This window comes from Paenibacillus sp. FSL L8-0435 (assembly GCF_037965655.1).
Classification (GTDB): Bacteria; Bacillota; Bacilli; order Paenibacillales; family Paenibacillaceae; genus Paenibacillus.
The window spans coordinates 1499458-1960830 of record NZ_CP150185.1; the positions used below are offsets into that span (position 1 = coordinate 1499458).

460 protein-coding genes, 7 tRNA genes, 3 pseudogenes and 3 riboswitches (2 of these 473 cut by a window edge) are annotated in these 461373 nt (G+C 45.7%); of the genes and pseudogenes, 358 read left to right on the top strand and 112 right to left on the bottom strand.

All coding sequences use genetic code 11. From position 1 onward, the window contains the following. On the top strand, window positions 1-505 hold the 3' portion of the coding sequence (locus tag NST33_RS06670) for a GbsR/MarR family transcriptional regulator (protein ID WP_221819156.1). The gene continues 71 nt to the left of window position 1, outside the view; 505 of the gene's 576 nt are visible here — the last part of the coding sequence; its start codon lies off the left edge, out of view; its stop codon occupies window positions 503-505. 127 nt (window positions 506-632) lie between these two features. Here NST33_RS06670 and NST33_RS06675 read toward each other — a convergent pair whose 3' ends face one another. Beyond that, window positions 633-2264, bottom strand: a complete 1632-nt coding sequence (locus NST33_RS06675; RefSeq protein ID WP_221819157.1) for a helix-turn-helix domain-containing protein — start codon at window positions 2262-2264, stop codon at window positions 633-635. A 185-nt stretch (window positions 2265-2449) separates the two neighbouring features. Further along, window positions 2450-3736, bottom strand: coding sequence for a DUF5050 domain-containing protein (locus NST33_RS06680; RefSeq protein ID WP_221819158.1), 1287 nt, complete (start codon window positions 3734-3736; stop codon window positions 2450-2452). A gap of 269 nt (window positions 3737-4005) precedes the next feature. Between NST33_RS06680 and NST33_RS06685 the strand changes: the two genes are divergently transcribed. Continuing rightward, window positions 4006-4992 carry a Gfo/Idh/MocA family oxidoreductase gene (locus NST33_RS06685; RefSeq protein WP_339308626.1) on the top strand — a complete coding sequence of 329 codons (987 nt, stop codon included), beginning with the start codon at window positions 4006-4008 and terminating at the stop codon, window positions 4990-4992. 3 nt (window positions 4993-4995) lie between these two features. Here NST33_RS06685 and NST33_RS06690 read toward each other — a convergent pair whose 3' ends face one another. The 3 genes from NST33_RS06690 to NST33_RS06700 form a co-directional block, all read right to left on the bottom strand. Next, window positions 4996-5790, bottom strand: a complete 795-nt coding sequence (locus NST33_RS06690) for a MurR/RpiR family transcriptional regulator (RefSeq protein ID WP_260632583.1) — start codon at window positions 5788-5790, stop codon at window positions 4996-4998. Window positions 5791-5927: 137 nt separating this feature from the next. Further along, window positions 5928-6761: an ABC transporter permease subunit gene (locus tag NST33_RS06695; RefSeq protein ID WP_339307285.1), complete on the bottom strand. Its 834-nt coding sequence runs from the start codon at window positions 6759-6761 to the stop codon at window positions 5928-5930. Beyond that, window positions 6754-7659: an ABC transporter ATP-binding protein gene (locus NST33_RS06700; RefSeq protein WP_339307287.1), complete on the bottom strand. Its 906-nt coding sequence runs from the start codon at window positions 7657-7659 to the stop codon at window positions 6754-6756. The genes NST33_RS06695 and NST33_RS06700 overlap by 8 nt, the downstream gene beginning before the upstream one ends. A gap of 445 nt (window positions 7660-8104) precedes the next feature. Here NST33_RS06700 and NST33_RS06705 point away from each other — a divergent pair, with 445 nt between their 5' ends. Beyond that, the gene (locus NST33_RS06705; RefSeq protein ID WP_339307289.1) at window positions 8105-9940 is read left to right on the top strand and encodes an HSP90 family protein; all 1836 of its coding nucleotides are present in this window, start codon (window positions 8105-8107) and stop codon (window positions 9938-9940) included. After that, window positions 9940-10989: a hypothetical protein gene (locus tag NST33_RS06710; protein WP_339307291.1), complete on the top strand. Its 1050-nt coding sequence runs from the start codon at window positions 9940-9942 to the stop codon at window positions 10987-10989. Before NST33_RS06705 ends, NST33_RS06710 begins: the two co-directional genes overlap by 1 nt. A gap of 152 nt (window positions 10990-11141) precedes the next feature. Here NST33_RS06710 and NST33_RS06715 read toward each other — a convergent pair whose 3' ends face one another. The 4 genes from NST33_RS06715 to NST33_RS06730 form a co-directional block, all read right to left on the bottom strand. Continuing rightward, the gene (locus NST33_RS06715; RefSeq protein ID WP_339307293.1) at window positions 11142-13349 is read right to left on the bottom strand and encodes a serine hydrolase; all 2208 of its coding nucleotides are present in this window, start codon (window positions 13347-13349) and stop codon (window positions 11142-11144) included. Window positions 13350-13399: 50 nt separating this feature from the next. Beyond that, entirely contained in the window at window positions 13400-14170 is a 771-nt protein-coding gene (locus NST33_RS06720; protein ID WP_339307295.1) for a DUF3169 family protein, read from the bottom strand. Between the two features lies 1 nt (window position 14171). Next, the gene (locus tag NST33_RS06725; RefSeq protein ID WP_339307297.1) at window positions 14172-14381 is read right to left on the bottom strand and encodes a helix-turn-helix transcriptional regulator; all 210 of its coding nucleotides are present in this window, start codon (window positions 14379-14381) and stop codon (window positions 14172-14174) included. A gap of 174 nt (window positions 14382-14555) precedes the next feature. Next, window positions 14556-15836, bottom strand: coding sequence for an MFS transporter (locus tag NST33_RS06730; RefSeq protein WP_339307298.1), 1281 nt, complete (start codon window positions 15834-15836; stop codon window positions 14556-14558). Between the two features lie 93 nt (window positions 15837-15929). On the opposite strand from NST33_RS06730, the gene NST33_RS06735 reads away from it, so the two are divergent. From NST33_RS06735 to NST33_RS06765, 7 genes are all read left to right on the top strand, one after another. Further along, on the top strand, window positions 15930-17813 hold the full coding sequence (locus tag NST33_RS06735) for an ABC transporter substrate-binding protein (RefSeq protein WP_339307299.1): 1884 nt from the start codon (window positions 15930-15932) through the stop codon (window positions 17811-17813). 163 nt (window positions 17814-17976) lie between these two features. Continuing rightward, entirely contained in the window at window positions 17977-19176 is a 1200-nt protein-coding gene (locus NST33_RS06740) for a DUF4367 domain-containing protein (RefSeq protein WP_339307301.1), read from the top strand. A gap of 395 nt (window positions 19177-19571) precedes the next feature. Then, window positions 19572-20759 (top strand): alanine racemase, encoded by a 1188-nt coding sequence (alr, locus tag NST33_RS06745; RefSeq protein WP_339307303.1) that lies wholly within the window; start codon window positions 19572-19574, stop codon window positions 20757-20759. A 260-nt stretch (window positions 20760-21019) separates the two neighbouring features. Beyond that, window positions 21020-21301, top strand: coding sequence for a ribbon-helix-helix protein, CopG family (locus NST33_RS06750; RefSeq protein WP_017690037.1), 282 nt, complete (start codon window positions 21020-21022; stop codon window positions 21299-21301). A 3-nt stretch (window positions 21302-21304) separates the two neighbouring features. Continuing rightward, entirely contained in the window at window positions 21305-21655 is a 351-nt protein-coding gene (locus NST33_RS06755) for a type II toxin-antitoxin system PemK/MazF family toxin (RefSeq protein WP_024630714.1), read from the top strand. 235 nt (window positions 21656-21890) lie between these two features. Next, window positions 21891-24080: an alpha-galactosidase gene (locus NST33_RS06760; protein WP_339307305.1), complete on the top strand. Its 2190-nt coding sequence runs from the start codon at window positions 21891-21893 to the stop codon at window positions 24078-24080. A gap of 464 nt (window positions 24081-24544) precedes the next feature. Further along, window positions 24545-26767: a Tex family protein gene (locus NST33_RS06765; protein WP_339307307.1), complete on the top strand. Its 2223-nt coding sequence runs from the start codon at window positions 24545-24547 to the stop codon at window positions 26765-26767. Window positions 26768-26949: 182 nt separating this feature from the next. On the opposite strand, the gene cmpA is transcribed toward NST33_RS06765, so the two are convergent. Both cmpA and NST33_RS06775 read right to left on the bottom strand, forming a co-directional pair. Next, complete coding sequence (gene cmpA / locus NST33_RS06770) at window positions 26950-27093, bottom strand: cortex morphogenetic protein CmpA (RefSeq protein ID WP_017690033.1); 144 nt, start codon at window positions 27091-27093, stop codon at window positions 26950-26952. Between the two features lie 182 nt (window positions 27094-27275). Continuing rightward, on the bottom strand, window positions 27276-27632 hold the full coding sequence (locus tag NST33_RS06775) for a hypothetical protein (protein WP_017690032.1): 357 nt from the start codon (window positions 27630-27632) through the stop codon (window positions 27276-27278). 119 nt (window positions 27633-27751) lie between these two features. Here NST33_RS06775 and NST33_RS06780 point away from each other — a divergent pair, with 119 nt between their 5' ends. The 3 genes from NST33_RS06780 (at window position 27752) to NST33_RS06790 (ending at window position 28478) form a co-directional block, all read left to right on the top strand. Then, window positions 27752-28213, top strand: coding sequence for a SprT family protein (locus NST33_RS06780; protein WP_036669054.1), 462 nt, complete (start codon window positions 27752-27754; stop codon window positions 28211-28213). A gap of 94 nt (window positions 28214-28307) precedes the next feature. Next, a tRNA-Asn gene (locus NST33_RS06785) sits at window positions 28308-28383 on the top strand. Window positions 28384-28389: 6 nt separating this feature from the next. Beyond that, a tRNA-Ser gene (locus NST33_RS06790) sits at window positions 28390-28478 on the top strand. Between the two features lie 221 nt (window positions 28479-28699). Here the strand turns inward: NST33_RS06790 and NST33_RS06795 are convergent. Next, a complete protein-coding gene (locus tag NST33_RS06795) occupies window positions 28700-29398 on the bottom strand; it encodes a winged helix-turn-helix domain-containing protein (RefSeq protein WP_339182784.1) in 699 nt (232 codons plus the stop codon). A gap of 104 nt (window positions 29399-29502) precedes the next feature. On the opposite strand from NST33_RS06795, the gene NST33_RS06800 reads away from it, so the two are divergent. After that, complete coding sequence (locus tag NST33_RS06800; protein ID WP_339182786.1) at window positions 29503-30162, top strand: flavin reductase family protein; 660 nt, start codon at window positions 29503-29505, stop codon at window positions 30160-30162. Between the two features lie 283 nt (window positions 30163-30445). Then, on the top strand, window positions 30446-31117 hold the full coding sequence (locus NST33_RS06805) for an MgtC/SapB family protein (protein ID WP_091033649.1): 672 nt from the start codon (window positions 30446-30448) through the stop codon (window positions 31115-31117). Window positions 31118-31181: 64 nt separating this feature from the next. Here NST33_RS06805 and NST33_RS06810 read toward each other — a convergent pair whose 3' ends face one another. Both NST33_RS06810 and NST33_RS06815 read right to left on the bottom strand, forming a co-directional pair. Then, window positions 31182-32078, bottom strand: a complete 897-nt coding sequence (locus tag NST33_RS06810; protein WP_339307310.1) for a Cof-type HAD-IIB family hydrolase — start codon at window positions 32076-32078, stop codon at window positions 31182-31184. A 4-nt stretch (window positions 32079-32082) separates the two neighbouring features. Further along, window positions 32083-32859 (bottom strand): DeoR/GlpR family DNA-binding transcription regulator, encoded by a 777-nt coding sequence (locus tag NST33_RS06815; protein ID WP_047842021.1) that lies wholly within the window; start codon window positions 32857-32859, stop codon window positions 32083-32085. A gap of 308 nt (window positions 32860-33167) precedes the next feature. Here NST33_RS06815 and NST33_RS06820 point away from each other — a divergent pair. The 4 genes from NST33_RS06820 to NST33_RS06835 all read left to right on the top strand — a co-directional run bounded on the left by NST33_RS06820 (window position 33168) and on the right by NST33_RS06835 (window position 34116). Next, window positions 33168-33239 (top strand) — tRNA-Glu (locus NST33_RS06820). Window positions 33240-33345: 106 nt separating this feature from the next. Next, window positions 33346-33421: transfer RNA gene (locus tag NST33_RS06825), tRNA-Lys, on the top strand. A 17-nt stretch (window positions 33422-33438) separates the two neighbouring features. Further along, window positions 33439-33521 (top strand) — tRNA-Leu (locus NST33_RS06830). A gap of 169 nt (window positions 33522-33690) precedes the next feature. Then, window positions 33691-34116: a helix-turn-helix transcriptional regulator gene (locus tag NST33_RS06835; RefSeq protein ID WP_036610863.1), complete on the top strand. Its 426-nt coding sequence runs from the start codon at window positions 33691-33693 to the stop codon at window positions 34114-34116. A gap of 110 nt (window positions 34117-34226) precedes the next feature. Here NST33_RS06835 and NST33_RS06840 read toward each other — a convergent pair whose 3' ends face one another. Genes NST33_RS06840 through NST33_RS06865 form a run of 6 tightly spaced genes read right to left on the bottom strand, consistent with a single transcriptional unit; the run spans window position 34227 to window position 39010 of the window. After that, on the bottom strand, window positions 34227-35129 hold the full coding sequence (locus NST33_RS06840) for an urease accessory protein UreD (protein ID WP_339307312.1): 903 nt from the start codon (window positions 35127-35129) through the stop codon (window positions 34227-34229). Continuing rightward, window positions 35104-35823 (bottom strand): urease accessory protein UreG, encoded by a 720-nt coding sequence (gene ureG, locus NST33_RS06845; RefSeq protein ID WP_017690021.1) that lies wholly within the window; start codon window positions 35821-35823, stop codon window positions 35104-35106. Before ureG ends, NST33_RS06840 begins: the two co-directional genes overlap by 26 nt. Before the next feature lie 33 nt (window positions 35824-35856). Next, window positions 35857-36552: an urease accessory protein UreF gene (locus NST33_RS06850; protein ID WP_249911497.1), complete on the bottom strand. Its 696-nt coding sequence runs from the start codon at window positions 36550-36552 to the stop codon at window positions 35857-35859. A gap of 33 nt (window positions 36553-36585) precedes the next feature. Continuing rightward, window positions 36586-38304 carry an urease subunit alpha gene (ureC, locus tag NST33_RS06855; protein ID WP_339307315.1) on the bottom strand — a complete coding sequence of 573 codons (1719 nt, stop codon included), beginning with the start codon at window positions 38302-38304 and terminating at the stop codon, window positions 36586-36588. Further along, window positions 38301-38690 carry an urease subunit beta gene (locus NST33_RS06860; RefSeq protein WP_221819176.1) on the bottom strand — a complete coding sequence of 130 codons (390 nt, stop codon included), beginning with the start codon at window positions 38688-38690 and terminating at the stop codon, window positions 38301-38303. The genes ureC and NST33_RS06860 overlap by 4 nt, the downstream gene beginning before the upstream one ends. Before the next feature lie 17 nt (window positions 38691-38707). After that, complete coding sequence (locus tag NST33_RS06865) at window positions 38708-39010, bottom strand: urease subunit gamma (protein ID WP_076209470.1); 303 nt, start codon at window positions 39008-39010, stop codon at window positions 38708-38710. Window positions 39011-39271: 261 nt separating this feature from the next. On the opposite strand from NST33_RS06865, the gene urtA reads away from it, so the two are divergent. The 5 genes from urtA to urtE all read left to right on the top strand — a co-directional run bounded on the left by urtA (window position 39272) and on the right by urtE (window position 44167). Next, window positions 39272-40522 carry an urea ABC transporter substrate-binding protein gene (urtA, locus tag NST33_RS06870; protein ID WP_221819177.1) on the top strand — a complete coding sequence of 417 codons (1251 nt, stop codon included), beginning with the start codon at window positions 39272-39274 and terminating at the stop codon, window positions 40520-40522. Window positions 40523-40703: 181 nt separating this feature from the next. Next, window positions 40704-41609, top strand: coding sequence for an urea ABC transporter permease subunit UrtB (gene urtB, locus NST33_RS06875; RefSeq protein ID WP_339307319.1), 906 nt, complete (start codon window positions 40704-40706; stop codon window positions 41607-41609). 21 nt (window positions 41610-41630) lie between these two features. Beyond that, the gene (urtC, locus tag NST33_RS06880) at window positions 41631-42722 is read left to right on the top strand and encodes an urea ABC transporter permease subunit UrtC (RefSeq protein ID WP_339307320.1); all 1092 of its coding nucleotides are present in this window, start codon (window positions 41631-41633) and stop codon (window positions 42720-42722) included. After that, window positions 42685-43494, top strand: a complete 810-nt coding sequence (urtD, locus tag NST33_RS06885; protein WP_101314094.1) for an urea ABC transporter ATP-binding protein UrtD — start codon at window positions 42685-42687, stop codon at window positions 43492-43494. Before urtC ends, urtD begins: the two co-directional genes overlap by 38 nt. Continuing rightward, a complete protein-coding gene (urtE, locus tag NST33_RS06890) occupies window positions 43472-44167 on the top strand; it encodes an urea ABC transporter ATP-binding subunit UrtE (RefSeq protein WP_076209466.1) in 696 nt (231 codons plus the stop codon). Before urtD ends, urtE begins: the two co-directional genes overlap by 23 nt. 31 nt (window positions 44168-44198) lie before the next feature. Here urtE and NST33_RS06895 read toward each other — a convergent pair whose 3' ends face one another. The 3 genes from NST33_RS06895 to NST33_RS06905 form a co-directional block, all read right to left on the bottom strand. Then, window positions 44199-44834, bottom strand: a complete 636-nt coding sequence (locus tag NST33_RS06895) for a hypothetical protein (RefSeq protein ID WP_253506406.1) — start codon at window positions 44832-44834, stop codon at window positions 44199-44201. Between the two features lie 27 nt (window positions 44835-44861). After that, window positions 44862-45065, bottom strand: coding sequence for a hypothetical protein (locus NST33_RS06900; RefSeq protein WP_017690011.1), 204 nt, complete (start codon window positions 45063-45065; stop codon window positions 44862-44864). 265 nt (window positions 45066-45330) lie between these two features. Further along, the gene (locus NST33_RS06905) at window positions 45331-46032 is read right to left on the bottom strand and encodes an urease accessory UreF family protein (RefSeq protein ID WP_162158974.1); all 702 of its coding nucleotides are present in this window, start codon (window positions 46030-46032) and stop codon (window positions 45331-45333) included. A gap of 443 nt (window positions 46033-46475) precedes the next feature. Here NST33_RS06905 and NST33_RS06910 point away from each other — a divergent pair. Then, a tRNA-Leu gene (locus NST33_RS06910) sits at window positions 46476-46558 on the top strand. A gap of 150 nt (window positions 46559-46708) precedes the next feature. Here the strand turns inward: NST33_RS06910 and NST33_RS06915 are convergent. Next, window positions 46709-47188, bottom strand: coding sequence for a glutathione peroxidase (locus NST33_RS06915; protein WP_036610823.1), 480 nt, complete (start codon window positions 47186-47188; stop codon window positions 46709-46711). 371 nt (window positions 47189-47559) lie between these two features. After that, a riboswitch (cyclic di-AMP (ydaO/yuaA leader) is annotated at window positions 47560-47734 on the top strand. Window positions 47735-47849: 115 nt separating this feature from the next. On the opposite strand from NST33_RS06915, the gene NST33_RS06920 reads away from it, so the two are divergent. Both NST33_RS06920 and NST33_RS06925 read left to right on the top strand, forming a co-directional pair. Then, on the top strand, window positions 47850-48248 hold the full coding sequence (locus NST33_RS06920) for a hypothetical protein (protein ID WP_235193755.1): 399 nt from the start codon (window positions 47850-47852) through the stop codon (window positions 48246-48248). A 127-nt stretch (window positions 48249-48375) separates the two neighbouring features. Then, window positions 48376-49059, top strand: a complete 684-nt coding sequence (locus NST33_RS06925; protein ID WP_339307323.1) for an HAD family hydrolase — start codon at window positions 48376-48378, stop codon at window positions 49057-49059. Window positions 49060-49195: 136 nt separating this feature from the next. Here NST33_RS06925 and NST33_RS06930 read toward each other — a convergent pair whose 3' ends face one another. Beyond that, a complete protein-coding gene (locus NST33_RS06930) occupies window positions 49196-50491 on the bottom strand; it encodes an Nramp family divalent metal transporter (RefSeq protein ID WP_339308628.1) in 1296 nt (431 codons plus the stop codon). A 397-nt stretch (window positions 50492-50888) separates the two neighbouring features. Here NST33_RS06930 and NST33_RS06935 point away from each other — a divergent pair, with 397 nt between their 5' ends. From NST33_RS06935 to NST33_RS07010, 16 genes are all read left to right on the top strand, one after another. Beyond that, window positions 50889-51308: an organic hydroperoxide resistance protein gene (locus NST33_RS06935; RefSeq protein WP_036610819.1), complete on the top strand. Its 420-nt coding sequence runs from the start codon at window positions 50889-50891 to the stop codon at window positions 51306-51308. Window positions 51309-51518: 210 nt separating this feature from the next. Beyond that, a complete protein-coding gene (locus NST33_RS06940; protein WP_036610816.1) occupies window positions 51519-51764 on the top strand; it encodes a zinc ribbon domain-containing protein in 246 nt (81 codons plus the stop codon). Window positions 51765-51863: 99 nt separating this feature from the next. Next, on the top strand, window positions 51864-52142 hold the full coding sequence (locus NST33_RS06945; RefSeq protein WP_036610814.1) for a hypothetical protein: 279 nt from the start codon (window positions 51864-51866) through the stop codon (window positions 52140-52142). Between the two features lie 188 nt (window positions 52143-52330). After that, window positions 52331-52753 carry a thiol-disulfide oxidoreductase DCC family protein gene (locus NST33_RS06950; protein ID WP_221819182.1) on the top strand — a complete coding sequence of 141 codons (423 nt, stop codon included), beginning with the start codon at window positions 52331-52333 and terminating at the stop codon, window positions 52751-52753. A gap of 67 nt (window positions 52754-52820) precedes the next feature. Next, the gene (locus NST33_RS06955) at window positions 52821-53684 is read left to right on the top strand and encodes a DUF6612 family protein (protein WP_221819183.1); all 864 of its coding nucleotides are present in this window, start codon (window positions 52821-52823) and stop codon (window positions 53682-53684) included. 208 nt (window positions 53685-53892) lie between these two features. Beyond that, window positions 53893-54276: a VOC family protein gene (locus tag NST33_RS06960; RefSeq protein WP_047842030.1), complete on the top strand. Its 384-nt coding sequence runs from the start codon at window positions 53893-53895 to the stop codon at window positions 54274-54276. Between the two features lie 161 nt (window positions 54277-54437). Further along, the gene (locus NST33_RS06965) at window positions 54438-55655 is read left to right on the top strand and encodes a ParA family protein (protein ID WP_339307326.1); all 1218 of its coding nucleotides are present in this window, start codon (window positions 54438-54440) and stop codon (window positions 55653-55655) included. Beyond that, entirely contained in the window at window positions 55652-56956 is a 1305-nt protein-coding gene (locus NST33_RS06970; protein ID WP_339308630.1) for an ATPase, T2SS/T4P/T4SS family, read from the top strand. Before NST33_RS06965 ends, NST33_RS06970 begins: the two co-directional genes overlap by 4 nt. Before the next feature lie 40 nt (window positions 56957-56996). After that, window positions 56997-57740, top strand: coding sequence for a type II secretion system F family protein (locus NST33_RS06975; RefSeq protein ID WP_237176898.1), 744 nt, complete (start codon window positions 56997-56999; stop codon window positions 57738-57740). Window positions 57741-57752: 12 nt separating this feature from the next. Continuing rightward, window positions 57753-58622: a type II secretion system F family protein gene (locus NST33_RS06980; RefSeq protein WP_339307328.1), complete on the top strand. Its 870-nt coding sequence runs from the start codon at window positions 57753-57755 to the stop codon at window positions 58620-58622. An 11-nt stretch (window positions 58623-58633) separates the two neighbouring features. Continuing rightward, complete coding sequence (locus tag NST33_RS06985) at window positions 58634-58825, top strand: Flp1 family type IVb pilin (protein WP_237176508.1); 192 nt, start codon at window positions 58634-58636, stop codon at window positions 58823-58825. Next, on the top strand, window positions 58806-59483 hold the full coding sequence (locus NST33_RS06990) for a TadE/TadG family type IV pilus assembly protein (protein ID WP_339307330.1): 678 nt from the start codon (window positions 58806-58808) through the stop codon (window positions 59481-59483). Before NST33_RS06985 ends, NST33_RS06990 begins: the two co-directional genes overlap by 20 nt. Window positions 59484-59574: 91 nt before the next feature. Continuing rightward, on the top strand, window positions 59575-61692 hold the full coding sequence (locus NST33_RS06995; RefSeq protein ID WP_339307331.1) for a hypothetical protein: 2118 nt from the start codon (window positions 59575-59577) through the stop codon (window positions 61690-61692). Beyond that, complete coding sequence (locus NST33_RS07000; protein WP_339307333.1) at window positions 61689-62753, top strand: pilus assembly protein; 1065 nt, start codon at window positions 61689-61691, stop codon at window positions 62751-62753. Before NST33_RS06995 ends, NST33_RS07000 begins: the two co-directional genes overlap by 4 nt. Before the next feature lie 8 nt (window positions 62754-62761). Continuing rightward, window positions 62762-63283, top strand: coding sequence for a prepilin peptidase (locus NST33_RS07005; protein WP_339307335.1), 522 nt, complete (start codon window positions 62762-62764; stop codon window positions 63281-63283). Between the two features lie 113 nt (window positions 63284-63396). Beyond that, window positions 63397-65169 carry a DUF6382 domain-containing protein gene (locus NST33_RS07010; RefSeq protein ID WP_339307337.1) on the top strand — a complete coding sequence of 591 codons (1773 nt, stop codon included), beginning with the start codon at window positions 63397-63399 and terminating at the stop codon, window positions 65167-65169. A gap of 12 nt (window positions 65170-65181) precedes the next feature. Here NST33_RS07010 and NST33_RS07015 read toward each other — a convergent pair whose 3' ends face one another. Both NST33_RS07015 and NST33_RS07020 read right to left on the bottom strand, forming a co-directional pair. Beyond that, the gene (locus NST33_RS07015; RefSeq protein WP_237176502.1) at window positions 65182-66093 is read right to left on the bottom strand and encodes a TIGR01777 family oxidoreductase; all 912 of its coding nucleotides are present in this window, start codon (window positions 66091-66093) and stop codon (window positions 65182-65184) included. A gap of 160 nt (window positions 66094-66253) precedes the next feature. After that, window positions 66254-66721 (bottom strand): DUF2621 domain-containing protein, encoded by a 468-nt coding sequence (locus NST33_RS07020; protein WP_221819344.1) that lies wholly within the window; start codon window positions 66719-66721, stop codon window positions 66254-66256. 170 nt (window positions 66722-66891) lie between these two features. Between NST33_RS07020 and NST33_RS07025 the strand changes: the two genes are divergently transcribed. Then, window positions 66892-67998, top strand: coding sequence for a deoxyribonuclease IV (locus NST33_RS07025; RefSeq protein ID WP_221819193.1), 1107 nt, complete (start codon window positions 66892-66894; stop codon window positions 67996-67998). Window positions 67999-68040: 42 nt separating this feature from the next. After that, window positions 68041-68934: a formyltetrahydrofolate deformylase gene (gene purU / locus NST33_RS07030; protein WP_017689986.1), complete on the top strand. Its 894-nt coding sequence runs from the start codon at window positions 68041-68043 to the stop codon at window positions 68932-68934. Window positions 68935-69007: 73 nt separating this feature from the next. Here purU and NST33_RS07035 read toward each other — a convergent pair whose 3' ends face one another. Beyond that, window positions 69008-69487, bottom strand: coding sequence for a hypothetical protein (locus tag NST33_RS07035; protein ID WP_339307340.1), 480 nt, complete (start codon window positions 69485-69487; stop codon window positions 69008-69010). 434 nt (window positions 69488-69921) lie between these two features. Here NST33_RS07035 and tkt point away from each other — a divergent pair, with 434 nt between their 5' ends. The 5 genes from tkt (at window position 69922) to NST33_RS07060 (ending at window position 75579) form a co-directional block, all read left to right on the top strand. Beyond that, window positions 69922-71964, top strand: coding sequence for a transketolase (gene tkt / locus NST33_RS07040; protein ID WP_036610788.1), 2043 nt, complete (start codon window positions 69922-69924; stop codon window positions 71962-71964). 335 nt (window positions 71965-72299) lie between these two features. After that, window positions 72300-72617 carry a pyrimidine/purine nucleoside phosphorylase gene (locus tag NST33_RS07045; RefSeq protein ID WP_017689983.1) on the top strand — a complete coding sequence of 106 codons (318 nt, stop codon included), beginning with the start codon at window positions 72300-72302 and terminating at the stop codon, window positions 72615-72617. 189 nt (window positions 72618-72806) lie between these two features. Continuing rightward, window positions 72807-74162: a glucose-6-phosphate isomerase gene (locus NST33_RS07050; RefSeq protein WP_017689982.1), complete on the top strand. Its 1356-nt coding sequence runs from the start codon at window positions 72807-72809 to the stop codon at window positions 74160-74162. Window positions 74163-74338: 176 nt separating this feature from the next. Beyond that, the gene (locus NST33_RS07055) at window positions 74339-74971 is read left to right on the top strand and encodes a YigZ family protein (RefSeq protein WP_339308633.1); all 633 of its coding nucleotides are present in this window, start codon (window positions 74339-74341) and stop codon (window positions 74969-74971) included. 5 nt (window positions 74972-74976) lie between these two features. Next, entirely contained in the window at window positions 74977-75579 is a 603-nt protein-coding gene (locus tag NST33_RS07060; RefSeq protein WP_221819202.1) for a TetR/AcrR family transcriptional regulator, read from the top strand. 190 nt (window positions 75580-75769) lie between these two features. On the opposite strand, the gene NST33_RS07065 is transcribed toward NST33_RS07060, so the two are convergent. Then, window positions 75770-76171 carry a secondary thiamine-phosphate synthase enzyme YjbQ gene (locus tag NST33_RS07065; protein ID WP_076327247.1) on the bottom strand — a complete coding sequence of 134 codons (402 nt, stop codon included), beginning with the start codon at window positions 76169-76171 and terminating at the stop codon, window positions 75770-75772. A gap of 345 nt (window positions 76172-76516) precedes the next feature. On the opposite strand from NST33_RS07065, the gene cysT reads away from it, so the two are divergent. From cysT to NST33_RS07085, 4 genes are read left to right on the top strand one after another with little or no spacing between them, the layout of a single operon-like run. Further along, window positions 76517-77332, top strand: coding sequence for a sulfate ABC transporter permease subunit CysT (gene cysT / locus NST33_RS07070; protein WP_339307342.1), 816 nt, complete (start codon window positions 76517-76519; stop codon window positions 77330-77332). Next, on the top strand, window positions 77329-78126 hold the full coding sequence (locus NST33_RS07075; protein WP_221819205.1) for a sulfate ABC transporter permease subunit: 798 nt from the start codon (window positions 77329-77331) through the stop codon (window positions 78124-78126). The genes cysT and NST33_RS07075 overlap by 4 nt, the downstream gene beginning before the upstream one ends. Window position 78127: 1 nt before the next feature. Beyond that, window positions 78128-79192 carry a sulfate ABC transporter ATP-binding protein gene (gene cysA, locus NST33_RS07080; protein WP_221819206.1) on the top strand — a complete coding sequence of 355 codons (1065 nt, stop codon included), beginning with the start codon at window positions 78128-78130 and terminating at the stop codon, window positions 79190-79192. A gap of 25 nt (window positions 79193-79217) precedes the next feature. Beyond that, window positions 79218-80282 (top strand): sulfate ABC transporter substrate-binding protein, encoded by a 1065-nt coding sequence (locus NST33_RS07085; protein ID WP_221819207.1) that lies wholly within the window; start codon window positions 79218-79220, stop codon window positions 80280-80282. 193 nt (window positions 80283-80475) lie between these two features. On the opposite strand, the gene NST33_RS07090 is transcribed toward NST33_RS07085, so the two are convergent. Together NST33_RS07090 and NST33_RS07095 are read right to left on the bottom strand one after the other, a co-directional pair. Then, window positions 80476-81726 carry a hypothetical protein gene (locus NST33_RS07090; RefSeq protein WP_339307346.1) on the bottom strand — a complete coding sequence of 417 codons (1251 nt, stop codon included), beginning with the start codon at window positions 81724-81726 and terminating at the stop codon, window positions 80476-80478. 60 nt (window positions 81727-81786) lie between these two features. After that, complete coding sequence (locus NST33_RS07095) at window positions 81787-82311, bottom strand: C39 family peptidase (protein WP_221819209.1); 525 nt, start codon at window positions 82309-82311, stop codon at window positions 81787-81789. 246 nt (window positions 82312-82557) lie between these two features. Between NST33_RS07095 and NST33_RS07100 the strand changes: the two genes are divergently transcribed. From NST33_RS07100 to NST33_RS07130, 7 genes are all read left to right on the top strand, one after another. Next, window positions 82558-83004 (top strand): hypothetical protein, encoded by a 447-nt coding sequence (locus tag NST33_RS07100; RefSeq protein ID WP_076327244.1) that lies wholly within the window; start codon window positions 82558-82560, stop codon window positions 83002-83004. A gap of 279 nt (window positions 83005-83283) precedes the next feature. After that, window positions 83284-84090 carry an MBL fold metallo-hydrolase gene (locus NST33_RS07105; protein WP_339307349.1) on the top strand — a complete coding sequence of 269 codons (807 nt, stop codon included), beginning with the start codon at window positions 83284-83286 and terminating at the stop codon, window positions 84088-84090. A gap of 117 nt (window positions 84091-84207) precedes the next feature. Then, window positions 84208-85083 (top strand): RNA polymerase sigma factor, encoded by an 876-nt coding sequence (locus NST33_RS07110; protein ID WP_339182962.1) that lies wholly within the window; start codon window positions 84208-84210, stop codon window positions 85081-85083. A gap of 18 nt (window positions 85084-85101) precedes the next feature. Continuing rightward, window positions 85102-85683, top strand: a complete 582-nt coding sequence (gene clpP / locus NST33_RS07115; protein ID WP_221819214.1) for an ATP-dependent Clp endopeptidase proteolytic subunit ClpP — start codon at window positions 85102-85104, stop codon at window positions 85681-85683. A 230-nt stretch (window positions 85684-85913) separates the two neighbouring features. Further along, the gene (locus NST33_RS07120; RefSeq protein ID WP_221819345.1) at window positions 85914-86288 is read left to right on the top strand and encodes a GntR family transcriptional regulator; all 375 of its coding nucleotides are present in this window, start codon (window positions 85914-85916) and stop codon (window positions 86286-86288) included. 5 nt (window positions 86289-86293) lie between these two features. Next, the gene (locus NST33_RS07125) at window positions 86294-87160 is read left to right on the top strand and encodes an ABC transporter ATP-binding protein (protein ID WP_221819216.1); all 867 of its coding nucleotides are present in this window, start codon (window positions 86294-86296) and stop codon (window positions 87158-87160) included. After that, a complete protein-coding gene (locus NST33_RS07130; RefSeq protein ID WP_221819217.1) occupies window positions 87153-87779 on the top strand; it encodes an ABC-2 transporter permease in 627 nt (208 codons plus the stop codon). Before NST33_RS07125 ends, NST33_RS07130 begins: the two co-directional genes overlap by 8 nt. A 147-nt stretch (window positions 87780-87926) precedes the next feature. Here NST33_RS07130 and NST33_RS07135 read toward each other — a convergent pair whose 3' ends face one another. Beyond that, window positions 87927-89348 (bottom strand): PLP-dependent aminotransferase family protein, encoded by a 1422-nt coding sequence (locus NST33_RS07135; RefSeq protein ID WP_313771413.1) that lies wholly within the window; start codon window positions 89346-89348, stop codon window positions 87927-87929. Window positions 89349-89468: 120 nt separating this feature from the next. Here NST33_RS07135 and NST33_RS07140 point away from each other — a divergent pair, with 120 nt between their 5' ends. Together NST33_RS07140 and NST33_RS07145 are read left to right on the top strand one after the other, a co-directional pair. Beyond that, the gene (locus NST33_RS07140) at window positions 89469-90407 is read left to right on the top strand and encodes an EamA family transporter (protein ID WP_221819218.1); all 939 of its coding nucleotides are present in this window, start codon (window positions 89469-89471) and stop codon (window positions 90405-90407) included. 251 nt (window positions 90408-90658) lie between these two features. After that, window positions 90659-92185 (top strand): FAD-dependent monooxygenase, encoded by a 1527-nt coding sequence (locus NST33_RS07145; RefSeq protein ID WP_339307351.1) that lies wholly within the window; start codon window positions 90659-90661, stop codon window positions 92183-92185. Window positions 92186-92511: 326 nt separating this feature from the next. Here the strand turns inward: NST33_RS07145 and NST33_RS07150 are convergent, their stop codons facing one another. Continuing rightward, the gene (locus tag NST33_RS07150; protein ID WP_062833159.1) at window positions 92512-93315 is read right to left on the bottom strand and encodes a Cof-type HAD-IIB family hydrolase; all 804 of its coding nucleotides are present in this window, start codon (window positions 93313-93315) and stop codon (window positions 92512-92514) included. 287 nt (window positions 93316-93602) lie between these two features. Next, window positions 93603-94607: a lipoate--protein ligase gene (locus NST33_RS07155; RefSeq protein ID WP_221819221.1), complete on the bottom strand. Its 1005-nt coding sequence runs from the start codon at window positions 94605-94607 to the stop codon at window positions 93603-93605. A gap of 189 nt (window positions 94608-94796) precedes the next feature. On the opposite strand from NST33_RS07155, the gene cobD reads away from it, so the two are divergent. From cobD to NST33_RS07210, 11 genes are all read left to right on the top strand, one after another. Next, complete coding sequence (gene cobD, locus NST33_RS07160; RefSeq protein ID WP_221819222.1) at window positions 94797-95948, top strand: threonine-phosphate decarboxylase CobD; 1152 nt, start codon at window positions 94797-94799, stop codon at window positions 95946-95948. Beyond that, window positions 95945-96775, top strand: a complete 831-nt coding sequence (locus NST33_RS07165) for an adenosylcobinamide amidohydrolase (protein WP_221819223.1) — start codon at window positions 95945-95947, stop codon at window positions 96773-96775. The genes cobD and NST33_RS07165 overlap by 4 nt, the downstream gene beginning before the upstream one ends. A gap of 44 nt (window positions 96776-96819) precedes the next feature. After that, a complete protein-coding gene (cbiB, locus tag NST33_RS07170; RefSeq protein ID WP_221819347.1) occupies window positions 96820-97800 on the top strand; it encodes an adenosylcobinamide-phosphate synthase CbiB in 981 nt (326 codons plus the stop codon). Further along, the gene (locus tag NST33_RS07175) at window positions 97791-98477 is read left to right on the top strand and encodes a histidine phosphatase family protein (RefSeq protein WP_221819224.1); all 687 of its coding nucleotides are present in this window, start codon (window positions 97791-97793) and stop codon (window positions 98475-98477) included. The genes cbiB and NST33_RS07175 overlap by 10 nt, the downstream gene beginning before the upstream one ends. Before the next feature lie 161 nt (window positions 98478-98638). Next, a riboswitch (cobalamin riboswitch) is annotated at window positions 98639-98774 on the top strand. Between the two features lie 405 nt (window positions 98775-99179). Further along, the gene (locus tag NST33_RS07180) at window positions 99180-100178 is read left to right on the top strand and encodes an ABC transporter substrate-binding protein (RefSeq protein ID WP_221819226.1); all 999 of its coding nucleotides are present in this window, start codon (window positions 99180-99182) and stop codon (window positions 100176-100178) included. Continuing rightward, window positions 100175-101221, top strand: a complete 1047-nt coding sequence (locus tag NST33_RS07185) for an iron chelate uptake ABC transporter family permease subunit (protein ID WP_221819228.1) — start codon at window positions 100175-100177, stop codon at window positions 101219-101221. The genes NST33_RS07180 and NST33_RS07185 overlap by 4 nt, the downstream gene beginning before the upstream one ends. After that, window positions 101218-102030, top strand: coding sequence for an ABC transporter ATP-binding protein (locus NST33_RS07190; protein ID WP_221819231.1), 813 nt, complete (start codon window positions 101218-101220; stop codon window positions 102028-102030). The genes NST33_RS07185 and NST33_RS07190 overlap by 4 nt, the downstream gene beginning before the upstream one ends. Before the next feature lie 45 nt (window positions 102031-102075). Next, window positions 102076-103197: a nicotinate-nucleotide--dimethylbenzimidazole phosphoribosyltransferase gene (gene cobT, locus NST33_RS07195; RefSeq protein WP_221819233.1), complete on the top strand. Its 1122-nt coding sequence runs from the start codon at window positions 102076-102078 to the stop codon at window positions 103195-103197. Beyond that, window positions 103194-103754, top strand: coding sequence for a bifunctional adenosylcobinamide kinase/adenosylcobinamide-phosphate guanylyltransferase (cobU, locus tag NST33_RS07200; RefSeq protein ID WP_076251579.1), 561 nt, complete (start codon window positions 103194-103196; stop codon window positions 103752-103754). Before cobT ends, cobU begins: the two co-directional genes overlap by 4 nt. After that, window positions 103751-104641, top strand: a complete 891-nt coding sequence (gene cobS / locus NST33_RS07205) for an adenosylcobinamide-GDP ribazoletransferase (protein WP_221819234.1) — start codon at window positions 103751-103753, stop codon at window positions 104639-104641. Before cobU ends, cobS begins: the two co-directional genes overlap by 4 nt. Before the next feature lie 126 nt (window positions 104642-104767). Beyond that, window positions 104768-106312: a cobyric acid synthase gene (locus tag NST33_RS07210; protein WP_339308636.1), complete on the top strand. Its 1545-nt coding sequence runs from the start codon at window positions 104768-104770 to the stop codon at window positions 106310-106312. A gap of 126 nt (window positions 106313-106438) precedes the next feature. Here the strand turns inward: NST33_RS07210 and NST33_RS07215 are convergent, their stop codons facing one another. Then, entirely contained in the window at window positions 106439-108139 is a 1701-nt protein-coding gene (locus tag NST33_RS07215; RefSeq protein WP_221819235.1) for a methyl-accepting chemotaxis protein, read from the bottom strand. Window positions 108140-108492: 353 nt separating this feature from the next. Between NST33_RS07215 and NST33_RS07220 the strand changes: the two genes are divergently transcribed. The 3 genes from NST33_RS07220 (at window position 108493) to NST33_RS07230 (ending at window position 111365) form a co-directional block, all read left to right on the top strand. After that, complete coding sequence (locus NST33_RS07220) at window positions 108493-109890, top strand: L-cystine transporter (protein ID WP_221819236.1); 1398 nt, start codon at window positions 108493-108495, stop codon at window positions 109888-109890. 375 nt (window positions 109891-110265) lie between these two features. Beyond that, complete coding sequence (locus tag NST33_RS07225; RefSeq protein WP_339307356.1) at window positions 110266-110949, top strand: queuosine precursor transporter; 684 nt, start codon at window positions 110266-110268, stop codon at window positions 110947-110949. 62 nt (window positions 110950-111011) lie between these two features. Beyond that, window positions 111012-111365: a hypothetical protein gene (locus NST33_RS07230; protein WP_221819240.1), complete on the top strand. Its 354-nt coding sequence runs from the start codon at window positions 111012-111014 to the stop codon at window positions 111363-111365. Between the two features lie 284 nt (window positions 111366-111649). Here NST33_RS07230 and NST33_RS07235 read toward each other — a convergent pair whose 3' ends face one another. Continuing rightward, the gene (locus tag NST33_RS07235) at window positions 111650-112738 is read right to left on the bottom strand and encodes a Xaa-Pro peptidase family protein (RefSeq protein ID WP_221819242.1); all 1089 of its coding nucleotides are present in this window, start codon (window positions 112736-112738) and stop codon (window positions 111650-111652) included. 261 nt (window positions 112739-112999) lie between these two features. Here NST33_RS07235 and NST33_RS07240 point away from each other — a divergent pair, with 261 nt between their 5' ends. Further along, window positions 113000-114211, top strand: coding sequence for a PQQ-dependent sugar dehydrogenase (locus NST33_RS07240; protein WP_221819244.1), 1212 nt, complete (start codon window positions 113000-113002; stop codon window positions 114209-114211). 437 nt (window positions 114212-114648) lie between these two features. Here NST33_RS07240 and NST33_RS07245 read toward each other — a convergent pair whose 3' ends face one another. Together NST33_RS07245 and NST33_RS07250 are read right to left on the bottom strand one after the other, a co-directional pair. Then, entirely contained in the window at window positions 114649-115380 is a 732-nt protein-coding gene (locus NST33_RS07245) for an MBL fold metallo-hydrolase (RefSeq protein ID WP_221819245.1), read from the bottom strand. 56 nt (window positions 115381-115436) lie between these two features. Next, the gene (locus NST33_RS07250) at window positions 115437-115979 is read right to left on the bottom strand and encodes a hypothetical protein (protein ID WP_339307359.1); all 543 of its coding nucleotides are present in this window, start codon (window positions 115977-115979) and stop codon (window positions 115437-115439) included. A gap of 104 nt (window positions 115980-116083) precedes the next feature. Between NST33_RS07250 and NST33_RS07255 the strand changes: the two genes are divergently transcribed. Continuing rightward, the gene (locus NST33_RS07255) at window positions 116084-116947 is read left to right on the top strand and encodes an SDR family oxidoreductase (RefSeq protein WP_339307361.1); all 864 of its coding nucleotides are present in this window, start codon (window positions 116084-116086) and stop codon (window positions 116945-116947) included. A 47-nt stretch (window positions 116948-116994) separates the two neighbouring features. Here the strand turns inward: NST33_RS07255 and thrS (NST33_RS07260) are convergent, their stop codons facing one another. The 3 genes from thrS (NST33_RS07260) to NST33_RS07270 form a co-directional block, all read right to left on the bottom strand. After that, window positions 116995-118995 (bottom strand): threonine--tRNA ligase, encoded by a 2001-nt coding sequence (gene thrS / locus NST33_RS07260; protein ID WP_339307363.1) that lies wholly within the window; start codon window positions 118993-118995, stop codon window positions 116995-116997. A gap of 472 nt (window positions 118996-119467) precedes the next feature. Beyond that, on the bottom strand, window positions 119468-121228 hold the full coding sequence (locus tag NST33_RS07265) for a HAMP domain-containing sensor histidine kinase (RefSeq protein WP_339183005.1): 1761 nt from the start codon (window positions 121226-121228) through the stop codon (window positions 119468-119470). Next, window positions 121225-121986, bottom strand: a complete 762-nt coding sequence (locus NST33_RS07270; protein WP_339183007.1) for a response regulator transcription factor — start codon at window positions 121984-121986, stop codon at window positions 121225-121227. The genes NST33_RS07265 and NST33_RS07270 overlap by 4 nt, the downstream gene beginning before the upstream one ends. A 221-nt stretch (window positions 121987-122207) precedes the next feature. Here NST33_RS07270 and NST33_RS07275 point away from each other — a divergent pair, with 221 nt between their 5' ends. Both NST33_RS07275 and NST33_RS07280 read left to right on the top strand, forming a co-directional pair. Then, a complete protein-coding gene (locus tag NST33_RS07275) occupies window positions 122208-123311 on the top strand; it encodes a M23 family metallopeptidase (RefSeq protein ID WP_339183009.1) in 1104 nt (367 codons plus the stop codon). Between the two features lie 107 nt (window positions 123312-123418). Further along, a complete protein-coding gene (locus NST33_RS07280; protein ID WP_339183011.1) occupies window positions 123419-123922 on the top strand; it encodes an N-acetyltransferase family protein in 504 nt (167 codons plus the stop codon). Between the two features lie 114 nt (window positions 123923-124036). Here NST33_RS07280 and NST33_RS07285 read toward each other — a convergent pair whose 3' ends face one another. Further along, the gene (locus tag NST33_RS07285; RefSeq protein WP_339183014.1) at window positions 124037-124528 is read right to left on the bottom strand and encodes a DinB family protein; all 492 of its coding nucleotides are present in this window, start codon (window positions 124526-124528) and stop codon (window positions 124037-124039) included. 286 nt (window positions 124529-124814) lie between these two features. On the opposite strand from NST33_RS07285, the gene NST33_RS07290 reads away from it, so the two are divergent. The 6 genes from NST33_RS07290 (at window position 124815) to NST33_RS07315 (ending at window position 130139) form a co-directional block, all read left to right on the top strand. After that, a complete protein-coding gene (locus NST33_RS07290; protein WP_221819256.1) occupies window positions 124815-125228 on the top strand; it encodes a hypothetical protein in 414 nt (137 codons plus the stop codon). A gap of 2 nt (window positions 125229-125230) precedes the next feature. Then, window positions 125231-126520: an ammonium transporter gene (locus NST33_RS07295; RefSeq protein WP_036610695.1), complete on the top strand. Its 1290-nt coding sequence runs from the start codon at window positions 125231-125233 to the stop codon at window positions 126518-126520. A 149-nt stretch (window positions 126521-126669) separates the two neighbouring features. Further along, window positions 126670-127611, top strand: a complete 942-nt coding sequence (locus tag NST33_RS07300; protein ID WP_339307366.1) for a YwqG family protein — start codon at window positions 126670-126672, stop codon at window positions 127609-127611. A gap of 355 nt (window positions 127612-127966) precedes the next feature. After that, window positions 127967-128434 (top strand): DinB family protein, encoded by a 468-nt coding sequence (locus NST33_RS07305; RefSeq protein WP_339183019.1) that lies wholly within the window; start codon window positions 127967-127969, stop codon window positions 128432-128434. Window positions 128435-128541: 107 nt separating this feature from the next. Continuing rightward, window positions 128542-129495 carry an aminoglycoside phosphotransferase family protein gene (locus NST33_RS07310; protein ID WP_339183021.1) on the top strand — a complete coding sequence of 318 codons (954 nt, stop codon included), beginning with the start codon at window positions 128542-128544 and terminating at the stop codon, window positions 129493-129495. A gap of 137 nt (window positions 129496-129632) precedes the next feature. Continuing rightward, entirely contained in the window at window positions 129633-130139 is a 507-nt protein-coding gene (locus NST33_RS07315) for a DUF2569 family protein (protein WP_339307368.1), read from the top strand. A 129-nt stretch (window positions 130140-130268) separates the two neighbouring features. Here NST33_RS07315 and NST33_RS07320 read toward each other — a convergent pair whose 3' ends face one another. The 14 genes and pseudogenes from NST33_RS07320 to NST33_RS07385 all read right to left on the bottom strand — a co-directional run bounded on the left by NST33_RS07320 (window position 130269) and on the right by NST33_RS07385 (window position 141413). Next, window positions 130269-130727, bottom strand: coding sequence for a threonine/serine exporter family protein (locus NST33_RS07320; protein WP_339307370.1), 459 nt, complete (start codon window positions 130725-130727; stop codon window positions 130269-130271). Window positions 130728-130745: 18 nt separating this feature from the next. Continuing rightward, window positions 130746-131507, bottom strand: coding sequence for a threonine/serine exporter family protein (locus NST33_RS07325; protein ID WP_036611092.1), 762 nt, complete (start codon window positions 131505-131507; stop codon window positions 130746-130748). 235 nt (window positions 131508-131742) lie between these two features. After that, window positions 131743-132048: a hypothetical protein gene (locus NST33_RS07330; RefSeq protein WP_339183028.1), complete on the bottom strand. Its 306-nt coding sequence runs from the start codon at window positions 132046-132048 to the stop codon at window positions 131743-131745. Window positions 132049-132112: 64 nt separating this feature from the next. Then, complete coding sequence (locus NST33_RS07335; protein WP_339183030.1) at window positions 132113-133156, bottom strand: S66 peptidase family protein; 1044 nt, start codon at window positions 133154-133156, stop codon at window positions 132113-132115. Window positions 133157-133267: 111 nt separating this feature from the next. Beyond that, a complete protein-coding gene (locus tag NST33_RS07340) occupies window positions 133268-134584 on the bottom strand; it encodes a DUF4179 domain-containing protein (RefSeq protein WP_339183032.1) in 1317 nt (438 codons plus the stop codon). Then, on the bottom strand, window positions 134584-135096 hold the full coding sequence (locus NST33_RS07345; RefSeq protein WP_339183034.1) for a sigma-70 family RNA polymerase sigma factor: 513 nt from the start codon (window positions 135094-135096) through the stop codon (window positions 134584-134586). The genes NST33_RS07340 and NST33_RS07345 overlap by 1 nt, the downstream gene beginning before the upstream one ends. Window positions 135097-135316: 220 nt before the next feature. Continuing rightward, window positions 135317-135844 carry an ankyrin repeat domain-containing protein gene (locus tag NST33_RS07350; RefSeq protein ID WP_339183037.1) on the bottom strand — a complete coding sequence of 176 codons (528 nt, stop codon included), beginning with the start codon at window positions 135842-135844 and terminating at the stop codon, window positions 135317-135319. A 68-nt stretch (window positions 135845-135912) separates the two neighbouring features. After that, the gene (locus tag NST33_RS07355) at window positions 135913-136776 is read right to left on the bottom strand and encodes an AraC family transcriptional regulator (RefSeq protein ID WP_339183039.1); all 864 of its coding nucleotides are present in this window, start codon (window positions 136774-136776) and stop codon (window positions 135913-135915) included. An 18-nt stretch (window positions 136777-136794) separates the two neighbouring features. Further along, window positions 136795-137247 (bottom strand): NUDIX domain-containing protein, encoded by a 453-nt coding sequence (locus NST33_RS07360; protein ID WP_221819352.1) that lies wholly within the window; start codon window positions 137245-137247, stop codon window positions 136795-136797. 159 nt (window positions 137248-137406) lie between these two features. Continuing rightward, window positions 137407-137895: pseudogene (locus tag NST33_RS07365) on the bottom strand (GNAT family protein); the annotation flags it as partial. A gap of 151 nt (window positions 137896-138046) precedes the next feature. After that, the gene (gene flgB / locus NST33_RS07370) at window positions 138047-138457 is read right to left on the bottom strand and encodes a flagellar basal body rod protein FlgB (RefSeq protein ID WP_221819275.1); all 411 of its coding nucleotides are present in this window, start codon (window positions 138455-138457) and stop codon (window positions 138047-138049) included. 183 nt (window positions 138458-138640) lie between these two features. Next, window positions 138641-139456: an adenosylmethionine decarboxylase gene (gene speD, locus NST33_RS07375; RefSeq protein ID WP_036610662.1), complete on the bottom strand. Its 816-nt coding sequence runs from the start codon at window positions 139454-139456 to the stop codon at window positions 138641-138643. A 157-nt stretch (window positions 139457-139613) separates the two neighbouring features. Continuing rightward, entirely contained in the window at window positions 139614-140192 is a 579-nt protein-coding gene (locus tag NST33_RS07380; RefSeq protein ID WP_221819353.1) for a DUF1273 domain-containing protein, read from the bottom strand. A gap of 72 nt (window positions 140193-140264) precedes the next feature. Beyond that, a complete protein-coding gene (locus NST33_RS07385; RefSeq protein WP_221819276.1) occupies window positions 140265-141413 on the bottom strand; it encodes an RluA family pseudouridine synthase in 1149 nt (382 codons plus the stop codon). Between the two features lie 190 nt (window positions 141414-141603). Here NST33_RS07385 and NST33_RS07390 point away from each other — a divergent pair, with 190 nt between their 5' ends. Next, window positions 141604-142011, top strand: coding sequence for a hypothetical protein (locus NST33_RS07390; RefSeq protein ID WP_091015180.1), 408 nt, complete (start codon window positions 141604-141606; stop codon window positions 142009-142011). A 216-nt stretch (window positions 142012-142227) separates the two neighbouring features. On the opposite strand, the gene NST33_RS07395 is transcribed toward NST33_RS07390, so the two are convergent. Then, a complete protein-coding gene (locus NST33_RS07395; RefSeq protein WP_339183044.1) occupies window positions 142228-142938 on the bottom strand; it encodes a GT-D fold domain-containing glycosyltransferase in 711 nt (236 codons plus the stop codon). A gap of 311 nt (window positions 142939-143249) precedes the next feature. Here NST33_RS07395 and NST33_RS07400 point away from each other — a divergent pair, with 311 nt between their 5' ends. From NST33_RS07400 to NST33_RS07425, 6 genes are all read left to right on the top strand, one after another. Next, complete coding sequence (locus tag NST33_RS07400; RefSeq protein ID WP_339183046.1) at window positions 143250-143939, top strand: glycosyltransferase; 690 nt, start codon at window positions 143250-143252, stop codon at window positions 143937-143939. 18 nt (window positions 143940-143957) lie between these two features. Then, window positions 143958-144947, top strand: a complete 990-nt coding sequence (locus NST33_RS07405) for a polysaccharide biosynthesis protein (protein WP_339183048.1) — start codon at window positions 143958-143960, stop codon at window positions 144945-144947. A 75-nt stretch (window positions 144948-145022) separates the two neighbouring features. Then, a complete protein-coding gene (locus NST33_RS07410; protein WP_339183050.1) occupies window positions 145023-146426 on the top strand; it encodes a nucleotide sugar dehydrogenase in 1404 nt (467 codons plus the stop codon). Then, on the top strand, window positions 146413-147159 hold the full coding sequence (locus NST33_RS07415) for a methyltransferase domain-containing protein (RefSeq protein ID WP_339183052.1): 747 nt from the start codon (window positions 146413-146415) through the stop codon (window positions 147157-147159). Before NST33_RS07410 ends, NST33_RS07415 begins: the two co-directional genes overlap by 14 nt. A 164-nt stretch (window positions 147160-147323) precedes the next feature. Continuing rightward, entirely contained in the window at window positions 147324-148454 is a 1131-nt protein-coding gene (locus tag NST33_RS07420) for a glycosyltransferase family 2 protein (protein ID WP_339307374.1), read from the top strand. 172 nt (window positions 148455-148626) lie between these two features. Further along, window positions 148627-149004: a hypothetical protein gene (locus NST33_RS07425; RefSeq protein WP_339307376.1), complete on the top strand. Its 378-nt coding sequence runs from the start codon at window positions 148627-148629 to the stop codon at window positions 149002-149004. Window positions 149005-149338: 334 nt separating this feature from the next. On the opposite strand, the gene NST33_RS07430 is transcribed toward NST33_RS07425, so the two are convergent. Further along, the gene (locus tag NST33_RS07430) at window positions 149339-149791 is read right to left on the bottom strand and encodes a DUF5412 family protein (protein ID WP_339307378.1); all 453 of its coding nucleotides are present in this window, start codon (window positions 149789-149791) and stop codon (window positions 149339-149341) included. A gap of 23 nt (window positions 149792-149814) precedes the next feature. After that, complete coding sequence (locus tag NST33_RS07435) at window positions 149815-150708, bottom strand: helix-turn-helix domain-containing protein (RefSeq protein ID WP_339183062.1); 894 nt, start codon at window positions 150706-150708, stop codon at window positions 149815-149817. Between the two features lie 90 nt (window positions 150709-150798). Between NST33_RS07435 and NST33_RS07440 the strand changes: the two genes are divergently transcribed. The 9 genes from NST33_RS07440 (at window position 150799) to NST33_RS07480 (ending at window position 163572) form a co-directional block, all read left to right on the top strand. Beyond that, window positions 150799-152643: an ABC transporter ATP-binding protein gene (locus NST33_RS07440; protein ID WP_339307380.1), complete on the top strand. Its 1845-nt coding sequence runs from the start codon at window positions 150799-150801 to the stop codon at window positions 152641-152643. 202 nt (window positions 152644-152845) lie between these two features. After that, window positions 152846-154597 carry an ABC transporter ATP-binding protein gene (locus NST33_RS07445; RefSeq protein WP_237176445.1) on the top strand — a complete coding sequence of 584 codons (1752 nt, stop codon included), beginning with the start codon at window positions 152846-152848 and terminating at the stop codon, window positions 154595-154597. Then, entirely contained in the window at window positions 154594-154728 is a 135-nt protein-coding gene (locus NST33_RS07450) for a hypothetical protein (protein WP_272907618.1), read from the top strand. The genes NST33_RS07445 and NST33_RS07450 overlap by 4 nt, the downstream gene beginning before the upstream one ends. A 340-nt stretch (window positions 154729-155068) precedes the next feature. Further along, entirely contained in the window at window positions 155069-156949 is a 1881-nt protein-coding gene (recQ, locus tag NST33_RS07455; RefSeq protein WP_036610632.1) for a DNA helicase RecQ, read from the top strand. 633 nt (window positions 156950-157582) lie between these two features. Next, a complete protein-coding gene (locus NST33_RS07460; protein WP_339307382.1) occupies window positions 157583-159625 on the top strand; it encodes a B12-binding domain-containing radical SAM protein in 2043 nt (680 codons plus the stop codon). Between the two features lie 775 nt (window positions 159626-160400). Further along, on the top strand, window positions 160401-161318 hold the full coding sequence (locus tag NST33_RS07465; RefSeq protein WP_221822520.1) for an NAD(P)-dependent alcohol dehydrogenase: 918 nt from the start codon (window positions 160401-160403) through the stop codon (window positions 161316-161318). 543 nt (window positions 161319-161861) lie between these two features. Further along, window positions 161862-162191: a DUF3024 domain-containing protein gene (locus NST33_RS07470; RefSeq protein WP_260632869.1), complete on the top strand. Its 330-nt coding sequence runs from the start codon at window positions 161862-161864 to the stop codon at window positions 162189-162191. Between the two features lie 138 nt (window positions 162192-162329). Beyond that, a complete protein-coding gene (locus NST33_RS07475; protein ID WP_221822521.1) occupies window positions 162330-162977 on the top strand; it encodes a DUF3885 domain-containing protein in 648 nt (215 codons plus the stop codon). A gap of 115 nt (window positions 162978-163092) precedes the next feature. After that, window positions 163093-163572 carry a hypothetical protein gene (locus NST33_RS07480; protein WP_221822523.1) on the top strand — a complete coding sequence of 160 codons (480 nt, stop codon included), beginning with the start codon at window positions 163093-163095 and terminating at the stop codon, window positions 163570-163572. A 69-nt stretch (window positions 163573-163641) separates the two neighbouring features. Here the strand turns inward: NST33_RS07480 and NST33_RS07485 are convergent, their stop codons facing one another. Continuing rightward, window positions 163642-164244, bottom strand: coding sequence for a hypothetical protein (locus NST33_RS07485; RefSeq protein WP_221822525.1), 603 nt, complete (start codon window positions 164242-164244; stop codon window positions 163642-163644). Window positions 164245-164385: 141 nt separating this feature from the next. Between NST33_RS07485 and NST33_RS07490 the strand changes: the two genes are divergently transcribed. From NST33_RS07490 to NST33_RS07500, 3 genes are read left to right on the top strand one after another with little or no spacing between them, the layout of a single operon-like run. Further along, window positions 164386-165111 (top strand): hypothetical protein, encoded by a 726-nt coding sequence (locus tag NST33_RS07490; RefSeq protein WP_221822527.1) that lies wholly within the window; start codon window positions 164386-164388, stop codon window positions 165109-165111. Window positions 165112-165166: 55 nt separating this feature from the next. Further along, complete coding sequence (locus NST33_RS07495) at window positions 165167-165889, top strand: HEAT repeat domain-containing protein (RefSeq protein ID WP_210107471.1); 723 nt, start codon at window positions 165167-165169, stop codon at window positions 165887-165889. A 23-nt stretch (window positions 165890-165912) separates the two neighbouring features. Continuing rightward, a complete protein-coding gene (locus NST33_RS07500; RefSeq protein ID WP_221822530.1) occupies window positions 165913-166497 on the top strand; it encodes a chloramphenicol phosphotransferase CPT family protein in 585 nt (194 codons plus the stop codon). A gap of 42 nt (window positions 166498-166539) precedes the next feature. Here the strand turns inward: NST33_RS07500 and NST33_RS07505 are convergent, their stop codons facing one another. Beyond that, window positions 166540-166911, bottom strand: coding sequence for a hypothetical protein (locus tag NST33_RS07505; RefSeq protein WP_221822532.1), 372 nt, complete (start codon window positions 166909-166911; stop codon window positions 166540-166542). Between the two features lie 160 nt (window positions 166912-167071). Here NST33_RS07505 and NST33_RS07510 point away from each other — a divergent pair, with 160 nt between their 5' ends. From NST33_RS07510 to NST33_RS07525, 4 genes are all read left to right on the top strand, one after another. Beyond that, on the top strand, window positions 167072-167365 hold the full coding sequence (locus NST33_RS07510; protein ID WP_339307385.1) for a hypothetical protein: 294 nt from the start codon (window positions 167072-167074) through the stop codon (window positions 167363-167365). A gap of 136 nt (window positions 167366-167501) precedes the next feature. Then, window positions 167502-168542 carry an iron-siderophore ABC transporter substrate-binding protein gene (locus NST33_RS07515; protein WP_339307387.1) on the top strand — a complete coding sequence of 347 codons (1041 nt, stop codon included), beginning with the start codon at window positions 167502-167504 and terminating at the stop codon, window positions 168540-168542. A 1-nt stretch (window position 168543) separates the two neighbouring features. Then, complete coding sequence (locus NST33_RS07520; RefSeq protein ID WP_339307389.1) at window positions 168544-169320, top strand: IucA/IucC family C-terminal-domain containing protein; 777 nt, start codon at window positions 168544-168546, stop codon at window positions 169318-169320. 45 nt (window positions 169321-169365) lie between these two features. Next, a complete protein-coding gene (locus NST33_RS07525) occupies window positions 169366-171087 on the top strand; it encodes a helix-turn-helix domain-containing protein (protein WP_339307391.1) in 1722 nt (573 codons plus the stop codon). 252 nt (window positions 171088-171339) lie between these two features. Here the strand turns inward: NST33_RS07525 and NST33_RS07530 are convergent, their stop codons facing one another. Further along, the gene (locus tag NST33_RS07530; protein ID WP_339307393.1) at window positions 171340-171681 is read right to left on the bottom strand and encodes a hypothetical protein; all 342 of its coding nucleotides are present in this window, start codon (window positions 171679-171681) and stop codon (window positions 171340-171342) included. Window positions 171682-171763: 82 nt separating this feature from the next. On the opposite strand from NST33_RS07530, the gene NST33_RS07535 reads away from it, so the two are divergent. The 13 genes from NST33_RS07535 (at window position 171764) to NST33_RS07595 (ending at window position 182066) form a co-directional block, all read left to right on the top strand. Continuing rightward, window positions 171764-173152 carry a hypothetical protein gene (locus NST33_RS07535; protein WP_339307395.1) on the top strand — a complete coding sequence of 463 codons (1389 nt, stop codon included), beginning with the start codon at window positions 171764-171766 and terminating at the stop codon, window positions 173150-173152. 1 nt (window position 173153) lies between these two features. Continuing rightward, window positions 173154-173459, top strand: a complete 306-nt coding sequence (locus NST33_RS07540) for a WXG100 family type VII secretion target (RefSeq protein WP_339307397.1) — start codon at window positions 173154-173156, stop codon at window positions 173457-173459. A 401-nt stretch (window positions 173460-173860) separates the two neighbouring features. Further along, window positions 173861-174226 carry a hypothetical protein gene (locus tag NST33_RS07545; protein ID WP_339307399.1) on the top strand — a complete coding sequence of 122 codons (366 nt, stop codon included), beginning with the start codon at window positions 173861-173863 and terminating at the stop codon, window positions 174224-174226. Window positions 174227-174433: 207 nt separating this feature from the next. After that, a complete protein-coding gene (locus tag NST33_RS07550; protein WP_339183111.1) occupies window positions 174434-174850 on the top strand; it encodes a hypothetical protein in 417 nt (138 codons plus the stop codon). 127 nt (window positions 174851-174977) lie between these two features. Continuing rightward, window positions 174978-175664: a hypothetical protein gene (locus tag NST33_RS07555; RefSeq protein ID WP_339307401.1), complete on the top strand. Its 687-nt coding sequence runs from the start codon at window positions 174978-174980 to the stop codon at window positions 175662-175664. Window positions 175665-175795: 131 nt separating this feature from the next. Then, a complete protein-coding gene (locus tag NST33_RS07560) occupies window positions 175796-176104 on the top strand; it encodes a hypothetical protein (protein ID WP_339307403.1) in 309 nt (102 codons plus the stop codon). An 18-nt stretch (window positions 176105-176122) separates the two neighbouring features. Next, a complete protein-coding gene (locus NST33_RS07565) occupies window positions 176123-176605 on the top strand; it encodes an SRPBCC family protein (protein ID WP_339307405.1) in 483 nt (160 codons plus the stop codon). A gap of 575 nt (window positions 176606-177180) precedes the next feature. After that, entirely contained in the window at window positions 177181-177729 is a 549-nt protein-coding gene (locus tag NST33_RS07570; protein WP_339307407.1) for an SMI1/KNR4 family protein, read from the top strand. A gap of 519 nt (window positions 177730-178248) precedes the next feature. After that, window positions 178249-178683 carry a DUF4279 domain-containing protein gene (locus tag NST33_RS07575; protein WP_339307409.1) on the top strand — a complete coding sequence of 145 codons (435 nt, stop codon included), beginning with the start codon at window positions 178249-178251 and terminating at the stop codon, window positions 178681-178683. Window positions 178684-178722: 39 nt separating this feature from the next. Beyond that, window positions 178723-178953 (top strand): hypothetical protein, encoded by a 231-nt coding sequence (locus NST33_RS07580; protein WP_339183123.1) that lies wholly within the window; start codon window positions 178723-178725, stop codon window positions 178951-178953. Window positions 178954-179035: 82 nt separating this feature from the next. Continuing rightward, a complete protein-coding gene (locus NST33_RS07585) occupies window positions 179036-179671 on the top strand; it encodes an AAA family ATPase (protein WP_339307411.1) in 636 nt (211 codons plus the stop codon). A 103-nt stretch (window positions 179672-179774) separates the two neighbouring features. Next, window positions 179775-180149, top strand: coding sequence for a hypothetical protein (locus tag NST33_RS07590; protein WP_339307413.1), 375 nt, complete (start codon window positions 179775-179777; stop codon window positions 180147-180149). 111 nt (window positions 180150-180260) lie between these two features. Continuing rightward, complete coding sequence (locus tag NST33_RS07595; protein WP_339307415.1) at window positions 180261-182066, top strand: serine hydrolase domain-containing protein; 1806 nt, start codon at window positions 180261-180263, stop codon at window positions 182064-182066. A gap of 191 nt (window positions 182067-182257) precedes the next feature. Here the strand turns inward: NST33_RS07595 and NST33_RS07600 are convergent, their stop codons facing one another. From NST33_RS07600 to NST33_RS07610, 3 genes are all read right to left on the bottom strand, one after another. Then, window positions 182258-182638, bottom strand: coding sequence for a hypothetical protein (locus NST33_RS07600; RefSeq protein ID WP_339307417.1), 381 nt, complete (start codon window positions 182636-182638; stop codon window positions 182258-182260). An 88-nt stretch (window positions 182639-182726) separates the two neighbouring features. Further along, window positions 182727-183263 carry a hypothetical protein gene (locus tag NST33_RS07605; RefSeq protein ID WP_339307419.1) on the bottom strand — a complete coding sequence of 179 codons (537 nt, stop codon included), beginning with the start codon at window positions 183261-183263 and terminating at the stop codon, window positions 182727-182729. Window positions 183264-183274: 11 nt separating this feature from the next. Then, window positions 183275-183919 (bottom strand): hypothetical protein, encoded by a 645-nt coding sequence (locus NST33_RS07610; protein WP_339307421.1) that lies wholly within the window; start codon window positions 183917-183919, stop codon window positions 183275-183277. Window positions 183920-184607: 688 nt separating this feature from the next. Here NST33_RS07610 and NST33_RS07615 point away from each other — a divergent pair. From NST33_RS07615 to NST33_RS07635, 5 genes and pseudogenes are all read left to right on the top strand, one after another. Continuing rightward, on the top strand, window positions 184608-185021 hold the full coding sequence (locus NST33_RS07615) for a hypothetical protein (protein WP_339307423.1): 414 nt from the start codon (window positions 184608-184610) through the stop codon (window positions 185019-185021). A gap of 278 nt (window positions 185022-185299) precedes the next feature. Continuing rightward, window positions 185300-185611 carry a hypothetical protein gene (locus tag NST33_RS07620; RefSeq protein WP_339307425.1) on the top strand — a complete coding sequence of 104 codons (312 nt, stop codon included), beginning with the start codon at window positions 185300-185302 and terminating at the stop codon, window positions 185609-185611. A gap of 410 nt (window positions 185612-186021) precedes the next feature. Beyond that, window positions 186022-186381 (top strand): phage integrase N-terminal SAM-like domain-containing protein, encoded by a 360-nt coding sequence (locus tag NST33_RS07625; protein ID WP_339308639.1) that lies wholly within the window; start codon window positions 186022-186024, stop codon window positions 186379-186381. A gap of 62 nt (window positions 186382-186443) precedes the next feature. Then, window positions 186444-186929: pseudogene (locus NST33_RS07630) on the top strand (tyrosine-type recombinase/integrase). A 121-nt stretch (window positions 186930-187050) separates the two neighbouring features. Continuing rightward, window positions 187051-188631 (top strand): hypothetical protein, encoded by a 1581-nt coding sequence (locus NST33_RS07635; RefSeq protein ID WP_339307427.1) that lies wholly within the window; start codon window positions 187051-187053, stop codon window positions 188629-188631. A 611-nt stretch (window positions 188632-189242) separates the two neighbouring features. On the opposite strand, the gene NST33_RS07640 is transcribed toward NST33_RS07635, so the two are convergent. Beyond that, window positions 189243-189530, bottom strand: coding sequence for a hypothetical protein (locus NST33_RS07640; RefSeq protein ID WP_339307429.1), 288 nt, complete (start codon window positions 189528-189530; stop codon window positions 189243-189245). Between the two features lie 171 nt (window positions 189531-189701). Here NST33_RS07640 and NST33_RS07645 point away from each other — a divergent pair, with 171 nt between their 5' ends. The 3 genes from NST33_RS07645 to NST33_RS07655 all read left to right on the top strand — a co-directional run bounded on the left by NST33_RS07645 (window position 189702) and on the right by NST33_RS07655 (window position 195331). Beyond that, a complete protein-coding gene (locus NST33_RS07645; protein WP_339308641.1) occupies window positions 189702-189902 on the top strand; it encodes a helix-turn-helix transcriptional regulator in 201 nt (66 codons plus the stop codon). A 226-nt stretch (window positions 189903-190128) separates the two neighbouring features. After that, window positions 190129-191514, top strand: a complete 1386-nt coding sequence (locus NST33_RS07650) for a DUF2971 domain-containing protein (RefSeq protein ID WP_339307431.1) — start codon at window positions 190129-190131, stop codon at window positions 191512-191514. Window positions 191515-191596: 82 nt separating this feature from the next. After that, window positions 191597-195331, top strand: a complete 3735-nt coding sequence (locus NST33_RS07655) for an SEC-C domain-containing protein (protein WP_339307433.1) — start codon at window positions 191597-191599, stop codon at window positions 195329-195331. A 219-nt stretch (window positions 195332-195550) separates the two neighbouring features. Here the strand turns inward: NST33_RS07655 and NST33_RS07660 are convergent, their stop codons facing one another. The 3 genes from NST33_RS07660 to NST33_RS07670 all read right to left on the bottom strand — a co-directional run bounded on the left by NST33_RS07660 (window position 195551) and on the right by NST33_RS07670 (window position 201056). Beyond that, window positions 195551-197230 (bottom strand): ABC transporter substrate-binding protein, encoded by a 1680-nt coding sequence (locus NST33_RS07660; RefSeq protein ID WP_339307435.1) that lies wholly within the window; start codon window positions 197228-197230, stop codon window positions 195551-195553. A 134-nt stretch (window positions 197231-197364) separates the two neighbouring features. Then, window positions 197365-198975 (bottom strand): response regulator, encoded by a 1611-nt coding sequence (locus NST33_RS07665; protein WP_339307437.1) that lies wholly within the window; start codon window positions 198973-198975, stop codon window positions 197365-197367. Between the two features lie 269 nt (window positions 198976-199244). Continuing rightward, a complete protein-coding gene (locus NST33_RS07670) occupies window positions 199245-201056 on the bottom strand; it encodes a histidine kinase (RefSeq protein ID WP_339307439.1) in 1812 nt (603 codons plus the stop codon). Between the two features lie 276 nt (window positions 201057-201332). Here NST33_RS07670 and NST33_RS07675 point away from each other — a divergent pair, with 276 nt between their 5' ends. The 4 genes from NST33_RS07675 (at window position 201333) to NST33_RS07690 (ending at window position 205799) form a co-directional block, all read left to right on the top strand. Then, window positions 201333-202190 carry an ABC transporter permease subunit gene (locus NST33_RS07675; RefSeq protein ID WP_179086446.1) on the top strand — a complete coding sequence of 286 codons (858 nt, stop codon included), beginning with the start codon at window positions 201333-201335 and terminating at the stop codon, window positions 202188-202190. 16 nt (window positions 202191-202206) lie between these two features. Next, complete coding sequence (locus tag NST33_RS07680) at window positions 202207-203079, top strand: carbohydrate ABC transporter permease (protein WP_017689839.1); 873 nt, start codon at window positions 202207-202209, stop codon at window positions 203077-203079. Window positions 203080-203731: 652 nt separating this feature from the next. Further along, window positions 203732-204856, top strand: coding sequence for a hypothetical protein (locus NST33_RS07685; RefSeq protein WP_339307441.1), 1125 nt, complete (start codon window positions 203732-203734; stop codon window positions 204854-204856). Window positions 204857-205157: 301 nt separating this feature from the next. Continuing rightward, window positions 205158-205799 (top strand): FusB/FusC family EF-G-binding protein, encoded by a 642-nt coding sequence (locus NST33_RS07690; protein WP_339307443.1) that lies wholly within the window; start codon window positions 205158-205160, stop codon window positions 205797-205799. A 134-nt stretch (window positions 205800-205933) separates the two neighbouring features. Here NST33_RS07690 and NST33_RS07695 read toward each other — a convergent pair whose 3' ends face one another. Continuing rightward, window positions 205934-206521, bottom strand: coding sequence for an NAD(P)H oxidoreductase (locus NST33_RS07695; RefSeq protein WP_221823485.1), 588 nt, complete (start codon window positions 206519-206521; stop codon window positions 205934-205936). Window positions 206522-206765: 244 nt separating this feature from the next. Here NST33_RS07695 and NST33_RS07700 point away from each other — a divergent pair, with 244 nt between their 5' ends. The 12 genes from NST33_RS07700 (at window position 206766) to NST33_RS07755 (ending at window position 213990) form a co-directional block, all read left to right on the top strand. Beyond that, window positions 206766-207152, top strand: coding sequence for a helix-turn-helix domain-containing protein (locus NST33_RS07700; protein WP_076209362.1), 387 nt, complete (start codon window positions 206766-206768; stop codon window positions 207150-207152). Between the two features lie 18 nt (window positions 207153-207170). Then, window positions 207171-207656: an NUDIX domain-containing protein gene (locus NST33_RS07705; protein WP_221822626.1), complete on the top strand. Its 486-nt coding sequence runs from the start codon at window positions 207171-207173 to the stop codon at window positions 207654-207656. Between the two features lie 69 nt (window positions 207657-207725). Further along, window positions 207726-208115, top strand: a complete 390-nt coding sequence (locus NST33_RS07710) for a hypothetical protein (RefSeq protein ID WP_221822628.1) — start codon at window positions 207726-207728, stop codon at window positions 208113-208115. 121 nt (window positions 208116-208236) lie between these two features. After that, window positions 208237-209103 (top strand): DUF4085 domain-containing protein, encoded by an 867-nt coding sequence (locus NST33_RS07715; protein WP_260632872.1) that lies wholly within the window; start codon window positions 208237-208239, stop codon window positions 209101-209103. A gap of 35 nt (window positions 209104-209138) precedes the next feature. After that, window positions 209139-209411: a hypothetical protein gene (locus NST33_RS07720; protein WP_339307446.1), complete on the top strand. Its 273-nt coding sequence runs from the start codon at window positions 209139-209141 to the stop codon at window positions 209409-209411. 22 nt (window positions 209412-209433) lie between these two features. Continuing rightward, window positions 209434-209649, top strand: a complete 216-nt coding sequence (locus NST33_RS07725) for a hypothetical protein (RefSeq protein WP_339307448.1) — start codon at window positions 209434-209436, stop codon at window positions 209647-209649. Window positions 209650-209692: 43 nt separating this feature from the next. Further along, complete coding sequence (locus NST33_RS07730; protein ID WP_339307450.1) at window positions 209693-210241, top strand: HAD-IIIA family hydrolase; 549 nt, start codon at window positions 209693-209695, stop codon at window positions 210239-210241. A 20-nt stretch (window positions 210242-210261) separates the two neighbouring features. Further along, complete coding sequence (locus NST33_RS07735; RefSeq protein WP_339307452.1) at window positions 210262-210735, top strand: NUDIX domain-containing protein; 474 nt, start codon at window positions 210262-210264, stop codon at window positions 210733-210735. An 88-nt stretch (window positions 210736-210823) separates the two neighbouring features. Continuing rightward, window positions 210824-211687, top strand: a complete 864-nt coding sequence (locus tag NST33_RS07740) for an aminoglycoside phosphotransferase family protein (protein WP_339307454.1) — start codon at window positions 210824-210826, stop codon at window positions 211685-211687. Window positions 211688-211758: 71 nt separating this feature from the next. Next, the gene (locus NST33_RS07745; protein WP_339307456.1) at window positions 211759-212313 is read left to right on the top strand and encodes a MepB family protein; all 555 of its coding nucleotides are present in this window, start codon (window positions 211759-211761) and stop codon (window positions 212311-212313) included. Window positions 212314-212576: 263 nt separating this feature from the next. Then, window positions 212577-212993 carry a MerR family transcriptional regulator gene (locus NST33_RS07750; RefSeq protein ID WP_339307458.1) on the top strand — a complete coding sequence of 139 codons (417 nt, stop codon included), beginning with the start codon at window positions 212577-212579 and terminating at the stop codon, window positions 212991-212993. 25 nt (window positions 212994-213018) lie between these two features. Next, window positions 213019-213990: an aldo/keto reductase gene (locus NST33_RS07755; RefSeq protein ID WP_339307460.1), complete on the top strand. Its 972-nt coding sequence runs from the start codon at window positions 213019-213021 to the stop codon at window positions 213988-213990. Between the two features lie 259 nt (window positions 213991-214249). On the opposite strand, the gene NST33_RS07760 is transcribed toward NST33_RS07755, so the two are convergent. Continuing rightward, complete coding sequence (locus tag NST33_RS07760) at window positions 214250-214567, bottom strand: hypothetical protein (RefSeq protein WP_339307462.1); 318 nt, start codon at window positions 214565-214567, stop codon at window positions 214250-214252. 106 nt (window positions 214568-214673) lie between these two features. On the opposite strand from NST33_RS07760, the gene NST33_RS07765 reads away from it, so the two are divergent. The 5 genes from NST33_RS07765 (at window position 214674) to NST33_RS07785 (ending at window position 221840) form a co-directional block, all read left to right on the top strand. Beyond that, complete coding sequence (locus tag NST33_RS07765; RefSeq protein ID WP_339307464.1) at window positions 214674-217175, top strand: X2-like carbohydrate binding domain-containing protein; 2502 nt, start codon at window positions 214674-214676, stop codon at window positions 217173-217175. Between the two features lies 1 nt (window position 217176). Next, window positions 217177-219912 (top strand): InlB B-repeat-containing protein, encoded by a 2736-nt coding sequence (locus tag NST33_RS07770; RefSeq protein ID WP_339307466.1) that lies wholly within the window; start codon window positions 217177-217179, stop codon window positions 219910-219912. Window positions 219913-220098: 186 nt separating this feature from the next. Further along, window positions 220099-221136: a hypothetical protein gene (locus NST33_RS07775; protein ID WP_339307468.1), complete on the top strand. Its 1038-nt coding sequence runs from the start codon at window positions 220099-220101 to the stop codon at window positions 221134-221136. Continuing rightward, window positions 221117-221392 carry a hypothetical protein gene (locus NST33_RS07780; RefSeq protein ID WP_339307470.1) on the top strand — a complete coding sequence of 92 codons (276 nt, stop codon included), beginning with the start codon at window positions 221117-221119 and terminating at the stop codon, window positions 221390-221392. Before NST33_RS07775 ends, NST33_RS07780 begins: the two co-directional genes overlap by 20 nt. A gap of 163 nt (window positions 221393-221555) precedes the next feature. Next, window positions 221556-221840: an SHOCT domain-containing protein gene (locus tag NST33_RS07785; protein ID WP_336760346.1), complete on the top strand. Its 285-nt coding sequence runs from the start codon at window positions 221556-221558 to the stop codon at window positions 221838-221840. A gap of 141 nt (window positions 221841-221981) precedes the next feature. Here NST33_RS07785 and NST33_RS07790 read toward each other — a convergent pair whose 3' ends face one another. Continuing rightward, the gene (locus NST33_RS07790; RefSeq protein WP_339307473.1) at window positions 221982-222965 is read right to left on the bottom strand and encodes a cation diffusion facilitator family transporter; all 984 of its coding nucleotides are present in this window, start codon (window positions 222963-222965) and stop codon (window positions 221982-221984) included. A gap of 290 nt (window positions 222966-223255) precedes the next feature. Here NST33_RS07790 and NST33_RS07795 point away from each other — a divergent pair, with 290 nt between their 5' ends. From NST33_RS07795 to NST33_RS07835, 9 genes are all read left to right on the top strand, one after another. Further along, on the top strand, window positions 223256-223933 hold the full coding sequence (locus NST33_RS07795) for a response regulator transcription factor (protein ID WP_336761239.1): 678 nt from the start codon (window positions 223256-223258) through the stop codon (window positions 223931-223933). Then, on the top strand, window positions 223930-225306 hold the full coding sequence (locus NST33_RS07800; protein WP_339307475.1) for a HAMP domain-containing sensor histidine kinase: 1377 nt from the start codon (window positions 223930-223932) through the stop codon (window positions 225304-225306). The genes NST33_RS07795 and NST33_RS07800 overlap by 4 nt, the downstream gene beginning before the upstream one ends. A gap of 67 nt (window positions 225307-225373) precedes the next feature. Then, window positions 225374-226504: an ABC transporter permease gene (locus NST33_RS07805; RefSeq protein WP_339307477.1), complete on the top strand. Its 1131-nt coding sequence runs from the start codon at window positions 225374-225376 to the stop codon at window positions 226502-226504. Further along, window positions 226501-227178 carry an ABC transporter ATP-binding protein gene (locus NST33_RS07810; RefSeq protein WP_339307479.1) on the top strand — a complete coding sequence of 226 codons (678 nt, stop codon included), beginning with the start codon at window positions 226501-226503 and terminating at the stop codon, window positions 227176-227178. Before NST33_RS07805 ends, NST33_RS07810 begins: the two co-directional genes overlap by 4 nt. Before the next feature lie 162 nt (window positions 227179-227340). After that, complete coding sequence (locus NST33_RS07815; protein ID WP_221822662.1) at window positions 227341-227877, top strand: NUDIX domain-containing protein; 537 nt, start codon at window positions 227341-227343, stop codon at window positions 227875-227877. A gap of 45 nt (window positions 227878-227922) precedes the next feature. Further along, entirely contained in the window at window positions 227923-228435 is a 513-nt protein-coding gene (locus NST33_RS07820) for a DUF4275 family protein (protein WP_260632874.1), read from the top strand. Window positions 228436-228495: 60 nt separating this feature from the next. Next, window positions 228496-229089 carry a DUF4304 domain-containing protein gene (locus NST33_RS07825; protein ID WP_221822664.1) on the top strand — a complete coding sequence of 198 codons (594 nt, stop codon included), beginning with the start codon at window positions 228496-228498 and terminating at the stop codon, window positions 229087-229089. Between the two features lie 42 nt (window positions 229090-229131). Further along, the gene (locus tag NST33_RS07830; protein WP_339183217.1) at window positions 229132-230139 is read left to right on the top strand and encodes a phosphotransferase; all 1008 of its coding nucleotides are present in this window, start codon (window positions 229132-229134) and stop codon (window positions 230137-230139) included. Window positions 230140-230157: 18 nt separating this feature from the next. Further along, complete coding sequence (locus NST33_RS07835) at window positions 230158-230451, top strand: RNA polymerase alpha subunit C-terminal domain-containing protein (protein WP_221822667.1); 294 nt, start codon at window positions 230158-230160, stop codon at window positions 230449-230451. Between the two features lie 19 nt (window positions 230452-230470). Here the strand turns inward: NST33_RS07835 and NST33_RS07840 are convergent, their stop codons facing one another. Further along, entirely contained in the window at window positions 230471-231415 is a 945-nt protein-coding gene (locus NST33_RS07840; RefSeq protein WP_260632875.1) for a hypothetical protein, read from the bottom strand. A gap of 354 nt (window positions 231416-231769) precedes the next feature. On the opposite strand from NST33_RS07840, the gene NST33_RS07845 reads away from it, so the two are divergent. From NST33_RS07845 to NST33_RS07875, 7 genes are all read left to right on the top strand, one after another. Next, window positions 231770-232276: a DUF2569 domain-containing protein gene (locus NST33_RS07845; protein WP_221822669.1), complete on the top strand. Its 507-nt coding sequence runs from the start codon at window positions 231770-231772 to the stop codon at window positions 232274-232276. Between the two features lie 126 nt (window positions 232277-232402). After that, window positions 232403-233017 carry a histidine phosphatase family protein gene (locus NST33_RS07850; RefSeq protein ID WP_221822670.1) on the top strand — a complete coding sequence of 205 codons (615 nt, stop codon included), beginning with the start codon at window positions 232403-232405 and terminating at the stop codon, window positions 233015-233017. A gap of 38 nt (window positions 233018-233055) precedes the next feature. Beyond that, window positions 233056-233715 carry a pyridoxal 5'-phosphate synthase gene (locus NST33_RS07855; RefSeq protein WP_221822671.1) on the top strand — a complete coding sequence of 220 codons (660 nt, stop codon included), beginning with the start codon at window positions 233056-233058 and terminating at the stop codon, window positions 233713-233715. Window positions 233716-233796: 81 nt separating this feature from the next. Continuing rightward, entirely contained in the window at window positions 233797-234372 is a 576-nt protein-coding gene (locus NST33_RS07860; RefSeq protein ID WP_221822672.1) for a GNAT family protein, read from the top strand. A 340-nt stretch (window positions 234373-234712) separates the two neighbouring features. Continuing rightward, window positions 234713-235669, top strand: a complete 957-nt coding sequence (locus NST33_RS07865) for a radical SAM protein (protein WP_221822673.1) — start codon at window positions 234713-234715, stop codon at window positions 235667-235669. A 426-nt stretch (window positions 235670-236095) separates the two neighbouring features. Continuing rightward, window positions 236096-237109, top strand: coding sequence for a phosphodiester glycosidase family protein (locus NST33_RS07870; RefSeq protein ID WP_221822674.1), 1014 nt, complete (start codon window positions 236096-236098; stop codon window positions 237107-237109). Further along, window positions 237106-238119: a bifunctional glycosyltransferase family 2/GtrA family protein gene (locus NST33_RS07875; RefSeq protein ID WP_221822675.1), complete on the top strand. Its 1014-nt coding sequence runs from the start codon at window positions 237106-237108 to the stop codon at window positions 238117-238119. The genes NST33_RS07870 and NST33_RS07875 overlap by 4 nt, the downstream gene beginning before the upstream one ends. A gap of 151 nt (window positions 238120-238270) precedes the next feature. Here the strand turns inward: NST33_RS07875 and NST33_RS07880 are convergent, their stop codons facing one another. Genes NST33_RS07880 through NST33_RS07890 form a run of 3 tightly spaced genes read right to left on the bottom strand, consistent with a single transcriptional unit; the run spans window position 238271 to window position 241143 of the window. Further along, window positions 238271-239725: a PTS transporter subunit EIIC gene (locus NST33_RS07880; protein ID WP_221822676.1), complete on the bottom strand. Its 1455-nt coding sequence runs from the start codon at window positions 239723-239725 to the stop codon at window positions 238271-238273. Window positions 239726-239755: 30 nt separating this feature from the next. Beyond that, complete coding sequence (locus tag NST33_RS07885) at window positions 239756-240262, bottom strand: PTS glucose transporter subunit IIA (RefSeq protein ID WP_221822677.1); 507 nt, start codon at window positions 240260-240262, stop codon at window positions 239756-239758. Beyond that, on the bottom strand, window positions 240259-241143 hold the full coding sequence (locus NST33_RS07890; protein WP_339307485.1) for a PRD domain-containing protein: 885 nt from the start codon (window positions 241141-241143) through the stop codon (window positions 240259-240261). Before NST33_RS07890 ends, NST33_RS07885 begins: the two co-directional genes overlap by 4 nt. A gap of 297 nt (window positions 241144-241440) precedes the next feature. On the opposite strand from NST33_RS07890, the gene NST33_RS07895 reads away from it, so the two are divergent. From NST33_RS07895 to NST33_RS08115, 45 genes and pseudogenes are all read left to right on the top strand, one after another. After that, window positions 241441-242151: an AAA family ATPase gene (locus NST33_RS07895; protein WP_221822678.1), complete on the top strand. Its 711-nt coding sequence runs from the start codon at window positions 241441-241443 to the stop codon at window positions 242149-242151. A gap of 52 nt (window positions 242152-242203) precedes the next feature. Beyond that, window positions 242204-242698, top strand: a complete 495-nt coding sequence (locus tag NST33_RS07900) for an isochorismatase family protein (protein ID WP_221822679.1) — start codon at window positions 242204-242206, stop codon at window positions 242696-242698. Between the two features lie 481 nt (window positions 242699-243179). Beyond that, complete coding sequence (locus NST33_RS07905; RefSeq protein ID WP_260632876.1) at window positions 243180-243710, top strand: GNAT family N-acetyltransferase; 531 nt, start codon at window positions 243180-243182, stop codon at window positions 243708-243710. Window positions 243711-243727: 17 nt separating this feature from the next. After that, window positions 243728-244138, top strand: coding sequence for a hypothetical protein (locus tag NST33_RS07910; RefSeq protein ID WP_221822680.1), 411 nt, complete (start codon window positions 243728-243730; stop codon window positions 244136-244138). 147 nt (window positions 244139-244285) lie between these two features. Beyond that, window positions 244286-244768 carry a hypothetical protein gene (locus NST33_RS07915; RefSeq protein WP_221822681.1) on the top strand — a complete coding sequence of 161 codons (483 nt, stop codon included), beginning with the start codon at window positions 244286-244288 and terminating at the stop codon, window positions 244766-244768. A 59-nt stretch (window positions 244769-244827) separates the two neighbouring features. Continuing rightward, a complete protein-coding gene (locus NST33_RS07920) occupies window positions 244828-245451 on the top strand; it encodes a hypothetical protein (protein WP_339307488.1) in 624 nt (207 codons plus the stop codon). A gap of 80 nt (window positions 245452-245531) precedes the next feature. Beyond that, window positions 245532-245783, top strand: a complete 252-nt coding sequence (locus NST33_RS07925) for a hypothetical protein (protein WP_339307490.1) — start codon at window positions 245532-245534, stop codon at window positions 245781-245783. A 123-nt stretch (window positions 245784-245906) separates the two neighbouring features. Beyond that, on the top strand, window positions 245907-246359 hold the full coding sequence (locus tag NST33_RS07930) for a hypothetical protein (protein ID WP_221822692.1): 453 nt from the start codon (window positions 245907-245909) through the stop codon (window positions 246357-246359). Window positions 246360-246392: 33 nt separating this feature from the next. Beyond that, window positions 246393-246896 carry a DUF4188 domain-containing protein gene (locus NST33_RS07935; protein WP_221822694.1) on the top strand — a complete coding sequence of 168 codons (504 nt, stop codon included), beginning with the start codon at window positions 246393-246395 and terminating at the stop codon, window positions 246894-246896. A 24-nt stretch (window positions 246897-246920) separates the two neighbouring features. Then, window positions 246921-247421 (top strand): hypothetical protein, encoded by a 501-nt coding sequence (locus NST33_RS07940; RefSeq protein ID WP_221822696.1) that lies wholly within the window; start codon window positions 246921-246923, stop codon window positions 247419-247421. A 206-nt stretch (window positions 247422-247627) separates the two neighbouring features. Further along, window positions 247628-248074: a LytTR family DNA-binding domain-containing protein gene (locus tag NST33_RS07945; protein WP_221822698.1), complete on the top strand. Its 447-nt coding sequence runs from the start codon at window positions 247628-247630 to the stop codon at window positions 248072-248074. Further along, window positions 248071-248481: a hypothetical protein gene (locus NST33_RS07950; RefSeq protein ID WP_221822700.1), complete on the top strand. Its 411-nt coding sequence runs from the start codon at window positions 248071-248073 to the stop codon at window positions 248479-248481. The genes NST33_RS07945 and NST33_RS07950 overlap by 4 nt, the downstream gene beginning before the upstream one ends. Window positions 248482-248566: 85 nt before the next feature. Then, complete coding sequence (locus tag NST33_RS07955) at window positions 248567-248974, top strand: hypothetical protein (protein ID WP_221822702.1); 408 nt, start codon at window positions 248567-248569, stop codon at window positions 248972-248974. After that, the gene (locus NST33_RS07960) at window positions 248967-249125 is read left to right on the top strand and encodes a hypothetical protein (RefSeq protein WP_339183261.1); all 159 of its coding nucleotides are present in this window, start codon (window positions 248967-248969) and stop codon (window positions 249123-249125) included. The genes NST33_RS07955 and NST33_RS07960 overlap by 8 nt, the downstream gene beginning before the upstream one ends. A 443-nt stretch (window positions 249126-249568) precedes the next feature. After that, a complete protein-coding gene (locus NST33_RS07965; RefSeq protein ID WP_221822707.1) occupies window positions 249569-250048 on the top strand; it encodes a hypothetical protein in 480 nt (159 codons plus the stop codon). Between the two features lie 59 nt (window positions 250049-250107). Continuing rightward, entirely contained in the window at window positions 250108-250947 is an 840-nt protein-coding gene (locus NST33_RS07970) for an adenylyl-sulfate kinase (RefSeq protein ID WP_260632878.1), read from the top strand. A gap of 223 nt (window positions 250948-251170) precedes the next feature. After that, a complete protein-coding gene (locus tag NST33_RS07975; protein WP_221822709.1) occupies window positions 251171-251662 on the top strand; it encodes an NUDIX hydrolase in 492 nt (163 codons plus the stop codon). A gap of 14 nt (window positions 251663-251676) precedes the next feature. Then, window positions 251677-252246: a histidine phosphatase family protein gene (locus tag NST33_RS07980; protein WP_221822711.1), complete on the top strand. Its 570-nt coding sequence runs from the start codon at window positions 251677-251679 to the stop codon at window positions 252244-252246. Window positions 252247-252340: 94 nt separating this feature from the next. Next, window positions 252341-252856, top strand: coding sequence for a nucleoside deaminase (locus tag NST33_RS07985; RefSeq protein ID WP_221822713.1), 516 nt, complete (start codon window positions 252341-252343; stop codon window positions 252854-252856). Between the two features lie 24 nt (window positions 252857-252880). Then, complete coding sequence (locus NST33_RS07990) at window positions 252881-253291, top strand: hypothetical protein (protein WP_221822715.1); 411 nt, start codon at window positions 252881-252883, stop codon at window positions 253289-253291. Between the two features lie 6 nt (window positions 253292-253297). After that, entirely contained in the window at window positions 253298-253840 is a 543-nt protein-coding gene (locus NST33_RS07995; protein WP_221822717.1) for a GNAT family protein, read from the top strand. 20 nt (window positions 253841-253860) lie between these two features. Continuing rightward, the gene (locus NST33_RS08000; RefSeq protein WP_221822719.1) at window positions 253861-254526 is read left to right on the top strand and encodes a Type 1 glutamine amidotransferase-like domain-containing protein; all 666 of its coding nucleotides are present in this window, start codon (window positions 253861-253863) and stop codon (window positions 254524-254526) included. Further along, complete coding sequence (locus NST33_RS08005; protein WP_339307494.1) at window positions 254519-255412, top strand: PhzF family phenazine biosynthesis protein; 894 nt, start codon at window positions 254519-254521, stop codon at window positions 255410-255412. Before NST33_RS08000 ends, NST33_RS08005 begins: the two co-directional genes overlap by 8 nt. A gap of 26 nt (window positions 255413-255438) precedes the next feature. Then, on the top strand, window positions 255439-256200 hold the full coding sequence (locus NST33_RS08010; protein WP_221822722.1) for an aminoglycoside adenylyltransferase domain-containing protein: 762 nt from the start codon (window positions 255439-255441) through the stop codon (window positions 256198-256200). A gap of 4 nt (window positions 256201-256204) precedes the next feature. Continuing rightward, window positions 256205-256657 (top strand): GNAT family N-acetyltransferase, encoded by a 453-nt coding sequence (locus tag NST33_RS08015; RefSeq protein ID WP_260632879.1) that lies wholly within the window; start codon window positions 256205-256207, stop codon window positions 256655-256657. Window positions 256658-256710: 53 nt separating this feature from the next. Continuing rightward, window positions 256711-257550 (top strand): GNAT family N-acetyltransferase, encoded by an 840-nt coding sequence (locus NST33_RS08020; RefSeq protein ID WP_339307497.1) that lies wholly within the window; start codon window positions 256711-256713, stop codon window positions 257548-257550. Window positions 257551-257583: 33 nt separating this feature from the next. Continuing rightward, window positions 257584-258174 carry an HD domain-containing protein gene (locus NST33_RS08025; protein ID WP_339307499.1) on the top strand — a complete coding sequence of 197 codons (591 nt, stop codon included), beginning with the start codon at window positions 257584-257586 and terminating at the stop codon, window positions 258172-258174. Window positions 258175-258213: 39 nt separating this feature from the next. Further along, window positions 258214-258546: an HIT domain-containing protein gene (locus NST33_RS08030; protein ID WP_221822730.1), complete on the top strand. Its 333-nt coding sequence runs from the start codon at window positions 258214-258216 to the stop codon at window positions 258544-258546. Window positions 258547-258717: 171 nt separating this feature from the next. Further along, window positions 258718-258879 (top strand): hypothetical protein, encoded by a 162-nt coding sequence (locus NST33_RS08035; RefSeq protein ID WP_221823555.1) that lies wholly within the window; start codon window positions 258718-258720, stop codon window positions 258877-258879. A gap of 107 nt (window positions 258880-258986) precedes the next feature. Next, window positions 258987-259766, top strand: a complete 780-nt coding sequence (locus NST33_RS08040) for a hypothetical protein (RefSeq protein ID WP_221822732.1) — start codon at window positions 258987-258989, stop codon at window positions 259764-259766. Window positions 259767-259904: 138 nt separating this feature from the next. Further along, the gene (locus tag NST33_RS08045; RefSeq protein WP_339307502.1) at window positions 259905-260585 is read left to right on the top strand and encodes a zinc dependent phospholipase C family protein; all 681 of its coding nucleotides are present in this window, start codon (window positions 259905-259907) and stop codon (window positions 260583-260585) included. A gap of 98 nt (window positions 260586-260683) precedes the next feature. After that, entirely contained in the window at window positions 260684-261106 is a 423-nt protein-coding gene (locus tag NST33_RS08050; RefSeq protein WP_221822737.1) for a hypothetical protein, read from the top strand. Between the two features lie 27 nt (window positions 261107-261133). Beyond that, window positions 261134-261694, top strand: a complete 561-nt coding sequence (locus NST33_RS08055; RefSeq protein ID WP_221822739.1) for a GNAT family N-acetyltransferase — start codon at window positions 261134-261136, stop codon at window positions 261692-261694. 129 nt (window positions 261695-261823) lie between these two features. Further along, window positions 261824-262321 (top strand): PH domain-containing protein, encoded by a 498-nt coding sequence (locus tag NST33_RS08060; protein ID WP_221822741.1) that lies wholly within the window; start codon window positions 261824-261826, stop codon window positions 262319-262321. After that, on the top strand, window positions 262318-263880 hold the full coding sequence (locus NST33_RS08065) for a PH domain-containing protein (RefSeq protein WP_339307506.1): 1563 nt from the start codon (window positions 262318-262320) through the stop codon (window positions 263878-263880). The genes NST33_RS08060 and NST33_RS08065 overlap by 4 nt, the downstream gene beginning before the upstream one ends. A gap of 81 nt (window positions 263881-263961) precedes the next feature. Next, the gene (locus NST33_RS08070) at window positions 263962-264738 is read left to right on the top strand and encodes a Cof-type HAD-IIB family hydrolase (protein ID WP_339307508.1); all 777 of its coding nucleotides are present in this window, start codon (window positions 263962-263964) and stop codon (window positions 264736-264738) included. A 109-nt stretch (window positions 264739-264847) separates the two neighbouring features. After that, window positions 264848-265018 carry a YHYH domain-containing protein gene (locus NST33_RS08075; RefSeq protein WP_094030640.1) on the top strand — a complete coding sequence of 57 codons (171 nt, stop codon included), beginning with the start codon at window positions 264848-264850 and terminating at the stop codon, window positions 265016-265018. 94 nt (window positions 265019-265112) lie between these two features. Then, window positions 265113-265574 carry a GNAT family N-acetyltransferase gene (locus NST33_RS08080; RefSeq protein WP_339307510.1) on the top strand — a complete coding sequence of 154 codons (462 nt, stop codon included), beginning with the start codon at window positions 265113-265115 and terminating at the stop codon, window positions 265572-265574. Next, window positions 265561-266223: an HAD family hydrolase gene (locus NST33_RS08085; RefSeq protein WP_339307512.1), complete on the top strand. Its 663-nt coding sequence runs from the start codon at window positions 265561-265563 to the stop codon at window positions 266221-266223. The genes NST33_RS08080 and NST33_RS08085 overlap by 14 nt, the downstream gene beginning before the upstream one ends. 297 nt (window positions 266224-266520) lie before the next feature. After that, window positions 266521-267045: an NUDIX hydrolase gene (locus NST33_RS08090; protein WP_339183314.1), complete on the top strand. Its 525-nt coding sequence runs from the start codon at window positions 266521-266523 to the stop codon at window positions 267043-267045. Window positions 267046-267082: 37 nt separating this feature from the next. Further along, complete coding sequence (locus NST33_RS08095) at window positions 267083-267481, top strand: DUF4163 domain-containing protein (protein WP_339307514.1); 399 nt, start codon at window positions 267083-267085, stop codon at window positions 267479-267481. Then, entirely contained in the window at window positions 267482-267703 is a 222-nt protein-coding gene (locus NST33_RS08100) for an RsiV family protein (protein WP_339307516.1), read from the top strand. Window positions 267704-267872: 169 nt separating this feature from the next. After that, window positions 267873-268829: an IS30 family transposase gene (locus tag NST33_RS08105; RefSeq protein ID WP_339307518.1), complete on the top strand. Its 957-nt coding sequence runs from the start codon at window positions 267873-267875 to the stop codon at window positions 268827-268829. Window positions 268830-268954: 125 nt separating this feature from the next. Beyond that, window positions 268955-269977, top strand: a complete 1023-nt coding sequence (locus NST33_RS08110) for a phosphotransferase (RefSeq protein ID WP_339307520.1) — start codon at window positions 268955-268957, stop codon at window positions 269975-269977. Window positions 269978-270061: 84 nt separating this feature from the next. After that, window positions 270062-270316, top strand: a pseudogene (locus tag NST33_RS08115) (IS30 family transposase); the annotation flags it as partial. Window positions 270317-270570: 254 nt separating this feature from the next. On the opposite strand, the gene NST33_RS08120 reads toward NST33_RS08115, so the two are convergent. Beyond that, window positions 270571-271731 (bottom strand): glycosyltransferase family 1 protein, encoded by a 1161-nt coding sequence (locus NST33_RS08120; protein WP_339307522.1) that lies wholly within the window; start codon window positions 271729-271731, stop codon window positions 270571-270573. 386 nt (window positions 271732-272117) lie between these two features. On the opposite strand from NST33_RS08120, the gene NST33_RS08125 reads away from it, so the two are divergent. Together NST33_RS08125 and NST33_RS08130 are read left to right on the top strand one after the other, a co-directional pair. Next, window positions 272118-272687, top strand: coding sequence for a hypothetical protein (locus NST33_RS08125; RefSeq protein WP_339307524.1), 570 nt, complete (start codon window positions 272118-272120; stop codon window positions 272685-272687). 64 nt (window positions 272688-272751) lie between these two features. After that, window positions 272752-273036 carry a hypothetical protein gene (locus NST33_RS08130; RefSeq protein ID WP_339307526.1) on the top strand — a complete coding sequence of 95 codons (285 nt, stop codon included), beginning with the start codon at window positions 272752-272754 and terminating at the stop codon, window positions 273034-273036. A gap of 91 nt (window positions 273037-273127) precedes the next feature. Here the strand turns inward: NST33_RS08130 and NST33_RS08135 are convergent, their stop codons facing one another. Then, complete coding sequence (locus tag NST33_RS08135; RefSeq protein WP_339307528.1) at window positions 273128-274492, bottom strand: FAD-dependent oxidoreductase; 1365 nt, start codon at window positions 274490-274492, stop codon at window positions 273128-273130. 142 nt (window positions 274493-274634) lie between these two features. Then, window positions 274635-275408, bottom strand: coding sequence for a sporulation protein (locus NST33_RS08140; RefSeq protein ID WP_339307531.1), 774 nt, complete (start codon window positions 275406-275408; stop codon window positions 274635-274637). Window positions 275409-275590: 182 nt separating this feature from the next. On the opposite strand from NST33_RS08140, the gene NST33_RS08145 reads away from it, so the two are divergent. From NST33_RS08145 to NST33_RS08230, 18 genes are all read left to right on the top strand, one after another. Beyond that, entirely contained in the window at window positions 275591-276268 is a 678-nt protein-coding gene (locus NST33_RS08145) for a class I SAM-dependent methyltransferase (protein WP_339307533.1), read from the top strand. A 6-nt stretch (window positions 276269-276274) separates the two neighbouring features. Then, entirely contained in the window at window positions 276275-276715 is a 441-nt protein-coding gene (locus NST33_RS08150; protein ID WP_339307535.1) for a hypothetical protein, read from the top strand. Window positions 276716-276736: 21 nt separating this feature from the next. Further along, a complete protein-coding gene (locus NST33_RS08155; protein WP_221822754.1) occupies window positions 276737-277276 on the top strand; it encodes a hypothetical protein in 540 nt (179 codons plus the stop codon). Window positions 277277-277284: 8 nt separating this feature from the next. Continuing rightward, complete coding sequence (locus NST33_RS08160) at window positions 277285-277824, top strand: GNAT family N-acetyltransferase (RefSeq protein ID WP_339308645.1); 540 nt, start codon at window positions 277285-277287, stop codon at window positions 277822-277824. Between the two features lie 48 nt (window positions 277825-277872). After that, the gene (locus NST33_RS08165; RefSeq protein WP_339307538.1) at window positions 277873-278397 is read left to right on the top strand and encodes a YfiT family bacillithiol transferase; all 525 of its coding nucleotides are present in this window, start codon (window positions 277873-277875) and stop codon (window positions 278395-278397) included. Window positions 278398-278431: 34 nt separating this feature from the next. Beyond that, on the top strand, window positions 278432-278947 hold the full coding sequence (locus NST33_RS08170; protein WP_339307540.1) for a GNAT family N-acetyltransferase: 516 nt from the start codon (window positions 278432-278434) through the stop codon (window positions 278945-278947). 130 nt (window positions 278948-279077) lie between these two features. Beyond that, on the top strand, window positions 279078-279461 hold the full coding sequence (locus NST33_RS08175; protein WP_339183342.1) for a VOC family protein: 384 nt from the start codon (window positions 279078-279080) through the stop codon (window positions 279459-279461). Between the two features lie 192 nt (window positions 279462-279653). Next, on the top strand, window positions 279654-280400 hold the full coding sequence (locus NST33_RS08180) for a class I SAM-dependent methyltransferase (RefSeq protein ID WP_339308647.1): 747 nt from the start codon (window positions 279654-279656) through the stop codon (window positions 280398-280400). A gap of 50 nt (window positions 280401-280450) precedes the next feature. Continuing rightward, a complete protein-coding gene (locus NST33_RS08185; protein ID WP_221822758.1) occupies window positions 280451-281215 on the top strand; it encodes an SDR family NAD(P)-dependent oxidoreductase in 765 nt (254 codons plus the stop codon). Window positions 281216-281406: 191 nt separating this feature from the next. Then, complete coding sequence (locus NST33_RS08190; protein ID WP_221822759.1) at window positions 281407-282096, top strand: response regulator transcription factor; 690 nt, start codon at window positions 281407-281409, stop codon at window positions 282094-282096. Further along, window positions 282093-283097: a sensor histidine kinase gene (locus NST33_RS08195; protein WP_221822760.1), complete on the top strand. Its 1005-nt coding sequence runs from the start codon at window positions 282093-282095 to the stop codon at window positions 283095-283097. The genes NST33_RS08190 and NST33_RS08195 overlap by 4 nt, the downstream gene beginning before the upstream one ends. 117 nt (window positions 283098-283214) lie before the next feature. Further along, on the top strand, window positions 283215-283970 hold the full coding sequence (locus tag NST33_RS08200; RefSeq protein ID WP_339183347.1) for an ABC transporter ATP-binding protein: 756 nt from the start codon (window positions 283215-283217) through the stop codon (window positions 283968-283970). Continuing rightward, window positions 283967-285892 (top strand): ABC transporter permease, encoded by a 1926-nt coding sequence (locus NST33_RS08205; protein ID WP_221822762.1) that lies wholly within the window; start codon window positions 283967-283969, stop codon window positions 285890-285892. Before NST33_RS08200 ends, NST33_RS08205 begins: the two co-directional genes overlap by 4 nt. A gap of 196 nt (window positions 285893-286088) precedes the next feature. Then, window positions 286089-286634, top strand: a complete 546-nt coding sequence (locus NST33_RS08210) for a ClbS/DfsB family four-helix bundle protein (protein ID WP_221822763.1) — start codon at window positions 286089-286091, stop codon at window positions 286632-286634. Next, the gene (gene pgsA / locus NST33_RS08215) at window positions 286634-287173 is read left to right on the top strand and encodes a CDP-diacylglycerol--glycerol-3-phosphate 3-phosphatidyltransferase (protein WP_221822764.1); all 540 of its coding nucleotides are present in this window, start codon (window positions 286634-286636) and stop codon (window positions 287171-287173) included. Before NST33_RS08210 ends, pgsA begins: the two co-directional genes overlap by 1 nt. 64 nt (window positions 287174-287237) lie before the next feature. Then, entirely contained in the window at window positions 287238-287819 is a 582-nt protein-coding gene (locus NST33_RS08220) for a leucine-rich repeat domain-containing protein (protein WP_339307544.1), read from the top strand. 157 nt (window positions 287820-287976) lie between these two features. Beyond that, the gene (locus NST33_RS08225) at window positions 287977-288402 is read left to right on the top strand and encodes a GNAT family N-acetyltransferase (protein WP_221822766.1); all 426 of its coding nucleotides are present in this window, start codon (window positions 287977-287979) and stop codon (window positions 288400-288402) included. A 36-nt stretch (window positions 288403-288438) separates the two neighbouring features. Next, window positions 288439-288879: a GNAT family N-acetyltransferase gene (locus NST33_RS08230; protein WP_339307546.1), complete on the top strand. Its 441-nt coding sequence runs from the start codon at window positions 288439-288441 to the stop codon at window positions 288877-288879. 145 nt (window positions 288880-289024) lie between these two features. Here the strand turns inward: NST33_RS08230 and NST33_RS08235 are convergent, their stop codons facing one another. The 3 genes from NST33_RS08235 to NST33_RS08245 are packed head-to-tail and all read right to left on the bottom strand — an operon-like array spanning window position 289025 to window position 291276. Further along, on the bottom strand, window positions 289025-290482 hold the full coding sequence (locus NST33_RS08235) for an erythromycin esterase family protein (RefSeq protein WP_260632881.1): 1458 nt from the start codon (window positions 290480-290482) through the stop codon (window positions 289025-289027). A 60-nt stretch (window positions 290483-290542) separates the two neighbouring features. After that, window positions 290543-290746 (bottom strand): helix-turn-helix transcriptional regulator, encoded by a 204-nt coding sequence (locus NST33_RS08240; RefSeq protein ID WP_175399435.1) that lies wholly within the window; start codon window positions 290744-290746, stop codon window positions 290543-290545. Window positions 290747-290769: 23 nt separating this feature from the next. After that, window positions 290770-291276: a DUF6773 family protein gene (locus NST33_RS08245; protein ID WP_221822770.1), complete on the bottom strand. Its 507-nt coding sequence runs from the start codon at window positions 291274-291276 to the stop codon at window positions 290770-290772. A 298-nt stretch (window positions 291277-291574) separates the two neighbouring features. On the opposite strand from NST33_RS08245, the gene NST33_RS08250 reads away from it, so the two are divergent. Together NST33_RS08250 and NST33_RS08255 are read left to right on the top strand one after the other, a co-directional pair. Further along, window positions 291575-292795 (top strand): RtcB family protein, encoded by a 1221-nt coding sequence (locus NST33_RS08250; protein ID WP_221822774.1) that lies wholly within the window; start codon window positions 291575-291577, stop codon window positions 292793-292795. A gap of 249 nt (window positions 292796-293044) precedes the next feature. Then, window positions 293045-294223: a DUF4272 domain-containing protein gene (locus NST33_RS08255; protein WP_221822775.1), complete on the top strand. Its 1179-nt coding sequence runs from the start codon at window positions 293045-293047 to the stop codon at window positions 294221-294223. Window positions 294224-294383: 160 nt separating this feature from the next. On the opposite strand, the gene NST33_RS08260 is transcribed toward NST33_RS08255, so the two are convergent. Next, on the bottom strand, window positions 294384-295424 hold the full coding sequence (locus NST33_RS08260) for a LacI family DNA-binding transcriptional regulator (protein ID WP_260632882.1): 1041 nt from the start codon (window positions 295422-295424) through the stop codon (window positions 294384-294386). 526 nt (window positions 295425-295950) lie between these two features. On the opposite strand from NST33_RS08260, the gene NST33_RS08265 reads away from it, so the two are divergent. The 10 genes from NST33_RS08265 to NST33_RS08310 all read left to right on the top strand — a co-directional run bounded on the left by NST33_RS08265 (window position 295951) and on the right by NST33_RS08310 (window position 309841). Continuing rightward, complete coding sequence (locus NST33_RS08265; RefSeq protein ID WP_221823516.1) at window positions 295951-297330, top strand: extracellular solute-binding protein; 1380 nt, start codon at window positions 295951-295953, stop codon at window positions 297328-297330. A 125-nt stretch (window positions 297331-297455) separates the two neighbouring features. Beyond that, window positions 297456-300383, top strand: coding sequence for an extracellular solute-binding protein (locus NST33_RS08270; RefSeq protein ID WP_221822778.1), 2928 nt, complete (start codon window positions 297456-297458; stop codon window positions 300381-300383). A gap of 75 nt (window positions 300384-300458) precedes the next feature. Next, window positions 300459-301370, top strand: a complete 912-nt coding sequence (locus NST33_RS08275) for a sugar ABC transporter permease (protein ID WP_047842211.1) — start codon at window positions 300459-300461, stop codon at window positions 301368-301370. Window positions 301371-301372: 2 nt separating this feature from the next. Continuing rightward, on the top strand, window positions 301373-302236 hold the full coding sequence (locus NST33_RS08280; RefSeq protein ID WP_017689719.1) for a carbohydrate ABC transporter permease: 864 nt from the start codon (window positions 301373-301375) through the stop codon (window positions 302234-302236). Between the two features lie 11 nt (window positions 302237-302247). Then, entirely contained in the window at window positions 302248-303714 is a 1467-nt protein-coding gene (locus tag NST33_RS08285) for an NHL repeat-containing protein (RefSeq protein ID WP_221822780.1), read from the top strand. Beyond that, window positions 303695-304315, top strand: coding sequence for a YIP1 family protein (locus NST33_RS08290; RefSeq protein WP_221822782.1), 621 nt, complete (start codon window positions 303695-303697; stop codon window positions 304313-304315). Before NST33_RS08285 ends, NST33_RS08290 begins: the two co-directional genes overlap by 20 nt. 14 nt (window positions 304316-304329) lie before the next feature. Next, window positions 304330-306915 (top strand): DUF5696 domain-containing protein, encoded by a 2586-nt coding sequence (locus tag NST33_RS08295; protein ID WP_339307553.1) that lies wholly within the window; start codon window positions 304330-304332, stop codon window positions 306913-306915. Then, entirely contained in the window at window positions 306912-307811 is a 900-nt protein-coding gene (locus NST33_RS08300; protein WP_339307556.1) for a sugar ABC transporter permease, read from the top strand. Before NST33_RS08295 ends, NST33_RS08300 begins: the two co-directional genes overlap by 4 nt. A 28-nt stretch (window positions 307812-307839) precedes the next feature. Continuing rightward, window positions 307840-308850 carry a carbohydrate ABC transporter permease gene (locus NST33_RS08305; RefSeq protein ID WP_339307558.1) on the top strand — a complete coding sequence of 337 codons (1011 nt, stop codon included), beginning with the start codon at window positions 307840-307842 and terminating at the stop codon, window positions 308848-308850. A 28-nt stretch (window positions 308851-308878) separates the two neighbouring features. Then, entirely contained in the window at window positions 308879-309841 is a 963-nt protein-coding gene (locus tag NST33_RS08310) for a glycosyl hydrolase (protein ID WP_313771482.1), read from the top strand. 148 nt (window positions 309842-309989) lie between these two features. Here NST33_RS08310 and NST33_RS08315 read toward each other — a convergent pair whose 3' ends face one another. Beyond that, window positions 309990-310256: a PH domain-containing protein gene (locus NST33_RS08315; protein WP_221822791.1), complete on the bottom strand. Its 267-nt coding sequence runs from the start codon at window positions 310254-310256 to the stop codon at window positions 309990-309992. 157 nt (window positions 310257-310413) lie between these two features. On the opposite strand from NST33_RS08315, the gene NST33_RS08320 reads away from it, so the two are divergent. Both NST33_RS08320 and NST33_RS08325 read left to right on the top strand, forming a co-directional pair. After that, window positions 310414-311001 (top strand): hypothetical protein, encoded by a 588-nt coding sequence (locus tag NST33_RS08320; RefSeq protein ID WP_339307561.1) that lies wholly within the window; start codon window positions 310414-310416, stop codon window positions 310999-311001. A gap of 133 nt (window positions 311002-311134) precedes the next feature. Beyond that, window positions 311135-311743 (top strand): DUF1349 domain-containing protein, encoded by a 609-nt coding sequence (locus NST33_RS08325; RefSeq protein ID WP_221822793.1) that lies wholly within the window; start codon window positions 311135-311137, stop codon window positions 311741-311743. A gap of 25 nt (window positions 311744-311768) precedes the next feature. Here NST33_RS08325 and NST33_RS08330 read toward each other — a convergent pair whose 3' ends face one another. After that, the gene (locus NST33_RS08330) at window positions 311769-312875 is read right to left on the bottom strand and encodes an MFS transporter (protein ID WP_339307564.1); all 1107 of its coding nucleotides are present in this window, start codon (window positions 312873-312875) and stop codon (window positions 311769-311771) included. An 88-nt stretch (window positions 312876-312963) separates the two neighbouring features. Then, a complete protein-coding gene (locus tag NST33_RS08335) occupies window positions 312964-313494 on the bottom strand; it encodes a TetR/AcrR family transcriptional regulator (RefSeq protein WP_221822797.1) in 531 nt (176 codons plus the stop codon). Between the two features lie 202 nt (window positions 313495-313696). Between NST33_RS08335 and NST33_RS08340 the strand changes: the two genes are divergently transcribed. From NST33_RS08340 to NST33_RS08350, 3 genes are all read left to right on the top strand, one after another. Beyond that, window positions 313697-314542, top strand: coding sequence for an AraC family transcriptional regulator (locus tag NST33_RS08340; RefSeq protein WP_221822799.1), 846 nt, complete (start codon window positions 313697-313699; stop codon window positions 314540-314542). Between the two features lie 214 nt (window positions 314543-314756). Beyond that, window positions 314757-315308, top strand: coding sequence for a nucleotidyltransferase family protein (locus NST33_RS08345; RefSeq protein ID WP_221822802.1), 552 nt, complete (start codon window positions 314757-314759; stop codon window positions 315306-315308). Between the two features lie 50 nt (window positions 315309-315358). Beyond that, a complete protein-coding gene (locus tag NST33_RS08350) occupies window positions 315359-316093 on the top strand; it encodes a YdcF family protein (RefSeq protein ID WP_221822812.1) in 735 nt (244 codons plus the stop codon). A 93-nt stretch (window positions 316094-316186) separates the two neighbouring features. Here the strand turns inward: NST33_RS08350 and NST33_RS08355 are convergent, their stop codons facing one another. Both NST33_RS08355 and NST33_RS08360 read right to left on the bottom strand, forming a co-directional pair. Continuing rightward, window positions 316187-317539 (bottom strand): M56 family metallopeptidase, encoded by a 1353-nt coding sequence (locus NST33_RS08355; protein ID WP_339307566.1) that lies wholly within the window; start codon window positions 317537-317539, stop codon window positions 316187-316189. 6 nt (window positions 317540-317545) lie between these two features. Further along, window positions 317546-317920, bottom strand: coding sequence for a BlaI/MecI/CopY family transcriptional regulator (locus NST33_RS08360; RefSeq protein WP_221822817.1), 375 nt, complete (start codon window positions 317918-317920; stop codon window positions 317546-317548). Window positions 317921-318087: 167 nt separating this feature from the next. Between NST33_RS08360 and NST33_RS08365 the strand changes: the two genes are divergently transcribed. From NST33_RS08365 to NST33_RS08445, 17 genes are all read left to right on the top strand, one after another. Continuing rightward, a complete protein-coding gene (locus NST33_RS08365; protein ID WP_221822819.1) occupies window positions 318088-318609 on the top strand; it encodes a hypothetical protein in 522 nt (173 codons plus the stop codon). Window positions 318610-318725: 116 nt separating this feature from the next. Next, window positions 318726-319616, top strand: coding sequence for a TIGR01777 family oxidoreductase (locus NST33_RS08370; protein ID WP_221822821.1), 891 nt, complete (start codon window positions 318726-318728; stop codon window positions 319614-319616). Between the two features lie 317 nt (window positions 319617-319933). After that, window positions 319934-320935 (top strand): beta-ketoacyl-ACP synthase III, encoded by a 1002-nt coding sequence (locus NST33_RS08375; protein ID WP_339307569.1) that lies wholly within the window; start codon window positions 319934-319936, stop codon window positions 320933-320935. Beyond that, a complete protein-coding gene (locus NST33_RS08380) occupies window positions 320925-322217 on the top strand; it encodes an ATP-grasp domain-containing protein (protein WP_339307571.1) in 1293 nt (430 codons plus the stop codon). Before NST33_RS08375 ends, NST33_RS08380 begins: the two co-directional genes overlap by 11 nt. Next, window positions 322214-323209: an NAD(P)-dependent oxidoreductase gene (locus NST33_RS08385; RefSeq protein ID WP_339307573.1), complete on the top strand. Its 996-nt coding sequence runs from the start codon at window positions 322214-322216 to the stop codon at window positions 323207-323209. Before NST33_RS08380 ends, NST33_RS08385 begins: the two co-directional genes overlap by 4 nt. Beyond that, complete coding sequence (locus tag NST33_RS08390; RefSeq protein ID WP_339307575.1) at window positions 323203-324063, top strand: MBL fold metallo-hydrolase; 861 nt, start codon at window positions 323203-323205, stop codon at window positions 324061-324063. Before NST33_RS08385 ends, NST33_RS08390 begins: the two co-directional genes overlap by 7 nt. Continuing rightward, entirely contained in the window at window positions 324060-325388 is a 1329-nt protein-coding gene (locus NST33_RS08395; RefSeq protein ID WP_339307577.1) for a F390 synthetase-related protein, read from the top strand. Before NST33_RS08390 ends, NST33_RS08395 begins: the two co-directional genes overlap by 4 nt. A 69-nt stretch (window positions 325389-325457) precedes the next feature. Next, window positions 325458-326378, top strand: coding sequence for an SDR family oxidoreductase (locus NST33_RS08400; protein ID WP_339307579.1), 921 nt, complete (start codon window positions 325458-325460; stop codon window positions 326376-326378). A gap of 214 nt (window positions 326379-326592) precedes the next feature. Beyond that, on the top strand, window positions 326593-327174 hold the full coding sequence (locus tag NST33_RS08405; RefSeq protein WP_036669691.1) for a DJ-1/PfpI family protein: 582 nt from the start codon (window positions 326593-326595) through the stop codon (window positions 327172-327174). After that, window positions 327171-327749: a GNAT family N-acetyltransferase gene (locus NST33_RS08410; RefSeq protein WP_221822835.1), complete on the top strand. Its 579-nt coding sequence runs from the start codon at window positions 327171-327173 to the stop codon at window positions 327747-327749. The genes NST33_RS08405 and NST33_RS08410 overlap by 4 nt, the downstream gene beginning before the upstream one ends. After that, window positions 327746-328630 carry a serine/threonine-protein kinase gene (locus tag NST33_RS08415; RefSeq protein ID WP_339307582.1) on the top strand — a complete coding sequence of 295 codons (885 nt, stop codon included), beginning with the start codon at window positions 327746-327748 and terminating at the stop codon, window positions 328628-328630. The genes NST33_RS08410 and NST33_RS08415 overlap by 4 nt, the downstream gene beginning before the upstream one ends. A gap of 88 nt (window positions 328631-328718) precedes the next feature. Beyond that, window positions 328719-329090 (top strand): hypothetical protein, encoded by a 372-nt coding sequence (locus NST33_RS08420; RefSeq protein WP_339307584.1) that lies wholly within the window; start codon window positions 328719-328721, stop codon window positions 329088-329090. A gap of 29 nt (window positions 329091-329119) precedes the next feature. Further along, on the top strand, window positions 329120-329809 hold the full coding sequence (locus tag NST33_RS08425) for a GNAT family N-acetyltransferase (RefSeq protein ID WP_339307586.1): 690 nt from the start codon (window positions 329120-329122) through the stop codon (window positions 329807-329809). Window positions 329810-329899: 90 nt separating this feature from the next. Beyond that, window positions 329900-330028, top strand: coding sequence for a hypothetical protein (locus NST33_RS08430; protein ID WP_339307588.1), 129 nt, complete (start codon window positions 329900-329902; stop codon window positions 330026-330028). 28 nt (window positions 330029-330056) lie between these two features. Further along, window positions 330057-330443, top strand: coding sequence for a hypothetical protein (locus NST33_RS08435; protein WP_339307590.1), 387 nt, complete (start codon window positions 330057-330059; stop codon window positions 330441-330443). 115 nt (window positions 330444-330558) lie between these two features. Beyond that, window positions 330559-331341: a glutamate racemase gene (gene murI, locus NST33_RS08440; protein ID WP_339307592.1), complete on the top strand. Its 783-nt coding sequence runs from the start codon at window positions 330559-330561 to the stop codon at window positions 331339-331341. 24 nt (window positions 331342-331365) lie between these two features. After that, entirely contained in the window at window positions 331366-331917 is a 552-nt protein-coding gene (locus NST33_RS08445) for a histidine phosphatase family protein (protein WP_221822849.1), read from the top strand. A 72-nt stretch (window positions 331918-331989) separates the two neighbouring features. On the opposite strand, the gene NST33_RS08450 is transcribed toward NST33_RS08445, so the two are convergent. Together NST33_RS08450 and coaA are read right to left on the bottom strand one after the other, a co-directional pair. Further along, the gene (locus tag NST33_RS08450) at window positions 331990-332352 is read right to left on the bottom strand and encodes a DUF423 domain-containing protein (RefSeq protein ID WP_221822851.1); all 363 of its coding nucleotides are present in this window, start codon (window positions 332350-332352) and stop codon (window positions 331990-331992) included. A gap of 64 nt (window positions 332353-332416) precedes the next feature. Continuing rightward, entirely contained in the window at window positions 332417-333346 is a 930-nt protein-coding gene (gene coaA / locus NST33_RS08455; protein ID WP_339307595.1) for a type I pantothenate kinase, read from the bottom strand. A 192-nt stretch (window positions 333347-333538) separates the two neighbouring features. Here coaA and NST33_RS08460 point away from each other — a divergent pair, with 192 nt between their 5' ends. From NST33_RS08460 to odhB, 6 genes are all read left to right on the top strand, one after another. Continuing rightward, on the top strand, window positions 333539-334327 hold the full coding sequence (locus NST33_RS08460) for a DUF3891 family protein (RefSeq protein WP_339307597.1): 789 nt from the start codon (window positions 333539-333541) through the stop codon (window positions 334325-334327). Between the two features lie 238 nt (window positions 334328-334565). Then, window positions 334566-335075 (top strand): 8-oxo-dGTP diphosphatase, encoded by a 510-nt coding sequence (locus NST33_RS08465; protein WP_221822856.1) that lies wholly within the window; start codon window positions 334566-334568, stop codon window positions 335073-335075. Window positions 335076-335434: 359 nt separating this feature from the next. Continuing rightward, window positions 335435-335932 carry a GNAT family N-acetyltransferase gene (locus NST33_RS08470; RefSeq protein WP_339307599.1) on the top strand — a complete coding sequence of 166 codons (498 nt, stop codon included), beginning with the start codon at window positions 335435-335437 and terminating at the stop codon, window positions 335930-335932. Next, window positions 335933-336367 (top strand): NUDIX domain-containing protein, encoded by a 435-nt coding sequence (locus NST33_RS08475; protein WP_221822860.1) that lies wholly within the window; start codon window positions 335933-335935, stop codon window positions 336365-336367. It abuts the gene before it with no gap. Window positions 336368-337001: 634 nt separating this feature from the next. Continuing rightward, window positions 337002-339875, top strand: a complete 2874-nt coding sequence (locus NST33_RS08480) for a 2-oxoglutarate dehydrogenase E1 component (protein ID WP_339307601.1) — start codon at window positions 337002-337004, stop codon at window positions 339873-339875. Window positions 339876-339880: 5 nt separating this feature from the next. Next, complete coding sequence (gene odhB / locus NST33_RS08485) at window positions 339881-341152, top strand: 2-oxoglutarate dehydrogenase complex dihydrolipoyllysine-residue succinyltransferase (protein WP_339307603.1); 1272 nt, start codon at window positions 339881-339883, stop codon at window positions 341150-341152. Window positions 341153-341282: 130 nt separating this feature from the next. On the opposite strand, the gene NST33_RS08490 is transcribed toward odhB, so the two are convergent. The 4 genes from NST33_RS08490 to NST33_RS08505 all read right to left on the bottom strand — a co-directional run bounded on the left by NST33_RS08490 (window position 341283) and on the right by NST33_RS08505 (window position 345010). Then, window positions 341283-342263, bottom strand: a complete 981-nt coding sequence (locus tag NST33_RS08490; protein WP_339183447.1) for an alpha/beta hydrolase — start codon at window positions 342261-342263, stop codon at window positions 341283-341285. A 41-nt stretch (window positions 342264-342304) separates the two neighbouring features. Next, window positions 342305-343282 carry a type I phosphomannose isomerase catalytic subunit gene (locus NST33_RS08495; RefSeq protein ID WP_339307605.1) on the bottom strand — a complete coding sequence of 326 codons (978 nt, stop codon included), beginning with the start codon at window positions 343280-343282 and terminating at the stop codon, window positions 342305-342307. Window positions 343283-343471: 189 nt separating this feature from the next. Next, window positions 343472-344056: a class I SAM-dependent methyltransferase gene (locus tag NST33_RS08500; RefSeq protein ID WP_339307607.1), complete on the bottom strand. Its 585-nt coding sequence runs from the start codon at window positions 344054-344056 to the stop codon at window positions 343472-343474. Then, window positions 344057-345010, bottom strand: coding sequence for a TIGR01212 family radical SAM protein (locus tag NST33_RS08505; protein WP_036610193.1), 954 nt, complete (start codon window positions 345008-345010; stop codon window positions 344057-344059). A gap of 318 nt (window positions 345011-345328) precedes the next feature. Here NST33_RS08505 and NST33_RS08510 point away from each other — a divergent pair, with 318 nt between their 5' ends. Both NST33_RS08510 and trmB read left to right on the top strand, forming a co-directional pair. After that, the gene (locus NST33_RS08510) at window positions 345329-345529 is read left to right on the top strand and encodes a hypothetical protein (protein WP_017689675.1); all 201 of its coding nucleotides are present in this window, start codon (window positions 345329-345331) and stop codon (window positions 345527-345529) included. Between the two features lie 152 nt (window positions 345530-345681). Next, on the top strand, window positions 345682-346443 hold the full coding sequence (gene trmB / locus NST33_RS08515) for a tRNA (guanosine(46)-N7)-methyltransferase TrmB (protein ID WP_339307609.1): 762 nt from the start codon (window positions 345682-345684) through the stop codon (window positions 346441-346443). Window positions 346444-346575: 132 nt separating this feature from the next. On the opposite strand, the gene NST33_RS08520 is transcribed toward trmB, so the two are convergent. Next, on the bottom strand, window positions 346576-348828 hold the full coding sequence (locus tag NST33_RS08520; protein ID WP_339307611.1) for an AraC family transcriptional regulator: 2253 nt from the start codon (window positions 348826-348828) through the stop codon (window positions 346576-346578). Between the two features lie 408 nt (window positions 348829-349236). On the opposite strand from NST33_RS08520, the gene NST33_RS08525 reads away from it, so the two are divergent. The 3 genes from NST33_RS08525 to NST33_RS08535 all read left to right on the top strand — a co-directional run bounded on the left by NST33_RS08525 (window position 349237) and on the right by NST33_RS08535 (window position 352761). Further along, complete coding sequence (locus NST33_RS08525; protein WP_017689672.1) at window positions 349237-350142, top strand: ABC transporter permease subunit; 906 nt, start codon at window positions 349237-349239, stop codon at window positions 350140-350142. Window positions 350143-350172: 30 nt separating this feature from the next. Continuing rightward, window positions 350173-351102 carry a carbohydrate ABC transporter permease gene (locus NST33_RS08530; RefSeq protein ID WP_237176235.1) on the top strand — a complete coding sequence of 310 codons (930 nt, stop codon included), beginning with the start codon at window positions 350173-350175 and terminating at the stop codon, window positions 351100-351102. A 111-nt stretch (window positions 351103-351213) separates the two neighbouring features. Continuing rightward, entirely contained in the window at window positions 351214-352761 is a 1548-nt protein-coding gene (locus NST33_RS08535) for an extracellular solute-binding protein (protein ID WP_339307613.1), read from the top strand. Between the two features lie 140 nt (window positions 352762-352901). On the opposite strand, the gene NST33_RS08540 is transcribed toward NST33_RS08535, so the two are convergent. Both NST33_RS08540 and NST33_RS08545 read right to left on the bottom strand, forming a co-directional pair. Beyond that, window positions 352902-354053: a glycosyltransferase gene (locus NST33_RS08540; protein ID WP_221822887.1), complete on the bottom strand. Its 1152-nt coding sequence runs from the start codon at window positions 354051-354053 to the stop codon at window positions 352902-352904. Window positions 354054-354103: 50 nt separating this feature from the next. Beyond that, entirely contained in the window at window positions 354104-354631 is a 528-nt protein-coding gene (locus NST33_RS08545; protein ID WP_017689668.1) for a phosphatase PAP2 family protein, read from the bottom strand. Window positions 354632-355341: 710 nt separating this feature from the next. Here NST33_RS08545 and NST33_RS08550 point away from each other — a divergent pair. The 9 genes from NST33_RS08550 (at window position 355342) to NST33_RS08590 (ending at window position 364184) form a co-directional block, all read left to right on the top strand. Then, window positions 355342-356580, top strand: coding sequence for a glycosyltransferase family 2 protein (locus tag NST33_RS08550; RefSeq protein WP_339307616.1), 1239 nt, complete (start codon window positions 355342-355344; stop codon window positions 356578-356580). 336 nt (window positions 356581-356916) lie between these two features. Next, window positions 356917-357411, top strand: coding sequence for a translation initiation factor IF-3 (gene infC, locus NST33_RS08555; protein ID WP_017689666.1), 495 nt, complete (start codon window positions 356917-356919; stop codon window positions 357409-357411). A gap of 24 nt (window positions 357412-357435) precedes the next feature. After that, window positions 357436-357639 (top strand): 50S ribosomal protein L35, encoded by a 204-nt coding sequence (gene rpmI, locus NST33_RS08560; protein WP_017689665.1) that lies wholly within the window; start codon window positions 357436-357438, stop codon window positions 357637-357639. 88 nt (window positions 357640-357727) lie between these two features. After that, window positions 357728-358087: a 50S ribosomal protein L20 gene (gene rplT, locus NST33_RS08565; RefSeq protein WP_017689664.1), complete on the top strand. Its 360-nt coding sequence runs from the start codon at window positions 357728-357730 to the stop codon at window positions 358085-358087. A gap of 579 nt (window positions 358088-358666) precedes the next feature. After that, window positions 358667-359707 (top strand): BMP family ABC transporter substrate-binding protein, encoded by a 1041-nt coding sequence (locus tag NST33_RS08570; RefSeq protein ID WP_221822889.1) that lies wholly within the window; start codon window positions 358667-358669, stop codon window positions 359705-359707. A gap of 298 nt (window positions 359708-360005) precedes the next feature. Next, complete coding sequence (locus tag NST33_RS08575; protein WP_036610171.1) at window positions 360006-361544, top strand: ABC transporter ATP-binding protein; 1539 nt, start codon at window positions 360006-360008, stop codon at window positions 361542-361544. Beyond that, window positions 361537-362616, top strand: a complete 1080-nt coding sequence (locus NST33_RS08580; RefSeq protein WP_036610168.1) for an ABC transporter permease — start codon at window positions 361537-361539, stop codon at window positions 362614-362616. The genes NST33_RS08575 and NST33_RS08580 overlap by 8 nt, the downstream gene beginning before the upstream one ends. Beyond that, window positions 362617-363579, top strand: a complete 963-nt coding sequence (locus tag NST33_RS08585) for an ABC transporter permease (protein WP_091014847.1) — start codon at window positions 362617-362619, stop codon at window positions 363577-363579. It abuts the gene before it with no gap. 215 nt (window positions 363580-363794) lie between these two features. Beyond that, entirely contained in the window at window positions 363795-364184 is a 390-nt protein-coding gene (locus NST33_RS08590; RefSeq protein ID WP_047842246.1) for a hypothetical protein, read from the top strand. 6 nt (window positions 364185-364190) lie between these two features. On the opposite strand, the gene NST33_RS08595 is transcribed toward NST33_RS08590, so the two are convergent. Further along, window positions 364191-364637, bottom strand: coding sequence for a GNAT family N-acetyltransferase (locus tag NST33_RS08595; RefSeq protein WP_091014845.1), 447 nt, complete (start codon window positions 364635-364637; stop codon window positions 364191-364193). 601 nt (window positions 364638-365238) lie between these two features. Between NST33_RS08595 and ilvB the strand changes: the two genes are divergently transcribed. From ilvB to NST33_RS08615, 4 genes are all read left to right on the top strand, one after another. Beyond that, window positions 365239-366990, top strand: coding sequence for a biosynthetic-type acetolactate synthase large subunit (ilvB, locus tag NST33_RS08600; RefSeq protein ID WP_036610160.1), 1752 nt, complete (start codon window positions 365239-365241; stop codon window positions 366988-366990). Beyond that, a complete protein-coding gene (gene ilvN / locus NST33_RS08605; protein ID WP_024628317.1) occupies window positions 366987-367469 on the top strand; it encodes an acetolactate synthase small subunit in 483 nt (160 codons plus the stop codon). Before ilvB ends, ilvN begins: the two co-directional genes overlap by 4 nt. 261 nt (window positions 367470-367730) lie before the next feature. Next, a complete protein-coding gene (ilvC, locus tag NST33_RS08610) occupies window positions 367731-368723 on the top strand; it encodes a ketol-acid reductoisomerase (protein WP_036669754.1) in 993 nt (330 codons plus the stop codon). 139 nt (window positions 368724-368862) lie between these two features. Beyond that, window positions 368863-370404 carry a 2-isopropylmalate synthase gene (locus NST33_RS08615; protein ID WP_076209215.1) on the top strand — a complete coding sequence of 514 codons (1542 nt, stop codon included), beginning with the start codon at window positions 368863-368865 and terminating at the stop codon, window positions 370402-370404. A gap of 260 nt (window positions 370405-370664) precedes the next feature. On the opposite strand, the gene NST33_RS08620 is transcribed toward NST33_RS08615, so the two are convergent. Further along, window positions 370665-371645: an aldo/keto reductase gene (locus NST33_RS08620; RefSeq protein WP_221822893.1), complete on the bottom strand. Its 981-nt coding sequence runs from the start codon at window positions 371643-371645 to the stop codon at window positions 370665-370667. Window positions 371646-371878: 233 nt separating this feature from the next. On the opposite strand from NST33_RS08620, the gene leuB reads away from it, so the two are divergent. The 14 genes from leuB (at window position 371879) to NST33_RS08690 (ending at window position 392787) form a co-directional block, all read left to right on the top strand. Continuing rightward, window positions 371879-372964, top strand: a complete 1086-nt coding sequence (gene leuB / locus NST33_RS08625; protein ID WP_036610148.1) for a 3-isopropylmalate dehydrogenase — start codon at window positions 371879-371881, stop codon at window positions 372962-372964. Between the two features lie 278 nt (window positions 372965-373242). Next, on the top strand, window positions 373243-373782 hold the full coding sequence (locus NST33_RS08630; protein ID WP_036610146.1) for a peroxiredoxin: 540 nt from the start codon (window positions 373243-373245) through the stop codon (window positions 373780-373782). 355 nt (window positions 373783-374137) lie between these two features. Continuing rightward, the gene (locus NST33_RS08635; protein WP_221822895.1) at window positions 374138-374554 is read left to right on the top strand and encodes a hypothetical protein; all 417 of its coding nucleotides are present in this window, start codon (window positions 374138-374140) and stop codon (window positions 374552-374554) included. A 448-nt stretch (window positions 374555-375002) separates the two neighbouring features. Continuing rightward, window positions 375003-376109: a PAS domain-containing sensor histidine kinase gene (locus NST33_RS08640; protein WP_221822901.1), complete on the top strand. Its 1107-nt coding sequence runs from the start codon at window positions 375003-375005 to the stop codon at window positions 376107-376109. Between the two features lie 121 nt (window positions 376110-376230). Beyond that, window positions 376231-377196 carry a MoxR family ATPase gene (locus NST33_RS08645; protein WP_017689647.1) on the top strand — a complete coding sequence of 322 codons (966 nt, stop codon included), beginning with the start codon at window positions 376231-376233 and terminating at the stop codon, window positions 377194-377196. Between the two features lie 4 nt (window positions 377197-377200). Beyond that, a complete protein-coding gene (locus NST33_RS08650) occupies window positions 377201-378316 on the top strand; it encodes a DUF58 domain-containing protein (protein ID WP_221822903.1) in 1116 nt (371 codons plus the stop codon). Beyond that, window positions 378313-379626, top strand: coding sequence for a hypothetical protein (locus tag NST33_RS08655; protein WP_221822905.1), 1314 nt, complete (start codon window positions 378313-378315; stop codon window positions 379624-379626). Before NST33_RS08650 ends, NST33_RS08655 begins: the two co-directional genes overlap by 4 nt. A gap of 83 nt (window positions 379627-379709) precedes the next feature. After that, window positions 379710-380666: an aldolase catalytic domain-containing protein gene (locus tag NST33_RS08660; RefSeq protein WP_221822907.1), complete on the top strand. Its 957-nt coding sequence runs from the start codon at window positions 379710-379712 to the stop codon at window positions 380664-380666. Window positions 380667-380953: 287 nt separating this feature from the next. Next, window positions 380954-383080 carry an EAL domain-containing protein gene (locus NST33_RS08665; protein WP_221822909.1) on the top strand — a complete coding sequence of 709 codons (2127 nt, stop codon included), beginning with the start codon at window positions 380954-380956 and terminating at the stop codon, window positions 383078-383080. Between the two features lie 160 nt (window positions 383081-383240). Next, window positions 383241-383311 (top strand) — tRNA-Gly (locus NST33_RS08670). Window positions 383312-383845: 534 nt separating this feature from the next. Next, complete coding sequence (abc-f, locus tag NST33_RS08675; RefSeq protein WP_221822917.1) at window positions 383846-385738, top strand: ABC-F type ribosomal protection protein; 1893 nt, start codon at window positions 383846-383848, stop codon at window positions 385736-385738. Between the two features lie 631 nt (window positions 385739-386369). Next, window positions 386370-387404 carry a phenylalanine--tRNA ligase subunit alpha gene (pheS, locus tag NST33_RS08680; RefSeq protein WP_017689641.1) on the top strand — a complete coding sequence of 345 codons (1035 nt, stop codon included), beginning with the start codon at window positions 386370-386372 and terminating at the stop codon, window positions 387402-387404. An 82-nt stretch (window positions 387405-387486) separates the two neighbouring features. After that, the gene (gene pheT, locus NST33_RS08685) at window positions 387487-389940 is read left to right on the top strand and encodes a phenylalanine--tRNA ligase subunit beta (protein WP_221822919.1); all 2454 of its coding nucleotides are present in this window, start codon (window positions 387487-387489) and stop codon (window positions 389938-389940) included. A 138-nt stretch (window positions 389941-390078) separates the two neighbouring features. Next, a complete protein-coding gene (locus NST33_RS08690; protein ID WP_221822921.1) occupies window positions 390079-392787 on the top strand; it encodes a hypothetical protein in 2709 nt (902 codons plus the stop codon). Between the two features lie 104 nt (window positions 392788-392891). Here NST33_RS08690 and NST33_RS08695 read toward each other — a convergent pair whose 3' ends face one another. Continuing rightward, window positions 392892-393278, bottom strand: a complete 387-nt coding sequence (locus NST33_RS08695; RefSeq protein WP_221822923.1) for a cytochrome C oxidase subunit II — start codon at window positions 393276-393278, stop codon at window positions 392892-392894. 220 nt (window positions 393279-393498) lie between these two features. Then, on the bottom strand, window positions 393499-393858 hold the full coding sequence (locus NST33_RS08700; RefSeq protein WP_017689637.1) for a phage holin family protein: 360 nt from the start codon (window positions 393856-393858) through the stop codon (window positions 393499-393501). Between the two features lie 187 nt (window positions 393859-394045). Here NST33_RS08700 and NST33_RS08705 point away from each other — a divergent pair, with 187 nt between their 5' ends. The 4 genes from NST33_RS08705 to NST33_RS08720 all read left to right on the top strand — a co-directional run bounded on the left by NST33_RS08705 (window position 394046) and on the right by NST33_RS08720 (window position 398933). Further along, on the top strand, window positions 394046-396412 hold the full coding sequence (locus NST33_RS08705) for an endonuclease MutS2 (RefSeq protein ID WP_124113694.1): 2367 nt from the start codon (window positions 394046-394048) through the stop codon (window positions 396410-396412). Between the two features lie 50 nt (window positions 396413-396462). Then, window positions 396463-396903 (top strand): DUF350 domain-containing protein, encoded by a 441-nt coding sequence (locus NST33_RS08710; RefSeq protein ID WP_100529513.1) that lies wholly within the window; start codon window positions 396463-396465, stop codon window positions 396901-396903. A 119-nt stretch (window positions 396904-397022) separates the two neighbouring features. Then, the gene (locus NST33_RS08715) at window positions 397023-397589 is read left to right on the top strand and encodes a hypothetical protein (protein ID WP_221822938.1); all 567 of its coding nucleotides are present in this window, start codon (window positions 397023-397025) and stop codon (window positions 397587-397589) included. A 129-nt stretch (window positions 397590-397718) separates the two neighbouring features. Next, the gene (locus NST33_RS08720) at window positions 397719-398933 is read left to right on the top strand and encodes an MFS transporter (protein ID WP_339307624.1); all 1215 of its coding nucleotides are present in this window, start codon (window positions 397719-397721) and stop codon (window positions 398931-398933) included. Window positions 398934-399028: 95 nt separating this feature from the next. On the opposite strand, the gene NST33_RS08725 is transcribed toward NST33_RS08720, so the two are convergent. Beyond that, window positions 399029-400249, bottom strand: coding sequence for an FAD-dependent oxidoreductase (locus tag NST33_RS08725; protein ID WP_339183488.1), 1221 nt, complete (start codon window positions 400247-400249; stop codon window positions 399029-399031). Between the two features lie 97 nt (window positions 400250-400346). Here NST33_RS08725 and NST33_RS08730 point away from each other — a divergent pair, with 97 nt between their 5' ends. The 7 genes from NST33_RS08730 (at window position 400347) to NST33_RS08760 (ending at window position 404614) form a co-directional block, all read left to right on the top strand. After that, the gene (locus tag NST33_RS08730; protein WP_047842262.1) at window positions 400347-400580 is read left to right on the top strand and encodes a hypothetical protein; all 234 of its coding nucleotides are present in this window, start codon (window positions 400347-400349) and stop codon (window positions 400578-400580) included. Between the two features lie 45 nt (window positions 400581-400625). Then, on the top strand, window positions 400626-401021 hold the full coding sequence (locus NST33_RS08735; protein WP_339183490.1) for a spore coat protein: 396 nt from the start codon (window positions 400626-400628) through the stop codon (window positions 401019-401021). A gap of 159 nt (window positions 401022-401180) precedes the next feature. Beyond that, the gene (locus tag NST33_RS08740; protein ID WP_024628343.1) at window positions 401181-401681 is read left to right on the top strand and encodes an Lrp/AsnC family transcriptional regulator; all 501 of its coding nucleotides are present in this window, start codon (window positions 401181-401183) and stop codon (window positions 401679-401681) included. 13 nt (window positions 401682-401694) lie between these two features. Next, window positions 401695-402903, top strand: a complete 1209-nt coding sequence (locus tag NST33_RS08745) for an aminotransferase class I/II-fold pyridoxal phosphate-dependent enzyme (RefSeq protein ID WP_036610094.1) — start codon at window positions 401695-401697, stop codon at window positions 402901-402903. A 143-nt stretch (window positions 402904-403046) separates the two neighbouring features. Continuing rightward, window positions 403047-403313, top strand: a complete 267-nt coding sequence (locus tag NST33_RS08750; protein ID WP_062833452.1) for an aspartyl-phosphate phosphatase Spo0E family protein — start codon at window positions 403047-403049, stop codon at window positions 403311-403313. A gap of 169 nt (window positions 403314-403482) precedes the next feature. Beyond that, entirely contained in the window at window positions 403483-404034 is a 552-nt protein-coding gene (locus NST33_RS08755; protein ID WP_221822945.1) for a hypothetical protein, read from the top strand. Window positions 404035-404071: 37 nt separating this feature from the next. Continuing rightward, window positions 404072-404614, top strand: coding sequence for a bifunctional adenosylcobinamide kinase/adenosylcobinamide-phosphate guanylyltransferase (locus NST33_RS08760; protein WP_076209196.1), 543 nt, complete (start codon window positions 404072-404074; stop codon window positions 404612-404614). An 85-nt stretch (window positions 404615-404699) separates the two neighbouring features. On the opposite strand, the gene NST33_RS08765 is transcribed toward NST33_RS08760, so the two are convergent. Continuing rightward, window positions 404700-405311 carry a DedA family protein gene (locus tag NST33_RS08765; RefSeq protein ID WP_074094303.1) on the bottom strand — a complete coding sequence of 204 codons (612 nt, stop codon included), beginning with the start codon at window positions 405309-405311 and terminating at the stop codon, window positions 404700-404702. 148 nt (window positions 405312-405459) lie between these two features. Here NST33_RS08765 and NST33_RS08770 point away from each other — a divergent pair, with 148 nt between their 5' ends. The 8 genes from NST33_RS08770 (at window position 405460) to NST33_RS08805 (ending at window position 412785) form a co-directional block, all read left to right on the top strand. Then, entirely contained in the window at window positions 405460-406035 is a 576-nt protein-coding gene (locus NST33_RS08770) for a cob(I)yrinic acid a,c-diamide adenosyltransferase (RefSeq protein WP_221822947.1), read from the top strand. Further along, window positions 406032-407015, top strand: a complete 984-nt coding sequence (locus NST33_RS08775) for an RluA family pseudouridine synthase (protein ID WP_221822949.1) — start codon at window positions 406032-406034, stop codon at window positions 407013-407015. The genes NST33_RS08770 and NST33_RS08775 overlap by 4 nt, the downstream gene beginning before the upstream one ends. A gap of 412 nt (window positions 407016-407427) precedes the next feature. Further along, window positions 407428-407793, top strand: coding sequence for an arsenate reductase family protein (locus NST33_RS08780; protein WP_221822951.1), 366 nt, complete (start codon window positions 407428-407430; stop codon window positions 407791-407793). A gap of 138 nt (window positions 407794-407931) precedes the next feature. Beyond that, a complete protein-coding gene (locus NST33_RS08785; protein WP_221822959.1) occupies window positions 407932-408825 on the top strand; it encodes a 5'-3' exonuclease H3TH domain-containing protein in 894 nt (297 codons plus the stop codon). A 5-nt stretch (window positions 408826-408830) separates the two neighbouring features. Then, window positions 408831-409937 (top strand): phosphodiester glycosidase family protein, encoded by a 1107-nt coding sequence (locus NST33_RS08790; RefSeq protein WP_260632887.1) that lies wholly within the window; start codon window positions 408831-408833, stop codon window positions 409935-409937. Window positions 409938-409968: 31 nt separating this feature from the next. Beyond that, entirely contained in the window at window positions 409969-410655 is a 687-nt protein-coding gene (locus NST33_RS08795) for an MOSC domain-containing protein (RefSeq protein WP_221822963.1), read from the top strand. Between the two features lie 72 nt (window positions 410656-410727). Beyond that, on the top strand, window positions 410728-411606 hold the full coding sequence (locus NST33_RS08800; protein WP_221822965.1) for an ROK family protein: 879 nt from the start codon (window positions 410728-410730) through the stop codon (window positions 411604-411606). A gap of 177 nt (window positions 411607-411783) precedes the next feature. Continuing rightward, on the top strand, window positions 411784-412785 hold the full coding sequence (locus tag NST33_RS08805) for an HRDC domain-containing protein (RefSeq protein ID WP_221822967.1): 1002 nt from the start codon (window positions 411784-411786) through the stop codon (window positions 412783-412785). Window positions 412786-412855: 70 nt separating this feature from the next. On the opposite strand, the gene corA is transcribed toward NST33_RS08805, so the two are convergent. Further along, window positions 412856-413791, bottom strand: a complete 936-nt coding sequence (gene corA, locus NST33_RS08810) for a magnesium/cobalt transporter CorA (RefSeq protein WP_062833460.1) — start codon at window positions 413789-413791, stop codon at window positions 412856-412858. 451 nt (window positions 413792-414242) lie between these two features. After that, a riboswitch (SAM riboswitch) is annotated at window positions 414243-414366 on the top strand. 235 nt (window positions 414367-414601) lie between these two features. Here corA and metA point away from each other — a divergent pair. The 6 genes from metA (at window position 414602) to NST33_RS08840 (ending at window position 421497) form a co-directional block, all read left to right on the top strand. Then, window positions 414602-415519, top strand: coding sequence for a homoserine O-succinyltransferase (gene metA, locus NST33_RS08815; protein ID WP_036610071.1), 918 nt, complete (start codon window positions 414602-414604; stop codon window positions 415517-415519). A gap of 24 nt (window positions 415520-415543) precedes the next feature. Then, window positions 415544-416731, top strand: coding sequence for a PLP-dependent transferase (locus tag NST33_RS08820; protein WP_221822969.1), 1188 nt, complete (start codon window positions 415544-415546; stop codon window positions 416729-416731). Continuing rightward, entirely contained in the window at window positions 416728-417900 is a 1173-nt protein-coding gene (locus tag NST33_RS08825; RefSeq protein ID WP_036669808.1) for an aminotransferase class I/II-fold pyridoxal phosphate-dependent enzyme, read from the top strand. The genes NST33_RS08820 and NST33_RS08825 overlap by 4 nt, the downstream gene beginning before the upstream one ends. A 241-nt stretch (window positions 417901-418141) precedes the next feature. Next, window positions 418142-419278 (top strand): cyclic dehypoxanthinyl futalosine synthase, encoded by a 1137-nt coding sequence (gene mqnC, locus NST33_RS08830; protein WP_221822980.1) that lies wholly within the window; start codon window positions 418142-418144, stop codon window positions 419276-419278. Between the two features lie 231 nt (window positions 419279-419509). Beyond that, a complete protein-coding gene (locus NST33_RS08835) occupies window positions 419510-420487 on the top strand; it encodes an aldo/keto reductase (protein WP_221822982.1) in 978 nt (325 codons plus the stop codon). Then, window positions 420484-421497 (top strand): zinc-binding alcohol dehydrogenase family protein, encoded by a 1014-nt coding sequence (locus tag NST33_RS08840; RefSeq protein ID WP_339307629.1) that lies wholly within the window; start codon window positions 420484-420486, stop codon window positions 421495-421497. The genes NST33_RS08835 and NST33_RS08840 overlap by 4 nt, the downstream gene beginning before the upstream one ends. Before the next feature lie 316 nt (window positions 421498-421813). Here the strand turns inward: NST33_RS08840 and NST33_RS08845 are convergent, their stop codons facing one another. From NST33_RS08845 to NST33_RS08860, 4 genes are all read right to left on the bottom strand, one after another. Further along, window positions 421814-422719, bottom strand: coding sequence for a YitT family protein (locus tag NST33_RS08845; RefSeq protein ID WP_221822986.1), 906 nt, complete (start codon window positions 422717-422719; stop codon window positions 421814-421816). A 113-nt stretch (window positions 422720-422832) separates the two neighbouring features. Further along, complete coding sequence (locus NST33_RS08850; RefSeq protein WP_091014701.1) at window positions 422833-424071, bottom strand: cation:proton antiporter; 1239 nt, start codon at window positions 424069-424071, stop codon at window positions 422833-422835. Window positions 424072-424075: 4 nt separating this feature from the next. Beyond that, on the bottom strand, window positions 424076-424570 hold the full coding sequence (locus tag NST33_RS08855; RefSeq protein ID WP_036610059.1) for a cation:proton antiporter regulatory subunit: 495 nt from the start codon (window positions 424568-424570) through the stop codon (window positions 424076-424078). Between the two features lie 293 nt (window positions 424571-424863). After that, a complete protein-coding gene (locus NST33_RS08860) occupies window positions 424864-425268 on the bottom strand; it encodes a hypothetical protein (protein WP_221822988.1) in 405 nt (134 codons plus the stop codon). A 171-nt stretch (window positions 425269-425439) separates the two neighbouring features. On the opposite strand from NST33_RS08860, the gene NST33_RS08865 reads away from it, so the two are divergent. From NST33_RS08865 to NST33_RS08940, 16 genes are all read left to right on the top strand, one after another. Then, complete coding sequence (locus tag NST33_RS08865) at window positions 425440-426393, top strand: putative sporulation protein YtxC (protein WP_237176208.1); 954 nt, start codon at window positions 425440-425442, stop codon at window positions 426391-426393. Window positions 426394-426808: 415 nt separating this feature from the next. Next, window positions 426809-428746: a threonine--tRNA ligase gene (gene thrS / locus NST33_RS08870; RefSeq protein ID WP_221822992.1), complete on the top strand. Its 1938-nt coding sequence runs from the start codon at window positions 426809-426811 to the stop codon at window positions 428744-428746. Window positions 428747-428922: 176 nt separating this feature from the next. Continuing rightward, on the top strand, window positions 428923-429714 hold the full coding sequence (locus NST33_RS08875; RefSeq protein WP_339307633.1) for a 3D domain-containing protein: 792 nt from the start codon (window positions 428923-428925) through the stop codon (window positions 429712-429714). A 111-nt stretch (window positions 429715-429825) separates the two neighbouring features. Next, entirely contained in the window at window positions 429826-430041 is a 216-nt protein-coding gene (locus tag NST33_RS08880) for a hypothetical protein (RefSeq protein ID WP_221822994.1), read from the top strand. Window positions 430042-430225: 184 nt separating this feature from the next. Then, window positions 430226-431254: a cell wall-active antibiotics response protein LiaF gene (liaF, locus tag NST33_RS08885; RefSeq protein WP_339307635.1), complete on the top strand. Its 1029-nt coding sequence runs from the start codon at window positions 430226-430228 to the stop codon at window positions 431252-431254. Window positions 431255-431257: 3 nt separating this feature from the next. After that, entirely contained in the window at window positions 431258-432283 is a 1026-nt protein-coding gene (locus tag NST33_RS08890) for a sensor histidine kinase (protein ID WP_091032721.1), read from the top strand. An 18-nt stretch (window positions 432284-432301) separates the two neighbouring features. Continuing rightward, window positions 432302-432964 (top strand): response regulator transcription factor, encoded by a 663-nt coding sequence (locus NST33_RS08895; protein WP_017689597.1) that lies wholly within the window; start codon window positions 432302-432304, stop codon window positions 432962-432964. A 147-nt stretch (window positions 432965-433111) separates the two neighbouring features. After that, entirely contained in the window at window positions 433112-434773 is a 1662-nt protein-coding gene (locus NST33_RS08900; RefSeq protein WP_339307637.1) for a trypsin-like peptidase domain-containing protein, read from the top strand. Between the two features lie 174 nt (window positions 434774-434947). Next, window positions 434948-435637, top strand: a complete 690-nt coding sequence (locus NST33_RS08905; RefSeq protein WP_036610048.1) for a response regulator transcription factor — start codon at window positions 434948-434950, stop codon at window positions 435635-435637. A gap of 1 nt (window position 435638) precedes the next feature. Further along, window positions 435639-437099, top strand: coding sequence for a HAMP domain-containing sensor histidine kinase (locus NST33_RS08910; RefSeq protein ID WP_237176203.1), 1461 nt, complete (start codon window positions 435639-435641; stop codon window positions 437097-437099). 67 nt (window positions 437100-437166) lie between these two features. Next, window positions 437167-438120, top strand: coding sequence for a 4-hydroxy-3-methylbut-2-enyl diphosphate reductase (locus NST33_RS08915; RefSeq protein ID WP_076209170.1), 954 nt, complete (start codon window positions 437167-437169; stop codon window positions 438118-438120). Between the two features lie 289 nt (window positions 438121-438409). Further along, the gene (aroF, locus tag NST33_RS08920) at window positions 438410-439474 is read left to right on the top strand and encodes a 3-deoxy-7-phosphoheptulonate synthase (protein WP_221823004.1); all 1065 of its coding nucleotides are present in this window, start codon (window positions 438410-438412) and stop codon (window positions 439472-439474) included. A 413-nt stretch (window positions 439475-439887) separates the two neighbouring features. Continuing rightward, window positions 439888-441312: a type I glutamate--ammonia ligase gene (glnA, locus tag NST33_RS08925; RefSeq protein ID WP_074094318.1), complete on the top strand. Its 1425-nt coding sequence runs from the start codon at window positions 439888-439890 to the stop codon at window positions 441310-441312. 239 nt (window positions 441313-441551) lie between these two features. Continuing rightward, complete coding sequence (gene serC, locus NST33_RS08930) at window positions 441552-442640, top strand: 3-phosphoserine/phosphohydroxythreonine transaminase (protein WP_313771485.1); 1089 nt, start codon at window positions 441552-441554, stop codon at window positions 442638-442640. Window positions 442641-442780: 140 nt separating this feature from the next. Then, window positions 442781-443248 (top strand): tRNA (uridine(34)/cytosine(34)/5-carboxymethylaminomethyluridine(34)-2'-O)-methyltransferase TrmL, encoded by a 468-nt coding sequence (gene trmL / locus NST33_RS08935; protein ID WP_076209167.1) that lies wholly within the window; start codon window positions 442781-442783, stop codon window positions 443246-443248. Window positions 443249-443414: 166 nt separating this feature from the next. Next, window positions 443415-443669 carry an AbrB/MazE/SpoVT family DNA-binding domain-containing protein gene (locus tag NST33_RS08940; protein WP_036610032.1) on the top strand — a complete coding sequence of 85 codons (255 nt, stop codon included), beginning with the start codon at window positions 443415-443417 and terminating at the stop codon, window positions 443667-443669. Between the two features lie 99 nt (window positions 443670-443768). On the opposite strand, the gene NST33_RS08945 is transcribed toward NST33_RS08940, so the two are convergent. Continuing rightward, the gene (locus NST33_RS08945; RefSeq protein WP_221823011.1) at window positions 443769-444686 is read right to left on the bottom strand and encodes a serine hydrolase; all 918 of its coding nucleotides are present in this window, start codon (window positions 444684-444686) and stop codon (window positions 443769-443771) included. Window positions 444687-445159: 473 nt separating this feature from the next. Between NST33_RS08945 and NST33_RS08950 the strand changes: the two genes are divergently transcribed. From NST33_RS08950 to NST33_RS08975, 6 genes are all read left to right on the top strand, one after another. Continuing rightward, on the top strand, window positions 445160-445924 hold the full coding sequence (locus NST33_RS08950; protein WP_221823013.1) for an alpha/beta hydrolase family protein: 765 nt from the start codon (window positions 445160-445162) through the stop codon (window positions 445922-445924). A gap of 11 nt (window positions 445925-445935) precedes the next feature. Beyond that, a complete protein-coding gene (locus NST33_RS08955; protein ID WP_017689585.1) occupies window positions 445936-446895 on the top strand; it encodes an ABC transporter permease subunit in 960 nt (319 codons plus the stop codon). 18 nt (window positions 446896-446913) lie between these two features. Beyond that, window positions 446914-447816, top strand: coding sequence for a carbohydrate ABC transporter permease (locus NST33_RS08960; RefSeq protein WP_076209164.1), 903 nt, complete (start codon window positions 446914-446916; stop codon window positions 447814-447816). A gap of 53 nt (window positions 447817-447869) precedes the next feature. Further along, window positions 447870-449465 carry an ABC transporter substrate-binding protein gene (locus tag NST33_RS08965; protein ID WP_221823015.1) on the top strand — a complete coding sequence of 532 codons (1596 nt, stop codon included), beginning with the start codon at window positions 447870-447872 and terminating at the stop codon, window positions 449463-449465. 98 nt (window positions 449466-449563) lie between these two features. Beyond that, window positions 449564-451729 carry a beta-glucosidase BglX gene (gene bglX / locus NST33_RS08970; RefSeq protein WP_221823017.1) on the top strand — a complete coding sequence of 722 codons (2166 nt, stop codon included), beginning with the start codon at window positions 449564-449566 and terminating at the stop codon, window positions 451727-451729. Between the two features lie 77 nt (window positions 451730-451806). Further along, window positions 451807-452823 carry a LacI family DNA-binding transcriptional regulator gene (locus NST33_RS08975; protein ID WP_221823019.1) on the top strand — a complete coding sequence of 339 codons (1017 nt, stop codon included), beginning with the start codon at window positions 451807-451809 and terminating at the stop codon, window positions 452821-452823. Between the two features lie 299 nt (window positions 452824-453122). On the opposite strand, the gene NST33_RS08980 is transcribed toward NST33_RS08975, so the two are convergent. Both NST33_RS08980 and NST33_RS08985 read right to left on the bottom strand, forming a co-directional pair. After that, window positions 453123-454187, bottom strand: a complete 1065-nt coding sequence (locus NST33_RS08980; RefSeq protein ID WP_221823021.1) for a phosphodiester glycosidase family protein — start codon at window positions 454185-454187, stop codon at window positions 453123-453125. Continuing rightward, window positions 454184-454594 (bottom strand): uroporphyrinogen-III C-methyltransferase, encoded by a 411-nt coding sequence (locus NST33_RS08985; protein WP_017689578.1) that lies wholly within the window; start codon window positions 454592-454594, stop codon window positions 454184-454186. Before NST33_RS08985 ends, NST33_RS08980 begins: the two co-directional genes overlap by 4 nt. A 439-nt stretch (window positions 454595-455033) precedes the next feature. Between NST33_RS08985 and NST33_RS08990 the strand changes: the two genes are divergently transcribed. From NST33_RS08990 to NST33_RS09000, 3 genes are all read left to right on the top strand, one after another. After that, window positions 455034-455690, top strand: coding sequence for a response regulator transcription factor (locus NST33_RS08990; RefSeq protein WP_017689577.1), 657 nt, complete (start codon window positions 455034-455036; stop codon window positions 455688-455690). A 136-nt stretch (window positions 455691-455826) separates the two neighbouring features. Then, window positions 455827-457050 (top strand): PLP-dependent aminotransferase family protein, encoded by a 1224-nt coding sequence (locus NST33_RS08995; RefSeq protein ID WP_036610015.1) that lies wholly within the window; start codon window positions 455827-455829, stop codon window positions 457048-457050. A 191-nt stretch (window positions 457051-457241) separates the two neighbouring features. Further along, window positions 457242-457868: an FMN-dependent NADH-azoreductase gene (locus NST33_RS09000; protein WP_221823024.1), complete on the top strand. Its 627-nt coding sequence runs from the start codon at window positions 457242-457244 to the stop codon at window positions 457866-457868. 106 nt (window positions 457869-457974) lie between these two features. On the opposite strand, the gene NST33_RS09005 is transcribed toward NST33_RS09000, so the two are convergent. After that, window positions 457975-458826, bottom strand: a complete 852-nt coding sequence (locus NST33_RS09005) for a DUF2161 family putative PD-(D/E)XK-type phosphodiesterase (protein WP_221823026.1) — start codon at window positions 458824-458826, stop codon at window positions 457975-457977. Between the two features lie 361 nt (window positions 458827-459187). On the opposite strand from NST33_RS09005, the gene NST33_RS09010 reads away from it, so the two are divergent. Both NST33_RS09010 and NST33_RS09015 read left to right on the top strand, forming a co-directional pair. Continuing rightward, window positions 459188-461083 carry a PrkA family serine protein kinase gene (locus tag NST33_RS09010; protein WP_036610009.1) on the top strand — a complete coding sequence of 632 codons (1896 nt, stop codon included), beginning with the start codon at window positions 459188-459190 and terminating at the stop codon, window positions 461081-461083. A 243-nt stretch (window positions 461084-461326) separates the two neighbouring features. Continuing rightward, window positions 461327-461373, top strand: the beginning of a protein-coding gene (locus NST33_RS09015; RefSeq protein ID WP_221823028.1) for a globin-coupled sensor protein. It continues 961 nt past the right edge of the window; 47 of the gene's 1008 nt are visible here — the first part of the coding sequence; it begins with the start codon at window positions 461327-461329; its stop codon lies off the right edge, out of view.

Here is a 461373-nt window from a genome sequence, read left to right on the forward strand (position 1 = left end):
TATTGGACGTAATATGGATCTTTACGGCGTTACGCTGTCAACGGGACACTTATATGGATTGCTATTTTTTGCAGACAAACCAATGACCCTTGACGATATGGGACGGGAAATGGAAATGAGCAAAACGAGTATGAGTACAGGTGTACGAACACTGCTGGATTTGAAAATGGTAAATAAAGTGTGGAGCAAGGGCTCCAGAAAAGACCTATATGAAGTCGAATATGACTGGCATCAGACGTTTACGGATTATTTTGCAATTAAGTGGAGAAAAGCCGTGGAGAGTAACCTTCAGGTTCTACGCAAATCAATTGATGAACTGAATCGATTAGTCGAAGATCTGGATGAAGAGGCGGATGCTGAACTTATCCACATCCTGATGGAAGACAAACACAAAGTTTTGCAAGCGGAAGCATATTACAAATGGTTGGATCGGTTAATTGATACCATGGAAGATGAAGAGATATACAAGTTGGTTCCGAAGGAAGAGATTAAGGAACATTCATAATTACATGCAAAGGGCCCTTTCCGTTATAGGAGAGGGCCCTTTGGTCTGTGCAATATCTTACTGATTTATAATGAAGGAACACGATGTAAAAGATAATCTTGCCCATCGTATCAACCTATGTTCACATCTAATGTCCGATCAGACCTGCCTGAGGAAAGACTACAGATTGCTGAGCAATCTGTTTCAGTTCGTTCAGAATCTGCAACCGGCCAGCCGGGGTCCAGCATAACCGTTGCCAGTTCGAAATATCGTGAACGTTACCATACAATACAGCAGGGGATCGATTCCATGAAGCCGTTTGTTTCATGCGTCGGAACAGCTTTTCATTGGCAGGCTGAAGCGAAGCACGATGGATCAACAGGTAATCTGTGTCCAGCACCGGGATACTATCCGCAACATACTCATTTCTGGAGCTTTCGGGAGATACAAGCTCAGCGGGCTGAAGTCCCAATTCAGCATACAACAAGTGATTTAATGGATGCTCGCCAGTCCCTTGTAAGCGAATGAACTGATTCGTAACCTCCATCAGAGCCAACCTGTTTTGTCCGAAATAGGGTTGCAGGTTCAGGCTTGCTTCAAGCTTGCGAAACGCAAGTTCTTTGAAATTCAGTAACGCTTGTTTCTCACGTCCGACCAGTTCGGCGATGCGAATATGGTTCTCTTTCCAGTCATCAGTGGACTCCAAGATGATGGTAGGTGCAATACTTTTCAGGCGATCGTAATAAGGCTTGTGGTAAAAGTCACCGATGATCAAGTCTGGCTTCGCCTGCCGAAGTTGGTCTAATTGTCTGGTTAATCGGCGTTCTTGTTCATATTCATCCGATTCTCGGTCAAACACACTTTGATCTTCCAGCACAGCTACCGGGCGCAGTCCAAGCGAGGCCAAGTTCTCATGGAATCCCATAATGGATGCCGTAGCTACGCGAAGTTGATCTCTTTTCATATATACGCTGGGAGCAATCCCCAAGGTTTGTTTGAATTTGCGGCTAAAATAATATTCATTGCCATACCCGACAGATACCGCGACGTCTTTGAGGACACAGGATTCCTCTGTCAGCTGTTTTTTTGCTTCGTTTATACGTAAACGATTCAGGTAATCGGTCGGTGACATGCCTTTGGCCTTCTTGAAACTGCGTGAATAAGAGCTGGGGGTGAGTCCAGCAATCTTGGCAAGCTGATCCATGCTGATTCCTTCACTCATGTAACGTCGCATATACATAATACTGCGTTCCAAGGCAGGGTCCACTTTCTCATGATTGGCTTCCAGCCGGTTCTCTGAGAGAAATTGCAACAGTTCATGCAGCTGGCTATGTATGCTGATAAAGTGATCCGGTTGCAGACCGCGATAGGTTTCATACAGTTGTTCCAAACGTAATACAGCCTGCTGCTCATGACGAACCAGCAACCTGCCTGTCTGCCAATCCAGCGGGAAGGCGGGTGAAGAGGTCATTTTCCATTCACCGCGCACTTGCTGCAAACAAACCGTATCCATGCTTAGTAATATACATTCGGTCATATTCGAGCGTGCAGCGGCCTCAATGGCTGTTCCTGGCTTCAGTACGAATAAGCTACCGGCTTGCGCCGTATAGACTGTATCATTCAGGACCAGAACACCGTCTCCTTGCAAAATAAGACAGAGCATGGGCCGTGACACCGTCTTGCCTTGCACACGGAAATTCTCCCCACGACGGACACGGCACATGGAGGAGAGGAGCGGTAGAGATGAGGTTTCAGCAATGAAGGGAAACTGTTCAGTCATACGGACCATCCTTTTGTCTTATTTTCTTAATGATAACAATTATCATTCTCATATGGAAGATGTTTTTGAAAAATAGTTTTCGACAACCAAAAAAGGACTACCAGGAGCCATGATGGCTGCAAGGTAATCCTTTTTGTTACGGACATGTCCGTTGTATGGGCTATACGCCTGAATCAACATATATGTTAGTACGGTGTCACCAATAGAATATTGTCGAGGAAAACGTCACTCATTACTTTTTTCCCTGTTCCACCCGTTTGCACGTGATACAAGCGATATTGATCTTTGGCATTGATGTAGAAGAGGCCCGCAACATCATCTCTGATATGGAATGCATCCCATTCGTCCCCGGTAAGTTTCGTTACCTTGAGAGCTGTATTAACCGAATAGAGTCCGTTGTTGCCAGAGATGTATGCAGCCGTAGATGTACCATTGGTCAACTGATTCGCCACATAAGTTACATTTGTCAGGTTCAGGTTGGCAGACTTGGTCACTTTGTTGCCCGAGACCGTTTTGGCATAAGCCTTTTTGTCTGCATCGATAAGGACAACTTTGTCTGTACCTAAGGCACTTACTTCACGAACGCTTTTGTTATGAAGCTGAAGTGTTTTGGCTGAAGTTGTTAACGCAAACGCTTTGCCTTTGGCATAATTGTAATCCTTATTGCTGTCGAGAACGATTCCTTTGTTATACACGTAAAGATTGTTTCCCCAACCACCGGAATATACAGCATTCACATCCAGTTTGGCTTTGGGATTAACCGAAGTTGCTTTGCCAGTGTTGTAGTTCACCTTATACATGACAACAGCATTGGTAGAATAGAAATCCTCGTAGGGGTCTGTATTTACCATCAGTTGCAGTTCGTTTTTGGATTGATTTGTAAAATAACGTCCTTCTACTGCACCTGCGGCAATCCGCTGCACAGCGCCAGAACCGTTGGACGTTTTGGACACAATCCACGTATTTCCATTAACCAACGCATTATAGTAGGCACGCCCTTTGGTTACCAGGAGGAATGGGAAGTCGGTATCAGCCTTGTCAGCAATCTTGGTGACAGCTGAAGCGTCACTATTGCCATTCGCGCGATAAATGGTACCTGTAGCATCCAGATAATAGATGAATCCGTTATCCGTATAATAGCTGAGTACATCCGTAGCAAATGTCTCTGCCGCATCGCTGGACCCGTCATTCGGAACCCGAAGCAGTGTTGTGGAAGAAGCAGTCTGCGTGTAGTAGAGATAAGAGCCTGCCGCGTGCAAGTCCACACCTTGAAAATCAATTAATACTTCTGTTGTATTGCTGCCATCCGCGGATACTTTGTACAAAACGCCGTCGGATTCATAATACACTGTGGATTGGCTAAGTGAAGCTGCCTGGGCTGAGGTTCCACCTCCCAATGTCACTGCTGCAATGAGTGTAAATAACAGCAATGTACAGATGGTGCGTTGTAAGTATGTATGCCTTGTTTTCATTCGTTCATCGTCCCCTTCGTTCTTCTATATGTATGTCGTTAATTCCTTATGTTATATCGGTAAACTATGGAAGATATGTTAGATCTCAAACATGAAAAAAAGAAGAGGATGAAATTGAATTTCACACCTGTCCAAACCTGAAATCGAATTGCGCATGATGCTGCCATTCCCCTCCCAAAGCGTTCTCCGCCTGACATGATCGTGATAACATTACACTCAACCAGAGCAGAGGCCAACTGACAATCCAACGACAGGAGCGAAAAGATATGATGAATATAGCAACGATTGGTACAGGGTCCATTGTGGATGCCATTTTATCTGCGATTAATGAACTGGATGATGTTACGTGTACAGCGATGTACTCCCGGAAGAGAGAGACAGCACAGGAGCTTGCGGTTAAGTATGGGGTCAGTACCATCTATACGGACCTGGAATCCCTATTTTCAGATACAAATGTAGATCTCGTATATATTGCTTCACCAAACAGCATGCATTACGAACAGGCCTATCAGGCACTTCAACATGGCAAACATGTTGTCTGCGAAAAACCGTTCACGTCCACGCTTCAGGAAGCAGAAACGCTGATTGCACTTGCAAAAGAAAAGAATCTGTTGCTGTTTGAAGCCATCTCCAACATTCATCTGCCCAATATTAAAGTCATACAGGGGCAACTACCAAAGCTTGGTCCGATCAGACTCATCCAGTGTAACTACAGTCAATACTCGCGCAAATACAATGATCTGCTTGCAGGGGAGACGCCGAACGTATTCAATCCACAATTCTCTGGTGGAGCGCTGATGGATATCAATATTTATAATCTGCATCTGGTCATGAATCTGTTTGGCAGTCCGAATGCCGTATCGTATACCGCGAACCAGCATGCAAACGGCATTGATACGTCAGGTGTTGTGGTTCTCCAATATGCGGAGTTTATTGCGGAATGTGTAGGTGCCAAAGACACAAACAGTATGAACTTTGTGCTCATTCAGGGTGAGAAAGGTTATCTTCAGGTTGTGGGAGGAGCAAACGGTTGCCGGGAGATCAAGCTTCAGATCGGGAACGAGCCTGCTGCGGCGTATAATGCCCAGAGCCAATCCAATTGGCTGTACTATGAGTGGGAAGCGTTCAGGGACATCCATGCAAATGGGGATTACAAAAGGTGTTACGAATTGCTCGAACACAGCCAGTCTGTGATGAGTGTACTTATGAGTGCGCGTAAGGATGCCGGGATCGTATTTGCAGCGGACCAACGTTAATCGTTAATACGTATCGCTAATGCTGCCCATGTATAACATGTCGAAAAGATAGAGTACCGAGACCATCGAAGACATTTTGGATAGCCTTAATTGTTCATTGTATCCGTAAGCCAGTAACGTTTCATCACAATGTCTGGACAGGGTTGAATGGTTGTTGCCCGTGACTGCGATGACTTTCATCTGTTTGTTGCTCAGCACTTTGGCAGCTTCAATCATGGATTGGTTCTCACCTGTGTGTGATATAACAAAAGACAGCGTCAGGTTATTGGGGTTCATCGTGTTCAAATAATGCATGTTGGGACTATTGTGAGCAATCGCAGATATGCCGAGTTCATTCCATTTGGCACAAGCCTGTTGAGCCAGATAATAATTCATATCACTGCCATAGACATCAATGCGTACGGATTCTTTGACCCAGTTCGCGATTCGTAACAAAACAGGAGCGTTTAACATCCGGCGTGTATCTTCCAGCGCCTGCTGGTACAGGTAAGGAACCGAGTCGATGGCAGCCAGCACGTTCCCTTGTTCTGCAATTGCATGATCCTGCGTCTGCAACCGGGAAGGTATCTGTTGATATTCAAGAGCAAGCTTGAGCTGAAAGTCTGGGTACCCCTTGGTACCCAGCTTTTTGCATAAGCGAACAATGGTGGATGAGCTTGTATAGGTCTGCTGAGCCAGTTCATGGGCTGTAGAATCAAATACAACTTCGGGATTGTTCAGGATATGGTTCACAATATGTTTCTCCTGTGCCGTCAATTGTGAAGCATATTTTAATTTTTGAAGTAGTTTGGATTCCATACAGTTGTTCCATTCCTCTCTAGAATCATCCCATAACATATATCTCCACATCATAACCCGCGTATATTTATTTCTCAATCTGTATAGCGGAGCGACAGTGTAAATCTGTTGAATTTCCTCGCTACACTCCACATCATTTAGATCTGACTTTCCGCCAGTTGTTGACGACTATTCCATAGCGTGACGAAACGAAGGAGAACCACACTAATCAGCATAAGCACTGCTCCAATCATGAGTAACATCCAAGGACCAATCAGCAGCATGCCACTGGCTTGACCAGCGACTAAGGCAATGAGGGGAAGGACAATTAATCCGCCGAGTTGATACGCTTCCTGGAACCCACGGACCTTGGCCGAGATCAAGACGTTCAATAAAATGACCATAAGACTACAAGCGGGAACAACCCACACCACAAGTATGATCCAGTTCAGATTGGGAAACATCAACGTTCCAAACATGGGGTACATCAGAATATTGGCAATGATTCCGTAGATCAGGAAAGTAACCCAGGATAATAGAATGGAAGGGATCAGGGTAGCTAGCACTTTGCCTTTAAAAAGAGTGCTCATACTGATCGGTGTGAATAACAACCCTTCCAGCGTCTTGCGTTCCTTCTCACCAGCGAAACTATTGGCCGTCAGAATGCTGGAGGCCATCACCGGAATGATGAGAAACAAGGGAGCGAACATATACATGGCCAAGTAATAGACAATACGATGATTATCTGTAGGCATGGAAGCAAGCTGAGGAATCTGTCCACTTTGGGTTAACGCATCCAATGATTCAAGCAGAAAGCTGATGTTGCCCAGTGAACGAAGTTCCATTCTGGAGGCCGCCCACAGGAGGGCAGAGGGCATAATGATTCCGATAATCAGTGGGACAATCAACATGGGCAACCAGAGCTGAACACTGGCGGTGACGGACCGGATATCTTTACGTACCAGTGCACGTATGGCTTGGCGGTTATTCATGGTGGTGTGCCTCCCTTATGGCAAAATAGATACTTTCCAGATCACTGCCCGTGATGCGGGCCTGATAGACTTGACCATGCTCCGTTAATTGCTTTAACAACAGTGGAATGTCCTCACGGGATCGAAGCTGAAACGTCGCTTTATGTGCGGAGATTATCTCAGGCGTAAAGTCGGTTGTCGTGTGCCATCCATCGGGCATGTCGGCTTCTACTTCGAGCTTCGGAGTGGACAGGTACCGGCTAACAATCTCCTGTTCCGTGCCTTCCTCAACGATACGCCCCTTTTCCATGAAAATATAATGATCACAGACGGCTGACAGCTGGGACAGCACATGGGATGAGACCAGAATAGTCATCTTTTCTTCCTTATTTAACTGACGGATAATGCGCAGCACCATCTGAATTCCATCCGGATCAAGGCCATTGGTGGGCTCATCCAGAAACAGGATGGAAGGACGGTGCAAGAGTACTCGTGCAAGGCCCAAGCGTTTCTTCATGCCTGTGCTATAGGTGCCGACTTTTCGATGCTGATAATCCTGCAACTCAAACAGAGTTACAAGCTCGTCGATTCGTTTCTTGGCATGCTTCAGGCCAAAAACATCTGCGAAGAAAGTCAGATTGTCACGCCCGCTCATATTTTCATATAATCCACTTTGTTCGGTAAGAGTGCCACACATGGCCAGTACTTTCTCCGCCTCACAAGCGGCGTCCAATCCGTTAATGGTTACCTGTCCACCGGAAGCGCCTAAGACCCCATTCATGATACGGATCAGTGTGGTTTTGCCCGAACCGTTGGGTCCAATCAACCCGGTGACACTGCCTTGTTTAACTGTGAAACTGACATCATGCAGTGCTTGATGCACCTTGAATTGCTTGGATATGTTACGTACTTCGATCATGCATATTCACCGTCCGATCTGAGTTTGGAGATTATACGTGCGGTAGGCTGATATCGTTCAAATGGACGACAAAAAAGATATTTTCCTCCTTCAATAGTCCCGAATGTAGGATGCACATTTACCCTGAAGTCTGCCTGAAATCGGGTCTCAGGTTTGTTTTCACTCTGCCTTGTAACATGTATCCTTATTTTAGGGTAGAACATCCGTTTCATTGCTATTCATAACGTGGTAATGAAAGATGAGGCCATACGTCTCATGAATGCCTGAAATATGCCTATAACGCCGGTCTTGGTTATCCAGGGCCGGCTTGACGTGATGTTTTGGCGTGCCTGTCACGGGGAACGTCTGTTTCTAACGATTACATAATGAATTCGTCTAACACATCCATATGAATACATCGTATGGGTACATATTGTGTTTGGACGTAGAGGAAGGTGAGTGAGTCATGACAGCATCCAATGAATATCGTTTTCAAGTGAATCTGAGTGGGATGATCCAGATTTTATCCAACCATCTATATAGCAGTCCTAAAGTGTTCTTGCGAGAACTGATGCAGAATGCGACGGATGCGATTACCGCACGAACGGAGGCGGAGTCAGGGTATCAGGGTGAAGTGCGTGTTGAACTGACGGGAACAGGTGAGCAATTGACCATGATGGTGGAGGACAACGGCATCGGCTTGACTGAAGCTGACATCCATGAATTCCTGGCCATGATTGGACAATCCTCGAAGAGGGGGCAGCAAGCTCTGCTGGATGGAGAGACGTCCTTTATCGGACGTTTTGGGATCGGGTTGTTATCCTGTTTCATGGTGAGTCATGAAATCGTCATGCTGACGCAATCCGCGAAGGGCGGCCCTTCGATGGAGTGGCGGGGCAAGCCGGATGGCACCTATACGATTCGACAGTTGGATACACAGCTGTCCCCGGGCACGAAAGTATATCTGCGCTGCACACCAGACGCGGCTCACTACTTTGAAGCAGATTATGTGAAAGAGGCCCTGTTCTATTATGGAGCGTTATTACCGTATCCGGTCACGCTGTATCATGACGGCGCGCAACATGTGGTGAATAGCGAGACACCGATCTGGCTGATGGACCCTGCACTCGCACGTTCACGCAGATCAGAGGTATTGGCATTTGGTGAACGTCTGCTTGGTGAGCAGTTCCAAGACTTCATTCCGTTGACGACAGCTTCAGGCCGTACCGGAGGTATTGCTTTTGTACTGCCACACGCGGTTAATCTGAATGCCAAGCGTTCTCACCGGGTTTACCTGAAGCGAATGCTGATTTCGGAGAAGGCTGAGAACATTTTGCCAGAGTGGGCTTTCTTCGTGAAATGTCTGATCTGGACAGATGAGCTTCAACCGACGGCATCACGGGAACATTTTTATGAAAATGAGAAGTTGGAGGAAGTTCGCTCCGAACTCGGAGACGCACTTCGCAAGGGACTGGCCGATATGGCTGAGAGCCAGACGGAACGGCTGCAGAAGCTGATTCGCCTGCATGCTCTGTCCATGAAGGCACTGGCTGTACAGGATCAAGCATTCTACGCGATGATTCATCGCTGGCTGCCTTTTGAGAGTACGAGGGGGCACCGTGAACTTGGTGAGCTGATCGATGAAGGAGAGACATTGTATTTCACGTCCTCTGTTGATGAGTACCGTCAGATTCATCATGTAGCTTCCGCACAATCGATGCTGGTAATTAACGGTGGTTATATCTATGACAGCGATTTGATGGCGACACTGCCGATGACCGTGCAAAACGTGCACACGGAGCGGTTACAGTCGGATCAGGTTTCGATGAGTTTCACCGATGTGCCACCCGCTGAGCGTAATCAGTATTATGATGCGTTGCGACTGGCCGATTCTGCCTTACAGCGCTTCCGTTGTCGAGCTGAGGTGAAAGGGTTTAAGCCATCGGATCTGCCGGTGTTGTTCACGTTGTCTCAGGAATCCTCAACACTTCGTGCGCTTGAAAAAGCAAGCGAGGAGAGCACGGAATTGTTCTCGTCTGTTCTGGGTTCATTGTCTTCTGGCATGAGTTCAGCAGGGTACTCAACCTTGTATTTGAACGTGAGTAATCCAATCATTCAGCGGGTACTGACATCACCGGATGATCAGATGACACCGATTGCCATCGAAATGTTATACGTCAATGCGCTGATGATGGGGCATTATGCCATGAGCAAGCAGGAGCTTGAAGTGTTAAATCAGGGCATTGTTCGTTTTATTGATTGGGGTTTGCGTGCAAATACGGACCGTAAGGGGGATGCTTGATGAAGACAGAGATGGATTTTGAAGAACTGATGGACGAGGCCTATGGCTTGCCCAATGGTCCGGCGAAGCTCGGTATGCTGGAGGAAGCAGCAAGAGTTGCTGATGTGAACGGCATGGAGGAAGAGGCATACGAAGCAAGATCGGAGATTGTGGAGACAGCAACATTTTGCGGTTATCCGATGAAAGCACTGATCGCTTTTTCCTGGCAGCTGGGCAAGTTCGACCAACAGCCCGAAGAATATGATGAAGAAACGTTAATGTGGTCGTACAAATGGATATTGGGCAAGATGCCCGACTTCCCGGAAATATCACGCGAGAAGATCCTGGAGCTGTTGGAGGATTTCGGACGGCGTTTCAAGTCCTACGGTTACAGCGAACGCTCTTACTGGTATTATCGGTTCCGGATCTTTATGGATTTTGGGGAGCTGGAGGAAGCGGGACGCAGTTATGATCGATTCAGAACGATGGATCGTGACTTCATGAGTGACTGCGAAGCCTGTGAGCAGGATGAGATTATGCGTTATTTCTTGTTAAAAGGAGACGATGAGAAGGTGTTGGAGGTGGCACAGCCTATCCTGAAAGGGCGTATGAGCTGTGCAGAGATTCCGCATCTGACTTTGTCTGAAATTTTGATGCCGTTATATCGGTTGGGACGGACTGCGGAAGCAGATAAACATCAGACCAAGGGATATCGCATGATTAAAGGCCAGAACGATTTTGTGCAGAGTTTTGCGGAGCAGATGGATTATCTCACACGTATGAATCCGGAAAAAGGCATTGATGTGCTGGAGGAAACACTGGTGTTCGCTGCCGATCATGAAGATCCTTACGCCAAAATGTTTTTCTATGCCAGAGCAGCATCGTTGCTTCGCCGCTGGGTGGAAGAATCTCCAGAATACCGATTGCGTCTGCCAGCGTCCTTCCTGTATGAAGGTGACCCAGGCGACCTGCTCAAGCTGGCCGATTACTTTGCGGAGTATGCTCAGACCGCTGCAGCCAAGTTTGATCAGCGCAACGGGAACCACCATGTATCTTCGTTGATCGAATAGAGACGGATATAACTGAGTAACAGATCGCTATAATAAGTTATGAAAAGTAACGAAACAGGCTTGTTCGAGAAGGATCGTACCCTTCTGAACAAGCCTGTTTTTTCTTGCATCATAAGCATAATCAATCTAATCGGTATGAAGATGTTTTATTTTTATTGTGCTGAAGTCGCAGAAGGGACCGGCGCTGGTACTGGAACCGGTGCAGTTTCAGATGTCTCCTCTGCAGCTTCGGCTTCTTCAGCAGGTTCCGCTTGCGGCTGCTGAGCAGCCATCAGTTCAGCGACGATTTGATCTGTTGGTTGGGTAAGCAGCGCATACATGATCGCAGCCTCTTCCTGACGAATCAGAGGTTTGCGGGAAAGGAAATCAACGGATCCATCTTCCAGCACTTTTACCTCAGGTCCATGGATACCAAGCTTCGCCATCATCTGAACGGCTGGTACAGCCCATGGGTCCGTGTGTCCCGCAAGTTTGACATCCGTGAACAGTTCACTAGGATATTGCAGTTGCAGAATTCTCCACATCATGACCATGGCTTCCTGTCGGATAATCACTTGATCCGGCTTAAACTGCTGTTCGTCCTTGCCAGTAATCATACCCATTTCATATCCAAGTTGAATATATCCGGCTGCTGCATGGTCGGCCCAATCAGTGCCTGCAGGAGGTGTTGTTTTGCTGGGCTTCAATCCACTCAGTTTAAGCGTGTTCTCAATAAATTCAGCTCGTGTCACAGCTGATTTCGGTTGGAAAGACTTGTTAGCATCATTCTCATAATATCCAAGAGATTGTATGGCATAGATTGCTTCAGCATAAGGACTGTTCTCACGAACATCCCGGAAGCCCATAGGCTTTTGTCCTTTTTTCTCATAACCCATTGGGTTGAGGTAAGGTTCTTTCATATAGATGGTTCCATCAGCATTTTTCTTGAATGCTGTGAATTGACCGGTCAATTCATCTTTGAAGAGATTATCTTCCACTTGAATCAGGTTGCGTTGACCCAGAAAAACGTCCGAAATGCTCAATTGTCCTGGCTCTGTGCCAGCATTTTTCAGGGAACTGACGATCGTGCTAATTCGCAGATCCGCGTACAATCCGGTGAAGCGTTGCAGCTCAGCTGCGGATTGCGGCGTGTATTCCTTGAACTGTACAGGCTCTGCATATTGCGGGAAGAAACTTTGAATGAATGCCGGGTAGAACAGATTACGAAGTGCTCCATTTTGATTATACGTCAGGAAAACGCCTGTATTTTGCTCGGGAATAAAGAAGAGATAAGAGCTGAATCCGTTCAGGTCGCCTGCTTTTGTAATAACTTTTGGACTACTTCCTGCACCGGGAAGCTGAAATGCAGCTTCGAATCCATACGTGGTGTTTGGCAACAATGGGTGAATGGAAGAACGGTACTGTTCCATGCTTTTCACCGTGGATTCCTTGAGAATCCGCTCGTTGTCCTTCACGCCATCATTCAGGAAAGCGATCATGAACTTCCCAATGTCTTCTGCGGTAGACAACATGCCGCCTTGAGGCATAGGTGTTGGAGCGATGGTGTACAGATCAAGCGGGTTGTGTGCCGCATCATAGCCAGTAGCCAGCTGCTTTTGGAACTTTTTGTCCAGCATGAAACTGCTGTTATCCATTCCCAACGGTTTGAAGATATGTTGTTGCATGTAGGATTCAAAGGGCTCACCGCTTACATTTTCAACAATCATGCCAAGCAACAAGAACGAGAAATTATCGTACATGTAGGCGCTACCAGGCTCTCGAACGACAGGAGGCATATGTTGCTTTGCGTAATCCTCCATCGCTATGTACTTGTCGAAATCAGTATGGATGTCTTCCTGCTGCGGATCACGAATCTCGAATCCGGTCGTGTGGGTGAGCAGGTTCTCCACAGTTACAGACTTGTCAAAAGGATTATCGAATTCGAGCCCTTTCACATAGGTCTGAAAATCAGCTTGCAGATCAACCTTGCCTTGCTCCACCAGCTGCATTACAGCTGCTGATGTAAACGTTTTGGAGACAGAGGCTACACGGAAAGCAGTTTTTTTCGGATCGATCGCTGTTTTGCTCTCCACATCAGAGAAGCCATATCCCTTTTCTGCCAGAACTTTGCCATTCTTCACAACAACAACGGAGGCTCCAACATAATGGGGCTTTGCCTCAGGTGAATCGAAGAATGAATCCAGAAATGCTGTAGCCGATTCGGTTGTCAGCGCTTTCGTCTTTCCTTGTTCAGCAGCGACTGGAGTCGCGGTCTCCGCCTGGACTGCGGGTACCGACAGACTGAGAGACAGGACCACAGCCATAAAAGCTCCTGTTAGGGAGGTGAACCTGAAACGGGTCTTTCGTTTGGATAAATGCATGCAAACACTCCTTTATGAAAATATTTACAAAATAGTTACCTACCCATGTATTACTGATTACTCGCCCGATAGGTTTCACGATAATAGATTCCAATGTTGGCAATCCAGATCATAGAGATCACTACAATCGGGAATGGAGCAAAGGTAAAGAGCATCGAATATAGAACCATAGAGACCATTCCGACACCAAGAAGTACATTCATCATCTGAAAAGAACGATAGGCCGCGCGATACACAACCCATTTCTCGCCTTCATCGAGCTTCTCAAAATGATCCTTCTTCATATTGCGCGAGTTCAGATCCAGAGTGCGTTCAGGATAATAACGGTTGTATCGCTTCACAGTCAGAGTTTGCACGACCACAACGATGATAATAGAGATACACGAAGCAACGAGATTCAAGAGGTTGAACAGTTCTGGAGAATTCGGCATGGTTCGGTTGGATGCATACAAGGATAAGGTAAGTGCTGCCCAGGTAAACGTAAGAATAACGCTGAATCCGCTGAGAATCATCGCTTTTCCGAGGGAACGCTCTGCTGGAGAGATGAGTGAATCGGAATCTCCATAAGCATCATCTTCCATGGGAGGGACAGATGGCGTGCGGGAGAGACTGAAAATGTTCCACACCGTCATAACTACTACAAGAGCCGCCAGTATTGCGAATAAAAGATCATAGTCATAGTACACGGACAGCGTCCAGTTCAAGTCAGAAGGGAGTTTACTGACTCCGCTAGCTCCAAGAAAACCAACTACAGCGCCACCTGCAGCATACAAGGGAAGACGCAACCGCTTTTTGATGGACGATGATGATGAATTTTTCATTTTAATCTCCACCTTTCAGTTCAAAGATTTTTTCGACAGGTTCACGAAATACATGTGCTATTTTTAGTGCCAGAACGACCGACGGAGAGTAATCTCCACGCTCAATCAGGGCAATGGTTTGACGGGATGCACTAATGAGTTTGGCCAGTTCTGCTTGGGATAGCCGGTCTCTGGCTCGTAACTCCCGAACGTGATTGTGTAATTCTTCCACTTGCTCACCTCCATGAACCTAATGTACATGATAATTGCTTAAATGTAAACTATAATATACAAAATGTTAAAGATCATTTACTTCTGAACGTTGATAATGGACATGAAAAAGAGAGCCTTCTGGGCTCCCTTGGATGATTATTTTGTTGTCGGAAAAGTTGCCAGAAAAGTGAAATCAAGATGCATCTGCACACGGCAGAGGTTGATTCTGTTTCTCAGCCTTGCGAAGTATCATTCGGAAAAAGACGAGCGCTCCAAGCCCCATCAGGATATACAGACCAGCCATCGCATAGGAGGGCAGAAAGGCTCCAATGGTTAACCCGAGACTGCCGAGGAGGGCAGCGGCGTTGTAACTCATCCCGTCAGCAGCCATATAGGCAGCACGGTCCGAATCTGGAACCATACCCGCGAGCATGACCTGACGAACAGGGGCGTACATCAACTCTCCAATGGTTAGCAATATAGCGGATGAGATGAGTAACCAGGCCCAGTTGCTGAAAGCCAGTACGGTGAAACCTGCGGTATAGAGGAGCATACCGACAGTCATAATAGATCGGGACTGGAAGCGACCTATCCATCTGGAGAATGGAATGGCAACCAAGGCGACCAGTACGGTGTTAATGACCATGATCAGGCTGAACATATGCAGACCTGAGATATCTGAGCCGAACAGTTGGGCGGTGAATTCATTTTTTAGACGAACAGCAATGTATTTATCCAACTGAAATTCCAGGGAGACTGCAAGTACAGTAGCCGTGAAAAATATCATGAAACGTTTGTCCTGAAAGACCGCCCAATACGTTTTCAGTATGTTCCTCTGGATGGGAGCATCGCCATAACCAAGTACACGTTTATCCATTGTTTCACGAATCATAAAGATCAAAATAAACAGGGTAACCAGGCTTTCAAGGCATACCAGACTGAACAATAGGAAACGAAATGATTCGAAAAATAGCCCGCCCATCAGTGCACCAAAAGTTACAGCAACGTTTGTTGTCCAATATTGCAATCCATATACATAATGGCGTTCATGTTCACTGCTTACATCAACAATCATGGCATTAGCAATCGGCACGGTGATCCCTGAACTGAGACTGCTGAGCAGAAACATGAGACAAGTAACAAGGATTGAATCCATCCACGGCGAATTGGCGATGGCCAAGCCGAGTAGAGCCATGACCTGGAGACTTTGTGCGATCACCATTAACTTCTTCCGTCCAATCCGGTCAGACCAATATCCTGCCCACAATCCCACAATCATGGAAGCTACAATATTGACCGTCAGCAATAACCCCGCCAAACCTGCGCCAATCTGAATACTCAGATAGATCGCCATGAATGGAATGATGGACTTCTGGGTCAGATCGGTGAAAAAATCAGTAATGATACGTATCCTGATGTTAGGGTGCAGATCGGCGTATTTCATAAGTCGTTTTTCTTCCTTCCCACTGGTCATGTTGATGTTACTGAGTATAATGGAGGAAAACCTGAAGAAAAACTGTAGAAGCATCCGGATGGATTTCGTATTTTAGCAGAAGGTAGGGCATATATGGACATATCAGAACATTACATTCAACTGCGATTAAACTTTCCACATGTGCATGATGAACAAGAAGAACATACAACAGTAGGTGAACTGGCCGATCTATTATGTTGTACCATGCGCAATATGAACCTCATTATGAACAAATTCAAGGAGAATGGATGGGTCAGGTGGAACCCGCAGCGCGGAAGAGGCAAAAAATCGATGCTGGTATTTTGTGTCCCGTTGCTTGAAGTGGCGCGTGAACGATTTGACCATCTTCTGGATGGGAACAGGATGGAGGACGCCTATGAACTGGCTGCCGCCTTGCCAATTACGATGAGAGAACATCTGATGCAGCAAATGGAGCATCAATTCGGTCTGCGTTCGAATAAAGGGGACAGAGGACGAGTGGATACATTGCGGATTCCGCAGAATACACCTTTTAAGACTCTCGATCCAACGCAGACAGGGATGTGGGGAGAAGTTTTCATCATTGCAGAAGTCTTTGATCGTTTGGTCTGTTATCATGCTGAACGCCAAGTATGCGAGCCAAGTCTGGCTATAGCATGGGAGAGTCAGGTAGATGGAAGGGAATGGACCTTTTATCTGCACAAAGGCATACCTTTTCATCATGGAAGGATACTGGATGCAGAGGACGTCAAGTTTACCTTTGATCGCATCATCTCTGACAAGAGTAACCCATGCAGGCCTCTGTTTGGTTCCATTGAGAGCATAGAAGTGTATGACCAGTTGACTGTACGTTTTGTGTTGAATAAGCCCAACTTCATGTTCCCGGATCTAATGAGCAGTATGGCTGCATCTATCCTGCCTAGAGATGTGGAGATGAACCCGCTTCATCCAATTGGAACAGGACCTTATCGATTGACTCGTCATGATTCGAAGCTGCTCGTGCTAGAGGTTTTTCTTGCCTATTTCAGAGGACGGGCTTATGTGGATCGCGTTGAAGTGTGGCAGCTCCCCCACTCGGGACGAGCGGAGTCCATCATCAAACATGATTTATTTCCGGATGTACAACCTCGTGCTGTACAGCATGAGATACAGGGCGGTGTATATATGACGTTTAATATGCAAAAGGAAGGGCCCCAGCATGATGTGAATTTTCGCCGGGCTGTTCAACAGCTATTGAATGCGTATGAGCTGTCGCAAGCGCTCGGAAGCACGAATACGCAGCCTGCTTATAGTCTGATTCGAGGACGAGTACAGCCACCTTTAAAGGTGGCTCCAGATCAAGGGGAGCCATGGAAACAGCAATCGGAACAACCGGATGGTTCTTTCATATCTGTACCAGTCCTTTCCGTGGAGACCTCACTGGGGCGGGCCTCAGCATTATTGCGTTGCAGCTCTTACCAAGGGGAGAGTTTAAGCCTGTGGGTGGAAGAAGGAGAGAAGATGGAGGCGGATATGGTCTGGTTTGCAGAGAGAAGTAAACAGATTGGCCTACATATCAACATTATGCCGGGAGATCCGGTCCATGCAGTCTATCAAGATGGGTTCGGGGATTGTGATCTGATCTATACAGGAGAAGTCTTCAATGATCATGTCGTGCTGAGTCTCGTGACGATGTACACCTTCCAGAATACGTTATTCCTGATTGCGATGAATGATCACTGGAGACATGAACTGGAACAGGAATGTGGACGAGTGGTCATGATCCAGGAACCTGCGGAGCGGTTGAGTAGATTGATTGGGCTAGAAGATCGACTGATTCAGGAGGCGTTGCTTCTGCCCACATACAGCTTCAAGGAAGAACACGCCCATCATGATTCGCTGCGAGATTACCGTCTTGCGGGGTATGGTCTGCCTGATCTGCGCAGATTGTGGGTGAAGAGAAGCCCTGGTGCTGAGGAAGAGGACACGAGTTATCCGGTGTATATTCCGTTGTGGTAGGACTATGCGAGCGTAGCAATGCCGTATTAACGGACTTCACCGATTGCTTGTCAAACTAGTCCGCATATATCGAACAAGTCCCTCATAACATGTACTAATCAAGTAGGGGTTCTGCTGCAAGCACAATCCTGAAGTGAAAACATGTGCTAAAGGGGATGATGTCATGCGCCGAATATCATGGATGCTTGCCATGGTATTGGTCTTATCGGTCTTGCTTGCCGCCTGCGGGAAGAAGGATGCGGCAGCTGTGGTCAAAGATCTGAACGAAGTCGTAGGAGAGATGGAAAGTTACCAGGGGGCAGGCGTGATGACGCTGCATACCGGAGATACGCCGCAGCAGTACAAGGTCGAGGTATGGCATCAGAAGCCTTCCTATTATCGTATTGCGTTAACGAATGCCAAAAAGGATGTAACACAGATTGTACTGCGTAACGATGAAGGTGTGTTTGTTCTGACGCCGAGCCAGAACAAAAGCTTCCGTTTTCAGAGCAATTGGCCAGATAATCAGGGACAGGTATATCTCTATGAAACATTGATTCGGAGCATTACGGGGGATACAACCCGTCAGTTTGCGGATGAGAAGGAGAGCTATGTTTTTGATGTAGCTGCCAATTATAATACACACGCACTTGTCAGACAGAAAATCTGGCTGAACAAAAGTGATTATGCACCTAAACAGGTGGAGGTATCCGACTCCAATGCCAATGTTGTGGTTGATGTGAAATTCGACTCCTTCAAATTCGGGACTGAATTTGAAAAAGATGCCTTTGATATGCAACGTAACATGACTGCTGCTACAGAAAAAGGCGGCCAAACAGGAACAGATTCTGGTGTGGCTCCTGCGGAGCAAACAGGTGAGGACAGCACCAAAGAACCTGCCAATCCTCAGACTGCGCCTGAACCTGACGGAGCTGTCACTGATGGACAGACCGGTGTAGGTGGTGACACAGAGCAGCAAGGTACAGAAGGTGCTGCAACTGGTCAGGAAGGCGAAGAACCAACGCTTGCAGAGCCGGAAGGTGCAGACAGCTTTGGAGTAATTCAGCCGACGTATGCGCCGGAAGGAGTCCAGCTTAAGGATGATCAGATTTTGGAGGAAGCAGGAGACTATTCCGTCATGCTTCGTTATGAAGGAACATACAATTACACAATTTTCGAAGCCAGACCACAGGATCGAGCTGTGTCGCTTGCCCCATCCCGTGTACTGGATCTGGGATTCACACTGGGCATGGTCAGCGGAGATGCACTGCAGACACTGACATGGACGACAGATGGCATAGAATATCGGATCACCAGTGCCGATCTGCCTGATAACGAAATGGTACGCATTGCAACATCCATGCAGGAAGAGTCAGGCAAATGATTTTTGAACAAATGAACGAATAGCAGCATAAACATAAGGAATGCTAAGAAGCATCGGAGACCCGTTCTCCGGTGCTTTGCTTTGATGTAAGACAGGTATTCATCTGGCGCCGTTTTTCTTACCAGATACAACTCAATAATGCAAAACGCGCTTCTACGCAGAGGGAACCGGGTAAATAATCGATATAAGCAGATTTTGCCGGGGTGGAAAATGGAATTTTGCCCTGCCAATCTCGCTTATCGGTCTTCTTCTGTGTTCGCATTTGTTCCTCAAACGGCGCACCTTACATCTGTTTTTGAATGCGAAACTTCGGTTCATTTGACAGTCACATGCTGGAGCATTACGATGGAGTCTGACGTGAGCCGGATTAAGATGATTAGAGAAGGTGACTTAACGTGCAAGGACAATATCGGCCGACCCAAGCGGAGATCAATTTGGATCATTTGTGTACTAACGTAGAAGCTTTCCGCGAGGCATTGCCTCAGGGCATGAAATTCCTCGCCTGTGTGAAGGCCAATGCCTATGGACATGGAGCGGTGGAGACGGCTAGAGAACTGGAACGAGTGGGTGTGGATTACTTAAGTGTGGCTTTTCTTGACGAAGCTCTAGAACTGCGACAACATGGGATTACGATTCCAATCCTGGTACTGGGATATACGCCGCCTGAAGGGATCGCTGTTGCATGGCAACATGATGTGACCGTCACACTGTTCAGCAAGGAAGTGCTTGACGCCATTCGACATCTGGATGCGAGCACATTCGCTAACAAACTGAAGGTTCATATTAAAATCGACAGCGGCATGGGCCGATTAGGTCTGTTGCCTGGCGATGAGGCATTGGCTTTCATTGAGGAAGTAGCTTCGCTCAATCAGGTGATGCTGGAAGGTATGTTTACCCATTTTGCCAGAGCAGATGAAGAAGACAAAACCTATACACTGGAGCAGTATAGACGGTTCCAAAGCGTGGTTCATGCGCTCAGGGATCAGGGATGTTCCATCCCGATTATACATACGGCGAACAGCGCCGCTGCCATTGATACACCGGAATTGTCCTATGATATGGTACGTGTGGGAATAAGCCTGTACGGACTGTATCCTTCGGCTGAGGTGAATCATCAGGTGGTGAAGTTGTCCCCGGTATTGACGCTGAAGACAAAAGCGGTTCTGGTCAAAACACTGCCACCCCATTGGGGGATCAGTTACGGAACCCGTTATTTTACGCAAGGGTATGAACGAATAGCGACCCTGCCGATCGGATATGCAGACGGATTCTCCAGAATGCTGACAGGTAAAGCACAAGTGCTTGTACGCGGCCGCCGCGTCCCTGTCGTCGGTACGATCTGCATGGATCAGTGTATGGTGTCGTTACAATCTTTCGCGGAAGAGGCGGAAGAAATTCAAGTCGGCGAAGAGGTTGTCCTTATCGGTCATCAGTCTGGTGGCGTAATAACCGCAGACGAGGTGGCATCCCAACTCGGTACGATTGCATATGAAGTGATCTGCATGATGGCGCACCGCATTCCACGGGTATATACCCGCGGGGAAGCAGTAGTCGCCAGAATCAATCCACTTTTGACATCCTGATAGGTAAACTGGACGTCATTACCAATAAACTTTTTTTCAGAACAGAAGGAAAACTGTCGGAGCATCTCGAATTATGTATGACAGTAAGGATTTAATTCCTGAATTGAGATGTTTGGTCTGTACGAATATTGTTCCCCGTGTTTATAATGGAGTACAGCATACTTGATATACTCGGGGCATATATATTCCTTTGTATAAAAGTTCTGGAAAAACGTAATACTGGTTCACAATGGCGAAAGGTTTGTGGGGGTGGAAGAAAGGTGGCCAACTTGCAGAACACCAAGCGGATCATGATCAGTTTACCTGATTATCTTTTGCAGGAAGTGGATGGCATCGTAGCGCTGGAGAATTCCAACCGCAGCGAATTGATTAGGCAGGCTATGAAGCTGTATTTAACGGAGCGTAAGAAACGTTACATCCGTGAAACGATGCAGCGAGGGTACATGGAGATGGCAAAAATTAATCTGACCATGGCATCCGAAGCCTTTCATGCGGAGGAAGATGCGGACAGCACTCTGGACCGCTTAGTTAGCGGGGTGTAGACATTGATCGTAAAACGTGGTGACGTTTTTTTTGCGGATCTTTCTCCCGTTGTCGGTTCCGAGCAAGGTGGAGTCAGGCCGGTTCTGGTGATCCAGAATGATATCGGCAACCGGTTCAGTCCAACTTGTATTGTGGCGGCTATCACCGCCCAAATCCAGAAGGCAAAGCTGCCAACGCATGTTGAAATTGATGCGGCGGCACACGGCTTTGACCGGGACTCGGTTATTTTGCTCGAACAAATACGGACGATTGATAAACAGAGGCTGACTGACAAGATTACCCATCTGGACGAGGAGACCATGAAACTGGTCAACGAAGCCTTACAGATCAGCCTTGGTTTAATCGATTTTTAAGGCAGCAACCAGCGTCTTGTACGCTGCCCTGCCGTCCGTTGGCAATGGATGTTCCTGTAAGGGAACACACTGAATTCAGACTGTAACCAAAAGAGCGTATGACATCCTTCGGGCTGTTATGCGCTCTTTTGATTAAAGCTTGATGAAAGCGTAGAACATTGGCGATCTTTTCGCTATAATGAAACCTGAGAAACCGTTTACCCGAAAGACCTATATATAGAGGTGGAGGAGACATATGAGCATTTACATCAATCAAGAGAAACTTCAGTTTCATTTACAGACCCGCGAGGCCAGCTACGTATTCCAGGTACTGCCCTCAGGATATTTGGTGCATTTGTATTATGGCAAAAAATTACGCGACACCGATCTGAGCTGGTTGCATGTGCGGACAGAACGAGCGTCCTTTAGCCCCAACCCGGTGCCAGAGGACCGTACAATTTCATTTGATACATTGGCAGTGGAACTACCCGTGTATGGCACAAGTGATTTCCGTAATCCGGCTATCCAACTGGAACTTGAGAATGGCTCGACGGTTTCGGAGTTTACGTATACAGGCCATCGATTGGTCAAAGGAAAGGCAGCGCTTACCGGACTGCCAGCAACGTATGTTGAATCCGATGACGAAGCAGAGACGCTGGTTATTGAGTTGGAAGACCGCGTTGCAGGCATCAAAATCGAGCTTTCCTATACAGCCTTTACGGCATTTAATGCAATTACACGCTCCATGCGTATCGTTAATGAGAGCGCTACCTCAGTGAATGTGGCGCGTGCGCTCAGTTCATCTGTTGATTTTCCGCATGCTGATTATGAATTGTTGCAATTGTCAGGGGCTTGGACACGGGAACGTGATATCGTTCGCAGACCGCTTGCTTCAGGCCTGCAAGGGATTGAGAGCCGTCGTGGTTCAAGCAGTCACCAGCAGAATCCATTTATTGCGTTGATGACACCAGGCACGGATGAAGACCAAGGTGAAGTTTACGGATTCAGTCTCGTTTATAGCGGCAGCTTCACCGCACAGGCTGAAGTGGATCAGTTCCACACCACCCGTGTATCGCTCGGGATCAACCCGTTCGAGTTCAGCTGGAAGTTGGAGCCGCAAGAATCGTTCCAGACACCTGAGACAGTTATGGTGTACTCGGCTGCAGGTCTGGACGGCATGTCACAGTCCTACCACGAATTGTATCGGGAGCGTCTTGCGCGTGGTCAGTTCCGCAATGCGGAACGTCCGGTTCTGGTCAATAACTGGGAAGCAACCTACTTTGGATTCAATGCAGACAAGATTGAACAGATCGCTCGTGCTGGACAGAAGCTGGGTATTGAGCTGTTTGTCTTGGATGATGGCTGGTTTGGACACCGGGACAGTGACAACTCCTCGCTGGGGGACTGGATTGTAGATAAGAACAAATTGCCACAGGGACTGGATGATCTGGCTAACCGCGTAACAGGTCTGGATATGCAGTTTGGATTGTGGTTTGAGCCTGAGATGATCTCACCAGACAGTGAGCTGTACCGTGCGCATCCGGACTGGTGTCTGCATGTGCCTGATCGTCGCCGGACAGAAGGGCGTCAACAACTGGTACTCGATTTCTCTCGTCAGGATGTACGTGATGAGATTGTGCGCATGTTAACAGACGTACTTGGTTCTGCACCAATCACTTATGTGAAATGGGACATGAACCGGAATATGACGGAAGTGGGTTCTGCGTTGCTTCCGGCAGACAGACAGCGTGAGACCGCGCATCGTTACATGCTGGGGTTGTATGACGTTATGGAACGAATCACTTCGGCGTTCCCGAACATTCTGTTCGAGAGCTGTTCAGGTGGTGGTGGCCGCTTCGATCCAGGTATGCTGTATTACATGCCACAGACGTGGACAAGTGATAACACGGATGCCATATCCCGCCTGCGGATTCAATACGGTACGAGTCTTGTGTACCCGGTAAGTTCGATGGGGTCGCATATCTCAGCGGTACCGAATCATCAGGTCAACCGGATAACTTCACTTGAAATTCGGGGACATGTTGCAATGTCGGGCAACTTCGGTTACGAGCTGGATCTGACGAAATTCACGGAGGAAGAGAATGACATCGTGAAAGCCCAGGTTGAGCTGTACAAAGAGATTCGTGGAACGGTTCAATATGGAACATTCCGCCGTTTGCTCAGTCCATTTGAAGGTAATGAGACAGCATGGATGTTTATTGCACCAGACGGAAGCGAAGCCGTTGTATTCTACTTCCGCGTGCTCTCTGAGCCTAATGCGCCACTGCAACGTCTGAAGCTGAAAGGATTGGACCCTAATGCAGATTACCGTCTGAAAGGCGGCTCGGAGACCTTTACCGGCGATGCCCTCATGTATGGCGGTATTTCGGTAGGCAGCACATCAGGAGACTATCTGAGCGAACTGTTCCGGTTCGAGCGTGTCTAGATAAGTGAACTACATTTTATTTACATTGATGCTACGATGACAGAACAACCTTCCAATCGCTGTTATCCCCAGATTTTTCGATTCCCTTTTCTCGAAGGGGAAATCCGGGGATAAAGGCGAACGCTTCGCTTTTTCAGGTTTTTTCTGTCCTCTCCGTTATCGTGTAAATGAGAAGTTTCACTTATTAGATTGCTATTGCATATAAAGTTTTAAACAAAGGAGGACCGAGGAGCGTCGTGTTGACGTTTTTTCGGTCTTTTTTTGACGTATTGGGGAAGGCTGGAGGATGACATCATTCTGTCAGAACTTGTATGCTTGCGGATTGATGGAAATCTGGACGTGATTCTGTGATAATATAGGGTAGAGTGGAAGAAACAAATGGTTTAACTATACTGTAATTACAGCAGCAAAGCTGCCCTGAAATGATTGTAACGAACGATTCAGGAAGGAAAGAGGGATTTATTTTGTCTGAACAGGAAACGGTTCTGGAACCCAATGAAGAAACAATAAAGGCAGAACGCCATGAACGAATCATCAAACAGGTAGCCAAGGAACTGTCACTGTCCTTGAAGCAGGTCCGTACCACGTCGGAGCTTCTGGACGAAGGCAATACGATTCCATTTATCGCCCGCTACCGTAAAGAAATGACTGGAGAGCTGGATGAGAACCAGCTGCGATCGATTGAAGAACGCATTGTTTATCTGCGCAATCTTGAGGATCGCAAATTGGAAGTCATCCGTATTATAGAGGAACAGGGCAAGCTGACCGGAGAACTGAAGCAATCCATTACGCAGGCTGTGAAGCTGCAGGAAGTGGAAGATCTGTATCGACCTTACCGTCAGAAGCGTAAAACACGTGCCAGTGTGGCCAAGGAAAAAGGTCTTGAGCCCCTTGCTGTATGGATCTGGGGTCAACCGAAACAAGGAGATGCACTCCAGGAAGCTGCGAAATATATCAATGCTGAACTGGGTGTAGAAGATGCAGAATCGGCGCTTCAGGGAGCCAAAGACATTCTGGCGGAGAATATTGCAGACGATGCTGCCATTCGTGCCTGGATTCGTCGGTACACCTTGGATCACGGGATGCTGACTTCAGAAGCGAAGGATGCTCAAGAGGAGTCCGTGTACGAGAATTATTATGATTACCGCGAACTAGCCAAAAAGATGCCCCCACACCGTATTCTCGCAATTAATCGCGGTGAACGTGAGAGTATTCTGAAAGTCGGCCTGGACGTACAGGCAGAACCGGCCCATCGCCATATGGAAGGACAGATCATTCGTGGTGCTTCTGCCGTGCAGGATATCCTGCGTGATGTGATTGAAGATGCATACAAACGGCTTATTGCGCCTTCCATTGAGCGAGAAGTTCGTGGAGAACTTACGGAAAAAGGTGAAAATCAGGCCATATCGGTATTCTCGGCCAATCTGCGTAACCTGTTGCTTCAACCGCCTATTCATGGCAAACGTGTGCTGGGTGTCGATCCGGCCTATCGTACCGGTTGTAAACTGGCTGTAGTAGATGATACGGGCAAACTGCTGGAAGTGGCTGTGACCTACCCAACGCCACCACACAACAAGAAACGTGAAGCTGCGGAAGTATTCCATCGGATGATCAAGCAATATGATATCGGACTGATCGTCATTGGTAATGGTACCGGATCACGTGAAACGGAGCAGTTTGTTGCTGAGATCATTCAGGAGAACGGTGATGAAAGTCTTGTGTATCTGATTGTTAACGAAGCAGGCGCGAGTGTATATTCTGCATCCAAGCTGGCCCAGGAAGAGTTCCCGGATCTGGATGTTGCCGAGCGCAGTGCAGCTTCCATCGCACGTCGTGTACAAGACCCGCTTGCGGAGTTGGTTAAGATTGATCCAAAAGCCATTGGCGTGGGTCAATATCAGCATGATGTATCCCAGAAGATTCTCGAAGAAAGCCTGAAGGCTGTTGTCGAATCCGCAGTTAACCATGTGGGTGTGGATGTGAATACGGCATCACCTTCGTTGCTGTCATATGTTGCCGGAGTTAACGCTACGATTGCCAAAAACATTGTGAAGTACCGTGAAGAGAATGGCCGGTTCACGAACCGCCGTCAGCTTCAGAAGGTTCCACGTCTGGGTGCCAAAACCTATGAGCAGTGCGTAGGATTTATGCGTATTGGTGAGGGCGAGAATCCATTGGATCGTACACCGATTCACCCTGAGTCCTACAAGGTGGTGGATCAGCTGTTCAAGGAGCTTCAGGTTGCACTGGACAAGCTAGGAAGCAAGGAACTGTCGGTGTTACTGTCTGAGCAACAGCCAGAGCAGCTGGCTGTGAAACTGGACGTAGGTGTACCTACATTGCGTGACATTCTGGACAGCTTGCAGCGTCCAGGTCGTGACCCGCGTGAAGAAATGCCCTTGCCAATCTTCCGTACAGATGTATTGAAAATTGAGGATCTGGTGGAAGGCATGGAGTTGCAAGGTACGGTTCGGAACGTTATTGATTTCGGTGCTTTTGTTGATATTGGGATCAAGAGTGATGGGCTTGTCCATATCTCACAGCTCAGCAACGGGTATGTTAAACATCCGATGGATGTTGTATCTGTCGGAGACAATGTAACGGTCTGGGTTATGAATGTGGATACCAAAAAAAGCCGTGTCGGCCTTACGATGAAGAAGCCAGCTTCTGCGCAACAGTCTTCTTAAATAGTAGGATTGGAGAACAGCCTTCCCTAACCAGGAAGGCTGTTTGTTGTCGACAGTAATGTTCCCGTTGTCCGTTCTAATTCCTTTAGTAAGTACGGTGGGAATAATGATGGCTTTTTCTTAAAGAGCGTGTTCAAAAGGCCATCCTTCGTAATCCAAAGCAGACTTTTATGAACAACCTCTTAAAGTTCGTTCTCCGCGCTGCGTGGTGTGCCATTTGCTGGTTTATTGCGATAAAAGAACCAGCATTCGTTCAGCAACTTGATTTGCCGGCTGTCCTTTTTGTGAAATGCACGCATCAGTTGATTGCAAAGCCATTGAGGCAAGGGTATCTCCTCCTCTTGCATAATTCATCTGTACGTTAGCATATGTGGCAATAGCCTGGACTGTGCGGGATAAGTGGAGGCCTCCGGCAAATCAATCTTGTTCACTCAAAAAAAAGCACAAATCCCAATTCAGGGAGATGTGCTTTTCGTTCTCATCATTATAAAATGATAACTGCAGTGAATTAGAGAGCTTCCATCTCTTCTTCATACCATTGTTCCAATTGGGCCTGAAGAGCCCGGATTTCGGTAAGCAGAGAAATCAAAGGATAATGGCTTTCACGTAGTGCTGCAAAAGATTCTTCAAGCGCATTGATATAATCAAGGCCGCCGATGATAGTAAGATTTTCGTTTAGGAGATCGAGGCTGTCACATTCGGCGATCGCCCAAGGCAGGACAGGGACATCTGCTGCAGTGAGTTTATCAATTTCCTTGTGCAGGCGCAGGTTGAGCGCACTGAGTTGATAGGCGTAATCTGCCGGCATTTCCACGAACTGCAATTGTTGTTCCTGCTGCAGGATGACATAGCGCATTGTAGGCATAACGAGTAATAATCTCCCCTCATACATTCTACTTGACAGTGTAGCCTACGAAACGGTTAAAATTCAAGTATTATACCGGAAAAACAAATGCTCCGAGGGGGTGCAAGGAGAGGATACCGATGGAAAATGAGGAATTGCAACAATGGATTGAACAGGTATCACTGGATCATTTCGGAGTGCCGTTCACCCATGAAGCGTTGTTTAACAGTCGCCTGACCACAACAGGTGGGCGTTATATGCTCAAAAGTCACCGGATTGAGATCAATCCGCATCAACTCGAAGCCTATGGGCGAGATGAGGTTGAGAAAATCATCAAACATGAGCTGTGTCACTATCATCTGCATATTCGTGGGCGCGGCTATCAGCATCGTGACCCGGAATTCAAGGCTTTATTGCAGAAGGTAGGCGGCTCGCGTTACTGCCAATCACTTCCTGACGGTAAAGGCAGAAAGCCGCTGCCATATCGTTATAAGCTGGTGTGCAAGAGCTGTGGTACGGAATATTTGCGCAAGCGGAAAATAGATCCGAAGCGTTACCGTTGTGGTCGTTGCGCGGGAAAGCTGGGCCTTCAGAATATCTGATGTGTGCATTGTTCACTACGCGTAAGTAAAGTGATGAAAGGCATGTTGACTTGGATTATTAATCATGATAAATTAATCTTATTCAAGTTAATTTTCCCTGATAGCTCAGTTGGTAGAGCACTCGACTGTTAATCGAGTTGTCACAGGTTCGAGCCCTGTTCGGGGAGCCATTTCTTGGAGAGATACCCAAGTGGCTATAAGGGGACCCTCTGCTAAGGGGTTAGACTGCGTAAGCGGTGCGAGGGTTCGAATCCCTCTCTCTCCGTTCTGAATTAAACTTCTCTGCAAAGGGATGAGAACCCTAAAGGTTCGTCGGAGCATAAGCTTCGTTAGCAATACTTCGCAGTCTCGAACGAAGTGAGAGTATCCCTCTCTCTCCGTTCTGAATGACAAAAAATCCTCTTCACATTAGACCGGTTAACGGTCAGTGTGAAGGGGATTTTTTGCGTGTACTGATCTTTGGTTATCCCTTGTATACGCTTCTGCTTAAAGTGTGATGCTCAACACCTCGTATAAACCTTTCTTGCCTGCTTCCGTTACTTCGACAGAGCGACTTCCTGTTTTTTGACGAATCCAGTCCAGTTCCGATAATCGATGTCTGAGTTGTTCCCCAAGTATACCTGAGAGATGATGACGGCGTTCGCTCCAATCCAGACATTTGCGAGCGATGGCCCGGCGTGATCCTGGCTTCATCTGAAGTTTAATTCCAAACGTAGTGAACCACTGTATTCCTTTCTCTGTAACTTGATAATCCTTGCTGTGTGCCTCTTCTGGCTCTGAAAGATACCCCTTCTGTATTAAGGCTTCACAGAGCGAGATTCCCAATTTCCCGGCCAGATGACCATAACAGGTCCGTGCATGACTCAGTTGTTGAAGCTGATCGGATTGTTTGAGAGAGCGGATCTGTACAGGCGGAGCAATACTGGCCATCGTTTCAATCAGATTAGCAATTTCTTTGTTTGCAAGACGGTAGTATCGATGGCGTCCTTGTTGTTCAACTTCGAGTAATCCTCCCTCTACGAGTTTAGCTAGATGGCTGCTTGCCGTCTGGGGAGTGACACTTGCCATATGAGCAAGCTCTCCTGCGGGCAACGCACGGCCATCCAGTAAGGATGACAGAAAAATAGCGCGGCTTGGATCAGCGATTAACGACGCAATAACAGTAATATTCGGATATACATTCATACTTCGATCATATCTGAACTATTACTGTATTACAATCCAGTTGTATCGTCCTACGGTCAGATTGAGCTTATATATCATTGGAATGGGAACAGGAGAGGTTCAGGATGAAAAAGATAACGAAACAGGACTTTGCTACAGAGCAGTTGTCCGCGAGTCCAGCAGTGATTCAACATGAGACGATTAATCCCAGTATTTTATATTATGGTACGCCCGTATTGCTGCTAAGCACATTAAATGAGGATGGGTCAACCAACCTGTCACCATTATCTTCGTCTTGGGCGCTTGGGGATTGTCTGGTTCTCGGTCTAGGTACACAGGGCAAAGCCTATGAAAATCTGAGTCGACATCCGGAGTGTGTGATTAATTTACCAGATGCGACCATGTGGAGACAGGTTGAGGCATTAGGACGTTATACGGGAGTCACACCGGTTCCTGAGGAGAAAAGGAAGATGGGCTATGAATATTGTCATGATAAATTCACTGTAGCTGGACTAACATCTGAATGCTCGGTTCAGGTGGCACCAGATAAAATAGTTGAATGTCCGCTCCAGATTGAGGCGGCTGTACAACACATACGTATTCCCGAACATACACCGTTCATGGCGATTGTGGAAGTGAAAGCGTTGAAGGTGCACGTGCACACAAGACTAATATCTGGACCGAACAAGATTAATCCAGAGGAATGGCATCCGCTGATATATAATTTCAGACAATATTTCGGATTGGGCAAGAGACAAGGGGAAAATTTCCGGGCAGAGAAGTGACCTGAGTAGAGGCTTTTTATTATATAAGATGAATTAATCATTTACACGATAACGGAGAGGACAGAAACAAACTGAAAAAGCGAAGCGCTCGCCTTTATCACCGGATTTTCCCTTGAGAAAAGGGAATCGAAAAAATCTGGGGATAACAGCGATTGGAAGGTTGTTCTGTCATCGTAGTGCCAGTGTAAATAATCTTTAGTTCAACTTATATAGTCAGGGAAAGATTGGGTAATAGTAAAGATAGACTCATGTAAGCATATACATAATGAAAGAGGTGATGTGCATGGAAGTGGAATATTTGATGCGTGTACTCATAGCTGGAATATGTGGTGTGCTAATCGGTTATGAGCGCAAGAATCGAATGAAAGAGGCGGGGATTCGTACTCATTTTGTGGTGGCCGTTGGTGCTGCCCTGATGATGATTGTATCCAAATACGGATTCCAGGATCAGGCTGGCTGGGCCAATCTGTCTCTTGATCCGTCAAGGATTGCTGCACAAGTCGTTAGCGGTGTGGGGTTCATTGGAGCCGGGATGATCTTCACACAGCGTCACACGGTCAGGGGATTGACCACAGCGGCTGGCATATGGGCTACGGCAGGCATGGGACTTGCTGTGGGTTCAGGTCTGTATTGGACGGGTGCAGGCGTGACACTGCTTATTGTCGTGGCACAGATGTTACTGCATAGACCCACACGCTGGTTGGTATCCGCCCGAACAGAGACGTTAACCATCCATCTGCAAAATGAGGGAGAGGCCCTGAAGACTGTTTTGGCACTGCTGGGGCAGGAGAAGATATCAGTCATCGGATTTAAGACAGAACAGCAAACAAGCACAGACTCCGTGGAAGAGACTGTGCTTGAGTTCACATTGCAACTACCGGGTTCGTACCGGGGTGAGCAACTGATTATTTTGTTACAGGACGTGCCTCACGTTCGATCTGCGGAGTTAAAATGAAGAGAACCTGCATGGATCAACAGGCGACCATGCAGGTTCAGTACTTAATTCAGTATGGGTTCAATTACTGACCTTCTCCGACAATCGTTTCTGGACGGGACACCGGTTTACCTTCAAGCAGGCACTCGATAGCATGGGCTACACCGTGCTCCACATTGGTCAACGTTATGGCTTTGGCTAATGCCTGGATCTCGGGTTCGCCATTACCCATGGCGATGCCGAGTCCTGCCATTTTTAACATGGAGACATCGTTGAAGTTATCGCCAATCGCTACGGTATCCTCCATGGAGATGTTCAGGTGAGCCGCCAGTTTGGTGAGGGCATTACCTTTGGATACGTCCGGGTGCTGCATTTCGAAGTTATGCTCAAAGGATACAACCATGGCGACATCGGATCGGGAAGCGAAGTATTCTCGACCAGTCTTTACTTTGTCCGGATTCATGGAGAAGGCCATAATATTATAGATGTAGGCTTCTGCCGGAATTTCGAGGTGGCTGTCTACGCGGTGGTAGTCTTTTTTGTCATAGTGTTTCTTGATGGAGCGAATCATGCGTGCGATGTCCTCACCAGGGTTCGAACCAAGAACACGTTCCATCTCGGCAAGCAAGGTCTCATGACTGCTACGCGGGGCATAGATGCCTTGTTGCGTTGAAGCCTCATAATAGACATCATGATCTTCCAGCCACTGCATGACGGAAGCTGCTGTGTCACGCTCGAGCGGAAGATGGAATAAACGTTCACCGTCTGCATCATGAATTGTCGCTCCATTGGAGCCGATAATCGGGGTTTTGATTCCGCCTTCGCGGCTGATGGTCACAACATCGGAATAGACACGTCCTGTTGCAATGGTAACTTTCATACCGGATTGCTGGGCCTTTTGGATGGCTGCGGCATTCTCCGGGCTAATCTGGCTATCTATGTTCAACAAAGTTCCATCTAAATCTGTGGCAAATAATTTCATATATTTACAACTCCTTATCATCTGTAGGTTCAGGAATGAGAATCTCAACCTGTTGTTCGGCTAGAAAAACAAGCCATTCTTTGGTTGGCCATTGATCCGTAATCAATACATCCACCAATGACCAGTCGGCAAAACGATAACCATAACGTCTATCAAACTTGGATTGATCTGCAAGAACAACAACTTTCTTGGCAGCTTTCATCATTTGGTGTTTAATTTTCCCTTCCTCTTCGGAAGCACTGAAGCCATCCATGGTGATACCACCAATTCCGATAAAGGCTTTATCTACATAATAGTGGGAGAGGGTCTCGATAACAGAGGTACCGTAGACATAACGTTGTTCTTTATCTACTTTGCCTCCGAGCAAACGAATCTGGACAGCAGTGTGATTGGAGAGAAGATCAGCGGAATGAATCGAATTGGTAATGACGGTACAGGATTTGCCGTTTAAGTTCTCGGCACAGGCCTGCACAGTCGTGGAAGAGTCCAGAATAATGATCTCGCCTTCCCTTACAATGGCCGCAGCGAGTTTGCCGATGGCCCTCTTTTCCTCAGATACATCGAGTAAACGGTCTTTGTAGGATCTGAATTCTTGCGGAGGAGGGGGGAGAATCGCACCGCCACGTGTTCGGATAATGGCATCCTGTTCCTCAAGCTTAATCAGATCCCTGCGTGCAGTATCCCGTGATACATCAAACAAGGCGACAATATCATCGGCTGAGATGCGATTGTGTTTGCGTAGATGTTCAACAATGAGCTGCATTCGTTCTTCTTGAAACAAACATGTCACCTCCGAGTGTATGGATGACCGTACTTATACTGATACTTTAATTATAAGTATTTTTAATGTGATTTGCAATATTATAAGTGAACGTAAGTTTTTGTAAGTGTTTTAATGAATGATTTACATTTTTCCTGCACAGTGATGACACTGGCATGAATAGGAGAGGTGGCGATTAACGGGCCTCTGAAGAACAGTATGCAATGGACAAAAAGGCTTGAAAAATAAATTTCAAAAAAAGTATTGCAAGTTCAAATTGTCCTGTGGTATACTCATTCTTGTCGCCAAGAAAGACAACTTGTTATTAAGGCCCGTTGGTCAAGGGGTTAAGACACCTCCCTTTCACGGAGGTAACAGGGGTTCGAATCCCCTACGGGTCATATCTTCACCACCTCATGAGATCTACATTTTCGATGAGTAATCCTCAAAGTCATTGCTCTTATAGACAAGAATGAAGCATGGCACATCCGGTGAAGTTTACAGCAAGAGCCATTAGCTCAGTTGGTAGAGCACCTGACTTTTAATCAGGGTGTCGAAGGTTCGAGCCCTTCATGGCTCACCATTTTTACAATTGAATATGCGGTCGTGGTGGAATGGCAGACACGCTATCTTGAGGGGGTAGTGGGTGTATACCCGTGGAGGTTCGAGTCCTCTCGACCGCATCACAGCAACAATATAAGATAGACTTCTATGATCATTCATGGGAGTCTATCTTTGTGTTATACGATATACCTTATCCTGTTCCAGGCATATAAAGGCTGAGCATTCAGGAATAATGTGGTATAATTCAAGCAGATGAGTTGATTATTACGGTTGGAAGGCGGTTCTTGTATGCAGTCGATCTATGAGCGAATTGAACACCTGATTGCCGAACGAGGAATGACCAAGAAGGCTTTCTGCCAACAGCTGAAGATTAGCACAGGCAATCTGGGTGATTGGAAACGTGGCAAGTCTATTCCGAGTACGAATAAATTAATTGAGATTGCTTCGTTTTTTGATGTGAGCCTCGACTGGCTCATGATTGGACGTCCATCGAAGGAAGCGATGGTTCGGGAAAAACGGGAGGATTATTTTTTTGACGTTTTGCGGCAATTGAATTGCCAAGAAAGTGAATTATCGACTGTGGAACAGTCTTTTATCAGCGAATATATTGAGTTCACCCGTTACCGCAAATCCAAGGAAAGCAAGGATGCAGGCGACTATCGCTATAAACCTGAGAACAAGTCAGAGAACGATTCTGAGGAAAACGAAGCGTAAGTGATATGAGCAGCATCCATAGACTGAATGTACAAAAACCTCTGGACTAATCCGAACACACTCGGAGACAGTTCAGAGGTTTTTGTGTTAACCATCCTTACTTCACGCCCTTATTTACGAAAGACGAGGGTTTCTTTGCTCAGCAGATGGGGGCGGAGTGTATTCCAGATTTGAAGACACTGCTCCTGAAGTTCCCAAGCTGCCATGCCAAGGAGTCGAACGCCGATTCCACCGGTTGCCAGCAAACTTGCACCTGCGAGCATTCGTCCATCTGGTGGCAGAGCAGATCTGACTTGCTCCAACTCCGCAGTACCAAGCCCCGGGGCAATCATCCATAACGCAGCGGTATGTGTGTAGTGAAGGAGGGACGCTGAGTGTCTGGGATCATCGGTATCCGGTTCGAGTCCGAATCGATCCCAGACAGCCAGTTGCTCACCTTGCCATATCTCCGTCAAGCTGCGGTAACGCTCGAATTGGAACGCTTCTCCCCGATGAATCCGTCCGGCAGACCAGATATCTGCATAGGCCAGGATTGCCTGTTCTTCCAGCTCAAAGGTTACAGCGAGCGAAGAAGAACTTCCCTTGAAGGGAATGACGCATTCAGGGAAGTATTCCAGCGTGGCCCCTTTTCCCAACCGAAAGTGATGATTAACGGATGAAGGAATGGAAGGTGTGGGATGGAGTCTGGTAGCAGATGTGCTGCTCAGCATGACATGGGTGCCTTCACCTAATTCCCACTCGGAATGATAATGATCCCCGTTAAGGACTCCAGGCGAGACGTCTGACGTGTACACACATAATTCGGTTCCGCCTCCGGGAGGTCGAAAGGATCGGCTAAACCGGAGTGGTGCGCTGTAATAACGATCAGTCATGACAGTCCGGTCGCCTTGAAAGGCAAAGGTGGCCCGAAGCTCGCTGCGGCGTGTGACGGGCGAACCTGCACTTTCATTCCCATTTAGCTCTGTTTCCGTGGGGACAGAAGATGAATTAATGCGAGTGAGTGCCATGTTCATGGCTGTGTGAATGCAGATGTGCAGCGGAAGCATCGTCATCCATATATTGATGTTCAAGCCAGTGGACAATCTCGGATACACCTTCACCGCTCATTAGATTAGACATGACATAAGGGCGGCCTTCGCGTACCCGTTCGGTATCATTTTTCATAACTTCCAGGCTTGCACCAACGTAAGGGGCGAGGTCGGTTTTGTTGATTAACAGCAGATCTGAACGTGTGATTCCGGGACCGCCTTTGCGAGGGAGTTTCTCCCCTTGGGCAACGTCGATAATGTAGATGAACACATCGGCCAGTTCCGGACTGAATGCAGCGGAGAGATTGTCGCCGCCACTCTCGATGAAGATCAGTTGCAGATCCGGGAAACGTTCAATCAACTCGTCAACCGCTTCGAAATTCATGGAGGCATCCTCACGAATAGCCGTGTGCGGGCATCCGCCTGTCTCTACACCGATAATGCGCTCTGGTGCCAGTGCATTCTGACGCAGCAAGATTTCGGCATCTTCCTTGGTGTATATGTCATTGGTGATGACAGCAAGGCTATAACGTGTACGCAGTGCCTTGGACAGCTTCTCCACCAGGGCTGTTTTACCTGAACCTACCGGTCCGCCAATTCCAATTCGCATCGGACGACTCCGATCAAATGCTTTACGTTCCCACTCCGGATGATGCGTATGATTAGCTCCTCCACACATAACAATTCCTCCTAAGTTAGATAAAAGTTGTAGTTAAGACATAAACAACCGCGCGGGTAAGGTCTCGTGCCGCATGGCGTAGATTTCCTGGGCGATTCCGAAGCTGTGCATATCTTCCGGGTCATTTTCCCGAATGAGCGCCCATTCCGCTTCGATATCATCAAGCAGTTTCTGAATCAACATCTGCGCTTCGGTTTGTCCGATGGGCAGCAGGCGAAGTGCGCTGTTCACATAAGCGTTCACTGAGGTATACAGATGCCCGGTAACGGCTTCATCCAATTCAATCTCCAATTGATAGTTGATATAACCGTGAATGGTCGTGATGCCACAATACGCGCCGTGTTCCCGTATAGCCTCATCGATCAGGGAAAAGTCCATCCATGGATAGAGTGAACGGGCCAGCTTGAGCAGTCGTTTTCCCATTTTGTGGCCGCTTTCCCTGAGTTCCCGAGGGGAGCGCTGGGCGTGGACACGTTTGTCATACAGGGCAAGTAGAGCGGCATCTTGCTGTTTTATCGCCTGATAGACGCCTTTGATGGCAAGACCATCTAGTCGTACAAGACTGGAGTGAAGCTGGCTACGAATAAACTGTTCAAGCTGCGCGGTATTTTGCACGGTGCCATCATGCGTGTAAGCTTCCAGACCGAAGGAATGGGAGAAACCACCGATGGGCAGGGCTGAATCCAGCAGCTGAACATAACGGAGTAGCTTCGTGCCACTATTCATCATGAGTGCCCCCTTATCAGCTAATCCGTATTCCTATCAAAACATAAAGTACCGCTGTGCCATAGGCAACTCGTCTGCGGGTTCACAGGTGAGTAGCTCGCCGTCGGCGCGTACCTCGTAGGTTTCGGGATCGACTTCAATAACGGGGGTGACGTCGTTATGAATCATGTCTTTTTTACTGACCGAGCGACAGCCCTTGACGGGTTCAACCCGTTTCTTCAGGCCCAATAACTCTTTGATCCCCGCATCTGCTGCGGCTTGGGAGACAAATGTGATCGATCCGCTGGCAATGGCGCTACCATAGGCTCCAAACATCGGTCTACCAAATACGGGCTGAGGTGTCGGGATGGACGCATTGGGATCACCCATCTGGGCAAACGTGATCATGCCACCTTTAATGACGATCTCGGGTTTTACACCGAAATAGGCCGGTTTCCATATGATTAGATCTGCCAGCTTTCCAACTTCCACCGAACCGACGAGATGACCGATTCCGTGTGCGATAGCTGGATTGATGGTGTACTTGGCGACATATCGCTTGATCCGATCGTTATCGGAGGGGGAATTCGGGTTGAGCTCAAGTTTGCCGCGCTGTTTTTTCATTTTGTCGGCTGTCTGCCAGGTGCGGATAATGACTTCGCCCACTCGGCCCATGGCCTGTGAATCGGAACTGATGATGCTGAACACACCAAGATCATGCAAAATGTCTTCGGCTGCGATGGTTTCGGGACGAATCCGCGAATCGGCAAAAGCTACATCTTCCGGGATGGAAGGGTCCAGGTGATGACACACCATCAACATATCGAGATGCTCTTCTACAGTGTTGCGTGTGTACGGTCGTGTTGGGTTGGTTGATGAGGGGATAACGTAGGACTCCCCAGCGGCCCGGATAATATCCGGTGCGTGTCCGCCACCAGCGCCTTCCGTATGGTACGTGTGGATCGTCCGGCCGTTGATCGCAGCCAGGGTGTTTTCGAGAAATCCGGTTTCGTTCAGTGTATCGGTGTGGATAGCGACTTGAACATCATGTTCCCCGGCGGCAGTCAGACAAGCGTCGATAGCGCTCGGGGTAGTGCCCCAATCTTCATGCAGCTTCAGGCCGATTACCCCAGCTTCAATCTGTTCAATTAAAGGTGCGGTACTGGAACTGTTGCCTTTGCCAAGGTAACCGATGTTCATGGGAAAAGCTTCTGCGGACTCCAGCATCCGGTGGATGTGCCAAGCTCCTGGTGTGCAGGTGGTGGCTTTGGTTCCGGTTGCAGGTCCTGTTCCGCCGCCGATCATGGTCGTGACCCCGGAGGATAACGCAGTCTGAATCTGCTGTGGGCAGATGAAATGAATATGGGTATCAATGCCGCCAGCGGTTACAATCATGCCTTCACCAGCGATGATTTCGGTGGAAGCACCGATGACCAGTGCGGGATGAACACCGTCCATTGTATCCGGGTTACCGGATTTGCCAATGGCGCAGATGTGACCATCCCGAATGCCGATATCCGCTTTTACAATGCCCCAATGATCGATAATGATAGCGTTGGTGATAACCGTATCAGGAGTGCCGTCGCTTCGCAGAGCAGTGGTTGACTGGCCCATTCCGTCGCGGATAACCTTACCACCTCCGAACTTGCTCTCATCTCCGTATACGGCATAATCATGTTCAATCTCTGCCCATAGTTCGGTATCTGCAAGTCTTACGGCATCACCGGTTGTTGGTCCGAACATGGACGCGTATTGTTCACGGCTCATTCGTTTCATGAAGGTTCACCTCCATCTGGTATGGGAGGGGAGAACGTCTTCAGGAATGCCTCCAGTTTCACTGGATCAGGAACTTGATCCGCAGAGCCTTCGGTTAGTCCGTTGAACCCGTGAATTTGGCGTTTGCCGCCAAAGGTCGTGAGTTCGACAGGTTTCTCTTCACCAGGTTCGAAGCGAACTGCGGTGCCTGCCGGAATGTGCAGGCGATGTCCAAAAGCTGACATGCGATCAAAGTCCAGTGCTGCATTCACTTCATAGAAGTGAACGTGAGAGCCGACCTGGACGGGGCGGTCGCCGCGGTTAAGGACAAGGAGTCGTAGGGTTGAACGATCCGGATGACAGATGATGTCGTCATCTGGCTTCAAACGGTATTCACCAGGAATCATGGTTTCTCCTGCCTTTCTCAGCGTATAGGTTCATGTACGGTAACCAGTTTTGTACCGTCAGGAAATGTGGCTTCTACCTGTACTTCAGGAATCATATCGGGAACACCATCCATACAGTCTTCACGTGTCAGGATGGTGCCTCCGTATCTCATTAATTCGGCAACACTCATTCCATCCCGTGCTCGTTCCATCAGTTCGGAGGTCAACAAGGCGATGGCTTCGGGAACATTTAACTTGAGTCCGCGTGCTCTTCGTTCACGGGCGAGGTTAGCGGCCACGGTAATCAGGAGTTTTTCCTTTTCCTGCTCAGTCCAGTGCAAGGCAATCCGACCTTTCGCTTATAGTGTCTGATATGTTCATGAATCAAGTTATATGTTAAATATACTCACACAGGGTGATTTCTTTGTCAATAAGCTTCAAGGCTTATTAGCAGTATGCATGAAACAGGTAGGCATGAAATAAAATTATGTAAGCTATATTGACATGAAGAGAGTAACCCTCCATAATTTGGATCAACGAACATTTCGGACGCAAATGACCTTAATGTTCGTCAATAGACTAAAAAAAGGGAGTGTAGGCTATTGAAGAAGAGGTCGGTCAAGTTATGGAGTATTTTGCTGGGTGCGGTCATCGTGATGACAGGATGTGTGGAGGGCGCTACGCCTCCTGAAGCTTCGGGTTCAGGTGGTACAGGAGAGCCGGCTGCATCCGGTGATACGATTAAAGTTGGCATTCTTCACTCTCTCAGCGGAACGATGGCGATCAGTGAAGTATCTGTTAAAGATGCGGAGATGCTTGCCATTGAAGAGATCAACGCCGCGGGCGGAGTTTTGGGTAAACAGATCGAGCCTGTAATTGAGGATGGCGCTTCGGATTGGCCTACTTTTGCGGAGAAGGCTGGGAAGTTACTGCAACAGGATAAGGTCGCTGCTGTATTTGGTGGATGGACTTCTGCAAGTCGGAAGGCTATGCTCCCGGTGTTTGAACAGAACAAAGGTCTATTGTTTTACCCGGTGCAATATGAGGGATTGGAATCGTCGCCAAATATTTTTTATACAGGAGCAACAACCAATCAACAGATCGTTCCATCTGTAACCTGGTTACTGGAGAACAGGGGCAAGACGTTTTATCTGCTCGGTTCAGATTATGTATTCCCAAAAACGGCCAATCAGGTCATTAAGGCACAACTCACAGCAGAAGGCGGCGAAGTGGTGGGCGAGGAATATACACCGCTAGGCCATACCGATTACAGTACCATCATTAGCAAAATCAAAGCTGCGAAGCCGGATATTGTATACAATACACTGAACGGAGATAGCAATGTGGCCTTCTTCAAACAATTGAAGGATGCCGGAATCTCCTCGGATCAGATGACGACCCTCTCGGTAAGTGTGGCGGAGGAAGAAATCCGTGGTATTGGCGCAGACGTATTGAAGGGACATCTGGCTTCGTGGAATTATTATCAGACAACGGATACACCTGAAAATGCAACATTTGTTGCCAAGTATAAAGAAAAATACGGTGCTGATCGAGTGACAGCTGATCCGATTGAAGCGGGATATGTGGCGGTTTATCTCTGGAAGGCGGCGGTGGAAAAAGCAGGATCAACCGACGTGGAGAAGGTGAAGGCAGCTGCCAAGGGTCTGGAGTTTGATGCTCCGGAAGGTAAGGTAACCGTGGATGGAGAGAATCAGCATATCTACAAAACCGTACGGATCGGTGAGGTGCAGGAAGATGGGCAGTTCAAGGAATTGTGGAATTCTGGTGAGCCTGTCAAGCCGGACCCTTATCTGAAAACGTATGAATGGGGAGCTTCCCTCAGCGCTAAATAACATAGAAACCTCGCAATAAAACAGGCAACTCGCTTCAAAGCAGTCGAAACATAAACGAGGGTGTGACAACACATCCTCTCACCGTATCGCGGTAAAGCGTTACTGTAATATGGGAATGTTCCTGCCGCTAATTGAAGTCATGTGAAATATCGAGAGTCACGGTATGGAGGAGGGGATAGCGATGGATATGTTTATCCTGCAGATGTTCAATGGTCTGAGTATCAGTTCGATTTTGTTGTTGATTGCACTCGGTCTGGCGGTAACATTTGGGCTGATGAATGTTATCAATATGGCTCACGGTGAACTGATCATGATTGGTGCATATGCAACGTATGTAACACAAAATCTGTTCATGTCCTATGCTCCGGCTGCGTGGTTTGGTGCCTACTTTGTTGTGGCTCTGCCAATTGCGTTCATTGTAGCTGCTCTGATTGGCTGGTTGCTTGAAGTGGTTCTGATCAGGCATCTGTATGGCAGGCCGCTGGACAGTCTGCTTGCGACATGGGGTGTAGGCATGATGCTGCAACAACTGGCCCGTACCATATTCGGAGCACCAAATGTGGGAGTGTCCAGTCCAGCTTGGCTCAATGGGGGATTGGCGATCTCGGATGGCATTGTATTTCCGTATAAACGAATTTTCATTATCGCACTGGTTGCGGTTGTGCTGCTGTGTATGTATCTCTATATCTATCGAACATCTTCCGGAAGACGAATGAGGGCTGTAATGCAAAATCGGAGCATGGCGGGGTGTCTTGGGATTTCTACCCGGCGGGTGGATGGTATGACCTTTGCTATTGGTTCGGGCATTGCCGGAATTGCAGGTTGTGCATTAACGCTCATTGGTCCGATAGGTCCTTCACTTGGTACGTATTATATTGTGGATGCGTTCATGGTCGTTGTCTTGGGTGGCGTAGGGAAATTGATCGGAACCGTGTGTGGTGCATTGGGGATTGGTATGTTCAACACGCTGTTCGAAACCTATACCTCGGCCTCCATTGGCAAGGTGCTTGTGTTTGTATGTATCGTTGCTTTCCTGCAATGGAAACCACGCGGATTGGTCGCGATGCGCACACGGAGTCTCGATTAACGTGAAAAAGGGGGTTAGTTCATGTCCGCTTTACTCAAGACTGGCAGTCTGAAAATGAGGATTATCTGGGCAGCTGTGCTGATTATGATGTGTCTTGCTCCACTGATCTCCACGGAGTTTCGTTTGAGTCTGTTAGCCAAGTTTTTGGCGCTGGCAATCCTGGCCATTGGTCTTGATCTGATCTGGGGATATGGAGGTGTGCTGAGTCTTGGGCATGGGGTGTTCTTTGGACTGGGTGGATACGCGATGGCGATGTATCTGAAGCTTCAGGCCAGTGGAGCAACACTTCCTGACTTCATGGGATGGAGTGGTCTCAGTGGTCTGCCATGGTTCTGGGAGCCGTTTCGCTCCTTCCCGGTGGCGCTGTTATTGGGGATAGCCCTTCCGGCATTGCTCGCCTTTGCCCTGGGGTGGTTTACGTTCCGTAACCGGATCACCGGTGTTTATTTTACCATCCTGACTCAAGCCTTGGTTCTCATTACGGTAACACTCTTTGTTGGTAAACAGGAATGGACGGGCGGAACAAATGGCATCACCGGATATAATTCGATCTTTGGTTTTACACTTCATTCCGCTGGAACGACGATTGCTCTCTACTATATAACGCTTGCTGTTCTGGTGATCGCTTATATGCTCTGTCGTCGAATGGTGAACAGTCGATTCGGTCAAGTGCTCGAAGCTGCGCGGGATGGGGAGAATCGGGTGCGATTCCTCGGATATGATCCGGCAGGATATAAAACGCTGGCTTTTGCTTTTTCCGGTGCGCTTGCAGGCATCGCGGGCATGTTGTTTGTTCTTCAGGTGGGTATTATCTCGCCATCGATGATGGGGATTGTGCCTTCCATTGAGATGGTCCTGTGGGTTGCGTTGGGTGGTCGCGGTACGCTTATTGGGGCGGTCATCGGAGCGGTGGTGCTGAATGCGGCCAAAACAGGCATAAGTGAGGCTTACCCCGAAGGGTGGCTGTTTGTCATTGGTGGGCTCTTTGTAACAGTCGTTTTGTTCATGCCAAACGGTATTGTAGGTGTATATCGTCATATCGTTCGCTTGTTGAAGCGGAGAGGAGAGAGTGCGCATGTCCAAGTCACTCGGGAAAAACCTAAAGTCTACTGAGGAATCAGCGGTGTTGGTAGCCGAGGATATTACGGTAGCGTTTGGTGGGTTCGTTGCTGTCAAAGGCATGAATCTGAAGCTGCATGAACATGACCTGCATTTTCTGATCGGACCCAATGGTGCTGGAAAAACAACGATGCTGGATGTGATATGCGGCAAAACAAAACCCATGTCCGGCTCGGTGAAGATGGCGGATGGCACGGAATTAACACGACTGAAGGAGCACCAGATTGTTCGCAAAGGTGTGGGACGCAAATTCCAGGCCCCATCGATCTTTGCGGGTCTGACGGTGCAGGAGAATCTGACACTGGCGGCGGAGACTCGCCGTTCCCCTTTGCAAGCCATCGGTATTCGTCGATATGGGAAAATGAGTGCTGCCATGGAGCATGTTACCCTCCAGATTGGTCTGCAAGACCGCGTTGATGCTCGTGCAGGAGCGTTATCACATGGGGAGAAGCAGTGGCTGGAGATCGGCATGCTGCTTCTACAGGAGCCGCGGGTGTTGTTGCTGGACGAACCAGCCGCAGGCATGACGGACGAAGAAACACACAAGACTGGGCGACTTCTGCAAGAAATTGCGCGTGAGCGCTCGGTTGTGGTGGTGGAGCATGATATGGAGTTTGTGCGAGAGTTCGCAGCCAAGGTAACGGTGATGCATGAAGGGAAACTGCTGAAGGAAGGTACGATGGCGGAGGTACAGGCAGACCCGAAAGTGGCCGAAGTGTATCTGGGCAAAAGGAGGGATGACCATGCTGTCGCTGCAACGAATTGAATCCGGCTATGGGGAAAGCAATGTGCTTCGTGGTGTGAACCTGGATGTACAGCCTGGACAGGTGGTGTGTCTGATGGGCCGTAACGGTGTAGGGAAAACAACGTTGATGAAAACATTAATGGGGCTGCTCAAAACACGCAAGGGCAGTATTCAGTGGCAAAATCAGGAGTTATCCACCTTGGATACAGCCAAGCGGGCAAGGGCAGGGATCGGTTATGTACCGCAGGGGCGGGAGATTTTCCCGCAGCTTACGGTGAAAGAAAACTTATTGCTAGGTCTGGAGACAAGTGCACCGGGAGTAAAAACGTTCCCCGAGGATGTACTGGCGATGTTTCCAGTGCTTGCGACGATGTATGGACGGCAGGGCGGGGATCTGAGTGGTGGACAGCAGCAGCAGTTGGCATTCGCCCGGGCATTGGCTTCGCGTCCGGGGTTGTTGCTACTTGATGAGCCGACAGAAGGCATCCAGCCTTCTATCGTGGAGGACATTCGGCAGGTTATTTTGCAGCTCAAGGCAAAGGGGAACCTCTCGGTTCTGCTGGTAGAGCAGAGTATTGATTTTGTACGAAGTGCCGCAGATTACATCTATATCATGGATAAAGGAACCATAACCCTGCATGGGACACCGCAAGAACTGGATATGTCGCAGTTTGAACATCATCTCTCCGTATAGTTGTAGTTAGTGTGGCGAGTGGAGAGAGGTTTCAGGAGCGCTTGTCCAGGATATTCGAGTATTTCGGATATAACCGCCGAATGCATTCCGGACAGATGTCATGGGTGAATTCGGCGTGGGTATGCTTCTCCAGATAACTCTCAACGGAGTTCCAGTGTTCCTCTTCGTCCTTGATTTGTTTGCAGACGGCGCAAATAGGCAGCAGTCCGCGCAATGTGCGCACTTCAGACAATGCCTTCTTCAATTGGTGTTCTGTCTTTCTCTGTTCGGTAATATCCATGTGTGCAATTAAAGCGAGATCGGTATCCAGAATTGAATTTGCATAAGATAGAGGGGTGAGTTCTACACGAAACCACCTCTTTTCGTTGTATACAGTATACACGCAGATGTCATATGTATGATTTCGATTAAAGGGTATTCCGCGTTCTTTCAAATTCTGTGCGACAAGTGCCATGTTAGCGTTCTTGCCTCGTTTTGCCCAGGCTTCCGTCAGATGCAGGTAATGTCTATGACTACTGTGTATATCCGGGTTTGGTGAGCATTGACCGAGTCCCTGTTGCCAGGCACGGTTACAACTTTGGATAATCCAATTGTCATCAACGATGATGAGCTGGTGACGTATGGACTGGAACGACAGCCTCTCCAGATCGGATGTAACATGTCTCATGGATGAGACCCTCCTTTGGCAGAAATCTTATCTCAGTTCATCTGGAATATCCAAAATATCAGCGACCAGGTGCCTGAATCGGGTTGCTTTGCGTGTGCCGTGAATAAGATTGGATAAACGATAGGGTGGGATGCCATGCTGTTCGCAAAAAGTCTTCTGGTCCACTTGAAGTTCGGTTAGCCGTCGTTTGATGGCCCATCCGAACGGAGTAACTGGTTTTTTCTTGTTCAAAAGGGTTCACCCCTGGTTAGAATGTAGTATTCAGCCGCCCTTTCTTCATGTAGAATGTATAGAAATGCGAGCTGTATGTTTCATTATATACGTAAATTCGTCATCTAACAATTAAAAAAGACGGAAAAAAGTGTATTTTGTGATGATAAATGGCGTAAATACGTAAATAAAACAAATAAAATGACAAAAAACACGTCGGCAAGGAGGTTGCCGCGTGTTTTTAGTTTGTCTGAATGAAGGGGAGCGGGTATGAGGAGGAAGAGGATTAGGCTCTGTAGGCATGAAGTCCAGCTCCAAGCATATGGAAACTGGGGAAAAACGATTTCATGGACATCGAGGTTGGCTGTGCCAGTCCATCCGCAGCCGAGGCGCTGACGGTCTTCCATTCATTCTCCAGATCTGTGGCCAGGCGGACCATCAGATCCTTGGTTGTATCATTGTTCAGGGGAATGACTTTGGAGGCTTCGGTTATACAAGCATTCATGGCTGAATGCAGGTAACCAAGGACCGCCTCCTCGACCGGGATATCGAGGTGGTGGTTAATCCAGGCGTGAACAGTGGAGAGGCAGCCAACCGAATCGTATTTGGCAAAGATCTGTTCGAGCTGGCTGAATTCAATCCAGGGGTGCAGAGCGCGTGCGAGTCTGATCAATCGTTTACCCATCGCGGCAGCTTGTTCTCTGAGATCTCCAGGGGTTCGCTGAACATGGACGAGCTTGTCGATCAGAGCTATCCGCCATGTATCCTTGTGATCTGCTGCGGTATAGATGCCTTTAATGGCCATACCTTCAAGACGAACAATGCTGGGATGCAACTGACAACGCATGAATGATTCGAGATCTTCAGCATTACGAATGGTACCCTCCCTGATATGGATATCCATGCCGAAGGAATGGGTGAACCCTCCAACCTGAATAGAGGAATCAAGCAGTTTGACATAATCGAGCAGCTTATTCCCACGGTTCACAATCATTCGCCTCCTGTGTTCGTTAAATGTCACTTAAAGTGACATTTATATTCCTTTTTGTTTGCTTTGTGTTTAAAAATCCGAATTATATGATAGTTATCATCCCATAAATGTCCGCTTTTTGTCAATAGTATCCGTGAAAATTAATGAATTAAATCTGGGATTTAATATTGTGTTATTTTATATAACTTGTTGTGTTATTTATATGGTGAAGTGCAGGGTGGACTATATATAAGGAAGGACTATATATAAATGAATCAATAAGATCAGCTCAAGCCGGAAAAGAGGGGATCAAATCTAATGATATGCAGTTCATGGGTAAAGATGACGAGATTATGCGATTTTTGATGAAATTGCCTAGCTGAAAAAGTAGTATTAAAAAATACTTTACTTTTGGTTCTGGACCCGGTATAATCAATTCTGTTGCCGATTATTTACGACATGCGGTCGTGGTGGAATGGCAGACACGCTATCTTGAGGGGGTAGTGGGCGTATGCCCGTGGAGGTTCGAGTCCTCTCGACCGCATCATATGAACGATTAAAAAGAAGCTTTCCATTAATGGAAGGCTTCTTTTTTTTGTCTTTTTGAACAGTTTGACATCAGAGTTGAGAAAAAAAAGGCCATCCATTACCGGGGCAATGGTGCTCTACCTTCCGGCTACGGGTGGCCAATGTATTATTTTTGCAGCAAGTTCTTGATATCTTCTTCAATCTTGTCCGGTGTTGTTTTGGGAGCATAACGTTTGATTACCTGTCCGTTCTGATCCACAAGGAATTTGGTGAAATTCCATTTGATTGCTTTGGAGCCAAGCAGGCCAGGAGCTTCTGTGCTAAGGTGTTGGAAAAGAGGGTGAGCGCTTGAGCCGTTCACATCAATTTTCTCAAACATGGGGAAACTCACGCCATAATTCATCTGACAGAACTCGGCAATATCGTCGGAAGATCCTTTTTCCTGTGCAAACTGGTTGCTTGGGAAACCAAGAACTTCAAATGGAGCATCTTGAAACTTGTCTTGCAGTTCTTGCAGACCTTTGAATTGAGGGGTAAGGCCGCATGAGCTTGCCGTATTCACAATCAGTAACACTTTGTCACGGTAGTCGGACATTTCAACTTCTTGACCGCGAAGTGTATTCACTTTGTAATCGTAGACTGTCATCTAAATCGCCTCCATTTATTTACTCTTATATCTTCTATTATATTGGTTGCAATTAAATATTGCAAAACTAATGTGGTGTTAAAAGAATCAAAACAGGCAAGTTGTGCAGAATACGTGAATGAATTGGGAAGTGATTTACGCCAGAGTGAGAATTAGATAGCCTTGAAGAGATAGATGGAGTATAACTTTGTTGTAAGCGTTATTATGGATGGGAATTGGCAAAAATCTGCCGATTTGGTGATCTGGGCGGACTTTACACCGACATGGCGCGGGTGTATGATTCATAACGTAATTTCAATTTAAACTAAATTGTACCTGAAAAACGAAACAAACGATAATATCGCTCGATCTTACCTTAAGATATACGAACGATGTTTTAATCGCTGAGTTTCCATTCATTGATGAATGGGAAACGGGGGAACCAACAGAATGCGCTGTCCAGGACAGTGGCATTCATGGGGTGAATTTTCCGGTGACAGCCGGAAATAGGGCGACTCTCGCGCCCGAATCCGTCAGCTAACCTCGTAAGCGTTAAAGGGAGAGGCAACAAGCCGTACGCTGGTTCATGGTGTTTTCGCCATGGATTATTTAAGAAGCGTTCGGGAGGCCTTGGTCCCCCACGCTTCTTTTTTGTTGTCTTTTCACGCCAAGGGAGGAACGAATGATGGATACTGAGATGATCTTAGTGACTGCTCCAAATGAAGCAGGACGCAAATTTATTAAATTGCTGATGTACAAAAAAATGCCGTTTGCCGTTCTAACCAACAGTGCAGGGGAAGAGCGCAGACTCCGTAGAATCGGAGTAGAACATGTCATTCGCATGAACACGGCTGCAGCTCAAAAATGGTTTTTGCCGCAGGGCAGCGTAGGCAACGTGTTTATTTTCGAGAACAGCCTGAATCTGACCTGTCGTTATTTACAGATCTGCCGTTCATGGACATCGAAATCCCTGTGCGTTATTACGGAGCAGAGTCATCCTAAGGGCATCTATCGGGGCATGGGCGCAGACCGGATCGTATATTCGCTCAATGGGGAAGTTGGCTTTCTCCTCAATGGTTAATGCCATCGCTTGTGATTGCTCAGGTGTAAGGTGCCTGTTATAATTGAATGTATCGATAAACGGAAGTTTGAGGAGACTCATGCAGGATGGTGAGTCTTCTTTTTTATGCTTACAAGGAGGAATTGGCGTGCCGGATGTAGGTGGATTGAAATGGTTGTTTTTTGATGTTGGAGATACACTGGTGGATGAATGGGAGCCGGTTGATGATATTATCGGACAGTTCGTCCGCGAAGCCTGTGCATTGGGGTATCCGGTGAAGATTGAGGCGGTACGCGAACTGTTCGCGAACTGTTACCAGAGATATGAGCAATGGCCGATGAGAGTGGCGATTCGCACATTCGTTGAAGACGACGGACACCAGAAGCAGATTCAGGACAAGCTGAAATTTCAAAAAGATCTTGAACGTCCTTTTCCATCAGCGGATTACGTCCTTCAGCAGTTGTCACGGCATTATCGCATTGGCATTATTGCCAATCAGAGTCCTGGAACGGAAGAGAGACTGGAGAGCTACGGCTTGCGGAAGTATGTTGATGTTCTGGCATGTTCGGCTGAAGAAGGAGTGTCCAAGCCAGACCCTGAGTTATACGCTGTGGCCTTGAAACAGGCCGGTTGTGAACCGGAGGAAGCCGTCATGATCGGCGATCGGATCGATAACGACATTATACCTGCTCTGAAGCTGGGCATGCGTACGATTCGAATTATGCAGGGTTACGGAAGATTCCAGCCAGAACTATCTGATGACCAACGTGCGGATTGGACTGTTGATTCATTGGATCAACTCCTGCCGTTACTGATACCAAATCAGGATTAGATGATTGTTTACTGGAGTTTGAGTTTTACTATAAAAGAAAACACCTTGCTGTATTGCAACAATAAAGGCTGATCAACTTGGGTATAGCATACCGGAGTTGATCAGCCTTTTTAGTATTTTGTCGATGAGAACGAGATTAGAATAACCGAATCGTCTGAATGATCAGATATACATTCAGCACAACGATAATCGCGGCAATGACCCATGAGATGATTTTGAGCCACAATTTGTTGGCGAATGCACCCATGCTTTTTTTATCACTTGTGAACATCACCAGGGGAATTACAGCAAAGGGCAATTGAAGCGACAGCACGACCTGGCTCAAAATGAGCAGTTCTTCTGTGCCATGTTCTCCTGCAATGGCTGTCACAATTACCGCCGGGATGATGGCGATCAGACGTGTGACCAGTCTGCGCAGCCAAGCCGGAATTCGAATGTTCAGGAAACCTTCCATAACGATCTGCCCAGCAAGTGTACCTGTAAGGGTAGAGTTCTGACCTGATGCTAACAGCGCCACACCGAACAGAATACTTGCAACCGTAGTACCCAATAGAGGTGTCAGCAGATGATAAGCATCTGCGATCTCGGCAACCTGCGTCATACCAGCGCTGTGGAATACAGCAGCAGATACAATCAGGATGGCTGCATTGATGAACAGGGCCAGTGTCAACGCGATTGTAGAATCCATGGTCGAGTACCGAATGGCTTCTTTTTTGCCCTGTGGGGTCTGTTCGATCTGACGGGTCTGGACAATGGAAGAATGCAGGTACAGATTATGCGGCATCACGGTTGCTCCGATAATACCAATGGCAATATAGAGCATAGCCGGGTTTTGCAGAATCTCAACATTGGGTACAAAACCATGGAGAACACCGCCCATATCCGGTTTCGCCAGAAACAGATCAATCCCGAAGCAGAGGGCGATGGTTGCCATCAGCACAATGACGAGAGTTTCCAGAGCGCGGAAGCCTTTGTTTTGCAGTACAAGAATCAGGAGTACATCAACTGCGGTGATGATAACGCCGTATAACATGGGGACGTTAAATAACAGCTTTAACGCGATGGCAGAACCAATGACTTCAGCCAGATCGGTGGCTGCAATGGCAAGCTCACACAGTATCCATAACATCATGACAACAGGCATGCTGAATCGTTCACGACAGGCTTGAGCCAGATCCCGTCCAGTGACGATGCCGAGCTTGCCAGCCAGCGACTGAAGGACAACGGCCATCAGGTTCGATAACAGGATAACGGATAACAAGGTATACCCGAACTGTGAGCCGCCTGCGATATCTGTTGCCCAGTTCCCGGGGTCCATGTAACCTACGGCAACAAGGTATCCTGGGCCTACAAAGGCGAGGAATTTCTTCCACCATGCAACATTCTGCGGAACTTTCATGGAACTATGTGCTTCTCCAAGGGAAGGGGCCATGCCCGCAGTAGACAATGATTCTCTTGAAGGAGCGTTGAACGGATTTTTTTTACTCATACGATAATCACCTGACTTTGAATTATTGATTTGGAAATATATGCGGGACAACCCGCTCATAATATATCTAAATTTTTATGTTTATTGTTACATTGTACTCCTTCAATTGTTTTTGTCTAGTGCAACTTTTATGTATCAGCACAAAATTTCGGTTCCAGCTTGTAGATGTCCCTTCGTATATTACCCAACCGTGGGGAAAATACAGCCATGGCATTGAAATGCATGAAAATAATAAAGTTGTAAAAGCTGATAAAGATACAAAATTGCGTTTCAAAATGAGCCAGAAGTTTAAATTGAAAGGAAGGCAATAAAAACTATATGGATAAGGGAGAGATTCTTAATGGAAGCTTTATATACAGCAGTAGCGACAGTTAAAGGTGGACGTACAGGTTCCGTGACTTCTTCGGATGGCGTTCTCAAGCATGATCTGAAAATGCCAAAAGAGCTTGGTGGCTCCGGTGGTGAAGGTACTAACCCTGAGCAGCTTTTTGCCGCTGGATATGGAGCATGTTATGAAAGTGCCCTCGCCAATGTAGCACGCAAAGCAGGTGTGAAATTGGAGGATGTGGTCGTTACAAGTAACGTATCCATTGGTAAAGACCCTGCGGATGATGGTTTCCAGCTGTCTGTTCGTCTGGACGTTAGCATGCCTGGTGTAGATCACAGCCAAGCAGAGGAACTGGCCCGCAAGGCGCATGATTTCTGTCCATATTCCAAAGCAACACGCGGCAACATTGATGTTGTTTTAAACGTTGTCTAAGATTTGACTCCCGGCAAGTAAAGGGAACATATAGAGCAGGGTATCCCAGATACCTGATGTTCGACTACAAGGCCCTGCTGGCAATCGGCAGGGTTTTGTGTTGATTATCATATTAGGACATGATGCAGGAGATTAGATGCCAGATCGCGTACTATTTTACATAATTGCACTCCCACTTCATGCTACACATTCCATAAAGGGGGAACAAAGATGAGTATTGAAGAGATGATTGAGCGGCGATTTGTGTGTACGAAATGCAGAGGCACGGATTGTAACATTAAGGAAGTTTCCATGTCAGGAGCAGGCCTGAGCAAGATGTTCGATATACAGCATAATCACTACTTGTTCGTGGCTTGTGCTTCCTGCGGGTATGTTGAAGTATTTGATCCGGATGTCTTGAAAGGGAAAAAACAGGGGCAGGTAGGGACTATTCTGGATATTCTGTTTGGCGGGTAGACATGCGCGAGTTGACATTGATCTGAATTTTCTTTAATATAACTTAGTACTGAGTAGTGTCATTGCATGAACCAAATTTGAATTAAACAGGTGATATCCATGTCTTATAGACCGCGTATTGCAGATTTAGAATTAGCTTATGGTAACAAGGAAGACGGATTGTATGAATTCAAAATGAATTTGGTAGACGGTACCAAATGCCGTGTATTCTACACCCGTTCCCCGGAATGGAAGATGACCAATATCAGCCGTCTGCAGAAAACGCCTTGTCCAGTATGTCGCAAAGATTTTATTTGCAAATGTATGGACCAGTGGGCAAGTGACCTGCATCAACAGATGATCGATGACCAATGGATGGAAAAGGCAGTTACGGAGTAATTGTCGGACAGATACGAGCGTGGGCACAATGCCTGCGCTCTTTTTCTTTATATTTCTCATTAATGTGTGTTCAAAAAGAACGGTTTTCAGTCTTTTTGAACAACATCCAGAAATAAATTTAGAATTAGTGAACAAGAAGGTCCAGATTGGGTAAGTTACTCTAACCGCAACAATAGGAGGCAGCCAATATGACAGCAAATCAAACAGATGTGCATCAGGGACATCCGATCGTACTGGTGGATGGCGTCTGTCACTTCTGCCAGGGCTTAACCAAATGGATTATCAAGCGTGACCCGGAAGGGAAATATCATTTTGCATCGCTCCAATCGGATGTAGCCAAGGGACTGCTGGCGAAGGGCAATCTGTCGACAGACAGCATGGACACCTTTGTTCTGATTGAAAATGGAAAATACTATACACGTTCAACCGCCGCACTGCGATTGGCCAAAGGTCTGAAGTTTCCTTATCCGTTGTTATATGTGTTCATTATTGTGCCGAGATTTATTCGTAATGCAGTCTATAACTGGGTTGCTCGCAACCGTTATCGCTGGTTTGGCAAGGATGAAGCGTGTATGTTGCCTACACCGGAGATCAAAGATCGATTTTTGTGAGTGTGATTAATAACGGAAATAATTGGGTAATGACTACAGATCATATCTATTTTGGGAGGAAAACAACTTGAAGAAGTGGACTACATTATTTATCGGGGCATTATTAGCAGTGAGCTTGGCAGCATGCGGTAACGATACAGATAATACGGCAACGCCGCCAGCGACTAACAACGAAACATCTAACGAGGGCAATACACCTGCGGAGCAGGAAACAAAGGTTCCTACTCTGGACGAATTGATTACCAAAACCAATGCAGCAACGAAAGAAATGAAAAGCTTCACAACTGAAGCAAACATTGATCAGAATCTGAAACTGGATGCTGGGGAACAGTCCCAGGATCAACAGGTTAAAACATCGCTCAAGATGGATATTATCAAAGATCCAATGATGATCTATCAAGAGATGAAAATGGAAATGTCGGGACAGGAAGCTCAGAACGTGAAGCAGTATATCACTTCGGATAAAATCTACTCTCAAGTTGGGGATCAATGGGTTGCGATTCCTGAAGCTCAAACCAAGGAACTGATTGAGCAGATGAAGGCAAGCATGAATCCGGAAGGTGAATTGGAGCAATTCAAAAAGATTGAAGAAGATACTGAAGTGACCGAAGAAGGCGACAATTATGTGATTAATGCGGACGTATCCGGTGATAATGTGAAGGAACTGGCGAAAGCCGTGATGGAGCAGAACGGATCGGATGCCCAGATGCAAGCCATGCTTGATCAGATGAATATCACCAGCATGATGATGAAATACATGATCAACAAAGAAACCTATCTGCCTGCAAGTACGGACGTAACCATGGTCATGGAGATGGAACAGAATGGACAGAAAATGACGATGGACATGAAGATGAACAGTACATTTTCTAACCAGGATCAAGTGGAAGAGATTAAGATTCCACAAGAAGCATTGGATAGCGCTAAATAATTTGGTTATGCCAAATGTGCTGAAGATGATTTAATGCGGTAAGCGAGCATCCGTGCATGCCGTTTACAGGCACCTCTGAGATAGATCTGTGTGAGCCGAGAGGTTTACCGGATTAAAATCAGGGGTGTTTTTCTGTTTAGCGGAGATTATGGTCAGGGTTCAAGGTGTTATAGTATAGTCATATTGAAGTAGAGAGGGGAGATAAAAGATGATTGAATATGCACACATCCACCATGTTAGTCTGGCTGTACGTGATCTGGAAATCGCGAAGAAATTCTATTCTGGGTTACTAGGCATGCAGGAGATTGAACGTCCAGCCTTCCGCTCCACGGGTACATGGTACGCTATCGGCAGCCAGCAGCTTCATCTGCTTCAGCACCCGGAGGGCCACACGTTACGTGAGGCTGGTATTGATACTACAGACGGCCACTTTGCGATCTGGGTCACCAGTTATTCAGGGACTATAGCCTGGCTGGAACAGCAGGGAATTGAGTATGAAGCGAGACCTGACAGTGTGGCTGGATTCGCACAGATTTTTGTACTTGATCCGGACCGTAACATTATTGAGTTCGATTCACCGTACAACTCTTAAGGGAAAAAGGGTTAGAATAAATCCCTTGCTCCCCCAGAAATTGTATGCTATATTATCCATACATTCATAGCACGTGACGGAAGCACCGTCCAAATATCGCATATTCATGCGGTTATTGGACGGTGCTTCTTTGTGCTTTTTGACAGGGAGGGAAGGGAAAATTGATTGTACTGAAGGTTGTTCTGGTTTCAAAGGATAGGGATTACATTAGCGCTTGGCTTGATTATGTACAGGGAAATTCATCTGGTCTTCATGTGCGTTTCACAGCATTCTCCCAAGGGGATTCGTTCAAGGATCACATGAAAGAGCAAGAAGGTAGAGAATTACCGGATCTGGTTATTGCGGAACCGGAGTTTCTGAATGACTGGCTGAATAACGGGGGAGAAGTATCAGGTGTACCTTGGCTAATGCTTAGTGAAGGGATGGAAGAGGTGGATGAGGCCAAGCGGCTGATGAAATACCAACCCTTGCCTACTTTGCTGGATGCTGTGATGCATGCTTGCCGGCAGCCACGCCGTAAGAAGGTTCACCATCCGGGGCAAGAGACTCTCTCTATCGGTGTAGTATCCGCTTCGGGTGGAAGTGGCAAAACGGCAGTAGCCCTGCATATGGCCAAGCAATTGGGACTTGCAGGATATGCTGTTCTCTATCTGAATCTGGAGACGCTGGACAGTACGCTCCCGTTTCTGGAAAAGGGACTCACTAGAAGTGGGCAGCGTCACCCGGATGCGGAGACGGGATTGTCCCGTCTGTTATACGATCTGAAGGTGGGCAGAAAGGAATCCGGTAAGCAGTTACAGGTGCAATCGAAGGGCGTAGATGGATATGTGGTCCGGCATGAAGCCCTGAAATCCGATGTGTTCTGGCCATTATCGAATCGGAAAGAACTGTTGCAAATGACTCGTGAGGATACGTCGAATCTGCTTCGTTATTTAACGGAATGTGGACAATATGACGTGTTAATTCTGGATGGGGATTCCGGTTGGGATGGGCGCAGTGAAGGGGTGCTGGATGCAGCAGATGCATTTGTCTGGCTCGTTGAGGATGATATATCTGCCATGCATCGATGGGGACAATGGTTACAGCATGCTGAGCGTACGAAGCCAGATTTGTACGAAAGTATGCTTGAGCGTTCACGCTTTGTGGTTAACAAATATCGGGACAATGTCGTCAATGGACTCCCACGCCCTGATCTGCATCTGGATGCAGTATTGCCCTATATCCCTTCCTGGAAGCAACTTAGTCAGGAGGAAGTCATGCTTAGTTCTCCGATCTTCCAACGTGAAGTGAAGAGATTATGTGCCATGCTGGTACAGGATGGCGAAGAAGAATTGAAGCAGGCGGGACGAATTCAGAAGCAGGATCGGTGGGCACTATGATGGATTCATCCAATCGAATACTGGATCGTGAAGAACAGTTTCAGATGATGCGCAGGGAAGTCAGGGCTGGCCTCGATTTAACCTCTTCCGCAGGAGATGATGAACTGTGGCAGGGGATAGAACGCAAAGTTCTCACTGACCCGAAGCTGGATGATCTGACCTCAGGAGAGCGTCACACGCTGGTACAGCGATTGTTTGATTCCTTTCGTGGATTGGATATTTTGCAGCCACTTGTGGATCATCCCGATATTACGGAAATTATGATCAATAGTCACAAGGAGATTTTTGTGGAGCAGGAAGGTGAAGTCAGCCAGATCACCCTTGAATTTGAGTCGAGGGAACGACTCGAGGATATCATCCAGATGATTGTGTCTGGGGTAAACCGGATTGTGAATGAGTCTTCTCCAATCGTAGATGCCCGTTTAAAGGATGGTTCACGGGTTAATATCGTGTTGCCTCCTATTGCCTTGAAAGGCCCCACAATGACGATTCGTAAATTCCCCAGTGAACCGATGAAGATGTCTGATCTGATTGAAAAGGGAGCCCTGCATGAAGAAGCAGCAGAATTATTGCAGCAGTTGGTACGTAGCAAATACAACATCTTCATTGGAGGCGGGACCGGATCGGGAAAAACGACCTTTTTGAACGCATTATCCCAGTTTATCCCTGCCGATGAACGGATTATTACTATTGAGGATTCGGCGGAGCTACAGATAGTTACGGTACCGAATCTGGTATCACTGGAAACGCGGAATGCAAACACCGAAGGCAAGGGACAGATATCTATTCGGGATCTGATCAAATCTTCCTTACGGATGCGTCCGAACCGGATTGTCATTGGCGAAGTAAGGGGCGCGGAAGCGTTGGATATGTTACAGGCCATGAACACAGGGCACGATGGGAGCTTGTCTACAGGGCATGCGAATACCATCTCGGATATGATTAGCAGACTCGAAACGATGGTGCTCAGTGGTGCGGATCTTCCCATTGCGGTTGTAAGGCAGCAGATTAGTTCGGCGATCGATATATTTGTACATTTATCCCGGCTAAGGGACCGCTCCCGGCGGGTGACAGAGATTAGTGAAGTGATTGGCATGCAGGACGGTGAGGTTATGCTGAATCCACTGTTTCGTTTCCAGGAACAAGAAGAGCGCGAAGGCAAAATTATTGGCGGGTTAGTGCAGGTTGGAAAGTTGAATCAGGTGGATAAAATTCAGATGGCTGGGCTCGGGGAATGGCTGGATGGATACATAGAACAATACAGTGTTGAAATAGATTCATCAGATAACAACGTGAATTAAAGTCATTGGAAGGTGATTACTGTTGGGTGAAGCCAGACAGATGTTGACGGATTACACCGTATATACGCTTTCCCGGAGACAACGAATGGCCTGTATGCTGATTAGTGGTCTGCTGTTTTTTGGCATCGGAATTCTGTTCTACCATCACTGGTTGGCTGGAGCGATCCTGGCTGCGGGTTGTATATGGGTGCCAAAACATTGGACTAAAGTGCTGTTGGAACGAAAAAGAATGACACTCAGTTTACATTTTAAGCAAGCGTTATATGCACTATCTTCGGCACTTGCCGCAGGAAAATCGGTGGAAAATGGATTCAAGGAATCCGTAGAGGATCTGCGGATGTTGAACCCGGAAGCGGATACCGATCTGATTCGTGAGTTCACGATCTTGCGGACACGGATGGAGTATGGACAACCAATCGAAGAGGCACTTCAGGATTTTTCGGATCGGGCTCAGATTGAGGATATTACGAACTTTGCAGATGTGTTCATTACGTGCAAACGAACTGGCGGGGACCTGGTTGAGGTTGTGCGTCGTACCTCTGCGGTGATTGGTGAAAAGCTGGACATTCAGCAGGATATTATGGTCGCGGTATCGCAGAAAAAGTTCGAATCAAAGGTGATGTTTGCAGCTCCGTTTATTTTTTTGATATTTCTGAATCTGACCGCCAAGGACTTTATGGAGCCGTTATATAGCGGGATGGGATACCTCATCTCTAGTGGTGCCTTGGCAGTACTCGCCTGCTGTTATCTGTGGATTAATCGCATTATGGATATCAAAGTATAAGGAGCTGAAACGATGCTGCTTCCCGTTATAGTCGCAGGGATGCTCGGAGCGGGATGGCTGATTCTGGATCGAACCCGGGGGCAGACCTACCGGCATCTGCGCAAGCTGGATATGGAAGGATTACGATTGAAGAAATTGCATGGCCCCTTCCTGTTTATATTGGACAAGTTCGAGATTGGACGCAGATTGCCAGTGCTCATGTTTCGAATGCAACATGCCATTCAGAAAATGTATGGCATACAGCACAGTGGAGAGAAAACGATGCTGTATTGCGCTGAAATGTTGACCTACACATGGCTCATGCTGCTGGTGGGCTGCCTGTTATCACTCGTTGGAGATATGGGCATCGGAGGTATGGTAGGTGGGCTCGCGCTCGGTGCAGCGTTGCCTTTTGCGCTCTACAAAGATCTCAATACGAAGGTGCAGCGAAGAGACCAGGATATTCTTATGGAACTGCCTGAGTTGCTGAATCGAATTGTACTGCTGGTTGGCGCAGGGGAGACTGTGCAACGTGCCATCGTTCACTGTGTGACAAGCCAGGGTGAACGGAATCATCCGTTGTACAACGAACTTAGAAAGACAGTGGGAGATTGGAATAATGGTTATTCGTTTCAACAATCATTTGAACAGTTCAGCCGCCGCTGCGGTGTACAGGAAGTGACGATTTTTACAACAACGGTGCTACTGAATTTCCGGCGTGGGGGAGGTGACTTTGTATTGGCGCTGCGGGATCTGTCACATGTGTTGTGGGAGAAACGCAAGGCTGTCAGTCGGGCGAAGGGAGAACAGGCTTCTTCCAAACTGGTGTTTCCGATGGTACTGATCTTTTTTACGATTGTGGTCATGATCGGGGCACCTGCTTTTATGATGATGAATATGTAGGAGGAATTGGGATGATGGAAGTGTTGAAAAACAAGGTAAACGTATTTTGGAAGGAAGAGGACGGACTCGGCACGTTGGAGCTGATTCTGATTATCGGGGTTATTATCATTATTGCTTTGATTTTTAAAGACCAAATAACGGCACTAATCAAGTCTCTTCTTAGCAAAGTGGATACAAAAAGTAATGAATTTTTCCCGGGTTAACAGGCTGAAGAAGGAAGAAGGGAGCTTCACCGTTGAAGCCTCCCTGATCTTCCCTGTCGTGCTGTTTATTCTTGTGTTATTGCTCTTTTTCACCATGTACATGTATCAAAAGACATTCCTGAATCAACATGCCTATGCAGCTTCCGAACGTGCAGCCTATAGCTGGGACAACAGCCACAAACAGGCGATGACAGGTGAATATGTTGCTGGAGAACATGACAATCTGTATTGGAGACTGACGGACGATCGTATGCTTGGAGCGCTGTTTGGCTGGGCGGGAGCGGATAATCAGGTTAGCGTTTCTATACCTGCTGGTGAAGGCGGCAATCTCTCGGAACAGAAATTAGCACAAGCGGTGCAACATATGCCCTCAGCCATGAAAGGAACGATTGAGTATCAGAATTCTCTGATTCAGCGGAAAGTAACAACCAAGCTGGAACAAGTAATTTCTTTGCCTCTTCCTTCTTTTTTGTTCGATTCAGGTAACCGTGTACTGACGCGGGGATCATCCGCAGTTGTTGAACCGGTTGAATTCATTCGAACGGTCGATCTGGTTCGTTATTACGCAGCCAAGTTTAAAGGCAAAGGCGGTGCGGCGACCAGTACAGCGGCAGAAGCCGGACAGGTTGTGCAGCATTTTGGCAAAAGTAAAAAGTGAGAAAAGGAGGAGGGCGGAGCTGTTTAGAAAAAAAGACGGTGAGTTGGGAGCCGTAACCCTTTTTTTAATATTAATATTGGCCGGAGTTTATATGTTTGTTGCTATATTTATTGATTACGCTCGTATAGCTGCATTCAAGGTGCAGACTGAACGCATGACACATGCTGCGATGAGATCCGTCATGTCAGCCTATGACACATCACTACGAGAGTATGGTTTATTCGGGTATGGCGACAGCAGTGGGGATGCAATCATGGCTAAAGTACTGAATGATAGCGTGAAGCCTTCAGCTGTAAAAGATGGATTTCCCATTCTGGATATCCAGTGGGATACAACTACGCTGAGCATGGAGCGTGAACTGGGCAGATACGATATATTTAATCGCCAGATTCAGGAGGATATGAAGTATCGGGCTCCGGTTGATTTTACCCTTGAAGTGATCAATCGGTTCAAACCAATGTCAGACGAGATGAAGGAAGCCGCGCACACGGTAGATTTGCTGAAAAAATTACAGAAGTTATATGACAAACGTGAAGAACTACTGGACGAAGCCATTGCCAATCAGACGGAATCCGCGGAGAAGCTGAAGAATCTTCCAAAGTTGATCATGGACCCGCCTTCACAAGCGATCTATGAAGAAATGTTGGAAGAAACACCGGAGACAGCTGCCGAGGCAGCAGCACGTTATGCAGATTATCTGAACAAGAAACAGGCAGATGAGGGACTGCCGTTGAGAGAGCAACAATACATATTGGAACTGGCTCGTTATCGGACTGGTGTTGGTAATGTGGTGACAGGCATCAGCATGATCATACAGCCCGCGTTACAGGCCCATCAAACAAAACTGGAGGAAGCACAGTCCAAGATCGAAGAAGCACGCAAGATTAATGAGGAAATGAAACGTGTGATCGCGGAGGGGGAGAACCGTTCACAGAATGCCAGCTACGACAACGTGGGCAACTCGAATCTGCCTGGGACGAGTCCTGCAACTACTGGATCAGGCAGTGAAGCTAAGAGCACACGCTCACTCGCCTCGGAGCTTTTGAGGGCGGATAGCCTGTTTGATCAGTTGAAGGCACGGGTTGTTTCCCAGAATGCGGACTTCTCTAACGTCAGAAGAGACAACATGGAATTGAATAGTCAGCTTCGCAGCGTTACGGGAATGAGTGGGGTTCCGATTAAACCTGCGGTCAGACAGGCAAGTCAGATTACGGAACGATATATGGATACCTATGTGAATAGTGGTCCTGCCAACCTCATCCAACAGAGTAAGCAGCAGCTGGAGAGTGGTCGTGGGTCGGATGCCCAACGCAAAGCGAATGACAAAGAATCCAAAGGGAAATTGAAGGAAGTCAAACGAATCTTGTCGCAGATCCAGAATGGAAGTTCGGGTTCCATGGACACTTTCAAACAGTTGGAGGAATATTATAACGCTAATATTTCTTTTAACGAGGCTAGTCGTGAGGAAGCCAAAAAGGCAGAGATTGCTGGAGACCCCTATGACTCTGGTGGCGATGCCATGAAGGGAATGGACAGTTTGTTTGGCGGGATGTCCGGTCTGTTGGACAGTCTTGGCGACGAATTATTTCAGAATGAATATGCTTTAGCCTATTTTAACTCCATGGATTTTGGTCAGTTATTTACCTGGGCTGAAGGTGGTGGAGATGCTGGTGATGTTTTCAAACTGGAGAATCAGGAACTGGAGTATATCGTTTATGGGTTTCATAATCCTTCGGGTAACATCGCTGCGGCATATGCGGAGATATTTGGGATGCGGCTGGCTATTCGAACCGCAGAAGGGTTAATTGAGCACAGCAAGCTGGGGAACCCACTTCTGGTATTATCGGCAGCAATCTTATACGGGATTACAAACGCCATCGCGGATATGGTGAAACTAGCAAAAGAGGGCAGTGTGGAATTGTCCAAGTATATCAAAGTCAAACTGACGTACAGGGACCATCTCCGATTGTTCCTATTGATGCATAGTAACAATGAACGCAAAATGTCCAGAATGCTGGCGCTAATTCGATTGAATACGGGTGTGAATCCAGATGAGAAACAGACGTATGCTTCGGGTAACATGCGCAGCAGTATCAAGCTGTGGTTTTTACCAGGGGTGGTTAGAAGCATAGGTGCAGTTATGGGTAGTGCGGACCAAGTTGAAGATGGACGATTTTTCATTGAACGGAAGGCGGATTATTCCTATTGAATAATCAGGATCGTTTCGGTGGAGGGATTATGGATAAGCAGCAACATTATGAAAAAGAAAGCGCACAAATGCAGATTCGTTTAACAAGAATAATCAGATTGCAGCGTTTGAAGTCTCTCAAAAAGCAGATATATTCTTCGGAAAAGGAACAAGGTAGCATGGTTCTGGAAGCCTCACTAGTGTTACCTGTCTTCTTGTTTTTTATCATGTTTCTCATCTTCATAGTGCAAATGACTCTAATCTCCACAGCGTTACAAAGCACAGCGGGTGAAGCGGTGAAGCAGTTATCAACGAAAATATATCCCGTTTCCCTTGCATTCACACCTTCTGATTCTGCCGGCGGAGAAGGTTCTGGAGGGGGTTGGAAGATACCAGAGTTATCTCTGACGGAATGGGCAGAAGGTTATGCTTCTTCTCTACCCGAGCCATTAAGTGATTGGGTACGTTCAGCGGCGGCCAGTGGTGAACAACCACTACAGGAGATCAAAACATCCGTCTTGGAAACCGTACTTGATCCCACGGTAAAACCGTTGCTTCAACCATTTATCGAGCCAACGCTGCTGAATATGGAACGTGTTCATGTGAATGGTATTTCGGTACCTGATCTTAAAAACAAAACAAATCCGTATTTCCGACTTGAACTGAGTTATGAATTGCCGCTAAAAGTCCCCTTTCTCAGTAAACCGCTACGGATTCAGGCCGCTGCGGCAGAACGGGTATGGATTGGGGATACCGGAGAAGGATCGGATGGCAGTGCAGGAGACGGGGATACTGCGGATTCAGCAACGGTTCTGTCGAAGCCTGACCCGGCTTACATAGGCAACAATGCAATGATCAAGGTGAAGGTAGAACCAGGAGAGACAGCCAACTTAACGATATTTTACAAGTCAGGTGAAAGTTCTGCGAAGCACATCGGCTGGGCTACCGCAGATGAGAATGGAATTATTGAATGGAACTGGTTTGTTGGTACTCGGACAACAGAAGGAACTTGGAGTTTTGTTGTCGAGACAGGGGACGGTGCCAAGACGGAGACTACGTTTACCGTGGCCTCCAGAAAATAAGGAAGGGGATGATAGAGGTGGAGTGGTTTTACATTGCCTGTGGCATATACGTCATTGCAGCTTTTATTACAGATATTCGTTCCATGAAAATTCCAAATCGATTGACTTTACCCGTGACTGTTACAGGCGTATTGGCCCATATCATATGGGGAGGTTGGGATGGTTTCTTGTTCTCAGCCGCTGGATTAGCAGCAGGTTTTGGCATTTTGTTTCTGATGTATGCGATTGGCGCCGTAGGAGCAGGAGATGTGAAATTGTTTGGTGGGATTGGCGCATGGACGGGACTTGTTTTTGGCATTCATGTCATTATTTACTCCGTTTTGTACGCGGGCGCAATAGGTCTAGTGATACTGCTATTCCGAAAGGACTCAGCGAAACGAATTCGAGGCATGGCAGGTAGTCTTGCGGGGTTCTTCATGCTTGGTTCGCTCAAGCTGGTGAACAAGGAGAAGACATTGAAGTTTCCGTTTATGCTGGCGGTGTTACCTGGATTTATCACGGTGCTTGTCTCGGGACTTTTCCCTTTATAAAAGGGAATCAAGAAATCTGGGGATAACAGTGATCGGAAGGTTGTTCCGTCATCGAAGTGCCCAGTGTAACTTTCTTTAGTTGACCTAAATAACAATGGAAAGAGAGGATTGGCATGTATGGATTAACGAGAGATTTTATTCGTAACGGCGGAGCATTCATGGTTTTGGAGAAAGAGGACGGGTTACGAATGGAGGAATTAAGCCGGGTACAGATGGGGATGTTGTCCTCCAATCAGATTCCGCGACTTCTTCCTGTTCATATTCGGGAAGTCGATCGAAATGTAACTTTGCAGTACGACATATCAGGGTACAAGATGTTATCTCAGATGTTAAAGTCAAGCAAAATCAAATTGCGTGTTCTGTATGGTTTGTTGTTCCAACTAGCTGATGCCTTCACGGAATGCCGGCAATACATGCTGGAGCCTCGTAAATTATTGATCCATGAAGAGTACTTGTTCATCAACGGTTCATTCGAACAGGGTGAGCTAGGGATGGTATATGTACCAATCATGGATACGGTTGAAGTTGATCCAACGCCGCAGCAATTCCGTGAGCTGGTGATCAGGCTTATGGCGCATGTACAGGAACTGCAGGGAGAAGGCATTCAGCGTGTTCTGCAGTTATGTGACAATGAACGCTGGGATATCAGACAGTTGCGAGAACTCCTTTTGGAATTATACGCTGACGAGCAAGAGAATGGAGGAGGCGCAGCATTTCTCTCATCCAGAACTTCGGAAACACCCAATGATTCAAGAGGTGATCTTCATTCGTCGATTTCTGAGCGAGATAGCAGGCTAGCCACTGGTACTTCTCGGCCATATCAACCCGGTACTCCCGTTCAAAATGCTGCTGTGGGACCGCAACTAAATTTCCGTCAGCCGCAGAAAACGAGTGAATCTGAGGTGGAAGACATTCCGGTGAGATCTCGAACCTTTCCAGGCAGGCGCTCACCTGAGCAATCTTCATTAGAGAGTTCAAATAGTATGGATAAGAGAGGAAGTAACCCGTATGATTCGCTAGAGCGTGTTGATATGGAAGTGGAGGAGAAGCCCGGATCTTCCAAAGTAACCTATATCATATTGGGCTGTATGGTTGCCATGGCATTGGTATGGAGATTTATTTACATGGAGCAACCGGGACAGACGCAGATGATACTGTGCATGGTACTAAGCCTTGGCTTGTTTGGTATAGCAGGATGGACGTGGAAACGTAAGGGAAGCCCTCAGAATGATTCAGAGAATAAGCGGTCTTTTTCATTCAATTTAGGTAAGAACAAAGGCAAGCAAATGGAAGATGAAGAGGAACCATTTCAGGAAAGTTGGCGCTGGAATACAGCTGAAAGGCCAGCGGAACGCATAAAACAAACGGTTGCATCCACCTCAGAAGGTAGTAGCGAGCATTCCCGTTATCAAAGTCTGCATGTGACACCTGAACACTCCGAACCATCGCTCGTTCAGCGCCATGTGGAAACGGTAGCTTCAACTTCAGAGCTAATTCGAAATGATGCAGTTGCGGAAGCAACCGTAAATTTGCAGAATCTGGCTAATGGTAAATTTACAGGGGAAGGCCCGGTGATGGCGTCTTATTATCTTGAACGAAGATCTGGCACCAGTGACCAACATGAACGGATGGATGTGCAAGGCGCATCTTTTGTCATCGGAAGATCAGCAGACATGGTTCAGTGGGTGGACACAGCGACCGGCGTGTCCCGTGCTCATGTGGAATTGAGCCGGAACAAATCGGGCTATGTGATTAAGGATCTGGGTTCCGTCAATGGCACCATTCTTCAGGGCAATATTCTTGCTCCGTATAAGGAGTATCCATTGGCGGATGGAGACACCTTTACACTTGCGGAATCAGTCTATACTTATCGGTCGGTTGGATAAGGCCTTGTTCAATCAGTCAGATAAGCCGCGATGCTTCAGATCTTCCAATGCCTGGGTTAAGGTAGGGAAAGTGAACTGGAATCCGTGGTCGAGTGCTTTTTGCGGAATGACTCTCTGCCCCTGAAGCAGAACAACGGATAGTTCACCAACTAAGGTTTTAATTAAAAAGCTGGGTACGGGGAACCAGTGAGGGCGATGATAGACCTTGCCGACCGTACGACCAAATTCATCATTGGTGACCGGATTCGGTGAGGAAGCATTAACCGGACCTGACACTTGTTTATTTTGAATGCTAAAGTCAATCAGCCTTACGATATCCATAATGTGAATCCAGCTGGTCCATTGCTTGCCACTGCCGATCTTGCCGCCAACACCGAGCATGTAAGGGAGTTTCATCAATGGAAAGGCTCCTTTTTTATGGCCAAGCACCAGGCTAACCCTGATTTTGACGAGTCTGACATGCTTGATGGCATCTGCAGCTATTTCCCATTGTTCTGAGACCCGGGACGGGAAGTTCATTGATTTTTGTGGACTGCTCTCGTCAAAGGTTTCGTTAGGGGAGGTTCCATAGATGGCCATGGCAGAAGCCTGAACGACCACTTCCGGCTTTTGTTCCAGAGACTCCACCAATCGGGCTACCCGCGCTACGGTCGTGACTCTGGATTCAACAATCTCCAGCTTCGCTTTGGTTGTCCAACGTTGATTCAGCGTTTCTCCGGCAAGGTTAACGAGAGCGTCCATACCTTCCAGCAAGTGAGGTTGTTCTTCGACTTGTTCCCACGATATATATGTAAGATTTTTACTTGGATTATGCAAGTCAGGCAGTTTTCGTGTAATAACTTTCACATGGTGCCCGGCTTGCAGCCAGTAATCTACAAGTGCTCCTCCTACAAATCCGGTACCTCCACAAATGGCAATTTTCATATCAAACATCCTCTCTGTATTTTCACTGCGCTGATATATTACCGTTGGATCGACAAACAGCCCCGTACGGTAAGCAATGCCTGTTGGGAATAACTTACCTGACGGAGCATATCTGTATCTAATTAACCAAATTTATATGTCATTTAACTCATCTTTTATTTTATTTAATCAAATGTTGATAAGGGGAATAATCGATTTTGTTTTTCTCCAAAAATTTGACCAAAAACTTATTATCCCTTTTCGGTGTGGCTATAATGTAACCTTTGATGCAGTGATCTCTCGATACTTCCGTGGCGTCGTCTTCAACTGCAATTTTACCGATCTCTGCAGCAATGGAATGTTTGGCAATGTCACGAAATGGCCCTGGCACAGGCTCCACAAGTTGATCCAAAAAAGCTTTGGCTTCATCTGTCCATAAGTGACGGCTGGCTTCAACCCAATAATTCTGCCAATCCAGTTTGGACTTTCCGTCCGCTTTTGGTAGCACTTTCAAAAACTTGCGCATCATAAAAAATCCACCGATACACATGCTGCCAAGCAATAAAAAAGTCCAGAATGCGATCGTATTCATAAACCAATTGCTGGGGGAACTGCTGGTCAGTATCATCGCGTAGGAGTCGAAAATCATTGCGGAGTCACCTCGGTTCATTGATTTTCACGGAAAGACGGATTCCGCCTACCCATGTTCCACATATTAGCTGTAAAAAATAGCCTCTATCCCGAATTATAGCGCATTTCTAGATTTATTTCGATAATCGCGTTAGAATAAGGGATAATTCAGATTAAGGGGGATCAATAATGCTGAAAATCGGCTCCCACGTGTCCTTTTCGGACAAGGGATTATTGAGTGCAACGAAGGAAGCGTCCTCGTACGGTTCCAGTTCGTTTATGATATATACGGGTGCACCACAGAATACACGTCGCAAGCCAATCGAATCCATGTATATTGAAGAAGGCAAACTTGCCATGCAAGAGGGTGGAATGGAAGATATCGTTGTCCATGCACCGTACATTATTAATCTTGGCTCATACAAAGACAACACGTATAGACTCGCTGTAGATTTCCTTCAGGAAGAGATCCGTCGTACACATGCCATTGGTGTGAAAAACATCGTATTACATCCCGGCGCTTTTACAGACAAAGATGCCCACTATGGGATCGGACGGATCGCAGAAGGGTTGAATGAAGTGCTGGAGGGTGTGAAAGAGACAGATGTGAACATTGCTCTGGAGACCATGGCTGGCAAAGGTACGGAGATGGGTCGCAGTTTCGAAGAAATCGCCCAGATTATTGAGAAAGTAACGTATAACGAACGTCTGACTGTGTGTATGGATACATGCCACATTCATGATGCCGGATACGATATCGTTAACGATTTTGACGGTGTACTGGAACAGTTCGATCGCACTGTAGGACTTGACCGCATTGCCGTAATGCATATTAATGATAGTAAGAATGCTGTGGGTGCGCACAAGGACCGTCATACACCAATTGGCTCTGGCTGGATCGGGTTTGAAGCGATTAACCGCATCGTTAACCATGAGAAGCTTCAAGGACGTCCATTTATTCTGGAGACACCTTGGATTGGTAAAGAGGCCAAGACACAGCGTCCAATGTATGAGGTGGAGATTGCCCTGCTTCGTGGGGATGTTGCCGGTCGATTCGGCCAGGAATTCCTGACAGAAGTAGAACAGTTGCAACACTTTTTCAAAGGTAAAGAGATTGAGTCTCGTTCGTATATTCTGGATGTGTGGACGCTGCTCAAAAATGATGCCAAAGCCAAAAAGGCAGATCCGCGCGAACCGCTGGAACGCCTCTATGACATGGTGGCTGAAGCTGCACTATTCCCGCATTTGAATGAAGAACAACTGAATCATCGCTTGATTGCATGGCTTGCGGGTTAATCCCGCAGGTCATGGCTTAATTGAAGGAGGAAGAATAACCCGATGGAGATCCACGCTAAACAAGTACGCCCTGATTCTAAAAACCGCGCCGATCGTGCGCGCATGCTTATTTCCTGTCCAGATGGTCCAGGAATTGTAGCTGCCGTATCTCATTTCCTGCACCAGCATGGTGCAAACATTGTTCAGTCGGACCAGTATACCATGGACCCTGCTGGCGGCATGTTCTTTATGCGGATTGAGTTTGATCTTCCACAATTGTTGGTCAATTTGCCGAAACTCGAAGCTGATTTTGCAGAAGTGGCAAGCCGTTTCCAGATGGAGTGGACGTTATCTGCGGTCAGCCGCAAGAAAAAACTGGCTATCTTTGTATCCAAAGAAGATCATTGTCTGGTTGAATTGTTGTGGCAATGGCAGGCAGGCGACCTGGATGCCGATATTGCGCTTGTGGTCAGCAACCATCTGGACATGAAGGACTATGTAGAATCATTCGGTATTCCATATCATCATATTCCGGTTACAGCAGATACGAAGAAAGAAGCGGAACAGCGCCAACTGGACGTCATCGGCAACGATGTGGATGTGATCATTCTGGCTCGTTACATGCAGATCATCTCTCCCATGTTCATTGAGCACTACCGTAATCGAATCATTAATATCCACCATTCGTTCCTGCCAGCCTTTGTGGGTGGTAAACCGTATGCGCAGGCGTACAACCGTGGTGTCAAAATTATCGGTGCGACAGCCCACTATGTTACGGAAGAACTGGATGGCGGCCCGATTATTGAACAGGACGTGCAGCGTGTAAGCCACGGGGACGATGTAACCGAGCTGAAACGTATCGGACGTACCATTGAGCGTGTTGTGCTCGCACGTGCCGTGAAATGGCATGTTGAAGACCGTGTTCTCGTTCACGAAAATAAAACCGTCGTATTTTAAGCTCATGCTTTAATACTGTGCAAGGTTGATTCGGAACCACATAATAGATTAACAACAAAGCGACCCCAATCGTTTACGAAACGGGAGTCGCTTTTTTTGTTGTGTTGATATACTTTCCGCACAAGCCAAGCACAGTACCAAACAGCAGATGTCCTACAATCCAGTAGAGGATGGCGGACACATCGTACAGCTCTGGAACACGTGATGACAATTGAGAGAGTGGGATATAGAGCAAGGACGAGACTGCACCAAGTAAAATTCCTTTGATCATAGGGCGGCCTGAATGCCTTACCCACCACAGATAGAAGATGCCGATGACAACGGACACGATGAGATGCAAAGCAAATTCAATGAATTCGGGTAAGGTTGGCGGAAGACCAGGCACAAAATCAATATTCAGCAGCAGGGTATATACTTGTTCGCCTGTGCTGGCCTGAATCATTTTGAGGAAAAACCCAAGTACAACTCCCGAGAGGATTCCCGTTAAAATACCGGATAACCAGGGTAATGAGTTTTTTACCGATGTTGATGGGTGAGCAGCAGGATCTGGCATGATCGTGACCTCCTATGATTGACGCGTGTACATCTGAAAAGTAAACCAATGCCCGAATCTCGAATCCATAATTAAGGAACATTATATGTGAATTGAGGATGAATATCTAAAAAATGCATGGTTTTCAGGTTAAAGGTTATACTTCATGCGATGGATTTGTGAGGCTCCTTAAGTCTGCTTTTGGAATTTAGTACCTTGTAAAGTACGATTTTTGCTTGATAAGCTAAGGATTATTCATCACAAACCACCGATTTTCACGAACTTCTAAAAGAAGGTTATGGAAAAGCTTCACGCCAAGTGATACAATACAAAAGTGAATAAGTCAAAATGAAACACTCAAGCGGATTCACTTATTGTGAAATTCGGTTTGCTTGTATGATGAGAGGGATTCGCTTGCGCACCCGACTTATCTAAAGACATGAGGAGGACAAACCATGACTGACAAGAACGAAGCGATTCAAAAGGACGAGAACACCACAATCGACAACCTGTCGATTACTACCGTACGTACTTTGGCGATTGATGCAATTGAGAAGGCAAATTCCGGACATCCGGGTATGCCTATGGGCTCCGCTCCAATGGGGTACCAACTTTTTGCAAAAACGATGACTCATAACCCGGACCACCCAACTTGGGTTAACCGGGACCGTTTTGTCCTGTCTGCAGGACATGGCTCCATGTTGCTGTACAGCTTGCTGCACCTGAGCGGATATGATCTTCCAATGGAAGAACTGAAACAGTTCCGTCAATGGGGAAGCAAAACTCCGGGTCACCCGGAATTTGGACATACTGCAGGTGTTGATGCAACAACCGGCCCACTGGGTCAAGGTATTGCAATGGCTGTAGGTATGGCGATGGCTGAAGCTCAACTGGGCGCAACATACAATAAAGACAAATTCAACGTAGTTGACCACTACACTTACGCAATCTGTGGTGATGGTGACTTGATGGAAGGCGTATCTCATGAATCAGCTTCCCTGGCTGGACGTTTGCACCTGGGCAAATTGATCATGTTGTTCGACTCCAATGACATCACGTTGGATGGTAAATTGGATCTGTCTTCTTCCGAAAGCATCGCGAAGCGTTTTGAAGCTTATGGCTGGCAAGTGCTGCGCGTTGAAGATGGTAACGATCTGCCTGCAATCGAAAAAGCAATTCAGGAAGGTCAAGCAGATACACTGCGTCCTACACTGATCGAAGTTAAAACGGTTATCGGTTATGGTAGCCCTAACAAACAAGGTAAAGGCGGCCACGGCGGTACTCACGGATCTCCACTGGGTGCAGACGAAGCCAAATTGACTAAAGAGTATTACAAATGGGTTTACGAAGAAAACTTCCACGTACCAGCTGAAGTTCGCGATCACTTTGCACAAGTGAAAGATCGTGGTATCTCTGCTAACAAAGCTTGGGATGAGAAATTTGCCGAGTACAAAAAAGCTTTCCCTGAGCTGGCAGCTCAATTCGAAACAGCGATTAACGGCGACCTTCCAGAAGGTTGGGACCGTGATCTTCCTAAATATGCAGCAACAGACAAAGCTCTTTCAACTCGTGTAGCATCCGGTAACGCTCTGAACGGTCTGGCACACAACGTGCCACAACTGACAGGCGGATCTGCTGACTTGGAAAGCTCTACAATGACTCACCTGAACAACCTGGAGAACTTCACACCAGAAGATTACTCCGGCCGTAACATCTACTTCGGTATCCGTGAATTCGGTATGGCTGGAGCAATGAACGGTATGGCACTGCACAGCGGTGTGAAAGTATTCGGAGGTACGTTCTTCGTATTTACCGATTACCTGCGTCCGGCTGTTCGTCTGGCTGCCCTGATGGGATTGCCTGTAACGTATGTTCTGACTCACGACAGTATCGCTGTTGGTGAAGATGGTCCTACGCACGAACCAATCGAGCAACTGGCATCCCTGCGTATCATTCCTAACCTGACGGTTATTCGTCCGGCTGATGGTAATGAAACTTCGGCTGCTTGGGCTTATGCGCTTGAGAACAAGAGCAACCCGGTTGCACTCGTACTCACTCGTCAAAACCTGCCGATCCTGGAAGGTACGGTTGAAGGTTCACGTGAGAACGTGAAACGTGGTGCTTATGTTGTCTCTGATGCAAAAGATGGCAAAGCGGTAGCACAAATCATCGCTACAGGTTCTGAAGTGCAATTGGCTGTTAAAGCTCAAGCAGCACTTGCTGAACAAGGTATCCAAGTTCGCGTAATCAGCATGCCAAGCTGGGATCTGTTCGAGAAACAAGACAAAGCTTACAAAGAGTCCGTTCTTCTTCCGGATGTTAAAGCTCGTCTTGCGATTGAAATGGCTTATCCAATGGGCTGGGAAAAATATGTTGGAGATCAAGGTGACATTCTCGGAATCAGCACATTTGGTGCATCCGCGCCTGGCGACCGTGTTATCCAAGAATATGGCTTTACAGTGGACAACGTGGTTAGCCGCGTAAAAGCATTGCTGTAATAGAGGTTGTTGAAAAAGTCTGCTTTTGATTACGAAGGATGCCTCACGGCATCATCAGCGTCGAAGATGGGATTCAGCCGAAATGTCCGTTGCTCACGTAGTTTTCTCCTACGCTCCGCTACTCCATTTCTAGCTTCATCCCATCTTCGCGGTACTGAAAACCTGACTTTTTGAACACGCACTTATAGCTTCATAAGCGCTGCTATGGTCGGGAGAGCTTCATGCTGTCCTGATCCATGGCAGTAAGTTATTTCCGCAGAGCATGGGCGGTAACTCGTTATCGCCCTGATCTGTTTTGCCTTTTGTTTTCATTAACTTCAGGGGAGCGGGTACGCATGTCACAATTCGATCAAGTCAGTGTAGTGAAAGAGGCCAACATTTATTATGATGGTCAGGTAACCAGCAGAACGGTTATTTTGGGGGATGGCAGCAAAGTGACTCTAGGCATCATGCTTCCAGGCAGTTATGAGTTCGGTACGGATTCCCGTGAAATTATGGAGATTCTGTCCGGAGATCTGAAAGTATTGCTTCCCGGAGAAGAAGAGTGGCAAGAGATTCAAGGCCAAGCTACGTTCCACGTGCCTGCCGAGTCCAAATTTAAACTGGAGATACGCAGCGTTACTGACTACGTCTGCTCGTACCCGGCGGAATAACATAAGAAGGGTAAGCAGAACCGCAACCCGCGGATTCGGTTTACCCTTTTTGCTTCTTGAATTCTAACGACAAAGTTCGAGCTGCAAGCTTGTCAGCCCCGTGGATTTGAAGTATCCTTAAGGCAAGTTGTTTAGAATGGAATACGGATACGGAAAAAATATAACCGAAATCAGGAGGTTTTTGAGATCATGGCAAAAAAAGTGACATTTGACTATAGCACGGCATTGCAATTTGTAAATCAGCATGAAGTGGATTATTTTGCAGAACCGATTCGTCTGGCTCACGAGCAGCTTCACAACGGAACAGGAACAGGCTCCGATTATCTGGGCTGGATTGACCTGCCGACGGCTTATGACAAAGAAGAGTTCGCCCGCATTCAAAAAGCGGCTGCCAAAATCCAAAGCGACTCCGAAGTACTGATCGTTATCGGTATCGGTGGATCATACCTGGGTGCACGTGCAGCGATTGAAATGCTGACTCACTCTTTCTATAACAATCTGCCAAAAGACAAACGCAAAACACCTGAAATCTATTTTGCAGGAAACAATATCAGTTCCACATATGTAACTCATTTGCTGGATCTGGTTGAAGGCAAAGATTTCTCCGTTAACGTCATCTCCAAATCCGGTACAACAACAGAGCCAGCAATTGCATTCCGTATCTTCCGTGCAGCACTGGAAGAGAAATACGGTAAAGAAGAAGCTCGCAAACGCATCTATGCTACAACAGACAAAGCACGCGGTGCATTGAAAGAACTGGCAAATGCAGAAGGATACGAATCTTTCATTATCCCGGATGATGTAGGCGGACGTTACTCCGTTCTGACAGCTGTAGGTTTGCTGCCAATCGCAGCAGCTGGTATCAGCATCGAAGAAATGATGCAAGGTGCGGCTGACGCATCCAAGGAATACAGCAACCCGAACGTAGCTGAGAATGAAGCATATCAATATGCTGCAGTTCGTAACGCATTGTATCGCAAAGGCAAAGGAACTGAGATTCTTGTAAACTATGAGCCTTCCCTGCACTTCGTATCCGAGTGGTGGAAACAACTGTTTGGAGAGAGTGAAGGTAAAGACTACAAAGGGATCTATCCTGCATCCGTTGATTTCTCTACAGACTTGCACTCCATGGGTCAATTCATTCAGGAAGGTAGCCGGAATATTTTCGAAACTGTTATCCAGGTTACTGAAGTTGCAGAGCATATCTCAATCAAATCCGATCCGGACGATCTGGATGGTTTGAACTTCCTTGAAGGTAAAACTATGGACTTTGTTAACAAAAAAGCATTCCAAGGAACACTGCTTGCACATACAGATGGTCAAGTGCCAAACCTGATTGTGAACATTCCAGATATGACTCCATATTCTTTCGGATATCTGGTATACTTCTTTGAAAAAGCATGCGGTATCAGTGGCTACCTGCTGGGCGTCAATCCATTTGACCAACCAGGCGTGGAAGCTTACAAGAAGAATATGTTTGCATTGCTGGGCAAACCAGGCTTTGAAGAAGAGAAAGCAGCGCTCGAAGCGAGACTTTCCGAATAATTCATCGGTCTGCTCATATAGTTGAATAAGGTAATGTAAATCTAACTGGGAATCACTGTTTGTGTAAGATGCAGGGTTCCCGGATGTAGATAACCAGGGCAGTTCGTCCGCGTTCGCGCGGTGAACTGCTTTCTTGTAAAATGGACTCAGGAAAAGATCAGAAAGTTGGATTTGGAATGATTGAACGTTATCGCACGGTTCGAGGACCGGGCAATCTGGAAATTGTAATCAAGAAGTCGCGATTTATCGGTCATATTATGCCGGTCACGACAGAGGCAGAAGCTGTTGCTTTCATCGATGAGATCAAGAAAAAACATTGGAATGCAACTCATAACTGCTCTGCATACATGATTGGGGAGCGGGACGAGATCCAGAAGCAATCCGATGACGGGGAACCCAGCGGAACAGCAGGGAAACCCATTCTTGAAGTGATCAAAAATCAGAAATTAAAAAATGTGGCAATTGTGGTTACGCGATACTTCGGGGGAATTATGCTTGGAGCTGGCGGGTTAATTCGTGCTTATACGGATGGAGCTGTAGCAGCCATTGAAGCCGGAGAAGCCATTACCAACGTGCTGCATCGTGAAGTGTTTGTTGAACTGGATTATACGTGGCTGGGTAAAGTGGAAAATGAGTTAAGAAGCCGGGAAGTCCGTACAGGTGAAACTGGATTCACCGATAAGGTTACGTTGACTTGTCTTCCGCCGGATAGTGAAACCGAGGCTTTTGTAGCCTGGATCACGGATTTGACGCAAGGGCAATCCCGGATCACGGAGGGACAGCGGCTTTATTTTATTGAAGGGGAATAAAATATATGGCTAGAAGAGCAGTCGAACAGGAGTTGTCGAGGGAGCGGATACTGGAGGCGGCGAGGCACCTTTTTATTACCAAAGGATACCGCGCCATTTCGATGCGAAGCATCGGCCAGCATCTGGGCTATAGTCATGGGTCGCTGTATTATCACTTTAAGGAAAAGGCAGAGCTGTTCTATGCCATCGTGGTTGAAGATTTTAATCATCTGGGGCATTTGCTGCTGCAAGCCATGGTCAGGCCGGTTCGTGATGATGTGAGCAAGGTAGAGCATATCATGATGGAGTTTATTCGCTTTGGTCTGGAGAATCCATACCAATACGAAATTATGTTTATGATCAGGGACGAAGAACTGTTGTCTTATTGTCGTGCCGAACAGGGACGTTGCTTCGAATTGTTTGCATCGATTATAAGGCAGTATATGAATGAAGAGAACTGTACGGAAGAGGATATTCAAAGGGTACCGCGTACGCTATTTTTGGCTATGCACGGATTCATTTCTTATTACATTCAGGACCGTTTAACGTTTGTGGAGATTGAATCGTCTGCGCTGTCTCATGTCAAAGTGCTGTGCCGCAATCTGGGTCAGCAGTCTGGCGACCAATAATGGCGCTGTTGTTGCACCCCTACACTTCAGGGCGGTGATTTGTCATAACTTTAATCCTTTATAACGTTGTCTCGCGAAAGTTAGTATGCGCAGCAAACCAAGTCAGGCGGCTCCGACCCGGAATGAGGGTGGACCGCCTGTTTGTGTTTATCAAAAATGAACGAGTGGGTGGCAGGCCTATTGGACCCAACTAACCTTCCATGATTTTGAGGAAGTACTCCCGCTCACGTGGTCCATCGAATTCGCAAAAGTAAATGCCTTGCCAGCGGCCAAGCAGCAGCCTGCCTTCGTGAATAATCACCGTCTGTGATGGCCCTGTAGTGATCGATTTGAGGTGAGAGGCTGTATTGCCTTCGGCATGTCGATACTCGGGATGCTCCCAAGGGTATACTTCGTCCAGACGCAACAAGACATCGTGTTTCACATCCGGGTCTGCATTTTCGTTGATGGCAATACCGGCCGTCGTATGTGGACAGTAGATGAGCACCGTCCCATTCTGCACTCCGCTACTCTGGACAACCTGCTTCACGTCCCATGTGATATCCTTCATTTCGTCTCGTGTGGAAGTGGATATATTCTTCGTATATAACATGTTAGATCACTCCTTATCATCTCTGTTCTTACCCTCGATTGTACCTTAACCACTACATACCAAACAAACCACAATGACGCTGATTATGGGAATTGCACCATAACGAAGAGGACAGAAATAACCTGAAGTGATTTTTATTAATCGTTCTCATATGAGGCCCAATTATATTCAATAAAAGCATTGACGATTAGCACTGCAAACTGGTAAAGTATCAGAAAAGCAAAACCAAGTAGACTAATGGGAATAATATTAAAGTAATATCATCCAACTTAGGAAAAATGTCGTATTAAAACCAGGAAGACTGCCGACCGGAGCTAAAGCCGGAGGCTGGGAGGGAACGCAGCAATGAATACCGTTCTTCGTCATAAGGGATGGACTTGGGGATTCCGCAGTACCGTATTGTTATATTTTATCGTACTTATTGTACTTCCAATCATCGGTGTGTACGTCAATTCCTTCTCCGAAGGATGGAGCAACTTTGTTCAGAGCATTATGGACCCCATCGCGTGGAAAGCCGTACTGCTGACCATTCGGCTGGCCGTGATTGCCACGCTGATTAATGTGGTTTTGGGCACGATGATCGCTTGGGTGTTGACAAGGTATCGCTTTGTAGGTCGATCGTTTCTCAACAGTCTGGTTGATCTCCCGTTTGCACTGCCAACAGCGGTGGGCGGCTTGATGATTATGCTGCTTTTGGGTCCGGTCAGTGCCATCGGGAGACTGGCAGAATCCATGGGATTTGAGATTGTATTTCACCAGCCCGCCATTGTTATCGCGATGACCTTTGTCACGTTTCCGTTTGTTATCCGTGCGGTGCAGCCTTTGCTGGAAGAAATCGATCCTTCCGAGGAAGAGGCCTCGTACACGATGGGGGCATCCAAGGCTCGCACGTTCATGCAGGTTATTTTGCCTTCCATGGCACCTGGCATGATCAGTGGGGGGATGCTGGCTTTCTCCAGAGGACTGGCTGAATTTGGTGCTGTCGTGCTGGTGGCTGGTAACATTCCGGGCAGAACACTGACCGCTTCCGTATTTATCTACGGGGAGATTGAAAGTGATAATCCAACGGGAGCTGCTGCGGTATCCGTGTTGCTCCTGACGCTCTCCTTCCTGATCCTCTGGCTGATCAATCTGGTGCAGATGCGGGGGAGAAGACGATGAGACGACTCTTAATCGGACTGACGTTTGCGGTATTTATTGTACTGCTGATCATCCCGCTCGGACGCATTTTTATTGGTGCATTTGAAGACGGGGCAGGTGGATTCCTGAAAGGGTTAATGCGTCCTGAGGCGCTACATGCCTTGATGATGACCGGACTGGTTGTCCTGGTGGTCACCCTGTTAAATACATTGTTTGGCATCATGATGGCTCTGTATCTGGTTCGTGCCGGATGGCTGAGTGAAAAGATAAAAGGGCTGCTGAACAGCATTGTAGACCTGCCTTATGCCGTATCTCCTGTCATTGGCGGTTTGATGATTGTGTTGATGTTGGGACCTAACAGCATTATGGGCGCTTTTTTTGAAGGGATTGGATTCAATGTGGTCTATGCCTTCCCGGGTATGGTGATCGCAACGTTATTTGTTACCTTTCCACTGATGGTCAGAGAGGTTATGCCTGTCCTGCAGGAACTCGGTTCCCAGCAAGAGGAGGCCGCATCTACACTTGGCGCATACGGCTGGAGAACGTTCTGGAGTGTGACATGGCCTTCGATCCGCTGGGCGGTAGTGTATGGTCTAGTCTTGACGGTTGCGCGCTCGCTTGGGGAATTCGGTGCAGTGCTGGTGGTATCCGGTAATATTATGAACAAAACGCAGACCGCAACAACCCTGGTGTATCAGGATGTTGAGAATTTTAATGTGGCTGCCGCAAATGGTGTGGCGTTGGTGCTGGTAACCTTCTCCGTCGGGCTGCTGCTCATGATGGAATGGGCCAAGAAGCGAAAGGAAGTGCATTGATATGCATGTAGAAGTCCGTGATCTGAACAAACATTTCGGTGATTTTCATGCGGTAAAAGATGTCTCATTCGATATTGCCAAAGGCCATCTGATCGGTCTGCTTGGACCCAGCGGAGGCGGGAAAACGTCCATTCTGCGGATGCTTGCGGGTCTGGAGAATCCGGGTTCCGGGGAGATTCGCTTTCACGGAAAAGTAGTGAACCATCTGCCTCCACAGGAGCGGGGCATCGGATTTGTATTCCAGAACTATGCCTTGTTCAAACATATGACGGTATTTGAGAATATCGCCTTTGGACTCAAGGTTAAGAAGACACCAAAAGCCCAGATCCGTGATCGGGTAATGGAACTGGTTGAACTGACCGGGTTAAAAGGTTTCGAACAGCGCTATCCGCATCAGCTGTCTGGTGGGCAGCGTCAGCGTGTTGCTTTTGCCAGAGCACTCGCCCCGGAGCCACAGCTGTTATTGCTGGACGAACCGTTCGCGGCCATTGATGCCAAGATCCGTCAGGAACTGCGTTCATGGTTACGTGAGCTAATCGAGCGGGTAGGAATCACTTCGATTTTTGTAACACATGACCAGGATGAAGCGATTGAAGTGGCGGACGAGATTATGATTATCAGCCAAGGTCGTCTGGAGCAAAAGGGCACACCTTGGGATATATACAAAAACCCGCAGACCCCTTTTGTCGCTACATTTATCGGGGAGTCTACGGTTGTGGAGGATGCCTCCCAGTTGAAAGGATTCGAACATGCGGTTGAGGGTGAAGGTACCAAAGCGCTGATCCGACCGGAGTATATTGAGATCGGCTTGAAAAACGAATTCACCATGCTGTCTGCAACGGAAAAAGGTACAGTCAAACATCTTCATTTCCGCGGCAGTGAATGGATGGTAGAGGTGGACGTACAGGGTCATAAGTTAATCACATATCGTTCCCTGGAGAAAACGACATTGGAGATCGGTCAACCAATTCGAGTCCTTGTACACCGTGCATACCTGTTCAATGACTCCAACAGTTGGGTGGTAGAGAACCGACTGAAGGAAGATCCGATGCCGGTGATGATTTAGATCAAGTGGAAGAAAGGGGCTGCCCATGCAGACGAGGAAGAAGAAAGCCATACTCTTATATGTTGCCCTCATGCTTCTGCTCGTCTGCATGACCGCTGGATGCAGCAAGCAGGAGGGGGCAAGCGAACAGAGCGAGCCCGCTGGTAACGATTCATCCAATACGCTGGTGATTGGTGCTTATAGTGTAGCGAAAGATGCTGTAGGCGAATTACTGCCCAAGTTCCAGGAGGAGTGGAAGGCAAAAACCGGACTGACAATTAACTTCCAGGAATCCTACGAAGCTTCGGGTACACAGGCAAGAGCCATCGTTGGTGGATTTGAGGCTGATGTGGCCTTGCTCGCGATGGAGAGTGATATCGAGAAGCTGGTCAAGGCTGATCTGGTTAGCTCCAATTGGAAACAGACTCCGAATGAGGGCATGATCACCCGTTCGATTGTTGTTCTGGGCACAAGAGCAGGCAACCCGCTCGGAATTCAGGATTTTCAGGATTTAACGAAACCGGGAGTGAAGGTGCTTTACCCCAATCCAAAGACATCCGGGGGCGCACAATGGGATATTAATGCCATTTACGGTGCTGGATTGAAACTGTCGGAGGAGCAAGAGGGGAAGAAAGATCCTGCCGCAGCCAAGGCTTTTCTCGAACAGGTACATCGTAACGTTGAATCATTGGACAAGAGTGGGCGCTCTTCGATGGCGGCATTCGAGTATGGCGTGGGTGATGTAATTGTTACATATGAAAATGAATTGCTTGCCCGGATCGCCAAAGGTGTAGATTATGACATCGTCATTCCGAAAAATACGATCCTGATTGAGAACCCGGCAGTTGTGGTGAATAAATATGCCGACAAACATGGGAATCGTGAACTGGCGGAAGCTTTTGTCGCCTATCTGCGTACACCAGAAGCACAGCGCATTTTTGCCAAGCATGGTTTTCGTTCAGTAGATCCGGATGTATTTGCACAGACCGAGTCGACTTTCCCAACGCCAGAAGGACTATTTGATATCAACTATCTGGGTGGATGGGACGAGGTACGCAGCACGTTGTACTCCAAACGCGGCGTGTGGTATCAGGTGCTCGCTGGATTATAGGTTGAATTATGAATTTGGACGTTTGTTTACTTAGTACAGAGGCTTAAAGTTTTGTGTGATAATCGTTTAGAATATTATTGAAATGGCCTCCCCATGGTTAGATAATGTCTAACCATGGGGAGGCCATTTACAGTGAGAGTAAGTTATAACAGGATTTTTTCTAGAAATATTATTAATTAGTATTGTTGGTATTCTAAGGATTCAAGTTGACAAAAAATAATTCTGCTTGAGTCCTGTCCTTTCCAAAATCCATACGAGTAAAGGTAAGAATATCCCCGAAATTAGTAATAGGGGTATAACTTCCTTCTTTTGTGGTTAACCGTTGTTTATTACCTGTGGTTAAATCTACAGCCATGATATAGGGGGATTGTTTGTAGATAAGCTGATTTTCAAATAAAAAAGGCGAGTATCCACCGAGTAGCGAGCTGTCGTGAATAATGGAATATATCAGTTTTTTTGTTTTTCTATCTAAGATTTCAGTAGTACTCTCCGTTGTCAATACAATCCATTGCTCATTTACTGTGAAATCATAAATGTCTTCACGATCTTTAACAATAAGCTCAGGTTTGGAATGGTCTTTAGGATACATAACAATATCAAACCGTTTTTCATTATTCTGATCTTTATTTTCAAAAACCGTTTGTTGTATCAATAATCCTTCTTTTACAGGCCTTTGTAAATCAAGGAAGATACCTTCTCTGTTCTTTGATTGTTCATTTAGAAATTGTGTGGCTACCGTGGTCTTGATACGAGTCTTCACATTATAAATGTAAGCTTCGTTCTTCACGATGTGATTGGTAATCTTCTTCTCTATCCAGCTAATTTCATCTTGATTGGATCTTAATACTGGAACGGCTATCTGATCTTCGCTAATCCCTTCGGCAAAAACGGTAGCGGTTGCATCAAGATCATCTCGTTTCATTCGTTTAATTTTCCATGGAGTAGTATTATCTGTTGACTTGGATGGATTTTCTACCCAAAATAAGTCATCGCCAACGGACACTAGGGTATTAATAATCATGCCTTTCGCAGCACGGTATTGGGAGATATAGGTATTATTTTTCGTATCAAACTGAATGATTTCCATCTCCATCTCTTCAGTTGTAGAAAAATCTCTACTAAAAGTGACGATGCCGTTGTCATTTTTATAGCTGGAAACGATGGTGTTACGCTCTAGAATATCATTTTTAATTGTAATTGAATCAATAGTGTAAGGAAGCTTAAATTTAACATCGGGTTTAGCTTGTGGCAGTTCGGATAACGTTGGCTTTTGAGATAAATCTGTTAAATTAGTTTCAGGTGCAGTTTCCAATGTACTAGAAGGTTTTTCAAGTGAATGTGGATCTGTAGTTTGATTTGCTGGAGTTGATCGGTTGCAGGCTGTAAGTAATAACATAAGCACAATGATGAGATAGAAATAAATGTATTTATACTTCTCCTTCATGTTGAAGCCTCCTGTAGAGTAGTAAAGAAGGGAAGCATGCTCCCCTCCTTTAACCTAATTTTACCATATTATTGCTTGTCTAAAGTGGTTTTGATTAGCCTGCCATACTTTTTCAAGTGTGTACCACTTATTACCATGCGTTTTCCCTCTATTTCCTTGATCGTAAGGATCAGTGAGTCTTACTTTTGCATCATTTGTTCTAAAATCATAACCTGAGACATTTATTATATGTCCGCTTACAGTTCCCGTATAATTTTCTAATTCATTTCCTGTAATTTTTAAATCTAACACAGCTGGATGGTAGTTATCGGATGAATACATGATGGCATACTTCCATGATTCAATTGGAAGTGACGTAGAGTATGAATAAGTATAGTTTGATTGAAGATTATTTAGTACGTCATCAACAACTGTAAAGTCAGTTCCATCTTTTGTGGTTCCTATTTTTTGTGCATAATATGATTGTGATTCTGAACTGCCATTTAGGTAATTTAATACTTGCTTAGACGTAGCTGGTCCACACCAATATGTTGTTTCCTGTTTGAAAGGGGTAACACCTACCGTTTTTAAGTCACCAATTGCCATTATTTGGAATTTACTTTCAGCTTTATCCTTGTGAATTTGTAAATCTTTTAATTTTTTTGGAAGAACTTGTTGTTGTTTTAAGCTATGATAGTTACTATTTCAAAACAATGAAAGTAAACTTGAGACCGGAAGCTAACTCTTCATTTCAATGGAAGTAGAGATGGAGGTTTTTTACTGCCAAAAGGTTATAATAGGGGTATACTGAATCATGATTGTTACATAGTATTGCAGGAAGGTGTGAGTTGGATGAGTGCAGAGATCAAATTATCCCAAAGTACAGCGATTAGACTGGAGCAGGCCCGCGGTAAGGGGATGCCTGAGGAAGAAATATTAAAAGCCATTCAAGCGAAAGATGTTTCCGCTTTTGACGCCGTGTCTGAAGAGGAATACCGATATAACGAATTTTTCTCGTATGCGGATGAGCATGGTGAAAATCTGGAGGCAGCAGTAAAAGATGGGTACCGGATTACCTTTAACACACGTGGTGGACTCGGAATCTGGTTGGAAAAGGCCTTTAAAGTGCAGCCAGAGAAAGATTTCACGGTGGGTGAAGGAATCGTTACCGGATTACAGTTGAAACCAGAGCAGGCAGAGGTGCTGGCGAAGCGGCTTGCGTCGAACTGGGTCATTACGGATTCGAAGGATGTACCTGCGGGTCAGGAGCTGACTTTGAAGCTGCGAGCACTGGTATAGTTCCAGCGTTGGGTTAATGTGACTCGATCAGTCGGTTGTGGCCTGTTTAAAAGGTAAGGCCTGTCTTCATGCGGGCGCCCCAGGTATAAGGGGGCGCCCAGATGTGGATGAGCGCAAGCTCCCTTTGGAGCGAAGCATGGAGATGAAGTCTGACGTTGAATGGTCAGACGACGGACTGTCCCGAATTGCAGTGTAGAACTGCAGAGGGATGGTCTTTTTTTGCAAAAATAGAGGTGGACGATTACAATCTACATATCATTAATTCAGGGGGAATGCGGATTGGATCAGCTAACATTTCTGGGCACTGGCGATGCGATGGGCGTTCCACGTGTGTATTGTGATTGCGAAGTATGTACAGAGGCGAGGCTTACGGGAGAAAATAAACGCAAACGCTCTTCTGTTCTGATTGACAGTAGTGGGGATGGTACGACTGAACAGTTCATGATTGACTGCGGACCAGACTGGAGATCACAGATGGAGGATCAGGGGGTGCGTATGGTGCATACGCTGCTCATCACTCATGCCCATTTTGACCATATTGGAGGATTGCCGGAATGGGCGGATGCGTGTCGCTGGTTGGGCGTGAAGGGGCGTTTATATGCGCCACGTGAAGTGATTGTTACGATTCAGGGACAGTTTCCCTGGTTGGGGCGTCATATGGACTTTTTGGAAACGGATGACGGTATTGAACTGGGCGGCTGGAAGGTACATTCATGGAAGGTCTGCCACGGTAAAAACGGTTATTCCTATGCGTATCGACTCGTACGGGAAGGGTATAGCTGGGCGTATTGTTCGGATGCCATTGACCTGAAAGCAACCGAGAAAGAGCCGTTGCACGGACTGGATCTGCTGGTGCTCGGAACGAGCTTTGTGCATGAGCTTGCGGAATTCTCGACACGTTCCGTGTACGATATGGGTGAGGCGCAGGAGCTGCTGCGGGAACTGAAGCCAGGTCATACCTATTTTACACATATGTCTCATGACGTCGATCTACGGCAGAATTATAATCTGGATCAAGGCATTACGATTGCCCTTACCGGGATGAAGGTGCCGCTTGGAACATTAAAGCTGGAAACGAATGCGTAACCCAACTTAACTAGCGTAATAAAATAAATTCAGAAGAGCGTATCCTTTACAAGGGGTTCTTCGTTTACATAGTGTAAGTCAAAATCAATCAGGAACCAGCAAAGGGGGGCCCCCAAGATGGCCTTTGTGAAGTCCGTGGATTGCAGAATCAACAGACCACATGATGATGGTAAACAAGATAAATTCGATGTTGATTTTAATGGCAACGACAGAAAAAATCAATTGAACCAAAGCATCCGTACTCTACTACCCGATCTGATGGGTTCGTTGTATGCGTATTGTTTATCTCTGACGAAATCAGTTCCAGACACGGAGGATTTGGTTCAGGAGACCTGTCTCAAAGTGTTGTCGTCGAGTGTAGTTGGAACTTATGGGATGAATAAAGATATAAACTGGGAAGCTTATCTGATTCGTATTGCACGCAACAGCTGGTTTGATATCCTACGTCAGCGGGAGAGATTAGCATGTAAATTGGATAGCTTGAAGCCGCTCCTGCACGAGATGGAGGAGGAAAGGCAATTCGAGGAATTGGAGTCTGCCGTACAACTTCTTGTAAATACGCTACCTCCGTGGCAGCGAGTGATATATGTATTACGTGAATTAATGGGTTATAAGGCGGCAGAGACTGCGGAAATGTTGGATACGACAGAAGGTGCTGTGAAAGCAGCGTTAAGTCGAGCCCGCTCTGCCATAGCTGAAGTGAGGCACAGGTTGGAACAATCGGACGACACAGAATTGCAGTATGAGGAAGGCGCAGTGGAGGACAATCGGGAGGAACTGCGCAGCTATCTGCTGGCATTTCGTAATGGAGATACAGCCCGAATTATTGATCTGTGCCTGAACCGGACCGATGATCCGATGGCTGTGGCGGGGACGATTTTGCAGCAGACTTTGCCGTCTCCATCCATGCAGCCAATGATGTACGGGTACTCTACTTCTGGCATGAACTCGATGTCATATGGAGGTGGGTACACGGTCAACATGGTTGCCTAAATCGAGGAGGCGACACATATGAATGTAGTGCCGTATGTAGTGGAACAAACAGCTCGTGGAGAGCGGAGTTATGATATTTATTCACGTTTGCTCAAAGACCGGATCATTATGGTGTCCGGGGAGATTGAGGATCAGATGGCAAATGCCATTGTGGCTCAGTTGTTGTTTTTGACTGCAGAGGACCCGGAGAAGGACATCCAGATGTACATCAACAGTCCTGGTGGCTCGGTGACTGCGGGATTTTCAATCTATGACACGATGCAATTTGTGAAGCCAGATATCTCCACGATCTGTACAGGTATGGCGGCAAGTTTTGGCACGATCTTGTTGGTGGGTGGAACAAAAGGCAAACGTATGGCATTGCCAAACAGTGAGATCATGATCCATCAGCCACATGGCGGCACGCGAGGGCAGGCGTCGGATATGCTGATTCATGCTAACCGCATCATTCAACATCGTCAACGTCTTAACATGCTGTTAGCCGACCATACAGGACAGTCAATTGAACGGATTGAGAAGGACTCGGATCGAGACTATTTCCTGACCGCTGCGGAAGCGGTCGAATATGGATTGGTGGATAAGGTCATATCCAGCTCATAACAGTAGCCCGGAAGGTCATGTGACCTTCCGGGCTTGATTATAATCAAGAGGGCGAACAGGAAACTGACGTCCTCTTTTTTTTCGTCCAAATTAGCGAGTCCACTTCTATGGAATGATTCAGAATGAGAATAATGTGAAATAAAGATTGACCATCGGTAGGTATAGTGTATATATTATATATATACACTATACCTACCGAAAACTATTTAACATCAATGAGGTGAGGAAAGATTAACATTTTAATATCGAACGCTTCGAGCGATCCGATCTATATGCAGATTTTAACTCAGATCAGACAGAGCATCTTGAGCGGAGAATTGGTTGCTGGAGATAGTCTCCCCTCCATTCGGCAGCTCGCCAAGGATCTGCAAGTCAGTGTCATTACAACTAAACGTGTCTATGAAGAGCTGGAGAAGGAGAAGCTGATCGATTCAGTTGTAGGTAAAGGGAGCTTTGTATCCGGGGCCAATCAGGACTTTATTCGAGAGCGGCGGATGAAACAATTGGAAGAGAAAATGCTCGAAGTGATTCGTGAGAGCAGAGAACTGGGCATGAGTTCACAGGATATAATCCATCATCTTACATTGTTGGTTGAGGAGGAATAAGCATAATGAACGCGATCGAATTACGTAATGTAACCAAAACGTATCCTTTATTTAAAGTAGATAATGTATCTCTGGATGTGAAAAAGGGATATATCACGGGACTTATTGGTCCGAATGGGGCGGGCAAGAGTACTTTGATCAAAATGATCACAGGTCTGATCCAGCCCGATAAGGGGAGCCTCAAGACATTGGGCAGTGAGATGCCCAATCAGGAAGTTGATATCAAGCAACGCCTTGGCATTGTGTCCGATGAATGTTTTTACTATGAGCATCTAACGATCCGTGAGATGACACATATGATCGCTCCTTTTTACACCAAATGGGACAATAGAGCGTTCAATGACTACTTGGATCAGTTCGAACTGTCTCCCAAAAAGAAAATCCAGGATCTGTCCAAAGGCATGAAGATCAAGTATTCTCTCGCAGTAGCTTTGTCGCATGAAGCGGATCTGCTGATCATGGATGAACCGACATCTGGACTTGATCCTGTATTTAGGCGGGAACTGCTCGATCTGCTTGCAGATATGATACAGGACGAAACAAGGTCCATTATTTTCTCGACGCATATTACGACGGATCTGGAACGTATTGCAGACTATATTACGTTTATTCATCAAGGGAAATTGGTGTTCAACGAGGCAAAAGATGATGTGCTGGAAAGGTATACGATTGTAAAAGGGGATATGGGTCTGCTTGATTCCGACATTCGGAAACATTTCATCGGAATACGCGAGACAGCCGTTGGTTTTGAAGCATTGTCGGATCAAAAGGCTGAGGCCGAACAGTTATTTGGCAGGCTTGCTCTCTTACAAAGACCTACGTTGGAAGACCTCATTTATTTTACGGCGAAGGGAGGACGCAAATATGCTTAACCTACTTCGTAAAGACTTCATTGTACTGAAAAGTTCACTGTGGATCATTGCATTATACCTGGTGGTATTCAGTCTCGCATTCATACCGCAGAGTGAAATGTCGATGTATTTTGTGGGCATCTATACTGCATTTGGTTCCATTATTATGGCAACCATGATTGATATCAAGAACCATAATCATAATTTTCTGGTCACGCTCCCCGTTAGCCGCAAACAGATTGTAAAAGCAAAGTACTTGTCTGCCATAGTCTATGCGCTATTCGGGGTGCTTGCGTCGTACGGAATTCACGAGCTTGTGAACCTGAATTATCCTGAACTGAACAAGCCGAATTATTCACTTAGGGATATTGTCATTTCCATAGGCATGGTGCTTGCGTTGGTTTCCATATACATGCCTCTTTTCTACGGACTTAGCAAAAAAGGTGCTGGTATCATCAATGCGATATTCATGGTCTGTATGATTATACTGGCGCAACCCGTTGCGTACCTCATGAGTATGGCCAACGAGAACGGTATGATTACCACAACGACAATGGCATTGGTTTCGTTAGGCATAATAGGTTTGTTTTTGGTATCCTATCTTATTACGATACGCCTGTTTGCAAGAAAAGATCTTTGAGCACAGAGTGGGTTGCAGGTAAAGAGTAAAGAGTATAGAACACCAAAAAGTAAAGTCGCCATAAGGCGACTTTTTTGATGTAGCAGGTGAGAGGGCAATTGCACTTGATATTCTTCGGAGTGACGTCAGTTCCAGGGAATCGAAACCTTACATTTCTTTCGAAAGCGTAATGAGCCTGCTCATCCCTTCCCGAATCTGCTGTTCATGTGCATAAGAGAAGGACAGGCGCAGCTTGCGACTGGCTGAATTATCCGAAGAATCAAATACGGTTCCGGGTACGAATGCAACGGATTGTTCCATGCATCGGTGAAGCAGTCTTCCGGTATCCACACCCTCAGGAAGCTCCACCCAAAAGTTGAGTCCGCCCTCCGGCCGGGTCCACGTCCAGTCCGTTTCCAGCAGACACTGTTCCATCACTTCCATCCGTAGCTGGATGGCGGTCCGCAGCTTGGACAGATGCTGATGCATACGTTCTGACTGAAAATAACGGAGAAAAAGCTTCTGGTTCAGAAGGGGCGATCCGTTATCTGTCAGTGATTTTACAGCCTGTAGTCCTGGCATGAAACGCTGACGGCATATGATGGCTGCAATCCTTAGCCCGGGTGCAACATACTTGCTGTAACTGCGGATGTACAGGGTGTGCCCAGTGGTGTCATAGGTGAAAATGGGTGCAGGAGGTTTCTCCTTAAAATAGATATCATAGGTGCTGTCGTCTTCGAGCAGAAAACATCCATACTGTTCTGCAAGTTCGGGTAACTGCTTGCGCTGTTCTACTGGAACGTTAACGCCGGTTGGATTATGAAAAGTTGGCGTCGTGTAGAATAAGCGTGGTTTCTCCGATTTCATCAGATGCTCAATCTGCTCCAGATCATAACCGTCCGAGTGAATATCCGTAAAGATCAGACGAGCACCCTGCTTGCGGAAAATCTCCATTGCCGGTCCATACGTAGGCCGTTCCATCAACACCCGATCTCCGGGTTTGACCAGCGTCCGCGAGATGACATCGATCGCTTGCTGGGCACCCGAAGTAATGAGCACTTCGTCTGCGGAGAGATAGAAGCGTTCTTTTTTTGTTAGATGGCTTGCCAGCGCACTTCGCAATTCCAGATCTCCCTGAATTGTGGAATACGTTCCGAGCAAACGGGGATATTGATCCAGCAGATCACGCATCAGTTCTCCCCAATACCGGTTGGGCAGCAGAGAGGGATCGATTAACGATTTGGAAAACTGGTATTCTGCTTCAAGGGACTGTACCCGTGCAAGTGAATCCCAATGCAGCCAGGCAGACACAGCGGGATCATCCGCCTGATCCGTTACGGAGAATGGAGTTGCTGGACTGACATAATAGCCGGACTTATCCTTCACATACACATTCCCACGTTCTTTTAACTCCTGATAGGCTTTGAATACGGTCAGACGATGTACGCCGAGTAGCTCGGACAGGCTTCGTACAGATGGCAGTTTTTCATGTTCGGCCCACTCTCCCGCTTCTATACGTACAATGAGATAATGGATTACTTGCTCATATAATTTCAGGCTGTTATCTGTCATCATCATGGTTCTGCCCACCCGGCTCACACTCCTTTTGAACTCTATTGTAACAGCTAATGGGAGAAAACTGTTCTGTTTTGTTCATTCTGTTCTGTAGACCATGAGATATGATGGAGAACAGATAAAGGAGTGGTTATCATGGTGGGGATTGCATTTACGGTTATGTGTCTTATTTTCGGTACAACATTTCTGGCTATTAAAATTGGAGTAGAGGCAGGCATGCCGCCTTTTCTGTCAGCCGGATTGCGATTTGTAATCGCGGGAGCGCTGATGTTTGCATGGATGAGGATGAAGGGCAAAGTGAGCTGGTCGCTCCTGTTCCGCAAGGAGATGTTGCTGACGGGAGCGGGACTGACCTTCGGCACCTTTGCCACATTATATTGGGCTGAACAGCATGTGAGCTCGGGTGTGGGTGCCATTCTGTCAGCGACAGGGCCTTTGATGATTATGTTGATGCAGACGGCGCTGTTACGGCAAAAAACATCTGCCCGTATGATTACAGGCTGCCTGATCGGGTTCTCCGGTGTGGTTCTGGTTGTGTTGCCAGGTGTATCGTTTGGTGCAGGTTCCCTGTTCATGTGGGGTTGTATCGCGGTACTGGTGGGGGAGGTCTGTTATTCAGCAGGTGCCTTGTACTCCAAAAAGGTTATTCATCAGTTCAAGGAGGCTAGTCCTATAGCGATCAATGCGGTGCAGATGATGTATGGGGGACTGCTGTTATCCCTGCTCTCAGTCGGAACAGAATCGTGGAATATGTCTACTCTGGACTGGGTGCCTGCCGTCTCGTCGGTGATCTATCTGACTGTCATTGGCTCCATGGTGGGGCATAGTCTGTTCTATTGGATTATGTCGCGTACCAACCCGTTGTTTCCAGCAACATGGTTATACATTTCACCACCCATTGCCGTAGGGCTTGGTGCTGTTGTCTACGGTGAGCATGTCAGCTGGGTTACATGGATCGGTGTAGTGCTGGTCGTTTCAGGTCTGCTGGCGATGAATGAGAAGGTGAGCAGCTGGTTGAAGAAAAGAAGTCGTGCGAGGATGACAGTGCAGGCTTCCGAATCTGTTTTAAAATAGCTGGCCTTTCTCACATAACAGATCGAGTAGCTCCATCGTTAACAATTTATGAGTTCGGGTAACTCTCAAATCCACCTTTTTATCAATCATTTTCATCTACATCAGTTCCTTATTGTAGTTTAGCTATATATTATCAACACAATGATTCTTACATGATACGAGATTCCAAGTGTATATTGGTATTATAAGTAATTTTTTGATAGGGCTACAAGTGTAGATAAAATATGATGGATTAGAGAGGATGAAGTGGGATGTCCGAAATGAAAAAAGCTGTGGTGATCGGGGTAGGTATTGCAGGGTTAATCACTGCAAGGATGTTATCTGATTATTATGATGAGGTATGTATCATTGAGCGAGATGAATTGCCTTCTGAGCCGGCAAATCGGCAGGGTGTGCCTCAATCCTTTCATCCACATCGTGTATTACCGCGCGGCGGACTCATTCTGGAACATTACTTTCCCGGATACAATGACGAATTGGTCGCGCTTGGTGCCATTCCTTCACATGAAGAGAAGTTTATGATTGCCAATCGCTACGGTAGATTAGTTAATAAGGCGAATGCTGCTTCCTCATTCAAAATTGCATCGAGCAGCAGAGCTCTGCTGGAATGGGTACTGCGTCAGCGAGTCCAGAACATAGATCATATAAGCTTCTTAACGAGTACGGAAGTTACGGGGTTAATGGCATCAGAAGATCAGCGTTCGATTACAGGCGTGTATACCAAAATAAGAGGTCGGGATAACCGGGAAGAAATGCTTGCAGCAGATATGGTTATTGATGCCGCGGGACGTTCTTCCAAATTGATCAGATGGCTTGAACAGATAGGGTTTTCCGTGCCTGAGCCGGAAGTGCTGAAGGTGTCGCTTGGTTACAGCACCCGCTATTATAAGATACCATCCTCTATTCAAAATGAATGGGGCACGGTGATAACAGAGTCCGATCCTGTGCAAGGAATTCGTGCAGGCATGTTGTGGCGCATTGAAAATGATATCGCCGGACTGTTACTGTTCAACGCAGGGGGAGATGAATATCCTTCAACTCATCCGGATGAGTTCCAAGAGCAAATCAAACATCTGTTTGCTTCGGATGAAATCGTAGCATTGGCAGACCAGCTGGAGCCTTTTCAAGGGCCGCGGGGATACCGTATTTCCGAGTCTGTCCGTCAACATTTTGAACTCATGGAGAATTGGCCCTCCGGATTACTTGTCCTTGGCGATGCATTTTGCAGTTTCGATCCGATCCATGGCCAAGGCATGACGGTCGCTGCAATTGAAGTCGAGACCATAGCGAAATGTTTGGATGAGCAGCGAATGCATCCTGAGCCGCAGTTTGAGCGCCAAGTGTTGCTTCGTATGCAGCAGGCCATTGAACCGGCCTGGTGGCTTAGTTCTGTGGCTGATCTGCGTTGGAAAGGGGTCGAACATGTTGGGCCTTCCCGAATGAAAGGGGTTGCTTTTGCTCAGAAGTATATAAACTTGTTTACTAAGCAGGCGATGAAAAAGGCGAGTCAGGAAAATAATAAACATCTCTTTTTTACCCAGTTCCTGATGAATGCTCTAATCCTTCCTCCAAGTGAATACTTTAAAGGTGAAATCCTGAACATGATCCTGAACGACAATGGTTCCAAAGAAGAAATGGAGTTAAGAGCAGAGCTTGGTGTCCAAGATCCGGAGCTGTTTCAGCAAAGAATAGATGAGATCATTCCGTCATTTCAACTGGAATTTGATGGGCAAATCAAAAAACTGCTGGAGTCTTTCCAGCATGCCATGAGCAAGTAAGATAATAATTCGTGGTGCGAAAGTAGGCAAAATATGAAACGAATAATTTTAAATTTCATAGCTAGCATTGTAATCTCATTCATTGTATTTTTTATTGTTTTGTTTTTTGCCGATGTCCAAGATACAAATCGTGTCATCTTATCTATGGCGATTACGATTTCGCTACAATTATCCTTGATTACCGCATTGTTGCTCTCAAAACATAAAAAATAACAGAAAAATATACCTAATATAATCGTTTAAATAGGATAATGAACATATTTTTAAAATCAAAAAAACAGCCCTGTACGGCGAAATTCGCCGACTGGGCTGTTCGTTGATCTTATTTACTCTGCGTTCAGCACAAACTTCTCGATAACTTCTTTCACGCCGTCTTCGTTATTACTTGCCGTAATGTAATCCGCCAGCTCTTTCAGGGCAGGGATGGCATTCCCCATCGCTACACCAAGACCAGCAACTTCGAGCATCTCATGGTCGTTCCAGGAGTCGCCGATGGCAATACACTCGCTGAGCTGGTGACCGAAATGGTCAGCCAGGAAGGTCAAGGCGTGACCTTTAGTTCCTTCATTATGCATGATCTCCAGGAAGTAAGGTTTGGATTTTGTGATATGCACTTGTGGTCCGAGCAATTCACGCAGGTCAACGGCAACCTTATCCAAGTAGTCTGGCTCATCGATAATGAGCAGCTTCGGTGTCTTTTGTTCGATGACTTTGATGAAATCAGATTCGATGTAATATTGGGTGCCGTTTAATTTGGCATAATCACGCAGCTTGTCGTTTTCCTCACGGGCATATAACTTGTCGTCAATGTATGTTTGAAGGTGGAGATTGTTCTCCAGGCAGTAATCATACAATTTACGGGAAGCTTCCTGTGGAACGTAGCGCTCATAGAGGACTTTTTCGTCCAGCAGGTTTTTCACCAATGCGCCTTGATACGTAATGATTGGCACGTTAAGTCCGGTTTGACGAGCAAGCGCTTGTGCGGAAGCATAAGCACGTCCAGTCGCCAGTGTTACAGTTACACCATGGGCAACCGCTTGTTCCAGTGCAGTCTGTGTAGCAGGGGTTACTTCCTTGTTATCGTTGATCAAGGTGTCATCAATGTCGATTGCGATTAATTTGTAGGTCATCTGTATTTCTCTCCTTTTTTATCTGTATCTATTTGTATCTATACCCGACTTAACTATATCAGTTCAACTAGACGTTTTACACGAGAACGGAGAGGACAGAAAAAACCGGAAGAAGCGGAGCGTTCGCCTGAAAGCTTTCTGAAAGAAAGCTACATCGGAAGCATAAGCTATCACCGGATTTTCCCTATGAAGAAGGGAATCAAAAAAATCTGGGGATAACAGCGATCGGAAGGTTATTCTGTCATCGGAGTGGCAGGTGTAAACATTCTTGGGTTGAACTTATATACCTACTCTTCCAGGAAAACAAGGCCAATAAAGTCTTCCAGTTCAAGGTTGCCGAAGTAATGTTTTACATTCAGGCCCTCAAGCGCAGTACGCACCTCGGATTCCTCATACCGCTTTCCACGCAGCATATTTTCGATATCCGCCACATCGCCTACACCGAAGAAGTCGCCAAAGATTTTGATATCTTCGATGCGTCCATCCTTGATGTTCATGCGCAGATCGATGATGCCAACAGGGAATTTGCGAGTGTGCTTCACATTGCTTTCTGGAGACAAGCCATAGTTCCAGTCCCAGTTGTTATAACGCTCAGCGGAGATTTCCTTAATTTTGTCCCAGTCCTTGTCAGTCAGCTTGTATTGCGGGACGTCCTGTGGCTCCATTCTGAAAATGTGACGTAACAGCTCATCGCGGAACTGCTCAATCGTCAGGTTGGTGTCAATCAGATCCCGTATGTTGGCGACCCGGCTGCGCACGGACTTGGTGCTCTTGGATTTGAATTTCTCGGGATTGACGTTCAGGGAAGCCTGAACATGCTCCAGATTCAGATCAAACATCAATGTGCCATGACTGAACATGCGCCCACGTGTGGAAAACTGGGCGTTGCCCGAAATTTTCTTTTCGCCGACTTGCAGATCATTACGCCCGGTCAACTCGGCATTTACACCAAGCTCGTGCAGTGCTTCGACCACAGGCTGGGTGAACTTGCGGAAATTGTGGAAGGATTGACCGTCATCCGCTGTAATAAAGCTGAAATTCAGGTTGCCCAGATCGTGATATACCGCTCCGCCTCCCGAAAGACGACGAACGACCTGCACACCGTTATCCTGAACGTACTCGATATTAATTTCTTCAATCGTATTTTGATGTTTTCCGATGATGATCGACGGACGGTTGATGTAGAACAGCAGATAGCTGTCATCCTCCATCGGCAGATGCTTCAGAATGTACTCCTCAATGGCAAGGTTTACAGAAGGATCTGTAATGCCCTGGTTGTCTACAAACAGCATGGTCATTCCTCCATTAATGTATGTGAGGGATTGCTAGTCCCTTATGTAGTGAACCTTGTATATCAAAAGGAACCGAAATTCCTCTTCTATTGTAAACGAATTATGGTTGGGACACAAAGAAAACAGGATTGACCCACACCTCCCGTGCCATCCATAATAAAAAGGACATACAGAAAGGATGACGGAAGAATGACCGGTTATATCGAAGTGTTCGGACATGGCGGGGACGTGGAGACGGCTGCGTCACGATTTGGGAGGGAAGCTACTGATTTTCTGGATTTCAGTGCCAACATTAATCCGCTCGGTCCGCCGGGAGGGGTGCTGGAGGCTATACAGCAAGGATTGCAGTCGGTGATTCGGTATCCCGATCCGGCGCATCGGGGATTCAAAGCACTGCTGAGCGAGCGTCTTGGTGTGATGCAGGAGCAGATTTCCGTGGGCAACGGTGCAGCCGAAAGCATGGCGCTCATTCTGCTGGGGCTTGCCCCGCGCAAGGTGGGTACGGTGGAACCGGGATTCTCCGAGTACCGCGCGTTGGCAAGACAATTCGGTGCCGAGGTTGTGCATACGGAGGGAAGAGAAGAACTGGCGTGGCGAGCGGAACCCGAGGACATCGAGCAGCTCATGGAAAAGGTAGACCTGCTCTTCCTTGGCCAGCCCAACAATCCAAACGGTGTACAATATCCACTTGAGGTATTACAAAGGCTTGCCCGCAAAGCGGAAGAAACGGGAACCGTACTTGTCATTGACGAGGCCTTTATGGATTTTATTCCGGTAGACCGGCGTCAGTCCCTGGCAGCACAACTGAATGACTATCCTAATGTGATCATCATTCGCTCGATGACAAAGTTTTATGCCATTCCGGGCTTGCGTCTCGGATATGCTCTGGGCCGTGCCGAATACATTCAGGCGATGACAAAGAAACAGGTGACCTGGAGTGTCAACGGTCTGGCGCTCATGGCAGGTGAAGCCTGTCTGCGCAGCGGAGAACGGTACGAACAGGAGACCATATCACAGATCACGGGGGAACGGGGTCATCTCATCGCAGGACTGAAGGCGTACGGATGTGCGGTGACACCGGGAGAGGCGAATTTTATTTTGGCACGTGTGCCGGCCCCTTGGACAGCGGCATCAATGCAGGAGGCGCTGGGTAGAAGAGGTATACTGATTCGCAGCTGTGCCATGTATCAGGGGCTTGACAAAGGGCATGTACGTTTCGCGGTCAAGGATGCAGATGCCAATGCTACATTACTGGAAGTGCTGGGCAGCGTGCTGGAAATCAAGGGATATCCGAATGTTGATCAGACGAAAGATGAGGAACAGGGAGGGGAGCGGCAGTGACACTCCCGTTTTATAACTACTTTGCGAATGGAGAAACAGGTGAGAATAAATATGCGGCCACTTCCTGGCCTGGACTGAACATATCTGCACATGAACGACATATCAAAGCACAGAGCCCAAGGGCTGCCCAAGCGCTGTCAAGTGCAGTATATGGCGGCGGGATGCTTGAACTGGATCGCATATTTAACATCTATGTGGACAGGCATTACCGCTGTGATGATCCGCCACGTGATATCGAACAAGCGCTGAACCAATGGCAAGAGCCGCGGGATCAATGTGCCGGATTATTGACGGCCGTAAGACTGGAGCATACCTCCATTCAGGAATATACAAGTGATGAATTTGGTCTTCTGTGCTGCACCACTGCGGGTGTATCAAATGCCGCACGCGCGGGGTCGGAGAGAACGGTATTTGATACGGCGGGAAATAAGACGATGTCTTCCGGCCGGGAGCGCTCTGATCCTTCAGCACAGAATCTAACGTTGCCACCCTATGTCCCGGGTACAATTAACATCATGCTCTGGTTGAATGGACGCATGACCACCGGGGCGATGGTGAATGCGGTACAGACGGCGGTGGAAGCCAAAGCGGCAGCGCTGGCGGATGCGGGTGTTCCGGATTCGGAGAACGGGTTGCCCGCCACCGGCACCACAACCGATGCCATTGTGTTTGCGGTACGTCAGGCAGTGGAGGAACCTCAGCCGATGATCACTTATGCCGGAACAGCGACTACGGCAGGGGCAACGATTGGCAGATTGGTATACGACACGGTGACGGAAAGCCTTCGGGCCGGACTGTTATGGAAAGAGAGGATCAGGCACAAATGACTTTTGATGTGGAGCATCTATGGACCTGGCCGTTCTGGACAGGCATGGCGGGAGCCTGGATTATTATACTTGCGTACCTGTTGGACCGATGTATCGGAGATCCACGCTGGATTCCCCACCCGGTCATTGGCATGGGAAAAGGCATCTCGGCGTTGGAGCGTGTCATTCGCTCGCGTGTGCGCACAGATTCGGGGCTCAAGAGAGCCGGGCTGTTATTCCCGATGGTGATCGCGGGGAGTTCTTTTGCCATCACGTGGGGACTCGTATATATGCTTGGGCTGATTCATCCTGTCATTGCAGCGGCAGCTGAAGTGGTGCTCATTGCAACAACCATTGCTTCAAAAGGGCTGAAGGATGCAGGCATGGAAGTGTATCGTCATCTGAAGCAGCAGAATTGGCCGGCGGCCAGAACTTCACTGAGCATGATTGTTGGGCGTGATACGGCTCATCTGGATGAACCGGAGGTTGTGCGGGGAACGGTAGAGACGGTGGCCGAAAATATCGTGGATGCCATTGTATCCCCGTTATTCTATGCGCTCATTGGAGGCGCTCCGCTTGCCATGGCTTATCGTGCCGTCAACACGCTGGATTCCATGGTCGGATATAAAAATGACAAGTATCTGCATCTTGGCTGGGCCTCGGCCCGTCTGGATGATGTGGCGAACTGGATACCTGCCCGGCTGACCGCGATTCTGTTAATCGTGGGTGCCTGGGTCATGAAGCTGGACGCCAAAGGAGCAGCACGCATGGTTGCACGGGATGCAAGATTACATCCAAGTCCGAATAGCGGTTTTCCCGAATCAGCGGTGGCTGGAGCACTGGGCATCCGGCTTGGCGGACATAACGTGTATCACGGAGTTGCTTCATTTCGTGCCTACATGGGTGAAGCCACACGGCCGATGAAGGCCGAGGATATTGTGCAAACATCACGTCTGATGTTCTGGTCGGCAGGGGCTTTTGTGGTACTATGCGTGCTCATAACGCTGGGCGTGTGGCTGGCAGGAGGGACGCTGTTATGGTCATAAAGGAAGGAAATACAGGCAATGAAGTACATATGAATCAGCCTGAGCCGCTGAAAAGAAACATTCTGTGGGTCCGTCATGGGACAACGCTGTGGAATTTGGAAAAAAGATATCTGGGGCATACCGACATCGGTCTGCTGCCAAATGCCAAAGAAGAGCTGGCTCCGCTTCATGAACAATTGAGCGGTGTTTCGTGGAATGAGGTATATTGCAGTGATCTGCTTCGCTGCCGACAGACGCTGGAACAGATTCTTCCTGATGCCAGCGGAAAGGCGAAGTTCGACTCGCGCCTGCGCGAGAATGATTTTGGACAGTGGGAAGGGCTGACGTATGATCAGCTTAAGGATAACCCTGTGTACCGAAACTGGATTGATACGCCGCAGGAGTTCACTCCGCCCGGCGGGGAATCGTGGCAGGAGTTTACCGGACGGTTGGATTCCTTTCTCCAAGAGATGTTGTTGGAGGATCGTCCTTCGATGCACGTTGATGAGGGGCAAGTGCCAACCATAGTTGTGGTCACACATGGTGGTGTCATCCGGTATGCCTTGTCCCGTCTGATTGCCGGGCTTGGGTTCTGGGATACACATGTCGTACCGGGACAGGCGATTCAGGTTCAGCTTGATCAACAGGGGAATCAGTGGTCTGGCAGCAGAGTGACTTTTCCGCCGATCGGGTTGTAAGGATGTACAATATACCCTATAATCACAACAGAAGTGTGACTTCAGTATGGATACAGATACGCTGCAGGATGTGAAGCCTGAAGGAGTATGCAGCATGCAGAAGTTACACGGCAATGGTTTACCATATCAGCGACCAAGGGTCCCGCGTGTGAAGGCTGTTTTCATGGCAAATTAGTATGAGTCATGAACACACAAGGGTGAAATGGGGAAGCCGGTGCAAATCCGGCACGGTCCCGCCACTGTAAAACAGGATGATTCCTGTAAGTCAGGTTACCTGCCCTGGACGTACAAACCGGTGTTCCTTCGAGGAAAGGACAGCGTTTCGGGCTATTCTATGCGCATGGACAACCCTTGGTTGAACATGTACAGATCGCCATATGCGAGACGTCATCCCTGATCCTGGACGTATGGATTGGGGATTTTTTATTGTTCATGTAAAAAAAACGAACTTTTACACGCTAACGAAGAGTGCAGAACCGATCTGAAGAAACGGAGTGTTCGCCTTTATCCCCGGATTTTCCCTTTCGAAAAGGGAATCAAAAAAATCTGGGGATAACAGCGATCGGAAGATGGTACTGCAATCGGAGTGGACTTGTGTAAAATGGATGGGTTTTACTTGTACAGGAACACCAAGACATGGGGAATAAGGGTTCGAGCACGATGCAAGAAAATAGTACAAATAGAGAAGGGGAGAATAACAGAATGAATTTCAAAAATTGGAAAAACGTAGCGTCCCTGCTAAGTGCAGCGGCACTTGCACTGGCTTTGGCCGGATGTGGCAATGCAACAACAAACGAGGGTACAGGTACTTCACAGCAACCGGCACAGGAGCAGTCCCAAGGCCAGGCGCAGACGGACCTCAAAACCCAATATCCACTGACGATTACGGATGCGACGGGGGAGTCTTTCACTTTTGAAAAGGCGCCAACCAAAATTGTCTCTGTATCTCCAGCTGAAACGGAGTCTTTGTTTGCCCTCGGACTGGACAATGAGATTATTGGTGTATCCGATTATGACGATTACCCGGAAGCAGCAAAAACCAAAGCGAAAATGGGTGGCATTAACAAGCCAAATGAAGAAACGGTTATTGCAGCAGATGCGGACATCGTGTTCACAGGTATTTCAATGAGCGAGGATGCGGTGAAAAAGCTACGTGATTTGGGTATTACCATATTCAAAACGGATCCCAAATCCATCGACGATGTCATGAGTAATATCGAAACGTTCGGTAAAATTACCGATCATCAGGAGCAGGCACAGAAGTTAATCACACAGATGAAGCAGGATGTAACGGATGTGACAGAAGCGGTGAAAGCCGTTAAACCGGAGGAAAAGAAGAAAGTATATATTGAGTTCTCCCCAGGTTGGTCGGTAGGTAAAGGTGAGTTCATGGACGAACTGATCACCGTAGCCGGAGGAACCAATATTGCTTCTGATAACGAAGGCTGGTACCAGATCAACGAAGAAAATGTGATCGCCTCCAACCCGGATGTGATCCTGTACGCCAACGATGTGATTGATGAAAACTCCAAAACACTGGATCAGATCATCAAGGCGCGCAGTGGCTGGGATCAAATTACGGCTGTGAAAAATGACGCAGTTATTGGCCTGGATGCCAACCTGCTGAGCCGTCCGGGTCCACGTGTAACTCAAGGGTTGAAAGAAGTAGCCAAAGCGATCTACCCTGACTTGTTCCAATGAGTAAAAAGCTGATCCTGTTCGGAACGACGGGCATGGTGCTGCTGGTGCTCACCGTGCTCATCTGCACGGGCATTGGTTCAGTAGCGTTGCCGATCCGGGATATTGCAGGCATCCTGATTCACAAAATTCCCTGGGTGGGCGATTGGATTACACCGGATTGGAATAAGGCAGCCGAACAGATTATCTGGAAAGTCAGATTCCCACGTGTACTGCTTGCCGTGCTCGTGGGCGCATCGTTGGCGATTGCCGGTGCGGGATTCCAGGGGGTTCTTCGGAACCCGCTGGCAGACCCGTTCACCCTGGGCGTATCATCCGGTGCTTCCGTGGGTGCAGCCTTTCTGATTTTCTTCGGATTGCAGTATGCACTGATTGGGATCTGGACGTTGCCTTTGATTGCGTTTTTGACGGGTGTAATCACGTTATGGTTTGTTATGGCACTGGCTCGTGAAGGGCGTAAAATACCTACACACAGCCTCATTCTGGCTGGTGTGGTCATGCAAAGTTTCTTGGGCGCAGTTGTTTCCTTCCTGTCGACCATGTCGAAACAGACGATTAATGAAATTATATACTGGACGATGGGAAGTCTGGCTCTGCGTGGGTGGTCGTATACGGCCATCCTTTTCCCGTATTTTCTATTAGGGCTGGTCTTTCTCTGGAGCCGCGCACGCTCGTTGAATGTGCTTGCACTGGGAGAACGTCAAGCCGCACATATCGGGATCGGAGTGGACAAGCTCAAGCTGTCAGTGCTGGCAGTTGGCACACTGCTGACCGCAGGTGCTGTCTCGGTATCGGGTGTCATCGGATTCGTTGGGTTGGTGATCCCGCATATGTTGCGGCTGCTGGTGGGGCCGGATTACCGACTGCTGGTACCTTTGTCTGCCATTGGTGGAGCGATCTTCATGGTGTGGGCCGATACCATCGCAAGATCGTTGTTGGCGCCAACTGAAATTCCGCTTGGTGTCGTCACCGCCTTTGTTGGTGCGCCGTTCTTTGCTTACCTGCTGCACCGGAACAAAAAGTTGCAGAAGGGGATGATGCCATGAATTCCAGTAACAGTTCCAACTCGACTTCACTTATCTCCATTAAGGGAGCAGGGAAGTCATATGGCAATCATCAGGCACTGCGCAATGTAGACTGGCATGTTGGCGAAGGTGACTGGTGGGGAGTTGTCGGACCAAACGGCAGCGGCAAGTCCACCTTGATTCAGCTTATTGCCGGAACGGAACAGTTAAGCGAAGGTCAGATCCATATTGATGGTCGAGACATCGGCTCTTACAGCCGTAAGGACCTGTCGCGCATGATCGCTGTATTGCAGCAGGATGGCTTGCCAGCTATCTCCTATCCCGTGCGAGACGTGGTAGAGATGGGGCGATATCCGTACCAGAACTGGCTGGGGCGGGAAAAGGGTGATGGAGCACTTGTGGTGGACAGGGTGCTCGAAGACCTGGGATTGACAGAGCTGGCGGACAGACCGCTGGATGCACTCAGTGGCGGACAACGGCAGCGGGTCGCACTAGCCAAAGTTATGGCTCAGGAGCCGAGGTTACTGCTGCTGGACGAGCCGACCACGTTTCTGGATATTAAATATCAATTGCAATTCATGGAATTGTTATCGGCATGGCGACAGAGGACTAACATTACAATTGTGGCTGTGCTGCATGATCTGAATCTGGCCGCGTTATTTTGCGATCACATTCTGGCGCTGCGTGAGGGATTGACGGTTGGAAAGGGCACGCCTCATACGTTAATCAACGATGAGAACATCCAGGACATATTTCGCGTCAAACCCGCGATTGTCTCCCATCCCGACCATGCCATACCTCAACTGCTGCTGCGGCGGGACATCGATTAAATGAAGCGGGGCAACCCATATTTTGATGAAGGAAGTGCTGGTTGTATGAATAATGAACAGGTGTTGGAGCATTTAACAAGTAAGATTACTGCTCTTGATCAGGAAGTCGCGGCAGAAACCTCTGCGCATGTGGATTCGTTGACGAAACCGCCCGGGAGCCTGGGCAAATTGGAAGAGCTGGTGATCCGCCTGGCAGGCATGACGGGCAATGCACGTCCGCGTTTTGATCACAGAGCGGTCATTGTCATGGCCGCAGATCACGGCGTAGTGGAAGAGGGCATCAGTGCTTTTCCTGCTGAAGTGACCCCCCAGATGGTCCTGAATTTCCTCGCTGGAGGTGCTGCGGTGAATGTGCTTGCCCGTCACGCCGGAGCTGATGTGATCTGTGTGGATATCGGTGTGAATGCCGATCTGGAACATCCGGACCTGCTTTCCCGTAAAATTCGCAAAGGCACGGCCAACATGGCCCGAGGTGCAGCGATGACCCGGGATGAGGCAGTCAGCGCTATCCTTGCAGGAGCCGAAGTTGTATCGGCAGAGGTGGCGAAGGGAACACAGCTGTTTGTCACCGGGGAGATGGGAATTGGTAATACCACCGCAAGTGCTGCGGTAATGAGCGCGTTAACCGGAGTTGCACCAGCTGCCGCCGTGGGGCGAGGCACCGGCATTGATGATGCAGGCTTGCAGCGCAAGGCTGCTGTAGTCAGCAGGGCGCTTAGCGTAAACGCACCGAACCCGGAAGATGCACTGGATGTTCTGTGCAAGGTGGGTGGACTGGAGATTGCCGGACTCACGGGGGTTATCCTCGCAGCCGCTGCTCATCGTTGCCCGGTCGTTGTAGACGGGTTCATCTCTACCGCGGCAGCGCTGGTGGCGAGACAACTTGCACCTCTGAGCACAGCCTATATGATCGCTTCTCATACGTCACACGAAAATGGACATGGAGCGCTGCTGCGTGAACTGGACCTGAAAGCGATGCTGGATCTGGACATGCGTCTGGGTGAAGGCACAGGCGGCGTGCTCAGTCTTCATCTGATTGACGCAGCATGTCTCATTCTGAACGAGATGGCGACTTTTGCAAGCGCGGGTGTCTCGGACGGGGCAAGCCATGCTTCGGACTCCGCTGCGTCGGTTGATTCATCCCTGCAAGGAGAGAGTTCTCGATGAGCGTACTGGTGACAGGCGGCGCACGCAGTGGCAAAAGCTCCTTTGCCGAGCGTCTCTGCATGCAGCGTTCTTCTGAGGCCTGGTATGTGGCGACAGCTCAGGCGTACGATGATGAAATGCGTGAGCGCATCGCCATGCATCAGCATCAGCGGGAGGCATCAGGGTATCTGTGGCACACGATGGAAGAGCCGATACATCTGCCTGCTTTGATAAGCCGCATGGGTGAAGGGCATACAGGGACTTCTGCACCCACCATTCTGGTGGATTGCCTGACGCTGTGGCTGACAAATGTTTTGTTAGCGCATGAGCATGACGAGAAGCAGGTGTTACAGGGACATTTGGATGCGCTGGTTGAAGCGATTCGAACCTATCCCGGTTTGCTTGTTTTGGTTACAAATGAAGTGGGAGATGGGATCGTACCGGAATATGCCCTTGGCAGGAAATATCGGGATTTGGCCGGTGTACTGAATCAGCGTATTGCGGCGATATGCGGTGAAGTGTTTCTGGTGACCGTAGGTATTGCGATTGAACTAAAAAGCAAGGAGTACCGCTTATGAAAGATGGCACGCCTGCTCCTCAGCGCAAACATGCGGCGGCAGCCGCTTTTCAATTTTTGTCCCGTTTCCCTGTCAAAATGCAAATCGATTTTGTCCCGCCGCTGCTGCGGGAAAGTGTAGTCTTTTACCCGCTGGTCGGTGCAGCAATTGGTCTGTGTGTCTGGCTCTTGGGAGCCTTAAGCGGTGCAGTGCTTCCGGCCTTTCCGGCTGCCGTCCTGACCCTGACGTTATGGGTATGGCTCACCGGAGGGCTCCATCTTGATGGATGGATGGATACGGCGGATGGCTTGCTCAGTTATCGTACCCGTGAACGGATGCTGGAGATTATGAAGGACAGCCGTGTCGGGGCAATGGGCGTGATCGCCTGCGTGTTGCTTCTGATGATGAAGGCTGCGCTGATCGCCGATTTTATTGCCCGGGGCCACTGGGTGTATGGTGCGCTGCTGATCCTGCCCATGATCTGGAGCCGCTGGTTCATGGTGTATGCAATGTCCGCCTGGCCGAATGCGCGCGAAGATGATGGACTTGCCGTATTGTTCAAAGGTCTGGGTGAGCGGAAGGAGGTCCAGCGTGCACGAAGTTCAGCTGTGGGCCTGACCTTAATCGCAGGGGCAATTACGTTTGCCGCGGTGTGGCTTTTCAAGCCGGATATGGGGATTGCGGATGCGATGGTGAGTGGTCTGGGAACACTGCCATGGTGGCTATACCCGGTGGTGGCAGTTATTATTCTGCCTGTGGCGTGTTATTATATCGGCCGATTCGTGGCTGCCCGGATCAGTGAACGGCTCGGCGGTTTAACCGGGGATACGTATGGTGCCATGAATGAGCTGCTGGAGGCGGCTTTGTTGACCGTGCTGAGCGTGCTTCAAGGACTGTTCTGGCTGTAACTTTTGAAGTAAGAAGCAGTATGGAAAGTGTTACGCATGAGGTTGGGAGAAAGGTGATCTGGATATAACACGGAGACAGGGGGAGAGAGCGTGGAAGATAGGCCATCACAACCAGCGGCGGTACTGATGCTGCAAGGAACGGCTTCCGATGTGGGCAAAAGTGTCATCACAACGGCATTGTGCCGGATTTTTAAGCAGGATGGCTTCAAGCCTGCTCCGTTCAAGTCACAGAATATGGCACTGAATTCCTATGTGACAGAAGATGGCAAGGAGATTGGTCGGGCTCAGGGGGCACAAGCTGAAGCCTGCGGTATTGAGGCGACAACCGATATGAACCCAATCCTGATCAAGCCGGTGCAGGACATGCATTCGCAGATCGTGGTTCACGGTGTACCTTTTGCCCAGATGAGTGCATCGGACTACCGTCAGCATTTCCTGCCTCAAGCAAAGCAGACGGTGATGGATGCGTTGAACCGGCTGCGGGATACCTATGATATTGTGCTGATGGAAGGAGCGGGCAGTCCGGCCGAGATCAATCTGAAGGATCGGGATATCGTCAACATGAATCTTGCAGGTTGGGCCGATGCACCGGTGATTCTGATCTCCGATATTGATCGGGGCGGGGTGTTTGCTTCCATTGTAGGTACGCTGGAGCTGCTGGAACCCCATGAGGTGGCGCGTGTCAAAGGGTTCATTATCAATAAGTTCCGCGGTGATCTGTCCCTGTTGCAACCAGGACTCGACTGGCTCGAAGAACGGACAGGCATTCCAGTATTAGGGGTTTTGCCTTACATAAGAGATATTCAGATTGAAGCAGAGGATTCGGTGGTGCTGGACTCCATGCGTCATGGTAAATCCGGCAAAACCGAGCTGGATCTGGCGGTGATCCGATATCCGCGAATTTCCAACTTTACAGACTTTGACGCACTTTCCCGTGAACCGGATGTGAATGTACGGTACGTGACCTCGCCAGAGGAATTGGGCAGTCCGGATGCCATTCTTCTACCGGGTACAAAGGATACCATAGGTGACCTGGCATATCTGCGTGAGTCTGGGCTGGAGCAGGCGATTGCCAGTCAGACCGAGCGTGAGCATGTTCAGCTGGTAGGAATATGTGGCGGATACCAGATGCTGGGACGTCATCTGAAGGACCCGTTTGCTGTGGAGGCGAATCAGATCCAGGAAGCAAAAGGACTTGGCTGGCTCCCGCTATCGACAACATTTCTTCAGGAAAAGCAGACCGTCAGAGCTTCCGGACGGGTGCAGCCTGGTCACCCGATTCGTCTGTATGGTGATCGAGATGTAACAGATGCTTCATTATCTATTAATGGATATGAGATTCATATGGGGGTTACGGAGTGCCACGAGCCTGAGCGTGTAACCGCGTTGTTTGAAATCTCACATCCAGGTGGTCAACCTTTCCAAGAAGGCTGGGGCTCAGTAGATGGCAGCGTGTGGGGAACCTACCTGCATGGTTTGTTTGAAAGTGATCAATTCCGACGTTCGTGGCTGAATGCCTTGCGTGAAGGAAAGGGACTGGCTCCACTTCAGGAGACGTATAGTGCGCATGAACGTAAGGAGATGGAGTTCGATCGGGTAGCCGAATCGTTGCGTTCGGCATTGGATATGAAGCGCGTGTACGAGATTATGGGTGTTCAGGCACCCGAGTGAAACAACAATACCCCCATGTCCGACTAACCGTTCTCTAGAAACGGAATGTTAGCGACATGGGGGTATTGTATATCCTATGATTAGATGAGGTTTAAAACAGGTGATGATAGGTTAATGGTTAACCTGTTAGTTTATTTTGAAATTTTTCATGGCGGATTGAAGCTCTACAGCTTGTTCATGCAGATGACGAACTGTATTCGAATGGGAATCCATCTCGCTAAGCTGAAGATCTGCTGTTGAAGCAATCTGTAACATGCTCTCACGGGATTTGGTCGTAATCTGTGCCGTTTCTTCAACGGATGCACTCACTTCTTCAGCACCAGCAGATACTTGTTGTGTAGAAGCCGAGACGGTCTGAATGGTTAGATTCACGTTCTGAATCAATTCATTCAGTTGCTGGAAGGCTGAGCCTGCTTGTTGAACGACAGTTGTGCCTGAACCAATCTCCTGGGTTACACGGTTCATGGCATCAACCGAGCGTTCAGCATCTTCACGAATGGTACCCAGATAATCCGATATTTCTTCGGTGGCTGTCTTGGATTGCTCGGCAAGTTTACGAACTTCTCCAGCAACAACAGCGAATCCGCGGCCATGCTCTCCGGCACGTGCTGCTTCGATGGAGGCGTTGAGTGACAGCATGTTAATCTGTTTGGTGATTTCAAAAATGGAAGCAACAATGGTGCCGATAGCTACCGAACGTTCATTCATAGTTTCCACATAACGCAACGATTCGCTTGCTGTCTGGCCTACACGCTCCATCTGCTCAATGGCATTCTGAGCCAGTCGGTTACCGTTAACTGCCTCGTTGGCTGCTTCACCAATCTGGTCAGACACTTCAGCGGAAGAAGAAGCAATATGCATGATACCCTGCGTAATTTCTTCCATAGCTCTGGCGTTCTCGGATGCGCTTGACGCAATGCTGATGCTGCCTTTTTCGGCATCTTCTGCGGAGCGGCTGGAGTTTCGAACCATACCGGACATCGATTCAACCCGCTGAAGCAGGTCATTGGAGCCTGACACAACTTCATTGGAAGTGGACAAGGCACGGCTAATCATTTCTTTCAGGTTATGCGTCATCGTCTGGAAGCTTGCGGCAAGCTGGGCAATTTCATCCTTACCTTTGATCTCTAGTTTAGCGGTCAGATCACCTTGGGATATTTGTTTGCTATGTTGGACGAGCTTGATGATTGGTTTGGTAACTCTTTTGATCATACTAGTGGAGATAAGCCAGCCGAGCACAAACACTAATGCTGTAATCCCCAGACACAACCAGAAAATCTGGGTAATCTTGTCTTGAATGAACTGGGCATCCATGCTCACAGCCATAATCATGTTACTTCCTGCAATGGGGATAAAGGCTGCTTTATGTACACCAAAGGAATCGGAGTAGACCTCACTGATTACCATTTCTTTGTTCTCAATAGCTGCATTCATTGCGGGTTCTACACTAATCTCATCCTGGGCTTTCATGTTTGAAGAAGGGTTGGCCACAACGACTTTGGCTGAGCCATCTTGAATAGCAACAACGTAAGCCGCATCCAGATTATGTTCTTTTGCTTTATCTGCCAGGTACGATTCCACGGTCATGGCAGCACCTTCAGAACCGGCTCCGCCACTCTGTACCTGTAGGATTTTGGAAGCTGAAGTATTTTTGTATATATCCTGAATGGACGTGTTTAGGACTTTGTCAAACTGCGGGAGCACGTAGCTTTGAATAATATTCATCGAAACGGCGTAGAAACTGATACTGAACAACAGGGAAGCAACCAGCAGAACGAGGAACAAGGTGCCTCTGATTTTACCGGCAACGGTGCGATTACGAAACATATGATCATCCTTTCACGTCAAGTTCATTAACATTGTCGCTTTTCCGTATTCATAAGACCTATCTACCAATGAAGAAAGACCTAAATTATACATTGAGAAAACTTGGGAATAAGCGGATATACCTATATTACAAAATTAACCGGAGGTTGAATAGAACAATTTTCACGATTTGGTGTATTTTTTTTCAGAAATACATGAATCTATTACATGCATATTACATAATATCAATTAATACCTACCAGAATAGTTTGTTATATGTTATATTGTAAAATGTCTTTGTCGGAAGTACAAAAGATAGAAGAGAAAACCGGATATGTTCCGGTTACACACATGCCTGAGGAGGATTTAAAGAAATGGATACTTTTCTAGTCATATTGAATGTAGTGGTTATGCTTGTTTTACTTGGCATCCTCTACTGGATGCAGAAAAAGCATATCTCCTTTACGAAACGCGTATTTGCGGGTCTGGGACTGGGGATTGTTTACGGGGTTATTCTTCAATTGGTGTACACATCAGGCTCTGATGTAGTTACAAAATCAGTCGATTGGTTCAATCTGGTCGGTTCAGGATATGTTCGTTTGTTACAAATGGTCGTGATCCCATTAATCATGGTGTCGATCATCTCAGCCATTATGAATCTGAAGGGCAAGCAAAATCTCGGCAAGATGAGTGTTTCCATTATTGCCATTCTGTTGATCACCACAGCGATTGCCGCAGGTGTCAGCATTGTAACGAGCCTTGGCTTTAACCTGACTTCCATTGAGATTCAAGGAGGAGACCGGGAGAATGCGCAGATTCAGAAGGTGGAGGAACGGCTTGTTGATGTGAAGGATCAGACAATCCCGCAGCAAGTGCTGGAATTCATTCCTTCGAATCCATTTGCAGATATGACAGGAGAACGTCGTACATCCACACTGGCGGTGGTTATCTTCTCCGCGTTCATCGGTTTAGCCGTACTTGGACTGGATCGCAAAAAACCTCAGCAGGCGGAGACGTTCCGCGGTATGGTTAATGCGGTATATGCGGTGGTTATGCGAATTGTTACGCTGGTGCTGAGGCTTACGCCTTACGGGATTCTAGCACTGATTACAAAGGTAACGGCGACAACCAATGCGGAAGAGATATTAAAGCTCATCAAATTCGTCATTGCGTCCTACGTGGCCCTCATCGTGATGTTTATTATTCACCTGATCATTATCTCGCTGTCCGGGTTCAACCCGATTACGTATTTGAAGAAGGTGCTGCCAACACTGGTATTTGCCTTCACATCCCGTTCAAGTGCAGCAGCGATCCCGCTGAATGTGGAGACACAGACGAAGAAACTCGGCGTATCGGACGGCATTGCGAACCTGTCTGCAAGCTTTGGTGCTACGATTGGGCAAAACGGCTGCGCCGGGATCTATCCGGCCATGCTGGCGGTGATGATTGCTCCGACGGTCGGCATCGACCCGCTGAGCTGGGACTTCATTGTGACTTTGATCCTCGTAGTCATGATCAGTTCGTTTGGTGTGGCTGGCGTTGGCGGCGGGGCAACCTTCGCTTCCCTGATCGTATTGTCCACCATGAATCTGCCTGTGGCTCTGGTTGGACTGCTCATTTCCGTGGAGCCGCTGATCGACATGGGCCGTACAGCGCTTAACGTGAACGGGTCCATGACTTCTGGACTTGTAACCAGCAAAATTTTGAAAGAAAACGATCGGGACACGTTTAACGATCAGAGCCGTGAGCTGGATTCTGCGGCTCAGGCTTAATTACAGAATGGATTAGATAGAAACTCACATTAAGATAGCTAGAGCCGTCTACAAATCAAGTGAGAAAAGCCGTCCTTCGGAGGAATCCGGAGGGCGGTTTTTTTACGGCAATCAAACTATGCTGTGCACAGTGGTGAAGCAGTCTTCTTTTTCTATACACGGTGCAAGGGGAATAGAGGTAGGAAAAACTAGTATGGTCGAGAGGGACACGGGAGGAGTATAGGCGGGTTCGTAGTCACTCAGGCACACTTGGAGTTATTTAGTTCTGTTCATGGGGCGAGAAATGTGATAGAGTATTCATGTTTTGGCCCTGAGCCAAACCGCGGTTCGTAACCATCCCGCGTAATCAAAACTAGGAAGGCAGTGTATGTATTTATGTTTAACTTAGGGTGGGGAGCAGTTTTTGTTCTCGTAACTTATGGATTTTTCCTGTTGTGTTACCGCTTGTTCGGTAAAAAAGGTCTCTATGCCTGGATTGGTGTGGCTACGGTTATAGCCAACATTCAGGTGACCAAAACGATAGATATTATGGGAATCGTACTGACGTTAGGCAACACGATGTATGTCAGCATGTACCTGACCAGTGATCTGCTCAATGAGAAATATGGACCAGGTGAGGCACGCAAAGCCGTATGGTTCGGTTTTTTCACGTTGATTATGACTACGGTTCTGATGCAGATGGTGTTGTTTTTTGAACCGGCACCAACGGACCTTGCACAGGATTCGATGAAAACATTGTTTGGTCTGCTGCCACGTCTGGCCCTCGGAAGTCTTACGGCATACTTCATCAGTCAGTTCTTGGATGTACGATTGTACTCCTGGTTACGCAAGGTAGCCCCAGGACGCAATCAGTTGTGGATACGCACCAACGGTAGTTCGATCATCAGTTCATTCGTGGATACACTGGTGTTCTGCGCGATCGCGTTTGCGTTCATCTACCCTTGGGATGTTTGGCTGGAAATCTTCCTGACGACGTATATTATTAAATTTGTATTAACTGCGGTTGGAACGCCGTTTCTGTATGCTGCACGCAGCTTTAAGTTTAAGGATGAGGCTTAGACAATATCGTTATGAGCGTGTATCATTAGCCAACGATGATTTCAACCAAAGGGGAATCGAACATGTACTCTACACTGCGTTATACACTGGAAAGCAATGGCACAACCTACGAGAATGATAGCATTAATGCCTCGTTATTGGTGGAGTTGATCTCCAATCTGGAATTGCATGAATACGTAGTACTTAAACCTTCGGAGCTGTTGGAGGGAAGTATGTATATGCAGGCTGCTGCGCTTGAGGAACCAGGGCAAATGGTGGCAGAGATTCGTTTGCAGGAAGGCGAGGACGGTTTCCGGCATTACAGCTACAGCACAACAGATCCAACCGGGATTATTCAATGGTTTCTGGATTACTGGGGGAAGCAACAGCTGCCACAGCTGGAGTCTTGGCAGGATATCACGCAAGAGTTTGGTTAATGGTAAATGAGTGAGCAGGAATAAGATTACGTAGAATGCAGACGGAGTAATCTAGGATATGCTTTGTATTAATTACAATCCCGCAACCCATGATATTCATGGATTTGCGGGATTTTTGTGTTCGCGTGTGTACTTTTCTGTATACAGGCCTGAGGCGTACGCAAAAGGAGTATATTATTTAGAAGATACAGTTCAGCACAGTTTGGTGCAGTTTAGTTCATGATGCATAAATATCGGCTGAGCATTGATGTATATGGGCTATTTTTGACATAGATCCAATTACATTAGTCGGTAAGGATTTGCAGTTCTTTTGGATATGTTGTCAGAACTTCCACACCCGTCTCGGTCACAATTACATCATCCTCAATGCGGACGCCGCCTGCTGCGGTATATATGCCCGGTTCAATCGTGAATACGGTACCTTCATTCAGGATGTCCATATTCTCTCCATGGAGAGAAGGATACTCATGTACGTCAATACCGAGTCCATGGCCTACTCTATGCATAAAACGTTCGCCGTATCCCGCTTCTTCCGTGACCTGGCGTGCTGCACGATCCACTTCAGCGCAGGTGATGCCTGGTTTCACGATTTGGATGGCAGCTTCGTTCGCTGCGAGCACGGTGTTATAGATGGTTTTGAGTTCAGGTGAGATGTCACCAAAAGCGAATGTACGCGTGATATCCGAAGCATATCCACCGGCATAGACACCCATGTCAAACATCAACAGGTCACCATGTTGCAGTTTCCGTTCACCTGGTGTACCGTGTGGCAGACCTGTTTTGGGTCCCGTGAGCACCATGGTATCAAAGGAAGGACCATCGGCACCCAGCTTTTTCATCTGATACTCCATCTCGGCGACAAGCTCGATCTCAGTTACGCCTGTACGAACATGAGAGAGTCCTTGACGCAATGTTTCTTCAATCAGATGAATGGCATGGCGAATGCGGGCTACCTCATCAGGTGTTTTTTTCACACGTAATGTGCGAAGCAGGGGGCCAACATCTTCAAAGCTGGCAGCACCCAGTGCGGCGGTCAGTTGCTCATAACGTGCGACCGTCACGTACTCTTTTTCGAGACCTACTCGACCCAAGCGCCCTTGATAACGTTCGAACAAAGCGTATGGATTATCCGTATCCGTGTGAGTGGCAATGTTGGATACCGAGGAAGCGGCAGCGGCAGCTTCAGCATCGAGCGCAGGTACAATCAACAGGGGCTCTTCGCCACGTGCGAGAACCAGACCTAGGAAGCGTTCATGCGGATTGCTCGCAAATCCGGTTAAATAGTAGATATGTTTTGGATCTGTGATCAGCATGGCGTCCAATCCTTGCCCGGACAGATCGGCTTCAAGACGAGATAAAGGGTTTTGATTCATAAGTGTAGTTGTCCACCTTTCCATTCATACTATCCTTCTATTATAAAAGATTATGATGGAATTCCAAACTGCGGTGATTTCATGTCCTCGGAATACCTTGAATTCTCGGTTTAAGCGGCTGGTGTGAAGGGTAATACAGGGCGAAACCGCTTTACAGATGAATAATAACACCTCAACTATAGAGAAAAAAACATTAACAATACGTTAAGCATGACTTATTTATTTTATACAAAAGAACGATATACGAAGGGAGATGTTATCATGAATAATCGAGTAACCGTTCCGCTGTATGCTTCATTATTAAGTGTAGCACTGTTAACCGCGTCATGTTCTTCAGGCGAACCCTCAACGGGAGGAGCAGAGCAGACGCCTCAGGGACAGGGAGCAGGTCAGGGACAGACAGCGAATGGAGGCAATACCGGTGCAAGTGGGAATGAGAGTGGAGCGCAGGGGGAGACGGTTATTCCGTATCAGACTTCCGTTCTGGTTGAAGGATTGAATGCACCGTGGGAGATTGTGAGTGTGCCTGATGGTCGGATGTTTGTAACGGAACGGCCTGGTGCGATTCGGGTCATCGAGGATGGAAAACTAGCCCCTGAACCACTGATTGAATTCTCAGCCCCGTTTAATGAAGAAGGTGAAGGAGGTCTGTTGGGTCTGGCAGCTGATCCGGACTTCGAGGAGAACGGTTATCTGTATGCGTACCACTCCTATCTGGAAGACGATGACATTGCGAATCGAGTGTTACGCCTCAAGGTGAATGATGGCAAAGCGGTCATAGATCAAGAGCTGCTTGGCAACATCCCAGGCGGAACAAATCATAACGGTGGGCGGATCAAAATTGGCCCGGACAAGTTGCTCTATATCACGACAGGTGAACGTTATGAACCGGAACTGTCACAGAACAAAGATAGCCTTGGCGGTAAAATATTGCGGATTGGTCTCGACGGATCGATCCCGGCAGACAACCCATGGCCGAATTCACCTGTATACAGTATGGGACACCGCAACGCACAGGGACTGGCATGGAACCCGGACAACGGTTATCTGTATTCTACCGAGCATGGGCAGCGGAATCACGATGAGATTAACCGGATTGTAGCTGGAGAGAATTATGGCTGGCCTGAGGTGGAGGGAGACGACGATGGCAACGACGCATATCAGGCTCCGCTTGCACATAGTGGGAATGATACATGGGCGCCGTCTGGTGTAGCTTTTGTAGAAGAAGGTCCTTGGGCTGGATCTCTGATTGCTGCGAATCTGCGTGGAGAGCAGTTGCTGAAGGTTACTCTTTCGGAAGATGGCACACAGGTGAAGAAGGTGGAACCCCTCTTCGAAGATGAATGGGGTCGAATTCGCAATGTGAGTGCTGGCGAGGACGGGAAGTTATATGTGCTTACGAACAATCGGGATGGACGAGGATCGCCACGAGATGGAGATGACAAGCTGATAGTGCTTACTCCAGAGAGTTAAGTCTGGAGTCAGGGGAGATAAAATCAGTGTTGCAGGACAGTGTCGAACCGGATTGGTATCCCCGTAAGGGTGAGGATGAAGTAAGTTTAAAACGAACGGTTACCACTCAACTTGAGTCAAAGCCCTGAAGTGCCCTGAATCTGAATCGCATTCAATAAAATTTTTCTAACGAACCTGACGCACCTTGAATAGAGGTTTGGTGGCGTTCGTAGTCTGAGATTCGTTACAAACAACACCAGTGCAGTAGTAGATGCACATGGTTAATTAATCAAAGGAGCTGTCCCCGTCAAATTCATGACTTATGGGACAGCTCCTTGATTGTAATGTATGTGTCATCCTAATCTTGAATGAGCTACAACGCACAATGCCCACGAAGAGAACCAGCGTTAATAGGAAGCGTTATCGTTCCAAAAACACTCACCAGTCCGCGTTCTTTACTACTCTGCGCTCTCTGCAAGAGTGGCAATTCGCTGAGCCGGGTCATTCATGTACTCTCCACCGTGATAACAGAGGACTTTATTGAGCTTAAGGTTGGTCAGTTTCTTCAGGCTTCGCAGCGCTTCAGGCATGTCCGGTGTCGCTTGTGGTGCAGGGCCAACCAGTTCATCATCGACCACACGAAGTTCATCGGCAGCGAGCAGGAACTGTTGCTCCCCGAAATACAGGCAGATATGACCTGGTGTATGTCCCGGTGTATGAATGACCTGTGTACCACCTTGAAGGGGTAACAAGTCTCCGTCCGCCAGAGTTCTGCTGATGTTCACTTCAGGCAGCTGTAAGAGCAGTTGGTCTGCCAGTGCCAAAACGGGCGCGGGCAGCAGAGCACGACGTTCAGGCGTGAATTTGATCAAAGGTTTCTCACCTGTTAGATATGGAATCTCATCGGCATGTGCCCAGATTTCCAGATCAGGGATGGCATCCAGAAGAGCACCCAAGTTACCGATATGATCGATGTCCTGATGAGTAATAATCACACGTTTGACGTCCGAGAGCTGTACGCCCTCTTGTTCCAATGCGGATTGAAGTTCAGCGAATTGTCCAATCATGCCTGTATCCACCAGGGTAACGCCATCTTTATCACGAAGCATGACGGGGAAGATGGGGCTGTTCCCGGAAGGTGTGGGAATCTGGAGATTTAGCACAGTAATCGAAGTTGATGGATGGCTCATGGTTATCCGGACCGTAGTCCGGTACACCTCCTTTTCTTTTTAAGCGATGATTGTTGTTATTCAGGGCGATTATATTTCAAGTGTTTTCTATATTTTTTTACGGTATGGAGCAGCGCTTCGAACGTTTCTTCTTCATTACTGCCATCTTTAACGATGGAGACAAACGAGAAGTTATCATGAACAAGTTTGTTCCTCGTCTGATACACCAGACTAAGGGCTTCAGCGAAGTGTTCTTTTTCGGATTCCAGAGCAATGAACTCTTTACTCAGTTCGGCCTGAATAATCTCCATATTGGAGCGTGCACGGTAGGCAGGAGTTTTCATCAGCTGGGTCGAATTAAACTTTTTCTGATATACGTCTCTGTACAGTTGATGTAACATTTGTTCAGTAATGGCGCATAGTTCGATGACGAGTGAAGCATATCTTCGGTTTTTGAGTTTTCGGGTGAGATCACGCGTTTCTTCTTTGTCCAAAATACCGTATTTTTCATACAGCGTAGACTCAACGTTCTGCAAGATTTCCTGATATTCCTGTTCGAGTAGTGCGATTTCAAGTTTGGCTTGTTTTTTAACTTTTTTAAAATCTTCTTTGGTCAGCATACTTGTCCTCCCATGGAAACCGAGATGTGATCCTATCATTATCTCATATTGTCCGTCGTCGCGCCTCTAATTTCGGAACCTCAGGTTCAGAAGGGAAGTACCTCATGTCCAATCAGACAGCAATTGTAACAGGAGCTAACTCAGGTATGGGGTTGGCAACCACCATTGAACTTGCAAGACAAGGATATCGCGTAATCATGGCATGCCGCAGTGAGAAGCGCGGACAAGAGGCTCTTCAGGAAGCTGTGCGTCAGTCCGGCTCTTCTGCGATTGAATTGATGTTGTGTGACCTGGGTTCACTCGAAAGTATACGCCAGTTTGCCCGCACATTCCGCGAGCGTCATGATCGCCTTGACGTTCTGGTTAATAATGCAGGGGTAGTGATGGTTAAGCGGAAGGAAACCTCAGATGGGTTCGAACAAAGTATCGGTATCAACCATCTGGGGCACTTCCTGCTGACCTTACTATTGATAGAACCTCTGAAAGCCGCAAAGCAGGGGCGAATTGTGAACGTTTCGTCAGGTGCGTACAAGGCCGGCAAAATCCACTTCGAAGATCCACATCTGCACAAAGCTTATAATCCGATCAAAAGCTATGCTCAATCCAAGTTGGCTAACGTGCTGTTCACTCGTGCACTTGCTCGCAAAATGTCAGGTACATCTGTCACAGTGAACTGTCTACACCCTGGTGCGGTGGGAACGAGTATTGGCGTAGATCGTAATACCGGATTTGGCACACGCATTATGGCTTTTGCAGGTAAACTTCCATTCTTTCTGTCCCCTGAAGAAGGGGCGCGAACGGCTGTTTATCTGGCCACAAGCCCTGAAGTCGTCGGCATCACCGGGCGTTACTTCTATCAACAGAAAGAGCAGCAGCTGAAGAAACATGCCGTTGATGATGCTTCAGCTGAGCGTTTCTGGACATGGAGCGAAGAACAGGTTGGGCTAAAGCCTGACGAGAAGTTGTAATTCAGCACAAGCTGATGAGTGACCCATGAATAGAGTCGTTACATCTTTTATACTTTTGCCTTCACAGCTTGTTGGATCATTTCAATAACAGCTTCAATACGTTGGATGCCTTGATCTCCCTGACCGTATGCACGGACAGAGGCGGATGAGGCATTTTTCTCATTCTCACCAAGTACGAGCGAATAAGGCACTTTTTCCATCTGGGCTTCACGGATTTTGTACCCGAGCTTCTCGCTCCGCAGATCTGTTTCTACCCGAATGCCCGCAGCCCGGAGTTGGTTCTGTACTTGGAGCGCATAGTCTACATAATGATCCGATACAGGTAGGAGTTTCACTTGTACAGGTGCAAGCCAGAGTGGGAACGCTCCTGCGTAATGTTCAGTCAGGATGCCGATGAAACGATCGATGGAACCGTAGATGGCACGATGGATCACGACAGGACGGTGTTTCAGACTATCTTCTCCAATGTAAGTGAGGTCGAACTTCTCCGGCATTTGAAAATCAAGCTGGATTGTTCCGCACTGCCAGCTGCGTTTCAGCGCATCGAGGATATGAAAGTCAATTTTTGGTCCATAAAAGGCACCGTCTCCTTCGTTAATGCGATACTCCACGCCTCGACGATCTAGTACATTCTGCAAAGCTCTTTCAGCTTGATCCCACAGTTCTTCCGATCCCATGGAATCTTCCGGGCGAGTGGACAATTCAATCTTATATTCGAACCCAAAGATGTTGTACATACGTCCGATCAGTGAGATCGCCTGATTAATCTCGTCCTCGATCTGCTCTGGCATGACGTATAGATGGGCATCATCCTGGCAGAATGTCCGCACACGCATCATACCGTTCAGGGCACCTGAGAATTCATGGCGGTGAACCTGACCAAATTCCATCATGCGAATGGGTAATTCGCGATAGGAATGAAGTGTGTTTTTGAAGATCAGCATGTGCCCAGGACAGTTCATCGGTTTCAGTGCAAAAGTCGCATCGTCCACTTCCGAGAAATACATGTTGTCCTTGTAATGCTCCCAATGGCCGGATTGCTCCCACAGCCGGTTGTTCATCATGAGAGGAGTCCGAACCTCCTGATAACCTTCCTGTAATTGCAGCTCACGCGAGAATTGCTCCAGTTCAGTGCGAACAGTCATACCTTTGGACAGATAAAAGGGCATGCCAGGTGCTTCTTCGGAGAACATGAACAGTTCGAGCTCTTTGCCAAGTTTACGGTGATCTCGTTTCTTCGCTTCTTCAAGCATGTGCAAGTGTTCATCCAGTTGGGCTTTGTTCGGGAAAGCAGTGCCGTAGATGCGTTGTAGCATCTTATTATCCGAGTTACCCCGCCAGTACGCACCAGCCACATTCAGCAGCTTGAACGCTTTGATCCGACCAGTGGATGGAAGATGGGGACCGCGACACAGATCGAAGAACTCTCCTTGATCATAGATTGAAAGTTCGGCGTCCTCTGGCAAATCCTGAATGAGTTCAAGCTTATAGGGGTCTTGGATCTCTCCGAAGATCCGGAGGGCTTCCTCCCGGTTAACGACCCGGCGACTGATCTTATGATTCTCCTGAATGATTTTGTTCATTTCCCGCTCGATGGCAGCCAAATCACTGATGGACAAGGCATGCTCCAGATCAACATCGTAATAGAATCCATCTTCAATGACTGGGCCGATACCCAGTTTCACTTGTTCTGCACCGTAGATGCGTTTGAGTGCCTGTGCGAGCACATGTGCTGCGCTATGACGATAACGATATAGACCTTCCGCACTGTCCAAAGTAACGATAACAAGTTCGCAATCTTGCTTGAGCACCCAATCGAGATCGACATTTTGACCATCTACAATACCGCCAATAGCCTGTTTTCCCAGGCTTGTGCTGATGGATGAGGCGACCGCACCGACAGTGATGCCTGCTTCGTAAGAACGTACCGCGCCACCTTGCAGACGGACCTCAATGGAATGGCTGGATTGTTGAAGATCATTTGCTTGGTTGTTAATTTCGTTACCTGATTTGTTGCTTGCTGAGTTACTGTTTTCCTGTTTGCTCATGTGAACCACTCTCCATTTCTTAAAATGAAAGCGCAAAAAACACCCGTCCCGGAAAAGGGACGAGTGCGCTTGGCTCGTGGTTCCACCCTAATTTGGTTATGGTGCACCCTGATCTCGACCAGCCGTCGTGAACAGGAAACATCATAACCCTCATTGGAATCCGTTATCGGGGATCAGACGGTGGACTCTACTGGCAGCATGCCGAACATCCGAAGGAGGTCCGAAATGCTGAGGTTGGAGGTCACGGCTGCAGAGGGGTAATTCCGGTCCGTTCGCTGAAGAAGGTTTCACCAATCCCCTCTCTCTCTGGGCAGCACGCAAACGAAATCATGTCTCTGGTCATCGCCAAATATGTTAGATCAACTCATTCAAATTATTCTGAAATATGTTGCATTCAATATCAATATATTGGAACAGGTGTTGTTGAGTGTCGATTATATAGACTGAAAATGGAAAGGTCAAGTGGAACATTTTAATTGGTTTCGGACGGCCCATCCCATATTAAGCGAATGATCGTTCCTTCACCAGGGGTGGACTGTACCTCAATACGACCATTCATGGCTTCGATCAAACCTTTGGTTACCGCCATGCCCAGCCCTGATCCAACGTCCGATGTACCTGTATCTGTACCGCGATAGTATCGTTCAAATAACTTCCATACCATCTCGGAGTCCATGCCTCGTCCATTATCGGCAAACTGAATGCTGAATTCATCTACCTGCTTACCAGAATGCACACTGACAACCAGGATGGACTCGGGCGGATTATGAAGAAGGGCATTGGCAGTCAGATTATCCACAATTCGTTCAAACGACGGAATATGGACAAGTCCATACACAGGCACTTCGGAAGGTTGGAATAGGATGCGACCTTCCCCATATGCAGGATTCCGTTCGGCGCGCTGGATCAGATCACGAAGCAACGCATTTACGTCAGTCTCTTCAACCACAGGTTGATATCCTCCGCTGCGTAATCGATAGGTCATGGCAAGGTCGTTGACAAGCCTGTCCATATACATGGACTTATCGAGCATTATGCCTGCGAATTCCCTGACTTCCTCCGCGGTCCAGCTATACTTATCCGCCTCAAGCATATGAGCATATCCCTGAATGGAGGAGAGGGGTGTCTTCAGGTCATGTGTTATGCCAGCAATCCACTCCTCGCGTAGTGAATCGGTCTGTTTCCGAAGTTCTTCATCTTGTTTCAATGTGTGAGACAAGGCCTGCATGGAGCGGAGCACCTCAGCATAAACGTGATATTTCCGTTTCCATTTTCCGTTACGACGCTGGCTGCGAGGCACTCCTAAAGCTCCGGTGGGTTCCTCGTAATGCCCTCGCTCCAGACGCTGTAACCATTGGAGCATATGCAGCATGGGTGAGCCGAATCGATTGGCATACCAGAAGGCAAGCAAGATGAGCAGAATGATGATGGATACAATCAATACAACCAATGCCGGTTCCAGAATAAAATTGTAGGGGTTCTGATCAGTGTTCACCGCTGGATCACCAGGGATGCTAATCAGCCAGGTAGTTTCATTTTGTTCGTCGTACCACGTTGCAACAGACATACCTGATCGACTCGGATAGCGAACTTGCAGAACAAGTTCCTGAATGGTGTATTCGCTAGGTACGCCCATGTCCGGTTTGTTATAGGAGGAGAGCTCGCGTCCTGACGCGTCCAATACTTGAAGATAAGCATTGGCGGCACGGAGGGCCTCCTGTTGGTCGGTCTTAAGATCAAGCTTCCCGTTGGTGAAAGCAAGGTCTGAACGAATCTTATTCATTAAGGACTTGGCCGGGTTACTCTCACCATATAACAAGGTGAATTCCTTCCCGTTTTTCTCCCGGATTAGCATGACGATCTGATAAGGGAAGGGCTTTTGGCTTTCCCAGTATGCAATCAATTCTCCCGGTTTATAGTGAGTAGGAACATCGGCCGGGGTGTGGTATGCATCTATGGCGTAACCTTGTTCATCCAGAACTTGCAGCCAGCCTTGATATTTATCTACTTGCTTCAGCAATTCGGGGTCATATCGGATGGTATCATCCGGCATGATCTCTGCTGTATTAATTAATTGGTCCAGACCGTTGGCAGCAAAATCATCTACCAGATTCACTTCATTTACCTTTTGTACGACCCAGTAAGTGGCTACAGACCCAAGCAGGATGATAAGAACAACTGCACCGGCAAGCATCCCGATAAACCGGGTCATTAACCTGCGACGAATACTCATGGGCGTGACACATGTTCCGGCTGAATCAGTTTGTAACCCAGACCCCGGACGTTGACGAGAAACACCGGATTGGAAGGATCGGCTTCAATGCGCTCCCGAATGCGGTGAATATGAACCATCACGGTATTATCATCACTAATGGCTTCAGAGCCCCAGACTCGCTCATAGAGGTCTGATTTGGTGAAGATTCGATTGGGATGTTTGCAGAAAAAGAGTAGCAGTTGAAACACAAGTGCCGGACAGGGTACGGGCTCACCTTCAACCCGAAGTTCACCAGCCCACTCCAGTACCTGGAATCGTCCAAAATCGTACACGCCTTCCGATGTGCAGCGAGATGACGTATTTACGTTAGATGGGTTGTGATCCGAGATCGCTGCGGTTTTAGAAGGTAAATAACGCTTCAGTAATGATTTAATTCGAGCAACCACTTCCAGAGGATTAAAGGGTTTGGCAACATAATCGTCGCCCCCAACGGCGAACCCGGTTAATTTGTCATAATCCGTTGTTTTGGCCGTCAGAAACAGGATGGGAGCATCGGTGACCTGCCGTAGAAAAGGACAGATTTCCAGTCCGCTTTTGCCAGGAAGCATGATGTCGAGCACGATGCAATGATACGTCTTGTTGTTGCATGCCTCAATGGCAGCTTCGCCTGTTGTAACGGTATCAATATCGAGAAACTGCTCTTTGAGCAGAACGGTTTTGAGCATATGCAGAATAGCCTGTTCATCATCCACAAGCAGTAATGAGACGTTATCCATAGTTTAAAAATGACCTCCTGATCCTTCCGTTGTGTGTATTGCTAATCATACCATCCAAGAAGGCTGTATAGTGTATGAGCTATCTTAACGGAATCTTAATTATGCAGCCTCAAAAGGCGTTGCAAGTTTAACTACATGTAAGATGGGGTTAGACGAAGGATAAGACTCATTCTGTACACTTAACTGGAAAGTATAACGATTAACGGAAAGGGATGTTGAGAATGAACAGAGAAGGTCATCTGAAATCAAAACAAAATACACAATTGAAATTGCAGAATAAAAGGGGGTGGAAGGTGCTTGCGATTACCCTTGGAGCTTGCGTGATATTGTCTGCTTGCGGCAACAGCAACTCCATTACTTCCGACCAGGCGGAGCAGCAGTCAGCCGAACAGGCATCCAATACAAATAAAGAGGGTGAGAACACTCATCAGGAACAGGATTCTGCTTCAGCAGGAACTGCAATGGTTACACCCGACAATTTTGTTGATACCCTCATGAAGGGTTCCAGTGAAGATATTTACCGTCAGTTGAGTCCTCAAATGAAGGAAGCGATCACACTTGAAAATCTTAAAACGTCTGCTGACGAGTTCCTGGAAGGAGTAACTTCCCTGGATCAAGTGTTCGCAGCTGAGATGAACAATCTGACCGAGTTCGCCTGGAAGGATCAAACAGGGACAAAAGGGATTCGAGCCTATTTTACCGAGGCCAATCAGATTGATGGTCTGTTGATCCAGCCGCTGGAAACCCATAAGAATACAGATCAAAAGTTCACCAAAACTGAATTCCATTTCCCTTTAAAGGGTGAATGGTATGTGTTCTGGGGAGGTAACGATGTGATGTCGAACTATCATTATGAGCATGAAACACAGCGCTATGCGCTGGATATCATTCGTTCAAAAGAAGGTTTTAGCTATAACGGGGATGCCAAGGTGAACGCAAACTACCATGCTTTTGGTCAACCACTCTATGCTGCTGCGGACGGAACAGTTGTCGATACCAAAAATGACATACCAGACAATATACCCGGCGTCATGAATCCCGAAGAGCCAGCGGGGAATTATGTGGTGATCGACCATGGCAACAATGAATACAGCATCACAGGACACATCAAGGAAGGTACTGTTTCGGTCAAAAAAGGAGATAAGCTCAAGCAGGGAGACCCTATCGGTGAGCTTGGTAATTCGGGGAACTCCAGTGAAGCTCATCTGCATTTCCAGGTGTCGGATGGCCCGGATCTGTTCACATCTCGCTCAATTAACATTCGTTGGGCAGACCAGACTCAGCAGTTAACTCGTGGGAACACAATTCAGGGACTTCCAGAGTAATGATGGAGTAATTCTCTGTCAGAATGTTAGAGGTGACGAAGGCTTCTATTTTCCATTATAATATCCTCTATGATAATAGAACGATCTGGAATGATGGAGGAATAGTGATGAAACTGGAAGATGTGCAGATTGAATATGCGCGCCTGGAGGACTTGCCGAGGATTGTGGAAATTTATAATTCTACCATTGAGGGCCGTATGGCAACAGCGGATTTGGAGCCGGTGACGGTGGAGCAACGTTTGCCTTGGTTCGAGGAACATACACCCGATCATCGTCCGCTTTGGGTGATGAAGCAAGCAGGACAGGTGGTAGCTTGGGCAAGTCTCAGCTCGTTCTATGGACGCCCTGCGTATAACGGAACGGTGGAAGTCAGTGTATACGTCGATCAGCAATGCCGCGGAATTGGGGCTGGCGGACGTTTGCTTGAAACGGTATTTGAGGCGTGTCCTGCACTTGGGATTACGACCATTCTCGGATTTGTCTTTGGGCATAACGAACCGAGTCTGGGGTTATTGCGCAAGCATGGTTTTGAACAGTGGGGATATTATCCCGAAGTTGCCGTACTGGATGGTGTGAATAGAGATCTGGCGATTTTGGGCAAAAAAATATAAGTGTCGTTCTTATTCGTAGGATAAGAACATTGAAAACCTTCAACCTAAATTAATAGGATTGGAGGTTTTTTGTCGTTCAACTATATTCTTTGCTATGTGAAAGTAAGGTTGTGTTTATACGCCAAGCTGCTGTTTGATCTCTTGGATCTGTCCCAGATGACGTTCCTCATGATAACTTGTAAAGTCAATCCATTGGGTTAGATCCATCTCACCAAATACGGGATGAGGAAAGGACTTGCTGCGCAGCAGGTCAGGATCATGATCCAATGCAAAGTTATTTAACGATTGGTGAGATTCGTCCAGATCATTGCGTACGTCTGCAAGTGCTTCGGGCGCTGCTGGAGGCTGAAGATGGGGTGGTGCCTCTACGGAGCGGCTGCGGTCCAACGATAATTCATATGGTTTTTTGTCCACAGACACCGTCTGTTCCTTCTCGAGGGCCAGGCGGGCTTGTTTTCCAATGACATTTTCCATCAGATTCAGATGACGTAGTACTTGCATAATACTCCACTGTTCGGGTGAAGATTTTCGGTTCAATTGTTCTTCTTCGAGTCCTGAGATGGCTTCCCAAATTTGGTTGCGTATATTGTCATTACGAGTAAACATCGTGCAATCCTCTCCTTATATACGGGTTCTATGATGCGGGTAGTCTGTGTATGTTCATTACCCAAAATGTGGATGCTTATTCTTGAAGCATTGAGAATGGAAAGAGTGAATGCGAACCTAGGCAAGATTAGCCTTTGTTAGATGTGATTTGTGCCAAATAAAAAAAGCCGTTCTCCATGAACGGTTCATTTAAATCCATCCCAAGTCCAAAAAAAGATTGACGGGCAGACCCCGGCAAACTATAATCGGTACAAGTAACTTGATATGTAAGGAGTCCTGACATGATATGTTAGTAATCGACGAGGTGTATCACCATACAGCATTGCAAATATCATCGTCCGATTTATTGTACCTTATCGAACGGCTGAAGGTCAAAAAAGAAAATGAGATCCAAACGCTCAAGCAGAAGATCGAACAGTTCGAACAGAAGCGTCGAGCGGAAGAGGTTGCTTATCAATCGTTGTCGCCCGTACGCAAATGGTTTGCGGGCCGCCCAGCATCCCATCATCAGGCGGTAGAGTATATGGTGCAGGTGAAGGAACGTTTTCGCAAGATGGAACAGATTCGCAGACGCATACGTGAATTGGATCAGATCGCAGAACGAATTAAGCATCCGGACAGCATTGAGCGGGACGAGATTGAGCTTGCGCCCGATACAATCCGTGAACTCAGACAGCTTAGTGAAACGGAGGATGTATAAACATGACTTTGGAGACGTTAAGCACCGGGATTGATACGGTCTGGGTCGTACTGAGTGCAGCGATGATTTTATTGATGGAGGGTGGATTCGCCCTGCTCGAGGCTGGCTTTGTGCGTTATAAAAATAGTGTGAACATTATTATGAAGGTTTTTGCTGACATTACGATTGGAACGTTGCTGTTCTATGCTATCGGTTTTGGACTGATGTATGGTTCGGACGTTGGCGGTTTTGCGGGAGTAACGGGATTTTTCCTGAATGGGGATTTGTCTCACCTGGACGTACCGGTATCTCTGGAGACATTCTGGTTGTTCCAGGCTGCCTTTACCATTGCTGTTATTTCCATCGTTTCAGGAGCGGTAGCCGAGCGGATCAACTTCCGTGCCTACCTGTTGTATATCATATTGATGACGGCGATTATCTATCCAATTGGTGGACACTGGGCATGGGGCGGCGGCTGGCTTAGTCAGCTGGGGATGCAGGACTTTGCCGGTTCGGCTGTTATCCATGCACTCGGCGGATTCTCGGCACTGGCGGCTGCGATTATTATTGGCCCGCGTAAAGGCAAATACACGCCACTTGGCGTAAGTGCCATTGCACTCCCGAGCAATCTGCCACTGGCATCTGTAGGTGCATTTCTGTTATGGTTCGGCTGGTTTGGCTTCAATGCTGGTAGTACACTCAGTGCGACGGATGTAAGAATTGGTCACATTGCGATTGTTACGATGTTATCTGCGGCTTCGGGTGGTGCGGTTACGTTGTTGTATACGTTATTCCGCTTCAATCGTTCAGATGCGCCATCGGTCATTAACGGTTCACTCGCGGGACTCGTCGGCATTACGGCAGGCTGTGCTTTTGTTGGTGATGTAGCAGCGATATTCATTGGGGCAGTATCCGGTCTATTGATGATGGCAGCCACTAACTGGCTGGACCGTCGGCAGATTGATGATCCAGTTGGTGCTTTCCCGGTGCATGCTGCATCCGGAATGTGGGGCACGATTGCTGTAGGTCTGTTTGCTACGGATGGTGGATTATTTATGGGCGGCGGCTGGAGGTTGCTGGGTGTTCAAGCACTTGGCCTTACAGCCTTAGTCATCTGGGGATTCGCCATGACCTGGATCGGGTTAAAGTTGATTGGCAAAATTGTGCCTGTACGTTCGACAGAAGAAGAGGAAGATTTGGGTCTGGATATCAGTTATCATGGTGTGATGGCAGCCCATCAGGCCCATGAATTCCTGGATGGTGAGGAGCATATGCGTGCTTACCAGGAGAAGTCTTCTGATCCAAATCGTTAAATGGCATATAGGATAAGGAAGTAGACTGACAGGGGATGTCAGTCTCTTTTTTTGCTAGAAGCAGGGAAAGACGTCCGGGCGGAAGAATATACAGGTGTGAACCTGAATATGTCTCAGCATAGGTGTATTGTCAAAAGGGGAGGATCTATATGATTAAGCCAGAACAATGTGAACGTCTGACCAGAAAAGCCCGTAAAACACTTGAGGAATATGGTTTGGGAGTTGCTGCCGATCTGCTGCTGTCTTCAAGCCGCTGGGGAATTCGCCTCGATGTATCCACACTGGACGAATATCGCAGAACAGGAAACTCACGTGTGGGTGGACATCCGGATTTGCCAAGTCGCATGGAATGGCCCGTAACACAAGAAGGAGTTCTAATGACTTTCCTGGCCCAACTGAACCTGGTGGATTTGTCGCCGTATACGCCGAATGATGGGCGCGGGACTTTGCCTGAACGTGGAATGTTATACTTTTTCATTGGCACGGATGAATCTGCTTGTCCCATTGAACATCGTGTGATTTTTGAGCCGAGTTCTCATAACCTGATAAGGCGAGAGCCTGAGGATGATACCGCGCTGGATGGAGCACCGTTTGTTGCACATTCGGTGACTGTGCTGCCTAATCTTGAGTTTCCTACATATGCATATATTGACTCCAACGGGCTGAATGAGCTCTCGCCGCCGAGGCTTGAGAACGATGAGGCCGAAGCGGAAGTGAGTCTGTATGACCGTTACCTTGAATTCGAGTCGAGTTGGAATCATCCAAGTACGCTGAATTGGGGTGGGATGTTTGGATATCCTGACGGGCAGCATCCGGATGCCGAGCATCGTGCCTTGTTACAGATCGCACTGGGAGAAGAGTACGATTATAATGAGCAGGAGTGTGAGAAGAAGCTGACCAAGCATTACGGCGGTGATGAGGATCGGACATGGCAGGAACTATCCGATACGCTGCTGCTGTTGAAGATAGATACGCATGATGCTATTGGTTTCCAATGGTGGGATTGCGGGGAACTGCAATTTTTCATTCGCAAGTCTGACTTGGAGGCTGGACGATTCGAGCAAACGTATTGTTCGTTATACTCAAGTTGAGCAAAGATTTGAAAACAAATAGGCAACAAAATGTCCTGAATCCCGTCTATAAGAAGGAGGAAGGACTTTTTTTGTTCGTAGATTGTTATATAAATTGAACTAAAGAATATTTACACTGCACACTCCGATGACAGAACAACCTTCCGATCGCTGTTATCCCCAGATTTTTTTTGATTCCTTTTATAAAGGGGAAATCCGGGGATAAAGGCGAACGCTCCGCTTCTTCAGGTCCTTTCTGTCTTCTCCGTTTTGTGTAAATGTTTTGTTCAATTTATATAGATTTGGGGTATATATTAGGGAGGGATATCTTGGTTGATAACCGATCATATGTTCTGTATAATGGGATAAAAAGGAAGTGTGTCTGTTGATTCAATCTGCGTTCAAACATATTGACGTGGCCGTAACATCGTTGATTGATATATGTGATCAGTTGTCGGAAGAAGATTTGGCTTTGACTCCAATTGAAGGTAAACGGCCTGTTGGAGAATTACTAGCCCATCTGTCTGTGATCTGCCGAGCGGATGTTTATATTTCCGAAGGTGCATCGGAGGAAGAGATGGCTCAATTCTATGCAGAGAATCAGGCGCATTCGCTCGGTGAGATCAAGCAGGCTTTGATTGATAACCAGATGTATCTATACCAACGGTACAGGCAGTTTAACACGGAAGAGTTATTACATGTGACGGATTCGTACTGGGGAGCTTCCTATAGTCGGCTGGAGTGGTTACTTGAGATTATGGGGCATGTATATCATCACAGAGGACAATTGTATACGATGCTGACCCTGACGGGCAAAGAACCCGAATCAGTACTTTTTAAATAGAAACGGATAGAATACATATAAGCATGTTATAGGAAATATCATGGGTTAAAGTGGGAATAGACCGACGATACTACACGCCATACGTGAAATAACGGAGGATTCGGGACGTGGAACAACACGATACATGGAATGCATCGATGGACAATACGTTAATTGACAGGTTAAAACAGATTCCTGAACTTGGTCAGGCCACGCGGATTGAACCTGTTATGAAGGGTTATTCAGCAGATACTAAATTCAAAATGTTTATCCCTGGTCAAGGCCATGTGCTGGTGAGGGTGTATGATATTGCTGAGGAATGGATGAAGCAAAGGGAATATCAATATTTGCAGAGCATGCAACAATTAGGTGTACTGTGTCCAGCAACGTTGGGCACAGGTAGATTGGATGAGAAGAACGGATATATGATTCTTAGCTACATTGAAGGCGAAGATGCTTCCGAGAGACTGCCTCAGCTGAATGAACAGCAGCAGTGGGCGGTTGGTTTGGAAGCAGGAGTGCAGCTACAGCTGATTCACCAGTTGCCGATGGAGGGACAGATCGAATCATGGTACATACGCAAGAGCACCAAGCATCAACGTTACGTGGAGCGCTATAAACAGTGCCCTATCGTGATGAAAGAGGATCATGTTATTCTAACGTTTATTGCAGACCATCTTGGTTGGATGAAAAATCGTCCAGATGGATTTCAGCATGATGACTTTCACCCGAGCAATCTCGTCGTTAAGCAGGATAAACTCGCAGGAGTGGTTGATTTTAATCGTTATGATCAAGGTGATCCCATTCATGAATTTTTGAAGCTGGGTTTGTTTGCTTCGGAGATCAGTATTCCATATTCCATAGGTCAAATTCAGGGTTATTTCGATGGCAATGAACCGGATGAGTTATTCTGGAGATTGTATTCACTGTATACGGCCATGGCGCTGGTGTCTTCTGTGGTGTGGATTCAGCAGGTGAAGCCGGAAGAGACACATGAGATGATGACCAAGATCGAACGTGTCCGTGAAGATCATGATGATTTTCGCAGTTTCATCCCTCGGTGGTATACTTTGAACAGGTAAGGGAAAAGCATAGCCAACAGATTATGCTAAGGTATACCCGGATCAGAAGATTATATTTAAGGCCAGGCAACGAAGTGGAACTTAGGCACAAGCGGTTATTACTGAAGACGTTTAATATTCGGTATGAGGAGGATGAAATGAACAATAGACACATGAACTCGGATGGAGAGCTGCCTGGTATCTCCGGATTGGGCGGATGGCTTATTTTAATCCAGATCAGTCTTTGGTTTGCGTTGGTGTTTCTCATTTCGGATGTATCGCAGGTGAATGTCATCATGGACCCTGCCAGATGGGAAGTAGACCGTGGTGTCGATCCTCAGATTTACACGGAGATGATCCGTCCACTCCTGTGGTTTGGTTTCATAAGCAGTACCATTCTATTGATGATCGTTATCGTGAATCTCATTCTTTTATATAAACGGAAGAGACAGTTTCCGCGTATGATGATGGTGATGTACCTGATGAATGTGATCATAAGCATCGTGACGTGGATTCTGATTGCGCGCAATGAAATCCCAAGAGAACAGCATGTGCTTGATGCAACTCCGGCTTTTCAGTTGATCGTACGATCGCTTCTGACATGTTGTATCTTTACCCCGTATTTCCTAAAGTCGGTACGTGTGAAAAATACGTTTGTGAAGTAAATAGACTTCTTTGATTGTCTCACTGCACTATAGTGCTCTATAAAAGCGATACGTAAGGCCCGTTGTTATACAAGATTTTATCCTGTATGCTAACGGGCCTTACGTATGCTGAATATGTGAAAAGAACAATTATTTCAATGATGATTTTGTCCGTAGTGAGGCGGGAATTCGGCGTATCATCTGGTTCAATACCTCGGACAACACGAGGCCTACGGCAATAGCGCCTGATAACATGAGTGCCTTGGCGGCCATCTCCATGGCTGCACCGTAATCATTTTGCACAAAACTTCGCATCGCATTATACGCCAGTCCACCAGGAACGAGAGGGATGATGCCTGCGACGCTAAAGATGATGACAGGTGCACGAAACATGCGAGAGAATACCTGGCTGATGACACCTACGGCTATGGTCGCTGCAAGTGTAGCAGGAACTGCATCCGCTGCATATTCAAGCACGATATAGATGATCCAGCCGATCATGCCGACAAATCCACCGTGGAGCAGCATGCGCCGTGGTGCGTTGAAGATGATCCCAAACGCGGCTGAAGCGACAAAACTGGTCAAGGCTTGTTCAATAAAATGGAGCATATCCTGCATTCCTCCGTCTTACATAAAAAGTGAAAATACAACTGCAATGCCGGTACCTATGGCAAAGGCGGTCAGAAATGCCTCGGCTCCCTTGGATAATCCGGAGACAAGATGTCCGGCCATTAGATCGCGTACAGCATTGGTAATCAGCAGCCCCGGAACCAGTGGCATAACCGAACCAATAATGATTTTGTCCCGTTCATGACCTACTCCCATGTAGATCAGGAGAAAAGCGAGTAAGCCAATAACAAAGGATGCCGTAAGCTCGGCAAAGAATTTGACCCGCACCAACCTGTGAAAGGCAATAACGGCTGCATAACCTATGCCCCCGCAGATTAACGCCGGAAGAAAGTCGCTCCAGCCCCCGCCAAACATAATGGTAAAACAACCACTGGATAACGCTGCGGCCGTAAGCTGCACCGCCGTTGAATAGGAGGAGGGCTTGCCTTCGATCTGTACCAACAGATCATGAGCTTCCTGAGCGGATAGCTCACCTTGCCCAATGCGGCGGGAGACTGCATTCACCTCAGACACCTTGTCCAGATCCGTCGTACGCTCGGAGATACGAATCAGCTTGGCGGGTTCGGTTGCATCAACAGAGAAGAAAATGCCTGTCGGAACAACGTAACTGTGCGAATGGGGTAAACCCAGCGCAGCCGCCATACGTTTCATCGTATCTTCCACACGGTAGGTTTCACCACCGCTTTGCAGCATGATTTTGCCTGCGAGCAGACAGATTGCAATCACGCGGGATTGTTCAGTAGGGTTGCTGCCAATCATACCCGTCTCGGCTTGTGATACGGGTGATGAATCATGACGTATGTATTCCAACCGGATCAAGCTCCGTTTCATATGAGATATGGGGTGGTGCGACACCATTGTATCATATTTCACACGCTCGCAAGGAATCATACCGCACCATGGCCGGGACCATAAAAAAGCCTCGTTCCCAAGACTTGAAGATCTCAGGAGCGAAGCTTCTTGGAACAGGTTCGGATATGGAAGTACAATACCCCTACATCAAGAGTGTGATAACCAACAATTCATACAGCACAAGCGGCAAAATCGTTGGTCCAAACAAGGCGCGCGGTTCAGGATATCCGTGCATCGGGGTAACCTGGAGATACAAAATTCCCCGGTCTGCACTGATGATGACACCTTCCCACACTTGCCCATCGATATTCTGGACGTGTACCTTCTTGCCTATATGCTGCCGGGCTGTATGATGAAGCATATTCCGCACACTTTGCACGGATTGAAGCATCGGTTGATTGGCTTGATACACGACACGCGCGGATGGCGTGGATGTGGATTCAGACATGATGCACAACCCTTCCTCAAAATAAGTTCTTACTTCAAGGTATGCATCTGCCTATAAAAGGTGATTACACAAACGCCATCTCAAGGCTCCCGCGTCCATTTTCATAAGCGACTTTGCCCAATGCTCCATTCACAAAGGTGAGCTGGGGCGGAACATGGCCGAGATCCACATCGTACAGTACAGGTACATCCAGATCCCCAAGTGCAGAGGATAGGGCATCGGTAAAATTGAAATCGGCTGTATCGGAGTAACCCGCAGGTCGGCCGAACATGAAACCTTTTACACCTGCAAACCAGCCAGCCTGTCTCATCTGCCACAGATGACGGTAGATATCCCCCGCATTCATCTCACAGCTTTCCAGATACCAGATGGTACCTTCGTCTGCACAGTACTGATCCAAATACGATTGGACGGGTGCATACGGCGTACCAATCAGACTGGAGATCGTATCCATACAGCCACCGATCAGCCGACCGGAGAACGACACAGCGGTATCTGCATCTTCCGAGTGGCCGAGCTGTTTCCATTGCGAAGGTGTATCCAGGTTAAATCCAGGAGATTCCGGTTTCCATGCCGATTGATAATGTGTGGAAGACGATTGTGTGATCTGTCCGCCGTATTTGGTCTGTAACACATCAATCCAGCGCGCAGTCACGGGATCGAGGGCGTTTGATCTTAGATCAACATAATTGGTGCCATGTGCGGATGCTGTTCCGGTGATCAGGGTATAGGCGAACAAGAACGTACTGATATCCGAATATCCCATGACCCATTTGGGCGGTAATGTTTTCAAAGCTTCCCAATCCAGCAGGGGCAGGATATCCATCAGAAATTCCCCGCCCCATGGAGGGATAATCGCTTGAATATTTGGATTGCGGAAAAATTCATTCATTTCTTCGGCGCGTTCCTCTTTGGAGGCACTCACACATTTGGTGTTGTGGCGGAGCGACGGGCTTTCCAGCACGCCAAAACCAAGGCGCTCCATATTACGTTTGCTCTCCTCAAGATAGTGGTATAGGGATTCGCCTACACCGCTGGAGGGGGCTGCCACACCGATCATGTCCCCTTGCGCGAGTGGTTGCGGATAACGGATTGAACGATTATTCATTGTGGAAACACCCTTTCTTGTGAACATATCGATTTAATGTAGCTGTTTAATATTTTCATTATAGTGCATGACAACGTCGAGTGGCTTGCAATTATGGCGGTTACATTTTCTTTAGGGAGTCACAGGAATTTCAATAGAGAACGGTGCGCGAATTTGATCAGGGTAAGAGAATATTTCCATTGTCAGATTTCCTTTGGCTGCGGCTCCATTTTTAATGACAACTCTTGCTTCAAAGACGGAAGGGCTCCAGCCTACTTCATTAATGTCGAAAGGGTTTCCTTTACTGTCCTCAATGTTGGTAAATGATAGCCCCGAAGTAGCATTTTGAGCATCTGCAATTGAAAACTCGAGGATCAGATTTTTGCCCTGGACCGTGCTTTGCAGCAATTTCAAACTGGATGGGCCGCCTTGTATTTCACCTGAAGATGGATCAATGCTGATAACCAGTTCTTCCTTATCCACCGCTGAAAGGCCAGACCCTTGCAAAGTCAGTTTTTTCGGAGTGGAGAAGTACATGCTTTCGAAAAAGACGGAACTTCCAGAGCCTGAGATAGAAGATGAATCTGTTCGCCATGCTCGGCCTTGCTCATCTACCAAGTGCAGATCACGAATGTTAAAGATTGTTTTGGTATTGTTCCGATCATATTCGATATCAAGTACAAGGCGAGTGGGATACAGAATGGCCTGTTTCACATGGATACGCTGCCCGTCCACGGTCATTGTTTGGTTTACGGGAATGATTTTTTTCATGCCTTTTGTTAAGCTGTGATCCACGGGGAAGGTGACTTTCCACTTATTATTCGGTTCCTTACCTCGTTCCTTAAATATAACGGTCAGCTCATGTGGCGGTAAAGATTCTATGAATGAGATATCGATTTTATCCTCATAAATTCCACTTTCTGAAGCTGGATTAAGAGAGGAATAGCTAAACGCAACAGGAAGGTCTTTACCGTTCTCATCCAGCAAATCAATGTCATAGTTGAATTTCTCGGAATCTTTCATGCCTTTCATCGTGTAGAAAATAACCATACGTGACTCGTCTGTGATAATGCCATCAACGGTCAAGGAAGTACCATCATGCTCGTCGGTGACACCGACCTGCTGTAAGAGGGACTTATCGATGGCCATCATTAATCCTTTGTCCTGGCGAATCATACTCACAATGCCCTCCATTCCGGGCAATTGCTCCACGAAGGATGCAAAAGCGGGAGAGACACGGATACATCCGGTAAACAGCAGGATGAGAGCCGCTGCCGAGATGGAACTCATATACCAGCGCAGCCGGGACTTGCGTTTGCGGGCAGCCTGGCGGATTCCGGACTGAACAGCCTGATAGGCGGCATCCGGTACAGGCATGGTTTCGTATTCCGTCTTTCGAGCATTCAGACGTTCTTCCAATGTGTCGAATGAGTTTTGTTCATCCGTCATCAGGATACATCTCCTTTCGTTTCAAGTTGATCACGGAGCTGTCCGAGTGCCCGATGTAATCGGGATTTTACAGTTCCGGTCGGGATGTCGAGAATATCGGCAACTTCAGTTAAGGAGAAACCTTCGAAATAACTCAGGATAATAATCTGTTTGCAATCCCGGTCAAGGGTGGATACGGCGGCAGCAAGATCGGGGTCCGCAGGACGATCCCAACTGCTGGATTCAATAATCTCGGTGACGGGACTGAACCGACTTTTACGTTTGCGTTCGTCCGCACAGTAGTTGAGCAGTATGCGGATGAGCCAAGTGCCAAAGTAGGAGGGCTCTTTTAATTTTTTGAGTTTATGGAACGCCCTGAACGTTGATTCCTGAATCGCTTCGAGCGCATCACCTTCGTTATGCAGGTAGGCATATGCGATACGGTACAGTTGGCTCTGATGTAATTCCATTAAGGCTGCAAAAGCCTCGGCATCCCCTTTTTGTGCGGCGATGGTGAGCTGAGAAGGGGTCACATGGCTCCTCCTTTCATCGATATGTTGAGTATTAGACCGTGTAAAGCTTCAAACGGTTCTTGTTTTCTTAGAAAAATATGTATGTACCTGATTTCTATAATAGTTGAACTACGTATTTGCATGAGAACATACAGGACAACAAATAACCGTCAGACCTTCTCTTTGTACTCCAAAAAGAGTCCTGACGGTTATTCGCGGTACTGCTCACGTTATCTAATCATTATTGCTGATGCGCTGTAACGGCTGCTAGCAGACATGAAGCTGTAGACGTGTTACCACGCTCAAGTGAAATATCCAGTGCGGTTTGGCCCGCTAAGTTTAGCGCGTTTGGATCAGCTCCATGCTGGAGTAACATCTCAATAAGTTCGATCTGATCCGTATGAAATGCTGCGGAGTGCAATGCATATTGTCCATCGCTGTCCAGAATACTTGTGGATGCCCTATGTTCGAGTAAAAGGCGGATAACTTCTGGCGAACGTTCTCCCGCAAGCGCGGCATGTAGTGCAGTATTGGACGGAATAAAGGAAATCTTGGAATGAGAAAGGGTGTTAACATCTGCTCCATGCTCCAGAAGGAGACGAACTACTTCTGCTTGTCCATAATGAGAGGCATATCCCAGCGGAGTTAACCCATCCTGATTTTCAGTATTGGTGAGTTCCGGGTGAGAAGCGAGCAATAATTGCAGGTTGGCCACATCTCCAGACTGTGCAGCCTGAAATAGTTGATTAATCTGTTCTGCATGATTCATAAGGAATACCTCCATCTGATGAGATAATTTAATTATAGATGTTCCTCTTCAGAGGTTCTTCTTCATAATCACCTTTTTGCCCGCAGCTGGGAAGGAGAGCTATGGAAGCGTCTAGTGAATAATGAACTGAACGAACCGAGGCTTTCGAAGCCCACATCATAACAGATTTTAGTTACAGACCTGTCCGAATCAAGCAAAAGCCGCTTCGCAGCCAATAGTCTGCATTCGGTCAGATAACGATGGGGTGAAGTACCAAACAACTTTTTATAACTGCGTAGAAAATGATTCACGGATAGTTGTGCAGCCGCTGCAGTCTGTTCTAGCGTTAACGGCTGATCATAGTAGGCGGAGATATACTCATGCCCGATATACACTCTTCGGTACAACTCTTCTCTGGTTGAACGTCTGATCATATCCAGTTCGTTGATCTCTTGCTGAACATTACGGTGTAGATCCAGCATGTGAAAAGCGAGCTGATGAAGCTGCTCCGCTATTGCCCAGGAATCCAGTGTGTCTTGACTGTACAAATTCCGCAAATCATTCAGAGCTGCGCCAAGCCGATTATCCATGGCATATGTACGTTCTACCCACTCAATCTTGTTAGAGGATGAATAACTATACGGCTCATCAAGTAGACGAAGATCACTGGTCATTAGATTCCGTCCGATCTCTTCCACATAACCGGAAGGGAAGAAGATACAGAAGGATTCAACTGGAGTAGATGAATCAATGTGGAGACTATATTCCTGACCCTCATTCAGAAGCAGATAGTTCTCATTATTAACTGCGAAGTGACCGCGGCCCGCTTCATAGAGCGTTTTTCCGTTACGGAATGTTTTCAGTGATAACGAGCCGCTGCCTTTCCAATCGAATTGGGAACTCGATTCATGCAGAATGAAGGGTACAGGTCGAGGAAGAGGAATCTCCAACATTTGCAAGCACCTCCAAGCTTAATTCTGGTTATATAACTTCTTCGCAGCTTCCAGCCCAGGTACGGCAAAGCAGGCGAGTGGAGAGGGCAGATCATTCAATGGGAACCAACCGATCTCACCAATGGCTCCGCCTTCTTCCAGATTACGAGCATGACCGCCAATCACCTTGGTGGAATAGAGCACGGATATCCAATGTTCCTTATGTTGTGGCTGGATCGTCTCCGCCGTACAGAGCAGACTGTCGATGGCGATATCCAGATTCACTTCCTCCTTGATTTCACGGATGACGGCAGTTTCCAGTGATTCGTAGGGATCTACTTTCCCGCCGGGAATACTCCAGGTGTATTGCTCGGGTTGACGATTCCGCCAGGCGAGAAGCACTTCGCCCCGTTCATTCAGGATGACCGCACCTACGCCGATGCGAGGTGAAATCTCAGATTCGCCTTTTGGATCTGAACTTAATTCCGACATTGACAGCGCAGCTTGTTCGTTCCCATTAGGTTGTGCAAAACCACCCGCGTCCATTTCCCCAGATTCAGGAGTACGATTAGACCGGAATGATAAGGGAAGCCCAGACTGTGCCGACCATTCTTCCGCAAGGATACTCATCGAGATCAGGTCATAATGCATGCCATCCCGCAAAACTGCAGAACGCTGGCGACCCTCTTCCCGGAATCCGGCTTTTAGGTATGCACGTCTAGCAGCTTCATTGTATTCGATGACTTCCAGCGCAATTCGGTTCAGGTTCAATTCGTGAAAGCCATACCGAAGAATCAGAGCAAGGGCATCACTGCCGTACCCTTTACCTCGATCATTTTCTTCGCCGATACCAATGGCCAGACGAGCAGAGCGATTGTTCCATTCAATCCGGTACAGGGCTGTGAAGCCAATGAATCGGTTGCCCTCCAGTGTACGTAATGCAAATTCAAATCCGTTGTCTCGGCGGACAGAGGAAGACCCTGTCTCATCCGGCGTTAACGGGATCGCGATATCGGTATCCATGTTGCGCAAGTATTCATAATCGTCTGTGAAGCGGGAGAGACGCATGCAATCTTCCGGGCATGGGGCCGCTAATCTGACTTTGGAACCTTGAAATCCATTTAAATGACGTGGAGACATGTTGCACCTCTTTTATTCGATATGAAATCAATCGTTTCTCCCCATTATACTATGAACAGAAGCGGATACCGAAAAATGGCACCAAACGAGCTATACTCAGTGGAAAAGAACCATAAAAAAAAGCAGCCGTTTCAGGCTGCTTGTACATTCATTATTTCAGATCATTCAATAAATTCTTCATTTTTTTGTAATGTCCACTGACCCGATCAACCATGTAGTTATACATGAGCTGGTTCTCTGAAAGGTCCGCCATTTCCTTGTCAATGTCAACGTTATTGTTGTTATTGTTCATCGTAGTTTCGTTGTTCTCGACAATTCGGTACTGCACGATGGAAGAATTGGGATCACTGACAGGGAAGTGTTTGTTATGAGTCCGCTTCATGGCGAGCTGATCTGTTTTGCCATTTTCAACGATACGTCTCAGCTCTTCCTGAAATTCTACCGTTTTCTTTTTGTAGTTGGGTGTGTCTGCATTGGCAATGTTGTTGGTAATGGCATTGTGTTGTGCAGTAAGCGCTTGTAACAGTGATTCGTTACGTCTTGTCGTATTCGTTTCGATCACGGGCTCAGTCTCCTTCACTGTAGATTGTACAGTTACTTCTATAATAAGAAATAAAGTTGCACACTGTCAACATAACAAAGAAAAAGACAAGCACATGGCGGAGGCCCCCCGAAAAGAAGAACCCTGCCTTCATGAAATCTTGTCTTAGACTTTGCCCTTATGGATCAGCGTTGAACAACCTCTTTAAGAGGGACGATTAATATTTTTACCGTAATAGATCTCGTCCATCTCCAGCTTCAGCCACTCCGTAATCTCCTGTTGTTCCTTCTTGCTGAGCTTATCCTTGGTGTACCCAAACAGATAATTGTCGAGATCAAACTCCCTCAGTTTACACTTGGTGTGAAAAATGTTCTCCTGATAGACGTTCACGTCAATCATGTCAAAGCTGCTCTTGATCTCGTCCGGAATATAATTCTGAATCGAGCCGATCTCATGGTCAATGAACAGCTTGCGTCCGCTCGTATCCCGCGTAAAACCACGCACCCGGTAATCCATCGTCATAATGTCCGTATCAAATGAGTGGATCAGATAATTCAGCGCCTTAAGCGGTGAGATCTCACCGCAGGTGGAGACATCAATGTCCGCACGGAAGGTACTGATACCTTCACTAGGATGAAATTCAGGGTAGGTGTGCACAGTGATATGGCTTTTATCCAGCTGCATGACAACGTTATCGGGCAGAGGGCCGGGAGATTCATCGAGTGATTCTTCAGGGATTTCCACAATCGGACCTTCCGAGACAAGCATCGTAACACTCGCACCTTGAGGCACGTAATCCTGCTGGGCAACATTAAGAACGTGGGCTCCGATGATGTCAGAGACATTGTTCAGAATTTTACTCAGCCGGGCGGCGTTATATTGTTCATCAATATATTCAATGTAAGCTTCGCGTTCGTCTTTGGTTTTGGTATAACAAATATCGTACATATTAAAACTGAGCGACTTGGTCAGGTTGTTAAATCCATGCAGTTGAATGCGCTGCTCTGGCGTAATTGTCATGGTTGCAGTTCCCCTTATCCCATACGACATATCATCGCAGTTATAATACTACTTATACCCAACCTGCCTCGAAAAAAAACATATGTACGTCATTCAAAATACGATTCTCCTCTGATGAAAGCTATGCATGAATGGACTTCAGATGATCTACATTTTTTCAGAATGAAGAATCGTCAAAGTCTATAACATCGTTCATGCGCTCATCCTCAGCTACAGATTGAATATCCTCTGAAGTGACACTGATGATTGTATAGTCCTCGTTCTGCTGTTTCTTCACGGCTTTTTCCTTCACAAAACGGGGACTGCCTTCCCCGGCATCTTCATCATAGACGAGGAGAAGACCGTCGCTTTTACGGAGCAACAGATCATCCCGTGCAGTGAACTGCCACGGCCCGATATAAGGTTGATTGCTAATCGCACCGTAATAGTCCACACCCGAGAGGATGGAACGGTAATACTCCTGCTTGTCTTCTTTCCATTGCTCCTCAGGGTTCTGAAAGGCAGTGATGATCGACAGCTTCAGATGTGGATACGTCTTCTTTAGATCAATCACTACTTCGCAGGCCCACAGGTCCACACCGTATTGTCCCGGCGTCAGCACCCATTCCAGACCATCCTCGACAAGGGGAGTGAGGCGGGAGGCAATGGCCTTCTTGATAAATGGAATACCTTCATGTTTCTGTCCAAAAATCTGCAATTCATGTGCCCGGTAACCGGTGATTAACAGGTTTTTCAGTGTCCGTTCCTCCTTTCAGGCATGATCAATCGATTAGTGAATTTTCTATATATGCACACATTAGAGGTGCAGTTATTTCGCAGGTGGAATTTCTGCACGGAACGGATACAGGAATGGCTTCGGAATATCCGTTTCAAATGACATTAACTCATCCGTTGTGGGATGGATAAACGAGAGTATACGTGCATGAAGTCCGAGACGGCCGAGGTCTCTTGTACGTGCGCCGTATTTTCTGTCACCGGCAATCGGATGTCCGAGATCTTCCATATGCACACGAATCTGATTTTTACGGCCTGTCTCCAGACGCACTTCCAGCAGGGAGAACTCACGGTTCGATTTCAGACGTTTGTAATGTGTAATGGCGTGTTGTCCATCATTCGGACGAGAACTGGAGTACATTTTCAGCGTTTTGGTTTCCTTCAACCAAGAAGAGATGGTGCCTTCTTCTTTGGCTACTGAACCTTCAACAAGGGCAACGTAGACGCGGTCCTGCACATTTTCTTTCCAGTTGTTTTGCAGCTTCTGCTGCACCTCTTCACTTTTGGCAAACATCATCACACCCGATGTATCCCGATCCAGACGATGGACAACAAAGATCCGGTTGAGCGGATTGGTGCGGCGTACATGCTCTGTCAGTTGGCGATAAGCCGTGAGGTCATCTGTCTTGTCTGCGGCAATGGACAACAGTCCGGCTTCCTTGCGGATCACAATGATATCATCGTCTTCATGCAAAATGTTAATACCCGTTAAGGACGGAGCAGCGACTGCACCTTCTTTTCGAATGTAGACAATCTGACCTGGCGTCAGCGCTTCATTAAACTTGGTTACGACCTTCTGATCCACGGATACCTGTCCACGACCCAGAATGGACTTCACTGCGTTCCGTCCTGATTTCAAATGCTGCAACAGGAAGTTCAACAGTTCATCGGGTTTGGTCACTTTGTACTGGCGTGGTGGTTCCTGCTTGCGATAGTAGGAATTACCTGGTCGTTTGGATGCGCTGGCATTTTTGGGTTTGTTGCCTCCAGCTTTCTTGGGTGCACCCGATGATTTCGCGGTTATTGGCTTCTTATTCTCCTCCGTATTACGTGATGCGGAAGCACCTGATGTTTTGGCAGATGAGAAGTTGGACTTGCCGGACCGTGCTGAAGATGAACCTGTATAAGATTTCCCCTTGGCCGAGGCCGATGTCTTGCCTGTTGGACGTTTGCGTTTATTCATGAATAGTAATCTCCTTCTGAACAGCCTGTACCGCTTGTGTGCATACGATCCGTTCATTTTCGTTATGCAGTTCAATATACCATTAACAGTCGACAAATAAAAATAGGTTCATACAATCTGCTATACATCCAATCATAAGAGTAGTGAGATTCATAGGATAGGGTATCCCATAGCATTGGAGGTGTTACTCATGGGCGTGTTTCTCGATATGAGAACTTCGATGAACTCGGCAACCGTAGGACAGCCCGGTTTGTCACTGTCAGAATCCCCGACAGCTTTCGGCACCATTGGTCTGCAGACGCAGGGTGTGGTGAATCCCATTATTACGTTGAACGGGACAGTAGGTGTTACGGGAGAACTGGGAGATACCTTTGTTGTGGAGCTTGTGCGGGGTTTTTTATATGATCCTTTCTATATCATCTACCGTGCTGAAGGTACGATTGGACAGAACGGAGGTGCCGAATTTCATTCGTTCACAGCTCAGGATCTAGCTGCACCACCAGCATTGGAAAGTGTGTATACTTCGTTCATCTCGGGGGTGTCCACAGCAGTAAGAACCGGGCCGGAGATGTTATATGGTATTGCAGCCACCGGTTAGTAGTGAAAGGCGAAATATAACAGGCAGAGTGCTTCGTCATCACTTCCGTTGACGGCAGAGTTCGCTTCATACCCCAGAAACGCAAGACAATGCAGCGATAGGTTTCGACTAGCGCTCAGCAAGAAACCCCCGGCTTAAGAAGTCGGGGGTTTTTGCCGTACAGCATCTGCACGTTTCAATACAAATCACGAATCTAAAGTTTGGAACTGTCCATGATCAGTTGGCACGGCCTTTCAGAATGATGTTGTTGGCTTTGCCAAAATCGATAGCAACTTTGCCTGCGAGTGCGGCTGTTCGCTCCGCAAGGATAACCGCGTTGACGCCACAGGAGAAGAGAGCGACATCGAAGGTCTGTTGATTATTCTGAATCCAGTGCAGCGTTTCATCCATTTGATCATAGCTGTCGAAGGGCAGGGCAGTCACAATGTTTAGATTATAGGGCTCACGTTCGAGCATCACACGCAGTTCCTCAATCTCACGGGTAACGAGTAACACACGCTTGCCTGCAAGCATCTGCCAGAAACGCGGGTTCTGCGCCAGTTCCCGATTGACACAGGCGTGACAAGTCAGTGGAGGAGAGATGCCAAAGTGTGCAAATACCATGTCGGTCAGGGGTCTTTTGAGATAATCGGGAGCATTGATGGTGCTGTCACCACGAGGAAGAATGCCCACGATATCGGCACGTTGCAAGGAAGCGGCGACTTCATCCCGTAGTTTCGGGTTGGGAAGACGAAGTCCCTTTTGCCCTAGGTTGGCTTTCTTGGCCCAACGCTCCTGAAGGACCTGTTCCGTAGGCCATACGGTTTCTTGAGACATGACGATATTCTCGCCATCACCGACTCTTACAAGAGACAGCGGTCGGTGTTCCAGAAGTGCCGCTTCGAGCTGATCAAGCACACCTTCCATTTCAAGATAGATCGAATTCATTGATGGGTTGCCTCCTTTGAAAATTGAACTGTTCTATTCTATGTTGCGAATACCGTAACGATATGTACGTTTGACCCAAAGGGCGTCATCTTCAGTTGTATATCAATCTATTTATATGAAAGTTAGTACATCTGTCGGTACCGCTTCTATCAACGTTTCATACGATATAGAGTGCTGGATTCACAAGCGAGATGTGGCTTGTAAGCAATCAGATAGATAGAAGATGGTCTTCGTAGGAAGACAGCATCAAAACTATGAAAACAGTCTGTATCCGGTAAACGGAATTTGCAGCGTTCATGAGGAGGAATGTTATGTCCAGGAAAGTTGTGATTGAGATTAACTTCAACAATTACGGGATGGACCCGCAGCGATTGACGCGGGAATGGCTGGAACGTCGGATGAGCATCTTCCGCACGTTCACATTGCATTGCCTGAAGGCACAGACGAATCAGGATTTCCTCACAGTGGTGAAGTTGTCCAAGGAATCCGGGGAATTAATGCAGGAGATTCTGGCGGGTCAGGAGCCGCTTCCCTCCAATATTCGTTTTGGAACCAATATCGAGAGTGTGCGTGCCATTTTGGCGTTTGCCAAAGGTACGGAGCAACTCTATATTGCCCGTCTGGATTCGGATGATTTATACCATAAAACTTTTGTTCAACAACTCTACGATATTCAACCGCAGCAGCAGACGATGGCATTGATTAACCAGAACGGATATCTGTGGGACAGTGTGAATAACGAGATGGCACCAGCGTTTCACCGTTCTCCGCAATTCTATGTCTACTTATATAAGACAGCCGAATACGCAGCAGGATACCGGGTCAAGCTTCCGGGCAGAGGTACACATGGCAATGTCATTGAACTGCCGCACGAGCTGCTTGCTCCGCGCAATTATGTCAACATCGTGCATTCGAGCAATACTTCAACCAAAAAGGTACCGCCCAAAGACCGGTTAAGCCGGGATGAGATGGCACAGGTACTACGCGAATTCATGATCTGATCAGGGAGGGATTCATCCATGATTCAAGGACAAACGATTCTGATCACTGGAGGAACGGGCTCCTGGGGTCAAAAGCTGACTGAGGTACTGCTGGAGCAGGACCCGGCTGAGATTCGCCTTCTGTCACGTAATGAATACGCCCAGATTGCGATGCAGCGAGAGTTCAACCATGATCCGCGTCTGCGATTCATCATTGGGGATATCCGCGATTATCGGGCAGTGGAAGATGCATGCAGAGGTGTGAATGTGCTCTTCCATCTGGCTGCGCTGAAGCACGTTCCGGTCTGCGAGGACCAACCTGATGAAGCGTTCAAGACCAATGTAATCGGGACGCAGAATATTATTCGGGCTGCGATACGCATGCAGGTTGCCAAAGTCATCGATGTGTCCACCGATAAGGCGGTAGATCCGATTAACGTATATGGCATGACCAAGGCTTTGGGTGAAAAAATGATGATCCGTGCCAACTGGCTAAGTGAAGGTACCCGGTTTGTCTGCATCCGCGGGGGCAATGTGCTTGGAACCAGTGGCAGTGTTGTGCCGTTGTTCCGGCGTCAGATCGATGAAGGCAAAAGCCCGACCATTACGGACAAAGGCATGACCCGTTTTTTCCTGACGCGTACCGAAGCTATACATTTACTGCTTAAGGCGGCTGAGGCGGCCGTGGGCGGAGAGACTTTTGTGATGAAAATGAAAGCTTGCAAGATGACGGAACTTGCATCCGTCATGTTGGAACAGGCAGGTCGTCCATCCTTCGATTATAAGGTGACGGGAATACGTCCAGGCGAGAAATTGCATGAAGTGTTGATCTCGCCCTTTGAAGCGCCGCGTACGTACCAATACGATGCGCAGTATTATGTCATCCTGCCGGAGCACAAGGACAAGAGCCTGACGGATCAGTACAGCAGTCTGCCACGTGTGAACTTCTCCGAGTATCGCTCGGACAGTGCCATGATGAACAAACCAGCGATTGCCCGGTTTTTGCGTGCAGGTGGCTATATCGATTAGGGTGTGTCTCAAAACTCGCTCGGAGTTTTCAGACACGCCCACCGAGGGGAGGCGGAGCGTTTGGAGGTGGTAGGTATGGAAGAAAATCATCAGCACAACCAGCACGAAGGTAATGAAGAGTTACAGCAACGTAACCTTATACAACATATTAATGACCGCTCCCTAAAAGCTGTTGTCATTGGTCTAGGCTATGTGGGTTTACCCATGGCTGTAGAGATAGCACAGGCCGGTTATCAAGTCCACGGGATTGACATCGATACTTCCAAGGTAGCTAAGCTGAACGCCGGGAATTCGTATGTCATAGGTATAGAAGATGATGTTGTGCAGTCGCTTATGCAGGCTGGATTATTCACGGCAAGCACCGATTATGCAGCGGTGAGACAGGCGAATGTCATCGTGATCTGTGTGCCCACTCCGCTGACTGCCGATCATCAACCGGATATCTCGTATATCTCGGCCGCGGTGGATGGCATGACTCCGTATTTGCAGGAAGGCAGCCTGGTTATATTGGAAAGCACGACCTATCCGGGCACAACGGAAGAACGCGTGAAACAACCGATTGAAGTGGCAAACGGCTGGCGAGCTGGAGAACAGTTCTACGTCTGTTATTCTCCGGAGCGGGTAGATCCGGGCAGTGTTCATTATGGTGTGAAAAATACCCCGAAGATTATTGGTGGTTCGACACCCGCTTGTCTGAATTATGGTAAACAGTTCTACGGCTCATTCCTCAACGAAGTTGTTCCGGTTAGTTCAACAACGGTAGCGGAGACGGCAAAATTGTTCGAAAATACATTTCGTAGTGTCAATATTGCACTCGTGAATGAGTTGACCCCGGCCTGTGAACAGATGGGTGTAAACATCTGGGAAGTACTGAATGCGGCGGCAACCAAGCCGTTTGGTTATATGCCCTTCTATCCCGGTCCCGGTATCGGCGGACATTGTATCCCAATCGATCCGATCTATCTGTCCTGGGCAGCAAACCGTCAGGGATCGGAGCTGCAATTCATCCAGCTGGCGGATGCAACCAATCGGCAAATGCCAGAGAGAGTAGTGAAGCGTGCCTCGGAGCTGCTGAAGCAGAATGGTGTATCTGTGCGGGGAGCACGTGTTGTACTGGCGGGTATGGCTTATAAAAAAGATATTGACGACTTGCGCGAATCGCCAGCATTGGACGTTTTTCGGCTGCTGAGCGTAGCGGGCGCAGATGTGGTTTTCACCGATCCAATGGTGCCTGTCTTCCGGAAGGATGACGGTACGATGCTCCAGTCTCGGCCTGCTGTACCGGAATTGTGGACAGGAGCTGATCTGGTGATCATCACCACGGATCATTCGGCATTCGATTATCAGGAGATGGCGGATCATGCAAAGCTGATTTTTGATACACGCAATGCAACGGCCGGATGCCACGGGGGAAATATTGTGGTGCTGGGTCAGCCTGTACGGCGAGGAAACACGGGAGAAACCTATGGCGAATCATGACCGGGTGAGTGAACGCTATTACGGCGAGATCAATTCGGAGGATTCTCATGAAGCGACGAGAACACGTATCCACTGGATGTGTCGTGCGGCGACAGGCAAACGCATCCTGGATGTCGGGTGCAGTCAGGGCATTACGTCCATTCTACTGGCACGTGAAGGATTTCGTGTCACTGGCATTGATTTGGAAGAAGAAAGTGTCCGATATGCGCAAGCTGAGCTTGCCAAAGAGTCTAGGCCAGTTAGGAACAATGTGGATTTTCGAATGCTGGATATTACGCAATGGAAAGTACGGACGACCTTTGATACTGTGCTGCTTGGAGAAGTACTGGAACATTTTGCTCATCCGGAGACGTTGTTGGTCCAGATTCATCGGCTGCTGCAAGAGGATGGGACGCTGGTTGTGACCGTACCGTATGGATATCATCCGTTCTATGACCACAAGCAGACCTTCTATGCAGGAAGCCTGGCGATGACCCTGATGCCGTATTTTGAAGTCTTGAAACTTGAAGTTCATCATAAATATCTATGTTGCGTGGCCCGCAAACGGCGGAGTACACAACTGCATATGTCGCCGACTTTGGATCAATTGATGGAGTGGATGGAACTGGATCATGTCCATTTTGCCGAGGTGGAACATCAGCACCTCCGCGTAATGAAGCAGCGCAAGAAGGCACTGGACAGTGCGGTGGAGCAGGTGAAACGGCTTCGCCGTCAGGAGAGTGGAGAAGTGTAACATGGGATACGATTGTAACAGGATAGGATATAAGAAGGCATGTGCCTGAGAGATTAAAATTACTGCAGGTACACCGGAACTATGTACTTGAGTTAATTAGAAAATAGGGGAACTTGCATGATCGACATATTGCAATACGCGTACGACAGGAAGGGGCTCAAAACGTGATCACCATCAGTCTGTGTATGATTGTGAAGAACGAGGAACGCATGCTGGCGCGCTGTCTGGACTCGGTTGCCGGCATCGCGGACGAGATCATCATTGTGGATACCGGTTCATCGGATCGCACGATGGACATCGCTGCGCAGTATACCAACCAGGTCTACACGTATGAATGGAAGGAAGACTTTGCCGCAGCGCGGAATGAGTCATTCACCAAGGCCACGCAGGAGTATATCCTGTGGATGGATGCGGATGATGTGCTGCTGCCCGCGGAACGGGCGAAGCTGGAGGTGTTGAAGCAGCAGCTTCCGTCCGGGGGGAAGACGGAAGCTGTGATCTTGAACTACACGCTGGCCGAGGGTGCGGAGGGGAGTCCACTTGTGACGGACCGACGCCTTCGCCTGGTCAAGCGGGATGCCGGGTGCCGCTGGCATAGCCGGCTGCACGAGCAACTCAGCTTCCCGCGGGGCGAGGTCATTACGGCAGACATTGCCGTCACGCATCGCCGCGAAGCGGGACATCATTCGGCGCGAAATGTGCGCATTCTGCGCAAATGGATCGCCGAAGAGGGCATAGCCCAAGGTCGCCTGCTGTTTTATTATGCAGGCGAATGTTATGACCGTCAGCGTTATGCGGCGGCGGCACGCGGGTATGCGAAGCTGCTGGAGCAGCCAAGCGGTTACCGCGAGGATCGCCTGATTGCCTGCGCGCGGTTAGCGGAATGTTATGAACGACTGGGTGAGCCGGGCCGTAAGCTCGGAGCATTGCTGCAGTCGTTCCAGTATGATCTGCCACATGCTGATTTCTGCTGCGCCATTGCGGCCTGTTTCCATGAGCGGCAGGAACCCGTTTCGGCGATCTACTGGTATATGCAGGCGGTGGACGTGAGCAGCCGCGATCCCGGCCTGCGCCCGGTGCCTATGGCTTGCCGTACCTGGCTTCCACATGCGCGTTTATCCCTTTGTTATGCTCATCTGGGCAACTGGGAGCAGGCATTGATGCATAACACCAAAGCCCGTGAGTACTTGCCCAACGATCCCGGATTGCTTGCCAATCGGCAGAAGCTCGAAGTTGTGGTACGCAAGGAGATGAAGGAGCGGGAAGAACGTGGTGAAGTGTCACCGCGTAAGTAGGGAGACGAACTGGGACAGATGAGGACAGAAGAGTTCGAAGCGGGGGTAGAGATAGAGAAAATAGATTGAAGTAGAAGTGAAATAACAACAAAAACTAATCCGTTGCTGGTAGGATGCGATAGGGCGTATCAGTGAAAATAAGGGTTGAGTGGAAATAGAGTGTAAGCCACAATTGCGAGCAGAAGCAGAAGCAGAAGCAGAAGCAGAAGCAGAAGCAGAAGCAGAAGCAGAAGCAGAAGCAGAAGCAGAAGCAGAAGCAGAAGCAGAAGCAGAAGCAGAAGCAGAAGCAGAAGCAGAAGCAGAAGCAGAAGCAGAAGCAGAAGCAGAAGCAGAAGCAGAAGCAGAAGCAGAAGCAGAAGCAGAAGCAGAAGCAGAAGCAGAAGCAGAAGCAGAAGCAGAAGCAGAAGCAGAAGCAGAAGCAGAAGCAGAAGCAGAAGCAGAAGCAGACAGAAGAGGATTAAGAGGTAGAATAGATATAATAGATAATTATGATGCTGCCATATGTTTAAAGTCCGATAGCTACGAAGTTGGCAGTAAACAAGCATATTAGATCACAATAAAGTATAAGTAAATAAACTATAAAATGCAGAACATTTGAGCAGCCCCGCTCAACCGAAAGAGTCGGTGAGAGGGGCTTTTAACGCTTCTCGTGCCGCGTGTATCTCCTGCCATGGTGTAATGAAAGTAGCATTTGGTGAAATTTTCACGGGCATACAGAGCGTTGGAAATTCTGACATGTGGTGCAGTGAGGATTACGCATCAAGATGAGCCGTCGAGTGTTCAGAGCCGTCATATTAGCTGTTAAGTTTCTTTACTTTTCGGGTGCTAGGCATCGCACAGACTGATCTTTCATCCGTAAGCTCTTGCATGCCCAGCCCCATCCATCATATATTTCGTTCATCGATGTTGAGGGTGATGGTCTCATCCGTATATTCATTCCAGTTTTCAATCCGGAGTGTGTTTTCACTTTCCCATTCGAGATGGTTATTTCCGTGGTGCTTGGCACGAAAGATTGTTTTTACCGTGGCACCCTCAGGTGCATTTGTCTTCTTTACATCGACCCAGATTGTAACGCCGCCTGCCGCACCACCGTAAGGTACACCGTAAATTTCGGCAGTATAGTCACCATTACGTGAAGGCATGGAATAGCTTAATTCTCCTTTCTCAGAACGGTCAAACGTGGAGAAGTAAGAACGGAGCCAGAAATACAGGAATACAGTGGCAAACAGTACAAGAATCAACAATGTAAATGTAGTGAGAATAGGGTGTCTACGTATCCAAGGTTTGCGAGAATCTGTATGGGATGAACTTGAATTAGCTTGAGTATTTAAGTCCATAAGGTTGATCCTCCAATTGCACCTTACAGTGAAATTTGCTTTGCAGGAATATAAATGTCCAACTCTCCGTAGTGGTCCTGAGCCAGACTGCCATCAATTTTTTCAAAATAGTAGGGATCACTCTTCTCGTACCCCGAATGGCTCTGCCAATATTCATCGATAAATGTCCAGACACTGTCCAGATGATCAATATTGATGAGACTTGGATGGAAATCACAGACAAATTTGAATACGGCATACTGGTTGGCCGGGACCTCAATTCCGTCCAGTTCTTCAGGGATATGATCCAGACTGGTGACCTCTACAGACGGCTGATATGTACTGTAATCCTCGTTAATTTCATTGGTAAATCCGATATATACGTTGGGTTGCAGCACGTTAGGAATCGAATGAAAGTGTTTTTCAAAAAAGTCGTTGCCTGCTGAATTGGCTTCATAGTGCTCTTCGTTATCTGCATACCGAATGTGGGACCGTTGCCCAATGAGTTTCATAGCCGGTTTTCGTACATACGTTGGTTTGAAAATATATCCATATGGAAGCGTTGTGATCATGGACGAAGTCATGCGGGCTGTGAATTCAAGGTTTCCAGCTCCCTGTTTGCGATACTGCAGGGGTGTAATGCCGAAGGCTTGTTTGAAAGCACGGATGTAGGATTGTTCATGTTCAAAAGCGTAATGTCCGCTGATATCGATAATCTTCCAGTTCAGATTCACCAATTGCTCCAGGCTGCGTGCCAATTTGCGTGAACGAATGTATTCTCCAGGCAATTGTCCGCTGACATGTTTGAACATGCGATGCAGGTGGAATTTGGATATATGAGTCACAGATGCCAGATGATCCAGCGTTAATTTGTCTTGAATATGGTCTTCTATGTAGTCAAATAGCTTATCCAGTGTGTCTAACAGATCGTGTTGCATATCAATCTCCCTACTTCTAATAGTACTTACAGCAATAAATGTTCATTTTTTCCTTATCACCGATGATATCATAACCAAGTACATAATTTAATGACAAGATTGGAGAAAGCATCCATGTTTGCTGACAAAAGAACTTATACAACGTTAGGCATGTTAACTCGATTATGGACACTAACGGGCAAGTACCGTATGTTCATCATTCTGTTACTTTTCGCCGCATGTCTGGTCTCCCTGATTGAGGTCGGTTATTTGGAATCGATCCGAAGACTGGTCAAAGGCGCGACTGAAGCACAGTTTTCGTTACTCTACTCTGGGTTGATCATAGGCGTTAGCATTGTAGTATTACGATTGATTGTAACCGCATTCATGACGAGGGTCGAGACGTTATTCCAGCAAAAGACATTATTGTCTGTGCAGTCTCTACTGCTCTCATCCTTTAGCAACACAGAGACACGTGACCTGGCACATTATCATACAGGTGACCTAACCTCTAGGGTCTGGACTTCAGCCAAGGAAGCACAGAAGGGGATCAACCAACATGGCATTGAACTCGCGAAAAATATCATTCAGCTGATTCTTGCCTTTGCTTACTTCAGCTGGGTGAACTTGCCGCTGTCGTTGGCTATCACTGCATTCACATTGATCTATCCTCTTGTAACGGTAGGACTTGGTAAACGTCTACAAAGACAGCATGATCAGTTGAATGCCAGCGCAGCGTCAAGAGATGAGATACTGACTGAAATCATCCAAGCCCCAGTTGAGATCCGAAGTTACGGACTGGCGGGTTATGTACACCATCATTTTAAAGATCGAATGGATCAGGTGTTCAGACATACGATGTCCGTATCTGTGTTACAACGACTTTCGGAAGTAGCCGGACGGGTCTCAACGTATGGTGGCATGATTCTGATTCTCTATCTAGGCGGCATGCAGGTCCTGAATGGACATATGGATGTAGGCGGACTGGCAGCTTTTCTGGTAGCAAGCAGTCAGTTAACACGTCCGATTGAATCGTTATCTGGGCTGTGGAATGATTTTATTGGTTCGGCTTCTCATGCATCCAGAATCTTTGAGGTGCTGGATTTGGAGAGAAAGAACACGGTTGCTAATACCGGTACAAATACATATGTACGATCCGAACCGGGTTCAGGTGAAATTGAAAAACAATCTAAACTGGCTGGCATTAACGTGCAGCATGTGTCTTATAGGTATGCGGAGCAAGAAGAAGTGTTAACAGATATTTCTTTTGAGGCCAAGAAAGGAAGGCTTACTGTAATCACAGGGCCAAGTGGATGCGGGAAAACCACGTTATTGAAATTAATAGCCGGATTAGATACACCTGTTACTGGTTCGATCCAGGTCATGAATCAGAAGAATTCACTGAAGGATATGCACAAAGTTCAGACAGCGCATGTCAATCAGGTATATGTTCCGCAACAAGCCTTTATTTTCACAGGTACAGTGGAAGAGAATATTGTTTTTGGACAAGAGGGGATATCTGCCGATCAAGTAAAGGTTGCGGCCCATATGACGCATGCACATGACGCGATTATGCGTCAATCGCTCGGCTATGGGACAGAGCTTCAGCCGCAAGGCGGGACGATGTCGGGTGGTGAGCTTCAGCGTATTAGTCTAGCCAGAGCGCTGCTGAGGAACCCGGATATTCTATTGTTGGATGAACCGACGTCATCCCAAGACCCGTGGCATGAGCAGCGATTGAATGATCTCTTTGCCCGAATCACTGCTGACAAAGGCACAACGGTTATTGCAGTTACTCATCGATTATCGCTGATCGAACGGGCGGATCAGGTCATCTATATTCAGCAGGGACGCGTCGAAGATACGGGGACTCATCGTGAATTGCTGGATCGTCCAAACGGATATCGAAGTTATATTGCGGAGCAGGATACGGAAGTGGAGGGACAGCATGAGTAACAAGATCGAAGATGCAGCATATACCGATGAAGTTGAAATGAAGAGCAGTCATGAGAAAAGTGGAGCATATGAGATAAATGAAAATAATGAAAATGAAAAGTCTGAAATAGAAGCTCATCATCAGATGAACGAAAGTGATGTTCCAGATGACCCAAAGCAAGTTGTATCATTGGCAACGGTATGGCCCGTTATTTTTCGCTGGATGAAGCCTTATGGATTAGCTGTAGCGATCTTGCTCATTTTTATCGCAGCAGATGCTGTCTTTGATTGGGGACTTGCCTTTGTACAGGGATTCTTCGTGGATGCTATTCATGATGGGGGAGAGGAGCAGTTAAACGCTACAGCGTTGATCTTTATCGCCATTCTGGCAGGGTTTATTGTATTGCTCGCGATGCATCGTTATGTGCTGGTATGGCTCAAGGAATCGATCCAACGGGATATGTCCATGGATCTGTTGAAACTGTTAAACCGGATGCCCTATTCCTGGGTGCGCAGACAGAAGTCCGGGGATGTGATGCTTCGTATCAAGGAAGACACCAAGCATGGTGCAGAAGTTGTGGAGGCTATTGCAGAGGGTGTTACGGTTGTACTCATCATTGCTCTATCGCTGGGATACTTGTACAGAGCAGATGCATGGGTTGCGGTTATTGCCTTGGTGAGTGCAGGGGCAATCTGGTTTACGGCGAGGTTGTATGATCAGCGAATTATACATCTGTCCGATGAGGTCGAATCCAGGGAAGGCGAGTCCCAAGAACAGATCCAACAGTATGTTGAAGGGATACCGGTGATTCAAGCCTATAATGCATCACCGTGGTTTCTCGCTCGTTTTCGGACACAACAGCAATCACTGAATCGTGTTCAGGCTAAGTTGCAGATGACCCTGAGCATGTCGGATAACGTGGCGATGGCGGTGTTTGGTCTGGCTCAATTGGCAGCGTTGTTCCTTATTGCTTTGTCAGCGGCTAGGGGAACTTTGTCTCCGGGCATGGTTGTTGCAAGTAGTCTGCTGTTTGAACTGGTGGTGTGGCCAGTACTCGGCTTGTCCAGCCAGTGGAGTCAGATGCAAGCCAGCGTGGGTGCATTTGGACGTATCTCTGCATGGTTGAAATTGGCGGAGAACAAGAAGACAGACGCATCCAATACTAAGCACGAGGAGCTTACACAGGGAATTTGTAACCAAGATCAAGGGAGTACACAAAAAGGGGCAAATAAAGAGAACGAAATTGTTATGCTACGTCTTCAACAGGTTACGGTAACCGATGAAAACAGTGGTCGGAAGATTTTGAATCAGATTACGTTTAATCTGGTTCCTGGTGAACTGGTTGCGGTAGTTGGCGCTAGTGGTGCTGGCAAATCTACACTGTGCCAAGTGTGTGCAGGGCTGATCCCGCCAACAAACGGAAGCATATTGCTGGGTGATAAACATGTTGCAGAGTATATAGAAATGGATAACCAATCCAGACTGACGTCTATGCCGCAGACACCAACTTTTTTCACAGGAACGATTGAAGATAATATTCGTCTGAGTTCAGACGTTACATTGGACAGAGTGAAGTTTGCGGCAGAGCAGGCAGGTTTGCATGAATATATTGAGGCACAGGAAGGACAATACGCAGCAATGTTGCATGAGAAAGGGGCCAATCTATCTGGAGGCCAACAACAGCGACTGTCGCTTGCCAGACTCTTTATGAGGTCATCTGACCTGTATATTCTGGACGAACCAACGTCATCACTGGATATTCAGACAGAACAGAAGGTGATGAATCACTTGTTGAGCTTTATGAAAGGCAGAATAGGATTGCTTGTCACACATCGCATGGAGGTTGCTAGTCAGTGCTCTCGCATCCTTGTGATGGAACATGGCCGAATTGCCGAGGATGGAACGCATGAACAACTGATGCAGAGGAAAGGATTGTATTATCGTATGAATGCAAGAGGTGGTGATACAACATGAATGAATCTGGGGTTAAGAAAGTAATGGATACGCTGGAGTTCTTGAGTCAGGATCGGGAAGCACGTCGTTTGTATGAAGAGCGGCAGAAATATTTGCATGACGAAGCTTCTATGATTGAATGGGCTAACTGAGTCTGAGATACAGTCATTGAAAGGCTAGGAGCGTATACAGTACAAACTAGTTGTTAATTAAGCTCTTATTGTATGTTGAAATGAATGCAATCGTTTTGTCCAACTAGGGCAGGACGGTTGTTTTATTTTGATGAAGGGGCTTCAAACGTTTTACAGTAAAACGCGGTTGCTCATTCGGGGCTGGGCCGTTAAACTAAAGGGAGCGGCGTTTGCTTGACGGACAAGTCATGAGAACGCCATTTTGTTGTCAAGGAATCGGGATATGTGCCGCTTTCGGATGTCAGAATCGGATCGGACCAAGCTGGTGGAAAAACACCGGTGATAAGTAAGGAGTCTTTACATGAGTGTGCAAACACCTACATTAGAAGAAGCGCAGGGTCTCCTGCAAAAATATTATGGCTACCCCGACTTCCGTGAGGGACAGAAAAAGATCGTAGCCAGCCTGCTCGAACGTGAAGATACGTTGGGTATTATGCCAACCGGGGGCGGTAAGTCGATCTGTTATCAGATTCCCGCTCTGTTATATTCGGGTCTGACACTTGTTGTCTCCCCGTTGATCTCATTGATGAAGGACCAGGTCGATGCGTTGACGACCGCCGGAATTGCTGCCGCGTATATTAATAGTACACTTAGCGGCAAAGAAGTGAATGATCGCATCCGCGCGGCGCAGCGCGGTGAGCTGAAGTTGCTCTATGTCGCGCCTGAGCGACTGGAGCTGGATTGGTTCCGCGAGGAGATGGGCTATTTACCGATCTCTTGCGTTGCCGTGGATGAGGCCCACTGTGTATCGCAGTGGGGGCATGATTTTCGGACAAGCTACCTGGCGGTAGCGCCGTTTGTGGACAGTTTGCCGGAGCGGCCGGTGGTTGCGGCCTTTACGGCTACAGCGACGCCCGAGGTTATGGGCGATATTCTGCGGCTGCTGCGTTTGCAGGACCCGCAGACATATGTGACCGGACTTGGGCGGGATAATCTGGCGTTTAGCGTGCTGCGCGGCGAGAGCAAGAAGGACTTTGTCCTGAATTATGCGCGCGAGCATGCCAGCGAGCCGGGCATTGTGTACGCCGCGACTCGTAAGGACGTGGACGATCTGCATCAGCGTTTGTTGCAGGCGGGATTGCCCGCAGGACGCTACCATGCCGGGATGACGGACGATGAACGGTCCCAGAGCCAGGAAGCTTTTTTGTACGATGATATCCGAGTGATGGTGGCGACCAATGCGTTTGGGATGGGGATTGATAAATCGAACGTGCGTTACGTTATTCATAACAGCATGCCGAAGAACATGGAGGCATACGTGCAGGAAGCCGGACGTGCAGGCCGGGATGGAGAGCCAAGCCAGTGTATTCTGTTATTCGGGGCACAGGACATTATCACCCAGAAGTTCCTGATTGAGCAGAATCCGATGGACGGCGACCGCAAACAGAACGATTACCGGAAGCTGCAACAAATGGTGGATTACTGTTACACGACGCGTTGTCTGCGCAGTGCGCAGCTGGATTATTTCGGTGAGGTGCATGACGATACACCTTGCGGTACTTGCAGTTCCTGTACGGACGACCGCGAGTTGGTAGACATGACGATTGATGCACAGAAAATATTCAGCTGCATTCACCGCATGCGTGAACGGTATGGTGTATCGCTGGTCGCTTCGGTACTCAAAGGCTCCCGTGCCAAAAAAGTGCTTGATTATGGCTTCAACTCTCTGCCAACCTACGGCGTGATGGGTAATCGGACAGAACGTGAGATATCGGAGATCATCAACGTGATGGTATCCGAAGGGTATCTGATGCTGTCTGAGGGACAGTATCCAGTTGTACGTCTGCAACCACTAGCGGTGGAAGTGCTCAAAGGCCAGCGTGAAGTGATGCAGCGTGTTGTCCGCAAGACAGCAGCAACGGCTTCGGGTACGAACTATGGTGGACGTCGCGGACGCGATGCGATGCCATCTGCGGTTAATGAGACGGTATTTGAACAGCTTCGCCTAATCCGGCGTGATCTGGCGGCGAAAGAGCATGTACCATCGTACATTATCTTCAATGATGCGACCCTGCGTGAGATGAGTGTGGTATGTCCACAGACAGAACGTGACATGCTGGATATCAAAGGGGTCGGTGAGGTCAAGTATCGCAAGTACGGACTGCCGTTCCTAGAGTTTTTCCAGAAGCAATCGGGCGAAGAAGTGGATACGGATGACGATGCTTTTTACGAGTATGAGTAGGTATGAGTGAGTTATGATCAATTATGAGCGAGTTTGGCTGGTTGGGATGAAGTGAGGATTGTTTTTACGTTCGCGCTTTCAGGTCTTTGAAGTTCATGACGCGTAAAGCTTAATTGATTAAAAGTTGATATATATGCTTCGTGCAAGTCGATGATTTATCCATGATACGGGAAAAGTGTTTGGCACAGGTTCGACGCTAGAGTCTCAAGCTTCAAAGCTCAAGACAGTAATATGTGGATATCGAATTTTGGATGGAATGCGAATGAGGTATTTTACAGATTGAAGTGAGTTTGAAGTTGGTTGTCGTGTCTCTGTAGAGTGGACAAATGGTGGCGAATTGTCTTTCAAAGGGTGGACATTGGCGTTAGGAATGGCTGACCGCATCTTATACAATATGTAGGTTCGATGTGCTTTTTTTATACTGTATGTTGTGGTTTGGGTTTAGCGAGGTGTATATGTCTTTTTGAAAAGAGTGTCCACTCTTTGAAAGACAAAAGTTGGATATGTCCATGAGACATGGAATGGCGAGTTCAAAAGAGGTTTAGATGAACAGCATCCGGGGCAGGATGGCTGTGCAGCTTTCTTTTTACCAAAAAAAATATGGTCTGGGTGTCCAGGCAAAGGTTGTGAACCATGAAGGTTATTCTTTCTACATTAAATGCAAAGTACATCCATACCTCCTTGGCCTTGCGGTGTCTGAAGGCATACAGTGAGAAGGATTTTGATATTGACCTGGCGGAGTATACGATTAAGGACCCGGTGATGAACATTGTATCTGATCTGTACCAGCGCGGTGCGGACGTGATTGGGTTCTCGTGTTACATCTGGAACATTGAAGAGACGATCAAGGTCATTGATAATCTGAAAAAGGTTATGCCTGACGTGAAAATTCTGCTGGGTGGACCGGAAGTGTCCTATGACACGGAATATTGGATGAACCGAATTCCAAATGTGGATTTCATCGTGATGGGTGAAGGGGAAGAGACGCTGCATCAGCTTTTGATGGAGCTGGAAGGGAGTAAGAAGTTCCACTTTGTCTATGGACTGGCGTATCGCAAAGGGGAAGAGGTCATTCTCATGCCAGGACGGCCAAAGGCGGATCTGAACGATCTGCCTTCACCGCATCGATTTGAAGAGGATATTCCGGAGCTTGGGAAACGGGTTGTTTATTTTGAGACCAGCCGTGGCTGTCCGTTCAGTTGTCAGTTCTGTCTGTCTAGTATTGAAGTGGGTGTGCGGTATTACGATATTGAGCGGACGAAGTCGGACATTCTGTACCTGATCGAGAAGGGTGCGAAGCTGATCAAATTTGTGGACCGGACGTTCAACATCAAGCGGGATTATGCGCTCGAAATGTTCAAATTCCTGATCGAGAATCATCAGGGGACGGTGTTCCAGTTTGAAATTACAGCGGATATTATGCGTCCCGAGGTGCTCGACTATCTGGCAGAGAATGCGCCGCCGGGCACATTCCGCTTCGAGATTGGGGTTCAGTCCACGAACGATCCGACAAATGAACTGGTGAAACGCCGCCAGAACTTTACCAAGCTGAGCCGTACGGTCAACAAGGTCAAAGCTAGCGGCAAAATCGACCAGCATCTGGATCTTATCGCCGGACTGCCGGAAGAAGATTACAATACGTTCCGCAAAACGTTTAACGATGTGTTTGCACTGGGCCCAGAAGAGCTTCAGCTCGGATTCCTCAAAATGCTGCGTGGTACGGGGCTGCGTCTGGATGCGGAAAAGTACAACTACACGTATATGGATCACGCGCCATATGAAATTCTGGGTAGTGACGTGTTGCCGTTCAGCGACATCGTACGCCTGAAGCGGCTGGAGGATGTGCTGGAGAAATACTGGAATGCACACCGGATGGACCATACGCTGAAGTATCTGATGGAGCAGGAGTTCAATTCACCGTTTGATTTCTTCCAAGCATTTGGGGATTATTGGGAAGGTCAGGGTTGGCAGAAGATTGGTCATCAACTGGAGGATTTGTTCACTCGTCTGCACAGCTTCCTCGAGTCGCGGAACACGCCGCATATGGATATCGTGCTCGGTCTGATGAAACTGGACTATTTCCTCGGTCACAAATACAAACCACGCAAAATCTGGTGGGAAGATCCACTCCAGAAAGACCAGTGGGCGGGTTATATGAAAACGTTGGCTGAACGTCCGGAAGACGTTCGACTGCCACGTGTTGCCGGCGCCGCAGGCACGGCGTGGCTGGAAAGCAGCGGCACGGGTCCGAGTGCCGCTGGGGCAAGTTCGGCTGCTGCCGAGGAAGACTCTGCCGCAGATGCGGCGGGTGTAATCGGCAGCGAAGCCGGGGTTGCAGCGTCGCTCACTTCGGGCGACGCAACAGGGTCCGCCGCGGATGGAGCGGCGGACATGGTGGACGGCAACGCTTCGCGTGCGTTGCCGATGACCTCGGCCATGACCGCACAGACGGTCATGGGTGCCCGTGCTTTCGCCGACCTTGGTCTCGGCGAAAAGGAACTGCAGAAGCACACCGTATTGGATGTGCTTCCGTTCCGGCTTGAGCGTGTGCTAGCTGGCGCCAGCCCGCTTGCCGCGAAAGGCCGGACGCTGCTGGTCGTTGTGTACCAGCAGCATGAAGGGCAGCAGGCGCAGTATTACACGCTGCCGCTGGGAGAAGAAGCCGCTGCCATGTAGATGCAGCGACCTAGGGGTTAGCTGCATGGCCGATTGGCGGCATGCAGCGGGAGAAGCGCCACGGCTTAGCGGTCGTGGCGCTTTTTGTACGCATCACGGCTATGCGCTCGTGATGCTGCAACGGCGAGCACCGCGGTTATGGACGCCGTGCCATCCCGTGAGGTGCTGCCCCATTGGGCGCAGCACCTCACCCTTACGCGGCTTGCCACTGCATAAGCCGCGCTCCGCTCCACCTTTTAAAAAATCATATGTTTCGAAAGCATCGGAAGGTCGTCTAATTCTCTATGGGATGAAGAAGGGCCTTCCTTTTGTTTTCAAGGTCACGCCAGAGGAACTGGAAGAAGTCAAACGAGAAATCAAGGCTCATATGACCTATTACAACCACTACAGATACCAATGGAACTTAAAAAAGGATGACCCTTATAGGGTACAGTTTAAACGAAGGCCTACTTTAAGTTGATTTACATATTACTGCATCAATAATACGGTTATCGGTTCGAGATCATGGTACAGTTGAAAAAACGATCCGTTTTATCAAAGCTTGCGGCTGTTACTTGGGGATGTGATCGCAATGGATAGGATGATGGGAACAACATTTGGAAGATGAACGGGTTATTAGAATAGCACTAAAAGCAGGCCCAGAAGCATATTTATTGAAGTCACATCAATCCCAAACATGGCCCAACCAATCAAACGTTAAAAAAGGCTCAACAGTATGGCTGCTGATGTATAAACAATGATCGAACTAGGCAGAGAAACACTAAGGAGGGTTCATATGAAAGCTGTGATTTGCACCAATTACGGACCGCCAGAAGTGCTACAGATGAAAGAGATGGAAAAGCCTAAACCGAAAGACCATGAGGTTTTAATTAAAGTTTTTGCAGCCACAGCACATATTGGCGATACCCGTATTCGAAGAGCTGATCCATTCTTGGTGAGACTTGTATTCGGCATGCTCAAGCCCAGGAAAAATTTAATACTTGGCCTGGAAATATCCGGTGTGATTGAGTCGGTAGGGAAAGACGTACAATCCTTTAAGGAAGGAGACAAGGTCTTTGGGCTTACAGGGTTTTGTGGAGGTTATGCCGAATACATTTGTTTACCTGAAAAAGTGAAAAACGGAACCGGTGAAAAAAAAGGAATGGTTGCAATAAAGCCCAACCATTTATCCTACGAAGAAGCTGCGGTCGTTCCATCGGGAGCACTTACAGCTTTGAAAAATTTGCAAAAAGCAAAAATCAAGCCAGGTCAGAAAATATTGATCAATGGAGCATCCGGCAGCCTAGGGACGTATGCGATTCAACTTGCGAAATACTATGGGGCAGAAGTCACAGCGGTGTGCAGTAAAAGTAATTTTGGATTGGTAGAATCTATAGGAGCGGATAAAGTAATCGATTATACCGAAGAAGACTTTACGCAATCAGAAACTAAATACGATATCGTTTATGATGCCGTAATAAAAGCCAAACCCTCACAATGCCAAAAAATCCTAACACCCAATGGTGTTTTTCTAAACAACAGTCGACTTCCGAAAATGGAAGCAGCCGATTTACTCTTTCTCAAAGAGTTGATCGAGGAAAACAAACTAAAACCGATCATCGATCGAACCTATGCTTTGGATGAAATTGTGGAGGCCCACCGATATGTGGATACCGGGCGTAAGAAAGGCAATGTGGCAATAACGGTCAGATAGAATGAAGGATGTATATAGGAATCAGCTTTACGCTGAGGCCATGTTTTAGGGAAAAAGGTGCTGAAGATCGGCTGAGGAAAAGGTCAATCCCTGCGATACCACAGGGAGCGTAAAGCCACTGATCTATGGGGATGGATCTTATGCAGCATGAAGGGCATCAGGCGCAGTATTACATGCTGCTGCTGGGAGCGTAAAGCCGCTTCCATGTAAATGCAGCGGCTCTGGGGTTAGCTTGCATGGCCAATTGGCGACATGCAGCAGAGAGAAGCGCTACGACTATGCGGTCGTGGCGCTTTTATTGCATGCATCACAGCGTAGTCCTCCGTAATGCTGCTGGTATGATGAGCACCGCGGTTATTAAAACGCGGTGCAACCCTATGAGGTGCTGCACCCATTGTACGCGGCACCTCACCCTGACACGGCTTGCCATTGTATAAGCCGCGCTCCGTTTTACCTTTTACATCACTAAAAGCATCATTTAGGTCTGAGAAAACATCGTGATATAATTAACCAAAACCGATTAGGGCAGGAGAGCTATAGAAAATGGATGATTTTACTAAGAAGCGGATTCAAAAGATTATGGATAATTACACCCAAAATGCAGTACCCGAGCACGTGAAAAGCCAGATGAAGATAAGTTATAAAATCAGAGGAAATCATGTGACGTTAATTGAAGAAAGGCAAGCCTTTCGAAGCGAGCAATGGGTACAGATGCCGGTAGCACAGTTCAGATTGGATGAGAAGGCATGGAAAGTGTATTGGCAGGACAGTAAAGGCAGATGGCATTTCATCGATGATATCGAACCGAACGAAGATTTTGAAACACAACTCAAGATCGTTGACGAAGGTCATAACGGAATGTTCTGGAATTAATTTTTCGAAAAAAAGAGTTGGAGAGTTGAGTAAGATAATTAACATTAAAAGATATGAATGTCAAACTTGAAACCATTGAAGAGACGGATTCATTCTTTAGCTGGCATTCATCTTTAAAGAGAATTTGGAGGCCACAGAATGGACCTGAAGACATACCTGGCAGAGCATTTTCCAAACCTAACATTAGAAAAACCGCCTCTTTTCTATGATTGGGATGTTGCAATACGATTCGAACTTGGCAATCCTCTGATGTTTGGAATGAATACGGAGCATTACATGGAACGAGTTTACCATCGATCGCTTGATTTATTTAAGGCTCTCCATGGTCAAGAAGATGAAGTCCTATTAATAACTCAAGCTTATTTTACTGATAAGTCTAAACACAAAGTGAAGAAGTTGAACCTGTACAGGAAATATATCAAGAAGAAAGAGCCGATTAGAGCCTTGAGACTTGAGATACTTTCAGGTTTGGATTGTGAACCGGATGAAACCCCAGACCCAAGGAACAACATGTATAGGTACTGGACTAAATGTAGAGTTGAGGACTTGAAATATAATCAGTTAATCAGAGCTATATGTAATCATGATGTTGGAATTAAGCCAATGATTTATCATAGGGTGTATTTCATTAATATTAGTAAGAAAACGATATTTCATATCTATGATGATAGAGGTTGCGATGTTATTTCAGCATCAAGAGAAGAGCTAATGGATATTTATAAAGAATTTAATGGTTGGATTTTAGATTATGATCGAGCCAGAATTAACAATGTATTTCTAGGATAATGGGGTGGATGATCCAAGATAATTTTCTGATGTTGATCGCGCAGGGATAATGTATTATTTGAAACACAGGTTTGGAAAGAACTTCAAGGGTGTTCAGATGTAAGGAGTTAGGATTATGGATAACAAAGAAAAGAAGTTACTCATTGTTATGATTGTACTTGCTGTAGTTGTATTAGGAGTTATATGGTACCTGAAAGTAGGCTATCTATTAAGGAAACCGGAGATGCCCGAAGCAAATATTGCAATTCAGACTCAAATGGTGGATGGTGGTGCGATCAGTTTACGAAATGCTGATTACACGGAAAATCAAATCAAGGTTGGATATGAAGTGAAAGGGTACAGTTTGGAGGAATATAACATTGCTTGTGAGCTTTATCGTGACGGACATTTGATTTCAACTTCTGGCTCAACAGGTGGAGGTTTGATAGAACTGGACGAAAAGCATTATTACTTCATCGGTTATGAGAATATAACTGAGATGACTTTGCCTGAATCTATACATCTAAACGTGGAGATTAAAGTGATACCCAATGATTTTAGACAAAAATCGATAACTTCATCCTATGACGTAAGCCTAGATAAAGAAGTGCAATAGATAGAAGAGGACTGCTATTACCGGTGATTAAGACAACTGTTAAAGGGATGAGTGTTGTATGATAAAACCTTAATTCAAATGGTACTTCTCCATAACGGAGTCACGGAAAGTTTCGTATTCGGATAACTCTTCTACAGTGGAGGATTGATGTACACTATATTGAGTTATCCCTTCAAGGCTGAATTTGCCTAAATTATCATTGATCAATCCGTAATCACCAAAGGTATTTTTCATCAAGAAAAGCACACTTTTATCACCCTTCTGCAATTCTACATAGTCATTAGCTGTATATTTGACGTCTCCTTCCAGGCTAACGGGTTCGATGATTGTCAATTCGTTCTGATCTGAAGGGAAATCTTCGGGTTTCTTCAATATCTTTTCAATCTTGATGTTTGTGTTGGTGTGAAAGGATTGCATGGTCCCATCATCAAATGCAGTAATAACATGCTCTCGATCTCTGAAATCTTCTATTGCATAACCAATAACGATCAGTTCAGCGAATGCATCCAGCTTATCTATTTCATGAAATGTTAAAGAGTTGGCTGAAAGGTTGACGACGTTATGAATGGGCACGTCCGGTTTCGATTGACCATTTACGTAAGCGATTGCACCAGCAGAGATAGCCAATACGAATAAAGAGACTAGAACAACCTTCTTTTTGAAAAAAGACATGATCTCATCCTCTCTGTTAGATTTAGTATATTGAAAGTATTTTGCTTCATTTCTACTATACACATATTTGAAAATTATTGTAAATTGGTTGTGCCAAACTAAAAGTGGTAAAGCGGTGGAACAAACGAGGAGATGGTACGAATGGATCAACAAGAATATGGCCGCTATTTATTATCGATGGGCGGAGAAGATATTGAGCGAGAAGATGATGAACAGGTTGAGGCAGACCATCTCTACGGATTTTTTCAATGGTTTATGCCATCGGGAGCAGGGATTGAACGTGTGTTTGAGCCGATTCCAGAGAGCCAGTGTTTTCTGGACAGAATACGTCTGATCTATGAGATGTTGAATCCAGAGGAATTCGCTGGCGAATATGTGCCGGGTTATTTCAATGGTGGACATGAGGATGCTTCCGAGGAAACGCTCCGTGGTCTAGGGGAAGAACTAATTCAAAGATTGAAGAGTCTGTTCTCCATGGTGCCGGAGGATGATGAACTAGCAGACGTAGCTAAGAAAGCATACGGGGCTTTGGCGTGTGTAAAGGAAGTGGTTGCACTACCACCAGGGGAAATTAGCAAGTTAGAACAAGGACTGATTCAAGGCACGGATGAAGAGGATAGCGAGGTCGTTTACGAAGCACTTGGTGACCTACTTCGCTCACGCAAAGATTACAATGAAGCTATCGAAATATTGAGCGAAGCCTACTATTCCATCGCTTGCGATTATTGGGTAGCCTATTACTTGCAATGGCCCCGTTATCAAGGTTTGCAAGAGGCGGAAAACTGCTTATATCCATACTTTGAGCTATACTGCTATGGCTATAATCTTCATTGGACACAAACGAAGCTATACATTGGTAAACGTTAAAACGTTACGATTGTTTGTATAATTGATATGGTATGAATTGTGGAGGGGACAAAATATGTTTGCTGATCTATATAACAGACGCGGTATTACTTTACCTGCTACAATCGTTGAGGAGTTAGAAGTTCATCTTCAGAAACAGAAGGATTACAAGTTTTTTCTCCGATTAATGCAGCGCGACGAGATCGTTGAATCATTGGATGATATGGCTGGAATAGAGGTGTACCACAATATGATTCCTTTATGGACAGATGATCATTCGAACTACATAGGCTTACATGTGGAAGGTGCATGCCAGTACAGGATAAGTTATATCAGCCATGAGGAGACGGATATAGCTCCAGCATATAGAAGTGCAGGCTCATTCATACGTGAACTGGAACGAAATCCTCATCAGGATTGGGATGAATTGAAGAAAGACTATCCCAGCGATATTGAACTTAGTAGAGATCAAATGAATGAAGACTTAAGTTGTATTCATGAATTGAACGATGTAATTGAGTCTGATCCACGATTAAATGAGGATGTTCGTTGTCAGTACATTTATTGCATTATGGCATTAACCCCGCAAAGCCATCTGGATTCTCTGATGAAATATATAGATGATGAAGATATGTATGTTCAAGAGAGAGCATGCCAGATTATGGGGTTCCATCGTTACACGCCGGCTAGAGAAAAATTAGTAGAAGTCTCCAAAAAAGGAATGCATAATGGGAAACTAGCGGCCAAACGAGCATTAGCCAAAATGAGAGAACAACGAAAAGAAAATAAGATAAAATAAATCTAATGATAAGGGTGATCGATATGGAACGAGGACTCATTATATTTTTGAACGGAACGTCAAGTTCGGGGAAGACAAGCATTGCGATGGAAATGAAAAATCAGGGAGACATTCCGTTTCATCATCTATCTGTAGATCAATTTCTGCATAATTATGATCAATTTATCGACAATACATATCCAGATATGAAACCAACAAGAGAAGTGGAACACCATGTGATGACCGATATCCTGTTCGACCCCATCAATTCGTTGTACTGTGCAACCATTAAACTGTTTTCGGAGATGGGTCTGAATGTCATCGTGGATACGGTCATCAGCAATGACAAGTGGTTTAACGATTTTTATGAGTTACTATTGGATTATCCGATATTGTTTGTAGGTGTACACTGCTCGAAAGAAGAACTCACCAGAAGAGAGCAGAGCAGGGGAGATCGCGAGATTGGACTTGCCCATTCCCAGTTCGACTACATCTACTCTTATGATGAATATGATCTGGAAGTGAATACGGAAGAGCTTAGCTCAGCTGCATGTGCGGATAAGATATTAAGTTATATGAAGTCTGATCAGGAATACTCGGCATTTAAGAAATTAAGCAGAAGAGACTGAGGCTGTTTGCGTCAGATCATATGAGATCCATTCCAATGAAAGTTAGGGGTGCGGCCAAATCTTTTTCTTAGCGTTGCCAGGACCTAATAAGTAGATTTCATCAACATTCCCATAAGTATTAGAAAATGAAATTGTGAAGTCTTTACTACCACCGATAGGAAGTTTACTGCCTTTAATCTGAATGTAAAGTGAATTGTTATGATGTGAGAGGTAGTAGCCGTGATATCTGCTAATACTGTCTGCAAATCCACCTTGTATAGTAATAAGCTCAGGAGAAACTTCAGTTCTCGTAACCATTGTCTCGTCAGGATCGACAACTTTGTTCAACATATAAAATCCAATGATAATAGGAACAACGATAATAAAAACTGCACCAACAATAATGCCATACTTCATGCTTGGTCGCATACTCATTATTCACCTCCATAATTAGATGATAGGAATCGATGTCTCAACACTCATTGGGCATCGATTTATAATATTTAATCAGAACAGAATTCAACGTTTAGAAATATTAGGCTCATTTAAATAATATACTAATTCATTTTTTTGTAGAGATAGGTGGAGGTCACCGATGGAAATTAACGCTAAGAATCCAGAAGATCATATCCAACACATGTTACACGCGATCATCGAACAAACACAATCCATCATTAACGATCAAGGAAAGCAGTCCTTCGGCTCACTGGAATATTTCCTGGGACATATTTTAGAGTATAGGGATGAACAGCAATACCTGACAGATGATTGGCATATCCGAACACCGCGCTGGCTAGGGGAGTATGGAAATACGCCGGAGGAAGAAGAGCTTCTTTCAGACATCTACCGACTGCAAGGGTATATCGCTGAGAAATTAAAGGGCGGATAAAAGGCTTGCCATGTCGCATTAGTCCGGCTCAAATGTCGCAAAAGTACATGGTAACACGATACGGAGATCGTATATACTCTCTTTATGTGTCGATAATGAAAATCATTATCAGTATTAACCATAAGGGGGATTCATCATGAATCAAGGAACAAAGAGGCAGGCTGCCGGAAGCAAAGCATATACTGCTCACAAATCACGATTATTCCTGGGCTTGATGTTGGCCCTTATTCTTGTCCTGACGGCTTGCGGTGCCGGCACAGGTACAGATAGTGGCAATCCGTCTGCGGCAACGCCAGCGGAGACACCTGCGAATGCAGAAACACAGACCGACGGAGCTTTTCCCGTAACGATCAAGGGTATGAAGGGTGACATCACTCTAAACGAAAAACCACAGAAAATTGCAGTACTTGATGTTAAATTTCTGGATCAAATGTTAGCCGTTGGCGAGAAGCCGGCAGGTAGTGTTATCGCTGGAGGTAATACGGAATTTCCAGAATACTTAGGCGATCAACCGAGTGACGTACAGGTTCTGGGTACACGGGACGAGCCTAATCTGGAAGCGATTGTAGCATTGGACCCGGATCTGATTATCATGACGGACTTCCAGGAGAAACAGTATGAGAGTGTAAGCAAAATTGCACCTACCCTGGTACTTGATTTTTACGAAGATTGGCGTGATACGTTAGCTACAGTGGCTAAGATTACAGACAAGCAGGACGAGGCAGAGAAAGTGCGCACAACGTATGAAGACAAAATTGCCGGGCTAAAGACAAAATTGTCAGAGAAGCTGGGCGATGAAACGGTGGCGATCATTCGTCCACGAAAAGAAGGAATTCGTGTTCACGGTATTGAGCACCGCATTGGCGGTATTATGTACAATGACTTGGGGCTGAAAATGCCTGCTCTGGTACAGGAGATTAATGAAGATGGTTCCGTAGAAATCTCGATGGAAAAAGTGCCTGAGATTGGGGCAGATCGTTATTTTGTGCTGTCGGATGAGCTGTTTGCTGCAGAAGCGGAGGCGATGGTGAACAATCCGGTATGGCAGTCTCTTGATGCTGTGAAAAATAACCGCACGTATGACGTAAACTCCACACTGTGGATTGCATACTACGGACCGCTTGCGATTAATCTGATTGTAGATCAGGCAGCGGAAGCCCTGCTCGGATCGAACTAATATGAACCCATATCTCTCGACAGACTTATGGAAAGAGACGGTAGAGGATCATTCGATTTTGCTTGGTGAGCCGCCTGAACATAGTGTCCGTACCATTGCTTTGAGTGAGTTGCATGACGAAGAGGCGTGTCGAGAGTATATCCGCTGGTTTCAGAATTATATCGATGCGCCTGACATGAAAGTCGCAGCCTCCATGTTAGCCAAGCGGCTTGGCTTTCTATGGACGACTCCGCTCGTGACCGCGATGACGTTTCATCATCAGCATGTAACCTTTCAGCTGGAGAACAGCTTTCTCTATCATCCGGCGCTCTCAGATCATGAGGGCGGCACACGATTTCCTTTTTTAGCGGTGAATGGGCTTCAGGCTGAAGGACTAACGGGAGACAGGGGAGCATGGCGCGAAAAGGTGCTCGAGGAGATGTTTGCGGTACAGCTTACACCTCTGTTAAAGACACTTGCTGCGATTGCACCTCTTTCGATGAGTATTCTCTGGGAGAATATTATGGTACGGATTGGCCGACTATTCGCTCCTGATGAAGCCGAGACTGAGCAGGAAAGTAAGATCATTCGAGAGGACTTTTCATATCTGACGCAGGTAGCATCTGGGGAAGTGTTTGGTGAGAGGAAGAATCCGTTAACCCGCTTCACCGATTGTAAGGACAATGTGCATGTTGCCAAAAGCGAGCGAATTACCTGCTGTTTCTATTACCAGATGTCAGGCGAATATTGTCTCAAATGTCCGAAAATTGACAATGAGAAAGAATCTCAACTAAAATGACAACAGCAAGAATTTTACCTTTGCGATTGTCAGGAGATGAGAGAAATGCCGCTGCAAGAACAGACAAGTCTATGGAGTGATACGGCGATCAAGATGCTTGACGGGGATAGCGGTACTTTGCAGACAGGCAGCGTTTTACACGAAACGGATATAACTTCAAATGTGCTGCTGCTGGCATATGGAGGGGAAGGGGAGCTTGCAATGGATGGCGAGGGTTGCCACATTGGAGCTTCTTTTGCCTGTCATGTGGTGAAGGGATCATCCTTTACGCTGACGGCCAGATCAGAGGACATTCATTATATTGTCATTATGTACAAGGCTTCTTCCATAGGGGGAGCCTCTCTTGTTGTACCTTCATATCGCAAGCACCCGCTGCGCAGGTCATTTGTTCAAAACTCGGCAACCCATGCGGAATGGATCGAAAACGCCGAAAAAATCGTTGTCAAATGGCGCCGCGGTGAAGGACTGGAACGTTTCTATGCCAACGCTTTGCTTCAAGGAATGATCTACGAGCTGATCATGGAGTATGAACGGGGGCAAGGGGGAGCGGAGTCCGACATGGTGGATGTAGTCGCTTCTTATATCACATCGCACTATCGTCAAAACTTGGAGCTAAAAGAGCTGGCAGCCCTGGCGGGCTGTAGTGTAAGACAGCTGCAGCGACGATTCAAACAAGAGAAGCAGCTTGGACCGATGGAATACGTCATTCAGCTGCGTATGGAAAGTGCCTCACGCATGCTGCGTCATACGGATGCGTCCATTGGGGAAATTGCTGAAAAAATGGGCTACCGCGACATGTATTATTTCAGTAGGGCATTTAAAAAATATAATGGCGTCCCACCGCTACATTACCGGCATGCCGCCGCTTCGAGAAGAGATGCAGACTATGCGAATGCTTTGCTGCAACATCGCACAGCTTCTTCCTATGAATCAGCCGAAGGCCCGGTCATCTGCCATATGCGCGGGGAGTACACCGTCACCGAAATACCACAGCGTATAGCTGTCCTCGATGTGCAATATGCTGATCATTTGCTTGCACTGGGCTTGTCTCCGGTAGGAAGTGTCGGACTTGGAAGTACCGTGTTAACGTTCCCTCAATCACTCCGGTCAGGACTCCAGCATACAGCATTACTTGGTACGTATGAATACCCCGATCTCCAGGCGGTAGAGCGACTTGCGCCGGATCTGATTATTTGCACCGAGGTGCATGATCAGCACCATGAACTGTTAAGTGGAATCGCTCCAGTACTCATGTTCAAGCGTAACGAAAACTGGCAGACCATTCTAAGTCTGTTCGGTGAACTGACAGGCAAGCGAGCAGAGGCCAAGCAGATTATCGCGGATTATCATCGCCGAACAGCTTTGCTATCCGAGGAATTGTCCTCCGTACTGGCAGGAAAAAGTGTGGCATTGATTCGTCCACTCGATTCCCTCGTGCGCGTCCATTCTGCTGCTCATCGCACAGGCGCTGTGCTGTACCGTGATCTGGGTCTGCCCGTTCCGTTGTTTGTAGCAGATACCGCCGACACGGCCTATCATATCTCGGTTGAGAGATTACCTGCAGTACAAGCTAGCCACTACTTTTTGCTGAGTAATGAGCTTATGCAGGATGGGATATCTGCGACAGAGACGAGGGTTTTGGAAATGCTGGATGGGGGTGAGCAACAGTGTGTACACTCTGTTGATGCTGCAACATGGATCGGCTGTTATGGGCCGATAGGTGTTAATGGGATTGTGGGTCAGATCGAGCAGGCGTTGTTGGGGTGAGGGGGAGTTATACAATTACTCCCCTTATTTCAGTATATTCAGAGTTCATCGAATTAGTGGAGAACTTCTTCAAACAGAGATGTATCATAGTTAAGAATGCAGTCATTCTATTATGTAGATCGCATTTGTTTCTTCATTTTATTGTTACTGAGAACGTTGACAGAAGTAATTGACGAAAGATACAATCCATATATTCCCTATAGTTTCAAATTGTTTATATAGATTGATCGTTTTAAAAATAACTTCAACTCTCTATTTGGAATTTGATTTTTTGGATATACCTTCAGGAAGTGATAGTGTCTTAATACTTAAAGGATCGTAGTTCACGAAAACAAATACCTTCTTTTTCTTATCGCCTTCAATGTAGCCGTGGAGGCCTAACGACTTGCTTAAATCGGGAGGAGAGAATCTATACTCCGTAAAACGAACGGTTTCACCGTACTTTTCGAGAATATAATTTGCAGCGAACTTCTCGGCGGAGGATACAATCATCTTTTCCTCTTTGGAGGCACATGCTCCAAGCAAGAAAGATGAGATAATTAAGATTACAAACAGGAAGAAAGGTTTTCTCAAAAGGGACACCTCTACTTTCATATACTGGTATTAATATACTATAAAGATTGAATTATCACTAGTTTACATAATCATATTGAAATGTTCAATTCAGGAGGTACTTATGCGGAACGATTACATTAGCGATGAGTTGTATAAGGAAATATCTGACTTAGCCTACCAGAAAAACGTTACTGCTGGAACATCCCTTACGGAGGAGGGTGATTATGCACAATGGAAGGTCATTGAACCTGAAGGTGCTAAGCTCCACAATAAAGTGTCGGGTTTTGATTCCGTCATCCTCCACAACAATCAGACGAATCAGATTGTCATCGGTTACCGCGGAACGGAGCCAGATGGGAGCTGGCTTGGTAGAGCGGCCGATTACGAAACAGATGTGTTCGATGTTTTAGGTGGACGTACCAGAGAACTGGAGGATGCCGTAACTGATCCTAATCATCATAACATTTTCAAGAAAAGTTTTATTCAATCCATTAAGGACGATATCGATTGGGAGAACAACCAATTTCATCAGGCGGAAGTACTTTATGAACAAGTCAAAGCAAAATATCCTGACGAAAGTATCTCTCTTACGGGACATTCGCTTGGAGGTGGTTTAGCGCAATATGTGGCAGCGCGACAGGATTTGTCGGCCATGACATACAGTGCTCCGAGTGTAACCAATCTGCTGGACGATGCAAGCTTGGCGAAAGTGAACGAAGGTTACTATGATAAAAAAGTGGTAAACATCGTTCAGCCAAACGATTCAGTAGGTGCAGGAGGACTTTTTGAATATGACAGACATGTTGGCAGCACGTACTACAAAGGCCAGGATTTTGACTCGGCCAATGCGATGTACCAAAACTGGAGACTGCAATTCCAGCTCATGGTGCCGATTAGTCCGATGGGGCCCAGCGGCCCGTTAGTAACATACAATTTCCCAATTGATATCGACCTAGACAAGTTTCAGGTCGGTAATATTGTTCGATTGATGGACTCGTTTTCCAAGGAAGAAGGCAAAGGATATCACTCGATGAACCAGTATCAGTTTGATGAACAGGGAAACTTGGACGGTCCACTTATCGATCGCGCCACGGGGAAACAAATTGACATCTCACCACGCTGGAATGCTTATCAGGAATCACGGATGGCTTTGTCAAACATCGTTGGAGGGTTTGTGGCTCCCTTGATTGCGGCTGTATCCAATGGAAAGTCAGGTCAAGGTGGTGGGACAATCCGACTAACGCCGGAGGAATTGGCACAGGCAGCCAAGGAAATGCGCCTTAGTCTGAGCGGGTTTTCCAATGATGCACAAGCTTCCATCCGAATGTTCGAGGCTTATACTTCCACAAGTGAAAGCCATTCCTTCACGTCAATCGCTTACGAAGCTACGGCGACACTGGAACGAATTAACCGTTGGTATCAGGAATCCATCAGCGAGATTGCCGAGTACATTGAACGCAAGCACGAAGATTTCGTTCAAGCAGACCAGTTCTTAACGGGAGGTAATTGACATGGGAAGAATATCGGTATCTTTATCCGATCTGAGAAGAGCCGTTCAGCAATGTGAGCAGTTGCAGGAGCGCTTAGTGCAGCAGGAGCAGAAGATGCGTTCAATACATAGTAGACTGGAGCAAGATTGGGCAGGAAATGCTGCCACAACGCTAGGATTCAAAATGCAATCTTTCCTGAACGGGACATTCAGCCGAATGGATGAATTGGAGGCGCATAAAGAAGCATTGCGACGATACATTCACAGAATGGAGGAAGCTGACCGTGAGGACTTCAGAGACCGGAGGGAGCACAGCTTGCTGAGCTGAGATATTCGAACAGTGGTATGCAGATTCTGCAGCAACAAAGATCGGCACAGGGTTGTAATGTAGAAAGCCTGAATATCAATCCACGAAGTTATGACATTCAGATGATGTGGCGAAGCGATACGCTCTACCTTTTTTAAAGTTGATAGGTTCCAAATGCATCGGAAGGTCTTCGGATTCCCTATGGGATGAAAAAGGACCTTTTTGTTTTATTACTATAATGAAAGGTTCCACTGCGTACTCGCATTCTGTAAAACCCTGCATATATTCATCGTATTTAAAGCTCATTGGATCGATTGGATAAGGGGTTGAGTAAACTAATAAATCTCCTTTATTCGCCAATTTCCTTTCGTAAATGTAACAATATGGGTTATCATATATGTAGTTCAGGCACTAGTAGGAGGTTGAAAGTTGGTGAAGAATCATTTGTATTTCTGAATTCCGACTTCAAGGAAGTTCAATTATCATCAACCGATTTAATCTATAATGTGTTTAAAGATATGTATACGTATATAAGTGTTGAAATCACAGACGACATTTTATCGAATAAGGTATCGCTAGAAAAAGAATCGAGAAATCAACTGATTAAGGATATTGGAGTGCTTAAACAAGATTTGGAGTATATCGATAGTCAATTTAACGAGGATATTCTGAAAGAACAAAGTCCTAAGTGGATTGAAAACAAATGGAAAGAGTTAATTGGAGAGATTGTAAATAGAAATGCGGATTATAAGTTATATGAAAGAATGAAAACGAAATATAATCTATGAGTATTTCTTGTAAGGAAATTAATATCTTAATAACAACATATCTACGCCGTGTTGCTTTCACTTCTTGGTCTATAGAGGATATTCGAAGAAATGGAGTCAGCAGGTAACCATGCACTACCTTACTGAATTGCGGCAAGTCGCTGGACTCTTAAGGGTAGTGAGGGTTTGTAGATACAAGTTATCAATAAAACTTTTTGGGGAGAACTGATGGAACCATTACAGATTATCAAAACGCCTCCATACTTTAAGATTCTAAATTGTAATATCACGAAAGTTTTAGATGAATTACTAATAGAAGATAATTCTATTTTATTTTTAGACATTTACCATGAAGAAGATCTCGATACCTACTTATCTAAAAATAAAATATTAAAGTTAGATAATGTGATACAAATTATCGATAATTCAAATAAGATGAGTTTTATACCATATATCAAATCGAAGAAAGATTTATTAGATCATTATAGGTACCAAGACTGGGACTTTTCTTGTATTGTCTTTGATAAAAATTTTAAGTGTCTTTTCTACATAAGAGGGATAGATGATGCAGGAGAGAATGGAATTAGAATAAAAGAAATGGAGCCCAACCTATATAATAAATACTTTTTAAATTATCAAGATTAGAAGGTAACTCTTACGAAGGCGAGAGCTAATGTGAAGTGATTTGAAGAGATGTTGAAAGAATGTATGGTATAACGATGCATTACCGCTGATTCACGAAGTTAAGTGAAAGACTATAAGGAGGGATATAATGAAGCTTTTTCGTGGAAAAGAAGCCTTAATTCAAGGGACTGATCTTATAAAACCTTCAATAGATACGCCTCTTGGAACAATTGAACTTTCTCTTGCTGTCTCCAGCGAATTTTATCTTCCTAGTCACTGTGCTCAGCTCAAACATGGCGGATCACTCTACCAATATTACTACGACTCGTTTGATTGCGAGTTAGTGCTCTGTAATCTGAACCATAATCCTTCTTCACCTCAGGAAGTAGACGAATGCTGGGGAGCCGTATTTAGAATCAAACCCAATGCATATCATCAGACAAGCACGTGTAGCTTTTCTGCTTCGTGGATAGAGGTATACGGCTGGGAAGATTACGGATCTGACACGGGAGAAAATCTTGAAGCTGTCGAATATGAGAATGAACAGTACCGCTTACACATAGGAACCCAAGAAGAACCACTGATAATGGGAAAAAGAAACCAAGGTGATATGATTCCTAAATCTCTTGCTTTGAACTCTGCTTTTGAGAAGTATAGTTTTGTCTTACATTCTGATCAAGGCATTGAAGTATCTATGACAGAGATTGATTCCCACCAGATATGCCAAGTACATTTTTTAATAGCGTGGAAGAGAAAAATAGAAGAGGATATTTCTACTTGGTTAGCTGTAGATCAGCCTACGAAAGAAATCTTAAAGGGAGAAGATATTTGGTAAACTATAAACGAAAATAGTATATAAAGAACAAGAGATACATCCTTGATCAAGTAGTGGGAGAAGTGTGGTACTTTACCTATATATATAGGATAAATTTTGATATACGTCTAAGGTAGAAGGAGAGAATGTAAATGAACAACATAAACTCTCATAATTGCAACCTAAATATAAGGTATGACATGCCTGATGAGGTGTGGGCTAAAGTTTCTAAAGTATATGAGCGGATGCCAGGGTGGATTGGTTATAAAAGTGGAATTCCACATTGGTTTGGAACCGAAGAGGATGATGTCTTTATTGAAGCATCTGTTGAGCCTAGTGGATTATCATTTTATGCACAGATGAATAACGATGATTGGACTTCATGGATAGAAACGTTCAAGTTGGAAGCGTCAAAAATATTAGGTTTTGATGTTGGTGAACCTGAACATGGATATATGTGATGAATGAAGGAGGATGTAATGATGAATGGATATGGTACATTACATGAGTCAAACGGTCGTTATGCTTTGAGGTTTGAACGATTTCTTCATCATAATCCAGAAGATGTTTTCCTTGTGATCACGAAGCCTAATTCCTTCGCCCAATGGTACCCTTTCGCAACAGGAGAGATGGATCTGAGAATTGGTGGCAGGATTGCCTTCGATGATGGTGAAGGAACGACATATGAGGGGACCATTACAGAGTTAGAAAAGCCATATGTATTTGGTTTCCGTGAAGTTGATGATCTGATTAACATTTCATTGCAGAAAGAAGATAAAGGATGTCGAATGATCTTTACCCATACGTTTAACGATGATTCATGGGCAGTGAATACCGCTGCGGGATGGCATAGGTGTCTGGATGTATTGGTTCAAATTATCAATGGTAAGCCCATTCAGTGGCACGATAACTCAATTGAGTTGCGTAAAATCTATAGTGAAGCATTCAAGATAAAAGATTAACAGAATTAAAAAAAGTTATTTCAATATAACATCCTACCTCAACGTTGATCACCATATTGGGGGGTTATCGTGACTAAGGATTCGTGTATACAGATTAGTTATCTGAGACCGACATGATGGGGATGAAATAAAGATGATACTAGGACTATACAGAATCAAGGGATTGATTCGCTATAGACTGTAATCGATTAGATGTGATAATATTTCCTGCTTATATTTGGGGGAAATATGCGTGAAAGCAGATTATCCCTCTATTGCCATTCCAGTGTTTAATTCGTATAGCTATTCTTTCCAACAACGAACGAAGCATCGCAAAAACCAGTATTCAGCTACCGTGATACGATAATTAACGATAACTACAGGTGAGGGTATACAAAGAATACGATGACATCCGATAACACAGCATTCCTACTGTGGGCATACGCCCTTGATCGCTAAAAAGGATTTTCAAGCGCGTTATTAAGCGATACATTCAAACAGCTAAGTCTAACGACCCGTTCCCTACGGTCACTTAAGCTGCTTGAACGTCAGAAATGCCAAACGTTATACAAAATTGCCGAAAGGATTGATGGACGTTGATTCAAGGAGAATTAATTTATAAAACAATAGACTCTTTAAAGAAAAGATTAGAAAATAATAAATTACTAGAACTACAACTTCATGAAGGTTATTTAACTCAAGCTACCTGTCAGTTTAATGAAGCAGCAGATGAAAGTGATTTATTGGAATTCCAAAGGAAGTTAGGGTATAAACTTCCCAATGATTATCTTAACTTTTTGAAGATAACCAATGGTTGTTCATTATGTGACCATCCGCAATACAGTGGAGAATCATATTTATATAAGTGGCAGGGTATTGAAGAATCAACGTACGAGGAACCAACTGATGGGTACTTAAAGATAGCCTATATATATCAAGATAATATAATAATTGATCTGAAAGCATATAACCAAGGCTCAAATAATTACTTAAAGGTTAAGGGGCACATAGATCATTTTCATGAGTCGAGACCCTTGAATATGAACTTCGAGTTGTGGTTCGAACGATTTATTATCAGTCAAGGAGATAAGTTTTGGGAATGGTCAATATATACGGCAGAAAATTATTATAGATTAAGAGGATAAAATATTGAAGGAAATTTCTGAGGAGTACTTTCAAACTAGAGGATTCGTGAATACAGGAATGTTATGTGGAATTGTATTGAAAGAGTTGGAGTAGGTGAGTTCAGTGGTGGAGAGGAAATTTAAAAGTCATTTTTTTTATATTGTTCTACTGTCAGTTCCATTTGTAGTAGGAGAGATTTTACTTTTATTAAAATATCCTAACACCGGATTAGGCAGGATTATAAGCTTGCCCATGACCTTTATGATGAATGGTGTGATTATTCTGATCTCATCTAGTTTAGTTTATTATTTGCTTAAATACACCAGACTTAGAGTTGTTGGGCGAGTTATTCTAGGATTAACGATATGTTTAACACTTATCGTAACAGTGTGGTTGTATCCACAGGATTCATCCAAACATATTTCAAAAACCATAGTAGAAGATATTAAGAATTTATGGATTAAATGAGGAATTCGCTTGGTATATATTTTCTGATTAATTATTATTTCTAAAGAATCCATACATCAATTCTTAAAGAGGTGAATCTCCTGAAAGACAAAACCAAAGTGATGGCCTATTTTTGTTTATTTGGAGATGAATTCGATCCGAATCATGTAACTTCAATACTTAAAATTGAACCTACAAATACGGCTTATAAAGGCGATATAATCAACAAAAAGCAGCGAATAAAAGAAACATCTTGGACATTAGGTACGGATTATGAAGAATCATTAGATGTAAATCACCAATTAACAAAAGTAGTCGATGTATTAAGAAACAAAGTAAAAGAGATCAATTCGATTCGGATTGAACATCGATTAAGTACGAAATTTTTCATTGTAATAAGAATAGTAGAAGGGAAAACTCCTGCTCTTTATTTCGATTCTGATTTTATTGAATTTGTTAATATGATTCATGCTGAAATTGATGTTGATTTGTATGCAAATCCATATAATGATGAAAAATTGGAATAAGAAAATAAAGTTGTTTTCCTTAAAGGAGGATCTTAAATAATGAGAAAACGACATTCTATTGAAAAAGCGGAGTGGTCAGAAACAAGAGAGAACCAGTATCACAAAGACTGCAAGGATATGGTATTTGCATTTGGCGATAGACTCATTGAAGTGGATGGCACGGTTTATTTGAAACGAAAAGAAGTCCCAATTAAGGTAATAAAACCTCTTAAACGAAAAACATTTTGGTATGAAACATGGCTAAGGATCAAAGAAATCTACAATACATAGTCTAATATAAATTCAACATGATCGCTTAAGAGCCAGTGAAGGTTGATTAATCATTTGGTGAGTAATATCTGGAGGTAATTGAATGACGATAATTTGTCTCGAAGGTGCCAGTTCTGTAGGTAAAAGTACTACTTGTCAGCAGTTCGCTACACAATATGATGCATTTATTGTTCCAGAAACAGGGTTCCTTTTTGAATCTCCTCAACTTGAAGGTAAGGAACTTATGATGTGGTTACTGGAGAGACAAATCGATAGATGGCATATAGCATATGAGAAGAATCAACAACATGAGTATGTGATTTTGGATGGCGATGTATTTAAGATTTGGTACAGCTGGATATATGGTTCTGAGCACCTATCTTTAGATGAGACAGCGAACTTTTTTAGAAAGAAGTTATTGGAGAATGAAATATCATTACCGGATGCTTATGTACTATTCTGGGCAGAAGAAGATGAACTGCGCAAGCGAAAGGAGATGGATCAGACAAGATCTAGAAGAAATTTTGATAAACATCTACGCATGATTGAACCTCAAATGAGATACTTCCATTATCTTAATGAACTGGTACCAGGATATGTGGGGATTCATAAAGCAGAGACTGTAGCAGATAATATACATCATATTGTAAAGCATAGCGAGACATTACCGGACATAAAAAAATGCGAGAGCGAGATCTTTGATAGAGTAATTGATTTTTACAAGAGTACAACTCCTTAATCTTAGTGTGGCTTTTGATATCAGATCTCACAGCTACTCTAGCTGTGTCTTGGAACTGAACAAATACTGCGAACCAAGGAAAAAGAAATATGCGAGGTGAGTTATGGGCGTAAGAAAAAAATATAAACGTAAAATCGTTCGCTCCAATCGATTATTTTATTGGTATGTTGAACCGGATATTGACGATGAAGGGATAATCAAATTACATATCGTTTCTGAGGATAAGAAGTTAATCGTCACTTATGAAGTGGGACAACACAGTATTAGGAACAAGCCCCCATTTATAGTCATCATCGGAGAAGAATTCGAAGGCTGGACCAAAGAATATATAGGATACAGAAGAGTACTAACACCGAAATGGAGCGATGAGATCATCACGCCAAAATGGATAGGTAAAATTATTGATTGGTGCCTCTTGAAAGATAAAAAAATAAACATCGTTAATTGGAAAGGTGAAATTCTCCAACCTCTCTCCTAAATGGAGTGTAATTGCATTTGAGAAATAACTTAGATTCGTGTGGACTCTTTTGAAAACGCATACGTGAAAAAAGAGATGTAATTAACATTTAATATAAAAGGAGAGAAGCTAATGCAGATGAATCGTGGATATAAGACTGTTAACAAAGTAATCGCTTGTGTTCTGTCATTCATATTTATCATTATGGCAATAGCGGTACCTGCCCACGCTGAAGAGAAACAGGTGGAGACTACACCATCCAGGATTCCTTTATCCAAGTTAGAGGAAACGATTGATGCTTATGTTGCCTCGTATGAGAAGTATACCGCTGCCGTTTCGGTTGTGGCTATCAAAGACGGTGAAGCCATTGTGAATAAGGCATATGGTTACGCAGATATTGAGAATCAGCGAAAGGCGGATACCTCTACTGTGTTTGAATGGGCTTCCATCTCGAAACTGTTGGTCTATACGAGTGTGATGCAGCTTGTCGAACAAGGAAAGCTTGATTTGGATACGGATATCCAAGAATATCTGCCAGAGGGATTTTTCAAAAAGCTGAAATACGATGATCCAATTACCCTAATGAATCTGATGCATCACAATGCGGGTTGGGAAGATCAAACAGCGGCCGGGGTGTTATATTACTCCGAGAAAGAAACGTTAGAATTAGGAGAAACGTTGCGTAAAAATGAGCCGAAACAAATCTATAAACCGAATAGTATAGTGGGTTATTCGAACTACGGCGTTGGTCTAGCCGGTTACATCGTGGAAGAGATAAGTGGCCAACCTTTTTATGAGTATGTAAATCAACATATTTTCGAACCGCTACATATGAACGACACCTCGATTCATCCAACGGGGCAAGATCATCCAGACCTAGTACAAAGAAGGAATGAGATTGAAGGGTATACAAAAGATTTGAAACTGATCCCTCAGAACAGAGGATACGTAACCTTTTATCCTGCTGGGGCAGCGATTGGGACAGCAGAAGATTTAGGGAAATTTCTTGCAGCGCTGATGCCTGTGGATGATAGCAATGTATTATTTAAGAACAGGGATACGTTGAACGAAATGTTGTCAACAAGTCTATATTATGAAGGTACTTCTACTCCGCGATTTGCGCATGGGTTTGTTGAGATGGAATACTGGGTGCCTACACTGATGCACGAGGGGAATTTGAAAGCATTCTCCAGCAAAGTTGTCTTTGATCCGGAATCTAAATTTGGGATGGTCGTCATGACAAACCAGTCTTTTGAAGAAATTTATGGTTATGGACTTATTAAAGAAATTTTCGGTGATAACGCCAATTCTAATAGAGTTACTTCGGAGGGGGGAGGATATTTTCAATCCGCACGACGGGCAGCATCTAGATTTACTAATTTATTTACGGCCCTTGATATAAAGAAATTCACAAAAGCTGAGTTAAGTAGTTCTTATAACGTTGTCGAGCATAATGGTGTTGTTGAGAAAATTTCCTTTACTCCTTACATTGATTATTTGCCAATATCGAATGTAAAGGTAAACTTGATTAAGATATCTTTTATTCCTGCTGTGCTTGCCGCCATTTTCAGTTTATGTGCTTTGATCGGTTATTTAATCCGGATGCTTCTTAAGAAACTAAATAAACGAGGAAATCCTACCACCAATTTTAATAAATATCATCTTGCAATTAACTTTGCAGGTGTGGCACTCCTTCTTAATCTTTTCATCCTACAAACGAAGTTGAGGTTTCCAAATTATCCCGCTTATTCTTCGTTACGCATCAATTTAATGTTTAATCTACTTTATGTGGTTCTAGCAGTGGCGTATCTTGGCTTGCTTATCTACAAACTGCGGAAGAGCAGTTACAGCGAAAAGCAAAAGCTGATGTACATCATGTCTGGCATCTCGGCTGCTATCTTGGCTGCTTTTATTGTGGGATGGAATTTGTATGTTTAGAGTGGCAAACGCTGAATGTAGATATTTCAAGTATTACAAAGGCTCGCGGATGACTCATATATAATTGGTATTAAGTGGGATCAATTAGAAGGAGTAAAGGCAGCAGTTCCTTATCGAGGACTGCTGTCTTTGTGTAAGTACGCCTTTTGGCAACGTGTGCCTCGGTATATTTAAGGGGAATCAAGATCATCCTATTTTTTGTCTCTCAAAAAAAACATTCTAAAGAAACTGTAAATGACCACTAGAATATTCAATAATAATAGACCTATATATCCATCCGTTAACTTTGTTCTTTCAATCCACTTATTCACTAACTCTCCGGTGAGAGCTTGTTTTTCTAAATATTTATTTATATCATTCTGATGGATTTCATCCATATATATTAGTGGAAACTCCATACTGTTGGGAGAAGCAGCTAGCGGAGGATAGAACTCTACCCATTTTTGACCAGCCCATCGATCATACTTATAATTAATGTTTCCGCTGGAATCAAGGTTGTCCCATCTGAGGAAACCCAATAGTAATAAAATAAAAATCGTGACGATGCTAAGTACTAATTTCTTGTTTTTCAAATAATCCACATCCTTATATTGCACTAAGTATAACTATTTTTCAGATATACCTAGTGCTTGTGGGGTATAAATTTCTAAATCCGTCCTATTATTTTAACTCTTCTTTGATCTCTTCAACAAACTCTATCGCATTTGTATCTTTAAAATCTTTAAGCGTTTTAGAATTTGTACTAGAACTAACAATACCGTTATTATCCACTTGCCATACTCCATCATTAAAGTTATAGGACCAATAGAAGCCATCGGATGTACCGTTTAACATTAAAACAACTTCATCATCCGTTTTTATTTTATCGGTACTTTCTGTTCTCTGTAAGTAGGTTATTTCATTCCCAATTAAATCTCCAGAAATCACCTCTTCAATCTTAACTTTCACAGGAGAAACTAAATATGAAGTATCAACTTTGGGATTAGAAATACCGGACTCTCGGCGTATCTCAGGCATCTCTTCTATAACAACACCTTTAACAATCAACTCAGGAATTGATAATTCTTCAGCAATAGAGTCGCTCTGAATAGTTGCAAAATGATTATCAACATCGTGGTCATGTATTGATGAAGAGTAAACATAACCTAAGCCAACACTAAACGAAATACAAACAATTGAAATCAGAATTTTTCTCATTTTTTCCACTCCTATTTATATACACTGTTAATATCATTAATATCTGTTGACGTAGGTGTTAAGGAAAAATTATTGTCATTCCACATACTTGTTTTCATAATTGAACTTACTCCTATTAAACTGTTATGGCGAATAGTAAAGGCATGACCAAGTTCATGAGCTATAACTCCTCTTCTTCGATCTTGTTTTGTAGATGATAAAAATCCTCCAGTATCTTTGGCTATATTAATATAAATGGCAGCGTAATCAATACTGTTAGATGAAGTGCAATTATTTGTTATTAAGTTAGTAGCACAAGCAAATGTACCATCATATGGTTGTGTCCACGCATATGTGTTTGATCCCCAGCCATTATTATTCCATGTTTGTGCATTAACGGCCCTAATATCAATATTAGATGAAGCAAACGAAGCTGTTGATAAGTTTAAATTTGCACTTGTGTTCTTCCATCTGTTAATACCTTCCGTTAGGTCTGTAGAAGTATAATCTCCACCGGTAGCATATTCAGTACTAATTTTAACAGTTAATTTTCCTGATTTGATAAATGAACTTTTCCACTTGTATGGTTCCATTTGAGCGAAAACATTTGAGCTAATGAAAAATGTAGTAAAACAAACTAGCAATAGACTTAGTGCGAATTTCAAGTTAATTTTCACAATAATCCTCCATTATTTTCTAATTACTGGCCAGTTTTAACATATTATCATATTATATTTATTTTTTATATACTAAAATGTAAAATTTTATTTTTTATTCAAGGATTCTTACATTTATTATAGTAGGTGATAGGTGTTCTATGACGAGAATTATGGTTACGCCAGAGCAACTTTTAGCAATTAGTAAACAGTTCTTTACAGCTTATAGTACTCTTCAACAGATGAATGAAGTCTTCTGCAAAACATGACTGATATTGAAGCGAACTGGGATGGGAGTACTAGAGAAAGGTTCTATTACGATTTCAAGAAGTCACAGCTTGTTATGACTGAAGTTGTTACACTCATCAGTTCAATATCAACTGTGTTACATAACCATGGAGGACGATTTCTCCAAGCTGATCACGGGTCGGAAGGGCAAGTAGACGTGAACTGTTAACCACCACCGCCGAATGCTTGTGGTCTACAGGAAGGTATAGACGATCGGAATGCAGTTGAGAAGTCTGTAGATAGTTTAAAAGAGCTAGGACAAGCAGTTGTACAATCGGCAGATGACCGATATCAGAAGAGATATGATAGTGTAGGTGGATTTCTGGATTACTGGACATTTGGTATTCCGAGTGGACTTGTAAATGGGTATGTTAATCGAGCTGACAAAGCTTTTGAGTCGCCTCGAGACACACTGAACTGGTTGACATTTGGGGTCCATGGAACGATTAGAGAAGCCGTTTTGCCTACAAATGCGTGGTCAAGTGAACATTGGGCAAGTATGCTTGGTACTGGTGGTATGGTATTAGGGGTAAGCTCTGTTTTCAAACCTAAGCTGCATATCGAGACCTCTATCAAATATGAGGGTGCAGTCGATTTTAGACAGATTTTAAGTGACGGACAACGTAATGAGATACCGTTGGCGGATAGCCAAAAGATTGAGATTAAACAGTACTTAAACAAACTTGATTTCCCTGAGGAGAACATTTTAATCCCTCAACCTGGTTATTATGATACCTGGAATACAGGCATGATGTATAATCGCTTGGTCATCAATACGGATGTCTTACCAGCAGCAGCCCCAGGAGTAGGGATGCGAATACTCGTATTTCAATGAATGCTACATTAGCTCACGAGATCGTTGGGTATTATGAGGCTTCTATTGCAGGTAGAGAGTTCCCACTTTATGATCTTCCTCCCGAAGTTATCAAAAGAAACTATGCTCTTGATGAGGCTCAGGCAAGTATCCGGGCAGCAAGGTTTGCTCCTGAACTCCATTCTACTGAACGATATGCTTTATTAAGAGATGCAATGGTTAGACTACGTAATGCCGATCTCAAGGTGCGAGGTGTCAAAGGCGAGCTATTCATAGATCAGAGATAAGGAGGCCACAGAATGGAAACTAAAATGCTGTTTGGCGTTGGCTTAGTCTTCGATACACCCGAATTCGGAACCATCGTTATGGGGGCCAATGAAGAGTTGGATGAACTACTTCCTTCAACAATCAAAGAGATGATCGGTGACCAGATTATCATCAAAAAAACGGATGGGGAAGAGCAAGTATTTGAAGTTGTTTCTACTCAAATTAACCATACTATAGCTGGCAAGAAGAATATCGGTATATGTTTGGGAAAAGAGATATCCCCAGACGAAATACCTGCGGGTTCAATCGTCTACTGTTATCAATCCAAACAAATTGATCAGTAGTTCAGGCTTGGGTAAAGATGCTACGAAGTGGCGGTTTGCTATTGAACTTGCTTTGCGCATCTCTACTTCTAAACATCATATATGATTCCGAAAGCATCGGAAGGTCGTCTGATTCCCTATGTGATGAAGAAGGGCCTTTCTTTTTTGTTTTTCAGAATTTCGGAGAAAACATAACTATTCAAATAAGGGAGAGTTTCTGATGATTGAACATGCTAAATATGAAGAAGGATATTACTATAATGAAAGGTTCCACTGATCCACTTCACATTCTGAATCGCATACAACCCAGCATATATTCCGTGTATTCGCCAAATTACGGGCAGACAGTGGGAATCCAAACTGAAAGTATGGATCATCCCCTACACCATTGCTGCTGTTCAGGAGTTCATCAACCCAGTTCGATCCAAATGATGTTCAGATTACTCCGGAGCAAAGAACCGTTGCAGAAGGCGCTAAAGTTACGAGGATACAGTCGGAAAACGATTAAAGCGTATTGTAATCAGGTCGAACGTTTTCTGAGTAGCTTTCCGCTAAAAGGTACAGATGTGACTACATCCAACGTTGAGACGTATTGTTTAGGTTTGCTTGAGCGAGGGATCTCCCATTCGAGCGTGAATCAGACGATTAGCGCTCTCCGCTTTTATTGCAAACATGTGCTCCTTCACCCTACGGATATCCAGTATATTTCGTCCCAAGAAGCAGACCAAGCTTCCACAAGTGTTGTCCGAAAAGGAAGTTGCTTCATTACTCAAATCCGTAACCAACCCTAAACATAAGGCCATATTGTCTCTGTACCTATTCTTCCGGGATTCGTGTAGGTGAAGTTGTTCGTCTGCGTTGCAGCGATCTTGATATTGAAAGGCAAACACTCATCTTGAGACAGGGGAAGGGGGAAAAGGATCGGAGGAAGATTCTTTCAAGTCTTGCTTGGGATATGGTGCAGAATTAAATACATAGCTGAATACAGACCCAATCGAAGGCTGTTCCGGGACAATCTTCTGATCGACATCTTACCGAGCGGAGTGTGCAGAAGGTTTTCGAAGAAGCTAGACAGCGTGCAGGAATTGTAAAAAAGGTAAGTATTCATGCTCCGAGACACTCCTTCACCACTCATTTGCTGGAAAACGGGACAGATCTACGATACATTCAGGAGCTACTGGTCATACGAGTGCACGAACAACTCAGCGATATACGCATGTTAGTACGAAAAATATTCAGCGTATTCAAAGCCCACTGGATCGTATGGACATGGGAGATTGAGTATCCTGATATATCTCCCTTTTTCACCAAATTTTTCTTCGCAAATATCGCCGCATAGGTTATCATATACGTAGTTCAGATATCTGGCAGGATGTGTGGTATTTACGAAGTACATAGATTAATGTTAACTGAAACATCTTTATAAGCATGGTAACTCAGGATAAAAAGTTAATAAATTGATGAAAACGAACAATTTAATTAGAAAGGAACGTTGGAAAATGAAATTGAATAATTTGTATAATTTTAAAAATCCAATAAAACATTTCTTTGATATAGACTCCATGATTCTGCCTGATGACATCTCATCTTTTGAGTTACAAAAACTTTGTTGGTCAAAACCTTTTAACGTTAGAGTGAAAAAGCAAAACGATAAATATCGTACTCTAAAATTACCGAATATATTGAACTTTGTTGCTGCATATGAACATTTTAAAGATTTGCCGAATTTTAATACTATACAACAGATGGACGTGTTACATAAACGATTATCTGCAAATACTGATACTGGTGATTTTGCATCAGGTGAGTATGACAGACACTTAGCAGAAGACTTTAATAGATTATGTATCTATGATTACCTGCTTAAAATGGATATAAAAGAATACTATGGTCGAATCTACACTCATGAAATAGATTTCGAAGGTCATCAAGAAAGATTTTTAAGTAATATGAATCAAGGGGCAACGAATGGATTAATTATGGGGAATTATCTGTCGTTGTTTTTTGCAGAACTAAATTTAAAAGATATTAGCAATGATATAGAAAAAGAAATTATTGAGTTAGGTATAGATTGCGAATTCTCTTATTTTTCTGATGATTTTTATTTTTTCTGCAATAAGAGTGAAGTTGAAAAGATAGTTGGAATTTTTGATAATGTTTTAGAAAATTATCAACTTGAAAGAAATGACGATAAGAAAGAATTATGGACGTATGAAAGTTTTAATAATTACAATATTGTTGAGAGATATTGGAAAAAGGTTATTGCCTATTGTAATTTAAGAATAAGTATGGACCGAGAGAACAATAAACTTTATTTCATAAATCAAATAATATACAGAATTTCGAAGTTGTTTGATGAAAAGCAGAAAAAAGTATTTATCAATAATTTTTTTAAAACTAAATATTTTAGGGAACTAGACTTAGAGTTATTTCAAGTTAAGGATTATGATTACCATCAATTATGTTTCATATGGAAACTGTCACCAGAATCATTGCTATATTCAATTGATAAATTTTCTACAATGAGTGAATTTGATAAAGAAAGGGTAAGAAAGTTTTTCAGTATTAGGTATAAAGAAGCCTTAAAACAACCTTTTCATGAAGAACAGTTATATTATTATTATGCGATAAAAAATATGAATTTCTCGCAAATTTTAATAGAAAATAAAGATGCAGTACTTTTATCAGAAAACCAATTATTAATTTCATTTTATTTAAAAGATGGTTCATTTAGTGAGTGCGATATTGAAAAACTAAAAAAGTACATCGGTGAAAGATATTGGTTTCAAAACTATCATTTAATATTATACACAAGTGATTTACGGGATAACTTAGAAGATTGTATTAATAAATATCTAATTCCGGAATATGCAAAGAGGGATCTTCAAAAACAAACTTATGTGGATTTTTATAAAAAAAACCTTGAATTAAATAACTCTATACTTAGAGATATATCAAACGTTAGAACTGAAATTGAAAATTATATGGAATTGAGAATAGAAGAAATTGAAGGAAGGTTCGAAGAAGATAATGATGCATAAAGTAACATATGATCAGTGACTTATTACTATGAAGAAATACAAAATGAACTATTGAAAATCTTTTAGGGTAGTTCAGGGTGCCAGATGCATCAGTTAACATTATATTCACGCTGCGGTGCTTACGCCCCTTGATCGTCCGATGTATAATCATGGAAGATAACTCGAACGATACACGAGCCGGCCTAAGATAAGAGCTATCTAAGGCCGGCTCGCGTCGTGAATACTGGAACGTTATCCGAAACCGCCAAGCCCTATGAAGAATCATTAAGGGCAGAATGCATGAAAAAGATATGGGACAATCTATAATGATCATTGAAGTTGATGGTTACTACTTACAGTGTGTATTGGCTATCGACCGGAATCTTAGTCACGAACAACTTCGGAAAGCTATGTAAAGGAAAAAGAAACGTGTTCTACAATAAAAGATATACCAATCAAATTAAAAGAATATTTAAACCTTAAAGAAGTACAACATCCTGAAAGTCTTAGAATAGATTATGTGATAGACACAGATACAGGTCGGATTTATAAACCCGTTAAATAAAAGAACAATTAACAAAGAAAAGTATGATTTGTATACTACTCAAAGAAGTCAGAAAGCCGTTTGGCTCTCAATTAGATGATATATTTAATTCATTATGTAAAAGAAGAGCATCCTTAAACCCGTGTAAGTAGATTTCACGTTCTAATATTGTATGAACAGAAAGGTCTGCGTCATCGTAAAGAAATAGAGTTCTATGCATATCCTGAGGTAAAAGCTCATGTAACTGTTTGAAGTAATGATTCCGATCGGATGAGAATTGATTATAGATGGAGTTGTTTTTGAGAAGATCGCTATATACCGCTTCAATGCGATTACGAATCAACGAATCAAGTAAGACTTCTAAAGAATTGTGCATGAATGATCACCGTCCGTCATGTTTTATTTTACGAATAAAAATTTAACTTGTTGAACATTATTTTATCATAATGAAATTTGTAGTCAAGACATGTCAAAGATATTTTTGATTAAGGAAATATACTTTCATATAATTAAAGAAAAATTCAATTCGGATATGAAGGGACGCCAGATGATAAGTTATAAACCATTTCAAAAATTATTGATTGACAGGGAGATTAAGAAACAAGATCTATTAAAACTAACGGGGATTTCATCAGCAACGATGGCAAAGCTCAATACGAATGAGTATGTATCGTTAGAAGTAATTGATAAATTATGTACGGCTCTAAATTGTCAACCAGGAGAGTTGTTAGAACACATAGCAGAGTGATAATTAATAAAAACTATACTATTTAGTCAAAATTAATTGGTTTTAAAGGTGTTGTTAAGCTCTAGAACTGAGAGGCGTTTTGTGAGATAACCCGTTCACTGTTAGAATGTTTAAGAATAATTAAGTTTCACTTCCGGAAAACAGATAGTTATTAATTACTAAGGACTAATCATATAAGGAATCGTTAACTAATCAAAGTTATCTAATAATTATTGTAGGTGGTAGAATGTATCGTTTTCGAAGCGTAGAAAGTTTAATAGGTAAGTATCAAGAACTTGAAAAACAACAAATTTATTTTGCTTCAGTAGATGAATTAAATGATCCTCTTGAGGGCACGCGACAGTACTTCTGGAAGGGAGATAGAATAATTTGGATGAACTTTTTCAAACATTATCTCTTATGTTTAGAGCATGGAGTTTTCCTAACTAGACTTCTTAAAGAAGATCAAGTTATATCCCAAAAGGATATACCGATTTATAAAAGTATAGCTAGTTTACCTACTGAAATTTACAAAGAACGTATTGGGAAAATTTACGAATTATTCTTTTCAGATAAATTCGTTCAATCTTATCTGGAGTTGATTATAAATAATCCTTACAAAATATATAAAGATGAATTGCATGTGCATTTAAGAATATTGTCCAATCGAGCAATAAAATGTATTTCTGAAATTGATGTGAAAAGTGGATTAATACCTCCAAATGAGGAAGTGGAAATTAACAAAGTAGAAGAAAATATAAATATAAATATAAATTTTGAAAACATGTGGTTATATTCGGATGAAACCCAGTATAGCGAACTAATTCATGCTATTAATGATACTCTTAAACAATTAGATACCCAACTCCTCTTTAAGTACAGAGATTCACCAAAGTTACAAAGTGTTTATATTGAATTTCCCCAACTTTATTTAAATGCTGTCACTGAATTAACTTATCCTAAAGCTTATGTAGCGTGTTTTATGGATAATTGTAGTAACTCATCCATATGGGGAACTTACGGAAATAATCATACAGGGGTTTGTTTGAAATTCAAAACTTCAACTAACAATCCGATGCTGTCATTGAAGCCTTGTTCAACAAATTTAGCTCTTCTTAATAATAATTACTTAGATAATCCTTTTTATAAAATTGAATATACATCTAATTTTAGTGAAATGGATTTTTTCTGTAATTTAGGTAGGTTAACGCTATCACAAATAATTGAACAATGGTACACAGATGAAAAAGGAAATTACAGTATTTGTTCTGAAGAGTTGCTTAATCATGAAGATGACTGGAGGGAACAGTATTGGAATGCATTCCAACAGGCTTATCTAAAAAAGACTCCAGATTGGTCGCATGAAAGAGAATTTAGACTTATTGTTAGTAGTGTACTTGATTCATTTAATGACCGAGAACATAGGATATTTGAATATAAATTTGAGGATCTTGATTCAATAATTTTTGGTATAAAAACCTCTAAGACAGCAAGGGCTGAAATTATTGATGTAATCTATAGAAAGTGTAAAAAATACGGAAGGAAAAATTTTGAATTTTATGAGATGACATATTCTTTGAATGATAATCGGTTAATACAACGAAAAATGTATACTATAAACATTAATGAATGACACAGAAGAATAGCTATGAAGGTTTTTAACTATTTTGGAGATTTTTTTAGAGAAAAAAGCGATATTTTAGGGGGTCTTCAATATGAAAATGGGCCGAAATGAGCCATGTTTTTGTGGGAGTGGCAAGAAATACAAGAAATGCTGTATTGATAGCCCTATGCGTAGAGTCTCGAATGTAAACACAATTCCAATAGAAGATAGTATCTCAAATTTTGAATATATAGAGGGAAATGCTGAAAAACTAGAGTCAATCATATCCCGATACTCTATCAATGATATTTCAGTGGCTGTATTTTGCATCAACTCTTGGGCCAAAAATCGTTCAGCATTAGCTCAAGCATTAACCCTTAATCAAGCTTTAAGTAATACAAAGAGCTTTGGTAATAAGAGTATAAAAGAGTATTCTGAATTTGAAAAATTATTTAATGAAATCTCTCCTTATTTACAAATCACTTATATGGAAGATTATACATTAAGTGATTTTGGACAAATTAAAATTAAAGTTTTCGGCGAGTATTATTCAGTAATTTTAGGGACTGGACATGAACAGGTATACGCTACAATGAGTTTTATTTCCGAGTTAGCAGATATCTTAGATAAGAGAGAAGACGTTAAGGCCGTATTTGAATATAACAGCATGGTAATAGATACACTTGCTAAGAATAATGTTATTCCTTCTTCTGATGATTACAATATTGTCTACGAATTGCCTTCAGAAGAATACTGGAAAGCTGTTACATATTTATTTAAATCTAAAGAGTATTCAATTCAGAAGGATAAAGTATTCAAAATAATGGGTTATCAAAAATGTCCAATTGAGATGAGACACTTTTTCGTAAATAAGGATAAGTGTTATCCACTTTTTAATACCTCGATAGTTGTCGATCTCTATAAAAAACTTCTTTCTATAGCGACAGTAGAAGAATACCAAAGGCATATAAAGCAAACGCTTGAAAAGCTGTTAGAAAGTAACTTCAATTCTTTCGAAAATGCTCGATCCCGGGTTCTTATTGCCCCTAAAATATATGACAAGAGAACAGGTAGGCCATCTACGAATAATACTCTAGCATTTATGACTATCAATAAAGATAGAGTTCTAGTAGCAATAAATAAAGGTAGCTTTGACAATGATGAAATTATTGATTCTGAGATTAGGGCTTTTAAATTGTTGCATCAAAGCAACCAGCTACAATTACGTGAAACGTATTATAGAAAAGAATTAAATGGTGGTTATGCTTTTGACACATTAGCTCAGATGCCAGTTCATTTTTTACTAATTGAAGCATTCACCGACATCTCTACATTTGGAATGTTATTCAATGAGCAAGGAGATCACTTTTCGTGTTCTGCTTTAGATATGATATATATGTTAGGGTTTATGGATAACTTTAATGAGTTTATAGATTTCTTTGATTATGATATGAAAGAAAAAGCGCAAATAATGGCATTTGGCGGTAAAAGTAGTTTATTTTTCTCATGGAAAAGTGCTCATCAACAAATTGCAACAGGTGCAATTGAGTATGATCTAATTTCTCTTTCCTATGGACATGCAGATAGTTATGTTTATGAATACTATACAAAGAATCTAGCGAATTTTCCCTTTAATCTAAATTCCAGTTTGTTTGATAATCCACTTAGTTGGAAAGTTAAGCCTGACGATTTTGAATATTCGAGTTTTGAACATAAAGGTCATCAAGGTCTAATAGGAAAAGGAAAAAAAATTGGTGACTCGACATTTCTTTTTCTAGCACATAACGTGGAGTATTTTAATGAAGAGAATTTTGCAACTGATAATTATACAGGATTAAAAACGATAAATGAGTTAAATCAGCGACTTTTTAATAGATACGGAGATATACTTGCTACTTTCCCCGTTCTAAATAAAAGAGTACTACAAGTCATGTTTGTACCTATGCTATGTGCAACAGATGTTGAGTATTCTGGGCTTCCTTCAGAGAAAATTAGAAAGTTTGTTTATAGTGAGATTGACATTGATGGCGATACGATAAATATTCGATATGCTGTAAATTTAGATGAATTATTGGAAGCTATGATGAATGCTAGTGACAAACGAATAGAATCTGAATATTTTTTGGAACTCATATTCCCGCTAAAAGAACATGTGAACTATTTATTTGAGAAATTAGAAATAGTAGTGAATCAGGACTCTTCCCTTAGAAAAGAAGTTGGTATATTTTCAATTGAACAAGATTACTTTTATTCTGAGATTGCACCTACTTTTAAAATGGAAGAAAGAAATTACGTAAAAGCAAGAAAAGACATTGCAAAAGTTTGCCTAGAAACAGGGGCAAAGCCTGGAGAATATCGAGGGAAATCAGCAACAAATGTTATTAGAAAAATGCAAACAACAATTGTTAAAGTTTTTGAAAATCAAATTTCAAGTTACAATAAAGCAAATTTACACAAGATGGCCTTGCATTATTACTCTACCCAGTTGCATGAGATGATAGTTAATCTAAAACGATACTCAAGTTTCAAAGATTTGAGTCCTATTGTCCAACAAGAGTTTGAGGAGAAAACAAGGAGTATTCGTGAAGAGAATAGACGTAATTTGAGAACAGCCCAATATCTTTTAGAAAGTAACTTAGCGATCCATCATAAGGTTAATGCTCCAGATTGTAGAGAACATGAATTTGAAAATTTATTAGCTTTTGCTGACTGGCTTGTGGCTTTACAAGACAATGCAGACACTTGCTACTTTACAGAACTAGATCTAAAGATTGAAATTGATAATGAATATAAGGTTGATACTATCCTCTCTGAATTTAGCGATCAACAATATGCGGATATTCTTTTGCGCAAGTATGAGCAAGTAAACTACACAATTAAACATGATGAAGAAGATAAGAAATTTCTTGTTCAATGTGAAAAAGCTTTTTTGGTTGATACAGGAGTAGAACTGAGTATATTAATATCCTTGCTTGAATACTTACAATTAGAAGTCGTAGAAAAGTCTTTTGCTATAGAGAGTTATCCGAATGTATTTGAGGTAGAAACTGAAGATTTAATCAATGATTTCCTTGATTCTTTCATAGAACTAAAAGAAGAAGATAGAGAGAAAACTGTAAAAGCGCTACAATTTATAACGCTAGATTGTAGCAAGTTAAAAGTTTTAAACAATACAATTAATGAAATTTTACCAGTATGGGATCGTGAGAAACGCGATAACAGATTTGATATTAAGCCCCTTATTGTTGAAGATGAAAAATGTATATTTTCTCCTGTTTTAATTAAAAATTTATCTACATCTTGGAAAAACGGTATTATAGATTGGTATCTTCCATATGAAATTGGTTTAGAAAGTTTGAAAAAAGTTCTTGTTAAATGGAAGAAAAGGTATGAAGATGAGATGGTACAAGATATTTCTCGTTTATTCATAAAAGAGGGATTTTCTCCTGTTTATACAGATTTCGAGTTGTCGTCAAGATACCCCCACTATGATTTCCCAGAAAACTTAGGCGACTATGATGTTATTGCTGTTAATCAAGATAAGAAAGAAATATGGTTAATAGAGAGCAAAGTTCTTCAAAAAGTAGGGTCTATCTATGAGGACCAAATGCAACAGAAGAGCTTTTTCTATCAACATAAAGATGATGAAAAGTTTCAGAGGAGAATTGATTTTATTAGAGGGAACCTTACTAAAGTTGTATCTATTTTAAATTTAGACATTGCAGAATATAAGGTTATCCCATACATGGTAACTAACAAACTATTCACCTCAAGATATAAAATGCTAAATTTTCATATAATATCATATCATGAGTTAATGGTTAAACTGGGAAATGAGCAGCTATAATTTCTAAATAATCTTTACGGAAAAAAGATACAGAAATAGAGAAATTCACGAGTGGCATACAATAAGTGGCGTATCTTATCCTTGCTGACTCAAACGACTTAACAAAATAGTAAGAGGGTCGAGATCAAAGTACACATTCAGATCCAAAAACCCGAGCCGAAGCGTGAATAACTCGCTTCGGCTCGGGTTTTAATGTTTTACTTTTCCAAAAACAAAATCTTACTTACCACTTACCGACTTAAACCATTCATTCACTTCTTGCGTGATCTGATCTCCGCCATTGGATTTCCAGTTGGCTACGAATTGGTCAAAGGCATCAATAGGCAGTTTGCCGTAGATGATTTTGTTGAAGGTTTCCATCTCGGACTGGCGGAGCAGGTTCCATTTGGACACCATGGTTGGTGTGGCTGCGCCAGTAAAGTAGTTTTGTTTACGGATGTCGATCTGGGACATAACGACTTTACCTGCATACCAGTTTTCCGGTTTACGGAATTCAGCCATTTGTTTCTCGTAAGGTGTTTCAGGCTTCTCGCCGTCAGCCAGCTTCACGAGGGTTTTCATGTACAGATCCGGGATACGTGCTGGGCCGGTCAGGAACGGGAATTCGTTGGAGAAGTCTTTAATCTTCTCTTTGTCACTGGTCGGTTGTCCGTCAATGATATCCCAGTCGTAACCTTTGGCGAAGCCGTATTCATACTCACTGCCCGCTTTCGGGTTCGCAAGGTTATCCAGCAGGTAGTTGTAGTAAAGGAAGATGGCTTCTGGATGCTTCGCATCCTTGTTGATCATGATACTTGCGTTGACACCAGAGTTCTGCCACTTCGTACCGATCTTGCCGTCTGGGCCAGCAGGAACAGGGTAAGCTTTATACTTTGAGCCAGGTACGTTCTTCAGCAGGTCAGGTGCAGGCCAGTCCGGTACCCAGTTTGCGCCAGGCAGAATGCCCGCTTTGCCAGCTGTCCAGCTTTCAGCGGATTTGCCTTCGTCCCACAGAGCGGAGTCAGCGTGGATATAACCTTTATCCATCCATTCCGCCAGCTTGGCAAGGGCTTGTTTGGCACCCGGGTTAACGGAGCCGTACTCGAGGTTGCCGTTTGCGTCTTTGTTCCATTGCTCCTCAATTGTACCGTATGCACCGAACAACCAGTCGAGCTGACCCATCCAGGTGTTGGTGTTATTTTTCAGCGAGATTGCCAGCGGGAATACTTTGTCTGGAGACAAACCGTCCGGGTTCTCGTTTTTGAATTTGTCCATGATGTTCTCAAGGTCTGCAATGGTTTTCGGAGCTTCCAGGTTCAGCTTCTCCATCCAGTCCTCGCGGAGCCAGAGCAATGTATCGTCGTTATCGGTGTACTCCATGATCGGCATGTTGTATTTCTTGCCGTCCTTGGTGAACGGATACCACAGTTCAGGATGTGCTGCTGCGTGATCTTTCAGGGTTTGACTCGCGTACTTGTCGAACAACTCATCGATGGCGATGAATTGACCGGAGTCGATCAGCTGATTAGTCAGTACCGCATTGGTGGGTACGGATACAAAATCAGGCAGCTTTTCGCCAGAGGCGATAGCCAGTTGCAGTTTTTGTCTGTATTGATCGTCATTGGCCGGATACCAAGTATCTTTATGCTTCATACCCAGCGTTTCGAGCATCCAGCGATCGTGCACGTTATTTTCTTTGGTATCTCCTTGCACGTATTTCTTCGGCATTAATACCGAACTGAACTCGATGGGTGGGTCGTATTTTCCTTTAGCAAAAGCAGCTTCTGCTTCAGCTGAGCCGACAGTTCCCGGCGTATTATTACCATTGTCACTGGCTGTCTCGCCACTGCCGCACGCAGTGATCGTGATGAGCGTGATAACCATGAGCAGTGACCACCATGTTTTTTTGAATTTGATCATTGTTCAATCCCCCTACGGTGTATGATCTTTACAGTGTAACTGTACCAATTTGTGCGGGAGTGCATCTATATGAGTTTTTTAGTTTCGATAGGACTCTATTAGTGAATGTTCAAAAAGATCGGTTTTCAGTCATGTTATTTATGCTGGTCTCTGTACTCCTGCGGTGTAACGCCAAACTGGCGCTTGAACACTTTGATAAAATAAGCCGGGTCCATATAACCAATCTCCATGCTGATTTCATACACTTTTTTGGTGGTCGTGACCAGCTTGTGACAGGCCCGATCCATGCGCAGGCGCGAGATATAATCACTAATGCCTTCGCCCGTTTCGATCTTATAGATTTTGGACAAATGGGTCGGGTGCAGATTGACATGGTCAGCAAGCACACGCAAAGACACATCCAGATGCAGGTTCTTATCTGTAAAATCCTGAATCTTCTTCACATACTCGGAACGGATGTCCTTGATCTCGTTGGACGTGCCTTCCTTGAGTTTGCCCAGCACACTGAGCGACCATTTCCGCAATTTGCTGATGGTAGCGAAAACTTCCCCACTTTGTAAACCCTCGACATCATTCCCCATTAAAGTGGTCAGAGTCAGCTTGTTCCGGTGGGCAATATTGGTGAATGAAGCCGTAATGAGAAAACCAGCCTCCATGCAATGCTCCCATGATTCCGACCATTTCTCATCCAGCTCTGCGCAGACCGCGCGTATTTTCTCTTCCGCTGCATCCCACTGTCCGCTCTCTAGCAAACTAATAAAGGTGGGCGGGGTATACAGTACATCCAAGGGACCTTGTGCCGCAGGTGTCTCGACATCGCTGACACGCATGACAAATTCGCGTTCATCGCCAACGATCTGCCGGAAATAGGCGGAAGCCTGACGGAAGCGATCGTAAAGCTGATCCGGAAAGGTGAACCACTCGGTGATAACGATGGAGAGGGAGCCTTTCAGAAATTGTTTTACTTTGGATTGAAGCTGAATCGATAGCTTCTCCAGAATGGTTTCTTTGCCAATATCGCCTTTCCGATCTTTCAACTGAAGCAAAAACACCAGATATCCGTGCTCCTCCTTGACGCCCCACACTTCCATAAACTCACCCATAATCTCTTCAGCCATGTTGATGATTGCGTATTCGATCAGGGTCTGATCATTGCTGTCATAGTGTCCGAATTCTTCTTCCAAACGAACCAGCATTAATGCGGCATCCCCGGTGTGAAAGGGGAGATTGTAATTGGCTAGCTTACGCTCCCATTCGGCAGCGGCGATTCGTTGTCCTTGCAAAGCGCCTAGGAGCAGTCGTCCCTGCAAATGGGGGAGATTCTCTCGCAACGTAAACTGGGTTCGTGTCAGTGAACTGACAATTTCCCATTCGTTGTTCAATTGATCGATGGCTTTCTGCACAGCGCCCATTAATTCCTCGTCTGTCGGGGGCTTGAGCAGATAGTCTACGGCTTCAAACTGGATGGCTTTTTTGGCGTAATCAAATTCGGAATACCCGGATAACAGAATACATTTTATTTTTTTGTCCCGGATGCGGATGCGTTCAATCAGTTCAATGCCTGTCATTTCAGGCATCTGGATGTCCGAGATCACGATATCGATGGGGTGGGTGTCAATCATTTGTAGTGCTTCGTGTGCCGAGTATGCTTTATGCACATGTTCAATTCCCAGCGTATGCCAAGGCTTGGTCATGGACAGGTTATCCACCCAGTGTGCTTCATCGTCTACGATCATCATTTGCATGGTGTATTGTCTCCCTTGGTGGTTGAACCCAGACAGCTGTACACTTGCCACTCCGATGACAGAATAACCTTCCGATCGCTGTTACCCCCAGATTTTCTGAATCAATTTTATAAGGTGAAAATCTGGCGATAGCTTATGGTTCCGATGTAGCTTTCTTTCAGAAAGCTTTCAGGCGAACACTTCGTTTCTTCAGGTTTTTTCTGTCCTCTGCGTTATTGTGTACATGATCTTGTTCAAAATTAAATCGTCAATTTATTGTTTGTATCGTATCAATTCGCATCGGTATTATCTTTATCGGAATCTGTATCCTCTTTTGGTATCTCCCAGATGATTTCGGTTCGGAATCCGCCAAGTGGGGATGGGCCGAATAGGAGGTAGGAATGACTGCCGAACAGGTGCGTGATTCGTTGGTGCGTATTCCAAAGGCCACAGCCCATTTCTTCTTGTAAAGGTTCCTGCATCTTCAAGTTTAGCGCTTCGTATTGTTCCGGGCTTAAGCCTGGGCCGTCGTCATCGATGTATATTCTGCCAAAACCATTCAAGCGCTCCCCGGTAATTCGGATTTCCCCGGATGAATAGGACTTCGCCACGCCGTGTATCACGGAATTCTCGACCATCGGTTGAAGCATTAATCGTGGCACCGACTGGGCAAGCATATCTTCAGGGATATCGATGTGATACTCAATGCGACCATTCCGCAGCTTCTGAATATCCAGATAGTTGATCAGCAGCTTGATCTCTTCTTGTAGCGACGACGTCTCCCGTTCCATACGGGTGGTGTAGCGATAATACGCACTTAGGTTATGCGCCATGGAGACCACGGCTTGCTCGTCCTTCATCTGGGCCATGTTGATGATATACCCAAGACAATTATATAGGAAATGCGGATTGATCTGCGCTTGTAATTGCTTCAGCGTAGCTTCCCGGGCTCTAATTTTCTCATGGAACACATTCTCGATCAGATCTTGAATCTGATGGGACATATCGTTGAATCGGCGGAACAGGAATGAGAACTCATTCTGATTTTTGCTATACAGTCGGACAGAATAATCCCCTTGCTCTACACGGCGTAAGCCTTTAATTAGCTTTTTGATCGGATATTGAACATTCCGGTATAGCAGGATTGAAGCAGAGATGCCCACAACCAGCAGCAAAATCATACAGGTGTAGAACAGATTCTGACTGAGCGAGATGGGTTTCAAAATCTGATACAGCGGGATGACGTCAACCAGATGCCAATCCAGATAGGTGGACTTCACGGAGCTAACCAGATATTTCTTTCCGTTCAGTTCGACCACGTCCTGTGTGGTATCCTCTGGCGAGTGCGTATCCAGATACTGAGTGAGTGCTGCGGATAACTGTTTGTCCGCGCTGCGATTCAGAATGGGTGCATTTCCTTTGTGATAAAAGAAAGGATCACCTTGTCCGCCTGCTTTATACGTATCCAGCATATTCTGAATGTTCTCATAACTGAAGCTGGCTTCAATCACCAGATTGCTTCCAGTGAGCATTCCTGGTTGGGCAAGGGAGTCCGTAAAGAACCAGTAGAAGGATTTCATCTCATCTTGTGATTCGGCACTTTGGTCCCCATAGGTCCATTGTCCGCTCATATTTTTTTTCAAATACGCCTCATCATATCCGGTAGTTCGATTGTAGTTGGCGATGACATCCTCATTCTGCTGTGAATACACCGCATATCGGGTAGGCCATATATCGGTAACGCTCGTCTGAAGCGTCATTTTCTCCTGAATCACATAACGGGTCTGCATCCGGTCATATCGATCATCCCACATGTTAAGGCCGTTGAATGCTCTGACATTGGGGTCTCGGGAGAGAATTAGGCTGAAATCCATCATCTGATTGATTCGGGAGTCGATCTGACTGGACAGAAACGTGAGCTGTTTTGTGTTGGAGATCTGCAGTTCTTTGCTGACGACATCATAGGTGACGTTATTCGAGTAGGTGTACATGATTAGAATGGGGATGAACAAGACTACAATTAATAAGTTTATTTTGGCAAAAAGACTGAATCGGGATCTGGTATTACCTTGAAAAGGCATTAAGCGCTTCCATATATACATGAAAAGTCTCCTTTAAATTCGTGTGTAAATTAACCTCTTCCTAGGATGGCCCTAACAAAACACTATCAAGCCTAACAATGTTATATAGCAGACCTCAGTATGGCTTGATACTATTTATATCAGAGAACCCCATCACACACAAAAACTTTTTTTGGGAACAGGAGCAGTGCAATGGAGGCTAAATTGGAGGGTAAGCGGGTCCCGCAGGCAAACGTTGGGAACAAGCTGGAAAAAAAGAGAAAAAAACGCTATAAACAGCCATGGATTCTGCACTTCATGGTGTTGCCGGCGGCCATTATGGTCTTTATATTTTCATACATTCCGATGTCCGGGATTTTGATGGCATTTCAGGATTATAAACCTGCACTGGGATTCTTTAATTCCGAATGGGTAGGACTAAAGCACTTCAGGTACATGTGGGAAAATGATTACTTCCTGCAAATTACGTGGAACACGCTATTTTTTGCCTGCACGAAGATTGTCATGAATCTGATTATTCCGTTTGTCTTCGCCTTATTGCTAAACGAGGTACGGAAGATGGCGCTGAAAAGAACGATTCAAACGCTTGTGTATCTTCCTCACTTTCTGTCCTGGGTCACGCTATCAGGCATTCTGATCGACATTCTGGCCCAGACGGGTATTGTCAATCAGTTCTTGGTATCCGTATTCGGCATCAAACCGATCTTCTTCCTGGGGGATGGCAGCTGGTTCCGCTTCACAATTATTGCGAGTGATGTCTGGAAAGAGTTTGGATTCAACACAATCATCTTCCTCGCGGCACTGTCTGGCATTAACCCTGCACTTTATGAAGCAGCTGAAGTAGATGGGGCAGGACGCTGGAAACAAACGATGTATATTACCATCCCGGCACTGATCCCCATTGGGATCGTAATCGCAACCTTGGCACTGGGTAATGTGCTTAACGCCAACTTTGACCAGATCTTTAACTTATATAGTCCGTTGATTTATCAACAAGGAGATATTATCGATACGTTTGTGTACAGAGAAGGTCTGCTTAGTGGGCAGTTCAGTTTCGCTACCGCTGTGAATCTGTTCAAATCGGTCATCAGCCTGATCCTGATTGTGATCTCGTACCGACTGGCTTACCGATTCGCCGGATATCGAATTTTCTAGAAAGGATGACAAACGAATGTACCATAAAACGATGCCTTACCGCATATTCAGCATATTCAACAATGTGTTACTGACCATCCTTTCACTGCTCTGCTTGCTGCCTTTGTATCACTTGCTCATGGTATCACTTAGCGCATCTGCACCTGCAAATGCTGGTCTCGTAACGTTCTGGCCGATTGGATTTACACTGGAGGCGTATGCCAAGACGTTCGCCAATACCAACTTCCTCTCCTCCTTATGGGTATCCGTGGAGCGGACGGTACTGGGTACAGGACTTGCGTTAATCGTTAATACGATTGCAGCCTATGCGCTATCCAAAGAGACGCGGGTGTTCCGCGCACGTAACATCTATCTGTGGTATTTTGTCATCACGATGCTGTTCAGCGGTGGCCTCATTCCAGGGTACATCCTGATTCTGAAGCTGGGACTGATGAACACATTGCTGGCCTTGATCCTGCCGGGATTGGTTGCGGTATTTAACATCATTCTGTTGCTGAATTTCTTCCGTACCGTTCCGAAGGATCTGGAAGAAGCGGCATTTATCGATGGCGCAGGGCACTTTAAAACGTTTATCAAAATCTATCTGCCTGTCTCGGTACCCGTTATTGCAACGGTTTCACTCTTCATGATGGTTGGGCATTGGAACGCGTACTTTGACGGGATTATCTACATCCGTGATGCGGAAAAACTTCCACTCGCGACATTCATGCAGACGATCATCGTGCAGGCCGATATGTCGAAGCTTGATCCAGAAGCGGTGAAGAACCTGTCCCAACGGACCATTCGGGCTTCGCAGATCTTTATCAGCGCGCTGCCGATCCTGCTTGTGTACCCGTTCCTGCAACGTTATTTTGTAACCGGGATCGTGGTTGGTGCTGTTAAGGAGTAGTTGAATGTAGGGAATGAATAGGATTGCAAAATGGAGTCACTGAACTGGGGAAGGCCAGGGAGGTGGCTTCTTTTTGGTGTAAATATTTTCAATCCTATTAATTTGTTGTAAGATAGTACCAATTCATAAAGAAAGTGAGGTTAATCGTTTTGATACCTCCATATGTTGTAGACCTCTAGGTACGTTACTACTCATACCTGATTCTAGGTAAATCTAAAGTGCGTGCCGGGGATCTTATTGTTCAATGATAACGATGAAATGCAAGCATGGGAATTGCAACAGCTAGACAAGCACTTGGATACATGGAAGAGAATTAAAAGAGATTTCGACCCCAGAATCAAGAAATTAAATGAGTATCGAAATCACAGAAAAACCAAGCATTACTATAATAATGAGGTTAAGGACATTCGAGGACTCACCCAAAGAAGCTTTCGAAAACAATTCAAACAGAACATGCTTCTTGAAGAATTTTATCGTCCAGTACCTCATGATTATCGAACGTATGGTTGGTTGTCTTACTAAGTTGTCTTAAGTTACTAAAATGGAAAGAGAGAAGAAATTCTCTCTTTTTCTTTTGAAAGAATGATGGACAAGAAAAAGAGTACAGGCTACTTATAAGGGACATGAATTTTAACACGGAGGAGCAAAAATCATGATCGACAAAGAATATTATGTAAAGCTTAGTCAAGAGGCAAATGAGAATTATACGTTTTATAAGGAAGAGGCTGAAGCATCGATACATAGAAGAGAATATACCACTAGCAAGCGTTATGACATCTCTCTGTATTGGTATGCCCGCCAAGGTGAAATCTCTGGTGATATCTCAGATGAAGAGACGGATACATATTATGAGTTTGATAAGGATGACAGAATTAGAGTCTCGGCTTGTGATGATTTAATTGATGGGTATGCTTACATTACTTATGAAGAAAATAAAATGACCACTAGAACATATGTGGATGGGATTTTGGATTCCATCAAAGAGTACTTGTTGCAAGGTGAATTGATCCATCAGTCAGTGGAGTATTTTCCGAGATTTGATAAATTAGAGGTTGAAGACTACATCTACGAGGGGAATAATCTGGTTCAAATATACCAACCTCAATACGAAAATAATGCTTATTTTGATCACCTTCTTCGAACCTATTTCGAATATGATGAGCAAGGCAATCTCCTGCGAGTGTTAGATGGGACCAGAGGTGTAATCTACGTAAGGATGCCATCTGAGGAAGTTTTAGTACTCAGAGAAAAGGTAAAAGAGGAACTCATTCAAGCTTTAAAAGAAATCGTTAGCGATCTCTGTGAGAATCAGTCAGGCAAAGAATATTGTTTTATGTCAATCTACTTGCATGATGAAGTGCATACGGTATATTCACCTATTTTCCATCCTGGCTTGCAAGAAGTAAGAGAAGAGCAAATAGAAGAAAATGATAATGATGAGGAAGAATATTATTACACGCTCTGGAATTCAGGAGATCATCCGATGAACGATCAACAAGAACTTACGGATCAACATTTAATTCAGAAACTTAGAACTCTTATTATATATTGGCGTAGCAACGGAGATTGGTGGGAGGAAGGCGTGAGCTTGTGGAAGGAAGTCGCGTATGCCCTTAATGAAAAGACGAATTGGTCCGATTATCCAATACTCACAGAGAACTTTGTTGTATTCGTCGAATGGGAAGCGATGGATGTTATGAGTGGAGATTTGCAAGAAAGCATCCCTCCAGCGAAGTTACTGAGCTTGCAGTCTGATCGCTTGGCTCCAACGGTTTAAAATAACTCGTAAAGATGGATTTCAAAGCTTTGCTATCTCTTCCAGAGCCGTTGCCTACACTATCCTACCCTGCTATAATTTCGATATATCTATCGTATTGGGGGTTATGACGTGGCAATATGGATAATGCCGGATTGCTCGTTCGCTAGAAAGCCTTATGCAAAGCCTGAATAGGGGCGGACTTTGTGTAGGGCGCGACAAAAATGAGATTGTTGCCCTGAAATCAATATCAACATAATGTTACATCCCGCAGGCTTTGCACCTTATTTGTTCTTCCAATAAAAATAAGGGGCTGAACGCCATGCAAACACCATTTATTCAGAATCATCAATTTAATTATATTCAAAAACAAGCTGATTTCCTGCTCAAAACGCTACGCTCGGTTGTGGATCGAAAAGTATTGGAAACCGTCCGTTATACGGTCGGCACCAATGCGGTGAGCATCTTCGATGAACTCACTCCAGAGCAGAAGCAACTGTTGGAGCAGTTATCCACGTATGAGACGACACATGAATTGCAGACGTATCTGAACGGGCTGGAATCATATCTGATTCCATATCCGCATGTATCAGCGAAGCAGATTCAGAAGTTGTTTCCAAAGGCCAAGAAGCTTAAAGTGCCGGATCTCGAATCCATCGATTACGCACATACAACCTATCTGAGATGGACTGACATTGCCACGAGTCGCTTGTTCATCGTGTACCCGCACAAAGGCAGGTTCCTCGGTATTGAGGGACGGATTACACCCACGAACAAAAAAGGGTATTGCATGTTCTGTCATCGTCATCAGGAGCTTGGATTCTTCAACGTGAAGACCAAGGCTCATTCGCCGGACAACTTTTCTTCCATTGCCCAGTACGTATGCATGGATAACACAGCTTGCAACCATAGTATTACCGATATCTCTATGCTGGAGAAGTTTCTTCTCTCGACAGTAAAATAATGCAAGACACACAGGCAGGGTCGCTCTTCGGAGCGACCTTTTTGCCGTGTTCAAGCGTAATGATTCGCCATTGAACGTACCACTAAACTTCAGAATTCATATTCGGGTCAGGGTCATACCTTTTTTTTATACGATCATGAAGTCGGAATATCGTTGGCATAGTTCAGTCCCAAGTGATGTGCTTGGTTCAGCAGTGCCTCATAATGCTCAGGCTTGGATTCCAACGTTTCATATAAATACTCAACCCTCGATTGGGACACCCCACAGTAATCGGCAATACCCACATTGAGCAGGTTGGCGATTGATTGACCATAGTTGCGCTTCTGCATCTGTTCTTCCGTCACACCCGAAAGAGCGATCCACAATATCTGCTGATGAGGGAGCTTGTTCGCGCCGTAGGCAAATCCGTTGTTCATGACACGATCCACATAACCTTTCAACATGGCTGGCAGATGCCACCACCAGAGAGGAAACACAAAAGCCACAGCATCGTGTTTCTTCAATCGCTTCATCTCGGTTTCAACCTCATGCGAGAACACCTGATGTTCTTGGGTATAGTCTGGTTCATCCATTTCTCGGAGAATTGGGTCGAAGCCAATCCCATGCAAATCCAATATCTCATAACCGTGACCGGCATCGGTAAGACCCTGTGCAAAACGTTGAGCTACCTGAAAGGTCAAGGAGTCTTTTCTTGGGTGGGATACTACAATGAGTACGTTCATCTTATCTTTCACTACCTTTCTGGAATGCAGTCTTGTAGCCATAAATCAGTGGCTGATGCTATTATAAACAGGTATGAAAACATCTGGAAGTACGCACTTTGATGTTCTATAGGAAGAATGAAGTGCCATAGGAACATCAAAGTACCCTAAATGGATGCCTCGAAATAGGCTCAAATAATTGAAAGAAGAGCAGTGAAATTTTATTTTCACTTGGGATACAGCCTGATTATGGAGGGGTTCAAAAATGACGGAACATGGAGAAACGAGCGCGCCAAAGAAATATAAAGTAGGCGTGGAAGCAGCCTTGGAAGTGATGGGCGGGAAGTGGAAGCCATTGATTATTTATCATTTAATGACCGGACGTAAACGCACGTCAGAGCTTCGACGATTAATCCCCGACATTACGCAGAAGATGCTGACAACACAGCTTAGAGGACTTGAAAAGGATGAAATCGTACAGCGAAAGGTATATTCGGAGGTACCTCCCAAAGTGGAATATGAGTTAACGGACTACGGCTGGGGACTTAAGCCCGCCCTGGATCATCTATGTTATTGGGGAGAAGAGCATCTGGATAAAATCCACGGGGATAGGTTTAAAGTATTGGAGGATTTCGATTCTCAGGAAAGTTGAAGAGAGGGGCACGAGAAGGTGGATGGTGCAGAGCACGTGAAACAGGCAGTTCCCATTCGTTGTGAAGGCGTGGCTGTAGTTCTATTGAAGAAAAGCCTCGATCAATACCGTGTACTGATGCTGAAGCGGGCTGGTCGTATGTTGCATAACGAGTGGTGTTATGTTGGCGGCGGGATAGAAAAGGGCGAGAAGGCATGGGAAGCTGCACTCAGAGAAGTTCATGAGGAAACAGGTATTACGGAAGTCAGGTTGTATTCTGCCAATCAATTCGAACAATATTATTCACCCATGGAGGAGTATATCTATACCGCTCCCGTATTCGTAGGATATGTGGATGAAAGCCAGGTTGTCCGGTTAAATCATGAACATATCGAGTACCAATGGATGACGTTTGACGAAGCTAAAGAAAATGCGGCTTTGCCCGGAATTGATGATATTTTGGATTTTGTTGAGAAGCATTTTGTCAGAAAAGTCCCTTCCGAGTGGCTTCGGATTAATGGTTAGAATAATTAGGAGTTGGAACTCATCACATACAAGACGATTTATCCAAGAGCATGGTTGAGCCTACTATGTATGTTGGTCATTGAAGCTATGTTTTTCAGAAATATTATTTATGATGAAAATGGTATTATGAAGTACTTCCTGATCGTTATATTGACCTTTATTCTCGGTTATATCGTTTTTCTGCTCTGGCGTTTGTTTTTCACTAGACCCAGTATTACGCTGGAAAGCGATCATGTGATTTCTATGAAACATCAGAGATATGATGCATCTCAGATTGAGTGTATTTATATGAATTACAGACGGATTGGCATCAAACTCTATGGTAAACGGTTAGTGCCGATGGATCTATGTTTTTATTTTCAACGAGGTCAGGAGTCTGCAGGCGTAGAAGCTGTGCATGAATGGGCGGCGCGAAACGACAAAGAGATCAAACACAAATTTTTTCAAACATTGGGGTAGAGCAGTGCGTTTGTGAATATAAGGAATCGTTGAGGAAGTGCAGCTTAATTCTCGTCACAAATTAAAGAGGTCTATGCTTTAATAGCAAAGTAGATTCTATAAATCAGCAGGAGAGATGCCCATGAGATATCTAACGAAAGAATGGTATGAGCTTTGTCAGCAGACACATTTTCATTTTGGTTTAAGAGTACATAACGGAGCTTACGAGTTCGATGAAAATCTATTTTTAAGGCTGTATAAAAGAAAGGAAAAAGCGCATGTGAAACAGGAGCGAGAGTTATATAACTTGGACCCACGTTACATGCTGGAGCATGATGGTCAAGTACTTACTCGCGTAGACAAAGCTTTCGGTGAGGAAGAAGTGACAGAAGAGGATCAGATCGTATTTCACATGCAGCCAGAACAAAGAGCGCATATCGAGAAACTCATTGCAGAATATGATGTGCGTCCTCCGTTTGATGAGAAGAAATGCAAGGAAGAGTACAAAGAATCGATGGAGTCGAGTTTTCAATACAAGGCGGAACATCTGCCACAGGAAATCGTTGAACAAATTGCGGATATTCGTGTGTTTACTTTGGGATATTGCACGAGAGAGATACTACAGCAATTGAAGAAACAGAGTGCACACAATTGGAGACGTGTGGAACACACATCGAAAGAATTTAGAGAAGTGATGATGGCACAGAATATCCCCGATGAAATACATAGCCGGGTTCAATATCATGATTGTACGGTAACGGAACTGTTGACGATGGATGAAGTGGTTATTCGTTTTGACACCCGTGGGGGCTTCACCAATATAAATAAACTCACGCTGGTTGCACCCGAAATCATCAAGCAAGAGGGTGAGATTGTAGGCAGTTACTGGCTGTATCAAGAGCTGTATCGGATCGATAACGGATATGAACTTCATGTTCTATTTGATGGAGAGAATATGCCTGAGCTGATTGTTCGCTGTGCTGATATTCTTGCCGAAGAGGAAGAATGAGAGAGACCAAGAGGATGAATATGGAGGAAATAGAGATGGAATGGACCACCAGTACGTTTGGTTATCTATCTACTCACGTATTTGTCGTGGGCATTGCATGTTACTTCTTTCCTGATTTTCTATACAAAATATTTGTCCTGATGAGATATCGAAAAATTAAACCGAATTACGAGTTTGAGGATAACCCACCTAATAGTGATATCCCTAAACATATCGAAATAATATTAAAAGTACTAGGTACCATTATGGTGATCCTGGGGATTGTATGGTTTTGGTTTTCAGAAGAGTTTTACGACTTATTATTTTGACAGCAAGGAGTTGGACACCATTTTGGAATTTATCTGGGCTTTAGTGATCTCAATTATAAGTTTAATTGTCGTTCTTATCTTTGCTGCAATTGTACGTTATGCGATAGATTCATCCAAAACATCGCAAAAGCTGGATGTCCTAGTTAAAGAAGTGCACTATTTGAAAACTGAAATTAAAAAATTGCAACACCATAATCAGCAAGATGGTAGCAAGCATATTATTGATGAGAAAGTTTAGATGAACGACACGACTTGAAATTTTTCTAATAAGGGAACAGACCATGATGAAACCACAGGGAAAAGTACAAGCTGTTTTTATAGACAGAGATGGAACAATTGGTGGTACAGGTCATTTTATTCATCCGAGAGATTTCAGATTATACCCAAATGCTCAAGAAGCAATTATGCATTTGAAACGAGAAGGAATTATGGTACTGGCTTTTACGAATCAATATCGAATCTCACGTGGAGAAGCAAGTGTTGAGGATTTTGAAGAACAATTTCGCGAGTACGGATTCGATCACTCCTATATATGTCCACATGAGCAAGAATGCAGTTGCAGAAAGCCTAAACCCGGAATGTTATTACAAGCATCAGAGGAACTCGGTCTGGATTTATCCAAATGCATCGTTATTGGAGATGTAGGAGATACAGACATGCTTGCTGCCCATGCCGTAGGAGCGACCAAGATCATGGTGAGAACAGGCTGGGGGGAATCTTCATTAACCAAATTCAGAGACAAATGGATGGAGACCGAACCTGATTATATCGCAGAGGATATTTGGGATGCCGTACAATGGATCCTTCATGGAAGGGAATTCAGTAAATAAAAGACAGGAGGTAACGGTGTATGGGCATGTCAGACTATTACAAAAACCTCAGGGAAAAGATCGGCAACGAGCTTATTTTTATGCCGGGTGTAGCTGGGATTATCCGAAATGAACAAGGGGAGATTCTGTTCGGTCGTAAACATAACGAATCAACCTGGGGGTTGATTGCCGGAGCAATTGAGCTTGGTGAGACACCGGCTCAAGCGATGGCTAGAGAGGCACTGGAAGAGACAGGTCTAGTTGTTGAACCCGAGAAGATTATCGGAGTATACGGGGGTGAAGCAAGAAGGTTTACATACAGCAATGGTCATCAGGTTGAATATTTGACTATCGTATTTGAATGCAGGATCAAATCCGGGCAACTCACGCCCGATAATGAAGAGATGAAGGATCTGCAGTTTTTCTCCGAGGATCAGCTCCCAGCCATGGCAAACCAGTACCCAGATTATATTTTTAGCTCCAACCAAGAAGAACGTGCCCATTTTGAAAAATAATCCAACCCACTGTGCAACTGGAATTTAAACTCACCTTATCTTCAACAAATGAATCAAGATCCTAGTTATATGAGGGGAACCATATGTTATGTTAATTAATCCAACGATTAATGAGATCAATGACTTATTCAAGAGGCATTATATCAACGAAGAGATATCTGAAATTCAAAGTTTGTCAGGTACCACAGCTGGACGTGTTTATCGGTTGAGTACGGATCTGAACAGGAACTATATTCTGAAATCAGATGAACCCGAACAGATTCATATTGCCCAGCAGTTTTTGGATACGTATAAGAATTCTTCGTTACTGCCTGAAGTTTTGTTCACTGATCTGGATAACACTTATTTTATCTATACGTATATGGAAGGCACGACCCATTTCAATCGGGGACAGAAAAGAGACTGGTTAACTCGTCTCGTGAAAGAGCTGTTCAATACATATGTGCGTTCTTCAGATACGAAATCATGGGGCAGAATAGAGTTCCCACTGAGGACATGGAAAGAATTCAATCAGATTAGTATTCATGAGGCAAAAATGAATATCGGAAGTATTTTAACAACAGATGATTATAATCTGGTTCAATCCAAAGTGGATCGTCTCTTTCATGAGGAAGAAGAGAAGTTTCTTTTACATGGCGATACGGGGGTTCATAATTTTGTATATGATCAAAATGAACTCATCGGCGTCATTGATCCATCTCCAATGGTTGGACCTATCCTCTATGATTTCTTGTATGCTTTTAGCTCCTCGCCAGATGATATCAACACCGAAACATTATTTGCTACATTCGAACTTCTGGAAAAAGTAGATATGGATAAATCCAGATTAATAGAGGAAGCTCTGATCCATCTATATTGCCGAATTGGGCTGAGTAACAAACATCATCCGGATGATCTGCCTGAATACTTGAAGGCGTGGAATGAATGGAAACGACTATGTCAGGAATTTTGAGCTAGCAAAGTATTTACAGCTATCGCAAATGCCTTAGTTCAGACTATACAAGAAAGGAGAGATATCACAAGTTGGATAACAAAAATAGTTTGCATAGTCCGAATGCATGGACCTTCGATATACTTCATGGCGACTTACTTGCCAGTAAAGAACTTATCTATGACAAGTGTGGCTTTGGTTGCTCACAACCACATGAAGAAGCACAAAATGCTGAATATGGTGCATATGTGTTCACCATAAATTCTCTCTCCATTCGATTTCGCGTCGCCAAAACCACGCCAACCAAGATCGGACAATTTGTTACCCTATGGCAGCGGAGTGAGGATGGAACGACACAGCCATATGATGGATCAGATCCAGCAGATGTGTATGTCATTAGTACGCGAACAGGTAGTCACTTTGGTCAATTTGTATTTCCGAAACATGTATTGTTGCAGCGAGATATCCTATCGGATCAAGGAAAAGGTGGCAAGCGGGCCATACGTGTATATCCGCCTTGGGACAAGCCAGCAAGTAAGCAGGCTTTAAAAACGCAGCAATGGCAGCTGGAATACTTCTTGGAAGTACCTTTTACCAAACCGTTGAACTGTGATCAAGCTCGGGTACTTTATGGCCCTAGCGATTAAAGTAAGCGAAACAGTAGCCCAGCATCTCCAAACTCTTTTCCTCTGAATATCAACTTTCACCGATCTTTCGACATAATCTCCTCTATTCGTTATTTCTCAGTACTGAAGCGTAAGCTATGTCCTCCATTTGTTAAAAATAGTGAACGTCAGTTCATTTAATTTTTTTGAAATTTGTGCTTGCCTTAATGTGAACATTAAGCCTTAGGATGTAAAAGAACCGGCCAATGGCATCTAAAAATGAACATAAAGGAGGAGTCAGCATTATGACTTTCTCGATAAAAGAAGCTTCGGAGCGGCTGGGTTGTCCTGCACATAAAATTCGTTACTACGAGAAGGAGGGACTGCTCCCTTACATTCAACGGGATCAATATGGAAATCGGATGTTCGAGGAAGAACATCTGGATTGGATGAGACTGATGTCTTGTTTCCGGGCAACGGGTATGAAGGTAGCTACACTGAAACATATGGTTAGTCTGGCGCTGGATGGTGATTCAACGATTCCACAACGGAAAGCAATCCTTCACGAATATAAAGAGGAATTACATCGCCGCCAACTTGAAATTGCCGAAGCACTTGCAGCGGTGAATAACAAATTGACCATCTATGAAGACATAGAAACAGGAAAGCTTCCTTCAGAAAGCAAGCTGCTAGACCAAATGGAAAGCATCGGCAAAGACTAATATTAACGGATGGAGAGATGGAGAAATGAAGCAAAGAGTGCTGGGAAATAGCGATATCGTCGTATCTTCGATTGGATTGGGAATTATGGGCATGTCTCCGGGGATGTATGGGGAAACCAATGATGAGGATTCAATGAAGACCATCCATCACGCGCTGGAGATTGGCGTTACACTGCTAGATACAGCTGATGTGTATGGGAATGGTCATAATGAAGAACTACTGGGGAAAGCGCTGAAGGGACGTCGCGATCAGGCCATTATTGCTACCAAATTCGCGTATACCCCAAACTATGAGACGTTGAATGGTCATCCGGATTACGTGAAAATGGCTGTAGAAGCAAGTCTTCGCAGGCTGGACACCGACTATATTGATCTGTATTACCAACACAGGGTAGATCCTCAGATTCCGATTGAGGAAACGGTTGGCGCGATGGCTGACTTGGTTAAAGAGGGGAAAGTCCGCTGCCTTGGCTTGTCGGAAGCATCGGCTTCCACTTTACGCCGTGCACACGCCGTTCATCCAATCTCTGCGTTGCAGAGCGAATATTCCCTGTGGAGCCGGGATATTGAGGACGAGATTCTACCGACTGCGAGAGAATTGAATATTACTCATATTGCATACAGTCCATTAAGCAGAGGGTTTATCTCAGGGGAGATACGGAAATTCGAAGATCTGGATGTTAATGATCTGCGCAGATATATGCCGAGGTTCCAAGGAGACAATTTCGCCAAAAATATAGAAGTTGTGGATAAAATCAAAGAGATTGCAATGGAGAAGAGTTGCACGCCTGCACAATTGGCTTTAGCTTGGACAATGGCTAATAACGCATTGCCGATTCCGGGAACGAAACGAATCAAATATTTGGAGGAAAACGCGAACGCTGCAACGATTGAACTGACACCTGTTGACTTAGCTCGCATTGAAAAGGTAAGCCCCAAAAATGAAATCCATGGAACACGTTATATGAAAGAAATGATGACTCAGCTTAACGGGTAAATAATGTCCTTATGACTTGTTATTAGTAGTGAAGTAGTTGTTTGTTAAAAGCAAAGATGTAATACAAAAGAGACTTTCATCCTCGGAAGTCTCTTTTACGCAACACTTATAATACACAGCTTATTTCGCAAAGAACGGCAAAGTTTCCTTCAGAATCTCCGCTCCAGACAACGGGCCTTAACCCAAAGCCCATATTTCATCAATTACAACCAGGATGTGGTTGTTTTTAACCGCGTTGATGGGTTTGTAGGATTTTTCATCAAAATATAGAAGTTTTACTCAGAACTTTAACGACCATGACTTTAGGCTTGCCATTAATTTGAGAATGAGTTTGCTCAATATTCTGGTTTAGATTATTGATGACCTGATCATGTTCTTTTTCTTTCTCAAGCATCGTTCCCGGCACAGCGAATTTTGTTCCATGTCTCCATACCCGTTGGTGGAAAATAAATGGTGATCCCAAGAAAAAAAGGGATAAATAGATAATATTTGAATCGATATGATTTAATTGAGCGCCATAATTATGAATTGTATGGCGTTTTTTGGCGTTTGCGGCTGGGAAAACAAAAAAACGCATGTTCAGAATCGGTTCAGAATCGTTTGTTATAATTCACGTGAAGTTTCAAATTTTAAATGTAAATGAGGAGGAACATGATTTGAAGGGGAGCATAGGGGGCAAAAAGATGGCATCTTTCAAACGAGGGCTAGTGATTATACTGGCATTTTTGATAATGGTGGCATTCATGACGCAAAATTCTGCGCAAGCCGTTTCTGGCGAATGGGAACAGGTGAGTCCATTCCCTACGGCTAATTCGATTAGTGCTGTAGCCTATGGCAACAATAAATTTGTCGCTGTGGGACGAAATCAAGTAATTATCACTTCCACTGATAGTAAGAATTGGATAGTCTCGGACCATCCACAAGCAGTGAATTCCAATCTGGCAAGTATCATCTACGGTAATGGTAGATTTGTCGCAGTTGGATCAAGTGGTTTGATAGTAACCCTAGTAGACGGTGAAACTCAATGGAAAATTCAGAGACAGAATATCACCTCTTACGCTATAACTAGCGTTGTATTTGCCAACGGGAAGTTCGTAGCAGTAGGGGCCAATGGAATTGTTATGACATCCACAGACGGGATAACTTGGACGGGGCAGCCAGTAACCAGTACATATCATATGGGTGTTACTTACGGCAAGAATAAGTTTGTTGGTGTCGGGCAAAGAGGATCAGTGATCCAATCTGCCGATGGAACTACTTGGAGCACGGCAACAGTCAACAATACCTATATGTTTAATGGAGTAACTTATGGCAATAACAAATTTGTAGCTGTTGGTCAAGGTGGTTTGATTGCCACATCCAGTGATGGTAACAGTTGGACAACCGCAATCAGCAATTCCACGGTCACGTTTAACACAGTGACTTATGACAACCTTAATAACTTATATGTAGCAGTCGGTGGAGGAGGCACCATTGTGACCTCAGCTAACGGAACGAACTGGACAGTTCAAACTACAGGTACTATAAAGGATCTTAATGGTGTTTTTGCTAGGGATGGTCTCATTTTTGCTGTTGGTTACAGTGGTGTGATCTTAACCTCTAATAATGGAATGACTTGGACAGATCAGTTGAGGGGAACAGCTGCAGGTCTTGAAAGCCTGACTTATGGCAATGGCATGTTTGTTGCAGCTGGTTATGAAATGATAGGATCGACGAGTCTGATAGGTGCAATTTACACATCTGAAGATGGACAAAATTGGGTGAACCGAAAAAAGGCAGTTTTTCCGTATAAACGAGATTATATTAGTAGTGTTAGCTATGGTAACGGCAAATTCATAGCTGTAGGGTATAAAGAACTTTCCGGACTCTCAAATACTGGGCTTATTATGACCTCATCTAACGGAGTATCTTGGACAGAGCAATTATTAGATGAAGGGACACTCTTGGATAGCGTATATGGTGATCATCAATATGTGACTGTAGGGGCTTTTGGAAAAATAATGACTTCACCGGATGGTGAAACTTGGACGAGCCGAACAAGTGGAGTGTCAGTTCCGCTTACTGACATTAGTTATGGAAATGGTTTATATGTTGCCGTAGGCGGGAGTACAGTTGTGACATCGCCTGATGGGGTTACATGGAAGGAACAACCCAGTGACTCTTCAAGGTATATGTATGATATCGCATACGGTAACGGTTTGTTTATTGCCGTTGGACCAAGCGGAAAAATTATCACTTCTTCCAACGGGGAAAACTGGAGTACTGTAACGAGTACGGTAAATAATGTGCTTCAAGGCATACATTATGACATGAATGGATTTAAGGCTACTGGTAACTCTGGAGTCCTGCTTACTTCACCCGATGGTATCACTTGGACCAAGCAAATAAGCGGGACAAAGGTTGATTTGCGCGGCAGCATCTCAAGCGGAAGCGAGGATGTAGTGATAGGTTTGGATGGACTTATTTTGCGGAAATCGGTTATGAACAGCACGATCAATCCAACAACCGCTTCTTTTGACAAAAACAGTTCATCTGCAGATTACAAAGATATTGAAACAGAAGTTGTCTTAAATGGGAATGAATTCACTGGAATTGAAAATGGAGCCGAGAAGCTCGTATTGGACAGCGATTACAAGATGGTTGCGGGTACTGTGACGATCCGTAAGGAGTATTTGGTCAAACAAGCAGAAGGAACAATAGACCTGAACTTTACCTTTAGTACAGGGGCTACACAGAAGCTGGTAGTTACAATTAATAACACTACACCAAAGGTCGGGACGGTTAGCTACTTACAAGGCGAGCATGGGACAATCGACGGCACGAGCGAGCAGGTAGAGATTGGCGGACATCCAGTAAACGTGCCGACAGTAACGCCTGCTAAGGGGTACCATTTTGCAGGATGGAGCAGCGATGGTGGCATCACTAAGCTTAGTAGTCATGAAGTAGGTACATCCACAGTAACAGCTGATGTAACGTATACTGCACAATACACGGTGTTTGTCATGGGAGATGCAGATGGCGACGGTAAAGTGACTGCTGCTGATGCACTTTTGTTAACCAAATATATGAAAGGCAAGATTACACTTACGCCGGAGCAATTGCACGCGCTTGATATGAATGGTGATGGGAAATGGGACGATGAGGATGTCAAAGCGATTCTTGCCATCGCCGTAGGAAAGGGTTGATATGATGGCTTGGAAAAAATGGATTTCAATAATGATGGCGGTCGTTGTATTTTTAACTTTTGGAACAATGGGTTATGCCGAATCTAGTTCAGATGTAGCTTCAAACTCGATTAAGATAAGCAGCGAACAAGGATATCCTGGAGATTTCGTTGACATTTCGGTACATTTGACACCGGAGGATCTGATCAATCATTATGATATTTCGATTGGATTTGATGAATCCACGTTGGCGTTGGTACCTGGAAATGAAGTGACAGATGAGTTGGGGGTCATTTCTAATGAAGGAGGTTTTGAATCGGATTTTTCTAGTAATGGGACGATCAATATCAAGGCTAATCCAGTATTCATTACAGAAGCAGATACAAAGGCATTCACTCTTCATTTCAAAATCACGGACTCTGCAGAGCCTGGAGATTGGGATTTTAATGTGATAAAACATGACCTCTACGAGGGTAATGAACTCGCTTCCACCTCAGTTGAGTCTGGGAAGGTAACGGTAAAGACAAAAATTACGATTAAGCATACTGTGACATTCGACTCACAGGGAGGCAGTGTTGTAGAGAGTGTGACCAACGTGGACAGCGGCAAGACGATCAGTGCTCCTCCAGCGCCGACGAAGGCGGGCTACTCGTTTGCAGGCTGGTACAAGGATGCGTCCGTTGCGGATGCATGGAACTTTGAAGAAGACGCGGTAACGTCTGATATGATGTTGTATGCGAAATGGACGCGGCACGCGGTGCAGATTCAGGTTGGCTCGGTGAGCGGAACGCCTGGCTCCACGGTGGACGTACCAGTCACAGTGACCGACTTAACTTATGGAATAGCAGCCTATAGCGTACAGCTTGATTTTGACACAGAAGGTTTGGAAGTAACGGGAGTTACGGGAAACGTTGGAGATTACTTCGACTCCAATTACGATAACGATGCAGGCTGGCTCAAAACAGTATGGGTAGATAATGATGGGGGAGATACACCGATCCTGGCCGGAGAGAGAATGTTCACTGTTAGCTTCAAAGTGAAGAGCGAGGCAGTGTTAGGCGAGAAGGCGCTGACAGTGCAGACAGAAGATTCCGCTCTATTCTCCATCATGGATGAATCAGGGATAGAGATGAACAAAATACTTACCCCTGGCAAGGTAACCGTAATCGAGGGACCAGTGCAACATATGGTTACATTTAACTCGCAGGGAGGTAGCGAGGTTTCCAGTATCTCCAATGTGAATAGTGGCACGACAATCAGTGCTCCGACAGCACCGACGAGAGCCGGTTACACATTTGCAGGTTGGTACCAAGAAGCAGCGGGTACAAATGCTTGGAACTTTGCAACGGATATAGTCACCTCGGATATGACATTGTATGCGAAGTGGACAAGCAATGGTTCGAACAACTCAAACAACTCAAACAACTCAAACAATTCTAATAATACAAATAACTCTGGCTTGCCATCTGTTCCAAGTACGTCGTCCGACGATAAACCAGTCGGTTTTCAAGTCATTGTTGACGGTGTTGTGAAAGACCAAATTGCTACAGGATCGACGGCTATAGAGAACGGAAAATCGGTGCTGAAGGCTACAATTGATTCATTCAAACTAGCTGATCAACTTAAGAAGGCGGCTGACAAATCCACCGTGGTCATTCCTGTGACCGCCAAAATAGACAAAGTATTAGTGGTTTTGACCGGTGAAGCAGTGAAAAGTATGGAAATTAAACAATCGATCTTGGAGGTACAAACGACAAACGGTACCTATAAGCTGCCTGCTGGGCAAATTACCATCGATGATATTTCCTCTAAACTGGGCGAACAAGTTAAACTTTCTGACATTGTCGTTCGGGTGGAGATTGCTAAGAGCGATGAGGATACAGCTGTTCTCGCCGAGACTGCTTCTGCGCAAGGAGGCTTTGAGGTTGCAGCCCCGCCGGTCACTTTTAATGTAACAGCTTCTTACAATGGTAAAATAGTAGCTGTTGAGCAGTTTAGCAGCTACGTGGAACGTGAAATTCCGCTTCCCGCTGGTATCGATGTGAGCAAGGTGACGACGGCAGCCGTGCTGAATTCAGATGGCCGTGTACGCCACGTACCAACCTATCTCACGACTCGTGAAGGGAAGAATTATGCGACCGTGAACAGTCTCACCAACAGCGATTACTTCCTGATCTGGAATCCAAAGACCTTTGCGGATGTGGAAAGTCACTGGTCAAAGCAGGCCGTTAATGATATGGCTTCCCGATTGATTATCAAAGGTAAAGATGAGAATCATTATGAACCGAATGCTGTCATTACCAGAGCAGAACTTACAGCCATTGTGGTTCGGTCGTTGGGCTTGTCTGACACCGGCACCGAGAGTGCGTTCAATGATGTAATGTCCAGTGATTGGTACGCAGGCGCTATCGCCAAGGCTGTGGAATATGGATTGATTGAAGGCTATGAAAACCGGACTTTTGCTCCTAACCAAACCATTACTCGGCAGGAAGCATTGGTGATCATGAACCGGGCGATGAGACTGGCGGGTCTAGCAGCTGACGGAGCCTATCCAGACTCTCTGCTGTCTCCGTTCGCAGACCAAGCAAAGATTTCATCCTGGGCGAAGCAGGCCATGGCTGCAGCTGTGAAGAACAGACTTGTAGAAGGATCGAATGAAGGCTTGATGCCTACAAAGAACCTTACCCGAGGTGAAACAGCAGCGATAGTACAAAGGTTTTTGGTAGAGACCAATCTAATTGATACCCCGAATGACTGATGGGATAATTTACGGATGTAAAAAACTAGGCTCTATGTTTTTAATAGAGCCTAGTTTTTTTGTTGTTAATTGATGATGAGCAGGGAACATATATGCTAGGGCTCTTTAAAATATGGGTATTGTTATATATACTAATGATAGCTTAACCCTACATAGAGAAGATCAACGGAGAGGAGCGGTTTATTTATGCCGATCTACTACTACCTTGCAGCAGTTTTATTAGTTGTAACAGCCTATTTGGTTCGACGTAAGCTCAAGATTTTCCGTCCAGCAGGAAGACGCAGAAAACAGACGAAAGTGACGTACAGACGAAAAAAAGCACCATTGAATCTTGGACTTCGAGAAGAAGTCTCCTATCAGCAAACCATTCTTCAATTGGAGAAGAGTTACAATAAGCATTTTGCCAATAAACTCAAGATACGAATTCAACAGGAATATCCTCACATGAAAACGCTGGAGTATCGGTGGAAATTGATAGAGCTCAAGCGATATTTCATTATGGCTTCATTACTTAAGCAGGTGCCCATGTTCAGTGATGAAGTTGATGATTTGTGGCATGAGATGCTGATGTTTACGAAATCTTACGCTGATTTTTGTGCAGAATTCATGGGTTCCACCGTGCACCATGAGCCGGCAATCACCCGCCGCGAAACGCCAGGAGCGCGTGCATGGTTTGACTGGGTGTACTGTCAATTATTCGAGTTTACCCCCTACAGTGCTGCAATCTGGGGTGATTTTTTCACTTACCCATTATCCAGTGATGTACAGAAGCTGATCGCACAGGGAGATCAGTCTGAACTGGTGAATGAGCTGTTTCATGCCAGACGCATGCAGGAAGATCCTGAAGCTGCTCAGGTGATTGCCTATTTGATTGATCAACTACGTAGATCCGCAACGCTAAGTGAGGAAGAGCTATCTCCATCATCTTCCGGAAGTAGCGATGTAGCTCTCGTCATGGCTAGCGCCATGGTGTATTACTCCATGCATAACGAGGCGACATATGGGTTACACATGGGGCGGATGGAACAGGAAATTCTTCCACAGGAAAAGGCAGCCTATGGTTCCTCGTCAAGCAGTGGCTGCACGAGCAGTTCCAGCTGTTATGCGGATCAATGTACAGACAATAGTAGTTTCTCGGGAGGATCTGGATCATCCTCGGGGTCATCTTCCGACTCTTCTTGCAGCTCATCCAGCTGTTCATCTTGTGGTGGTGGCGGAGATTAATGAAGTTGAGTATTTGGGCTACAGTGAATCTGCAATCTTGAATGAAACAGCCACTAGACCAATGGAGATTGCCGGAAAGGAAGAGCACATGCGAAGCAACAAATTTACACCGTATTTAAGTTTTATAGGTTTTGGTTTAGTCATTCTGACCTTGAGTGTGCATATAAGTTTCAAATTAGGAATTGAGAAAGGCTTGGATGAAGTCCAAGCTGGAACGCGGAAAAATGAACAAAGAAGATTTCTTGGATCAGATTAAGAAAGTTAAGACCAGTTTGGGAATCAACATCAGTTATATTGTTATCCTGTTGTTTCAGCTTGGATACGTCATTATAAACTGGGAAGAGGTTAATATTTAGTGCTCTGACCGACCTTTTCTGATTTTGAATAGAAACGTACATAATCTTTAGGAGGAACATTCATTGAAAGCATTATCGATCATCAGTCTTATTTGGTACGTACTTAATTTTTTCTTTTTAGTAGCTTTCTTGGAAAGTTCGGAAGCCGCAGCAGGAATGGGAATTTTGGCTGTCCTGTATGGTCTGCTTTTCTCAATTCTAGCTCTAATCATATCTAGCAAGAAAAAAAAGCCCCCTGTGAATGTGCATGAACAACTGCTACAGTTAGGTGAATTAAAAGAGAAAAATATCATATCAGAATATGAATTCGATCAGAAGAAAGAGAAGTTACTCTCCAGATACAGGTAGTCCAAAGCCTGCTGCGATAAGGTAAAGGTCATTCCATTTTCTATTCATGCAAAAAATGAAATTCTCTAAACAAAAAAACAGGGCGTTCCCTTCATCGGGGAATCTGCCCTGTTTTTGTTATAACTATATTTTGTACTCATCTCAATGGTGATGATGTGCGTGAGCATCTGGTGCGTCGCCTTTGACCGTACATAATACCGAGGTGTCATGCAGATGTTTCTCGGACTCCACTTGGAGCGTTACATGTTTGATTTCTTTATGCTCCAGCATATGTTCAATTTTCTGAACCAGGATCTCGGATGCATAAACATCCATCGTTCCATCCACCACAATATGAGCGGTCAGCGCATTCAGGTTACTGGTGATGGACCAGACATGCACATCGTGAACACCTTTGACGCCATCAACTTGTTTAATAGTCTGCACCAGTTCATTCACATCCACATTGGCTGGAGTGCCTTCCATCAAGATATGCAGGGAGGATTTGGTGACATAGAAACCACTTCGCAATACCAACGCCGCGACAATTACACTTGCAAGTGGATCGGCCCAACCCCAGCCAAAAAACATCATAAGCAGGGCTGCCGCAATAGCCCCAACGGATCCCAGCATGTCGCTGATGACATGGAGAAAAGCACCGCGCATATTCAGATTATTTTCCGTATCGCTACCACGCATCATGATCCAGGCCACCAGAATATTGATGAGTAATCCAATGATGCTGATGATTAACATACCTACGGTTGCAACTTCCGGCGGATTGATAAAACGCCCAATCGCTTCGTAGAAAATGTATAGTGCAATGGCGATTAACGTAATTCCGTTTAACGTAGCGGCTAAAATTTCAAATCTTCTGTACCCGTACGTTTTGCCGGTATTTACGGCTTTTTCACCAAAGGTAAACGCCAGTAAAGCGATCCCGAGTGCAATGGAGTCAGACAGCATATGGCCTGCATCCGAGATAAGTGCGAGACTGTTGGTGATGAATCCACCAATGGCTTCAACGATCATATAAATGGTAATAATAATGAAGGAAAACAACAGGACTTTCTTGTTATTGGTGGTGTGAGCGTGGTTGTGTCCATGATCGTGCCCATGGTTGTGACTGTGATGATGTCCAGACATATAAATCCTCTCCTTTGGAGCGCGGCTCCGTTATGTAATATGATTTCTAGTGTGGTTATAGGTGATCCTTAGCGATGGTTACTCACTAACAAATGAATATATGAGCGTCCGTTCATATGTTATGAATTTATTATAGTTGTGCCTCATAGTAGTGTCAACCAGATTTAAGAAAATATAAACATGTCCAAGGTGTCTCCACGCATGTGCTGGCGAATGAGATTGCTTTTATGCTACCATCTGTGCAGGATCAAAGTGAGATGTACTCGCTACATAGAAGGGCGGACAACGATATGAAACATCTGCTGCTGGCAGACGATGATGCCAATATTCGAGCACTTCTGCGGCATGTCATGACCAAGGAAGGGTATCGGGTTCATGAAGCGCAGGATGGATTGGAAGCGGTCAGACTGATGCAAGAAACGCCGATTGATCTGGCGATCCTCGATGTGATGATGCCCGGCATGGACGGACTGGAGTTATGCGATTTCATTCGGCAGCATTACGACATTCCTATCATGCTACTGACGGCACGAGATCAGCTATCCGATAAGAGAGATGGTTATTTGAAAGGAACAGATGAATATGTGACCAAGCCATTTGAACCGGAAGAGTTAGTCTATCGGGTAAAGGCGTTATTTCGTCGGTACCATCGCACATCCAGCGATATTATCCGTATGAACCGGATCGTCATTGACCGTAACAATGTGGAGGTTACCGATGGGCAATCGATTCTCTTTTTGCCAATGAAGGAGTTTGAATTACTCTCACAGCTTGCCCAGTATCCGGGCCGTTTGTTCTCGCGGGATGAGCTCATTCGACTCGTCTGGGGAGCAGATTATGAAGGAGATGACCGTACCGTTGATGTACATATCAAGCGGCTACGTGATCGGTTTGCCGATTATACGGACGATTTCGTCATTCAGACTGTGCGGGGCATTGGTTACAAGATGGAGGTGAAAACGCCTTGAGGACCTTGTATGTCCGGGTATTCCTTATTACGATTGGAGTGATTATGGTCAGCGGTATGCTCGGTTTTCTTTTGTCCAACATCTACTATCATACAAAGCTCAAGGATTTCAATGATGAGAAGCTGGTGGGCATCGCGACGCATATGAAGCAATTTGTGGAGCAGCAACCCGGCACGATGGAGCAGTATTTGAACAATGCCGCCGCACTCGGGTATGAAATCTATGTGACGGATGGAAAAGGCAACGACCGATTCTATGGCCGCGAATTCCGTGAGAAAGATCTGGATAAGCAAGCTGTAGAACTGGTACTAAATGGTGAGGTGTACCATGGCGTCGCCCAGTTTCCAAGCAAACCGTTCATTACCGGTTTCTTCGATAATCAATTAAGCAATACCGTGGGTGTTCATCTACAGTGGGGCAATGCGAATTACGCTCTCTTTATGCGCCCGGATGTAATTCTGCAATTCGGTGAGCTGCGGATCTTTTTTGCGCTGATTGGAGCATTAACGGTGGGTATTAGTATCCTGATCTTTCTCATTAGTACCCGTTATCTGGTTAACCCGATTGAACGTCTGTCCGAGGCGACCAAGCGTATTGCGCAAGGAAAATATAATCTGAAATTGCCCACGGCAAGGCGGGATGAGATTGGACAATTAGCCCATCATTTCATGACCATGAGTCGTGAATTGGAGAGGGTAGATCAGGCACGGCAGCAGTTTGTATCCAACGTATCCCACGAGATTCAATCGCCGCTGACCTCAATTCAGGGGTTTGCCCAATTGGTGGCGGATCGGGATCTGCCTGAACAGGAACGGGAGCACTATGCATCGATCATTGAGGAGGAGAGCCGCCATCTCTCCTTGCTCAGCAAACAACTGCTTCTCCTGTCCTCTCTTGAACAAGGTAACGAAGATCTGTCCAAAGTAAAGTTCTCTTTGCAAGATCAATTCAGGCAAGCGGTTCAGGTGCTGCAATGGCAACTCGAAGAAAAAGAACTTCTGCTTCGGATATCGGTGCCCGAATCCATCCAGCTGGTGGGCAATGAAGTGCTGCTCATGCAAGTTTGGATGAATCTACTGGGCAATGCGGTGAACCATCTACCACAGGGAAGAAGCATCGAGATTCACGCGGAGCAGACGGAAAACCAGTGTGTGATTCAGATTCGGGATACAGGAGACGGGATTGCTGCGGAGCATCTGCCTTTCCTGTTCGATCGATTCTATCGGGTGGACCGTGCGCGGGAACGTTCTTCTGGACGAACAGGTCTTGGACTTGCCATTGTGCAGAAAATTATCCGAATTCATGATGGTACAATTGAGGTTTCCAGTTCGCCTGAGGGTACGGTCTTCACCGTGACACTTCCGCAGATGTAATCTGTTATTCATTTGCCGTTCATTTTCGCCTCCTATACTTGGGTTATCAAGAGGGAGGTCACAGAACATGTACTTGGCTATTCGGGAAATGAGGTATGCCAAAGGGCGATATGCCTTAATTGCTACAATCATGGTACTGGTTTCATTTCTGGTACTATTTGTTACAGGTCTTGCACAGGGGCTGGCGTATGATAACGCAGCTTCGATCAAAAATATGGCAGCAACCCACTTTGTACTGGAGCAGGATTCGAATCATCGTTTTACCCGGTCACAAGTGGATCAGAATCAGCTTGATCAAGCTCGCTCGGTAGTGGGGCAAGAGAACGCTGAGCCGCTCGGTGTGAAAATGACAACCGTCAGTCCAACCGGCGACACAAAAAAGATCGATGTCACGCTGTTCATGGTGAACCCGGAGAACTGGCTTGCTCCAACGGTGACCGAAGGGTCTCCGATTACGGATCAAACGGACGGGCAGGTTGTGGTGGACCAAAAGTTGTCTGAATCTGGTGTCACGATTGGCACCGTCCTGGTCGATCAAGCTTCGGGTACGGAGTGGACCGTTGGTGGATTTGTACAAAATGAGTCCTTCAGTCACTCCCCGGTGGTGTTCCTAAATGAACAGGAATGGCTCGCACTCCAGGGAAGTTCACGGACTTCTCAAGCTTCAGCAGACACCAATGCCAATGCTCCGATATACAATGCTATTGCGATCAAGGATGGGGGCGATCAGCTAGACCGCCTGAGTACTGCATTGCCTAATACGGAAGTTATTACGAAGTCGGATGCCGTATCGGCCATTCCTGGATATAAGGAAGAGCAGGGATCGTTGCTCATGATGATCGCTTTTCTATATGTTATTTCGGCGTTTGTGCTTGCGGTATTCTTCTATGTCATTACAATTCAGAAAACGAGTCAATTCGGTATATTGAAAGCGATTGGAACGCGGAATGGTTATCTGGCGGGCAGTGTTTCGTTACAAGTCTTGCTCCTGTCGGTTGGTAGTCTGGTGATTAGCGTACTGTCGGTTCGACTGTTCGAGTCTATCTTGCCAGCATCGATGCCGTTTCAATTAGGCTTGTCCACCCTCGCGCTGACCTGTGTGTTATTCATACTCATGTCTGTGGCGGGTTCATTATTCTCGGTGTGGAAGGTTACCAAAATTGATGCACTTGATGCGATTGGGAGGACTGCAGCATGAGAAACCGATTGGTATTGCAGGGAATTACACAGACCTTTGAAGATGGCGGCAGCAAACGCACGATTTTGGACAAACTGGACCTTGAGGTAACAGAAGGGGAACTTGTCGCTGTAATGGGGCCTTCCGGCTCGGGTAAAAGCACATTCCTGTCCATTGCTGGCGCACTGCTCGAACCAACCCAAGGGCAGGTTCTACTGGACGGGGCCTCTATTATGGGCAAAAGCAAACAGGATATATCCGATATGCGGCTTCAGCAGCTTGGTTTTATTTTTCAAAGTGCCAACCTCATTCCGTATTTGAAAGTAGAAGAGCAACTCATGGTGGTTGCGAAGCTCGCCGGAACGGATAAAAACAAGGCGGAGAAGAGAGTGGATGAGCTATTAGACACGGTGGGGTTGACCCATCGACGGAAGGCATATGCGGAGAAGCTGTCTGGTGGGGAACGACAGCGGGTCGCCATTGCAAGGGCGTTGATGAATGATCCGGCTGTCCTGCTCGCGGATGAACCGACAGCCAGCCTGGATGCGGAGCGTGGGCTGGATATTGTCCGCATGATTGCACGGCTCGTGAAAGAGCAGGGCAAGAGTGCAGTGATGGTTACACATGATGAGCGGATTTTGCCGCTCTGTAGCCGGGTTCTTTTTTTGGAAAATGGAAAGCTGGTGCAGCATTAGAGAGAGCATGGTCTGAGAGTCTGGAGAGAACACTGATCCAAGGCTAAGGGCAGAGCGCATAAGAAGAGGGTCACGTATTCCCGGTGGGAAGGTGGCCTTCTTTCTGTGTTTTCGAATATAATTGGAAGAATAGTGGAATTAGATAGAGAGGATCGGGTGCGGATGAGTAGCTTGAGTGCGGAATTATTTCCGGCGTTGAGTACGTCGATTCATTGGGGAATTATTGAGGCGGAGTTCAGATTAAACGACATCGTGGATGAAACGCTGGTGAGCAATATTAGCATCATTCCGTTTGTCGGGGATCAATGTGTTGTATTCCAACTGGATAATGGAGCTTGGGAGCTTCCTGGGGGTACGCTTGAAGCGGGTGAGCATTACATGGATGGACTGAAGCGCGAATTGATGGAGGAACTTGGGGCTGAAATGCGGTCCTATCAGATTTTTGGCCAATTCTATTGCGCATCCAGTGCGTTGAAACCGTATCGACCGCATATCCCGCATCCCCATTTTGTACGAATCATCGGATATGGAGACGTTGAACTTGTTGGTGATCCGCTGAATCCGGAGGATGGAGAGCAGGTGGTTGCGGTGGAAGTCGTAGAGATTGATGAGGCGATCCGAAGATTCCAGGAACAGAACAGATATGACATTGCGGAGATGTACAAACTGGCTCATATGCTGCGAGAAGAAGCTAAATAGTCAGGCAAGGACCAGATGATCTAATTCCGATATCTTACGGAGGTAATGATGATTCGAGATAAAATTAACGAGCTGCTGGATGCATTACCCGAAATGGAACTGAACCGAGCATATTGGGGGATTGAGCGTATCCATCAGGAATATATGTTCAAGAAGAATTTGCAGGGTAAAGGGGTTGTCGTGTCCGAACTGTATGAGGAATCCGAAGGGATTGTACAGCAATGGGACAGCGTGTTTGCCCATAATATCGATGATGTGGTCAAAGAGTCTATCCATTATAGTGAGTACAAGTGGCATTTGTTCAGTTATGAACAACAGAAATGTCGGACACATGATCAAGCACGAGATGCTTTCAATGCCGAGCCGAAAGATGAAGTATATGTGATGTATGAAAGTGGGGGTTGGGTGCTTTTATACGAAAACGCGAATCGGATTATTGCAGCGGATTTTGATTCGGAGCAGGATATCTATATCTTCGACCGAGCGTTTACATGGACGTACGTGCATACGCACGAATCCATGTGTGGCCCTTATTTTTATAAAATGGAACAAGCATGATTTTGAACAAAAAAAAGATAACAACGTATTAAATAAAATTTGCCTTGGGAGTGATATCTAATGCAGGAACTTTTTAAGAAGATCATCAAAACAGAAGTCAAACCCGTATTTGCCAAACACGGTTATTCCAAGAAAAATCTGAATTTCTACAAAGCGGATGGAAACCTCGCATATAAGTTCAACATTCAAAGAGCAAAGTATAACACCAGTCGTCAAGTCCAGTTTTATGTTAATTGTGGTGTTCATTCCACCGAACTTGCGGAGTTGCATTCCGTTGGATTGAATGGAGACATATTGGAGTACATATCTCATTTTACCTGCCGAATCAGAGCAATAGCCCCTTCCGCTCCGGCCCACTATACCTTAACGCCTGATATCGATCCGGAAGCTTTATCGAAAGAACTGGTGTCACATTTGGAAGAGGGCATGTCATTCCTGCACTCGCTAACAGGGGCCAGAGATATAGTCCATTATTATATGGACAAGACAGCGCTACATTTAAGCGAAGTAACCTTCCGCTTCCTGCTAAAAGCCGGTGATACGGAAGAAGCCAAGCATTATTTACAGCAACTGCACGCCAAATACGGAGCCGAAAAGCGCTGGACGATATTAGAAAAGAAATATGCAGCCGTTTTTGCCGAGTACGGATTATAGGCTTTGCTCCAGACAAATAGCCAAAATGAGAGGGGATAACATATGAACGATACTCAATATAATTTAAATTTTGAGAAACTGTGTAATGAATTACAGCTTGGTGAATTGATCAGTTCGCCCAAACCGATTTCAGGTGGACTTCTTCATCGAATGTACGCCATTGAAACGACGCAAGCTAATTATGCAGTTAAGGCATTGAATCCCCAGATCATGATAAGACCTACTGCTGTGCAAAATTATATTGATTCAGAAAAAATCGCAAGCGTGGCAGCTGAACATATCCATGCTCAACCTGCAAAAAGGTTAAAGGGTGCTTCTATGCATAACATTGATAATCAATTCTATCTAATTTTTGATTGGATTGAGGGGCAACGCTTGGAACAAGATGAAGTTACTATCAATAACAGTTCTCTGATGGGAACGATCCTTGCAGATATTCATAAAACGGATTTTAGACAACTAGAATTGCATAGTTCACAGGTGACTAATTCTAAAAAAATAGATTGGATGTTTTATCTGAACAAAGGAAAAAATGAGAATTCGGAATGGATTGAGATTTTGAATTCCAGTATGGATAAGCTATATGAGTGGAGCATGAAGGCTAAGAAGTCATCTTCAATGTTAGCATCTGAGAATGTTATTAGTCACAGAGATCTGGAGCCTAAGAATGTGATGTGGAGACAAGACATACCTATTATTATCGATTGGGAATCGGCAGGTTATATTAATCCTATGCATGATCTGGTAGAAACAGCTGTGTATTGGTCAGTAGATAACTCCGGAAGTATAAACAAGGAAAAGTTCTTGGCTTTTATAGCTGGATATGAGAAGCAAGTGGGGAGTCTAACCGCCAATTGGGATGTGGTTCTGGATAATGGTTTTGCTGGAAAGTTGGACTGGCTCGAATATAGTCTTAAACGGTCACTGTGGATTGAATGTACGGACATAGAGGAACAGTTAGTAGGAACATCACAAGTCATTTGGACTTTAGAGGCTCTAAAACAATACGAAAATATGATTTCAGATATTAAGAACTGGTTGAATACTTGATTCAGGAGGGGATGCCATATGGCCAACGATAAAGGAACACTCAGAACATGCGAACAAGGCCATTCGTATTATAAAAAAAGTGATTGCCTAACCTGTCCGACATGCGAAGCTGAACGTAAACCGACAGAAGGATTTCTAGCCTTGCTGTCAGCTCCCGCCAGACGTGCCTTGGAGAATGAAGGCATTACGACACTACTGCAACTTGCGGATTACACAGAGAAAGAAATCCTGAAACTACACGGAATCGGACCATCTGCCATGCCTAAACTTCGAAACGCATTGGAAGAAGAGGGATTGTCTTTTAAGAAATAACCCTCTTCATGTGGTTTCACTAATCCAAACCAGAAGCAGAAGTAATCTCCTCCATCGTTACCCGATACAACAAGTTACCTTCACTAAGTAGCAGACGATGTTGACGAAAATCCTGCCGTACCTGCTTGAAGGGCTGATCATCTTCATTTAGCAAATCAATCTTTTGTCCTTTGCTCAATCTTCCGGGCTTTTCCATTTTCTTAAGGACAAACGTACCATGTTTACCGTACCCGGCATCAAACAAAAAATGATAACCATCCGTACTGAAGCCGGAGGAACCGGAGATGTTTGGATTCATAAATGTCACTTTGGGTTCACTGGTGCCCCCTGAGATACAACCCAGTTCGAAATCGGTGTAGAAGTAGAACCAGACCTGGTTATCATTTACGACATTGAGTGCGTAACAATCCGCAATGTCTGCTGCGTGGTTTTCGTACAGCTTATTACCGTGTCCATCCCAGGCCAGCAGACCGTATGATCCAATTGGATCGCTCCATCCGTAGTTACCAAATATCCCTTCATCAAAGTAGCTGGTCCAAATCGTTCCCTTCTCTGTGACCTGTACACTCTGAATACCGTCTCCCAGCAAAAACTCGCGAATTGTATTTCCGTCTAAATCACACACTTTGGCGTTTAGATCATACTTTTCATTCCCGTAATTGGTACATCGTGCTCCGACGAGCAGCAGATGATCATGTAACGGTTGTACATAATGATAATTGAACGTCTGTCCCCAAATGACAACTTCCTCGATAGTTTGATCTGTCACAATGAGTACTTTGTACGTATAGCTTTGGTTTAATGTGGTCTGAACGAACATACCTCGTTCTCTTTCTGGAATCTGGTTCATCAGCAGCACATAGACAAGACCATCACCGCCCCACTGGGTGGAAACGATATCGAAGCCCTCGACATAATTTGAAATGTCGGCGAAAGGCAAAAGTTTTACTTTGGGATTGGGCATATCCATATCCTCCTTCGTAGTCGAATACAGTGTCACCATCTGCATCTGTATAAGAGGATTATGACGTACGTGTACTTTGCTGAACATGGCGGAAGTATAGCGAAAGCCTTATTTGGTTTTTACTGTATGAGTATGATTTGTAATGGCTGCTTCGTCCTTGACATATGTAGTACAATAAGGAAGTTGTGTAAAATTCCATATAATAGGAAGGCGGAGAGATCGCTATAAGGAGAGTATGAAAATACATACAACGCACGTGAAGTAAGGGGTGAGAATCACCCATAGGTTCAATGTGCAATATTAAGATGAAGACTCATCTCAGAAAAACAAAACTGGCTAAGGAAGTGTTACGAAATGGAACCACATATTCAAGAGCAAAAGGCAGATTACCGTCCACTAGGCGTCTCGGGATTGGGTGGTTGGCTTATTCTCATCCAGATTGGATTATTTCTAACGGTAATACTGCTTGTAGTGCAATTATTTCAACAGATAATACCCACATTCACAACGGAGACTTGGGAAATGCTAACCTCCAAACAATCGGACTACTATCACCCGTTATGGGGTCCGGTACTTATTTTTGAGATGGTGTACAATACGCTGTTTTTATTATTCAGCGTCTACACAATTTTTGCGTTTTATAGCAAGAAGGCAATATTACCCCGTCTGATGATCATCTTCTATGGTCTCAGTCTAGCTGTTGGTATCATTGATTACCTATTATTACTCCAGATTCCGTTAGCAAAAGAATTGGAAGATGGAAGCTCGATCAGAGAAATTGCTAAATCTGTAATCACTTGTGCCATCTGGATTCCTTATTTTATCAAATCAGAGCGAGTTCATAACACATTTGTGAGATAAATGGTAAGCAGGAAATACCCGATCTTGGATAGAAGCTATCTGAGGTCGGGTTTATTTTATATATGCCGGGCTGTCATACAGTGTAAAGGATATTGTTCATTATAGAAGTGAAAAGGAGGAGAGATCTTGAAAATTTATCTCGTAAGGCATGGGATGGATGAGGGAGGGTATCGAGGCGGATGGAGCGATCGTGGACTTACGGAGCAGGGAATCAATCAATCCAGGAAATTGGGAGAGCATTTGCATCATCATGCTGAGGAGTACAACATACATACGATTATTAGCAGTGATCTGCCTCGTGCAGTGCAGACTACACGGGAAATGGAGAAGAGATTAAACATGCAGGCTAGCCTAATGAAAGATTGGCGGGAGATGAATAACGGAGATTTGGCAGGCATGCTCCATAAGGATGCTGAGGAGCATTACCCAGGGATTTATTTCAATACTCTTGAGATGGACTCCCCGTTTCCGGGAGGAGAAAGCCCAAGGGATTTTTATAGCCGGATAAGTACAGCTTTCGAGAGTCTATTCAGGGGTTTAGAGGAGAAAACAGTAGAGTCCAATGTTCTATTAATTACTCACGGCGGAGTGATTAATATTCTGTATTATCTGCTTGAGAAGAAGGAATGGAGCAATAAGTCCAGCTTCTATCCCATGGACAACACCAGTGTACATACCGTTGAAAAGGGAAGGCATGGTTGGAAACTTAGCAGCGTAAATGTGTTAAGTCATCTAGATTAGTTGTTTTTCCATGTTAAAGAGAAGATGGAGGCGATGACATGAGTGATAAACCCATTGAACTGCTACAACGTTTGAAGTCTTTATCCGGCCCATTTCCAACGTGGGATATGGGGCAGTTACCGGATCGGCCCGGGAAGCTATTTTTGGAGTGGTTGAGATTGGCGGTTGAGAATGAAGTGAAAGAACCTCATGCCATGACGATTTCAACCGTGGATCAAGACAGTTATCCTGATGCGAGAGTATTGATTTTGAAAAACGTAATCGACGAAACGTTTTATTTTGCCTCCAGTTCGGAGAGTCGCAAAGGGCAGCAGTTGAAGGAGAATCCTCATGTCGCTCTGACATTCTACTGGCCTTCCCTTGGAAGACAGATTCGGATAAGGGGAATTGCCGAGGATCGGGGAGATGAAGCGGGCGCTGATGATTTCCGCAAACGTTCAGCTGGAGCAAGAGCAGTTGCTATGACAGGGCATCAGAGTGAGGTTTTGGATAGCGAGGAATTACTGAATAGTTCCATTAAAGCTCAGAAAGAAAAGATAAGACGTGACCCTAGTGTTGTTACACCTCATTGGCGTTTATATGCCGTGAATGCACAAGAGGTGGAGTTTTGGCAGGGAGATTCGGAGCGCAAGCATGTACGAGTTCAATATGTAAAGCAAGATGGGCAGCAGTGGAAGACACTCAAATTGTGGCCTTGATTTTACAACAGATGAGCTAGGTAATACGGACCGAACCGCTGTGTGTTTCTTTTTCCTAACAATCTGAGGGAGGATAAATCTATGAAAACGATTGAAAACTTCTTCGAACCATTTCCGATATTAGAAACCGAACGAACGCTGCTCCGACCGCTTAGCTATGATGATCTGGAGGATATGTACAGTTACTGCGTTGTACCTGCTGTATCGGAGTTCACCACTTGGGATGCGCATCAGAGCAAAGAAGACACCAAAGCTTTTTTAGATTTTGTCATGAGTCGTTATGAGACGGATCTAATAGGTCCATGGGGGATTGAAGATAAACACACTAAAAGATTGATTGGTAGTTGTAACTATCTAGGGTGTGACAGCGATAACAGGAGAGTTGAACTGGGATATGTGTTATCTGATCAATTTTGGAATAAAGGCTACATGACCGAAGTAGTGAAACGAATCATCCAATTTGGATTTGACGAAGTGGGGCTCGAGCGAATCCAGGCCAGATGTTTGGTGAAAAACACAGGTTCCGCCAAGGTCATGGAGAAGGCAGGCATGCAATTTGAAGGTATGCTAAGGAAATACATGAAGGTAAAAAATGAGCTTCAAGATCTGAAGATGTATGCTATCGTAAAAGAAGACTTCTATACTCGTGTTAAATAAAGAACGTGTTATTGAAAAGTCGTGTGTCATTTATCATGCTGGCGAGCCATGGATTTTCCTATAATCCTGAATTTATCAGTGATACACAATAAAAGCAGAAGTAAGAAAGAGCTTGAATATCTGCTTCAAAAGGTCAAGGTATCGTATTTTATATTGTCTAATTCATAATTCAATAATTATATGCCAAGCTTTGGCCCATTCCTGATCGTTGGGGAAATGGGTTTATGTTGTTTTTAACAACCAACGTACATAATGTCATATCGTCAACCTGGTGCCATCCGCTATAATCTTCAAGTTATCCAAACGTGGATTGAATGAAGGAACCAGGAGGTACAACGAATTGATAGCCAAAAACAGATATAAATCACTCGAACTGGAGACACCCGGCGTATATGAGCTGGAAGGGCTTGAGGTGGGAGTGACATCGAACTGCAACTATAAATGCGACTATTGCTGCGCCTACAATCGGGATGATGGAGCGTGCATCAATAGTCAGGAAGTCATCCGTATTATTCGTGAGCTTCCTCGTCTCAAGCGAGTGCGATTGTCCGGGGGTGAAGTCACTCTGAAATATCAGGATTGCCTGGAGATTGTGACGTACTGTGCAGCACATGGCATTGATACACAATTGAACAGTAATGCCAGCCTGCTGAATGAAGAACGAATCATCGCGTTGCGTGATGCAGGCTTGTCTAACATTCATATCTCGTTCAATTATACGGATGCGGAGTCGTATGCTGCGTACTACCGTGTGCATCCTCGCATGTATGAGAGACTGGAGCAGAATATTCGTTTGTGTACGGAAGCTGGTCTGGAGACGGTGCTGGAAACGTTACTATTTGAAGGTAATCAAGCGAACATGCAGGCCATTAGCGATAAGGTGTATGATCTGGGTGTGCGCATCCATGAGATCCAGAACAGCATTAAGATGCCACATACGGATTGGAGCCAGATTGTATCCAGAGAGTCGCTTATTCGATCTGTAACGGAGCTGATTGAACATAAGAAGCCGGATACAACGCTCTATTTTACCTGTATGGATCGGTTTGCTGAACAGTTGAATTTGCGCGAACAACCTGGGGTGTATTTCTCTAATTGTGTGGATGGCACGAAACAGCTGCACTTGCACGGCAACGGGGATATTCTCATCTGTGAGTTATGCCATCCTGTCGTGATTGGTAACATCTATAATGGAACGTCGTTGAAGGATATCTATTCGCAGCAGCCCCCGGCGTTAATGGAATTTTTGGAAAAGCGGCCTTGTCCCGCATACGATGCTCTTTTTGCAGACGCATAACAGGAAGACCTGATGAAGATATGTGATATGAATGTTGAACGAGATATGTACACGATATTAGTGGCCTTAGGATTGTATAGATTATAAATCAAGGTGATCTGGTTTCCTCAATGGGAAAACGGATCACCTTTTTTATTGAACTATTCATTTACACAATAACGGAGAGGACAGAAAAAACCTGAAAAAGCGAAGCGTTCGCCTGAAAGCTTTCTGAAAGAAAGCTGCATCGGAAGCCTACGCTATCCCCGGATTTTCCCCTTTAGAAAAGGGAATCAAAAAAATCTGGGGGTAACAGCGATTGGAAGGTTGTTCTGTCATCGTAGTGTCAGTGTAATAATCTTTAGTCCAATTCGTGTGGTTTCAGATTCATTTAAGTTATCCGGCCTAATATGGCCTTAAGAACTTAGATGAAGAGGTGAGCTTCACATGATGAAGATCTATGAGAAACCAACCCGGAAAAACCCACATAAAAGACCGATCTCCCTAAGAAAGCGCCGATGGCTCATCATCACACTTGTCATCGTGCTTGCGGTAGGTGGAATCCTGTACAGCCTGGCTGACCGTTACCTGATCCGGCATGTGCAGGTGGTTGTAGCAGATGAGAACACGGCGATGGCATCAACGGACAACACCAATGATTCCAGCAGTACTTCGACGATCCCGACGGAAGTGAATGCAACATCGGATGATTGGAATTACTCGAGTGATGATATGAAGGTCAGTATTGAAAAGGTACAGACCGGTTCTGGCTCGGATCAGATTACGTATTATGTCGCCGATGTTCAGCTGACGGATGCAAGCAGCCTGCGAACTGCGCTGGCGGACAATAGTTTTGGAACGAACATTACCGAAAATACGTCAGAGATTGCCTCAGCCAACAATGCGATCTTTGCCATTAATGGTGACTATTACGGATTCCGTGATGATGGTGTCATTATCCGAAATGGAACGTTGTATCGGGACAGCCCAACGCGGGATGCGCTTGCCCTGTTCAACAATGGAACGATGAAAACATATAACGAGAACGAGATTTCTTCCTCGGAACTGCTGGCCGAAGGTGCAACCAATACACTATCCTTTGGACCGATTCTGATTCAGGATGGCGAGATCGTCAGTGATTTTAGCAGTGTGAAAATCGATAACAACTTCGGTAACCGCTCCATCCAGGATACAAATCCAAGAACAGCGATCGGCATGATTGCTCCGAATCATTACGTCTTTGTGGTGGTGGACGGACGGCAGGATGACAGCCGTGGCATGACCTTGGCAGAACTGGCCGATGTCATGAAAGGTCTTGGAGCAACCGAAGCCTACAACTTGGACGGAGGCGGTTCATCCACGATGTATTTTATGGGCAGAGTTGTCAATAACCCGCTGGGGCGTAACCAGGAACGTGGTGTAAGTGACATTTTATATCTGACGGAGGGACAAGGATCATGACGATATTAATTCCATCATACGAACCGGATGTACGTTTACTGAATCTCGTTCTGCAACTGCAAACATTTAAACTTGGACCCATTGTGATTGTGGATGATGGCAGTGGCCCAGGGTACCGTGGGATTTTTGAAACGGCAGAAGCCTATGGCTGTACGGTCCTGACACATCCCGTCAATCTGGGTAAGGGCAGGGCGTTGAAGACGGGTTTTCAATATATTAAGGAGTACGGACCTCAGGGCGGTGTAGTGTGCGGAGATAGTGACGGGCAGCATCTGCCACACGATATTAAGCGTATCTTCGAAGTGCTTCTCGCACAAACGTCACCGGGAATTGTACTTGGCAGCCGTCGCTTCAGCGGGAAAATCCCAGCACGCAGCCGTTTTGGCAACACAGTCACCCGGGCAGTTTTTTCGCTCACGACAGGTACCCAAGTATATGACACGCAGACGGGTCTTCGAGGTTTTCCTTACTCCATGCTGGACTGGCTGAACCAGATTCCGGGGGACCGGTTTGAATACGAGATGAACATGCTGTTAACGGCACACAAGGAAGGGTATGAGATTACGGAGGAGTTTATTGATACGGTGTATCTGGATCACAATGAGTCCTCCCATTTCCGGCCGCTGATGGATTCGTTCCGGATCTATATGCCAATCCTGATGTTCAGCACATCTTCGGTGCTGTCCGCTCTGATTGATTTTGGATTGCTGTTCATTATCCAGTATTTCACGCATAATCTGTTTCTGTCGGTTGTTGCAGCAAGGCTGTGCAGCTCCATCTTCAACTATACGATTAATCGGAAGTACGTATTCTCCACAGGACGAACCTCTAAGGTTCGCCAGTCTTTGCCCAAATACTTCTCACTTGTTCTACTGGTGCTGCTATTAAACTACGGTTTACTGTATTTTTATAATGAAAAACTGATTATCCCACTGCTCGCAGCCAAGCTGTTGACCGAGGTGTCCATCTTCCTGTTCAGCTATTGGGCACAGCGCAGATTTGTCTATTAACACAGAGAGAGTGGGCATATAGGTTGCTCTCTTTTTTCAATCCAAACCGTTTCAAAAGAATATCCTGCGCTTTTTGGTTAACAAAAAAGGTCGAGAACAGGGGTAAGCATACCCTTGCTCTCGGCCTTTTAAACTCATAGGAGAACGAGCGTTACATCAGCTTCTTAATCTCATCCTTGAGGATTTCGGACTGGGTGCCGAAGATGACCTGCACAGCTCCACCACCGAGCCTCATGACACCGGAAGCGCCAAGCTGTTTGAGCGCCCGATCGTTGACGGCTTTGTCGTCCCTGACAACTAGTCGGAGGCGAGTGATGCAGGCGTCAATGCTCTCGATATTATCTGTTCCCCCGATCTCGGCGAGCACTTTGCCAGCCTTGGTGTCGGCAGACGCAGCCACGGCTGAAGTATTAGTGGGGGGATCGGCATCATAAGCGTCATCCTCGCGCCCCGGCGTTTTCAGGTTGAACTTGATAATCATGAACCGGAACAGGAAATAATAGACGACCGCAAATGCGAGTCCAACCGGGATCATGAGCAGCGGATTGGTCGACAGCTTCATGTTCACGAGGTAATCGATCAGACCTGCCGAGAAGGCGAAGCCCAGCTTAACATTCAGCAGGTACATGATCAGGGCCGCCGCACCGGTAAGAATAGCGTGCACCACATACAGCAGAGGAGCCGCGAACATGAAGGAGAATTCGAGCGGCTCGGTAATACCCGTTAAGAACGAAGCCACCGCTGCGCCGATAAAGATCGAAGCGACCATTTTACGCTTTTCAGGCCGGGCTGTATGAATCAAGGCTAGCGCCGCCGCCGGAAGAGCGAACATCATAATCGGGAAGAAGCCAGACATGAACATGCCTGCTGTAGGATCTCCGTTGAAGAAGCGGGTCAGGTCGCCGTGCACGACTTCCCCGGCTGCATTGGTATAATCTCCGATCTGGAACCAGGCGATGGAGTTGAGGACATGATGCAGACCGAGCGGGATGAGCAGGCGGTTGGCGATCATAAACACCATGGAGCCAATGCCGCCAAAACCTACAATCCAGGCGCCAAAAGCGCCGATGGCATCCTGAATCGGGCTCCAGACCATGCCGAACAGGATGGCCAACACCAGCATGGAGCCGGCGGTGACCATCGGCACAAAGCGTTTGCCGGAGAAGAAGCCGAGCCAGTCAGGAAGCTTGATATTATGGTATTTTTTATACATATAGGCTGCAAGCAGTCCGGCAAATATACCGCCCAATACGCCCATATCCAGCTTGACATCGTCAGGAATGTAACCGAATACACCTGGAACGGCTCCCAGAATCCGCGTCAGCACCATATAAGCGATCAGGGCGGAAAGCGCGGCGACCGCATCCCCCGCCAGTCCGATTGCCACCCCAATGGCAAAGATGAGCGCAAGGTTGCCGAAGATCGCCCCCGCTCCTTCATTCAGGAATGGAACTACATACTGATTAAGGAATCCCCCGATCACGGGACCGAGCGGAATGTCCTTTTCATAATTTAGAAGACCGAGGCCTTGAAGAATACCTGCCGCAGGCAGGGTTGCTACAGGAAGCATCAGGGATTTTCCCAGCTTTTGCAGTGATTTCAGCATATTGTTCTTCCTTTCTTTTTTTGATTTAGCTTATTTGGACAAGCTGACTTTCATGATAGTTCCCATGCCTGCTTCTACGCTGCCATACTCTGGGTGCGACTCCCACGGTTGTTCAGCCGCATTTGCAACGATGACAGGGGTGATGACCGGATAACCGGCCGAAGCGATCGCATTCAGGTCAAATTCAATTAGAGTCTGACCGATAGTGACCTGATCCCCGGTCTGCACTTGGGGTGTGAAGCCCTGTCCTTTCAGGCTGACAGTATTCATACCGATATGCAGCAGCAGCTGCAGCCCGGAAGCATGTTCAATCATTACGGCATGGTGCGATTTGATCAGGTGTACCACAGTGCCGTCGATAGGGGCGACCAGCCTGCCTTCCTGGGGAATCATTGCGACGCCCGGTCCCATAAGTCCTTGTGCGAACGCTTCGTCAGGCACTTCTTCCAAACTGACGCAGGTTCCGGTTAATGGGGAGGCGACGGATATTGTTTCAGATGTTTTGGCAGATTTGTTGTTTTTCCATTTCCAGATCATTGTGTGTTGTCCTTTCTGTTGTTGGTTTTGGCATGGGTTTGAAAAAGCCGGTATAAATGCATTGCGAGAAAAGCCGTTTCTTCCTCAGGCACTTCTGTACCCAAATCCTCGGCCATTACAGCGCTCAGTTTTCTAGCTAGCTGGTATTCGGACGTATATTCATTTTTCACATATTGTGCGAAGGTGGGGGCCGTCATCGGCTGCTGATACAGGCGTTCCATGGAGAAGCGCAGGTGTATCATGAGTCTTGCCTGGCTAAGGCTTCCCTGATCAAAGCGAACGCCACCCTCCTCTTCAATAATGGACTGAAGCTTGCTGATCACATTAGATACCTTAACCAACTGTCCGACAGGGACGTGATTTACGGAGGAGTACACATGGTATGTCAGGAATCCCGCCTCATCCTCCGGTATATCTACGCCAAAAGCCTCTCCGATCATGGCCGCCGCTTCCGAGGCGATTTCGAATTCTTTCGGAAAACTGAGCTTTGTCTCCGTAAGGAAAGGATTCAGAATCTCCATCCCGTTGCGGATACGATATAAGGTGAACTGAATATGACTCGGAAGAGCAAGATAGATCTTGTCATTCAGCTTGCCGGGAAACTGATCAGCGATGAGACGGATAATTCGGTCAGAGATGTCGATGACATGGGGGTCCAAATCCCTCATCAGCTCCTGAGCCTGCCCCCATTCCTCCCGGTCTTCCAGCCGGAACCTTTTCTCAATCCGCGGATCATCGGACTGCACGGTGCTTTCCACTTTGAACGCAAATCCCAACCCTTTGCCAATCAGTACATACTCCTTGCTATTCTGGTGCGACCGGGCCAGAACAATATTGCTGCCGACGACCCGCTCCACCTGCAGAATCATTCCTTTACTCACGGTTCACCGCCTCCTCGTTTCTAAAGTTAACGCTTACATGCCTCCGGAACGCAAAAAGAGCCAAGAAGCGAGTATAGTCTCATGTTCGCTTCTTGGCTCATGCCCTCTGGGGTGGTAACACGCCAATTCATTTTATGTTTTTATCAGAACGTTCTTCCTACATAATATATAAGCTGATCTGCCAACGTCAACCATAATTTTGTCATCCCACTGTTCGTCGTTTAATATAGGGAATGTGTAAACGAAAAGGTACCTGTCATAGATGGAGCCAAATCTAACATGAATAGGAGTATGCCTATGTATCTTCGAAGTGTGGAACTCATGTCGGCCAAGATCGAGAATCGGGATCAATATCCTTTTGACATCCCCGCGATCCGATCCTTGGAACGATTGGAGCTCACGAATAACGTTACTTTTTTTGTAGGTGAAAATGGTTCAGGGAAATCTACGCTGCTGGAAGGCATCGCTCATCAATGTGGATTCAATACCGCAGGGGGTGGCAGGAATAATACCTATGAGACACATGCTTCGGAATCCTCGCTCGGGAATTATCTCAGGCTGGCCTGGTTGCCCAAAATAACGAATGGTTTCTTCATGCGCTCTGAATCGTTCTATCAATTCGCATCACATGTCGATGAGATGCCGGCGTCGCTTCAATACTATGGCGGGCGTTCACTACATGAACAATCACATGGGGAGTCTTTTCTCAGTCTGTTCGTCAACCGCTTCAGTTCCAAAGGCATCTATCTGCTCGACGAGCCCGAAGCCGCATTGTCCCCAGGAAGGCAGCTCTCTTTATTGCGTATCCTTCATGATCTGTCAGGTACTTCGCAATTCATTATCGCGACGCATTCACCGATTTTGCTGGGATATCCGGGGGCAGAGATTTTAAGTTTTGACGATAACCATATTCAAGAGGTAGTCTATGAGGATACCGATCACTACCAGATTACCCGCAGCTTTCTGGAGAACCGCGACCGGATGCTGAATGAATTATTTAAAGATTAAATGAGATTGTGATACCAAGAGTAAAACTACATTTTGTATGAGGAGAGATAGGATGAAAGTAGGATTCATAATCATTGATATGCAAGAGAGTATTGTGCGAAAAAAGATGGACCAGACTTCGATAGACGATGCTTGCGAGTACATTAACCATGTAGCTAACGTACTGCGCTTGAATGATCATGTGGTCGTTCACGTGCAGGATGTGGAGGGTATGGAGGAGGCACCACCGGAAGAATATCGTATTATTCCCGAGGTGGATGTGAATGAGAAGGATATCATAGTTACCAAGGAAGCTTCCAATGCTTTCTGGCAAACTGATCTGGAGCAGGTGTTGAAGAGTCACGGAATTGAATTGGTGATTATTGCCGGGTTTGCCGCAGAGGAATGTGTTCTATTCACCTACAACGGTGCGATGGAGCGAGGTTTACTGCCGGTCATGTTGCAAAACGGAATTCTCAGCACTCATCATGAAGCGGTGACTTCTACGTACAGAGATCGCAATGTGATCTCATATCCTGTGGTTGATTATCTATATAAGTTCAACTAAAGAGGTTTACACTGAGCACTCAAATGACAGAACAACCTTCCGATCGCTGTTATCCCCAGATTTTTTTGATTCCCTTTTTAAAGGGGAAATCCGGTGATAGCGTATGCTTCCGATGCAGCTTTCTTTCAGAAAGCTTTCAGGCGAACGCTCCGCTTCTTCAGGTTATTTCTGTCCTCTCTGTTTTGTGTAAAAAGTTTAGTTGAACCTATATAATTCAATAATCATTAGCTAAGTGCTAATGGATACTTGGTGAAAAATAAAGACAAGACCAATAATCGGACTCTGTAGGGAGTCTTTTTTTTGCACAAATGTACACTTCCACTACGACAGTTAAGATTACTCCATGGTTTAAACCAAACTTTGCCTATATCTGCTGTGGTTGAAAGGATATATTGAGAACAGGGCACAGCAAACTCGTTGTGGACATCGGTAAGGTTATGTATTGATCACTAGCCAACTCTTTGACTAAGGGAGATGTGCAATGAAGATGAATGTGCAAATTACGAGTATTTTCGCAGAACAAAAGGAATTGTTTCTCAACCTGTACAACTTGTATTTATATGATCTGTCTGAATTTTCTGGCGAGGATCTACTCGAAGAGGGGGAATATGATCCAACGAACACCTATCTATATCTGGAACGCGATGAATTACATCCATTTTTGATTCAGTATGAAGGAAAGGTTATTGGATTCGTACTGGTGTGCTCACCTCCATATGTGCCGGAAGGTGTGGATTATACCGTGCAAGAGCTGTTCCTGGTCAAAAAGTATCGCGGACAGGGGCTGGCAGCACAAGCGGTTGACTTGGTTTTTGCTCAATTTGAGGGTAAATTCAAAGTGGAACAGCTTGCTAATAATGCAGCAGCAGTTTCATTCTGGAAAAAATATTATGAGCAGCATCAGATTGAATATACTGAGTCTGAATATAACATTGAGATTGACAACATCGCTGGCAGCCACCGAATTTTGTCCCAGACTTTTGTGCGTGGGAAAGAGATAGATCCTATTTAAAATAGAAGGTGATTAGTTTGATTATTATCATAGCAACCAAGGGAAGTTTGAAGTGGGTTTCGGGTGTATTTCAGGCAGAAGATTTAGCTAGACAGTACATGGATCTAATACCTGATGAGCTTAAGGCATTCCAGGAATTCATTCAGATAGAGAACATCACATATCCATTTTATATTATAGAGCGTCAGGATTCTCCATTTAGGTTTCTTGGTAAAGATGAGATGATTTCACTTTTTGATAAAACAGATGTATCAGAGGACGAAGATGAGGTACACTTCAATATCTACACGGTGGATTCAGATTATAGACCAAAGAACCCTGGAACAGATTATATGGGAACACTGAGGCATGATCATGTGACCAATGAATCTATAGAGATGTACCGAGAAGAAGGAACAGCGTTTCTGAGTAGACGAAGGATTTTATGAATGTAAGGAAGTTTTTATCACGGTCCTATTTTACTTCTCCTGATTTGGGAGGTAGATAGGATCTTTTTCAATTTCCATTTACCAATACATGGGTTATGATGAATTAAGAGGGTCTATGGGAGTGACGTGTAGGGGAAGTACGCAGGAATGCCAAAGCATCATTTTGTTATCGAAAACAAAGAGCGAGTAAACGGGAATATTCATACTTCCTACTCATGGGATTCAAAAGGGAGAATACATCGAAGTGGATTAACCACAGAGAATCATGCGACCTTGGAAGACGAATTCATTGCGTACATCTATGATTCCCTTTGCTGGTTGGATACATGGAATCCATCTACCTGTATGAGATGTAGTGGACTGAACAACTATGGAATAACCGTTATTGAAGAGCAGGATGCTTTGTTGAAGTTTCATCAACTGATTCGAGCCTGGATGGATCTATTCAGCCATGCGACGGATCCGATCGTTCTTACAGGGAATTACAGCATTGCTGGAGGCGAACAGAAGGGCTACTACGAGAAACTCGTATACAACAAAGTCGAATTAATCAACGAATTAAACAAGCTTGCGAACATGGCAAAGTACGCTGAGGTAAATGAGAAATGTATTGTGCATTTCGGGATATGAAATTTAACTCTTTTAAGACCAATTGACTAAAGAAAGGAGTTTTTATATTGCCTTGGCCTATGGTACATTTTGCAATTGCATCCGCGTTGATATCCGAGCCATCCCCTGAATTGTTACTGGGAAGCCTCGCTCCTGATTCCATCCACGTAAGAACTAATCTTCGTACTGAGAAGGCAAAAACCCACCTCATGCCAGAGGCAGGAAGGTTCGCAACAGACGAAGAACTTAAAGAATTTTTTGAGTCCAACAAGAAGTTAGCTTATAGGGATCCCAAATTCATGCAATATCTGTGCGGATACATCGCCCATATCTATACGGATCGCGTGTGGACTTTCGATATTTATCCTGAATATGAAGTCCACCCCAATGGAAGAAGCGTGTATACACAGGATGTCACGAAGCTGGAGTTTATGATTCTACGGAATTGGAACGAGGCCCATGAATGGTTAAATGAGCTGAACGTGGGAAAAGCATTTGGTTTAGGTGGATTGCTGGAATCTGAGGTGTATCAGTATAGGGAGGAGAAACTTGAGTTTTTAGCTAACTCTGACTACGAACCTTTGGGCGACTTAAATATTTTATCCATGGAAGCTATGGAAGAGTTCATACATAAAACTGCGTTAGCGCTAAAAGAATTGTATACAAAATGGAATGTGTATGAAGATTTACGCAGCACTGTGTAAGCAAGGGAGGGATTTACCTGAAGGTATACAGGAAACAAGTACGCAAAATTGTAGTGAATGATACACTGTTCCTGTACGTTGTGGATGAGCAAGCTTACGATATCGTCATTCGGGTTTATTCGAATGCGCTTAAATCTACATTTGTAGAGTTCGATGTTGCTTGGGAAGATACATGGGATATATTTGTCTATGAACCAAAACTGATAGCCAACCTTATTCAATATGCTATAAAACAAGAGTGGGACTACCAAGAGAAGAATAACAAAATGAAATTTAACAATGCGACCAGCATTGTAAGAATTCTAATGGCAGAGAAACAAACACGATCATAAGGAACTTGAACACAAATTGAAAGCAGGTCTACTGCTCTACAACTCAAATTAGAAGATATATGTACTGAAAGGCATAATTTCCAGTTAATCTTGCATCATAGAATCACATAAAGGAGGAAGGACATGGACATCGTTATGACGCTTGAACCGCACGGATGGCTGGATATCCTGGTTAAACCTAATCAAGGAGAACAGATAGAGATTCCGGTTTCTTTTTTGTCGGATGGGGTTGAGGAGATAACACGTCAATTCGTTGCATTGCACAAGGGAGCCACAGAGGTAACCATGACCATGCAGACCGAACCTGGAGAATATCGTTTCTGGATCAAGAAACGTTCACAGGTAATCGTTCAATTTATGGTGTATGAGATGAGTGATAACTTTAGCACGGAAGCCGTTACAGAGGGCCGTTTACTTATGTCCGAGGAGTTAACCTTGGTCAAGTTGACTAAGCTGTTCTACAGAGAGCTAAGCAAATTGAAGGAAATGGGACTGGAGGAATATCACAAACGGTGGAGTTTTGATTTCCCTCTGGATGCCTATGAGCGGATAGGAAGGGTCGTCCAGATCCGATGAAATCGAGTGTGTTTGACGAGAAGGAGGGGTGACGTGGCAAACGTATACAAGGGAAGATACTCCGCTCAGATTGAGGGGGAATTTGTTGTTTTTATTATCGGAATGAGGGTCAATCGTTTGTGGGCTATACACAAATGGCTGCCTGTCTTTAAGTCCATGGGCCCGATGATTAAAGAACTGTATACGAATCCGGAGACCGGATTTCTGAGTACAGAGTATTTTATAAGCTGGCGCGGGGTGACGTTACTACAATACTGGCGCTCTTACGATGAATTGGAGAAATACGCACGGGGCGGACTACACTTGGAAGCTTGGAAAAAATTCAACCGATCCATTGGTACTGACGGAACAGTAGGGATTTATCATGAAACATACAAGACTCAGTCGGGTTCCTTCGAAACCATATACGCCAACATGCCAAAGTTCGGATTAGCTAAAGCGTCTGAACATGTGCCAGCGACAGGCAGGATGGAAACATCCAGACGCAGAATGGGCGGAGAGAATGACCCGGCAGTGGAAGCACCAGAGAATCCTTAAACGTTGAACAGAGAGGAGAATGTTATGAAGGCTAGAGTGCAAGCAGAAGATGTACATTCAAAGCAACTTAGCTGGTTGTGTATTAAACCGATGCTTGTTTCTGTACGGGGCAGAGATATGGCCGCCAAAACAGAGATATACCGACAGTTACACGAAGGGCAACAAGCCTTATTTCTGTTCTATTCCTATCACAATCACACGAAAAGTCTGGCAGAATTTTATTGGTTTTCGGCGTATAACATCATCGAGATCAAGAGTTGGAATGGGATCAAAAAAGGGATGCACTTTTTTCATTTAGCTGAGATGGCGACCGTATTGGACCAGATTGAAAGTCTCATTACGGACAAAAATAGAGTGGGTGAAGAGTGGCGTGAGGTGTTAGCAACGGATCTGGATAAGGACCCGATTTTGCTTCAGAGAACAGAGGTGTTATATGCGACCTATCAGACCGTGGCGCAAGCAACAATTGCACATATGAATGAGATGATCCTGCAAAATCAGGAGATGTATCTGGAGATCGTATAAGGATAACGTAGCACCTCGAAATAATAGAATAGCTCATGCCTTGAATGCTCTGGATGAGTACATGGAAGAACTGCTCCTATGGAGTGGTTTTTTTATTGTCTACGTAGTGCCGATGCAACAAACCTGCAAAATCATGCAACAAAACGCAATACAGTGGGATAGTCATAACTATGCTTGTAATATGAGTTGTGAGAGGAGGGCAACACGTGAAAGTCATTTTTGAAGAGAACACAGCAATTGAAAAAAGGGTGGTCAAAGTCATAACTCATCCTGAAGAGAGGTCGAAGTGGGATCGTATTGAAAAAGCGATCGGCCAATCGGAAACTCAACTAACGGTCATCCATGCCAAGAACAATCGCAACGTACAGATTCAACTGAGCTCGGTGGTCGCCATTGAGTCAGAGGATCGGATGTGTTGTGTACGTGTGATTACAGGCGAGAGATACCTGCTTAACAAACGTTTGAAATTTGTGGAAGAAGACCTGGATGACGTTCATTTTGTGAAAATTAATAATCAAACGATCATCAACACACGGTATATCACCGCATTCTCTGCAACAGATCATGCTCGGATTAAGGTAGATCTGAGCGATAGCTCCAGTTACTTTGTCAGTCGATTTTATATTAAAAACTTTAGGGGGAAATTATCATGATGATGCAGCTTAGGCTTTCCTTTTTTCAAGTATTCACCGTTACTTCACTCTGGGTGACCTTGCTATTGACCCTATTCTATAATGATCAACCTATCGAAATGGGCTATCTGTGGAATATTGCCGGCATTTCAGCTATTGCCGCTGTGTTGTTTGGCGTGATGTACAATGCGCTCTGGAACCATTTTACGTTAAAACCGGTATGGAATATCGCCATTTCTTCCACATTCAATATTGCAGGAGGCATGGGGATCGTATGGTTATTCTCCACGGAAATGTTCCATTTGATTGCTCCCTGGTTCCCCGGCATGTGGTTGTTATCCATTGTGCTGCACATCATCGCTTTCTATTTTTATGCTAGAATGGATAGCAGGAAAAAAGCGGAAGAGTTAAATAACATTCTAAAGTAGCTAAGGGGAACAAATATGAACGAGGAAGAAATGTTGCAGTTGTACGGGGTGGAACCTGATGAGGTACACCGGAAGGAGGGGGACTATGCCAAGTTTGCATGACAACATCATCTTAAGTTACGAAGTTGATTTAGAGAACAATAGAATCAGGATGCGCACTCGTTCAAGTCATGCTGTACCGAAAAATATGGATGTCTTATTCTCTGGTGTAATGGCTCATGCGTTTGATATATCGCTCCATGGCAGCATTATTTTGGATCTGGATGAGTGGGATATAGAGCATTTTATTCCTTATAATCGAGAGTTGTTAGAATCGGGAAAGGGTAGTGGTTGGCCTGTCAATTATGATTCCTATGACGAATTGCAAATCCGGCTGATAGAGGAGAAATACAAGTATATGGTGATCTCATCCTCGTATGGATTGAATGGGTGGGTTTTGGCGAAGGGGATAGATATTTCTGTTCAAGAATCGGGTGAACGGGTTGATGGGTGAGTACACCCAGCATGGTAGCAAGAGGGGCGCAGGACTAAAAACGTACATTGTTGTGTTTGCTGTCCTGCTCCTTATTCTAGTCATGACCCATCCAAACGAAGAAGATTTTGTTGCATGGCTTGCAACTGAACATTATCCATTCTTCGTATAATGTGAATGAAGGCAGGACGTTTGTGCAGAAAATCGATGGTGAGGAAAAGACGCTTCATTATAAAGCTGGACATATACGGCATAGGGGGATCTATTCAACATATAGTTACCGTTTTGCGGATAATGAAGAAAACGAGGCCCAGATTGAAGCGGTCGGCATAATGAATATGCTATTTAATAGATAGCTAGATTGATTGTGGACAGTTACAAAAATTGAGTGAAAGTTCTGCTAATAACCACGCGCTTTGCATGATATAGCTTGTGCAGAGAAACGTGGTTTTTTGCATGAAATGCGCTAGAAACAGAGATGGTTAACTTCGTTTATTCGCAAATTCCACATTATGGGTTATGATGTACCTTGAGAGAAAATTTTACATACAATAGGAAGTCTTCGTTCTAAATTAAAGGTATTTAAGCTCTTTACTAGGGGAGTGTTATCCATGATTGAATGGAGGATTGATGATGAAAAAGTTAACCGTAGTTTCATTATTACTTCTACTTCTGGTGGCCTGTCAGAACCAGGAACACACTGAAGATGCACAACTGGATGAAGAAAGATCGACATCCCAAGAGAATGAAGACATCCCACCAGAGTACCTTGATGAAACAAACTATACAGGGGACAAATTGGAAATCGTCAAACTTATGAATACCCGTCTGCGTTATTTATACGAAGAGGATGAAAAGCGATATATGAATCTTTTTGATCCAAAATCTCCTATATCAGGTATGGGAAGATACAAAGTTCTCAAAGTTACTTTTATGAGCGATATAACTATACAGGAGCAAAGGAAGCTCTACCAGGCAGTGGTGACGGTTAACGAGTTAAAAGAGAACAACGAAGAGTATAACAATACGATGGTGTTTTGGAAAAAGAAAGAAGATGGCGATTCTGCGCAATGGGTTATTGCGGATATTGATTAATAACTTACTGTCTGACACATGGAAGATCCATATCTTCACACAAAATAAAGGGTGATGTAATGATGACAAGGCGATTAATACTGATTGAAGGATTACCGGGTTCAGGCAAGTCAACGGTTGCCAAGATGGTATCCGAAATTTTGATAGAACAAGGCAAGAAGGTACAACTATTTCAGGAAGGAAACCTGGATCACCCTGCTGATTACGAGGGCGTATCTTTTTATTATACAGGAGACTTCGAGGCTTTATTGAAAACGCATGAAGAATACAGAGAGATTCTGGAAAGTAATGCGATTGCCCATGATCAAGGTTTCCTGATTCCATACCGTAAGATGAAAGAGCAATGGGGAATAGAGCTTCCCGATCACATTGTACAGGATATTTTCAGCCGAGATATTTACGAAATTCCTTTTGAGCAAAATGTGAAGCTGATCACCGAGAAGTGGCAAGATTTCACCCAAAACGTGTTAAGCACGAATGATGACTGCATCACGATATTTGAGTGTTGTTTTATCCAGAATCCACTAACCATGGGTCTTGTCAAATGTAATCAATCCAAAGAGCAGAACGTTCAGTATGTATTGGAACTGGGGCGATTCATTCATGCTCTGAACCCGCTTCTCATCTATATCGACCAGAAAGATATATCCTATACATTCGATAAGGCGGTTAGTGAAAGACCAAAAGAATGGTCAGAGGGATTCATTAATTATTATACGAACCAGGGTTTGGGACAGGCACAGGGTTATCAGGGTGTTAAGGGTACGGTACAGGTTTTGCAGGAAAGAAAGAAGCTGGAGTCCGAAATCTATGGCTTACTTGAGATGGATAAGGTATGGCTGGATAATTCGGATTATGACCTCGAGGCTTGTAGGCGCAAACTAGAAAAGATTCTGTAATAACCTTAATGAAATACGAATACATACCGGAGGTCAGTTTTATGACATTTTATGAAGTAGCCCTAATTGCAACAACCGCAATCTTAATTATTATAGGTGTTCGAAGCAAACGGAAAGTAATTTTTAGATGGGGCATAGCCAGTTTAATTTTATTGCTCGTACTCATCATTCCCTCATTCATCATGGGATTCATGGACGGATTTGCTGATGGGTGGTCAGCGAGATGACCACTGCAGATAACAATAATGTATCGTATGAACAAAATAACAACAAATTCAACTTCCGTGTGGCAGGTATTGTGATGGATGCGGGAAGAGTTCTTTTGCATACGACTGAACAGGATGATTTCTGGAATCTGCCCGGAGGGCGGGTGGAATTGCACGAGACAACAGAAGCGGCTATTGTGCGAGAGATGGCGGAGGAACTGGGTGTTCATGTAGAAGCGCAAAGGCTCGCATTTGTTAGTGAAGATTTCTTTGAATATGATGGCCTGAAATATCATGAAGTTGGCTTTTATTATCTCATCACATTGCCGGAAGCCCATAAGCTCTATAATGAAATTGAATTCAAAGGTCTAGAGGATAACGGTAAGTTATTCTTCCGATGGTTTCCCTTGGACGAACTAGAGCAGATGGAAGTCTATCCTGTGTTTTTGAAAAAGGAACTGACTAATCTCCTTGATGCAAAAGGCATCAAACACTTCATTCAGAAATAGAGGGATAGGTGCCTATGGACATTACATTTATTCGTCATGGTCATGGCGAACACTTGGTAGATTATCCTAATCAATTAAATTGCCTGCACCCTGGCCTCACTGAATTGGGGAAAAGTCAGGTTATAGCGTTGCGTAAACAAGTGTTTTTTTCGCCTGAAGACGTCATTTTGATTAGTCCAACGAAACGTACTATTGAAACAGCACAACTCCTAACCTCTAACAAAAATCTTGCGTTCTTCAGCCCGCTGGTTGGCCCAAGAATGTTTCCTCAGAATCCAGAGTTTGTACCTTTCGTCTGCGATCAGATCTATTCCAAGGAAGAACTCAGCCATCAGTATACTGACATAAGAATGCTTGATTTGGGTTTTGATTGTTGGAAAGAAAGTATTAATCAGATGGATGCACATCGATTCAAGGAATTAGCTGAGCAGCTTCTTGAATGGTGCAGGCAACAGAGCGGCAATACGTTTATCATTTCACATGATGGTACGATATCGAACTACAGGATGTTACTCGGAGAAAAAGGGTTAACCAAAAGTGATTTTCTTGGTGAAGCAGGGCAGTACACGATCAGGAACTTTTAACGATCTAAGGAGATCTCATCAATCTCTTCTACTACACATTACACAAGGCTTCTGTTTTGTAAGTGGTCTATAACTGTACTAAGGGGGACTTTCAATGAAGTTATCGGATTATGAATATTTAACTTTGGCTCTGGAAGAAGCAGAACAATCACTTATTGAAGGAACGTATCCGATTGGTGCGATAATCGTGGATGTGGATGGGAATGTCGTGAGTAAAGGCAGAAACCGAGTCTTCTCGGATTGCGATCCTACAGCACATGCTGAGGTGGATGCCATTCGTCGGGCAGGAAAACATTTGCTGGATGTAGACAAGAAGAGATTCATGAAGAAGAAAGAACTGACGCTCTATACTACCTGTGAACCTTGTCCTATGTGTTCTTGTACCATATTAATGTCGGGTATTAAAAAGATTGTATGGGCAGCGGATGATGAAGAATATGGCGGGCTTCGACGTTTCAAGGAAGGACCTCATTTTATCCATATGTTTGACACGTTATCCTGTGTTGCAGCACCCTATCTTGATCTGGAAAACAGACAGAGAGCTTTGCTCGCCAAATGGAACATTGGTAGAGGTTTGCTTGATACAGAATGGGAGATTCCTAAACAATGATCTTTTTATAAAGGGGATGTTCGTATGTCTCAAAACAAATATGTTCAAGCCGCTATTAATGCAGTTCATTACGTAGAGACCAAGAAATTTGGTAACCCAGTTGAGGCTTGGAGTTTTGCAACTGGAGAGTTATTCGGTGAGGGAAGTTGGGGACAACGGAAAGGCTGTCCCAGAACTGCTTTTCTAGGTCTGTGTGAGGATGGTTATGTCAGAGGTATTCCCCAAGGGAGATATAATCATAGAGAGAACTCGTTAAATAAAAGATATGCCATTAACACGGTTAAATTATTTTATAAGAACTCTAGTATGGTTCATGAAGATAGTAAGAGATTGTGGTCAGCAGTCACTGAGGGCAAAGTGATTAAGTCAAACTATCAGGTCGATATTGTTAAAGGACTATGGGGAAAAGGAATGATCCTTACAGAAAGGAGATGAATTCACATGGAATTCGTGGGAGAGAAGGTAAGAATAACATCAGTCACAGAACAGGACCTCGACTTCATATGTCAACTTGAATGTGACACAAATATATGGAGCTTTGAGGAAACTGTTGAAACGGATGAGGAAAAGGTCCGTGAGAAATATCGCAGCCATTTTGCTCTCGCAGATGAGAAACCATATGCCTATGATTTCGTTATACGCCGCATAAATGATCCGGAAGATACCCCCATTGGTATAGTTCAGATGTGGAGTTATGTGGATTACCGCAAAAGTTGGGAACTTGGATTCGCTGTACTTTCGGAATATGCAGGGAGAGGATACGGGAGTGAAGCTACCCTTCTTTTGTTACAATTTGTATTTCAAGAGTTACAAGCTCATAAGGTCGTTGGCATGTGCAATTCACAAAATGTTCGCTCTGCCGCACTGATGCAGCATGTGGGTATGACACGGGAGGCCATCTTCCAGGAAGAGCTATGGTGGAACAATCAGTGGACCGACCAGTACTTTTTCTCGATTTTGGATAGAGAATTTAAGTCTGTCTAATAGGTACGGGAGGAAATAAGATGACTACGTTGGTTCTGTTAAGTGATTTGCTCTTCGAGTCTAATGATAAATTGGATCAGAGAATACGAAGCTTATTCGAAAGTGCACAGCCTTCCATCGGATATATCCCTTCGTGCTCCGATCCGGAGCGAAAGTATTTTGAACACACTAGACGTTACTATAATAAATTAGGAGTAGATAACATTCAATATTATGATCTTGATCTGGAGTATGAGGAGAGCACATTTGGCGCTATTTTCGAATGTGATGGGATTCATCTATCCGGCGGAAATACGTTTTATTTTCTAAGTTTATTACAGAAGAGAAATATGGTTGGTTTGCTGCGTTCCTATGTGAAGAGTGGCGGCATTCTGATTGGGGTCAGCGCAGGCAGTATTCTGACTACACCTACGATAGAGATAGCCGGGTATGGGGAAGATGCAGATGAAAATAAAGTGGGTTTGAATGATATAAAAGCGCTGGGGCTCGTTGATTTTGAGTTTGCACCGCACTGGGATGGTTCGGAAGACACCCTGAATTCATTAAGAGAGTATACCCGTGTTAATCGTACGGCTGTTTATGTGTGCCAAGATGGTGGCGGGCTTGTAATGGATGGTGAAAGCGTAGAGTTATATGGAAATGTGAGTCTCGTAGATTACAGAGAGAGTGGGTCTGTTGATGAGTAATATTACGGTCTATCATTATGATGCTTTCTCTACCGTTCCGGGTCAAGGTAACCCGGCAGGAGTGGTTTTTGATGCTGATCATTTCAGTGAGATGGAGATGCAGCAGATCGCTTATAAGGTTGGTTTTAATGAGACGGTATTTGTGTTGAACTCTGAAGTAGCTGACGTCAGACTACGTTATTTTACACCGGGGCATGAGATTAATCTGTGTGGTCATGCCACAATGGCATCACTGTATGGTTTGAAGACGCGTGGTATGTTAAGTGACAAAGAATTGATCACAATTGAAACCAATGTAGGTACATTACCCATACGATTTGAGCGCAATGCCGACACCATTTACATGGAAATGAAACAGGATCAGCCGCAGTTTATACCATTCCAGGGGGATATCGAGAAGCTGGTAAGCGCCATCAATCTCACTCTGAATGATGTTGACCTTTCCACGCCAATCGTTTATGGAAGTACAGGAACCTGGACGTTATTAATCCCGACTCGTGAACTGAACTCTTTTATGAAAATGAAACCGGATTCTTCCCTGTTCCCTGGAATTTTAATTGAGACTCCCAAAGCTTCCCTGCATCCCTTTTGTTTCGAAACCCGTGATTCCGATGCGATGATGCATGCCAGACATTTCTCTTCACCTTACTCTGGTACGACTGAAGATCCAGTGACTGGAACAGCCTCCGGGGTGATGGGTGCTTATTATTTAACCTATGTGAAACCGGAGATTGATGAGGTACAGTTTGTGGTAGAGCAAGGGCATGAGATTGGAAGAGATGGAAAGATTCAAGTGAGTGTGATTCGGGATGGTGAGGATATGGATGTCAGAATAAAGGGGACAGCTGTATTTGTGCGTGAACTGAACGTTGAATTGGACACCTGATCATATACCTAAAGGAGTTGATCTTGTTGAATGAAAAGACTGTTTTAGATAGCGTTACTCGTGTCTTGAAAGAAGAATTAACGGATGCCTTGGTGGGAATATATTTACACGGTTCTATGGCCATGGGATGCTTTCATCCAAATCAGAGTGATATCGATATATTGGTCGTTAGCCGGGAAAAGCGATCTGCCGACACTTATCGAAGGATTGCACAAAAGTTAATGCATATTGAAGATGAGATGCACATTACGAAAGGTTTTGAACTCAGTATTGTGCTGGAATCTACGATTGTAAGTATGGCATACCCTACTCCTTTCGAATTTCATTATTCTGCCTATCACCGGGAGAAATATCGAACGGAAGAGCAATATCTCTGTGGTGGATATGAAGATCCGGATCTGGTAGCACATATGGCTGTCATCTATGATCGAGGTATTGTGCTGGATGGTAAACCCATTAAGGATCTGTTCCAACCGGAAAATCGTGAACATATGATTGCCTCAATTACATCGGACGTGAGTTCAGCTATGGAAGAAATTGCGGACAACCCAGTCTACTATGTATTGAGTCTATCCCGGGTTCTTTTGTACGTGAAAGATTCAGTCATTCATTCCAAGCGAGAAGCAGGAGAATGGGCACTTACAAACCTTCCCACTAAATACAAGGAAGTCATCTCACAATGTCTTGCAAAGTACAATGGTGATTTGGAGAATGTGAATTTGAGTGAAGCCTTACTTCGGGAGTATGCGGAATATATGTTGAATCAGATCCAATTGAAGGGAGATTAACATTTTGCAAATTATTGATATTCGGCAGAAGCCGGACGTGCTGCAAGAAGCAGTACAGTATTTCTGGAAACAATGGGGCTCGGAATCAAGCTTCCATTTCTATCGGGATTGTATAGAGCGTTCTGTGGATACAGAGAGTGATGTACCAAGATTTTATGTGATGTTGGACGGAGACCGAATTATCGGTGGGTGCGCTTTGTTGCGAAGTGATCTGAATAGCAGGCAGGATCTTTTTCCCTGGTTTGCGTGTCTTCATGTTGATCCAGAATATCGGGGCCAGAATCTGGGTGGACAACTCCAGACCCATGCATTGAATGAGGTGAAAGCAAAAGGGTATGACAAGCTGTATTTGTGTACTGATCTGACCGATTATTATGAAAAAAATAACTGGGCCTATATCGGCAAAGGATATCTGCTTGATGATGAAGAGACGAGAATCTATGAATATAAGATTTAATAGAGGTTACACACGCTTTAGGGCGTTGTCTTGAATTCGGGAGGAATGAATCTATGATTACCGAGATTAATAAACATGAATTCCATAAAGTAAAACATCTCACGGACTCGTGTCAGAATATTGAAGTCAAGGCGGTGGCGTCTGGCTTGAACCCGGGACGGATCTATGTAGATGATGCAGAGAATATCACAGCAGCACTAATTTGGATACATGGACAGTCCGGTTTTCAGTTGATCGGCGACTCTCGAAGTGAGCCCTTTCTGAATGAATTGAAAGAGTACATGCGGGAACGTATTGAACCTGAGTTATTGGACTTACATATGCATGCTGTTGAAATTGGTGTGGTGGACGAAGCCTGGGAAGATGTTCTTCGGCACATCTCCGGGAAAAGAGAGATTTCCAGTGATATTCAACATGTATTCAAATTGAATCCAGATTCGATAAGTCATCAAGTACCTCTCGACATATGTGCTTCACAGGACGAGGAAGTCAGAATTCTCAGGATAGATGAAGTACTATTAGGAGAGAAAAGATATAACAATTCTCAATTCCTGAAGGATAAAATCTCTTACTTCTGGACGACAATAGATGTTTTTTTACAACATGGATTTGGCTATATTGCAGTGCATAACGATGATATCGCGTGTGTTTGCCTTTCGGCATTTATCGCAGATCAGACACATGCAGTTGATATTGAAACGGTTGAAGTCTACAGAAGAAGGAATTATGGTGCGAAGGTGGCAAAAGCTTTTGTGGAAGAATGCGGTCGTGTAGGCATACATCCGTATTGGGATTGTTCACCGGACAATGCAGGCTCAATTCATCTGGCACAAGGCATGGGGATGTCACTCGATTTTAACTATAAAGTCTACTGGTATGACCTCTCTATATAGATTGTGAATCGGAAAAATGAAGGAGGATGTGCTATGAGCGACTCATTACAGGATCAGATTCACTTTCTCATTGAGATTGATAAACTCAAAACGATTGAACGAAAGACGAGAATTATGCATGGTGAGAGACTTGAAAATGATGCGGAGCATTCCTGGCATCTGGCGATGATGGCTTTGGTTTTGCAGAGTCATGCCAACAAGGATGTGGATATCCTCAAAGTCATTAAGATGCTTCTCGTTCATGATCTGGTCGAGATTGATGCCGGAGATACATTCGCTTACGATACGGTGGGACACACGGATAAATACGATCGTGAACTCCAGGCGGCTCATCGGCTGTTTGGTATGTTGCCTAAGGAACAGGCTGAAGAACTACTCCAATTATGGTTAGAGTTTGAAGCAAAGCAGACTCCTGAAGCACAATTTGCCTCATCTCTTGATCGGTTGCAGCCTCTGATCCACAATCATCAGAATGAGGGAGATACGTGGCAGAAATATAACATTACAAGTGATCAGGTGTTAAACAGAAACCGTGAGATTGCAAACGGTTCCGAAACATTGTGGGAGTATGCGGAGCAGCTTATTCAGAAATCTGTGGACCAGGGAATCTTGACCAAATCATAAGGATACGTTTAATCGTATGTACTTTGAAGAAGGAGGAGCATGATGACAGAGGATTTTTATTGTGATGAAGTGCTCAGTGGTAAAACAAAAGTAAATATTGTTTGGGAAACAGATCAAGTATTAGCCTATCACCATACCCGACCATACTACGAACACCATATCGTGGTAATTCCCAAGATTCATATCCGGTCATTCATTTCCCAAGAAGCAGAGAATAATGATGAACTTTTATTGGAAATGATGCGTGTCATTAAAAAGATTGCTGCTGACATGGTGAACCAGACAGGCTCGTCGAAGATTATAACTAACTTGGGCAACTATCAAGACTCGAAGCATCAACATTGGCATATAGTCAGTGGTGAACGAACTTAGGAAACTGTATACCGGATTATAAATCTCCCACCTTCTCACACGGGTATGGAAGGTTTTTTTTATTTTTAATTATAAGTACTCTAAATGCCCTTACATCTACCAGAAAAGTTAACTGAGGAAAAATATGCTAGAATAGGGAGTGATAATTTAATAGACTAATTAGGAGGAATAATGATGATGTTTGGTTCTATCATTACAATATTCGCAATGTTGATTAATGTGTTGTTATATGGACTGGGCGTGTATGCGCTGATCCTGTTTATTAAGCTAGCCCGACGTGGGATTCAGGCACTGGATATCTACCTGTATGAGAAACGCGGAGAGCATTTCTAACGTTCAGCATCTCATACTCGAACAGAATTATCATTTTTCTCTCAGTGTTTTATCTTTTCTATTCTAGTATGATTAACGCATCAATCCAGTAAAGAGAGGTTAATGATATGGATGCTTTTTTAGAGCAAATTAACGAGTTAAACGAGCTTCAGAAAGACTTGGTTAGTCTACATCCTTTGTTTGCAGAACATTATCCAGTAGTTGTAGCCTATGAAGCTTTATTATATATCTATGATTATTCGTCCAAAACGCAGCAATATGAGTGGGTGAAGACGGTACCGGACGATTTATATATTCCAGATGAGTGCCTTGCGGCAATGCCGGTGCATCATATGAACGGACGAATGTGTGCGATTGTAACGGATGCAGCGTTCAAAGATCTGGAGCAGAAAGTCTATCTATTCCATGAATATGTTCATTGTTATGTATATGAGAAATATGATGAACGGATCGTCAACCGTCTTCAGATTAAGCATAAAATGGACCAACTGAAGCGTGTGACATGGGAACTGGATTATGAGTTTCCCTATGAAAATGAAGTCGTTGTGGAACGGATTAACTCATTGTTGTCTGCTTTGAAGAGTAAAGACCTGATACAAGTACACACAGCCAGAAAGGCGTTGTTCACTTCATTAAATGAAGAACAAGCCGAGTACTGGAGCTGGTTGGAGTGGAACGAGGGTTACGCTCGTTATATTGAGAATCTGATTCGGGCAAAATTTGGGCAGGAAAGCAATCATTTTGGAGATACAGCTCCGTTTAACCGCTTGATGTTCTATGAATGTGGGTCGGAATATATTAGTCTGCTTGTGAAGGAGCACCCGGAGTACCATACGGATCTGGAGCAGCTGTTTGACCGCATGCAAGTGGAGAGAGTTCAGGGATAATCACGCATCTACGGTGAAAAAGGATGGAACCTAGCGAAGTCTCACTATTCCAGTGATCTGTACGTTGCACCAGTAGGTTATATCGTTTCTTTTTACTAAGTATAGTAGAATACTTCCCGATAAAAGGAGATTAACTCTATGCCGTTACCTATGGTTCATCTCAATATTGCTAATCTGATTGCAGACTCGCTGCAAATGCAGACTGATCGAGGTTCATTCTATCTGGGGAATATCGCCCCGGATTCCATACATATGCGTGAAGGTACAACCAGAGATGATAAGGAGTACACCCATTTCAACCCGAAAGATGATGGAGATTACGTTGGTGAATTGAAGGATCTTTACTCATTCTATATGCACCAACTTACCGATGAAGGATGGAAGTGGTTTGTGCGAGGATACTTTATGCATGTGCTAACAGACTATTACTGGTTCCGTAGTGTGCATCCCGAATTCGTCGAACGGGTCAACAAGGTAGACCAACATACAGGCAGTAGCAGATCGAAGGATGAACTAGCGCGTTTATATTACCAGGAGACGGACCAGATCGATTTTAATCTCTATCAAGGTTCAAGTTGGAGCGAAGAGGTATGGCAGGTGCTCAACAGTTCACCGGGTTATGACATGACGGATCGTTTAACTGCTGATGAGATTGTACGCTGGCGGGACCACACGTTTTCTTTTCTTAATGGGGAAGAACCGGGAATTACTCCTGAGTTCATCACGGGTGAGAGAGTTCAGGTATTTGTGGAAGAGACCTTAGAGCGACTGATCGCTTTGTTGTCTTCATGGGACCCGGAGTTACGTAACTTGATATGAATATAAATAGTTAGTGCAGTTGAGTCATTATATACTGTATTTATTACTTCTCTACTCATTACTAGTTTATTTAATACTAAGTCAGGGAGGCGTGCAGTATGGTGAAATATGTAGGAGTGTTGCTCGTATGTGTCATTGCCGCATTCATTGCAGGGTGCAGTAAACCGAATGAATCGAACGCGGAAGAGGGGCTTCCTGTGCTGATCACCTTAACCTGTAATCCAAACCTCACTTTGGAACCATGCCAAGATGTTAAGTTTGATCGATCTGACGAGATACGGATCATGATGGAGGCCATACATAAGGCTGAGCGTATGCCCGGCATTCTCGATTATGGTACACAGTACGACCTGAGCATAACCAATGTGGATGGCTCGATAACACGGTATGATTTTTCATTAGGAATGGATCCCAAGATGCAAGGCGTGTTAGTAAACCATGAAGACACGCACACTGGATATAGCATTCCTCTTGAGGATTCGAATCAAATAAGAAGACTGATTCAGCGACGTACAGATTAAGAAGGTAAATGGAACGGAGAAGAACCTGTGGATGACAAAATTACCATTGAACCTTTGACGCGATCGGATGCAGATGGAGTGTATCAGGTGTTCGAGACAACCATTCCCTCAGCATTTGATAAGGAGGGGATTGGCTCGCTTCTGGATGATATTCAGGATGAAATAGCACAGAAAAAAGCGATGATTCACAAGGCATTGCAAGCAAAGGACAACATAGAACCAAGTGTATTTTTCCTCGTCGCCAAAATGGGAGATGTTATTGTAGGCACAATCTCGTATGGACCGTGTGGTAAGGAGATTCGAGAATGTACAGAGGGTCGGCTAAACGGTATCGGAGAACTGGGTAGCCTGTATGTGTTGCCCGAGGTTCAAGGACAGGGGGTTGGTTCGGCGCTGATTCTCGCCCTGGTTACTGAACTGCAGCGGCTGGGAATTGAGCAATTCTGCCTGGATAGCGGTTACCAGATCGCACAGAAAAAGTGGCAACGCAAATTCGGTGAACCCTATGTGGTGGCGAAGAACTACTGGGGCGAAGGAACTGACCATATGGTATGGCTGTGTGAAGTACAGGATTTTATAGTAAAATGAATGAACAAAAGAGATGACGACCTGTATTGTATAGGGGTCATCTCTTTATTTTTTTGCATCGATCGTGGACGATTATTCGTACAGTGTATCATGTGTGTTTTTATGTACCCGAGGAAAAGGAGTGAACATATGTCAATACAGTGGAATATACCCGAGCAGAGGCTTTCCCCTTATGCGGTAAACTTGTGGAGAATTAGCGCCATCATATGGAATGTAATAGGCTTTCTGATCCTTGCCGTACTGTTAATACTCGACTCCATCTATGGATGGAAGACGTGGATTGGTTGGATCTTGTGGGGCGTTACAGCCATATCTGTGCTCTACGCGGTGTGGGATATTTTGATCCAGCCGACATGGTTATACAAGCATTGGTACTATGATGTGAATGAGGAGTTCCTGCAACTGAAGCGTGGGGCGCTAACCAAGGTACATCAGATCATCCCCATGGCAAAAGTGCAATCGGTTACAACAAATCAGGGACCTTTGATGCGAAAATATGGACTCTATTCCGTATCGGTTGGCACGATGGGTTCATCGCATGAAATCCCGGCATTGCCAGAGGAAGTCGCGCTTGCACTCCGTCATCAGATTGCATCCTATGCGCGGATTAATGAGGTGGATGAATGATCGATCTGAAGCGACATCATCCATTAACCATGCTGTGGAGTCTGTGGAAACTGGTGAAGAATTCGTTCGCCATCGTCCTGTTTTTGTTTGTTTTCCGTCAGGGATCAGAGTCCCCATGGCTTTTCTATGGAAGGATCGCCTTTTATGCGGGGATTTCCATCGGCATTGTGTCGATCATCTGGAAGTGGTTTACTTCTCGTTATACAGCAGACGTTAAGGCTTTTCACATCTACAGTGGTGTGTTTAACCGTACCCGAAGAACGATACCTTATACGAAGGTCCAGAATGTGAATCGTCATACAACGCTGTTTCATCGGTTGTTCAGCGTGACGTCGATTCGATTCGAGACCGGAATTAAGGGAGAAGATGCTACCTTTCAGTTACACGTTGTTTCACTTTCCGAAGCGGAACAGCTGGAGAAAATTGTAGCAGGTCATATGGCTGAAGAAGCAGAAACAGCAGGGGCAGCAGAGGAACATGATACGTTGGATGCAGTTCAGGTTATGGAAGAGAGAGAGGCGCAATCCGAACCTTTTATAACTGTTGAAGCGATGTCTCTACCTGCAAAAGAAAAACAGGAACGGATTGTTCATTATCACTCCACCCGCAAGGACATATTCAAAGCATCCTTTACCTCGCTTAGTTTTCTCGTACTGATTCCGGTCTTGGCTACGCTTTATTCCTGGGTGAAGGACTTCTTCCCTGATGAAGAAGTAACGGAAAGTTTGTTATTAACCTGGCTTGATTCCTGGTGGATTGCCGGTTTGATGATTTTAGTTTTATTGATTATATCTATTGCTCTGGGCATAGTCAGAACCTTCGTAAAATATGGGAATTTCCAGATCACCTCGGATGCCAAGCGGATTTATATCTCGAAGGGCATGATGGAGCAAACGTCATTTTCAATCTTGAAAGAGCGAGTCCAGGCCGTGAAAATTACACAGTCACCGATGAAAAGGCTGCTTGGACTGGCGGAAGTAGAACTGACGACTGCGGGTAGTCTGGGGGAATCCGAGCAGGAGGTGAATTCGCTTTATCCTTTCTTGCCTGTGAAGCAAGCCTATATCCTGATTGAGGAGATCCTGCCATCCTATCGGGTAACGCAGGAGATGGAAAAACTTCCACGAATATCACTATGGCTGCGCCTGCTCAAACCAAGCTGGGGATGGATCATAATCACGGGTTTATTGTGGTACTTCAAACCATTGGTGTTTGGCCAGAAACATGCCTGGTGGATGATTTCCGCGATTCTGCTCGTGTGGATTGGAACATGCAGAGTGATGGACTTTTTCCATACCCGATACATTCTGCATCAGAATTTCATTCAACTTCGAACCGGAGCGCTCACTTCAACACTCTTCATCTCCAAACGTGAGAAAGTCATCGAAGTGCAGATCACCCGTAATGTGTTACAGCGTTGGTTCGGTGTGGCTTCCATTCATACGGTAAACCGCGCCAAACCAGTACTGCATCATCGGGCACATGACATTTCCCTGGATACGGCCAAATCATTTCAATCATGGTACATGGGACGTACCCAAGATGTTCAGACCCGTTAATTGCAGAGCAAGTGCAGGAAGACCACATCAGGTTATTCTGTGCTTGCTCTTTTTAATTGAAAATAGAGGAGGAAGAGCAATTTGCTGAAAGCTGTGTTCTTTGATGTGGACGGTACATTGTTGAGCGAAATAGATCGGAGTTTATCACCGCGTACAGCTGAGTCGATCCGGGGATTGATTCGTAAAGGCGTTCGAGTGGTACTCGTCACAGGCAGGCCCTATAATTTATGCGAAGAATTCAGAAATCTCGGAATCGATACGATCATTTCGGCTAATGGAGCATTGATCAAAGCAGGTAATGAAGTGATACATAAGTCTGTACTTTCAGCACAGATGGTTAGAGCATTCAGTGAGTTTGCCGAGTTGCAGGGGCACAGTATTTCATATTTTACAGAGTCATTTGAGACAAACGGGTTGTGTACAGTAGATGGTCGTGTTACTGAGGCGTTAAGAGATACACTTGGACTCATGGATTCCCCGCAGAAAATTAGCACGTTGGAACAGGACGTATATTGCATCTGTTTATATGCAGATGAAGCGGAGACGGAGAAATTCCAATCCAGATTTCCTTCCTTACGATTCGTGAGATTCCATCCGTATGTAGTGAATGTGCTGGAAGCGAGCGAAGTCAGCAAATCTATAGCCGCAGAGAAAGTTCTCGACTACCTGAAGATATCCAGAGAGGAAACAATGGCCTTTGGCGATGGGGAGAATGACGTGGATCTATTAGTGTATGCGGGAATCGGAATTGCGATGGGAAATGGCGGAGAACGAATTAAACAAAGCGCCGATTATGTCACCCTGCGGGCAAGTGAAGATGGAGTCACCCGTGCATTAAAGCAATTTAAGATTTTATGAGAATGGATCGGCTAAAAAGATGAAGGATATCCAAATTGTGGATTATAATGTAGAATGATATAGCACGTATTAAGCCCTAAAGCATAGGGTGTTGATCGAAGGGTGACTTATGAAAAAGGTTGTTATCGTAATCCTGTCTCTTGTCGTACTTGTAGGTGTATCCTCTTCCGCTTATGCTCATCCAGGCAGACTGGATAAGAATGGTGGACATAATTGTTCAGCCAAATCCAAACAAAAGGGTCTGTGCACGGGTTATCACTATCACAAAAAGAAAAAATGAGAATGAGCTGTACAAGATAAACCCAGCCATCGTTCAATGTATGGTTGGGTTTGCATGTGTACCATTGATTTAAAATGATGGAGGCGGTTACACCATGCGGATACAGGAGATATCGGTATGGAATCGTGAAGAGTTAGTGGCGATGCTGGCCGAAAGCTCCAATGAGGGGTTCAGACATATCAAGCGATTAATCCATGAATATGAGACAGGAATTAATACATTTGAGCAAGAAGATGAAGCGCTTTTTGAATGCAGAATGCACGATAAGGTTGTTGGGATCTGCGGTTTGAACAGAGATCCTTATACTGAAATGACTGATACCGGAAGAATTCGCAGGCTTTATGTGATGAGAGAATTTCGAAGACATGGGGTTGGGCGCAGGCTGATGGATGCGGTTATTCAGAAAGCGGAGAATCATTACGCTCGACTGGTTCTGTACACGGATCAACCGGTTGCTGGATCTTTTTATCGCGACTTGGGATTTAGAGAAGTGACGAGTATGGAGAAGATAACGCATGTACTGGAATTGGGGGAGAAGGAAGATGGATCATATTAAAGCGGTTATTTTTGATTTGGATAATACAATTCTGAACAGAACGATGACCTTTGGCGGCTTCACGCAGCGTTTAATCAAGACCTATTTTGGTCACTTGGAGTCAACCGAAGAGATAAGTAAACGAATTATTGAACTCGACCAGGATGGTTATAAGGACAAACCCCTTCTGTTCAACGAGTTGTTGAATGAACTGCCTTGGGCAGAACATCCGCCACATGCAGAACTGATGGAGTTTTATGGCAGAGAGTATGTGCGAAGTTCAGTTCTGATGGAACAAGCGCGAGAAGTCGTTCAGCATCTGCGGGGGAAATACCAAACCGGGTTAATTACCAATGGGCAGACCGATATTCAGTATGGAAAAATCGATCAACTCGGTATCCGGGAGGATTACGACCATATTATTGTTTCAGAAGAGGCAGGAGTCAAAAAGCCCGATCCACGCATATTTCAGCTTGCGCTCGATCATTTCGGTCTAAGCCCAGAGCAATGCATCTACATTGGCGATCATCCGGTGAACGATATTCAAGGAGCGGCAAGCGTTGGCATGAGTACGATCTGGATGAAGGTTAACCAGCCATGGCAGGACACCATTACGACTGGTCCTTTACATACGATTGAGCATCTAAGTAAGCTGAAGAAATTGCTGTAGAAGGCGGTTATATAAATTGAATATAACATTTACACAAAACGTAGAGGACAGAAATAACCTAAAGAAGCGGAGCTAAAAGCTTTCTGAAAGAAAGCTACTTCGGAAGCATAAACCTCGCCTTTATCCCCGGATTTACCCTTTAGGAAAGGAATCAAAAAAATCTGGGGATAACAGTGATCGGAAGGTTGTTCTGTCATCGGAGTGTCTAGTGTAAATATTCTTTAGTTCAGTTTATATAGACAAGTAGATTCCTATAATTACAGTTTGGAAAGCGAGGTACATATGGAGATTAGACAGATGGCTACAGCATTTTTGAGCAATGGCTCAGACATGCTGATGATGAAGAAGGCGGGTAGCAGATTGTTTGATTTTGAATTCTGGGGTGGCATTGGCGGACATTTGGAACAAGGGGAACTGAACACGCCCATGACCGCCAGCTATCGGGAGATTGAAGAAGAGACCGGATTCAAGCAAGCGGATGTCGAACACTTTCGGCTTCGATATATTCTGTTAGAGGTTAACGGTGGTGAGATTTGGCAGCAGTTTGTATATTTCGGAGAGACGAGTCATCGACGGTTTGTACCCTCGGATGAAGGGGAGTTGTTTTGGATACCGCTGGATGAGGTGCTGGATTTGCATGCGTCTATTCTGGTCAAAGCGACGCTCAGGCACTATTTACAGCATCCGGGAAACGAACAAATCTGGATTGGCAACGTCCAGAACGGAGCAGACCTAAAGGGTACTCCACAGGTAATATGGAACAGAATGCAAGAAACGATATCATTTGAGCCAAAGGGGTTTGTTGATAATGTGGGAATATAGAACTGGAATAAAAAAATTCAGATGGATAAATTACCTTATGCTCATTGTACTGATTGCTATAATTCTTCCGATTAATCATGTAGAGGCAGCAAGCACGATTACAGTGAAAACGAAGGTCCAGTATTACAAAGGACAGCAATACATACATCTTACAGGTGGAAAGAAATCTGTGACGGATATGCTGAACAAGACATTTAAACTCCACGCAGTCAAGGCAGCTAGCCTGGACAAAGAAGACAAGAAATTAAACAAGAATTATTCCTTCACTACCATGGCCAGTGTAAAATACAATGCAAAAGAAAAGATATCTGTGGTGTATGAAGATCATATGTACGCTGGGGGAGCACATGGAATGGATGCGACAAGGTCATATAACTATGACTTAAGAACGGGGAAAGAACTGAAGCTAAGCGAGTATGTCAAAGACGATACTTAGATGAAGAAGGTAGAGAAATCAATCTCAAACAGTCTATTAGCCATGTATAATGCAGGAGTTTCTATTTTTGAAGAAAATATTTATGATTTTCAGCTTGATCAAACATCTGAATTCTTTTTATATGATAAAGGGATTGTCATCCGATTCCACCCTTATGAGGTTGCACCCTACGCTAAAGGATTTGTAGATATCAAAGTCCCGTTCAGTAAATTCAACACATAGATCGTATGCAATAAAAGGCATGAATCAGTTTAAGGAGTCATGTCTTTTTTCTATATGACGGATTGTAATATGAAGTGCGACACCCTACTGAAATAAAAAAATGGCTCACAGCCTGATTCGTGTAGAATGAAAGTTACCACACCAGCATTCACACAAGGAGAATCAGTCCATGAGTTATTCACATCTTAGCATAATCGAACGCAGCAAGCTAGAAATCCTCCACAGACAAGGCAAAAGCTCAAGAGCTATTGCAAAAGAACTGGGGAGACATTCGTCCACGATTTGCCGCGAACTAGATCGTGCTAATTCATCGTATCCCTATCAGGCAGAACACGCTCAGAACGCTTATGAGAAGCGTCGTCAATCCTCTGTTTCTTCAGGTAAATGGTCAAGCACCTTAGCTGCTTCACTGGAGGAAAAACTGAAGGCAACGTGGTCTCCGAAACAGATCAATCAACGCTTCCGTACCGAAGGCTTGCCAGCAGTATCCTTCAAAACGATCTATCGCTGGATCTACGCAGGTCGACTGGTTCAAGGCACGTTACAGGTTCTTCGGCACAAAGGAAAGCGTCAGAAACCCGCAGAAACTCGCGGTAAATTTGCCATTGGCAGATCCATTTCGGATCGTCCCCAAGAGGTTCGTTCTCGTGAAACGTTTGGGAACTGGGAACTGGATACCGTCGTATCTAGTCGTGGGAAAAGTAAAGGATGCATAGCCACGCTCATTGAACGCAAAACCCGTCTATATACCGCCATTCTCATGCCTGATCGCACTGCTCTGTCTATGGAAATTGCGCTTGGTGTAGCCATCTCACAGTATCCCACAGGCACTTTCCTCACAGCCACGGCTGATCGGGGAAAGGAGTTTGCATGCTATGCCAATCTGGAAACAAGCCATGACCTGCACGTTTATTTTGCTGATCCATATTCGTCTTGGCAACGCGGTTCCAATGAGAATGCGAATGGATTGCTTCGAGAGTTTTTCCCGAAAGGCGCCGATCTCGCTCAAGTCGAGGATGAAGATCTTGCCAGTTCACTAGATCTAATAAACCACAGACCACGAAAATGCTTGGGTTGGAGAACCGCTCACGAATCTTTCACAGAGGAACTGTCGCACTTGGTTTGATAATCTGTCGTAAGTATAGTTTAAATTAAATTGTTTATTACATATTTCCAAGCTTTTACTATCGTTATAATAACATATAAGAGAAGTAGTTAATTTACTTCATAAAAATTGCAGGGGGATAACAAATGAATGATTTTTTTAGATTTGATACTGATGAAGAACGGCGGGCGTTATTAATCAGAGCAAGGAAAGTCGCTTTATCTGCAATTCGAAAGTATGACGTAGAATGGGATAACATCCAGTTTATTCAACTATCCGGCGATACGATCACGTATAAAATTGAAACCAGTACAGATAACAATTATTTACTTCGCATTCATTCGGACCGATTAAGCAGAGAGGAAATTCGTTCGGAACTCCTACTGTTACAAGCACTGAACAAATCGAAAGATCTAAAAGTACCAGAAGGGATGGCAAATTGTGATAGTATTTATGTATTGGACATCGAAACAGAGACAGGATATAGGCGCCCTTATATAACGATGATGCGATGGATAGAGGGTGAAAAAGTTGTAGGTGAATTTACAGATAGTCAAGCATATAATATAGGTGTATTGATGAGCAGGCTCCATGAAGCAGCAAAGGATTTCAATCCACCTTCTGATTTTGTAAGACCTACTTGGGGAGTAGAAAGTTTTAAACGTGAAATGGCTAAGTTGGAACGTTACTATGAGCGTTTTTTATCCGAAGAGGGATGGAAGCTGTATCAAGATGCAGCTGAGAAGGTTGTATCCCAACTTACCACGATGCATCCAAGTGAACATAACTATGGGCTCATTCATGCTGATTTACATACCGGTAATATGGTTTTTGAGGATAATCAACCCTATCCGATTGATTTTGGAAGATGTGGGTACGGATATTATCTCTACGATATGGCAGGCACCATATTGGAGCTTTGGCCAAAGCATCGATGGATGCTTATCCAAGGTTATGAGAGTATTAGGAAGTTGGAAACCGACTATATTCGGGATCTGGAATGTTTTTTTGTCATGTTCATGATCGAGAACTGCTGCCATCACGCCTCTGATCCAAGAGAAACAACCAGTTTAATCGATGAACAAAAGTATGCCCAAGCATACATAAGAGAATATTTAAATGGTAATCCATTTTTATTCGAAGTGATCAAGCCTGTAAATGTGGATTAATACTAACCGATACCGGGCTAAAATAATGATATCTTATGGTGATGATTTACAATAGGTCGCTTTTTAGAGTGTTTGTTCATAACATGCTATGCCAATCTGGAAACAAGCCATGACCTGCACGTTTATTTTGCTGATCCATATTCGTCTTGGCAACGCGGTTCCAATGAGAATGCGAATGGATTGCTTCGAGAGTTTTTCCCGAAAGGCACCGATCTCGCTCAAGTCGAGGATGAAGATCTTGCCAGTTCACTAGATCTAATAAACCACAGACCACGAAAATGCTTGGGTTGGAGAACCGCTCACGAATCTTTCACAGAGGAACTGTCGCACTTGGTTTGACAATCTGTCATATACAATCGAAATATTTTAAATAATTCCAATAAATGAGGCTCTATGTGTCTACATACCGTGTAACAGCTCAACCCATTCCAAGATGTAGGTTTTGTTATGAAGTGTATTGGAAACATGTTTCAGGCCGACTGTAGTAGCGTGCACATGCTGCTACGGTCGGCCTGAACGGGGCGAACCAGTTTAACTTAACAGAGGGCAGAGGCGGTTATTATGGGTTGTTGGAAGAAGCTGATTTCGTCCGACTACGCTGTAATAATTCGATCTTTCGTTCGTCTGTTCCGATGTTCTATAGCCTCCTCATAATCCCCGATTAGTGTATCAAAAATATGCTCCCACGACCGCTGCTCAGCCAGCTTTCTGCCTTTCAGTCCCATTATCCTCAATTGGTTCACGTGATTTCCCCAGAGACATATCTCCCGAATCAGTGCATCAGCCTGACCTGGCTCGAATAAAACACCGTTACGGTGGTGGGATATCAGATCCTTTACACCTCCGGCATTGGCCGCCACCACAGGGAGTCCTGAAGCCATCGCTTCCAGTACCACATTGCCAAATGTCTCCGTAGAGGAAGGAAACACAAACAGATCTGCCGAAGCATACATAACAGCAAGTTCTTCGCCATGCATATATCCTGTAAAGGTGACATTGGATGGGGATTGCAGACGCATTTTGGGGAGAGATGGGCCGTCGCCAACGATAATCCAGTGTACACGGGACTGCATTTCCTGGGGCAGCTGCTGCATGGTAGTCGTGAGCGTAGCGATATCTTTTTCCGGGGCAATGCGTCCAACGTAGAGTAGAATAAGGGGAGCGGTGATGTGGTATCGTTCACGGATATCCGAGCTGTGTTTATCAGGGGAGTACAGGTTGCAATCAATCCCGCGAGACCAAAGTTTCAGACGCTGAATGCCCTGGGCTTGCAGGGTGTTTAATGTTTCCTGCGATGGAGTCAGTGTTGCATCACAGGCGCGGTGGAACCATTGGATATATTTCCAGTAGAGCGGAATCATACTTTTTAACCGGTAGTATTCGAGATAACGATCAAAGTGGGTATGGTAGGAGACAACATGCGGAAGATGGTGTTTGAGTGCATACCTCAGGCCAAGCAGCCCCATATTAATAGGCGTAGCGATATGCAGCAGATCGGGCTGAAAGGCTTGTAGCTGTTTGTGTGTGTTTGCTCTGTTGGGTAGAGCAATGCGGCATTCGGGATACAGAAAAAAAGGGATGTTGGCAACCGATCGGACTTGAGTCTCATGGCTTCCTTCAATGACGGAGTTCGGAGTAAACAGCAGATGTTCAATTCTTCTGCGGTTCAGATGATTACTCAAGCGGTGGAGCGTGCCAGCAACACCATTGGTTTCCGGAAGATAGGTGTCTGTGAACAAGGCCAGGCGCATCATTACCCCTCCCAAGACTCGTGATGCCAAGATCATAACAGCGGAACATTTTCCAGAGGTCAAGTGCACGTTAACTTGACGATATTCCCTGTAAAATGACTTCTGCACGAACATGTAAACTTCCATAAGTTCAACTTATATAGCGTATTCTGCTATGATGTAATAACGTGTCGGCGTAGTTGAACTTGAAATTTACACGAAACGGAGAGGGCAGAAAAAAACTGAAGAAGCGGAGCGTTCGCCTTTATCACCGGATTTTACCCTTTAATAAAGGGATTGAAAAAATCTGGGGATAACAGCGATCGGAAGTTTATTCTGACCGCGTAGTGGTCCAGTGTAAAAAACACGTTCAAACTATTTAGACAGAGAGATACAGGAGGCAGAGAAAGATGAACAAGTTACAAGAAGAATTGCAGGAGTTGTTACCACTCGATCAGCTTGAAGAGATGTCGGGTGAAGAAGTGGTGGGGAGTGTTGCCATGGACCTGTATCGGGCTGAATTTTCGACGATTCGAGAAAGTGGGCCGGAACTTCCGCAAGTATTGCAAGATATCATTCTAATCATTGATCTGGATACCGAGCTGTCCATGAACGGGATGACCGGTTTCCTTGAGAATATCAGCGGACAGTATCTCGGTGAGACAATAGCAGCGATGGAGCGGATCGGCAATGATGCAGATGTCGTGATCCTGAAGAAAATAGAGCAGATGTTGTCCGAAAGCGGCGTAACGCACGGGCAATTACGAGATAATGTGAATGGCCTGTCCGAAGATGACATCACGACAAGCCTGCAAACACACGGGGAACAGATTCATGAGGTATTACAGCAGATTGAACTGGAAGCCGCGAATTTGAGCATGCAATCGGATAACGAAGAAAGCTTTGACCTGCTGTATCAATATGTGGATAAAAATAAAGAACGTTTGAAACAGGAGATGCAGCACGTTTTGTCTAATTGAATGGGAAGAGATCTTGTATAAAGAAATCCTTCACAACATTATTTGAGGAGGCAAAATGACAAGCATGAACAAACGATTAGCGATGGAATCCTTTCTGGTTACCTTGTTATTCATCGTTGGTTTTGCAGCTTGGAATGTCGTTCAAGGCATGATCATGACCATGAATTACGTACCTGATCTGACAAACACCGCTTCTTCGGGTACCCCACTGCAATCCAAGGTTGCTTTTGGAACTATTGTTCGGTGGGATTCTTCCATGATAATCGTTGGCATAGGCGCAGTTATCCTGTTTGGAACTGCTTATTATGTTATCCGCTCACAATTCCAGCAGCGGAAGCAGCGCCCCTAGTCGATAGTAATCTCGTAACACATATTTCTTTATACACTAAAAAGAGCCCTTATTGTCAGATCACTGATAATAGGGCTGCTTTTCGTTATCCTCATATATTAAGAATGCCGGCCGCAGCCTTCTGACCAGATATCACAGCACCTTCCATTGTGGTGAACATGGGCTGTTTAGTATAATCCCCAGCGAGGTATAACCCTTGAATTGGAGTCACTTGTTCGGGTCGCTTGGGCTCATTGCCTGGTGAGATCCGATAAAAATTCTCATTCCCCCGAACAATCCGGTAATCCGTTACGGAAGACACACCTTCGGCAAGTCCGATATCGACCAACCCTTGTTTGGTACGCTCCCATACTTCCTCATCGGGCAGATCAATGAGTTCGTCGGGATTAACCAGAATGATTGAAGCTCTGCCGGGCCGCCCGCGAAACGTTGTTCGGGATTGCTCCCCAAATGAACCGATGTCGGTGCCTGGCCCAAAGGTTGTACGGTCCTCGGGCAGGAGCGGCAGCTCTAATTCGAACTGTGCTGTAACGTGTGGCATGGCATCCAGACTCAAAAAGGGCTGAAACCATTCATGTTCACTGAAGTGCTCTTCAAGTAATTGTTGGGAACGTCGGATATTGGTAGCTACAACAACACGTGTAGCGGAGAGCTGTTCACCATTTTCCAGTTCAACACCCTTCAGACCCTCCGAATCATAGAGTATTCGGATTACTGGGGCGTTGATTCGTACTTGTCCTCCTTTTTGCGTGATGGCAGCAGCCAGAGGCGCACACATGACATCCGTCATGCCGCCAGTAAAGGCACCAATTCGCATTTTATGAATCCGAGGAATACCCGGCAGGAACAGGCCAAAGAAGGCATACGCAGAATATTTATCAAGTGGCATGAAAAAAATGCCTGAAGATAACGGTTCAACGATTCGTTGCAGAGCCTGTTCGCTTACCCCATGCTGATTCGCAAAATCAAGCACCGATATTGAATCGAGTTCCTCAGGGCTGGATACACACTCCTTGAAGCCAGCAGCTAAAAAAGGAATAAGTGAAGCCTTGTCGGCTGGCGTGATGAAATTATTGTTTCCCAGCACACCTGATAGTGTTTTGAGGGGAGCATGAATAACGTCAAGTCCAAATTCACCATGCTCATCGACATTTGGGTGACGGACTTCCATCGTTGTTTCCCATACCAACATATCATCAAGGTCAATGCCAGCACGTTCAAGCAGATCTGGCAGTGCTTTGTAATATCCAATGAATTTATGGAACCCGGACTCCACCTCCATTCCCCGCTCATTCCAGTTCCCTGTGCGTCCGCCTACATAGGGGGCAGCTTCGAGGACCAGTACAGACTTTCCCTGTTCTACAAGTTCAAAGGCACAACTCAAACCAGCGAGCCCTGCACCGATGACAATGATTCGATCTTCGTTCATCTGAGAATTGTTGGGTTGTGTAGACAATCATATTCCCTCCTTTTATATCTAATATACCCATTAACTCCTGTACAAAAGCTTCTATACATAATTGAGATCGAGTTATCGTAGTACAAAAAAACAGCACTTCGACACGGATGTGCCAAAGTGCTGTTGGTACAGATGACAATCAGATATGTTTGGAAATGATTTCTTCCAGTCCTTGAGCAACAGAATGCGCACCCCGTGCCAGGTGTCTTTCATACAGATGCAGGCGGACGAAACTCTCATCTGTGCCCATCGCTTCCGAGAACATTCCACTGAGTCCGCGAGCGCGGCGGTCGATCTGTAATAGCAGCTCCAGGGAATCGCCCATCGGATAGAACATGACTTCCAGCTCATCCAGATGCCCACGGAATTTGTTGGTTGGCACATATTCGAATTCCTGAACAAATGGCAGATTGCCGCCCAGTTTCGGTGCATAATCGTTTGTCACTTCACGGAGTTTGAAGCCGAGGATATCCATTGCATCGAGCACGGTGTTCATGTCTTTGCTAGGAACAACATGCAATCTGTCCCGGTCTGAGGGGTCTACAGCGCTTGAAATATCAAGGCCCGTTTCTACCCACACCTCTGCACGATGTAGCGTAATAGGCAGGTTTTCTGGTAAGTCAAATGAGAAGTCTTTCTCCAATTTGGCTCCAGGCTGTAATGTAAAACCTTCGGTGAGCAGATATTTGGCTATAACGGCTGTTTCTTTTACTTTACGATCATCGTGCTCCCGTATGTAATGGGTTTTGATTGAAAGATAGATTCGATCTACGTTCTGTTCCACATCTCCACCTTCAATGTACACAACCCCCGAGATGATTCCTCCAGGCGTGACCTCAGGTGTATGCAATTCTGTATTTACTCTGGCTGCTCCAACACCTACACTGGCTAACATTTTCTTGAAAAATGACATGCGCTCAACCTCCAGATCAGATGGTTTATTATATGGGATACATACGGCTTCGACCTTAATACGGAAGCTGGAAGAGAAGCGTTTCATATTTTAGCAAAGATATATCATATATCCAAACAGGAGAATCGACGTACCTATGTCGAATGTTTAAATAAAAGGGATTTTTTGTCAGGAGGAACTCTATGAGCATGGAATGGTACGATATGATTGCACGACGTAATGGAGGATACAAGGGTAGAGCTTTATATACGCTTGAAGGTAACTCTGCTGAAGATATTTTTGAAGAGAGGTTGATTAAGCTTTTGCCTCAGTATACATCCGTGCTCGATGCAGGCTGTGGACATGGGGAGTTTACGTTGAAAATGTCGGAATATACCGATCACATTATGGGATTTGATAATTCGGAAGAGATGATAAAGATAGCCCGGAACAGTCTTCATTCAAGCACGATAACAAATGTAGAATTTTTCTGTGTCAGCACAAAAGAAAAGATGCCATTTGAAGATAAGCAATTTGGTCTGATCTATGATCGCAGAGGTCCAACTTCCATTATTGAGCATGGGAGATTGCTGCAAAAGGATGGAGTTATGATTGGTATTCATACGGATATAACAAAGGTACGTGAGCGTTTGGAAAGAAATGCATTTAAGGAGATCAAGATTGAGGAATATAACGAGGCATTTATGATTTTCTCAGATGAAAAAGAGTTTGCCATCTTTCTCTCCGATATCCCCGGAAACTCGGATTATACACAGCCTGAGTACCGGGAACAGCTGGAAGTCAAGCTGAAGGAGAACCAGGTTGATGGTAGGATTGCTGTAAGAGAATGCAAGTATATTTGGCAGGCCATAAGGAGTTGAAGCCGATTGAACACAGAATTTTCAGAACAGAAATATGGTGAAACGGGTGTCAAAACCAGCTTCGAGCAGATGGCGAACGGGGAACAAAAATATAAAATGATAGCAGAAGATGGCAGTTATTATTGCAGAACCGTTGCCTCTTCCCACGGAGCATGGCAAAACAGTCATGTACATATCAATCTAACGGAGTTTTATGTGGTGCAAACCGGATGGATTGCGTATGCCAGTTATGGAGACGATCAGATATTTTCGATTCGAGTGATGCGTGCAGGAGAGCACATCATTGTCCAACCTGGAATCCACCATAATATATACATGTCTGCACATAGCTCGATACATACCATCAAGCATGGATTGAACACCTCCAGTGATTGGGCGGCATCCCCTGAGTTGGATAGGTTAACTCAATCTTTAACAGAGAAGGAGCTACTCCAGAAGTATGATTAACCAGACGGGAGGATCAGACAGATGCGTAAAAGTACAATATTTTGGACTACGGGAATAACGATAATCCTCTTGGTGACTCTGCTCATATACAGCTATGTTATTCCAAGTGTGAGTGCACAGGATGTTGTGATGGCAGGTACAATCAGGCAGATTGATACGGACGCAGTTGAGGTGGAGCTAGAGATAACGCGAAAAAGAGAAGACAAGGATCGACATATGGTGTATCCTGTTGTCCCTGGATGGGAAGGGGTCACATTCACTGAAGAACAAGATGATGCATGGTACATGCCTTCGTCTGTCGGCAGCTCCTATCTTGATCAAGTCATTCTGGAAAAGTATCTGAAGGCGCAGGGGAAAACCATGAAATCAGCTGATAATCTGATAGGATTTGCGATACCTGATGAGATAGGGAGCTACAAGTTGCGGTTAACGCTCAGATCTTCGGATGGAACGACTCAACCGCTTGAGAATCCCATGGTGTATTATGTTCACAACGAGCATTTGTTAGGGAAGGATCTGAGTTGGGTTACGGGTGAGAATCTGGAGATCAATAAGGAGTAATTCGAATGATGAATGTATATGAATCGAATGAAATCACCGTACGTTTCTTGGAAACAGAAGATGAACAACATCTGGTGAAGTGGCTGTCAGACCCGGAAGTCCTTCAATACTATGAAGGGCGTGATCGGCCGAATGACCTGGAACAGGTGAGAGAGCATTTTTACAATCAGAAAGATGGTGCTACCCGCTGTATCGTTGAGTATGGAGGACATCCGATTGGATACATTCAGTTCTATGAGCTTGAGGAAGAAGAACGAACGGAGTATGGTTATGGAGACACGGATGAGATCATCTATGGAACGGATCAGTTTATTGGTGAGGCAGACTACTGGAATAAAGGCATTGGTACACAATTGATGCAATCCATGCTGGCTTATCTGATTAATGAACAACAAGCCCGTAAAGTGGTTATGGACCCTCAGGCTTGGAACTTAAGAGCGATATCCTGTTATGAGAAATGTGGTTTCCAAAAGATTAAGCTGTTGGAGAAACATGAGCAGCACGAAGGACAGATGCGAGACTGTTGGCTTATGGAATATGCCCTGTAGATCCTGTTTGAAGTTATTTTGAATCATACAAACAAGGAGGAATAATGGATGGATGAAAGATTTCCGATAGGACCATTTGTACACACGGGCGAAGTTACGCCCGCGCAGAGAGAGCAGTGGATTCAGGACATTGCTGAGTTGCCTGAACGCGCACGAGAAGCGGTAAAGGGATTGAGTGAAGAGCAATTAAGTCTACCGTATCGAGAAGGCGGATGGATGCTCAAACAGGTTATTCACCACATGGCAGACAGCCATATGAACAGTATGATTCGTTTCAAGTTGGCGCTGACAGAGGATACACCAACGATTCGGCCTTATTATGAAGAGCGCTGGGCTGAACTGAGTGATTCAAGAGACCTGGATGTCGAATTCTCGCTTCAGATTCTGGATGCCCTCCATCGTCGTTGGGTGTTCCTGTTAAACGCGCTGACAGATGCAGATTATGCCAAACAATTTTATCATCCCTCATCGAAAGAAACGACAAGACTGGATTACAATCTGGGCATGTATGCTTGGCATGGCAAACATCATGTTGCTCACATCACATCGCTTCGGGATCGGCTGGGAATATAGCTAGAAAAAATATCTTGTTGAGGAGAAATTATCAATGAGTGTACATATCAGACTATTAAATGAGAGCGATCCTGTAATCATATCAAAGGCGTTTCAGGAGCAGGGTTGGGGGAGATTCGCTGAGCAGTATACTCATTACTTGGCTGAACAACAGAATGGGGAACGCGTAACCTTGGTAGCCGAGTTGAATGGAGAATTTGCCGGATACGTGAATGTATTGTGGTATTCCAGCTACCCGTCTTTCAGGGAACAAGGTATTCCCGAAATTAACGATTTTAATGTGTTGATGAAGTTCCAGCGCCAAGGTATTGGTTCACGGTTGATGGACCGAGCAGAGGAAGTTATTCTGGAACGAACGGATGTAGCAGGCATTGGTGTAGGTGTGTTTTCCGATTATGGCAAAGCGCAAGTTCTATATGCCCATCGCGGATACATACCAGACGGTCACGGTGTACACAAACATGATCATTACATTCAGCCGGGTGAAGAAACGATTATGGACGACGATGTTGTACTTTATCTTACGAAGAAGCTAAAAGCCACGCAATAAGTCTAATGTGTAGTTAGTACTTGCAAAGAAAGATGATAAAAAAGCGGTCCTGCATGTTATACTCTATTGGAATTTGAAGAATGATAAGCAGGATGTTGAGAGATTAGATGAGCAGAGGAGTGATTGATCCATGTTTAGCAAAGTCGGCCAGGTTATGTTGTATGTCAACAATCAAGATGAATCACTGGCTTTTTGGACGGAAGTTGCAGGATTCCACATTGTGGATGAAGTAAACCTTGACGAGGGCATGAGATGGATTGAGATTGCGCCTACCCCAGACTCGCAGACGAGTATTATTCTCCATGACAAAGAGTTCGTTGAACGGATGTCGGCGGGTGTAAATCTGGGCACACCTTCGTTAATGTTCTTCACCGATAATCTGGATCAGTTATATGCCGACTTGGCTAGTAAACATGTAACGGTCGGAGAGATTGTAGAGATGCCAACCGGGCGAGTTTTCAACTTTGCTGATAATGAAGGAAATTACTTTGCAGTTTTGGAACGGGCGAAGTAAATTACAACTCAAAACCGCTATGCCTGTAAGCGATCGACATTCATGTCGGTCGTTTTTTGTTGGGAAAAAGCTTATGTTTTGGAGTAGAAACATGCAAGGAAAATAGAGAATTACTGGGTAAAAATGTTATAATAGAGTGTGGCTGATTTATTGAAAATGACGAGGAATGAATAGTCGGAAGTGAAGGTTTGGATGGAGCGATTAAGGAGGAATGTGGTTGTGGAAAAGACGATTAAAAGTGTACAGGATCTATATGATATGCTCGATGCGGACTTCAGATCTGCCAAGCAGTTTTGGGAACCTTTCTATGAGGATCGGAACAGACCAATACCCTTTTTCCCAAACAAACCGGATGAAAATCTGGTAGCGCATCTGAACGCAGGTGTGCTAAGCGGTGGCAAGGCACTGGAACTGGGGTGTGGCCCGGGCAGAAATGCGTTGTATTTAACCCGCCAAGGCTATCAGGTAGATGCTTATGATCTTTCGGAGACAGCGATTGCCTGGGCTAAGGAGAGGGCGGCAGAAGAGCAATTGGACGTGCATTTTGAATGTCGATCTGTGTTCGAATTGTCCCCAGAGCAAGAATATGATCTTGTCTACGACTCGGGTTGTCTGCATCATCTGTTACCACATCAGCGCATTCCTTACATAGAAATGATCCACAATGCACTCCGGCCTGGAGGATACTTTGGAATGACTTGTTTTGCTCCTGGTTATGGAGATATTGGTGGGCCAGAGATCGTTATGAATGATTGGCAGGTGTATCAAGAGAAGTCGATGCGAGGTGGTCTTGCATTCACGGAGGAGAAGCTTCGCTACATGCTGGAAGATGGCTTTGAATGTGTGGAGTTCCGTGCGATGAAGACGATGGAGCAGCATGAACTATGTTTTGGTGTACCTTTTCTCTGGGCCACGTTGTGGAGAAAGAAAGATTCATAAGCTTATATGGGGATATGATCGATTGAAGATAGAGGAGGGGGAGTATCGAAATGGGAACAGAAACAGGAAGAAGACACTTTATCATTACAGGCACATCCAAAGGGATTGGTTTACAACTTGCAGAGTTATTATTGGCTAAGGGGGATTACGTTTACGGTATTTCACGCGGGGGTTCGGATCTGTTGGAATCAAGCGAGGAATGGAGCGGACGTTACCGCCATGTTCAGTACGATCTTGCCGAACTGAATGGGATCGATGATTTGATTACACGCATATTGGACCAAATTCCGTCTCAGGAAGCTGAATTCATTGGACTCATTAATAATGCAGCGATGCTGGAGCCACTAAGACCTATCGATCAGTGCAGTGCGGCAGAGATAAGTCAGAGTCTTAACATCAGCCTCGCAGCGCCAATGATATTGAGTTCATCTTTTATTCAACAAACAAATCACCTGTCCGCCAGACGTAAAATTGTTAATCTTTCATCGGGTTCGGGAAGTTATCCCGCGCCTTCAATGGCAGTGTACTGTACATCCAAGGCAGGCGTGAACATGTTCACCCAATGCGTATCTCTGGAGCAAACGGGGCAACAGAACCCTGTTGAGATTATTGCTTTTGATCCGGGGATGGTCGATACGGAATTGCAGGCTGTTGCACGAGGCAAAAGTGCAGAGGAGTTCGCCCTTGCGGGTATGTTCAATCAAGTATATGAAACAGGACAATTAAGATCGCCACAAGATGTAGCGAAGCAGTTGATCGTGCGGATCGATGAACACAGTGATGCAAGCCATGTTATACACTCCACCGAGAGTTAATATCGTATACTTCGTTTTGCCTGTTTTCTTGTGAAGTAATAAGTAAGGATACCTTTTTGATATAAGCCCAATTTCCCTGTACACTGGTAACAGCGATCGGAAGTACGATTCGTAACGGTAAAGGTGATCCTGCAACAATGGGGCCTGATTACCTTATTCAACCTTAGAAGATCAGAAACGTGGTGAATCTCTTGTTTAAAATTATGCTCATTGAAGACGACGAATCGTTATTCACTGAAATCAAGGAACGTTTGTCCCAATGGTCGTATGACGTGTATGGTGTGCAGGATTTTGGAAAGGTATTGCAGGAGTACAGCGTAATTCAGCCGCAACTGGTCATTATTGATATTCAGTTACCCCAATATGACGGGTTCCATTGGTGCCGGATCATTCGTTCGCACTCCAATGTGCCGATTATCTTTTTGTCCTCACGGGATCATCCTGCGGATATGGTCATGTCCATGCATTTGGGTGCAGATGATTTTATCCAGAAGCCTTTTCACTTCGATGTATTGATTGCCAAGATCCAAGCGACTTTGCGGAGGGTGTATAACTATAACACAGAGCATACTGAACTCCGAACCTGGCGCGGTGCTGCTATTGAATATGTGAAAAATACACTAACCTGCGGGGATGAATCTGTTCTGTTAACCAAAAATGAGATGTTCATCCTTAAAGTGCTGGTCGAGCACAAAAATCAGATTGTTTCCCGTGAGGACCTCATCCGGAGCTTGTGGGATCATGAGCATTTCGTGAGTGACAATACGCTGACGGTTAACGTTAATCGGTTACGGAAGAAACTAGAACCCATCGGCTTGGAGCAGTACATTGAAACCAAAGTAGGTCAGGGATACATGGCAACGGAAGAGGCAGAAGCATGATCGGAAAGTACATACGAGAAAGGGCTAGTTGGTTATGGCTACTGATAAGCATGCAACTTATTATTTTATTGGTGGCCTACCTGGACTCGTCCATTCCATTCCAATCTGTGATGTATATCGTAGGACTGAATGTGGTGGTATGTCTTGTTTTTATCTGGGCGAGATACCTGAAAGAGACCCGTTTCTATAGAAAATTGAGCCTCTGGGATCATACCTATGATCTGAGAGAACTCGATATCGCCGAAAGTCCATATGAGCAGATTGTACATGAGGCGGTCAGTTCCCAGACACAGCGGTACCGTAAGGAGACGTCACACCATTTTATCGCTCTAGAACAGGAGAAGGACGAGATGTTATCCTGGATTCATGAGGTGAAGACCCCACTGACAGCGTTGCAACTGATGATCGAGCGCTTGCCAGATGACAAGTTACAGAGCCAAATGACATATGAATGGTTACGAATCCATCAGTTACTGGATCAGCAACTTCATCAGAAGCGTATTCCATTTATGCACAATGACTTGTTCATCGAAGAGACGGAACTTGAACCGGTATTGAATAGCGAGATACGAGCGTTGAAATCGTGGTGCATTTCCAAGGGTGTTGGCTTTGATATGTCTTTGATGGTATCGCGCGTGCTCACAGACAGCAAATGGTTAGGCTTCATCCTCCGGCAGTTGCTGAGCAATGCGGTGAAGTATAGTGATTCATCGGATATCCTCATCGAAACGCGGGAACAGGATGGACATATTGTACTGATCATTCAGGATCACGGGCGAGGGATTGAGACACAAGATCTGCAGCGTATATTTGATAAAGGATTTACGTCTACCCGAGGCAGAATGGATGGGGCGGCAACCGGGATGGGACTATATTTGGTTCGTCAAGTGGTCCAGACGCTTCATATGAACATTCATGTAGAATCTTCTCTTGGCGAGGGCACAACCGTCACACTTACTTTTCCGCGAAAAAACGACATGGTGCATCTTGCAGGCGTGTGACAACAATGTCACATGCTTTTTGGTTTTGTTCGGTGAATCACACGATAACACTGCACATCCCGATTATGATATAGACATGAGCATTTTTGCAGAAGATTTAAGAGGAGTGAGTGGGATATGTGGATACTGGAAGCCAAAAAAATTCATAAAGTCTATGGTAATAAACTGAATAAACAGGAAGTGCTGAAGGGCATTGATCTTGGAGTGAGCAAGGGAGAGTTTGTTGGTATTATGGGGCCTTCGGGTTCGGGTAAAACGACGCTGCTTAATGTACTTTCCTCCATTGATCGGGTGAGCCAGGGCACGATTGATATTGAGGGCAAGGAATTTACCGGAATGAAGGAGAAACAGCTGGCTGAGTTCCGCAAACATCATCTGGGCTTTATTTTTCAGGAATACAATCTGCTGGATACGCTAACGGTGAAGGAAAATATATTATTGCCGCTCTCCATCACGAACATTCCAAAGCAGGAGGCACACCGGAAGTTTGAACAGATCGCCCGTGAACTGGGGATATATGAACTGAAAGACAAGTATCCATCTGAGATTTCAGGGGGTCAGAAGCAGCGGACTTCGGCAGCACGAGCATTTGTCCACGAGCCGAGTATCATTTTTGCGGATGAGCCGACAGGAGCGCTGGATTCCAAGTCCGCTTCGGATCTGCTCGGCAAGTTAAGTGATATGAACAGCGCACGAAAAGCGACTATTATTATGGTTACCCATGATCCGGTTGCCGCAAGTTATTGCAGCAGAGTGATCTTTATTCGAGACGGTCAGATCTACACCCAGTTGAATAAAGGAGACGAGTCCCGGCAATCGTTCTTCAACGATATTATCAAAACCCAGGGCGTATTGGGTGGTGTACAGCAATGAGCTTGAATTATATCATCTTCCGCAATCTCAGGAAAAATCTAAAGAATTATTATCTCTATGTATTTGCGCTTGTGTTCAGTGTGGCCTTATATTTTTCCTTTGTGACGTTACAGTATGATCCTTCCATGGATGAGGTGGCTGCTTCAACAAAAGGTGCGGCGGCCATAGGTGCATCTTCAGTACTGTTAATCGTCATTGTCGGCATTTTTTTGCTCTATGCCAATACGATCTTTATCAAGCGGCGCAGCAAAGAAATTGGATTATTCCAATTGATTGGACTGACGAAAGGCAGAATTTTTGGTATTTTGAGTGCGGAGAACAGTATCCTCTATTTTGGCTCCATGGCTATCGGTGTGTTAATTGGGTTTCTTGCGTCCAAGCTGGTATTGATGATATTGTTCAAAATTCTCGGTGTGGATGCGATTACGAAACTGTATTTCTCTCCGATGGCACTGATGCAAACGGTGATTGTCTTTACGATAATGTATCTGCTCATCATGCTGATGAACTACACTTTTATCAAGAGACAGAGCATTCTCTCACTCTTTCGGGTGTCTGCCACTTCGGAGCAGCAGGTGCAGAAGATGTCTGTCGGACAGATGATTATTGGCGTCTTGGGCATTGCCCTGATTGTGTATGGATACTTCATGTCTGCACGGCTGTTCAGCGGTGAGGCAATGGACATGCAGCAGTTGATGTATACGATGATCCTGATTCTCTTCTCGGTCATACTGGGGACATACCTGTTCTATAAGGGTTCGGTAAGTTTTATTTTTAATCTGATTCGCAAAAGTAAAAACGGATACCTTACTATTCATGAGGTGTTGTCTTTATCTTCAATCATGTTCCGCATGAAATCTAATGCATTGTTGCTCACGATTATTACAACCGTGTCGGCGCTTGCTATTGGTATGCTGTCACTCAGTTACATTTCGTATTATTCGGCAGAGGCTCAGGCGAAGGAAAGCTTGCCGGAGGATTTTTCATTTGCTCAGGTTGAGGTGAAAAATCGCTTTGTAACGGAGTTGGAACATAAACAGATTCCATATGAGGAGAATCATAGACAGCCTATTTATATTGAAATTGATGCTCATGAAGTGATGGATGAGTCCATGACGGAACAGTACCTGTTCAGCAGTGTGTTGAGTGACAACATGGTAGATAACATAGATCTGCAACCAGGTGAAGTGATCTTCATGGGATATGGAAATGCTATTAAGCAGTTGATTTACATTCAGGAGACAGGTCCAATCGTCTTGCATGGGTTGAAGCGAACGTTGGACCAACAACTGATCGGAACCACCAAACAGGGAGTTCTTCCTGCGTATTATACTAGGGGCACGCCTGTAGCGGTAGTAGATGAAACGGTATACCAACAGCTGAGACAGGATCTCGATCCCGAGCTGCAAAAATCCGAGTGGGCTGACTACTATGGTGTACGTATTCTGAAAGAGGGGCAGGCTGAAGAGGCATATGCCGTATATAAGGAGCTGCAGTTGGAAGCACCGAGCTTCTCCCAGATTGAGTTCAGAAATAACCAACGTAATAATATGGGACTGATTATGTTCATTGTTGGTTTCCTTGGTTTGACGTTCTTGATTACATCGGGATGTATCCTGTACTTTAAACAAATGAACGAGAGCGAAGAGGAGAAGGGTAATTATACCATTCTTCGTAAACTTGGATTTACGCAAGGCAATCTGTTGAGGGGAATTCAGATCAAGCAGTTGTTTAACTTCGGTATTCCGCTTGTGGTGGGATTGAGTCATAGTTACTTTGCCGTGAAATCAGGTTGGTTTTTCTTTGGTACGGAGCTGGCGACACCTACGGTCATTGTCATGATAGTTTATACATTGTTATATTCGATTTTTGGCCTGTTGTCTGTGTGGTACTATAAACGGGTGATTAAGGAAGCCTTGTAGAATTGGGTACAGGAGTATGCTGATATAGCAAAATAGGTTGAGTAAAGGGCAGCTGTATTGTTTACAGACTGCCCTTTGTCTTACAGAAATGAATAAAGCAAACTGAAAAAAAAGGATGATGGAATTGAGTCGAAATGATGATAGAGTCCATGCTTCTGATTCGTGTAAAACTGTGGAACGAGGGGAGTGGAGCAGCGTGCCTGGAATTCTATATGCCTCGAAGAAAGAATTAAGTGAGACGATTCGACGCACCTATGTATTATTTGAGGGAGAATTCAATGACATCCATAACAGTGACAAAGATAAGTGGGTTGAAGGTGTGGATAAAACCCCTGCCCAGATGATCGCCTACCAGCTGGGATGGATGAACCTGGTGATGGATTGGGAGCGAAAGGAACAGTTGGGACATGAATGTCATATGCCTGCACCAGGGTATAAATGGAACCAATTGGGGCCGTTAAATGAATCATTTTACGAAAAGTATTCAGGTTATACGCTGGAGGAGCTGCGCTCTTTGTTTCGGGAGACAGAACAACAATGGCAGAACTGGATTAACTCCCTTAGCGAAGAGGAGTTATTTGTACAAGGGATGAGACAGTGGACGGGTACCAAGCCTGGGTGGGCTATGGTGAAGTGGATCCAGATTAATTCGGTAGCCCCTTTTAAATCTTTTCGGACCCGAATTCGAAAATGGAAAAAAGGTCAGTTAGCCAACATGGATGTGAGGAGTGGAGATATCTAATGAATCTGGCAAATAAAATCACGTTGGCTAGAATCGCGTTGATTCCATTGTTTATGATCTGTTTTCTCAATCAGCAAAACGTGATGATTGCACTAATTATATTTGCAGTAGCAGCAGGTACGGATAAATTGGATGGATATGTGGCGAGGAAATATAATCAGATCACGAATCTGGGAAAGCTGCTCGATCCACTGGCGGATAAACTGTTGATTGCGGTAGCGCTCGTCATGATGGTTCAGGAGAATATGATCAGTTCATGGATTGCTGTAATCATTATAGGACGTGAAATTGTGATTACAGCGTTACGAATGGTAGCAACAGAGCAGGGCATTGCTCTCGCAGCCGATCGGTATGGAAAAATCAAAATGGTGCTTCAGGTGGCAGCCATCATTGCGATTTTGTTGAACCATGTTCCGTTTAGTTTGCTAACTGAGGTGCGGGTTGATGTGATTTTATTATGGCTGGCAACAGGAGTTACGCTGTTATCGGGATTGAATTATATTCTAGTAAACTATAAGTTGCTACAGACAGGAAGGTAGGAATATAGGAATATAGGAAGACCCATGAACTACGGCTTCACAACGCAATTGGTTGCAAAATGATGTGGATGATCCGCTGACCAAAGATGAATTGGCGGCAGCTCTCATTCAGACTAATGGAGGATTGTATGCAAGAAATGCGGGTATTTCCGATGTGACAGGGCTGAACTCCCTGCAAAAACTAGATCTGAACAGTAATGAGCTTGTTCATCTGCCAGCTGGAATTGCCGGACTATCTGATCTGCAATACTTGGATGTGAGGAACAATTCCATCCCCCTGAGAGAAGAGCCTGACTTCACAATGCATCACACGTTGCTGCAACGTGTGTACATGTATAATTTTGATGATGCTGCCCCTGTGCTGGTGGAGGCACCTGCGGGTAATATCGCTTATGTTCATGGAGATGAGATTGAGATCGACCTGTCCTTTATGTTTGAGGATGAAGATGACGCTAGGTCGACCCTCATCCTACTGGCTGACTCCCCTGATCCACAATTGGCAGATGTCAGAATGGATGGACAGAAACTATACATTACTGCACTGGGGACGAGTAGTGAGCCAATTCGGATAGAGTTGAAGGTTACGGACCTTCTGGGCAAAGTTGGTGTAGGTCACGTGTACGTTGATCTGAGAGAAATAGAGTAGCGTATTTTAAAACAGCATATGTGAACAAATGCAAGTTACATCAACGTGCCTTCCGCTATGGAAGGTACGTTTTTTTATTTTTGTAAAGGATAACTTTATGTTAAAATATGCAAGAAATGAATGAGGCTGTGAGTAATGATGATAGGGGGAGAAGAGGATGTCCCAAATCAATATCAATCCAAGTACTTCAAAGGATTCAGAGTATGTTCGCCAGCAATTAGTCGCATATAATGCTGCACATGTGAGCGAGGAATTAAGGCATCGGTACGAAGAATTGAATTTCAATATCAAAAATGAGACTGGCGAGATTGTTGCAGGTGTGCTTAGTACACTTTGCTGGAACTGGCTGGAGGTTGATATTCTTTGGGTGGATTCTGAACAACGGCATCGGGGATATGGTTCACAGTTGTTGCTTGAAGTTGAGCGAATTGCACGAGAGAAATCTTGTGATTTTGTCATGTTGAACACTTTCTCCTATCAAGCACCGGAATTTTACAAGAAACATGGCTACCAATTGATCACAACGATCGAGAATGCACCGACTGGACACAGTCATTATTATTTTAAAAAGGACCTTACTTAAGACAAAGCATGCGAAATAGGAAAAATCAGGAGGGTTATGATGATTACCATTAAAGGAATCAAACTTGAAGATTTACCGGCACTAAGCCAGCTATACAATGAGTTGATGGGAACGCCTACCAATGAGCAACAGATGAAAAAGATGTTTCATTACATACAACAGAATGGTCATTATCATGTGCTTGGAGCATTTTACAATGACAGGCTGGTCGGGTCCGTTATGGGGATTGAGTGTATGGATCTGGTGGGTCCATGCAAACCGTTCATGGTTGTGGAGAATGTGATTGTATCGGATCAGGTACGCAGGCAGGGCATTGGGCAGAGGTTAATGCTCCAGATTGAGCGGATTGCCAAAGATATGGGTTGTGGTTACATGATTCTGGTGTCTGGTGATCAGCGTAAGGAAGCACATATATTTTATGAGAAGTTAGGTTTCAAGGATGAGAAGGTTCAGGGTTACCGGAAGCATCTTAATTGACTATTCTTCCTGTTTTCGTGACCGAAAACAGCGATTGTTATTAGCTAACACATCGACGTGGAGTTATGGTGCAGTCGACCAAGGTAAATAGAGACACGTGAGTTGGAAAACAAAAAAAAGAGAGCTGGCAGCTCTCTTTTTGTATTTATTCCTTGCTTTGTTCTTTGGAGCCGGATGAGGATGATCGAATATATTGCGGTGGATGAACATCATCAATCATTAAAATGCCGTCATACTGATCGCGTGGGACAAAACTCTCAGGGATCATGCCCCAGCTGTATGCAAATCGTGGTTCGAACATCCATGAGTTGCCTGTTTCCCTGTTCTGATACCGCAGGTCCAGAAAACTGTAGGGTGTATTCGTTGCTGACATGATGCCTTCAATGGAACCGGGTTTTGCCGGCTCAACGGCATGAAGTCCGCCGGAATTATCGGCCGTTTGACCGCTGGATGCATACAATCCCAAAACATAACTTGATTTTTTCATTTCTTCCGAAAGTTTTTCTCCCATCATGGTTATGGGATAGGGCGAGCCCATGACTTCGCTATGCGCCTTTCTTATGTGATCGTTATGTCCCCATACAATAAATTTTTCGTTGGGATACACTTCGGTAGCGAGCCACATGAGATTGTCATGCATCGCCTGATCACGCCACTCCATGGAATCAAAAAACGACTCATATTTTCCTTCATCCATTTCAGCCGTTGCACGGATCGAAAGATCGACATATTCCCTTGCTACACGAATTCGATCACTGAGGCTTCGCTCCAGCAGCATGGAAAGTTTCGGTTGATCCGGGTATTCTTTTTGCAGATAGGCCTGGTTAGATTTGGATTTCAGGGATTGAAGGACATCTTTGTATACCTTGATAATTTCATTTTTCTCAGCGCGATAGGCTTTCAGATCCGTTCCGGCAGAGAAATTGGACATCTTTTGTTCCGTTTGTGTGAGTCGCTTGGCGAGCTCTTTATCCTTCAGCCAGTTACCGTCCAACAGTGGGAATTGCAGTTGCATGTCGAAACCGGTTAGAATCAGGGGTCGTTCAGTCTGTGCGCTCGTTTTGAGATAATCGAATAAAGGCATGATTTCCTTGGACCACCAGACGCCGAAGATGGAGTTTTTCATCGTTTGTTCGGGAAGTTGCTGTTTTACCATGGTATTAGCAAGCGATGTGTTGGAAAGACCGCTTTCAAAGGCAAGAATGTTGTATCCCATTTCCTGATGCAAAAACTGGATCAGCCGGGTCTTCGCCAGATTAAATTCGGCAACCCCATGGGAGCTTTCACCCAGAAACACAATTCGCTTGTCATAGAGTAGAGGTTTCAGCATCTCCAGATCCGAGAAGGAATCGGGCTCCTGACCTGTCTTCACAGGCTGGATGCTATCCAGTCGATATGCGTGATCTCTAGCCCATTCGTTCCATTCTGCAATTTTCTCATCCGACGTTTTCGCGGATTGCACCTGGGTTACCTGCCCCTGAATGGTCTCCATGGTAGCTGATGCTGCAGCACCTGCATGTCCGGCTGGATAGAGTGAATTGGCCAGTATGGCGGTAGTCAGAGCAAGTACAGCACCCGTTTTTCTTTTCCTGAAATAGTTCAAAATAATGCCTCCTTCATCATATGCGTGATAATAAATGATTTCGTAATGGAACCATCCGGCTTATGTCTGCTCTTCGTCCCAGAACAGGTCATTCAGTGTTCTTGAGAGTGCCTTGCATATGGCAATACATAAGCTGAGGGACGGATTATACTTTCCCAGTTCAATGAGACCAATGGTTTGCCTCGATACACCAACGATCCGTGCCAGATCGTCCTGCGATAGATCCTTTTCGACCCGGGCGACTTTCAATCGTATGTTTTTCATGCTCATTCACCCTTGTATCCTTTCTATGAATCCCACTGATCTTTTCGAGCGGCTTTTTGACTCGCCTTGTTTGCGAAGTGATGAACGATGACATTGAATCCTGCAAAGAGCGGAATATAAAGCAGCAGTGAAATAATAAAAACGAAGAAGAAAAACCACCACTTCTCATTCGCCGTTTCGGCAAACAAAACAGAACTTCGGATGCCCAGGAACAAGGCCATAGAAAAACCGATAACAAGACCCGTAATTATGTTGCGCAGGCTATATGAAATTTTGCTCGTCTGGTCATGGACCTCAACTTCATCCGAATAAATGCCCAGCATGACGGAACGAATTCCGAAATAGATACTTCCTGCGAGAAGTACGATCACTTCCGTCAGCATGGAGTAAGTCTCCCAACTGAGAAAGCTTTTGATCAGGATGGAGATGCCGCAGATCCACATGATTAAAGTGTAAGCTTCCTTATACACCTTGTTTTTCAGATTGACGATACGCTCATCCTGATTGCCATTTGTTTTAAACCATTTCATGATTGACCTCTCCTTCATAGAGATTGAAAATAATGTGGTAAATATTTCTTATGAGCTTCATGATAATATTATTCGAGTCTTTTTGCAATATATATATGTCATTTTGTTTGGTATAAAATACAATCTGTGAAAATAAAACAAATCTAAAGTTACACAATAACGTACAGCGACTGGTAGAGGACACTGCAATCGAAGTGGCATTGTGTATCATCCGGCAGGAATTGATTGACTGCCCATACGGCATAAATTTTGGTAATATATACAAAGTGTTTGATAAGACAGGAGGTTTATATAGAGTATGAGAATCGTGGATAACATTAAAGTCTGGGGGGAGCCGCTGGAGAACGCCGTAAGTCAGGCGGTGACTTGCTCGCAATATGGGGATGTACTGGGTGTGGCTCTCATGGCCGACCATCACAAAGGCTACTCGCAACCCATCGGTGGTGTGGTCGCTTACCGGAATATGATCAGTCCGTCAGGTGTCGGATACGATATTGCCTGTGGTAACAAGGCTGTGCGCACAAATCTGATGTGGGACGATATTCGGGATCAGATTGTAAAGATTATGGATGACATCAATTCGACCATATCTTTCGGTGTGGGCCGCAATAATCCAACACCCGTGGATCATGAGCTGTTCGACGACGCGAGCTGGAAGCTGTTTGATACCATTGAACCGGGATTACAACATAAGCTGAAGACACTCGCACGCAACCAGCTTGGAACTGTAGGCAGTGGCAATCATTTTGTGGATATTTTTGTAGAAGAGACAACGGGAGAGGTATGGATCGCGAATCATTTTGGCAGTCGCGGGTTCGGTCACAAAGTGGCGAGTGGATTCCTTAACCTCGCTGCAGGACGCGAGTTCAGTGGCAAAGCTCCTGGTGAATCGATGGATCAGCCGCCTACATTGTTTGACCTAAATAGCGAAATGGGTGATATGTATTGGGACGCAATGACTTTGGCGGGCCGGTATGCCTATGCAGGACGAGACTATGTCATTGAACAGGTGCTTGGAATTCTCGGGGCAAGTGCTGAATATGCCGTTCATAACCATCACAACTTTGCCTGGAAAGAACAGCACATGGGTGAAGAGGTAGTCGTGGTCCGCAAAGGCGCAACGCCGCTGGCACCCGGGCAGCTCGGTTTTGTCGGTGGAAGCATGGGAGATATCTCGGTAATTGTGGAGGGGATCCACAGCGAAGAGAATACCGAATCATTCCGCAGCACTGTGCACGGAGCAGGGCGTACGATGAGCCGAACGCAGGCGGCTGGCAAAATGAACTACAAGCTGCGCACACGCATGGGCGGTGAGATTAGTGAAGCACAGATGCATGAAGCAATTCGTGCCTATGGCGTTGAGCTCCGGGGAGCGGGCACAGACGAAAGTCCGTTTGTGTACAAAAAACTGCAAGACGTACTGAACGCACATGCCAATACGCTGAAAATCAACCATGTGCTGCGTCCCGTTGGTGTCGCCATGGCCGGAGGTAATGAATTCGATCCGTATAAGGATTAGTCATATATGTTCAACTGAACATTTACACGATAACGGAGAGGGCAGAAATAACTTGAAGAAGCGGAGCGTTCGCCTAAAAGCTTTCTAAAAGAAAGCTACATCGGAAGCATACGCTATCATCGGATTTCCCCTTTCCAAAAAAAAGGAATAAAAAAATCTGGGGATAACAGCGATCGGAAAGTTATTCTGCCATCGGAGTGCCAGTGTAAATATTCATTAGTTGTACTATATATAGAGAGGGTGAACTTCATGAGAAATTGTGCGATATATAGCTCTCAATTTGACCTGGATCAGCTGTTTGAAGTGATTCTATCCATTTATCCTGAGGGTACGATTGAACGCCGGGAAGACAAGACCCATATTCAAGTGACGCAGAAAAAATGGCTCAGTAAGAAAACCAAAGGCTTTAATATCATGACCAGCCAGACACATCCTGAGGAATTTACGACAATGATTCAAGGGATGCTTGGTTTTTTGAGTCAGATTGAAGGGCGCAATGCTTCGCTCCAGGAAAAGGTACTGATCAAATGTTCCACATTGAATATGGTGGTTGGTATTGAGACGGAAGAGGACATATCGGAAGAATTCTTCGGCGAGTTATTGCGATTGGCGGACTCTCTGGATGCTGTTATCTTCTGGGGAGGTGGATCTCTGCTCAATGCACAAGGCCAGCTATTGCTGGATGTAAATGGAGATTCTGAGGTGGAGGATTACACCGTGACAGCACACACCAGCTTCCTGGATGGCGATACACCCCAGTCCGAGTCTGCAATTCAACGTAAAGTGCGGTCAGAGCAACGCTTAACCGAACAAGGGGTTCCGTTTAATGCGAACTTGCCCGCAAGAGCCGGAGACGAGCACACGACGATTCGGAGTGAAGCGGAGGTCGCGCGCCGTGCGGTTGCCCTATGTCTTGCCGCTCTTAAAGGTGAGTGTCTGGGAGCAGGCGAAAGTGCGGAAGATACGGCAGCGTTGGTTCAGGAAGTAATTGACAAGTATGAGGCTGAATCCTTTTTCTCACCCGTAGAGAAGAGGTTTATCGATCAGCACGGAGCAGAGCAGCAGGAGATCATATCGTTCTCCTGGGGATATGAAGCGTACCACGTGATGTTGTGGGCGCTTGGTTACGTGAAGGAACTGGGCGCACCAACGGAGTTGTGTAACGTAGGGAAGGATGTCGGTTATTTACAGCAGAAGGATAGCTTTACGGACTTTCTCACGGATGCATCCCTGCGTAGCAAGAGTGAGATTCTGGATGAAGCAGATCTGATCTACCGTTACAACTGGGTGTGTGTGGATAGTCGGGTAAATGACAGAACGCCTCCCGCTGGTTTGAATGGTGGGGTGGCCTATGAACGTCACCGTGCATTGAACTGGCTGATCTGTTACCTGGATCAGGACTGGGATGATGTGCGCACGGATACGTAGAACGGCCCAACATAAAATAATCAAGCCAAATAACCCAAAAGCCGTATGATTACACGGTTAAAAGGGTATTTGGCTTGCTGTTCTGTGTGGCATAAGTGTTATTCCATATATGATTTTCAGTATGTGCACTCACATATGTACCACCATGTATCCTACCTTATTAGCCGCTATGCCGGCTGAACTGTTCACGAATAATAACGTCAGCAAGAATCAGCTTTTTCTCTACGCTGCTCTCTGGGTTCGCAATGCGCCATAACATCTGATCCACTGCACGTGACCCCAGCAATTCCTTGTTCACATTAACTGTGGCCAGTAAGGGAATATTGTCGTATAGATTATCAAATCCAGTCACAACACACTGATCGGGTACACGAATGCCCATACTTTCAAGAGCTTCTATGGTGTATAGCCCATAGAAATCATTCGCACATACAAACACTTCAGGCAGGTTATCCTCATGGATCACTGAAGTGAACGTCTGGCGGAACTCATCCAATGCCTGATTACTTAGCTCGGGAATCTGGTGTATCTCCATTCCATGGCCCATGAGCACAGAAGTATAAGCAATCCAGCGTTCATAGAAGCTATGAGCATCACTGATATTGCCAACGAACTGGAAGGTTTTGAACCCCTTGCGGAGCAAATAGAGCATGATCTCGCGCATGGAAGCAAAGTTATCGGTAAATATACTGTCACTGTGGAAAACAGGGTCCAGATGATCTACCATCACAACCGGAATGCCCAGCCGCTTGATTTCAAGTAGAATCGGCGTCGAGATAGAACCAACGGTAATAATTCCCCGAATAGCATCCGGATTCAACAGCGTGAACAACTGATCTGCTGAAGGTTCCGTCAAGGTCAGGATATTTATACCTTTCTGGTTCAGCTTGGACGAGATTCCGTTAAAGACAGGTCCCCAGTATACGGACTCTTGATTTTGATAACGAACATTGGGAAACAAAATCAAGATGGTACCGCTTGAACGTGTGTTCTTCGGGTCATGTGATTCACTGCTGTGAGACAGTTCACCAGACAAGATGCTGTTATCTTTGAAATATCCAAGTTTGCCGGCGGCCTTGAGAATAACATCCCTCGTCTGATCGCTAACTCCCGATTTTCCAGACAAAGCTCGTGACACCGCGAATTTCGACAAACCCGTAAAATGTGCAATTTCCTGAATTGTTACCTTCGTTTTCATCATACCATCCTTACACTCGTAGTTCTGCCGTATTCCTATTTGGAGCGATATCCAACTGATTCTAGTATAGCATGATGTATTTCTCTTAATCTAATAACGGATAGAGAATTCAAAATGTTAGTGATTCGCAGCATTTTACGATAGCCATCCAACGTGAAGGTAAGCATATTTTCAGATAGTATGACGAATATTGTCTTAAGAATTATTATTTTGTTATTCGAATAAAATAACAAATGATTGAAATGTAGTGCTGATTATAACAAGTGTGTACTTAGGGAATGACCTGGTGAATAAGCTGTAATACAGCTAAAATATAGCTTTATCAGCATTTTATCAGAATAATTAGAAAATGTTAACAACAAAAATGTTGACGCTTACATTTCGCTGTGTTAAATTTTGTTTGTCAAAAACAAACAAGAAAATAACAAATGGTGGTGGTCGTTTATTTTCGATTGGTTGATGAGTGGGGTTAATGATTTAGGGTGAACCATGATTGGTATACACATTCGGGGAGGTTGTTAAAATCATGATGAGAAGATGGAATGTTCTACCTCTGATGTTATTGGTTGTGATTCTTTTTGTATCCGCTTGCAGTGGTGGGGGGACAACGCAGACGGGGACTGATGCAGAGGGAACAACGAATTCAGGCAACAGCACCGAAGTCGCTGAAACAGAGAAAGAAGACGTAGCTGAAGAAGTTGTGGCGAATGTGCCTGATCTGGGTGGACGTGTCATCAAGGTTGCGGCCTGGTGGGATCTGAAACCGGCGGGAGAGACGGCCTCGGATAAGGCCAGACTCGATAAAATTGCAGAGGTAGAGAAGAAATACAACGTGAAACTGGAGTTTGTTAACGTACCTTTTGAAGAATACATGAACAAATTCACAACGTCTGCACTAGCCGGCGAACCATTCGCTGACATCGTTCAGATGGAATACAAATCCGCACTACCTGCCATCCTCAAAGGGCAATTGTTGCCCATCTCCGAATTCACTACACCTGAGAACAACATCAATCAAGAGGCAAACCTGATTGCTAAATTCCCTGCCATTGCGGGCAACGAGTACGCCTTCGAATCTCCAACCAGCATCGGTCTGGGACTTCACTACAATCGTGACTTGTTCAAAAAACTGTCATTACCTGATCCGCAGGACCTGTATAACCAAGGTGAATGGAATTGGGATAAATTCTTGGAACTCGCCAAACAGGCAACCAAAGATATGGATAATGACGGCAAAACTGACGTATACGGATTTTCTGGCTGGGCGCTTGATGTCGTTCGTCATTTTACCGCAGCCAATGGTGGCACCATCGTGGATGATACAAATAGCAAAGAGGGATTATCCGATCCGAAAACGATTGAAGCTGCTGAATTCGTCAAACGCCTGTATAACGTGGAGAATGTCGTGAAGGTCAAAACCGGCGACAAAACCAACTGGGAGGAAAGCAATACGTTCAAGGATGGAGACGTAGCTCTGTTCACTGCTGCTGAATGGCAGTTGGGCGATCTCACCTTTGCTGTCGGCGTTGTACCGATTCCGAATGGGCCACAGGGTAGCAAAGAGGTAACGTATGCAAACAACGCGGCATCGGCGAAGTTCATTCCAAAAGGTGTGGAGGATCCGAAGATCGTCTACCAAATCTATGAAGAGACCTTCGACATCCCGCAGATTGAAGAGTATCCAGGTCAAGATTATCTGGAGAGTCGTTATACCGATGAGAAGGATATTGCGATTATTCGCGAGCACATCGCTGGAACGGGCCGCATTTTACTGGATGATGCTTACACGGGTTACCCATTTGGAGATTACGTGAACGATATCATCAAAAACAACGCTTCCGTGACAGCAACAGCGGAGAAATACAAAGCACAGGCACAAGCTGCCATTGATAAACTCGGCAAACAATAAAAACACTTATCACCAGCAAACGATTCAGGCAGGGGCTCGTGTCGGCAAGGTTGCACGGAGTCCCTTTTTCCTGAACCACCAAATCGGCATTGCTGGCATCAGCCTTGATGAGGAGGACTCGTAGGATGGCTGGAATTCTACAACGTAAGACATGGATATTGTCCACAGTAATCATCGTGGCGGCAGCCTGCATCATTTTATATGTAACTTCCGGCGCTGATGTGAAGAGTGCAAACATTCCGCCTGGCAGTCTGCCTGCCATTGAAGTGGATGCAGTCTTGCAGCAGACCCGGCAGAAAAAGGGGTACGAACAGTATCGATCCGGAACGGATCAGGCAACACAGCCGAATGTGGACATCACCATTGAAGCAGGAGATTACATAAAAGCCGAAGGTGAGGACGTCCGTAAACTGACTAATTATGAGGGAATGGATGGTGTATCTCTCCATACCGGAGAGACCGGACAAGTCGATTGGACCATTAACGTGCCGAAGACCGGGCTGTATAACCTGTCCGCCACCTATTATCCCGTTGAAGGCAAGAGTTCGGCCATTGAGCGTGCATTGTACATTGATGGTGAACTTCCTTTTGCGGAAGCCGCCTATTTGCAGTTTGATCGGGTGTGGGCGAATGAGAAAGATGTTGTGGAGCAGGACAATCAAGGTAATGACCTTCGCCCGAGACAAGTGGAGCAACCACGCTGGATGGAAGAAACGTTTCAGGACTCCGACGGGTACGAACAGACTCCATTCAAGTTTTATTTGGAAAAAGGGGAACACACGCTAACGCTAAAATCATCACGTGAACCCATGGTGATTCGGTCCATTCGTCTTTTCAATGAGAAGACAGCTGTTCCTTACGCGGAAACTGCAGGTGCACAACAGTCGGATTCCTCCGGGCAGCCGAAGGATGTACTTATTCGCATTGAAGGAGAAGCCGCGATTGCCAAATCTTCACCTACGTTATACCCGACCAGCGAAAGGTCAAGTTCTGCTGTATCTCCTTACAGCGCTTCCCAGGTACGCATTAATACAATTGGCGGCTTTAACTGGCGTCTGCCAGGACAATGGATTGAATGGGAAGTGGATGTGCCGGAGAGTGGACTTTATCATATCGGTTTTACCGGACAGCAGAATTTTGTCAAAGGCATCTATTCCACACGCAAGCTCACCATTGATGGTGAAGTTCCGTTTGCAGAGATGGCCAAAGCCCCTTTCCGTTATCAGAGTGACTATCGCATTGACGTCATGGGCAGCAAGGAAGCATACAAGTTTCACTTGGAAAAAGGAAAACATGTGCTACGGCTGGAGAACAGCCTCGGAGATTTTGCCCCCCTTATCCGCAATGTGGAGGACAGTCTGTACAACTTGAACTCCATGTACCGACGAATTCTGATGATTACAGGCACGAAGCCTGATGAATTCCGGGATTACCGGGTGGAGAAACAGATTCCGAACCTGCTGGAAGTGTTCAGCGGGGAAAGTAAACGACTCAAAGACGTGGCCGCACAGCTTCGACTCCTGTCAGGACAGTCCAGTGATCAGGAAGCGCTGATCAAGACGATGGCGTTGCAACTGGACGAGATGATTGACAAGCCGGATACCATTCCAAGACGGCTTGCGGCTTATAAAACCAACACGGGTGGTCTCGGAACATGGGTGCAGCAGGCACGAGAGCAACCCCTTGAGATCGACGCACTGTACGTCACTTCGATCGATCGTGATATTCCCGGAACAGGCATGGGACCACTCGCGAAGCTTGGTCATGAAGCCAAGATATTCTATCATTCGTTCTTCATTGATTATAACCAGATCGGCAATGTAGCCACTTCAGAAGATCAGCGCACGGTAACGGTCTGGATTGGTAGCGGACGAGACCAGGCGAATACGATGAAGGCGATGATTGACAAGACCTTCACACCAGACAGTGGCATTAACGTGAATCTGAAGCTGGTCAACATGGGAACCTTGCTGCCAGCGACGTTGTCCGGTGAAGGACCCGATGTTGCCATGCAGATCGGTAATGACCTGCCCGTGAACTTTGCGATGCGGAACTCGGCTGTAAATCTGACGCAATTCAGCGACTATAGCATCGTAGAACAGGAGTTCAGGGAAAGTGCAATTGTACCGTATGCCTACGATTCGGGCGTATATGCCCTACCGGAAACGCAAACCTTTAACATGCTGTTTTATCGTAAAGACGTGCTCGAAGAACTCGGACTTGAAGTGCCTCAGAACTGGGAGGATGTCGAGGCTCTACTCGCGATTCTGAGCAAAAATCACATGGAATTCGGCATGCCGGTTGTGACCCAGGCGAATATGCAGGGTGTCAATATTCCGCCGAACTCGCAGTATGCAACGATGCTGCTCCAGAATGGCGGCGCCTTCTATCGTAACGATGACAAGGAATCGGATCTGGATTCCCGGATCGGAATCGAGACCTTTAAGCAGTGGACGGAATTCTATACCGATTACAAGCTGGAGCGGGAATATGATTTTGCCAATCGTTTCCGGACAGGACAGATGCCTATTGGACTAACGGATTACACCATGTACAACCAGTTGTCTGTATTTGCACCGGAGATTCGCGGACTATGGGGATTCGTTCCAGTGCCGGGAACCGTTCAGGCAAATGGTACCTTGAATCGGGACGTACCGGGTGGAGGTAGCGCGGTCATGATGCTGGAGGGTGCCAAGGATCAGGATGCGGCGTGGGAGTTCATGAAGTGGTGGACCAGTACACCGATTCAGGCGGAATTCGGACGGGAGATGGAAGGACTGATGGGTGCGGCTGCCCGTTATCCAACGGCCAACATCAAGGCGCTGGATTCCCTGCCTTGGCCTGCGGAGGATTATGCGAATCTCAAAGCCCAATTCGAAACCGTGAAGGGTATTCCCGAAGTACCTGGTGGTTATTTTACAGGCCGCCATCTGTTCAATGCATTTTACAAAACCGTTGTTGGCCAAGTGGAAGCCAGGGAATCCATCATGGATTATACCCAATATATTCAGGACGAGATTCGCGTCAAGCGTACTGAATTTGGTCTTCCGTAAGCAGAGGGAGGGTTAATCGTGCCACAAATATCACTCCGAGACGGACAAAACAGTCCTCCTGAGAAAGCGTCAAGGATGGGCATGAAATCGTGGTGGAGCTGGAAACTCCAGGAAATGAAGGCCAGCAAACATTCCTATGTTCTGCTTGCACCTTATATGCTCCTGTTCCTCATGTTTACCGTGATTCCGGTTGTCATCTCGATCATACTCAGCTTCACCTACTTTAACATGCTGGAATTTCCACGTTTTATTGGCTGGCAGAACTATACCCGCCTGTTTCTGGAGGATGATGTATTCCTGATTGCAATCAAGAATACGCTGCTGTTTGCCATCATTACCGGGCCGATCAGTTATATTGCCTGTTTTGTCTTCGCGTGGATCATTAATGAGTTAACTCCGAAATGGAGAGCGTTCATGACGCTGATCTTCTACGCGCCCTCCATTTCAGGCAATGTGTATTTTATCTGGCTGATGATTTTCTCGGGAGATCGTTATGGTATTGCTAATGGGCTGTTGATCAAATGGGGTTTTCTGCTGGAGCCGATTCAATGGCTGAAGACAGAAGCTTACATTATGCCCATCCTCATTCTCGTGCAGTTGTGGCTGAGTCTGGGAACCGGATTTCTGGCGTTTATCGCCGGTTTGCAGACTGTAGACCGGACGCTATATGAAGCAGGAGCGGTAGATGGGATCAAAAATCGCTGGCAGGAACTATGGTACATTACCCTGCCTTCGATGCGTCCACAGTTGATGTTCGGCGCAGTCATTCAGCTGACAACCTCGTTTGCCGTGGCCGATGTGTCGATCGCGCTGGCCGGGTTCCCAAGCGTGAACTATGCAGCAGAGACTGTGGTGACCCATTTGATCGACTTTGGTACAACGCGGTTTGAGATGGGATACGCATCGGCGATTGCCACCGTGCTGTTCATGATTATGGTGGGCACCAACTTGCTGGTACAGAAACTGCTTCGAAGGGTGGGAGAATAGCTATGGCTGCAATTGCGACAGGCAAAAAGCGGGTGAATCGCTCGCTATCGGGAAGCCTCTCCCTGTTTGCCCTTCTGCTCGTATTCGGTGCTTTCATGGTACTGCCGTTGATCTATGCGATCAACAATGCATTCAAACCATTGGATGAGATCTTCACTTTTCCACCAACGCTATTTGTCAAAAATCCCACGTTCAGCAACTTTACGGATCTACTGAATCTGCTGAGTGACTCGTGGGTGCCGTTCTCACGTTATATATTCAACACGGTATTTATTACAGGTATCGGAATTGTAGGCCATGTGCTGCTAGCTTCCGCAGCGGCCTACCCGCTTGCCAAGCACAAGTTCCCAGGCAAAGTATTCATGTTCCAGGTGGTCGTACTCTCACTGATGTTCACACCAGCGGTGACGGCCATTCCGAACTATATGATCATGTCATGGCTCGGATGGATCGACACATACTGGGCTGTTATTATTCCGGCATTTGCCTATTCACTCGGGTTGTACCTGATGAAACAGTTCATGGAGCAGATCCCGGATGCGCTGCTGGAAGCAGCCAAGATTGACGGTGCCAGTGAATACCGAATCTTCTGGTCCATTGTGATGCCCAATGTGAAGCCAGCCTGGCTTACATTGATCATTCTGCTGTTCCAGATGTTATGGGGCAGTGATGGGAATGGATACATCTACAGTGAGCAGCTCAAGACCCTGCATTATGCAGCGGGTCAGATAATTCAGGGCGGCATATCCCGGGCAGGAGCGGGTGCTGCGGTAGCACTGATTTTGATGAGTGTGCCGATCACGCTATTTATTTTCTCTCAGAGCCGAATCATTGAGACGATGGCGAGCTCGGGCATGAAGGATTAAGGGGGAACGATATGGCACGCACAGTGAAAAGATGGCTTGTTCTCCTGGCGGCAGTATCTCTGCTGCTGGTGAATGCCGTGCCTGCGGCGGCCTCCCCGGCGCCGTATGAGAGTTACAATTACAACTATTGGAAAGAGGCTGTTCCCTCACCGGATGCCTATCTGCCCGAGCGTACCCTATCAGGTCGTGACCTTGGCATTAGTGAGTTCAAAGACCCCGGTGATGTGAACGTTTCTCCCTCCGGGTTGATCTATATTTTGGATAGCGGCAACAGCCGAATTATCGTATTGGACACCAGTTTTAAGCTGCTGCGCGTCATCGATGGATTCATGATGGATGGTAGCAAGGAGACCTTCAACCTTCCGGGCGGATTGTTTGTGGATGAAGAAGAACACATCTATGTTGCCGATACGGGCAACAGTCGTGTGGTTGTCCTGGATGGAGAAGGAGCGCTGATTCATACGATCACGAAGCCAGAATCGGATATCCTGTCGACCCAATTCCAGTTCCAGCCCTTGAAGTTGACGGTTGACCATGTGGGCCGGGTGTACGTTGTGGCACAGGGGGTCTACGAGGGGATTATGCAGTTTGACGAGAGCGGAAAATTTATCGGATACGTCGGTACGAACAAAGTGGAGCGGGACTACGGCGAATATATCTGGCGCATGTTATCGACCAAAGCGCAACGCGCACAGATGGTCCTGTTTGTCCCAACGGAGTTCTCCAATGCGGATATCGACCACAAAGGATTCGTGTATGCGACGAATATTGATCCTGGCTCGAATGAACCGATCAAACGTCTCAACCCGTCTGGGGAAGATGTACTGAAGCGGTTTGGTTATGTTGACGTCAAAGGCGATATCCGGTTTCGCAACAATCCTGGTCCATCGAAACTGATTGATGTGAAAGTGCTGGGTAACGGCATGTACAGTGTACTGGATGCGACACAAAACCGGGTGTTCACGTACGACGATGAAGGTCATCTGCTCTACATATACGGTGGCAAAGGAAATCAGGTGGGTACCCTCAAGACGCCTGTTGCGATTGAACAATCCGGTGAGCGCCACTTGGTTCTGGATCGGGGCAAGAACAATCTTGTCGTCTATGAGCCAACCCGTTTTGGTGCCCGTGTGAACGAAGCGGTGGCACTCCACTATCGCGGAGAGGACACTGAGGCCGTGAATATTTGGAGAGAAGTGCTGAAGCTGAATGCCAACTATGACATCGCCTATATCGGTATCGGCAAGTCCTTATTAATGGAGAAGAAAAACGAGGAAGCGCTGGGTTACTTCGAACTTGGGATGGATCGCAAGAGTTATTCTGTCGCGTTCAAGAGGCACCGGCGGGAGATGATGAAGGAACACTTCGGTACATTCCTGACCGCTGCGATCGCGCTAATTTTCATTCTGATCCTGACCCGATTGGCGGTTAAATGGAGACGGAGGAGGCAGGTTGATCGTGAAGCAGGATTTCATTAAGTTTCCACTGCATCTCATTTTTCACCCCATTGATGCATTCTGGGACCTCAAGTCGGATAACCGGGGACGGCTGCTCGTTGCTTTTGCAGCGCTCGTGCTCACCATCATCATGATGATTTTGCAGAAGCAGTACGCAGGATTTCTCGTCAATTACATCGATCCTCGTACGATTAACAGCATCATCGAGATCGCCACAGTTGCTCTCCCGTTCTTTCTATGGTGCACAGCCAATTGGGCAGTAACGACCTTGATGGAAGGGGAAGGGAAATTCAGAGAAATCGTTCTGGCGACAGGATACTCGCTCATTCCGGTTATTCTGATCTATGCCCCGATGATCGTGATCAGCCGCTTCATGGTGCAGGAGGAGACTGCTTTTTATTATCTTTTTAATAGCATCGCGTTCTTCTGGTTTGTGTTGCTTTTGTTCATTGGCATGATGACGGTTCATCAGTACACCGTGATTAAAACAATCATTACGATGGTGCTAACGCTTATTGTGATGGGCATTATCGTATTCCTTGGTGCCCTCGTCTTCAGCATGCTCCAACAGTTGTACGAATTCGGTTATAACATCTACCGTGAGTTGATTTTCCGGACCTAAAGGAGGCGGCATCCGTGAACAAAAGGCAACGACTATATACGGTGCTGGCTGGTGGTGCAGCTGTAATCATGATTGCAGCCGGGCTGCTGTATATAAACAACAGGGGGGTTCCAGCCGTGGAAGCTGCGGCTTATCTGGATACAACAACCCAAGCCATGCCCGTCACGGAGGAACCGTTGCAATTCCTTGACGACTCTTCGCAGGGGGTGCCTGGTATGCAACTGGTCGCCGAAGATCAGGGATTGGCCCTGTACTACAACGAGGAGACAACAGAAATTGCAGTACGTGACGGAAAAAGTGGAGAGATCTGGTATAGCAACCCGAAAGAACGGGATGGGGATAGTCTCGCTTCCGCATATGAAAAAGAAGTGCTGTTCTCCCAGCTGAACGTGTCTTTCCGGGATGCGATGGGAACACTGGAGAACTTCCCGAATTTCAGTTCCAGCATCAGCAACAAGCAATTCACTGTGGGGCAGATCGATCAGGGGATTCGGGTGAACTATACGCTTGGTGATACGTCGCTTGGCATTGACGCACTGCCGAAGTTGATTAGCAAGCAGCGCCTGGAGGAGAAAGTGCTTTCCAAACTGGACGCAACTGTCGCAAGATACACATCTGCCCGTTATTATCCAACCAAGAACAATCCGGATATTCTGGAGCGGCTGGATGGACAGATCTCGAAGCAACTTGTGCTGAACAAGATGTTGGCAGCCTTTGAGACGGCGGGTTACACGGCGGACGATCTGGCTTTTGACAATCAGGAGAATGGTGTCGAAGGCGGAGGTGTATCGGATAAACCCAGCTTCGTGATTCCTGTGGAATACCGACTGGAGCAGGGAGCACTTGTTGTGACCGTGCCTCTGAGCCAGATAGAGGAAAGTGGGCAATACCGCATTCGGAATATTGATTTGCTCGCTTATTTTGGTGCTGCGGATACGAAGGGTAAGGGCTACATGCTCGTACCTGACGGTTCAGGCAGTCTGATCCACCTGAACAACGGGAAAACCCAGGAAGAACAGTATGTACAGCGCGTATACGGCGCAGACCAAAATGATAATTCGCTCAGTCGTCCTCAGGTTAGTGAATCCGCGTATATGCCTGTGTTTGGTCTGAAGAACGGGGAGAATGCCTGGTTTGCGGTGATTGAAAAAGGGGACGGCATAGCCAGTATCACTGCAGATATTGGAGGCAGGCAGAACAGTTACAATCATGTGCATGCGACCTTCTCCCTGCGGGGTGAGGATGAATTGGAGATGTACACCTCGCAGAAAATGCAGGAGATTCAGCTGCTTAGCGAAGAGCCTTTCCGTGGAGATATCCAGGTGCGTTATCATTTCCTTCATGGAGAAAATGCCAGTTACTCGGGTATGGCCCGCCTGTATCAGCAGCAATTGATAGAGCAGGATGTATTGAAGCCACTCGCAGAACAGACGGAGTTGCCGTTCTATGTAGATGTACTTGGTGCGGTGGACAAAGAGGCTTCGTTCCTGGGCGTGCCATATCGTTCCACCTTAGCTATGACCACGTACGAACAGGCTACTGAAATGGCGGCGAAGTTGCAGCAGGAAGGTGTAAACCGCGTGCAAATGCGGTATCAGGGATGGTTCGGCGGTGGGATCAGTCATCATATGCCAACCCAGGTGAAGTTGGACAGTGAGGTAGGCAGTCGTTCCGAACTTCAGGCGTTGTCCGCTAAGCTTGGGCAGTCTGGCGGAGCCTTGTTCCCGGATGTGGCTTTCCAGCACATTTATCACGATGATATGCGCTTTGCTCCCTCTTCGGATGCGGCACGCTTTGTAACGAAAGAGACAGCGGAACTGTATCCATACAGTCCTGCCCTTAATCGCATGAATCAGAGCAAGGACAGCTATTATCTGCTCTCAGCGGCCAAGCTTCCATATGTGGTGACTGAGTTTGCTGATAAATTCAATAAACTGGACCTCGGTGGATTATCCCTCCGTGATCTTGGGCAAGTCCTGACTTCCGATTATCGGGATAGTCGGGTGATTCATCGGGAGACGGCGAAGAACATTGTGAAGGAACAGCTGGGACAGCTGGAACAGTCCTATCCCAACTTGATGATATCTGCTGCAAATAGCTACGCTTGGGGAAGTGCACAACATGTTGTGAATGTACCCGCAGGGTCAAGTCGGTTCAATATTACCGATGAAGAAGTTCCTTTTTATGCGATGGTTATTCATGGTTACATGAACTATGCTGCATCTCCGATGAACACGTCGGGGGATCAGGATCTCCGCAAACAATTGCTGCGCAGCCTGGAGCTTGGGGCAGCTCCGTATTTTCAATGGACATATGAACCATCTTCCCGGCTGAAACTTACGAATTATGATTCGGCCTACGCGACCGAGTATGGCTATTGGGTGGATGACGCTGTTGCCTTGTATAAGCAGGCGAATGAAGTGTTGGGAGAACTGGAGAATGAGCAGATCCTGAAGCATGAACGCATCCAGGATGGCGTGGTCCGGATCACTTATACGGGCGGTACATCCATTCTTGTGAATTACAATGTGGATTCAGTTACTGTTGGTGGAACAACAGTTGGCGGGACGGACTATGTGGTGGAAGGAGTGAACCGATGAGAACCATTCGATTATCGCTGAAGTCACGGAGAGCGCTGCTTGGACTTGCCTTTATATCGCCGTGGCTGATCGGCTTCATCTTCCTCTTTGCCACGCCACTCCTGCAATCCATCCGGTTCAGCATGAGTAACCTGTCTGTTGCTCCGGGCGGATACGTCCTGGAATACGTTGGATTTAAAAATTTCAAGGATGCGCTTCTGGTTGACGCGACGTTCAACCGGATTCTGGTTGACTCGGTTGGAGCGATGCTGCTGAATGTGCCGATGATACTGTTTTTCAGTCTGTTCACGGCGACACTGCTTAACCAGAAGTTCAGAGGCAGAACGATGGCGCGTGCAATCTTCTTTTTGCCGGTTATTCTGGCTTCCAGTGCAGTTGCAGCTGCTGAGTCTGCGGGATTAATCAATCTGATGGGAGATGCGAGTGCGGTCGATGCATCTGCCGATGGCGGGGCTTCGTTCAACGTGGTATCCATTGTGCGTATGCTGGCGGATGTGGGATTGCCGATGGCCTATGTGGATTACATTGTAGAAGCCATCATGCGGATCTATGAGATTATTAGCAGCTCTGGCGTCCAGATTCTGATCTTCCTCGCCGCGCTGCAATCGGTGCCGGGATCGATGTATGAGGTTGCAAAGATCGAAGGGGCGACAGCCTATGAATCATTCTGGAAAATTACATTTCCCATGGTCAGTCCGTTGATTCTGACGAATGTCATCTATACCATTATTGATTCATTTGCCGGAAGTCCGGTCACACAAGCTATCTATCAGACCGCATTCAAAACCCAGAACTTTGGCTTAAGCTCGGCGATGTCCTGGTTATATACCTTGGTGATTGGCCTTGTACTGATCGTAGTGGGCTGGGTGTTGTCACGGCGGGTTCATTACAACTGACGGTTAACGTTGAGGGAGGCTTCAGATTATGGCTGCGTCAGGAACAGATCGCATGGTGGTGGTTCCCAAACAGAATTACCACATGCAGCGGGTACGAAACAAGACATCGGACCTTCTCTATTCCATATTCAGATATGCACTGGTCATCGGCATTTCATTTATTATTTTATATCCGTTATTTCTCAAAGTGTCAGTTGCGTTCAAGGATAAGCAGGATATCTACAATCCAACGATTTATATGATTCCTCAGCATTTTACACTGGATAACATCCGGCTAGCGGCGCAAGTGATGGATTATCTGCCTTTGCTGGCGAACACGTTATTGTTCGTTACCATCACAACGCTTCTGACAGCGATATCCTGTGCACTTGCCGGATACGGCTTCGCCCGGTTTTCGTTTCCGGGTAGTAATGTGCTCTTTATCCTGGTGATTCTGACGATTCTGGTGCCGACAAGCACGCTTATGGTACCGATGTATCTGCATTTCCGTAGCTTTGACTTTATGGGCATTATCCAGTTGTTCACGGGGAAGAACGGCATTAACCTGCTCAATACGTACTGGCCTTCAATGATTACGGCTGCTACGGCGGGAGGGCTGAAGGCGGGGCTGTTCATCTATATTTTCCGTCAGTTCTTCAAGGGCATGCCGAAGGAGATCGAGGAGGCTGCACTGATTGACGGCGCAGGTGGATTCAAAACGTTTGCCCGTATCATGCTGCCCAATGCAATCTCGCCGCTGATTACGGTCATTTTGTTCTCGTTTGTCTGGCAGTACAATGACACGTTTTATTCGGCGTTATTCATGAGTGAAAGTCCACTGATCTCCCTGAAGGTGGCTTCCTTGCCTGCACAGGCGAACCAGTTGATTCCGCAACTGATGGGCTTTGGTTCTAACTCGGGCATCAAGGCTGATCCGAACTATGTGGCGATGATCGTGGATACAGGCATTTTGCTGGCTATTGCACCGCTGATTATTCTGTATCTGTTTGTTCAGCGCTATTTCGTTGAGAGCATTGAACGTTCTGGTGTAGTGGGTTAACATGGTAAATCCAATTGGAGGTGTAGAGATGACAGTGCGTGAGATCAGCAGAGTTCCGGTGAATAAAGCAGCGTCAGCTGAAGCAAAAGAGCTGATGGCGTTCCTGGTCGAGCGTTATCGAAAAGGAATGTTATCAGGCCAGCAGGATTACAGCAATCTTAACTGGGTTAATGAAAATACAGGCCGAAAGCCAGCTGTGATTGGCTTTGATCTCATGGAATATTCCCCTTCAAGAACAGAGCGTGGTGCGGTCTCCCAGGAGATTCGGGATGTGATGGACTGGCACAGACAAGGCGGGATTGTGACGTTATGCTGGCACTGGAACGCACCGACGGATCTGATCAATGAACCAGGTAAAGAGTGGTGGCGGGGGTTCTATACGGATGCCACAACCTATGATCTGGCCTATGCGCTTGCTGATACTGAATCGGAAGCATATCAGTTATTGATCCGGGATATCGATGCGATTGCAGTTCACTTGCAAGAGTTGAAGGATGCGGGTGTACCTGTATTATTTCGACCGCTTCATGAAGCAGAAGGTGGGTGGTTCTGGTGGGGAGCGAAAGGCCCCGAACCTGCCAAACAGCTATATTGTTTGTTGTATGATCGATTGGTTCAAGAACATCAGCTGAACAATCTCATCTGGGTCTGGAACTCGGAAAAACCGGAATGGTATCCGGGTGATGATGTCGTGGATATTGTCAGTGTGGATGTATACCCGGAAGCAGGAGACCACAGCCCGTTGGCTGCGCGTTACGCCAACCTGCGTGAGCTTGTGAAGGATAGAAAAATCATTGCACTGGCCGAGAATGGCTCCATTCCGGACCCCAAGCAGATGAAGGAACAGGATGTACACTGGAGTTGGTTCTGTACCTGGACAGGTGGATTCCTGAGAGACGGGACGCATAATGATGTGGCATTTTTGAAGGAAGTGTACCATAGCGCAAAGGTTATTACGCTCGATCAGTTACCGAAGTGGAGTTGGCTATAAGAACCCCACTTTCAACTTAAATTGGAATCAATGAAGCATTAGTATTCGCATTAATTCTTACAGCGAATACTAACGCTTCATTTGTTGGTGTGCATATGTACATGGGGCCCTCTTCCGAGAAACATGAAAATCTGGTTTGAGCAACAATCTAGTTTGACGGGTGTAACATAGCTTGGATATTGGGATATAAAGTCACGCTCGAAGTGAATAAAATATACGATTGATTCACTGTACGGATCAGAATCCTCTCGCTTGTGCCATTGACTGGACCGAGCCGAATCGCAGATGGTTCGCTTCCACCGTACGTATCATCCAGGGTGACCGATGTGATATGTGTGATGGGAATTTCAATTTTGGAAAACTGCCACCGGATGACCAGTTGATCTTCTACTTTTTTCACGTTAACACCAAACATAGGATGACCTCCTGTTGTGATTCAAATTATTGAAGTAATCTCGTTTGTCCAGTCTATCATATTTTGGATAAAATTACCTTATTAATAATAAAGAATGACGATCTCTATCAACTGATTTCGAAAGTCCAAATCTATCCTGTGCAAAGGAGGAGAATGTATGAACAACTGGAATGCCTATCATTATTTTGAACAAAGTCTTGGTCCTTTCAGAAATCTCTCCAGCCTGTCTGCGGATGAAGCAGAAACAGTTACCCAGAAGATTCGTCTTCAGGGACGGAACTTTGCCAGTCGGCGACCCGCAGATTACATGACAATTCGCAGAACACTTGAACAAAGGGCTTATGAGCAGTTTGTTGCCAAAGGTGGGAAGCCGGTACAATCATATCCCCATTATCTGACGCTCGGTGCATGCGAATGGCTGTTGTCCTGGTATTCAGAACCCGATCATGTAATCATTCCATGGGGTGACCTTCCAGTTGAAGTTGTGAGTTTTACCTACGGGGACTTGTTTCCAACAATGAGGTTTGACGATGCTAAACCTTATCGTAAGCAGATCTATACCAAGGATGAAATCATGGAAGTTATTCAGTTCTATGGGTGGCCTCAGGAATGGAACCGTAAAGGTGATAAGGGGCCGGAACGATATATTGAGGTACAGGTCTGGGACGAACGTATATCCAATCGTGCACGCATGACTGAGACCGTTATGAAGAAATTTGATATTATCATCGATCCCAAGAAGTGATCATGCGGAGATATCAGTGTACGATATCGAGGGATGGGAACTTGATGTAAAACCTACAGGATTAACCATGACATATACCGAATACAAATAGAGAAATTAGAGAACTTATACTCCAACACAAAGGGTGTGCCACATGACGAATCTATTCGAACATTGTTCAGGTCAAACATTATCCGCCAACCTGAGATGGCTGAACGAGCCAGCAGATTGGTCCATTGAAGACGGCAAAGTAACGATAACTGTTTCGCCGATCAGTGACTTTTTCATTGATCCGGGAGGTGAGCCGGTGAAAGCTTCAGCTCCATTTTTACATACGATAGTCAAGGGAGATTTCAGCATCGTCACTCGAGTACAGGTGGACATGAAAGAACAGTATGACTCAGGCTGCCTGATGGTGAGGGTGGACGATACGAATTGGGCTAAAGTCTGCTTCGAATATTTTGAAGAACAGCCGTCTATTCTTAGTGTTGTTACTCGTGGTAACTCGGATGATTGTGTATCAGCACCCGTAGACGTTAACAAGCCTTATTTACGTGTAGCCCGGGCAGGCAAGAGCTTTGCTTTCCATTATTCTCAGGATGGAGAGAAGTGGAAGTTGGTACGTTATTTCGGCCTCGACTGCCCGGATGAAATCAAAGTTGGCATTGTGGCCCAGTCCCCCATTGGGCAAGGGACGACGGTTACTTTTACAGATGTACAGCTTCAACATGGAGTGACCGGAAGTGTGCGCCGAGTAGAATAACACGAGCAGAAGGTTGCTATGTCATTCATTTCACCCGAATTAACAATCCAAACAGGCCGAGTACAGCAAAGGCCAGAAATGCCGTTGTATTGGAAAACACTTCGATCGTATACCCTGCCATGGATGAGCCAAGAAATTGCCCAACACCCAGCGCGAGAAAGGCAAGGCTAATTCCGATGGACACATTTGGACTGAATAGTCTCGTCGCCCAAACGATAAATACACTGGTCAGGAAAATATACGTGCTCCCAAATATGATCGCAGAGATGAGACTGGCAGTCATGGATGGAAGAAGGATTACCCCCAGTGAGATCGCCAATAAAAGTATGCCCATTCGGTAGGACCACCCAATCTCGAACCGTTCAATAATGCGACCGGCGCATCCACCGAGTATCCCCATAACCCCCATCACAATCCAGAACAACACGGCTTCCGAATCGGAGGCCCCTTTCTCGTCTGTGAGGAAGTTGCGGGCAAAGGTCCAGTAGATTGCAGAACTGAAACCTGTCAACAGACAAGCCATGAGCAGAGCGGACCCTGGTCTGGTTGGTTTCATACATGCCCAGAGAGACTTGGTACAAGGCAGTGTCTTCGTAGGTGGAATAACACGTCTGTTCCACAGCAGAACAACAACACCGATCACAGCAAACAGGATGTAGGTTAGACGCCAGTAATCCGTGAACAGCCAGTAGAGTGGACCTGATATTACAATCCCGAAGCTGGTCCCTGTGTTAATCCAGCTGTTGCCTCTTGCTTGTAGCTCGGGAGCAAGCTCGGCATTAACCGTGTTACCGAGGGCTGGAGAGGCCCAGCCTGTACTCAAACCTGCTAGAAATATACTAAATGTAAGAACCCATGCATTCTGAGCCAGGGCAATGCCGGTTAATCCGATCACTGCGCTGATTCCTGCCAATTGAATGACATAATGATGTCCCTTGCGATTAATCAACAGTGGTGCAGTTAGAAGGGACAGACAGTAGGCAATATACGTTCCTGAGTTAATCGCGCCAGAGGCTACATCATTTAATTGTAAAGCTTCCGAAATTTCCGGCATAAACAGTCCATAACCGAATCGCCCGAATGCATAACATACAGCGATTAGTGCAATGCCTGGAAAGATAATTTTTTTCATTTAATCCACCGCCTTTTAGATAGAACGATCATTATATTTCTTATGAAATAAAAAAGTGAGTTGAAATATTAACTCACCCGGAATAGCTTTATTTGAAACTGGTTTGCGTCATATGGATCAGTTCACGGCAGACGTCATTTACATTTTCTGTCTCAGCAAGTGCCGTGGAACCCTCCAGCAGCAGGGAGAATCGCAATAGATCTCGATCACTTGCAGCAGGCGCCAATGTTTGGATTAACGTTCTCATATGTCTTTTATGCGCATTCACTGTCTGGACGATGATATGATCTGTATAACCTCCGAATTCTTCTTTGGCGCGTAGAAATAAGCAACCTCTTGATTCGTGTTCCTTCAGCCAGGTTGCATGTCCTTCAGCCAGATTGAGGAACATGGGTTGTGCTTTATTGTCTGCATATTGCCGGAGTTGTTCCAAATAACGCTGTTCGCGCCGCAGGAGCACCTGGACAATGAGATCATCCTTCGACTCAAAATGATTGTATAGCGTCATAATCGCGATCCCGGCATCCGTGATAATCCGCTTCAAACCGATGGAATGGAAACCGTGAAGGTAGAACAATTCTTCAGCCACGTTCAAAAGCATTTCCTTTTTGCTGCTCATGATCAGTGATACTCTCCCTTCAAAATAAGATAGAACGATCATTATACTCGTAGGCTATAGTAATTTGTTTATATTGTCAAATTCTGTGAGCAGGTGTTATATGAACAACGTCTTTGCACATTAACCGGACATATGAAAGCACAACATGACAGGTTGTTGGGTGGTTTATCCGTTATATTAGACATCAAGGAGTGATTATTACATGAACTGGATCAACGCATTACAGGTCGCTATTCAATATATGGAAGACCACTTGCTCGAAAATATGACGATGGAGCAGATTGCAGCGCAGGCCCATATCTCTCCTTTTCACTTTCAACGTACCTTTGCCTTATTAACTGATGTTACTGTAGCTGAGTACATAAAACGCAGACGATTGACACTGGCGGCACATGAGCTTCTGCAAAGTGATCACAAAATCATTGATCTGGCGTTTAAATACGGTTACGACACACCGGAATCTTTCTCCAAAGCATTTCGCAGACAACATGGGATCGCACCCAGTGAGGCTCGAAAGAATAGTAACACTGTCCAATCGTATAATCGTCTGGTGATTCAAGTGAGTCTAAAAGGAGCAGAGCCGATGAAATATAAAATCGTTGAACATCCCGAATTTACGTTGGTCGGAGTAGAGCAAACTTTCTCCTATGCAGATCAAGAACATCTGCAAGGCATCGGGAAGATGTGGCAGGAAGCGTGGACGAGCGGCACAGAGGATCGTTTGTTTGAACTGAACAATGGGGATATTCCAGGTTTACTCGGTGTCGTTGTGGATCAGAGCGAAATTCAGGAAAAACAGATGCAATACTGGATCGCTACAACTTACGATGGTGAAGTACCGGAAGGATTATCAAGCTTCACCATGCCTGCTTCCAAATGGAGTGTATTTGAAGTAGAAGGCCCGATGCCGGAGAGTATGCAGCTTCTGTGGAAACGGATTATTTCGGAATGGTTTCCATCCAACCCTTATGAGCACGCATATATGCCGGAGCTGGAAGTATACCCGGGCCCCAATCAACCGCCACAAATCTGGATACCAATTAAATAAATTTTAACCGTTTCAAACTCGATCATTGTAACCCATAAACATTCGGATCATCGAAGCTGTTTATGGGTTATTTGGTTGTGATTAGTCAGAGATTCGAAGTTGTACAGAGGATGTTCAAGCGTTGTTCATTTTATTGCAGCCAGGTAAACATGATATATTGGAACGAGAGTTTATCTCTATAAGAGGACAATGAGGTAAACTGCAGGAGGCAGATATGTTACATGAGGACTTATTCATTCAGACGATCATCAAACACGAGCAATTAATGCATGACCTGCGGAGAGTTCGTAGTCTCCATTTGCCTCAAAGTTACATAGGTGCAGGATATATTCGTAATTATATCTGGGATGTTCTGCATGGATATGATCTTCGTGAACTTCACAGCGATATTGATGTTGTCTATTATGATGCGCAAGACTTGCGTGAGGAGCGAGACATACAGCTCGAACAACAGCTTCGAGAGGAGACCGGCAATTCAAAGTGGTCGGTCAAAAATCAGGCGAGAATGCATTTGCGCAATGGCACAACTCCTTATCATTCTACTGAAGATGCTCTTCGCTATTGGCCAGAAGTTGTGACTGCTATAGGCGTACAGTTGGGTGAAGAGGATCGGGTGAACATCTGTGCTCCGCATGGTTTGCATGATCTGTATCATCTCGTAGTCCGCAAAAGTCCGTTCTTCACGGATGCTGACTATTATAATCAGAGAGTACAGAAGAAGTGCTGGCAGGAACAATGGCCGAAACTAACGATAATAACAGCTTGAATAATAAGTGATTTGCGGAATAGCGGGTACAAGAAGGAGTGTCTACGGATTTGATAAAAAAGTTCTTACACAAAAATGGGCTGATCATTGATCTTGTCCTGTTGGCATGTTTTGTGGCGTTCCTGGCCTTCTGGGGCCAAAGGTTCCCAGTCATGTTTTTCGGAATGATCACGGTGGCTTTTATCGTACTAAGGCGGATTGACTATCAGAAGCATGTTATTCTGAAACGGATTATCCTTACCGGATTTAGCGTGGCTGTCGTCTCTTTTGTCATTATCGAAGCGCTTGTATTTACACAGCTTGGTGCGAATGATCCGGAAGAAGCGGACTATGTCATTATTCTGGGTTCAGGCATCCGTGGAACGGAATTGTCATTGACCCTAAAACAAAGGTTAGATGCAAGTTTGGACTACATTCGCAGTCACCCTCAGACACCCGTCATTGTATCGGGTGGGCAGGGACCGGGGGAATCGATTCCCGAAGCGCTCGCCATGAAAAACTATCTGATTGAACAGGGGATTAACCCTGCCCAAGTCATTATGGAAGATCGCTCCACAAGTACACAGGAGAATTTGGCCTTTTCCAAAAAAATCATTCTTGAATCCGGGTTAGAACACCCTGAGATCATGATTGTCACCAGTGACTATCATATGTTTCGCTCCAAGTATATCGCTGCCAAGAACGGTTATGCGGCAGAATATGGCATATCGGCCCCGTCACCGGGTTATCTGAAACCCGTCAACATGATCCGTGAATATTTTGCTACGATCAAAACACTTATCTAGTGCACATGACAGAAAACGGAAACAGGACGAAGCTGGAGATCTATGCTTCGTCCTGTTTGCATATAAGGATGTTACTGCTCCTTAATGTATAGGTTATTTCTCTGAAGGAGCAGGTACAGTTACTGAAACCTTATCCCCAGGGAGAGCTACCATTTCGGGGGATTGGGTATTCGAAGGAACGGCTACGATTTCAGGAGATTCACCCGTAAAAGGAACAGTGGCTGATTCTCCAACTTTAGCCTCAGAAGGTTCAGTAGTAGAAGGTACAGTAGCAGACGGAACTGGCACAGCTTCGGAAACTTCATCCTCAGGGAGAGCCACGATCTCAGGGGTTTCGGAAGTAGAAGGAGCAGTTACAGCTTCGGAAATTCCGACCTTGTTGGGAGAAGCTACGATTTCAGAAGATCCATCAGTAGAAGGAACAGGCACAGTTTCAGAAGCTTCAGCCTCTACTTTAACCGTATGGTTTGATGCCCATACTGCGGTGGACGTACTTACTCCTGTAATAAGCAGGAGGGCTCCCATACTTATCATCCAATGTTTCTTTTTCAGTTTCTTTACATTAAACATAATCATCAATCTCCTTTTTAATTGTTTGCCTTCACCCGATAGGGATGAACAAAATTGAGCAGGCATCTTCTTGGTTCCCGCCATCACATTTAAAATTGTCTCACCATATCGTCTCCGCTCTTCATGGGACATCTCTTTCACGACATCTTCATCACAGGCCAACTCGCTCCAGGTATGAATGTCCCGGCGAATCATATGAATCAGGGGATTGAACCAGTGCAGGGCACTAACCCCCAAGGTCACAGCCTTGACCCACAGATCTTTATGTTTTAGATGTACCAACTCATGATGAATTACCATGCTGATGTCCATTTTCACCGTATTTTCGGGTGGCAGATATATCGTGGGTTTAAACAAGCCAACCAGTATAGGGCTTCGTACTAGCGTGCTGTGAGCAAGCGTGATATTGCGTTTGAGACCCAAAGCCTCTTTGATTAATGGTAGCTGTATAGCTGCCTCACTATGACAGAGGACTGGGGTACGTGTACGAGATAATTCATTCAGAAATCTTCGATAACAGTACACCTGCCATGCAGAAAAACTGATGACTCCAATGCCCCATCCGCATAACAAGAACCAGGCAGTGGTTACCGAAATGGTTTGTTCGGGGATAAATGTTCCTGCAACTACACCCGAAGCTGCTGCATTCTCCGTATTCGGTATAGTTGATGTCGTTTGGAATGCAATATCCAAAAGCCATGAAAGGCCAAGAGATACCGGGAAGAGATAAAACAAGAGAGCCAGTTTACCGAGTCTGTAGAGCCACTTGGTCGGAAAAACAGAACCGGGTATAAGTCGTAGTGCCAAAATACAAACAGAAACGATACTTCCCGCCACGGTCAGGCTGCACAGAATTTCAAAAAAGATGTTCATCATCTGCACCTACTTTTCCGAAAGCCATTTTTTCAGTTCTGAAATGTCATCGTCTGAAAGCTTGTCGCCATCATACATGGCCGAAACCAAATTCTTGACTGAACCTTGATACAGTCCATCAAGAACATGTTGCGTTTCCTGTAGTTTGTAATCTTCGGGCTGTAGAAGAGGTACATAATCATTGGTCCGTCCACGTCTCGTGACGGTAAGTGCGCCTTTATCCACCAACCGTGACAGAAAGGTAGACATGGTCTGCGCTTTCCACGCTTTCCCCTTCTCGGCAAATATGTCTAATAGTTCTGTCGAGGTGACCGGTGGGGCGCATGACCATATAACAACCATTAACTCCATTTCTGTTTCGGATAATTTTTGAATCTGGTTCACAGTGAACACTCCTTAACATCGTTATGCGTCCATAACGATCGTATTACTACACTACGTAGTACGTATAAACTACTACAACTTGTAGTGGATAGTCAAGTTATCCTGATAGATGATTGCCAAACCATGTTATAATATAGGTCATTAATAGAAGAACGATGTAGGAGTGAATGATCATTACAGCATATCAATTACCTGCTCTCTATGAGCAGAAGCGAGTTTCAATGCACGAGATGGAAGAGATTGTACGCCTGTTGGCCCAGACACCGCTATTATACGATGATGGACAGAGCATTCAGGTTCAGGATTACATGGGAGGCTTGGAGGTCGAACTTGAGCATGAGGTACGCCGTGCAGTGACCGAGTTGTACGAACTGGCTGTTCAGGCCTGCCGCGTCTTCGCCGATCCATTGGCGTACGAGCAACTTCAGGATGCGCTTGGGTTACAGGCTGAGTTATGGCAGGAGGAAGTGCTTACTCTTGCAAAGTGGATGGATTGGTTGAAGCAGATCAGTGAAGGAAAGAGAACACTGCCCGAGTACAACTTTTCAGCGATGCTTGGGAACTTGCCGGACGGATTCATGATCCATGATTTTTATGATGAACTCCGATATCAGCTGGAACAAAATCCTGCAAACGCATGGGCTATTGAAGAGCGGGATCGCTTGTACGCAGCCCTGGGTGCGAATTAAATCAAACCAACGGGTCACCGGCGGTGTTAATCTAATATCTGCATTTTGCATGCATAGAAGCATTCCAATCTATACCTTACGAATTCTTTACCCAGTATGGGAAATGAGGGGATACCGTGAAGAAGGTTGTATTAGCTGGTGGAACGGGATTTGTCGGACAGGATTTTGCCCAAAGGTTCAGGAAGCTGGGGTATGAGGTGTTAATTATCTCGCGTCAGCCCGGTCATATTGCCTGGGAGGATCGTGCAGGAATCATAGAGGCACTGGAAGAAGCAGAGATGTTGATTAACCTGGCGGGTAAATCGGTGAACTGCCGTTATACGGATGAGAATCGCAAAGTCATTCTGGAATCCAGAACCCGTACCACGCGCATTCTCGGCGAAGCCGTTCTGGCTTGTAATCATCCTCCTGAACTATGGATTAATTCGAGTACAGCAACCATATACAGACATGCTGAAGATCGTCCCATGACGGAAAAAGAGGGCGAGATTGGCTCCGGATTCTCGGTCGACGTTGCCAAGGCGTGGGAACAGGCTTTCTTTGAATTCAGTCTGCCGTCTACGCGTCAGATTGCACTGCGGATTGCGATTGTGCTGGGCGAGGGTGGTGTGATGGTGCCCATGACGAACCTCGTCCGTTTTGGACTGGGAGGATCTCAAGGCGCAGGAACACAGCAGTTCAGCTGGATTCATATCGAGGATCTCTTCCGCATGGTAATTTATCTGCAAGAGCATCCACACTTGAATGGTGTGTTCAATGCGTCCTCTCCGCATCCAGTGACGAATCGGGAGCTAATGGCGCGTCTGAGAGAACAGATGGGTGTTCGGATCGGCCTGCCTTCTCCTCGCTGGATGCTTGAACTGGGCGCACGTTTCATTCAGACCGAGACGGAACTGGTTCTCAAAAGTCGTTGGGTGATTCCCGAGCGAATGGAGAGAGAAGGATTCACGTTCACTTACGGTACACTAGATGCCGCTCTTGCCGAGATTTTGAATAAGAAGAAATGACACTTTATACAAAAGAAAACACAACAGGAAGGGCAGAGGCATCTGCCCTTTTGTTATATATGTTCAACTAAACATTTACACGATAACGGAGAGGACAGAAATAACTTGAAGAAGCGAAGCGTTCGCCTAAAAGCTTTCTGAAAGAAAGCTGCATCGGAAGCATATGCTTATCCCCAGATTTTCCCTTTTTAAGAAGGAATCAAAAAAATCTGGGGATAACAGTGATCGGAAAGTTGTTCTGTCATCGCAGTGTAAGTGTAAATACAATTAGCTGAACTTAAATATATCAGTCAGATGAACAGAAAGAGGTTGGGGAAATGCAACTTAGAAGAGTAAGGATCGCAGGAACAGGGAAGTACCTGCCTGAACAGGAAGTCACCGATGAGGAACTGGATCGCCGCTTGGACGTGCCTGCGGGCTGGGTCAGCAAAGCCACAGGTGTAGGTGTGCGCCATTATGCTTCGGGTGAAGAAACCTCCTCTTTCATGGGCGCGCGGGCTGCGGAAGCTGCACTGGTGGATGCAGGATTACAATTCAGTGATATCGACTGTCTGGTGTGTACTAGTGGCACGAAGGAACAACCGTTGCCAAGTACGGCGGTATTTATCCAGCAGGCCATGGGGCAGCAAGATTCAGGCGTGCCTGCTTTTGATATGGATGCAACCTGCCTGAGTTTCCTGAACGGACTCGATGTGATCTCCTATATGGTAGATGCTGGACGTTACCAGCGAGTATTGCTCGTAGCCACCGAGATTGCCTCAGCCGGACTAAATTGGTCTGATAAAGAAAGTGCGGCCCTGTTCGGAGATGGAGCGGCCGCCGTCATTATTGAACGTTCGCCTGAAGGATCATCGTCGCAGATTGTACATGCTTCCCTTCAAACCTACAGCCGAGGTGCTCGCTTCTCGGAGATTGCAGGTGGAGGTACACGGCTGCATGCTTCGAATTATAAGGCGGATCAGCCTGAGCCCTACCTATTTCATATGGATGGACAGGCCATCTTCCGCATGGCATCCAGACTTTTGCCTGGATTCATTGGTGATATGTTGCAGGCGACTGGGTGTCAGATGGAGGATTTCCAATTGGTTATTCCCCATCAGGGAAGTGCCATGGCGATGAGACTGATTCGCAAGAAGCTTGGCATTGCTGAAGATCGGTTTATGGGCATCACACGAAATCACGGCAATACGATTGCGGCATCGATCCCGATGGGTCTGCATGAAGCGATTAGACAACAGCGTATTCAGCGTGGAGATCGGGTGTTGATGATTGGCACGGCTGCCGGATTATCATTGGGAGGACTCATTTTTGACTACTAGATCTGGGGCAACCGGACATCGTACAGCTGCTTCTCTCCGTGTGCTGCTTACAGGCGGAAGGGCTCCCGTAACGCTGGATCTGGCACGGATGCTTCATCGGGCAGGCCATCGGGTCTATGTTGCGGAGAGTGCCGTACGGCATCTGACCAGATTATCTCGTGCAGTGGAACAGTGTGCTGTGGTCCCGTCGCCACGTCATGAGACACATGCTTATCTGGCGGAGTTGGAACGGTTGACACAGGATTGGCAGATTGACCTGTTGATTCCGATGTGTGAAGAAGTATTCTATGTTGCTCAAGGGGCAGACAGACTGCGTGCATATTGCCGTGTTCTGGTTACAACTCTGGAGCAGCTGCATGAGCTGCATCATAAATATGATTTTATCCAGCTTGCAGGGTCACTCGGTCTTTCAGTTCCAGATACACGCCTGATCAACAGTCGGCAGGAATGGATGGAAGCTCAGTCTGTTCTGGGAAAAGTAGGAGATTGGGTGTGGAAACCGGTGTATTCCCGTTTCGCAGCCAAAGTTCGCATGCCAATACTCATGACCGATGACGCTGGGACAGGGATTGATCAGGAAGGAAACGTAAGCCAAAAGAGCCGTCGACATATCCGTAACGACCCACCGGAAGAAGGGGAATTATCCTCTGTTTCGCCTTGGGTTGCACAGGCCTACATTCCTGGTCAGATGTTATGTACATACAGCATAGCGCATGAAGGGCAACTGGTTGCGCATTCCACTTACGACAGCCGCTATCGTACAGGTAGCGTGGGAGCGAGTGTTTTTTTTGAACAGGTAGAACATGAAGGTGCCCTTGCGTGGGTGAGACAATTTGTTGAGGCAACAGGTTTTAGTGGACAGATTGGGTTTGATTTTATAGAAGGTCGGGATGGGCAGGTGTACGCAATTGAGTGTAATCCGAGGGCAACGAGTGGGATTCATCTGTTTCACCCTGGAGATGACTTGGTGCGTGCACTGACTGAACCGGAGACGTTGGTAAAAGAAAGAAAAATGATCACGCCCGCACGGGACAGCAAAGCCATGCTCATGCTTCCCATGTTGGGAAGTGGAGTACAGCAGATCTTTGGCAAAGGGAAACTCCGTGCATGGATAGCTGCGTGGCGTGGAACCAGGGATGTGGTCTATGTAGGGCAGGATATCCAGCCTTTAATGGAACAATTCGGAGTGGTGCTGGCCGCATGGCGTCTGGCAAGATCGCAGAAGTGCTCGCTGACTGAAGCTTTGACTCATGACATAGAATGGAACGGTGAACAACAATGAATAGAGCATTGGTTACAGGAGCTACGGGATGTCTGGGCAGGCACCTCGCGATGCGGCTTGCCAAAGAGGGATGGGAAGTCACTGGCATGGGCCGACAGCCAAAGGTTGGTGCAGAACTTGAGTTGGCAGGAATCCGATTCCTGAATGGAGATATACGGGATGAGGAAGTAGTAAACGAAGCGTGTGCAGGACAGGATATGGTGTTTCACTGTGCGGCACTATCATCGCCATGGGGTAAATATCGTGACTTTTATAGCAGTAATGTAGAAGGCACACAAAACCTCATGGATGGCTGCCTGCATAATAAAGTACAGCGATTCATACATGTCTCGACTCCAAGTATATATTTTAACTACATACCACGATATAACGTACATGAGAATGATCTGTTGCCATCCAAACCAGCCAATCATTATGCAGCCACGAAGCTTCTCGCTGAGCAGGTTGTAATGGAGGGGCATGCGAAGGGGCTTCCGTCGATCATCATTCGACCGCGAGCCATCTTTGGTCCGTATGATCAGACGTTATTTCCCAGGATTGTCGCAGCGAATGCGAAGTCGGGCGTGCCCATGATCGGTGATGGACAGGCATTAATCGATCTGACATGTGTGGATAATGTGGTGGATGCCTTATTATTGTGCCGCGATGCCTCTACAGAAGCACTTGGTAGAGCCTACAATATCTCCAATGGCGATCCAAGGGCGTTCAGTGAGTTGGTGAGCAGCCTGTTTGGCATGCTGGATATGCCCTTGCGTTGTCGAAACATTCCTTATCGGATGGCATATGGTGTGGCAGCGTTGCTAGAGCGAGTTCATGGCTATATTCCTGCGTTGGGTGAACCTGCGTTGACACGGTATACAGTCGGCTCCTTATCTATTCCACAGACATTGGATATTACGGATGCAAGGGAGCAATTGGGGTACGTCCCTCGGGTGTCCATTGAAGAGGGATTACAACAATTTGCAGACTGGTGGAGGGCTGAATCATGCTGACGACAACTCCAGTAGAACTATATTTGGGTGCGGCGGGTTACTGTACACATCCAGAGTTTCTGACGCTGCGCGGTGGTCGGTTAAGCCCGGTGCCTTTCCCAGCAGGATTTGCCTGTATCATTCATCCCGTACATGGACCGATCCTGTTGGATACGGGATATAGTTCCCGCTTTTTCGAGGAAACGGCTTATTTGCCTAACGCACTGTATCGTCATATTACACCTGTGGTCTATCGTGAAGAGGATAGTGCCGTTCATTTTTTGGCTCGAATTGGATTGAAAGCTTCGGATATTCGGTATATCATCCTCTCTCATTTTCATGGTGATCACATCGCAGGTGTACGAGATTTCCCGGAGGCACAATTCATCTATCTGCCAAGAGCCTATGATGCCGTGCGCTCACTCTGTCCAATTGCGGCTGTAAAGGCAGGTTTTCTTGCCGGGTTGTTGCCCGAGGATTTTAAGGCCAGATCATGGCCTCTTATGTGTCAGCCTGAGCGATGGACGAGAGCGGGGAAAGAGTTTCCTTTTGATGAAGTCTACGATATCTTCGGTGATGGCAGTCTGCTGGGGGTGGATGTATCTGGTCATGCGGAAGGCATGATGGGACTCCTGCTGCGTACAGAAGAACATGACTATTTTCTGTGCGCGGACGCAGTGTGGTCGTGTCGGGCTTTTCGTGAACAGCGCAGACCTCATGCGCTCGCGGGTATTATTATGTCGAATCGACAGGAATACCACCGTAACTTTGACAAGCTGGTTCAGCTGCATCAGCAATTTCCCCACATTCGAATTGTGCCGAGTCATTGTCGAGATGTACTGGACGCTTGGGGCACAGGAGGGCAGAAACGATGAGTAATACTTTTCGCATTGTGGTTCATTATGCACTCGCACGTGGGCTGCGAACATGGAAAACGCGAGAACAACTGGAGCGCTGGCAAGAGCGCAGGGTTATTCGGCATGTCCATCAGATCCGTGCCCGATCCCCGTTTTACCGGAAGTGGTGGGAGGGCGCGAACGCATCTGACTGGAGAAGCTTTCCGTTGATTGACAAATCAATCATGATGCAGCATTTCGATACACTGAACACGGTGGGCATTACCAAGGACGAAGCGCTGGCTCTTGCAGGTGAAAGTGAAGAAACGCGTGATTTCAAACCTTCCATTCAAGGCGTGACCGTTGGATTGTCTTCGGGCACGTCAGGGAACCGGGGGATATTTCTGGTGAGTGATCGGGAGCAGGATACGTGGACGGGCACAGTGCTGGCTAAGTTGCTGCCCGGTGGACTGTGGAAACCTGCCAAGATTGCGTTTTTCCTGCGTGCCAACAGTAATCTGTATGAATCGGTGGAGCGTGGCAAATTGCAGTTTCAGTATTTTGATCTGCTAGAGCGTGTGGAGACCTTGGTGAGACGGTTGGAAGAATACCAACCTACTGTATGGGTAGCTCCTCCATCCATGCTGCGTCTGTTGGCGGACGCCTATGTGGCAGGCCAACTGACTGCTGTACCGGATAAAATCATCTCGGTTGCCGAGGTGCTGGACCCCCTGGATCGCAAGGTGCTGGAGCAGGTCTTCGGACAGACTGTTCATCAAGTCTATCAATGTACAGAAGGATTTCTAGGTGCGACCTGTCGCTACGGCACACTGCATTTGAATGAAGACATCGTGCATATTGAAAAAGAGTACATTGATCCAGCCACCCGGCGGTTTGTGCCCATTATTACGGACTTCTCCAGAACATCACAGCCGATTATCCGATATCGGTTGAATGATATTCTGACCGAGGCGGCGCTGCCATGTGCCTGTGGTTCCCCGTTTACTGCCATTGAGCGGATTGAAGGCCGCTGTGATGACACGCTTTATTTTACACAACTACATACGGGTGAGGCGGTACCTGTCTTTCCGGATTTCGTTACCCGTTCGGTCATTGCGGCTTCGCCGGATATTGAACATTATCGTGTGGTGCAGCAAGGGGACGGAACAATGGAAGTATCTCTTCGGCTTGGCGGGAGCGCGGTGCTGGAGCAGGTCGAGACGGATGTACGGGGTGAACTGATGAAGCTGGGAGAGCGGCTTGAATGCACCTTACCTGAGATCAGATTTGTACCGTATACGTATGAACCGGGACTTACGAAGCTGCGCAGGGTGGAGAGACAGCATAATGGAGTGGCGGATTAAGCAGCAGGGGCCGTGCGGTATAGGTAGGAACGGGAAGTAAGTAATTTACCGAGGAAAGAAGGACACACCGTGACAGCAGAGGAACATTTAACTAAGGACGGGCAGGGACGCATTAACACGGGGCTTGATGCAGTGAAGAAGACAAAGGTAAGAGCGAACGCACCGGTGGCTTTAATTACGGGTACCTCCAGTGGTTTCGGTATGCTTACCGCAATCACCCTTGCCAAGCAGGGGTATCGCGTTGTTGCTACAATGCGTGATCTGAGTCGGAAAGAAGAATTGGCAAGGCTGGCTGAGCAGGCTGGGATATCTGAACGTTTGCAATATGTACAACTGGATGTAACCGATGCTGTATCAGTGGACAAAGCGGTGGGGACCGTTCTTCAAACCAATGGACGAATCGACATGCTGGTGAACAATGCGGGATTTGCGGTGGGTGGGTTCATTGAGGAAGTATCGATGGACGATTGGCGGCGCCAGATGGAAACGAATCTGTTTGGATTGATCGCTGTGACACGTGCCGTCCTGCCTGTGATGCGTGAACAGAAGCAGGGGTTAATTGTTAACTTGTCCAGCGTCAGCGGTTTATCCGGTTTTCCAGGATATGCGCCCTATGCTGCCTCCAAATTCGCTGTGGAGGGATTCACCGAAAGTCTGCGGCATGAGATGTCTTCGTTCGGCGTTCGGGTGGTACTGGTTGAGCCAGGCGCTTATCGCACGCCGATCTGGAATAAAGGTCTGGGGGAAATTCACAGAAACGAGGACTCTCCATATAAACATAAGCTGGATGCGGTTCTTCGTTATTCCCAACATGCGAGCGAGACGGCACCTGATCCACAGGAGGTAGCTGATCTGATTGGCCGAATTGCACGGATGCGTGCACCAAGACTTCGATATGCGCTCGGAAAAGGTTCGCGTGTGCTCATCATAGGTAAAGCACTGCTACCCTGGAAGTGGCTGGAGCGGATTATCGCCCGTGGATTAAAATAGAGATAAGGTACGAGTCACGATTGCGTAATTTCCGAATGGGAGGGGTTAGCCATATTTGAACTCATCGTCATTATTTTACTTCTTGCGATTGTGGGTCTGCTCTTTCATATCAATAGCAAGCTGCCAGCGCGTGACCGGGTGAAGGAAGCAATGGAACGGGATCGGAATCAGAAACATAATCAGAATGCTCCAAATTAAAACGCGGAGGTTACCAATGAAAATTGCATTCGTTTTGTTTGATGGACTGACTTTTCTTGATTTTGCAGGGTTTTATGATGTGATCAATCGGTTGAATTTCTTTGAACCTACCAAAGGAACGACGTGGGAAACTTGTGCAATGACAGATCAGGTCACGGATGAGTCTGGTCTAACGTTGAAGGTGGATCGGGTGAAGCCTGACCTGTCGGAATATGATCTCGTGTTTATCCCCGGGGGCATGGGAACGCGCAAGCTTCGATATGACGAGGCATTTGTAGGTTGGCTGAAACAGGCTGAGTCTGTGCCTTTGAAGGTTTCGGTGTGCACAGGCTCTCTGCTGCTGGGTGCAGCTGGTTTTTTATCTGGCAAAAAAGCAACAACACATCCCCGTGCATATAATTTGCTTGAGCCATATGTCACTGAGGTGATTCAGAAGCGGATTGTAAAAGATGGAAATGTAATTACAGCCGGTGGAGTAGCCACGTCCATTGATCTGGGGATTTATGTTGTTGGGTTGCTCGCAGGACAGGAAGCGGCAGCGAATGTAAAACTTCAGATCGATTATCCTTATGAGATGCAGGGAGTGGTCGAAGAATGAATGAAGGCCGAAAGCAAGAGCACTATACCATTCGCAATATTCAGCGGGATGAAGCAGACCTCTACTGGCCTTTGCGACTGGAAGCATTGAAAACACATCCTGAAGCCTTCGGGGCTTCGTTCGAGTTGTCCATTCAACTCCCCATGAGTGAAGTGCAGGAGCGCATACATAATGAACCGGATGATTATATTCTGGGAGCATATACAACAGAAGGAACACTGGCCGGAATAATGGGTTTCAAAAGGGAACACGGCCTGAAACTCAGGCACAAAGGCATGATCTGGGGCGTCTATGTAGCTCCGCCATATCGGGGAAGTGGGCTGGCTTCGCGTTTGCTCCGCGAGGTGCTGGATCGGGGAAGACATCTGGAAGGTATCAAGCAGATTAATCTGAGTGTAGTGACAACCAATGAATCAGCCCGACGTTTATACGAGCGATATGGATTTGAAGTTTATGGCATCGAGCGTAATGCCTTGGAAGTCAACGGTCAGGGATATGATGAGGCGCATATGAATTACTTTTATACAGAGCCCTCAAGATTGGATGATGATATCACCACAGGAGGAGTCCGATGACAGATCAGGTTGAACATGAGATCGATGGTGTTTCCTTTGTCTTAAAAGAGTCTCATTCTTTCGATTGGTTACGGCCCTTGGGTACGGTCTTTCGTGTATTCGATCAGCAGGATTCAGGGAATCTCTCCTTCGGTATCGTGCAAAAGGATGGAAAGCGATTGTTCGTTAAATATGCGGGAGCACATACAATTCATGCGAATCATACGGGAAGTCCCCCGGAAGCCATTCGTAATCTGAAATCATCTGTTTCGGTCTATGAGGATCTCGCGCATGACACGTTGATTCGACTAACGGATCATTTTGCAACGAATGAGGGGTATGCCTGTGTCTTCGATTGGGTGGATGGGGAGTGTCTTCACTCCCACTGGTATTTCCCGCCTCCTGCTAAATATGAAGATCCGCGTTCACCCTATTATCGGTTCAGGCAGCTTCCAGTAGAGACACGCATTCGAGCGATGGAACAGATTCTGGATTTTCATATCGAGGTGGAACGAAGAGGTTATGTAGCTGTTGATCTGTATGATGGCAGTCTGATCTATGATTTTGACAGAAACTTTATGAAAATTTGTGATATCGACTTGTATCGGAAGGGCTCTTTTACCAATACCATGGGGCGTATGTGGGGATCTTCCCGCTTTATGTCACCCGAAGAGTTTGAGCTAGGCGCACCCATAGATGAGGTTACCAATGTATTCAATATGGGGGCAACGGCGTTTGGGTTGCTTGGAGGGGAGAAAGATCGTTCCTATGAGAGATGGGATGCCGGAGAAGCAGTGTATCAGGTTGTGATACGTGCAGTGAGCGATGATCGGTCCGAGCGGTACGCATCGATTGTGGAACTTGGTGAGGCCTGGAAACAAGCTGCGATTAAAGGTCAATGAGTGAGTGGTGGGATTTTCGCAAATATGCAAAATCCATTCGTAAGTGTGTGTGAAATCCCGTATAATGGAAATTATTAAGGGGGTGCAGATGATGTGCAGATATGCCTTGTCAGGACCATATAAAGACATCTATGCATGTTTCATTTGTCGCAAATCATTTAAACAAGTTTCCAGACATGACCTGAGCCCTGAGGTGGTGGCCCAACTTGAATATAAATGCCCGCAATGTGCCACGTCTATGGTTAGCATGGGACAGGATTTCCAGGCGCCCAAGCAAAATGATACCAAACAATGGGCCAAAGTGATGATACTGTATCGTCATGGTTATACCTATCATAATTGCGGGTGCGGGGCTGGATATCGCCCGGCTGATTTACGTGAATTATCCGATTTTCTGGAGCAGCAAGAAGCTGGTAAAGGCAGTGAAGGCAAACGATTATTGCAAAGGTTAACTTCTTAGTTATGGTTCCAAAATCCAACCTGTCGTCAATGGAAATGTTGAAAATACAGGTGAGCACGTTATATACAATCAATGAGCAGCAGCATCTATTAAGCATTAACGAACCGGGTGGTGGGCAGGCTCCAGCCCTTTTTATCGGCATGACTTCTGCCGGTTCACTGATCTATTATCATGAGCAGTTACCGCCGGATCTAATGAATGAATTGGGTAAGGATTGCGAGCTTCCGTTGGATATTCAGAAACTGATTCGCAAGGTGGAGACCTTTGAGCCAGTTAACCGTGTATGGATGGGACCCGCCTATGCTTTTCCTGAGTTATCTCACGAGTGGAATCAGAAGGTTCAGTTGATTGGTCAGGAGCAGCGTTATTTGCTGGCAGAGCATTTTCCTGAATTAACAGATCACTTATATGAAAAAAGCCCTGTTGCCGCTTATGTTATTGGGGATTCTGCTGTGGCAGTGTGCTGCTCCGCAAGGCTCTCCGATCATGGGGCGGAAGCGAGCCTATATACGGCACCCGGTTATAGAGGACATGGATATGCAGCGGAGACGGTAAAGTGCTGGCAGTATTATGTCAAGGAGCGTGGGCGCATGCCAATCTACAGTACATCTTGGGATAATCTCGCTTCACAGCAAATTGCCCGTAAACTCGGATTAATTCAGTTCGGTGTGGATTTCAGTATCACAACTGTGGATTTGAGGAAGGACTGTGATATCTGATGATCCGCACTTTCGTACAAAAGGATCTGCAGTATGTCATTGAAGCGCATATCCGAATCTATCGAAACGAGTATAATTATGATCATAGCTTTGCTGAATTTATCACCCATAGGGGCGCGTAGATTATATCAATCTGTGGGCTTTGAAGTGAAGGAAATCCGCAAGCAGCTTTTGTCAGGTCAGGAGCTTACCGAAGAACAATGGGAACTTGTTCTGTAGTTAACTCGTTGTTGAAAGAAGTGGTACAGTGAATCGCAGAAGACTGATTCTGGGTTTGTTATCCGTATGCACAGCATTGACGGTAGCAGCATGTTCGACTCGGACAGAAGACCAAGCATTATCAGCAACAATTGAAATTAACCTGCAGCAGATGGTTAGCGACCCTGTCCTTCTGACCAGTAGTAATCCCAAAGATTACATTGCGGGTAACCGTGAGGCTTACGAAGACATCCTGCATACGGGTGAGGCCGGACTGCTTCTCCTGTTACAGCAGCTCGAATCCAGTCCGGATAATGGTCTCAAGGAATGGATCATGGCTCAGGCAAGTACTGAACTGCTTGGAGAGCATAACCCTGTAGAGGCATGGCATAGTGGCAAGGACTGGTTCAAGCAGTATAAAATGAGCGTAGAATAATGGCTTATCATCTTAGTGGGTGATGAGCCGGAAGTACAAACCTCACCTCCAGTCAGCATGAGCAGCATTGAGAGGTTCTTGGAACCCGAAAGAATACATTATAGAGGTGAAATCCTTGAATAAGAAAATTGCTTTTTTTGATTCAGGCATCGGTGGTTTAACCGTTTTGCATCAGGCATTACAACAGTTTCCGGAAGAAAAATTCCTGTATTACGCGGATACCCTGCATGTCCCATATGGAACGAAGTCTGCGGATGAGGTTAGAGGACATATTTTTGATTGTGTGGAAGCCATCGTTCAGGAGGATGTCCAAGCAATCGTGATTGCTTGTAATACAGCAACAAGTCTGGCTGTGAAGGAACTGCGCGCCAAGTACGCTATCCCGATCATTGGCATGGAGCCTGCGGTGAAACCAGCCGTGGAGATGAATCGCAACAGTGGGAAGAGGGTGCTTGTATTTGCTACGGCCCTCACCTTGAGCCAAACCAAGTATAACGAACTGGTATCACGTGTTGATGATCACCACAGTGTGGATTCCATTGCGTTGCCGGAACTTGTGGAGTGGTGTGAACAGCTGGATTTTGATCCGGGCAAAATCGCTGATTATTTCCGGTTCAAGCTGGCAGATCTCGATCTTCATGGGTATGGCACAGTGGTGCTTGGTTGCACGCATTATCCATTCTATACGTCCATTCTGCGCACGGTTCTGCCCGATCATATACAGATTATTGATGGCAGTACAGGTACAGTGAACCATCTGAAGCAGCGGCTTGGGCTGGTGGCTCAACATGGAGACAGAACAGGGGATCAGGTCACTTTCCTCAGTTCATCAGGCCGACCGGAAGAGCAGGAGAAGATGTGCAGTGCACTTCAATATCTTGAGATGAACTCCAAGTAGGTTACACCATAGGAGGTGATAGCTATGCAGTCCATTTATCTTATCCGTCACGCCAAGGCCACAGGGCAGGAACCCCATGCAGAGCTTACAGATGAAGGGATCAGGCAGGCTGAAAAACTTGCAGATATCTTGGCTCATCACGCCATAACATATATTGTCTCCAGTCCATGGAAAAGGGCCGTTCAGACGGCTATGCCACTGGGCATAGCAACGCTGCAACATTTACATACGGATGAACGTCTCCAGGAGAGGTTACTTAGCTCTCTTGATCTGCCTGACTGGATGGATGTACTGAAACGTACATACGATGATGTGGACTGGGTGGAAGAAGGCGGGGAATCTTCTAGAAACGCGGCTGCAAGGGGGCTGGCACTACTGGAAGAGTTGTGGAGCAGACCGGAACAGCACGGGGCTGTGGTTACACATGGGAACTTGTTATCACTGCTTATTCGTGAGTATCAACCATCCTTTGGTTATGAAGAGTGGACCAAACTGTCTAACCCGGATGTGTATGTGCTGGAGCGACAACGACCAGATACAGGACTGCTCACCATTCGCAGAATATGGACTGATTGAACGGTAAAAAGAGTGCTCCAGCGATTATTCATATCGGCCAGAACACTCTTTTCGTTTATCCATGGGGCATATTTACAATGCGGCAATCATGATCATAACCCATCCAGCCAAAAATGCGACTCCGCCAAGTGGGGTAATGGCTCCCAATTTGCGAACACCCGTTACACTTAAAGCGTACAGGCTGCCAGAGAAGAGGATGATCCCGGCGAACATCAGCCATCCGGCAAGCATGACGAGTGAAGAGGATTCAAGATGATCTGCCAGCAGTCCGATCAGGATGATCCCAAGTCCGTGGATGAGGTGATATTGAACACCGGTTTCATAGATTTTGATCATGTCAGCGGATAGTTTGCGCTTGAGCGCGTGTGCGCCAAAAGCACCCAAAGCAACAGCCAGGAACATCATAATACTGCCGAGTATAATCAGGGTTTGCAATGTGTTTTTCTCTCCTTTTAAGGGTAATTAGATATAACATCTAAGTGTACTTCACGAATGTTGTCTACAGTTTGCGCAATTGAATCTGCCCAATGGAGTGATCGGCTTCCTTTTTCAGAATCAGTCTGGCACGCCCTTTGGTTGGCAAAATGTTTTCATGCAGGTTTTTGGCATTGATATCTTGCCAGATCTGGTTGGCCGTACGCACGGTTTCTTCTTCATCGATATTGGCGAATCTTTGATGGAAAAAGGAATCCGTGTTCTGGAACGCTGTGTTGCGAAGCAGCTTGAAACGCTCAACGTACCAGTGTCGTATGTGCTCTTCTTCCGCATCAATGTAGATGGAGAAATCAAAGAAATCACTAACCAGCAAAGGCGTTTCCTTTTTGATCTGAAGTACATTAATACCTTCAATTATGAGAATATCCGGTTGACAGATCTGCTTCTCTTCTCCTTGAATGACATCGTAGGCGAGGTGAGAGTAGACGGGTGCTTTCACTTCCGGCTTGCCAGATTTCACATCACCCATGAACTGAATTAGGGATTTGATATCATAGCTTTCCGGGAATCCCTTGCGGTTCATGATGCCCTTCTCTTGCAGCACCGCATTGGGATATAAGAAACCATCGGTGGTGACAAGGTCAACCTTCGGGCTATTCTTACCTCTGGCGAGCAGTGCCTGTAGCAAACGGGCCGCTGTACTTTTGCCCACGGCAACACTTCCCCCGATTCCAATGATGTAGGGGGTGGGGAGAGCTTCTTTTTTCATAAAGGAGGCCGTTAGTTGATTCAACTCTCGTGAAACTCTTGCATATAGGTCAATAAAGTGGGTAAGAGGCAAATATATATCTTCGACTTCTTGAATCGATACCTCTTCATTCAATCCCTTTAACTGTTCTAATTCGGCTTCCGTCAGTGGAAGAGTGGTCTGATGTTCTTTAAGTTCAGCCCATTCCTTGCGGTTAAACTCGATGTAAGGAGAGTATGAATTCATGAGATCCCGCTTTCTGTATGTAATATAATTGTGGACACAACCTAGTGTATCAAATTTCAGGAAACTGACAACACCTTTACATTGTGCACTTCATAATGCCTTTCGTCAAAATGGAGCGAAATACAACTTATAGGAAAGTTTAACCCAATTTATGTTAAAGTCAACGTATACCATGCGGAAGGGTGACAGCACATGATCGTATATGAGAGAGAGCATGATTTTGTTTTGACCGCACAGCATGAGCATGGATTAGTAGCCGGAGAGATGGCTTTCCACTGGAAAAATGAATTATTAGCTGATGCTTCGCATCGGGATGAATTGATTCTAGCGGCCAAGGAACATGACCGTGGCTGGATTGAACTGGATTCATCTCCGTTCTGGAATGATTACAGTCAATCGCCGTATTCGTTTCGTGATTTTCCATTGCGTCCGCGTTTTGTATTCTACCATAAAGGGATTGAAGAAGTCCGTCAGAAAAACCTCTACGCCGGATTATTGTGTAGCTTGATGTACACGGAGCTATTTCAGAAAAATCTGGGGGCCAATGCTCAGGATGATGATGACATCCGAGATTATCTGCAGCAAGAACACAAACGTCAGCTGGATTGGGAGAAACAGCTTGGTGGTGATGCTGAAGCACTGAAACAGAGGCTGCAAAGTGATGTGGAGATCATGCTTTTCTGTGATCAGCTCAGTCTGTTCCTCTGTATGGAGGAACCTGGAACACCTGCTGCGCGTTATGATTTTTTTGCAGAGGGGCTCAGTTGTACGTTTGATGCCTGTTCCAGACAGTCGATTCAGGCAGAGTGGTTATCGAATGAAAAAGTAGGCCTGTCTTTTTTCCCGTTTGATGAGGACTTTACGATCGTTTTACCATATAAATCGGTGCCAAAGGCAAGTATCCGCAAATTTGGTATGCAACAGGCTTATCGCCGGGCTGAATGGAAGGAACGCCGGGTGTTGATTACGGAATTGAACTGAGAACTGGAAACTCCAGGCTTGAGGAAAGACCAGCATAGAATATCACAAAACAGGCGGGCTTCTGATGTACAGGTGTACAGGGCGTCCGCCTTTCGTATGCATATATATCATCATAGACTATACTGTGAGACCGGTGTAAATACGAATGAATCAGAGTGGGAATAAAGAAGGAAAACGCAGGTTATTCCCAGAAATGTTAGTGTACAGCAGAGAAGCGCATGTTAGTAGGAGGACGAATATGGATACTAGAATAGAGATATTAACAATGTGTATGGTATGGGACAAAATGAATGATCAGGTGTTGTTAATGAATCGGCCGGATCGCAAAGGATTTCCGGGATACATCGCTCCTGGGGGGAAGGTAGATTTTCCGGAGAGTATCGTGGATGGTGCCGTGCGGGAGGTTCTGGAGGAGACGGGGCTAGTAGTCAATGAGATTACGTATAAAGGGCTTGATGAGTTCTGTGATCCCGAACAAGGATTGCGGTACATGGTATTTAACTATTTGGCGACTTCATTCGAGGGTCAATTATTGCAAGATCCGCCCGAAGGCGAACTGTTATGGGTGCCTATGAAGCGGGTTTTTGAGCTGCCTATGCAGGATTGGTTTGCTGAACGTTTCCCGCGTTTTTTCCAAAAAGGCACTTTTGAGCGGAGCGTGATCTGGGAGAAGTCATCCGGACGTACGCTGCAAGAGACATTTATGGTGTATAGCGATTCCGTACTTGAACAGAGTGAGACCCAATAAGTTAAACCGTCAGAAGGAGTAAAAATCATGGGATACCAGCATGCCCTGCAAGGATACAGTGCGGCGACGCTTGATGGGGAATGGAAATTAATTCATGAGCATTTAAGCTTGGGTTAGGATAAAAATAATGCCTCAAAATGTATCATCCATATCTATATATTTATATCCAAATATTATGATATAATGAAGTTTACTATTTTTATAGGAGATGACTAGTCTGTGGGTAATAGTGTGTGATTAATAGATTGAGTTAACTAGTTTGTTGAAATGAAGAATGATATATTTGTGGATTTGCCATACATAGGCTTCTGCAAACAGAACGTAAATGAATATTGCACGATGAAAAGGTGGAGATTGGCATGAAATTGTCGTTCCGGATTTTGGACTGGGAAGAAGAGAGACCCTACGAACTTTTGTTGATGGCTGATCCTTCAAAAGCAATTGTGGATGAATACCTGAGTCGGGGTGTTTGTTTTATTGCTGAATATGAAGGAGAGATGGTTGGGGAGTTCGTATTGTTGAAGACTCGTCCAGAGACTGCGGAGATTGTTAATATTGCCGTACAGGAAGAACTGCAGGGACAAGGCGTAGGCAAACACATGATTAAGGAAGCGATGGAAGCTGCACGTAGATTGGGCTGCCGGATTCTCGAGATTGGGACGGGCAACTCCAGCTTTCATCAATTGAAGTTATACCAACGTTGCGGTTTCCGCATTATCGGGGTCGACCGTGACTTCTTTGTGAGGCATTATGAGGAAGAGATTGTAGAGGACGGTATCCGCTGTGTGGATATGATCCGTATGGCCATAGATCTGGATGCTGTTACAGAGGATGAAAACGAAAGGAAGAGCCCTTAAGTGAATCGGTATACACATATTGGGGTATATGGCTTGGTTGCTTGGGAGGACCAATTCCTGTTGATTCATAAGGCTCGCGGAGCATATCAGGGGCAATGGGATTTACCAGGCGGAAGGCTGGAATTTGGCGAGCAGCCAGAGACTGCTCTTCATCGTGAGTTTGAAGAAGAGACGGGCCTGACCCATCTACAAGTGATGATTCGTTCTGCGGAGTCTACGGTACTGGAATGGGTGTATCAAGGTGAGCCGGAAGAGCTGCACCATATCGGGATGTTGTATGATGTTGTTCTGACCGCAGCCAGTCAGCCGGATCATATAAAAAAAGAACCCGATGGCGAAGATTCGCTGGGTGCGGACTGGTTTACACTGGAGCAAGTTAGAGATCTTTCCCTAACGCCGTTTGCAGAGTATATGATTAGCAAAAGTACATCTTGATGTGCATCCTCAACTTTATTGTTAACTTAAATTTGCTGAATCCAAAGAAGCTGCTCGGATAATTCATGTCTGGGCCAGCTTTTTGTTGTTGGTCACTTGAAGAAAATCCCAATTACTTGTTGAATGTGACGTCAAATGGTTAATGTTTAACTGGACGGTTTGTTTTTGAACATAATGGACCACAATTCAATTAAGGAGGTAAAATGGGAGATCGTATGCCTATTTTGTTGTAATTAAGCGTTCGTTGTTCTACCCAAATTGATCGATTTATTCGATTCATCTAATTTATGCATCAATTGGACTAAAAATAGGAAATGCTCCTGAGCGTAAAAGTTTATAGAATAGATAGTAGAACACGGACTTCACTTGAAGAAGTGGAGAAAGTGTAACCTTCGAACGGATCAGGACAGTATTCGACATCTGTGCGACGGTATATACAATCATTGTTTTACTTTGATTTTGAAAACGCAGACAAACCTTGACGGGAGCGTCGGACTAACGTTACTACCACCAACAGCACGATTATTGGACTTCATGAAAAATTTCGCTTAAAATGTTGAACGAACGCAAATTACGGCTTAGTCAATGATTTCCGTCAAAAACTTATGACTAAATCAAGACGGAGGGAACGTCGATGACGATCGTGGAAGGCAACAAGAAGCCCTGGGAAAGTTACTATGGCCCCAATATGGGATACGTACAGGAACAATATGAATTATTCACTCAAGACCCTGGTTCGGTTACACCGGCTTATCGTGAACTATTTGAACAATGGGGTGCACCGCCGATGTCTGGCAGGGATGCACGCACAACCTTGAATTCCGGCAACGCCCAATCGGCTTCCGGAAGCGTAGACATTCAACTATTACAGAAAGCGGTTACAGCGGGTAAACTGGTATGGAACATCCGCACCTATGGTCATCTTGCTGCAGATATAGATCCGCTTGGAATCAGTGAAGATACAGACACATCTTTGCTGGAACCTCAGCATTTTGAATTAAACGAAGAAGATCTGAAAGCTTTGCCTGCTTCCCTGATCTGGGAAGGAGCAGATGGGCAGACAGCAACCGGATGGGATGCAATCCAACGCTTGCGTCAGATATACACTGGACCCATGGCCTATGAATTCAGTCATGTGCACGAAGTTCAAGAACGTGAGTGGCTGAATCGCCGCGCGGAATCCCGTACATCACCAGCTCCGCTTACGTCGAAAGAACGTAAGGCTTTGCTGGAACGTTTGGTTGAAGTCGAGCAATTTGAAGATTATCTTCACAAAACATTTGTTGGTCAGAAACGTTTCTCCATCGAAGGTAACGATGTGCTTGTGCCGATGCTGGATGAAGCTGTTCGCATCATGGCGGAAGCCGGATCAAGCCACATTCTGATGGGTATGGCCCACCGTGGACGGTTAAACGTACTGGCTCATGTTTTGGGCAAACCGTACAGCAAAATTTTCTCTGAATTTCATCATGCTCCGAACAAAGATTTGGTTCCATCGGAAGGTTCGACTGGAATCAACTACGGTTGGACGGGGGATGTCAAATATCATATGGGTGCCAACCGTTTTGTAAAAGACGGGGAAACTGTACAGGCACGCCTTACTCTGGCGAATAACCCGAGCCATCTGGAATACGTTAATCCGGTTGTACAAGGGTTTGCTCGTGCGGCTCAGGATGACCGTCGTGACCCTGGATATCCGAAGCAGGACGTGACGAAGGCAGCTACCATTTTGATGCATGGTGATGCAGCATTCCCTGGCGAAGGGATCGTTGCCGAGACGCTTAACTTCAAAGCTCTGCCAGGATATCAGAATGGCGGAACCATCCATATTATCGTCAACAATCGTCTGGGTTTCACTACAGATAGCGGTGATTCCCGTTCAACGTATTACGCAAGTGACCTTGCTAAAGGGTACGAAATTCCGATTGTACACGTGAATGCGGACAATCCGGAAGCTTGTATTGCAGCCATTCGTATGGCAGCCGAGTATCGCAATCGTTTCAAAAAGGATTTCCTGATCGACTTGATCGGTTACCGTCGCTACGGCCATAACGAAACCGATGATCCCGAAACAACTCAACCTATCGTTTATGACAAGGTGAAAAACCATCCAACGGTAAGCCACTTGTATCAGGATCAGTTGAAAGAGGAATCGATTATCGATGATGCATCCATTACGAGCATTCGCGATGGAGTAACGAACAAATTAAAAGAAGCTTATGACCAGATGAAGAAAAATGAAGTACATGAATATTATCAACGGAAAATCAGTGAGCCGGAGGCTGTTACGATTACTCCGACTGCGGTACCACTGGAGAATCTGCGCAGCATTAATGCCGATTTGCTGAAATGGCCTGAGAACTTCAATGTGTATCCGAAGTTACAGCGGATTTTGCAACGCCGGAGCACTTCCCTGAACGAAGGGGAAAAAGTGGATTGGAGCCTTGCGGAGACACTCGCATTTGCAACCATTCTGGCAGATGGCAAGCCAATTCGGATTAGTGGACAGGATGCCGAGCGTGCTACATTCGCTCATCGGAATCTGGTGTTACATGATTCGGAGAATGGAGCAAAGTTCTGCCCATTACATCACTTGCCACAGGCAAGAGCATCCTTTGCAATCTATAACAGTCCGTTGTCTGAAGAATCCGTTGTTGGATTCGAATATGGCTATAACGTATATTCACCAGATACATTGGTCATTTGGGAAGCTCAATTCGGAGACTTTGCCAACTGTGCACAGGTTATATTTGACCAGTTTGTATCAGCGGGCCGCGCCAAATGGTCTCAGAAGTCCAGTCTGGTGATGTTGTTACCACATGCGAATGAGGGTCAAGGACCTGAGCATACAAGTGCTCGTCTGGAACGCTTCCTGCAGCTTTGTGCAGAAGACAACATGACGGTTGCCAACTTGTCGAGTGCATCTCAGTACTTCCACTTGTTGCGTCGTCAAGCCTCGTTGACTGAAACGGAAGATGCTCGTCCACTTGTGATGATGTCACCGAAAAGTCTCATTCGTAACCCGCGTGTTGCATCACCGGCAGTTGAATTCAGTGAAGGCAAGTTTGAACTTGTACTGGAACAAGCTGGACTGGGGACACAGCCGGATCGTGTAGAACGCATTATTTTGTGCAGTGGCAAGATTGCCATCGACCTGGAAGATGCTATTGAAAAAGATAAAGCAGATCGGTCATGGCTTCACATTATTCGTGTGGAACAGTTGTATCCGTTCCCGGCAGAAGAGATCAAACGTGTCCTTGCCCGTTTCAGCAATGTAAAAGAACTGGTATGGGTACAGGAAGAAAACAAAAACATGGGTGCCTGGACATACATGGAGCCTCGTCTTCGTGAAGTTGCCCCGGAAGGCACAACCGTTAGATACGAAGGTCGCCCGGAACACGCAAGTCCTTCCAGCGGTTATCAGCTTGTGCATAGTATGGAACAGCAACAGATTATTACATCTGCGTTGAAACAAACGACGAAGAATAATATTCCACTGGGGAGGTAACAGCTGTGAGTGAAATTAAAGTACCTGCAATGGGTGAGTCAATAACTGAGGGAACTGTATCCAGATGGGTGGTTAAAGAAGGGGATACCGTTAATCAGGGGGATGTGCTTCTTGAACTGGAAACGGATAAAGTAAATATTGAGATCAGCGCCGAAGAAAGTGGCGTGCTGGAGAAGATCATTCGTCAAGAAGGAGAGACGGTAGAGATCGGTGAAACGATCGGTACACTCTCAGCTGGTTCTGGAGGAGGAAGCGGTGCACCCGCTTCCGAACCAGTAGCTGAAGAGAAAAAAGCCGTTACTCCTGCACCTGAAGCTCCAACATCACCATCGGCACCTGTTGCGGCAGCGCCAGAGTCATCTGATAGTGCCAAGACGGCTTCACCGTCTGCCCGTAAGCTTGCACGTGAACGTGGTATCGAGTTGGATCAGGTTCAGAGTAAAGATCCGATTGGACGGGTATACCAGGACGATGTGAAGAGTCATAACAATCAGGCTCCTGCTCCTGCTGCTCCACCTGCGAGTAAAGCTCCAGCAGCACCAAGTGCTCCGGCAACTGGAAGTTCTACCTATACCAAACCAGTGGAGCGTCAGCGGATGTCTCGCCGCCGTGCGACCATTGCCAAACGTCTGGTAGAGGCTCAGCAGACAGCAGCCATGCTGACTACGTTTAATGAAGTTGATATGACTGCGATCATGGATGTACGTAAACGCCGTAAGGACAAGTTCAAAGAGAAACATGAGATCAACCTGGGCTTTATGTCCTTCTTCACCAAAGCGGTTGTGGGAGCTTTGAAAAAATTCCCTACAATCAACGCAGAGATTGATGGTGAAGATGTTGTTCTCAAAAAGTATTATGATATCGGCATTGCCGTATCTGCGAAGGAAGGACTGGTTGTACCGGTTGTACGTGATGCCGATCGTCTGGGCTTTGCCGAGATCGAGAAGAGCATTGCAGACCTGGCATCCAAAGCTCGTTCCAACACACTGGCGTTGTCTGATCTTCAAGGCGGAACGTTCACCATTACCAATGGCGGAACATTTGGTTCCTTGTTGTCTACGCCAATTCTGAATACACCGCAAGTGGGTATTCTGGGAATGCATAAGATCCAGCTTCGTCCAGTGGCGATTGATGCAGAGCGGATGGAGAACCGTCCAATGATGTACATCGCGTTGTCCTATGATCACCGGATCATCGACGGTAGTGAAGCGGTACGTTTCCTCGTGACCGTGAAAGAACTGCTTGAAGACCCGGAATCCCTGTTGATTGAAGGTTAATCCATAACGTTTGAATATAGCTATTATTCATATCGCTTAACAAGAAAACCCCTGAACTGGAGTGCAGCGTGAGCTGAGCATCCGATTCAGGGGTTTCTTTTGGCTTTTGGTATGTTGTTCTCTGAATCTATTATATAGAGTCAGCGGTCTCAGTAGGACTCACCGGACTAGGGTGTGTATTCGAGCCAGGGGTATTCCGCTCTAGCCAGTTCACAACGTGCTGGGCTACTTCTGTTCGGTTGATCTCATGCAGCATTTCATGGCGTCCATCCGGATACAGGCGATACTCAATGTTCTCCAGCTGAAGCTTCTTATACTGCGAGACCAGATTAAGAACGCCTTTGCCATGAAGTCCAACAGGGTCCTTCTCACCTGAGAACAGGTATACGGGTTTGTGTTTGGGTATGCGCTCCATATTGTGTGGAAGATGGACTTCAAGCAGCAATTTGAAGAAGTCGCGGAAAAAGCCTGCTGTACAGACCGCTCCGCACAGGGGGTCATCAATGAATCGCTGAACCTCTTGTGAGTCCCGGGACAACCAATCAAACGGTGTCGTCGCGGGGCGGAAAGAGCGGTTAAATCCACCAAATACAATCGCGTTGAGCAGCATGCTGGGGTGGGTAGCACCCTGAATGCCACACTGCAAGAAGGCCAGCTTCTCTCCAAACCGGAGCAGACCGCGTCTTCCGTTTGTTCCGGATAAAATAAAGGCATGGTACTGCTCATGACCCGCGTACATGAGATGTTGTACCAAGAATGAGCCCATGCTATGTCCCATTAGAAACATGGGGACCCCAGGATTTTCTTTGGCGGCTACTTCGCCCAGATTGATCATATCACTCGCCATCCAGCGGAAGGCATCGATACCAGCATTACCAAGCAACTTGGCATTCTCCACAGTTTTGCCATGACCCCGATGGTCATTGGCATAGACCGCATAGCCATTTTGGGTAAGAATGTCGGCAAATTCGGCGTATCGGGCTGCCGTCTCGCCCATGCCATGTGCAATTTGCACTACACCTTTAACGTTGCATTCCGGATCGGGAAGCCAGCGGTACACATGAATACGGGTACCTTCACTAGCGACCAAGGCAAAGGTAGATTCCTGCATCTCGTGTAATTCCTCCTTCACAGGTTACATATAAGCTTTATTTAGGGCAGATAAGAGCGAAGAACAGTGGTATTCCCGTTCAATGTATAAGAACCCAGATTGGCTGGCAAGAGATAACATTGTCCAGCTTTCAATTCAATGCTGTCTGATTCAGCATGTGCCCACTCCAAAGTTCCTTCTCCTTCACAGACAACGAGAATCGTGAAGCTGTCAGGATTGGTGGCGAGTTCCCACCGTTCAGTCACAATTCCTTTTTCCACCACAAAATAAGGGCATTCCGCAAGCTTGAGCCATTCACCAGGAGTAGCGTTATTTGTTTTCATTGTTGAGGCACCTGCGCCTTCATAGGCGGTGACATTTAATGAGTCTTCAACATGCAACTCACGTGGTTTGCCGTCTAGCCCTGGACGATTGTAATCGTATATCCGGTAGGTCGTATCCGAGTTTTGCTGAATCTCAGCGACAACAACACCTGCACAGAGCGCATGCACTGTTCCAGCAGGGATAAAGAACGTATCACCAGCTTCTACAGGTACCTGACGAAGGGTATCCATCACCGTGCCGTTTTCCAATGCTTCTTTTAATGTTGCCCGATCAACGCCTTCATTCAAGCCATAGATGATGTGCGCGCCCGGTTTTGCGTCGAGTACATACCACATTTCTGTTTTGCCAAGCTCGCCAGGAGGAAGTGCCTCATACTCGTCAGTTGGATGAACCTGAACGGATAGGTCATCGTTGCAGTCAAGCAGCTTAATCAGGAGGGGGAAACGGCCGCCTTTTTCAGAGACGCCTTTGGTTCCAAGCCATTCGGTGCCAAGTTGTTCACGAACTTCATCCAGACCCTTGCCAGCCAGGGCTCCATTTAATACCTTGGTTGTACCGTTGGGATGATCTGCAATCATCCATCCTTCTCCGATATGTCCTTCAGGGGGCGTAAGGCCGAATTGCTCCAGAGCACGACCGCCCCACACACGTTCTTTGAATTCAGGTTGGAATTGTAATGGGTATGGCGTAGACATCAGTAATCTCTCCTCTAGTATATGAAATGGTGGATCGCTTTAATCAGTCATGGGCTTGTGGTCGCCATGAGCAAACAAGTGAATACGTTTGCATATGTAGAAGTAGAACACAGATCGCAGTAAGAAAAAGCCGTTAATAGCTCGCCTTGCGATTGTGTCTAGTTTATTGTATTTGGTGAACAAAGGAAATTATTTTTTCTCGATTCCGATCAGGAAAGGAGAAGTTTCTCGCTGCAATTGGCGATACATCACAACCTGTGCCTGTTCCACCGGCAGGGCAGAGGACCATTCCAATACGGCTGATGCTTCCTGTGCACCTCCGTCATGACCAGGATAGAGCACAACCGTAATAATGCCGCGAGGACGTAATAAAGCGAGTGCAGCTTCGAGTGCAGCGATTGTGCTGTTTGTCTCGGTGATGATGGAGGAATCTGCACTTTCTGAGGGCAGGTACCCCAAGTTGAACATAACTGCACCAACCGCACCAAGCCATGACTCAGGAACTGCTTCTGCCATTCGATCATGGCTTAGTTGAAGCATGGAGATGGAGCCAAGCTTGGCTTCATCATTTTGTTTTCGAATCCGGGCCTGTGCCAGCGTGAGGGCTTCACTTTGAATATCGAATCCAATGACTTGACCACGCCTGCCTACTTGTTGTGCCAAAAATAGTGTGTCTGCTCCTGTGCCAACCGTTGCATCTATCGCCAGATCACCTGGCTGCAGACGGGAAGCAATCCACTGATGTGCACAGCTGAGAACCGAAAGAAAGCCCATCTATGCTCGCCTCCAATACTTACCTTGCCATGAATCCCGCTCTCGCAGCTCACGATCAATGGAGTTCAACACTTCCCATTTGTTCATGGACCACATCGGTCCGATCAACAGATCACGTGGTGCGTCGCCTGTAAGACGGTGTACGATCATTTCCGGTGGAAGCATCTCCAGTGTATCTACGATCAGCTTGATATACTCGTCCTGATCCAGAAAACGTAAAAGACCGGCTTCGTATTGCTTCACCATTGGTGTTTTGCGCATCAGATGCAGCAGGTGAATCTTGATTCCCTGTACATCCATATTGGCAACTGCCCGTCCAGTGTCCAGCATCATCTCATGTGTCTCTTGAGGCAGACCATATATGATATGTGTACACACACGTATATTCCGTTTGCGCAGTTTCTCAACCGCCTCTTCGTAACACTTCGTGTCGTGCGCGCGATTAATCAATGTGGATGTGGAATCATGGATCGTCTGAAGCCCCATCTCAACCCACAGGTAGGTACGCTCATTGAGTTCAGCCAAATAATCAACAACGTCATCTGGCAAACAGTCTGGGCGAGTGGCGATGGACAAACCAACAACACCGGGTTGCTCAAGAATTTCTTCAAAATATTCGCGCAGCTCCTCGACCGGAGCATACGTGTTCGTATAGGCTTGGAAGTAGCCAATATAATGGGCTGTAGGCCATTTGAGGTGCTGTTTATCTCGAATTGTATTGAACTGGGTGACCAGATCTTCACGTCTGCTGCCAGCAAAATCGCCTGATCCACGCGCACTGCAGAAGGTGCAACCACCTTTGGCAATGGAACCATCACGGTTGGGACAGGTGAATCCAGCATCCAGCATCACTTTGAAAACCTTATTGTTAAATTGATCTCGCATCTCATAATTCCAGGTATGGAATCGTTTATCTCCCCACAACAGAGGGGACTGTAATGCAGGTGCATTCATCTTCAGGGTACTCCTTTGGCTGTCGAATTACAGTAATCATACGTGAACAAAAGAAGAAGCGCTATGCGATTTCCGTCATAGACGATGGATAGCGATTATAGGTGTCTTCATGAACTTTTATCATTGTATCAAAAAACTGAAAAAAAAGGGAATCGAAACGCAAAAATAGGCCGTAAAATCAAGGTTTTCTCCTTGCTATAGTTTACACCTTATGTTATATTTAAATCAGCGTCAGACACCATCTAATGGGTATTATTCATCATAGTATTTGAATCAACGTTGACGTCATGGACCATACTATACCGTGAGGTGATATGAATGAATTCCCAAGTCAAAAACAAAGAATTGAATCATGTGTCTGTTGAATTGACGGCAGAAGAAGCACTGGCTTTAACAGGTGTTCGTTTTAATGGAAATCCGAAAGTGAAAGCGGCTGCAAGACAAAAAGTTCGCGATGCTTTCGAAAAGACATTTGATTTTTCACACCAAGATAAGGTAGACTATGAACTACTAAAGTAGTTGGACCCCAATTCCAAATAAATCGAAGAGGGAATCTTTGAGATTTGCCCAAAGTGGCAGATCCGAAGATTCCCTTTTCATTGCTCTTTACAATTTGCCAGTTCTTCGGCAAAATAGTTCTGAGACAAGTATGGGACAAACGGAGGAATAAAATGCGTTTACGTGGCAGAAAAGGGATAAGAGAAAATCTGGAGCAACAAGTTGATCTTGTTGTACTGGACCCCAAGCAACATAAAGGAAAATGGTCTGAACTGTTTGGCAATGATCACCCGATCTTCGTGGAATTTGGTATGGGTAAAGGTCAATTTATCAGCCAAATGAGTTATAAATATCCGGAATTTAATTTCATCGGTATTGATATGTATGATGAACTGGTGCGTCGTGCCAGTGAGAAAGCTCGTAATGCGTGGAGCCAGGCTGATGTGGAGACACCTCCGAACCTGAAGCTTGCGCTGGCTAATATCGAACAGATCGAAGAAGTTTTTGAACCGGAAGAACTGGAGCGCATTTATTTGAACTTCAGTGACCCTTGGCCAAAAGCAAAGCATGCACGTCGTCGGTTGACGCATCCGCGCTTCCTGAAGAAATACACAGAATTGCTTAATCCCAAAGGTCAGATTCATTTCAAAACCGATTCAGAGACGCTGTTTGATTTCTCACTCAACGCCATTGCCGACTTCGGCCTGCAAATGACCAATATTTCTTTGAATCTGCATCGTGATGGTTTGAATGAAGAACATGTGATGACAGAGTACGAGCAGAAATTCATGGGTAAAGGTATGAACATTCACCGGGTTGAAGTGATTGTGGGTGAAGAGGCCTTGCGTGAGTATCAGCAGACACGTCTGGACAAGTATAAAGTTCGTGAAGCTTCTGATGAGTCTGGCGAAGAACAGGAACAGGAACAGGAATAATTCGAAAAATCTAACTTAAACTCAATTAGGTAGAGCGACACATGAGGTGAATGGTTTCATTCTCATAGGTCGCTCTTTTTTTGCATGAACAATCAATATGCCATGCTCCATAAACTCAAGTCTGGGATGATTTCAAAAGTTCTCTGAATGAAACTCTTTGCGGCGATAATCGTTTGGTGTAACCCCGTTGAACTTTTTGAACATGCGATAGAAGTATGAACTGTTGGTGAATCCCGTTCTCTCGGCAATATCGGCAACAGAGTTCTCTGTCTCTACCAGCAGATGCTGGGCCTTGGCTATGCGGGTTTCATTAATCACGTCCGTAAGTCCTTTCAAGGTAAGCTGTTTGTAGAGCCTGCTTACATAGATGGGCGACATGCCCAACTCATCTGCGATAGAAGTTAGACATAGATTGGGGTCCGCATAGTCCCGCTCAATAATGCCATTGATTTTACGAATCAATTCTTCATGTTTCAGTGTACGTTTCTCCTCCACTTTGGAGCCAAGCTCATCAAACATCCGATAGAAGCGTTCATGTACTTCACTGATGTCTTCCGCGTCTTTGACAGGCAGCATTAGACCATCCGAGACTGAATCAAGCGTGAGTTGATTATTCTTCTTGAGGGTATTTCGTACATGGTTCAGTGTCATCGTCAGATGGGATAAAGCTAGCTGGAAGACGGTAAATGGATATGCGGCTGTCTCGCCGACGATATCTGCATAGACTTGTTTTGCTTCTCGCGTCTTACCTGTCATTAGATGATCAACAAGCTGTCTTTCCTTACCTGCCGGGAATGCGTACTCCTTGGCGTGATAAGCCATGATGTCAGAGGTATAGATCAGACAGCCCGGTCCCATGAACAAACGATGCAGTGAGGCTTCGGCTGATCTGGTGTAGGATGCAATACTGTCTTCCAATGAATCTTCTTCCGTGCCGATCGTACAGGAGATGGAGCATTTCAAATGGGTCATTACAGCTGCCTGCATCATACGTAGCAGCTCTTCGATCCGGTTATGAGCAGGTTGCCCAAGTTCATTGCTTTCCGCTTTTTCATTGAAGATGAGTGTGATCAGATCACCGCCCATGTCCACAGCTTCCGCATTGTAGTGGAGATCGGCTGTCTCAGTGCAGATGTTCATCATCGCGTATTTTACAAGCTGGGTCTCATCACGATACGTTTCGTTGAATTCGGTAAAATGGTCAATACGTAGCAATACCAGTCTGGATGCACGCCGAACATCAATGGAGGAGCCGTAGAACTTCATCCGTTCTTCCAGCATACCTCCAGTTACTGTTTCGCGGCCCTGTAGGGCCCCTCGTAGAAAATCCTGCCGTAACAAATGAAGACTGCCACGTCGCTCTGCTTCCATCACACGTAAACGAACAATCATCTTATCAATAGGGTGATATAGTTTTCGGGACACAAGGTAAGAGAGCAGTAACCCTGCGAAGAGAAGTCCAACACAAAACAGAACGGTATGTGTGCGCATGCTCCGTATATCTGAGGTAATCAGATCATAAGGTGTTATTCTCACATAACGCCAACCCAGGTCATCGGGAGCGGTATAGGTGATGAGGGATTTTTCTCCGTCGACCTTCTCGGTAAAATAAGCTGACTGCTCCGTATCCTGCATAATTGGCTTCATAAAAGCTTCACTGAAGAGATTTTTCATCAATGCACGGTCGCCAAAGTCAGATAAAAGGTCTCCATTCTCATTCACGATAAAGGTTTTGCCGGGTTGATCCACAGCATTCATATTCGGACTGAGCCAATCATCCTTGATATTCACGATGACAGCATAGTTTAGCTTCGCGTTATCATTAATCGTGTCATAACAGAGATAGGTGTAGCTGTTAACCTCTGTTGCTTCGGTAGAGCCGACCTGATATGTACGCGGGATAGGCACAAAAGGTTTATAGTCATGGAAGCGTTGAAGGATGCTTGTAATCCCCTGATCATCGATCTCCGAGATGGACTGCTGCCCATTGCGCATGTTGGAACTGATAAAGAATTCTTTACTTTTGGAGTTATATACATAGATGGATTCGATAAAGGGAAGGGACATACGGTAGTTGTCTAGCTGCTCCATCGCCGATGTAATCTCATAGATATTTGGTTTGGAATAGAGCAGTAATGAAGAGATGGTGTAGTCCTGATAAATCTGATATGACAATGATTTCGCAGTCTCGGTCATTTTGGCCACTTCACGGCTGGTTTGAGTAAGACTGTTCATATCTGTACGATACACCTGGCGAAGAGCGATCCGATTATAGTTGACGTACAAAATAGAAGAAGCCACAAGTAAGGTAGCGACGGTACTGATAATAATGCCGATCAGAATCCGTGTGAAGACTTTCTGACTGTCCTCTGAACGTTTACGCATTCATCTTCCCCCTCGGACCTCCTGTTTTGGGTGAACAACATAGAAATTCATGTACATACGTGAGGCTTCATATATGGATGAGCAGAAGAGCAAGAGTAACTAGAATTATATATTATGTATGCGTTTACATCAATGCTGGACAGGCCCTTTTGCCTGTTTTGTCTACATAAAGTTCAACTTTCGCTGGATTGTTCACTAGGTGTAGCCTATGCACGATATCAACATTTGTGAACGGATGTGTGTGGATGTCTGTTCATTTCATGGTTCGTTCATTTTGTTCATAGTTCATTTCGCAGAATCGTTCATTTTCTGAAGGGAAGCTTCAGTATCCGTCAGTGAAGAGAGCATCTACAATAAAAAGAGAGCTCCACCACGCAGCACCGCAAGTAATTCGGGAGGGATCGAGCCATGCTCAAAGAATTGAACAAAAACAAAATCATGTTTCTGATGCTGTTGCCCACGCTGATCTTTTTTCTGATTAACTCGTATTTTCCGATGGTCGGCATCTATTATGCGTTCACCCGGTATGATTTTGAAGGCGGATTATTTGGCAGTCCATTTGTCGGTCTGGAGAACTTTAAGTTCCTATGGCAATCCGGAATGTTGCTCAAACTCACAACCAATACCGTGGGTTACAATCTCGCCTTCATTATATTAGGAAACGGTCTTGCGATCTTCTGTGCGATTATGCTTAGCGAGATCCGGGGCAGGTTATTCAAAAAAATTACGCAATCCGTCATGTTCTTGCCGTATTTCATCTCATTTGTACTATTAAGTGTAATCGCTTACAACATGTTTAACTACGAGTCGGGTTTTGTGAACACGGTGCTCAAACGTTTTGAGGCCGGCCCGGTCGACATTTATAACACACCCTGGATCTGGGTGTTCCTGATCATCATCTTTTATCTGTGGAAAAATCTTGGATACAGCATGGTCATCTATCTGGCTGCCATAACGGGGATCAGTGATGAGTATTATGAAGCCGCCCGAATCGACGGGGCAAATATATTTCAGCGGATCTGGTACATTACGGTACCGATGTTGAAGCCAACCTTTGTCATCCTGTTGTTGTTCTCACTCGGCAGCATTATGAAGGGGCAGTTTGACCTGTTTTATCAACTGATCGGTAACAACGGGGTGCTGTACAACGCTACAGATATTATTGATACGTATGTGTATCGTTCACTGAAAGTAACGTTTGATATCGGGATGGCAACGGCAGCTGGTCTGTATCAGTCCTTGTTTGGTTTCATTTTGATCATGACCGTCAACTATATTATCCGCAAAGTAAATGAGGACTACGCCTTGTTCTAGAACGCCCGCAGGGCAGGAGGGAGAACGATCATGAACACGCCAATGAATACTCACACTCGTACGAATACGCGTCTCAGAGATTCGGAGTTCACTTTCATGTTTCAACTGATTTCCTACAGCTTCATCATCATTTTATCAATCATGTGCTTGCTACCGTTTCTGCTGATTCTATCCGGTTCATTCAGCAGCAACGAGTCCATTGTGAGGGATGGTTATCACCTTTTTCCAACGGACTTTTCCCTGGAAGGTTACAAAATGGTGTTCAAATTCCCGACTCAGGTACTCAAGGCTTATGGGGTAACGGTCTTTACAACGGTGGTGGGAACTACGCTAGGGCTGTTCCTCATCACGATGGCCGGATTTGTGCTCCAGCGTAAGGATTTTAAATATCGGAACACATTCTCGTTTTTTATCTACTTCACAACCCTGTTTGGTGGGGGACTTGTACCTTGGTACATTATGCTGGCGAACTACTTCAATCTCACAGATACGTACACCGTACTGATTTTTCCGGGGTTGATGACGCCATTCCTCATTATCTTGATGAAAAACTTCATTCGCTCGGCAGTGCCGGATGAATTGATTGAGTCCGCCAAAATTGATGGAGCGAATGACTTCCGCATCTATGTCAGCATTGTGTTGAAACTGGCGATGCCTGGTATCGCCACCGTAGGTCTGTTTCTGGCACTGGGTTACTGGAATGACTGGTTTACCTCATCCCTCTTCATTAACAACCCGGATATGTACCAACTGCAATTTTATCTCTACAACACGATGAACACGATTACCTTCATTGACCAGATGGCGATTGGTACGGGAATCACACTCAGTCAGGATGTGCCTACTGAATCAACCAAGATGGCGATGGCAATCGTTGTGACGGGGCCGATTTTGTTCCTGTATCCATTTGTACAACGTTATTTTGTCAAAGGACTTACCATAGGTGCAGTGAAAGGTTAGAACGTGAACACGCTGTGGGTATCAGGCCATTGGCATCATTTTCGGTCTGGTCTGAAGCATGGCGAGTCTGCGCTAACATATAAAGGTTCACCACAAAAAGGGAGGATGCGTATGCGTAACAAAACAATTCGGCACCTGTCTCTGGTACTTGCCCTGATGTTGTTCGCCGGGGTGCTTGCCGCATGTAATAACGGTTCGGGGGGATCGACGCAAGGAAGTGAGCAGGGAGGAGCGTCCGAGAACAAAGGCGAGAAAGTAACGCTTCAATTTTACATGCTTGGGGATGCTCCCAAAGATCTGCCTGTCATTGAATCCGAGATCAATAAGCTGGCTGAGGCTGATCTGAACGTCAATGTAAAATTCAACTACACTTCTTGGACGGACTGGGATCAAAAATATAAACTGCTGCTGTCTTCCGGACAGCCGATCGATCTGATCTTCACAGCGGATTGGACATTCTATCAGTCTTATGCGAAGAAGGGCGCGTTCCTGCCACTGGATGAAATGCTGCCAACAGCAGCGCCAGCACTGAAAGCTCATGTCCCTGATGACATGTGGAATGCAGTCAAAATCAATGACAAAATATATACCGTTCCATCGACATGGATTGAGTATGTAACAGAGGGAATTGCGTACCGTGAGGACTTGCGCGAGAAGTACAATCTTCCAAAACCGGAATCCTTGGAAACGCTTGAAGCATATCTGGAGGGCATCAAAGCCAACGAACCCAATATGATTCCGATTGCGGATAGCAATGCCAACCATACCCATGGTATTCGTCAATTGACATCCAAGCTGGTTAATACAGCAGGTCAACTTCCATATGGACTGGATATTATGTATGACACACCATCAACTGTGACGTCCTATTGGGGATCCGCGCAACACCTGGAAGACCTGAAAACATACAAACGTTGGATGGACAAAGGATTTTTCCCGAAAAACGTACTGAATGTAAAAGATACATCCAACTCGTTGCTGCAAAATGGAAAAGCGGCCGTTGTTCTGTCCGGGGAAAACCCTAACAAATTTAATGCAGATGTAATCAAGGTACAGTCTACGCATCCAGATTGGAAACTGGCTTATTTCCCTTACCCGAATGCGAAAGGGTTTGCACAACCGGTTCACCCGATCCACAATGGTTTTGCGATTCCGCGTAGCAGTAAAAACCCGGAAAAAGCATTGGCATTTTATGAGAAACTTGTGACAGACAAACGATATAATTGGTTGACTGAATACGGTATTGAAGGCAAAAACTTCGAGGTAGATAATGGATATTACAAAATGGTCGGAGATGCACAAACAAACGGCTTCCCGCGTGAGGGCATGAATGGCTGGGCTTGGCGTAATCCGGAATTCATGCTCTATGATAAAACCTTTGATGATGTCCTGACCATGTTTGAAGATCTCGACAAAATCAAAAAGCCGGATATCTTTACAGGATTTGCTGAAGACTGGACTCCGTACCAAGCCGAGAAGGCTGCATTGGAGCAAGTGGAAAAACAATATTTGTATCCGCTTAATGTAGGTTTGGTGGCAGACGTAGAGGCTGGATTGAACACATTTATGGAGAAGGCTAAACAAGCAGGATTGGAAAAAATTCAGGCAGATTACACCAAGCAGTGGCAGGAGTACTTGAAGTCTACAGGCATACAATAGTTTGTACTTTCCTTCATAAAGAAAAGGTGCCTTCGGATTCGAAGGCACCTTTTCAATGTGGTTGCAGTCTTGTTTGAAGCCGTTGGTTAGAGGCTTGATTAGACGAAGAATACGGGAAGCGACATCCTAATGGGATAAATTCATAAACGGGCCTCTTCTGCGGATGAAGGACGAACGTCCTCCAGCAGATCGATAATACTTTGAGCACTCTGCAGCGGATGAACCTTGGCGATTTCCGCCAGATGACGTTTGCGTTTACGTACAACATCCGGGTAGTGATGCAATAACTTGTTCATCCATTTGACCACTACGTCGAGCGATGTTATGGGTTCTCCCAACCCTCTTGCGGTAAAATAGTGGACGTTTTCTTCTTCCTGACCAGGTATAGGGTTGTGGAACAACATTGGAATTCCTTTGGCCAAGCCTTCGCTGCATGTCATTCCCCCAGGTTTGGTGATCAGCAGGTCGGATACTTCCATCAATTTGTCCACTTCGTTGGTGTATCCCAAAATATGAATGTTTTCTTTGCGATACATGGGGTTCTGTTCCATGCTGATCCGTGCTTTATCATTGCGACCCAGACAAAAAATGATCTGAATATCTTCATGCCAGCGTGTCAGCAACGGATGGACCAGCTTGTCGCTGAGCATTCCCCAACCGCCGCCCATCACCAGTACAGTGGGCATGTTCTTGAGGTTGAATCTGCTTCTAATCTCTTCTCGCCCGGGATGCTCCCAGAAATTCGGATGCACCGGAATGCCCGTGACTCGAATGTTGTCTGTAGGTACGCCGCGTAGCATTAGTTTGGACTTAACCTCATCTGAAGAAACCAGATAAAGGTCTACTTCACGGTTAATCCACGTCCCATGTGCATCATAGTCGGTGATGACTGTGCATAGGGGAACCTGTACACCCAGACGTTTCAGTCTGGATATGACAGCACTTGGAATCGGATGTGTACAGACGATCGCATCGGGACGTAACTGGCGCACAACGCTGCGTGTATGTGTATAGAACAGTTTATGCAGCGCCAGTGTTGTCAGCCTGTTCAATGATTTTTTATATTGGTGTCTGTATACGTATCCGACAAGTTTGGGTTGATTGGTAACCGTTTTTTTGTATGCTGTTATAATCAGAGGTGCAACCTTGGGATTTAAGAAACTTCCCAGTTCAAGCACTTTTGTCTGCACGTCTGGCGAGAGCTTTCGCAAATTGCTGGACAGTGCATAGGCGGCTTGAGTATGACCCGTACCAAAGCCTTCAGATAATAGTAATACTCTTTTTTTCTCCACGCTTGCTTCACCTGTTCCTGCTAGGTTTTTCTGAGTCTAACATATCGGCTTTAAGACCAGAATGCAACTGTTGCAAGTGCGACTAAAGTACCTATTGTGGCACCTGCCAGAACATCGGAAGGATAGTGTAATCCCAGATAAATTCGAGAGAATCCGACAATAAGGGCCACAGGCAACAATATTAGCAATAAGATCGGATCAGTGGTCATAAAGGGAACCGTGACCGAAAAAATGGCAGTTGTGTGTCCTGAAGGAAACGAGTGATCCGTCAGGGGATTACGGAACGTAATTGTATCCGGCAAGGCCAGATAAGGTCGAATGCGGGGATACAATTTTTTCGCGATGGCTACAGGAATGTGGCTGACCGCAAGAGCGATACAAGCCTGGAGTCCTGTTGTGCTCCATGGAGCTGGAGCAAGCAGCCAGATTAACAGTGATATTGCAATAGAAGAAGTTGCTCCACCCAGATGGGTGAAATAATACAGCCAAAAATTCATAAAACGATTATGAAGCCGGCCGTTGATCCACATAAAAACATTTCGATCATAATCTTGAAACTTTAAGAATAAACGGCTCATATTGGCCTCCTGCCAGTCAGGCCGCCCGTAATGGCGGCATTATTTCCGGTGATTTTCTACATCCGGTTTCGTCCTGATTAGTATATAACCGTTTTTCATGAACTTGAGGTTATTTCAGGTATATGTTTATCATATTTTTAAATGTTGTCCTTTTCAAGAAGAACCCATGTAAAGAACGTAAAATTCATGTTAAAGAGTGGATATATACCCATCTTAACTTTTTGACTTGGGCCAGCCAAAAAAGATACAATGATTCAACATGGCTGAAATGAGGTAAAAAAATGTGAGTTCTGTTTCAAACTTTTTGAGGTCTGTTTGCGTTATTTGTTATAGAGCCTCTGACGAAGAATAACATGCTGATGAAAAAAGCAGGGACTTTAGAAATAAAAATCAAGTAAACGGCTGAAAATAAGATATAACAGGCATGAATGCGAGGTTGCGGTATCACGAAGTGTCTATTCAGCGTTTAAAGATCACATTTCTGCTTCAGAAAGTGGAATTGGGGTTTTGACAAATGACTGAAAAGGATACAGAATCGATAAAGCAGCCAACTGATAGCAACCAAGCTTTGAAACATTGCCTGATATATTCACGTAGTACACAAAAGAACAGGGTCATATTCTGCAGATCAAAAAAAAATAAATTGCAGAATCAGGAAGAGAAATGCTTGAGTAAACTGGGTTTTGAAAAAAAGGGGGTAACAGAGAACGATGTTGGACGCTATATTCGTCACGATGCAGGTCATTCTGGCACTGCTAGCCGTGTACCAATTCACGTTTTCGCTGTTCGGTCTGATTAAGAAAAAGAAAAAGAAACATTATCCGGCGACAAAATCATTCGCTGTACTCGTCGCAGCACACAATGAGGAACAAGTCATTGGTGCCTTGATGGAGAACTTGAAACAACTTGACTATCCGGAAGATCTGTACGATGTGTTTGTCATCTGTGACAACTGTACGGATGGAACGGCTCAAATTGTCAGAGAGCATGGATTAAACGCATGTGTACGTACCAACGCCGATCTGAGAGGTAAAGGGTATGCCATCGAATGGATGCTTAAGTACCTGTGGAAATTGCCACGTCAGTATGACGCAGTTGTTATGTTTGACGCGGATAACCTGGTTGACCGTAACTTCTTGCTTGAGATGAATGATGACTTGAACAATGGTTCACGTGTTATCCAAGGATACATTGATACAAAAAATCCGGAGGATTCCTGGATTACTGCAGCTTACGGAGTATCTTACTGGTACATCAACCGTCTGTGGCAGTTGTCTCGTCATAACTTGAATATGGCGAATTTCCTCGGAGGAACCGGAATGTGCTTTGAGACCAACCTGTTGAAGGAAATTGGTTGGGGTGCAACAAGTCTGGTTGAGGATCTGGAGTTTACAATGCGCAGTGTGCAACGTAATGTGTATCCTGTTTTCAACTATGACGCCAAAGTATTTGATGAGAAGCCATTAACATTCAAAGCTTCAGCGAGACAACGTCTGCGCTGGATGCAAGGTCACTTTACAGTTGCGCGTAGATACTTCTTCCCGCTGCTCTGGCAATCCATTAAGGAAAGAAGCCTGGTGAAATTTGACCTTGCTATCTATGGAGCCAATGTCTATGTGGTGTTGCTTACGTTCCTGATGACGGCTGTGATGTGGGTAGACATGGCTATATTCAGTGGTCCGCACATTGCTAATATTTATGGGTACTTCCCGTTATGGGTTGGGTTCATGGCTATTGGTTTGAACATTCTGACGTTCCTGTTGTCCATGGCGCTGGAGAAGGTTACCTTTGCCAAAGTTTATCTATATCTGATTTTGTTCCCGATCTACCTGCTGTCTTGGTACCCGATTACGTTCTACGCTTTCTTTACGCAGAACAACAAACAGTGGAGCCACACTCAACATACACGTGTTGTACGGTTGGATGAGGTGCAAAGCAAACAAGGGTAAGGAACTTGCATGCGATACCTTGTTGACATTTGATATCACAAATGTATAATTTGCGAAAAAAAAGTTGTGTAGAATGTTGACAATGTGTTTTGTGGGTGATATAGTATTCAAGTGCCTTAAAACGAATAGAAATGGAATCACAAGCAGAAGTCCGACTTCTCACCTGATCAACAAACATGTTGGCTGGTCAACGATCCCAATAATTTATGAAGTGTATACTCATGAAGAATTGTGTTGATTACAGGGATGTCGGTAGCTTGACCGGCATCCCTTTTATTTTTGTTTAAATGGATATTCAAAATGACCTGGAGGTGGACGATTATTAGTAAAGATCACATGATTAATGATGAGATTCGGGCGAAGGAAGTACGCCTTGTCGGAGCTGAAGGAGAACAAATTGGGATTACGCCCATTCGCGAAGCACTGCAAATGGCGATTGACCTGAATTTGGATCTGGTCAATGTGGCACCACAGGCTAAACCGCCGGTGTGTCGTATTATGGACTATGGCAAATTCCGCTATGAGCAACAAAAGAAAGATAAAGAAGCCCGTAAGAACCAGAAAATTGTTGATATTAAAGAAGTATGGTTCCGTTCCAATATTGAGGAGCACGATTATCAAACGAAGCTTCGTAATGTAGTTAAGTTTTTGAACGAAGGCGACAAAGTGAAATGTTCTGTTCGTTATCGCGGACGTGAAATTGCACATGCCGCGATTGGTCAACGGATTTTGGAGCGCGTTAAGGTAGAAGTTGCAGAACTTTGTACTGTTGAACGTCAACCAAAACTGGAAGGCCGCAGTATGATCATGATTTTGGCTCCTAAAGCCTGATAACATTGGAGGAGGAAACACAAAATGCCTAAAATGAAAACACACAGCAGTTTGAAAGGACGCTTCAAAATTACCGGTTCCGGTAAGGTCCTTCGTTACAAAGCTCACAAAAACCACTTGCTTTCCCACAAATCCAAACGTGCTAAGCGCGTTCTGAACGGTAACCCAGTTATGGCTGCCGGGGATGTTAGACGTTTGAAACAAGGCTTGGCTAACTTGAAAGGCTAATTTTAATTAGTAGATTCCGTATGGGGGATCGGCTACGGCCGTACACATACCACGGATACATTTATATTTATTTGGGAGGTTCTTTAATATGGCAAGAGTAAAAGGCGGTTTTGTAGTACGTCGTCGTCATAAAAAGGTTTTGAAACTGGCAAGAGGTTATTTCGGTTCCAAACACCGTATTTTTAAAACAGCTAACGAGCAAGTAATGAAATCCCTGGTATACGCATACCGTGACCGTCGCAACACGAAACGTAACTTCCGCAGACTGTGGATCGTTCGTATCAATGCTGCAGCACGTATGAATGGTTTGTCTTACAACAAACTGATCCATGGTTTGAAACTTGCTGGAGTAGACATGAACCGCAAAATGTTGGCTGATCTGGCCGTTAACGACATCAATGCGTTCAACTCTTTGGCTACTGTAGCTAAAGGCAAAATCAACGCTTAAATTGTATGATACAAGCCGCCGTACCTATATGGCGGCTTTTTTACGGCTTGGAAGAAATTCGGAGATGAATCTCTGAATGAGTAGAGCGAATAGGCTGTAGTCTGGAAGGGAACAATGAAACCAGATAACTGATGAATAACGGTCCATGAGAATACATAAAATACGAACGGTGAAATAATACAAATAAAAACAGGTAAATCCCACTCATCACTAAAGTTCACGATATGTTTTTGTTATATAACATCACATCGTTGTAACGTTAGTGTGTTAAAACGCTAAATTATTAAGCGTTTTCAATAAAAAAAGAACAAAAATATGTGATATTTGGTGATGAAACATCTGGATTTTAACACTGGTTGATTGTATAATCACCTCTAGTAGGCTAGTCCTAGATTTTTCTCTCCATGTCATAATGTTCGGTTTTTCGACAGATGATAGGATGCTACAAGGGTGAGAATGCGCTTTTAATGTCGAAGAAACCATACATTCTGCATAAAAGTCATTCCTGCTATCTGTTAACCGTTCAAATTGTAGGCTGGATTGGAATGAGGGATATATCATTAAGGGGGAAAAAGAGAAATGAAAAAGATGCTCAGCTTGTCTTTGGTAATGTTGCTGGCGGTATCGGTTATGCTCGCAGGTTGCGGTAGCAAACCGAAAGAAGAAACAAATGCCGGAGGAGATACAGGTGGCACATCCACTGAAGCGAAATCCGACCTCAAAATCGGTATGGTTACTGACGTAGGTGGAGTTAATGACAAATCCTTTAACCAATCCGCTTGGGAAGCTCTGCAAGCGACTGAAACAGAAACAGGTACTGCTGTTAAATATCTGCAAAGTAAATCCGATGAAGAGTACATTCCTAACCTGAACGAATTCGTTAAAGGCGGATATGACCTGACTTGGGGTATCGGTTTCCAATTGGCTGATGCAATCAAAACTGTAGCTGAGCAAAACCCTGATGCTAAACTCGCGATCATCGACAGTGTTGTTGATTCTCCTAACGTTAAATCCGTAACATTTGCTGAAGAAGAAGGATCTTATCTGGTTGGTGTTGTGGCTGGTCTGACAACAAAATCCAACAAAATTGGTTTTGTAGGCGGTATGGAAAGCCCACTGATCAAAAAGTTTGAAGTAGGATTCAGAGAAGGGGTTAAAGCAGTTAACCCTGATGCTCAATTCATTTCTAACTACACAGGTGCATTTGATAAACCTGACTTGGGTAAAGCAGCAGCAGCAACACTTTACAATGAAGGCGTAGATATTATCTTCCACGCTTCTGGCGCAACAGGTAACGGTGTGTTTAACGAAGCAAGTGCTCGTAAGAAACAAGGTCAAGATGTATGGGTTATCGGTGTTGACAAAGACCAATCTCTTGAGTTTGGCGATGAGATCACTTTGACTTCCATGATCAAAAAAGTTGACGAAGCAGTTAAGCGCGTTAACAAAGAAGTAGTTGATGGTACATTCGCTGGTGGTTCCGAGAACCTGACTTTGAAAGAAAACGGCGTAGGTATTGCTGATACCTCTACTGCCAATGTATCTGCTGATACACTTGCAAAAGTGGAAGAGTACAAAGAAAAAATCATCAGCGGCGAAATCAAAGTTCCTACGGAGTAATTTTGATCTTAGTCGCAAATGAATAATCATTGGGGCCGGTCTTGACCGGCCTTATGATTGCAAGAACAGGAACATTTGATCAAGTCATCATAACAATTGTACAAGGTCACTGTGCACCAACGCTCCGGTAGGAGCTTTTCTTAAGATAATGGAATTGATATGTTATTAATCAGCTGAACCATTCGATTATCGCAAGAAAAACTTCAGCTAAGCGCGGTCTGTCTTCTTTGAAAGTACGTCGATAGACGTTTTTTTTACGTTTGCGGAACCACACTATATCAGTTATAAGGGTGATTACATGGGTGCAGCAACCCCCGTCGTTGAGTTAAAACAAATTACGAAGCGTTTCCCAGGCATTGTTGCCAACGACGCCATCAGCCTTCAGCTTCGTAAAGGCGAGATCCATGCGCTACTGGGCGAAAACGGCGCTGGTAAGTCAACGTTGATGAATATTGTATTTGGTCTATATCAGCCAGATGAAGGTTCCATTGAAGTGAATGGCAAGCCTGTCATCATCGACAGCCCTAACCGAGCGATCGATCTTGGCATAGGCATGGTGCATCAGCACTTTAAACTTGTACAGCCGTTCACGGTAACAGAGAACATTATTTTGGGATCTGAACCAACGAAGGGTCTCAATATTAACTATAAAAAAGCAGCGGCTGAAGTTCAGCGTCTTTCCGAACAGTATGGACTTAAGGTGAATCCTCATGCCAAAATTCATGATATTTCTGTCGGAATGCAACAACGTGTAGAGATTGTTAAAACGTTGTATCGCGGTGCAGACATTCTGATTTTTGACGAGCCTACAGCCGTATTGACTCCTCAAGAGATCAAAGAACTGATGATCATCATGAAGAAGCTTGTAGCTGAAGGAAAGTCCATTATTTTGATCACGCACAAACTGAAAGAAATCATGGAAATCTCCGATACGGTAACGATTATCCGTCGGGGTAAAGTGATTGATTCGGTCAAAACTTCGGAAACGAATCCAAATGAACTGGCAGAGAAAATGGTGGGGCGGAATGTCACATTCAAAGTGGACAAAAAACCGGCTACACCTGGAGCCAATGTGCTCGAAGTCAGTAAATTAACGGCCAAGAATAAAGAAGGTATTTCGGTTCTGAACCAACTTAACCTGAACGTACGTGCAGGAGAGATTGTCGGAATCGCAGGCGTGGATGGCAACGGTCAAAGTGAGCTGATTGAAGCCCTTACCGGACTTCGTAAAGTAGAGAGCGGTTCGATTCTTTTGGAGGGCAAGGAGCTGTCCAATCATTCTCCACGCCATATCTCGGAGTCGGGTGTAGCCCACATTCCGGAAGATCGCCATAAACACGGACTTGTACTTGATTTTTCAGTGAGTGAAAATATCGTTCTGGAATCGTATTATAAAGCACCATATACCCGTAAAGGGTTCCTTAACTTTGATGCCATCAAACAGCAGGCAAAACGACTTGTTGAGGCATTTGACGTGCGTACACCAAGCATCGAGACCAAGGCTCGGTCCTTGTCCGGAGGAAACCAGCAAAAAGCCATTATCGCCCGTGAGGTTGATAAAAACCCTGAACTGCTTATCGCTGCGCAACCAACACGTGGTTTGGATGTAGGGGCTATTGAGTTCGTGCAAAAGCAACTGATTGCACAGCGCGATCAAGGGAAGGCTGTTCTGCTGATTTCATTTGAGCTTGATGAGATTATCAATGTATCTGACCGAATTGCTGTTATTTATGAAGGACAGATCGTTGGCGAGGTGCTGCCGGAAGAAACCAATGATAGGGAGCTCGGCTTGATGATGGCGGGCAGCACCCAAAAGAGAGGTACTGCGCATGAATAACGTATTGAAATGGTTTACCCGAGATTCATTTATTTTGCCTGTAGTAGCTATTATTATGGGTCTTATTCTCGGTGGAGTTGTCATGCTGATTGGTGGCTACAATCCAATTGAAGCCTATGGTGCATTGTTCACCAAGGTATTTGGCGACATGTACAACTTTGGTGAAGCAGTACGGGAAATGACACCACTAATTATGACTGGACTTGCATTTGCATTTGCATCACGTGCAGGGTTGTTTAACATCGGGGGAGAAGGTCAATTTCTCGTTGGTATGACCGCTGCAACATTTGTTGGTGTTAAATTTGCAGGTTTGCCGATCTACCTTCATGCGCCACTGGCTTTGATTGCCGGTGCATTGTTTGGTGGTCTGTGGGCCGCTATTGCTGGTTATTTAAAAGCGGCACGTGGGGTCAATGAAGTTATCAGTAGTATCATGTTGAACTGGATTGGTCTGTATCTGGCCAACCTTATCGTTCGCCAATTCTTGCTGTTGAAGGGCGAGAATCGTTCCGTGGATATCAGCGAATCGGCTTCGATTAGTTTGACATGGCTCTCTGAACTGATGGGCAATTCCCGTGTACACATGGGGACGTTGATTGCCCTTGTGATGGCTGTGCTCTTTTATATCTATATGTGGAAAACAAAACAAGGTTATGAAATCCGCGCGGTAGGTTACAACCCTAATGCGGCTGAATATGCAGGTATGCATGTTAACCGGAATATCGTAAAAGCGATGTTTATCAGTGGTATGCTTGCCGGTCTTGGTGGTGCATTCCAGGTTCTTGGTGTGTTCCAATACCAAACCGTAATGTCGGGTTCACCGGGAACAGGCTTTGACGGAATTGCGGTTGCCCTGATTGGTTTGAATCATCCGTTTGGGGTGTTATTGGGGGCAGTGTTGTTTGGTACCCTCACGTACGGATCTGCAGGTATGAGTTTTGCTGCGGATGTTCCGCCTGAGATTATTCGGATTGTGATCGGTTCGATTATCTTCTTCATTGCGGCACAAGGCATCGTGCGCTGGATACTCAAACCGTTCTATTCGAAGCGTAAGAAAGAGAAGGTGTTGTAGATGGACTTGTTGACAATTGGGCAAATTATCAATACGACGCTTGTCTTTGCTACGGCATTGATTTTTGCATCACTCGGCGGAATTTTTTCGGAAAAATCAGGTGTAACCAACCTTGGACTTGAAGGTTTTATGGTTTTTGGTGCTTTTGCAGCTGGAATCGGGGCACATTATGCTCAAGAAGCGGGCATGGGTGGAACGACATCGGCATGGATGGGGGTTTTGCTCGCGATTGTATTGGGCGTACTGGTATCGCTGATTCATGCCGTTGCGTCTATTACATTTAAGGCAGACCAGATTATCAGTGGTATCGTCATTAACTTTTTGGCAGCAGGAAGTACGTTGTACTTGGTTAAACTGTTGTTTGAAGGTTCTGGCGATTCACCGTTGGTTCAAGGCTTCAGCAAGTTTGATGTGCCATTGTTGAAAGACATTCCTTTGCTGGGAGAAGCCTTCTTCAAGAACGTATATCCAACGACATATCTGGCCATTCTATTCGTATTCCTGACGTATTACATCATGTTCAAAACACCATTTGGTCTGCGCCTTCGTTCTGTAGGTGAACATCCAAGTGCGGCGGATACGGTTGGTGTTAAAGTGCTTCGTTATCGCTATATTGGCGTTATGATCAGTGGTGCACTAGCCGCTATTGGTGGAGCTGCGATTACGTTGACGACTACGGGTACATTCTCACACAATACGGTTTCCGGCCAAGGTTATATTGCCATTGCAGCTATGATCTTTGGTAAGTGGAATCCGATTGGTGCCTTTGGTGCGGCTGTCTTCTTTGGATTCTCACAAGCGATACGAAACTATGTACAGTTGTTTGAATGGTCACAAAGTATTCCCCAGGAAATTATTTTCATGTTGCCTTACCTGCTTACCATCATCGTTCTCGTTGCAGCGGTTGGACGTTCTTCGGCTCCGTCTGCACTCGGTGAAGCGTATGACCCGGGTAAAAGGTAAACTTGCAATATGTCAATTTACTATCCAAAAGCTTGATAAAAGGGTCCGCCTTGTGCGGGCCTTTTTTTGTTTTCTTGATCGTTACCCAGCCACTTTTTCATGTTTACATTGGTTCTCGTGCAAGTACCCATATTTTCAGGTAGGGACAAAGAAACAGGCGAATTCAGTGATGGACGAATACACTGTTTTGAACGATCCGAGGAGGAGGGAAAAGTATGAAACAACAAGTTACGCGTGATGAAGCGATGAAATTAATAGGCAAAAATATTGTTGCAATCAAAAAAGACGGCACTCGGGTTACGGGAAAGCTGTTGAAAGTATCGGGCAACAAACTGGTGCTGAAGCGTCTGAATGGCAAAAAAGTACGTACAAAAGCGATACTGCCACTGGTATTGTTTGATCTGCTTGCTATTGCCACACTGCCTTATGCTTACGGAGGTGGTCCCGGCTTCGGTCCCGGATATGGACCTGGACCAAAACCAGGCCCTGGATATGGTCCAGGCTACGGACCGGGATATGGACCTGGAGGACCTGGTGGCGGATATGGACCTGGTCCTGGATTCGGCCCTTATGGTCCAGGTCCACGTCCACCAGGATTTTTCTAGGACATTCTATAATGTTTTTTCCAATTCGTAGCAGCGGCTTATCATGATATATCGAATCGCGCTGTATCCATTTTTTTGATAAAACTGAAGCCCTTTGGTATTGCCTTCATCTACCATAACTTTAGACCTTCGACAACCCCGGGATGCCGCAAAGCTTTCTGCTTTGAGCAACAAAGTTTGCCCATAACGTTTGCGTTGTTCTTTTGGACTAACGGCCATCATATCGACATAGAGCAATTCCCCATGCATGAGAAAATGGATGAATGCCACAGCAGCTTTGTCTGGCTCCGGCGAGACAACAAAGGTCATGCCCCTGTTCATTCGCAGGGGTATTTCTTTGCGGATTTTATTAATTTCCTTTTCGCTCATATGGGATAAAGGAACAAGTTGAGTGTCAATCAGCTTCATGATGGCGCCATCATCCAGCTTGGATGTGCGTTGCCGAATCACCATGCGGAGCCTCCTTTCAGGACCAGTCGTGCTGCTCGTATATCCTATGCCCGAAGCAAGATAAAAGGTGACTGAATGAAGCGCTGGGATTAGGGCAACCTTATAGGCTGAAGAGGGGGGAAGGAAGGTTCTCTGAATTTTTATGCAAAACAGGTATTGACTTATCGGTTGGAGGAATCATATAATGTTCCTAACATTTAACGAGAATATTTCATCGGCTATGAAGAGGACGAAGTTTTAAGGGCTCTTTTGCTCAGAGAGTGGCTGGAATTGCTGAAACCACCACCATTATCCCTTATATACGAGCTCACCTCGGAGCTGTTTTCCTGAAAAGCACTGGATGTCACTCCTTTCGCGTATTAGGGAAAATCGTATGTCTGCGTTACAGACAACAGGTATGGGAAACGACTATGTTCGTTTGAGCTATTCGTTTTGTTGTACCTGGTAAGGTCCGTTATTGCGAAATTTCGGACAAAGTTGGGTGGTACCACGGAAGCGATAACCTTTCGTCCCTCGCAAGCATGAACTTGTTTGCAGGGGATGGAAGGTTTTTTTTGTAACTTTAAATGTCAGAATGGTGTAAATTCCGAGAGGAGGATGACTAATGGGAGCTCAAATTCCAGAAGTACGATCGACAGATGAATTACGTGAAAAATGGATGAAGCCGGAGGTCATTAGCGGTTCCGAGATTCTGCTGAGAAGCTTGTTGCTTGAAGGTGTGGATTGCGTATTTGGTTACCCGGGTGGCGCAGTGTTGTACATTTACGATGCAATGTATGGTTTCGAGGATTTCAAACACGTCTTAACCCGTCACGAACAAGGTGCAATTCATGCAGCTGACGGATATGCACGTGCAAGCGGCAAAGTTGGTGTTTGTATCGCTACCTCCGGGCCGGGAGCAACCAATCTGGTTACTGGAATAGCCACGGCATATATGGATTCTGTGCCGCTGGTTGTCATTACGGGAAATGTTAATTCCAGCCTGATCGGCTCGGATGCTTTCCAGGAAGCGGATATTACCGGGATTACAATGCCGATCACCAAACACAGCTATCTGGTAAAAGATGTTAAGGATTTGTCGAGTATCATTCATGAGGCATTCCATATTGCCAACACCGGCCGTAAAGGTCCTGTACTGATCGACATTCCAAAAGATGTCTCAGCCAACAAAACCTTGTTTGAACCGAGTACTGAACCTGTTACATTAAGAGGGTACAATCCACGGACAGTACCAAACAAACTGCAGGTTGATCGTTTGGCTCAGGCCATTCAGGAAGCAGAACGTCCAATGATTCTGGCCGGTGGCGGTGTGGTATACTCGGGAGGACATGAAGAACTGTTCGAGTTTGTTGAGAAGACAGGCATTCCGATTACGACAACCCTTCTGGGGCTTGGAGCATTCCCAAGTGGGCATGAACTATGGACAGGGATGCCAGGAATGCACGGAACATACACATCCAACCTGGCCATCCAACAGTCGGATCTGCTGATTAATATCGGCGCACGATTCGATGATCGGGTAACAGGTAAGCTGGACGGATTCGCTCCACATGCCAAAATCGTCCATATCGATATTGATCCGGCTGAGATTGGTAAAAACATTGCAACCGATATTCCAATCGTTGGTGATGTGAAGACCGTACTTGAAATAGCCAACAAAGAAGTTGGACGTGCAGAGCGTGCAGATGCATGGAGAGACCAGATCAAACAGTGGAAACAAGAGAAGCCTTACAGCTATACGGATTCAGACGAAGTGCTGAAACCGCAGTGGGTTGTTGAAATGCTGAATGATACAACCAAAGGTGAAGCAATTGTAACTACGGATGTGGGACAACATCAGATGTGGGCAGCACAGTATTACAAGTTTAATCAACCACGTTCATGGGTAACTTCGGGTGGTCTCGGAACGATGGGCTTTGGATTCCCTTCTGCAATTGGTGCTCAGATGGCCAATCCGGACAGACTTGTTATCTCCATTAACGGTGACGGCGGAATGCAGATGTGTTCCCAAGAACTCGCAATCTGTGCCATTAACAATATACCGGTAAAAATTGTGATCATTAACAATCAGGTACTTGGAATGGTTCGCCAATGGCAGGAACTCATCTATGAGAACCGTTACAGCCACATTGATCTGGCAGGAAGCCCGGATTTTGTAAAACTGGCTGAAGCATATGGCGTGAAAGGATTGCGTGCAACGAATAAAGAAGAAGCAGCGCGTGCTTGGCAGGAAGCTTTGGATACACCAGGACCAGTCGTTGTAGAATTCGTAGTACGCAAGGATGAAAATGTGTATCCAATGGTTCCGCAGGGAGCAACAATTGATCAAATGCTGATGGGGGATGCTGACGAATGATTAGACATACGATTTCAATATTGGTAAACGATCAGCCAGGCGTCCTTCAGCGGGTATCAGGGTTGTTCGGTCGACGCGGATTTAACATTGAGAGTATTACAGTAGGTCAATCGGAAGAACCTGGACTCTCCCGGATGGTTATTGTTACCATTGGTGACGATAAAACACTAGAACAGATTGAGAAACAATTGTACAAAATCATCGATGTTATTAAAGTGGTTGATTTCAGCCTGAAACCGATGGTAGCCCGTGAACTCGCCCTGATCAAAGTGAAAGCAGAGCCTTCCGAGCGACCTGAAATTCTGGGTGTGGTAGAAACATTCCGCGCATCCGTTGTAGATGTGGGTCCAGGCAGCCTGATTGTGCAAGTAGTTGGAGATACGGACAAAATTGATGCTATGATTGAATTGCTCAAGCCATATGGCATTCGCGAATTGTCCCGTACAGGCATCACTGCATTGGTACGCGGCAACGTATAAAGCTATAATGAATGAAGAGGGACGACGGTTAGCTAACATATACAGTTGATCTTATGTGAGTGTCAGTCCCCTAACAGTTGTAATTTAACATTTTAGTGATGTAACGCTTGAAAATATAGCTACATTCCCGCATTAATGGGCGGGTGTCTGAACGGATCGGATCAGACCAGAGATGCTTTTGACACTCCAAGCGAGGCGGTCCCTTGAGACACCCGCTCATTAATGAAGGGTTCTTTACAATACAAAGGAGGACTTATAAACATGCCAGTAACTACTTATTATGAACAAGATGCAGAGCTTAACGTATTGAAAGGAAAAACGATCGCGGTAATCGGTTATGGTAGCCAGGGCCACGCCCAAGCTCAAAACCTTCGTGATAGTGGATTGAACGTAGTCATCGGACTTCGTGAAGGTAAATCCTTCGACACTGCAAAAAATGACGGATTTGAAGTTCTGTCCCCGGCTGAAGCAACAAGCCGCGCAGATGTAGTTCAAATCTTGCTGCCAGACGAAACTCAAGCTTCTGTATACAAAAACGAAATCGAACCAAACCTGAAAGAAGGCGCTGCATTGCTCTTCTCACACGGTTTCAACGTTCATTTCGGTCAAATCGTTGCTCCAAAAAACAGCGATGTATTGCTGGTAGCTCCTAAGTCCCCTGGTCACATGGTACGTCGTACTTATGTGGAAGGTTTTGGTGTACCAGGCCTGATCGCGATTGAGCAAGATGCAACGGGTAAAGCAAAAGAAATCGGTTTGGCTTATGCTAAAGGTATCGGTTGTACACGCGCAGGGGTTATCGAAACTTCCTTCCGTGAAGAAACAGAAACAGATCTGTTCGGTGAGCAAGCTGTTCTGTGTGGTGGCGTGAGTGCATTGGTAAAAGCTGGATTCGAAACATTGACAGAGGCGGGTTACGCTCCTGAAATGGCGTACTTCGAATGTCTGCACGAACTGAAGCTGATCGTTGACATGATGTATGAAGGTGGACTTTCAAGCATGCGTGATTCCATCAGTAATACAGCTGAGTACGGTGACTATGTAACTGGACCTCGCGTTGTAACTGAAGATACGAAGAAAGCAATGAAAGAAGTGCTGACGGATATCCAACAAGGTAAATTCGCACGTGACTTCATTCTGGAAAACCAATCCGGACGTGCATTCTTGACAGCAACTCGTCGCAACGAAGCTGAACACCCAATCGAAGTGGTTGGCGGACAATTGCGTGAGATGATGCACTGGATCAAGAAGTAAGCATTAACTTCTAGAGCATGCACTTTAAGGTAATCAAGTAAACTTAGAGCTTTAACTGGGAATAGCGGCCGTGCTTATGCGTGAGCCGCTATTGCTGGTTCAGAGAAACATATAATAACAAGTACAGGAGGTGCGAAGCGTGCGTAAAATCTATGTATTTGACACAACGCTGCGTGATGGAGAGCAATCCCCGGGAGTCAATCTGAACACTCGTGAAAAGGTGGAAATTGCCCATCAGCTCGAGCGGCTTGGCATTGACCGGATGGAAGCGGGTTTCCCGGCGGCATCTCCAGGTGATCTGGCAGCTGTCAATGCAGTAGCAAATGCAGTCAAAAATGTGACCGTAATTGGCTTGTCCCGTTCCAGAGAACAAGACATTGATGCGGTTAAGGAAGCACTTAAAGGTGCACAGGACCCATGCATTCACGTTTTCCTGGCAACTTCACCCATTCACCGCCAGCATAAATTGCGCATGGACAAAGCGCAGGTACTGGATACAGCTCGTTCCGCGATTCGTTATGCCAAGAAAACATTCTCGAAGATTGAATTCTCACTTGAGGATGCAGGTCGTACCGAGTATGATTTCCTCGTGGAAATGGTAAATATGGCTGTTGAAGAAGGTGCAGCCGTTGTGAATATTCCGGATACGGTTGGTTACCTGAGCCCATATGAATACGGCAACATTTTCAAACACCTTAAGGAGAATGTACACGGTATTGAAAAGGTACAGCTGAGTGCCCACTGTCATAATGATTTGGGTATGGCGACGGCGAATACACTTGCAGCCATTCTCAACGGAGCCGATCAAATCGAAGGGACGATCAATGGCATTGGTGAACGTGCCGGGAACACGGCGATCGAGGAAATTGCTATGGCACTGGAGACACGTCAGGAATTTTTCCAGGCGAAAACTTCGCTGCAGTTGTCTGAGATTGCACGGACCAGTCGTTTGGTTAGCCGTTTGACAGGTATGGTTGTACCTGGAAACAAAGCCATTGTTGGGGCAAATGCCTTCGCACATGAATCCGGCATTCACCAGGATGGCATGTTGAAGGAAAAAACAACGTATGAGATTATGACTCCAGAGTCCATCGGTCTGAAGGAAAGCAAACTTGTACTGGGTAAACATTCTGGCCGACATGCTTTCCGTGAACGGTTGATTGATCTGGGATATGAGCTGGAAGAAGAAGCATTGAATCGTGCTTTCGCCCAGTTCAAAGATCTGGCTGATAAGAAAAAAGAAGTGACTGACGAAGATCTGCTTGCCGTAATTGAAGAGAAATTGCAGGATGCACCTGAGGTGTATAAACTGGAATCCATCTTCGTAACGTACGGAGATGAATCGATACCAACAGCCAAAGTCCGCATTGCGACGCTTGACGGGGATACAATTGAGAAGCAAGCAGAGGGTAACGGATCGGTAGATGCAATCTACAATGCGATTGACCAAGTAAGCGGGGAAGACGTAACGCTGTCTGACTATTCCATCAAATCGGTAACACATGGTAAGGATGCATTGGGTGAAGTACATGTTGTGCTGACTCAGAATCAGGTTTCGGTACAAGGACGTGGCGTAAGCACAGATATATTGGGTGCAAGTGCACGTGCCTATGTAGACGGTCTGAATCAATTGATTGAGAAGCGCAAGACATATACGAACCGTGTGAACGTTAACCTGTAGGCTCCGATGCAAGAAGCACGCAGCCTTCATTGAACTGAACTATAAGTCGAGACACATGTATGCTGCTAGACTGATTAATCTTTAATTTAATTAAATTAGTAGATCGTTCGGCTTACTTTGTTACGTTCAGTGAGGTACGTAAAAAGTCTGACTCTCCTGTGGAGGGTCAGACTCTTTTGCTTGTATTTATATGATTATGGCAGTAAAACACAGAACCTTTTCAACGCTTACCTATTGCATTGGCTTACACTATTAAGCTATTACCACGCGTATGCATTAGGTGCATGTCCACCTGGACCCGGGAAAATCTCATCCAGACGTTTGAGCACAGCTTCATCCAAAGTCACGTCCAGACATTTGAGTGCGGTCTCAAACTGCTCCAGTGTACGCGGTCCGATAATCGGGGCGGTCACTGCCGGATTGGCTGCAACCCATGCCAAAGCCACTGTATCCTGTGGTTCACCGAGATCACGACAGAGTGCAGCAAAGTCTTCAAGCTGAGTTTGCTGCTGCTCGATCCGTCCAGCGATGCCCCCGCTGCGTGTTCCTTCCAGCTTCTGCAGAGCGTTACGTCCCAGTAATCCACCATCCAGTGGACTCCATGGAATGACGCCGAGGCCCAGCTCTTTGGCGGCGGGCAGTACTTCCAACTCAGGCAAACGACAGTTGAGACTATATTTATGTTGCTCGGAAACCAGGCCGAGGAAATGACGATTCTTGGCTTCGCTTTGAGCGATTGCAATCTGCCATGCAGCAAAGTTACTCGATCCTACATAACCGATCTTACCCTGATGAACGGCATTCTCAAATGCACCCCACAGTTCATTCCATGATACGGCTGGGTCTACATGATGCATCTGGTATAGCTCGATATGATCCGTCTGTAAACGGCGGAGGGAACCCTCCAGATGCCGTCTGATTTTGTAGGCGGAGAGGCCAGCTTCGTTGTTGGGGCCGTCTGTATCATCATGCATGGAGCCATAGACTTTGGTGGCCAGAACCACTTTCTCACGTCTGCCACCACCCTGGTTGAACCAGCGTCCGATAATTTCTTCGGTAAGACCGGAATTCTCACCCCAGCCGTAGATGTTAGCGGTATCAAAAAAGTTCACGCCTGCATCGAGTGCTGCGTCCATAATGCGGAAAGCTTCTTTTTCATCTGTAGCAGGCCCAAAATTCATGGTACCGAGACAGATTCGGCTGACCTTGAGGCCTGATTTACCCAAATACGAATATTGCATGTTGCTTATCCCTCCTGCGTACCTGATTTGAATTCAGCTATATTTTACCCCACCGGGAGGTCAGGAACAACTTGTGCAGGCTAATCTCTATTAGCTTATAGGTAAAATCTATTAAAGTCATAGATTGTATATCTTGGTCAAATGACCTTGGAATATGATACAAAAGAGAGAGTTAATATGAGACGTTACATTATGAATAAATAATGAATGAAATATAAGGAGTGGACAACCCAATGGCAGACGTAAAAAAAATTGCAGTTATTGCAGGTGACGGAATTGGCCCTGAAGTCGTAGCTGAGGCTGAGAAAGTTCTTAAACGTACGGAGGAAGTATTCGGTTATCGTTTTGAGACAGAACATGCGCTGTTTGGCGGAATCGCGATTGATGAGAAGGGTACACCTCTTCCTGAAGAAACACTGAGCGTATGTAAAAGTGCAGATGCAGTCCTGCTTGGAGCGGTTGGTGGCCCAAAATGGGATAACAACAGCAAAGAGCTTCGCCCGGAAACAGGCCTGCTGGGTATTCGCAAAGCACTTGGATTGTTCTCCAACCTGCGTCCGGCTGTCGTATTTGATTGTTTGAAGGATGCTTCAACGCTGAAGCCTGAAGTACTGGAAGGTACAGATCTGATGGTGGTACGTGAGTTGACAGGTGGGATCTACTTCGGAGAGAAGTTCAGACGTGAAAGTGCACAGGGCGAAGAGGCTGTGGATACATGTGCATATAATGTAACAGAAGTGGAGCGGATCGTTCGTCAGGCGTTCGAAATTGCGCAAGGACGTCGCAAAAAGCTGGCTTCTGTAGACAAAGCCAACGTATTGGAAACTTCCCGTCTCTGGCGTGAAGTCGTGAACCGGGTAGCACCGGATTATCCGGATGTTGAACTGGAGCATGTGCTGGTAGACAACTGCGCGATGCAATTGTTGCGTCGTCCGTCCAGCTTCGATGTCATCGTAACGGAAAACATGTTCGGAGATATTTTGAGTGATGAAGCAGCGATGTTGACGGGTTCCATCGGTATGCTCGCATCTGCATCACTGGGAGAGGGTAGCTTCGGACTCTATGAGCCGGTACACGGTTCCGCACCGGATATCGCAGGTCAAGGCCTCGCTAATCCGATTGCAACCATTCTCTCTTTGGCATTGATGTTCCGTACAACCTTTGGTTATACCGAAGGTGCAGATGCCATTGAAGCAGCTGTGTCGGATGTATTGAATGCAGGACACCGCACGAGTGATATTGCTGTAGACAAGAGCACAGCGATCAGCACGACCGAAATGGGCGATTTGATCGTGGCGGCTATTCAGAAACAAGCGTAATTATAGGACCAAAAACATGGCAGCCCTTTGTTTCCAGTTATGGAATGTACAGAGGGCTGTTCCTTTATCATTTTTGCCACGAAAAATCCTTATTTATAATGATTATAAAAAAATAATGTTTATAATCTTGACTTTGGGAAGTCCGGATGATAACATTTTACTTGTACTTGTTATCAAGTATCAAATCATTTTAATTACAGGAAAAGCGTACGCGTTTTTCTTGATGATGAGCAATCCGCAAGGATGCTTACATAATCCCAAAGGAGGAATTTTTAGTTATGGCAGAACGTTTGGTAGGTAGACCAGCACCGGATTTCGCAATGGAAACAGTATCGGGAGACGGACAAGACTTTGGTTCCGTTAAACTGTCCGATTATCGTGGCAAATGGCTTGTATTCTTCTTTTATCCTTTGGACTTCACATTTGTGTGCCCAACTGAAATTACAGCTTTGAGCGTTGCTTCCGAGCAATTCAAAGCTTTGGATACAGAAATCCTTGGCGTGAGCGTAGACTCCGTACACAGCCACAAAGCATGGATCAACACACCTGTAGACAGCAATGGTCTGGGTCAATTGAACTTCCCGCTGGCTTCTGACATCACGAAGCAAGTGGCTAAAGATTACGGCGTTCTGATCGAAGAAGAAGGCGTAGCATTGCGCGGTCTGTTCATCATCGATCCAGAAGGCGAATTGAAATATCAAGTGGTTAACCACAATGATGTAGGCCGTAGTGTTGAAGAAACACTTCGCGTACTGCAAGCACTGCAATCCGGCGGATTGTGTGCAATGAACTGGAAACCAGGCGACACTAACCTGTAAGCCAGATTAACTTGAACGGTTTTTGTTCAAGCCCTCATCCCGTTAGGGATTGAGGGCTTTTTGCACCCTTTTGACGGAAGTTATCACGAAGTTAATCAAAAGTGTTTGAACAAGCAGCTAAGCGTGTTAATAATATATTAGAAGAAAGTCTTCTTTTTATCTGTTGAAAGAGGAATTGATGGCCTTTAAGGCGAATAGGGTATGGAAACCCGGTAAATATTCCGGTGCTCTGCATTTATAATCTGTACATGAATGTGATACACTGATGGAACTATTCCTTTTCGGAAGTGCTGGAAGTGTACGGGATGGCATTTTAACAAAAAAGTCCCGGCACGAATAAGGAGGGTGAACAAAAATGAGTTACTGTTGTGGGGCAAGTATGGTTGGAACGAAGGGCACGCTGAAGCATTACCGCACCCAGGTTCATAATGTTCCCCTGCTGTTTTGCCCGGTGTGTCACCGGGTTGAGGTGCATTATAAAGTGGAAAATGAATATGAGATTCTCGCTGAATATGCGCATGGAGACGGTGCATCCGAGATCGATTTTCAGGATTATGTAACAGAAGACGAGGATGCTATCTTCGAAAACTGTGTAAACCGTGAGAGTGAGGATGCCATGGTCATTGTGCAGCGCCAGATTGATATGGCTCTGGATTTGCTCAGGCTCGCGAAGGAAACCCAAGACGAGAAGTGGGAAAGCGAACTTAAACGTCGATTAGCTGTGATGAGTCAGCGCAGACTGAAAATTCAGCATAATAAGACCGGACTATAGATGATCTCGGATATATCACAAATTAAAGATATTAAAAACGAAGCTGATTTGCCTATTGGGGTGAAACGGCTTCGTTTTTGTGCTGTATTCTGGAACTAATTCGAGGTTTTTTTTAAAATAATTTCCATTCGACACTTTCTCCGATTGACTCTCTTCTATAAACTTGTCTATGATAAAAACAGACTTGCAAAAGAGGCGGAGCAAAAAATGTTCGTGTTTGGGAATAGGAGAAGGTCAGAATGGGACAAACGTATATGATTTTCCGGATCAACTGTTGGTTACCGGGAATAGACCAGCATGAGTTCCGGCCATGCCATCCATATTTTCGGCTCAGCCCCCCAACGAAAGGGCACCGGTAATGAAAAATAAAATCGGCCCTTCCTGTTTCTGTGATGATATGATGTCCGAATGGCAAGTTTATCATTTACGTGAAAAGGAGGAACCTGACATGATTAGTGAATTTCAGGATACAGTGCCTCAACCAACGGATGGATTCCCGCCTGTGCATCTGGATAACAACAAGTATGAGAATGTACTGGAACATCTGGATAGCGGTATTATGTTGTTTGACAGTCACGGTGTATTGACGTTTATTAACGTTCAGATGGCAAAGTTGTTGGAACTTCCAAGAAGTCTGTTGAGCGGCTGCACCCTGATGCAAATGCTGCATCATCCACAGATGAGCCGATTCAAGAAAAAGAAAATTTTACGTATCTATCGGGAAACTATTTTTCACCGTAAGCGCTATCATGAGTTGATTGATGAGTACGGAAGGCATTGGCTGGTTACTGTGACGTACGGGGATCAGATGGACGGAGACTTCTTGTTCAGTGTCAAGGATGTATCTGATTATAAACAGATTGAACAGACCGCTTATCAAAATGACAAACTTGCGATGCTGGGGCGCATTTCGGCTTCTATTGCTCATGAAATTCGTAATCCGTTAACCGCAATCCGTGGGTTTATCCAGTTGCTTCGGCCCCATCTGCTGCAGCTTGGCAAAGACGAGTACGCTCGCATCATACTTACAGAGATTGATCGGGCGAACGACATCATCTACGAATTCTTGAATTCTTCCAAACCGTCAGCGCCACAGAAGACTGTGATGTCTGTCGACTCTTTGCTTAAAGAGGTGGTCTTGCTGACAGAGAGCGAAGGATTGATGAAGGGATGCGAGATCACGTTGGATGAAGGGGATGCCCCGCTGAATGTGTCCATTGATGTCAAACAGATTAAGCAGGTTATTTTGAATATGGTGAAAAACGCAATGGATGCCATTGAGGAAGTCGGCGAAGAACACACGGGTCTAATTCGAATATCTACCGCCACGGAAAACAAGTTCGTGCAGATCTCCATCGCCGATAACGGTCAGGGGATGGACCATAACACACTTGTGCGTCTGTTTGATCCATTCTTCACGACCAAGGAAAGTGGAACGGGGCTGGGACTCTCGGTGAGTTACCGGATCATCAAGAACCACGGAGGTACCATCTCTGTGGATAGCAAAAAAGGCGAAGGTACGCGCTTTATCATTATGTTACCTTTGGTATATTGAGAAGAGCGGGACGTAGAGGAGTCGGCAATTAGCCGACTCCTTTGTTTTTTGTTGCCAAAAAGGGTTATAGTTAGTAATGAATGCGAATACATAAGCTCCATAACGGAAGGATGAGATGCAGATGGAAATCCAAGGAATGGAACGAATGAATCAACAACTGATGGATCATGTGGGAAAAGTGATTGTGGGAAAAGAGCATACCATAGAGCTGGTGATGACAGCCATCATAGCGTCAGGACATGTGCTGCTGGAGGATGTACCGGGTACTGGGAAAACGATGCTTGCCAAATCGGTAGCCTCTTCATTGGACTGCACATTCCAACGGATACAGTTTACACCGGACTTGCTACCCTCTGACTTAACAGGGATTCATTTTTTTAATCAAAAAGAAGGGGATTTTGAATTCCGACCCGGCCCCTTGTTTGCCAATCTTGTACTAGCCGATGAGATTAACCGTGCTACACCGCGTACACAATCAAGCTTGTTGGAGTGTATGGAAGAGCGCCAGATCAGTATTGATGGTTCAACGAGACAGCTGGAACGGCCATTCATCGTTATCGCCACCCAGAATCCTGTAGATAACCAGGGAACTTTTCCGCTACCTGAAGCGCAGATGGATCGTTTTATGATGAAAATTCGTATGGGTTATCCAAGCAGTGAAGAGAGTGTAGAAATTTTGAGACGTACGGTAGCCAGTCGTTCTGTTGATGATCTCTCGGCAGTGATCAGTCGTGAAGAACTTTTGAAGGCGCAGGATACGTATAAAACAGTGCAAATTAACGAAGATTTGCTACGATATATCATTCAGTTAACCGAAGCGACAAGGCAACATCCCGAGCTCTCGCTTGGCGTAAGTCCACGAGGGGCTCAGGCATTACTCAAGGCAAGTCAGGCATGGGCTGCACTGCATGGCAGGGATTTTGTTTTGCCTGATGATATTAAAGTACTGGCGGAACCTGTGCTGGCCCACCGACTGGTATTCCGTAACCGCATCAGACAACAAGAGGGCTTGGCTGAGCGTATCATCCAGGAACTTCTGAATCAGACAGAAGTTCCTACGGAGAATCTCGCTACAAGCGGGCGTTAATCTTATGGCATTATTATGGCTTGTCCTTGTTGGAGGCATTGTCGTTGTTATACATGGTGTGTGGTTTGGACGACCTGCACTGCGAAAACTCAGGTACAGCAGACAATTCAGCAAGCTGCGTTGTTACGCTGGAGATGAACTTGAGATGGTGGAGACGATATCAAATGAGAAACGAGTCTCCGTACCGTGGCTCAGACTTGAATCGATGATGCCAGTGTCGTTTGTATTTCGTTCCGGCTCAGGTATGGATATTAGTCAAGGCGAGATCTATCAGAACCATAAGAGTATTTTTACGTTAAAACCGTTTACTCGTATTACGCGCAAGCATCCTTTTACATGTACTCAGCGTGGGATTTATCCATTAAATACAGCAACGATGACAGGTGGGGATCTCTTTGGCGTGTGGCGTTCCACCAAACCGATTCCTCTGCAAATGTCAATGATCGTGTATCCTTCATTAATGAATGCAGAGGATCTTCCTGCAATTTATCAGGTATGGCAGGGAGAAGTGGAAGTATCACGATGGATCGTTGAAGATCCTTTCTTGATCCTGGGTGTTCGGCCTTATGGTGCAGGCGACCCCATGAATCGTATTCACTGGAAAGCAAGTGCACGTACAGGTGAATTACAAGTCTACAAGCAGGGATGGACGGCTGATCCGCAATCCTGGATTGTAGTCAACATTCAGGAATCTGCAGATATGTGGAGTGTTGTCACTCGACCGGAAAAGATTGAACGGGCACTCCGTTACGCTGCCACGGCTGCAGTGGATGCCATCGGTAGAGGACTACCGGCAGGGTTCGCTCATAATGGTTATCATGTGGGTGGAGGGCGCGATACACTTCGGATTGAGCCAGATTATGGCACGCCTCATCTGGAACGGTTACTGGAAGCTATGGCTGAGACAGAGTTGAAATGTATGGTGCCCATGGAGCAATTCCTTAATGATGAAGTACGTCTGAATGAAGAAGCACAGCAAATCCGCAGCTATCTGCTGATTACATCCTATGTATCTGCCGCTATGGAGTACGAGATTGCACGTCTGCACGAACAAGGACATCGTGTGACGATTCTCCCGGTGGAGGACATGAAGGGTAATACGAAGGTGGTGAGTGCATGAGGAACAGACCGGTAGCGACGACCAAAGGACTCATAGCGATGCTTGCCGTCTTGATGGCGGGCATATACCTTTTTCCGATATTTACGCTTGCTTCATTCTACGCAATGGAACATTTGCCGTTCACATTATTCATCATGGTTGTTCTTGTAGGTTGGTTGGGACAGTTCATTCAGCATAAAATTCCAGGTTTTAGCGAGAAGAATACATTCATTCGTGGAGTAACGGCACTGGTCATAGGATTTCTCTTCGCACTCGTTGTTGGGATGAGCCTCATTCTCCCGTTGCCGGATATCATCACATTGGTACTGTGTGGAGTCATCTCGGCTTATGCAGGGCTGACCTTCCAGCCAGTCTTTCATTCTGTGTTGTTATGGCGCTTGCAGATTATGGGTGTAATCAGTGCGATCGTGCTTATGATTGCTTCGAACTCGTTGGAATTCATGCAGCCGATACGAACCTATACCCTATGGATCTATATTGCAGGAGTGATCAGTTTTGCCTTTTGGCTGGTTGGACGATATATGCTGCAACTGGATCAGGCAATACTCAATGATGGCAAGAGAAGATTGGTATTAAGAGATTTTGCACGTGCGAATCATCAGCGGTTCATGTGGATGTTTATTGTTATCGTCGCGATTGGTGCTTTCCCAAGTCTGGCTGCCTGGCTGGGACCACTACGTGATCGCTTGCTCGCATGGATCAGGGGATGGTTTGGTCCGATTTCCGGCGAGGAGCCACGATTACCAATGGACAACCCCAATCAGCCGCTAAATATACCGAATGACTGGAGAGAGCCGCCATCCGAGCCCTCAGTCTTCTGGAACATCCTCGGATGGGTAGTGATGTGTGCTGTAGCAGGAGCAATTCTGTGGCTGCTTCTGAGGTTGGGACAAAAAACGATAAACAGACTTATGGATCGATTCAAGGGGATGTTACAACCAGGTGAAAAGAAGGCAGAACCACGGACGGAGTATATCGATGTCAGTGAGACGCTTGATGCGCCAGCAAAAGTCCGAAAGAATTGGTTTCGTAAGAAAGAGGCGCCCCCTGCACAGGATGCTGAACGTGTTCGGTATTACTATCGGACTTGGATTGAAAGAGCTGCTCATCGAGGCGTGGTAATACAAGGGACGCACACTCCGCTGGAGGCTGCACAGACCATTATTCAGAATGGTGTGAAGGTAGAAGAAGATGAGCTGTCTTCGAGACTGCCAGATACGTATAATGCCGTCCGTTATGGAGAGAAAGCTCCCGATCGTTCCGATATGGTTGAGATTGACCGAATCTGGAGATCTTATCGAAGTAAATAAGTCCGGAATCCCTTTACTTTTCTTGTCACGTTCAAGTATCATGAGAGGAATACACAAGTTGGTCAGAAAAGGAGCAGACATTAATGAAGACAAATCATTGCAAAATTGTAGATTGTACGATTCGTGATGGCGGATTGGTGAATAATTGGGACTTTAGCGTGGACTTTGTTCAACAGCTATATACTGGATTGAATGAAGCTGGCGTTGATTATATGGAAATTGGATATAAGAACTCTCCGAAGTTGCTTAAAGGCGCCGAGGAAGCAGGACCATGGCGTTTCCTGAACGATGATTTCCTGCGTAAAGTTATTCCTCAAAAAGGCAATACCAAACTGTCTGCACTGGTTGACGTAGGTCGTGTGGACGAAAATGATATCTTGCCTCGCAGTGAGAGCATGCTGGATCTGATCCGGGTTGCCTGCTACAGCAAAGATGTAGATAAGGCACTTGCACTGGTTCAAACATTCCATGATCGTGGATATGAAACTACACTGAATATTATGGCACTCTCCAATGTTATGGAGAATGAATTGCTGGAAGCATTTGAATTGATCAAAGAAAGCGCTGTGGATGTTGTTTACATTGTAGACTCCTACGGTAGCTTGGACCATAATGATGTAAAATATCTGGTAGAGAAGTTCAAGACTCACTTGCCTAACAAGCGTCTTGGTGTTCACACACATAATAATATGCAACTTGCGTTTTCTAACACATTGGTTGCGGCAGAACTTGGCGTTGAACTGCTTGATGCTTCTGTGTATGGTATGGGACGTGCGGCAGGAAACTGTCCAACCGAATTGCTTGTAGCTCATCTGAAAGGAACAAAATACAACTTGCGTCCAGTACTTGGTGTATTGGAACAGTTGATGGTTCCACTGAGAGAAAAAGAAGAATGGGGTTACATTCTGCCTTACATGATTACAGGTGCGTTGGACGAGCATCCACGTTCAGCGATGGCGATTCGTTCATCGGAAGACAAGGATAAGGTTGTAGATTTCTATGATAAATTAACAACACCAGAAGTGAATTTTGATAAGTAATATAGTCTGAAATACAGTTGCAAAATAGGAAAACATGGACTCTAACTGGAGATCCATGTTTTTTTAGTTCTTAATGCCTTGTTTTTCTCTATATTTATGAATAAATATTCCTAGGAGTAACTATTTTTTAGTTCACGTATACAAAATTAAATGTTATTATGTACCAGATAGCATGTGTATGCATGTGAATTGAACGTTGGTTAATATGATTTTGTCGAATCGTGTAGTAAGTTTTAAGTTTGGTTAATGTAATTCAGGATAGGTGATCCCGGGAAGGAAAACACGGCATGAAGGTTAATCTGCAAGATCAGAGAAACATAAGTTGGGTCGCTGTGTGCGGCTTATTGTGTTTCCTCGCAAGTCAATGGTTTCGTTCTTCTTCAAGCTCTGATCTGATCATATCGGGTTACCCGGTTTTGACACTCTTGGGTGGATTTGCTGCGGTAGCGGCTTGTATCGGTATTTACAATCAAAGCTGGTTGTTTCGGACACAGAAGCTAACTCTTCGGAGGGCATTATTGACAACACTCTTTTTATTGATTGGTCTGTTTGAACTGGTTCATATTGTTTCATTTGCAGAAGAGATCCCAAATGGAGCCATGATGGAATCGGAGTTCTCCTTAATGATGTCAACCATGGGATCTTTGGTATGTTCAGTAGGTTTACTGCTCGTGTATACCATAAATGAGAAAGAAATTGCATTACCACGCAAATTCTTACTGTTCAGTGGGACATTGGGTACCTTTGTTATTTTGTACATAATGGCTATTCAGGAATGGAGCATGTTGCCGAGTATGCTTGACGGGGAAGTGCTGGGTGGTATCTTCACCCGAGTTCATCTTATGGTCGGATTGCTCTATGGCATTATTGCGGTTCTTATGTTTGTGCAATGGAAAAAAACCAAAGATGCTGATCTACCAACCATTCTATGTGGCATTCTGTGTTTCTTTTTTGGTGAATGTTATTTTGTTTCAGCAACTGGGGTGAACGATCTCAATCTGTTATTAGGATTGCTGAGTAATTGTATGGCATATTTTTTCATTCAAAAAGGACTGTATACGTCCGTAGTGGACACGCCTTTCCTGCAACAGCAGGTGGCGGAAGCCAAGATGAACTATATTGCTCATCATGATGATGTAACGGGACTTCCAAACCGTCGTCGCCTTTCACAGCGGTTGAAAAAAATGATGGATGATGCCGTGGTGCAGGAACAGCTTGTTGGTGTACTGGTCCTGAATATTAATCGGTTCAAAACCATTAATGATTCGCTCGGACAGCAAGCAGCTAACCGGGTTTTGCGTCAGGTAGGTCAACGACTGAAACATTCGTCACTTCCAGGAGAAGAAGTCTTTGGATTGGGAAGAGATGAGTTTGCATTAACGATGACAGATTTTAGTTCAACCGATACAGCGTTGCGTCGGACAAGATCCATTTTGCAGCTTTTTGAGAAGCCCGTCTTGGTTGATGGCAATGAGTATCATCTTACACTTGGAATCGGGATGGCCATTTTCCCACACGATGGGGAGTCACCACTGGAGATTATTCAGAATGCAGATACGGCTTTGCACAGTGCAAAGGAACAAGGAATGGAACTGAATCGTTTTGCCCATGCGATGCAGATGAAGGCACAGGAGCGTTTGCAGCTTGAGAATGATCTGCGCAAAGCGTTGGATCGGGGTCAGTTCTACCTGGTCTACCAGCCGCAGGTTAATCTGCAAAGTGGACTAATCGTTGGCATGGAAGCCCTGGTGCGTTGGCAGCATCCGCAGCGAGGCTCGGTATCTCCGGCGGAATTTATTCCTCTGGCAGAAGAGAGTGGGCTCATTGTGCCACTTGGCGAATGGGTGCTTCGTGAGGCGTGTGCACAAAACAAACAGTGGCAGGAAGCCGGTTATCGTAAACTGTGTGTTTCGGTGAATCTGTCGATGAGACAATTCAGGCACTCCCATTTGTTGGACAATATCAATGGCATTCTCAAAGAGACGGGACTAGAGCCTGTGTGGCTTGAACTGGAGATTACAGAGAGCATGACATTTGATAAAGACCGGTCATTCGAACAGTTGCGCAAAATCAAAGAAATTGGTGTGCATATCAGTATTGATGATTTTGGAACGGGATACAGCTCGTTGCACTATCTGAAGGATCTGCCGATTGATCGGCTCAAGATTGACCGTTCATTCGTCAATGAAGTCATGGAGGACAGCAATAACGCCGCGATCGTATCCACCATCACTTCAATGGCGCATCATTTACAACTGAAAGTCACAGCTGAGGGCGTGGAGAACGAAGATCAGATGGTCTTTCTTCGCAATCAACACTGTCACGAGGCTCAGGGTTATTTCTTCAGCAAACCGATTAAAGCCGCTGAATTTGAAAAGCAGTTTTTGAGAGATGTGGATAAGCCTACAGGATAGGAAACAGCGGGGGCGCGAGGGTGCTCCTGCTTTTTTTGATGGATGTGTAATGAAAAAAATGGGAAATGTGACTTGCATGCTATAGAGGATCATGGTATATTATTATTTGTAAAAACACTGTTAAATTCCTAAGGAACTTAACAATTAAATCTTCAATCATGCGGGTGTAGTTCAATGGTAGAACTTTAGCCTTCCAAGCTAATAGCGTGGGTTCGATTCCCATCACCCGCTTAACGAAGTAGTACCGGAGCCCTTGCGATGCAGGGGCTTTTTCTATTGCCCTAAAGGAAATCCGGTGGCAACAGAGATCAGAAGATTGTTCTGTCTTCGGAGTAGCGAGTAAGTAAGTAAGTAAGTAAGTAAGTATGCTTTAGTTTAATTTATATACCCTTTGCTTTTTTACAATGATCTGGTACAATAACGGAGAAATTGATACTACACATGAATGAGAGGTAACCATACGTCCCATGAAGTAAAACACATGAATTGAACCCCAGTTAACTGCAGACGGTTTTATGACGCAGTCAGCCAGAGCGGCTGAGCAATGAGGGGATTCGTGTGTCCAAATTCAGCTATGGGAAAAGGTATGGAGCAAGTAAGCCATTGAGGTTTACGTGTACCCTGTATTTTGGGTTTCTTTGTTCATGCCGTAGCTTACCTTAGATCTGTCTTTGAATGCTTGATCCAACCCTGAATTGCCAAACCGCCGGCTGATGCCAGCGGTTTTTTTGTTCAGCAAAAAGGATGCAGGAAGGATGAGGTCTCATGATGACATTGGTACGCTTACATGAAGTATCAAAAGAGTGGAACGGTATTGAATTGTTTACAGGATTGAATTTGGAGATTAATGAGGGCGAACGACTCGCCATTTTGGGTCGCAACGGATGCGGCAAGACAACATTGTTACGCATCATTTTGGGTGAGGAGCATGGTGGGGGACGGATTGAACGTCATATTCCTCAGCAGGAATGGGGGTTCATGCGCCAGCGCTCGGAGATTGAGACCGGGATGAATGTACTGGATGCGGTCCGGCGTGAGAGCGGTCAGATCTATGAAGTGAAACGGAACTTGGAAGAACTGGAACAACGGTTGAGCATGAGCACTGAAGCGGATGAAGAGCTGCTTGCAGCTTATACACAAGTGATGGAGCAATACGAACAGTTGAACGGTTATATGTGGGAGACTGAGGTAGAGAAAGTACTGACCCGCCTTGGATTATCCGCAGAGCATTGGAATAGACCCTATCATTCCTTGAGTGGTGGACAAAAAACAAAGGCTCGTTTGGCGGGGCTGCTTGTCAGCAAACCCAAGTTCCTGATTCTGGATGAACCGACGAATCATCTGGATGAGGGAAGCATGCGTTGGCTGGAAGAGTGGTTATCCTCATATGAAGGTACGCTGTTATTTGTATCACATGATCGTACATTTATTGATCAGGTAGCAACAGGAGTCATTGAGTTCAGTCCAGATACCCTGACCAAATACAAGGGCGGATACTCCGACTACAAGATCCACAAAGAGCGTGAATTACGTGAACAGGAAACGATCTACCGCAGGCAGGAATTGGAGCGTAAGGCGCTGGAAGAAACGATTCGAAATTATCAGGAGTGGTTCCATAAAGCGCATAATTCAGCGACTGATGTGGAGGTGAAGATCACCCAGAGCTTTTACAAAGCCAAAGCTAACAAAAATATTTCACGTTACCATGCGAAACAAAAACAGCTGGAGCGTTTGGAGCGGGAACGGGTGGATAAACCTCGTGAAGCCGCCAAGTTGAACATGGAATTACAGATGAATCCACTGGCTGCACGCCAGCTGCTTGCGCTGGAAGAGGTGAGTTTTTCATATACGGGAGACAAACCATTGCTGCGCGATCTTCGGATTGCTGTGGAACGCGGCGATCGGCTTGCTGTACGAGGTCCTAATGGAACGGGCAAGACAACACTGCTGAAGTTGATGATTGGTGAACTGGAACCTTCCCAAGGCAAGGTCACACGGCATCCACAGCTGAAAATCGGTTACTTTTCACAGGAGCTGGAAGGGCTTCCCGAAAATCTGACGCTGCTGGACAGCTTGCTTACCCTTCCATCCATGACACAAAGTGCGGCACGTACCATTCTGGGATGTTTCCTATTTTCCAGAGATGATGTGTTCAAGCACATTGGGGATTTGAGCATGGGGGAAAAGTGCAGAGTGGCATTTCTGAGACTGTACTTTGGCGGAGCAAATCTGCTGGTGCTGGACGAACCGACGAACTATCTGGACATCGATACCCAGGAAGTCATGGAAAATGTATTAAAGCAGGCTTCAGGTGCTTTGGTACTTGTATCCCATGACCGGATGCTGACGAAGTCACTTGCGAATCGATTATGCGATCTGGAGGCTGGTGGCACAGCAACTCTGTTTGAAGGAGGTGTGTCGGATTGGGAGCAGTCCACCAAACTTCGGGAGGTGGCGCTGGAGACCCGGGAATCCGATGACGAGCGGTTACGATTGGAGATGCGACTATCGGAGTTGCTGTCTCCTGTGAGCACTGCTGGAAAAGACAGTCTGACACAGCCCGAGCATTCGAATGAGCGAGCAGTCGAGGCAGTTGAGATTCGTGAAATCCAGCAGCGCCTGAAACAATTGAAAGATAAGGGTGCAAGCATTAATTAGAACATGGACGGCTTGCTATTTCGATCTATTTTGCATATAATTATGAACGATCATCGATGATTACATCGATATAGGTAAGTGTTCAAAAAGATCGGTTTTCAGTACCAAGAAGATGGGATGAAGATAGAAATGGAGTAGCGGAGCGTAGGAAAACTACGTGAGCAACTACAATGTTTCCGAAGGAAACATACTTCGTAAGCATCTGCTTATTCGGCTGAATTCCATATTCGACACTGATCATGCCGCTAGGCATCATTCGTAATCAAAAGCGGACTTTTTGACAACCTCTAGAGGTTTAACTTAAAAGCAAACGTGATGATGGAGATAAGTAAGCAGTGCCTCTGGACAGGGAGGAAGCGCCGTAGATTGAGAGCGTTTCTGTAGAACAAGGCTGCCGAAATTCACTCCGAAGCGGTTCCCTGAACCTGTTTGTGTGCAGACACAGAGGCAACAGTAGGGGCAAACGGTTAACGGTCGTTATTCCGTACAAAGTGAGACAGAACCAGTTGCAGCCAGAAGGCCACGCAGCAATGGACGTCTAACAAGGGTGGTACCACGGTCTTTTCGTCCCTTCAGGGGAGAGAAGGCCTTTTTTTGTTGCAAAAACACCACAAAAAGGGGGCAATTACACATGAAAGAACGTTTAGAGGCATTGAAGATCGAAGCGCTGGAGCAGTTGTCTGGTGTGAATGATCCGCAGACGCTCGGTGATCTGCGTGTAAAGTATTTGGGGAAAAAGGGTGCATTAACTGAGATTTTGCGTGGTATGGGTGCACTTAGTGCGGAGGAACGTCCAGTTATTGGTCAAGTAGCCAATGATGTTCGGGCTGCCATTGAGGAAGTTATCGACAGCAAGCAGGACCAGTTCCAGAAGGAAGAGACGGCGAAGCGTCTGCAATCCGAGAAAATTGATGTAACCCTGCCAGGACGTCGTGGGCGTCAAGGCGGACTGCATCCGCTGACCAAAGTGGTACAGGAGATCGAAGATATTTTTATCGGTATGGGATACCGCGTTGCGGAAGGTCCTGAAGTCGAAATGGATTATTACAACTTTGAAGCATTGAATCTGCCGAAGAATCACCCGGCGCGCGATATGCAGGATTCCTTCTATGTTACAGAAGACTTGTTGATGCGTACCCACACATCTCCAGTTCAAGTACGTACCATGCAGAGCATGAAGGGCGAAGTGCCTGTCAAAGTCATCTGCCCAGGTAAAGTGTACCGCCGTGATGACGACGATGCGACCCACTCCTTCCAATTCAACCAGGTTGAAGGGTTGGTCATCAGCGAAAACATTCGTATGAGCGATCTGAAAGGAACCCTGCTGCAATTCGTGCGCGAAATGTTCGGTTCCCACACGGAAATTCGACTGCGTCCAAGCTTCTTCCCGTTCACGGAGCCAAGTGCGGAAGTAGATGTAACTTGTGTACAATGTGGCGGCAGCGGCTGTCGGGTATGTAAACAAACAGGCTGGCTCGAAATTTTGGGCGGCGGTATGGTTCACCCGAAAGTGCTTGAGATGGGCGGTTATGATCCGGAGAAATACAGTGGTTTCGCATTCGGAATGGGCGTAGAACGTATCGCGATGCTGAAGTATGGTGTTGATGACATCCGTCACTTCTACAACAGTGATCTGACCTTCCTGAAGCAATTCGGACGGCTGTAACACTAAGACAAGAAAGATTAACCATATAGAGCAAGCGAATGAACCGGGAACACCAATTTATAGATGAAGGAAGTGAACGTCCATGAGAGTATCGACAGATTGGCTGTCTGATTATATTTCCCTTGAAGGTGTGACGCCACAGGAATTGGCGGAGAAAATCACCCGTGCGGGTGTCGAAATTGATGTAGTGGAGAACCGCAACAAGGGCGTGAATAAAGTTGTTGTAGGTTATGTGAAGAGCAAGGAGAAACACCCCGATGCAGACAAACTGAATGTATGTGTCATCGATGCCGGACAGGAAGAAGATCTGCAGATCGTGTGTGGTGCGAAAAATGTGGATGCAGGCCAAAAAGTAGTCGTAGCCCTGGTTGGAGCGAAGCTCCCTGGTGGATTGGATATCAAAAAAGCCAAACTGCGCGGTGTTGTCTCCCTTGGCATGATCTGTTCCGCCAAAGAGCTGGGCATGAACGATAAATTGTTGCCCAAAGATCAGCAGGAAGGTATTCTCGTTCTGCCAGAACAAACGGAGGTTGGCACGCCAATCAGCCAGGTTCTTGGTCTCGACGATCATGTGCTTGAACTGGACCTGACACCGAACCGTTCCGACTGTCTCAGCATGCGTGGTGCGGCTTATGAAGTGGGTGCCATTCTGGGTCGTGAAGTGAAGCTGCCAAGTCCCAAAGACCAACTGGTTGAAGTTGGTGATACGGCTGCGAATCATATCTCTGTAGAGATTAAGGCACAGGAGCAATGCAGTCACTATGCAGCTCGTTATGTAACCGGCATTAAGCTGGGTGCTTCCCCGCTGTGGATGCAAAACCGTCTCATGGCAGCAGGTGTTCGCCCAATCAATAACATCGTTGATATCACGAACTATGTCATGCTGGAATACGGTCAACCGCTACATGCATTCGATGCGGATAAGCTGGAAAAGGGCCATATTGAAGTGCGGATGGCTAAAGAAGGCGAAACGATTGTTACACTGGATGGACAGGAGCGCAAGCTGGAGCCGCACATGTTGCTCATCACGGACGGCGTGAAACCTGTAGCCATCGCTGGGGTTATGGGTGGTGAGAATTCCGAGGTATCGGAGGGCACGGTGAATCTGTTGCTGGAGTCCGCCAAGTTCGACGGCGGAACCGTTCGGAAAACGTCGCGCCAACTGGGGCTGCGTTCCGAAGCAAGCATGCGTTTTGAGAAGGAAGTAGATCCGGGTGCAGTCATTACAGCTTTGGATCGTGCGGCTGAACTGATTCAGCGTTATGCTGAAGGTGAAGTGCATCAGGGAATCGTGGAAGCTGGAGCAGAAGCTGCGGAGAAACGTGTGATTCAATTGTCGCTGGACAGACTGAATCGTTATCTGGGAACCGATCTGTCTTTGCTTGAGGTAAAAACCATCTTCGCTCGTTTGCACTTTGCATGTGGTGATGCTGATCAAGGATTGCTGGATGTGGAAGTGCCAACACGCAGAGGGGATATTACGCTTGATGTAGACTTGTTTGAAGAGATTGCACGCCTGTACGGATACGACAACATTCCAACCACATGGATTGAAGGACCAACGACTCCAGGGGCATATACACGCTCTCAAGCGATGCGTCGCACCATTCGTGGATTGCTCTCAGGCAGTGGCTGGCAGGAAATGATCAGTTACTCCTTTGTACACCCGGATAAAGCGACATTGTTCCCGGCATTGACACAAGGCAGTAAAGCCGTGAAACTCGCGATGCCTATGAGTGAGGACCGCAGTGTGCTTCGTACGAGTATTTTGCCGCAAATGCTGGATGCAGCGGTATATAACATGAACCGTAAACAGGATTCACTGGCTGTATTTGAAGTGGGCAATGTGTTCTTCACGGAAGAAGATCAGTTGACCAAGCAACCGCATGAAATCCCAGTATTGGGGCTGCTGCTCACCGGGAATCGTGCAAGCCAACAGTGGAATGTTGGAGCGGAGAAAGTAGACTTCTTCGATCTGAAAGGTGCGCTTGAGCATCTGTTCGCCTATGTGGGGCTTGAACAACGCATTCGCTTGGCAGCAAACAGCCCTGAAGGATTCCACCCGGGACGTTCCGCATCGGTTTACCTGGAAGGTAAGGATGGCGGAGAAGGCGCATTGATCGGTACATTGGGTCAATTGCATCCGGAACTGCAACAGCAGTATGATCTGAATGATGTGTACATCGCAGAGATTGCACTTGAATCGATCTACAGCGAAGCAGACGCTGACATTCGTTATCGTGAGCTTCCGCGTTTCCCGGCCATGGAACGTGATATCGCGGTTGTTGTAAATGAGGATGTTGAAGCTGGAGATATGCTGCGCGCCATTCGTGAATCGGCGGGTGAATTGTTACAAAACGTACAGGTATTCGATGTGTTTACTGGCAGTAAACTGGGTGAAAACAAGAAGAGCGTGGCGATGGCACTGGTATACCGGAATCGTGAACGTACACTCACCGATGAGGAAGTTACTGAAGTTCATGCCCGTGTAGTGGCTCGTCTGGAAGAGCAATTCGGAGCGGAATTGCGTAAATAGGACAAAAGAAGATTTTTTGAACAAAGATTAGCAGGAATTGTTTGAAGTCACATCGAATCCTTAGCATTAGAGGATCGATGTGACTTTTTTGTGATTACAGCTTAGAATCAACATACAGACTTGAAGGAGGGCACAACTGTGACTACACCTGATCGTACACGCGTCACCGTAGAGATCTACGGGACTTCCTATAAACTGGTTGGCAGCAGTGCCGACTATATGAAACAAGTAGCTAACCTGGTAGATGAGCGTATGGGCGCAATCTCCAAGCAAAATTCCCGTCTGGATACTCCGCGTATTGCGGTACTGGCGGCTGTACATATGGCTGAACAGTCTCTTCAGACTCAGGAAATCCGTAATGAACTGAAGATGCTCACTGGAGAACGTACAGAACTGAGAAACGAATTGAATCGGTTGAACGCCATACAAAATGAACATCAACAAGAATTGGAACGGCGTGACCAGGCTCTTGCTGATTTGCAAAAGCTGAAGATTGAAGCAGAGCAGGCGCTGCAAAAGTCCGAAACGGACAAAAATTCAGAGATAGCCAAGTTGAATACGCTGCTGGAGCAAGAACGCGCTCAAGCAACGGAGCGAGTGCAGAAATTGCAGGCCCAAGCGACGGCACAACTGAAGGAAGCAGAAGCCAAGGGAACGAAACAGCTGAAGGAAATGGAAGAGAAAGCGGCTAACCAGCTTAAAACTGCACAGGCACAGGCCGCTTCCCAGCTCAAAGAAGCTCAGAACCGTTCTGCAGCCGAATTGCAGCAGGCTCAGGCCAAAGCTGCGGCGCAATATAAAGAGTTGCAGGACAAGACTGCAGCTCAATTAAAAGAAGCCGAAAGCCGTGCCGTTGCAGAACGTCAGCAGATTGAAGCCAAAGCTGCGCAGCAGGTTCAGACAGCCAAGGAAGAAGCCGAGTCGGCCATTTTGTCCGAGTTGGAGCAGGCAGAGAGCAATCTGAAGAAAGCTCAGGAAGAAGCAACGCTGCAATATAAGGAACTTCAGCAACAGATGGAACTTCGTCTTCAACAGGCTGAAGAAAAAGCGTTGCAACAGACACAAGAGCTCACGGCTCAGGCGAATCGGGAACGGGCTGACTTGCAGGAACAAGCGGAGCAGCAGCGCCTGACTGAGATAAATCAGTTGAATGCGGAGTTCAAGGCGTTATCCGAGCAGTTGGAACTCGAATGGATGGAGAAAGAAGCAGCCCTCGAGGAGCAATTACAGCAAGCCAAGGAAGCAGCAGCGTCCCAGGCGAAAGAAGCCGAAGCGGCGGCAGAGGCCTTGTTGCAAGAAGAACAGGGCAAGCTCAAACAGCAACTTGAGGAACAACGTAAACAGGCGGAGGCTCGACTATTAGATGTCGAAGAGCAATTAGAAGAAGTAATGACCCAGCTCATCAGTGCACAGGACATGGTTGCAGAGCAAGAACAGCAGCTTCAGCACGAGCGTGGTCAATTGGAATCGTTACGTCATGAGCATGGGGTCCGTAAACAAGAGCAGGAAGTTCAGACTCGCCGAATTACGGAACTGGAACAACAACTGGAGCAGTTGAAAGAGGACCGTTCCCAGTTGCAGGAGCTTCTGCGTGAAACGGAACAGGCTGCCCAGCAATCCCGTGATTCACAGGAACAATGGAAGCAGAAGTATAATGAAACTGTGGATAGAGAAACCTCTCTCACAGCACAGTTGCGCAAACTTCAGGAGCAACATGCACAGCTTGAACAGGAAGCCCAAAAGCTTCGTGAGGCTGAAGTGAAGTCGGAAGAGGAACAGCGCAGACTGCAAAAAGTGCTTGAACAGGCTCATGCTGCGGTGCGTACATTGCAGAATGAGATCGGTACGCTTACGGAACGTGAGCAGTCCTGGAAGAACCTTGCTGAGCAGCGATTGGCTGAGATCGGGGACCTGGAGAATCAGATTCTTGAAGTTGCTGAACAAAACGAAACGTTGGAGTCTGGTGTGCAATCCCTTCATGATGAACTGTCCGTGGTGAAGGAAGAGTCTCGTTTTAACCATGAAGAGGCTGTGCAATACCAGAAGGATGCAGAGCTTTTGGAAGAGAAACGCAATCAGCTTGAAGTTGAGCTAAATGTTGTTCGGGAAGAGCTGAACCGACTTCAGGATAACTATAAACAAATCCGTAATGATTACAGTGATGCATTACAACGGGAAGAGAATTACAGTTCCAAGCTGGATGAATTGAGCAAGGAGAAACAAGAGATTGTGAGCGCACTTGAAGAAGCGAGACAGTCTTCAGCTAAACTTTCCGAGCGCTACTCGGAGCAAGAGAGCCGGCTAGCCCAGACTGAGGAAGAAGCATTGGAGTGGCAGATCAAACACGAAGAACTGTCAGCCAAACAGGCCGAGTTGGCATCCCGTCTGGAGCAGTTGACAAGACGTGAAGAAGAACTTCACTCAAGCGTTGAACAAGCAGAGCAGAACAACCAGGTGTGGCAACGCCGTGCAGACGAATGGGCGGCTCAGGAACAATCCTGGCAGGAGCGCTGGGCTGCACTTGAGAATGAACTAACGGTTTGGAAGAGAGAAAGTGCTGCAAGTAGTGAGTTGCTGGAGGGGCTGGAGCAAGAACGACAGCAGCTGGACAAGTTACGTGCAGAAGCGACCCAAGAGAAAGAGATCATGGAAACTGAACTGCTTGCGATGGGGGAGCGTTACGAACTAGCGGCCAATCAATTACGTTTGTTACAGGTTGAACGTGAAATGGAGCAGGAGAAGGCTGAGCAGCTGAACACGGAATATCGTCAGTTGCATGATGAATATACGAAATTGCAGACGGAATATAACGAATGGATTGAATTGATTGAACAGGACCAGACCTAGCGGATTGATTGTAGCAGAACTGGCTCGTGTGCAACGCACTCTGGTACAATTTGTTATACTAAAGAAGGAGCTCCCGTCGCTGCGGGGGCTCCTTGTCTTGAATACTATTCTTCAACGATAATTTTGGAGATCATGCTGCTGTGTCCGGAACCACAGAAGACCGAACAGGACATTTCAAATTCACCGACTTTGTCCGGGGTGATCACTTTGGAACTATTTCTGGTGTCGAGCGTAAGATTCAGCTCAGGCACAAGAATACCGTGGTTTCCGTTCACATTTTCATAAACAATCTTAACCGGGACACCTTTTTTAAGATGGTACTCGGGTTGATCAAATTTGTAGTTGCTTGCCTTGATGACCAGTTCTTCACTGGCTGTAACGCCAGCATCCGACCCGTTGCTGTCAGAGTCTGCGGACGGATTCGCTCCTCCACATGCAGTGAGGACCAGAATTAACATACAGGCAGCGAGCCATGTTATGCCTTTCTTCATTATGTGCCTCCTTAAAGCGTGATATGGATAAAATTTGAATGATTGCTCCAGTCATCATACCGCAATATGTGGATGCCTGTACACGCTGCGTATGTCGTTTTTTTGAAAATTGTACGTGTACGGCAGAGCATGCGTACTGCCCGAATGAAATAAACCCCTTCCGGCCCAGGGCCTTCAGAGGTTTAGGAGAATTCATGGGGTCGTTAAGGTGAAGTGGAGATTAACTTTTGGAGCTTCGTCCGGCATCAAAAGGGGTGGATACCGGGATGAAGAGATCGATAATCCCGATAACCAGCGCAGCGAGAATGGCACCGAGCAGGCTGACTTCAACATGATCCACAACATATTGACCAAGCCAAATCACCAGTGCGCTAACGATAAATCCGACAATACCGCGACCAAACGGATTGACCCTTTTGCCGAAGATACCTTCAACGATCCAGCCGAGCAGGGCAATGACGAGAGCAAGCAACAGGGCGCTCCAGAAGCCACCAACGGCGAATCCGGGAACGATCCAGCTGACCACCATTAATACAATTGCAGCGATGATAAATCGCACGACATGTCCCAGGAAATTCATGGTGTTTACCTCCTTTTATTCGGATTGAACTGAGCATGGCAACTCCAGGGGGATGGAGAGGTTGCACAATCCTGACACCTGTAGTTTGTGGTGCTATGGTTGAAGTTATGTGTGGAAGGATTCGTTAAATAGCGTAAGAAAGTTTCTTTCGTTATAATACAGATATAGTTTGGAAGGAGTTGTACACTTGGACACGAAAATTTTACACACACTGGAATATCGCAAAATTTTAAATACATTGCTTAGCTTTGCTCAGACGACCATGGGAAAAAAGAAAGCGGAGCAACTTGAACCAAGCAGTGAACTTGAAGAAGTGAAGCGCTTGTTGCAACAAACCGATGAAGCCTTCACATTTGATCGCCTGAAAGGCTCACCGTCGTTTGGGGGAATTGTAGATATTACGGCTTCCATCAAACGTGCTGAAATTGGAGGCACACTTAACCCTCACGAACTTTTGGGAATATCCAATACAACCTTCGCGGCGCGGCGATTGAAACGTCAGATTGGTACTTTGCATGAAGATGAGCCCATCGAATCATTGTTCTATATCAGTGATCAACTGTCAGAGCAAAAAACGCTTGAGGATGCCATCAAAATCTGTATTGACGATAATGCAGAGGTTGCCGACAGTGCAAGCGTAACGTTGGCGCAGATTCGTCGTGAGCTGCGAGGCGGAGAAGCACGGATTCGCGAAAAACTGGATTCCATGATACGATCCTCTACCGTATCCAAGATGCTTCAGGATCAGCTCATCACCATCAGAGGAGACCGTTTTGTAATCCCGGTGAAAGCTGAATATCGTTCGTACTTTGGCGGGATTGTGCATGATCAATCCGGTTCGGGTGCGACATTGTTCATTGAGCCGGAATCCATTGTTGCCATGAACAACAAATTACGTGAAACCCGGATTCGGGAAGAACGCGAAATAGAAATTATTTTGCAGAAATTGACGGCACTTGTCAGTGAGCAGGGAGAGTGGCTGTTGTATGATGTCGACTTGCTGGGATCACTTGATTTTATCTTTGCCAAAGCACGTCTCGCTCGTGAACTAAAAGCAACATTGCCTCGCATGAATGACCGCGGGTTCCTGAAGCTTAAGAAAGGCCGTCATCCACTGATTGCGATCGAAAATGTGGTTCCAATCGACATAGAGCTGGGCAATGATTACACATCCATTATCGTGACAGGTCCGAATACGGGTGGTAAGACGGTAACGCTCAAAACGATTGGATTGCTCAGCCTGATGGCAATGTCCGGTTTATTTGTTCCGGCTGAGGATGGCAGTCAGTTATGTGTATTTGATGCGATTTATGCAGACATTGGGGACGAGCAGAGTATCGAGCAGAATCTGAGTACTTTCTCCAGTCATATGACCAACATCATTCGCATTCTGAAAAACATGACGCCGAAAAGTTTGGTGTTGCTCGATGAACTTGGAGCAGGGACAGACCCGGCTGAAGGTTCCGCACTGGCGATCTCCATGCTGGAGCATATGCACCGGACGGGATGTCGCATGGTTGCAACCACTCACTACAGTGAACTGAAAGCATACGCATATGAGCGTAAAGGTGTCATTAATGCCAGCATGGAATTTGATATCAACACACTGAGTCCAACCTATCGCCTTCTGGTGGGTGTACCTGGACGAAGTAATGCATTTGCCATTGCAGAGCGACTGGGACTGCCGGGTTACATTCTCGACTACGCCCGTGGCGAAGTGAAGGAAGAGGATCAACGGATTGAGCACATGATTGCTTCTCTTGAAGAGAACCGTCTTACGGCTGAACAAGAGCGTGAGAAGGCAGAGAGCTTACGCCAGGATATGGAGAAATTACGCAGTCGTCATCAGACCGAACTGGAGAAGCTGGAACAGCAGCGTGATCGCCGGATTGAAAAAGCAGAAGAAGATGCACGCAGCATTGTGGACAAGGCGCGAGCGGAAGCGGAGAAGATTATAGCCGATCTTCGCCTGTTGGCTATGGAAGAAGGTGCTTCCGTGAAGGAGCACAAACTCATTGCTGCCCGCAAACAGCTGGACGAGGCGGAACCGGAGAAACGCAGAAAAACGGTCAAGAAGACGGCAACAGCGCCGAAGACTCGTGCCATCGGTCCAGGTGATGAAGTGCTTGTCTACAGTTTGAATCAAAAAGGCCATGTTGTAGAGATGTCGGGCAGCAAAGACGCTATGGTACAACTGGGGATTATGAAAATGAAAGTATCCCTGGATGACCTGGAACTGCAGCAATCGGCTCCTGCAGCCAAACCGAAACAAAAACCGGTAACGGGTATGAAACGCACACGTGATGACAATGTGAAAAGTGAATTGGATCTGCGTGGTACCAACCTGGAAGAAGCCCTGATGGAGACAGATCGGTTCATTGATGAAGCTTTCCTTGCCAACCTGGGCCAAGTTTATATTATTCACGGTAAAGGTACGGGAATTTTACGTTCCGGTATTCAGGATTACCTGCGTAAGCATAAACATATTAAAAGCTACCGGCTGGGCAATTACGGAGAAGGCGGGAACGGTGTGACCGTCGCAGAGTTGGAATAGCCGGTCCATGAATCAATGATATTTTGCGACCTTATTCATGAAGTTCGCAGATGGGGAGAGGGGAACGGTGCGTGATAGAAAGCATTGACCAATTGCTGTCTCATCCCTTGGGGATGGTACTCGGTTTTTTCTCGGTAGCGATTATGGAGTTGCTTGTATTTCTGGCTTGCTTCGAACTGGTGACCAAGTATAAATGCTGGACGGAGATCAAGAAGGGCAATGTAGCCGTTGCGATGGCTACAGGAGGTAAGATCTTTGGAATCTGCAACGTACTGCGTTTCTGCATACAGGCTAAATCTTCAGTGTATGAAGCCATGACGTGGTCGTTTGTTGGGTTTATCCTTCTGCTCATTGCCTATTTTTTGTTCGAATTCCTGACACCCGTGTTCTCCATTGATAAGGAGATCGAAGCGGATAACCGAGCTGTCGGATTGATATCCATGATTATTTCCGTTTCATTGTCGTTTGTTATTGGCGCGAGTATTATCTAGGGGGACCGGTCATGAAGATACTGATACGGATTCTGTTTGCGGCATCAATTGTGTTTTTTGCCATCGGTGTGATCTATGTGATGAATACATGATGATTGAAAGAGAAAGGTTGATTTAATATGGAGACAACAGTATGCCCTTGGTGTCAAACGGAGATTGTATGGGATGAGGAACTCGGTCCTGAAGAAGAGTGTCCATATTGCCATAATGAATTGAAGGGATATCGTACACTCAACATTGACATCGGAGATGAAGAGCAAGATGAAGCTGAAGACGACATCTATGATGTGGATCATGCAAACGATGATAAACAGACTACGGATCTTTCAGATCTGTGGGGGGATGAAGTTGAGCTCAAATTGCCCGAGTTGCGAACGTTAACCAAATACGCGGATGAAGGTAATGACCTGATTCAATATGAACAAGGTGTCCAGAAGCAACTTGATCATCAGGAAGAAGTACCCGAGTGCCCGAATTGTCGGGAATTCATGATTCTTGCTGGTACTCAAGCTGCAACGCAGGATAACTTTACTCCAGTTGCTAACGCAGCTTCAGGCGAAGGGTCACTATTGTCACCACCGTTTAAGGTATTGACCTATGTATGCTCGGGATGTTTCCAAGTTCAGTACAGTCTGTCTGAGGAAGATCGTCTGCGTCTGATTAAGAACCTGAGCACACAGGAATAAACATTTCGGAGATTCTAACCAATTTCATAGCAATCCTGAAGATTCATCATGTTTTCCTCTTGCTTGGGGCACGTTAACCCTAAGACCTACCTGTGCACAGTTCATTTCAGGTGGATGAAGGAGGAGCAGATGAAGATTACTTTAGACCGACAATCCATTCTGCTTTTGGGCGTGAATGGATTGTTTGCGTTAGCCGGAGCGTTGTCGGGAACCTTTTTGAATGTGTTTCTGTGGAAAAGCCGTCCGGATTATGCCATGTTGGGGTGGTTCACTCTCAGCCAGCAACTGGCCATTGGACTGACATTCTGGCTTGCTGGCAAATGGGTCAAGGAACACAATAAAATGAGTGCACTACGATTAGGTACTGCGCTGTCCGGCATATTTTATATGATAGTCCTCTGGGCTGGTTCCAAAGCTGTAGACTGGATATGGCCTCTGGGTATACTACTGGGTTGTTCCCTGGGGCTGTTCTGGATCGCATTTAATGTTGTGTATTTTGAAATAACGGATCGGGAAAACAGGGATCTATTCAATGGCTGGGTCGGATTACTTGGCTCGATGACAGGAATTATAGGCCCATGGTTCTCTGGTCTGATTATTACCCGAATGGCGGACAATACAGGATATCGACTCATCTTCACGGTATCACTCGTTATTTATGTCATAGCGGTAGTGTTTAGCTTTTTTCTGAAAAAGAGAAAGGTGAGCGGAACATACCGCTGGTCCGAGCCTTGGATACAGTTATCCAAACCGGATAGTCCCTGGAAGACCTTGGCTTTGGGTTTGTTCGCTCAGGGTGCGCGTGAAGGGGTCTTTGCCTTTCTGATTGCACTGCTTGTATACGTGGCTACTGCACAGGAGTATAAGTTGGGACAGTTCTCACTCATCACTTCTGCTGTGGCATTAATAAGTTATTGGGCAGTAGGGAAATGGTCCAAACCACAGTATAGATCCAGAGGCATGTTCATCGGAGCTCTGATTCTGCTGATTGTGCTGATTCCTCTTCTGTGGAAAGTGACCTATGTTACGCTGTTAATCATGGGGATTGGAAGTGCAGTTGCGATGCCATTGTATATTTTACCTATGATATCAGCGGGATTCGACATGATGGGCACGAGTGACGAAAATGTGGAGAAAAGGGTTGAACTTGTCGTATTGAGGGAGTTGTGTCTGATGGTTGGCCGACTTTTTGGGTTGATCATATTTATTATAACGGTCATGAATAGTCCGTCCCTGCGCATGTTAATCTGGCTTATTATCGTTCTGGGTGCTTTTCCGCTCATTGGATGGATCTTTATGCGCAAGTTATTGAATCGAACGGAAGGGCAAGACCCCTCGGCTTAGCAACTTTCAAATATATAAACAGGGTACAGCGGCGGGAAAAGAGAACTTTCCGTGTGCTGTAACCCTGTTTGTCGTTGTATTGGTTCAGTTGGTGGTTATACAGGAGATGGTTTACTTGTACGTGTAAGTGAGAATAGATCCATGTCAGGGTTCTGTTTGCCCGTAATGGCATCCACAATGAGAGAGGCAGCAATCATACTGTACACGGTACCGTTGCCTCCATACCCTTCAACAAAGTACGAATTCGGATAGTCTGGGTGTGAACCGATTAGCGGAAGACCATCATGGGTGCTTCCAAAAACAGCTTCCCAAGCGTAATCAACTTCGAGATCAGGTAATGGGAAATACTCGGCAATCTTCTGTAACAAAATCTCACCTTTATGAATCGCCTTGATCGCCCGTTGTTCTTCTCGAGGACGATTCTCATCAAGTCCACCAGCAATAATTCTTCCGTCTGGAGTTGTGCGCATATATAGATAAGGTCGTTCGGTCTCCCATATCAAGCTTCGCTTATGCCAGCTGCTCAGATCCTGTAGTGGCTTGGTAGCGATAGCATATGTGCTTTGAAGGTATGCGCCTCTGTCCTTTTTGATTTCTTGTGTTTCATAGCCTGTTGAGAAAATAATATGTTTGGCGCGTACAGTGCCATCAGGTGTGTAACATAGGACACCATTATCATCATAATCACAATGGGTTAATTCACTATGAGCGTAGACTCTTGCTCCTTGACGTGAGGCTGAATGGAATAGTGAGTGAACCAAACGAAACGGATTAACCTCAGCATCTCCGCTTGTGTATAGTGCAGCACGTTTGCTGAACGGGAACACTGCACTGATTTTTTCCTGATCCCACAGCTCTATATCAAATCCATAATGCTTCAGGTTACGATATTCTTCCTCCAGCAACGGTACATCTTCCTCGTGACTGGCGCAATACAGACTTGTGCGAGGCACAAACCAAGGATCAATCTCAAGCTTCGATGAAATTTTTTCGAGATGTTGCATGGCATCACGGCATAATTCGTAGAATCGAACACCGCGTTCTTCTCCGAATGTCTGGATACAAGAGGTGAGCGTTTTGTCGTTCGTATATTGGAGCAGGCCCAGATTTGCCATGCTGCTGCCATGACCGATATCTCTTTTGTCAATAACAACGGTATCAATCCCCTGATCTATCAGAAGCTTGGCAGAGAGTGCGCCTCCCATTCCACCGCCGATGATTAGGCAATCACAGGACAGATTTTCTTTCAAAACAGGATAATGGGGATGGGAATCAAAGGTGGTTGGCCAAAACGTTTCCCCGTTAATAAGTTCCACAATTAATCACCTCTGTAGAATGTAGTTGAAGTATACTTTTTCAGGTTAGGGTAACAATAAATTCGCATTAACTTTAGGTTAAGGAGGTCAGACATACATGCAAAATTCACAAATGCAAGCACTGAGCCCCAAGGAACTAAACTATATCGCGGATTCAATTTCCAATGAGGAAATGCTGATCAAACAATGTGCAGCTACAGCCTCCATCACACATAATCCGCAAATTCAACAGGCACTGAATCATTATGTTCGCTCACATGAGCAGCATCTGAATACTCTTGTCAATGCGTTACAGCAACATCAATCTCTTGCACCAGCGCAATCACAGTAAAGCTCAAAACACGACAAGTTATTCCAAAGCATAGGAGGAAAATAAGTGTACACTCAATCTTTGTCATCTGGTGGGAATTTTATGCAAGAACAAGATTTGTTGAAGTCGATTCTTGCAGATTTAAGACGAACTTCACGTGAATATACAACAGCAACTACTGAATCTTCCTGTCCCACAACTCGTAGAATGTTCAATGAGTTAACGAACGATACATTAAGATTGCAAGGTGAATTGTTCAACCTGATGCAACAAAACAACATGTATTCCGCTTCATCCAAAGCACTTCGTCAGGATGTGGACAAACAAATCCAGTCTGCACAACAGACCCAACAGAAGTGTCAGCAATTCATTCAAGAAAAGAACATGCAGAACAGTTCATATAGCCAAGCTCCTAATGTGCCTCAGCATCAGCCGAATTACGGTAACCCTTATTACATGTAACCTGTGTATAAGAGGTTTGAGCACCTAACGATCCAGGACCATACCACCGCTTGCCTGAATTCAGGGCAGGCGGTCTTTTGTCTTTGCATCAACGTTAAATTCATGTAATATAAGTATTAATTCATTTTCAGGAACCTGGATGACGCTGGAGGGAAAACCATGAAAGATTTGAACGATCTGCAATTAAAAGTTCTGGATCTTCTAAAGGAAGACGCGAGAAGGACTCCCGCACTGCTGTCGACGCTGCTGGGGGAGTCGGAAGACAAGATCAAGAACGCCGTGGCACAGCTTGAACAAGACCACGTCATCGTGAAATACGCAACCGTCGTGAACTGGAGTAAAATAGATGATGAGAAAGTAACGGCCCTGATTGAGGTGCAGATTACGCCGGAGCGTGGTCGTGGTTTTGAAGGAATTGCTGAGCGCATTTATCTATACCCGCAAGTGAAGTCCGTATATCTCATGTCAGGCGCATACGATCTGCTCGTTGAAGTGGAAGGTGGCAACCTGCGTGAAGTCGCTAATTTTGTGTCGGAGAAACTGTCTCCGATTGACTCTGTACTTTCAACCAAAACGAATTTTATTCTTAAAAAATATAAGCAGGACGGGATTATTTTTGAAGACCATCAGGAAGACAACCGTCTCATGATCTCGCCGTAAAGGAAGATGTGTCATGATAGTGAATGAACAGACAACCGGGAACAACAAGAAAATGACATCATATCTGGCACCTCTCGTGCAGCAGATACCTCCATCCGGAATTCGTAAATTTTTTGATCTGGTTGGAGACAACAAGGATATTATCACATTGGGTGTGGGTGAGCCTGATTTTGTTACCCCTTGGCATATGCGTGAAGCTTGTGTATACTCGCTGGAAAGAGGCATGACCAGCTACACATCCAACGCAGGTATGCCGAAGTTGAGAGAAGCCATCAGTGAATATCTGGATACGCAGTTTGATACCAAATACGATCCCAAGGATGAGATTATTGTTACTGTGGGTGGCAGTGAAGCGATTGACTTGGCTTTGCGAGCATTAATTGTACCTGGCGACGAGATTCTCATTCCTGAACCTTCGTACGTGGCTTATTCACCAATCGCTTCAATCGGTGGCGGTATACCGGTTGGTGTTGAAACCTATGCGAAAGATCAGTTCAAGTTAACGGCCGAAGCACTCGAAGCTGGCATCACACCGAAGTCGAAAGTGGTTATTCTGTGTTATCCGAGTAATCCCACTGGAGCCATCATGACGTATGAAGAGTGGCTGCCTATTGCTGAAGTGATTAAAAAGCATGATCTGATTGTGATCGCGGATGAAATTTACGCTGAATTGACGTATACGCAAAAACATGTTAGTTTTGCAGCTATCCCTGACATGAAGGAGCGGACCATTCTCGTAAGCGGATTTTCAAAGGCTTTTGCAATGACAGGTTGGCGGATTGGGTACATGTGTGGTCATCCTGAGCTTATTGCAGCCATGCTCAAAATCCATCAGTATACGGTAATGTGTGCGCCGGCCATGGGTCAGGTTGCCGCACTTGAGGCGTTGACGAATGGTTTGGGTGAGAAAGATCGGATGGTAGAATCGTATAATCAGCGTAGACGTTTAATTGTGCAGGGATTCAGGGATATTGGACTTGATTGTCACGAACCTCAGGGGGCATTCTATGCATTCCCGAGCATTCAAAAGACGGGTATGAGTTCCGACCTGTTTGCTGAACGATTGTTAACGGAGAATAAAGTGGCTGCTGTTCCGGGCAATGTTTTTGGTCCTCAGGGAGAAGGCTTCTTGCGTTGCTCTTATGCTACTTCTGTAACCCAATTAAATGAAGCTTTGGAACGAATCGGAAACTTTGTTTACAAACTGCAAAAAGAGGGTTAATACTAAAATAGAATCTTTTTACAAATGAGACATGGTTGTATTGGAAAAAAAATAACTTTCTTTTACAAAATAATGTGATATAATTTCAATTTGAAATAAGTTTTCATAAATTTGGAAACCATTTTTCCAAGGAGGGGTTAGCTTTGTTTTGTGTTGAATATGATTTACCGACGAATCGTGGGCACTATCTGGCAGAAGGCGATCATGGCGACCGATGGTCGGTGAAACCCGATAACGCATCTTTGCATGACATTTCCTTGGAAGATGAAATTCATATGCTTCGTCGCAAGATGGAACAGATCTTCCTCGAAGAGAAATCATTCACATCCGATATTGTAATTGAAATCAGCAGTTTGTTGGATTTAAAGATTAATGAATATATGAAGGCTAATCCGATTAAAGGAAAATAACGTTTATGCTGGATTGAAACGTTTCATTAATTGAGTTAGAAAGGGAGACCTGAGAAGGTCTTCTTTTTTTTGTGCGTAAAGGCAAGGTGATTCCCCGATAAGCCAGGTTATTTTTTTGCGTGGAACAATTGTGATATATTGGACATAGGAGACTAAAGGGGGAACTGGAATGAAGAGATTTTGGGGGCTTACTGCAATCATTTCTATCGTTTTTCTGCTTGCTGGTTGTGGAGGTAAAGATGGTTTTTCCATATTCATCATTGATAATCAAGGAAATCCATCTGTAATCTCAGAGCAGTTACAGGCCAATCTGCAACAGAAACTGGGTGAGGAACCCAAGGTGGAAGTGATTACCAGTGCGATGTATGATGTTCAGAAAATTATGGTGGAATATGCGGCTGGAGGACATGATATCTTCATTTTGCCTGAGTCCGACATGAAACAATACGGAAGTAATGGCTCCAATGTTCCGCTGGATGATACTTTTGATCCTAAGAAGTTTGAACGGGGTGTATTTGAGGGTGGAGTATTGGTAGAGAAGGGTGAAGGAGATGCAGGTTCAGATCTCAAGCAAGAATCACATCTTTACGGCATTCCACTCGAAGATATGAAAATGTTTAAAGATGTAGAATATGCTGCGAGCAATTTGTTCGCCACCATTCCAGTGTCATCTTCCAATGTCGAAGAATCCAAAAAAGTGCTGAAGGCGCTGACAGAGTAAAGAAAATTCAGAATGGCTATGGAAGGAGGGGAGCGGATTGCTGATTACGGTCACAGGCGGCATAGGTAGTGGTAAAACCCGGTTTGCCCTCAAGTACGCAGCTGGAATTAGCCGGGAGGGTGTATATTTATCCACTGGTGATCATGATCCCGTTATTCCCGAATTGCCATCCGCTCATTATCGTGCCATTCATGCCGGGAACGGTCAGCATCTGACAGAGGTGATCACCCAGATTAATCGGGAATCCAATCTGTTTTTGGCGGATCAGCGAATTGTAATTGTAGACAGTCTGACCTCCTGGATGGCTGCCGGTTTCAGGGCAACAGAGGATCTGGATCATCAGCGTTCAGAGACACAGCTTTTGCTTGATGCTTTATTGTCTTATCAGGGGAAGTTGCTTGTGATTACCAATGAAATGCATGGTACATTGCATCCTACCGAGGAAGAACGAATATTTACAGCGAGAATGGCTTCGGTGAACCGGATGCTGCAGATACATGCTGAAAAGATGTACATGCTGGTATCCGGTCTGGCTATCGATCTTAAAAGTCAGGGCATGCGAAATGAAGATGAACGATAGCGAGATGACATAAACGGGTGACATAAAGAAGCCTCCTTAACCACGAATTGGTGGCGAGGAGGCTTTATTTATTAAGCTATCCTTTTTATTTCTGCTTTTTGCTACGTCTGATCCACCAGATGATACATCCGATGACAATGATGGCCAGAATGACGTACACTACAATGGAATAGACGTCCATAAAGTGCAAAATGCTCTCCCATGATGCGCCAAGCGCAGCACCAACACAGACAAGAATGACATTCCAGATTAATGTACCAATGGTTGTAAAGAGAAGGAATAAACCAAATTTCATATTGGACATGCCTGCGGGAATGGAGATAAGACTACGGACGAGGGGAACCATTCGGCAGAATAATACGGTCCACATGCCATATTTGTCAAACCATGCATCGACACGGTGAATATCCTCTTTTTTGATGCGCAGAACATGTCCCCAACGTTCCACAATTTTCTCAAGGCGTTCGACGTCAATGAGTAGACCAATACCATACAGGATCACAGCACCAAGGACAGAGCCAATAGTTGCGGCGATAATAACTCCTGGAATAGTGAGACTGGTATAGGTGGTCATGAATCCGCCAAACGGTAGGATAATTTCGGATGGAATCGGGGGAAATACGTTCTCAAGAGCAATAATGAGTGCGATGCCTATGTAGCCGTATTGTTCCATGAAATCGGTTATCCAGTTTTGCATAATCGTCTCCTTTACTTTTGGTTTCCTTTGATTTGTCGTATACTCGGCAGAGCACACCAATTCTTCTATACGTGTCAAGCGATAGACGGGTTTCTGAAAAAATGGCATTCCCGTATTCATTATTATATTACCAATTGGAGGGATAACGATGGGCATATATACACGAACAGGTGACGAAGGACAGACTTCGGTCATCGGTGGACGCGTCATCAAGGATGATGACCGAGTTGAGGCTTATGGCACGATTGATGAATTGAACTGTTTTGTAGGCCAGGCGATCAGCCTTATTGATCCGGCTCAAGGGGAATTCGAAGATCTGCGTGAACATCTGCTGGAAGTTCAGCAGGAACTGTTTGATTGCGGGTCGGATCTGGCCTTTGTGAAGATTAGTGAAACCAAATATAAGGTGAGAGATGAGATGGTCACACGTCTGGAACAATGGATTGACCAGTATGATGCTGAGAATCCAAAAGTGGAACGGTTCATTATTCCTGGTGGCAGTCAGCTGTCTTCTGCTCTTCATGTGTGCCGTACTGTATGTCGTCGCGCAGAGCGTCGCACGGTAACACTTGGACAACATACAGATATTAATCCGTCTGTACGACGGTATCTAAACCGACTGTCTGATTATTTCTTCGTGGTTGCACGGACGGCCAACGCGAGACAACAGGTGGCGGATATTGAATATGTGCGGAGCAAAAAAGTATTCCGCCGCAAAGAATGAGCCAATATTATTCGCCGATTGTCTACACGGTGACCGAACAAGAAGATGGCTGGCTGCTGAAGACCGTGCTTCAGCGCCGGCTGCTGGTGTCGCGTAAGCTTTTGTCCAAAATCAAGCTGACTGAACAAGGCGTCATGTTAAATGGAGAGCGCGTGTATATTAGCGTGAAGGTAGCTGCGGGTGATGTCGTTGAAGTTCGGATGGAGCAAGAGGAATCGGATGATATTTTGCCTGAACCTATTCCATTTACCGTTTTGTATGAAGATGAGCACTTGCTTATTGTTAACAAGGATGCGGGCATCATCGTTCATCCGACGCATGGACATTATACGGGTACTTTGGCAAATGGCGTTGTTCATTACTGGAAAACCAAGGGCGAGCGCTTTCGGTTTAGACCGATTCATCGACTTGATCAGGAAACGTCAGGTGTTCTTGCTATAGCCAAGAACCCTTATGTCCATCAACATGTCTCTGAACAGATGATCGCTGGAACAGTGGACAAGAAATATATTGCACTTGTGCACGGCAGCCCTGTCCCGGAACAAGGGTCGGTGGACGGACCGATTGACCGCGATCCTGAAGAGCCACACCGCCGAATCGTAACACCTGATGGTTATGCTGCAAGAACGTTGTACACGACCGTAACACGTTGGTCAGGGGGCAGCGCCAGTGCGATAAGCCTCAAGCTGGAAAGTGGCAGAACCCATCAGATCAGGGTACATATGACGTCCATCGGCTGTCCATTAATCGGTGATCGAATGTACAAGACACTACCTGTGCACGAGATCGATGAGCAGACCATGGTTGTCCGGGATGAACGGGACAGCTGGATCGAACGCCAGGCCTTGCATGCCTGTGAGCTGACGTTCGAACATCCCATTCTACAGGAACGCATAACGTTCCAGGCTCCTTTACCAGCAGATATGGCTGCGCTGGAGAAGCGTTTGAATGATGAGGCAGCTCCAAGGGAGATGCTCTAGGAGAAAGCGTCAAAGCACTTCCCTAAGAAATGACGGCTTTGCCGTAGTTTTGTGCAAAGCCCGTCCTGCTTGTCAGTCAACGCTAGTTGGCTAACTTGTGTGAGGGATGCTTTATGCACCCGAACAACATGCCGTAGGCTAATCTTTATGGTTTAATGTATTGATGTTTACCCATTTCATGTTAAATATTTCAAGAATTCAAATCTCAAAAGCTTTTAAGGATATAAAAACTGTAAGATTTTGACCCAAAAAATATAGCGAATGTGTGTTTTTGATCTCATTCGCCAAAGTCAGTAAAGTTGCATGGCGATGGTATCGATTTGGAGCGACTTTTGGATTTGCGAAGCAAACCAAGGGAAGCGAGAAGTCGAAACCGGAGCCACACCGGAGCCACACACTAGGAGGCAAATCAATGAGTAACTTAAAAGTATATCAATATGCCAAATGCGGCACATGCCGCAAAGCAGTAAAATGGCTTGAAGCTCAAGGACATGAGCTGGAGTTAATCCCTATTTTTGACTCACCGCCATCAGAATCTGAACTAACAGAACTCATCCAACAGAGCGGGCTCGAAGTGAAAAAGTTCTTTAATACGAGCGGAGAAGTATATAAAGAACAACAATTGAAGGACAAGCTGCCAGGCATGTCCGCTGATGAACAGATTCGTTTACTGGCTTCCAATGGTCGTCTCATCAAACGTCCGATCGTTACGGATGGAGAAAAGGTGACGGTTGGATTCAAGGAAGAAACGTACGAGCAGGAATGGAATAACGCATAAACGCGCTGAATGTCAGCCTTGAATTGTTCAAAATTCAGGGCTTTTTTGGCTGAACGATGGTTGGCGGAACTATGCTATAATGATAGAATTAGTTTCGTATTTTATATGCTAGATTTAGATAGGAGAGAACAAATTCAAGTGAATCAACGTAATGAACCTACTTTGTTGCTGGTAGACGGTATGGCGGTGTTGTTCCGTGCTTTTTATGCGACATCTGCAAGCGGATATATCAGACGTACAAAGGCAGGATTGCCTACCAACGCAGTCTACGGATTTATCCGTTATTTCTGGGATGCGGTTCAGACTTTTGGGCCAAGTCATGTTGTATGTTGTTGGGATATGGGCGGTAAGACGTTCCGCGGTGAAGAATACGCAGCTTACAAAGGCAACCGGGCAGAAGCTCCGGATGACCTGATTCCCCAGTTTGCTCTGATTCGTGAAGTCATGGATAGCTTGGGTATTCCGAATATAGGTGCACAAGGATTCGAAGCCGACGATTGTATCGGGACGCTTGCGAAGTATTATACCGAAGAGACAGATATGAATGTTATGGTACTGACGGGTGACCACGACATGTTGCAACTGATCAATGACCGCACAAGTATCATTATTATGAAAAAAGGCCATGGCAACTACATGGTGTACAACCCTGAAACGCTCATGGCTGAGAAACAACTGACACCTCGTCAAGTGATTGACATGAAGGGTCTGATGGGAGATGCCAGCGACAATTATCCTGGAGTGCGGGGAATTGGTGAGAAAACAGCGTTGAAGCTTGTACAGGAATACGGCTCCATTGAAGGGATTCTGAGCAACATGGATAAACTGTCCCCTTCGGTGCGTAACAAGATTGAGAATGATCTGGACATGCTTCATCTGTCCCGCAAACTGGCAGAGATTCATTGTGCTGTTCCGGTTGCCTGTGCGCTGGATATCTGTGAATTGCGTCTTGACCCGGATATGGTGATGGACAAGTTTGAACAACTTGAGATGAAGAGCCTTGGCTCTTGGATGGGAGTGGCAATAGGGTGAGCAACATGCAGAACGTACGAACAGGCAAAAAGTGGTGGACAGGGGCTATGGCCCTCGTCCTGGCCTTGCCCGTAATTCTTTCGGGAGCAGTAAGTGCACCACAGACAGTGGATGCCAAAGCAGCAATTAGCACCAAAGTACAGAAAGTAAAAGCAGCAGGACGTAATTTTACCGTACAGACCGTTTCGATTCCAAAGGGAACACCGGTTACCGTGGGACTCGCGAAGAAGCAAGTGGGCCAGACGGCAACATTGCCATCGATCGTGAAAGCCTATGGTGCACAAGCAGCCATTAACGGAGCATTTTTTGAAGCATACAACGGAGCACCAGACCCATATGGCATGTTAATAGCAAATGGTAAGGTCATACATATTGGAAGATACGGAACATCCATCGGATTTAAGGAAGACGGCTCCGCGATCATGGACTCACTTCAGGTGAGTTTGACAGGTAAAGTAACGGATACAAAAGGTAAATCACGCAGTTGGTATGCCACCTTTATTAATCGAACGCCTTCAGCGAACGCAAGCATTACGATGCTGTATACGCCAGAACGAGGTGCCACAGTCGGGTTCAAAGGTGGCACTGCGGTTGTTATCGAGAAAGGTATCGTGACCAAAAAAGTGCCCAATACAAATGTAGCGATTCCTAAGAATGGCTCGGTATTGGTCTTCACAGGCAACCAAAAGTCTTCTTCAGACCGTTTCACCGTTGGTTCGACCGTAGAAATGAATTATAAGTATACGAACGCAGCAGGCAAAGAGATCCCTTGGCAAGATGTAGTGACTGCTGTTGGGGCAGGACCACGTCTGGTAAAAGACGGTAAGGTAGCTGTCAATCCGACGAGCGAAGGTTTCAAGGATGCCAAGATTCTTAATGCTTCCGGAGCCAGAAGTGGTATTGCGATTATGGCGGACGGTTCTGTTATGCTGGCTACCGTTTCCGGAGCAACAATCAAGGAGTGGGCAGCGGTGATGCAGAAGCTTGGTGCCAAACAGGCCATGAATCTGGATGGCGGTGCTTCCTCGGGTATGTATGCCGGGGGCAAAATGCTGACTTCTCCAGGCCGGCTCTTGAGTAATACACTGGTATTTGGCGGCTCTGTGCGTTAAAAGAAAGTGATTATTGGGAGGTATGACGCAAATGACACTCACATCTGATCGAAAGCCAGGGGAGGGTAATACAGCTGTTCTGGCCATTAATGTAGGGTTGCCGCAGCCGCTCCCTGGGCAGAAGCGTGAAGTGCTGAGCGGCATTGTGAAACATCCTGTATCCGACGCGGTTTTCCTGTCATTCACTGGAATGACAGGGGACGCGCAGGCGGATCTGGTGCATCATGGCGGCCCTGACAAAGCCGTTTGTGTATACGATTACAGTCGTTATACGGTGCTGGAACAGCTGATGGATCGCAAGCTGAACTGGGGAGCTTGTGGAGAAAATCTGACAGTTGAAGGCTGTGCCGAAGAAGATGTCCGGATTGGTGATGTGTACGAGTTGGGCGAAGCCACAGTACAGGTCAGTCAGCCCAGACAACCTTGCTTCAAACTGGGTGCGAGGTATGACTATAAGGAGTTGCCTGTTTATTTTCAGGAGAGTGGACATACCGGCTTTTACTTTCGTGTACTGCAAGAAGGGGAGGTTCGGCCTTCATCGATATTTCGACGAATCAGCACCGATCCTTCATCCATGACGGTTCTTGAAGCCAATCGAATTATGCATCAGGGGAAAGAAGATATGGAAGATATTCAGGCGTTACTGGCCATACCTGCGCTGTCAGACAGCTGGAGGCAGACGTTAATGAAACGGTTGTCCAAGCTGGAGAACAAGTAACAGGGTAATTATTGTGTCATCAAGTAAAGTAATCCGAATTCCTTTTTAAACTAACTTGGGAGTGTGACTAACATGACGATCTTAGGCGCAATTGAAGCAGGCGGAACCAAATTTGTATGTGGTATTGGCACAGAGAACGGAGAAGTTCTGGAACGCGTAAGTTTTCCAACAACAACACCGGAAGAGACCATGGCTCAAGTGATTTCATTTTTTGAAGGCAAAGGCATTAAAGCTCTGGGTGTAGGTTCATTCGGTCCGATTGATCCGATTGAAGGAAGCCCAACATATGGCTATATCACAACAACACCAAAACCACATTGGGGACAGTATAACGTGATTGGCAAGCTCAAGGAGCATTTTGATGTACCGATGACATTTGATACGGATGTGAATGGTGCGGCACTTGGAGAAGCAACTTGGGGCGCTGCACAAGGTCTTGAGAGCTGTCTGTATATCACTGTGGGTACAGGTATTGGTGCAGGTGCTGTGGTTGGCGGTAAAATGGTCCATGGCTTGTCACATCCAGAGATGGGACATATCATTGTACGCAGACATCCAGAGGATACATACGAAGGTTTCTGTCCGTATCATGGTGACTGCCTCGAAGGTCTTGCAGCAGGACCAGCCATTAACAAACGTTGGGAGCAACCGGCTTATGAACTGCCTGCAGATCATAAAGCTTGGGAGATCGAAGCGCATTACCTGGCGCACGCACTGATGAACTATGTCCTGATTCTCTCTCCGCAGAAAATCGTCATGGGTGGCGGAGTAATGAAGCAGGAGCATTTGTTCCCGATGGTGCGTAGCAAACTGCAGGAGTTGCTGGCAGGGTACGTTCAGCATCCGGCGCTTCAATCCGACATTGACCAGTATGTTGTGTCACCAGGACTTGGAGACAATGCAGGTCTGTGTGGTTCGCTGGCGCTTGCCAAGTTGGCATTGAATAAATAGGTCATTAAGGGATTGACGAATTTTACCATTGTGGTATGATATGGGCAACAGCATAGTACGGTTAATGAGGAAGCACCTCTCTTGCATGGATTTTGCAGGAGGGGTGTTTTTTTGTGCTGCCTGTAGGTAGCGTAACTAACCCGTATAGGCTGAAATGTTAAAGGGAGGGAACAGAAAATGGAAGTCATTTTCATGAACAGATTGTCCAAAATGTCAGATCAGAATGCAGAGTATGCACAGCTATGGATTGGGGAGGAGGAAGATAGTTGGCAGCTGGGATGGAGCCGCTACGAGGAAGGAGAGCGTGAGGACAGCATCTGGTATGAAGGGACTTCTTGGGAGGAGTTGCTTCATATTTACCGTCTTCAGCTTGCCATACAGATGAGTGAGGGGTACCGACCGCAGTTGCAGGGATTATTTCATGAGAATGATGATCTGAAATCACGCAGTTATGGTGGACAGCGCCTCCATTGTTACAGTGAGTTATACGGCAATGAGCAATTATATACGGATCTGTGCACATGGCGCAGGAAGAGAGCTGTGTCTGACCGGAAGGCACCGTATTTTGTTGCAACAAATCGTCTGCTGCGCTTGATCAGTGCCTTCGTTCCGCAATCGCTGGATGAACTGATGCAACTGCCGGGCGTAGGAGAGAGCAAAGCGACTGAGTATGGTACGGAATGGATGGAGATTACAAGCGGATTGGAGCGTTCAACGACATTCCCGCTGGACTGGGTATATACGGCGCTGAAGGAAGAAGAGTATGAGAGTTGGTTATACAAGCAGAGAGAGCAGAAGTACAAGCAGGAACTGGATAAGTTCACCACGCGCAAGCAGGTGCTTGAAGGCATGAAGGAAGGATATACGTTAGAAGAGATTGTTAATCGATCCGGATTATCCCGACGCGAATTGATTGAGCTGTTGGAGACACTGGATCTGGAAGGTTATGACACCGATTGTCTTCTTGATGTGGAGCTGGCAGTGATGCCAGAGAACGAACAAGAGGCCGTATGGAGTGCGTATGAGGAGCTGGGAGATACGTTCCTGAAGCCAGTATTACATAAGGTGTATGGAGGAGAGAAACCCGATGGAGGAAGTCTGGAACAGGTCTATGAAAGACTGCGCATGATTCGAATCCGCTTTCGTCGGCACGCAGAGACAGAGAAGAATGTTGGTTAATGATCAGAAATGAAAAAAGACGAGGCGTTTCTCCCGGAGGAGCGCTTCGTCTTTGTTATTTCATATGAGTTCATACCCAGTCTTTCTTGCGGAAAATGAAGAACATGCTCAGGCCCAGGGTAACCATCAGGCCAATCACAACAAAATAGCTGTATTTCCAGTTAAGCTCTGGCATATTCGTAAAGTTCATGCCGTATATACCCGTAATGACCGTCAGCGGCATGAAGACCGTGGTAATGGCGGTAAATACACGCATGATCTCATTCGCCCGGTTCGCAATACTGGATTGGTAGGCTTCTCGCAAGTTTCCCATCAGGTCGCGATAAGTCTCAAAGGTTTCAGAGATTTTTACAGCATTCTCATAGATGTCACTGAAATACTTTTGCAGTTGATCATCGATGAGACGCAGATCTTTTTTGTTTAGGGTGTTAATGACCTCTTTCTGAGGTCCAAGCACTTTTTTCAGCCACAGGATCTCACTGCGCAGCCCGATAATCTCATTCAGATGTGACTTTTTGGTGTGCATCAGAATGTCTTCCTCAAGCTTCTCGATCCGTGCTTCAATTCGGTCACCTACGGTGAAATAATTATCAACAATCAAGTCAACCAGCAAATACAGCAGACGATCCGGTGTACTGATTTCCTGTTCCCACAGGATTGGTTTCAGTGTGCGCAATTCGCTGACCTTTTGCTTGGTAACACTAATAATGAAATGTCTGCCGAGAAACAGGTTGACCGCACGTAGAAATATCTCTTCATCATCGAAACGGATGCTATTAATCACAATAAAATAATGGTTCTCATAAATTTCAATCTTCGGACGTTGTTCTTCATCACTAAGACAGTCTTCCACAGCCAGATCATGCATCAAGAACAGCGGCTGAAGTACCGCCAAATCGTCTACGTCTGCATCAATCCAGTAAAATCCTTCCGCTGGTGGAGTCAGCGCCTGCTGAATGTCGTCCACCGGAATAAATACACCGTTGTTTACCAACCGGATTTTCATCGTTAATCTACTCCTTCTGCACCCGCCAACTTGGCGGATATTATCATTATGGGCGCAAAAAGAACAAATCAGCCGGTCGGCAGCGGAGCCTGGAGATCAGGGCTGCGTTCACTATATACTCAAACGGAAGTCACGTCCCGCTGCCGGCATGCTGATGTCAATTCTCTATGCAGTTTGTCGGAATTCGGCTGCCAGTCAGGCCTCGGGTCGCCATCCATTTAATATGTCACCTCTCACATAAGGGTTTATAACACCTTGTTTAGTATACCGCTGGTACAAGGTGCTTTCAAGCGCAAAAATGTGTCTATTTCGCGCCCTGAGGCAGTGTATGACAACGGATGATGAACGGTTCCGATCTGGGAAGCAGACATCGAACTGCATCTTGACGTGAGGGCATTAATGTAATAAAGTAGACGGTGAACCATATTTAATTACAATCTAATACAGCGAAATCTTATCAAGAGTAGGTGGAGGGACTGGCCCGATGAAACCCGGCAACCGGCGGTATACCGCACGGTGCTAATTCTTGCAGCGACTAAGTGTCAAGTGGCACTGTTGTAACTGAGAGATGAGAGAGGCGCATATCTTTTTTACATATGACCTTTCTCGAAATCCGAGGAAGGTCTTTGTTATATGCCCCGACTTCTCAGCAGTGATTTTCGCTAAGGAACTTGAGGTTGTTTGTAACGTTGGATGAAAGAGCAATTCAATGTTTTTACAAGCTCAAGGCAGTCTATAACTGTATTGATGTGAAGACATCAAGCCAGGGGTGGCTGCATCTATCTATGCACAAGGAGGAGTTAGATTTATATGCCAATCAAAATACCCGATACTCTACCAGCAAAAGAAGTACTTGAAGGAGAGAATATCTTCGTCATGGATGAAACTTCTGCATATCAGCAGGATATTCGTCCACTCCGTATCGCTATATTAAACCTGATGCCCACAAAGGAAACGACCGAAACACAATTGCTTCGTCTGGTGGGAAACACGCCTATTCAGGTGGATGTCGTTCTCGTACATCCCAAATCCCATACGTCGAAGAATACGTCTCAGGAGTATTTGGATCTGTTCTATAAAACCTTTGATGAGATTGAGCACCGCCGTTTCGATGGAATGATCATTACGGGTGCACCGGTGGAACAGATGGATTTCGAAGACGTGAACTATTGGAATGAAATCCAGGAAATCTTCGAATGGACCAAAACCAATGTGACTTCAACCCTCCACATATGCTGGGCTTCCCAGGCGGGTTTATACCATCATTTTGACGTACCCAAGGTTGCACTTGATGAGAAGTGTTTTGGGGTTTTCCCACATACCATCAATAAACCACATGTTCCGTTGTTGCGTGGGTTCGATGAAGTATTCAACGTTCCACATTCCCGTCATACGGAAGTGAGACGCGAAGATATTGAAAAGAATGAGAATTTAGAGATTTTGGCTGAATCCGAGGAAGCGGGGATTTTCCTGGTTGCTACCAAAGACGGCAAACAGATTTTTGCCACAGGACATGCCGAGTATGACCCGTTCTCATTAAAATGGGAGTATGACCGGGATGCAGCCAAAGGGTTGGATATCGCATTGCCTAGACATTATTATCCGAATGACGACCCTTCCCGTGTGCCACCGGCTACTTGGCGCGCTCATGCCAACTTATTATTCTCTAACTGGCTCAATTACTATGTGTATCAAGAAACACCTTACGATATTGGCCCGCAAATCTAATCGAGATTACAGGAGGATGCAGCAATGGAAGACAACAACAAGTTGAAAATCGAAAGCCGCTTAGCACAAATTGGGTCCATCAATGAACCGGTAACAGGCGCCATTAACTTTCCGATCTATCAATCCACTGCGTTTCGCCACCCGAAGCTTGGACAAAGCACGGGGTTTGATTATATTCGTACGACTAATCCAACACGTAAAGTATTGGAAGAAGCCGCCGCAGCGCTGGAGTCCGGTGATGCAGGGTTTGCCTGTAGCTCGGGAATGGCCGCGTTGCAAACGATCTTTGCCATGTTTGGTCAAGGGGATCATCTGATTGTATCGCTGGATCTGTATGGTGGAACCTATCGTCTGCTGGAACGTATTCTGTCCCGTTTCGGCGTAACTGCTAGTTATGTGGATACGAATGACCTTGCAGCACTGGAGAAGGTTCGTCAGCCGAATACCAGAGCTGTATTTATTGAGACACCAACCAATCCACTGATGATGATCACCGATGTGGAAGCCGTTGCTTCCTGGGCGAAAGGTTACAACCTGTTGACCATTGTTGACAACACGTTGTTGACTCCATTTTTCCAACGTCCGATTGAACTGGGTGCCGATATCATCATTCATAGCGCTACCAAATATCTGGGTGGACACAATGATGTGCTCGCCGGACTAATTATTACCAAAGGTGAGGCATTATCTGCAGAGATGGCGTTCCTGCATAATTCCATTGGAGCGGTATTATCTCCAAGTGACTCCTACCAGTTGATGAAAGGTATGAAAACGCTGGCTCTTCGCATGGAGCGTCATGAGCACAATGCACTTACGATTGCTAAATACTTGCTTGAGCACCCAGCGGTGGTTGAAGTGTATCATCCAGGCCTATCCGATCATCCGGGGTATGAGATACAGAACAAACAATCCACGGGTAACACAGGTATCTTCTCTTTCAAAGTGAAGGATGCACGTTATGTTGAACCGTTGCTGCGTCATATCAAACTCATTGCTTTTGCCGAAAGTCTCGGCGGAGTTGAATCACTCATGACTTATCCGGCAGTACAGACTCATGCGGATATTCCGCTTGAAATTCGTGAAGCCGTAGGTGTGGATGACCGTCTGCTCCGGTTCTCCGTAGGCATTGAACATGCGGATGATCTGATTGCAGATCTCGGCAATGCGCTGACAGCTGCACAACAAGAAGTGGAAGGAGGCGTGCACTCATGAGTGAGTCCAACAACAAGCCCAATTCCGAGTTGAAATTTGATACCAAGTTGCTCCATTTTGGCGATGAGATTGACAAAACGACTGGAGCCTCCAGTGTACCGATCTATCAAGCATCAACCTTCCATCATTTTGATATCTTCAATCCGCCTCAACATGATTACAGTCGTTCGGGTAATCCGACACGTCAGGCTTTGGAAGATTACATCACATTGCTGGAGGGCGGCGCACGAGGCTTTGCCTATTCTTCGGGGATGGCTGCGATCTCAAGCGTGTTCATGATGTTCTCCGCAGGGGATCACATGATTGTGACGGAAGACGTATATGGAGGTACGTATCGTTTGCTTACTTCCATATTAAGCCGTATGCAGATTGAGACAACCTTTGTAGACATGACCAATATAGATGAAGTAAAAGCGGCACTCAAGCCAAACACCAAGGCAGTTTATATGGAAACACCGTCCAATCCTACACTGCGGATTACGGATATCGCTGCTGTAACTGACTGGTCGAAGGAACATGACCTGATCACGATTCTGGATAACACCTTTATGACACCGTATTATCAGCGTCCAATCGAGCTTGGTGTGGACATCGTCGTACATAGTGCTACGAAGTTTCTCGGAGGTCACAGTGATGTACTGGCAGGGTTAGCCGTTGCTCGCACGGAATCACTTGGCGTACAACTGAAACAGTTGCAAAATGGACTTGGAACTGTACTCGGGGCACAAGAATCCTGGCTTCTGATGCGCGGGATGAAAACCTTGGGGGCTCGCATGGCTCATAGTGAACGGAGCACAGCCAAACTGGCGGCATGGCTTAATGAGCGCAGTGATATTACCGCTGTCTTTTATCCAGGACTTGAGGATCATCCGGGCCGTGAGGCACATGAGCGCCAGTCCACAGGATATGGAGCTGTCGTTTCATTTGATGTCGGTTCAGGTGATCGTGCAAAAGCAGTTCTTAACCGGGTGAAGCTCCCCATTGTTGCTGTAAGCTTGGGAGCTGTGGAGAGTATTCTGTCCTACCCAGCGATGATGTCTCACGCTGCAATGCCGGCTGAGGTTCGCCGTGACCGTGGCATTACAGATGGGTTGCTGCGCTTCTCTGTAGGTCTGGAAGATATCGAAGATCTGATTGTAGATTTGGAACAAGCACTTCAGGAATCCTAGCAAAACTGGATGACCGAATAAGCCGATGCGTATCACTTAAGTTTGAAATAATTCTTTTCCATATGTAAAAATTTTTACTTATTTTTAAAGCACCTGTACATAAGGTGCTTTTTTTCACATGTAACCTGTGTTACGATATGTGGAGTACAGAAATACGATGTTGCCACCAGAACTTGCTTTTCTTGAACAAGTTGGGACGGATCGTTATATAATTTCTCTTCATGAGGGAGGCTTTTTTACGATGAGTACGGTAGACCGTATCTTAGATAAAGCCCTTCGGGGCGAACGGTTGGACTTGGAAGACACGATTCAGCTATTTGAATCCAACGAAGTGGACAAAATCGGGGCTGCTGCTAATGTCATTATGAAACGCATGCACCCTGAACCATACAGAACATTTGTAATCGGGCGTAACGTCAACTACACGAACGTGTGTGATGTGTACTGCCGTTTTTGTGCTTTTTACCGCAGACCTGGATCGGATGAAGGTTATGTACTTCCGGACGAAGTTATTTTCCAGAAGATTCAGGAAACGGAAGATGTGAATGGTACCGAGATTTTGATGCAAGGTGGAACGAATCCAAACTTGCCTTTCAGCTATTATACAGACCTGTTGAAAGCCATCAAAGAGCGTTTCCCAAACATCACGATGCACTCTTTCTCCCCAGCGGAGATTATGAAAATGGTTGAAGTATCCGATGGCCTTACATTGGAAGAAGTTGTTCGTGCCATTCACGAAGCTGGACTGGATTCCTTGCCTGGTGGCGGTGCCGAAATTCTGGATGATCGCACACGTCGGAAAATCAGTCGCTTGAAAGGTTCATGGCGGGATTGGATGGACGTTATGCAAACTGCACACCGCATCGGTATGAACACCACCGCAACGATGGTTATTGGCCTTGGTGAATCGATGGAAGAGCGTGCACTGCACTTGCTCCGTGTACGTGAAGCACAGGATGAATGTATTGCGAACAAGTATGATTCCGAAGGTTTTCTGGCGTTCATTCCGTGGACGTTCCAACCGGATAATACAAATCTCAAACTGGAGCGTCAGACGCCAGAAGAGTACTTGAAGACTGTTGCCATCAGCCGACTGGTGCTGGATAATATCAAGAACATTCAATCCTCATGGGTAACCATGGGTCCCGACATCGGTAAGAAGTCCCTTGAATTTGGCTGTAATGACTTCGGTAGCACCATGATTGAAGAGAACGTTGTATCTGCTGCTGGTGCAACTTACAAAGTTAACATTGAATCCATTCTGCGTTTGATTCGAGAGTCCGGTTATATTCCGGCTCAGCGTAACACCCGATACGAGATTGTACGCATGTTCGATGAAGAGAATTCCGTGCATGAAGATTTTGTAATGCAGAACTAATTCTGATTATTTGAATACTACTCCCATAAATGCTGATCTATAGATTAGTATTGATGAAGCCAAGCCCGCTGACTACTCCGTTTGGAGAGACGGCGGGCTTTTTTGATTTCTTCTGCGGTTCGAGATCATCAAACAGTACATGTTAGGCAATTGGCGATATTTTATATTGAAATTGAACTGTTACAATGAAAGGGAACTTGTGTAGTCAGACATGCTGGAAGGGGTAAACCGATGAAGAGAAGAATACTTGGCAAGACGGAACTGGACGTACCTGTATTGAGCTTTGGAGCATCCTCACTCGGTTCTGTATTTCGTGACATTGACCGGGACGAAGGGATTCGCACTGTACATGCGGCTGTAGATGCGGGGATGAATTACATAGACGTTTCGCCTTATTACGGGCTGACAAAGGCGGAGACAGTGTTGGGTGAAGCCATCCGCAGCTTGCCCCGCAGTTCATATATATTATCAACCAAAGCCGGACGGTATGGGGAAAATGAGTTTGACTTTTCACGTCAGCGGATTCTGAATAGCGTGCAAGAGAGCCTGGATCGACTGCATACAGACTATATCGACATTCTGTTCCTGCATGATATTGAATTTGTGCCAGCAGAGATTATTATCGAAGAAGCTTTTCCAACGTTGCTGCGTCTGAAAGAGCAGGGAGTTATACGACATGCGGGCATATGTGGATTACCCTTGCCTTTGTTCGAGAAGGTTCTGCCACAGATCGATGCGGATGCGATCATATCGTATTGTCATTATTCATTGAATGATACCTCATTATTGTCGTTATTGCCCTTGTTGGAAAAAAAAGAAATGGGCCTCGTCAATGCTTCGCCTCTTTCTATGGGCTTGTTGAGTACCCGAGGGGCTCCTGCCTGGCATCCGGCAGACGATCGGGTGAAAGAGCTCTGCCTGAAGGCTGCCCGCTTCTGTGCAGAACAAGGCAGTGACATTGCCAAGTTGTCCGTGCAATTCTCCACGTCGAATGAACGAATTCCGACAACACTGGTGAGCAGTGCCAGCCAGCGCAATATCCTCAATAATGCAGCCTGGATAGAGGAACCGATGGATCAGAGCCTGCTGGATGAAGTGCTGCGCATTCTGGCTCCATTGCATAACGAGACGTGGTCAAGCGGACGACCAGAATATAATACGAAGCCAAGCAAAACCACAGCAGAAGCATCCAAGGGGGAACAACGATGAGAGCCATTGTATGTGAAGAAATAGATCAATTGAAGCTCCAGGACCTGCCTCAACCGGAACGAGCAGAAGGAGAGGCGTTGGTTGCCATTCGGCGGATTGGGATCTGTGGAACGGATCTGCATGCGTACAAAGGCAACCAGCCATTCTTTACCTATCCTCGTGTTCTGGGTCATGAACTGGCGGCTGTTATTGAAGAAATCGGTCCGAACGAGGCTGGGTTACAGCCTGGGGATCAGGTAAGTATTATTCCGTATCTGCATTGCGGTCACTGTATTGCATGTCGCAATGGAAAAACCAATTGTTGTGCGTCCATGCAAGTCATGGGTGTGCACGTAGACGGAGGCATGAGAGAAAGAATCAGCGTGCCTGTCTCACATCTGCTCTCAGCAGAAGGTTTGACGTTGGATGAGACGGCAATGGTAGAACCATTAAGCATTGGAGCCCATGCCGTCAGAAGAGCGGGAATCAAGCCTGGTGAGCATGTGGTTGTGATTGGAGCTGGCCCCATTGGCTTGGGTGTGATGGCATTTGCCAAACAGGCGGGAGCGCGTGTTATTGCCGTTGATCGTAATCTGGACAGGTTGGAGCTTAGCCGGACTTGGGCTGGAGCGGATGACTTGGTTCAGGCGAATGAACATTCTGTGCAGCATGTGGCTGAAATCACGGGAGACGACTATGCTACAGCTGTTTTTGACGCAACCGGTAATGTGAATTCCATGAATGAGGCCATTCAATATGTTGCGCATAGTGGTCAACTCATTTTTGTAGGACTAGTGAAAGCAGATATTACTTTTCATGATCCTGAGTTTCACAAGCGGGAGATGAGCATCCTGGGCAGTCGAAACGCAACCCGTGAAGATTTTGAACAGGTCCTGTCCACCTTGCGTCAAAAGAAATTAAATATGGATGGGTATATCACACACCGAGTGGAATTTGATGAGTTACCTACGGCAATAGACCAATGGTTATTGCCAGATTCCCATGTAGTCAAAGCCATCGTTGAGCTATAATAACAAGTAAGTCTGATAACAGAAAAAAACGCTCTCTGACCTTGGTGGACAATACTGTCCATCCATAGGGGAAGAGAGCGTTTTTTGTAAGTTGAATTAAAATTACACGATAACGAAGAGGACAGAAAAAACCTGAAAAAGCGAAGCGTTCGCCTGAAAGCTTTCTGAAAGAAAGCAGCTCCGAAAGCATACGCTATCCCCGGATTTTTCCCTTGAGAAAAGGGAATAGAAAAAATCTGGGGATAACAGCGATTGGAAGGTTGTTCTGTCATCGTAGTGTCAGTGTAAATATCTTTAGGTCAACTTACATGAGCTATTATTTTTCCGGATTCGTTACAATGCCCGCATGTGGATCAATGTGACGCACAATGGACTTCAACCAGATTATCTCCAGAACATGTACCTCATAATAAAGTGCACCCGGGATTTGCCTGATCCATCCTTCCGTCATCGCGAGTTGTGTTGAGTCAGAAGTGGCTTCCAGCGTTCCAGGTTCACGGCGCAGCCGTTTGCGTACAGCTTTTTCAACTTGAGAGCTTTGTGTGGTCAAAATGCATACTTTTCGTTTGGAAGAAAAGCCCCTGAACGCAATGTACACCATTTCATAAGCAATAAGATAGGCGATTACGGAATACATCGCTTGGTCCCAGCCAAAGACAACACCAGCGGCTGTCAGTATCAACAAGTTAAGCAGCATGATTATTTTTTCGATAAGCATCCGTTTTCCACTAAACACACGTTCAGGTGGGCGGGAAGACGGATCACCGATTTCCAGCGTATCCAGTGTCCCACCATACCGTACGACGAGCCCAATTCCGAGTCCGAGGCATAATCCACCAAACATGGCGGCAGCCAGCGGATGCTCTACAAGTGGCGGCATGGGATGAAGCACAATGGCACCGATCGAAAAGACAACCAGACCCAGAACAGTAACCAGTACAAATTTCTTCTGCACAATCTTGTAAGACAGAAATATAAACGGAACATTAAATAAAAATAGGAACAATCCAATCCTCATTTCGGTCCAGTGGGCGAAGAGTGAGGAAATGCCGGTAATGCCTCCAATAATAATCTTATTGGGGTGTAAGAACAATTCAAGTCCCACGGAGGCCAGAATTCCGCCCGCAATAACGAGAAACAGGTTTAACCAGCGGCGGGTAGACGATATCCTGGTCTTGACGGTGTTTGGCACCGGATTAGCCGATATCAGAGGTGCTTTCATAGGTCATCCTCCTTAGTGCGGCTTTCGAGCCATTCTCCCTGGGTTAGTCACAGAAAGATCGGCGTAAGAGCCGCGAAGTACGTTAGTATGTCTGTTCTGTACAGACATAGGAATTATCCTTCTTTCTGTAGGACCTTTGGTTCTTCTTTCTTTTTCCGAGGATCTTTGAACTTGAATATTTTATCCAATAAACGGAATACATGTTTGGACTCTTTGGTTAATAAAGGACCCAGAATGGCCAGAATTAGGACATACAGCGCGGCAAATGGTTGAATCATTGGCAACAGTCCACCGGCTTTACCCATATTGGCCAAGATGATGGAAAACTCACCCCGTGAGACAATGGTTAATCCAATATTTGCCGATGCTTTGGGCGATAGCCCTGCACTGCGTCCAGCCAACATACCGGCCAGGAAGTTACCGAACAATGTAATAACAACTGCAATCAGGGCCAACCATACGGCTTCGCCACCCAGGGACAAAGGATCAATGGACAATCCAAAGCTGAAGAAGAAGATGGCTCCGAAGAAGTCACGGAACGGTAGAATCAAATGCTCAATCCGCTTCGCGTGTTCTGTTTCAGCAAGCACCAGACCAACCAGTAATGCACCAATCGCTTCGGCAACATGAATGGTTTCAGAGAAACCAGCTACCAGGAACAAGGCTCCAAATACAACGAGAGAGAAGAGTTCATTCGATCGAATTTTAAGCAATTTGTTTAGTAGCGGTGTTGCTTTGCGTCCAAGGATAATCACGATAAGCATGAATCCAAGGGCAATAAGTGCGGACATGATGACGCCTCCGATGGAGGATGAATCACTAAGCACAAGTCCGGACAAGATTGAGATATATACAGCGAGGAATACATCTTCGAACATAATAATACCCAATATCATCTCTGTTTCCGGGTTGGCTGTTCGTTTCAAATCGACGAGTACCTTGGCCACAATGGCACTGGAAGAGATGGTAGTTATACCTGCGATAATAAGTGCTTCTGCAACTGGGAAACCGGAAACAAAACCGAATATTAATCCCAGCGTAAAGTTAATGCCGATGTAGATCGAGCCGCCAACTGCAATGGAGCGACCCGATTTAATTAAACGACCTACCGAGAATTCAAGTCCAAGGTAGAAGAGAAGGAACAGGATACCGATCCGACCCATGAATTCAATAAAAGGCTGACTCTCAATAAAGCGGAAGTCCAGATGCCAGATTTTCATGGCATGTGGACCAACGGCCATCCCGATTAGAATATAAAACGGAACAACCGAAAATCTTAGTTTTGCCGATAAAAGGCCGGCTGCCGCAATGAGCACAAGGGCCAGACCTACTTCGAATATCAAATGATCCATCTATTTACCCCCTTCCAGTCAGGAGGAGGGATTTAAACAGTTTCTGCTGATTGCGTTCGCCAACGGCTACCACCGTGGATTCTGCACTGATAACTACCTCCGGACCTGGGCTGATATGTTTTTTGTGATTTTTCTCTACAACGGCGATAACCGTTGCCCCAGAGTTTTGACGTACGTCCAATTCACCGATGGATTTACCGATACTTCCAAAAGATGGTTCGATTTTGTACCACTCGATAATCAGGTCGTCAAACGTTACTTCAATATTTTCAAGCTGCTTTGGTTTGTAAGTTAATCCGCCAACAATAGCAGCAATCTGTCGTGCTTCGTAATCGTCAAGTGTGATCATCGAGATGCTTTGATCGGGATCATCATACTCGAAGTGGTACATTTCCCGGCGACCGTCATCGTGAATAATAATGACAATTTTATCACCGCTGCTTGTTTCAATTTGAAATTTTTTGCCAATTCCCGGCAAGTCTGTTTCGCGTACATCCATGGATTGTTGCCTCCTTATAATTAGGGGCTGGCCACAGAAGACAGGCTTATTTCCCGAAAATGATTAATCTGCTGCTCAACGGAACATCAAAAGATGCGGGTAAACAGAGCCAGAAATTCCTGACACAGCCATATGATTTGAATTTGTCGGTGTGGGTACAACAAAAATAGGTACTGTCAGAACATTGGTTTATCTAACGTGTGCTTAAAGGGTTATAAGTTATGCACAAGCACACCGTCTTATAAATACAGAGGTGTCTCCATGCAAAAGCAACCTGTAATACGTCGTAACGGCTAGTGAAGAGCGTTCACGTATTTTGGTGCTATAGGGGTGAGGGATACATACATGCTGGTAAACTTAATAGGTAGCAGAAATAATCTGCGTTTAAACAGACAATACCACGGTTTAAAGGACAGACCCGTTGTAGGGATTCGCAGCATCAATACCAATGCGAGGACAAGAAAGACAGGCTTATTATGCGTAACCGCAATCAGCTTGGACATGACTTGTGGGTATTTGCGAATGACAGGTTTCTGCTGGGATTCGGGTATTTGCAACAGCACTTCCTTGTTGGAAGTTGCTTCTACAGACACCCCAACGGCAGATTCGGTCTGCATCGGAATAGGGAAGCACAAGGCTTGGAAAACGCACAAAATGATAATGATAGTGTAGTGGAGTATTCTAGGTTGTTGTCTCATTTTGGCTTCCCTCCTTTTCCGTGAAACATACTGTTATTAAAATAATAACACATTTTTGTCTTAACTCCAAACCTCTTCATAATATACTGAGAAATCATGACACGCTTTCCATCAATCCGCTTCGTATATCCCCATCGGCCTTGCCATATACTTTGAACAGGAAGGAAAGGAGTGATTCTTGTGGAACTGTTTGCTGTATGGACCGATGTATCGGGGCAAGAGGAAGCGGATCAATTTTATCGTTGTGTCAAGGAAAAAACCAAAGGTTTACATATAAATAAAAGAGGTTTCCGGCTCACCTTCAAACATAATGATGGAAGAGCAACCTGGGTGTGCAGAGGGAATGAGAATCACGAAGACTTCCAGCAATGGCTTCCCCGGATCAGTGATCTGCTCTCCCTTGGACTCGCCGACTTCATTATGGAGACACAAGAACGAGGCATGGTGGAGGATATGATCGCCAAGGCGTGTTCTGTCATGGATGAGCATGAGGTGGAGAAGGTCAATCGAATCTGCATGCCACTTCTATTAAATGGTGATCTGGATCAGCCCGGACTTCGGGAGCGCCGCCGTACTACGTTAGCCAGTGGACTACGGCAGGATCTGGAGGATGTTCACTTTTTTCACCTTGAAGGTATTATCAATTTCCGTATACGGCCATATAAGCAGGAACTTCAGGAATTAGTGGAGTATGCACTCGATGAGTTCTGGATGGATCGGCAATATGAAGAGTTTATGGGGCTGTTAAAATATTTTGTGTTTTTTCAAGAAGCCAAAGTACCACTAGTTCATCTTGTACACAAGGGAATGCATGAATTTCAGGTCTTGGATGCTGGACTTAATCTGTTACCTGTGCAAAAGGATGAACAGGTTGTTGTGGAAATGCCGGGTCTGGAACTGGAGATGGATATTGAAGATATGATTGTAAGTACACTCATCTCGATCTCTCCTGAGAAGGTCATGCTCCATACACGCACCCCGGATCTGCCAATCATCTCGACCATATGCCAGATCTTTGAAGACAAAGTGCAAATATGTCATCATTGCCCGGAATGCGAAGTGCTGCGCTCAGGATTGTTGACAGGTCTTGACGCAAGTGATCTCGGCAATTATAATAACTGTTGATCCATGAATTTTTCATGAGAACCATTGAACCAAAAGCGTTGACAAAGACAACAACCACACGCAAGATCGGTGCAGAGAGAGGAACCTAGGCTGGAATTTCCTCCGGATATCACGTATGGTTTACCCCTTTGTAGCTGCAATTTTGAAAGTGGAGTTAGAATATCGCCTTTATGGGGGATTATCCGCGAGTAAGGATCTGCCGGGTCATGCCCGTTATCGTCATGCCAATGAGGGCTGTATTTCCGAATATGGATGAATCAGCTGAATTAGGGTGGAACCACGAGTATATAACACTCGTCCCTTTGCCGGGACGGGTGTTTTTTGCGTTCCTTTGCAAAATGACTGGAATAGCAATAGATTATCAGTCCATAAATATCTGGACTCGAAGGTTACATTAACAGGAGGAATGAGACAAATGGCAGTGAACATTAAATTACCGGATGGTTCGGTACGTGAGTATGCGGATGGCAGCAGCATTGAGGATGTAGCCGCTTCAATTAGCAGCGGATTGCGCAAAAATGCCGTAGCCGGCAAGTTGGATGGCATCGTGGTGGACTTGTCCACAACACTTCATGAGGGAGCATTGGTGGAGATCGTAACGCTGGATTCACCTGAAGGACTTGAAGTGATGCGTCATAGTACAGCTCACTTGATGGCTCAAGCAGTGAAACGTTTATATGGTAACAAAGAGGTACGCCTCGGTATCGGCCCTGTCATTGAAGATGGTTTCTACTATGATATGGATCTCGAACATGCGCTCAATCCTGAAGATCTGCAAAAGATCGAGAAGGAAATGGAACGTATTGTGAACGAGAACTTGCCAATTGTACGTAAGGAAGTTAGCCGCGAGGACGCGATCAAAACGTTTGAAGAAGTGGGCGATCCTTACAAACTTGAGTTGATTCGTGATTTGCCGGCGGACAGCGTGATTACGATTTATGAGCAAGGTGAATTCTTCGACTTGTGTCGTGGTCCTCACGTACCATCGACTAGCAAAATCAAAGTGTTCAAACTGATGAATGTCGCGGGTGCTTACTGGCGTGGAGATAGCAAAAACAAAATGCTTCAACGTATCTATGGTACGGCTTTTGTGAAAAAAGCACAGCTGGACGAGCATCTGCACTTCCTTGAAGAAGCTCGCAAACGGGATCACCGCAAGTTGGGTAAAGAGCTGGAAATGTTCACATTCTCCCAACTGGTCGGTCAAGGCCTGCCAATCTGGTTGCCTAACGGCGCGAAGCTGCGCCGTACTCTGGAGCGTTATATTGTGGATCTGGAAGAAAGCCTGGGATACCAGCATGTATACACACCGGTTCTGGGTAACGTGGAATTGTACAAAACATCTGGACACTGGGAGCACTACCAGGAAGATATGTTCCCGAAAATGGTTATGGATAACGAGGAACTCGTTCTGCGCCCAATGAACTGTCCTCACCATATGATGGTGTACAAGTCCAGCATGCACAGCTACCGTGATCTGCCAATCCGTATTGCGGAGCTTGGCATGATGCACCGTTATGAAATGTCGGGGGCATTAACAGGTCTGCACCGTGTACGTGCAATGACACTGAACGACTCACACATTTTTGCACGCCCGGACCAGATCAAAGAAGAGTTTGCTCGTGTTATCGAGTTGATTCAAACAGTGTATAAGGATTTTGGTATTAACGAATACCGTTTCCGTCTGTCCTATCGTGATCCGAAGGATACCGAGAAATACTTCCAGAACGACGAGATGTGGGAAATGTCCCAACGCATGCTGCGTGAAGTTGTGGAAGAACTTGATCTTCCTTTCTATGAAGCTGAAGGTGAAGCGGCATTCTACGGTCCGAAGCTGGATGTACAGATCAAAACAGCCCTGGGCAAAGAAGAGACATTGTCTACGGTTCAACTGGACTTCCTGTTGCCTGAGCGCTTTGAACTTGAATATGTGGGAGATGACGGACAGAAACATCGTCCGGTCGTTATTCACCGCGGTGTAATTAGTACAATGGAACGTTTCACAGCATTCTTGCTGGAGAACTTTGCAGGAGCTTTCCCATTGTGGTTGTCTCCGGTACAGGCAAAAGTGATCCCGGTATCCGGAAACTTCGACGATTATGCGCGTGAAGTGGAAGCGAAGCTGAAACGTGCGGGAATCTCTGCTGAAGCCGATCTGCGGAATGAGAAGCTTGGATATAAAATCCGTGAGGCGCAGCTTGAGAAAATGCCTTATATGTTTGTAGTTGGTGAGAATGAGCGTAATGCAGAAGCAGTATCCGTGCGTAAGCGTGGAGAAGGCGATCTGGGCATGAAACCGGTCGATGAAATAATCGCTCAATTGAAAGAAGAAATCGCAACACGTTTGGTATAAATGAACAAATGATCTATCGGATAACCAGTGCATAAGTTGCGCTGATCACTCTGCATAACGCCTGAATAACATGGGATTGCCCTATGTTATTCAGGCGTTTTTTCGTAGTGTTTGGTGTAAAAAGTATAGATTAATTGCTTTTTGGAAAACCTTTGCAGTGAGGGGGAGGTTATACAATGAAAAAGCAATTCTCAATTCAAAAGAAACATATACGTGGTTTATTGGTTGGCTGTATGATGTTCGCCGGAATGATGATTAACCTGAATCAGGCGGATGCCTATACATTTGAAGAGGAAAGTACAGTACTGCATGTCGAGAGTCAGAGCAGCGGCAGTGAAGGTCCGATTATTGAAGCTTCGAGCAAGTCGGATCAAGAATTTCCAGAACAGGTCAGCCATCAATACAGCGATGAAGCCCAGCTGACGACCATGGTGTATATGGCTTTATTGTGGTCACCACAACCAATGGTCCTTCCAAGACCTGATCTTCCAGAAAAACAAGTGGCAGATCCGTCTATGCCAGTGCTTGCTCCGCGTTCAGAACAAATCCTGGGTACACAAAAGGTTACAGCAACGGGATATACGGCAGGAGTGGAGTCTACAGGAAAAGGGCCTAAACATCCTCAATATGGAATTACGTATTCTGGTGTCAAAGTACGCCGTGATAAAGAAACGGTCTCCACGATTGCAGCTGATCCAAAATTGTTCCCGATGGGTTCCATTCTGTATATTCCGGGCTATGGCTACGGAATTGTTGCAGATACCGGTTCAGCGATCAAAGGCCATAAGATCGATCTGTATTTCCCGACAACCAAGCAAGTGTACAAAGAGTGGGGCAAAAAGGATGTGGAGGTACAGGTGATCAGGCAAGGCGCTGGGAAATGCACAGAAAAGATGCTCAGCGAGTTGGCAGATGCGATCGACGTGTACAAATCCGTACCGGACTCGTGGCTGGACAAGGCCATATAATTTCACCTAGTCACATGAATAACTGAAGTGCTCTCTTCACATAATATTGACTGGGGACGAACCCCGCGGTGCAGCAATGCAACGTAAATATGAAGAGAGAGGTGATTCGTTGTGGCTAAGAAATCACAAGGACAAGGGTACCAAACGCCAAACGAGAAGTACAATGCAGAGTTTGGAGAAGAGAATGCAGCAGCTAAAGTGAAACAATCCGCTCAAAACAAAGTACAAGATAATTTCCAAACACCTGATGAAAAATTCAATGCCGAGTTCGGTGTAGAAAACACGGGTCAAACAAACCAAGGCCGTGCAGGGAAATTCCAGAAATAATTGAAGATAAAGATTCAGCACCCTGGAGCAAAAGCTCCGGGGTGTTTTACATATGCGGATTTTTTACATAAATATCCTCCCATCTCAGTCTCGAGACCGAGATAACTTCCATCTGCCGCCGCTGTTCTCATTGTTCTGTCTGAGTTACACTGGATACATAATACAGACAAAGGAGACATGAGCGATGAAACGATCGACGCGTGACCGCTGGTGGGTTGGTATACCTCTTATTGCTATTGGTGCGATGATCTTGTTCAGACAATTGGGATATGACATTGATGTAGGATATATTTTCAGAACATATTGGCCGTTATTTCTAATCTGGTGGGGGGTCAAAGGAATCTCCGAGATTCGTCGCAACGGGGGTTACGCTTTTATTGGACCGGTAATTGTACTGGCGATCGGTGGTTACTTCCTAGCCCGTAACCTGGGATGGATTGATTACTCCATGGGTGAGTTTATCCGTTATCTGATCCCGGTTATGCTGATTGGCGGAGGATTATTTGTACTGATTGGTCCACGACGTCGTGATCGGAAACATCATGACAAGATGCAGCCACCTCCAGTACCAGAGCAACCATATAAACCGTTGTCCCCTGAGGATCTGGAGATGCCGTCGTCGTTTGACGAACAGTTCGAGAAAACATTTGGCAAACCAAAACAGGAACAGAAGAACGATGCACATGGCCCTCATTTCACAGGATCAACGGATTCATCATCACAAGGGCATCAATATAAGAAGAAACATCAATCGTATAACTCTAACGATACCGGATATGGAGAACATTATGATGATGGGTACGGAAATGGTTATGGGAATTATGGCAGTGGCAATACCATTAATAAATCAGCGTTCATAGGGGATTTGTACATGGGACAGGAAGTGTTCTCGTTGAAACCCATGAACATCTCGGCTTTTATCGGAGATACCGTAATTGATTTGACCAAAGCACAGATTCCATACGGTGAGACGAAAATTGTCATTTCTTCATTTATTGGGGATGTGAAAGTATTTGTTCCAGAAGATATGGATCTGGGTGTGACGGTGACGACTAATTCCTTCATTGGAGATATGTCACTGTTGAACCAGAAACGCGGCGGATTCCTGAGTAGTGCCCAGGCTGAAACTGCCCATTACCATGAAGCAAGCAAAAAAGTGCGGATTATTGTAAGTGTGTTTATCGGAGACGTCAAAGTGAATAAGGTGGGTTAACGCATGATTCGAACCATTCTCAAGGCCAATAAATGGGAACTGATGATGTATTTTGCGCTAACTGGTCTGATTACGCTGGGCGGATTCTATCTATTGTATGGAGAGGTGTTGATGGGGGCTGGTCGCCAGCGGGCATGGACCTATGTTGCCGTTGTTGTGCTGGCCACCGTTATCACCGGATATATCGCTGCTTTACGACTCCAACGCAAGATCGACCTGCTTGATCTCAACATGTTGAAAGTGTCCAAGGGTAATCTGGCGGTGCGTATGCCTGAAGCGGATGACGCTTCGTTTGGTCGTGTCTATCAGGAATTCAATGTCATGATGGATTCGATTGAGAAAAAGATGAGACTGCTTCAGCGCCTCGGTGAGCAGGAAGTCATTGAGAAGGAGCAAGCCTCGGAGCGGGCTGTGCTTGAAGAGCGCAAACGAATGGCAAGGGACCTCCATGACACGGTTAGCCAGCAGCTGTTTGCCATGCATATGTCGGCTTCGTCCTTACCTCGTCTGCTGGAGATGAATCCTGAACATGGCGGTAAAGTACTGGACCAGTTAATCCAGATGTCACATATTGCACAGCGTCAGATGCGAGGACTTATTGCCCAACTTCGACCGGTGGAGCTGGAAGGGCGTGACCTCACCGCAGCACTGGATAGTTGGTTTCCTGATTATTGCAGGCAGAATGGTCTTAAAGGTGTGAAAGAGCTGGAACTGGATGGCGGAATCTCGGATGCCATTGAGCACCAGCTGTTTCTTGTTATTCAGGAGGCTGTTGCGAATGTCGTGAAGCATGCAGAGGCGGGAGTGGTTAGTCTGTCCATACGGGAGAGTGAACATCAGATCAGCATGAGCATCAGTGATGATGGTCAGGGATTTTTGCAGCAAGCGGAGCGTCCGGGTTCATACGGGTTATCTACTATGCGTGAACGGGCGGAGAAGCTTGGGGGGCAAGTTCAGATTATATCAAAGCCGGGAGCGGGAACGACGGTACGGGTATTGATCCCGAAATTTCCTAATGTATCTGAATGAACTAGAGGGGGAGACGCAATGAGTGGGAAAGTAAACGTAATGATTGTGGATGACCATGACATGGTTCGAATGGGGCTGAAAACGTATCTGATGCTGGAACCTACTTTTCATGTGATGGGGGAAGCGGGCCACGGGCAGGATGCGCTTGATCAATTGCGTAAGTTAAATGATAGTGAAATGCCGGATCTGATCCTGATGGATCTGATGATGCCTGTAATGAATGGCGCTGAAGCAACAAAAGCCATCATGACTGAATTTCCAGGGATGAAAATTGTGATGCTCACCAGTTTCCTGGAGGATGATCTGGTTGTGCAAGCGATTGAAGCGGGTGCGGTAAGTTATGTACTGAAGACAGTCTCTGCTGAAGAACTGATCTATGCTCTTCAAGGGGCCTATAGAGGCATGCCTGTTATGACAGGTGATGTGTCGCAGGCATTAACCCGGGGAATCAGACAACGTACAGCGAGAGAGAGTGAATCGGGTCTGACTGAACGGGAGAAGGAAGTGCTGCTGCTTATTGCAGAGGGAAAGACCAACAAAGACATTGGGGAAGAATTACATATCAGTATCAAAACCGTCAAAACACATGTGAGCAACCTGCTGATGAAATGTGAGATGGACGATCGTACACAATTGGCCATCTATGCGCATCGTCAGGGTTGGGTGAAAACGAAAGGGTAAATGCTGTCATGACGGGGAAAAGAATGTATTCTTACGTGCTTTTATCTCCTTTTTAATTGTTTTTAAGGTACGGTTAAGGTTTAAAGTACAAAATAAGAACAGTTAAAGAATATCTCTTGGGAATAAGAGATTGGGAGGTAGAGAGGCATGGACGAACGCAACTATAGATCGAACCGTCAAGACGAGGAAAACGAAACCAAACAAACGGAGAACCGCAATTCTTCCGGAACGGACGAATCCTCCTATTATTATTCTTATGGACCTTTTCAGTCCGTGAATCAGGAAGATACAGCAAATCACATGGGAAGCAATAATCAACGTGAAGAAGGAAATGTAGAGATTACAAAACCTGATCCGGTGAGACCCGTACCTACTTACTATAATAGCGAATCATCCGAACAAGCGAAAAGATCATCAGGCGGCGGAAACGGCTCAGGTAACGGTGGAGATCAAGGGAATGGCGGCAAAGGCAACTGGAACTATAATAACCGCAAACCACGTTCTTCCGTAAGATCACTTCTATTTTCCTTTATTGCCGGTATGCTGGTCATCACCGTTCTCATGTACACAGCTGATAGAACAAACATGTTCACACCGGAGACGGCACTTACGAACACGGACAATCAAAGTTCAGGACAGGAAGCGTCCACAAACACAGGCGGAGGCAACAATGTTACAGCGTCGTTACTGCCAACAGGCAAAGAGGATGTGTCTTCCGTAGTGACAAGTACAAGTCCAGCAGTCGTCAAAATCGAAACACTCGCGAAGCAGTCCTCACGTACAGGATTGGGTCAGGGTGGATCAAATACAAGTGATCCGCTGTACCAATACTTCTTTGGTAATGGCGGCGGAACGGAAGGCAATCAAGGCCAAAGCCAGCAACCACAAAGCAGTAATCAGCTTGTGCCTATGGGCATTGGTTCGGGGTTCATTTTTGACAAAGAAGGATATATCCTGACGAATCAACACGTTGTTCAGGGTGCAGATGTAATCCAGGTAACCCTGGAGAACAACAGTAAACCTTATGAAGCTAAACTGCTGGGAAGCAGCTTTGATCTGGATTTGGCTGTATTGAAAATTGAGAAAAACAGTGGTGACGATGCGTTCCCTGTAGCTCCACTAGGTGATTCCAACAGTACTCAAGTCGGTGAATGGCTTGTAGCTATTGGTAACCCGGAAGGATTTGAACACACCGTTACAGCAGGTGTACTGAGTGCCAAAGAACGTACAATCAGCATTCCAGATGAAGAAACAGGAAAAACACGTGAGTACAGCCATTTGCTGCAAACCGATGCTTCGATTAATCCGGGTAACTCCGGTGGTCCGTTGCTTAATCTGAACGGGGAAGTTATCGGTATGAACGTTGCAGTAAGCGCAGACGCACAAGGGATTGGTTTTGCGATCCCATCAAGTGTCATCTCTGAAGCGGTTAAATATCTTAAAGAGAACAAAGAAGTTCCCAAAGAGCCAGTACCCTTTATCGGTGCATCTCTGATGGCTCTCACACCTGAAGTCGCTAAACAAATGGGAACAGATGTGACCGAAGGTTCAGTTGTAGCCAGCACGCTCTTCCAATCGCCGGCTTACCAAGCAGATCTTCGTGCATATGACATCATTACAGGTGCGAACGGTACCCCTTACGCCACAAGTCAAGATCTGATTGATTTTATCAAGAAACAGGAAATCGGCAGTGAAGTGACATTAAACGTGGTGCGTGACGGTAAGAAAATGGATCTGAAAATCAAAATCGGCAACAAAAATGATTTTGATACTTCACAAACAACAGGTACACAACAGCAGCAACCATAAATATCGGTCAAGGATTAACAGAACGGAAGGGTTTAAAGGCCCTTCCGTTTTTTTTGCCCTGATGGAGCAAGGTTACAATGGACCAGTACGGAATGGAGACCGCCTACTTGAAGATGCAGATTGTGCTTCTGCCTGTTACAATGGGATAAAACGTTAGGATAAAGGAGAAAGACCATGCGCTCAACTATTTTGATTGTGGATGATGACGAAAAAATTGTATCCATGCTCCGCCGGGGGCTGGCTTTTGAAGGATATGAGGTACAGACGGCTTCCAATGGAGCCGAAGGCCTGAGCAAACTGATGGACAAGGAGCCGGACATCGTTGTGCTGGATGTGATGATGCCTCAGATTGACGGATTTGAGGTATGTCGCAGATTGAGAGAAGCAGGCAGCAAAGTACCTGTGCTGATGCTGACGGCCAAGGATGAAGTACAGAGCCGGGTGACCGGACTGGACACGGGAGCCGACGACTACCTTGTAAAACCTTTTGCGCTGGAAGAATTATTGGCACGTGTCCGTGCATTGCTGCGCCGCAAGTCTGATAGTGCGGGTACGCCGGACAACCGCTTAATGTATGAAGATATCATTTTGGACAATGACTCACGTGAAGTATTGCGAGATGGGCAGCGTCTGGAGCTGACTGCCAAAGAATTCGAACTGTTGAATCTGTTCATGCAAAATCCAAGACGGGTACTGTCCCGTGATCTGATTATGGATAAAATCTGGGGTTATGATTACAGCGGTGAGTCTAACGTGCTTGAAGTGTACATTGCCATGCTCAGACAGAAGACCGAAGAATACGGTGGCAAGCGTCTAATCCAGACCATCCGGGGAGCCGGCTATATTCTGAGAGGTGACTCTTGATATGTCCATCCGGTTAAGATTAACCGCATGGTATTCTGGCATTTTGGCGGCTGTTCTGATCTTTTGGGGCGTTGTAATCTATGCCTTTGTTTATTTTAACTCCTATCAGGAAGTCGAACAGCAATTGAAGGTGAAGAGTACCCGGATTACGGAGCAGATCGGTGTTAATCCTCTTTCACAGTCGTTGGATCTGGACCCATTTACAGAGAGTCAGCTTCAAGAGGCACAAATCTATATTCAACTCTGGGATTATCAGAGTCGCTCAGGCAGGATTTCGGGTAATATGGAGAAATTGCAGATTCAGTTTCCGGTACTAAAAGCCAATGAGATACTTAAAGAGCGTGGCATATCCAAGATCTATGTGGACGGTACACCGTTTCTGGTGAATCAGCTTCCCCTTTCTCTTCAAGGTACCAATGAAGTACGTGGAATTCTTCAGGTAGGAGCCAATGTAAGTTCACAGGAGCGCTTGCTGGAAGCGTTGCTTAATATTTTGGTTTTTGGCTGGCTGGTGGCTATGGCATTGGCTATAACCTCAGGTCTCGTTCTGGCCCGGAAGTCGATGCGTCCGCTCGTGAATGTCATTGATGCCGCGAACCAGATTCAATCGGGAGATGACTTAAGTGTACGTATTCAATATGCGGGGCCAAAGGATGAGATCGGGCGTCTGATTGAAACGGTGAATAATATGCTTGAACGTACAGAATTGTCATTCCGTGGTTTGGAGGAGACGAATGCTGCCCAGCGCCGCTTTGTATCCGATGCATCACATGAACTGCGTACACCGCTGACCACCATTCGCGGGAACGTGGACTTCCTGAAGAAGTTATGGGATCAGGAGGGAACCGACCGACCGAATCTGGATGAGGAGACCGTCAAGCAAATGTCGCTGGAAGCCATTGAAGACATGGCTGACGAGGGAAAACGTATGAGCAGGCTGATCAGCGACATGTTATCGCTGGCGAGAGCGGATACGGGTCAGAAAATTGAACTGAATCCGATCCCGCTGCAGATACTCGTACAGGAAGTGGCACGCAGAGCACAATTTCTGGATCGTCAGGCAGACTGGCTTCCAGGAGATTTTTCCATCCTGAACGGCATTTATGTGAACGGTAGCAAGGACTATCTGCAACAGATGTTATTTATTTTCATCGAAAATGCGTTTAAATACACACCTGAAGGCTCTGTGACGCTGGATGCCGTATTATACAAGGGCCAGGTGGGACTGCGCATCAGCGACACCGGTATTGGGATGGATCGGGACGAAGTGCCGTTCATCTTTGATCGCTTCTATCGGGCAGATGAATCCCGTGGGGCTACACCGGGCATCGGTCTGGGACTTTCAATTGCGAAGTGGATTATTGAGGAACACCATGGATCGGTTGAGGTTGTGACCAGACGTGGAGAAGGAACCACCTTTATTATCTGGTTGCCGGTTGTCTTTGCTCCGCCTATCGAATAAAGGTATAATAGACAGGACTGCAATTACATCGGCAACGTTGCCGAGAAAGAAAGCGGGTGGCAACCAAGTGGAAGTATTACGAATTTCGCCGCGGGGATATTGTTACGGCGTTGTGGATGCGATGGTGCTCGCGCGTCAAGCGGCACGCAATCTGGATTTACCACGACCTATTTATATATTGGGTATGATTGTGCATAACCAACATGTGACGGATTCCTTTGAAGATGAAGGTATTATTACATTGGATGGTCCGAACCGGATGGATATTTTGAGCCAAGTGGAGAGTGGCACGATTATTTTTACAGCTCATGGTGTATCTCCTGAAGTGCGTAAGCTGGCACGGGACAAAGGATTGACAACAGTGGATGCAACATGCCCTGATGTGACCAAGACACATGATCTCATTCGCGAAAAGACAGCAGAAGGTTATCAGATTATCTATATTGGTAAAAGGAATCATCCTGAACCAGAAGGTGCTGTTGGCGTTGCGCCAGACCTCGTTCATCTGATCGAGAAGGAAGAAGAGATCGAAGAACTGAACGTACCTTCAGGCAAGATCCTTATTACGAATCAGACAACGATGAGCCAGTGGGATATCAAACACATTATGAGCCGTCTGCTGGAGAAGTTTCCGGGAGCTGAGATTCATAATGAAATTTGCCTCGCAACTCAGGTTCGTCAGGAAGCTGTTGCTGAACAGGCAGGTCAAGCGGACCTGGTTATCGTGGTGGGTGATCCTCGCAGCAATAACTCTAACCGTCTGGCACAAGTGTCGGAGGAGATTGCGGGTGTTACGGCCTACCGTGTATCCGATGTTTCCGAGATTCAGCAAGAATGGCTGAAAGGTGTAAATAAGGTGGCGGTTACTTCGGGTGCATCAACACCAACACCGATCACGAAGGAAGTCATCCTTTACCTGGAGCAGTATGAACATGACAAGCCGGAGACGTGGGAAATCAAACGTACCGTGAACATGAGCAAACTGCTGCCTCCAGTTAGAGAAAAAACACGTACACCTTAGGCGCAACTAATGTAAAAGTAAGTCTAAGTGTATGTGAATTAAAAACGAGATGTGAATGAGAAGAATCCTGTTACGCAGATCCGAATGTCGGAGCCTGTGGAGCAGGGTTCTTTTTGTATATGGATAAGGAATGTGTACCTTGACGCAATAAGAGAACTATGGTATATTCACTTTAACGGATAAAAGCTTAAAAGCGAACAAGCGTTTAAGCGCGACAGAGTTCTTATATTTAATCAGACGCACGTTAAGAAATGATTGTGCTCTCATACAAGGAAGGATGGGAATTAATATGATCGTTATTGCAGGCAAGGCTACACCGGAGGAACAGATTCAGGATATCGTTTCAGTTATTGAAAAAGAAGGGCTTCAGGTGCATATCTCTCGCGGAGAGGATCGTACTATCATTGGTTTGATTGGTAAAGTTGAACCTAAAATGCAAGAGCATCTTCGCCAAATGAAAGGTGTCGAGAATGTCGTGAAAATCTCGAAGTCCTACAAATTGGCAAGCCGCGACTTCCATCCGGAAGATACGGTGATCTCCATCAAAGGTGTAGATATCGGCGGAAAAGAACTTGTTGTCATGGGCGGACCATGTGCGGTTGAATCCGCTGCACAGATTGATGAGATTGCAGGGCTTGTGAAAGCTGCTGGTGGGCAAGTGTTACGTGGTGGTGCATTTAAGCCTCGTACGGGTCCTTACAGCTTCCAGGGAACGGGTGTAGAAGGATTGATCATGATGGCGGAAGCAGGCAAGAAACATGATCTGCTGACCATTACAGAAGTCATGACACCTGAGTATGTGGATATTTGCGCCGAGTACGCAGATATTCTGCAAGTAGGTACACGTAACATGCAGAACTTTGACCTGCTCCGCAAATTGGGTGAGTGTGGCAAGCCGGTATTGTTGAAACGTGGCTTCAGTGCGACATACGATGAGTTGTTGAATGCGGCTGAATACATTCTTGCGGGTGGTAACCCAAATGTTATGCTGTGTGAGCGTGGTATTCGTACGTTTGAATCCTACACACGGAATACGCTGGATCTGTCAGCGATCCCTGTTCTACAGTCTCTGAGCCATTTGCCGGTTATTTCTGACCCGAGCCATGGTACTGGACGACGTGAACTGGTGGAACCGATGACAAAAGCTTCCGTTGCTGCGGGTGCCAATGGCTTGATCATTGAAATGCATACCGATCCGGATAACTCCATGACAGGAGATGGTGTGCAATCCCTGTTCCCTGATCAATTCGCTAACCTGTTGCAGGATTTGGAGAAATTGGCACCAATCGTGGGTAAATCATTCAGCACAGCCAAACAACCGGCAGAATTTTTCCCGGCACGTGTAGGCGTGTAATAAGAATTTCATAATCAAGGTCTGGATCATCATCCGGGCATCTCATCTGGTCTCGTTCATTGCGACGGAATCAGATAGATGCTCGGTTTTTTGCATAATTTGCAGTTTTGAACGTATTTATTAATCAATGGTGATAAGAAACATTTATGATGTGAAGTTTTTCCCATGATTTAGGTTAAAATAGAGGTCGCTTTACCGCATTAAACCAGTTAAATATATATAAATGTAGTTGTTATATGAATTTAAGTTATTTATAAAATGTGAGTATATCTAACATACCTTCAAAAAATACCTTACATAAGTATTGACGATGTCATGTTTTAAAATTTATAATGACGACAGAAAAAAATTCGAATTTAGACATTTTCTTAGTGGGGTTGTTTAATGTTCGGAATATTTGGGAGGACGAATACATGTCGGTTGAAAACGTATTGAAATCAATTCAAGAGAATAACATCGAGTGGGTAGATTTTCGTTTTGTAGATTTAGCTGGTCGTGCACATCACATCTCGTTGCCAGCTTCGGCTGTTGATGCAGACACGTTCGTAAATGGAGTAGCTTTTGACGGTTCTTCGATCCAAGGTTTCCGCGGAATTGAAGAGTCTGATATGGTTATGATGCCAGACCCTGAAGCGACTTATGTCGATCCGTTCACTGCACACCCTACATTGAATGTTATGTGTGATATCTTCACTCCGGATGGCGAGCGTTATGAGCGTGACCCACGCAGCATCGCTGTCAAAGCAGAAGCTTATTTGCAAGAGAGCGGTGTAGGTACAGCGGCATTCTTCGCACCTGAATCCGAGTTCTTCATCTTCGACGATGTACGTTATGAGAGTGGCACGAACAGCTCTTCCTACTATGTAGATTCCGAAGAAGCTTCATGGAACACCAACCGCAAAGAAGAAGGCGGAAACCTGGGCTTCAAAGTTCGCACTAAAGGTGGATACGTTCCAGTAGCGCCAGTGGATACACAGCAAGATATTCGTAGCGAAATGTGTCGCCTTTTGGAAGAAGCGGGCCTGTCGATCGAGCGTCATCACCATGAAGTAGCGACAGCGGGCCAAGCCGAAATCAACTTCCGTTTTGATACACTGAAGAAAACAGCAGATAACCTGCTTGCATACAAATACATCGTGCACAACACTGCACGTCAATATGGTAAAGTAGCAACATTCATGCCTAAACCATTGTTCGGTGATAATGGTAGCGGAATGCACGTTCACCAATCCATCTTTGATGGCGATTCCCCATTGTTCTATGACAAAGCGGGATATGCTAACCTGAGTGAAATGGCTCTGCACTACATCGGAGGTATCCTGTACCATGCTCCGGCACTGATCGCTTTGACTAACCCTAGTACAAACTCATTCAAACGTCTTGTACCTGGTTACGAAGCACCAGTAAACCTGGTTTACTCCAAAGGTAACCGTTCCGCAGCAGTTCGTATTCCGGTTGCAGCTGTGACACCAAAAGGTTGTCGTATCGAGTTCCGTACACCAGACTCCACAGCTAACCCATACTTGGCATTCTCCGCGATGTTGATGGCTGGTCTGGATGGAATCAAACGCAAAATCAACCCAACTGAGCTTGGATATGGTCCGCTCGATAAAAACATCTATGACCTGTCTGATGCAGATAAAGAAAACATCCGCAGTGTGCCAGCTTCCCTCGAAGAAGCACTTGATGCATTGGCAGCTGATAACGAGTTCTTGACTGAAGGCGGCGTATTTACAAAAGAATTCATTGAAAACTACATCAACCTCAAACGTGATGAAGCGAAAGCAGTAGCGATCCGCATTCATCCGCACGAGTACAGCCTTTACTTCGACTGCTAATCGGTCGGGGTCGGAACAGTTCTTGTTCCAACTTAAAGCCTCCGGGACACGCTCTCGGAGGCTTTTCCTTGAATTAAACAATGTAGTGCTTTAACTTTGCAGGGTGATAAAGGAATTTGATGGCCTGAATTCAACACTTCAGTGCATATTGCCCTTGAAGCAGATAGAGAATACTGATATCATAGCGATAATATTCACTTTGTATGTCAGAGTTACGGATGGAAAGGGCGGGGGATTTTGTGACAAAAAGAGCGTATAACTTTAATGCAGGACCTGCGGCGTTACCACTTGAGGTACTGGAGCGTGCACAGGCGGAATTTGTAGATTTTCGTAATACAGGCATGTCGATTATGGAGATGTCTCACCGTGGAGCGGTGTATGAGTCTGTACATAATGAAGCTCAGGAGCGGTTGTTGTCGCTTCTAGGCAATCCAAAAGGATACAAGGTTCTCTTTCTGCAGGGCGGTGCAAGCACTCAGTTCGCGATGTTACCAATGAACCTGCTCGGTGCAGGGCAGACTGCAAGTTACGTGATGACTGGCAGCTGGGCCAAAAAGGCTCTGTCTGAGGCGAAGTTGATCGGCGAGACGCATGTTGCTGCATCTTCAGAAGCAGAGAAGTTCATGAAATTGCCGGATGTTTCGAATCTGAGTTTGCCCGAACGTACGGCTTATGTACATCTGACTTCCAACGAAACGATCGAAGGTACGCAATTCAAATCGTTCCCGGATACCGGTTCAGTACCTCTGATTGCGGACATGTCGAGTGATATTTTCTGTAAACCATTTGATCTTAATCAGTTCGGCGTGATCTACGCGGGTGCGCAGAAGAACCTGGGTCCATCCGGAATTACGGTTGTCATTGCCCGTGAGGAACTGGTGAGCGAATCGCCTAAAACGATTCCAACCATGCTTCGTTACAGCACACATGTAGATAACAATTCCCTGTACAATACGCCGCCATCCTTCTCGGTATATATGGTGAATGAAGTATTGAAATGGATTGAAGAACAGGGCGGACTGGCTGGTATTGAGCAAAAAAATACGAAAAAAGCGGAATTGCTCTATAACACAATTGACGCTTCAGGCGATTTCTACCGTGGTTGTGTGGAAACAGAGGATCGTTCCCTCATGAATGTAACCTTCCGTCTTGCTTCTGAGGAACTGGAGAAAAAGTTCATCAAGGCTTCGGAGGAAGAAGGATTTGTAGGTCTGAAAGGACATCGCAGTGTGGGTGGTCTCCGTGCCTCCATTTATAATGCTGCTCCTTATGAGAGCGTTAAGGCACTGACAGACTTCATGAGCCACTTCCAGAAGACAAATGGATAATTAAGTATAGGTACGGTGTAATGGACCTTTGTGTCTAATCCTGTGCCTTACCAGAGCCTTCCACATTGACGTGTGGAGGGCTTTTCTTTAAGATTAGAGGGTTGTCGTCAACATGAAAATGAAAAGGAGATTGAACACATATGGCTTTACACATCGTTCTGGTTGAACCAGAAATTCCGGCGAACACAGGCAATATTTCTCGTACTTGTGCGGCAACCGGTACCCATCTGCATCTCGTACGTCCACTTGGATTTCGAACAGATGATGCTACATTGAAGCGTGCAGGGCTGGACTACTGGCATGCTGTTCATATTGAATACCACGACTCATTCGCTGAGGTTCAGGAAAAATTTCCGGAAGGTCGTTTCTTCTACGCAACTACGAAGGCGAAAAACCGATACAGTGATTTTAATTTTCAGGATGGAGATTTCCTTGTTTTTGGTAAAGAGACTAAAGGCCTGCCACCTGAATTAATTGCTGCGAATCCCGATACATGTATGAAAATGCCAATGACTGGTGACGTTAGATCATTAAATCTATCCAATTCGGCAGCAATTATTGTATATGAAGCGTTGCGCCAGCTCAATTTCCCAGGGTTAGAAGGATAAATTCAGGTTATAAATGACGGCTAGAATTCGAAAAAAAACATTTTTCAAAAAAAAGGACAAAAAATGTTTATTTCCAGCAGGATTCGACAAAATCTTGGCGAATCTATAAACATAGTACAAATGTACCTAGAAATTTAGAGTAAGATAGGAGAGGTGTGCCGTAGCTATGAAGCCAGCTGGAGTAGTTCGCAAAGTTGACCAATTAGGTAGGATCGTATTGCCTAAATCTTTGCGTAAAAGGTATCAAATGAATGAGGGAGATCCTGTAGAAATCTTAGTACAAGGGGACCATATTATCTTGGAGAGATATCGTCCAAAATGTATTTTCTGCGGATCCATCGAGGAAGTCAACGAGTTCAAAGAGCGTTACATATGCGCACAATGTTTAGATGAAATGACTCAGCTTCCACAGCACGGATAAGAAATAACGTCATGGGGTCCATTGACCCCGTGGCGTTTTTTTGTTTTATTCTCAATCGGATGGCATAATTGCAAATTTAAATAAGATAAGATACGTAGACTAACCCTTGGTGTAAAGGGGTAAAACCGCATTCCAAACGGCATTCAGGATGCCTTGCATATTTTCTTCCTCACTGTTAATACATATGACAGCTTCCTTAGAGGGAATTACAATACACAATTGACCATAGGCTCCATCGGCGCGGTAAGCGCCATGAGAACACATCCAGAACTGATACCCATAACCTTTTCCCCAATCACCGTCTCCAGTCGTTTCGATCTGCTGGGACGTAGCCTGTCTGATCCAATCCGCAGGTACAAGCTGTGTGCCTTCCCAAAGCCCCTCCTGCAGCAGTAACTGTCCAAATCGACTCAGTTCCTCATTGCTTATCCAAAGACCTGCACAGCCAAGTGTTACCCCCAATGGAGAGGTTTCCCACTCTACTTCATGGATGCCAAGCGGATCAAATAACCGTGGAGTCAGGTAATCTTTCACGGTTTGACCGGTAGCAGCCTGTAGCATGGCTGAGATCATAAATGTATCCCCGCTGCTATATGTAAATTGTTCTCCAGGTAACCGGTCCAGAGGCAGCGACATGTAATATTTCGCCCAGTCCTTTTCAGTCAATGAAGCTCGTTCATCAGCCCAAAGAGGGGGAGAGTCATGGCCCGAAGACATTCGGAGAAGATCACGCAATTTTAATTCTTGCGGCGATGGGAGTTTGTGCTGTGCAACGGGTACATGATCATAAGAGAAATAATCACCAAGTGTCGCATCCAGATGTAACAGACCTTCTTCAAGCGCAAGACCAACGGCCATACACGTGAAGGATTTACTGATGGAATGTTGTACCCTGCGCTGGTCCTTATCCCGGTCCCAATGGGCAAGCAGATGCCCTTTTTGTAATATGCGAATGGAAAAAACATTCAATTGTTGCTCCGTAATCGTATGAATGAAACCTTTGAGTTGTTCAGACATATTAACCTCCCTAATATCAGGTGAAACCTGAGTAAAATCGGTTGGTGAAACGTTTCCGTAATTCGAATGCAAAATCAGAACCCATGTTAGTATAAACCTGGTTTGGTGTCAATTAAAGTTGTAATCGCACTTACTAAATTTTCATTTTTTCGTAATAATAGTGTCTTTGGACGCAGATTTAGACTTAAAATAGCATTTTTTCGAGAAAAAAACGCGAAATTTGTAAAAAGGTTATTGACAGGATTTACTCATCGGGCTTATGATTTATTCGAAACGATTCGAAGAAATCGCTTCCACATTAAAAGTGTTGTAATGAAGTCCATGTGGATCAACGTTGGCTATGTTTTGAAACGATTCGAGAAAATCGTTTCGATAACCCATCGTAATACAAGGGAATCTACAACAGCCTGCAATCCAACGCCAGAGAAACGAATGAGTAAAGACAGCAGGCGATGATGAGAGGGGTTACATTTATGGCACATATAACGATCGAAACTGGATCGCCAACCTTATGCATGAATACCAGCATACATGTTGTGTCCAGTGACTCCGGAGAGACTTCAGGCGGTACACTATATCTGTTGCACGGGGCAGGCGATAATGCGAGTACCTGGCAGCGGTTAACCACAATTGAGATGTATGCAGCGCAATATGGCTGTACGATCATTATGCCGGAAGCGAATCGTAGCTATTACACCGATATGGAATACGGCCTGAATTACTTCCACTACATCACTCAGGAGTTACCTGAAATATGCAAGCGTCTGCTCAATCTGAATCCTGATCCGGAGAAAACATACGTCGCCGGTTTATCCATGGGTGGATATGGTGCACTGAAATGTGGACTAACTTATCCAGAGCGATATCGCAAAGTAGTGTCCCTATCCGGGGTAACGGATATCCAGACACGACTTCGTGATCCTCATATGCCAGCGACCATGATCAAGGAAATGAAAGCGGTTTTTGGAGAACGTTTACAGGTAAAAGCCGATCAGGATATTTACGCACTGTCGGCCAAGCTGCTGGAACAGGGTGTTCCTTTACCGGATATCCTCAGTTGCTGTGGCGATAGTGACCCCTTCGTAGAGATGAATCGCGACTATGCGAGATACATGCAGGGGACTGCCTTTGATTTTCGGTATGTGGAGACGCCGGGGGCTCATGAATGGAGATTTTGGGAGCACCACCTGAGAACGATGTTTGATTTTCTGTACAACGACAAGACCATAGTAGAGTGAGGAGATGCAATGTGAAACCTGCAGCCGAAGGACCTAGCAAAAAGCTGAAGGGAAACGTGAAGGGCAATTCGCTCTGGACTGAAATCTGGAAGCACCGAATGACATACACCCTGCTTATTCCGGGGCTTGTCTGGCTAATTCTGTTTGCCTACATGCCGATGGGTGGCCTGTCTCTGGCATTCAAAGATTACAAGGCCAATCTGGGCATCTGGGGAAGTCCATGGAGCGGATTCGAGAACTTCAAATATGTTTTCCGTGATCCAACCTTTATCGACGCAGTATGGCGTACGCTGTACATCAATATTCTGAAACTGATTATTCAGTTCCCATTCCCGATCATTCTGGCGCTGTTGCTGAATGAATTGCGGATGCGCAGAGGAAAAAAATTGTTCCAAACCGTTCTTACGTTCCCACACTTCCTGTCCTGGATCATCGTATCCGGGGTAGTCATCAATGTGCTGGCATATGACGGACTGGTAAACAGCGCGCTCGGACTACTCGGATTGCCAACGATTAACTTCCTGGGGTCTGAATCCAACTTTGTACCCATGTTGCTGTTGACTGATATTTGGAAATCAAGTGGATGGGGCGCGATTATATTCCTGGCTGCCATTTCCGGTATTGATCAGGATCAGTATGAATCAGCACAGATTGACGGGGCATCCCGTATGCAACAGATGTTCAAAATTACTTTACCGAACATCCTTCCAACCATCACAATCATGTTTATTCTCTCGGTTGGTGGATTGATGTCTTCCGGGTTTGACCAGATCTTCAACTTGGCAAATGCCGCTACCAAAAATGTATCGGAAGTACTCGATGTATATATCTATCGGATTACGTTCCAGTCATCTACCGATTTCTCATTCTCGACAGCGGTCAGCTTGTTCCGTTCCCTGGTGAATATGGCCTTGCTGCTTCTTGCTGACAGATTTGCCAAGTGGCTTGGCGGAGACGGTTTGTTCCGATAAGAGAGGAGGAAAAATGAGATGAGCAAGAAAGCTAACAAAAAACCGAGAATTGGTACAGAAAAAATGACACTTCTCGATTACATTATTTTTGCCGTATTACTAGTGCTTGCCCTGATGATCCTGATTCCGTTCTGGAATGTCATCATGATCTCGTTTGCAACACAAAAAGAATATGCTGACAATCCATTTTTGATGTTCCCTAAAGAATGGACATTGGATTCCTACAAGGCATTGTTCGCTGACGGAACGATTCTGTCTGGGTACAAAAATACAATTATATTGCTAGTCATCGGCTTGCCGCTCAGCTTGTTCCTGACAACAAGCATGGCATATGGCCTTAGTCGTAACAAATTTCCGTTTAAGAAATTTCTCTTTTTCCTGGTACTGTTCACCATGATCTTTAATGGTGGTATCGTACCGCTGTACCTGATCATGAAATCACTTCATCTTACAGGTACGCTGTGGTCCGTCATTCTGGCGGGAAGCTTCAGTGCGTTTAACATGATTCTGATGATGAACTACTTCTACACCTTGCCTGAATCACTCATGGAATCGGCGAGACTGGATGGAGCCGGAGAGTGGAGAATTTTGTTCTCTGTTGTTCTTCCGCTGGCTACACCAATTATGGCTACAATCACGTTGTTCTACGGTGTGGCTTACTGGAACAGTTGGTATGATGCGATGATATTCCTTCGAAAAGCGGATCAGTTACCGCTCCAGAATGTACTCCGAAATATTATCGTGACATCTACGACGAATGCATCCAATGCATCCAGTGTGGATGCTGCCCAGGCAAGCAACTTCTCAATGGGCATGAAGATGGCAGCCGTATTTGTCACCATGGTACCAATTATGTGTTTCTTCCCAATGCTGCAAAAACACTTTGCCAAAGGGGTATTAACAGGGGCAATCAAGACCTGATATACGTATAGGATTTTGCAATAAAATTCTACTAAAAAACATGGGGGTAAAACATGAAAACGAACAAAAAGTTGTCAGTAAGAGCTCTCTTTGCCATCACGCTTAGTGTAGTTATGCTGATGGTGACCGCTTGTTCCAGCCAAGGAGCTTCAGGTGGTAACGAAAAAGATGCAGAGGGAAATTACAAAGATAACCTGACCATCTCTGTAGCTAACCTGACAGAAATCAAAAACGGGAACCTGGATAATGACTTCCACAAGTTCTGGACAGACAAATTTAATGTAACTTGGGACTACAACTATATCGATTGGGATTCATGGGGCGAGAAGCTTCGTCTGTGGATCAACTCTGGCGACTTGCCGGATGTAGCGGTATGGAACTACGTACATGGCGATGCCATTAACAGCATTGAACAAGGTTTGTTCTACAAATTCCCGGATGACTGGAAAGAACGCTGGCCTAACGTCGCAGCAGCTTACAATTTGACGGGTCTTGGAGACAAGTTGGAAGAATTGACGGGTGGAACATATGTCCTGCCTAGACCAATCTACTTCGAGAACAAACCAGCTGATCCACTGACGAACCAAATTGGTGTCATTGCGCTTCGTAAAGACTGGGCTGAAGCGGTTGGTTTTGAACTGAAAGATGCTTATACAACAACTGAATTGAACGAATATGCTGCGCTAGTGAAAGAAAAAGATCCAGGCAAAGTGGGTAACAAACTTGTACCTCTGTCCTACAATGCGGCAGATGCCATGACAAACATGATTATGCCAAACAGTGTGCATGCCATGACTGACTCTCCTTTCTACAAAGGTGAAGATGGCCAATTCCACTGGGGACCAGCAGATCCTGAAACGCTGACAGGACTTAAATTGATGCAAAAAGCCTATAAAGACGGACTGCTCAATCCTGAGTTCTACACATGGAAAAACAATGAAGGTCAAAACAATTTCAAAGTAACAGGTACAGCTGCTGTAACAAGTCTGGGCGGACTGGCTTCGTACAGACAAGGTCTGGATTCCGATATGAAAAAAAATCTGGGTGTAGATAGTGATGAACTGGTACACACAGCAATCGTAGTGGGCGATGACGGGAAATACCGTAACATGGAGCAAGCCAACTTCTGGTCTGCATTGATCTTCAATCCAGACATCAGTGACGAGAAATTCGAACGGATCATGGATCTGATCGATTACTCCGCAACAAAAGAAGGACAGTTGCTCATCAACATGGGCTTTGAAGGAAAAGATTGGAAGTATGATGAAAACAACGAACTCGTTAGCTTGTTGCCAGAAGGAACGGTATTGGAAGATAAATATCCAGCACGTTTCGAAGGTCTGTATCTGCTCGGTGACGACTTCAGTGTTGTAAACCCTGCAATCAAAAAAGATTACCGTGATAGAGCCGTGAAATTGTTCGAAGAAAAAGCAAAACTTGGTACAGAAGGCAAATCGCTTGCACCATACGATTGGGATGTCAACCTGTACGATTCCAAAGCTAAGAGTCAGGCTTCATTCGACTACCAGAATGAATATGCCAACTTGATCCTCAAAAACGGAGATCTAGAGGCAAACTGGAAAGAATGGGTAAACAGTAAAAGGTCCCTGGTTCAACCTTATCTGGATGAGCTAAACGATAAATTCTAGTAATCATTCAGTAATTAATTTTGAACCCGGTGCGCGGTCTCTCCCCGAACGCAGCCGGGTTCTTTATTTCAACAACTTATAGTGGAGGATACGATTAGATGAATAACGACCAGTTGTTAGACCTGGTGAAACAGATGACGTTGGAGGAAAAAACAGCACAACTTCTTCAGTTGACTGCCAACTTCTATGAAGGAACGAATGTGGAAGGTCAGATCACAGGGCCAATGGAAGAGATGGGAATTACGGAGCAGTCCGTGGATGCCAGTGGGTCCATTCTGGGATTGTCCGGTGCGCAGGCTATCATTGATGTACAGCAAGCTTATATGAAGAAAAGCCGTTTGGGCATTCCGCTTTTGTTCATGGCTGACGTAGTTCATGGATTCAAAACTATTTTCCCGATTCCACTGGCGATCGGTTGTTCATGGGACACAGAACTGGCTGAGAAAAGTGCTGAAATTGCAGCACGTGAATCAGCTGTATCCGGTTTGCATGTTACCTTTGCACCGATGGTGGATCTGGTTCGTGACCCGCGCTGGGGCCGTGTGATGGAAACAACAGGAGAAGATCCTTATCTGAACAGTTTGTTCGCGGCTGCGTTTGTACGTGGATATCAGGGCGATAGCTTGAAGGATGAGCCAGATCGTCTTGCAGCCTGTGTGAAACACTTTGCGGCTTATGGAGCGGCTGAGGGTGGTCGGGATTACAATACGGTGGACATGGCTGAGCGTAACCTGCGTGAGTACTATTTGCCAGCATACAAAGCAGCGTTGGATGCGGGCGTGGAAATGGTCATGACTTCGTTCAATACGGTTGACGGTATTCCGGCAAGTGGCAATGAGAAGTTAATGCGCGGCATTTTGCGTGACGAGTGGGGCTTTGATGGTGTATTGATCTCGGATTGGGCTTCCATTCGCGAGATGATTGCGCATGGTGCTGCAGAAGATGATCGTGAAGCGGCATATCGTGCCATTCGCGCAGGAGTAGATATGGAGATGATGACACCTTGTTATGTGCATCATTTGCCTGAACTGATTGAGAGTGGTGAAGTGGATGAGAAGCTCATTGATGAAGCCGTTCTGCGAATTCTGCAACTGAAAGAAAAGCTGGGCTTGTTCGATAACCCACTTCGTGCAGCTGATCCTGAACGTGAACGTGAGATTGTATTCTCCAAAGAGCACCGTCAGGTATCGTATGAACTGGCAACCAAATCGGCTGTCTTGTTGAAAAATAATGGCAGCGTGCTTCCACTTCAACCTGATGCTAATGTAGCCCTCATTGGTCCTTTTGCACAGAGTCCTGATATTCTGGGCTGGTGGTCCTGTGAAGGGGTTAAGGAAGATGCAGTCAAGTTGGGAACAGCTCTGCAAGAACGCCTGACGGGTGGGAAAGTTCAATTTGCTCAAGGCAGTAATGTTCATACGATTACAGCTGAGCAGATTGCCGAAGCCCTGGAAGTGGCAAGCAAAGCAGATCTGATTGTCCTTGCTCTTGGTGAAGACTCCGAGATGAGTGGAGAAGGTGGCTCACGCACGGATATTCGGCTGCCAGCAGCCCAATTGGAATTGGTTAAACAGCTCAAAGCAGCGGGAAAACCGATTGCCAGCGTTATCTTCAACGGCCGTCCATTGGATCTGCATGGTGTAATCGATGAATCGGATGCTGTTCTTGAAGCCTGGTTCCCAGGTAGTGAAGGCGGAGCAGCGATCGCAGATGTTCTGACAGGTGTGGTGAATCCATCCGCACGTCTGACGATGTCCTTCCCGCAGTCCGTAGGTCAGATTCCGGTCTATTACAACCATTTCAATACAGGTCGTCCACTGAACCCGGAGAAGACAGAAGAACGTTATGTCTCCAAGTACATTGACAGCCCGAATGAACCTTTGCTTCCGTTCGGTTATGGTCTCTCATACACTTCGTTCTCTTATGGTGATCTGGAAGTGTCAAGTAACGAGATGACTGCCGAAGAGTCCCTGAGCATTCAAGTACGTGTAACGAACACGGGTGAGCGCGCAGGCGTGGAGACCGTTCAGTTGTACGTTCGTGATGTAACGGGTGAAGTCGTTCGTCCTATGCGTGAGCTGAAAGGATATGTGAAGCTTGCACTGGCGCCAGGCGAGAGTGGTACAGCCACGTTTACATTAAATGAAGAACAGCTTCGTTATCACCATTCCGACTTAAGCCACCGCAGTGATCGAGGCGAGTTCCATATTCTTGTGGGTGCAAACAGTCGGGATACTCAGAAGAAATCATTCAGACTTGTTTAATCCGGTGAATGGAAAGAGTAATGTGTCAGGCCTTTTGTTATGGAAGGCCTGATGAACATAACAGGGGAGCGAAGAATGTGGTCAGTATCAAGGATATCGCCAAACAGGCGGGAGTTTCCATCTCTACTGTGTCATATGCGCTGAATGGCAGCAACAAAGTGACCGATGAGACGAGTTCCAAAATTTTGGCCATTGCCAAAGAACTGAACTATGTTCCAAATGCCGCAGCAAGAACACTGAAGAAGAGGGAATCCAAAATTCTAGGTGTATTCTTGACCGATTTTAGAGGAGATGTGTATGGAGACTTGCTGAGTGGCATGAAAGCCGTATGTAATGCTCAAGGTTATGACCTGATCGTGTGCAGTGGTAAACAATCCCATCGCATGCTTCCAGAGAGGATGATTGATGGTGCGATCATTCTGGATCATACGTTTGCAAGTGAGGAACTAATGCAGTATGCCGATCGTGGGCACAAAATCGTTGTATTGGACCGTGAGATGGATCATCCTAACATTAATCAGGTTCTGCTGGATAATAAGGCCGGGGCGACACTTGCGATGGAACATCTGATTGAACAGGGACATAAGAAAATCTACGTGGTGACAGGACCGGAAGGTTCGTTTGACTCTGTGCAGCGGTTAAAGGCTGTGAGACAGGTTGCGGAACGTGAAGCCGATGTGGAATGGATTGAGATCACGGGAGATTTTGAAAAGAGTGGTGGAGAACAAGCCGCAGATCAGATTGTGCAGGTGTATGATGGACCCGCAGCGGTATTCTGCCTCAATGATGAGATGGCTATTGGCTTGTGTGATCGTCTGGCAGACAGTGCACTCGGCGTTGGTCAGGAGATTGATGTCATCGGATTCGACAATATTGAATTGAGCAAATACGTCCAGCCGAGATTGGCAAGCATTGATTATTCCAAGCGCAAGTGGGGATCGCTTGCTGCCGAACAATTGATCAAAATTATTGCTGGAGAACCCGTTGATCATGAGCGAATTTATGTGACATTAGTTGAGGGTGGGTCGGTGAGTGGGCCTAGTCCGTCTGATTCGGTTATATCTATGCGGAATGACAGGGCGGTTAGCTATTGATCCCGAATACAGCAAGAGACAAGGCTTAGAAGAATCGAATCATTCTTTTAAGCCTTGTCTCTTGCTGTTTCGAGGATGAAGCAATAGAAAAAAGCCTCTCCGGAGAGAGGCTTGGCCTTTACAAGCCTTTTGTTTTGTCATTGTTGTAGGATGAAGTGAGAATGCCTGTAATGAAGAGAGTCAATACGATTGCAATAATCCAGAATGTCAGTGAAAATGACATACCCTTCGCACCTCCTGCACAAGCTCATTTTCTTCTATTATAACCATTATAGGTAGAAAAGAAATGCTTCACCCTATTATTTGTAAAATAAAAAGTGTGTGGGCACCGGTCTGAGGCTGCCATCTGAAGGGTTATTCACGACCCGATTATTCAGAATAAGCGAGGATGATCCACCGCCATCCAGATTATAGGCGTCGATCACCCCAAGCTTGTACAACCGCCCTTGCAGCTCTTCAAGGGTAGCACCGGAACTTCCGCCCTCATTATATCCGTCAACTACAATAATCAGTAACTGATCATCCTTATAATTGCCAATGACTGTACGTGGGGCTCGTTTGGGTGATACCTTCCACTTGTCGGGAATTGCAGTTTTACGTCCATTCTGTAGCAGCACGGGTACAAACGTAGCCCCAAATTGTGGTTGCAGGCGATCCAGTGAGTTTTTGTCGAAGAACTTGCCTCCGACCAGTTTGCCGGCATCGTTAAGTCCTACAAAAAACAGATCTTTGAAACTGGCTTGGAACCCGTTCACGTACTTCCCGTCCATGACGGTTGTGCTAAGTGGATAACGTTTGCCCCCACTGTCAGCAAATCCACCTGCGTTAATCCCGGCAATTGCGCCGTTACGCTTCACAGCCTGCATGGTCGTCTCAGAACGCCCAGGTTCACTGTCTAGAGCCATCTGCATGGCTGTAGGGTCTTTTAGCTTGATCTTCATGGCATAGCCCTTATAGCTGCCAGGATTCACTCTGTACATTTCAATCGTTAACCGGTCACTGTCTACCCGTTCAAATGGAACGCCCAGCTTGGATGAAATCCGTTTGTTGTAGATCATTTCCGGACGATCCGCTTGGGCGGAAGCCTTCTGTACAAGTGTAGACATCGTACTTGTTGTTTTATTATAGAGCTGTGTCGTTCTTTTAATAGAAGAAGAAGTCTGGACAGCAGCATCTTTTGCCCCCGCAAGCTCTTGGCTAATTGCTTGGGTCCGGGGTGTAATCGTATCCTCTGACAGTTCGGTAGGCATCAAACCTCCGGGTTCAAGTGGAGGACGAAGCAGCAGCAGGCATAATATCAATCCAACAAAAGGAGCGAGTGCAAGCATAAAAAAACGATTAACCTGTTTGACGGGTGTAATCATTTGAGCAGGTCCATCTTTTTCTGGAGTGTCTCCAGTTGTTTTTTGACTTCGCTCAGCTGGGTATACAGTTTGTTGCTGTTATCCGTTTTGTCACTTGCATTATCCTTGGTGAAAGTCAGCAATTCATTGAAGGATTGAACCTGTCCCTGCAGATCTTCTACTTCCTTTGATATCGTTGTTAGCTGATTTTCATAGTCGGTTTTTAGTGCTGCAATCTGCTGCTGATTATGGGCTTGAAGCTGGTTAATCATCTGTTGCTGGAGATGGTTACTATAATAGTAGGTTCCAACGACTCCTAGTGCAATGAGAACAATCCACATTACCAGAAACAGCTTGATTGAAGATCCAGCCTTGCCTTTGGCGCTCCGGGTGTGATGGATGTCAGAGGACGGGGCAGATGGTTTCATATCATCACTCCTGGTCATTTATAGGTACAAAAAAATTTCCAGTCCTCATTCTATCATGCCCCTATTGATTACGCAAAAATGAAATTCTTTACTTAATAGAGTAAAAAGAGATTGCATCGGAAGGAAGTCCTAGGATACAATTTCTTATAGATGCAATAAGTAGGAACTTTGGGCAGGTTTTTCGACTTTTTTAGATAGAAATGCAGGAAATTTATACTATATTTTGACCTTCCCGGGGATGGGAAGATGGACGTCATGGTGTTTTTATAACAAAATACAGTGAAAATAGAGCCTTTTTATCGGCTTCCTCCTGTATTTTTCTGTTTTTCGACATAATCCGACCTATGCTTCTTCTATACTCGGATTGTCGCATAGACGATGAATTCATCATGACAGAATTTAAAAGTTATTTGTCCAATACATAACAGGGGGAACAACAATGAAAAAAGTATGGCAGGTGGTCATCATAGATATCCACCCCACCAGCATGCTCGGTACAAAATTGATTTTGGAAGAGCAGCAAGATCTGACGGTACGTGGCATGACTTCGACCGGAACAGAAGGGCTCGATCTGGTGAATATTCACCAGCCTGATCTGATTCTAATGGATTATCGTCTTCCGGAGGGTCAGGCAGATCAATATATTGCCCAGATGAAGAATCTGTCAGCTCACAGTCACATCATTATTTTGACGGATGAAGACAATGTGAAGCTGTTTCGTCATCTGATGAGCCTTGGTGCAAGCGGCATGTTATCCAAACAGGCTTCCCCTAGCCAGCTGATTCATCTGATCTCTGGATTACGTGAGGGCCATGTGTCCATTCCATTGTCGTGGTTAAACAGTGCGGAGTGGGCGCAACCTGTGGAGTCTCCGACAGAAGCACGTGTCATTGAATTAACAGAAACCGAAACTTTTATCATGGAAAGAATTGTTCAGGGTGTAACCTATGATAAAATAGCGAATGAGATCAACGTTAGCAGACGTTCCATTGATAATTACCTGCGTAAAATATACGTGAAGCTGGAAGTAAGCAGTAGAGCACAGGCCATTGAACGTTATGCCTTGCATGCAAGACAAGTGAAGACGGGATCCTGACGAAACAGGTTTGTTCTTCCCATGATCACAACAGTTCGGTATGCATCCGGTCATATTCGATGGCGAGCAGGAATAGGTTGTAGGGCTGCGGACTGCGAGTACAGTTTCGGAATAGGGATGAAAGGGGAACGGATCGATGAAATATTTCTTTGCTTCCCGTACCAACAGGCTTTTGTCATCACCACTGAGGGATATACGTGAGATGTCTGGCAGGGATTATTTCATATCTCTGGCAGAAGAATTGCCTGCGGAGGAGTTGTTTCCTTTCAAATTGTTGGAAGAAGCAGCGGTGTCTGTCTTTAGTTCAGGCCCCTCCGCATTGCAATATGGAGAGCCAGCAGGCTACACCCCCCTAAGAGAGTGGTTGAACAAAGACTGGAATGCACGCAAAGGCATACGAACGGTACCCGAACAGATTCTGTTGACCACTGGTACCCAGCAGGCCATTGATCTGGTGATGCGTCTATTGCTTGAGCCAGGAGATTCTGTACTGGTTGAACATCCCACATCTCCAGGCTGTCTTGAGGTTCTGGAGATGCAAGGAGCCAAAATTGTGCCCGTAATGGGTGATCGGGACGGTATACTGCCAGACCTTTTGGAGCATCACATGCAGCAGGTTAGACCGAAGCTGCTTTTTGCTGCCCCCAGTTTCTCGAATCCGACCGGTGCTTTGTGGAGTATGGAGCGGCGGGAGGCTGTCCTTGAACTGTGTTCGCGCTATGGTGTACTGCTTGTGGAAGATGATTCATACGGGGAGCTCCATTTCGATGGTCTTGAGCCAACGGAATTCTATCGTAAATATCCTTCACTCTTTGCACTGGATACTGCGGATCAGGGTGGACATGTTCTCTACATTGGTTCGTTCAGCAAAACGGTAGCGCCCGCTCTTCGAACCGGATGGGCTGCTGGACATCCTGCGCTGATTCAGGCCATGGCCTCGGTTAAACGAATTGCAGATGGTCAGTCCAGTCCGATGAATCAGCGTCTGTTGTATCAATTGCTTGCCCATTCCCCTTTTCGTTGGAGTGATCACCTATCCATGTTGAATCGGGAGTATAAGACAAGACTCAAACTGATGCTTGAACTGTTGAAAAGACCTGGCTGGAAAGGGTGTCAGTACAACATCCCTGAGGGCGGAATGTATCTGTGGGTACAGTTGCCTGAAGGATTGGATAGTGGCGCTCTGCTTAAGGCGGCTTTGCCCAAAGGTGTATCTTTTCTTCCTGGATCACTATGCTCCACAGGTGTACAGGATCAACGTTACATTCGATTGAACTTTAGCCATCCGGGCCGGGATGAATTACTGCTTGGCATGAACCTGATCAGTGAAGCCATTTCCGAATTTACGGCTCGTAGCTAAGTCAGATCAAAAATAGATTTTTTAGCAAAAATTAAAATGGGTTCATGACCAAAGTGATTACGTTATTGCATCCACTAACATTTTTATATATAATATGAATTAATGAGTTGTTGGTTTCTTTATATAAGCTACAATGGTGGCCGGTTCAGAAAATGCACTCATATATTTTATCTAACGGGGGAAAATTCAACATGTCTAATATTTTATTTGTTAAAGCAAATGACCGTCCTGCAGATCAAGCAGTCAGCGTTAAATTGTACGATGCATTCTTGAGCGCATACAAAGAGTCTCACCCAGGTGACACAGTTACTGAGTTGGATCTCTACAATACAGAATTCCCATTCTATGGTAACACTGCTATCACCGGTACTTACAAAGCAGCTAACGGTTTTGAACTGACAGCTGACGAGCAAAAAGCAGCTTTACTTGCAGCACAATTGCAAGATCAATTCCTGGCAGCTGACAAAGTTGTATTTGCATTCCCACTGTGGAACTTCACTGTTCCAGCTCCATTGGTAAACTACATTGCTTACCTGAGCCAAGCTGGTAAAACATTCAAATACACTGCTGAAGGTCCTGTAGGACTTGCTGGCGACAAAAAAGTAGCTTTGCTTAACGCACGTGGTGGCGTATATTCCGAAGGCCCAATGGCAGCTGCTGAAATGTCCCTGAACTTCCTGAAAACAGTTCTCGGCTTGTGGGGCATTCAAAACCCAGAAGTGGTTATCGTTGAAGGACATAACGCTTCTGCAGATCGTGCTGAAGAAATCGTTACTGCAGGTCTGAAATTGGCTTCCGAAGTAGCAGTAAAATTCTAATAGCAATCATTTATATAGAACACATCAAAACGCCTGTAGTCTCCAGTGGAGATTACAGGTGTTTTTTTGCATTCTCATTTTTTCGTATCCGTTACTTTCAGATGATTCAGAATAAGATCTTGCCTGTATTTTTCAAGTACTGCTCCGCTGTTTCAGCGATGTATGCAAGGTCGTCCTTATTTTCACCAGATACAGAATACGTTACATCGAGTTCATTAATAGTTCGTTCAATCATATCATTATCCTCAAGCATGTGTGCATGCTCGGTTAACGCCTGTACTCCCTTAATCGTCAAAATATATTTTCCACGGGAGAGGCGTTCAAACCAGCCATAATAATTTTTTTGCAGAATCCCTGCTGCAGAACCTACGCCTGTCTGTCTGGCAAGGTTGGCTGGAGAGGCTTCTCCGTTCGTCCGTAGAGCGGATGCGACACGTAAAGCCTTCTCACGATATGCTGTGACCAGCTGTCTTCGTGTGCTGCCTCCCGTATTGTAGTCTCCGCTGCGTTCGTCGAATTCCTTGAGCAATCGTTTCCGCCGAACACCGCTTTTGCGAGCAACTTGATTGGCGCTAGTAAGGGGTGTCTGGGCTGAAGGTTCGCACAGTACATCAATCAGGGGAGCTTTGGTTTTGTAAAATGTGACAGTCAGTAGCCCCAGACCGAGCTGTCTGCATAGTGCGGTCAGTTCGCTCCAGCGTTGGTTTACGGCTCCGCGTTTACTGCGATTGCGCTCGACGGCCAGATACACGAACGGGCTAAGTTTCAAGCGCTGCATGCCCTGTAGCAACAAGGAGAGGTTAAATGTTTTTTTCATCTCCACAATGAGTGGTTCGTCCTGGTCCGATCTGACTCCGACGAGGTCACAATGTCTGACTTCCGCCTTGACGTCGAAGCCACGCTGCTCGAAGAAAGCCTTCACAGGCGAATATAATTCGGTTTCGTATTTCACTGCCATCGTCCGTGCTCCTTTCCAGAAGTGGCCTGTCTCTGACCATGTGTTGTCCGGTTTCCTAAATTTAGAACCCTCATTATATCATATTCGTTCTTTTTTTTCTGAAGGCACAAGATGTCTGATAGAACAGGGAAAAGCCAAAATTCGAAGTGGTGGATTGAAAAAAAGAGGTCAACTTATCCGAATTGCCGCATAGGTATGTAATACACTTTTCACAACAAAACAAGACGTTTGGACAGAGGGTGGCGGGACTACACAGTACCGCAAGATTGGTATTCAAGCAGGAGCCGCAATTCTATTGATTTCTTCATACCATTCGGAATGGTTGACAATCACACTAAAGGAGCCATGGGAGGTACCAAGCATGAATATTTTTGAACGCGTTGCGGAACATCGGGCAGAGAGTGACCGTTTGACATGGAACGGAACATTTGAAGATTATATTGCACTGCTGAGAGAGGACCCGACTCCGGCAATGACGGCTCACGCCAGAGTGTATGAGATGATTGAATCGTTTGGGGTGGAAGAAGTAGGTGGGCATAAGCGGTACAAGTTTTTTGAACAGGAGATCTTTGGGCTGGACCGTTCGATTGAAAAGCTGGTTGAAGAATACTTTCACTCGGCAGCACGCCGTCTGGATGTACGGAAGCGGATCTTGCTCCTGATGGGTCCCGTAAGTGGAGGAAAATCGACGCTGGTGACGCTGCTGAAGCGGGGGCTTGAACAGTTCTCGCGGACAGAGAAAGGTGCCATATACGCCATTGATGGATGCCCGATGCATGAGGAACCGCTGCATCTGATTCCACTGGAGCTTCGTCCTGAAGTGGAAAAGGAAATTGGAGTCCGTATTGAGGGTAACCTTTGCCCATCCTGCCAGATGAGACTCCGTACCGAATATGGTGGTGATATCAGCAAGGTACCGGTGGAACGGGTCATTGTTTCCGAAGATAATCGCGTGGGAATAGGAACGTTCAGTCCATCCGATCCGAAATCACAGGATATTGCCGATCTGACGGGTAGTATCGACTTCTCCACCATTACGGAGTTTGGTTCCGAATCCGATCCACGTGCCTATCGTTTTGATGGGGAGTTGAACAAGGCGAACCGTGGGTTAATGGAGTTCCAGGAGATGTTGAAATGTGATGAGAAATTCCTGTGGAATCTCCTGTCGCTCACGCAGGAAGGAAATTTCAAAGCAGGACGTTTTGCCTTAATCAGTGCGGATGAAATGATTGTGGCGCATACGAATGAATCGGAGTATAAGTCTTTTATCTCCAACAAGAAGAATGAGGCACTGCAATCCCGGATGATTGTCATGCCGATTCCGTACAACTTGAAGGTATCCGAGGAAGAGAAAATCTATGCCAAGCTCATTCAGCAAAGTGACATGAAGCATGTTCATATTGCACCGCATGCACTGCGGACTGCAGCCATTTTTTCGATACTTACCCGCTTGAAGGAAACGAAGAAACAAGGCATGGATCTCGTTAAAAAGATGCGCATGTATGACGGTGAAGAAGTGGAAGGATACAAAGAAGCCGATCTGCGCGAGATGCAAAATGAGTATTTGGATGAAGGGATGTCCGGCATTGATCCGCGGTATGTCATTAACCGGATCTCCAGTGCTTTGATCAAGCAAAATCTTCAGTGCATTAACGCGCTGGACATTCTGCGGGCGATCAAGGACGGTCTGGACCAACATGCTTCGATTACAAAGGAAGAGCGGGAGCGTTATTTGAACTTCATTGCTCTTGCACGCAAGGAGTATGATGAACTGGCCAAGAAGGAAGTGCAGAAAGCATTTGTGTACTCATTCGAGGAATCCGCAAGAACATTGTTTGAGAACTACCTCGATAACATTGAAGCATTCTGCAACTGGTCCAAGATTCGTGACCCGCTCACGGATGAAGAGATGGACCCGGATGAGCGTCTGATGCGATCCATCGAGGAACAGATCGGGATCTCCGAGAATGCAAAGAAAGCGTTCAGAGAAGAGATTCTGATCCGAATCTCGGCATACTCCCGCAAGGAGCGCAAGTTCGAATATAGCAGCCATGACCGTTTGCGTGAAGCGATCGAGAAGAAGTTGTTCACCGATCTGAAAGACATCGTCAAGATCACAACCTCAACCAAAACACCGGATGCAACACAATTGAAACGTATGAATGAAGTCATTAAACGCTTAATTGAGGAACATGGATACACCGCAGCCAGCGCGAATGAACTGTTACGTTATGTGGGCAGTCTGCTTAATCGCTAATCGGCAACAAACCATTCCGGATCAGGCTCCTGATGTCTGCTGTGAGGCTCCTTCACAGCAGAGTCAGGGCCTTTTTAATTACATGAAGGTCATATTAATCTAAAAAGCTGACAAATAAGGTTAATTTTAAAGAGAATTAGTTCTAATGGTATATGTATATTTAGGTATTTTAGTCTATAATCACTACATATATTTACAATTTAAAGTAATTTAGTGTTTATTAAGGAGCTGACTGAACCCGATATGAGCAGTATTTCCGCAACAAGACAGAAGCAACTTGACTACATGGG

Bases quoted from the DNA above. Each gene is read 5' to 3' on its own strand.
- NST33_RS08060 (WP_221822741.1), top strand. From the start codon at position 261,824: ATGTCAATACAGTGGAATATACCCGAGCAGAGGCTTTCCCCTTATGCG.
- NST33_RS08125 (WP_339307524.1), top strand. From the start codon at position 272,118: ATGAACAAGTTACAAGAAGAATTGCAGGAGTTGTTACCACTCGATCAG.
- NST33_RS07595 (WP_339307415.1), top strand. From the start codon at position 180,261: ATGCAGATGAATCGTGGATATAAGACTGTTAACAAAGTAATCGCTTGT.
- NST33_RS07700 (WP_076209362.1), top strand. From the start codon at position 206,766: ATGACGGAACATGGAGAAACGAGCGCGCCAAAGAAATATAAAGTAGGC.
- corA (WP_062833460.1), bottom strand. From the start codon at position 413,791: ATGAAAATCCGGTTGGTAAACAACGGTGTATTTATTCCGGTGGACGAC.
- NST33_RS07320 (WP_339307370.1), bottom strand. From the start codon at position 130,727: ATGCTCCATTTTATTGAACAAGCCTTGACCAGTTTTGTCGCTTCAGCC.
- NST33_RS08100 (WP_339307516.1), top strand. From the start codon at position 267,482: ATGAAGAAGGTAGAGAAATCAATCTCAAACAGTCTATTAGCCATGTAT.
- NST33_RS08200 (WP_339183347.1), top strand. From the start codon at position 283,215: ATGTGGATACTGGAAGCCAAAAAAATTCATAAAGTCTATGGTAATAAA.
- NST33_RS07280 (WP_339183011.1), top strand. From the start codon at position 123,419: ATGAAACTGGAAGATGTGCAGATTGAATATGCGCGCCTGGAGGACTTG.
- rplT (WP_017689664.1), top strand. From the start codon at position 357,728: ATGGCAAGAGTAAAAGGCGGTTTTGTAGTACGTCGTCGTCATAAAAAG.
- NST33_RS08635 (WP_221822895.1), top strand. From the start codon at position 374,138: ATGAGTTACTGTTGTGGGGCAAGTATGGTTGGAACGAAGGGCACGCTG.
- NST33_RS08740 (WP_024628343.1), top strand. From the start codon at position 401,181: ATGAAAGATTTGAACGATCTGCAATTAAAAGTTCTGGATCTTCTAAAG.
- NST33_RS08090 (WP_339183314.1), top strand. From the start codon at position 266,521: ATGGCTACAGCATTTTTGAGCAATGGCTCAGACATGCTGATGATGAAG.
- NST33_RS07225 (WP_339307356.1), top strand. From the start codon at position 110,266: ATGTTTAACTTAGGGTGGGGAGCAGTTTTTGTTCTCGTAACTTATGGA.
- NST33_RS06995 (WP_339307331.1), top strand. From the start codon at position 59,575: ATGTTTGTTGCTATATTTATTGATTACGCTCGTATAGCTGCATTCAAG.
- NST33_RS07605 (WP_339307419.1), bottom strand. From the start codon at position 183,263: ATGAGAAAAATTCTGATTTCAATTGTTTGTATTTCGTTTAGTGTTGGC.
- cbiB (WP_221819347.1), top strand. From the start codon at position 96,820: ATGGCGGGAGCCTGGATTATTATACTTGCGTACCTGTTGGACCGATGT.
- NST33_RS08175 (WP_339183342.1), top strand. From the start codon at position 279,078: ATGTTTAGCAAAGTCGGCCAGGTTATGTTGTATGTCAACAATCAAGAT.
- NST33_RS07640 (WP_339307429.1), bottom strand. From the start codon at position 189,530: ATGCACAATTCTTTAGAAGTCTTACTTGATTCGTTGATTCGTAATCGC.
- NST33_RS08195 (WP_221822760.1), top strand. From the start codon at position 282,093: ATGATCGGAAAGTACATACGAGAAAGGGCTAGTTGGTTATGGCTACTG.
- NST33_RS08180 (WP_339308647.1), top strand. From the start codon at position 279,654: ATGGAGCGATTAAGGAGGAATGTGGTTGTGGAAAAGACGATTAAAAGT.
- NST33_RS07505 (WP_221822532.1), bottom strand. From the start codon at position 166,911: ATGAGTATGCGACCAAGCATGAAGTATGGCATTATTGTTGGTGCAGTT.
- urtD (WP_101314094.1), top strand. From the start codon at position 42,685: ATGTCCAAGTCACTCGGGAAAAACCTAAAGTCTACTGAGGAATCAGCG.
- pgsA (WP_221822764.1), top strand. From the start codon at position 286,634: ATGAATCTGGCAAATAAAATCACGTTGGCTAGAATCGCGTTGATTCCA.
- NST33_RS07740 (WP_339307454.1), top strand. From the start codon at position 210,824: ATGTTAATTAATCCAACGATTAATGAGATCAATGACTTATTCAAGAGG.
- NST33_RS07535 (WP_339307395.1), top strand. From the start codon at position 171,764: ATGCGGAACGATTACATTAGCGATGAGTTGTATAAGGAAATATCTGAC.
- NST33_RS07525 (WP_339307391.1), top strand. From the start codon at position 169,366: ATGCCGCTGCAAGAACAGACAAGTCTATGGAGTGATACGGCGATCAAG.
- NST33_RS07180 (WP_221819226.1), top strand. From the start codon at position 99,180: ATGAATTTCAAAAATTGGAAAAACGTAGCGTCCCTGCTAAGTGCAGCG.
- NST33_RS07940 (WP_221822696.1), top strand. From the start codon at position 246,921: ATGAAGGCTAGAGTGCAAGCAGAAGATGTACATTCAAAGCAACTTAGC.
- NST33_RS07715 (WP_260632872.1), top strand. From the start codon at position 208,237: ATGAGATATCTAACGAAAGAATGGTATGAGCTTTGTCAGCAGACACAT.
- NST33_RS06930 (WP_339308628.1), bottom strand. From the start codon at position 50,491: ATGGCCCCTTCCCTTGGAGAAGCACATAGTTCCATGAAAGTTCCGCAG.
- NST33_RS08800 (WP_221822965.1), top strand. From the start codon at position 410,728: ATGACGATCTTAGGCGCAATTGAAGCAGGCGGAACCAAATTTGTATGT.
- NST33_RS08170 (WP_339307540.1), top strand. From the start codon at position 278,432: ATGAGTGTACATATCAGACTATTAAATGAGAGCGATCCTGTAATCATA.
- NST33_RS08790 (WP_260632887.1), top strand. From the start codon at position 408,831: ATGCAGAACGTACGAACAGGCAAAAAGTGGTGGACAGGGGCTATGGCC.
- cobU (WP_076251579.1), top strand. From the start codon at position 103,194: ATGAGCGTACTGGTGACAGGCGGCGCACGCAGTGGCAAAAGCTCCTTT.
- NST33_RS08595 (WP_091014845.1), bottom strand. From the start codon at position 364,637: ATGGTGATTCGGCAACGCACATCCAAGCTGGATGATGGCGCCATCATG.
- abc-f (WP_221822917.1), top strand. From the start codon at position 383,846: ATGATGACATTGGTACGCTTACATGAAGTATCAAAAGAGTGGAACGGT.
- liaF (WP_339307635.1), top strand. From the start codon at position 430,226: ATGAAACGATCGACGCGTGACCGCTGGTGGGTTGGTATACCTCTTATT.
- NST33_RS09005 (WP_221823026.1), bottom strand. From the start codon at position 458,826: ATGGCAGTGAAATACGAAACCGAATTATATTCGCCTGTGAAGGCTTTC.
- NST33_RS08795 (WP_221822963.1), top strand. From the start codon at position 409,969: ATGACACTCACATCTGATCGAAAGCCAGGGGAGGGTAATACAGCTGTT.
- NST33_RS07565 (WP_339307405.1), top strand. From the start codon at position 176,123: ATGATGAATGGATATGGTACATTACATGAGTCAAACGGTCGTTATGCT.
- NST33_RS08655 (WP_221822905.1), top strand. From the start codon at position 378,313: ATGAGGAACAGACCGGTAGCGACGACCAAAGGACTCATAGCGATGCTT.
- NST33_RS08165 (WP_339307538.1), top strand. From the start codon at position 277,873: ATGGATGAAAGATTTCCGATAGGACCATTTGTACACACGGGCGAAGTT.
- NST33_RS08900 (WP_339307637.1), top strand. From the start codon at position 433,112: ATGGACGAACGCAACTATAGATCGAACCGTCAAGACGAGGAAAACGAA.
- NST33_RS06805 (WP_091033649.1), top strand. From the start codon at position 30,446: ATGGAAGTGGAATATTTGATGCGTGTACTCATAGCTGGAATATGTGGT.
- urtB (WP_339307319.1), top strand. From the start codon at position 40,704: ATGGATATGTTTATCCTGCAGATGTTCAATGGTCTGAGTATCAGTTCG.
- NST33_RS07560 (WP_339307403.1), top strand. From the start codon at position 175,796: ATGAACAACATAAACTCTCATAATTGCAACCTAAATATAAGGTATGAC.
- NST33_RS07460 (WP_339307382.1), top strand. From the start codon at position 157,583: ATGAAGGTTATTCTTTCTACATTAAATGCAAAGTACATCCATACCTCC.
- pheT (WP_221822919.1), top strand. From the start codon at position 387,487: ATGAGAGTATCGACAGATTGGCTGTCTGATTATATTTCCCTTGAAGGT.
- NST33_RS08265 (WP_221823516.1), top strand. From the start codon at position 295,951: ATGAGAAGATGGAATGTTCTACCTCTGATGTTATTGGTTGTGATTCTT.
- rpmI (WP_017689665.1), top strand. From the start codon at position 357,436: ATGCCTAAAATGAAAACACACAGCAGTTTGAAAGGACGCTTCAAAATT.
- NST33_RS07215 (WP_221819235.1), bottom strand. From the start codon at position 108,139: ATGTTTCGTAATCGCACCGTTGCCGGTAAAATCAGAGGCACCTTGTTC.
- NST33_RS07325 (WP_036611092.1), bottom strand. From the start codon at position 131,507: ATGATTGGCAGCAACCCTACTGAACAATCCCGCGTGATTGCAATCTGT.
- NST33_RS07385 (WP_221819276.1), bottom strand. From the start codon at position 141,413: ATGAATAAACGCAAACGTCCAACAGGCAAGACATCGGCCTCGGCCAAG.
- NST33_RS07265 (WP_339183005.1), bottom strand. From the start codon at position 121,228: ATGAGTATTCGTCGCAGGTTAATGACCCGGTTTATCGGGATGCTTGCC.
- cysT (WP_339307342.1), top strand. From the start codon at position 76,517: ATGAATACCGTTCTTCGTCATAAGGGATGGACTTGGGGATTCCGCAGT.
- NST33_RS08375 (WP_339307569.1), top strand. From the start codon at position 319,934: ATGCAACTTAGAAGAGTAAGGATCGCAGGAACAGGGAAGTACCTGCCT.
- NST33_RS07060 (WP_221819202.1), top strand. From the start codon at position 74,977: ATGGCTAGAAGAGCAGTCGAACAGGAGTTGTCGAGGGAGCGGATACTG.
- NST33_RS08755 (WP_221822945.1), top strand. From the start codon at position 403,483: ATGAAGAGATTTTGGGGGCTTACTGCAATCATTTCTATCGTTTTTCTG.
- NST33_RS07330 (WP_339183028.1), bottom strand. From the start codon at position 132,048: ATGTCTGAATCCACATCCACGCCATCCGCGCGTGTCGTGTATCAAGCC.
- NST33_RS07675 (WP_179086446.1), top strand. From the start codon at position 201,333: ATGGTGTTGCCGGCGGCCATTATGGTCTTTATATTTTCATACATTCCG.
- NST33_RS08660 (WP_221822907.1), top strand. From the start codon at position 379,710: ATGAAGACAAATCATTGCAAAATTGTAGATTGTACGATTCGTGATGGC.
- NST33_RS06710 (WP_339307291.1), top strand. From the start codon at position 9,940: ATGAAGACAGAGATGGATTTTGAAGAACTGATGGACGAGGCCTATGGC.
- NST33_RS08575 (WP_036610171.1), top strand. From the start codon at position 360,006: ATGGGTGCAGCAACCCCCGTCGTTGAGTTAAAACAAATTACGAAGCGT.
- NST33_RS06810 (WP_339307310.1), bottom strand. From the start codon at position 32,078: ATGAAATTATTTGCCACAGATTTAGATGGAACTTTGTTGAACATAGAT.
- NST33_RS08105 (WP_339307518.1), top strand. From the start codon at position 267,873: ATGAGTTATTCACATCTTAGCATAATCGAACGCAGCAAGCTAGAAATC.
- NST33_RS06740 (WP_339307301.1), top strand. From the start codon at position 17,977: ATGCGCCGAATATCATGGATGCTTGCCATGGTATTGGTCTTATCGGTC.
- NST33_RS08095 (WP_339307514.1), top strand. From the start codon at position 267,083: ATGCTCATTGTACTGATTGCTATAATTCTTCCGATTAATCATGTAGAG.
- NST33_RS08355 (WP_339307566.1), bottom strand. From the start codon at position 317,539: ATGATGAACATCTTTTTTGAAATTCTGTGCAGCCTGACCGTGGCGGGA.
- cobD (WP_221819222.1), top strand. From the start codon at position 94,797: ATGACCGGTTATATCGAAGTGTTCGGACATGGCGGGGACGTGGAGACG.
- NST33_RS06840 (WP_339307312.1), bottom strand. From the start codon at position 35,129: ATGAACATGGCACTCACTCGCATTAATTCATCTTCTGTCCCCACGGAA.
- NST33_RS07765 (WP_339307464.1), top strand. From the start codon at position 214,674: ATGGCATCTTTCAAACGAGGGCTAGTGATTATACTGGCATTTTTGATA.
- leuB (WP_036610148.1), top strand. From the start codon at position 371,879: ATGGCAGACGTAAAAAAAATTGCAGTTATTGCAGGTGACGGAATTGGC.
- NST33_RS08040 (WP_221822732.1), top strand. From the start codon at position 258,987: ATGGATGCTTTTTTAGAGCAAATTAACGAGTTAAACGAGCTTCAGAAA.
- NST33_RS08945 (WP_221823011.1), bottom strand. From the start codon at position 444,686: ATGTCTGAACAACTCAAAGGTTTCATTCATACGATTACGGAGCAACAA.
- aroF (WP_221823004.1), top strand. From the start codon at position 438,410: ATGATCGTTATTGCAGGCAAGGCTACACCGGAGGAACAGATTCAGGAT.
- NST33_RS08525 (WP_017689672.1), top strand. From the start codon at position 349,237: ATGCTCAAAGAATTGAACAAAAACAAAATCATGTTTCTGATGCTGTTG.
- recQ (WP_036610632.1), top strand. From the start codon at position 155,069: ATGAGTGTGCAAACACCTACATTAGAAGAAGCGCAGGGTCTCCTGCAA.
- ureC (WP_339307315.1), bottom strand. From the start codon at position 38,304: ATGAAACGAATGAGCCGTGAACAATACGCGTCCATGTTCGGACCAACA.
- NST33_RS07050 (WP_017689982.1), top strand. From the start codon at position 72,807: ATGGCAAAAAAAGTGACATTTGACTATAGCACGGCATTGCAATTTGTA.
- NST33_RS07185 (WP_221819228.1), top strand. From the start codon at position 100,175: ATGAGTAAAAAGCTGATCCTGTTCGGAACGACGGGCATGGTGCTGCTG.
- NST33_RS06915 (WP_036610823.1), bottom strand. From the start codon at position 47,188: ATGACAGTCTACGATTACAAAGTGAATACACTTCGCGGTCAAGAAGTT.
- NST33_RS07550 (WP_339183111.1), top strand. From the start codon at position 174,434: ATGGAACCATTACAGATTATCAAAACGCCTCCATACTTTAAGATTCTA.
- NST33_RS07415 (WP_339183052.1), top strand. From the start codon at position 146,413: ATGGCGAATCATGACCGGGTGAGTGAACGCTATTACGGCGAGATCAAT.
- NST33_RS07500 (WP_221822530.1), top strand. From the start codon at position 165,913: ATGGAACGAGGACTCATTATATTTTTGAACGGAACGTCAAGTTCGGGG.
- NST33_RS08890 (WP_091032721.1), top strand. From the start codon at position 431,258: ATGATTCGAACCATTCTCAAGGCCAATAAATGGGAACTGATGATGTAT.
- NST33_RS06975 (WP_237176898.1), top strand. From the start codon at position 56,997: ATGTTGACGGATTACACCGTATATACGCTTTCCCGGAGACAACGAATG.
- NST33_RS08545 (WP_017689668.1), bottom strand. From the start codon at position 354,631: ATGAGCCGTTTATTCTTAAAGTTTCAAGATTATGATCGAAATGTTTTT.
- NST33_RS07145 (WP_339307351.1), top strand. From the start codon at position 90,659: ATGTCCGAAATGAAAAAAGCTGTGGTGATCGGGGTAGGTATTGCAGGG.
- glnA (WP_074094318.1), top strand. From the start codon at position 439,888: ATGTCGGTTGAAAACGTATTGAAATCAATTCAAGAGAATAACATCGAG.
- NST33_RS09010 (WP_036610009.1), top strand. From the start codon at position 459,188: ATGAATATTTTTGAACGCGTTGCGGAACATCGGGCAGAGAGTGACCGT.
- NST33_RS07875 (WP_221822675.1), top strand. From the start codon at position 237,106: ATGACGATATTAATTCCATCATACGAACCGGATGTACGTTTACTGAAT.
- NST33_RS06775 (WP_017690032.1), bottom strand. From the start codon at position 27,632: ATGCCTACAATGCGCTATGTCATCCTGCAGCAGGAACAACAATTGCAG.
- NST33_RS08990 (WP_017689577.1), top strand. From the start codon at position 455,034: ATGAAAAAAGTATGGCAGGTGGTCATCATAGATATCCACCCCACCAGC.
- NST33_RS08000 (WP_221822719.1), top strand. From the start codon at position 253,861: ATGACTACGTTGGTTCTGTTAAGTGATTTGCTCTTCGAGTCTAATGAT.
- ureG (WP_017690021.1), bottom strand. From the start codon at position 35,823: ATGTGTGGAGGAGCTAATCATACGCATCATCCGGAGTGGGAACGTAAA.
- NST33_RS08300 (WP_339307556.1), top strand. From the start codon at position 306,912: ATGAGAACCATTCGATTATCGCTGAAGTCACGGAGAGCGCTGCTTGGA.
- NST33_RS06685 (WP_339308626.1), top strand. From the start codon at position 4,006: ATGAATATAGCAACGATTGGTACAGGGTCCATTGTGGATGCCATTTTA.
- NST33_RS08310 (WP_313771482.1), top strand. From the start codon at position 308,879: ATGACAGTGCGTGAGATCAGCAGAGTTCCGGTGAATAAAGCAGCGTCA.
- NST33_RS06945 (WP_036610814.1), top strand. From the start codon at position 51,864: ATGTCTTATAGACCGCGTATTGCAGATTTAGAATTAGCTTATGGTAAC.
- NST33_RS07690 (WP_339307443.1), top strand. From the start codon at position 205,158: ATGCAAACACCATTTATTCAGAATCATCAATTTAATTATATTCAAAAA.
- NST33_RS08530 (WP_237176235.1), top strand. From the start codon at position 350,173: ATGAACACGCCAATGAATACTCACACTCGTACGAATACGCGTCTCAGA.
- NST33_RS06940 (WP_036610816.1), top strand. From the start codon at position 51,519: ATGAGTATTGAAGAGATGATTGAGCGGCGATTTGTGTGTACGAAATGC.
- NST33_RS06715 (WP_339307293.1), bottom strand. From the start codon at position 13,349: ATGCATTTATCCAAACGAAAGACCCGTTTCAGGTTCACCTCCCTAACA.
- NST33_RS06985 (WP_237176508.1), top strand. From the start codon at position 58,634: ATGATGGAAGTGTTGAAAAACAAGGTAAACGTATTTTGGAAGGAAGAG.
- NST33_RS08460 (WP_339307597.1), top strand. From the start codon at position 333,539: ATGATCGTATATGAGAGAGAGCATGATTTTGTTTTGACCGCACAGCAT.
- NST33_RS08020 (WP_339307497.1), top strand. From the start codon at position 256,711: ATGATTACCGAGATTAATAAACATGAATTCCATAAAGTAAAACATCTC.
- NST33_RS07340 (WP_339183032.1), bottom strand. From the start codon at position 134,584: ATGACGGATGAACAAAACTCATTCGACACATTGGAAGAACGTCTGAAT.
- NST33_RS07770 (WP_339307466.1), top strand. From the start codon at position 217,177: ATGATGGCTTGGAAAAAATGGATTTCAATAATGATGGCGGTCGTTGTA.
- NST33_RS08365 (WP_221822819.1), top strand. From the start codon at position 318,088: ATGATCATTACAGCATATCAATTACCTGCTCTCTATGAGCAGAAGCGA.
- NST33_RS07650 (WP_339307431.1), top strand. From the start codon at position 190,129: ATGTATCGTTTTCGAAGCGTAGAAAGTTTAATAGGTAAGTATCAAGAA.
- NST33_RS07470 (WP_260632869.1), top strand. From the start codon at position 161,862: ATGGATGATTTTACTAAGAAGCGGATTCAAAAGATTATGGATAATTAC.
- NST33_RS07895 (WP_221822678.1), top strand. From the start codon at position 241,441: ATGTATCTTCGAAGTGTGGAACTCATGTCGGCCAAGATCGAGAATCGG.
- NST33_RS07405 (WP_339183048.1), top strand. From the start codon at position 143,958: ATGATTCAAGGACAAACGATTCTGATCACTGGAGGAACGGGCTCCTGG.
- NST33_RS07190 (WP_221819231.1), top strand. From the start codon at position 101,218: ATGAATTCCAGTAACAGTTCCAACTCGACTTCACTTATCTCCATTAAG.
- NST33_RS08030 (WP_221822730.1), top strand. From the start codon at position 258,214: ATGATGACAGAGGATTTTTATTGTGATGAAGTGCTCAGTGGTAAAACA.
- NST33_RS06760 (WP_339307305.1), top strand. From the start codon at position 21,891: ATGAGCATTTACATCAATCAAGAGAAACTTCAGTTTCATTTACAGACC.
- NST33_RS07930 (WP_221822692.1), top strand. From the start codon at position 245,907: ATGGACATCGTTATGACGCTTGAACCGCACGGATGGCTGGATATCCTG.
- NST33_RS08185 (WP_221822758.1), top strand. From the start codon at position 280,451: ATGGGAACAGAAACAGGAAGAAGACACTTTATCATTACAGGCACATCC.
- NST33_RS08805 (WP_221822967.1), top strand. From the start codon at position 411,784: ATGGAAGTCATTTTCATGAACAGATTGTCCAAAATGTCAGATCAGAAT.
- NST33_RS07335 (WP_339183030.1), bottom strand. From the start codon at position 133,156: ATGAATAATCGTTCAATCCGTTATCCGCAACCACTCGCGCAAGGGGAC.
- NST33_RS08490 (WP_339183447.1), bottom strand. From the start codon at position 342,263: ATGCAGGAATCTACCTTTGCCTTGGTCGCTAGTGAAGGTACCCGTATT.
- NST33_RS07870 (WP_221822674.1), top strand. From the start codon at position 236,096: ATGATGAAGATCTATGAGAAACCAACCCGGAAAAACCCACATAAAAGA.
- NST33_RS08700 (WP_017689637.1), bottom strand. From the start codon at position 393,858: ATGAATTTCCTGGGACATGTCGTGCGATTTATCATCGCTGCAATTGTA.
- NST33_RS06735 (WP_339307299.1), top strand. From the start codon at position 15,930: ATGGACATATCAGAACATTACATTCAACTGCGATTAAACTTTCCACAT.
- NST33_RS08645 (WP_017689647.1), top strand. From the start codon at position 376,231: ATGGAAATCCAAGGAATGGAACGAATGAATCAACAACTGATGGATCAT.
- NST33_RS06720 (WP_339307295.1), bottom strand. From the start codon at position 14,170: ATGAAAAATTCATCATCATCGTCCATCAAAAAGCGGTTGCGTCTTCCC.
- NST33_RS08225 (WP_221822766.1), top strand. From the start codon at position 287,977: ATGTCCCAAATCAATATCAATCCAAGTACTTCAAAGGATTCAGAGTAT.
- NST33_RS08650 (WP_221822903.1), top strand. From the start codon at position 377,201: ATGGCATTATTATGGCTTGTCCTTGTTGGAGGCATTGTCGTTGTTATA.
- NST33_RS06990 (WP_339307330.1), top strand. From the start codon at position 58,806: ATGAATTTTTCCCGGGTTAACAGGCTGAAGAAGGAAGAAGGGAGCTTC.
- NST33_RS07900 (WP_221822679.1), top strand. From the start codon at position 242,204: ATGAAAGTAGGATTCATAATCATTGATATGCAAGAGAGTATTGTGCGA.
- NST33_RS07210 (WP_339308636.1), top strand. From the start codon at position 104,768: ATGCTGCAAGGAACGGCTTCCGATGTGGGCAAAAGTGTCATCACAACG.
- NST33_RS07450 (WP_272907618.1), top strand. From the start codon at position 154,594: ATGAATGAATCTGGGGTTAAGAAAGTAATGGATACGCTGGAGTTCTTG.
- NST33_RS06780 (WP_036669054.1), top strand. From the start codon at position 27,752: ATGGAAAATGAGGAATTGCAACAATGGATTGAACAGGTATCACTGGAT.
- NST33_RS08155 (WP_221822754.1), top strand. From the start codon at position 276,737: ATGCGTAAAAGTACAATATTTTGGACTACGGGAATAACGATAATCCTC.
- NST33_RS07010 (WP_339307337.1), top strand. From the start codon at position 63,397: ATGTATGGATTAACGAGAGATTTTATTCGTAACGGCGGAGCATTCATG.
- NST33_RS08080 (WP_339307510.1), top strand. From the start codon at position 265,113: ATGCGGATACAGGAGATATCGGTATGGAATCGTGAAGAGTTAGTGGCG.
- NST33_RS07970 (WP_260632878.1), top strand. From the start codon at position 250,108: ATGATGACAAGGCGATTAATACTGATTGAAGGATTACCGGGTTCAGGC.
- NST33_RS07590 (WP_339307413.1), top strand. From the start codon at position 179,775: ATGGGCGTAAGAAAAAAATATAAACGTAAAATCGTTCGCTCCAATCGA.
- thrS (WP_339307363.1), bottom strand. From the start codon at position 118,995: ATGAGCAAACAGGAAAACAGTAACTCAGCAAGCAACAAATCAGGTAAC.
- NST33_RS07815 (WP_221822662.1), top strand. From the start codon at position 227,341: ATGAGTAGCTTGAGTGCGGAATTATTTCCGGCGTTGAGTACGTCGATT.
- NST33_RS07055 (WP_339308633.1), top strand. From the start codon at position 74,339: ATGATTGAACGTTATCGCACGGTTCGAGGACCGGGCAATCTGGAAATT.
- NST33_RS06705 (WP_339307289.1), top strand. From the start codon at position 8,105: ATGACAGCATCCAATGAATATCGTTTTCAAGTGAATCTGAGTGGGATG.
- NST33_RS08270 (WP_221822778.1), top strand. From the start codon at position 297,456: ATGGCTGGAATTCTACAACGTAAGACATGGATATTGTCCACAGTAATC.
- NST33_RS08825 (WP_036669808.1), top strand. From the start codon at position 416,728: ATGAGTGAGTCCAACAACAAGCCCAATTCCGAGTTGAAATTTGATACC.
- NST33_RS08140 (WP_339307531.1), bottom strand. From the start codon at position 275,408: ATGTCATTTTTCAAGAAAATGTTAGCCAGTGTAGGTGTTGGAGCAGCC.
- NST33_RS08875 (WP_339307633.1), top strand. From the start codon at position 428,923: ATGAAAAAGCAATTCTCAATTCAAAAGAAACATATACGTGGTTTATTG.
- NST33_RS08110 (WP_339307520.1), top strand. From the start codon at position 268,955: ATGAATGATTTTTTTAGATTTGATACTGATGAAGAACGGCGGGCGTTA.
- NST33_RS08835 (WP_221822982.1), top strand. From the start codon at position 419,510: ATGAAGAGAAGAATACTTGGCAAGACGGAACTGGACGTACCTGTATTG.
- NST33_RS06795 (WP_339182784.1), bottom strand. From the start codon at position 29,398: ATGAATGTATATCCGAATATTACTGTTATTGCGTCGTTAATCGCTGAT.
- NST33_RS07295 (WP_036610695.1), top strand. From the start codon at position 125,231: ATGACTTTGGAGACGTTAAGCACCGGGATTGATACGGTCTGGGTCGTA.
- NST33_RS07275 (WP_339183009.1), top strand. From the start codon at position 122,208: ATGAACAGAGAAGGTCATCTGAAATCAAAACAAAATACACAATTGAAA.
- NST33_RS08340 (WP_221822799.1), top strand. From the start codon at position 313,697: ATGAACTGGATCAACGCATTACAGGTCGCTATTCAATATATGGAAGAC.
- NST33_RS06980 (WP_339307328.1), top strand. From the start codon at position 57,753: ATGCTGCTTCCCGTTATAGTCGCAGGGATGCTCGGAGCGGGATGGCTG.
- tkt (WP_036610788.1), top strand. From the start codon at position 69,922: ATGACTGACAAGAACGAAGCGATTCAAAAGGACGAGAACACCACAATC.
- urtC (WP_339307320.1), top strand. From the start codon at position 41,631: ATGTCCGCTTTACTCAAGACTGGCAGTCTGAAAATGAGGATTATCTGG.
- NST33_RS08315 (WP_221822791.1), bottom strand. From the start codon at position 310,256: ATGTTTGGTGTTAACGTGAAAAAAGTAGAAGATCAACTGGTCATCCGG.
- NST33_RS07840 (WP_260632875.1), bottom strand. From the start codon at position 231,415: ATGCCCAATCCCAAAGTAAAACTTTTGCCTTTCGCCGACATTTCAAAT.
- NST33_RS07905 (WP_260632876.1), top strand. From the start codon at position 243,180: ATGAAGATGAATGTGCAAATTACGAGTATTTTCGCAGAACAAAAGGAA.
- NST33_RS08420 (WP_339307584.1), top strand. From the start codon at position 328,719: ATGATGTGCAGATATGCCTTGTCAGGACCATATAAAGACATCTATGCA.
- NST33_RS07435 (WP_339183062.1), bottom strand. From the start codon at position 150,708: ATGCAACACGATCTGTTAGACACACTGGATAAGCTATTTGACTACATA.
- NST33_RS08940 (WP_036610032.1), top strand. From the start codon at position 443,415: ATGAAGCCAGCTGGAGTAGTTCGCAAAGTTGACCAATTAGGTAGGATC.
- NST33_RS07860 (WP_221822672.1), top strand. From the start codon at position 233,797: ATGAAAACGATTGAAAACTTCTTCGAACCATTTCCGATATTAGAAACC.
- NST33_RS08045 (WP_339307502.1), top strand. From the start codon at position 259,905: ATGCCGTTACCTATGGTTCATCTCAATATTGCTAATCTGATTGCAGAC.
- NST33_RS07395 (WP_339183044.1), bottom strand. From the start codon at position 142,938: ATGAATTCGATCTATCTTGAAATGGAAGGTGTGCTTGATCAGCTCGAA.
- ilvN (WP_024628317.1), top strand. From the start codon at position 366,987: ATGATTAGACATACGATTTCAATATTGGTAAACGATCAGCCAGGCGTC.
- NST33_RS07360 (WP_221819352.1), bottom strand. From the start codon at position 137,247: ATGTCGGAATTAAGTTCAGATCCAAAAGGCGAATCTGAGATTTCACCT.
- NST33_RS07490 (WP_221822527.1), top strand. From the start codon at position 164,386: ATGGATCAACAAGAATATGGCCGCTATTTATTATCGATGGGCGGAGAA.
- NST33_RS08950 (WP_221823013.1), top strand. From the start codon at position 445,160: ATGGCACATATAACGATCGAAACTGGATCGCCAACCTTATGCATGAAT.
- urtE (WP_076209466.1), top strand. From the start codon at position 43,472: ATGCTGTCGCTGCAACGAATTGAATCCGGCTATGGGGAAAGCAATGTG.
- NST33_RS08505 (WP_036610193.1), bottom strand. From the start codon at position 345,010: ATGAATGCACCTGCATTACAGTCCCCTCTGTTGTGGGGAGATAAACGA.
- NST33_RS08280 (WP_017689719.1), top strand. From the start codon at position 301,373: ATGGCTGCAATTGCGACAGGCAAAAAGCGGGTGAATCGCTCGCTATCG.
- NST33_RS07355 (WP_339183039.1), bottom strand. From the start codon at position 136,776: ATGTTGGAGATTCCTCTTCCTCGACCTGTACCCTTCATTCTGCATGAA.
- NST33_RS08710 (WP_100529513.1), top strand. From the start codon at position 396,463: ATGGGGAGAGGGGAACGGTGCGTGATAGAAAGCATTGACCAATTGCTG.
- NST33_RS06730 (WP_339307298.1), bottom strand. From the start codon at position 15,836: ATGACCAGTGGGAAGGAAGAAAAACGACTTATGAAATACGCCGATCTG.
- NST33_RS08585 (WP_091014847.1), top strand. From the start codon at position 362,617: ATGGACTTGTTGACAATTGGGCAAATTATCAATACGACGCTTGTCTTT.
- NST33_RS06680 (WP_221819158.1), bottom strand. From the start codon at position 3,736: ATGAAAACAAGGCATACATACTTACAACGCACCATCTGTACATTGCTG.
- NST33_RS07790 (WP_339307473.1), bottom strand. From the start codon at position 222,965: ATGTCTGGACATCATCACAGTCACAACCATGGGCACGATCATGGACAC.
- NST33_RS08240 (WP_175399435.1), bottom strand. From the start codon at position 290,746: ATGAAAAACATACGATTGAAAGTCGCCCGGGTCGAAAAGGATCTATCG.
- NST33_RS07990 (WP_221822715.1), top strand. From the start codon at position 252,881: ATGTCTCAAAACAAATATGTTCAAGCCGCTATTAATGCAGTTCATTAC.
- NST33_RS08025 (WP_339307499.1), top strand. From the start codon at position 257,584: ATGAGCGACTCATTACAGGATCAGATTCACTTTCTCATTGAGATTGAT.
- NST33_RS08405 (WP_036669691.1), top strand. From the start codon at position 326,593: ATGAAAATTGCATTCGTTTTGTTTGATGGACTGACTTTTCTTGATTTT.
- NST33_RS07410 (WP_339183050.1), top strand. From the start codon at position 145,023: ATGGAAGAAAATCATCAGCACAACCAGCACGAAGGTAATGAAGAGTTA.
- NST33_RS07805 (WP_339307477.1), top strand. From the start codon at position 225,374: ATGTACTTGGCTATTCGGGAAATGAGGTATGCCAAAGGGCGATATGCC.
- NST33_RS07880 (WP_221822676.1), bottom strand. From the start codon at position 239,725: ATGCTGAAATCACTGCAAAAGCTGGGAAAATCCCTGATGCTTCCTGTA.
- coaA (WP_339307595.1), bottom strand. From the start codon at position 333,346: ATGAATTCATACTCTCCTTACATCGAGTTTAACCGCAAGGAATGGGCT.
- NST33_RS07285 (WP_339183014.1), bottom strand. From the start codon at position 124,528: ATGTTTACTCGTAATGACAATATACGCAACCAAATTTGGGAAGCCATC.
- NST33_RS07955 (WP_221822702.1), top strand. From the start codon at position 248,567: ATGCCAAGTTTGCATGACAACATCATCTTAAGTTACGAAGTTGATTTA.
- NST33_RS07255 (WP_339307361.1), top strand. From the start codon at position 116,084: ATGTCCAATCAGACAGCAATTGTAACAGGAGCTAACTCAGGTATGGGG.
- NST33_RS07530 (WP_339307393.1), bottom strand. From the start codon at position 171,681: ATGAAAGTAGAGGTGTCCCTTTTGAGAAAACCTTTCTTCCTGTTTGTA.
- NST33_RS07655 (WP_339307433.1), top strand. From the start codon at position 191,597: ATGAAAATGGGCCGAAATGAGCCATGTTTTTGTGGGAGTGGCAAGAAA.
- NST33_RS08065 (WP_339307506.1), top strand. From the start codon at position 262,318: ATGATCGATCTGAAGCGACATCATCCATTAACCATGCTGTGGAGTCTG.
- NST33_RS08130 (WP_339307526.1), top strand. From the start codon at position 272,752: ATGAACAAACGATTAGCGATGGAATCCTTTCTGGTTACCTTGTTATTC.
- NST33_RS07855 (WP_221822671.1), top strand. From the start codon at position 233,056: ATGAGTGATAAACCCATTGAACTGCTACAACGTTTGAAGTCTTTATCC.
- clpP (WP_221819214.1), top strand. From the start codon at position 85,102: ATGAATGTAGTGCCGTATGTAGTGGAACAAACAGCTCGTGGAGAGCGG.
- purU (WP_017689986.1), top strand. From the start codon at position 68,041: ATGGAGATCCACGCTAAACAAGTACGCCCTGATTCTAAAAACCGCGCC.
- NST33_RS07665 (WP_339307437.1), bottom strand. From the start codon at position 198,975: ATGCAAATGATGATCGTAGACGATGAAGCACACTGGGTGGATAACCTG.
- NST33_RS08770 (WP_221822947.1), top strand. From the start codon at position 405,460: ATGGGCATATATACACGAACAGGTGACGAAGGACAGACTTCGGTCATC.
- NST33_RS07845 (WP_221822669.1), top strand. From the start codon at position 231,770: ATGGAACCACATATTCAAGAGCAAAAGGCAGATTACCGTCCACTAGGC.
- NST33_RS08640 (WP_221822901.1), top strand. From the start codon at position 375,003: ATGATTAGTGAATTTCAGGATACAGTGCCTCAACCAACGGATGGATTC.
- NST33_RS08895 (WP_017689597.1), top strand. From the start codon at position 432,302: ATGAGTGGGAAAGTAAACGTAATGATTGTGGATGACCATGACATGGTT.
- NST33_RS07085 (WP_221819207.1), top strand. From the start codon at position 79,218: ATGCAGACGAGGAAGAAGAAAGCCATACTCTTATATGTTGCCCTCATG.
- NST33_RS08840 (WP_339307629.1), top strand. From the start codon at position 420,484: ATGAGAGCCATTGTATGTGAAGAAATAGATCAATTGAAGCTCCAGGAC.
- NST33_RS08470 (WP_339307599.1), top strand. From the start codon at position 335,435: ATGAAATTGTCGTTCCGGATTTTGGACTGGGAAGAAGAGAGACCCTAC.
- trmL (WP_076209167.1), top strand. From the start codon at position 442,781: ATGGCTTTACACATCGTTCTGGTTGAACCAGAAATTCCGGCGAACACA.
- NST33_RS07150 (WP_062833159.1), bottom strand. From the start codon at position 93,315: ATGACCTACAAATTAATCGCAATCGACATTGATGACACCTTGATCAAC.
- NST33_RS07885 (WP_221822677.1), bottom strand. From the start codon at position 240,262: ATGATCTGGAAATGGAAAAACAACAAATCTGCCAAAACATCTGAAACA.
- NST33_RS07025 (WP_221819193.1), top strand. From the start codon at position 66,892: ATGCTGAAAATCGGCTCCCACGTGTCCTTTTCGGACAAGGGATTATTG.
- NST33_RS08410 (WP_221822835.1), top strand. From the start codon at position 327,171: ATGAATGAAGGCCGAAAGCAAGAGCACTATACCATTCGCAATATTCAG.
- NST33_RS07775 (WP_339307468.1), top strand. From the start codon at position 220,099: ATGCCGATCTACTACTACCTTGCAGCAGTTTTATTAGTTGTAACAGCC.
- NST33_RS08390 (WP_339307575.1), top strand. From the start codon at position 323,203: ATGCTGACGACAACTCCAGTAGAACTATATTTGGGTGCGGCGGGTTAC.
- NST33_RS08745 (WP_036610094.1), top strand. From the start codon at position 401,695: ATGATAGTGAATGAACAGACAACCGGGAACAACAAGAAAATGACATCA.
- NST33_RS06700 (WP_339307287.1), bottom strand. From the start codon at position 7,659: ATGATCGAAGTACGTAACATATCCAAGCAATTCAAGGTGCATCAAGCA.
- NST33_RS08535 (WP_339307613.1), top strand. From the start codon at position 351,214: ATGCGTAACAAAACAATTCGGCACCTGTCTCTGGTACTTGCCCTGATG.
- NST33_RS08580 (WP_036610168.1), top strand. From the start codon at position 361,537: ATGAATAACGTATTGAAATGGTTTACCCGAGATTCATTTATTTTGCCT.
- NST33_RS07095 (WP_221819209.1), bottom strand. From the start codon at position 82,311: ATGGCAATTGGTGACTTAAAAACGGTAGGTGTTACCCCTTTCAAACAG.
- pheS (WP_017689641.1), top strand. From the start codon at position 386,370: ATGAAAGAACGTTTAGAGGCATTGAAGATCGAAGCGCTGGAGCAGTTG.
- NST33_RS08775 (WP_221822949.1), top strand. From the start codon at position 406,032: ATGAGCCAATATTATTCGCCGATTGTCTACACGGTGACCGAACAAGAA.
- NST33_RS08415 (WP_339307582.1), top strand. From the start codon at position 327,746: ATGACAGATCAGGTTGAACATGAGATCGATGGTGTTTCCTTTGTCTTA.
- NST33_RS06960 (WP_047842030.1), top strand. From the start codon at position 53,893: ATGATTGAATATGCACACATCCACCATGTTAGTCTGGCTGTACGTGAT.
- cobT (WP_221819233.1), top strand. From the start codon at position 102,076: ATGAATAATGAACAGGTGTTGGAGCATTTAACAAGTAAGATTACTGCT.
- NST33_RS07155 (WP_221819221.1), bottom strand. From the start codon at position 94,607: ATGCTGTTTGTAGACAACCAGGGCATTACAGATCCTTCTGTAAACCTT.
- NST33_RS07810 (WP_339307479.1), top strand. From the start codon at position 226,501: ATGAGAAACCGATTGGTATTGCAGGGAATTACACAGACCTTTGAAGAT.
- NST33_RS08285 (WP_221822780.1), top strand. From the start codon at position 302,248: ATGGCACGCACAGTGAAAAGATGGCTTGTTCTCCTGGCGGCAGTATCT.
- NST33_RS07350 (WP_339183037.1), bottom strand. From the start codon at position 135,844: ATGAATCATGCAGAACAGATTAATCAACTATTTCAGGCTGCACAGTCT.
- NST33_RS08905 (WP_036610048.1), top strand. From the start codon at position 434,948: ATGCGCTCAACTATTTTGATTGTGGATGATGACGAAAAAATTGTATCC.
- NST33_RS08590 (WP_047842246.1), top strand. From the start codon at position 363,795: ATGAAACAACAAGTTACGCGTGATGAAGCGATGAAATTAATAGGCAAA.
- NST33_RS07465 (WP_221822520.1), top strand. From the start codon at position 160,401: ATGAAAGCTGTGATTTGCACCAATTACGGACCGCCAGAAGTGCTACAG.
- NST33_RS07480 (WP_221822523.1), top strand. From the start codon at position 163,093: ATGGATAACAAAGAAAAGAAGTTACTCATTGTTATGATTGTACTTGCT.
- NST33_RS06675 (WP_221819157.1), bottom strand. From the start codon at position 2,264: ATGACTGAACAGTTTCCCTTCATTGCTGAAACCTCATCTCTACCGCTC.
- NST33_RS07585 (WP_339307411.1), top strand. From the start codon at position 179,036: ATGACGATAATTTGTCTCGAAGGTGCCAGTTCTGTAGGTAAAAGTACT.
- mqnC (WP_221822980.1), top strand. From the start codon at position 418,142: ATGAGTACGGTAGACCGTATCTTAGATAAAGCCCTTCGGGGCGAACGG.
- NST33_RS06695 (WP_339307285.1), bottom strand. From the start codon at position 6,761: ATGAATAACCGCCAAGCCATACGTGCACTGGTACGTAAAGATATCCGG.
- speD (WP_036610662.1), bottom strand. From the start codon at position 139,456: ATGACAATTACGCCAGAGCAGCGCATTCAACTGCATGGATTTAACAAC.
- NST33_RS07995 (WP_221822717.1), top strand. From the start codon at position 253,298: ATGGAATTCGTGGGAGAGAAGGTAAGAATAACATCAGTCACAGAACAG.
- NST33_RS08495 (WP_339307605.1), bottom strand. From the start codon at position 343,282: ATGTCTACGCCATACCCATTACAATTCCAACCTGAATTCAAAGAACGT.
- NST33_RS07270 (WP_339183007.1), bottom strand. From the start codon at position 121,986: ATGGATAACGTCTCATTACTGCTTGTGGATGATGAACAGGCTATTCTG.
- NST33_RS07495 (WP_210107471.1), top strand. From the start codon at position 165,167: ATGTTTGCTGATCTATATAACAGACGCGGTATTACTTTACCTGCTACA.
- NST33_RS08465 (WP_221822856.1), top strand. From the start codon at position 334,566: ATGGATACTAGAATAGAGATATTAACAATGTGTATGGTATGGGACAAA.
- NST33_RS07510 (WP_339307385.1), top strand. From the start codon at position 167,072: ATGGAAATTAACGCTAAGAATCCAGAAGATCATATCCAACACATGTTA.
- NST33_RS08260 (WP_260632882.1), bottom strand. From the start codon at position 295,424: ATGATGAAAACGAAGGTAACAATTCAGGAAATTGCACATTTTACGGGT.
- NST33_RS07920 (WP_339307488.1), top strand. From the start codon at position 244,828: ATGGTACATTTTGCAATTGCATCCGCGTTGATATCCGAGCCATCCCCT.
- NST33_RS08445 (WP_221822849.1), top strand. From the start codon at position 331,366: ATGCAGTCCATTTATCTTATCCGTCACGCCAAGGCCACAGGGCAGGAA.
- NST33_RS07795 (WP_336761239.1), top strand. From the start codon at position 223,256: ATGAAACATCTGCTGCTGGCAGACGATGATGCCAATATTCGAGCACTT.
- NST33_RS06920 (WP_235193755.1), top strand. From the start codon at position 47,850: ATGATGGATACTGAGATGATCTTAGTGACTGCTCCAAATGAAGCAGGA.
- NST33_RS08320 (WP_339307561.1), top strand. From the start codon at position 310,414: ATGAACAACTGGAATGCCTATCATTATTTTGAACAAAGTCTTGGTCCT.
- NST33_RS07915 (WP_221822681.1), top strand. From the start codon at position 244,286: ATGCCAAAGCATCATTTTGTTATCGAAAACAAAGAGCGAGTAAACGGG.
- NST33_RS08960 (WP_076209164.1), top strand. From the start codon at position 446,914: ATGAGCAAGAAAGCTAACAAAAAACCGAGAATTGGTACAGAAAAAATG.
- NST33_RS08425 (WP_339307586.1), top strand. From the start codon at position 329,120: ATGGAAATGTTGAAAATACAGGTGAGCACGTTATATACAATCAATGAG.
- NST33_RS07250 (WP_339307359.1), bottom strand. From the start codon at position 115,979: ATGCTGACCAAAGAAGATTTTAAAAAAGTTAAAAAACAAGCCAAACTT.
- NST33_RS07555 (WP_339307401.1), top strand. From the start codon at position 174,978: ATGAAGCTTTTTCGTGGAAAAGAAGCCTTAATTCAAGGGACTGATCTT.
- NST33_RS08085 (WP_339307512.1), top strand. From the start codon at position 265,561: ATGGATCATATTAAAGCGGTTATTTTTGATTTGGATAATACAATTCTG.
- NST33_RS07755 (WP_339307460.1), top strand. From the start codon at position 213,019: ATGAAGCAAAGAGTGCTGGGAAATAGCGATATCGTCGTATCTTCGATT.
- NST33_RS07820 (WP_260632874.1), top strand. From the start codon at position 227,923: ATGATGATTCGAGATAAAATTAACGAGCTGCTGGATGCATTACCCGAA.
- NST33_RS07110 (WP_339182962.1), top strand. From the start codon at position 84,208: ATGGCCTTTGTGAAGTCCGTGGATTGCAGAATCAACAGACCACATGAT.
- NST33_RS08500 (WP_339307607.1), bottom strand. From the start codon at position 344,056: ATGGGCTTTCTTTCGGTTCTCAGCTGTGCACATCAGTGGATTGCTTCC.
- NST33_RS07220 (WP_221819236.1), top strand. From the start codon at position 108,493: ATGGATACTTTTCTAGTCATATTGAATGTAGTGGTTATGCTTGTTTTA.
- NST33_RS07825 (WP_221822664.1), top strand. From the start codon at position 228,496: ATGCAGGAACTTTTTAAGAAGATCATCAAAACAGAAGTCAAACCCGTA.
- NST33_RS07130 (WP_221819217.1), top strand. From the start codon at position 87,153: ATGCTTAACCTACTTCGTAAAGACTTCATTGTACTGAAAAGTTCACTG.
- NST33_RS08850 (WP_091014701.1), bottom strand. From the start codon at position 424,071: ATGGATCATTTGATATTCGAAGTAGGTCTGGCCCTTGTGCTCATTGCG.
- NST33_RS06850 (WP_249911497.1), bottom strand. From the start codon at position 36,552: ATGATGAATAGTGGCACGAAGCTACTCCGTTATGTTCAGCTGCTGGAT.
- NST33_RS07950 (WP_221822700.1), top strand. From the start codon at position 248,071: ATGATGATGCAGCTTAGGCTTTCCTTTTTTCAAGTATTCACCGTTACT.
- NST33_RS07015 (WP_237176502.1), bottom strand. From the start codon at position 66,093: ATGAAAATTGCCATTTGTGGAGGTACCGGATTTGTAGGAGGAGCACTT.
- NST33_RS07175 (WP_221819224.1), top strand. From the start codon at position 97,791: ATGGTCATAAAGGAAGGAAATACAGGCAATGAAGTACATATGAATCAG.
- NST33_RS07075 (WP_221819205.1), top strand. From the start codon at position 77,329: ATGAGACGACTCTTAATCGGACTGACGTTTGCGGTATTTATTGTACTG.
- NST33_RS07645 (WP_339308641.1), top strand. From the start codon at position 189,702: ATGATAAGTTATAAACCATTTCAAAAATTATTGATTGACAGGGAGATT.
- NST33_RS08995 (WP_036610015.1), top strand. From the start codon at position 455,827: ATGAAATATTTCTTTGCTTCCCGTACCAACAGGCTTTTGTCATCACCA.
- NST33_RS06970 (WP_339308630.1), top strand. From the start codon at position 55,652: ATGATGGATTCATCCAATCGAATACTGGATCGTGAAGAACAGTTTCAG.
- NST33_RS07520 (WP_339307389.1), top strand. From the start codon at position 168,544: ATGAACCCATATCTCTCGACAGACTTATGGAAAGAGACGGTAGAGGAT.
- NST33_RS07975 (WP_221822709.1), top strand. From the start codon at position 251,171: ATGACCACTGCAGATAACAATAATGTATCGTATGAACAAAATAACAAC.
- NST33_RS07035 (WP_339307340.1), bottom strand. From the start codon at position 69,487: ATGCCAGATCCTGCTGCTCACCCATCAACATCGGTAAAAAACTCATTA.
- infC (WP_017689666.1), top strand. From the start codon at position 356,917: ATGATTAATGATGAGATTCGGGCGAAGGAAGTACGCCTTGTCGGAGCT.
- NST33_RS06950 (WP_221819182.1), top strand. From the start codon at position 52,331: ATGACAGCAAATCAAACAGATGTGCATCAGGGACATCCGATCGTACTG.
- NST33_RS08345 (WP_221822802.1), top strand. From the start codon at position 314,757: ATGTTACATGAGGACTTATTCATTCAGACGATCATCAAACACGAGCAA.
- NST33_RS08570 (WP_221822889.1), top strand. From the start codon at position 358,667: ATGAAAAAGATGCTCAGCTTGTCTTTGGTAATGTTGCTGGCGGTATCG.
- NST33_RS08910 (WP_237176203.1), top strand. From the start codon at position 435,639: ATGTCCATCCGGTTAAGATTAACCGCATGGTATTCTGGCATTTTGGCG.
- NST33_RS08730 (WP_047842262.1), top strand. From the start codon at position 400,347: ATGCAAAATTCACAAATGCAAGCACTGAGCCCCAAGGAACTAAACTAT.
- NST33_RS07685 (WP_339307441.1), top strand. From the start codon at position 203,732: ATGATCGACAAAGAATATTATGTAAAGCTTAGTCAAGAGGCAAATGAG.
- NST33_RS08860 (WP_221822988.1), bottom strand. From the start codon at position 425,268: ATGAGACAACAACCTAGAATACTCCACTACACTATCATTATCATTTTG.
- NST33_RS07735 (WP_339307452.1), top strand. From the start codon at position 210,262: ATGGGCATGTCAGACTATTACAAAAACCTCAGGGAAAAGATCGGCAAC.
- NST33_RS08715 (WP_221822938.1), top strand. From the start codon at position 397,023: ATGGAGACAACAGTATGCCCTTGGTGTCAAACGGAGATTGTATGGGAT.
- NST33_RS08980 (WP_221823021.1), bottom strand. From the start codon at position 454,187: ATGATTACACCCGTCAAACAGGTTAATCGTTTTTTTATGCTTGCACTC.
- NST33_RS07835 (WP_221822667.1), top strand. From the start codon at position 230,158: ATGGCCAACGATAAAGGAACACTCAGAACATGCGAACAAGGCCATTCG.
- NST33_RS07730 (WP_339307450.1), top strand. From the start codon at position 209,693: ATGATGAAACCACAGGGAAAAGTACAAGCTGTTTTTATAGACAGAGAT.
- NST33_RS08820 (WP_221822969.1), top strand. From the start codon at position 415,544: ATGGAAGACAACAACAAGTTGAAAATCGAAAGCCGCTTAGCACAAATT.
- NST33_RS07750 (WP_339307458.1), top strand. From the start codon at position 212,577: ATGACTTTCTCGATAAAAGAAGCTTCGGAGCGGCTGGGTTGTCCTGCA.
- NST33_RS08330 (WP_339307564.1), bottom strand. From the start codon at position 312,875: ATGAAAAAAATTATCTTTCCAGGCATTGCACTAATCGCTGTATGTTAT.
- NST33_RS07980 (WP_221822711.1), top strand. From the start codon at position 251,677: ATGGACATTACATTTATTCGTCATGGTCATGGCGAACACTTGGTAGAT.
- NST33_RS08630 (WP_036610146.1), top strand. From the start codon at position 373,243: ATGGCAGAACGTTTGGTAGGTAGACCAGCACCGGATTTCGCAATGGAA.
- ilvB (WP_036610160.1), top strand. From the start codon at position 365,239: ATGGGAGCTCAAATTCCAGAAGTACGATCGACAGATGAATTACGTGAA.
- NST33_RS07620 (WP_339307425.1), top strand. From the start codon at position 185,300: ATGGAAACTAAAATGCTGTTTGGCGTTGGCTTAGTCTTCGATACACCC.
- NST33_RS08695 (WP_221822923.1), bottom strand. From the start codon at position 393,278: ATGAAGAAAGGCATAACATGGCTCGCTGCCTGTATGTTAATTCTGGTC.
- NST33_RS06860 (WP_221819176.1), bottom strand. From the start codon at position 38,690: ATGATTCCTGGTGAATACCGTTTGAAGCCAGATGACGACATCATCTGT.
- NST33_RS07400 (WP_339183046.1), top strand. From the start codon at position 143,250: ATGTCCAGGAAAGTTGTGATTGAGATTAACTTCAACAATTACGGGATG.
- NST33_RS08620 (WP_221822893.1), bottom strand. From the start codon at position 371,645: ATGCAATATTCGTATTTGGGTAAATCAGGCCTCAAGGTCAGCCGAATC.
- NST33_RS08385 (WP_339307573.1), top strand. From the start codon at position 322,214: ATGAATAGAGCATTGGTTACAGGAGCTACGGGATGTCTGGGCAGGCAC.
- NST33_RS07830 (WP_339183217.1), top strand. From the start codon at position 229,132: ATGAACGATACTCAATATAATTTAAATTTTGAGAAACTGTGTAATGAA.
- NST33_RS08255 (WP_221822775.1), top strand. From the start codon at position 293,045: ATGAGAAATTGTGCGATATATAGCTCTCAATTTGACCTGGATCAGCTG.
- NST33_RS07020 (WP_221819344.1), bottom strand. From the start codon at position 66,721: ATGATTTTCGACTCCTACGCGATGATACTGACCAGCAGTTCCCCCAGC.
- NST33_RS08520 (WP_339307611.1), bottom strand. From the start codon at position 348,828: ATGCGTAAACGTTCAGAGGACAGTCAGAAAGTCTTCACACGGATTCTG.
- NST33_RS07540 (WP_339307397.1), top strand. From the start codon at position 173,154: ATGGGAAGAATATCGGTATCTTTATCCGATCTGAGAAGAGCCGTTCAG.
- NST33_RS07140 (WP_221819218.1), top strand. From the start codon at position 89,469: ATGGTGGGGATTGCATTTACGGTTATGTGTCTTATTTTCGGTACAACA.
- NST33_RS07065 (WP_076327247.1), bottom strand. From the start codon at position 76,171: ATGTTATATACGAAGAATATATCCACTTCCACACGAGACGAAATGAAG.
- NST33_RS07315 (WP_339307368.1), top strand. From the start codon at position 129,633: ATGAACAATAGACACATGAACTCGGATGGAGAGCTGCCTGGTATCTCC.
- thrS (WP_221822992.1), top strand. From the start codon at position 426,809: ATGGCAGTGAACATTAAATTACCGGATGGTTCGGTACGTGAGTATGCG.
- NST33_RS07635 (WP_339307427.1), top strand. From the start codon at position 187,051: ATGAAAACGAACAATTTAATTAGAAAGGAACGTTGGAAAATGAAATTG.
- NST33_RS08075 (WP_094030640.1), top strand. From the start codon at position 264,848: ATGAAAAAGGTTGTTATCGTAATCCTGTCTCTTGTCGTACTTGTAGGT.
- NST33_RS07045 (WP_017689983.1), top strand. From the start codon at position 72,300: ATGTCACAATTCGATCAAGTCAGTGTAGTGAAAGAGGCCAACATTTAT.
- NST33_RS08050 (WP_221822737.1), top strand. From the start codon at position 260,684: ATGGTGAAATATGTAGGAGTGTTGCTCGTATGTGTCATTGCCGCATTC.
- NST33_RS06800 (WP_339182786.1), top strand. From the start codon at position 29,503: ATGAAAAAGATAACGAAACAGGACTTTGCTACAGAGCAGTTGTCCGCG.
- NST33_RS07430 (WP_339307378.1), bottom strand. From the start codon at position 149,791: ATGGACTTAAATACTCAAGCTAATTCAAGTTCATCCCATACAGATTCT.
- ilvC (WP_036669754.1), top strand. From the start codon at position 367,731: ATGCCAGTAACTACTTATTATGAACAAGATGCAGAGCTTAACGTATTG.
- metA (WP_036610071.1), top strand. From the start codon at position 414,602: ATGCCAATCAAAATACCCGATACTCTACCAGCAAAAGAAGTACTTGAA.
- NST33_RS08395 (WP_339307577.1), top strand. From the start codon at position 324,060: ATGAGTAATACTTTTCGCATTGTGGTTCATTATGCACTCGCACGTGGG.
- cysA (WP_221819206.1), top strand. From the start codon at position 78,128: ATGCATGTAGAAGTCCGTGATCTGAACAAACATTTCGGTGATTTTCAT.
- NST33_RS07390 (WP_091015180.1), top strand. From the start codon at position 141,604: ATGGGCGTGTTTCTCGATATGAGAACTTCGATGAACTCGGCAACCGTA.
- NST33_RS07475 (WP_221822521.1), top strand. From the start codon at position 162,330: ATGGACCTGAAGACATACCTGGCAGAGCATTTTCCAAACCTAACATTA.
- NST33_RS06690 (WP_260632583.1), bottom strand. From the start codon at position 5,790: ATGGAATCCAAACTACTTCAAAAATTAAAATATGCTTCACAATTGACG.
- NST33_RS09000 (WP_221823024.1), top strand. From the start codon at position 457,242: ATGTCTAATATTTTATTTGTTAAAGCAAATGACCGTCCTGCAGATCAA.
- NST33_RS07625 (WP_339308639.1), top strand. From the start codon at position 186,022: ATGTTCAGATTACTCCGGAGCAAAGAACCGTTGCAGAAGGCGCTAAAG.
- NST33_RS07300 (WP_339307366.1), top strand. From the start codon at position 126,670: ATGATTAAGCCAGAACAATGTGAACGTCTGACCAGAAAAGCCCGTAAA.
- NST33_RS07660 (WP_339307435.1), bottom strand. From the start codon at position 197,230: ATGATCAAATTCAAAAAAACATGGTGGTCACTGCTCATGGTTATCACG.
- NST33_RS07985 (WP_221822713.1), top strand. From the start codon at position 252,341: ATGAAGTTATCGGATTATGAATATTTAACTTTGGCTCTGGAAGAAGCA.
- NST33_RS07125 (WP_221819216.1), top strand. From the start codon at position 86,294: ATGAACGCGATCGAATTACGTAATGTAACCAAAACGTATCCTTTATTT.
- NST33_RS07290 (WP_221819256.1), top strand. From the start codon at position 124,815: ATGTTAGTAATCGACGAGGTGTATCACCATACAGCATTGCAAATATCA.
- NST33_RS07580 (WP_339183123.1), top strand. From the start codon at position 178,723: ATGAGAAAACGACATTCTATTGAAAAAGCGGAGTGGTCAGAAACAAGA.
- NST33_RS07720 (WP_339307446.1), top strand. From the start codon at position 209,139: ATGGAATGGACCACCAGTACGTTTGGTTATCTATCTACTCACGTATTT.
- NST33_RS07670 (WP_339307439.1), bottom strand. From the start codon at position 201,056: ATGTATATATGGAAGCGCTTAATGCCTTTTCAAGGTAATACCAGATCC.
- NST33_RS08145 (WP_339307533.1), top strand. From the start codon at position 275,591: ATGAGCATGGAATGGTACGATATGATTGCACGACGTAATGGAGGATAC.
- NST33_RS07445 (WP_237176445.1), top strand. From the start codon at position 152,846: ATGAAGCCTTATGGATTAGCTGTAGCGATCTTGCTCATTTTTATCGCA.
- NST33_RS08245 (WP_221822770.1), bottom strand. From the start codon at position 291,276: ATGAAATGGTTTAAAACAAATGGCAATCAGGATGAGCGTATCGTCAAT.
- NST33_RS07005 (WP_339307335.1), top strand. From the start codon at position 62,762: ATGATAGAGGTGGAGTGGTTTTACATTGCCTGTGGCATATACGTCATT.
- NST33_RS08160 (WP_339308645.1), top strand. From the start codon at position 277,285: ATGAATGTATATGAATCGAATGAAATCACCGTACGTTTCTTGGAAACA.
- trmB (WP_339307609.1), top strand. From the start codon at position 345,682: ATGCGTTTACGTGGCAGAAAAGGGATAAGAGAAAATCTGGAGCAACAA.
- NST33_RS08275 (WP_047842211.1), top strand. From the start codon at position 300,459: ATGGGCATGAAATCGTGGTGGAGCTGGAAACTCCAGGAAATGAAGGCC.
- NST33_RS07245 (WP_221819245.1), bottom strand. From the start codon at position 115,380: ATGAGCCATCCATCAACTTCGATTACTGTGCTAAATCTCCAGATTCCC.
- NST33_RS08205 (WP_221822762.1), top strand. From the start codon at position 283,967: ATGAGCTTGAATTATATCATCTTCCGCAATCTCAGGAAAAATCTAAAG.
- NST33_RS08510 (WP_017689675.1), top strand. From the start codon at position 345,329: ATGAATTCCCAAGTCAAAAACAAAGAATTGAATCATGTGTCTGTTGAA.
- NST33_RS08550 (WP_339307616.1), top strand. From the start codon at position 355,342: ATGTTGGACGCTATATTCGTCACGATGCAGGTCATTCTGGCACTGCTA.
- NST33_RS08325 (WP_221822793.1), top strand. From the start codon at position 311,135: ATGACGAATCTATTCGAACATTGTTCAGGTCAAACATTATCCGCCAAC.
- cobS (WP_221819234.1), top strand. From the start codon at position 103,751: ATGAAAGATGGCACGCCTGCTCCTCAGCGCAAACATGCGGCGGCAGCC.
- NST33_RS06835 (WP_036610863.1), top strand. From the start codon at position 33,691: ATGCAGTCGATCTATGAGCGAATTGAACACCTGATTGCCGAACGAGGA.
- NST33_RS08480 (WP_339307601.1), top strand. From the start codon at position 337,002: ATGACGATCGTGGAAGGCAACAAGAAGCCCTGGGAAAGTTACTATGGC.
- NST33_RS08985 (WP_017689578.1), bottom strand. From the start codon at position 454,594: ATGAAACCATCTGCCCCGTCCTCTGACATCCATCACACCCGGAGCGCC.
- NST33_RS07680 (WP_017689839.1), top strand. From the start codon at position 202,207: ATGTACCATAAAACGATGCCTTACCGCATATTCAGCATATTCAACAAT.
- NST33_RS06895 (WP_253506406.1), bottom strand. From the start codon at position 44,834: ATGAGACATGTTACATCCGATCTGGAGAGGCTGTCGTTCCAGTCCATA.
- NST33_RS07100 (WP_076327244.1), top strand. From the start codon at position 82,558: ATGAGTGCAGAGATCAAATTATCCCAAAGTACAGCGATTAGACTGGAG.
- NST33_RS07485 (WP_221822525.1), bottom strand. From the start codon at position 164,244: ATGTCTTTTTTCAAAAAGAAGGTTGTTCTAGTCTCTTTATTCGTATTG.
- NST33_RS08765 (WP_074094303.1), bottom strand. From the start codon at position 405,311: ATGCAAAACTGGATAACCGATTTCATGGAACAATACGGCTACATAGGC.
- NST33_RS08005 (WP_339307494.1), top strand. From the start codon at position 254,519: ATGAGTAATATTACGGTCTATCATTATGATGCTTTCTCTACCGTTCCG.
- NST33_RS07235 (WP_221819242.1), bottom strand. From the start codon at position 112,738: ATGAATCAAAACCCTTTATCTCGTCTTGAAGCCGATCTGTCCGGGCAA.
- NST33_RS08720 (WP_339307624.1), top strand. From the start codon at position 397,719: ATGAAGATTACTTTAGACCGACAATCCATTCTGCTTTTGGGCGTGAAT.
- NST33_RS08845 (WP_221822986.1), bottom strand. From the start codon at position 422,719: ATGAAAGCACCTCTGATATCGGCTAATCCGGTGCCAAACACCGTCAAG.
- NST33_RS08305 (WP_339307558.1), top strand. From the start codon at position 307,840: ATGGCTGCGTCAGGAACAGATCGCATGGTGGTGGTTCCCAAACAGAAT.
- bglX (WP_221823017.1), top strand. From the start codon at position 449,564: ATGAATAACGACCAGTTGTTAGACCTGGTGAAACAGATGACGTTGGAG.
- NST33_RS07090 (WP_339307346.1), bottom strand. From the start codon at position 81,726: ATGAAGGAGAAGTATAAATACATTTATTTCTATCTCATCATTGTGCTT.
- NST33_RS08250 (WP_221822774.1), top strand. From the start codon at position 291,575: ATGAGAATCGTGGATAACATTAAAGTCTGGGGGGAGCCGCTGGAGAAC.
- NST33_RS08230 (WP_339307546.1), top strand. From the start codon at position 288,439: ATGATGATTACCATTAAAGGAATCAAACTTGAAGATTTACCGGCACTA.
- NST33_RS07760 (WP_339307462.1), bottom strand. From the start codon at position 214,567: ATGCGTTTTTTTGTTTTCCCAGCCGCAAACGCCAAAAAACGCCATACA.
- NST33_RS07515 (WP_339307387.1), top strand. From the start codon at position 167,502: ATGAATCAAGGAACAAAGAGGCAGGCTGCCGGAAGCAAAGCATATACT.
- NST33_RS06935 (WP_036610819.1), top strand. From the start codon at position 50,889: ATGGAAGCTTTATATACAGCAGTAGCGACAGTTAAAGGTGGACGTACA.
- NST33_RS07440 (WP_339307380.1), top strand. From the start codon at position 150,799: ATGACAAGATTGGAGAAAGCATCCATGTTTGCTGACAAAAGAACTTAT.
- NST33_RS08965 (WP_221823015.1), top strand. From the start codon at position 447,870: ATGAAAACGAACAAAAAGTTGTCAGTAAGAGCTCTCTTTGCCATCACG.
- NST33_RS08780 (WP_221822951.1), top strand. From the start codon at position 407,428: ATGAGTAACTTAAAAGTATATCAATATGCCAAATGCGGCACATGCCGC.
- NST33_RS07710 (WP_221822628.1), top strand. From the start codon at position 207,726: ATGTTGGTCATTGAAGCTATGTTTTTCAGAAATATTATTTATGATGAA.
- NST33_RS07230 (WP_221819240.1), top strand. From the start codon at position 111,012: ATGTACTCTACACTGCGTTATACACTGGAAAGCAATGGCACAACCTAC.
- NST33_RS08120 (WP_339307522.1), bottom strand. From the start codon at position 271,731: ATGATGCGCCTGGCCTTGTTCACAGACACCTATCTTCCGGAAACCAAT.
- NST33_RS08035 (WP_221823555.1), top strand. From the start codon at position 258,718: ATGATGATGTTTGGTTCTATCATTACAATATTCGCAATGTTGATTAAT.
- NST33_RS08665 (WP_221822909.1), top strand. From the start codon at position 380,954: ATGAAGGTTAATCTGCAAGATCAGAGAAACATAAGTTGGGTCGCTGTG.
- NST33_RS08335 (WP_221822797.1), bottom strand. From the start codon at position 313,494: ATGAGCAGCAAAAAGGAAATGCTTTTGAACGTGGCTGAAGAATTGTTC.
- NST33_RS07240 (WP_221819244.1), top strand. From the start codon at position 113,000: ATGAATAATCGAGTAACCGTTCCGCTGTATGCTTCATTATTAAGTGTA.
- NST33_RS07695 (WP_221823485.1), bottom strand. From the start codon at position 206,521: ATGAACGTACTCATTGTAGTATCCCACCCAAGAAAAGACTCCTTGACC.
- NST33_RS07960 (WP_339183261.1), top strand. From the start codon at position 248,967: ATGGGTGAGTACACCCAGCATGGTAGCAAGAGGGGCGCAGGACTAAAA.
- NST33_RS08855 (WP_036610059.1), bottom strand. From the start codon at position 424,570: ATGGATGTACGCGAAACAGACTTGCCGGGAATTGGCAAAAAATTTCAA.